The 450,674-nt window shown below is 69.1% G+C and carries 403 protein-coding genes, 2 tRNA genes and 13 pseudogenes (2 of these 418 cut by a window edge); 163 read left to right on the top strand and 255 right to left on the bottom strand.

What is annotated here, in order from left to right:
• Positions 1-2,373, top strand: the 3' portion of a protein-coding gene (locus tag M2165_RS16365; protein ID WP_280815650.1) for a TonB-dependent receptor. The gene continues 120 nt to the left of window position 1, outside the view; the window shows 2,373 of its 2,493 coding nt (coding positions 121-2,493); the start codon falls outside the window, past its left edge; its stop codon occupies positions 2,371-2,373.
• Positions 2,374-2,415: 42 nt separating this feature from the next.
• Here the strand turns inward: M2165_RS16365 and M2165_RS16360 are convergent, their stop codons facing one another.
• The 6 genes from M2165_RS16360 to M2165_RS16335 all read right to left on the bottom strand — a co-directional run bounded on the left by M2165_RS16360 (position 2,416) and on the right by M2165_RS16335 (position 8,710).
• Entirely contained in the window at positions 2,416-3,876 is a 1,461-nt protein-coding gene (locus tag M2165_RS16360) for a DEAD/DEAH box helicase (RefSeq protein WP_280815649.1), read from the bottom strand.
• A gap of 131 nt (positions 3,877-4,007) precedes the next feature.
• On the bottom strand, positions 4,008-4,886 hold the full coding sequence (locus M2165_RS16355) for a neutral zinc metallopeptidase (protein WP_280815648.1): 879 nt from the start codon (positions 4,884-4,886) through the stop codon (positions 4,008-4,010).
• Between the two features lie 108 nt (positions 4,887-4,994).
• Entirely contained in the window at positions 4,995-5,561 is a 567-nt protein-coding gene (dcd, locus tag M2165_RS16350; protein WP_019655140.1) for a dCTP deaminase, read from the bottom strand.
• Positions 5,562-5,741: 180 nt separating this feature from the next.
• Positions 5,742-7,031 carry a guanine deaminase gene (gene guaD, locus M2165_RS16345; protein ID WP_280815647.1) on the bottom strand — a complete coding sequence of 430 codons (1,290 nt, stop codon included), beginning with the start codon at positions 7,029-7,031 and terminating at the stop codon, positions 5,742-5,744.
• 93 nt (positions 7,032-7,124) lie between these two features.
• A complete protein-coding gene (locus M2165_RS16340; RefSeq protein ID WP_280815646.1) occupies positions 7,125-8,108 on the bottom strand; it encodes a hypothetical protein in 984 nt (327 codons plus the stop codon).
• Entirely contained in the window at positions 8,105-8,710 is a 606-nt protein-coding gene (locus M2165_RS16335) for a short chain dehydrogenase (RefSeq protein WP_280815645.1), read from the bottom strand. The genes M2165_RS16340 and M2165_RS16335 overlap by 4 nt, the downstream gene beginning before the upstream one ends.
• Positions 8,711-8,815: 105 nt before the next feature.
• Here M2165_RS16335 and M2165_RS16330 point away from each other — a divergent pair, with 105 nt between their 5' ends.
• Positions 8,816-9,697: a LysR family transcriptional regulator gene (locus M2165_RS16330; protein WP_280815644.1), complete on the top strand. Its 882-nt coding sequence runs from the start codon at positions 8,816-8,818 to the stop codon at positions 9,695-9,697.
• Here M2165_RS16330 and M2165_RS16325 read toward each other — a convergent pair.
• A pseudogene (locus M2165_RS16325) lies at positions 9,694-10,795 on the bottom strand (BMP family ABC transporter substrate-binding protein). The gene M2165_RS16330 and the pseudogene M2165_RS16325 sit on opposite strands and share 4 nt — an antisense overlap.
• Positions 10,796-10,887: 92 nt before the next feature.
• Positions 10,888-11,280 carry a carboxymuconolactone decarboxylase family protein gene (locus tag M2165_RS16320; RefSeq protein ID WP_280815643.1) on the bottom strand — a complete coding sequence of 131 codons (393 nt, stop codon included), beginning with the start codon at positions 11,278-11,280 and terminating at the stop codon, positions 10,888-10,890.
• A 143-nt stretch (positions 11,281-11,423) separates the two neighbouring features.
• Between M2165_RS16320 and M2165_RS16315 the strand changes: the two genes are divergently transcribed.
• Complete coding sequence (locus M2165_RS16315) at positions 11,424-12,653, top strand: MFS transporter (protein WP_280815642.1); 1,230 nt, start codon at positions 11,424-11,426, stop codon at positions 12,651-12,653.
• 30 nt (positions 12,654-12,683) lie between these two features.
• On the opposite strand, the gene M2165_RS16310 is transcribed toward M2165_RS16315, so the two are convergent.
• Positions 12,684-14,420, bottom strand: coding sequence for an ABC transporter ATP-binding protein/permease (locus M2165_RS16310; protein WP_280815641.1), 1,737 nt, complete (start codon positions 14,418-14,420; stop codon positions 12,684-12,686).
• 256 nt (positions 14,421-14,676) lie between these two features.
• Positions 14,677-15,627: a LysR substrate-binding domain-containing protein gene (locus tag M2165_RS16305; protein WP_280815640.1), complete on the bottom strand. Its 951-nt coding sequence runs from the start codon at positions 15,625-15,627 to the stop codon at positions 14,677-14,679.
• 83 nt (positions 15,628-15,710) lie between these two features.
• On the opposite strand from M2165_RS16305, the gene M2165_RS16300 reads away from it, so the two are divergent.
• Positions 15,711-17,024: an MFS transporter gene (locus M2165_RS16300; protein WP_280815639.1), complete on the top strand. Its 1,314-nt coding sequence runs from the start codon at positions 15,711-15,713 to the stop codon at positions 17,022-17,024.
• Here M2165_RS16300 and M2165_RS16295 read toward each other — a convergent pair.
• The 7 genes and pseudogenes from M2165_RS16295 to M2165_RS16265 form a co-directional block, all read right to left on the bottom strand.
• On the bottom strand, positions 16,976-18,046 hold the full coding sequence (locus M2165_RS16295; RefSeq protein ID WP_280815638.1) for an adenosine deaminase: 1,071 nt from the start codon (positions 18,044-18,046) through the stop codon (positions 16,976-16,978). The two genes, M2165_RS16300 and M2165_RS16295, sit on opposite strands and share 49 nt — an antisense overlap.
• A 109-nt stretch (positions 18,047-18,155) precedes the next feature.
• On the bottom strand, positions 18,156-19,349 hold the full coding sequence (locus tag M2165_RS16290) for a glycoside hydrolase 100 family protein (protein WP_280815637.1): 1,194 nt from the start codon (positions 19,347-19,349) through the stop codon (positions 18,156-18,158).
• A gap of 95 nt (positions 19,350-19,444) precedes the next feature.
• Entirely contained in the window at positions 19,445-20,407 is a 963-nt protein-coding gene (locus M2165_RS16285; RefSeq protein WP_280815636.1) for a tripartite tricarboxylate transporter substrate binding protein, read from the bottom strand.
• On the bottom strand, positions 20,404-21,303 hold the full coding sequence (locus M2165_RS16280) for an amidohydrolase family protein (RefSeq protein ID WP_280815635.1): 900 nt from the start codon (positions 21,301-21,303) through the stop codon (positions 20,404-20,406). Before M2165_RS16280 ends, M2165_RS16285 begins: the two co-directional genes overlap by 4 nt.
• Positions 21,300-22,491, bottom strand: a pseudogene (locus tag M2165_RS16275) (CoA transferase). The gene M2165_RS16280 and the pseudogene M2165_RS16275 overlap by 4 nt, the downstream one beginning before the upstream one ends.
• A 14-nt stretch (positions 22,492-22,505) precedes the next feature.
• Positions 22,506-23,492 (bottom strand): tripartite tricarboxylate transporter substrate binding protein, encoded by a 987-nt coding sequence (locus tag M2165_RS16270; protein WP_280815634.1) that lies wholly within the window; start codon positions 23,490-23,492, stop codon positions 22,506-22,508.
• 62 nt (positions 23,493-23,554) lie between these two features.
• A pseudogene (locus tag M2165_RS16265) lies at positions 23,555-24,425 on the bottom strand (CoA ester lyase).
• Between the two features lie 77 nt (positions 24,426-24,502).
• Between M2165_RS16265 and M2165_RS16260 the strand changes: the two are divergent.
• The 3 genes from M2165_RS16260 to M2165_RS16250 all read left to right on the top strand — a co-directional run bounded on the left by M2165_RS16260 (position 24,503) and on the right by M2165_RS16250 (position 27,098).
• Positions 24,503-25,408 carry a LysR substrate-binding domain-containing protein gene (locus M2165_RS16260; protein ID WP_280815633.1) on the top strand — a complete coding sequence of 302 codons (906 nt, stop codon included), beginning with the start codon at positions 24,503-24,505 and terminating at the stop codon, positions 25,406-25,408.
• A gap of 229 nt (positions 25,409-25,637) precedes the next feature.
• Positions 25,638-26,498 (top strand): DUF4747 family protein, encoded by an 861-nt coding sequence (locus tag M2165_RS16255; protein WP_280815632.1) that lies wholly within the window; start codon positions 25,638-25,640, stop codon positions 26,496-26,498.
• 12 nt (positions 26,499-26,510) lie between these two features.
• Positions 26,511-27,098, top strand: coding sequence for a hypothetical protein (locus tag M2165_RS16250; protein ID WP_280815631.1), 588 nt, complete (start codon positions 26,511-26,513; stop codon positions 27,096-27,098).
• Positions 27,099-27,432: 334 nt separating this feature from the next.
• Here the strand turns inward: M2165_RS16250 and M2165_RS16245 are convergent, their stop codons facing one another.
• The 9 genes from M2165_RS16245 to M2165_RS16205 form a co-directional block, all read right to left on the bottom strand.
• Complete coding sequence (locus tag M2165_RS16245) at positions 27,433-28,605, bottom strand: BMP family ABC transporter substrate-binding protein (protein WP_280815630.1); 1,173 nt, start codon at positions 28,603-28,605, stop codon at positions 27,433-27,435.
• Positions 28,606-28,654: 49 nt separating this feature from the next.
• The gene (locus M2165_RS16240) at positions 28,655-29,575 is read right to left on the bottom strand and encodes an ABC transporter permease (RefSeq protein ID WP_280815629.1); all 921 of its coding nucleotides are present in this window, start codon (positions 29,573-29,575) and stop codon (positions 28,655-28,657) included.
• A gap of 316 nt (positions 29,576-29,891) precedes the next feature.
• The gene (locus tag M2165_RS16235; RefSeq protein ID WP_280815628.1) at positions 29,892-31,037 is read right to left on the bottom strand and encodes an ABC transporter permease; all 1,146 of its coding nucleotides are present in this window, start codon (positions 31,035-31,037) and stop codon (positions 29,892-29,894) included.
• Positions 31,030-32,568 (bottom strand): ABC transporter ATP-binding protein, encoded by a 1,539-nt coding sequence (locus tag M2165_RS16230; RefSeq protein WP_280815627.1) that lies wholly within the window; start codon positions 32,566-32,568, stop codon positions 31,030-31,032. The genes M2165_RS16235 and M2165_RS16230 overlap by 8 nt, the downstream gene beginning before the upstream one ends.
• Before the next feature lie 156 nt (positions 32,569-32,724).
• On the bottom strand, positions 32,725-34,038 hold the full coding sequence (locus tag M2165_RS16225; protein ID WP_280817557.1) for an NCS2 family permease: 1,314 nt from the start codon (positions 34,036-34,038) through the stop codon (positions 32,725-32,727).
• A 143-nt stretch (positions 34,039-34,181) separates the two neighbouring features.
• The gene (locus M2165_RS16220; RefSeq protein ID WP_280815626.1) at positions 34,182-35,141 is read right to left on the bottom strand and encodes a LysR family transcriptional regulator; all 960 of its coding nucleotides are present in this window, start codon (positions 35,139-35,141) and stop codon (positions 34,182-34,184) included.
• 189 nt (positions 35,142-35,330) lie between these two features.
• Positions 35,331-37,781, bottom strand: coding sequence for a xanthine dehydrogenase molybdopterin binding subunit (gene xdhB, locus M2165_RS16215; protein WP_280815625.1), 2,451 nt, complete (start codon positions 37,779-37,781; stop codon positions 35,331-35,333).
• A gap of 68 nt (positions 37,782-37,849) precedes the next feature.
• Complete coding sequence (gene xdhA / locus M2165_RS16210) at positions 37,850-39,493, bottom strand: xanthine dehydrogenase small subunit (protein WP_280815624.1); 1,644 nt, start codon at positions 39,491-39,493, stop codon at positions 37,850-37,852.
• 510 nt (positions 39,494-40,003) lie between these two features.
• Positions 40,004-41,026 (bottom strand): LacI family DNA-binding transcriptional regulator, encoded by a 1,023-nt coding sequence (locus M2165_RS16205; RefSeq protein WP_280815623.1) that lies wholly within the window; start codon positions 41,024-41,026, stop codon positions 40,004-40,006.
• Positions 41,027-41,218: 192 nt separating this feature from the next.
• Between M2165_RS16205 and M2165_RS16200 the strand changes: the two genes are divergently transcribed.
• The 8 genes from M2165_RS16200 to M2165_RS16165 all read left to right on the top strand — a co-directional run bounded on the left by M2165_RS16200 (position 41,219) and on the right by M2165_RS16165 (position 49,484).
• Positions 41,219-42,529 carry a sugar ABC transporter substrate-binding protein gene (locus M2165_RS16200; protein ID WP_280815622.1) on the top strand — a complete coding sequence of 437 codons (1,311 nt, stop codon included), beginning with the start codon at positions 41,219-41,221 and terminating at the stop codon, positions 42,527-42,529.
• Positions 42,530-42,533: 4 nt separating this feature from the next.
• Complete coding sequence (locus M2165_RS16195) at positions 42,534-43,265, top strand: SDR family oxidoreductase (RefSeq protein ID WP_280815621.1); 732 nt, start codon at positions 42,534-42,536, stop codon at positions 43,263-43,265.
• Positions 43,266-43,405: 140 nt separating this feature from the next.
• Positions 43,406-44,275: a sugar ABC transporter permease gene (locus M2165_RS16190; RefSeq protein WP_280815620.1), complete on the top strand. Its 870-nt coding sequence runs from the start codon at positions 43,406-43,408 to the stop codon at positions 44,273-44,275.
• A gap of 17 nt (positions 44,276-44,292) precedes the next feature.
• Positions 44,293-45,105, top strand: a complete 813-nt coding sequence (locus M2165_RS16185) for a carbohydrate ABC transporter permease (protein ID WP_280815619.1) — start codon at positions 44,293-44,295, stop codon at positions 45,103-45,105.
• A gap of 12 nt (positions 45,106-45,117) precedes the next feature.
• On the top strand, positions 45,118-46,092 hold the full coding sequence (locus M2165_RS16180; RefSeq protein ID WP_280815618.1) for an alcohol dehydrogenase catalytic domain-containing protein: 975 nt from the start codon (positions 45,118-45,120) through the stop codon (positions 46,090-46,092).
• Between the two features lie 13 nt (positions 46,093-46,105).
• A complete protein-coding gene (ugpC, locus tag M2165_RS16175) occupies positions 46,106-47,170 on the top strand; it encodes a sn-glycerol-3-phosphate ABC transporter ATP-binding protein UgpC (protein WP_280815617.1) in 1,065 nt (354 codons plus the stop codon).
• A 333-nt stretch (positions 47,171-47,503) separates the two neighbouring features.
• Positions 47,504-48,427, top strand: coding sequence for a sugar kinase (locus M2165_RS16170; RefSeq protein WP_280815616.1), 924 nt, complete (start codon positions 47,504-47,506; stop codon positions 48,425-48,427).
• A gap of 7 nt (positions 48,428-48,434) precedes the next feature.
• On the top strand, positions 48,435-49,484 hold the full coding sequence (locus M2165_RS16165; RefSeq protein WP_280815615.1) for a tagatose 1,6-diphosphate aldolase: 1,050 nt from the start codon (positions 48,435-48,437) through the stop codon (positions 49,482-49,484).
• 40 nt (positions 49,485-49,524) lie between these two features.
• Here the strand turns inward: M2165_RS16165 and M2165_RS16160 are convergent, their stop codons facing one another.
• Positions 49,525-50,343 carry an HpcH/HpaI aldolase/citrate lyase family protein gene (locus tag M2165_RS16160; protein ID WP_280815614.1) on the bottom strand — a complete coding sequence of 273 codons (819 nt, stop codon included), beginning with the start codon at positions 50,341-50,343 and terminating at the stop codon, positions 49,525-49,527.
• Between the two features lie 119 nt (positions 50,344-50,462).
• The gene (locus tag M2165_RS16155; protein WP_280817556.1) at positions 50,463-51,368 is read right to left on the bottom strand and encodes a LysR family transcriptional regulator; all 906 of its coding nucleotides are present in this window, start codon (positions 51,366-51,368) and stop codon (positions 50,463-50,465) included.
• Positions 51,369-51,489: 121 nt separating this feature from the next.
• On the opposite strand from M2165_RS16155, the gene M2165_RS16150 reads away from it, so the two are divergent.
• The 14 genes from M2165_RS16150 (at position 51,490) to mgtA (ending at position 71,814) form a co-directional block, all read left to right on the top strand.
• The gene (locus M2165_RS16150) at positions 51,490-52,695 is read left to right on the top strand and encodes a PQQ-dependent sugar dehydrogenase (RefSeq protein ID WP_280815613.1); all 1,206 of its coding nucleotides are present in this window, start codon (positions 51,490-51,492) and stop codon (positions 52,693-52,695) included.
• Positions 52,696-52,712: 17 nt separating this feature from the next.
• The gene (locus M2165_RS16145) at positions 52,713-53,312 is read left to right on the top strand and encodes a c-type cytochrome (protein ID WP_280815612.1); all 600 of its coding nucleotides are present in this window, start codon (positions 52,713-52,715) and stop codon (positions 53,310-53,312) included.
• Between the two features lie 102 nt (positions 53,313-53,414).
• Entirely contained in the window at positions 53,415-55,574 is a 2,160-nt protein-coding gene (locus M2165_RS16140; RefSeq protein ID WP_280815611.1) for an indolepyruvate ferredoxin oxidoreductase subunit alpha, read from the top strand.
• A gap of 13 nt (positions 55,575-55,587) precedes the next feature.
• Positions 55,588-57,207 carry an indolepyruvate oxidoreductase subunit beta family protein gene (locus M2165_RS16135; protein WP_280815610.1) on the top strand — a complete coding sequence of 540 codons (1,620 nt, stop codon included), beginning with the start codon at positions 55,588-55,590 and terminating at the stop codon, positions 57,205-57,207.
• Between the two features lie 41 nt (positions 57,208-57,248).
• Positions 57,249-58,229, top strand: a complete 981-nt coding sequence (locus M2165_RS16130) for a tripartite tricarboxylate transporter substrate binding protein (protein WP_280815609.1) — start codon at positions 57,249-57,251, stop codon at positions 58,227-58,229.
• 17 nt (positions 58,230-58,246) lie between these two features.
• Positions 58,247-59,446 (top strand): alpha-hydroxy acid oxidase, encoded by a 1,200-nt coding sequence (locus M2165_RS16125; RefSeq protein WP_280817555.1) that lies wholly within the window; start codon positions 58,247-58,249, stop codon positions 59,444-59,446.
• Positions 59,447-59,485: 39 nt separating this feature from the next.
• Positions 59,486-60,538, top strand: coding sequence for a TRAP transporter substrate-binding protein (locus M2165_RS16120; RefSeq protein ID WP_280815608.1), 1,053 nt, complete (start codon positions 59,486-59,488; stop codon positions 60,536-60,538).
• Positions 60,539-60,542: 4 nt separating this feature from the next.
• Complete coding sequence (locus M2165_RS16115) at positions 60,543-61,067, top strand: TRAP transporter small permease (protein ID WP_280815607.1); 525 nt, start codon at positions 60,543-60,545, stop codon at positions 61,065-61,067.
• Complete coding sequence (locus M2165_RS16110) at positions 61,064-62,365, top strand: TRAP transporter permease (RefSeq protein ID WP_280815606.1); 1,302 nt, start codon at positions 61,064-61,066, stop codon at positions 62,363-62,365. Before M2165_RS16115 ends, M2165_RS16110 begins: the two co-directional genes overlap by 4 nt.
• Positions 62,365-62,832, top strand: coding sequence for an acyl-CoA thioesterase (locus tag M2165_RS16105; protein WP_280815605.1), 468 nt, complete (start codon positions 62,365-62,367; stop codon positions 62,830-62,832). The genes M2165_RS16110 and M2165_RS16105 overlap by 1 nt, the downstream gene beginning before the upstream one ends.
• A 95-nt stretch (positions 62,833-62,927) precedes the next feature.
• Complete coding sequence (locus tag M2165_RS16100) at positions 62,928-68,075, top strand: autotransporter outer membrane beta-barrel domain-containing protein (protein ID WP_280815604.1); 5,148 nt, start codon at positions 62,928-62,930, stop codon at positions 68,073-68,075.
• A 40-nt stretch (positions 68,076-68,115) separates the two neighbouring features.
• Positions 68,116-68,337 carry a hypothetical protein gene (locus M2165_RS16095; protein WP_280815603.1) on the top strand — a complete coding sequence of 74 codons (222 nt, stop codon included), beginning with the start codon at positions 68,116-68,118 and terminating at the stop codon, positions 68,335-68,337.
• 310 nt (positions 68,338-68,647) lie between these two features.
• The gene (locus M2165_RS16090; protein WP_280815602.1) at positions 68,648-68,872 is read left to right on the top strand and encodes a hypothetical protein; all 225 of its coding nucleotides are present in this window, start codon (positions 68,648-68,650) and stop codon (positions 68,870-68,872) included.
• A 218-nt stretch (positions 68,873-69,090) separates the two neighbouring features.
• Entirely contained in the window at positions 69,091-71,814 is a 2,724-nt protein-coding gene (mgtA, locus tag M2165_RS16085) for a magnesium-translocating P-type ATPase (RefSeq protein WP_280815601.1), read from the top strand.
• Positions 71,815-72,156: 342 nt separating this feature from the next.
• Here the strand turns inward: mgtA and M2165_RS16080 are convergent, their stop codons facing one another.
• The 4 genes from M2165_RS16080 to xdhC all read right to left on the bottom strand — a co-directional run bounded on the left by M2165_RS16080 (position 72,157) and on the right by xdhC (position 77,433).
• Positions 72,157-73,599 carry an NAD-dependent succinate-semialdehyde dehydrogenase gene (locus M2165_RS16080; protein WP_280815600.1) on the bottom strand — a complete coding sequence of 481 codons (1,443 nt, stop codon included), beginning with the start codon at positions 73,597-73,599 and terminating at the stop codon, positions 72,157-72,159.
• Positions 73,600-73,762: 163 nt separating this feature from the next.
• Positions 73,763-75,103 carry a glycerate kinase gene (locus tag M2165_RS16075; protein WP_280815599.1) on the bottom strand — a complete coding sequence of 447 codons (1,341 nt, stop codon included), beginning with the start codon at positions 75,101-75,103 and terminating at the stop codon, positions 73,763-73,765.
• A 73-nt stretch (positions 75,104-75,176) separates the two neighbouring features.
• Entirely contained in the window at positions 75,177-76,385 is a 1,209-nt protein-coding gene (locus M2165_RS16070; protein ID WP_280815598.1) for a urate hydroxylase PuuD, read from the bottom strand.
• A 241-nt stretch (positions 76,386-76,626) separates the two neighbouring features.
• A complete protein-coding gene (xdhC, locus tag M2165_RS16065) occupies positions 76,627-77,433 on the bottom strand; it encodes a xanthine dehydrogenase accessory protein XdhC (RefSeq protein ID WP_280815597.1) in 807 nt (268 codons plus the stop codon).
• A gap of 53 nt (positions 77,434-77,486) precedes the next feature.
• Here xdhC and M2165_RS16060 point away from each other — a divergent pair, with 53 nt between their 5' ends.
• Positions 77,487-77,987, top strand: coding sequence for a hypothetical protein (locus M2165_RS16060; protein WP_280815596.1), 501 nt, complete (start codon positions 77,487-77,489; stop codon positions 77,985-77,987).
• A gap of 122 nt (positions 77,988-78,109) precedes the next feature.
• Here M2165_RS16060 and uraH read toward each other — a convergent pair whose 3' ends face one another.
• Complete coding sequence (gene uraH, locus M2165_RS16055; protein ID WP_280815595.1) at positions 78,110-78,460, bottom strand: hydroxyisourate hydrolase; 351 nt, start codon at positions 78,458-78,460, stop codon at positions 78,110-78,112.
• A gap of 81 nt (positions 78,461-78,541) precedes the next feature.
• Between uraH and M2165_RS16050 the strand changes: the two genes are divergently transcribed.
• The 5 genes from M2165_RS16050 to M2165_RS16030 all read left to right on the top strand — a co-directional run bounded on the left by M2165_RS16050 (position 78,542) and on the right by M2165_RS16030 (position 84,474).
• Positions 78,542-79,207, top strand: a complete 666-nt coding sequence (locus M2165_RS16050) for a GntR family transcriptional regulator (RefSeq protein WP_280815594.1) — start codon at positions 78,542-78,544, stop codon at positions 79,205-79,207.
• The gene (gene puuE, locus M2165_RS16045) at positions 79,204-80,160 is read left to right on the top strand and encodes an allantoinase PuuE (RefSeq protein ID WP_280815593.1); all 957 of its coding nucleotides are present in this window, start codon (positions 79,204-79,206) and stop codon (positions 80,158-80,160) included. The genes M2165_RS16050 and puuE overlap by 4 nt, the downstream gene beginning before the upstream one ends.
• A gap of 156 nt (positions 80,161-80,316) precedes the next feature.
• A complete protein-coding gene (gene uraD / locus M2165_RS16040; RefSeq protein WP_280815592.1) occupies positions 80,317-82,095 on the top strand; it encodes a 2-oxo-4-hydroxy-4-carboxy-5-ureidoimidazoline decarboxylase in 1,779 nt (592 codons plus the stop codon).
• Positions 82,096-82,106: 11 nt separating this feature from the next.
• Positions 82,107-83,333, top strand: coding sequence for a M20/M25/M40 family metallo-hydrolase (locus M2165_RS16035; protein WP_280815591.1), 1,227 nt, complete (start codon positions 82,107-82,109; stop codon positions 83,331-83,333).
• Positions 83,334-83,565: 232 nt separating this feature from the next.
• Positions 83,566-84,474, top strand: coding sequence for an alpha/beta hydrolase (locus M2165_RS16030; protein ID WP_280815590.1), 909 nt, complete (start codon positions 83,566-83,568; stop codon positions 84,472-84,474).
• Position 84,475: 1 nt separating this feature from the next.
• On the opposite strand, the gene M2165_RS16025 is transcribed toward M2165_RS16030, so the two are convergent.
• Together M2165_RS16025 and M2165_RS16020 are read right to left on the bottom strand one after the other, a co-directional pair.
• Positions 84,476-85,768 carry an aminotransferase class V-fold PLP-dependent enzyme gene (locus tag M2165_RS16025; RefSeq protein WP_280815589.1) on the bottom strand — a complete coding sequence of 431 codons (1,293 nt, stop codon included), beginning with the start codon at positions 85,766-85,768 and terminating at the stop codon, positions 84,476-84,478.
• Between the two features lie 2 nt (positions 85,769-85,770).
• Complete coding sequence (locus tag M2165_RS16020) at positions 85,771-86,670, bottom strand: amino acid ABC transporter substrate-binding protein (RefSeq protein WP_280815588.1); 900 nt, start codon at positions 86,668-86,670, stop codon at positions 85,771-85,773.
• A gap of 140 nt (positions 86,671-86,810) precedes the next feature.
• On the opposite strand from M2165_RS16020, the gene M2165_RS16015 reads away from it, so the two are divergent.
• Entirely contained in the window at positions 86,811-87,725 is a 915-nt protein-coding gene (locus M2165_RS16015) for a LysR family transcriptional regulator (RefSeq protein ID WP_280817554.1), read from the top strand.
• A 180-nt stretch (positions 87,726-87,905) separates the two neighbouring features.
• Positions 87,906-89,150, top strand: a complete 1,245-nt coding sequence (locus tag M2165_RS16010; RefSeq protein WP_280815587.1) for an MFS transporter — start codon at positions 87,906-87,908, stop codon at positions 89,148-89,150.
• 39 nt (positions 89,151-89,189) lie between these two features.
• Here the strand turns inward: M2165_RS16010 and rhuM are convergent, their stop codons facing one another.
• The 4 genes and pseudogenes from rhuM to M2165_RS15990 form a co-directional block, all read right to left on the bottom strand.
• Positions 89,190-89,477, bottom strand: a complete 288-nt coding sequence (gene rhuM / locus M2165_RS16005) for a RhuM family protein (RefSeq protein WP_280817553.1) — start codon at positions 89,475-89,477, stop codon at positions 89,190-89,192.
• A 28-nt stretch (positions 89,478-89,505) separates the two neighbouring features.
• Positions 89,506-89,586, bottom strand: coding sequence for a hypothetical protein (locus M2165_RS16000; RefSeq protein ID WP_280817552.1), 81 nt, complete (start codon positions 89,584-89,586; stop codon positions 89,506-89,508).
• A gap of 94 nt (positions 89,587-89,680) precedes the next feature.
• Positions 89,681-89,761, bottom strand: a pseudogene (locus tag M2165_RS15995) (hypothetical protein); the annotation flags it as partial.
• A gap of 176 nt (positions 89,762-89,937) precedes the next feature.
• The gene (locus M2165_RS15990; protein WP_280815586.1) at positions 89,938-90,873 is read right to left on the bottom strand and encodes a LysR family transcriptional regulator; all 936 of its coding nucleotides are present in this window, start codon (positions 90,871-90,873) and stop codon (positions 89,938-89,940) included.
• 48 nt (positions 90,874-90,921) lie between these two features.
• Between M2165_RS15990 and M2165_RS15985 the strand changes: the two genes are divergently transcribed.
• Positions 90,922-91,449: an N-acetyltransferase family protein gene (locus M2165_RS15985; protein ID WP_280815585.1), complete on the top strand. Its 528-nt coding sequence runs from the start codon at positions 90,922-90,924 to the stop codon at positions 91,447-91,449.
• Positions 91,436-92,707: an MFS transporter gene (locus M2165_RS15980; protein ID WP_280815584.1), complete on the top strand. Its 1,272-nt coding sequence runs from the start codon at positions 91,436-91,438 to the stop codon at positions 92,705-92,707. Before M2165_RS15985 ends, M2165_RS15980 begins: the two co-directional genes overlap by 14 nt.
• Positions 92,708-92,716: 9 nt before the next feature.
• Here the strand turns inward: M2165_RS15980 and M2165_RS15975 are convergent, their stop codons facing one another.
• From M2165_RS15975 to M2165_RS15965, 3 genes are read right to left on the bottom strand one after another with little or no spacing between them, the layout of a single operon-like run.
• Positions 92,717-93,982: an AI-2E family transporter gene (locus tag M2165_RS15975; protein ID WP_280815583.1), complete on the bottom strand. Its 1,266-nt coding sequence runs from the start codon at positions 93,980-93,982 to the stop codon at positions 92,717-92,719.
• A complete protein-coding gene (locus M2165_RS15970; protein WP_280815582.1) occupies positions 93,979-94,725 on the bottom strand; it encodes a LytTR family DNA-binding domain-containing protein in 747 nt (248 codons plus the stop codon). The genes M2165_RS15975 and M2165_RS15970 overlap by 4 nt, the downstream gene beginning before the upstream one ends.
• Positions 94,722-95,825, bottom strand: a complete 1,104-nt coding sequence (locus tag M2165_RS15965; RefSeq protein WP_280815581.1) for a histidine kinase — start codon at positions 95,823-95,825, stop codon at positions 94,722-94,724. Before M2165_RS15965 ends, M2165_RS15970 begins: the two co-directional genes overlap by 4 nt.
• 22 nt (positions 95,826-95,847) lie before the next feature.
• On the opposite strand from M2165_RS15965, the gene argH reads away from it, so the two are divergent.
• Entirely contained in the window at positions 95,848-97,245 is a 1,398-nt protein-coding gene (argH, locus tag M2165_RS15960; protein WP_280815580.1) for an argininosuccinate lyase, read from the top strand.
• Positions 97,246-97,276: 31 nt separating this feature from the next.
• Positions 97,277-98,762: pseudogene (locus M2165_RS15955) on the top strand (rhomboid family intramembrane serine protease).
• A gap of 127 nt (positions 98,763-98,889) precedes the next feature.
• Here M2165_RS15955 and M2165_RS15950 read toward each other — a convergent pair.
• The 4 genes from M2165_RS15950 to M2165_RS15935 all read right to left on the bottom strand — a co-directional run bounded on the left by M2165_RS15950 (position 98,890) and on the right by M2165_RS15935 (position 102,565).
• Positions 98,890-99,930: a hypothetical protein gene (locus M2165_RS15950; RefSeq protein ID WP_280815579.1), complete on the bottom strand. Its 1,041-nt coding sequence runs from the start codon at positions 99,928-99,930 to the stop codon at positions 98,890-98,892.
• A gap of 123 nt (positions 99,931-100,053) precedes the next feature.
• Positions 100,054-101,367 (bottom strand): hypothetical protein, encoded by a 1,314-nt coding sequence (locus tag M2165_RS15945; protein WP_280815578.1) that lies wholly within the window; start codon positions 101,365-101,367, stop codon positions 100,054-100,056.
• Positions 101,368-101,382: 15 nt separating this feature from the next.
• Positions 101,383-101,919, bottom strand: a complete 537-nt coding sequence (locus M2165_RS15940) for a hypothetical protein (protein ID WP_280815577.1) — start codon at positions 101,917-101,919, stop codon at positions 101,383-101,385.
• A 100-nt stretch (positions 101,920-102,019) separates the two neighbouring features.
• Positions 102,020-102,565, bottom strand: a complete 546-nt coding sequence (locus tag M2165_RS15935; RefSeq protein WP_280815576.1) for a DUF3455 domain-containing protein — start codon at positions 102,563-102,565, stop codon at positions 102,020-102,022.
• A gap of 182 nt (positions 102,566-102,747) precedes the next feature.
• Here M2165_RS15935 and M2165_RS15930 point away from each other — a divergent pair, with 182 nt between their 5' ends.
• Genes M2165_RS15930 through M2165_RS15920 form a run of 3 tightly spaced genes read left to right on the top strand, consistent with a single transcriptional unit; the run spans position 102,748 to position 104,906 of the window.
• On the top strand, positions 102,748-103,323 hold the full coding sequence (locus tag M2165_RS15930) for a sigma-70 family RNA polymerase sigma factor (protein ID WP_280815575.1): 576 nt from the start codon (positions 102,748-102,750) through the stop codon (positions 103,321-103,323).
• A 16-nt stretch (positions 103,324-103,339) separates the two neighbouring features.
• Positions 103,340-104,086 (top strand): anti-sigma factor, encoded by a 747-nt coding sequence (locus tag M2165_RS15925; RefSeq protein ID WP_280815574.1) that lies wholly within the window; start codon positions 103,340-103,342, stop codon positions 104,084-104,086.
• 34 nt (positions 104,087-104,120) lie between these two features.
• Positions 104,121-104,906 (top strand): SGNH/GDSL hydrolase family protein, encoded by a 786-nt coding sequence (locus M2165_RS15920; protein ID WP_280815573.1) that lies wholly within the window; start codon positions 104,121-104,123, stop codon positions 104,904-104,906.
• A 10-nt stretch (positions 104,907-104,916) separates the two neighbouring features.
• On the opposite strand, the gene opgC is transcribed toward M2165_RS15920, so the two are convergent.
• A complete protein-coding gene (opgC, locus tag M2165_RS15915) occupies positions 104,917-106,059 on the bottom strand; it encodes an OpgC domain-containing protein (RefSeq protein ID WP_280815572.1) in 1,143 nt (380 codons plus the stop codon).
• A 161-nt stretch (positions 106,060-106,220) separates the two neighbouring features.
• Between opgC and M2165_RS15910 the strand changes: the two genes are divergently transcribed.
• Positions 106,221-112,229 (top strand): MG2 domain-containing protein, encoded by a 6,009-nt coding sequence (locus M2165_RS15910; protein ID WP_280815571.1) that lies wholly within the window; start codon positions 106,221-106,223, stop codon positions 112,227-112,229.
• Positions 112,230-112,244: 15 nt separating this feature from the next.
• Here M2165_RS15910 and M2165_RS15905 read toward each other — a convergent pair whose 3' ends face one another.
• From M2165_RS15905 to M2165_RS15885, 5 genes and pseudogenes are all read right to left on the bottom strand, one after another.
• The gene (locus M2165_RS15905; protein WP_280815570.1) at positions 112,245-113,609 is read right to left on the bottom strand and encodes a HipA domain-containing protein; all 1,365 of its coding nucleotides are present in this window, start codon (positions 113,607-113,609) and stop codon (positions 112,245-112,247) included.
• Positions 113,606-113,875 carry a helix-turn-helix domain-containing protein gene (locus M2165_RS15900; RefSeq protein ID WP_280817551.1) on the bottom strand — a complete coding sequence of 90 codons (270 nt, stop codon included), beginning with the start codon at positions 113,873-113,875 and terminating at the stop codon, positions 113,606-113,608. The genes M2165_RS15905 and M2165_RS15900 overlap by 4 nt, the downstream gene beginning before the upstream one ends.
• Positions 113,876-114,107: 232 nt before the next feature.
• A complete protein-coding gene (locus M2165_RS15895) occupies positions 114,108-114,623 on the bottom strand; it encodes an O-acetyl-ADP-ribose deacetylase (protein ID WP_280815569.1) in 516 nt (171 codons plus the stop codon).
• A 10-nt stretch (positions 114,624-114,633) separates the two neighbouring features.
• Positions 114,634-115,404: a hypothetical protein gene (locus M2165_RS15890; RefSeq protein ID WP_280815568.1), complete on the bottom strand. Its 771-nt coding sequence runs from the start codon at positions 115,402-115,404 to the stop codon at positions 114,634-114,636.
• A gap of 295 nt (positions 115,405-115,699) precedes the next feature.
• Positions 115,700-115,876, bottom strand: a pseudogene (locus M2165_RS15885) (pectate lyase); the annotation flags it as partial.
• Between M2165_RS15885 and M2165_RS15880 the strand changes: the two are divergent.
• Entirely contained in the window at positions 115,818-115,943 is a 126-nt protein-coding gene (locus M2165_RS15880; protein WP_280815567.1) for a hypothetical protein, read from the top strand. The pseudogene M2165_RS15885 and the gene M2165_RS15880 sit on opposite strands and share 59 nt — an antisense overlap.
• A 693-nt stretch (positions 115,944-116,636) precedes the next feature.
• Here the strand turns inward: M2165_RS15880 and M2165_RS15875 are convergent.
• The 6 genes from M2165_RS15875 to selD all read right to left on the bottom strand — a co-directional run bounded on the left by M2165_RS15875 (position 116,637) and on the right by selD (position 121,125).
• Complete coding sequence (locus M2165_RS15875) at positions 116,637-117,302, bottom strand: TrkA family potassium uptake protein (protein WP_280815566.1); 666 nt, start codon at positions 117,300-117,302, stop codon at positions 116,637-116,639.
• Positions 117,295-118,626: a potassium transporter TrkG gene (locus M2165_RS15870; protein WP_280815565.1), complete on the bottom strand. Its 1,332-nt coding sequence runs from the start codon at positions 118,624-118,626 to the stop codon at positions 117,295-117,297. Before M2165_RS15870 ends, M2165_RS15875 begins: the two co-directional genes overlap by 8 nt.
• Positions 118,627-118,671: 45 nt before the next feature.
• Positions 118,672-118,920: a DUF3297 family protein gene (locus M2165_RS15865; RefSeq protein ID WP_280815564.1), complete on the bottom strand. Its 249-nt coding sequence runs from the start codon at positions 118,918-118,920 to the stop codon at positions 118,672-118,674.
• A 120-nt stretch (positions 118,921-119,040) separates the two neighbouring features.
• Positions 119,041-119,490, bottom strand: coding sequence for a ribonuclease HI family protein (locus tag M2165_RS15860; protein ID WP_280815563.1), 450 nt, complete (start codon positions 119,488-119,490; stop codon positions 119,041-119,043).
• Positions 119,491-119,500: 10 nt separating this feature from the next.
• Positions 119,501-119,977 (bottom strand): hypothetical protein, encoded by a 477-nt coding sequence (locus M2165_RS15855; protein WP_280815562.1) that lies wholly within the window; start codon positions 119,975-119,977, stop codon positions 119,501-119,503.
• 68 nt (positions 119,978-120,045) lie between these two features.
• Complete coding sequence (gene selD, locus M2165_RS15850) at positions 120,046-121,125, bottom strand: selenide, water dikinase SelD (protein ID WP_280815561.1); 1,080 nt, start codon at positions 121,123-121,125, stop codon at positions 120,046-120,048.
• 124 nt (positions 121,126-121,249) lie between these two features.
• On the opposite strand from selD, the gene M2165_RS15845 reads away from it, so the two are divergent.
• The 7 genes and pseudogenes from M2165_RS15845 (at position 121,250) to M2165_RS15815 (ending at position 126,650) form a co-directional block, all read left to right on the top strand.
• Complete coding sequence (locus tag M2165_RS15845; RefSeq protein ID WP_280815560.1) at positions 121,250-122,107, top strand: putative selenate ABC transporter substrate-binding protein; 858 nt, start codon at positions 121,250-121,252, stop codon at positions 122,105-122,107.
• A 28-nt stretch (positions 122,108-122,135) separates the two neighbouring features.
• Positions 122,136-122,964, top strand: a pseudogene (locus tag M2165_RS15840) (ATP-binding cassette domain-containing protein).
• Positions 122,961-123,800, top strand: a complete 840-nt coding sequence (locus M2165_RS15835) for an ABC transporter permease (protein WP_280815559.1) — start codon at positions 122,961-122,963, stop codon at positions 123,798-123,800. Before M2165_RS15840 ends, M2165_RS15835 begins: the two are co-directional and overlap by 4 nt.
• Positions 123,797-124,612 carry a phosphonate ABC transporter, permease protein PhnE gene (phnE, locus tag M2165_RS15830; RefSeq protein WP_280815558.1) on the top strand — a complete coding sequence of 272 codons (816 nt, stop codon included), beginning with the start codon at positions 123,797-123,799 and terminating at the stop codon, positions 124,610-124,612. The genes M2165_RS15835 and phnE overlap by 4 nt, the downstream gene beginning before the upstream one ends.
• Positions 124,599-125,672: a tRNA 2-selenouridine(34) synthase MnmH gene (gene mnmH / locus M2165_RS15825; protein ID WP_280815557.1), complete on the top strand. Its 1,074-nt coding sequence runs from the start codon at positions 124,599-124,601 to the stop codon at positions 125,670-125,672. The genes phnE and mnmH overlap by 14 nt, the downstream gene beginning before the upstream one ends.
• A 35-nt stretch (positions 125,673-125,707) precedes the next feature.
• A complete protein-coding gene (locus tag M2165_RS15820; RefSeq protein ID WP_280815556.1) occupies positions 125,708-125,977 on the top strand; it encodes a DUF2277 domain-containing protein in 270 nt (89 codons plus the stop codon).
• A 46-nt stretch (positions 125,978-126,023) separates the two neighbouring features.
• Positions 126,024-126,650 carry a LysE family translocator gene (locus M2165_RS15815; RefSeq protein ID WP_280815555.1) on the top strand — a complete coding sequence of 209 codons (627 nt, stop codon included), beginning with the start codon at positions 126,024-126,026 and terminating at the stop codon, positions 126,648-126,650.
• 19 nt (positions 126,651-126,669) lie between these two features.
• Here M2165_RS15815 and M2165_RS15810 read toward each other — a convergent pair whose 3' ends face one another.
• Positions 126,670-126,882, bottom strand: coding sequence for a thrombospondin type 3 repeat-containing protein (locus tag M2165_RS15810; protein WP_280815554.1), 213 nt, complete (start codon positions 126,880-126,882; stop codon positions 126,670-126,672).
• Between the two features lie 261 nt (positions 126,883-127,143).
• Here M2165_RS15810 and pbpC point away from each other — a divergent pair, with 261 nt between their 5' ends.
• The 3 genes from pbpC to M2165_RS15795 all read left to right on the top strand — a co-directional run bounded on the left by pbpC (position 127,144) and on the right by M2165_RS15795 (position 131,484).
• Positions 127,144-129,384, top strand: a complete 2,241-nt coding sequence (gene pbpC / locus M2165_RS15805) for a penicillin-binding protein 1C (protein ID WP_280815553.1) — start codon at positions 127,144-127,146, stop codon at positions 129,382-129,384.
• An 88-nt stretch (positions 129,385-129,472) separates the two neighbouring features.
• Positions 129,473-130,201, top strand: coding sequence for a FadR/GntR family transcriptional regulator (locus tag M2165_RS15800; RefSeq protein ID WP_280815552.1), 729 nt, complete (start codon positions 129,473-129,475; stop codon positions 130,199-130,201).
• Positions 130,198-131,484, top strand: coding sequence for an MFS transporter (locus tag M2165_RS15795; RefSeq protein ID WP_280815551.1), 1,287 nt, complete (start codon positions 130,198-130,200; stop codon positions 131,482-131,484). Before M2165_RS15800 ends, M2165_RS15795 begins: the two co-directional genes overlap by 4 nt.
• Before the next feature lie 16 nt (positions 131,485-131,500).
• Here M2165_RS15795 and M2165_RS15790 read toward each other — a convergent pair whose 3' ends face one another.
• On the bottom strand, positions 131,501-132,265 hold the full coding sequence (locus M2165_RS15790; protein WP_280815550.1) for a hypothetical protein: 765 nt from the start codon (positions 132,263-132,265) through the stop codon (positions 131,501-131,503).
• Positions 132,266-132,407: 142 nt separating this feature from the next.
• On the opposite strand from M2165_RS15790, the gene M2165_RS15785 reads away from it, so the two are divergent.
• Positions 132,408-132,998 carry an NAD(P)H-dependent oxidoreductase gene (locus M2165_RS15785; RefSeq protein WP_280815549.1) on the top strand — a complete coding sequence of 197 codons (591 nt, stop codon included), beginning with the start codon at positions 132,408-132,410 and terminating at the stop codon, positions 132,996-132,998.
• A 13-nt stretch (positions 132,999-133,011) separates the two neighbouring features.
• Here the strand turns inward: M2165_RS15785 and M2165_RS15780 are convergent, their stop codons facing one another.
• Positions 133,012-133,419: a RidA family protein gene (locus tag M2165_RS15780; RefSeq protein ID WP_280815548.1), complete on the bottom strand. Its 408-nt coding sequence runs from the start codon at positions 133,417-133,419 to the stop codon at positions 133,012-133,014.
• A gap of 665 nt (positions 133,420-134,084) precedes the next feature.
• Here M2165_RS15780 and M2165_RS15775 point away from each other — a divergent pair.
• The gene (locus M2165_RS15775) at positions 134,085-134,609 is read left to right on the top strand and encodes a glycine zipper domain-containing protein (RefSeq protein WP_280815547.1); all 525 of its coding nucleotides are present in this window, start codon (positions 134,085-134,087) and stop codon (positions 134,607-134,609) included.
• Positions 134,610-134,695: 86 nt separating this feature from the next.
• On the opposite strand, the pseudogene M2165_RS15770 reads toward M2165_RS15775, so the two are convergent.
• The 8 genes and pseudogenes from M2165_RS15770 to M2165_RS15735 form a co-directional block, all read right to left on the bottom strand.
• Positions 134,696-134,934: pseudogene (locus M2165_RS15770) on the bottom strand (hypothetical protein); the annotation flags it as partial.
• Between the two features lie 29 nt (positions 134,935-134,963).
• A complete protein-coding gene (locus M2165_RS15765) occupies positions 134,964-135,461 on the bottom strand; it encodes a hypothetical protein (RefSeq protein ID WP_280815546.1) in 498 nt (165 codons plus the stop codon).
• Between the two features lie 91 nt (positions 135,462-135,552).
• Entirely contained in the window at positions 135,553-135,909 is a 357-nt protein-coding gene (locus tag M2165_RS15760) for a hypothetical protein (RefSeq protein WP_280815545.1), read from the bottom strand.
• Between the two features lie 459 nt (positions 135,910-136,368).
• Complete coding sequence (locus M2165_RS15755) at positions 136,369-136,743, bottom strand: tetratricopeptide repeat protein (protein ID WP_280815544.1); 375 nt, start codon at positions 136,741-136,743, stop codon at positions 136,369-136,371.
• Positions 136,744-136,810: 67 nt separating this feature from the next.
• Positions 136,811-138,301 (bottom strand): TRAP transporter large permease, encoded by a 1,491-nt coding sequence (locus M2165_RS15750; RefSeq protein WP_280815543.1) that lies wholly within the window; start codon positions 138,299-138,301, stop codon positions 136,811-136,813.
• On the bottom strand, positions 138,298-138,804 hold the full coding sequence (locus M2165_RS15745) for a TRAP transporter small permease subunit (protein WP_280815542.1): 507 nt from the start codon (positions 138,802-138,804) through the stop codon (positions 138,298-138,300). The genes M2165_RS15750 and M2165_RS15745 overlap by 4 nt, the downstream gene beginning before the upstream one ends.
• A gap of 11 nt (positions 138,805-138,815) precedes the next feature.
• Positions 138,816-139,805, bottom strand: coding sequence for a TRAP transporter substrate-binding protein DctP (dctP, locus tag M2165_RS15740; RefSeq protein ID WP_280815541.1), 990 nt, complete (start codon positions 139,803-139,805; stop codon positions 138,816-138,818).
• 53 nt (positions 139,806-139,858) lie between these two features.
• The gene (locus M2165_RS15735; RefSeq protein WP_280815540.1) at positions 139,859-140,311 is read right to left on the bottom strand and encodes a type II 3-dehydroquinate dehydratase; all 453 of its coding nucleotides are present in this window, start codon (positions 140,309-140,311) and stop codon (positions 139,859-139,861) included.
• Between the two features lie 68 nt (positions 140,312-140,379).
• Here M2165_RS15735 and M2165_RS15730 point away from each other — a divergent pair, with 68 nt between their 5' ends.
• Entirely contained in the window at positions 140,380-141,174 is a 795-nt protein-coding gene (locus M2165_RS15730; RefSeq protein ID WP_280815539.1) for an IclR family transcriptional regulator, read from the top strand.
• Between the two features lie 151 nt (positions 141,175-141,325).
• On the top strand, positions 141,326-142,090 hold the full coding sequence (locus tag M2165_RS15725; protein ID WP_280815538.1) for an SDR family oxidoreductase: 765 nt from the start codon (positions 141,326-141,328) through the stop codon (positions 142,088-142,090).
• Here M2165_RS15725 and cynS read toward each other — a convergent pair.
• Together cynS and M2165_RS15715 are read right to left on the bottom strand one after the other, a co-directional pair.
• Positions 142,084-142,527, bottom strand: a complete 444-nt coding sequence (gene cynS, locus M2165_RS15720; RefSeq protein ID WP_280815537.1) for a cyanase — start codon at positions 142,525-142,527, stop codon at positions 142,084-142,086. The two genes, M2165_RS15725 and cynS, sit on opposite strands and share 7 nt — an antisense overlap.
• A gap of 65 nt (positions 142,528-142,592) precedes the next feature.
• Positions 142,593-143,018 (bottom strand): nuclear transport factor 2 family protein, encoded by a 426-nt coding sequence (locus M2165_RS15715; RefSeq protein WP_280815536.1) that lies wholly within the window; start codon positions 143,016-143,018, stop codon positions 142,593-142,595.
• Positions 143,019-143,104: 86 nt separating this feature from the next.
• Between M2165_RS15715 and M2165_RS15710 the strand changes: the two genes are divergently transcribed.
• The 6 genes from M2165_RS15710 (at position 143,105) to M2165_RS15685 (ending at position 148,400) form a co-directional block, all read left to right on the top strand.
• Entirely contained in the window at positions 143,105-143,677 is a 573-nt protein-coding gene (locus M2165_RS15710) for a TetR/AcrR family transcriptional regulator (protein ID WP_280815535.1), read from the top strand.
• 29 nt (positions 143,678-143,706) lie between these two features.
• Positions 143,707-144,630: a LysR substrate-binding domain-containing protein gene (locus M2165_RS15705; RefSeq protein ID WP_280815534.1), complete on the top strand. Its 924-nt coding sequence runs from the start codon at positions 143,707-143,709 to the stop codon at positions 144,628-144,630.
• 139 nt (positions 144,631-144,769) lie between these two features.
• Complete coding sequence (locus M2165_RS15700; RefSeq protein ID WP_280815533.1) at positions 144,770-145,927, top strand: alpha-hydroxy acid oxidase; 1,158 nt, start codon at positions 144,770-144,772, stop codon at positions 145,925-145,927.
• A 115-nt stretch (positions 145,928-146,042) separates the two neighbouring features.
• Entirely contained in the window at positions 146,043-147,386 is a 1,344-nt protein-coding gene (locus tag M2165_RS15695) for an MFS family transporter (protein ID WP_280815532.1), read from the top strand.
• 151 nt (positions 147,387-147,537) lie between these two features.
• Positions 147,538-148,098 (top strand): hypothetical protein, encoded by a 561-nt coding sequence (locus tag M2165_RS15690; protein WP_280815531.1) that lies wholly within the window; start codon positions 147,538-147,540, stop codon positions 148,096-148,098.
• Positions 148,095-148,400 carry a hypothetical protein gene (locus M2165_RS15685; RefSeq protein WP_280815530.1) on the top strand — a complete coding sequence of 102 codons (306 nt, stop codon included), beginning with the start codon at positions 148,095-148,097 and terminating at the stop codon, positions 148,398-148,400. The genes M2165_RS15690 and M2165_RS15685 overlap by 4 nt, the downstream gene beginning before the upstream one ends.
• Before the next feature lie 38 nt (positions 148,401-148,438).
• Here M2165_RS15685 and M2165_RS15680 read toward each other — a convergent pair whose 3' ends face one another.
• From M2165_RS15680 to M2165_RS15670, 3 genes are read right to left on the bottom strand one after another with little or no spacing between them, the layout of a single operon-like run.
• The gene (locus M2165_RS15680; RefSeq protein WP_280815529.1) at positions 148,439-149,434 is read right to left on the bottom strand and encodes a tripartite tricarboxylate transporter substrate-binding protein; all 996 of its coding nucleotides are present in this window, start codon (positions 149,432-149,434) and stop codon (positions 148,439-148,441) included.
• A gap of 32 nt (positions 149,435-149,466) precedes the next feature.
• Entirely contained in the window at positions 149,467-150,783 is a 1,317-nt protein-coding gene (locus M2165_RS15675; RefSeq protein WP_280817550.1) for a hypothetical protein, read from the bottom strand.
• Positions 150,784-150,833: 50 nt separating this feature from the next.
• Complete coding sequence (locus M2165_RS15670) at positions 150,834-153,515, bottom strand: tannase/feruloyl esterase family alpha/beta hydrolase (RefSeq protein ID WP_280815528.1); 2,682 nt, start codon at positions 153,513-153,515, stop codon at positions 150,834-150,836.
• 196 nt (positions 153,516-153,711) lie between these two features.
• Here M2165_RS15670 and M2165_RS15665 point away from each other — a divergent pair, with 196 nt between their 5' ends.
• Together M2165_RS15665 and M2165_RS15660 are read left to right on the top strand one after the other, a co-directional pair.
• Positions 153,712-154,626 (top strand): LysR family transcriptional regulator, encoded by a 915-nt coding sequence (locus M2165_RS15665; RefSeq protein ID WP_280815527.1) that lies wholly within the window; start codon positions 153,712-153,714, stop codon positions 154,624-154,626.
• Positions 154,623-155,624: a tripartite tricarboxylate transporter substrate binding protein gene (locus tag M2165_RS15660; RefSeq protein ID WP_280815526.1), complete on the top strand. Its 1,002-nt coding sequence runs from the start codon at positions 154,623-154,625 to the stop codon at positions 155,622-155,624. The genes M2165_RS15665 and M2165_RS15660 overlap by 4 nt, the downstream gene beginning before the upstream one ends.
• Positions 155,625-155,627: 3 nt before the next feature.
• Here M2165_RS15660 and M2165_RS15655 read toward each other — a convergent pair whose 3' ends face one another.
• Complete coding sequence (locus M2165_RS15655; RefSeq protein ID WP_280815525.1) at positions 155,628-156,191, bottom strand: putative glycolipid-binding domain-containing protein; 564 nt, start codon at positions 156,189-156,191, stop codon at positions 155,628-155,630.
• Between the two features lie 42 nt (positions 156,192-156,233).
• On the bottom strand, positions 156,234-156,518 hold the full coding sequence (locus M2165_RS15650; protein ID WP_280815524.1) for a contact-dependent growth inhibition system immunity protein: 285 nt from the start codon (positions 156,516-156,518) through the stop codon (positions 156,234-156,236).
• A gap of 109 nt (positions 156,519-156,627) precedes the next feature.
• Here M2165_RS15650 and M2165_RS15645 point away from each other — a divergent pair, with 109 nt between their 5' ends.
• Positions 156,628-157,266, top strand: a complete 639-nt coding sequence (locus M2165_RS15645; protein WP_280815523.1) for a hypothetical protein — start codon at positions 156,628-156,630, stop codon at positions 157,264-157,266.
• A gap of 42 nt (positions 157,267-157,308) precedes the next feature.
• Here the strand turns inward: M2165_RS15645 and M2165_RS15640 are convergent, their stop codons facing one another.
• Positions 157,309-157,587, bottom strand: coding sequence for a contact-dependent growth inhibition system immunity protein (locus M2165_RS15640; protein WP_280815522.1), 279 nt, complete (start codon positions 157,585-157,587; stop codon positions 157,309-157,311).
• A 19-nt stretch (positions 157,588-157,606) separates the two neighbouring features.
• Positions 157,607-158,452, bottom strand: a complete 846-nt coding sequence (locus M2165_RS15635) for an RNase A-like domain-containing protein (protein ID WP_280815521.1) — start codon at positions 158,450-158,452, stop codon at positions 157,607-157,609.
• A 198-nt stretch (positions 158,453-158,650) separates the two neighbouring features.
• Between M2165_RS15635 and M2165_RS15630 the strand changes: the two genes are divergently transcribed.
• Positions 158,651-159,844 carry a DNA polymerase IV gene (locus tag M2165_RS15630; protein ID WP_280817549.1) on the top strand — a complete coding sequence of 398 codons (1,194 nt, stop codon included), beginning with the start codon at positions 158,651-158,653 and terminating at the stop codon, positions 159,842-159,844.
• Positions 159,845-159,854: 10 nt separating this feature from the next.
• The gene (locus M2165_RS15625) at positions 159,855-160,547 is read left to right on the top strand and encodes a TIGR02117 family protein (RefSeq protein ID WP_280815520.1); all 693 of its coding nucleotides are present in this window, start codon (positions 159,855-159,857) and stop codon (positions 160,545-160,547) included.
• Between the two features lie 10 nt (positions 160,548-160,557).
• On the opposite strand, the gene M2165_RS15620 is transcribed toward M2165_RS15625, so the two are convergent.
• Positions 160,558-161,619 (bottom strand): purine nucleoside permease, encoded by a 1,062-nt coding sequence (locus M2165_RS15620; protein ID WP_280815519.1) that lies wholly within the window; start codon positions 161,617-161,619, stop codon positions 160,558-160,560.
• A 118-nt stretch (positions 161,620-161,737) separates the two neighbouring features.
• On the opposite strand from M2165_RS15620, the gene M2165_RS15615 reads away from it, so the two are divergent.
• Positions 161,738-162,976: a DNA topoisomerase IB gene (locus M2165_RS15615; RefSeq protein WP_280815518.1), complete on the top strand. Its 1,239-nt coding sequence runs from the start codon at positions 161,738-161,740 to the stop codon at positions 162,974-162,976.
• On the opposite strand, the gene M2165_RS15610 is transcribed toward M2165_RS15615, so the two are convergent.
• From M2165_RS15610 to M2165_RS15590, 5 genes are all read right to left on the bottom strand, one after another.
• The gene (locus tag M2165_RS15610; RefSeq protein ID WP_280815517.1) at positions 162,922-163,605 is read right to left on the bottom strand and encodes a hypothetical protein; all 684 of its coding nucleotides are present in this window, start codon (positions 163,603-163,605) and stop codon (positions 162,922-162,924) included. The genes M2165_RS15615 and M2165_RS15610 overlap by 55 nt on opposite strands.
• Before the next feature lie 243 nt (positions 163,606-163,848).
• On the bottom strand, positions 163,849-164,028 hold the full coding sequence (locus M2165_RS15605) for a DUF3606 domain-containing protein (RefSeq protein ID WP_280815516.1): 180 nt from the start codon (positions 164,026-164,028) through the stop codon (positions 163,849-163,851).
• 129 nt (positions 164,029-164,157) lie between these two features.
• Complete coding sequence (locus M2165_RS15600; protein ID WP_280815515.1) at positions 164,158-165,657, bottom strand: class I adenylate-forming enzyme family protein; 1,500 nt, start codon at positions 165,655-165,657, stop codon at positions 164,158-164,160.
• 3 nt (positions 165,658-165,660) lie between these two features.
• Positions 165,661-166,650 (bottom strand): tripartite tricarboxylate transporter substrate binding protein, encoded by a 990-nt coding sequence (locus M2165_RS15595; RefSeq protein WP_280815514.1) that lies wholly within the window; start codon positions 166,648-166,650, stop codon positions 165,661-165,663.
• Between the two features lie 37 nt (positions 166,651-166,687).
• A complete protein-coding gene (locus M2165_RS15590) occupies positions 166,688-169,009 on the bottom strand; it encodes an acyl-CoA dehydrogenase family protein (RefSeq protein ID WP_280815513.1) in 2,322 nt (773 codons plus the stop codon).
• 106 nt (positions 169,010-169,115) lie between these two features.
• Here M2165_RS15590 and M2165_RS15585 point away from each other — a divergent pair, with 106 nt between their 5' ends.
• The 3 genes from M2165_RS15585 (at position 169,116) to M2165_RS15575 (ending at position 172,556) form a co-directional block, all read left to right on the top strand.
• Entirely contained in the window at positions 169,116-169,919 is an 804-nt protein-coding gene (locus M2165_RS15585) for a citryl-CoA lyase (protein ID WP_280815512.1), read from the top strand.
• The gene (locus M2165_RS15580) at positions 169,916-171,079 is read left to right on the top strand and encodes an acyl-CoA dehydrogenase family protein (RefSeq protein WP_280815511.1); all 1,164 of its coding nucleotides are present in this window, start codon (positions 169,916-169,918) and stop codon (positions 171,077-171,079) included. Before M2165_RS15585 ends, M2165_RS15580 begins: the two co-directional genes overlap by 4 nt.
• Before the next feature lie 109 nt (positions 171,080-171,188).
• Positions 171,189-172,556, top strand: a complete 1,368-nt coding sequence (locus M2165_RS15575) for an MmgE/PrpD family protein (RefSeq protein ID WP_280815510.1) — start codon at positions 171,189-171,191, stop codon at positions 172,554-172,556.
• A gap of 151 nt (positions 172,557-172,707) precedes the next feature.
• Here M2165_RS15575 and M2165_RS15570 read toward each other — a convergent pair whose 3' ends face one another.
• The 10 genes from M2165_RS15570 to yaaA all read right to left on the bottom strand — a co-directional run bounded on the left by M2165_RS15570 (position 172,708) and on the right by yaaA (position 182,122).
• Entirely contained in the window at positions 172,708-173,421 is a 714-nt protein-coding gene (locus tag M2165_RS15570; RefSeq protein WP_280815509.1) for an aspartate/glutamate racemase family protein, read from the bottom strand.
• Positions 173,422-174,435, bottom strand: coding sequence for a tripartite tricarboxylate transporter substrate-binding protein (locus M2165_RS15565; RefSeq protein ID WP_280815508.1), 1,014 nt, complete (start codon positions 174,433-174,435; stop codon positions 173,422-173,424).
• A 67-nt stretch (positions 174,436-174,502) separates the two neighbouring features.
• Positions 174,503-175,657, bottom strand: coding sequence for a mandelate racemase/muconate lactonizing enzyme family protein (locus M2165_RS15560; RefSeq protein ID WP_280815507.1), 1,155 nt, complete (start codon positions 175,655-175,657; stop codon positions 174,503-174,505).
• Between the two features lie 113 nt (positions 175,658-175,770).
• Positions 175,771-176,658 carry a LysR family transcriptional regulator gene (locus M2165_RS15555; RefSeq protein ID WP_280815506.1) on the bottom strand — a complete coding sequence of 296 codons (888 nt, stop codon included), beginning with the start codon at positions 176,656-176,658 and terminating at the stop codon, positions 175,771-175,773.
• A gap of 4 nt (positions 176,659-176,662) precedes the next feature.
• Positions 176,663-177,553: a LysR substrate-binding domain-containing protein gene (locus tag M2165_RS15550; RefSeq protein ID WP_280815505.1), complete on the bottom strand. Its 891-nt coding sequence runs from the start codon at positions 177,551-177,553 to the stop codon at positions 176,663-176,665.
• 100 nt (positions 177,554-177,653) lie between these two features.
• Entirely contained in the window at positions 177,654-178,559 is a 906-nt protein-coding gene (locus tag M2165_RS15545) for an SDR family NAD(P)-dependent oxidoreductase (RefSeq protein ID WP_280815504.1), read from the bottom strand.
• A gap of 147 nt (positions 178,560-178,706) precedes the next feature.
• Positions 178,707-179,582, bottom strand: a complete 876-nt coding sequence (gene queF, locus M2165_RS15540) for an NADPH-dependent 7-cyano-7-deazaguanine reductase QueF (RefSeq protein ID WP_280815503.1) — start codon at positions 179,580-179,582, stop codon at positions 178,707-178,709.
• Entirely contained in the window at positions 179,579-180,481 is a 903-nt protein-coding gene (locus M2165_RS15535; protein ID WP_280815502.1) for an alpha/beta hydrolase, read from the bottom strand. The genes queF and M2165_RS15535 overlap by 4 nt, the downstream gene beginning before the upstream one ends.
• A gap of 14 nt (positions 180,482-180,495) precedes the next feature.
• Complete coding sequence (locus M2165_RS15530) at positions 180,496-181,338, bottom strand: 2OG-Fe(II) oxygenase (RefSeq protein WP_280815501.1); 843 nt, start codon at positions 181,336-181,338, stop codon at positions 180,496-180,498.
• Position 181,339: 1 nt separating this feature from the next.
• Entirely contained in the window at positions 181,340-182,122 is a 783-nt protein-coding gene (yaaA, locus tag M2165_RS15525) for a peroxide stress protein YaaA (protein ID WP_280815500.1), read from the bottom strand.
• 104 nt (positions 182,123-182,226) lie between these two features.
• Here yaaA and M2165_RS15520 point away from each other — a divergent pair, with 104 nt between their 5' ends.
• Positions 182,227-185,124, top strand: coding sequence for a valine--tRNA ligase (locus tag M2165_RS15520; protein ID WP_280815499.1), 2,898 nt, complete (start codon positions 182,227-182,229; stop codon positions 185,122-185,124).
• Positions 185,125-185,230: 106 nt separating this feature from the next.
• Positions 185,231-186,121, top strand: a complete 891-nt coding sequence (gene galU, locus M2165_RS15515) for a UTP--glucose-1-phosphate uridylyltransferase GalU (RefSeq protein WP_280815498.1) — start codon at positions 185,231-185,233, stop codon at positions 186,119-186,121.
• A 58-nt stretch (positions 186,122-186,179) separates the two neighbouring features.
• Here the strand turns inward: galU and M2165_RS15510 are convergent, their stop codons facing one another.
• Genes M2165_RS15510 through cysM form a run of 3 tightly spaced genes read right to left on the bottom strand, consistent with a single transcriptional unit; the run spans position 186,180 to position 187,892 of the window.
• A complete protein-coding gene (locus M2165_RS15510; protein ID WP_280815497.1) occupies positions 186,180-186,407 on the bottom strand; it encodes a sulfurtransferase TusA family protein in 228 nt (75 codons plus the stop codon).
• Complete coding sequence (locus M2165_RS15505; protein WP_280815496.1) at positions 186,397-186,975, bottom strand: NUDIX hydrolase; 579 nt, start codon at positions 186,973-186,975, stop codon at positions 186,397-186,399. Before M2165_RS15505 ends, M2165_RS15510 begins: the two co-directional genes overlap by 11 nt.
• A 14-nt stretch (positions 186,976-186,989) precedes the next feature.
• Positions 186,990-187,892 carry a cysteine synthase CysM gene (cysM, locus tag M2165_RS15500; protein ID WP_280815495.1) on the bottom strand — a complete coding sequence of 301 codons (903 nt, stop codon included), beginning with the start codon at positions 187,890-187,892 and terminating at the stop codon, positions 186,990-186,992.
• Positions 187,893-187,933: 41 nt separating this feature from the next.
• On the opposite strand from cysM, the gene M2165_RS15495 reads away from it, so the two are divergent.
• The 4 genes from M2165_RS15495 (at position 187,934) to M2165_RS15480 (ending at position 190,796) form a co-directional block, all read left to right on the top strand.
• Positions 187,934-188,018: transfer RNA gene (locus M2165_RS15495), tRNA-Leu, on the top strand.
• A 212-nt stretch (positions 188,019-188,230) separates the two neighbouring features.
• Positions 188,231-188,410: a hypothetical protein gene (locus M2165_RS15490; protein WP_280815494.1), complete on the top strand. Its 180-nt coding sequence runs from the start codon at positions 188,231-188,233 to the stop codon at positions 188,408-188,410.
• A 144-nt stretch (positions 188,411-188,554) separates the two neighbouring features.
• Positions 188,555-189,145 carry a hypothetical protein gene (locus M2165_RS15485; protein ID WP_280815493.1) on the top strand — a complete coding sequence of 197 codons (591 nt, stop codon included), beginning with the start codon at positions 188,555-188,557 and terminating at the stop codon, positions 189,143-189,145.
• 340 nt (positions 189,146-189,485) lie between these two features.
• A complete protein-coding gene (locus M2165_RS15480) occupies positions 189,486-190,796 on the top strand; it encodes a hypothetical protein (RefSeq protein ID WP_280815492.1) in 1,311 nt (436 codons plus the stop codon).
• On the opposite strand, the gene M2165_RS15475 is transcribed toward M2165_RS15480, so the two are convergent.
• The 5 genes from M2165_RS15475 to M2165_RS15455 form a co-directional block, all read right to left on the bottom strand.
• Positions 190,745-191,026 carry a DUF2514 family protein gene (locus M2165_RS15475; RefSeq protein ID WP_280817548.1) on the bottom strand — a complete coding sequence of 94 codons (282 nt, stop codon included), beginning with the start codon at positions 191,024-191,026 and terminating at the stop codon, positions 190,745-190,747. The genes M2165_RS15480 and M2165_RS15475 overlap by 52 nt on opposite strands.
• Positions 190,995-191,522, bottom strand: a complete 528-nt coding sequence (locus tag M2165_RS15470) for a hypothetical protein (RefSeq protein ID WP_280815491.1) — start codon at positions 191,520-191,522, stop codon at positions 190,995-190,997. Before M2165_RS15470 ends, M2165_RS15475 begins: the two co-directional genes overlap by 32 nt.
• A 502-nt stretch (positions 191,523-192,024) precedes the next feature.
• Complete coding sequence (locus tag M2165_RS15465; RefSeq protein WP_280815490.1) at positions 192,025-192,396, bottom strand: hypothetical protein; 372 nt, start codon at positions 192,394-192,396, stop codon at positions 192,025-192,027.
• Between the two features lie 245 nt (positions 192,397-192,641).
• Positions 192,642-193,145: a hypothetical protein gene (locus M2165_RS15460; RefSeq protein ID WP_280815489.1), complete on the bottom strand. Its 504-nt coding sequence runs from the start codon at positions 193,143-193,145 to the stop codon at positions 192,642-192,644.
• A 414-nt stretch (positions 193,146-193,559) separates the two neighbouring features.
• Positions 193,560-194,504: an NAD-dependent epimerase/dehydratase family protein gene (locus M2165_RS15455; RefSeq protein ID WP_280815488.1), complete on the bottom strand. Its 945-nt coding sequence runs from the start codon at positions 194,502-194,504 to the stop codon at positions 193,560-193,562.
• A 54-nt stretch (positions 194,505-194,558) separates the two neighbouring features.
• On the opposite strand from M2165_RS15455, the gene M2165_RS15450 reads away from it, so the two are divergent.
• Positions 194,559-195,623 carry a CDP-6-deoxy-delta-3,4-glucoseen reductase gene (locus M2165_RS15450; RefSeq protein ID WP_280815487.1) on the top strand — a complete coding sequence of 355 codons (1,065 nt, stop codon included), beginning with the start codon at positions 194,559-194,561 and terminating at the stop codon, positions 195,621-195,623.
• Positions 195,624-195,666: 43 nt separating this feature from the next.
• The gene (locus M2165_RS15445) at positions 195,667-196,638 is read left to right on the top strand and encodes a tripartite tricarboxylate transporter substrate binding protein (RefSeq protein WP_280815486.1); all 972 of its coding nucleotides are present in this window, start codon (positions 195,667-195,669) and stop codon (positions 196,636-196,638) included.
• Between the two features lie 27 nt (positions 196,639-196,665).
• Here the strand turns inward: M2165_RS15445 and M2165_RS15440 are convergent, their stop codons facing one another.
• The 8 genes from M2165_RS15440 to M2165_RS15405 form a co-directional block, all read right to left on the bottom strand.
• On the bottom strand, positions 196,666-197,430 hold the full coding sequence (locus tag M2165_RS15440) for an ABC transporter ATP-binding protein (RefSeq protein WP_280817547.1): 765 nt from the start codon (positions 197,428-197,430) through the stop codon (positions 196,666-196,668).
• 19 nt (positions 197,431-197,449) lie between these two features.
• Positions 197,450-198,226 carry an ABC transporter ATP-binding protein gene (locus M2165_RS15435; RefSeq protein ID WP_280815485.1) on the bottom strand — a complete coding sequence of 259 codons (777 nt, stop codon included), beginning with the start codon at positions 198,224-198,226 and terminating at the stop codon, positions 197,450-197,452.
• Positions 198,227-198,242: 16 nt separating this feature from the next.
• On the bottom strand, positions 198,243-199,451 hold the full coding sequence (locus M2165_RS15430) for an ABC transporter ATP-binding protein (protein ID WP_280815484.1): 1,209 nt from the start codon (positions 199,449-199,451) through the stop codon (positions 198,243-198,245).
• A 13-nt stretch (positions 199,452-199,464) separates the two neighbouring features.
• Complete coding sequence (locus tag M2165_RS15425; protein ID WP_280815483.1) at positions 199,465-200,394, bottom strand: branched-chain amino acid ABC transporter permease; 930 nt, start codon at positions 200,392-200,394, stop codon at positions 199,465-199,467.
• Between the two features lie 240 nt (positions 200,395-200,634).
• The gene (locus M2165_RS15420) at positions 200,635-201,927 is read right to left on the bottom strand and encodes a replication-associated recombination protein A (protein WP_280815482.1); all 1,293 of its coding nucleotides are present in this window, start codon (positions 201,925-201,927) and stop codon (positions 200,635-200,637) included.
• Between the two features lie 25 nt (positions 201,928-201,952).
• Positions 201,953-202,585, bottom strand: a complete 633-nt coding sequence (lolA, locus tag M2165_RS15415) for an outer membrane lipoprotein chaperone LolA (RefSeq protein WP_280815481.1) — start codon at positions 202,583-202,585, stop codon at positions 201,953-201,955.
• A 167-nt stretch (positions 202,586-202,752) separates the two neighbouring features.
• Positions 202,753-205,152 (bottom strand): DNA translocase FtsK, encoded by a 2,400-nt coding sequence (locus tag M2165_RS15410; RefSeq protein WP_280815480.1) that lies wholly within the window; start codon positions 205,150-205,152, stop codon positions 202,753-202,755.
• A gap of 91 nt (positions 205,153-205,243) precedes the next feature.
• Positions 205,244-205,918, bottom strand: a complete 675-nt coding sequence (locus M2165_RS15405; protein ID WP_280815479.1) for a Crp/Fnr family transcriptional regulator — start codon at positions 205,916-205,918, stop codon at positions 205,244-205,246.
• A gap of 187 nt (positions 205,919-206,105) precedes the next feature.
• Here M2165_RS15405 and trxB point away from each other — a divergent pair, with 187 nt between their 5' ends.
• The 3 genes from trxB (at position 206,106) to rpmG (ending at position 207,688) form a co-directional block, all read left to right on the top strand.
• Positions 206,106-207,065, top strand: coding sequence for a thioredoxin-disulfide reductase (gene trxB, locus M2165_RS15400; RefSeq protein ID WP_280815478.1), 960 nt, complete (start codon positions 206,106-206,108; stop codon positions 207,063-207,065).
• A gap of 204 nt (positions 207,066-207,269) precedes the next feature.
• Positions 207,270-207,503 (top strand): 50S ribosomal protein L28, encoded by a 234-nt coding sequence (rpmB, locus tag M2165_RS15395; RefSeq protein WP_280815477.1) that lies wholly within the window; start codon positions 207,270-207,272, stop codon positions 207,501-207,503.
• A gap of 11 nt (positions 207,504-207,514) precedes the next feature.
• Positions 207,515-207,688, top strand: a complete 174-nt coding sequence (rpmG, locus tag M2165_RS15390) for a 50S ribosomal protein L33 (protein WP_007830291.1) — start codon at positions 207,515-207,517, stop codon at positions 207,686-207,688.
• A gap of 209 nt (positions 207,689-207,897) precedes the next feature.
• Here rpmG and M2165_RS15385 read toward each other — a convergent pair whose 3' ends face one another.
• The 3 genes from M2165_RS15385 to M2165_RS15375 form a co-directional block, all read right to left on the bottom strand.
• A complete protein-coding gene (locus M2165_RS15385) occupies positions 207,898-209,112 on the bottom strand; it encodes a fatty acid desaturase (protein ID WP_280815476.1) in 1,215 nt (404 codons plus the stop codon).
• 143 nt (positions 209,113-209,255) lie between these two features.
• Positions 209,256-210,527: an RsmB/NOP family class I SAM-dependent RNA methyltransferase gene (locus M2165_RS15380; RefSeq protein ID WP_280815475.1), complete on the bottom strand. Its 1,272-nt coding sequence runs from the start codon at positions 210,525-210,527 to the stop codon at positions 209,256-209,258.
• Between the two features lie 12 nt (positions 210,528-210,539).
• Positions 210,540-212,390: a M48 family metalloprotease gene (locus M2165_RS15375; protein ID WP_280815474.1), complete on the bottom strand. Its 1,851-nt coding sequence runs from the start codon at positions 212,388-212,390 to the stop codon at positions 210,540-210,542.
• A 44-nt stretch (positions 212,391-212,434) separates the two neighbouring features.
• Between M2165_RS15375 and M2165_RS15370 the strand changes: the two genes are divergently transcribed.
• A complete protein-coding gene (locus M2165_RS15370; RefSeq protein WP_280815473.1) occupies positions 212,435-212,668 on the top strand; it encodes a DUF1653 domain-containing protein in 234 nt (77 codons plus the stop codon).
• Positions 212,669-212,677: 9 nt separating this feature from the next.
• Here M2165_RS15370 and M2165_RS15365 read toward each other — a convergent pair whose 3' ends face one another.
• Both M2165_RS15365 and purN read right to left on the bottom strand, forming a co-directional pair.
• The gene (locus M2165_RS15365; RefSeq protein ID WP_280815472.1) at positions 212,678-212,992 is read right to left on the bottom strand and encodes an I78 family peptidase inhibitor; all 315 of its coding nucleotides are present in this window, start codon (positions 212,990-212,992) and stop codon (positions 212,678-212,680) included.
• 35 nt (positions 212,993-213,027) lie between these two features.
• Complete coding sequence (gene purN / locus M2165_RS15360; RefSeq protein ID WP_280815471.1) at positions 213,028-213,624, bottom strand: phosphoribosylglycinamide formyltransferase; 597 nt, start codon at positions 213,622-213,624, stop codon at positions 213,028-213,030.
• 142 nt (positions 213,625-213,766) lie between these two features.
• Between purN and M2165_RS15355 the strand changes: the two genes are divergently transcribed.
• From M2165_RS15355 to M2165_RS15340, 4 genes are all read left to right on the top strand, one after another.
• Complete coding sequence (locus tag M2165_RS15355; RefSeq protein ID WP_280815470.1) at positions 213,767-214,948, top strand: acyl-CoA dehydrogenase family protein; 1,182 nt, start codon at positions 213,767-213,769, stop codon at positions 214,946-214,948.
• A 94-nt stretch (positions 214,949-215,042) separates the two neighbouring features.
• A complete protein-coding gene (locus M2165_RS15350) occupies positions 215,043-216,158 on the top strand; it encodes an acyl-CoA dehydrogenase family protein (RefSeq protein ID WP_280815469.1) in 1,116 nt (371 codons plus the stop codon).
• Positions 216,159-216,239: 81 nt separating this feature from the next.
• Positions 216,240-217,595 (top strand): alpha/beta fold hydrolase, encoded by a 1,356-nt coding sequence (locus M2165_RS15345; RefSeq protein WP_280815468.1) that lies wholly within the window; start codon positions 216,240-216,242, stop codon positions 217,593-217,595.
• Positions 217,596-217,607: 12 nt separating this feature from the next.
• A complete protein-coding gene (locus M2165_RS15340; RefSeq protein WP_280815467.1) occupies positions 217,608-218,405 on the top strand; it encodes an enoyl-CoA hydratase in 798 nt (265 codons plus the stop codon).
• Here M2165_RS15340 and M2165_RS15335 read toward each other — a convergent pair whose 3' ends face one another.
• Positions 218,406-218,966 carry an HNH endonuclease gene (locus M2165_RS15335; protein ID WP_280815466.1) on the bottom strand — a complete coding sequence of 187 codons (561 nt, stop codon included), beginning with the start codon at positions 218,964-218,966 and terminating at the stop codon, positions 218,406-218,408.
• Positions 218,967-219,132: 166 nt separating this feature from the next.
• On the opposite strand from M2165_RS15335, the gene M2165_RS15330 reads away from it, so the two are divergent.
• The 10 genes from M2165_RS15330 (at position 219,133) to M2165_RS15285 (ending at position 231,110) form a co-directional block, all read left to right on the top strand.
• Positions 219,133-220,170 (top strand): bifunctional riboflavin kinase/FAD synthetase, encoded by a 1,038-nt coding sequence (locus M2165_RS15330; RefSeq protein WP_280815465.1) that lies wholly within the window; start codon positions 219,133-219,135, stop codon positions 220,168-220,170.
• Between the two features lie 120 nt (positions 220,171-220,290).
• Positions 220,291-223,143, top strand: coding sequence for an isoleucine--tRNA ligase (gene ileS / locus M2165_RS15325; protein WP_280815464.1), 2,853 nt, complete (start codon positions 220,291-220,293; stop codon positions 223,141-223,143).
• Entirely contained in the window at positions 223,143-223,655 is a 513-nt protein-coding gene (lspA, locus tag M2165_RS15320; protein ID WP_280815463.1) for a signal peptidase II, read from the top strand. Before ileS ends, lspA begins: the two co-directional genes overlap by 1 nt.
• Positions 223,656-223,756: 101 nt before the next feature.
• Complete coding sequence (locus tag M2165_RS15315; RefSeq protein WP_280815462.1) at positions 223,757-224,752, top strand: LacI family DNA-binding transcriptional regulator; 996 nt, start codon at positions 223,757-223,759, stop codon at positions 224,750-224,752.
• A 44-nt stretch (positions 224,753-224,796) separates the two neighbouring features.
• Positions 224,797-225,810, top strand: a complete 1,014-nt coding sequence (locus tag M2165_RS15310; protein WP_280815461.1) for an ABC transporter substrate-binding protein — start codon at positions 224,797-224,799, stop codon at positions 225,808-225,810.
• Positions 225,811-225,818: 8 nt separating this feature from the next.
• On the top strand, positions 225,819-226,643 hold the full coding sequence (locus M2165_RS15305; RefSeq protein WP_280815460.1) for an ABC transporter permease subunit: 825 nt from the start codon (positions 225,819-225,821) through the stop codon (positions 226,641-226,643).
• A 20-nt stretch (positions 226,644-226,663) separates the two neighbouring features.
• Positions 226,664-227,464 (top strand): ABC transporter permease subunit, encoded by an 801-nt coding sequence (locus M2165_RS15300; protein ID WP_280815459.1) that lies wholly within the window; start codon positions 226,664-226,666, stop codon positions 227,462-227,464.
• Entirely contained in the window at positions 227,454-228,515 is a 1,062-nt protein-coding gene (locus tag M2165_RS15295; protein ID WP_280815458.1) for an ABC transporter ATP-binding protein, read from the top strand. Before M2165_RS15300 ends, M2165_RS15295 begins: the two co-directional genes overlap by 11 nt.
• On the top strand, positions 228,512-229,381 hold the full coding sequence (locus M2165_RS15290) for a phosphodiesterase (protein WP_280815457.1): 870 nt from the start codon (positions 228,512-228,514) through the stop codon (positions 229,379-229,381). Before M2165_RS15295 ends, M2165_RS15290 begins: the two co-directional genes overlap by 4 nt.
• A 64-nt stretch (positions 229,382-229,445) precedes the next feature.
• Positions 229,446-231,110, top strand: a complete 1,665-nt coding sequence (locus tag M2165_RS15285; protein ID WP_280815456.1) for a Na/Pi cotransporter family protein — start codon at positions 229,446-229,448, stop codon at positions 231,108-231,110.
• A 28-nt stretch (positions 231,111-231,138) separates the two neighbouring features.
• On the opposite strand, the gene M2165_RS15280 is transcribed toward M2165_RS15285, so the two are convergent.
• On the bottom strand, positions 231,139-231,534 hold the full coding sequence (locus M2165_RS15280; RefSeq protein ID WP_280815455.1) for a response regulator transcription factor: 396 nt from the start codon (positions 231,532-231,534) through the stop codon (positions 231,139-231,141).
• A 103-nt stretch (positions 231,535-231,637) separates the two neighbouring features.
• A pseudogene (locus M2165_RS15275) lies at positions 231,638-232,622 on the bottom strand (quinone oxidoreductase).
• A 119-nt stretch (positions 232,623-232,741) separates the two neighbouring features.
• On the opposite strand from M2165_RS15275, the gene M2165_RS15270 reads away from it, so the two are divergent.
• A complete protein-coding gene (locus M2165_RS15270) occupies positions 232,742-233,644 on the top strand; it encodes a DMT family transporter (protein WP_280815454.1) in 903 nt (300 codons plus the stop codon).
• Positions 233,645-233,675: 31 nt separating this feature from the next.
• Here M2165_RS15270 and M2165_RS15265 read toward each other — a convergent pair whose 3' ends face one another.
• From M2165_RS15265 to M2165_RS15245, 5 genes and pseudogenes are all read right to left on the bottom strand, one after another.
• Entirely contained in the window at positions 233,676-235,472 is a 1,797-nt protein-coding gene (locus M2165_RS15265; RefSeq protein WP_280815453.1) for a DUF5672 family protein, read from the bottom strand.
• A gap of 30 nt (positions 235,473-235,502) precedes the next feature.
• On the bottom strand, positions 235,503-236,294 hold the full coding sequence (locus tag M2165_RS15260) for an SDR family oxidoreductase (RefSeq protein WP_280815452.1): 792 nt from the start codon (positions 236,292-236,294) through the stop codon (positions 235,503-235,505).
• Between the two features lie 37 nt (positions 236,295-236,331).
• A pseudogene (locus M2165_RS15255) lies at positions 236,332-237,244 on the bottom strand (DMT family transporter).
• 27 nt (positions 237,245-237,271) lie between these two features.
• Positions 237,272-238,885, bottom strand: a complete 1,614-nt coding sequence (locus M2165_RS15250; RefSeq protein WP_280815451.1) for a gamma-glutamyltransferase family protein — start codon at positions 238,883-238,885, stop codon at positions 237,272-237,274.
• Positions 238,886-238,927: 42 nt separating this feature from the next.
• Complete coding sequence (locus M2165_RS15245; protein WP_280815450.1) at positions 238,928-239,905, bottom strand: tripartite tricarboxylate transporter substrate binding protein; 978 nt, start codon at positions 239,903-239,905, stop codon at positions 238,928-238,930.
• 96 nt (positions 239,906-240,001) lie between these two features.
• On the opposite strand from M2165_RS15245, the gene M2165_RS15240 reads away from it, so the two are divergent.
• Complete coding sequence (locus M2165_RS15240; RefSeq protein ID WP_280815449.1) at positions 240,002-240,934, top strand: LysR family transcriptional regulator; 933 nt, start codon at positions 240,002-240,004, stop codon at positions 240,932-240,934.
• Positions 240,935-240,990: 56 nt separating this feature from the next.
• On the opposite strand, the gene M2165_RS15235 is transcribed toward M2165_RS15240, so the two are convergent.
• The 7 genes from M2165_RS15235 to M2165_RS15205 all read right to left on the bottom strand — a co-directional run bounded on the left by M2165_RS15235 (position 240,991) and on the right by M2165_RS15205 (position 247,853).
• Positions 240,991-242,502: a tripartite tricarboxylate transporter permease gene (locus M2165_RS15235; RefSeq protein WP_280815448.1), complete on the bottom strand. Its 1,512-nt coding sequence runs from the start codon at positions 242,500-242,502 to the stop codon at positions 240,991-240,993.
• A 19-nt stretch (positions 242,503-242,521) separates the two neighbouring features.
• Positions 242,522-243,007 carry a tripartite tricarboxylate transporter TctB family protein gene (locus tag M2165_RS15230; protein WP_280815447.1) on the bottom strand — a complete coding sequence of 162 codons (486 nt, stop codon included), beginning with the start codon at positions 243,005-243,007 and terminating at the stop codon, positions 242,522-242,524.
• A gap of 118 nt (positions 243,008-243,125) precedes the next feature.
• Positions 243,126-244,916, bottom strand: a complete 1,791-nt coding sequence (locus tag M2165_RS15225) for a GspE/PulE family protein (RefSeq protein WP_280815446.1) — start codon at positions 244,914-244,916, stop codon at positions 243,126-243,128.
• 113 nt (positions 244,917-245,029) lie between these two features.
• Positions 245,030-245,791, bottom strand: a complete 762-nt coding sequence (locus M2165_RS15220) for a spermidine synthase (RefSeq protein ID WP_280815445.1) — start codon at positions 245,789-245,791, stop codon at positions 245,030-245,032.
• Entirely contained in the window at positions 245,791-246,318 is a 528-nt protein-coding gene (locus M2165_RS15215; protein ID WP_280815444.1) for a DNA-deoxyinosine glycosylase, read from the bottom strand. The genes M2165_RS15220 and M2165_RS15215 overlap by 1 nt, the downstream gene beginning before the upstream one ends.
• An 82-nt stretch (positions 246,319-246,400) precedes the next feature.
• A complete protein-coding gene (locus M2165_RS15210) occupies positions 246,401-246,859 on the bottom strand; it encodes a hypothetical protein (protein WP_280815443.1) in 459 nt (152 codons plus the stop codon).
• Between the two features lie 133 nt (positions 246,860-246,992).
• Positions 246,993-247,853: a TatD family hydrolase gene (locus M2165_RS15205; RefSeq protein ID WP_280815442.1), complete on the bottom strand. Its 861-nt coding sequence runs from the start codon at positions 247,851-247,853 to the stop codon at positions 246,993-246,995.
• An 89-nt stretch (positions 247,854-247,942) separates the two neighbouring features.
• Here M2165_RS15205 and M2165_RS15200 point away from each other — a divergent pair, with 89 nt between their 5' ends.
• The 4 genes from M2165_RS15200 to M2165_RS15185 are packed head-to-tail and all read left to right on the top strand — an operon-like array spanning position 247,943 to position 251,991.
• Positions 247,943-248,923, top strand: a complete 981-nt coding sequence (locus M2165_RS15200) for a trypsin-like peptidase domain-containing protein (protein ID WP_280815441.1) — start codon at positions 247,943-247,945, stop codon at positions 248,921-248,923.
• 47 nt (positions 248,924-248,970) lie between these two features.
• On the top strand, positions 248,971-249,984 hold the full coding sequence (locus M2165_RS15195; protein ID WP_280815440.1) for a MoxR family ATPase: 1,014 nt from the start codon (positions 248,971-248,973) through the stop codon (positions 249,982-249,984).
• On the top strand, positions 249,965-250,957 hold the full coding sequence (locus tag M2165_RS15190; protein ID WP_280815439.1) for a DUF58 domain-containing protein: 993 nt from the start codon (positions 249,965-249,967) through the stop codon (positions 250,955-250,957). Before M2165_RS15195 ends, M2165_RS15190 begins: the two co-directional genes overlap by 20 nt.
• Complete coding sequence (locus tag M2165_RS15185; RefSeq protein ID WP_280815438.1) at positions 250,954-251,991, top strand: VWA domain-containing protein; 1,038 nt, start codon at positions 250,954-250,956, stop codon at positions 251,989-251,991. The genes M2165_RS15190 and M2165_RS15185 overlap by 4 nt, the downstream gene beginning before the upstream one ends.
• 70 nt (positions 251,992-252,061) lie before the next feature.
• On the opposite strand, the gene M2165_RS15180 is transcribed toward M2165_RS15185, so the two are convergent.
• Positions 252,062-252,730 carry a TetR/AcrR family transcriptional regulator gene (locus M2165_RS15180; protein ID WP_280815437.1) on the bottom strand — a complete coding sequence of 223 codons (669 nt, stop codon included), beginning with the start codon at positions 252,728-252,730 and terminating at the stop codon, positions 252,062-252,064.
• A 79-nt stretch (positions 252,731-252,809) separates the two neighbouring features.
• The gene (locus M2165_RS15175) at positions 252,810-253,412 is read right to left on the bottom strand and encodes a phenylacetic acid degradation protein PaaY (protein WP_280815436.1); all 603 of its coding nucleotides are present in this window, start codon (positions 253,410-253,412) and stop codon (positions 252,810-252,812) included.
• 154 nt (positions 253,413-253,566) lie between these two features.
• Here M2165_RS15175 and M2165_RS15170 point away from each other — a divergent pair, with 154 nt between their 5' ends.
• From M2165_RS15170 to M2165_RS15095, 16 genes are all read left to right on the top strand, one after another.
• Positions 253,567-254,370 carry an enoyl-CoA hydratase-related protein gene (locus tag M2165_RS15170; protein WP_280815435.1) on the top strand — a complete coding sequence of 268 codons (804 nt, stop codon included), beginning with the start codon at positions 253,567-253,569 and terminating at the stop codon, positions 254,368-254,370.
• Between the two features lie 3 nt (positions 254,371-254,373).
• Positions 254,374-254,835 carry a hydroxyphenylacetyl-CoA thioesterase PaaI gene (paaI, locus tag M2165_RS15165; protein WP_280815434.1) on the top strand — a complete coding sequence of 154 codons (462 nt, stop codon included), beginning with the start codon at positions 254,374-254,376 and terminating at the stop codon, positions 254,833-254,835.
• Entirely contained in the window at positions 254,832-256,148 is a 1,317-nt protein-coding gene (paaK, locus tag M2165_RS15160) for a phenylacetate--CoA ligase PaaK (protein WP_280815433.1), read from the top strand. Before paaI ends, paaK begins: the two co-directional genes overlap by 4 nt.
• A 121-nt stretch (positions 256,149-256,269) precedes the next feature.
• Complete coding sequence (paaA, locus tag M2165_RS15155) at positions 256,270-257,280, top strand: 1,2-phenylacetyl-CoA epoxidase subunit PaaA (RefSeq protein ID WP_280815432.1); 1,011 nt, start codon at positions 256,270-256,272, stop codon at positions 257,278-257,280.
• Positions 257,277-257,573, top strand: coding sequence for a 1,2-phenylacetyl-CoA epoxidase subunit PaaB (gene paaB / locus M2165_RS15150; protein ID WP_280815431.1), 297 nt, complete (start codon positions 257,277-257,279; stop codon positions 257,571-257,573). The genes paaA and paaB overlap by 4 nt, the downstream gene beginning before the upstream one ends.
• Before the next feature lie 344 nt (positions 257,574-257,917).
• Positions 257,918-258,691: a 1,2-phenylacetyl-CoA epoxidase subunit PaaC gene (gene paaC / locus M2165_RS15145; protein ID WP_280815430.1), complete on the top strand. Its 774-nt coding sequence runs from the start codon at positions 257,918-257,920 to the stop codon at positions 258,689-258,691.
• Complete coding sequence (gene paaD, locus M2165_RS15140) at positions 258,688-259,206, top strand: 1,2-phenylacetyl-CoA epoxidase subunit PaaD (RefSeq protein ID WP_280815429.1); 519 nt, start codon at positions 258,688-258,690, stop codon at positions 259,204-259,206. Before paaC ends, paaD begins: the two co-directional genes overlap by 4 nt.
• Before the next feature lie 6 nt (positions 259,207-259,212).
• Complete coding sequence (paaE, locus tag M2165_RS15135; protein ID WP_280815428.1) at positions 259,213-260,301, top strand: 1,2-phenylacetyl-CoA epoxidase subunit PaaE; 1,089 nt, start codon at positions 259,213-259,215, stop codon at positions 260,299-260,301.
• Positions 260,302-260,351: 50 nt separating this feature from the next.
• Positions 260,352-261,500 (top strand): ABC transporter substrate-binding protein, encoded by a 1,149-nt coding sequence (locus tag M2165_RS15130; RefSeq protein WP_280815427.1) that lies wholly within the window; start codon positions 260,352-260,354, stop codon positions 261,498-261,500.
• Positions 261,501-261,671: 171 nt separating this feature from the next.
• Positions 261,672-262,700 carry a branched-chain amino acid ABC transporter permease gene (locus tag M2165_RS15125; protein ID WP_280815426.1) on the top strand — a complete coding sequence of 343 codons (1,029 nt, stop codon included), beginning with the start codon at positions 261,672-261,674 and terminating at the stop codon, positions 262,698-262,700.
• Positions 262,697-264,598, top strand: a complete 1,902-nt coding sequence (locus M2165_RS15120; protein ID WP_280815425.1) for a branched-chain amino acid ABC transporter ATP-binding protein/permease — start codon at positions 262,697-262,699, stop codon at positions 264,596-264,598. Before M2165_RS15125 ends, M2165_RS15120 begins: the two co-directional genes overlap by 4 nt.
• Positions 264,595-265,329 (top strand): ABC transporter ATP-binding protein, encoded by a 735-nt coding sequence (locus tag M2165_RS15115; RefSeq protein WP_280815424.1) that lies wholly within the window; start codon positions 264,595-264,597, stop codon positions 265,327-265,329. The genes M2165_RS15120 and M2165_RS15115 overlap by 4 nt, the downstream gene beginning before the upstream one ends.
• Positions 265,330-265,475: 146 nt before the next feature.
• A complete protein-coding gene (gene paaZ / locus M2165_RS15110; protein ID WP_280815423.1) occupies positions 265,476-267,530 on the top strand; it encodes a phenylacetic acid degradation bifunctional protein PaaZ in 2,055 nt (684 codons plus the stop codon).
• Entirely contained in the window at positions 267,530-268,288 is a 759-nt protein-coding gene (locus tag M2165_RS15105) for a glucose 1-dehydrogenase (RefSeq protein ID WP_280815422.1), read from the top strand. The genes paaZ and M2165_RS15105 overlap by 1 nt, the downstream gene beginning before the upstream one ends.
• Positions 268,289-268,318: 30 nt before the next feature.
• A complete protein-coding gene (locus M2165_RS15100; protein ID WP_280815421.1) occupies positions 268,319-268,879 on the top strand; it encodes an isoprenylcysteine carboxylmethyltransferase family protein in 561 nt (186 codons plus the stop codon).
• A gap of 13 nt (positions 268,880-268,892) precedes the next feature.
• On the top strand, positions 268,893-269,699 hold the full coding sequence (locus M2165_RS15095) for a CPBP family intramembrane metalloprotease (RefSeq protein ID WP_280815420.1): 807 nt from the start codon (positions 268,893-268,895) through the stop codon (positions 269,697-269,699).
• A 41-nt stretch (positions 269,700-269,740) separates the two neighbouring features.
• Here the strand turns inward: M2165_RS15095 and M2165_RS15090 are convergent, their stop codons facing one another.
• From M2165_RS15090 to M2165_RS15055, 8 genes are all read right to left on the bottom strand, one after another.
• Entirely contained in the window at positions 269,741-271,216 is a 1,476-nt protein-coding gene (locus M2165_RS15090; protein ID WP_280815419.1) for a D-aminoacylase, read from the bottom strand.
• Positions 271,213-272,130 (bottom strand): MurR/RpiR family transcriptional regulator, encoded by a 918-nt coding sequence (locus tag M2165_RS15085; RefSeq protein WP_280815418.1) that lies wholly within the window; start codon positions 272,128-272,130, stop codon positions 271,213-271,215. The genes M2165_RS15090 and M2165_RS15085 overlap by 4 nt, the downstream gene beginning before the upstream one ends.
• Before the next feature lie 8 nt (positions 272,131-272,138).
• Positions 272,139-273,440 carry an amino acid deaminase gene (locus M2165_RS15080; protein WP_280815417.1) on the bottom strand — a complete coding sequence of 434 codons (1,302 nt, stop codon included), beginning with the start codon at positions 273,438-273,440 and terminating at the stop codon, positions 272,139-272,141.
• A gap of 2 nt (positions 273,441-273,442) precedes the next feature.
• Positions 273,443-274,423 carry an ABC transporter ATP-binding protein gene (locus tag M2165_RS15075; protein WP_280817546.1) on the bottom strand — a complete coding sequence of 327 codons (981 nt, stop codon included), beginning with the start codon at positions 274,421-274,423 and terminating at the stop codon, positions 273,443-273,445.
• Complete coding sequence (locus M2165_RS15070; protein ID WP_280815416.1) at positions 274,423-275,460, bottom strand: ABC transporter ATP-binding protein; 1,038 nt, start codon at positions 275,458-275,460, stop codon at positions 274,423-274,425. The genes M2165_RS15075 and M2165_RS15070 overlap by 1 nt, the downstream gene beginning before the upstream one ends.
• Before the next feature lie 31 nt (positions 275,461-275,491).
• Positions 275,492-276,331, bottom strand: a complete 840-nt coding sequence (locus M2165_RS15065; protein ID WP_280815415.1) for an ABC transporter permease — start codon at positions 276,329-276,331, stop codon at positions 275,492-275,494.
• 162 nt (positions 276,332-276,493) lie between these two features.
• Positions 276,494-277,435, bottom strand: coding sequence for an ABC transporter permease (locus tag M2165_RS15060; RefSeq protein ID WP_280815414.1), 942 nt, complete (start codon positions 277,433-277,435; stop codon positions 276,494-276,496).
• Positions 277,436-277,603: 168 nt separating this feature from the next.
• Entirely contained in the window at positions 277,604-279,184 is a 1,581-nt protein-coding gene (locus M2165_RS15055; protein ID WP_280815413.1) for an ABC transporter substrate-binding protein, read from the bottom strand.
• A 190-nt stretch (positions 279,185-279,374) separates the two neighbouring features.
• Here M2165_RS15055 and M2165_RS15050 point away from each other — a divergent pair, with 190 nt between their 5' ends.
• On the top strand, positions 279,375-279,764 hold the full coding sequence (locus M2165_RS15050) for a RidA family protein (protein WP_280815412.1): 390 nt from the start codon (positions 279,375-279,377) through the stop codon (positions 279,762-279,764).
• 144 nt (positions 279,765-279,908) lie between these two features.
• On the opposite strand, the gene M2165_RS15045 is transcribed toward M2165_RS15050, so the two are convergent.
• The 3 genes from M2165_RS15045 to M2165_RS15035 form a co-directional block, all read right to left on the bottom strand.
• Positions 279,909-280,505 (bottom strand): ATP-dependent Clp protease proteolytic subunit, encoded by a 597-nt coding sequence (locus M2165_RS15045; protein ID WP_280815411.1) that lies wholly within the window; start codon positions 280,503-280,505, stop codon positions 279,909-279,911.
• A gap of 188 nt (positions 280,506-280,693) precedes the next feature.
• Positions 280,694-281,371 (bottom strand): lipoprotein-releasing ABC transporter ATP-binding protein LolD, encoded by a 678-nt coding sequence (lolD, locus tag M2165_RS15040; protein ID WP_280815410.1) that lies wholly within the window; start codon positions 281,369-281,371, stop codon positions 280,694-280,696.
• Complete coding sequence (locus M2165_RS15035) at positions 281,364-282,620, bottom strand: lipoprotein-releasing ABC transporter permease subunit (protein ID WP_280815409.1); 1,257 nt, start codon at positions 282,618-282,620, stop codon at positions 281,364-281,366. The genes lolD and M2165_RS15035 overlap by 8 nt, the downstream gene beginning before the upstream one ends.
• A gap of 65 nt (positions 282,621-282,685) precedes the next feature.
• On the opposite strand from M2165_RS15035, the gene M2165_RS15030 reads away from it, so the two are divergent.
• Together M2165_RS15030 and recJ are read left to right on the top strand one after the other, a co-directional pair.
• Positions 282,686-283,654, top strand: a complete 969-nt coding sequence (locus tag M2165_RS15030) for a hypothetical protein (protein ID WP_280815408.1) — start codon at positions 282,686-282,688, stop codon at positions 283,652-283,654.
• On the top strand, positions 283,651-285,390 hold the full coding sequence (gene recJ, locus M2165_RS15025; RefSeq protein ID WP_280815407.1) for a single-stranded-DNA-specific exonuclease RecJ: 1,740 nt from the start codon (positions 283,651-283,653) through the stop codon (positions 285,388-285,390). Before M2165_RS15030 ends, recJ begins: the two co-directional genes overlap by 4 nt.
• Positions 285,391-285,501: 111 nt before the next feature.
• Here recJ and M2165_RS15020 read toward each other — a convergent pair whose 3' ends face one another.
• Positions 285,502-286,131: a DUF1003 domain-containing protein gene (locus M2165_RS15020; protein WP_280815406.1), complete on the bottom strand. Its 630-nt coding sequence runs from the start codon at positions 286,129-286,131 to the stop codon at positions 285,502-285,504.
• Positions 286,132-286,323: 192 nt separating this feature from the next.
• Here M2165_RS15020 and M2165_RS15015 point away from each other — a divergent pair, with 192 nt between their 5' ends.
• Together M2165_RS15015 and M2165_RS15010 are read left to right on the top strand one after the other, a co-directional pair.
• Complete coding sequence (locus M2165_RS15015; protein ID WP_280815405.1) at positions 286,324-287,343, top strand: SDR family oxidoreductase; 1,020 nt, start codon at positions 286,324-286,326, stop codon at positions 287,341-287,343.
• 99 nt (positions 287,344-287,442) lie between these two features.
• On the top strand, positions 287,443-287,835 hold the full coding sequence (locus M2165_RS15010) for a YXWGXW repeat-containing protein (protein ID WP_280815404.1): 393 nt from the start codon (positions 287,443-287,445) through the stop codon (positions 287,833-287,835).
• A 12-nt stretch (positions 287,836-287,847) separates the two neighbouring features.
• On the opposite strand, the gene M2165_RS15005 is transcribed toward M2165_RS15010, so the two are convergent.
• The 5 genes from M2165_RS15005 to M2165_RS14985 all read right to left on the bottom strand — a co-directional run bounded on the left by M2165_RS15005 (position 287,848) and on the right by M2165_RS14985 (position 303,711).
• The gene (locus M2165_RS15005; protein ID WP_280815403.1) at positions 287,848-297,792 is read right to left on the bottom strand and encodes a tandem-95 repeat protein; all 9,945 of its coding nucleotides are present in this window, start codon (positions 297,790-297,792) and stop codon (positions 287,848-287,850) included.
• A 64-nt stretch (positions 297,793-297,856) separates the two neighbouring features.
• Positions 297,857-299,989 (bottom strand): HlyD family efflux transporter periplasmic adaptor subunit, encoded by a 2,133-nt coding sequence (locus tag M2165_RS15000; protein ID WP_280815402.1) that lies wholly within the window; start codon positions 299,987-299,989, stop codon positions 297,857-297,859.
• 5 nt (positions 299,990-299,994) lie between these two features.
• Positions 299,995-301,380 (bottom strand): HlyD family efflux transporter periplasmic adaptor subunit, encoded by a 1,386-nt coding sequence (locus M2165_RS14995; RefSeq protein WP_280817545.1) that lies wholly within the window; start codon positions 301,378-301,380, stop codon positions 299,995-299,997.
• Between the two features lie 5 nt (positions 301,381-301,385).
• Positions 301,386-302,210: an efflux RND transporter periplasmic adaptor subunit gene (locus tag M2165_RS14990; protein WP_280815401.1), complete on the bottom strand. Its 825-nt coding sequence runs from the start codon at positions 302,208-302,210 to the stop codon at positions 301,386-301,388.
• Between the two features lie 4 nt (positions 302,211-302,214).
• Positions 302,215-303,711 carry a TolC family protein gene (locus M2165_RS14985; RefSeq protein ID WP_280815400.1) on the bottom strand — a complete coding sequence of 499 codons (1,497 nt, stop codon included), beginning with the start codon at positions 303,709-303,711 and terminating at the stop codon, positions 302,215-302,217.
• 37 nt (positions 303,712-303,748) lie between these two features.
• Here M2165_RS14985 and M2165_RS14980 point away from each other — a divergent pair, with 37 nt between their 5' ends.
• Together M2165_RS14980 and M2165_RS14975 are read left to right on the top strand one after the other, a co-directional pair.
• The gene (locus M2165_RS14980) at positions 303,749-304,021 is read left to right on the top strand and encodes a hypothetical protein (protein WP_280815399.1); all 273 of its coding nucleotides are present in this window, start codon (positions 303,749-303,751) and stop codon (positions 304,019-304,021) included.
• A gap of 242 nt (positions 304,022-304,263) precedes the next feature.
• Positions 304,264-304,500 (top strand): hypothetical protein, encoded by a 237-nt coding sequence (locus tag M2165_RS14975; RefSeq protein WP_280815398.1) that lies wholly within the window; start codon positions 304,264-304,266, stop codon positions 304,498-304,500.
• A gap of 64 nt (positions 304,501-304,564) precedes the next feature.
• Here the strand turns inward: M2165_RS14975 and M2165_RS14970 are convergent.
• The 6 genes from M2165_RS14970 to petA all read right to left on the bottom strand — a co-directional run bounded on the left by M2165_RS14970 (position 304,565) and on the right by petA (position 309,002).
• A tRNA-Thr gene (locus M2165_RS14970) sits at positions 304,565-304,640 on the bottom strand.
• An 88-nt stretch (positions 304,641-304,728) separates the two neighbouring features.
• Entirely contained in the window at positions 304,729-305,280 is a 552-nt protein-coding gene (locus tag M2165_RS14965) for a ClpXP protease specificity-enhancing factor (RefSeq protein ID WP_280815397.1), read from the bottom strand.
• 137 nt (positions 305,281-305,417) lie between these two features.
• On the bottom strand, positions 305,418-306,029 hold the full coding sequence (locus tag M2165_RS14960; protein WP_062473683.1) for a glutathione S-transferase N-terminal domain-containing protein: 612 nt from the start codon (positions 306,027-306,029) through the stop codon (positions 305,418-305,420).
• A 98-nt stretch (positions 306,030-306,127) separates the two neighbouring features.
• Positions 306,128-306,904 carry a cytochrome c1 gene (locus M2165_RS14955; protein WP_280815396.1) on the bottom strand — a complete coding sequence of 259 codons (777 nt, stop codon included), beginning with the start codon at positions 306,902-306,904 and terminating at the stop codon, positions 306,128-306,130.
• 29 nt (positions 306,905-306,933) lie between these two features.
• A complete protein-coding gene (locus M2165_RS14950) occupies positions 306,934-308,370 on the bottom strand; it encodes a cytochrome bc complex cytochrome b subunit (protein WP_280815395.1) in 1,437 nt (478 codons plus the stop codon).
• Positions 308,371-308,384: 14 nt separating this feature from the next.
• A complete protein-coding gene (gene petA / locus M2165_RS14945; protein WP_280815394.1) occupies positions 308,385-309,002 on the bottom strand; it encodes a ubiquinol-cytochrome c reductase iron-sulfur subunit in 618 nt (205 codons plus the stop codon).
• A gap of 295 nt (positions 309,003-309,297) precedes the next feature.
• Here petA and M2165_RS14940 point away from each other — a divergent pair, with 295 nt between their 5' ends.
• From M2165_RS14940 to M2165_RS14930, 3 genes are all read left to right on the top strand, one after another.
• Entirely contained in the window at positions 309,298-309,579 is a 282-nt protein-coding gene (locus M2165_RS14940; RefSeq protein WP_280815393.1) for a hypothetical protein, read from the top strand.
• A gap of 134 nt (positions 309,580-309,713) precedes the next feature.
• On the top strand, positions 309,714-310,322 hold the full coding sequence (locus tag M2165_RS14935; protein ID WP_280815392.1) for a YjbF family lipoprotein: 609 nt from the start codon (positions 309,714-309,716) through the stop codon (positions 310,320-310,322).
• Entirely contained in the window at positions 310,319-313,390 is a 3,072-nt protein-coding gene (locus tag M2165_RS14930; protein WP_280815391.1) for a YjbH domain-containing protein, read from the top strand. The genes M2165_RS14935 and M2165_RS14930 overlap by 4 nt, the downstream gene beginning before the upstream one ends.
• Positions 313,391-313,406: 16 nt before the next feature.
• Here the strand turns inward: M2165_RS14930 and M2165_RS14925 are convergent, their stop codons facing one another.
• From M2165_RS14925 to M2165_RS14885, 9 genes are all read right to left on the bottom strand, one after another.
• Positions 313,407-314,630, bottom strand: a complete 1,224-nt coding sequence (locus M2165_RS14925; protein WP_280815390.1) for a hypothetical protein — start codon at positions 314,628-314,630, stop codon at positions 313,407-313,409.
• Positions 314,627-315,904 (bottom strand): hypothetical protein, encoded by a 1,278-nt coding sequence (locus M2165_RS14920; protein ID WP_280815389.1) that lies wholly within the window; start codon positions 315,902-315,904, stop codon positions 314,627-314,629. The genes M2165_RS14925 and M2165_RS14920 overlap by 4 nt, the downstream gene beginning before the upstream one ends.
• On the bottom strand, positions 315,901-316,977 hold the full coding sequence (locus tag M2165_RS14915) for a glycosyltransferase family 4 protein (protein ID WP_280815388.1): 1,077 nt from the start codon (positions 316,975-316,977) through the stop codon (positions 315,901-315,903). Before M2165_RS14915 ends, M2165_RS14920 begins: the two co-directional genes overlap by 4 nt.
• Positions 316,978-316,993: 16 nt before the next feature.
• Positions 316,994-318,142: a polysaccharide pyruvyl transferase family protein gene (locus M2165_RS14910; RefSeq protein ID WP_280815387.1), complete on the bottom strand. Its 1,149-nt coding sequence runs from the start codon at positions 318,140-318,142 to the stop codon at positions 316,994-316,996.
• A gap of 20 nt (positions 318,143-318,162) precedes the next feature.
• Positions 318,163-318,876: a sugar transferase gene (locus M2165_RS14905; RefSeq protein ID WP_280817544.1), complete on the bottom strand. Its 714-nt coding sequence runs from the start codon at positions 318,874-318,876 to the stop codon at positions 318,163-318,165.
• Between the two features lie 499 nt (positions 318,877-319,375).
• Positions 319,376-321,472, bottom strand: a complete 2,097-nt coding sequence (locus M2165_RS14900; RefSeq protein WP_280815386.1) for a GNVR domain-containing protein — start codon at positions 321,470-321,472, stop codon at positions 319,376-319,378.
• Positions 321,469-321,924 carry a low molecular weight protein-tyrosine-phosphatase gene (locus M2165_RS14895; RefSeq protein ID WP_280815385.1) on the bottom strand — a complete coding sequence of 152 codons (456 nt, stop codon included), beginning with the start codon at positions 321,922-321,924 and terminating at the stop codon, positions 321,469-321,471. The genes M2165_RS14900 and M2165_RS14895 overlap by 4 nt, the downstream gene beginning before the upstream one ends.
• Positions 321,921-323,087: a polysaccharide biosynthesis/export family protein gene (locus M2165_RS14890; RefSeq protein ID WP_280815384.1), complete on the bottom strand. Its 1,167-nt coding sequence runs from the start codon at positions 323,085-323,087 to the stop codon at positions 321,921-321,923. Before M2165_RS14890 ends, M2165_RS14895 begins: the two co-directional genes overlap by 4 nt.
• 415 nt (positions 323,088-323,502) lie before the next feature.
• Positions 323,503-324,150 carry a phosphatase PAP2 family protein gene (locus tag M2165_RS14885; protein ID WP_280815383.1) on the bottom strand — a complete coding sequence of 216 codons (648 nt, stop codon included), beginning with the start codon at positions 324,148-324,150 and terminating at the stop codon, positions 323,503-323,505.
• 201 nt (positions 324,151-324,351) lie between these two features.
• Between M2165_RS14885 and mscL the strand changes: the two genes are divergently transcribed.
• Positions 324,352-324,783 (top strand): large conductance mechanosensitive channel protein MscL, encoded by a 432-nt coding sequence (mscL, locus tag M2165_RS14880; RefSeq protein WP_280815382.1) that lies wholly within the window; start codon positions 324,352-324,354, stop codon positions 324,781-324,783.
• Here the strand turns inward: mscL and pdxA are convergent.
• The 3 genes from pdxA to M2165_RS14865 are packed head-to-tail and all read right to left on the bottom strand — an operon-like array spanning position 324,770 to position 327,962.
• Positions 324,770-325,852 (bottom strand): 4-hydroxythreonine-4-phosphate dehydrogenase PdxA, encoded by a 1,083-nt coding sequence (gene pdxA / locus M2165_RS14875; protein WP_280815381.1) that lies wholly within the window; start codon positions 325,850-325,852, stop codon positions 324,770-324,772. The two genes, mscL and pdxA, sit on opposite strands and share 14 nt — an antisense overlap.
• Entirely contained in the window at positions 325,849-326,622 is a 774-nt protein-coding gene (locus tag M2165_RS14870) for a Nif3-like dinuclear metal center hexameric protein (protein WP_280815380.1), read from the bottom strand. The genes pdxA and M2165_RS14870 overlap by 4 nt, the downstream gene beginning before the upstream one ends.
• The gene (locus tag M2165_RS14865; protein WP_280815379.1) at positions 326,619-327,962 is read right to left on the bottom strand and encodes an MFS transporter; all 1,344 of its coding nucleotides are present in this window, start codon (positions 327,960-327,962) and stop codon (positions 326,619-326,621) included. The genes M2165_RS14870 and M2165_RS14865 overlap by 4 nt, the downstream gene beginning before the upstream one ends.
• 299 nt (positions 327,963-328,261) lie before the next feature.
• Here M2165_RS14865 and M2165_RS14860 point away from each other — a divergent pair, with 299 nt between their 5' ends.
• The gene (locus tag M2165_RS14860) at positions 328,262-329,422 is read left to right on the top strand and encodes a trypsin-like peptidase domain-containing protein (RefSeq protein ID WP_280815378.1); all 1,161 of its coding nucleotides are present in this window, start codon (positions 328,262-328,264) and stop codon (positions 329,420-329,422) included.
• Positions 329,423-329,464: 42 nt separating this feature from the next.
• Here the strand turns inward: M2165_RS14860 and tatC are convergent, their stop codons facing one another.
• The 9 genes from tatC to M2165_RS14815 all read right to left on the bottom strand — a co-directional run bounded on the left by tatC (position 329,465) and on the right by M2165_RS14815 (position 334,335).
• Entirely contained in the window at positions 329,465-330,271 is an 807-nt protein-coding gene (gene tatC, locus M2165_RS14855) for a twin-arginine translocase subunit TatC (protein WP_280815377.1), read from the bottom strand.
• Between the two features lie 88 nt (positions 330,272-330,359).
• Positions 330,360-330,821, bottom strand: a complete 462-nt coding sequence (tatB, locus tag M2165_RS14850; protein ID WP_280815376.1) for a Sec-independent protein translocase protein TatB — start codon at positions 330,819-330,821, stop codon at positions 330,360-330,362.
• Positions 330,822-330,834: 13 nt separating this feature from the next.
• Positions 330,835-331,083 (bottom strand): Sec-independent protein translocase subunit TatA, encoded by a 249-nt coding sequence (gene tatA / locus M2165_RS14845; protein ID WP_280815375.1) that lies wholly within the window; start codon positions 331,081-331,083, stop codon positions 330,835-330,837.
• Between the two features lie 65 nt (positions 331,084-331,148).
• Positions 331,149-331,508 carry a histidine triad nucleotide-binding protein gene (locus M2165_RS14840; RefSeq protein WP_280815374.1) on the bottom strand — a complete coding sequence of 120 codons (360 nt, stop codon included), beginning with the start codon at positions 331,506-331,508 and terminating at the stop codon, positions 331,149-331,151.
• Entirely contained in the window at positions 331,498-331,887 is a 390-nt protein-coding gene (locus tag M2165_RS14835) for a hypothetical protein (RefSeq protein WP_280815373.1), read from the bottom strand. The genes M2165_RS14840 and M2165_RS14835 overlap by 11 nt, the downstream gene beginning before the upstream one ends.
• 11 nt (positions 331,888-331,898) lie before the next feature.
• Positions 331,899-332,279: a phosphoribosyl-ATP diphosphatase gene (locus M2165_RS14830; protein ID WP_280815372.1), complete on the bottom strand. Its 381-nt coding sequence runs from the start codon at positions 332,277-332,279 to the stop codon at positions 331,899-331,901.
• The gene (gene hisI, locus M2165_RS14825; RefSeq protein ID WP_280817543.1) at positions 332,276-332,674 is read right to left on the bottom strand and encodes a phosphoribosyl-AMP cyclohydrolase; all 399 of its coding nucleotides are present in this window, start codon (positions 332,672-332,674) and stop codon (positions 332,276-332,278) included. The genes M2165_RS14830 and hisI overlap by 4 nt, the downstream gene beginning before the upstream one ends.
• A gap of 24 nt (positions 332,675-332,698) precedes the next feature.
• Complete coding sequence (hisF, locus tag M2165_RS14820) at positions 332,699-333,478, bottom strand: imidazole glycerol phosphate synthase subunit HisF (RefSeq protein ID WP_280815371.1); 780 nt, start codon at positions 333,476-333,478, stop codon at positions 332,699-332,701.
• Positions 333,479-333,498: 20 nt separating this feature from the next.
• Complete coding sequence (locus M2165_RS14815) at positions 333,499-334,335, bottom strand: D-hexose-6-phosphate mutarotase (protein ID WP_280815370.1); 837 nt, start codon at positions 334,333-334,335, stop codon at positions 333,499-333,501.
• A gap of 184 nt (positions 334,336-334,519) precedes the next feature.
• Between M2165_RS14815 and M2165_RS14810 the strand changes: the two genes are divergently transcribed.
• Both M2165_RS14810 and M2165_RS14805 read left to right on the top strand, forming a co-directional pair.
• The gene (locus tag M2165_RS14810) at positions 334,520-335,827 is read left to right on the top strand and encodes a dicarboxylate/amino acid:cation symporter (RefSeq protein WP_280815369.1); all 1,308 of its coding nucleotides are present in this window, start codon (positions 334,520-334,522) and stop codon (positions 335,825-335,827) included.
• Between the two features lie 8 nt (positions 335,828-335,835).
• A complete protein-coding gene (locus M2165_RS14805; protein WP_280815368.1) occupies positions 335,836-336,762 on the top strand; it encodes an amino acid ABC transporter substrate-binding protein in 927 nt (308 codons plus the stop codon).
• Between the two features lie 4 nt (positions 336,763-336,766).
• On the opposite strand, the gene M2165_RS14800 is transcribed toward M2165_RS14805, so the two are convergent.
• The 32 genes and pseudogenes from M2165_RS14800 to M2165_RS14645 form a co-directional block, all read right to left on the bottom strand.
• Entirely contained in the window at positions 336,767-337,957 is a 1,191-nt protein-coding gene (locus tag M2165_RS14800) for an AAA family ATPase (protein ID WP_280815367.1), read from the bottom strand.
• 103 nt (positions 337,958-338,060) lie between these two features.
• Entirely contained in the window at positions 338,061-338,804 is a 744-nt protein-coding gene (gene hisA, locus M2165_RS14795) for a 1-(5-phosphoribosyl)-5-[(5-phosphoribosylamino)methylideneamino]imidazole-4-carboxamide isomerase (protein WP_280815366.1), read from the bottom strand.
• A 64-nt stretch (positions 338,805-338,868) separates the two neighbouring features.
• Positions 338,869-339,528 carry an imidazole glycerol phosphate synthase subunit HisH gene (gene hisH / locus M2165_RS14790; RefSeq protein ID WP_280815365.1) on the bottom strand — a complete coding sequence of 220 codons (660 nt, stop codon included), beginning with the start codon at positions 339,526-339,528 and terminating at the stop codon, positions 338,869-338,871.
• Positions 339,529-339,547: 19 nt separating this feature from the next.
• The gene (gene hisB / locus M2165_RS14785) at positions 339,548-340,156 is read right to left on the bottom strand and encodes an imidazoleglycerol-phosphate dehydratase HisB (RefSeq protein WP_280815364.1); all 609 of its coding nucleotides are present in this window, start codon (positions 340,154-340,156) and stop codon (positions 339,548-339,550) included.
• The gene (hisC, locus tag M2165_RS14780) at positions 340,153-341,244 is read right to left on the bottom strand and encodes a histidinol-phosphate transaminase (RefSeq protein WP_280815363.1); all 1,092 of its coding nucleotides are present in this window, start codon (positions 341,242-341,244) and stop codon (positions 340,153-340,155) included. Before hisC ends, hisB begins: the two co-directional genes overlap by 4 nt.
• Positions 341,241-341,606: a hypothetical protein gene (locus M2165_RS14775; protein ID WP_280815362.1), complete on the bottom strand. Its 366-nt coding sequence runs from the start codon at positions 341,604-341,606 to the stop codon at positions 341,241-341,243. Before M2165_RS14775 ends, hisC begins: the two co-directional genes overlap by 4 nt.
• 34 nt (positions 341,607-341,640) lie before the next feature.
• Entirely contained in the window at positions 341,641-342,963 is a 1,323-nt protein-coding gene (gene hisD, locus M2165_RS14770; RefSeq protein ID WP_280815361.1) for a histidinol dehydrogenase, read from the bottom strand.
• 10 nt (positions 342,964-342,973) lie between these two features.
• On the bottom strand, positions 342,974-343,618 hold the full coding sequence (hisG, locus tag M2165_RS14765; RefSeq protein WP_280815360.1) for an ATP phosphoribosyltransferase: 645 nt from the start codon (positions 343,616-343,618) through the stop codon (positions 342,974-342,976).
• Entirely contained in the window at positions 343,615-344,904 is a 1,290-nt protein-coding gene (murA, locus tag M2165_RS14760) for a UDP-N-acetylglucosamine 1-carboxyvinyltransferase (RefSeq protein WP_280815359.1), read from the bottom strand. The genes hisG and murA overlap by 4 nt, the downstream gene beginning before the upstream one ends.
• A gap of 43 nt (positions 344,905-344,947) precedes the next feature.
• Positions 344,948-345,190, bottom strand: coding sequence for a BolA family protein (locus tag M2165_RS14755; protein WP_280815358.1), 243 nt, complete (start codon positions 345,188-345,190; stop codon positions 344,948-344,950).
• Between the two features lie 18 nt (positions 345,191-345,208).
• Complete coding sequence (locus tag M2165_RS14750; protein ID WP_280815357.1) at positions 345,209-345,973, bottom strand: ABC transporter permease; 765 nt, start codon at positions 345,971-345,973, stop codon at positions 345,209-345,211.
• An 82-nt stretch (positions 345,974-346,055) separates the two neighbouring features.
• On the bottom strand, positions 346,056-347,003 hold the full coding sequence (locus M2165_RS14745) for an ABC transporter ATP-binding protein (RefSeq protein ID WP_280815356.1): 948 nt from the start codon (positions 347,001-347,003) through the stop codon (positions 346,056-346,058).
• A 94-nt stretch (positions 347,004-347,097) separates the two neighbouring features.
• Positions 347,098-347,370 (bottom strand): STAS domain-containing protein, encoded by a 273-nt coding sequence (locus M2165_RS14740; RefSeq protein WP_280815355.1) that lies wholly within the window; start codon positions 347,368-347,370, stop codon positions 347,098-347,100.
• A 5-nt stretch (positions 347,371-347,375) separates the two neighbouring features.
• Positions 347,376-348,032 (bottom strand): ABC transporter substrate-binding protein, encoded by a 657-nt coding sequence (locus tag M2165_RS14735; protein WP_280815354.1) that lies wholly within the window; start codon positions 348,030-348,032, stop codon positions 347,376-347,378.
• A gap of 182 nt (positions 348,033-348,214) precedes the next feature.
• On the bottom strand, positions 348,215-348,967 hold the full coding sequence (locus M2165_RS14730) for a VacJ family lipoprotein (protein ID WP_280815353.1): 753 nt from the start codon (positions 348,965-348,967) through the stop codon (positions 348,215-348,217).
• Positions 348,964-349,455: an outer membrane lipid asymmetry maintenance protein MlaD gene (gene mlaD, locus M2165_RS14725; RefSeq protein ID WP_280815352.1), complete on the bottom strand. Its 492-nt coding sequence runs from the start codon at positions 349,453-349,455 to the stop codon at positions 348,964-348,966. Before mlaD ends, M2165_RS14730 begins: the two co-directional genes overlap by 4 nt.
• Before the next feature lie 36 nt (positions 349,456-349,491).
• Positions 349,492-350,274, bottom strand: coding sequence for a lipid asymmetry maintenance ABC transporter permease subunit MlaE (gene mlaE, locus M2165_RS14720; RefSeq protein ID WP_280815351.1), 783 nt, complete (start codon positions 350,272-350,274; stop codon positions 349,492-349,494).
• Entirely contained in the window at positions 350,271-351,095 is an 825-nt protein-coding gene (locus M2165_RS14715) for an ABC transporter ATP-binding protein (protein WP_280815350.1), read from the bottom strand. The genes mlaE and M2165_RS14715 overlap by 4 nt, the downstream gene beginning before the upstream one ends.
• A gap of 100 nt (positions 351,096-351,195) precedes the next feature.
• Complete coding sequence (locus tag M2165_RS14710; RefSeq protein ID WP_280815349.1) at positions 351,196-352,674, bottom strand: glutamate synthase subunit beta; 1,479 nt, start codon at positions 352,672-352,674, stop codon at positions 351,196-351,198.
• Between the two features lie 38 nt (positions 352,675-352,712).
• Entirely contained in the window at positions 352,713-357,464 is a 4,752-nt protein-coding gene (locus M2165_RS14705; RefSeq protein WP_280815348.1) for a glutamate synthase-related protein, read from the bottom strand.
• A gap of 176 nt (positions 357,465-357,640) precedes the next feature.
• Positions 357,641-358,336, bottom strand: coding sequence for a transposase (locus tag M2165_RS14700; protein ID WP_280815347.1), 696 nt, complete (start codon positions 358,334-358,336; stop codon positions 357,641-357,643).
• Between the two features lie 42 nt (positions 358,337-358,378).
• A complete protein-coding gene (locus tag M2165_RS14695) occupies positions 358,379-359,266 on the bottom strand; it encodes an SAM-dependent methyltransferase (RefSeq protein ID WP_280815346.1) in 888 nt (295 codons plus the stop codon).
• The gene (locus M2165_RS14690) at positions 359,263-359,838 is read right to left on the bottom strand and encodes a DUF1415 domain-containing protein (protein ID WP_280815345.1); all 576 of its coding nucleotides are present in this window, start codon (positions 359,836-359,838) and stop codon (positions 359,263-359,265) included. Before M2165_RS14690 ends, M2165_RS14695 begins: the two co-directional genes overlap by 4 nt.
• A complete protein-coding gene (locus tag M2165_RS14685; protein ID WP_280815344.1) occupies positions 359,835-361,127 on the bottom strand; it encodes an MFS transporter in 1,293 nt (430 codons plus the stop codon). Before M2165_RS14685 ends, M2165_RS14690 begins: the two co-directional genes overlap by 4 nt.
• Positions 361,124-362,254 (bottom strand): deoxyguanosinetriphosphate triphosphohydrolase, encoded by a 1,131-nt coding sequence (locus M2165_RS14680; RefSeq protein WP_280815343.1) that lies wholly within the window; start codon positions 362,252-362,254, stop codon positions 361,124-361,126. The genes M2165_RS14685 and M2165_RS14680 overlap by 4 nt, the downstream gene beginning before the upstream one ends.
• Entirely contained in the window at positions 362,251-363,366 is a 1,116-nt protein-coding gene (aroB, locus tag M2165_RS14675; RefSeq protein ID WP_280815342.1) for a 3-dehydroquinate synthase, read from the bottom strand. Before aroB ends, M2165_RS14680 begins: the two co-directional genes overlap by 4 nt.
• A gap of 55 nt (positions 363,367-363,421) precedes the next feature.
• Entirely contained in the window at positions 363,422-363,970 is a 549-nt protein-coding gene (locus tag M2165_RS14670; protein ID WP_280815341.1) for a shikimate kinase, read from the bottom strand.
• 23 nt (positions 363,971-363,993) lie between these two features.
• Positions 363,994-366,145: pseudogene (locus M2165_RS14665) on the bottom strand (type IV pilus secretin PilQ).
• Positions 366,142-366,685, bottom strand: a pseudogene (locus M2165_RS14660) (pilus assembly protein PilP). Before M2165_RS14660 ends, M2165_RS14665 begins: the two co-directional pseudogenes overlap by 4 nt.
• Complete coding sequence (locus M2165_RS14655; protein WP_280815340.1) at positions 366,682-367,362, bottom strand: type 4a pilus biogenesis protein PilO; 681 nt, start codon at positions 367,360-367,362, stop codon at positions 366,682-366,684. The pseudogene M2165_RS14660 and the gene M2165_RS14655 overlap by 4 nt, the downstream one beginning before the upstream one ends.
• A 7-nt stretch (positions 367,363-367,369) precedes the next feature.
• A complete protein-coding gene (locus tag M2165_RS14650; protein ID WP_280815339.1) occupies positions 367,370-367,990 on the bottom strand; it encodes a PilN domain-containing protein in 621 nt (206 codons plus the stop codon).
• Entirely contained in the window at positions 367,987-369,066 is a 1,080-nt protein-coding gene (locus tag M2165_RS14645; protein WP_280815338.1) for a pilus assembly protein PilM, read from the bottom strand. The genes M2165_RS14650 and M2165_RS14645 overlap by 4 nt, the downstream gene beginning before the upstream one ends.
• A 238-nt stretch (positions 369,067-369,304) precedes the next feature.
• On the opposite strand from M2165_RS14645, the gene M2165_RS14640 reads away from it, so the two are divergent.
• Positions 369,305-371,713: a PBP1A family penicillin-binding protein gene (locus tag M2165_RS14640; protein ID WP_280815337.1), complete on the top strand. Its 2,409-nt coding sequence runs from the start codon at positions 369,305-369,307 to the stop codon at positions 371,711-371,713.
• Positions 371,714-371,722: 9 nt separating this feature from the next.
• Here the strand turns inward: M2165_RS14640 and cyaY are convergent, their stop codons facing one another.
• Positions 371,723-372,061 carry an iron donor protein CyaY gene (gene cyaY, locus M2165_RS14635; RefSeq protein ID WP_280815336.1) on the bottom strand — a complete coding sequence of 113 codons (339 nt, stop codon included), beginning with the start codon at positions 372,059-372,061 and terminating at the stop codon, positions 371,723-371,725.
• Between the two features lie 12 nt (positions 372,062-372,073).
• Between cyaY and M2165_RS14630 the strand changes: the two genes are divergently transcribed.
• Both M2165_RS14630 and lysA read left to right on the top strand, forming a co-directional pair.
• Positions 372,074-372,346 (top strand): lipoprotein, encoded by a 273-nt coding sequence (locus M2165_RS14630; RefSeq protein WP_280815335.1) that lies wholly within the window; start codon positions 372,074-372,076, stop codon positions 372,344-372,346.
• A complete protein-coding gene (lysA, locus tag M2165_RS14625) occupies positions 372,343-373,623 on the top strand; it encodes a diaminopimelate decarboxylase (protein WP_280815334.1) in 1,281 nt (426 codons plus the stop codon). Before M2165_RS14630 ends, lysA begins: the two co-directional genes overlap by 4 nt.
• Positions 373,624-373,666: 43 nt before the next feature.
• Here the strand turns inward: lysA and M2165_RS14620 are convergent, their stop codons facing one another.
• The 5 genes from M2165_RS14620 to M2165_RS14600 form a co-directional block, all read right to left on the bottom strand.
• Positions 373,667-374,320 (bottom strand): protein-methionine-sulfoxide reductase heme-binding subunit MsrQ, encoded by a 654-nt coding sequence (locus M2165_RS14620; protein ID WP_280815333.1) that lies wholly within the window; start codon positions 374,318-374,320, stop codon positions 373,667-373,669.
• Positions 374,321-374,357: 37 nt separating this feature from the next.
• Complete coding sequence (gene msrP, locus M2165_RS14615) at positions 374,358-375,356, bottom strand: protein-methionine-sulfoxide reductase catalytic subunit MsrP (protein WP_280815332.1); 999 nt, start codon at positions 375,354-375,356, stop codon at positions 374,358-374,360.
• Between the two features lie 115 nt (positions 375,357-375,471).
• Entirely contained in the window at positions 375,472-376,788 is a 1,317-nt protein-coding gene (gene ccsB / locus M2165_RS14610; RefSeq protein WP_280815331.1) for a c-type cytochrome biogenesis protein CcsB, read from the bottom strand.
• Positions 376,785-378,956: a cytochrome c biogenesis protein ResB gene (locus M2165_RS14605; RefSeq protein ID WP_280815330.1), complete on the bottom strand. Its 2,172-nt coding sequence runs from the start codon at positions 378,954-378,956 to the stop codon at positions 376,785-376,787. Before M2165_RS14605 ends, ccsB begins: the two co-directional genes overlap by 4 nt.
• 129 nt (positions 378,957-379,085) lie before the next feature.
• A complete protein-coding gene (locus M2165_RS14600) occupies positions 379,086-379,751 on the bottom strand; it encodes a c-type cytochrome (RefSeq protein ID WP_280815329.1) in 666 nt (221 codons plus the stop codon).
• Positions 379,752-379,821: 70 nt separating this feature from the next.
• Between M2165_RS14600 and yihA the strand changes: the two genes are divergently transcribed.
• Positions 379,822-380,556, top strand: coding sequence for a ribosome biogenesis GTP-binding protein YihA/YsxC (gene yihA, locus M2165_RS14595; RefSeq protein ID WP_280815328.1), 735 nt, complete (start codon positions 379,822-379,824; stop codon positions 380,554-380,556).
• Between the two features lie 70 nt (positions 380,557-380,626).
• Complete coding sequence (locus M2165_RS14590; protein ID WP_280815327.1) at positions 380,627-381,538, top strand: alpha/beta fold hydrolase; 912 nt, start codon at positions 380,627-380,629, stop codon at positions 381,536-381,538.
• 13 nt (positions 381,539-381,551) lie between these two features.
• Here the strand turns inward: M2165_RS14590 and M2165_RS14585 are convergent, their stop codons facing one another.
• Together M2165_RS14585 and M2165_RS14580 are read right to left on the bottom strand one after the other, a co-directional pair.
• On the bottom strand, positions 381,552-382,436 hold the full coding sequence (locus M2165_RS14585) for a lipid A biosynthesis acyltransferase (protein WP_280815326.1): 885 nt from the start codon (positions 382,434-382,436) through the stop codon (positions 381,552-381,554).
• A complete protein-coding gene (locus M2165_RS14580; RefSeq protein ID WP_280815325.1) occupies positions 382,433-383,326 on the bottom strand; it encodes a lysophospholipid acyltransferase family protein in 894 nt (297 codons plus the stop codon). Before M2165_RS14580 ends, M2165_RS14585 begins: the two co-directional genes overlap by 4 nt.
• 222 nt (positions 383,327-383,548) lie before the next feature.
• Here M2165_RS14580 and metK point away from each other — a divergent pair, with 222 nt between their 5' ends.
• On the top strand, positions 383,549-384,733 hold the full coding sequence (metK, locus tag M2165_RS14575; RefSeq protein WP_280815324.1) for a methionine adenosyltransferase: 1,185 nt from the start codon (positions 383,549-383,551) through the stop codon (positions 384,731-384,733).
• Positions 384,734-384,758: 25 nt separating this feature from the next.
• On the opposite strand, the gene M2165_RS14570 is transcribed toward metK, so the two are convergent.
• From M2165_RS14570 to M2165_RS14555, 4 genes are all read right to left on the bottom strand, one after another.
• A complete protein-coding gene (locus M2165_RS14570; RefSeq protein WP_348541061.1) occupies positions 384,759-386,840 on the bottom strand; it encodes a TonB-dependent receptor in 2,082 nt (693 codons plus the stop codon).
• A gap of 106 nt (positions 386,841-386,946) precedes the next feature.
• On the bottom strand, positions 386,947-387,138 hold the full coding sequence (locus tag M2165_RS14565) for a hypothetical protein (protein ID WP_280815322.1): 192 nt from the start codon (positions 387,136-387,138) through the stop codon (positions 386,947-386,949).
• A complete protein-coding gene (locus M2165_RS14560) occupies positions 387,135-388,313 on the bottom strand; it encodes a PepSY domain-containing protein (protein WP_280815321.1) in 1,179 nt (392 codons plus the stop codon). The genes M2165_RS14565 and M2165_RS14560 overlap by 4 nt, the downstream gene beginning before the upstream one ends.
• 30 nt (positions 388,314-388,343) lie before the next feature.
• Entirely contained in the window at positions 388,344-390,446 is a 2,103-nt protein-coding gene (locus tag M2165_RS14555; RefSeq protein ID WP_280815320.1) for a TonB-dependent siderophore receptor, read from the bottom strand.
• A gap of 174 nt (positions 390,447-390,620) precedes the next feature.
• Here M2165_RS14555 and M2165_RS14550 point away from each other — a divergent pair, with 174 nt between their 5' ends.
• Positions 390,621-392,216, top strand: a complete 1,596-nt coding sequence (locus M2165_RS14550) for a phospholipase D family protein (protein ID WP_280815319.1) — start codon at positions 390,621-390,623, stop codon at positions 392,214-392,216.
• Positions 392,217-392,234: 18 nt separating this feature from the next.
• On the opposite strand, the gene M2165_RS14545 is transcribed toward M2165_RS14550, so the two are convergent.
• The 3 genes from M2165_RS14545 to M2165_RS14535 all read right to left on the bottom strand — a co-directional run bounded on the left by M2165_RS14545 (position 392,235) and on the right by M2165_RS14535 (position 396,740).
• Positions 392,235-392,822 (bottom strand): winged helix-turn-helix domain-containing protein, encoded by a 588-nt coding sequence (locus M2165_RS14545; protein ID WP_280815318.1) that lies wholly within the window; start codon positions 392,820-392,822, stop codon positions 392,235-392,237.
• Positions 392,823-393,064: 242 nt separating this feature from the next.
• On the bottom strand, positions 393,065-393,517 hold the full coding sequence (locus M2165_RS14540) for an outer membrane protein assembly factor BamE (protein ID WP_280815317.1): 453 nt from the start codon (positions 393,515-393,517) through the stop codon (positions 393,065-393,067).
• 25 nt (positions 393,518-393,542) lie between these two features.
• Positions 393,543-396,740, bottom strand: coding sequence for a YadA family autotransporter adhesin (locus M2165_RS14535; RefSeq protein ID WP_280815316.1), 3,198 nt, complete (start codon positions 396,738-396,740; stop codon positions 393,543-393,545).
• 124 nt (positions 396,741-396,864) lie between these two features.
• Between M2165_RS14535 and M2165_RS14530 the strand changes: the two genes are divergently transcribed.
• Positions 396,865-397,449, top strand: a complete 585-nt coding sequence (locus tag M2165_RS14530; RefSeq protein WP_280815315.1) for a hypothetical protein — start codon at positions 396,865-396,867, stop codon at positions 397,447-397,449.
• 731 nt (positions 397,450-398,180) lie between these two features.
• On the opposite strand, the gene M2165_RS14525 is transcribed toward M2165_RS14530, so the two are convergent.
• The 3 genes from M2165_RS14525 to M2165_RS14515 all read right to left on the bottom strand — a co-directional run bounded on the left by M2165_RS14525 (position 398,181) and on the right by M2165_RS14515 (position 400,963).
• Entirely contained in the window at positions 398,181-399,179 is a 999-nt protein-coding gene (locus tag M2165_RS14525) for an AraC family transcriptional regulator (protein WP_280815314.1), read from the bottom strand.
• Positions 399,180-399,254: 75 nt separating this feature from the next.
• Positions 399,255-400,313 carry an AraC family transcriptional regulator gene (locus tag M2165_RS14520; RefSeq protein WP_280815313.1) on the bottom strand — a complete coding sequence of 353 codons (1,059 nt, stop codon included), beginning with the start codon at positions 400,311-400,313 and terminating at the stop codon, positions 399,255-399,257.
• 284 nt (positions 400,314-400,597) lie between these two features.
• The gene (locus M2165_RS14515) at positions 400,598-400,963 is read right to left on the bottom strand and encodes a hypothetical protein (RefSeq protein ID WP_280815312.1); all 366 of its coding nucleotides are present in this window, start codon (positions 400,961-400,963) and stop codon (positions 400,598-400,600) included.
• A 221-nt stretch (positions 400,964-401,184) separates the two neighbouring features.
• Between M2165_RS14515 and M2165_RS14510 the strand changes: the two genes are divergently transcribed.
• A complete protein-coding gene (locus tag M2165_RS14510) occupies positions 401,185-401,478 on the top strand; it encodes a co-chaperone GroES (protein WP_157612430.1) in 294 nt (97 codons plus the stop codon).
• A 43-nt stretch (positions 401,479-401,521) separates the two neighbouring features.
• Complete coding sequence (groL, locus tag M2165_RS14505; protein WP_280815311.1) at positions 401,522-403,174, top strand: chaperonin GroEL; 1,653 nt, start codon at positions 401,522-401,524, stop codon at positions 403,172-403,174.
• Positions 403,175-403,307: 133 nt separating this feature from the next.
• Here groL and xylB read toward each other — a convergent pair whose 3' ends face one another.
• The 11 genes from xylB to M2165_RS14450 form a co-directional block, all read right to left on the bottom strand.
• The gene (xylB, locus tag M2165_RS14500; protein WP_280815310.1) at positions 403,308-404,792 is read right to left on the bottom strand and encodes a xylulokinase; all 1,485 of its coding nucleotides are present in this window, start codon (positions 404,790-404,792) and stop codon (positions 403,308-403,310) included.
• A gap of 200 nt (positions 404,793-404,992) precedes the next feature.
• Positions 404,993-405,934: an AraC family transcriptional regulator gene (locus tag M2165_RS14495; RefSeq protein WP_280815309.1), complete on the bottom strand. Its 942-nt coding sequence runs from the start codon at positions 405,932-405,934 to the stop codon at positions 404,993-404,995.
• Between the two features lie 37 nt (positions 405,935-405,971).
• Positions 405,972-406,919: a carbohydrate kinase gene (locus M2165_RS14490; protein WP_280815308.1), complete on the bottom strand. Its 948-nt coding sequence runs from the start codon at positions 406,917-406,919 to the stop codon at positions 405,972-405,974.
• 22 nt (positions 406,920-406,941) lie between these two features.
• A complete protein-coding gene (locus M2165_RS14485) occupies positions 406,942-407,613 on the bottom strand; it encodes a transaldolase family protein (RefSeq protein WP_280815307.1) in 672 nt (223 codons plus the stop codon).
• A 12-nt stretch (positions 407,614-407,625) separates the two neighbouring features.
• Positions 407,626-408,414, bottom strand: coding sequence for an L-iditol 2-dehydrogenase (locus M2165_RS14480; protein WP_280815306.1), 789 nt, complete (start codon positions 408,412-408,414; stop codon positions 407,626-407,628).
• Positions 408,411-409,802 (bottom strand): D-arabinitol 4-dehydrogenase, encoded by a 1,392-nt coding sequence (gene dalD, locus M2165_RS14475; RefSeq protein ID WP_280817542.1) that lies wholly within the window; start codon positions 409,800-409,802, stop codon positions 408,411-408,413. Before dalD ends, M2165_RS14480 begins: the two co-directional genes overlap by 4 nt.
• A 92-nt stretch (positions 409,803-409,894) precedes the next feature.
• A complete protein-coding gene (gene ugpC / locus M2165_RS14470) occupies positions 409,895-410,932 on the bottom strand; it encodes a sn-glycerol-3-phosphate ABC transporter ATP-binding protein UgpC (protein WP_280815305.1) in 1,038 nt (345 codons plus the stop codon).
• Positions 410,933-410,949: 17 nt separating this feature from the next.
• The gene (locus M2165_RS14465) at positions 410,950-411,774 is read right to left on the bottom strand and encodes a carbohydrate ABC transporter permease (protein ID WP_280815304.1); all 825 of its coding nucleotides are present in this window, start codon (positions 411,772-411,774) and stop codon (positions 410,950-410,952) included.
• A 14-nt stretch (positions 411,775-411,788) separates the two neighbouring features.
• Positions 411,789-412,646, bottom strand: coding sequence for a sugar ABC transporter permease (locus M2165_RS14460; protein ID WP_280815303.1), 858 nt, complete (start codon positions 412,644-412,646; stop codon positions 411,789-411,791).
• A 148-nt stretch (positions 412,647-412,794) separates the two neighbouring features.
• A complete protein-coding gene (locus M2165_RS14455) occupies positions 412,795-414,105 on the bottom strand; it encodes a sugar ABC transporter substrate-binding protein (protein ID WP_280815302.1) in 1,311 nt (436 codons plus the stop codon).
• 193 nt (positions 414,106-414,298) lie between these two features.
• Positions 414,299-415,231, bottom strand: a complete 933-nt coding sequence (locus M2165_RS14450; protein WP_280815301.1) for a LysR family transcriptional regulator — start codon at positions 415,229-415,231, stop codon at positions 414,299-414,301.
• Between the two features lie 92 nt (positions 415,232-415,323).
• Here M2165_RS14450 and M2165_RS14445 point away from each other — a divergent pair.
• Both M2165_RS14445 and M2165_RS14440 read left to right on the top strand, forming a co-directional pair.
• Positions 415,324-416,305, top strand: a pseudogene (locus M2165_RS14445) (tripartite tricarboxylate transporter substrate binding protein).
• A 48-nt stretch (positions 416,306-416,353) separates the two neighbouring features.
• On the top strand, positions 416,354-417,391 hold the full coding sequence (locus M2165_RS14440; RefSeq protein ID WP_280815300.1) for a 4-hydroxythreonine-4-phosphate dehydrogenase PdxA: 1,038 nt from the start codon (positions 416,354-416,356) through the stop codon (positions 417,389-417,391).
• Positions 417,392-417,447: 56 nt separating this feature from the next.
• Here M2165_RS14440 and M2165_RS14435 read toward each other — a convergent pair whose 3' ends face one another.
• The 3 genes from M2165_RS14435 to tal form a co-directional block, all read right to left on the bottom strand.
• Positions 417,448-417,780, bottom strand: a complete 333-nt coding sequence (locus tag M2165_RS14435; RefSeq protein ID WP_280815299.1) for a DUF805 domain-containing protein — start codon at positions 417,778-417,780, stop codon at positions 417,448-417,450.
• Between the two features lie 130 nt (positions 417,781-417,910).
• Positions 417,911-419,470: a glucose-6-phosphate isomerase gene (pgi, locus tag M2165_RS14430; RefSeq protein ID WP_280815298.1), complete on the bottom strand. Its 1,560-nt coding sequence runs from the start codon at positions 419,468-419,470 to the stop codon at positions 417,911-417,913.
• A gap of 2 nt (positions 419,471-419,472) precedes the next feature.
• Positions 419,473-420,432 (bottom strand): transaldolase, encoded by a 960-nt coding sequence (gene tal, locus M2165_RS14425; protein WP_280815297.1) that lies wholly within the window; start codon positions 420,430-420,432, stop codon positions 419,473-419,475.
• A gap of 248 nt (positions 420,433-420,680) precedes the next feature.
• Between tal and M2165_RS14420 the strand changes: the two genes are divergently transcribed.
• Complete coding sequence (locus tag M2165_RS14420; RefSeq protein ID WP_280815296.1) at positions 420,681-421,358, top strand: lipocalin family protein; 678 nt, start codon at positions 420,681-420,683, stop codon at positions 421,356-421,358.
• Here M2165_RS14420 and M2165_RS14415 read toward each other — a convergent pair.
• Genes M2165_RS14415 through M2165_RS14400 form a run of 4 tightly spaced genes read right to left on the bottom strand, consistent with a single transcriptional unit; the run spans position 421,345 to position 426,342 of the window.
• Positions 421,345-421,980, bottom strand: coding sequence for an HAD family phosphatase (locus M2165_RS14415; RefSeq protein ID WP_280815295.1), 636 nt, complete (start codon positions 421,978-421,980; stop codon positions 421,345-421,347). The two genes, M2165_RS14420 and M2165_RS14415, sit on opposite strands and share 14 nt — an antisense overlap.
• 12 nt (positions 421,981-421,992) lie before the next feature.
• Complete coding sequence (locus M2165_RS14410) at positions 421,993-423,048, bottom strand: ABC transporter ATP-binding protein (RefSeq protein ID WP_280815294.1); 1,056 nt, start codon at positions 423,046-423,048, stop codon at positions 421,993-421,995.
• 8 nt (positions 423,049-423,056) lie between these two features.
• Positions 423,057-425,327 (bottom strand): iron ABC transporter permease, encoded by a 2,271-nt coding sequence (locus M2165_RS14405; RefSeq protein ID WP_280815293.1) that lies wholly within the window; start codon positions 425,325-425,327, stop codon positions 423,057-423,059.
• A gap of 1 nt (position 425,328) precedes the next feature.
• Entirely contained in the window at positions 425,329-426,342 is a 1,014-nt protein-coding gene (locus M2165_RS14400) for an ABC transporter substrate-binding protein (RefSeq protein WP_280815291.1), read from the bottom strand.
• 142 nt (positions 426,343-426,484) lie between these two features.
• Between M2165_RS14400 and zwf the strand changes: the two genes are divergently transcribed.
• Positions 426,485-427,951, top strand: coding sequence for a glucose-6-phosphate dehydrogenase (zwf, locus tag M2165_RS14395; RefSeq protein ID WP_280815290.1), 1,467 nt, complete (start codon positions 426,485-426,487; stop codon positions 427,949-427,951).
• 25 nt (positions 427,952-427,976) lie between these two features.
• Here the strand turns inward: zwf and ygiD are convergent, their stop codons facing one another.
• From ygiD to M2165_RS14355, 8 genes are all read right to left on the bottom strand, one after another.
• A complete protein-coding gene (gene ygiD / locus M2165_RS14390; RefSeq protein WP_280815289.1) occupies positions 427,977-428,891 on the bottom strand; it encodes a 4,5-DOPA dioxygenase extradiol in 915 nt (304 codons plus the stop codon).
• 57 nt (positions 428,892-428,948) lie between these two features.
• Positions 428,949-429,980, bottom strand: coding sequence for a dipeptide ABC transporter ATP-binding protein (locus M2165_RS14385; RefSeq protein ID WP_280815288.1), 1,032 nt, complete (start codon positions 429,978-429,980; stop codon positions 428,949-428,951).
• Entirely contained in the window at positions 429,977-431,047 is a 1,071-nt protein-coding gene (locus tag M2165_RS14380; protein ID WP_280815287.1) for an ABC transporter ATP-binding protein, read from the bottom strand. The genes M2165_RS14385 and M2165_RS14380 overlap by 4 nt, the downstream gene beginning before the upstream one ends.
• Positions 431,048-431,064: 17 nt before the next feature.
• The gene (locus M2165_RS14375; RefSeq protein WP_280815286.1) at positions 431,065-431,976 is read right to left on the bottom strand and encodes an ABC transporter permease; all 912 of its coding nucleotides are present in this window, start codon (positions 431,974-431,976) and stop codon (positions 431,065-431,067) included.
• Between the two features lie 75 nt (positions 431,977-432,051).
• Positions 432,052-433,635, bottom strand: coding sequence for an ABC transporter substrate-binding protein (locus tag M2165_RS14370; protein ID WP_280815285.1), 1,584 nt, complete (start codon positions 433,633-433,635; stop codon positions 432,052-432,054).
• A 31-nt stretch (positions 433,636-433,666) separates the two neighbouring features.
• The gene (locus M2165_RS14365; protein ID WP_280815284.1) at positions 433,667-434,932 is read right to left on the bottom strand and encodes a M20 aminoacylase family protein; all 1,266 of its coding nucleotides are present in this window, start codon (positions 434,930-434,932) and stop codon (positions 433,667-433,669) included.
• 1 nt (position 434,933) lies between these two features.
• The gene (locus M2165_RS14360) at positions 434,934-435,914 is read right to left on the bottom strand and encodes an ABC transporter permease (RefSeq protein WP_280815283.1); all 981 of its coding nucleotides are present in this window, start codon (positions 435,912-435,914) and stop codon (positions 434,934-434,936) included.
• Positions 435,915-436,080: 166 nt separating this feature from the next.
• The gene (locus tag M2165_RS14355) at positions 436,081-437,325 is read right to left on the bottom strand and encodes a porin (RefSeq protein ID WP_280815282.1); all 1,245 of its coding nucleotides are present in this window, start codon (positions 437,323-437,325) and stop codon (positions 436,081-436,083) included.
• Between the two features lie 282 nt (positions 437,326-437,607).
• On the opposite strand from M2165_RS14355, the gene coq7 reads away from it, so the two are divergent.
• On the top strand, positions 437,608-438,237 hold the full coding sequence (coq7, locus tag M2165_RS14350; protein WP_280817541.1) for a 2-polyprenyl-3-methyl-6-methoxy-1,4-benzoquinone monooxygenase: 630 nt from the start codon (positions 437,608-437,610) through the stop codon (positions 438,235-438,237).
• A 12-nt stretch (positions 438,238-438,249) separates the two neighbouring features.
• Here coq7 and M2165_RS14345 read toward each other — a convergent pair whose 3' ends face one another.
• Positions 438,250-438,699: an OsmC family protein gene (locus M2165_RS14345; protein WP_280815281.1), complete on the bottom strand. Its 450-nt coding sequence runs from the start codon at positions 438,697-438,699 to the stop codon at positions 438,250-438,252.
• 275 nt (positions 438,700-438,974) lie between these two features.
• Here M2165_RS14345 and M2165_RS14340 point away from each other — a divergent pair, with 275 nt between their 5' ends.
• Complete coding sequence (locus M2165_RS14340; protein ID WP_280817540.1) at positions 438,975-440,171, top strand: porin; 1,197 nt, start codon at positions 438,975-438,977, stop codon at positions 440,169-440,171.
• Positions 440,172-440,261: 90 nt separating this feature from the next.
• Here M2165_RS14340 and M2165_RS14335 read toward each other — a convergent pair whose 3' ends face one another.
• Positions 440,262-441,392 carry a hypothetical protein gene (locus M2165_RS14335; protein WP_280815280.1) on the bottom strand — a complete coding sequence of 377 codons (1,131 nt, stop codon included), beginning with the start codon at positions 441,390-441,392 and terminating at the stop codon, positions 440,262-440,264.
• Positions 441,393-441,464: 72 nt separating this feature from the next.
• On the opposite strand from M2165_RS14335, the gene ilvA reads away from it, so the two are divergent.
• Positions 441,465-443,054, top strand: a complete 1,590-nt coding sequence (gene ilvA / locus M2165_RS14330) for a threonine ammonia-lyase, biosynthetic (RefSeq protein WP_280815279.1) — start codon at positions 441,465-441,467, stop codon at positions 443,052-443,054.
• A gap of 9 nt (positions 443,055-443,063) precedes the next feature.
• Here ilvA and M2165_RS14325 read toward each other — a convergent pair whose 3' ends face one another.
• A complete protein-coding gene (locus M2165_RS14325; protein ID WP_280815278.1) occupies positions 443,064-443,696 on the bottom strand; it encodes a type II secretion system protein N in 633 nt (210 codons plus the stop codon).
• Positions 443,697-443,745: 49 nt separating this feature from the next.
• Between M2165_RS14325 and gspG the strand changes: the two genes are divergently transcribed.
• The 9 genes from gspG to gspD all read left to right on the top strand — a co-directional run.
• Positions 443,746-444,186 (top strand): type II secretion system major pseudopilin GspG, encoded by a 441-nt coding sequence (gene gspG / locus M2165_RS14320; RefSeq protein ID WP_280815277.1) that lies wholly within the window; start codon positions 443,746-443,748, stop codon positions 444,184-444,186.
• The gene (locus M2165_RS14315; protein WP_280815276.1) at positions 444,161-444,628 is read left to right on the top strand and encodes a prepilin-type N-terminal cleavage/methylation domain-containing protein; all 468 of its coding nucleotides are present in this window, start codon (positions 444,161-444,163) and stop codon (positions 444,626-444,628) included. The genes gspG and M2165_RS14315 overlap by 26 nt, the downstream gene beginning before the upstream one ends.
• Complete coding sequence (gene gspI, locus M2165_RS14310) at positions 444,625-445,002, top strand: type II secretion system minor pseudopilin GspI (RefSeq protein WP_280815275.1); 378 nt, start codon at positions 444,625-444,627, stop codon at positions 445,000-445,002. Before M2165_RS14315 ends, gspI begins: the two co-directional genes overlap by 4 nt.
• Positions 445,002-445,688 (top strand): prepilin-type N-terminal cleavage/methylation domain-containing protein, encoded by a 687-nt coding sequence (locus M2165_RS14305; RefSeq protein ID WP_280815274.1) that lies wholly within the window; start codon positions 445,002-445,004, stop codon positions 445,686-445,688. The genes gspI and M2165_RS14305 overlap by 1 nt, the downstream gene beginning before the upstream one ends.
• Complete coding sequence (gene gspK, locus M2165_RS14300; protein ID WP_280815273.1) at positions 445,685-446,698, top strand: type II secretion system minor pseudopilin GspK; 1,014 nt, start codon at positions 445,685-445,687, stop codon at positions 446,696-446,698. The genes M2165_RS14305 and gspK overlap by 4 nt, the downstream gene beginning before the upstream one ends.
• 134 nt (positions 446,699-446,832) lie before the next feature.
• The gene (gene gspL / locus M2165_RS14295) at positions 446,833-448,044 is read left to right on the top strand and encodes a type II secretion system protein GspL (protein ID WP_280815272.1); all 1,212 of its coding nucleotides are present in this window, start codon (positions 446,833-446,835) and stop codon (positions 448,042-448,044) included.
• A complete protein-coding gene (gspM, locus tag M2165_RS14290; RefSeq protein ID WP_280815271.1) occupies positions 448,041-448,577 on the top strand; it encodes a type II secretion system protein GspM in 537 nt (178 codons plus the stop codon). The genes gspL and gspM overlap by 4 nt, the downstream gene beginning before the upstream one ends.
• A gap of 10 nt (positions 448,578-448,587) precedes the next feature.
• Positions 448,588-449,388, top strand: a complete 801-nt coding sequence (gspN, locus tag M2165_RS14285; protein WP_280815270.1) for a type II secretion system protein N — start codon at positions 448,588-448,590, stop codon at positions 449,386-449,388.
• A 2-nt stretch (positions 449,389-449,390) separates the two neighbouring features.
• On the top strand, positions 449,391-450,674 hold the 5' portion of the coding sequence (gene gspD, locus M2165_RS14280) for a type II secretion system secretin GspD (protein WP_280815269.1). Its footprint extends 1,038 nt past the window's final position; 1,284 of the gene's 2,322 nt are visible here — the first part of the coding sequence; its start codon is at positions 449,391-449,393; its stop codon lies beyond the right edge, outside the window.

The following is a 450,674-nucleotide window of genomic DNA, read 5'->3' as shown; positions in this document are numbered from 1 at the left end:
CCGGAAGCGCTGGCGCAGCAGGACGCCGCGGCAGCGACCGCCCGCAGCTACGACATCCCGGCCGGCCCCTTGAACCGGGCGCTCACCCGCTTCGCGAGCGAAGCCGGCATCCACCTGGTGGGCGCGGGCGAGGCCGCCGAAGGCAAGACGAGCCCCGGACTGCGGGGCCGCCACACGGTGCAGGACGGCCTGGCGGCCCTGCTCGCCGGCTCCGGGCTGGAGGCATTCCGACTGGCGGACGGAAGCCATGGCCTGCGGCCCGCCGCCCCATCGGCGCCGGCGCCCGCGGCGCTTCTGCCCGCGGTGGTGGTCACCGACGAGCGCATGGGCGGTTCGCTGATGCAGCCCACGCGGCAGGTCTCGGTGATCGAAGGCCAGGAGCTCGACGATCTGCGCGCGAGCTCGCCCAACCTGAGCGCCATGCTGGCCAAGAGCGTCCCGGGGCTGTCCGATTCCAGCCGCACGCTGAGCGACTTCGGCACCACCCTGCGCGGACGCAACGTTCTGGTCCTGGTGGACGGCATCCCGCTGAACACCAACCGGGACAGCTCGCGCAACCTGGTGAACATCGAGCCCAGCCGCATCGAGCGGGTGGAGGTCCTGCGCGGCAGCAACGCCATCTACGGCAGCGGCGCCACGGGCGGCATCATTTCGGTGACGACGCGGCCGGTGGGCGGCGAGCCGGTGGCCAGGACCACGTTCGGGCTCGACGCCTCGCTGTCGCGCTCGAGCGGCGAAGGCGTGGGCGGCCAGGTCCAGCACTATTTCTCGGGACGCAGCGGAATGATCGACTACGAGGTCGACGTGGCGATGCGCCGCCAGGCCGGGTCTTACGACGCCCATGGCGACCGGATCGCCCCCGACGCCAGCCAGGGCGATCTGAGCGACGCCAACACCGCCAGCCTGGGCGGCAAGCTCGGCATCCGGATCGACGCCAACCAGCGCATCCAGTTCGCTGCCAGTTATCTGCGGGCGCACCAGAAGACCGACTATGCGAACGACCCGGCCGTGAACCGCGCGCCGCTGGGCAGCGTGAATGCGCGCGCCATCCACGGGCTGAGGCTCGCCGAGCAGAACCAGGTCGAAAACACCCTGCTGAGCGCCAGCTACGAGCACAAGGACCTCGGGGGCAGCACGGTCTCGGCGATGCTCTACGGCCGGGACGGCTATCTGCGCTTTCCTCCCGCCGACCTGCGCTCCAACAGGAACCGCGGCAACAACATCGACCAGGCGATGCAGAACAACAAGGTGTTCGGCGGACGACTGACCGTGAACACCCCGCTGGGCGCCGGCGAAACCACCCGGTTGACCTGGGGCGCCGACTACCTCCAGGAACGCAGCGACATGCCGGTCGACGTGTTCGACCCTGCGGTCTACGACGCCAGCGGAGGCCGGGTATTCCGCTTCGTGCGGCAGCTGACCTACATGCCGTGGACCACCACGCGCAGCGCCGGGGCGTTCGCGCAACTGCAGCACAAGTTCGACGAACGCTGGTCCGCCGAAGGCGGCCTGCGCTACGAAAAGGCCCAGGCCGGGTTCGACGACTTCCAGCCGCTGTCCCAATCCCGCTTGCGCAACCCGGCCACGGTGCGCGGCGGAAAGATCAGCTACGACGCGCTGCTCTACAACGCGGGCGTGTCCTTCAAGCCGGTCAAGGACCACGAGCTCTACGCCTCGGCCAGCCAGGGCTTCGACCTGCCCGACGTGGGGCTGCAGGTGCGCAATGCAGGCGCCAACTTCGACATCAACTCGTCCGAACTGGAGCCCGTCAAGACCGACAACTACGAGATCGGCTGGCGCGGCGCCTTCGGCGACACGCTGGCGACGCTGGCGCTCTTCCATTCCCGTTCGGACCTCGGCGCCGTCCAGTCCTTCAACAACGGCCTGCGCCTGCTTCGCACGCGCGAACGCATCCACGGGCTCGAAGCGACGATCGACCGCTATGGCGAGCAGTGGTCCAGCGGCGGCACGCTGACGTGGATGCAGGGCCGCGAGACGCCGCAGGACGCGGTGCGGGACCAGCCGATGACGGGCTACCGGATTCCGCCGCTCAAGATCACCGGCTATGTGCAGTACAAGCCCAGCGAGCGCTGGAGCGTGCGTGCGCAGTTCAACTGGTTCGGCGCCAAGGACTATCGCCTGGCGGACGGCAAGACCGAGTTCGCGCGCGCCGACGTGAGGAGCTACTACAGCGTCGACATCGTGGGTCGCTACCACTTCGACAGGAAAAACGTGCTCACGGTCGGCGTGCAGAACCTGTTCAACCGCCACTACCTGCCGCTCTACAGCCAGCTCATGCGCAGCGGCCGGAACGACAGCCGCCTGCCCGCGGCCGGAACGGTGCTCACCGCCAGCTTCACGCACCAGTGGTAGTGCGCGCCTGGCGGCGAAGGCGCCGCGGCGCCTCGTCGGCGCTCAGCTCGGCTCGACGGCCTTGAAGAGCGCCGGCACCTTGCGCTTGGACTTGATGTTGCTCGAGATGCCGCGTGCGGGCGCGGCCTTGGCGGCGGCCTCCCAGGCGGGCGCGGCCTCGCGGTCGCCGGGTTCGTAGGGCTTGTCGAAGAACGGATCGCGCGGTGCCGAAGGCGCGCGGTGCGGACGACCGCCGCCGCGCCGGGCCTCGACCTCGCGGCGCTCGCGCGGCTGGTCGAGCACGTCGCGCGCGTCGCCGGCCTCGCCCTCTTCGCGCCAATGGCGGCGGCCGTCGTTGATGCGGCCGCGCGGGCGGTCTTCCTCGAACTCCATCGGCTCGAGCTCGATCTTCTTCTTGATCAGCTTCTCGATGTCGGCCACGAGGCGCGCATCGTTGCCGCCGCTCGCGAAGCTCACGGCCAGGCCGGAGGCGCCGGCACGGCCGGTGCGGCCGATGCGGTGCACGTAGTCTTCGGCGTTGAACGGAATGTCGAAGTTGAAGACCGCGGGCACGTCCTTGATGTCGAGGCCGCGGGCCGCGACGTCGGTGCACACCAGCAGGTCGACCTCGCCGGCCTTGAAGGCGGCGAGCGACTTCAGGCGCTCGTCCTGGCTCTTGTCGCCGTGCAGCGCCGAGGTGCGCAGGCCGTCGCGCTCGAACGAGCGCGCGAGCCGCGCGCAGCCGAGCTTGCTGTTGACGAACACGAAGGCCTGGGTGATGCCGCGCTGGCGGACGATCTGCTTCAGCGCGCGCCGCTTGTCGTCGTCGCTCACGCTGTAGAAGCGCTGCTCGACGGTGGAGGCGGTTTCGTTCGGGCGCGCCACCTCGATGGTGACGGGGTTCTGCAGGTAGCTGCCCGCGAGCCGCTTGATCTCTGGCGAGAAGGTGGCCGAGAACAGCAGCGTGGTGCGCTGCTTGGGCAGGTAGCTCAGGATGCGCTGCAGGTCGGGCAGGAAGCCGATGTCGAGCATGCGGTCGGCCTCGTCGAGCACCACGTACTCGACCTGGTTGAGCACCGCGTTCTTGGCCTCGATGTGGTCGAGCAGCCGGCCCGGCGTGGCCACCAGCACCTCGACGCCCTTCTTGAGCTCGAGCGTCTGCGGCTTCATGTCGATGCCGCCGAACACCACCGTGCTGCGCAGGTTCGTGTACTTGGCGTACAGCTTGATCTGCTGCGCGACCTGGTCGGCCAGTTCGCGCGTGGGCAGCAGCACGAGCGCGCGCACCGGATGCCGCGCGGGCGAGGTGGAGGCGTTCTCGTGCTTGAGCATGCGTTGCAGCAAGGGCAGCGAAAACGCCGCGGTCTTGCCGGTGCCGGTCTGCGCTGCGCCCATCACGTCCTGGCCCGACAACACGACCGGAATGGCCTGTTCCTGGATCGGCGTCATGGTCTCGTAGCCCATTTCGGCTACGGCGCGCGCCAGCGGTGCTGCCAGCGATAGGTTGGAGAAGGAGCTTGTCATGAAGCCCGCTATTGTCGCATTGCCGCAAAAAATGGCAGTGACCGCGCGATGACAACGTCCGCGCCGCGCTTGTTGCTATTTATTCAATAGCAATATCGCCAGCAATGGCGCCGCTCGGCGCCGTGCCCGGATCAGAGCGTGCGCGCGTTGAAGGTGTCGCAGGCCTTCACGTCGCCGCTCTGGTAGCCGGTGCCGAACCACCGCTGGCGCTGCGCGCTGCTGCCGTGGGTGAAGCTGTCGGGCACCACCGCGCGGCCTGCGGAGCGCTGCAAGGCGTCGTCGCCGATCTTCTGCGCGGCATTCATCGCGGCCTCGATGTCGCCCGGATCGAGCCACTTCTTCGACTCCTGCGAATGGTGCGCCCAGATGCCGGCGAAGCAGTCGGCCTGCAGTTCGACGCGCACGCTCAGCGCGTTGTTCTGGCTCTGGCTCAGGCGCCTTCGCATGCCGTCGACCTTGGCGGTGATGCCGAGCTCGTCCTGCACATGGTGGCCGACCTCGTGCGCGATCACGTAGGCCTGCGCGAACTCGCCGGGCGCGCCGAGCTGGTTCTTGAGCGTGTCGTAGAAGCCGAGGTCGATGTAGACCTTCTTGTCGCCGGGGCAGTAGAACGGGCCCATGGCCGATTCGCCGGTGCCGCAGGCCGTGGGCGTGGCGCCGCGGAACAGCACGAGCCGCGGTGGCTGGTAGGTGCCGCCGTTCTGCCGGAAGATGTCGCTCCAGACCACCTCGGTGTTGCGCAGCACGGTCGAGACGAAGGCCGCCTCGCGGTCGTTCGACGGCGGCCGGGGCGCCGGGCCCTGCTGTTGCTGCTGCACCGGGGCCGGTCCGCCGCCGCTCAGCAGGCTCAGCACGGTGAGCGGGTTGATGCCGAAGATCCAGCCTGCGATCAGCGCGACGGCCACCGTGCCGATGCCGATGCTGCGGCCGCCGATGAAGCCGCCGCCGCCGCCGCCCTCGCCGCGGCGGTCCTCGACGTTGTCGGACTGTTCGTTGCCTTCCCATCTCATCGCGATCTCCTTGCCGGCCCTTGGATGTTTGCCGGATCGTGTCGGGATGGTAATGGGCCTGGACGCCGGGTGCGTAACCGGCGGTCAGTGGACGCGCGGCTCAGGCGGTCAGGTCTTCGGCAGCGTCACGCCGCGCTGGCCCTGGTACTTGCCGCCGCGGTCCTTGTAGCTGGTCTCGCAGACCTCGTCGCTCTCGAAGAACAGCACCTGCGCGCAGCCCTCGCCCGCGTAGATCTTGGCGGGCAGCGGCGTGGTGTTGCTGAACTCGAGCGTCACGTAGCCTTCCCATTCGGGCTCGAAGGGCGTGACGTTGACGATGATGCCGCAGCGCGCATAGGTGCTCTTGCCGAGGCAGATGGTCAGCACGTTGCGCGGAATGCGGAAGTACTCGACCGTGCGCGCGAGCGCGAAGCTGTTGGGCGGGATGATGCAGTAATCGCCGTGCATGTCGACGAAGCTCTTCTCGTCGAAGTTCTTCGGATCGACCACGGTGCTGTGGATGTTCGTGAAGACCTTGAATTCAGGCGCGCAGCGGATGTCGTAGCCGTAGCTCGAGGTGCCGTAGCTGATGATCTTGTGGCCCGAGGCCTCGCGCACCTGGCCGGGCTCGAAGGGCTCGATCATGCCGTGCTGCTCGGCCATGCGCCGGATCCATTTGTCGCTCTTGATGCTCATATGCGGTGCTGCTGCGGAGTACGGGGCGGAATTGTGGCATGGCTGAAATCGGGAGCCGAACGCAGAGGGCGCGAAGATTGCGCGAAGGTCGCAAAAGGAATCCAAGAATTTTGGTTTTCTTCTTCGCGACCTCTGCGAAACCTTCGCGCCCTCTGCGTTCGGCTGCCCGTATTCGACGGCCTATCCAGCCTGCGAAATCACCGTGCGCTCGATCAGCCGGTCGTCCCCGAGCACGATCATCGCGAACAGCAGCTCCTCGAGGTTCTGGGCGCGCGCGGCCTTGCGCGCGAGCAGCGGCGTGGCCTGCTGCGGGTTCAGCACCAGGAAGTCGGCCTCGCAGCCGGGCTGCAGGTTGCCGACCACGCCGTCGAGGCCGAGCGCGCGCGCCGCGCCGCCCGTGTGGCGCCACCAGAGCTCGGAGGGCGCGATGCTGAGGCCGGGCTTGGTCTGCCCCTCGCGGCCCACGTAGTAGGCCGCCATCATCGTGTGGAAGGGGCTGAAGCTGGTGCCGCCGCCCACGTCGCTCGCGAGGCCGTACGGAAAGCCGGTGCGGTCGGCCGCGCCGAAGTCGAAGAAGCCGCTGCCGAGGAACAGGTTGCTGGTCGGGCTCACGGCGGCCGCGGTCTTCGTGTCGCGCAGCAGCGCGCGGTCGGTGTCGTCGAGCCAGATGCAGTGGGCGTACACCGCGCGCTCGCGCATCAGGCCGAAGCCCGCATACACGTCGAGGTAGGAGCGCGACTGCGGATAGAGCTCGCGCACCCAGGCCACCTCGTCGCGGTTCTCGGCGACGTGCGACTGGATCCAGGTGTCGGGGTACTTCGCGGCCAGTTCGCCGGCGCCGCGCATCTGCGCGTCGGTGCTCGCGGGCGCGAAGCGCGGCGTGATCGCATAGCCGAGCCGGTCGACGTCGTGCCACTTGCGGATCAGCGCCTCGGAATCGATCAGGCTCTGCACGGTCTGGTCGCGCACGCCGTCGGGCGAATGGCGGTCCTGCAGCACCTTGCCCGAGATCATGCGCAGGCCACGGCGCCGGGCGCTCGCGAAGAAGGCATCGACCGAGGCCACGTGCGAGGTCGCGAAGGTCAGCGCGGTGGTCACGCCGTTGCGCAGCAGCTCGTCGAAGAACACCTCGGCCACCTCGCCCGAATGCGCCGGATCGGCGAACTTCGCCTCGGCCGGAAAGGTGTAGTTCTCGAGCCAGGGCAGCAGCCCCGGCGCGGGCGAACCGATGATGTCGGTCTGCGGAAAGTGGATGTGCATGTCCACGAAGCCCGGCGCGAGGATGCGCCCGGGCAGCGCCGTAACCTCCGCATCGGCATGGCGCGGCGCCACGGCGGCATGGCTGCCGGCATCGAGCACGCGCTGGCGGCCGGCGGCGTCGGGGCCGACGACCAGCAGGCCGTCCTCGTCGAAAACGGGCTGGCCGGCGGCGTCGAATCGCAGGAGGGAGGCGCGGTAGGCTTTTTTCATCGTGGGTGCGGAGGGTAATCCACCCCCGCTTCGCCGCAATTTCCATGCGCATATGAGTGCTATATGCGCAGCGCACTCGCCGCGGCGCCGCGCCTACGGCGGCAGCGCGCGCGACTGGATGTCGAAAGGCACGCCGGTCGGCACCGGCCCATCGCCGTCCCTGCGCCCGGTGAGCAGCGAATACTTCGATTCGATGTAGTAGACGCGGTCGCCCCGCACGGCGCCGGAGGACGGGTCGTTGAGCCCCGCCACCACCGTCTGCAGGCCGAGCTTCGCGCCTTCGACACGCGCCACGCTGATCTGTCCGCCGTAGGGGCCGTCGCCGAAGGCATTGCTCTCGAACAACACGAGCCGCCCGGGCTTCCAGGCGCGGATCGCGTCCACGTTCTTGAGCTCGCGCGGCGCCTCGACGCGCGTGACCTCACCGGCCTCGCCGTGCGCGCCGAGACCGATGCGCAGCACGTAGGGCGCCGCCGCCACGAGGCTCACGTAGACATCGCGCCCGCCGTCGATGGCGATGCCGTTCAGGCCCTTGTAGGGGCCGGGTCCGGCCAGCGCCTGATCCTCCTTCCATACCGCGAGCGAGGCGGCGCCCGGTGCGAGCTTCAGCACGCGCGGGCGGTGGGAGTCGGTCACGTAGAGATTGCCGCGCGCGTCCTGCGCGAGGTCGTTGCAGTAGCCGCCCTCGGGCATCGCGTAGCTCGCGCGCGGCGCGCCGGTGGCAAGGTCATAGCGCTTGAGGGCGCTCGGCGTCGAAGGCACGGTGGTGAAGCCGATGTTGCCGGAGCAGATCCACAGCGCCCGGCGCTTCGCGTCGACCAGCACGCCCTGCCCGTTCGCGAGCCCGTTGGCACCGGGCTTGACCAGCACCTCGGCTTTCGGCGCCGAGCCCGGCTTCAGCCGCGCGACGGCGCCCTGCCGCCAGCTGCCGACATAGAACGTGCCGTCGGGCCCGATGGCTACGCTTTCCGGATACCAGTCCTCGGGCAGCGCCTGGACCACGGGCGGGGCGGCACCAGCCGCCGTGGCCGCGAGCGCAAGCAGCGCGCCTGCAAGCCGTCCATGCCCGATCCTCATTGCCACACGCGAAAGACGCGCCCCGTCAGCGGACCTTCGACGCTGCGCACGTAGGCGAGCGCCACGCGCGCGGCCGGTACGGTCTCGACCCCCGGAAAGAGCGCGCCATACGCGGCCAACGATTCGGTAAGCAGCGTCGGACTCACCGCGTTGATGCGCTGCCCGCGCGCCAGCTCGATCGCCGCGCCCTTCACGAAGCCCTCGACCGCCGCATTCACTGCGGCCGCATTGGCTCCGCCGCGCACCGGATCGTCGGCCGCGACCCCGGTGGTCAGCGTGATCGAGCCGCCCTCGCGCAGCACATGCTGGCCCAGCAGGGCGAGCCGCACCTGACCCAGCAGCTTGTCCTGCAGGCCGACATCGAAATCCGCCGGCCTCATCCGGGCCAGCGGCCCGAAGAACAGCCCGCCGGCCGTCGAGACGATCGCATCGAGCGGGCCGAGCTCCGCATACAGCGCCTCGACGCTGGCGTCGCTGGTGATGTCGACCCGATGATCGCCGCGCGTGCGCCCCGCGCGAAACACCTCGTGGCCCCGCCCGGCCAGGGCCTGCGCCACCGCACTGCCGACCGCGCCCGTCGCGCCCACAACAAGAACCTTCATGAGAACCTCGCCGAAAGTGAATCAAACAAGCGGCGATTTTTTTGCGAACCAGCCATTTGATAAATTGGCTGCCATTTCGGGCATTCGAAATCAGGAGTTCGCAATATGGACAAGCTGCGCGCCATGGAAGTCTTCGTCGCCACGGTCGACGCAGGCAGCTTCGCAGCAGCCGCCGAGGCGCTGGACCTCTCGGCCGTGATGGTCGGCAAGCACATCCGTGCGCTCGAAGAGCAGTTGGGGGCCCGCCTGCTGGAGCGAACCACGCGCCGCCATGCGCTCACCGAGATCGGCGCCGCCTACCTCGAACGCTGCCGCGACGTGCTGGCCAGCGTGCACACGGCCGACGGCGTGGCCGAATCGCTGCGCGCCATGCCGCAGGGCGTGCTGCGCGTCACCGCGCCCGTGGCCTACGGCGCGCACCGCCTCACGCCGGTGATCGGCGAGTACATCGCCGCCTGTCCGCAGGTGAAGGTGGAGCTGAGCCTCAACGACCGCGTGGTCGATCTGGCCGAGGAAGGCTTCGACTGCGGCATCCGCTCGGGCGCGGCGGTCGACGAACGGCTTATCGCCAGGCCGCTCGCCCTGGCGCGCATGTACGCGGTGGCCAGCCCGGCGTGGGTCGCGCGCCACGGGCAGCCCAGGCATCCGTCCGAACTGGAAGCCTTCCCGCTCCTGGGCTTCGCGGCCTGGGGGCCGAACCATTCATGGCGCTTCACGCGCAACGGCCAGACGGTGCACGTGCCGGTGCGCGGGCCGCTCACCACCAACAACGGCCAGGCGCTGCTGGCCGCAGCCATGGCCGGCCTCGGCGTGATCGTGCAGGCCGACGCGCTGCTGGGCCCGGCCCTCGCATCGGGTCAGGTGGTGCAGTTGCTGCCCGACTGGGAGCTGCCCACGCGGCAGGTGCAAATCGTCCGGCTGCCCGAAGCGCGGCCCAGCGCCAAGCTGCGGACCTTCGTCGACTTCGTGGTCGAGCGACTGGGTTAGCGCGTGACGCGCCCCTGCACCCCTTCGGCCAGCCAGTTCATCTTCAGGATCTGCTCGTCGCTGAGCTGCGCCCCCTTCGCGATCGCGACGCGTCCCTCGTTGTCGCGCACGTCCGCCGCCGTGGCGCGGAACGGCTGCAGCCGGCCGGCGGCGATGTCCTGCTGGCGTGCGAGCACCTCGTCCTGCACCGCCTTGGGCACCTTCGTGCCGAAGTCGCCGACGCGGATCATCCCCTCCTTCACGCCGCCCCAGAGATTGCCGCTCTTCCAGCTGCCGTCGAGCACGGCCTTCGCGCGCTGGGTGTAGTAGCCGCCCCCACTGGTGCGTGACGGCGACGATCTGCGCGTCGGGCGCGATCTTGCGCATGTCGGAGTGGTAGGCCACGGCCATCTTGCCGCGCTCCTGCGCCGCGGCCATCACGGCGGTGGAGCCGGTGTGGAAGGCGACGACGTCGGCGTTCTGGTTGAAGAGCGCCATCGCGGCGTCGCGCTCCTTGGGCGGATCGAACCATTCGTTGAGCCACACCACGATCACCTTGGCGTTCGGGTTGACCGAACGCATGCCGAGCGTGAAGGCGTTGATGCCCTGCAGCACCTCGGGGATCGGAAAGCCCGCCACGTAGCCCGCCGTGTTCGTCTTCGTCATGCGGCCCGCGGCGATGCCCGCGAGATAGCGGCCCTCGTAGTAGCGCGCGTTCGAGGTCGCGACGTTGGGCGCGGTCTTGTAGCCGGTGACCGACTCGAACTTCACTTCCGGAAAGTCGCGCGCCACCTTGAGCGTGGGCTCCATGTAGCCGAAGCTCGGGGTGAAGATGAGCGCGTTGCCCTCGCGCGCGAGGTCGCGGATCACGCGTTCGGCGTCGGCGCCCTCGGGCACGTTCTCGACGAAGCGGGTCTTGACGCGCGCGCCGAGCGCGGCCTCGACGGCCTTGCGGCCCTCTTCGTGCTGGCGCACCCAGCCGGCATCGGTGACCGGCGTGACGTAGACGAAGCCGATCTTCAGCGGCTCTTTGGCTGCCTGCGGTTGCGAAAAGGCGGGAGACAGAAAACAGGCGGCCACCCACGCCAGAACGGCGCGGCCCGCGAGGTTTTTGTACATGGTGTTCCTCTACATGGCCCCGGAAAACAAAAAACCCGCGGCGGCCGGGACGCCCGCTGCGGGTGGCCGATTTTACCGGCGGGTGCTCGACCCTAGCGGTCGAAGGCCGGATCGACCGGCACGCGGTAGCCGTTGACGAGCCGGTTGGTCTCGTTCGCCATGCCGACCACGGCCATCAGCTCGGCGAACATCGCGGGCGTCATGCCGGCCTTCTCGGCGCCCGCATGGTGGCTCGCGATGCAGTAGCCGCAGCCGTTGCTCACGCTGACCGCGAGGTAGATCATTTCCTTCACCACGGGATCGAGCGCGCCCGGCGCCATCACCTCCTTGAGGCTCGTCCAGGTGCGCCGCAGGGTCACGGGGTCGTTCGCGAGGTACTTCCAGAAGTTGTTGACGTCGGGCACGTTGCGCGTGGCCTTGATGTCGTCGAACACGGCGCGGACCTCCGCGCTGGCGTCGGCGTATTCGATCGGCTGGGGTTTCATGGCGTTCTCTCTCCTTGATGAAGACATGGGATGCGGATGCCGCCATTAGAGCCAAAGCAGCGGGACCGCGCAGCGCGCGATGGCCGCCGCCGCGAAACGGCGGGCGCGCCGGCGCGCCCGCGGCGGGACAATTTCATCCACCCATGACGTCCCACACCTCCTCTTCCGCCGCGCCGGGCTTCACGCATTCGGTCCACTGGCGGCGCAACCTCGCGGTCTGCATGTTCGGCTCGTTCACCACCATCGTCGCGATGACGCTGCTGCTGCCCTTCCTGCCGCTCTACGTCGAGCAGCTCGGCGTGAAGGACCATGCGGCCATCGTGCAGTGGTCGGGCGCGGCCTATGGCGCCACCTTCCTCAGCGCGGCGCTGGTGGCGCCGCTCTGGGGCCGGCTCGCCGACCGCTACGGGCGCAAGCCGATGCTGATCCGCGCGAGCCTGGGCATGGCGGTGGCGATGGCGCTGATCGGCGTGGCGGGCAACGTCTGGCAGCTGGTGGGGCTGCGGCTGCTCGCGGGGCTGCTCGGCGGCTATGCATCCGGCTCGATGGTGCTGGTCGCGACGCAGACGCCCAAGGAACGCACGGGCTGGGCGCTCGGCACCATGTCCTCGGCCATCATGGCGGGGAACCTCGTGGGACCGCTGGTCGGCGGCGCGCTGCCGCCGCTGATCGGCATCCGCGCCACCTTCTTCGCGGCGGGCGCGGTCATCTTCGTCGCCTTCCTCGCCACCGCCTTCCTGGTGCGCGAGGAGAAGAAGCCGAAGAGGCCAGGCGCCGCGGCGGCCGAGCCCGAGGCGGGCGGCTGGTCGGCCGTGCCCGACAAGGGGCCGCTGGTCGCGATGCTCTTCACCGGCATGCTGCTGATGCTCGCGAACATGTCGATCGAGCCGATCATCACGGTCTACGTCGCGACGCTGGTGCAAGACCCGGCGCGCGTGACCATGACGGCGGGCGTCGTGATGTCGGCCGCCGCGCTCGGCAGCATCCTCTCGGCCGCGCGCCTGGGCCGGCTGGCCGACCGCGTGGGCCACTGGAACGTGATCGTGGGCTGCCTCGCGGTCTCGGCGCTGCTGCTGATCCCGCAGGCCTTCGTCAGCGCGGGCTGGCAGCTGGTGGCGCTGCGCTTCCTCATGGGGCTGTCGCTCGGCGGGCTGCTGCCGTGCATCGCGAGCGTGATCCGCCACAGCGTGCCCGAGCAGGTGGCGGGCAACATGCTCGGCTACTCGACCTCGGCGCAGTATGCGGGCCAGGTCGCGGGGCCGCTCGTCGGCGGCTTCGTGGGCGGCCACGTCGGCATGCGTGCGGTGTTCATCGGCACCAGCGTGCTGATGGCCGCTGGCGCGGCCTGGAACTGGTTCGCGAAGCGGCGCTAGGTCCGCGTGCGGCCGGCCGGAGGATCCGATTCACGATCGCCCCTCCGACGCAAGAAATGCGGTGGTGTCCTGCAGCGTCCAGCTGCCGTCGCCGCCGAGCTGCAGCACGTGCGTGTGGAACTTCACCACGGCCGCGCGGTGCGCAACGCTGATGAGCGTGAGCTTCTCGTTGTTCGCCAGCAGCTGGTAGAGCGCGGCCTCGTTGGCATCGTCCAGTGCGCTGGTGGCTTCGTCGAGGATGACGAAGCGCGGAACATGCACCAGCAGGCGCGCGAAGGACAGGCGCTGCTGCTCGCCCATGCTCAGGATCTTTTCCCAGTGCTGGGTGGCATCGAAGCCGCCGACGCGCGCCAGCAGATCCGGAAGCTGCACCTCGGCAAGAATCTCGGTCAATCGATCGTCAGTGACGTCTTTGACATCCCGGGCCGGGTACAGCAGCTGCTGGCGCAGATTGCCCACCGGCATGTAGGGGCGCTGCGGCAGGAACAGGACGCTTTGCAACGGCGGGCGGCGCACCGTTCCACACCCCTGATCCCAGAGCCCGGCGATCGCCCTCAGCAGGCTGCTCTTGCCGCTGCCGCTCGGACCCGTGATGAGCAGGCCGTCCCCCGGTTCGAGTTCGAGCCGCAGGTCCTGCACCAGCACGCGATCCGACCCGGGCGTCTGCAGCGTGAGCGACTCGATCTGCAAGCCATCCCCTTCCTCGTGCAGATGGATGCGCTCCACCTCCTTCGAGGGGGTTGCCGCGGCGCGCTTCGCACCCGCCTGCTCCAACGGCGGCAGACCGACGGCCTTGGCCAGCGCATCCAGCCGGCCGATGCCGGCGACGAACTTGCTGAGCGATTCGAAGTTGTCCACGATGACCGTCACCGCCGTGAGCACGGCCGCGAAGGCGGCGACGGCCTGCGTCGCGCGCCCGACCTCCAACTCGCCGCTCAACACGCTCTGGGCCAGGATGACGACGGGCAGCACCAGGGTGAGCTGGCTGTAGGCGCGCTGGTACAGGTTCAGCGTGCGCTGCTTCTTGATGAGCTTGTCGTAGTTGGCATAGACGTCGTCGAAGCGCCGGTCGATCTGCGCGCGTTCCGGCGGCTCTCCCCGGTAGAACGCGATGCTCTCGGCGTTCTCGCGCAGGCGCATGAGCTCGAAGCGGAAATCGGCCTCGCGCTTGAGCTGCCAGAAGTTCAGGCGGATCAGCGGCTGGCCGAAGACCCACAGCGCGACCACCGTGCCGACGATGGCATAGACCGCCAGGAACGCCACCAGGATCTTGCTGATGCCCCACAGCACGGCGCTGAACGCCACCAGCTGCATCAGGGAGCCCAGGAGGATCAGCAGGAAGTTGATGCTGCGTCCGGTGAAGGTGTTGATGTCCTCCGCGATGCGCTGGTCGGGATTGTCGATGTCGGGCTGGGCGCCGAGATGGTAGTAGCGCCTGCGGGCCAGGTAGCCGTCGAGGAAGCGCCCGGTGAGCCACTTGCGCCACCGGTTGGCGAACGCATCGCGCATGAAGTAGTAGCTGGCATAGACCGGCACGGCCAGCGCCAGCACCATCAGGCTGCGGCGCAGCGCCTTCCAGAACCGGTCCGGATCGTGCGCGGCCAGGGACGACGTCAGCTCGCCCGTGGCGGCCACCAGCATCACCGCCAGCTGGGTGTCCAGCAGCATCAAGCCGATGAGCAGCGAGAGCAGCAGCCAGGCGGTGGTCCGCTTGTCTCCGGTCCAGAAGGGCTTGGCCACCCGCAGGAACTGCCTCCATGCCGCCATCGAGAGGCGAGGCGGGCGAGCGCGCGGGGCGCGACGCGATGTCGCCGCAGTGCTCTCGGTCGCAGGCGGATGCGCGCCCGATCCGGGAAAAGGGCGGGAAGAGACGGAGCTCGTTTTCATGGCCGCCAACCTTGTTGTTGTATGCGGGCCAATCTAAGGCGGCGGCCCAGCGCACGTCCACCTGTGCTTCACGCGAGCCCATGTAGGACGGCACCCGCCGGAACGACGGGCGTGCGCGCAGTGCGGCGAGTTGGGCTCAGCGCAGCACGCTGGCCTCGTCCTGCACGTGCTCGCGCACGGCTTCGGCCAGCAGCGTGCCGAGCCGCGCGGCGGGCGCTTCGGGCTGCGCCTGCGCGCGGTAGAGCGAGAGCGACATCTGCGGCAGCGCCGGCAGCCCGAGCAGCGTGCGGTCGATGGCGCGCACCTGCCGCGGCAGCCCGAAGGGCGTGCGCACCGACAGGCCGAGCCCGGCCGCGCTCGCGGCCCAGAGCGCCGCGAGGCTGCTGCTCGCGAAGGCATGGCGCCAGGGCAGGCCGGCGCGGTCGAGCGCGTCGGTGACGATCGCGCGCAGCGGACAGGGCCCGTCGAGCAGCACCAGCGGCAGCGGTTCGCGGGTCCTGCGCGCGGCACCGGTGCCGCGTTCGCGCTCGGTCCACCAGGGCGCATCGCACATCGCAGGGTCGGCCGCGCCGATCCACTGCAGCGGCAGGCGCGCGACGCGCTGCGCATGCGGCGCGATCGGCTGCTCGCCCGCGTCCCAGGCCAGTGCGAGGTCGAGCTCGCCGAGTTCGAAGCGCTCGCGCAGTTCCCAGCTGCGCGCCACGCAGGCCTCGATGCGCACCTTCGGATGGGCGCGCGCGAAGCGGCCGAGCACCGCGGGCAGCAGCGCCTCGCCGAAGTCCTCCTGCAGGCCGAGCCGCACCCAGCCCTCGAGGTCCACGCCGCGGATCGCGGCCCCGGCCTCGTCGTTGAGCGCGAGCAGCCGGTGCGCATAGGCCAGCAGCGTCTCGCCCGCGTCGGTCAGCTCCAGCCCGCGCCCGGCCTTGCGGAACAGCACCGTGCCGGCCTGCGACTCGAGCTTGCGCAGCTGCGCGCTGATCGCCGAGGTCGAGCGCCCGAGCCGGTCGGCCGCGCGCGCATAGCTGCCGAGCGCCACGCCGGTCGCGAAGCTGCGCAGCACGTCGAGATCGAAGAGCACCTGGGACATTGCAACCATCCTATTTTTCTGAACGATTCGGCGATTATTTTCTGATTTTCAAAATCGTCGCAAGCAGGGAGACTGCGACCCCGATGACCTCCACCACCTTCTCCCCCTCCCATTCCCTCCCGCCGCGCCACCGCTGGAAAGTGCTCGCCGCGGGCGTCGCGGCCAATGCCGCCTTCTCGGTCGCCTTCAGCGGCATTCCGATGACAGCCGTGCTGATGCGCTCGGGCTACCAGCTCGACAACGCCACCCTCGGCCTGGTGCTCGGCCTCATGGGCCTGGGCATCGCGGTCAGCGAACTGCCCTGGGGCCTGCTGACCGACCGCTGGGGCGACCGCCCCGTGCTGCTGCTGGGCCTGGGCGCCACCGCGCTCGCGCTCGCCGCGATGGCGCTCTGGGCCGCACCCGTGGCGGGCCATATCCCGGGTCTGGGCCTGCTCGGCGGCGGGCTGCTGCTGGTCGGGCTGCTCGGCGGCAGCGTGAACGGCGCCAGCGGCCGCGCGGTGATGACCTGGTTCGCGCCGGGCGAGCGCGGCCTCGCGATGAGCATCCGCCAGACCGCCGTGCCGCTGGGCGGCGGCATCGGCGCGCTGGTGCTGCCCTGGCTTGCGCTGCATGCGGGCTTTGCCGCGCTCTACGGCGTGCTCGCGCTGCTGTGCGCCCTCAGCGCCTGGATGGCCTGGGCCTGGGTGCACGAGCCGCCGCCCGAGCGCGCCGCACAGCCCCCGGCGGCGTCGACCGCGGCCTTGGCTGCGACGGCCGCGCGAACCGGGCCGCTGCGCGATCCGCGCGTGTGGCGCATCGTCGCGGGCATCGGCATCCTCTGCGCGCCGCAGTTCGCGGTGCTGTCCTTCGGCACCGTGTTCCTGCACGACTTCGGCCATGCGGGCCTGGGCACGATCACGGCCGCGATGGTGGCGGTGCAGGTCGGGGCGATGGTGATGCGCGTCTGGAGCGGCCGCTGGACCGACCGGCGCGGCAACCGGCCGGCCTACCTGCGCGCCTGCAGCGGGCTGAGCCTGCTGCTGTTCGCGGCGCTCGCGCTGCTGGCACTGGCCGCGGGCCCGCAGGCGGCCGATTCGGCGGCGCTGCGCATCGCGCTGGTGCTGCTGCTCGCGGCCTGCGGCGTCTGCGTCTCGGCCTGGCACGGCGTGGCCTACACCGAGCTGGCGACGCTGGCCGGCGCGGCGCGCGCGGGGACGGCGCTCGGCATGGCGAACACCAGCGTGTTCCTGGTCTGCTTCGTCACGCCGTTCTCGATCCCGCACCTGCTCGCGCTGCAGGGCTGGCCGCTGGTGTGGCTCGCGGCGAGCGCCTGCGCGCTGGTCGCGATGCCGCTGCTGGTGCCAGCTCAGGCGCCGGCGAAGCGCGCGAACACCGCATCGAGCCTCTCGACGTAGGCGCGCTTGGCGGCCGTGTCGATGAAGCTGCCTTCGAAGCTGTTGGCCGCGAGCTGCCAGGCATGGCGCACGCCGAGGCCGGTGGCGGCGAAGGTCTCGGTGAAGTTCTGGTTCATGTAGCCGCCGAAGTAGGCCGGGTCGTCGGAATTGACCGTGGCCACGAGCCCCGCGTCGAGCAGCGCGCCGAGGTTGTGCTGCGCCAGGTCCGGGAACACGCAGAGCTTGAGGTTCGACAGCGGGCACACGGTGAGCGGGATGCGTTCCTTGGCGAGCCGCTGCATCAGCGCCGGGTCCTTCGCGCTCTGCACGCCGTGGTCCACGCGCTCCACGTGCAGCACGTCGAGCGCGCTCCAGACGTAGGCGGGCGGGCCCTCCTCGCCCGCATGCGCGACGAGGTGCAGGCCGAGCGCGCGGCAACGTGCGAACACCCGCGCGAACTTCTCGGGCGGATGGCCGACCTCGCTCGAGTCGAGCCCCACGCCGATGAAGCGGTCGCGGAACGGCAGCGCCTGTTCGAGCGTCTCGAAGGCCTCGTCCTCGCTCAGGTGGCGCAGGAAGCACAGGATCAGCGAAGCGCTCACGCCCAGCTTCGCCTTCGCCTCGACGCAGGCGCGGTGCAGGCCGTCGATCACCGTCTGCATCGGCACGCCGCGCGCGGTGTGGGTCTGCGGGTCGAAGAACATCTCGGTATGAACCACGTGGTCGGCCGCCGCGCGCTCGAGGTAGGCCCAGGCCATGTCGAAGAAGTCCTGCTCCTTCAGCAGCACGCTCGCGCCGGCGTAGTAGATGTCGAGGAAGCTCTGCAGGTTGGTGAAGGCATAGGCCTTTCGCAGTTCCTCGACGCTCGCGTAGGGGATGGCGACGCCGTTGCGCTGCGCGAGCGCGAAGATCAGCTCGGGCTCGAGCGAGCCTTCGATGTGCATGTGCAGCTCGGCCTTGGGCATGGCGCGGAGCAGCTCGGGCAGGCGCTCGGGTGCGATGGCGTCGAAGCGCGGGTCGTAGGCGGGGCGGAAGTCGGTCATGGTGGGGTCTCGCGCGGAAGGTCGTTGTCGCGCACAGCATAAGGGCTCGCGCGGCCGCCGCGATGCGCGAAACCGTATGGGCTCGATGGATGCGGCGCGCCGGACGGCCTCACCACGCCGCCCCGTCCCCCTGCAACGCCCGCCGCGCGAGCAGGAAGGCGGCGGCGTTCCAGCTCTGTCCCGCCATGCCCATCGGCACCAGCGTGCGGCCGTGGAACCATTCGGTGAAGCGCCAGCCGCCGAGCTGGTTCACATGGGCGAGCCGCGCGAGTTCGCGCCATGCCTCGTCGTGCGCGCCGACGCGCGCGAGCGCCATGACCCAGAAGCCGCCCACGAAGGGCCAGATGCCGCCGTTGTGGTACTGGTGCACGACGTTCTGCTGGTGCCGCGCCATGTAGGGCCGCCACAGCGGATGCTCGCGCGTGAGCGGATGCAGCACCACGCGCACCGGGTACGGGTCGGCCGCGCGCGCGGCCGAGACGGTGCCGGCGATCCGCCGCGCGAACGCGGGATCGGCCAGGCCGCACTGGATCGCGAGCACGTTGCCGAACACGTCGCCTTCGTTGCCGGTGAACGACAGGTTGACGAAGCTCAGGTACAGGCCGGGATCGTCGCGGCCGCGGCGTGCGTAGTGGCGCAGCAGGCGTGCGCGGTGGTACTCGGGCAGGTCGCGCTGGAACGGGTTGAAGAGGTGGTTGAAGTGATAGTGCGTGGCCTCGGCCTCGGCGAGCGCGTAGCGCTGCTTCACCTCGTACCAGAGCGCGTTGGTGTAGAGCACGTAGCCCGAGCGCGGCATGATGTCGGCCCAGTCGCTGGCCTCGTTCTGCTGCAGCAGCCGGAAGTGCTGGTGCTCCTGCGCGAGCAGCCAGGCGATCGCGCGCTCCGCCTCGCGCGACCAGTGCGCGGCGCCGACCGTGCCGTGGCGCCGCACATGGTCCACCGCGATCAGCCACCAGAGCGTGGCATCGATGCAGCCGAGATACCAGAAGTCGGCATCGAGCCCCTCGGGGTCGACGTACTTGGGAATCTGCCCGTTCGGCGCCTGCTGCGCCGCGAGCGCATCGAGGCTCGCGACCGCGCCCTGCTCAAGCGCCGGCACGCCGCTGCCGCACATCGCCATCACGCAGATCGCGGCGTCGCGCCCGAAGATGCGCGTGTAGCGCCGCGCCACGGCGGCCTCGGTGCGTGCCGCCGCCAGGATGCCGTGCGGCGTGAGGTTGCGTTCCAGGAGTTCGAGGGAGGCCTGCGAGCAGGCGTCGATCAGCGCGAGCGAGGTGGTGGCGTCGGTGGGGAGGCTTCTCATGGGGTCGTCGGCGTCGCGGCGCGGGCCGGCACGGGCCCGCACGGAACGAAACGGCCGAGTATTGCAGCCTTTGCGCCGCCGCCGGCCGAACCCCTTCAGTCGACGCGGATGTGCCGCGCCTTCACGAGCGCGCCCACGCGGGCCGTTTCGGCGCTCACGAACTTCGCGAAGGCGTCGGGCGTGGTGCCCGCGGGCTCGAGGCCGAGCTGCAGCAGCTTCTCCTTGACCTTGGCATCGTGGACCGCGGCCTGCACCGCCTTGCCGAGCTGCTGCACGATGGCCGCGGGCGTGCCCTTGGGCAGGAAGACGCCGTTCCACTCGACCACGTTGTAGCCCGGAAGTCCGCTTTCGGCGAGCGTGGGCGTGTCGGGCAGCCCCGGCACGCGCCTGGACGAGCTCACGGCCAGCGCGCGCAGCTTGCCCGACTGCACGTAGCCGATGGTCGAGGCCACGTTGCCGAAGTAGGCCGAGACCTGCTCGCCCATCACGTCGGTCAGCGCGGGTGCGCCGCCCTTGTAGGGCACGTGCAGCAGGTTGATCTTCGCCTGCTCGTTGAGCGCCTCGCCCGCGAGGTGCGAGCCGGTGCCGCCGCCGGCCGAGGCGAAGCTCAGCTTGCCGGGGTTCTTGCGCGCATGATCGATGAACTCGGCCGCGGTCTTGTACGGCGCCGAGACCGGCACCACGAGGATCTGCGGCGCGGTGGCGACCAGCGAGACGGGAATGAAGTCCTTCGCGGCGTCGAAGGGCAGCTTGCGCAGCGACGGATTGACCGAGAAGGCCGAGGCGTCGTAGAGCACGGTGTAGCCGTCGCCGGGCGCCTTGGCCACGTTGTCGGCGCCGATCACGCCGCCCGCGCCGGGCCGGTTGTCGATGATGATCTGCTGGCCGAGCGCGGCGCTCATCTGCTGCGCGACGATGCGCGCGGTGTTGTCGGCGCCGCCGCCCGCCGCATAGGGCACGACCATGCGGATCGGCTTCTCGGGCCAGGCGGCCCAGCCCAGCAGCGGCACGCAGGCGGCCAGGGCGGCGATCGATTTCAGGACCAGTCTCTTCTTCATTCGGGATTCTCGGGGTTGGCGGTTGCAGGAAAGTCGTAGAGGCGCGCCGGGTTGTCGACCAGCACGCGGTGGCGCGCGGCCGCATCGGGCACCCACTGGCTCAGCAGGTCGAAGAGCTGCGCGTCGTCGGGCTTGGCGGCGCGCTCGGTGGGATGGGGCCAGTCGCTGCCCCAGACCAGGCGCTCGGGCGCCTGCCGCACCCAGGCGCGGGCGACGCTCGTCGTGTCGGCATAGCCGCCCCGCGCGCCGGCGCGCGAGTCGAGGTAGGCGCCGGAGAGCTTGATCCAGGTGCGGCCGTTGTCGAGCAGCCGGCTCACCACCTCGTAGGCCGGATGCGACAGCGCATCGGGCAGCGGCAGCCGCGCGAGATGGTCGAACACCACCGTGCCGGGCAGCCGCGCGAGCAGCGCCGCATGCGCGGCGATCTGCGCGGCGCTCCAGTGCAGTTGCACATGCCAGCCGAGCTGGTGCACGCGGTGCGCGAGCGGCTCGACCATCGAGAAGTCGGTCATCGCCTGCGCGGCGGTGTAGAGCGTGAAGCGGATGCCGCGAATGCCGCCCGCGTGCAGCCGCTCGAGTTCGGCATCGCCCACGTCGGGCCGCAGCACCGCCACGCCGCGCGCGCGCGCCGCGCCGAGCACGCGGATCGCATGCAGGGTCACGCTGTTGTCGGTGCCGTGCACGCGCGGCTGCACCACCACCGCGCGCTCGGTGCCGATGCGCCGCTGCAGCAGGCGGTAGTCGCCGGCGGTGGCGTGGTCGAGCATCGCGTCGGGCGAGCCGACGAGCGCGAAGCCGCGGTCGTACACGTGGATGTGCGCATCGCAGGCGAGCGCGGGCGCGCGGGCCGCGGGCGCATGCGTGCCGCTGCTGTGCGGCACTTCGTGCCCGCTCATTCCACCCGCCCCGCGCGCTGCGCCGCGAGCACCGCCTCGGTGTGCTGCCCGAGCGTGGGCGCGGCGAAGGGCTCGGGCCCCGGCGTGCGGCCGAAGGTCACGGCGCGCGTGAAGCCGCGGTAGCTGCCCAGCACGGGATGCGCGAACTCGGCCACCATGCCTTCGGCGAGCACCTGCGGATGGTCGAACATGTCCTCGACCGAGCGCGCGGGCGGCGCAGGGCACCTCTTCGCCGAAGCGCTCCTCCCATTCGAGGGCGCTGCGCGCGGCCAGCGCCTCGCGCAGCCGCGGCACGATCTCGGCCGCATGCTGCGCGCGCTTGCGCACCGTGTCGTAGCGTTCGTCCGCCGCGAGGTCGGCCAGGCCGGTCTTGGCGCACAGCGCCTGCCAGAAATGCGGCGTGTTGGCCGAGATGTAGATGTGGCCCTCGCGCGTGGGATGGATGCCGGTGATGCCGCCCGAGCGCATGTCGCGGCCCACGTCCTTCGGCTCGCCCTCGGCCCACACCAGCCGCGCCGACTGCATCGTGAGCGCCGAGCGCAGCAGCGAGATGCCGACGAACTGGCCCTCGCCGCTCTTCTCGCGCTCGTAGAGCGCCGACGCCACGCCGGACGCCACCAGCGCGGCCGCGTAGTAGTCGACCACCGAGCCGTAGAGGATCTCGGGCGGGCCGCCGCGCTGGCCCTGCAGCGTGCACATGCCGGTCATGGTCTGCAGCACTTGGTCGTAGCCGGCCTTGCCGGCGAGCGGGCCAGCCTCGCCGTAGCCCGTGAGGCTGCAGTAGACCAGGCGCGGATTGACGGCGCGCAGCTGCTCGTAGCCGATGCCCAGGCGCTGCGGCACGCCGGGGCGGAAGTTGTGCACCAGCACGTCGGCCGTGCGCACCAGCGCGATCAGCGCGGCCAGGCCCTCGGGCGTCTTGAGGTCGAGCACCACGCCGAGCTTGCTGCGGTTCACGCCCACGAAGGCGCGGCTCTCGGCCTCCAGCGTCGAGGGGTACTTGCGCAGGTTGTCGCCCGCGGGCGGCTCGATCTTGATGACCTCCGCGCCCTGGTCCGCCAGGAGCGAGCAGCCGTAGGGCCCCGCGATGTAGGCGCTCAGGTCGAGCACGCGCAGGCCGCTCAGCGGGCCGGCGGGGCCGGGGCGTGCGGGCAGGCTGGCGTCGTCTGGGGAGGCGTGGAGGCTCATGGATCGGTGGTTCCTCAGTCTGCGGTGATGTTCTGTTGCTTCGCGAGCTTCTTCCAGCGCGCGACGTCCTCGGCGATCACGGCGCCGAACTGCGCGCTCGACAGCGGCGTGGCGATCGCGCCTTCCTTCAGGAAATTGGCCGCAATGGCGGGCTTGGCGAGGATGCGGTTGACGGTGGCGTTGAGCTTGGCAACGACGTCGGCAGGCGTCCCGGCCGGTGCGAGCAGACCCCACCAGAGTTCGAATTCATAGCCCGGCACGGCCGCCGCCATCGGCGTGAGCTCGGGCGCGACCGGGCTCGGCTTCAGGCTCGTGATGCCCACCGCGCGCAGCTTGCCCGAGCGCACCATCGGCAGCAGCGAGGGCCCGCTCGAGATCAGCAGCTGCGTCTGGTTGCCCACGAGGTCGGTCACGGCCGGGCCCATGCCCTTGTAGGGGATGTGCGCGATCTGCAGCTCGCCCACCTTGGCCTTGAGCAGCTCGGTCGCGAAGTGGTTCACGCTGCCGGTGCCCGAGGAGGCGTAGTTGTACTGGCCGGGCTTCGCCTTGATCGCGGCGATCAGTTCGGCCGGCGTCCGGGCCGCGAACTCGTTGTTGACCGCGACGATGAAAGGCCCCTTGGCGAACATCGCCACCGGCGCGAGGCCGGTGACCGGGTCGAAGGGCATCTTCGCCTGCACCGCCGCGTTGGTGGTCATGCTCGAGGACACGGCCACCAGCGTGTAGCCGTCCGGCGCGGCCTTCGCGACTTGGCCGGTGCCGGTGTTGCCGCTCGCGCCGGGGCGGTTGTCGATGATCACGGGCTGCCTGAGTTCGTCGCCGAGCTCCTTCGCCACCTGGCGCGCGAAGGTGTCGTTGGAGCCGCCGGCGGGATACGGCACGACGATCGTGATCGGCTTGGCGGGGTAGGCCTCCTGCGCGGAGGCGCCGCCCGCCGAGAGCAGGCCGGCCGCGAGCGCGGCGGCCGAGGCGAGCGCGCGCAGGGTCGAGGGAATGGGCATCTGTCTTGTCTCCTGGTTTTCTTGTGGAACGGGGAACGGAAGCGGAAGAAGGCGCAGCAGGCTCAGCCCGGCAGCAGGCCGAGGCTGCGTGCGCTCGCGACGATGGCGCGCGCGCGGATCACGAACGGGATGTCGATCATCTTTCCGTCCACCACGTAGGCGCCCACGCCGGAGGCATCGGCCTCGCGCGCGGCTTCGACGACCTTGCAGGCGTGCGCGATCTCCTCGTCGGTGGGACGGAACACCTCGTTCGCGATCGCGGATCTGGCTCGGGTGGATGCAGGTCTTGCCGAGGAAGCCGAGGTTGCGCGCGAGCATCGCCTCGGCGCGGAAGCCCTCGGCATCGCGGATGTCCGCGAAGGCGCCGTCGTAGGCCCACACGTTCGCCTCGCCCGCGGCCATGCGCACCGCGAACATCGCCTGCCGGATCGCGGCCGGCTCGCGCCGCGCGATGCCGAGCGGCTCGAAGAGGTCGCCCAGGCCGAGCTGCAGCCCCGCCACGCGCGGATGCGCGGTCGCGAGCTGCGCGGCCGTGCGCAGCGCGGCGGGCGACTCGATGTTGAGCAGCAGGCCGATCGGCGCGGCCACGCCATGGGCCTGCTCGGCGCGTTCGATGGCCTCGACGGCGCTGCGCACGTGCGCCGGGCTCTCGGGCTTGGGCAGGTTGATCAGGTGCACGCCGGGCCGGGCCACGGCCGCGATGTCGGCGTCGAAGTGCCGCGTGTCCATCGCGTTGACGCGCACGATCACGGTCTTGCCCGAAGCGGCCGCGGCGCCGCCCTGCAGCAGGGTGCGCACGGTCTCGCGCGCCTCGGCCTTGCGCGGCTCGGCGACCGCATCCTCGAGGTCGAAACACACGCTGTCGGCCGCGCCGCCGAGCGCCTTGTCGAACAGTTCGGGTCGCGTGCCGGGAACGAACAGCTTGCTTCTCATGCGCCGCAGTGTGCGCATTCGCGCGGCGTGAAAGAAGCCGGCCGGCCTACGATCAGATGATAGAAAATCTATCTTTCATGGAAACAGCCTACCTGCAAAGCTTTCTTCTGGTGGTGGAATCGGGCTCGATGTCGGAAGCCGCGCGTCGCCTCGACCTCACGCCCGCCGCCGTGGCGCAGCAGATCCGCACGCTGGAGCGCGAGCTGCAGGCGCCGCTGGTCGCACGCGCAGGCCGCACGGTGCAGCCCACCGAGGCGGGCCACCGGCTGGTGCAGCGCGCACGCAACCTGCTGCGCGAGGTCGGCGACCTCAAGGCGGTGCTCGCGAGCGACGATGCGGCCGGCGGCGAGCTGCTCGTGGGCACCATCAACACCGCCATCCACAGCCTGCTGCCCGACATCCTCGCGCGCTTCGTGAAGACGCACCCGGGCGTGAAGGTGTACCTGCAGTCGGGCACCACGGCCACGCTGAGCCGCGCGGTGCAGCAGGGCGAGCTCGATGCGGCCGTCTGCCTTTCGCCGCCCTACCCGCTCGCGAAGACCTTCGACTGGTCGCTGCTGCGCGAGGAGCCGCTGGTGCTGCTCGCGCCCAGCCGGCTCGCGAAGCGCGATCCGCACGAGCTGCTGCGCACCTCGCCGCTGATCCGCTACGACCGCCGCCTCGGCGGCGGCAAGCAGGCCGACCGCTACCTGCGCGCCGCGGGCATCGTGCCCGAGGAACGCTTCGAGCTCAGTTCGCTGCTCGCGATCGCGATGATGGTCGACCGCGGCCTCGGCGTCTCGCTGGTGCCCGACATCGCCTCGCCGCTGCTCGACGGCCAGCGCATCGCGAAGATCGCGCTGCCGCTGCCCTCGGAGCCGCGGCGCTTCGGCATGCTGTGGCTGCGCGCGTCGCCGCGGCTGCGGTGGATCCAGGGCTTCGTCGAGAGCGCCGCGGAGGTGATCGCGCCGCCGCCTTCGCCGAGGCGGCCGCGGCGTCACTGACCGACGAGTTCAATCTGGTATATCGCTTCTGCAAAATGCGGACGGTTTGACCATCCGAGGCTCGTCGTCCGTCCGCCGTGACACAGCCTGACTCGCTCGCCTTCTCGGCTTGGACTGCGTTGCCTGAGGTAATTGCGCATCCGTCCGAAAAAGCACCTCAAGGCACTGCGACGAGATCCATCGTGCTCGATTACCATCCTGGCAAAACAATTCTTAACCGGAGGGATACGTGCCAAAGGACCGCAGGATTACGCTGGCCGCGATAAACATTGCTATGCATGCTCCACACCCGACGGAGCGCTACGTCGAACTGTTGCAGAAGGCGTTTCGACGACGGCTGATCGTACGAATGGGATCACTGCACGGCGTACTGCTTGGCACGCTCTATCGGCCCGAGCAACAGGGCAAAGACGTTCTGCTGTCGGGCGAGTTCTATAGGTTTGTGAAGCTGGACCCAGACCAGCCCTGGTTCAACGTCGAGAGGAAAGAGCCCGCAACGGAGCAGGACGTTGAGTCAATCAACATCCCGGGCCACCTGTTACCACACCTACAGCGGATTCCATTCGTCTTCAATGCGCGCCGTCACCAACTCTGGTACGTGTCTCGCGATCAAACGAACTCACTTGCCCCCGCCACCGCAGTGCGCTTCCTCGAAACTCTCCTGAAGGCCACGGCACTGGCGCACGATTTCCCTGAAATCAGCATTACAGCTGTTCCCGAGAGGACTTCCGTCGACGAGATCCTCAATCTCCCTGGCCTCGAGTACTTGAGGATCGAGCTAGTTCGACCCAATCCTGATTCAGGCGAGAGCGCGGAAGAGCGCTGGCTTCGAAAGCTTGAAGAGCAGAAGACGACGAAAGCCAAGCTTGAGCTGGTTCATGCGCGAAACCAGACCTTGGAGCCAGATGCTGAGACAAGGGAGATGGCATCTGTGGCCGCGAACAACGGTATCGTCTATGGTCGCGGGAGAACGGCCGATGGCCTCCCGATAGAGGACTCGACCAAGGACCGCCCATTGCAAAGGTACGAGTTCGTCGACACGAACATTGAGACCGCCGCGGATGTCGTGCGACGGGCTGCCGCGGGGTAACCGGAGACTCCCTTGGCTAAACCGAGCCCGATCTTCAAGCGTTTCTGGGTGGCCTATGGCGGTTCCGGAGCACTGCTCCGCTCGCCATACCTTTACGTCGCTCTACTGATTGCTCCTTTATGCTGGGGAACTTGGAGCGCGCCAAATTGGTGGGACACCGTGATCAGCGTGCTACCAAATCTGCTTGGATTCACCCTCGGAGGCTTCGCAATCTTCGTCTCCTTTGGCGACGCTCGGTTCATCGCGTCGCTCGCTGCGGAAGAGGAAAATGCCGTTCGACCGACCGTTTACCGAGAGCTGTGCGCGACGTTCGTCCACTTCATCCTGGTCCAAGTCGCAGCTCTCGTTCTCGCTATCGTGACAAAGGGCATGTGGTTCCAGGCAAATCTGCCCGACTACATCGCCAGTGCCCTGCCCATTGCCAACTTGGCATGGGGCGCGTTCTGCTACGCCGTCTTTCTCTACGCCCTTACATCGATCGTGGCAATCGCCCTCCATGTATTCCGCATCTCGACTATGTACGAGTTGTATCAGCGTATGGCAGCGCCAGACGAACCAGGCTGCTCTTGCCGCATTGAGCAGGAAGCAACGAAGTCCTAGCTCGCTCGTAAATCTCAGACAGCAACGCCTCGCGCGATGGCTCTGGAGCGCCTCGATGGCGGCCTCAGCGACGACCGCCTTGAAATTACAGTTGGTGAACTGTCTGACCGTAGGCTTAGGCTTAGCCTTCGCTGTACCACGATTCGCTCTCGGACGAGCCAAGGCTACGGAAGGCTTCGCACCAAGCCCGTGCAGCGCGATCCTTCGGCATGTCCCGATGTTTCCATCGGGACCTCGGCCCGTCTAGTGCGGCGGCTAGAGCATGCCGCAGAAGGGAAAAGGGCCGCTCGTGCGCGGCCCTCCTCGCATGCGTCGCCGAAGCGATCCGTCCGGCTTACTTCTTGTCCCCGCCCGGCACCTTGCCTTCGACGCCCTTGACGTAGAAGTTCACGCCAGAGAGGAACTTGTCGTCCGCGACCGCGTCCTTCGCGACCACTTCCTTGCCGTCCTGGCCGAGGATCGGGCCCTTCCAGATCGCGAAGCTGCCGTCCTTCAGGCCCTTCTTGACTTCCTCGACCTTGGCCTTGGCCTCGGCCGGCACGTCCTCGGCGATCGAGACGATGTCGATCGCGCCTTCCTTCACGCCCCACCAGCTCTGGCCGGTGGTCCACTTGCCGTCGAGCGCGTCCTGGGTGGCCTTGATGTAGTACGGCGCCCAGTTGATCGTGGCCGAGGCGAGGTGGGCCTTGGGGCCGTAGGCGGTCATGTCGGAATCCCAGCCGAAGGCGCGCTTGCCCTTCTCCTGCGCGGTCTTGAGCACGGCCGGCGAGTCGGTGTTCTGGAACAGGATGTCGGCGCCGCCGTTGATCAGCGCGGTGGCGGCCTCGGTCTCCTTCGGCGGGCTGAACCATTCGTTCACCCAGACGACCTTGGTCGTGATCTTCGGATTGACCGACTGCGCACCGAGCGTGAAGCTGTTGATGTTGCGCAGCACCTCGGGGATCGGCACCGAGCCGACGACGCCGAGCGTGTTGCTCTTGGTCATCGCGCCCGCGATGATGCCGGCCATGTAGGCGCCTTCGTAGGTGCGGCTGTCGTAGGTGCGCATGTTCTCGGCGGTCTTGTAGCCGGTGGCATGCTCGAACTTCACGTCCTTCGTGTCGTTGGCGACCTTGAGCATCGGCTCCATGTAGCCGAAGGTGGTGCCGAAGATCAGCTTGTTGCCCTGCCCGACCATGTCGCGGAACACGCGCTCGGCGTCGGCGCCCTCGGGCACGCTCTCGACGAAGGTGGTCTTGATCTTGTCGCCGAATTCCTTCTCGAGCGCCTTGCGGCCGTTGTCGTGCGCGAAGGTCCAGCCGCCGTCGCCGACCGGGCCGATGTAGGCGAATGCGATGTTGAGCGGCGCTGCCGGGGCGGGCGCGGCGGCCGCGGGGGCCGGTGCCGGCGCGGGCGCTGCGGCCGGTGCCGCGGGCTCCTCCTTCTTGCCGCAGCCGATCAGGGCTGCCGAAGCCACCGCGGTCAGGGCGGCGAGCTTGAGCAGGGAGCGCTTGTTCAGGTCGTTCATTGTCGAAATCCTCGAAAAAAGGACGGTTGGCGGGAAACGGGACGCGAGATTATGAACCGGGGTAGAACGGCTTTCCGATGGAAGCGGGCATGTTGATGCGGATGAACGCCGGGTTGCGCGAGATCAGCGCGAGCACCACGATCGGCGCGATGTACTGCAGCATGCTGAGGAACTGCGCCGGCACGTTGACGCCGCTGCTCTGCAGGTGGAAGCCGAGCATCGAGACGCCGCCGAACAGGTACGCCCCGAGCAGCACGCGCATCGGCCGCCAGGTGGCGAAGGTGGTGAGCGCGAGGGCGATCCAGCCGCGGCCCGCGACCATGCCCTCGACCCACAGCGGGGTGTAGACGGTGGAGAGATACGCACCCGCGAGCCCGCAGAGCGCGCCGCCCGCGATCACGGCGAGGAAGCGGATGCGCCGCACCGGGTAGCCGAGCGCATGCGCCGACTCGGGCGATTCGCCGACGGAGCGCAGCACGAGGCCGGCGCGCGTGCGGTAGAGGAACCAGATCAGGCCGACGGTCAGCAGCACCGCGCCATACACCATGGGGTGATGCCGGAACAGCGCGGGGCCGACGACGGGAATGTCGGCCAGCAGCGGGATCGCGTAGGCGCTGCTCTCGGGCAGCCGCGCCTGCACGAAGTTGATGCCGACGAAGGCCGAGAAGCCGACGCCGAAGAGGCTGAGCGCAAGGCCGGTGGCGTACTGGTTGGTGTTGAGCCAGATCACGAGCACGCCGAAGAAGGCGGCGAGCAGCGCGCCCGCGGCCATGCCCGCGAGGAAGCCGAGCCAGGGGTTGTGCGTGGTCACGACGGTGGCAAAGCCCGCGATGGCGGCACAGAGCATCATGCCCTCGGCGCCGAGGTTGACGATGCCGGCCTTCTCGTTGATGAGCAGGCCCAGTGCGGCGATCGCGAGGACCGTGCCTGCGCTCAGCGTCGAGCCCAGAAGGAGTGCGTAGCTTTCCATGGTCAGTCTTTCCGGTTGCCTTGGGGGTGGGGCTCGGCACGGTCGTTCAGGGCGCGTGCACAGGACACCGGGTACTCCCCTCCGCGAATGTCCCCCGCCTTCGGCTCTTCCTTTATTTCGCTGCGGGGAGCACCCGGTGCCCTGTGCACGGGGCACGCTCGTGGTTTGCGGCCGATCAACCAGTGCTCTGCTGGCTCCCGCCGACGGTGGGCTCCCCGCAGCGAAATAAAGGAGGAGGCCGCAGGCCGCGGGACATTCGCGGAGGGGAGCCCGCCGTCGGCGGGAGCGCGCCCCGAAGAACAACAACGGGTCATGCTCACCGCCCTCCGTCGCCAGCACCCGCAGCAGGCGCAACCACAGGCGTGCTGGCCTGCAGCGAGGCCGTCGTCATGCCCGCAGCCTTGGCGGCCGACTTGCCGCGGATGCGGTAGGCGATCAGCGTGTCGCAGGCCAGCAGGGTGAACAGCAGCAGGCCCTGGAACACGCCGGTGAGTGACTTGGGCAGGCCGAGGCGCGATTGCGCGAGTTCGCCGCCGATGTAGAACATGCTCATGAGGATGGCCGAGAAGACCATGCCGACCGGATGCAGCCGGCCGACGAAGGCCACGATGATCGCCGCGAAGCCGTAGCCGGCCGGGACGTAGGGCGTGAGCTGGCCGAGCGGGCCGGCCACTTCGAGCGCGCCCGCGAGGCCGGCCGCGCCGCCCGAGACCAGCAGTGCGGTCCACACCGCGCGCCGCGCCGAGAAGCCCGCGTAGCGCGCCGCCGCGGGGGCGAGCCCGCCCACCTGCTGCGCGAAGCCCGCGCGCGTGCGGAACAGGAAGACCCAGAGCGCGCCCACGCCGACCAGCGCGATGATCAGCCCGATGCTCACGCGCGAGCCCTTGAAGAGCCGCGGGATCTGCGTCACCGCCTCGAAGGTCTTGGACTGCGGGAAGTTGTAGCCCTGCGGGTCCTTCCAGGGGCCGAACACCATGTAGCTCAGCAGCAGCGTGGCCACGTACACCAGCATCAGGCTCACGAGGATCTCGTTGGCGTTGAAGCGGTCGCGCAGGAAGGCCACGATGCCGGCCCACACCATGCCGCCGAGCGTGCCCGCGATCAGGATGGCCGCCACGATCCACGAGCCCGTGGTCTTGTCGGCCATCAGCGCCACGCCGCCCGCGGCGATGGCGCCGAACACGAACTGCCCCTCGGCGCCGATGTTCCAGACGTTGGAGCGGAAGCACACCGCCAGCCCGAGCGCGATGATCAGCAGGGGCGTGGCCTTGATCGTGAGTTCGCCGATCGCATAGCCGCTCTTGATCGGCTCGTAGAAGAACACCAGCAGGCCCTTGACCGGGTCCTTGCCGAGCGCCGCGAACAGCGCCACGCCGATCAGCACCGTGATCAGCAGCGCGAGCAGCGGCGAGGCGAAGGTCCAGAAGCGCGAGAGCTCCGGACGCGCTTCGAGCTTAAGCATGGGCCGCCTCCTTCGCCGCTGCTGCCGCGCCGTCGCGGTCCCAGAGGCCGCTCATCCATTCGCCGATCTGCGGCAGCGTGGCGGCCGCGCGGTCGATCGAGGGCGACAGCCGGCCCTTGGCGATCACGTGCAGGCGGTCGCTGATGTCGAACAGCTCGTCGAGCTCCTCGCTGACCACCAGCACCGCGCAGCCCGCGTCGCGCAGCGCGAGGATCTCGCCGCGGATCAGCGCGGCCGCCCCCACGTCGACGCCCCAGGTCGGCTGCGAGACGATGAAGAGCTTGGGGTTCGCGTCGATCTCGCGGCCCACGATGAATTTCTGCAGGTTGCCGCCCGAGAGCGAGCGCGCCGCCGCATGCGGGCCGCCGGCCTTGACCTGGAAGCGCTCGATGATCGCGCGCGCATGCCTTTCGAGCGCGCCGGTGCGGATCCAGCCGCCCTTGCCGACCGCGTTGCCGCGCGTGAGCAGCAGGTTGTGCGCCAAGCCGAGGGTGGGCACCGCGCCGCGGCCCAGCCGCTCCTCGGGCACGAAGTGAAGGCCGAGCGCGCGGCGCGCGCGCGGCCGCAGCCGGCCGGTCGGCCTGTCGAAGACGCGGATCATCGAGGCCTCGGCGCGCACGTCCTCGCCCGACAGCGCATAGAGCAGCTCCTTCTGCCCGTTGCCCGAGACGCCGGCGATGCCGACCACCTCGCCCGCGCGCACCTCGAAGGAGATGCCGTCGAGATCGACGCCGAACTGGTCCTCGCGCGCGAGCGAAAGGCGCTGCACCGAGAGCGCCACCGCGCCCGCATGCACCGGCCGGTGCGTGAGCGGCGGCGGCTCGGTGCCGATCATGAGCCGCGACAGCGACTCGTTGCTCTCCTGCTGCGGGTCGCACACGCCCGTGACCTTGCCGCCGCGCAGCACCGTGCAGGCGGTGCACAGTTCGCGGATCTCGTGCAGCTTGTGGCTGATGTAGAGGATGCTGCAGCCTTCCGACGCCAGCTTGTTGAGCACGCCGAAGAGCCGGACCACGGCCTGCGGCGTGAGCACCGAGGTGGGCTCGTCGAGGATCAGGAGCCGGGGGTTGGTGAGCAGCGCGCGGATGATCTCGACCCGCTGCATCTCGCCCACCGACAGCGTGTGCACCGGGCGCGCCGGATCGATGTCGAGCCCGTACTCGGCCGCCTTGGCCGCGATGCTGCGCGCCACCTCGCCGAGCGAGAGCGACTTGTCGAGCCCGAGCCAGACGTTCTCGGCCACCGTGAGCGTGTCGAACAGGCTGAAGTGCTGGAACACCATGCTGATGCCCAGCGCCCGCGCCTGCTGCGGATTGCGCAGCTGCACCGGCTGGCCATCGAAGGCGACCGAGCCCTCGTCGGGCTTGACCGAGCCGTAGATGATCTTCATCAGCGTCGACTTGCCGGCGCCGTTCTCGCCGAGCACGGCATGGATCTCGCCGGGCGCAACGGCCAGCGAGATGTCGCTGTTCGCCACCACCGCGGGGTAGCGCTTCGTGATGTGGGCGAGCTGGAGTCGTGGGATGGTCATGCCGGGGCCTGGTGCGAAACAGCTACAAGTTTAATAGCGTACCCAAAGGAACCCGGCCCCCGGTCTTCGCCAGTGCACCCGTGGAACCGGCTTTGCCGCGCCACCGGGTGCGCCCCCCAGTGGGGGGAGGCGCCGAAGGCGCATCGGGGGGCGTCCTCAATGGCCGCCGACGTAGGCGAACTTGAAGAGGAAGATCGCCGCGATCACCCAGACCATCGCATGCACTTCCCGTGCCCGGCCGGTGAAGAGCTTGAGCACCGCATAGGTGATGAAGCCGAAGGCCAGCCCATTCGCGATCGAGTAGGTGAAGGGCATCGCGAGCGCGGTGACCACGGCCGGGATCACTTCGGTCGTGTCCTCCCAGTCGAGCTCGACCAGGTCGCGCAGCATCAGGCAGCCCACGAAGAGCAGCGCCGGCGCGGTCGCATAGGCGGGCACCGAGCCCGCGAGCGGCGAGATCATCAGGCAGGCCAGGAAGAGCAGCGCCACCACCACCGCCGTGAGCCCGGTGCGCCCGCCCGCCTGCACGCCGGCCGCGCTCTCCACGTAGGCCGTGGTGCTCGAGGTGCCGAGCAGCGAGCCCGCGAAGATCGCGCCGCTGTCGGCCAGGAGCGCCTTGTTCATGCGCTCCATCTTCCCCGGCACCAGCAGGCCGGCGCGCTTGGCCACGCCCATCAGCGTGCCGGTCGCGTCGAACATCTCGACCAGGAAGAACACCAGCACCACGTTGAGGATGCCGCCCTTGAGCGCGCCGAGGATGTCGAGCTCGAGGAAGGTGGGCGCGATCGACGGCGGCGCGTCGAAGATGCCGTGGAACTTGTTGCCGCCGAAGAAGAACGACAGCACCGTGACCACCATGATGCCGATGAGGATGGCGCCGCGCACCCGCAGCTTGTCGAGCACCACGATGATCAGGAAGCCCAGCGTGGCGAGCACCACCGGCGCCGAATGCAGGTTGCCGAGCGTGACGAAGGTCGCGGGCGAGGCCGCCACCACGCCGGCGCTCTTGAGCGCGATCAGGGCGAGGAACATGCCGATGCCGACCGTGATCGCGGTTCGCAGCGACTGCGGTATGCCCTGGATGAACAGCTCGCGCAGCCCGGTGACCGTGACCAGCAGGAACAGGCAGCCCGAGATGAACACCGCCCCGAGCGCGATCTGCCAGGTGTAGCCCATGCCGAGCACCACCACGTACGAGAAGTAGGCGTTGAGCCCCATGCCCGGCGCCATCGCGATCGGATAGTTGGCATACAGGCCCATGATCAGCGTGCCGATCGCCGCGATCAGGCAGGTGGCGACGAACACCGCGCCCTTGGGCATGCCCGCGTCGCCGAGGATCGAGGGATTGACGAAGATGATGTAGGCCATCGTCAGGAAGGTCGTGAGCCCCGCGATGACCTCGGTGCGCACCGTGGTGTTGTGTTCGGCCAGGCCGAACATGCGTTCGAGCCAGCCGCCGCCCTGCGGCATGCGGGCGGCGGGCGCGGCCGCGCGGGCATCGGTGACCTTGGGCACCTCTTCAAACCTGTTCATTTCGCTTGTCTCCAGCTGTTGTATGTGGCGGTTCGTTCATCGTTGTCCCTTCGGCCGCGGCGCCAGCGCGGCCGGGGACTTCAGGGCGGATCGGCGGCAGCAGCGGCGGGCACGGGCCGCAGCGACGCGGCCACGCCCTTGATGCAGTCGCGCAGCCAGCGCGCGGAACTTGAGGAATGGGTGCGCTCGTGCCAGAGCTGGTAGTACATGAGCCGCGGCAGCGCCACCGGGCAGTCGAGGATCTTCACCGGCAGCCGCGCGGCGAAGCGCTCGCAGTACTGGCGCCCGGTGGTCAGCACCAGCAGGCTCGAAGCCACCATGTCCGGTATCAGCCCGAAGTGCGCGCAGCGCGCCGTGATGTTGCGCTGCCGGCCGAGCTCGTCGAGCATCTGGTCGATGATGCCGCGCCCGCCCGGATGCATCGGCGTGGGCGCGATGTGCTCGGCCGCGAGCCATGTCTCCAGGTCCCAGCCGCGGCGCACCGCGGGATGGTCCTGGTTCACGAGCGACACCACCTCGTCGCCGAAGAGCCGCGCCATGTGCAGGTCCTCGGGCGGCTTCAGCCAGTTGCCGATCACCAGGTCGACCTGGCCGAGCGACAGGTGGCCGTGGTAGTCCGAATCGGGCGACAGCGGATGGATCTCGATGTGGCACATCGGCGCCTCGCGCTTGACCTGCGCCACGACCAGCGGCAGGAACAGCGGGTCCATGTAGTCGCTCGCGGCGATGCGGAAGGTGGTGGCCGCGGTCTGCGGCTCGAAGCCGCGCGCGTCGGAGAACAGCATCTCGGCCGCGCGCAGGATGCTCGCGGCCGGCTCGATCATGCGCAGCCCCGCATCGGTCGGCACCATGCCCGAACCCGATCGCACCAGGAGCGGATCGCCCGAGAGCTCGCGCAGCCGCTTGAGCGCGGCCGACACCGCGGGCTGGTACATGCCCAGGCGGATGGCGGCACGCGAGACGCTGCGGTCGGTCAGCACGGTATGGAGCACCCGGATGAGGTGGAGATCGATCTTGTCGAAAAGAGCCTGGTCGCGCATGGCCGCTCGAACGGTAGTGACGATGCGGGCGGTTATACGCCGCGAGGGTTCGGACAGCCGAACGCAGAGATCGCGAAGGTTTCGCAGAAGTCGCAAAAGAAGAACATGAAAAATCCTTGAGGCTCTTCTTCTGCGACTTCTGCGTGACTTTTGTATGGCTTCTGCGTTCGGCTGTCCGCTTTCGCGGCCTCAGCCAGCCTGCACGGCCGTCACCGCCCGCAGGATCGACTCGCTCGTGGCCGGCGCCCTGAGCGGCGGGTCGATGCGGTGGCCGCCCGCGGCAGAGACCGCGTCGCGGATCGCGAAGAAGACCGAGAACGGCAGCAGGAGCGGCGGCTCGCCCACGGCCTTGCTGCGGTGGATCGAGTCCTCGAAGTTCTGGCCTTCGAACAGGCGCACGTTGAACACCGGCGGGCAGTCGTTGGCCGTCGGGATCTTGTAGGTGCTCGGCGCGTGGGTGGTGAGCTTGCCGCTCTGCGGATGCCACACCAGCTCCTCGGTCGTGAGCCAGCCCATGCCCTGGATGAAGGCGCCTTCGACCTGGCCGATGTCCACCGCCGGGTTCAGCGACTTGCCCGCGTCGTGCAGGATGTCGGCGCGCAGCAGCTTCCATTCGCCCGTGAGCGTGTCCACCACCACCTCGCTCACGGCCGCGCCGTAGGCGTAGTAGTAGAAGGGGCGGCCCTGCATGCGCTCCTTGTCCCAGCTCAGGCCCGGCGTGGCGTAGAAGCCGTCGGACCAGAGCTGCTTGCGGTCGAGGTAGGCCTCGCCCACCACGGTGCTGAAGGCCAGCGTGCGGCCGTTGACCTCGACCTTGTCGTTGGCGAAGCGCACCTCGCCGGCCTTGCCGCCGTGGCGCTCGGCCGCGCTCTCGGCCAGGCGCTCGCGGATCTGGCGCGCGGCGTCCTGCGCGGCCTTGCCGTTGAGGTCGGCGCCGGTCGAGGCGGCGGTGGCCGAGGTGTTGGCGACCTTGGTGGTGTCGGTGGCCGTGACGCGCACGCGCTCGAAGCTCACGCCGAGCTCGTGCGCCACCACCTGCGCCACCTTGGTGTTGAGGCCCTGGCCCATCTCGGTGCCGCCGTGGTTCACGAGGATCGAGCCGTCGGTGTACACATGCACCAGCGCGCCGGCCTGGTTGAAGTGCTTGACGTTGAACGAGATGCCGAACTTCAGCGGCGCGAGCGCGAGGCCGCGCTTGAGCACCGGGCTCTTGGCATTGAAGGCGGCGATCTCCTCGCGCCGCGCGCGGTAGCCGCTCGTGGCTTCGAGCTCGGCCACGAGCTCGTGCACGATGTTGTCGGTCACGGTCTGGCGGTAGGGCGTGACGTTGTTCTCCGTCTTGCCGTAGAAGTTGACACGCCGCACGTCGAGCGGATCGCGCCCGAGCGCGCGCGCCACCGAGTCCATGATGTTCTCGACCGCGATCGCGCCCTGCGGCCCGCCGAAGCCGCGGAAGGCGGTGTTGCTCTGGGTGTTGGTGCGGCCCGAGTAGCCGTGCATCGCGACGTTGGGCAGCCAGTAGGCGTTGTCGAAGTGGCACAGCGCCCGCGTCATCACCGGGCCCGAGAGGTCGGCCGAGTGGCCGGCGCGCGAGACCATCGTGATCTCGGCGCCGAGGATGCGGCCCTCGCCGTCGTAGCCCACTTCGTACTCGTACCAGAAGCAGTGGCGCCGGCCGGTGATCATGAAGTCGTCGTCGCGGTCGAGCCGCAGCTTGACCGGGCGGCGCAGCTTGCGCGCGGCGACGGCAGCCACGCAGGCGAACAGCGCCGACTGCGATTCCTTGCCGCCGAAGCCGCCGCCCATGCGCCGGCATTCCACATGCACTTCGTTCGACTGCAGGTGCAGCGCATGCGCCACCAGGTGCTGCATCTCGCTCGGATGCTGGGTGGAGCAGTGCACGTGCAGCGCACCGCCCTCCTTCGGAATGGCGTAGCTGATCTGGCCTTCGAGGTAGAACTGCTCCTGGCCGCCGACCTCGAAGCTGGCCTTGTGGCGGTGCGGCGCGGCAGCGATGGCCGCGCGCACGGCGGCTTCGTCGCCCTCGTTGGCGCTGCCGCCGCTGCGCACGATGTGCATCGGCGGCACCACGTACTGGCCACGTGCATGGGCCTCCTGCGGCGTGAGCACGGGCGGCGCGGCCTCGACGCTCAGCGCGTCCTTCGCGCGGGCCGCGGCGCGGCGCGCGGCGTCGCGCGTCTCGGCGATCACCGCGAACACCGGCTGTCCCAGGTAGCGGATCTCGCCGCCGTCCTTCACCGACAGCAGGATCGGGTCGTCATGCACGATCGAGCCGCAGTCGTTGCTGCCTGGAATGTCGTCGGCCGTGAGCACGGCCACCACGCCCGGCATGGCGCGGATCGCATCGAGCGACAGCGCCGTGACCCGGCCGTTGGCCGCGGGCGAGAGGCCGAGCGCGCAATGCAGCGTGCCGGCGACCTCGGGAATGTCGTCGACGTAGGTGGCCTCGCCGGCCACGTGCAGGTGCGCCGACTCGTGCGGCCGGCTGATGCCGACGCGCGCACCCTGCTCGTGCGCGAGCGCCTCGGCGCCCACGTCGATGCGCGCGGCGGTGTTCTTCAGGTAGTCGGCGAAGGCCTCGGCGGGCTGCAGGAGGCGGGGGTCGAGGGGCTTGTTCATTCAGAACTCCAATTCGGACAGCCGAACGCAGAAAAAATACAAAAGCTACGCAAAGGTCGCAGAAGGAATCAAATCCTTTGGTCTTCCTTCTGCGCGCTCTGCGGAACCTTCGCGACCTCTGCGTTCGGAGGTCCGGCTTTCCGGTGCGGCATCACGCTCCACACGCTGGTCTCGTCGATCGACAGCGCATCGTCGGCGCGGGTTTCGAGCCAGAGGCGCTGGATCAGGTTCTGCGCTACCTGCATGCGGTAGTCGGCCGAGGCGCGCATGTCGCTCAGCGGCTTGAAGTCTTCGGCCAGTGCGCGCTTGGCGGCGTCGACGCTGGCCTGGGTCCAGGGCTTGCCGACGAGCGCGGCCTCGGCCTTGGCGGCGCGCTTGACGATCGCGGCCATGCCGCCGAAGGCGAGGCGCACGGCCTTCACGGTCTGGCCGTCGGCTTCGAGCTCGAGCGCGAAGCCCGCGCACAGCGCCGAGATGTCGCAGTCGAAGCGCTTGCTGATCTTGTAGGCGCGCACCTGGCGCCGCATGGCGGCGAGCGGCACAGACAGGCCCTGCACGAACTCGCCGGGCTCGAGGCGGTTCTTCATGTAGTCGACGTAGAAGTCGCAAAGCGGCATGCGGCGCACGGCGTCGCCGCGGCGCAGTTCGATCTCGGCGTCGAGCGACATCAGCACCGGCGGCGAATCGCCGATGGGCGAGCCGTTGGCGACGTTGCCGCCCATGGTGCCGGCATGGCGGATCGGCGGCGAGGCGAAGCGCAGCCACACGTCCTGAAGGCTGGGCACGCGTTGCACGAGGGCCTCGAAGGCCGATTCGAGCGAGGCGCCGGCGCCGATGTAGAGCGCGTCGCCGCGGACCTCGACGGTCTTGAGCTCGGCCACGTCGCCGACGTAGATGATGTCGCCGAGGTCGCGGAACTGCTTGTTGACCCAGAGGCCGACGTCGGTGGAGCCCGCGAGCAGCTGGGCGCCGGGCTTCTGCGTGCGCAGGGCGGCAAGCTGGGCGAGCGTGCGGGGTGCATGGAAGTGGTCGATGCGCGCGCCGAGCGGCGCGGCATAGTCGTCGAGGGCCTCGGCCCGGAGCACGGTGAGCGCGGCGACGACGGGCGCGGTGTCGAGCCGCACGGGCGGCAGGTCGAACATGCGCTGGCCGGCGTCGAGGATGGGCCGGTAGCCGGTGCAGCGGCACAGGTTGCCCGAGAGTTCGTCGGCGAGTTCCTGGCGGGTGGGCCGGGTGCCGCCGGTCTGGTGGTGCTCGTAGGCGGACCACAGCGACATGACGAAGCCGGGGGTGCAGAAGCCGCACTGCGAGCCGTGGCAGTCGACCATGGCCTGCTGCACGGGGTGCAGCATCCGCACGGGATGCTTGGCCTCGGCGGGCTTGACGCTGGGGCACTGGCCCTGGAGGTCTTCGACGGTGAACAGCGCCTTGCCGTGCAGGGTGGGCAGGAACTGGATGCAGGCATTGACGGTCTGCAGCCGCAGGCCGCCGACGGCATCGGGCGCGCCGGGGTCGGTGGCAAGCTCGCCGATGACGACGGTGCAGGCGCCGCAGTCGCCTTCGTTGCAGCCTTCCTTGGTGCCGGTACAGTGCGCGTCCTCGCGCAGCCAGTCGAGCACGGAACGGGTCGGATGGACGCCGCCGACCTCGACGACCTTGCCGCGATGGAAGAAGCGGACGGGCTGGCTGTGATTGCGGGGCTCTGTGCTCATGCTTTGGTGGCTCGTGGGCGGCCGGGTTTTTCGGCCATGCCCGGACGTTAGCGGCTTGCGCCGCGGACCACATACCGCGGCAGCCATATTGCGTATGTGGGCGCGGGTATGCGACCTAGGGGGAAACCCTGTCGTGACGGGAGCAATTCTTGCGCCAAGCCCGGGTTGGCGGTTGTCCTTCGGCGTCCGATTGGGGCGCTGTCGTTTAGGGCGCTGTCGTTCAGGGCGCGTGCACAGGCCACCGGGTACTCCCCTCCGCGAATGTCCCCCGCCTTCGGCTCCTCCTTTATTTCGCTGCGGGGAGCACCCGGTGCCCTGTGCACGGGGCACGCTCGTGGTTTGCGGCCGATCAACCAGTGCTCTGCTTGCTCCCGCCGATGGTGGGCTCCCCGCAGCGAAATAAAGGAGGAGGCCGCAGGCCGGGGGACATTCGCGGAGGGGAGCCCACCGTCGGCGGGAGCGCGCCCCAAACACCCGCGCGGGCGGTACAACCCGCACGAGCCGAAGGGCTCACACCCGCGGCCGCCCCGTCGACTCCCGCACCACGAGCGACACGTCGACTTCGTGGTGCAGCGTCGCCGCCTTGCCCGCGAGCGACTTGACGAGGTACTCCCCCGCGCGGGTCCAGACCTCGTCGGTCGGCACGTGCATGGTCGTGAGGCTGGGGCGGAGGTGGCGGCTCCACTCGAGGTCGTCGAAGCCCATGACCGACAGGTCGCCCGGAACGTGCAGGCCGCGGCGCTCGGCCTCGAGCAGCACGCCGTAGGCGATCACGTCGTTGCCGCAGACCACGGCCGTGGGCCAGTCGCCGCGCGGTGCGGACAACAGCGCGCGGGCGCCCTGGCGCGCGTCGTCGAGGTGGTAGGGCACCTCGATGTACCACTCGGGCCGCAGTTCGAGCCCGCTTTCGGCGAGCGCGCGCCGCACGCCGGCCACGCGCGCGGTCGCGCGGTCGTTGTTCGACGAAATGGCCGCGACCATGCCGATGCGCGTGTGGCCGAGTTCGATCAGGTAGCGGCAGGCGCGCCAGGCGGCGGCCTCGTTGTTGCCGCCGACGGAGGCATAGGGCTTGTCGGGGTGGTACACGCCCACGTTCACGAAGGGGATGCGCTGCGAGGCCAGCAGCCGGCGCAGCGCGTCGGTGTGGGTGTCGCCGCGCAGGATCAGGCCGTCGATGCCGCGGCTCGCCATGTTCTGCGCCTGCCGTGCCTCGGTCTCGGGGTCGTAGCCGCTGGTGGACAGGAGCAGCAGGTAGCCCTGCAGCGAGAGGTAGCTCTGCAGCGCCTCGATGCCGCGCGCGAACATCGCGTTGTCCACCGTGGGAATGATCGCCCCGATGGTGCGCGTGCGGCGCGACGAGAGCGCGCGTGCCGCGGCATCGGGGATGTAGCCGAGTTCGGCGATCGCCGCGTCGATGCGCATGCGCAGGTCGGGGCTGACCGAATCGGGGTTGTTGAGCGTGCGCGAGATCGAGGCCGTGGACACGCCCACGTGCTTGGCGACGTCACGGATTCCCACGGATTTCGGCTTCATGATGAAACAGTTTACAGGAAACGGTACGTAGCCGTTTACATGCCTGTTTCGGGGAAATCCCCTAGAAACTTGCCTCTCAAAGCGCCGTTCGGACGTTGACACGCGGCGGCCTGATACAGAGAATTCTGTAAACGGTTACATGGCCTGCCGCCCATGCCCGCCGCATCGAAGTCATTCAAGGAGACAAAGCGCATGAAGAACCGAACCTTCCGCCGCCCCGCCCTGCGCACCATGGCCCTGCTCGTGGCCGCTGCGTGCACCGGAACCGCCGCCTTCGCCCAGGCCTTCGACTGGAAGAAGCACCAGGGCAAGACCGTCACCTTCCTCGCCAACAACAACCCGGTGGCCAATGCGCTGCTCAAGTACAAGGACGACTTCGAGCAGCAGACCGGCATGAAGCTCAAGGTCGACTCCTACCAGGAGCAGCAGATGCGCCAGCGGCTCGTCACGGTGATGAATTCGCGCAGCGACGAGATCGACGTGTTCATGTCGCTGCCCTCGCGCGAGGGCATGCAGTTCGCCAAGGCCGGCTGGTATGCCGACCTGTCGGGGCTGGTCAAGACCGCCGCCGCTCCGGACTACGACTTCGCCGACCTGAGCGCCGGCATGCTCAAGGACGCCACCTACGAGAAGCAGCTCACCGGCATTCCGATGAACGTCGAGGGCCCGGTGCTCTACTACCGCAAGGACCTGTTCCAGAAGTGCGGCGTGTCGCTGCCCAGGAGCCTGCCGGAGCTGGAGGCCGTCGCGGCCAAGCTCAAGAGCTGCGAGCCGGACGTCACGCCCTTCGTCTCGCGCGGCCTCAAGCCCGCCCTGCCCTTCACCTACAGCGTGTTCCTGCACAACATGGGCGGCCAGTACATGAAGGACGGCAAGTCGCAGCTGTGCAGCAAGGAGGGCCAGGCCTCGATGGCGCTCTACGCCAAGCTGCTGAAGGACTACGGCCCGCCCGGCGTGGTGAACTACAGCTTCTATCAGATCTCCTCGCTCTACCGCGGCGGCAAGGCGGCGATGGCCTTCGAGTCGTCGAACGAGCTGCGCAACGTGATGGACGGCGGCGCGCGGCTGAAGGACACGGCGATCGCCGTGCTGCCGGCCGGCCCCGGCGGCTCGCATCCGACGGTGATCGGCTGGACCATGTCGGTCTCGGCGCACAGCAAGAACAAGGAAGCCGCCTGGTACTTCGTGCAGTGGGCCACCAGCCCGGCGGTGCAGGCCAGGCTCGCGCTCGACGGCGTGGCGCCGCCGCGCTCGGCCGTGGCCAAGTCGCCGGGCTACAAGGCCTGGACGGACGAGCAGCCGGTGCGCGCCGAATGGGTCGCCGCAGTGAACGAACTCGCACGCACCGGCACCTCCGAGGTGGGCTATCCGATCGTCGCCAATCCCGCCTCGCGCGACCACGTGGGCCAGGCGGTGCAGGAGCTGCTGCTGGGCCAGAAGTCCCCGGCCGAGGCCTGCGCCGCGGCGGACAAGCAGCTCGACGCGCTCATCGCCAAAGACTGACCCGATGGCCGTGTTCGACTTTCAGGAAGGCCACCGCGTGCTGGTGGTCGGCGGCGCGGGGGACATCGGCGCGGCGATCTCGCGTGCCTTCCTCGCGATGGGCTGCGAGGTGGTCGCGACAGGCGTCGACGAGGCCGCGCTCGCCGCGAGCTCGCTCGCGGGCACGGCCGGCGTGCAGCTGCGCACGCTCGACGTGACCGACGATGCGCAGGTCGCATCCTTCGTCGGCGGACTCGACCGGCTCGACACGCTGGTCAACTGCGCCGGCATCCTGGCGCGCTTCAAGGAGTTCGAGCTCGCCACCTTCCAGCGCGTGCTCGACGTCAACCTCACGGGCACCTTCCGCCTCTGCAGTGCGAGCCTGCCGCTGCTCGAAAGAAGCAAGGGCAGCATCGTCAACGTGGCGTCGATGAACGCCTTCGTCGCGCTGCCCTTCATTCCGGCCTACTGCGCGAGCAAGGGCGGCGTGGTCATGCTGACCAAGTCGCTCGCGCTCGCCTGGGCCGAAAAGAAGGTGCGCGTGAACGCGATCGCGCCGGGCTACGTCGAAACCGCCATCAATGCGGCCGGCCGCCAGGACACGGCGCACTACGAACGCATCCGCGCGCGCATTCCGCTCGGCCAGTGGGCGCAGCCCGGCGACATCGCCGGCAGCGCGGTGTTCCTGGCCTCGCCCGCGGCGCACTACGTCACCGGCACCGTTCTGGCCGTCGACGGCGGCTTTCTCGCAGGATGACATGACCCACCCCCGTCCCTCGCTCACTTCGTGTAGCTCGACTCCCCCCTCGAGGGGGCAACACCAGCGGCCCGGCGAAGCCGGTTCCGCGGTGTTCCCGGCGCGGGCTGCGGACACCACGCAAGTGGAGAACTGATCCCATGAGCCAATCGATCGGCACGCGCGGCCAGCTCGCGTTTCTCTCCCTGCCGGCCGTGATCTTCACGGTCGCGATGATCGCCTTTCCCTTCGCCTACACCGTGTGGTTCAGCCTGCACGAGTTCAGCTTCGGCGGCAGCCCGCGCTTCAACTGGGGCCACAACTACGCCGCGATGGCGGGCGACGGCGAATTCTGGAACGGGCTGCGGATCACGCTGGTGCTCTATGTGCTCTCGCTGGTGCTGCAGCTCGTGCTCGGCACCTGGGTGGCGCTGCTGCTGCACGGCTCCAAGAAGCTCTCGGGCATCGTGCGCACGCTGATGATCTCGCCCTTCGTGCTGCCGCCCGTGGTGGTCGGCATGATGTGGCTGGTGGTGCTCGATCCCTCCATCGGCGCCGCCAACTTCCTGCTCGAGGCCGCGGGCCTGCCGCGCTCCGACTGGCTCGCCTCGCCGGCCTGGGTGATCCCCACGGTCGCGATGATCGACACCTGGCAGTGGACGCCCTACGTCGCGCTGATCGTGCTCGGCGGGCTGCAGTCGCTGCCGCCCAACGTCTACGAAGCGGCGCAGATCGACGGCGCCTCGCGCTGGAAGACCTTCTGGCGCATCACGCTGCCGCTGTTGATGCCGACGCTGGTCACGGCCGCCATCCTGCGCAGCGTGGACCTGCTGCGCTTCTTCGACATCATCTACATCACCACCCAGGGTGGGCCGGGCAACGCCTCGAACACGCTCAACATCTACGGCTTCCGCAAGGGCTTCGAGCTGTTCGAGATCGGCTATGCGAGCGCGCTGATGATCACGCTCTCGGCCATCGTGCTCGGCGCGGTGATGGTGCTCACGCAGGCGCGCAAGCGCGTGGCGTGGTGAACCGGAGGCGACCCGTCATGAACGACAAGCTCGTGCAACGGCTCAACCTGCTGCAGATCGCCTTCGTGGCGATGCTGATCCTGCTGCCCATCGCATGGATGGTGCTCTCCTCCTTCAAGCCCTCGGCCGAGGTGACGGCCTACCCGCCCAAGCTGCTCTTCTCGCCCACGCTGGAGAACTACCGCACGCTGTTCGGCACCACGCCGTTCCTGCACTACGTCTGGAACAGCACCGTCATCACCGTGGGCTCGACCGCGATCGGCCTGCTGCTCGGCATCCCGGCGGCCTTCGCGGTCTCTTGGACGCGCATCACCTGGCCGGCCACCGTCACGCTGCTCGCGCGCATGGCGCCCGGCACGCTGTTCCTGCTGCCGTGGTACGTGATGTTCCGCGAGGCCGGGATGATCGGCAGCTACTGGGCGCTGATCCTCACGCATGCGGCGATCACCATGCCCATCGTCATCTGGGTGCTGCTGCCCTTCTTCGACAACATCCCGCGCAGCGTGCTCGAAAGCGCGCAGGTCGACGGCTGCAGCGTGCCGCGCATCCTGTGGCGCATCGCGCTGCCGCTGGTCATGCCGGGCGTGGTGGTGGCGTCGATCCTGTCGTTCGTGTTCTCGTGGAACTACTTCCTATTCGCGCTCGTGCTGTCGAACGGCGACACCAAAACGCTGATCGCGGCCTCGTTCAACTTCATCGGCGAAGGCGCGTCGAACTGGGGCGCGCTGATGGCGGCCGCCACGCTGATCGCGCTGCCGCCGCTCGTCCTCGCATTCATCGTCCAGCGCCGGCTCGTCTCGGGCTTGGCCATGGGCGCCGTCAAGGGTTAGGAGACCTCCCACATGCAAGCTGCCATCTTTCACGGCGACAGGAACATCACCATCGGCGAGGCGCCGCTGCCCGTCGCGGGCGCGGGCGAGGTGCTGCTGCGCGTGCGCCGCACCGCGCTGTGCGGCTCCGACACCAAACTTTGGTTCAACGGCGCGAGCTTCACGCCGGGCCACGAGATCTTCGGCGTGGTGCAGCAGCCGGGCCACGCGCTCGACGGCCGGCGCTGCCTGGTCTACATCCCGGTGCACTGCGGCCACTGCGAATCGTGCCGCGCGGGCGACACGCAGATGTGCCTCAACGAATCGGTGCTCGTGGGCTGGAACCGCCCCGGCGGCTACGCCGAATACCTCACGGTGCCGGAGCAGTGCCTGCTGCCGGTGCCCGACGACATCGAGGACGAGCTCGCGCCGCTGCTGCTCGACACCATCGGCACCGCCGCGCACGGCATCCGCTTCGTGAAGCCACTGGTGCCGCCCGAGACCACCGGCCCGGTGCTCGTGACCGGCGCGGGGCCGGTGGGCATCGGCGCGCTGATCGCGCTGCAGAACATCGGCTACACCGACGTGTACGTGTCCGACCTGAAGGAGGAGCGGCTGCAGCTCGCCGAATCCTTCGGCGCGAAGCGGCATCCGGTGGGCGACGCGAGCAAGCGCTTCAAGCTCATCGTCGAATGCAGCGGCGCGCATGCGGCGCGCAGCCTCGGCATGGAGATCGTGCTGCCGCGCGGCGTGCTGATCCTGATCGGCGAGAGCGACAAGCCCTGGCCGGTGCAGGAGAACAAGGCGATCCGCCGCAAGGACTTCTACATGGTGCGCACCTTCTACTTCCCGAAGAGCGACTTCGCGCTCAACGTGGAACTGCTGCGCGCCGAGAAGGCGCGCTATCGCCAGCTGGTCGATGCGCAGTTCGGCATCGAGCAACTGCCCGAGATGTTCGGCCGCTTCGTCGCGGGCGAGCTGGTCAAGCCGCTGCTGGCCTTTGCCTGAGGACGACCGACGCATGGCATCCATTCGAATGAACGGGCTGGTCAAGCGCTTCGGCGACGTGTCCGTGATCCCCTCCCTCGACCTCGAGATCCGCGACGAGGAATTCGTGGTCTTCGTCGGCCCCTCGGGCTGCGGCAAGTCGACGCTGCTGCGCATCATCGCGGGCCTGGAGCCGATCGACGGCGGCGACCTCTACATCGGCGACGCCCGCGTGAACGACGTGCCGCCGGCGCAGCGCGACATCGCGATGGTGTTCCAGGACTACGCGCTCTATCCGCACATGACGGTGCGCGACAACATGGGCTTCGGCCTGGAGATGCGCAACACGCCGAAGGACGAGATCGCGCGCCGCGTCGACCGCGCCGCCGGCATGCTGCGCATCGAGCCTTACCTCGACCGCAAGCCCAAGGCGCTGTCGGGCGGCCAGCGCCAGCGCGTGGCGATGGGGCGCGCGATGGTGCGCAATCCCAAGGTGTTCCTGTTCGACGAGCCGCTGTCGAACCTCGACGCGAAGCTGCGCGGCGAGGTGCGCACCGAGATCAAGGCACTCTCGCAGCAGCTCAAGACCACGATGATCTTCGTCACCCACGACCAGGTCGAGGCCATGACCATGGCCGACCGCATCGTGGTGCTCAAGGCCGGCGTGGTGCAGCAGTTCGGCACGCCCGAAGAGGTCTACAAGTCGCCCGCGAACCAGTTCGTGGCGGGCTTCATCGGCTCGCCGACGATGAACTTCTTCGAAGTACGGGCCGAAGGCACGAACCTGCGCATGGACGACGACACGCTGTTCCCGATGCCGGCGCGCTTTGCCGGCGCACGGGGCCCGGCCGTGCTCGGCGTGCGGCCCGAGCACATGCAGGTGCGCGAGGCCGGCGCACCGGGCCTGCGCGTGCAGGTGAGCGTGGTCGAGCCGCTGGGCTCCGACACGCTGGTGTACTTCGACCGCGCCGGCAAGCGCCATGTGGCGCGCGTCGCACCCGAGCTGCATGTACGGCCGAAGGACACGGTCACGCTCGGGTTCGACATGGACAAGTGCCATCTGTTCGACCGCGAGGACGGAGGGGTGCTGGGTGGCTGAGATGAACGCCCGCTTCCCGCTTCTTCGTGAACGTGGTGTACCTCTTTCGGGGCGCGCTCCCGCCGACGGTGGGCTCCCCTCCGCGAATGTCCCCCGGCCTGCGGCCTCCTCCTTTATTTCGCTGCGGGGAGCCCACCATCGACGGGAGCGGATCAGAGCACTGGTTGATCGGCCGCAAACCACGAGCGTGCCCTGTGCACAGGGCACCGGGTGCTCCCCGCAGCGAAATAAAGGAGGAGCCGAAGGCGGGGGACATTCGCGGAGGGGAGTACCCGGTGTCCTGTGCACGCGCCCCGAACAACAGCGCCCCGAACGACAGCAAACGAGAAGAAGATGACGACAGAACACCCCACCCCCCGCATCATCTGCCTCGGCCTCTCCGCACTGGACATCACCTGGCAGGTCGACACCCTGCCCCACGGCGGCGGCAAGACCCGCGCGAACGATCTGCATGAAGGCGGCGGCGGCATGGCGGCCAATGCGGCTGCGGCCGCCGCGAAGCTCGGTGCGTCGGTGCAGTTCTGGGGGCGTGCCGGCGAAGACAGCGCGGGCCGCGAGATGAAGGCGCAGCTCACCGCGCTCGGCGTCGACGTCTCGCGCTTCCGCCTGTTCGCCGGCGCACGTTCTTCCGTCTCGGGCATCGTGGTCGATGCGCGCGGCGAACGCATGATCGTCAATTTCCGCGGCGCCGACCTGCCGGCCGATCCCACCTGGCTGCCGCTCGACGCGCTGGCCGGCACCGACGCCGTGCTCGCCGATCCGCGCTGGCCCGAGGGCGCGCTCGCCCTCTTCGGTGCCGCGCACGAACGCGGCATTCCGACCGTGCTCGACGGCGACGTCGCCGACGCCGCCGTGTTCGACATGCTGCTGCCGCACTGCGACCACGCCGTGTTCTCCGAGCCCGGCCTCGCCGGCTATGCCGCCGATGCCTCGCGCGTCGACGACCAGCTCCGCTTCGCGCGCTCGCGCGGCTGCCGGCTCGCGGCCGTCACGCTCGGCGAGCATGGCGTGCGCTGGGCCGACGACGACGGCCTGCACGCCCTGCCCGCCTTCGCCGTCGAGGCCGTCGACACCACCGGTGCCGGCGACGTCTTCCACGGCGCCTTCGCCTTCGCGCTCGGCGCCGGCTGGCCCGTGCGGCGGGCGTTCCAGTTTTCCGCCGCGGTGGCGGCCCTCAAGTGCACGCGACCCGGCGGACGCGCCGGGGTGCCCGACTTCGCCACCGCGATGTCCCTCGTCGATTCCATCAAGGAGTGATTTCCACATGACAACGCCCCCCCTCCACCTCGGCAAGAAATGGGGCATGCGCCGCATGGCCACGCCCGAGGGCCACTTCACCATGGTCGCGCTCGACCAGCGCCCGCCGATCGCGCAGCTGATCGGCGCCAAGCGCGGCATCGCGCCGGCCGAGGTGAGCTTTGCCGACATGGTGGCCGTCAAGCGCACGCTGGTCGACACGCTCGGCGCCCATGCGAGCGCCATGCTCTTCGACCCGAACTACGCCTTCCCCGCCGCGCTGCAGAAGCTGCCCGCGCACACCGGCCTCGTCGTCACGCTCGAAGACCACCGCTTCCGCGACACGCCCGGCGGCCGGCTCTCGCATTCAATCGACGACTGGAGCGTGGAGAAGATCAAGCGCGCCGGCGGCGACGGCGTGAAGGTGCTCGCCTGGTACCGCCCCGACGCCGAGCCCGAGGTGCTTGCGCACCAGAAGGACTACGTGCGCAACATCGGCGAGGAATGCCGCCGGTGGGACATCCCGCTGGTGCTCGAACTGCTGGTCTACCCGTTTCCCAAGAGCGAGCGCCACACCGTCGACTACATCGAATCGCCCGAGAAGATGCCCGAGCTCGTGATCGAGAGCGTGCGCGAATTCGCGAAGCCCGAATACGGCGTCGACCTGTTCAAGCTCGAAAGCCCGCTGCCCGGCGCCACCTTGCCGGCGCGCGACGGCGGTGCCGCGCACCTGGCTGCGCAGGGCTGGTTCGACCAGATGGGCGCGATCTGCAAGGCCGCGGGCATTCCGTGGGTGATGCTTTCGGCCGGCGTCACGTCGCCGCAGTTCGTGCGCGTGATGGAGTACGCCTACGCGGCCGGTGCGCACGGCTTCCTCGCGGGCCGCGCGGTGTGGTGGCAGGCGCTGCAGAACTTCCCCGATCTCGGCCAATGCGCCGCGCAGCTGAAGCAGGAAGGCGCCGCCACGCTGGCCGAACTCGAAGCGCTGACGCGGCGCGCCGGCAATGCCTGGCAGGCCGATTACAGCGCCTTCGATGCGATGAAGGCCGAAGGCGAACTCTGCGCCTCCTACGCCTGATCGGCGCCGCGCGCCGGACCTTGCGGCCTGGCGCGGTGTTTCAGTAGGTCGCCGGTGCAGCCGGCGCGGAGGGCGCGGGCGGCGCGCCGCGCTGGCGGAAGCGCGCCGCCACCTCGTCGGCGGTCCTGCGCAGCAGCAACTGGTCGTTGGCCACGGCGACGAACAGCGCGCCGAGCTCGAGCAGCTCGCGCGCACGCGGCTCGTCGTTCATGAGGATGCCGGGCGCCTTGCCGCAGGCGAGGATGCGCGCGATCGCCTTGTCGATGGCGGCGCGCACCGTCGGATGGTTGACCTGGCCCGGGACGCCCAGGCTCGCCGACAGGTCGCCCGGGCCGATGAAGACGCCGTCCACGCCGTCGACGTTCGCGATCGCCTCGAGCTGTTCGAGCGCCTCGGCGGTCTCGACCTGCACCAGCACGCAGATCTCGTTCGCAGCTTCGGCCACGTAGCTCGTGTCGCGGCCGAAGCGCGTCGCGCGCACCGTGCCGCCCATGCCGCGGATGCCGTGCGGCGCATAGCGCGTGGCGGCCACCGCGGCCTCGGCTTCTTCGCGCGTCTGCACGAAGGGCAGCAGCAGCGTCTGCGCACCGATGTCGAGGTACTGCTTGATCAGCACGGGGTCGTTCCACGGCGGGCGCACCACGGCGCTCGTGGGCCGGTCGCGCTCGGCCTGCACGCCCTGCAGCTGGCGCAGCATCGTGGTCGGGTCGCCGGGCGTGTGCTCGGCATCGAGCAGCATCCAGTCGAAGCCCGCACCCGCGAGCAGCTCGCTGATGTACGGGTCGGGCAGCGTCGACCAGATGCCGATCTGCGGGATCTTCGCGGCGAGCGCGTGTTTGAAGCTGTTGCGTGCGGGCATGTAAGAAGAGCCTTTCGGTATTTCTCCTTCCCCCGCCGGGGGAAGGCTGGGATGGGGGCGGGCGGCGCTTCGTTCGCGCGCCGCATCCATTCTGAACGCTCGGCGCGCCCGGGCCGCCCTCAAGCACCTTCCGAGAACAGCTCGGTGATCACCTGCCGCAGCCAGCGGTTCGCCGGATCGGCCTCGAAGCGCTTGCTCCAGTGCAGCGAGACCGTGAAGTCGCGCAGAGGAAAGGCCGGCTCGACGATCGCATAGCCGCCCTCCTCGGCAAAGCCGCGCGCGATGTTGCGCGGCATCACCACCGCGAGGTCGGTGGCGCGCACGATCGCGGGCAGCACCATGAAGTGCTCGGTGGTGAGCCGCACCCGCTCCTCGAGGTTGAGCAGCTGCAGGATGCGCAGCGTCTCGGCATGGGTGCGGACCGCCACGTACTCGAGCGACTGCAGCGCCTCGATCAGCGCCTGGCTGGTGCGCCGCCCGCGCGCGAAGGGATGGCCCTTGCGCAGCAGCACGATGTAGCGGTCCTTGAGCAGGTGCTTGCGCTGCGTGTCGCGCACCTTGGGCAGGAAGCCGAAGGCGAAGTCGATGCGGCCGCTGTCGAGCGCGGGCGCGATCTCCGCCGGCGCGAGCGGCAGCGTCTCGAGCCGCACGCCCGGCGCGAGTTCGCCCAGCCGCGCCATCAGCGCCGGCAGGAAGCGGCCCTCGCCGATGTCGCTCATGTGGATGCGGAAGGTCTTGCGCGAGGCGCGCGGCTCGAAGCGGTCCGGCTCGGCCAGCGCTTCGTCGAGCGTGCTGAGCGCCGCCTGCACCGCGGCCGCGAGCCGCTCGGCGCGCGGCGTGGGCGCCACGCCGCCGGGCGCGCGCGTGAAGAGCGCGTCCTTCAGCAGCAGCCGCAGCCGCCCCAGGCCGTGGCTCGCGGCGGGCTGAGTGAGGCCGAGCGCCTCGGCCGCGCGGCTCACGTTGCGCGCGCGGTAGACCGCGTCGAACAGCCGCAGCAGGTTGAGGTCCATCGTCTCCATATGCATGCCATTCATATTACTTAGCTCGCTCATTTTATTGATGGCGGCGCGCGCGGCCCGCACACTGGCCGCCGTCGCCGACCCACGGCAGGCGAAAAGACCCACCACGAGAAGAAGGAGACAAGAGATGGCCAGACTCCGTCCGCCTGCGGCGCTCGTCGCCGCTTTGTTGTTGTGTGCCGCCACCGCCGCCTCGGCCCAGCAGCCGCCCGCCGAGGAACCCGGCTGGGCCAAGGGCCGGCCCAAGACCGAGGCCGCGACGCGCATGGCGCCCGTGCCCTCGTTCCCGATCCCGACCGCGCCCGACCAGCTGCCCACCGCCAAGTTCAAGCTGCCGCCGGGCTTCAAGGTCGAGACCTGGGCCTCGGGCGTGCTCGATGCACGCGCGCTGCGCCAGGGCGACAAGGGCACGGTGTTCGTGAGCACGCTGTTCGTGGGCAACAAGGTCTACGCCATCCCCGAGAAGGGCGACCGCAAGCCGAAGACCGTGATCGACAAGACCGAGTTCGCCACCGGCATCGAATACCACAAGGGCGCGCTCTACCTCGCCACGCACAAGCAGATCCGGCGCTACGACAACATCGAGGACAAGCTCGACAACCCCGGCGAGCCCGCGGTGCTCAACGACAAGCTGCCGGGCGGCCAGGACCACAGCTGGCGCTACCTGCGCATCCGCGACGACAAGCTCTACTACGCCGTCGGCGCGCCCTGCAACATCTGCGACCCCGACGAGGCGCATGCGCGCATCTTCCGCATGAACCTCGACGGCAGCAACGTCGAGACCATCGCGCGCGGCGTGCGCAACACGGTGGGCTTCGACTTCGATCCCAAGACCGGCAACCTCTGGTTCACCGACAACGGGCGCGACTGGTTCAGCGAGGACTTGCCGAACGACGAGCTCAACGTGCTCACGGGCTCGAACCCGCACTTCGGCTATCCGTACTGCCACCAGGGCAACATCGCCGACCCCGAGTTCGGCTGGGGCAAGAGCTGCGCCGACTACGTCAAGCCCGCGGCGCTGCTCGGCCCGCATGCGGGCGCGCTGGGCCTGACCTTCTACAAGGGCAGGATGTTCCCGAGCAAGTACCGCGGCGCGATGTTCATCGCGCGCCACGGCCCGTGGAACCGCACCCTCAAGTACGCCGACGTCGCTGTCGCCTGGCCCGACGGCAAGGGCGGCGCGAAGGTCGAGCCGTTCATGACGGGCTTCGTCGAGAACAACAGCTACCTCGGCCGGCCGGTGGACTTCCTCGTGCTCAAGGACGGCTCGATGCTCGTGAGCGACGATCACGCGGGCGCGATCTACCGCATCAGCTACACCGGCGGCCGATGAAGCAGCGGATCGCGGCCATGGCCTTCGCCCTTTTCGCGGCGCTCGCGCAGGCCCAGCCCGCGGCGGGCGGCGGCAGCTACGCGCAGCGCTACGCCAGCGTGTGCGCCACCTGCCACGGCGCCAACGGGCGCAGCGACATGGCCGGCACGCCGGTGCTCGCGGGCCAGCATTCGTTCTATGCGATCACGCAGCTGTTCCTGTTCCGCGAGGGCCGGCGCGACAACGAGGCGATGTCGGCCGTGGCCAAGTCGATGAAGGACGAGGACCTGCGCGGCTTCTCGGAATACATCGCCACGCTGCCGCCCGTGCCGGCCCCCGCGCCCGCCGAGCCGCCCGATGCGGCGCGCATGGCGCGCGGCCAGGCGCTCGCGCAGACGCACCGCTGCACCCTCTGCCACGGCGCCGACCTGAGCGGCGGCCAGCAGGTGCCGCGCATCGCGAACCAGCGCGAGGACTACCTGAAGACCACCCTGCACGGCTTCCGCTCGGGCAAGCGCGCGGGCTACACGCAGGCGATGAGCGAAGCCCTGGGCGGCATACCACCGGAGGACCTCGACACCCTCGCCTACTACGTGGCGCGCTTTCCGGGCGCCGCCGCGAAACCGCCGGGCAGGTAGGAAGACGCACGCGAAAAACAACGCCGGCGGTGCGCGGCGCGGGGACCACGCACGCCGGAATCCAACGAATCCCATCGATCAACCTCAACGGAGCCGTTTCTCTTGGAAGTTTCATTCAGCAAGGAAGTACAGATGCTGCGCCTGGGCGCCGGCGACACCTTCCACGGCGAGGGCATCCTCGCGATCACCAAGGGCCTGCTGCAGTCGGGCGTGGCCTACGTGGGCGGCTACCAGGGCGCACCGGTCTCGCACCTGCTCGACGTGATGGTGCAGGGCAAGGCCTACATGGAGGAGCTCGGCGTGCACGTCGAGGCCTGCTCGAACGAAGCCTCGGCCGCCGCGATGCTCGGCGCCTCGATCCACTATCCGCTGCGCGGCGCCGTGACCTGGAAGTCCATCGTCGGCACCAACGTGGCGGCCGATGCGCTGTCGAACCTCTCGTCACCGGGCGTCACGGGCGGCGTGCTGATCGTGGTGGGCGAGGACTACGGCGAAGGCGCGAGCGTGATCCAGGAGCGCACCCATGCCTATGCGCTGAAGTCGAGCATGTGCCTGCTCGACCCGCGGCCCGACCTGGGCGTGATGGTGCGTATGGTGGAGGAAGGCTTCCGGCTGTCGGAAGCCTCGAACATGCCCTGCCTGATGGAACTGCGCATCCGGACCTGCCACGTGCGCGGCAGCTTCGAATGCAAGGACAACGTCGCGCCCGCCATCTCCACGCGCGCGCTGATGACCGAGCCCGCGGGCTTCGACTACATGCGGCTCGCGCATCCGCCCGTGACCTTCCGCCACGAGAAGCTCAAGGGCGAGGCGCGCATTCCAGCCGCGCGCGCCCACATCGCCGCGCACGGGCTCAACGAGCTGATGCCGGGCCGGGGCCACGCGGACCTCGGCATCGTGGTGCAGGGCGGGCTCTACAACGCGCTGATCCGCAGCCTGCAGCAGCAGGGGCTGGCCGATGCCTTCGGCGAGAGCGAGATCCCGATCCTGGTGCTCAACGTCACCTTCCCGCTGGTGCCCGAGCAGGTGGCCGAGTTCTGCGTGGGCAAGCGCGCGGTGCTGGTGGTGGAGGAAGGCCAGCCCGAGTACATCGAGCAGGACATCGCGACCCTGCTGCGGCGGCGCGACATCCAGACGCCGCTGCACGGCAAGGACATGCTGCCCGCCGCGGGCGAGTACGGCGTGGAGGTGCTCTCGGGCGGCATCGGCGCCTTCGCCGCGCGCTACATCGGCGCGACCGAGGCGACCTCGTCGGCCCAGGCCTGGCTCGCCGGCAACCGCGAGCGTCGCGAGGCCGTGGCGCGCCGGCTCGACGCGCCGCTGCCCACGCGGCCGCCGAGCTTCTGCGTCGGCTGCCCCGAGCGGCCGGTGTTCTCGGCGCTCAAGCTGGCGCAGCAGCAGACCGGGCCGGTGCACATCGCTGCCGACATCGGCTGCCATGCCTTCGGCACCTTCGAGCCCTTCTCGATGGGGCACTCGATCCTCGGCTACGGCATGAGCCTCGCGAGCCGCGCGGGCGTGGCGCCGATGATGAACCGGCGCACGCTCTCGATCATGGGCGACGGCGGCTTCTGGCACAACGGCCTGCTCACCGGGGTGCAGAGCGCGCTCTTCAACGGCGACGACGCGGTGCTGCTGATCTTCAAGAACGGCTACACCTCGGCCACGGGCACGCAGGACATCATCTCCACGCCCGACGACGAGGTGAAGGAGCGCGCCGTCGACAAGCAGCAGAGCCTGGTCGACAAGAACCAGACCATCGAGTCCACGCTCAAGGGCCTGGGCGTGCAGTGGCTGCGCACCGTCACCACCTACGACGTGGAGCGCATGCGCCGCACGCTGACCGAGGCGCTCACGAGCGACTTCGACGGCCTCAAGGTGGTGATCGCCGAGGGCGAGTGCCAGCTCGAGCGCCAGCGCCGCATCAAGCCCTGGCTCGCGAGCCTGCTGAAGCAGGGCGAGCGCGTGGTGCGCGTGAAGTACGGCGTGGACGAGGACGTGTGCAACGGCGACCACGCCTGCATCCGGCTCTCGGGCTGCCCCACGCTCACGCTCAAGGACAACCCCGACCCGCTCAAGGTCGATCCCGTCGCGACCGTGATCGACGGCTGCGTGGGCTGCGGCCTGTGCGGCGCCAATGCGCACGCGGCCACGCTGTGCCCGAGCTTCTACCGCGCCGAGGTGGTGCAGAACCCGAAGTGGCACGAGCGGCTGCTGCATGGCCTGCGCGGCGCGGTCGTGCGCGCGCTGCAACCCGCATGACGAGTCATCGACCATGAACCACACCCAACCCCTCACCCTGCTCGTCTGCGCCCTCGGCGGCGAAGGCGGCGGCGTGCTCACCGAATGGCTGGTCGAGACCGCGCGCCACGCGGGCTACGCGGCCCAGAGCACCTCCATCCCCGGCGTCGCGCAGCGCACCGGCGCCACCACCTACTACATCGAGGTGTTCCCGGTGCCGCTCGCGCAGCTCGGCGGCCGGCGCCCGGTGTTCAGCCTGAGTCCGGTGCCGGGCGCGCTCGACGCGATCGTGTCCTCGGAACTGCTCGAGACCGCGCGCCAGATCGGCAACGGCATGAGCGCGCCGCAGCGCACGCTGGTCATCAGCTCGTCGGCGCGCGTCTTCACCACAGCCGAGCGCATGGAACCCGGCGACGGCCGCGCCGATGCGCAGCGCCTGCTCGACGTGGTCAAGGCCTTCAGCCGCGAGCACCATGTGTTCGACATGAACGCGGTCGCGCGCGAGGCCGGCACGGTGGTGAGCGCGGTGATGCTCGGCGCCGTCGCGGGCAGCGGCCTGTTTCCGTTTCCGCGCGAGGCCTACGAGCAGGTGGTGCGCGGCGGCGGCAAGGCGGCCGCGCCCGAGAAGCTCGGCAGGATGGCCGCGGCCAGCCTGCGCGGCTTCGCGGCCGCCTTCGATGCGGTGCATGCGCCGCGTGCGCAGGCCGCGTTCGTCAGCGGCGTGCTGGCGGCGGACGGCAGCGATGCACCGCCGCCACCACGCGCCCTGCCCGCCGCACTCGCGCAGCGCTTTCCGCCGGCCGTGCACGACATGCTCGCGCTCGGCCATGCGCGCGTCGCCGACTACCAGGACGCCGCCTATGCCGCGCTTTATGCCGATCGGCTCGCGAAGGTGCTCGAGGCCGAGCGCGCGGCCGATCCCTCCGGCGCGCAAGGCTTTGCGATCACGCGCGAGACGGCGCGCTGGCTCGCGCTGTGGATGGCCTTCGACGACATCGTGCGCGTGGCCGCGCTGAAGGCCCGCGCCAGCCGCGCCGAGCGCGTGCGCGCCGAGGTGCGCGCGGGCGAGGAAGACATCGTGAAGGTCTACGACCACTTCAAGCCCGGCTCGGCCGAGTTCGCGGCGCTGCTGCCGCCTTCGCTCGCGCGCCGCGTGACGGGCTGGGACCGCAGGCGCCAGGCGCGCGGCCGCGAACCCTGGGCGCTGCCGCTGCAGGTGGGCAGCCACTCGATCGCCGGCATGGGTGCGCTGCGCCTGCTGGCCTCGCTCAAGTGGCTGCGCCGCCGCGGCAGCCGCTTCGCCGACGAGCAGGCGCTGATCGAGCGCTGGCTCGCGGCCGTGGAGCGCGGCACGCGCGAAGGCTGGGCGCTGGGCCGCGAGCTCGCGCTGTGCGGTCGGCTCATCAAGGGCTACGGCAGCACCAACGAGCGCGGCAAGCACAACCTGCTGCATGTGATCGACGAACTCGCGGTCCGCTCGGGCCTGCCGGCGCCGGCGCGCGCCGAGGCGATCGCCGCGGCCCGCGAAGCCGCGCTCGCGGACGAAGGCGGCAAGGCGCTCGATGCGGCACTGGTGCGCCACGGCGCCGCGCCGCGGCCGGTGCAGGCGCAGCCCATCCGCTGGATGAAGCGCCCGCCGCCGGTCAAGGCCTGACCTGGCCTGACCCCTCGAATCAAGGACAAAGGAGACACGCGATGTTCAACCCCGCTTCCCTGCTGCGGCGCCTCGGCCTGCCGTGGCTGGCCGCCGCCGCGCTGCTGGCGCCGGCGCATGCCGCCGACTGGCCCTCCAGGCCGATCAAGGTGATCGTCAACTTCCCCGCCGGCGGCGCCGCCGACCAGATCGCGCGCGCCGTGTCGCAGCCACTGCAGGAGCTGCTCAAGCAGCCGGTGGTGATCGAGAACCGCGGCGGCGCCAACGGCAACGTCGGCGGCGAGGTCGTGGCGCGCGCGCCGGCCGACGGCTACACGCTGCTGATGAGTTCGGGCGGCATGGTGTCGGTGAACCCGCACCTGTATGCGCGCATGAGCTTCGACCCGGCCAAGGACCTGGTGCCGGTGGCGGCCGCCGCGCGCGTGCTGGTGTTCCTGGTCACCCGGCCCACGCTGCCGCCGGCCGACGTGGGGCAGTTCATCTCCTACCTGAAGGCCCATCCCGGCAAGCTCTCCTACGGCTCGCCCGGCAACGGCAGCTCGCCGCACCTGGCCGGCGAGATGTTCAAGTCGCAGGCCGGCGTGTTCGCGCTGCACGTGCCCTACCGCGGCGCCGCGCCCGCGCTGCAGGACCTGCTCGCGGGCCAGATCGACTATGCCTTCGACCCCGGCATCGCGCTCGCGCAGGTGCGTGCGGGCAAGCTCCGGCTGCTGGCCGTGGGCAGCCCCAAGCGTTCGCCCCAGTTCCCGGACGTGCCCACGCTCGACGAGGCCGGCCTGCGCGGCTTCGACGCCGACACGGTGTTCGGCTTCTATGCGCCCGCGGGCACGCCGGGGGAGGTGGTGGCGCAGCTCAACACCCAGATCAACCGCGCGCTGGCGCTGCCGGCGGTGCAGGAGCGCATCGCATCGCTCGGCGGCGAGGCGCTGCCCGGCTCGCCGGCCGCCTTCCAGCAGCGCGCCGCGGCCGATTCGCTGCGCTTCGGCGCGCTGATCCGCGAGCGCCGGATCGCCGCCGACTGATGGCCGCGCCGCTGCCGATGACCCTGCTCAACGTGAACGACCACCGGCGCCGCGCGCGCCGGCTGCTGCCGCGCCTCGTGTTCGACTATCTCGACGGCGGCGCGGAGGACGAGCGCTGCATGCAGCGCAACCGCGACGCCTTCGAGGCGCTGCCGCTGATCCCGGAGTGCCTGCGCGACACCCGCTCGATGGACATCGGCATCGAGCTCTTCGATCGCCGCTGGCGCGCGCCCTTCGCCGTCGCACCGATCGGGCTCGCGGGGCTGGTGCGTCCGCGCGCGGACGCACTGCTCGCGCGTGCCGCCCGCTCCGCGGGCGTTCCCTTCATCCTCTCGACCGCGTCGAACACCCGCATCGAGGAGGTGCGCGCGGCGGCGCCCGACGCCATGCTGTGGATGCAGCTCTACGTGATGGGCGAACGCGCCATCGCCGAGCGCATCGTGCGCCGCGCGCGCGCCGCGAAGTTCGAGGCGCTGGTGCTCACGGTCGACGTGCCCGTGAGCGGGCTGCGCGAGCGCGACCTGCGCCACGGCTTCCGCGTCCCGATGCGCCTCACGCCGGGCACGCTGCTCGACATGGCGTGCCATCCCGCCTGGCTGCTGCGGCAGGCGCGCGGCGGTGCGCCGCAGTTCGTGAACCTGCTGCCCGACGACGGCGCGCCGGTCTCCGCGCAGGCGCAGGCCGCGCTGCTCTCGCGCACGATGGACCGCTCGCTCACCTGGGAAAGCCTCGGCTGGCTGCGCCGCCTCTGGGACGGGCCGCTGCTGATCAAGGGGCTGCTCGGCGCGCAGGACGCGCTGCGCGCCCTGCGCCACGGCGCGGACGGCATCGTGGTCTCCAACCATGGCGGACGCCAGCTCGACGCGGCGCCCGCCGCCATTGCCGCGCTGCCCGCGATCCTCGATGCCGTCGAGGGCCGCATTCCCGTGCTCGTGGACGGTGGCGTGCGCCGCGGCAGCGACGTCGTGAAGGCGCTGGCGCTCGGCGCGCGCGCGGCACTGGTCGGGCGCGCGCCGTTGTTCGGCCTCGCAAGCGGCGGCGAAGGCGGCGCGCTCGCGGTGCTGCAGACGCTGGCGCAGGAAGCCGAACGCACGATGACGCTGCTCGGCGCCAGCCATGTCGACGAACTCGGGCCGCGCCACGTCGACCGGCCCGAGCCGCGCCGGCGCGACGAACCCGCGACGGCCGCCATCCACCCGGCCCGCGCGGCTGCCTAGATCGACGAAACAGTTCAGAAAACACAACGAAGGAGACCCATGAACACCGCTCGCCATTCCTCCCCGTTCCGCCCGCGCCATGCGCTGGCGGCCCTGTGCGCGGCGCTCGCGCTCGCCGTGCCCGCCGCCGCCACGGCGCAGGACAAGCCGGTGCAGATCAAGCTCTCGAGCTGGGTGCCCGCGCAGCATCCGCTGAACCCCGCGCTGCAGGCCTGGGCCGACGACATCAAGAAGGCCTCCAACGGCAGCATCGGCGCGGTGCTGTTCCCCTCGGAGCAGCTCGGCAAGGCCTTCGACCACTACGACATGGCGCGCGACGGCATCGCCGACTTCGCCTACGTGAACCCGGGCTACCAGCCGGGCCGCTTCCCGGTCATGGCGGGCGCCTCTCTGCCCTTCCTGTTCGCCAACGGCAAGGAGGGCTCGGCGGCCATCGACGCCTGGTACCGCAACTACGCGGCCAGGGAGATGAAGGACGTGAAGTTCTGCTTCGCCTTCGTGCACGACCCCGGCACCTTCCATTCGCGCAAGAAGATCAGCGTGCCCGCCGACGTCAAGGGCACCAAGGTGCGCCCCGCCACGAGCACCGTGGGCCAGCTCATCACCTCGCTGGGCGGCACCAACGTGCAGGCCTCGGCGCCCGAGTCGCGCGACATGCTGGAGCGCGGCGTGGCCGATGCCATCACCTTCCCTTGGGGATCGATCGGCCTGTTCGGCATCGACAAGGTGGTCAAGTACCACATGGATGCGCCGCTCTACGTCACGCCCTTCGTCTGGGTCATGAACAAGGGCAAGTACGACGCGATGTCCACCGCGCAGAAGAAGGTGATCGACGACCACTGCACCAGCGAATGGGCGCAGAAGGTGGCCGCGCCCTGGGCCGACTTCGAGTTCGCCGGCCGCGCGAAGATGGCCGCGCTGCCGGGCCACGAGGTCTACAAGCTCACGCCCGAACAGCTCGGCGAATGGCGCAAGGCGGCCGCGCCCGCCGAGGCGCAGTGGGCCGAGGGCGTGAAGAAGGCCGGCGAGGACCCGAAGGCGGTGATGGATGCGCTGAAGGCCAGCCTCGCCAAGTACAAGTCGGCGCTCTGAAGCCATGGCCGCCCGGTCCGTCCGCCTCATGGACCGCGCGATCAACACGATCGAATGGCTCGCCGCCATGTTCGTGGGGATCGTCGCGCTCAACATCTTCGTGGCCGTGGTGCTGCGCAAGTTCTTCGACACCTCGATCCCCGACGCCTATGACTTCGGTCGCATGCTGCTGGGCATCCTGATCTTCTGGGGCATCGCGGCCACCAGCTACCGCGGCGGCCACATCACGGTCGACCTGGTGTGGACCGCGGCCGGCCCGCGCATGAAGCGGGTGATCGACGTGTTCGCCACGCTGGTGCTGCTGTTCGTGGTGGCGGTGCAGACGGCGATGCTGTTCGACAAGGTGCGCGGCACCTATGCCGACAACGTGCTGACCTACGACCTCAACATCCCGACCTGGCCCTTCTACGCGGTGGCCTGGGCCGGCGACGTGTGCGCGGTGCTGCTGATCGCGATCCGCACCTACCGGCTGATCTTCCATCCGGAGCAGCTCGACGAGATCCATCCCGAACAGAAGGCCGACGAATGAGCCCCGATGCCGTTGCGATCCTGGGCTTCTTCGCCCTCTTTGCGCTGATGCTGCTGCGCGTGCCGGTCGGCATGGCGATGGGGCTGGTCGGCGTGGCCGGCTACAGCTACCTCGTCGGGCCCGGGCCGGCGCTCAAGCTCGTGGGCCAGACCTCGATGCGCACCGTGACCGACTACACCTTCGGCGTGATCCCGATGTTCATGCTGATGGGCGCGCTGGTATCGGTGTCGGGCGTGAGCCGCGAACTCTTCAAGGCCGCGAACTCGATGATCGGCCACCTGCGCGGCGGCCTCGGCGTGGCGACGGTGGTGGCCTGCGGCGGCTTCGCGGCGATCTGCGGGTCGTCGGTGGCCACGGCCGCGACCTTCTCCGCGGTGGCCTACCCCGAGATGCGGCGCTTCGACTACCCGCAGTCGTTCTCCACCGGCGTGATCGCCGCGGGCGGCACGCTGGGCGCGATCCTCCCGCCCTCGACCGTGCTCGCGGTCTACGCGATCCTCACGCAGCAGGACATCGGCAAGCTCTTCATGGCCGGCATCGTGCCCGGCATCCTCGCGATGGCGATGTACGTGCTGACGATCGCGGTCATCGTGAAGACGCGCCCCGGCTGGCTGCCGGGCGGCGAGGTCAAGCCCTGGTCCGAGCGCGTGAAGGACCTGAAGAACGTGTGGGCGCCGCTGGTGCTGTTCGTGTTCGTGATCGGCGGGCTCTACGGCGGCTTCTTCACGCCCACCGAGGCCGGCGGCGTGGGCGCGAGCGGCGCCTTCATCCTCGGCGTGCTGCGCCGCAAGCTCGACGGGCCGAAGATCCGCGAGGCGCTGCTGTCGGCCACGCGCACCGCGGCCGCGGTGTTCACGGTGCTGATCGGCGCGCTGCTGTTCGGCTACTTCCTCACCATCACGCAGAGCCCGCAGAAGCTCACCGAGTTCCTCACGGGCCTGGGCATCGGCCGCTACGGCGTGCTCGCGCTGATCATGCTGATGTACCTGCTGCTCGGCTGCCTGATGGACGCGATGGCGATGATCATCCTGACCGTGCCGATCATCTTCCCGGTGATCGTGCACCTGGGCTTCGATCCGATCTGGTTCGGCGTGATCATCGTGATGACCGTCGAGCTCGGCCTGATCCATCCGCCCGTGGGCATGAACGTGTTCGTGATCAAGAGCGTGGTGAAGGACGTGAGCTTCACCACCATCTTCAAGGGCGTGCTGCCCTTCATCGTGACCGACATCGTGCGGCTCGTGATCCTGATCGCCTTCCCGGTGATCGCGCTGTGGCTGCCGACGAGAATGGGCTGATGACAAGCATCGACGACAACCCCAGGACCATCGTGTACACCGTGCGCGTCGAGTTCGGCGACTGCGATCCGGCCGGCATCGTGTGGTTTCCCAACTTCTTCCGCTGGATCGACGCCGCCTCGCGCCACTTCTTCGCCGAATGCGGCGTGCCGCGCTGGGAAGAGACCGCGAAGACGCTCGGCGTGATCGGCACGCCGCTGGTGGACACGCACACGCGCTTCGTCAAGGCGGCGAGCTACGGCGACGTGCTGCAGGTGGCGGTGCGCATCACCGAATGGCGCGAGAAGAGCTTCGTGCAGACCTACCGCGTGACGCGCGGCGAGGACCTGATCCTCGAATGCGAGGAAGTGCGCATCTTCGCGGCGAAGCGCGAGGGCGGCGGAATCCGGGCGGTGCCGATACCGGCGGAGATCCGGGCGCTGTGCGAGGCGCCGCCAGAGGCTGGGAAATCAATACCAAAGGATTAATAAACATCCGGCCATCGCGCCGGATGTTTGCTTTAGGGCCCTATCGTCAAGCATTCCGTTACCAAATAATCATTAGTTAACCATTTGGAGGGAATGTGAACCGCATTTACCGCGTCATCATCGACCGGCGGCTCGGCCGTGCCTGCGTGGCTTCCGAGCTGGCGCGCAAGACCGGCAGTGCGTCGGGCAGCACCGTGCGCCGCAGCGTGCCGATGCTCGCAGTGCTCGCGGCCGCGCTGCAATGGACGGGGGGGCAGGCGCTGGCGGCCTGCACGCCGGACCCACCTCCCGATGGCGGGACCGTGAGCTGCACGGGCACGGCAACGTCGCAGGCCGATCCCAACAACTTCTACGCGTATGGGAACAACCTCGACATCACGGTGCAGCCCGGCACCCTGATGAGCGCGACGAACTCCAGCTACAGCCTGATCTGGGAGGGGACGGGTCTGCGGCTGGTCAACTTCGGCATCATCGACGCAGGCGCTTTCGGTGCGCAGCAGGCAAGCGGCATCGCCATCGGCTTTCCGGGCTTCCCGACGGGGGGCGCGGTCAGCATACGCAACGAGCAGACGATCCGGGGCACGTTCGGCGGTTCCTACGGCTTCGAGGGCATGGCCCTGCAGGTGACGAACCAAGGCAGCACCACCATCGTCAACAACAGCCTCATCGAGACCGGCGGGTCCGCGCCCGACGCGCTCGTGGCGGCGGTGTACGGCGGCAGCGAGGTCAACTTCACCAACAACGGAACGATCATCGGCCGCATGGCGTTCGAGAGTTCGAACGGCGACAGATTCCTGAACAACGGCACCATCAACGGCAGCGTGTCGCTCGGCAACGGCAACGACACGTTCACCGCCGTCAGCGGGTCCAGACTCGAAGCTTCGACGCCGACGGCGCCCGCGTACTCGCTGTTCACGCCGACCACGCCCTCCATCGAGCTCAAGTTCGCAGCGACGGGCACGGTCGACGCGGGCGACGGCTCCGACGCGCTGGTATTGCAGAACAGCGCCACCTCGCCGGGTTCCGGCACCGGTGGGCCTGTTAGTACCATCTCGGCCTCGCGTTACCTGAACTTCGAGCGGCTGATCGTCAACAGCGGGACCTGGGTTCTCAACGGTGCGGTGGTGAGCGACATCACTTCGCTCAACGGCGGCCTCGCCATCTTCAACAACGCGGGGGCTTTTGGCACCGCGATTTCTGCGAACGGCGGCGCGATCGAACCCTCGGTCGACGGCCTCACGCTGAGCCCGAACATCAGCCTGGCGGCGGGCCTGACCGTGCAGGGCGACAACAGCCTCACACTGAGCGGCACGCTCACGGGCAACGGCGGCCTGGTCAAGAACGGCGGCGGCACGCTCACGCTCGCCGGCAACAACAACTTCAGCGGCGGCCTGGTGCTCAACGACGGCGGCCTGACGTTGGGCAGCGCGAATTCGCTCGGCAGCGGGCTCTTCATCGTGGGCGGCCCCGCGTCGCTCAACGCCCCTTTCACGGGCACGCTGAACAACCCGGTGCAGCTCGGCAGCGCGCTCACGGTCCACAGCACGGGCACGCTGACGCTGGGCGGGCCGATCGCGGGCGGCGGCAGCCTGACGCTCGGCAGCGGCAACCTGGCGCTGGCTGGCGCCAACAACTACACGGGCGGCACGGTGCTGAACGGCGGAACGATCGACGTCGCGACCAGCGGCGCGCTCGGCAGCGGTGCGCTGACGGTCAGCGGCCTCGGCGCGCTGACCGGTGCCGCAGGCGTGGTGCTGGGCAACGACGTGGTGCTCGACAGCACGCTGCGCTTCGCCGCGGGCGGCAGCGGCGGCGCGCTGACGCTCGACGGCCGCATCAGCGGCGCGGGCGGCATCAGCGTGGCCGGCGCGCCCGGGCTCACGCTCAACGGCGCCAACGACTTCGGCGGCGGCTTGAACCTTGGCGGCGGCGTGCTCACCGTGGGGAACGACCAGGCGCTCGGCACGGGTTCGGTCACCGTCAGCGCGATCAGCGCGCTCGCGGCGAACACGGCCGTGAGCCTGGCGAACGACATCCGGATCAATGCCGACCTCGGCATCGGCGGTGCGAACGACCTCACGCTCACCGGCACGCTCAGCGGCGGCGGCGACATCGTCAAGTCGGGCACGGGCACGCTGACGCTCACCGGCGCGAACACCTACTTCGGCGGCATCACGGTGGCAGGCGGCACGCTGCAGGCGAACAACGGCACGGGCAGTGCCACCGGCGGCGGCAGCGTCGTGGTGCAGTCGGGCGGACGGCTCGCGGGTGGCGGGCGGGTCGGCGGCGATGTGGTCGTCGAATCCGGCGGCGTGCTGGCCCCGGGTGCCAGCGCCGGCGCGATGGGCACGCTCGCCGTCGGCGGCGACATGTCGCTGCTGGCGGGCAGCCGGCTCGACTTCCAGTTCGGCACGCCGGGCGCCGACTTCGGCACCGCCGGCCAGAGCGACAGCGTGAGCGTGGCCGGCAATCTCTCGATCACGCCCGGCGCCACGCTCGACGTGGCCGACGCGAGCGGCTTCGGCCCCGGCGTGTACCGGCTGATCGACTACGCCGGCACGCTCGCGCCGGGCAGCACGCTCGCGCTCGGCAGCATGCCCGCCGGCACCACGCTGTCGATCCAGAACCTCAGCGCGGACAAGCGCTTCATGCTGGTCAACACCACCGGCATGACGCTGAACTTCTGGAACGCGAACGGCCTCGCGAGCCCCACGCAGGCGGGTGGCGGCACCGGCACCTGGTCGAACACCGAAGCGGCATGGACCGATGCCGCAGGCTCGGCCACGGTGCCGATGCAGCCGCAGCCGGGCTTCGCGGTCTTCAGCGGCGCGGCCGGCACGGTGACGGTGGACAACACCCCGGGCGCGGTGCAGGCCACGGGCATGCAGTTCGCGAGCAGCGGCTACACGCTGGCCGGCGATGCGCTCACGCTCGTGGGCACGGGCGGCGGTGCGCGGGCCGAGGTGCGCGTGGGCGATGGCGGCGCGGGCTCGGCGGGCTACGTCGCCACCATCGGCAACGCCGTCGCAGGCAGCGCGGGCCTGGTCAAGACGGGCGCGGGCACGCTGGTGCTCGGCGGCACCAACGGCTACACCGGCGGCACGGCCGTGCAGGCGGGCACGCTCTCGGTCTCGGCCGATGCCAACCTCGGCGCGGCCGGTGGCGGCATCGCGCTCGACGGCGGGCGCCTGCAGGTCACGGGCACGGGCTTCACCGGTACCACGCGCGGCATCGACATCGGCGCGGCCGGCGGGGAGATCGAGGTGGTGGACGCGGGCCTGAACCTGGCCGCAGGCGGCGCGCTCTCGGGCGGCGGCGCGCTGCGCAAGTCGGGCGAAGGCACGCTGACGCTCGCGGGCGCGAGCAGCTACACCGGCGCGACCACGGTGGCGGCCGGCACGCTGCGCATGGGCGCGGCCGCGGTGCTGCCCTCTTCCGCACGCGTCACGCTCGCCGACCGCGCGGGTGCCGCGCTGGACCTGAACGGCTTCGACCAGACCATCGGCTCGCTCGCGGGCGGGGGCAGCGCGGGCGGCGAACTCCGGCTCGGCAGCGCCACGCTCTCGACCGGCGGCGACGACAGCAGCAGCACCTTCGGCGGCACCATCGGCGGCGCGGGCGGCCTGCTGAAGCAGGGCAGCGGCAACTTCACGCTGACCGGCGCGAGCAGCCACGCGGGCGCCACGCAGGTGGCCGCGGGCACGCTGAGCGCGGGCGCGGCCAACGTGCTGAGCGCGAAGTCGGCGCACGGCGTGTCGGCCGGCGCCACGCTCGACCTCGCGGGCTTCAGCCAGACGGTGGGCGCGCTCGCCAATGCGGGCACGGTGTCGCTGGTCGGCAGCGCGCCGGGCACCACGCTGACGGTGCGCGGCGCCTACACGGGCAGCAACGGCGTGCTGCGGCTCGGCACGGTGCTCGGCGCGGCCGACCCGTCGGACCGGCTGGTGCTCGACGGCGCCGGCGCCACGGCCAGCGGCCGCACCACGGTGCGGATCGCGAACCTCGGCGGCCTCGGCGCGCTGACCTCGGGCGACGGCATCGAGGTGGTCAGCGCCCGCAACGGCGCCACCACCACCGCGCAGACCACGAAGGACGCCTTCGCGCTCGACGGCGGCCACGTGGATGCCGGCGCCTACGAATACCGGCTGTACGCCGCGGACGCCAACGGCGCGGGCGAGAACTGGTACCTGCGCTCCAGCCTGCCCGGCAGCCCGGGCGGGGCGGCGCCGCTGCCGACCTACCGCGTCGAGGTGCCGCTCCATGCCGCGCTCCCGCAGCAGCTGCGCCAGGGCAACCTCGCGATGCTCGGCAGCCTGGCGCTGCGCGGCGGCGCCGACGACGACGCCGGCACGCCGCCGGCCGCGCGCAACGATGCCGGCGGCAGCAGCAGCAACGCCGACGGCATGGACGAACGCCGGCGCCGCGCCTGGGGCCGCCTCATCAGCGCCGACATCGACATCGCGCAGCGCGGCACGGTCGGTGCGCGCAGCGACGGACGGCTGCACGGCTTCCAGGCCGGCACCGACCTCTGGGCCGACACGCGCTGGCGCACCGGCGTCTATGTCGGCCAGCTCGAAGGCGACATCCGCGTCAGCGGCGATGCGCGCGGCCTCGCGGGGCTGGCGGTCGGCAGCAACGACCTGCGCAGCCGCTACCTCGGCGCCTACGCGACCTGGCGCGGCGACCAGGGCTGGTATGCCGACGCGGTGCTGCAGGCCGGCCAGCACCGCTACGGCGCGCGGCCCGTCGCGAGCTTCGGCAGTTCGGGCAAGGGCGAGAGCCTGCTGGCGTCGGTGGAAGTGGGCAAGGCCTTCGAGCTCGGCGGCGGCTGGCGCGTGGAACCGCAGCTGCAATTGATCCACCAGCGCCTCGACCTCGATGCCGCGTCGATCTCCGGCGCACGGATCGCGCAGTCGCCCGACGACGGCCTGATCGTGCGCGCGGGGGTGCGCGTCAAGGGCGAGATCGCGACCGCCGCGGGCAGGCTGCAGCCCTACGGGCGGTTCAACGTCTTCCATGCCTCGGGCGGTGCCGACGTGGCGCAGTTCCTGAGCCTGGCCGGCAGCACGGCAATCCGCAGCGAGACCGGCGCGACCAGCACCGAGCTCGCGGGCGGCATGACGCTGGCCGTCGGCGAGCGCACCGCGGTGTACGCCGAGCTCGGCAAGCTCTGGGCCTCGGGCGGCGGCGCGCGCGTGAAGAGCGCGCTCAATGCCTCGCTGGGCGTGCGCGTGCGCTGGTGAGCGTTGGCGGCGGACAACGGGCTCTCCTTAGAATGCGCCGATGAACTGGCGCCTTCTCCCTCCGCTCGCTTTGCTCGCCGCCACCGCCCTCACCGGCTGCGCGGTGCCCCCGAACCAGGTGGTGCCGCAGCGCGACGGCACACTGCGGGCCACGACCTACGTGCAGGCCGACGAATACTGCCGCGAAAGAAACGCCTCGCCCAAGTGGCTCGGCAGGGCGCCCGCGGAATCGGGCGTGCTGTTCCGCTGCACCACCGACTGAAGGGCTTCAGGGTTGACGCACCTGATGACGCGGTGCAACAATCCGGAAATATTCACTTCGGAGCCTCGTGCGTGGACAGTGCCAGTTGGATCAGTGACAAGACGCGTGCCTCGGCAGGCGTGACACATCCGGCCCCCTAGCGCAGGCTCCCTGCTCGCGCTGCGGCCGCCGTGCACGCAGCGTGACCCGTTCGCCGTTCAGGCCAGCGGTTCTCCCCTTCCCGATTCCCGCCGTCTTCGTCGCTGATCTTTTCAGTCGGTCGATTCGGCGTGCCCACGCACGAGGCCCTTCACTGCGAAGGAGCCTTGCCATGCGTCAGTTCCAGCCTTGCCAGCCACAACGGCCCCAGCAGCAGCAGCAACATGCGGGCGTGCAGCAGGCGCAGCCGCGCGCGCATGGCGCGGACGCGAGCCCGCGTGCCGCGGCCCCCGCCATCGACGACACGCTGGACCAGGCCGCCGCGCTCTGGACCACGCGGCGCATCCGCAGCTACTTCCGGCTGCTCGACCCCTCGGCCGGCACCCCGCGGCGCTGAGCCGCGGCCGCGCCTCGCCATCACCGCCGAACCCGCAGGACAGGAGGCCGCCATGGACCCCGACCCTCGCCGGCGCCGCAGCGCGCCCCCTTCGCTTCCTGATCCCATCGACCGTCCCACGACCCGGCGCCGCGCGCCGCGGAGGACGCCCGCCGGCTGATTGACGCCCGCGGGCGGTTCATCCTTCGCGGCCCCGGCGCCCGAAGGAGAACCCCGTCATGACCCGCGAACGCCTGCAGCGCCTCGTGCGGACCGCCCCGAGCGGCCGCCCCGCGGCATCCCGCCACAAGAATCCCGCCCATCCGCCGCTGTCCCGCGAACGCGCGGCCGGCATGCCCGACGACCTCTCGGCCGCGCTCGTCGCGGCCTCGCGCGCCGACGCCTTCGCGCTGCTCGACCGGTTCGGCAGCTCGCCGCACGGCATGGCCGAAGCCCAGGCGCTGGCGCTGCGCGAGCGCGTCGGCGGCAACGAGGTGCGCCACGGGCAGCCGCCCTCGGGATGGCAGCACCTGTGGCAGTGCTATCGCAATCCCTTCAACCTGCTGCTCACGGTGCTCGCGCTGGTCTCCTTCGCCACCGGGGACATGAAGGCGACGCTCGTCATCGGCAGCATGGTGCTGCTGTCGACGGTGCTGCGCTTCGTGCAGGAATCGCGCTCGAACCGCGCGGCCGAACGGCTGCAGGCGATGGTGAGCCACACCGCCACGGTGCTGCGGCCCACCGGGGGCGGCGCGGTGCGCGTCGAACGGCCGCTGCGCGAACTCGTGCCCGGCGACGTGGTCGCGCTCTCGGCCGGCGACATGGTGCCGGCCGACGCCCGCCTGCTCGCCGCGAAGGACCTGTTCGTCAGCCAGTCCGCGCTCACGGGCGAGGCGATGCCGGTCGAGAAGTTCGCGCGCAGCGACGCGCGCGAGGCCGGCGTGCTCGAACGCGACAACCTGGTCTTCATGGGCACCAGCGTGGTCAGCGGCGCCGCGACCGCCCTCATCGTGCACACCGGCGCGCGCACCCTGTTCGGCGCGCTCGCCGAGCGCGTGACCGCCGCCGACCGCGGCACCAGCGCCTTCCAGGCCGGCATCGACCGCGTGAGCGGGGTGCTGATCCGCTTCATGCTCGTGATGGCGCCGCTGGTGCTGCTGATCAACGGCTTCACCAAGGGCGACTGGTGGCAGGCCGCGCTCTTCGCGCTCTCGATCGCGGTCGGCCTCACGCCGGAGATGCTGCCGATGATCGTGACCGCCACGCTCGCCAAGGGCGCGCTCGTGATGTCGCGGCGCCAGGTGATCGTGAAGAAGCTCGAGGCGATCCACAACTTCGGCGCGATGGACGTGCTGTGCACCGACAAGACCGGGACGCTGACCGAGGACCGCATCGTGCTCGAACGCCATGTCGACGCCTGGGGCGAGGCTTCCGACGCGGTGCTGCATCTCGCCTGGCTCAACAGCTTCCACCAGACGGGGCTGAAGAATCTGCTCGACCAGGCCGTGCTCGGCCATGCCGACCTGCAGGCGCGGCTTTCGGCGGCGTGGCGCAAGGTCGACGAGGTGCCGTTCGACTTCTCGCGCCGCCGCATGTCGGTGGCGGTGGCCGAGGAAGCGCAGCGCGGCCACGACGGCTCCGGGCACCTGCTGATCTGCAAGGGCGCGCTGGAGGAAGTGCTGTCGGCGTGCAATGCCGTCCAACGCGGCGCCGAGGTGCTGCCGCTCGACGCCGAACGGCTCGCGCAAATCCATCGCGCGGCCGCGGAACTGAATGCGCAGGGCCTGCGCGTGGTGGCGGTGGCGAGCCGCCGCTTCGGCAATGCCGACGCGTGCAAGGCGACCTACGGCGTGGCCGACGAGTCCGGGCTCACGCTGCTCGGCTACCTGGCCTTCCTCGATCCGCCGAAGGCATCCACCGCGCCCGCGCTGCGTGCGCTGGCCGGCCAGGGCGTGGCGGTGAAGGTGCTCACGGGCGACAACGCGCTGGTCACGCGCGAGGTCTGCGCACAGGTGGGCCTGCCGGTCGGCCGCATCGTGGCCGGCCCGGAGATCGAGGCGCTCGACGATGCCGGGCTGCGCGTGGTGGTCGAGGAGCACCAGGTGTTCGCCAGGCTCACGCCCGCGCACAAGGAGCGCATCGTGCAGGCGCTGCGCGCGAACGGCCACGTGGTGGGTTTCCTGGGCGACGGCATCAACGACGCGCCGGCGCTGCGGGCGGCCGACGTCGGCATCTCGGTGGACGGCGCGGCCGACATCGCCAAGGCCTCGGCCGACATCATCCTGCTCGAGAAGAGCCTGATGGTGCTCGAACAGGGCGTGGTCGAGGGCCGGCGCACCTTCGCCAACATGCTCAAGTACATCAAGCTCACGGCGAGCTCGAACTTCGGCAACGTGTTCTCGGTGCTGGTGGCGAGCGCCTTCCTGCCCTTTCTGCCGATGCTGCCGCTCCAGCTGCTGGTGCAGAACCTGCTCTACGACGTGTCGCAGATCGCGATCCCTTTCGACCTCGTGGACGCGGAGTTCCTGGCGGCGCCGCAGCGCTGGAACCCGGCCGACCTGGGCCGCTTCATGCTGTTCTTCGGGCCGCTGAGTTCGGTGTTCGACGTGCTGACCTACGGCGTGATGTGGTTCGTGTTCCATGCCGACTCGGCGGCGCAGCAGACGCTCTTCCAGTCGGGCTGGTTCGTCGAGGGACTGCTGTCGCAGATGCTGGTGGTGCACCTGATCCGCACGCGCAGGATCCCCTTCCTGCAGAGCCGCGCGGCCTGGCCGCTGCTCGCGACGGGTGGCGCGATCGCGGCATTGGGCCTCTGGCTGCCGATGAGCGCGCTGGGACACGACTTCAAGCTGCAGGCGCTGCCGCTCCGGTACTTTCCATGGCTTGCGCTGATGCTCGGCGGCTATGCGGCGCTGGTGCAGGGCGTGAAGGGGTGGTATGCGCGGCGGTACGGGTGGCAGTGAGGCGCATCCGATTGTTCGTTCTTGCGGTTCCGCTTTTCGGGGTGCGATCCCGCCGACGGGGTACCTTGCTCCGCGAATGTCCCCCGGCCTGCGGCCTCCTCCTTTATTTCGCTGCGCAAGGCACCCCATCGACGGGATCGAGAGCGCAGCGCTCGAACCGCCCGAACAAGCGCCGCGCCCATCGTGCACAGGGCACCGGGTGCTCCCCGCAGCGAAATAAAGGAGGAGCCGAAGGCGGGGGACATTCGCGGAGGGGAGTACCCGGTGCCCTGTGCACGCACCCCGAAAAACAAAAGGGGTGCAGGAACCCTCCCACACCCCTTGGAAAAAGACTCAAAAAACTCAAACGCCCAGAATCGACACCGCCTTGGTGTTGAGGTAGGCCTCGAGCGCCTCGGGCCCGCCTTCCGAGCCGTAGCCCGAATCCTTCACGCCGCCGAAGGGCATCTCGGGCGACGGGGTGGCGGGCTGGTTGATCCAGAGCATGCCGAGCTCGAGCTTCTGGCTCAGCAGGTGCGCGTTCTTGATCGACTTGGTGAAGGCGTAGCCGGCCAGGCCGAAAGGCAGGCGGTTGGCTTCGGCGATCGCTTCGTCGAGCGTGTCGAACCCGCGGATCGCGGCGATCGGGCCGAAGGGCTCGTTGTTGAACACGTCGGCCTCGAGCGGCACGTCGGTCAGCACCGTGGGCGCGAAGAAGTTGCCCGAATCGCCGACCCGTTCACCGCCCGTCGCGACCGTCGCGCCCTTCTTGCGTGCGTCTTCCAGCACATGCGCCATCGCCGTCAGGCGGCGCGCATTGGCGAGCGGGCCCAGCGTCGTGCCTTCGGCCAGGCCGTCGCCGAGCTTGAGGCTTTCGGCGTGCTTGACCATCGCCTTCGCGAACTCCTCGCGGATGCTGTTGTGCACCAGGAAGCGCGTCGGCGAGATGCAGACCTGGCCCGCGTTGCGGAACTTGGCGGCGCCGGCGGCCTTGGCGGCCAGGGCCACGTCGGCATCTTCGGCCACGATCACGGGCGCATGGCCGCCGAGCTCCATCGTCACGCGCTTCATGTGCGCGCCGGCCAGTGCCGCGAGCTGCTTGCCCACGGGGGTGGAGCCGGTGAAGGTGACCTTGCGGATGATCGGGTGCGCGATCAGGTAGTTCGAGATCTCGGCCGGGTTGCCGAATACCAGGCCCACGGTGCCGGGCGGAATGCCGGCGTCGACGAAGGCGCGCAGCAGTTCGGCCGGCGATGCGGGCGTCTCTTCGGGCGCCTTCACGAGGAAGGAGCAGCCGGTGGCCAGCGCGGCGCCGAGCTTGCGCACCACCTGGTTGATCGGGAAGTTCCAGGGCGTGAACGCGGCGACCGGGCCGAGCGGCTCCTTGATCACGAGCTGCTGCGCCGCCAGGTTGCGCGAGGGCACGATACGGCCGTAGACGCGGCGGCCTTCGTCGGCGAACCATTCGATGATGTCGGCCGCGGCCAGCGTCTCGCCCTTGGCTTCGGCGAGCGGCTTGCCCTGTTCCTGCGTGAGCAGCTTGGCGATCTCGCCCGCGCGTTCGCGGATCAGGCCCGCGGCGCGGCGCATCACGGCGGCGCGTTCGTTGGCGGGGGTGTTGCGCCAGGCCTCGAAGCCGCGCTGGGCGGCCGCGAGCGCGCGGTCGAGGTCGGCGATGCTGGCGTGCGCCACCTTGCCGATGGCCTTGCCGGTGGCGGGGTTCACGACGTCCAGCGTCTTGCCGCCCGTGGCATCGACCCATTCGTTGTCGATCAGCAGGCGGGTGTCGGTGTAGGTGGCGGTCATGACGAGCTTTTCCTTCGGGACTGGGTGATGGAACGAAACGGGGGGATGGGAATCCGGATCGCGGCGCGGCACCATCGCGGTGCGCGTGGCGACGGCAAAACCGCCGCCAGGGCCGTAGATTAACCCGAGTCGGCCGACCCCGCTCGGCGCGAGGCCTGAGCGGTCAGAGGATCAGCAGCGCGCGGAAGTCGTTCACGTTGGTGTTCGTCGGCCCGGTCACGAACAGGTCGCCGATCGCGTCGAAGAAGCCGTAGGCATCGTTGCGGTCGAGGTGGTCCGAGAGCTTGCGGCCCGCGGCGGCGGCGCGCACGAGCGTGTCGGGCGTGACGAAGGCGCCCGCGTTGTCCTCGACGCCGTCGATGCCGTCGGTGTCGGCGGCCAGCGCCCACACGCCGGGCTGTCCCATGAGCGCGCCCGCGAGCCCCATGCAGAGCTCGCCGGCCCGGCCGCCGCGGCCCTTGGCCTGGCCGGGCTGGCGCGGGCGGATCGTGACCGTGGTCTCGCCGCCCGAGAGCAGCACGCAGGGCCGCGCGAAGGGCTGGCCGCGCTGGGCCACCGCGCGCGCGAGCGCCGCATGCACCTTGCCGACCTCGCGCGATTCGCCCTCGATCTCGTCGCTGAGCACGTGCGCGTCGAGGCCGGCCGCGCGCGCCGCGGCGGCGGCGGCTTCGAGCGACTGCTGCGGCGTGGCGATCAGGTGCACCTCGTGCCCCCCGAACACCGGATCGTCGGGCTTGGGCGTTTCGAGCTCGCCGCGCGCGAGCTGCGCACGCACCGGCGCGGGCACCTCGATGCCGTAGCGGTCGAGGATCGCGAGTGCGTCGGCGCAGGTGGTGGCATCGGGCACGGTCGGGCCGCTCGCGATCACGGCCGGGTCGTCGCCCGGCACGTCGCTGATGGTGAGCGTGACCACGCGCGCCGGCGCGCAGGCCGCCGCGAGCCGTCCGCCCTTGATGCGCGACAGGTGCTTGCGCACGCAGTTCATCTCGCCGATGTGGGCGCCGCTGTCGAGCAGCTGCTTGTTGATGCGCTGCTTGTCCTCGAGCGTCAGGCCCTCGGCCGGCAGCACCAGCAACGAGGAGCCGCCGCCCGAGATCAGGCACAGCACGAGGTCGTCGGCCGTGAGGCCTTCGGTCAGCGCGAGGATGCGCTCGGCGGCCGCGCGGCCGGCCGCGTCGGGCACGGGGTGCGCGGCCTCGACGATCTCGATCCGGCTCGGCACGCCCTCGGGCCGCGGCGGGATGTGGCCGTAGCGCGTCACCACCAGCCCCGAGAGCGGCGCATCGGCCGGCCACAGCGCCTCGAGCGCCTGCACCATCGAGGCGCCGGCCTTGCCCGCGCCGAGCACCAGCGTGCGGCCCCGGGGCGGCTTCGGCAGATGGGCGCCGAGCGTGGACAGCGGCAGCGCGCGGTCCACCGCGACGCGGTAGAGGTGTTCGAGGAAGGCGCGCGGGGCTTCGCGCGGATCGGGTGCGGTTCCGAGGGCCGGGGTCGATGCAGTCATGGCTTGCGTTGTCTCCATCGGGCGATTGTGCGGCGAACCGCGGCCCGTCTCTCTTGACCGCGGTCTATGGCGGCTACTGCGTCTTGGCGCCGCTTTGGAACCAGCGGCCCACGAGCGCACGTTCGTCGTCGGTCATGCTGGTCGCGTTGTTCATCGGCATGATCTTCGTGACCACCACCTGCTGGTAGATGGCCTGCGCATGCGCGGCCACCTGCTCGGGCGAATCGACGCGCACGTTCTTCATCTGCACGCCCGCGCCGTGGCACATGTAGCAGCGCTGTTCGAGCACCTTCTGCACGTCGGTGAAGGCCACCCCGGGTGCGGCCGGTGCCGAGGCGGCGGGCGCGGCCGCGGGTTCGGGCTTCATCCACACGATGGTGAGGCCCAGCACCACGATGCCGATCAGCGCATAGGGCAGCGGGTTGCGCGCATTGCCGAGCTTGAAGCGGTGCCGCACCACGAAGAACTGCCGGATCGCCGCGCCGCCGAGCATGATCAGCAGCAGCACGATCCAGTTGTACTTGTGCGTGTAGGTGAAGCTGTAGTGGTTGCTCAGCATCGCGAACAGCACCGGCAGCGTGAAGTAGGTGTTGTGCACGCTGCGCTGCTTGCCGCGCTGGCCGTGCACCGGATCGACCGGCCGGCCCTCGCGCAGCGCCTGCACGTTCTTGCGCTGGCCCGGGATGATCCAGAAGAACACGTTGCCGCTCATGGTCGTCGCCATCATCGCGCCCACCAGCAGGAAGGCCGCGCGGCCCGCGAACCACTGGCAGGCGAGCCAGGCCGCGAACGCGATGAAGATCGCCACCAGCACGCCGACGATGGTGTCGCCGTGCTTGCGCCGGCCGAAGATCTGGCAGATGCCGTCGTAGACCATCCAGAACACGACGAAGAAGGCCAGCGCGACCGCGATCGCGGCGCCGGGCTGCCAGTCCATCTTCGACTTGTCGATCAGGTAGGTGCTGGCGTTCCAGAGGTACGACATGGTGAAGAGCGCGAAGCCCGTGAGCCAGGTGCTGTAGCTCTCCCAGTACGACCAGTGCAGGTGGTCGGGCAGCTTCTTCGGCGCCAGCGCGTACTTCTGCATGTTGTAGAAGCCGCCGCCGTGCACGGCCCACTGCTCGCCGCCCACGCCCTTGTCGAGCGATTCGGCGTCCTGCGGCTTCTCGAGGCTGTTGTCCAGCATCACGAAGTAGAAGGAGGCGCCGATCCAGGCGATGGCGGTGATGACGTGGACCCAGCGCAGCAGCAGGTTGGCCCAGTCGAGGTAGTAGCTTTCCATGGGGTGCTCTCTCAGCCCGTGCGGCGCGGGGGATCGCCGGGCACGGGGTTCTTCTTCAGCCTGCTCACCACTGCGGGCGCTGTAAGCAGGCAAAGTGCCGCGAACGCAGGCCCCGGTGGGGCCTCGCTCCGCTGCGGCGGGGACTTGTGGACTAAAAGTGTATACAGTTTCGCGGCTCGTCGGGATGGTTTTTTTGGCGACGCCGCGCCGGGAAAACCCTGCTTCCGCGGCGCGCCCAGCTTCAGCCCTGCGATTGCAACAACTGTGCCGCCACCGCGACCGCGATCACCTCGGGCTCCTTGCCCGTGATGCCCGGCACGCCGATCGGGCAGGTGATGCGCGCCAGCTCCGCGGGCGCGAAGCCGCGCGCCTCGAGCCGGTGGCGGAAGGTGGCCCACTTGGTCTTGCTGCCGATCAGGCCCACGTAGGGCAGGTCGTCGCGTTCGCGCAGGCGCTTCAGGCAGGCGATCACGATGTCGAGGTCCTCGGCATGGCTGAAGCTCATGATCAGCACGCGGCTGCCGGGCGCGAGGTCGGCGACGGCGTCCTGCACGGGTTCGGAATGCTCGGTCTCGACCTGGGCGGGCAGCGCCTCGGGGAACACGCCGTCGCGGCTGTCGATCCAGCGCACGCGGAACGGCAGCCCCGCGAGCAGCCGCGCGAGCGCCGCGCCCACATGGCCGCCGCCGAACAGCGCCACGGGCGCGAGCTGCGCGGTCAGGTCCCGCTGCAGCGCAGGCGCATCGGCCGCGGTGATGCGGCGGTACGAAAGGAACACCACGCCGCCGCAGCACTGCCCCAGGCTGGGCCCGAGCGGATAGCGCTCGATGCCGTCGATGCGGCGCCGGCCCGCGAGCAGTTCGCGCGCTTCCTGCATGGCCTGGAATTCGAGCTGGCCGCCGCCGATGGTGCCCGTGAGCCCGTCGGCCCAGACCGCCATCCAGGTGCCGGCCTCGCGCGGGGCCGAACCCTGCGTGGATTCCACGCGCACGAGCACCGCGTCTTCGGTGCGGAGGCGGGCCAGCAGTGGGTCGAGCACGCCGTTCATGAGGGATACCTTCGGTTGCGGGGGACGCGGGAAGTCACGGTATAAACCCGGCGATGATCACCGACCGCCAGCTTACGCCGCGCCGCCTTGCCGGGGCCGCCCTCGTTCTTTCCGCCCTCTGGCTCGCGGGCTGCGGCTCCACCGGTTCGGTGCCCGGCCAGCTGAGCGGCGCCAGCAGTGCGCAGGGCAACGGGCCCGCGCCGCGCGCCTCCAACGCGGGCAGCGCGCGCGAATACCGGCGCGACGCCGCGCGCCACATCTACGACGCCAACGCCTCGCGCATCTACACGGGCCAGCTGCCGCCGCTGCTCTATGCGGTCGGCACGCTGCAGGTGAACCTCGACGCCGGCGGCAAGGTGGTGTCGATGCACTGGCTGCGCGCGCCCAAGCATGCGCCCGAGGTCATCGCCGAGATCGAGCGCGCGGTGCTGCGCGCCGCGCCCTTCCCGCCCGCACGGCGGCTGGGCGCCGTCACCTGGACCGACACCTGGCTGTGGGACAAGAGCGGGCGCTTCCAGCTCGACACCCTGACCGAGGGGCAGCTCTCGCAGTAGGCGCTTCGGCTCCCTCCCCTGCCGGGGGAGGGCTGGGGTGGGGGCACGCGGCGCTTCCATCGCGCGCGTCCGTTGCCCCCATCCCGACCTTCCCCCAGCGGGGGAAGGAGAAAGACCCTCGATCACGAGCCTCGGTAGGTCGAGTAGCTCCACGGGCTCACCAGCAGCGGCACGTGGTAGTGCTGGTCGGCATGCGCCACGCCGAAGTCCAGCGACACCTTGTTCAGGAAGTTCGGCTCGGGCAGCTGCACGCCGCGGGCCTTGAAATACCCCGCCACGTCGAACACCAGCCGGTAGGTGCCGACCTTGAGCGACTGGTTGTCGTAGAGCGGTCCGTCGCTGCGACCGTCCGCATTCAGCGTGAAGCGCTTGACCAGCGTCGCGGCGTCGCCAGCGGTGGTGTACAGCGCCACTTCCATGCCGGCCGCGGGGCCGCCGTGCATCGTGTCCAGTACGTGGGTGCTCAGGCCCATGGGGGCTCCTCGAAAAGGCTGCGGGAAATTCCGGTGGACAAAAGTGTATACAGTTAATGGCTTTGGGTCTATCATGAAAACATGGAGTCCTCCACCACCCGTTCCATCGTCAATGCGCTGACGAAGGCGATCGTCGAACACCGGCTGCAGCCCGGCACCAAGCTGGCCGAGCAGAAGCTCGCCGACCACTTCGGCGTGTCGCGCACGCTGGTGCGCCAGGCGCTGTTCCAGCTGTCGCAGAACAAGCTGATCCGGCTCGAGCCCGCGCGCGGCGCCTTCGTGGCCGCGCCCGCGGTCGACGAGGCACGGCAGGTGTTCAAGGTGCGGCGCATGCTCGAGGCCGAGATGACGCGCGAGTTCGTGCGCACGGTCACGCCGGCGAAGATCAAGGCGCTCAAGGAGCACGTGGCGCTCGAAAAATCGGCCGTCTCGGGCGAGGACGTCTCGGGCCGCAACGAGCTGCTCGGCGACTTCCACGTGCGCATGGCTGAGCTCATGGGCAACCAGGTGCTGGCGCAGATCCTGGGCGAACTCATCTCGCGCTGCGCCCTCATCACGCTGATGTACCAGAGCACCAGCGCGGCCGAGCATTCGAACGACGAGCATGCCGACATCGTGAAGGCGCTCGCCGCGCGCGACGAGGAACGCGCCGTGCGCCTCATGACCGAGCACCTCGAGCACGTGGAGGCCAACCTCACCTTCGACCGCAAGGTTCCCACCAACGACATCTCACTCGCGCTTTCATGACCACCGTCTACGACTCCACCCTGCCCTATCCGCGCGACCTCGTCGGCTACGGCCGCAACCCGCCGCATGCGCGGTGGCCCGGCAACGCGCGCGTCGCGGTGCAGTTCGTCCTCAACTACGAGGAAGGCGGTGAGAACGCCACGCTGCACGGCGATGCGGGCTCGGAGCAGTTCCTCTCGGAGATGTTCAACCCCGCGAGCTTTCCCGACCGCCACATCAGCATGGAAGGCATCTACGAGTACGGCTCGCGCGTGGGCGTCTGGCGCATCCTGCGCGAGTTCGAGAAGCGCGGCCTGCCGCTCACGGTGTTCGGCGTGGGCATGGCGCTCGAGCGCCATCCCGAGCTGACCGCGGCCTTCAAGGAACTGGGCCACGAGATCGCCTGCCACGGCTGGCGCTGGATCCACTACCAGGCCATCGACGAGGCCACCGAGCGCGAGCACATGCGCCTGGGCATGGCAGCGATCGAGAAGCTCACCGGTGAACGTGCCCTGGGCTGGTACACGGGCCGCGACAGCCCGCGCACGCGCCGGCTGGTGGCCGACTACGGCGGCTTCGAGTACGACAGCGACTACTACGGCGACGACCTGCCGTTCTGGATGAAGGTCCAGAAGACCGACGGCAGCGTGGTGCCGCAGCTGATCGTGCCCTACACGCTCGACTGCAACGACATGCGCTTCGCGCTGCCGCAGGGCTATTCGCATGCCGACCCCTTCTTCCAGTACATGAAGGACAGCTTCGACGCGCTCTACGCCGAGGGCGACGAGGCGCCGAAGATGATGAGCATCGGCATGCACTGCCGCCTGCTCGGGCGGCCGGGTCGCATCGTGGCGCTGCAGCGCTTCCTCGACCACATCGCGAAGCACGACCGCGTCTGGGTCTGCCGCCGGGTCGACATCGCGCGGCACTGGAAGAAGACCCACCCGTTCGAAGCGGCCGGCGCCAAGGCCTGAGATGACACGCAACACCTCGCTCCTGTATCGCTCCTTCCCCCGCTGGGGGAAGGCCGGGATGGGGGCCGCCCTCCGTTCCGGCGCGGCGCATGCTGCGAATGCCGCGAGCCCCCACCCCTGCCCTCCCCCGAAAGGGGAGGGAGAAGAAAGATGCCCATGCGCCTGACCATCGACCAACTCAACGCGGCTGCGGCCGACGAAGCCGTCGCGCTGCTCGACGGCACCTACGAACATTCGCCGTGGATCGCGCGCCGGGCGCTCGCGGCGCGGCCGTTCCGCTCGCTCGCGCACCTCAAGCATGCGCTCGCCCAGGCGGTGAGCAGCGCCACCGACGACGAGAAGCTCGGCCTGATACGCGCCCACCCCGAGCTCGCGGGCAAGGCGATGGTGAGCAAGACCCTCACGGCGGAATCGACCCACGAGCAGGGCAAGGCCGGCCTGACCGAATGCACGCCCGAGGAGTTCGCGAAGATCCAGCAGCTCAACGCCGACTACAACGCGAAGTTCGGCTTCCCCTTCATCCTCGCGGTGCGCGGACCGCGCGGCACCGGCCTGGGCAAGCGCGAGATCATCGAGACCTTCGAGCGCCGGCTGCACAACCACCCGGGCTTCGAGCTCGCCGAGGCGCTGCGCAACATCCACCGCATCGCCGAGATCCGCCTGAACGACAAGTTCGGCACCGAGCCGGCGCTCGGCAACCTGGTGTGGGACTGGCAGGAATCGCTCGCGGTGCACAGCGACCCGGGCTTCGCCGAGAAGGGCCAGCTCACCGTCACCTACCTGACCGATGCGCACCGCGCCTGCGCCGCGCAGCTCGTGCGCGAGATGCGCGATTGCGGCTTCGACAGCGTCGAGATCGATGCGGTCGGCAACGTGGTCGGCCGGTACGAGGGCGCCACGCCCGATGCGAAGGCGCTGCTCACGGGCTCGCACTACGACACCGTGCGCAACGGCGGCAAGTACGACGGGCGGCTCGGCATCTTCGTGCCGATGGCCTGCGTGCGCGAGCTCAAGCGCCAGAACCGCCGCCTGCCCTTCGCCTTCGAGGTGGTGGGCTTTGCCGAAGAAGAAGGCCAGCGCTACAAGGCCACCTTCCTCGGTTCGGGCGCGCTGATCGGCCATTTCGATCCGGCCTGGCTCGAGCAGAAGGACGCCGACGGCATCACGATGCGCGAGGCGCGCCTGCACGCGGGCCTGCGCGAGGAAGACATTCCGAAGATCCGCCGCGATCCCTCGAAGTACCTCGGCTTCGTCGAAGTGCACATCGAGCAGGGCCCGGTGCTCAACGAGCTCGACATTCCGCTCGGCATCGTGACCTCGATCAACGGCGGCGTGCGCTACGTGGGCGAGGTGATCGGCATGGCGAGCCACGCCGGCACCACGCCCATGGACCGGCGCCGCGATGCCGCGGCCGCGGTGGCCGAGCTGATCCTCTACGCCGAGCAGCGCGCCGCGAAGGACGGCGACTCGGTCGCGACCGTGGGCATGCTCGAAGTGCCCGGCGGCTCGATCAACGTGGTGCCGGGGCGCTGCAGGTTCAGCCTGGACATCCGCGCGCCCAACGATCCGCAGCGCGACGCGGTGGTGCGCGACGTGCTCGCCGCGCTGGCGCAGATCGCCGAGCGCCGCGGCGTGCGCTACACGCTCGAGGAAGCGATGCGTGCCGCCGCCGCGCCCAGCGCGCCCGAATGGCAGCGCCGCTGGGAAGCGGCCGTCGATTCGCTCGGCGTGCCGCTCTACCGCATGCCCAGCGGCGCCGGCCACGACGCGATGAAGCTGCACGAGGTGATGCCGCAGGCCATGCTCTTCGTGCGCGGCATCAACTCGGGCATCAGCCACAACCCGCTCGAATCGACGACCAACGACGACATGCAGCTCGCGGTGCAGGCCTTTCAGCACCTGCTCGACCAGCTCGCGACCGAACAAGCCCACTGAGAAGAACCGACATGACCGACTACGCCAAGCTCGACGCCTGGATCGACGCCCACTTCGACGAGGAAGTGAAGTTCCTGCAGCAACTGGTGCAGGTGCCCACCGACACGCCGCCGGGCAACAACGCGCCGCATGCCGAGCGCACGGCCGAGCTGCTCGAGGGCTTCGGCCTCGTGGCCGAGAAGCATGCGGTGCCGGCGCAGGACGTGAAGGACTACGGCCTCGAATCGATCACCAACCTGATCGTGCGCCGCAAGTACGGTCCGGAAGGCCGCACCGTCGCGCTCAATGCGCACGGCGACGTGGTGCCGCCCGGCGAAGGCTGGACGCACGATCCCTACGGCGGCGAGATCGAAGGCGGCGCGCTCTACGGCCGCGCCGCCGCGGTCAGCAAGAGCGACTTCGCGAGCTTCACCTTCGCGCTGCGCGCGCTCGAGGCGGTGGCGAAGCCGGCCAAGGGCAGCGTCGAGCTGCACTTCACCTACGACGAGGAGTTCGGCGGCATCCTCGGCCCGGGCTGGCTGTTGAAGAACGGCCTCACCAGGCCCGACCTGATGATCGCGGCCGGCTTCAGCTACGAGGTGGTCACGGCGCACAACGGCTGCCTGCAGATGGAAGTGACGGTGCACGGCAAGATGGCGCATGCCGCCATCCCGGCGACCGGCGTCGATGCGCTGCAGGGCGCGGTCAAGATCCTCAATGCGCTCTATGCGCAGAACACGCTCTACAGGCAGGTGACGTCGAAGGTCGAGGGCATCACGCACCCCTACCTCAACGTCGGCCGGATCGAAGGCGGCACCAACACCAACGTGGTGCCCGGCAAGGTGGTGTTCAAGCTCGACCGCCGCATGATCCCCGAGGAGAACCCGGCCGAGGTCGAGGCCGCGATCCGCCAGGTGATCGCCGATGCGGCCGCCGAGAGCGAAGGCATCACGGTCGAGATCAAGCGCCTGCTGCTCGCCAATTCGATGAAGCCGCTCGCGGGCAACAAGCCGCTGGTCGAGGCAATCCAGAAGCACGGCGGCGAGCTCTTCGGCGAGCCGATCAAGGCCATGGGCACGCCGCTCTATACCGACGTGCGGCTCTACGGCGAGGCCGGCATTCCCGGCGTGATCTACGGCGCAGGCCCGCGCACGGTGCTCGAATCGCATGCCAAGCGCAGCGACGAGCGCGTGGTGCTCGAAGACCTGCGGCGCGCGACCAAGGTGATCGCGCGCACGCTGAGCGACCTGCTGGCCTGAGAAGCTGTGAACGAACCCGTCATGCCCGCTCATTCCACCAAAGCACGCCCACTCCGCGTTGCAAATGCTCGCCATAGCCCAAGCTATGGCTGCGCTTTGCGCCTTGATTGGGCGCACTTTGGCGGCCTGCTCGGACACGCCGGATCCATTCACAGCTTCTGAGGGGCCGAACCGACGCGGCGCGTCAAACGCCGCCTACAACAGCGCCGGCGCCGCCATGCAGCATGGCTGCATGACCAAACACAGCCCCACTCCCGCGGCGCTGCACGCCGATCCGCACCCGGTCGCGCACCGCTTCACCGACGTGAACGGCATGCGCATCTTCTACCGCGAAGCCGGCGCGCCCGACGCGCCGGTGCTGCTGCTGCCGCACGGCTATCCCTGCTCCTCGTTCCAGTTCCGCCGGCTGATGCCGGCGCTCGCGGACAAATGGCGGCTCGTGGCGCCCGACTTTCCGGGCTTCGGCCTCAGCGACACGCCCGAGGCCGGAATTTTCGGCTACGACTTCGATGCCTATGCGGCCTTCCTCGCCGACTTCCGCGAGCGGCTCGGCATCGGCCGCCATGCGATCTGGCTGCACGACTATGGCTCGCAGATCGGCCTGCGCCTCGCGATCCGAGAGCCCGCGCGCATCGCCGCCGTGATCATTCAGAACGGCGACATCTACGAGGACACGCTCGGGCCCAAGTACAAGGCGATCCAGGATTTCTGGCGCGACCCCTCCCCCGCGCACCGCGCGGTGCTGGAGGAGGCGGTGAGCGAGGAAGGCTTTCGCGCCGAGTTCGTCGGCGAGGTGCCCGAGGCCCAGGCCGCGCTGATCCCGCCCGAGCTCTGGAAGCTGCACTGGCCGCTGATGGACCAGCCCGCGCGGCGCGAACTCGCGCGCCGGCTGATGGAGGGGCTGAAGCAGAACCTCGGCTGGTTCCCGCGCTACCAGGCCTACCTGCGCGAGCACCAGCCGCCGGCGCTGATCGTCTGGGGTCCGAACGACGGCTACATGCCCGAGGCCTCGGGCCGCGCCTACCTGCGCGACCTGCCCGAGGCCGAGCTCGTGATGACCGACGGCGGCCACTGGCTGCTCGAGACGCACCTCGAACAGGTGGTGCCCGTCGTCCGCCGCTTCCTGGCTTCAGCGCTCTAGTTCAGCGCTCTAGTTCGGCGATCTCGCGCGTCACGCGCAGGAACTTCGCCATGTCGTCCAGCGAGTGGCAGTGCAGCGGCGAGACCCGCACCGTGCCTGCGAGGCCGAAGGATTCGAGCATGCGCTTCGAGTAGATGCTGCTCGCCACCCGCTCGTACACCGTCACGCCGCGCAGCCCGTACTCGACCACCGCGCGCGTGCAGTCGATGCGGTCGAAGCCGATGCCGATGATCAGGTCGCGCTTCGTGAGGTCCGGATGGTCGAGGAAGACCTTCACGCCCGGAATTCCGCGCAGTCCTGCGGCACCGCCGCAGCCCTCGAGCAGCGCGGCGAGCAGCGCGCGTTCGTGCAGCTCGATGTGCGCGATGCCGGCCTCGAAGCGCGCGCGCCGTTCGGTCGCATCGGAGAAATGCCCGCCGAGCCAGCAGACGTAGTCCACGATCTCCGAGAACACCGCGAACTGCCACGGCGCCGCGCTGCCCAGGTCCCAGAAGTCGGCCTTCTTGCCCGCGAGCTTGTGGTGCGGCAGCCGCGCCGCGCGCTCCGACAGCCATGCGAGCCCCGAGCCGCGGCAGCCGAAGAACTTGTAGGGCGCGAGATTGATGCCGTCCACCGGCGCCTGCTGCAGGTCGATCAGGCCGTGCGGCGCATGCTGCACGGCATCGACGAGGATGTAGAGATCGGGCTTGATCGCGCGCGCGCGGCGCACGATCTCGGCGAGGTCGAGCTTGGCGCCCGAGATGTTCGAGGCATGGATCACGTTGAGCAGGCTGGTGTCCTGGTCGACCAGCCGCACGATCGCGTCGACGTCCACGCCGCCGGTCTCGCGGTTGCTCTGCGCCACCCGCAGTTCGCGGCCGCAGCGCTGGGCATAGAGGCTCATCGCGTCGAAGGCCGAAGGATGCTCGAGCACGGTCGTGACCATGTTCGTGCCCGGCACGTTCTCGGCCACGGCGCGCACCATGTCGAACATCGCGCCCGAGGCGGTCAGCGAGGCGTAGACGCTGCCGCCTTCGGCGTTGAGCACGGTGCGCAGGTCGTCCGCGCCGCGGGCCTGGATCTGCTGCAGCTCGACGGCCGTGGCATGGATGCGCTCGGTGTTGTCGGGCACCGCATCGACCGCCGCGAAGCGCTCGGCCGCGGCCTTGAGCCGGAACGAGCCGCCCGCGTTGTCGAAGTAGAGCCGCTCGCGCCCGTGGTGGTCGCGGTCCACGTGCAGGAAGCGCTCCTTGACCTCGCGCATCAGCGCATCGGAGAACGCGAGCCCGCGCGGATGCATGGAATTCGCCGCCATCCTCAGACGCCCTTGTTGTTCGGGTTCTTGTAGGCCTCGCGCACCGCGGCCGACATCGGGAAGTTGAGGTTCACGTTGCGCGGCGGGATCGGCGACATGAACCACCTGGCGTAGAGCTTGTCGATCTCGCCCGACTTCATCAGGCCGGTCACGGTCTGGTCGACGATGGCCTTGAACTCGGGGTCGTCCTTGCGCATCATGATCCCGTAGGGTTCCTGCCGCAGCACGTCCTTCAGCAGCTTGTAGTCCGAAGCGTTGGGCTGGTTGGCGATCAGGCCGGCGAGCTGCACGTCGTCGAGCACGTAGGCCACGGCGCGGTCGCTCGCGAGCAGCAGGAAGGCATCGGCCGTGTCCTTGCCCGCGATCTCCTGCACTTCCATGTTCTCGCTCTTGCGGAAACCGCGCAGCAGCTGCATCGAGGTGCTCCCCGCCACCGTCGCGACCGGCTTGCCGTTGAGCTCGGCGATCGTGTTGATGCCCGAACTCTTCTTGACCGCGGCAGTGATGTTGGTCACGAAGTGGCTCGGCGCGAAGTCCACCTGCTGCTGGCGCTGCACCGTGTTGGTGGTGGTCGCGCAGTCGAGGTCGACCGTACCGTTCTGCACCAGCGGGATGCGGTTGGTCGAGTTGAGCAGCGTGTAGCGCACCTCGATCTTCGCGAGGCCGAGCTTGGCCTTGATCGCATCGACCACCTTGAGGCAGATCTCGTTGGTGAAGCCGATGGGTGCGCTGTCGCCACCGGTCTTGTAGGAGAACGGGATCTGCGTGTCGCGGTAGCCGATCTGCACCGCGCCGCTTTCCCTGATCTTGCGCAGCGTAGGGCTCTCCTGCGCGGAGGCGGTGCCGCAGAGCAGCGACAGGGCGCCGGCGGCCAGCGCGAGGGACAACAACGGGAGTTTCATGGCGGTTTCCTTTGAAGAGGGTGCGTACGGCCGGACGGCGCGGCCCGGCACGAATGTTCCGCCCTGGCTCCGATTTCCAAAAGCGATTTTTAGCGATCGAATAACATGAACAAAAGAGATTTAAAGCGACCCCCCTCATGATGACCTTCAAGCAGCTCGAAGCGCTTTACTGGATCGCGAGGCTCGGCGGCTTCGCGCAGGCGGCCAACCAGCTCCACACCTCGCAGTCGGCCGTCTCCAAGCGGGTGCACGAGCTGGAGCTGCTGTTCGACACCGAGCTGTTCGACCGCAGCCAGCGCAGCGCGCGTCTCACCGAGAAGGGCGAGGAGATGTTCGTGCTCGCGCAGAAGCTGCTGGAGCAGCGCGATGCCGCCGTCGAGCAGTTCGGCAAGCCCGGCGTGGTCCAGCGCAGGCTGCGCATCGGCGTGACCGAGCTCACCGCGATGACCTGGCTGCCGCGGCTGGTGGGCCTGATCCAGCGGCACTATCCCAAGGTGATCCTCGCGCCCGACGTGGACGACAGCCTGCAGCTGCGCGACAAGCTGCTCGCCGACGAGCTCGACCTCGCGATCGTGCCCCACACTTTTGCCGACTCGCGCCTGCAGAGCAAGGTCATCGGCAAGGTCCAGAGCGCCTGGATGTGCAAGCCCGGCGTGGTGCCGGCCGGCAGGGGCGCGATGCGGCTGCACGAGCTCGCGCGGCATCGCATGCTGGTGCAGGGCAGCAACTCGGGCACCGGCCGCGCCTACGACGCCTGGATGAAGGAACAGGGCGTGCAGCCCGCCGAGAGCATCGTGGTGAGCAACCTCGTCGCCCTCACCGGCCTCACGGTCTCGGGCCTGGGCGTGAGCTACCTGCCGCGCCAGTGCCTCGAGCCGCTCGTCGCGGCCGGCATGCTCGCGGTCATCGACGTGGTGCCCGCGCTGCCCGTGGTGCGCTACGTCGCGATGCACAAGGGCGAACACCGCAGCGCGCTGACCTCGTCGATCGTGATGCTGGCGCAGGAATGCTGCGACTTCACGCGCATGTTCCAGGCGCAGGGGGAGGCGGGCTGACGCACACCAAAGGACTCAAAGGGTCGATTGTTCGCCGGCGGGAAACGGACTACTGCCGCCTGGCCCCTTTGTGAAGGAGGCGTTGGCTTCCAAACTTGGCGGCCTTCCACAACAACACACGCATTGGCGCGGGCATGCCCCACGCGCCCGGCCGGTGCATGCGATCCAAGGACTCCTTTCATGATGAATTCACCCAGCGGCAACCCCTGCATCGACGACCTGCCGTCCGAGAGCGCGAGGCCCGCCACGGCCCGCCGCTCCGCCTGGCTCGCGGTCGGCTCGATCGCGGTCGGCACCTTCGCGATGGTGTCGACCGAGTTCATGCCGATCGGCCTGCTGACCGACATTGCGCGCGGCCTGGGCGTGTCCGACGGCACGGCCGGCCTGATGATCACCATGCCCGGCGTGCTCGCGGCCTTCGCGGGGCCGGCGCTGATCGTGGCCTCGGGCCGGCTCGACCGGCGCACGGTGCTGATCGCGCTCACCACGCTGCTGATCGCGTCGAACCTGCTCGCTGCCTTCGCGCCCAACTTCGCGACCATGCTGGTCGCGCGCCTCATGCTCGGCCTCGCGGTCGGCGGCTTCTGGACCTTCGCGCCGGCCGCGGCCACGCAACTGGTGCCCGACGCCTCGAAGGCGCGCGCGATGTCGATCGTGCTCGCGGGCGTCTCCGCCGCCACCGTGCTCGGCGTGCCGGCCGGCTCCTGGCTCGGCACCACCTTCGGCTGGCGCGCCTCCTTCGCCGTGACCGGCGCACTGGCCGCGGCGGTGCTGCTGGTGCAGCTGTGGCTGCTGCCGGCGATCCCGCCGCAGCGCGCCATCGGCGCGCGCGACCTGCTGACGCCGCTCACGCGCCGCATGGCGCAGATCGGCCTGCTCACGGTACTGTTCTTCATCGCCGGCCACTTCTCGGCCTACACCTACCTGAAGCCGCTGCTGCAGCAGGTGTTCGGCCTGCCGGCGCACGCCGTGTCGACGCTGCTGCTGGTCTACGGCGCCGTGGGCTTCGTCGGCACCTTCCTCGGCGGCAGCCTGGTGGCGCGCAGCGTGCGCGGCACCACCCTGCTCGCGGCGCTGATGCTCGCGACCGCGCTGCTGCTGTCGACGCAGATCGGCACCGGCATGGTGGCCGGCGCGGTCGTGGTCGTGATCTGGGGCGTGGCCTTCGGCCTGATCCCGGTGGCGCTCACCGGCTGGATGATGGAAGCGGTGCCCGATGCGCAGGAAGCCGGCCAGGCCCTGCTCGTGACCGGCTTCCAGGTCGCGATCGCCTCCGGCGCGCTGATCGGCGGCGTGGTGGTCGACGGCTTCGGCATCGCGAGCGCGATGGTGCTCAGCGGCGTGCTGGTGCTGGTCGCGGCGCTGATCGTGGGCACGCTGGGGCGCGCACCGCGGGCTTCGAAGATGGCGGCGATTCCCGAGTGAACGCCAGCGCAGCGATCCCAGCGGTCGCTGCGCTGGATGTCATTGCTTTCTCCGCCTTTCGGTCTTCGGCAGCAGTTTCGCCGCATCCTCCAGCGCGCGCAGATGGAACTCGGCCCCTTCCGCCTCGCGCAGTGACCGCCGCTTGGCGGCGAACTGCTCGTACTGGTTTTCCGCGTGCGCATCGGCTTGTTTTTTCGAGATGCGACCGGCACCGTCCAACACGCGACGCTCGTTGAACGTGAGGAAAGCGTCGAGCCTCTCCACCCAGTTCTTCAGAAAGATCTCTTTGCGGCGCTGCGCCTGGTCCTCGGCGAAATCCAACCACATTGTCACGATGCGATTGAGCTCACCGATCTCACCCGCCGCGCAGGTAGTTCTTCGCGATCGTGACGTCGCTCTTCTGCACACTGCCAGACTTCCAGCTGGTCAGTCCCATGTGGGGAAGGCCGCTGTCCGCGCGCTCCGCGCTCCGCGATCAGCTCGGCAGCGGTCTTCCCGGTGATGGCGAAATGCAGCTTGTTTTGAATCAGTCGGAAGAACCGGGTCGTTTCCGGAAGTGCCGGCGCGTAGTCAGCCGCCATGGCGAAGATCTCGCGGACACGCAAATACATTCGTCGCTCGCTGGCCCGGATGTCACGAATGCGTTCCGTAGAGCAGGAATTCACCATTGAGCGCCTCTGGCTCGGACATTCGATTCGATTGCGACGTCTTCATACGCGACTTCACTGAGCACCCCTCCCGTATCCGTGCTCATGGTAGGCGCAAAACGCAGGGTCAGCCGTCTGCATCACGCTCTTTTGCCGCCGGGGCCGGCCTTCCCCGCCGCCACGATCGCCTCCAGCACCACGCGCAACCCCCGGCCCACCGGCTTGTCCCGCCGCACCACCACCGCCAGCGTGCGATGCATGCGCGGTGCGAGGCGGCTGGTCTTCAGGTCGGGGTGGGCGCCGCGGCCGGTCATGGCCATGCGCGGCACGATGCCGTAGCCCAGGCCCGCGGCCACCATCTCCTTCATCGCCTCGACGCTGCCGAGCTCCATCACCGGCTGCGGCTGGAAGCCCTCGGCCGCGAACCAGCGGTCGACGAGCTTGCGGGTGTTGGCCGCGGGTTCGAACAGCACCAGCGGCAGGGCCGCGAGGTCGGCCGGGCCGACGCGCGCCTTGAGCGGGGCGAGGTCGCTGCGGCCGATGGCGACGAACTCGTCGTCGAGCACCGGCGTCACGCTCAGCGAGCGGCCGGCCGCGGGCAGGGTGACCAGCGCGAGGTCGATGCTGTTCTCTTCCACCTTGCGGACCTGGTCCTCGGTGTTGCCGGTGCTCACCACGATGCCGAGCGCCGGATACTGCTCCCGCAGCCCACGCAGCAGCGCCGGCAGGAAGTGCAGGCAGGCGGTGGCCCCGGTGCCGAGCCGCACGCGGCCCGCCACGCCGCTCGCATGGCCTTCGAGCGCATCGATGGCGTTCTCCACCGCGGCGGCGATGTTGGGCGCATGCCGCAGCAGCTCCGCGCCGGCGGGCGTGGCCTTCGCACGCTTGCCGACGCGCTCCACCAGGCGCACGCCGAGCCTGCGCTCGAGCTGGCGGACCTGCAGGCTCACCGCGGGCTGCGAGAGGCCCAGGCGGTCGGCCGCGGCCGAGAAGCTGCCGGCCTCGATCACGAGTCCGAAGGAGCGCAGCTGCTCGAGATTCAGTGTTTTGTCCAAAGTATTTCTCATGCGCTGCATAGGGCAGCGAAGCTTCACTTATGCATGGCGCACCGTCAAGATGCCGCCATGCATTCGCCAGACCCCGCAGACGCCCTCCCCTTCCGCATCCTCGACGCCGAGCCGCACCACATGGCCGCGGTGCAGGCCATCTACGGCCGCTACGTGCTGCACGACCTCTGCTCCTTCGAGGAAGAAGTGCCGAGCGTCGCGCAGATGCAGCAGCGCCGCGCCGACGTGGTGGCGCGCGGCCTGCCCTATCTCGTCGCCGTGCGGAACGGCGAGGTGGCGGGCTACGCCTATGCGGGGCCGTATCGCACGCGGTCGGCCTACCGCCGCACCGTCGAGAACTCGGTCTACGTGGCGCCCGACGCGCAGGGCCACGGCATCGGCAAGGCCCTGCTCGCGGAAGTGATCCGCCGCTGCGCCGACGCCGGCTTCGCGCAGATGGTGGCGGTGATCGGCAACAGCGCCAATGCCGGTTCGCGGCGGCTGCACCAGCGCCTGGGCTTCGAGACCGTCGGCGTGCTGCGCAACGTGGGCTTCAAGTTCGGACAGTGGGTCGACACCGTCCTGATGCAGCGTGCACTGCGCTGAGACGGGCCCGGCGCGCGGATGGCTCGCGCTGCTGTGCGCGAGCCGGCTGCTGCAGGCGATGATCGTCACCGCCTATTCGGGCGTGCTGCCGTTCATGATGGCCGACTGGCACATGACGGCGGCGCAGGCCGGCTCGATCCAGAGCGCCTGGCACGTGGGCTACATGAGTTCGCTGTTCGCGGTCGGTCTGCTGGCGGACCGGCACGGCCCGCACCGGGTGTTCTTCATCGGCAGCGCGATCAGCGCCGCGGCGGCGCTGGGCTTCGCGCTCTTCGCGCGCGACCATCTGTCGGCGCTGCTGCTCTACGGCCTGACGGGCCTGTGCGCCGGCGCCTCCTACACGCCGGGCCTGCAACTGCTCGCGCACAACACCGAGCCCACTGTGCGCGGCCGCGCGATGGGGCTGTTCCTCGGCGCCGCGTCGATGGGCTATGCGCTCTCGCTCGCGGTGGTGGCGGTGTTCAGCCACCTGCTGCACTGGCGGTGGGGCCTGCTGATGGCCGCGGGCTGCACGCTCGCGGGTGCGCTGCTGACCCTGCCCGCGCTGCGCCGCATGCGTCCGCCCGCGCCGGCTGCCGCGGCGGGCATGCCGCGCGAAGGCACCTGGCAGGCGCTGGCGGCCACCGTGCGGGACAAGCCGGCGATGGCCGGCAACTGGGCCTATGCCTTCCACTGCTGGGAGCTGATGGCGCTCTGGGCCTGGCTGCCGGCCTACCTCGTGGCATCGTCGAGCGAGCTCTCGCCGGGCTGGAAGGGCGCGGGCATCGCGCTGGCGGCGCTGTCGCACCTGGTGAGCGTGGCCGGCAGCATCGCGGGCGGCGCGGCCTCCGACCGCCTCGGCCGCGCCAAGGTGATGATGATCGCCACGCTCGCGAGCCTGGGCATGTCGTTCGCCTTCGGCTGGATGTGGACCTGGCCGCTGTGGCTGCTCGCGCTGATGGCCGCGCTCTACAACATGCTGGCGATCGCCGACTCGTCGGTCTATTCGACCGCGCTGGCCGACGTGGTGGCGCCGCACCGGCTGGGCGTGGCGTATTCGGTGCGCTCGGTGATGGGCTTCGGCGCGGGCGCGGTCAGCCCCTGGGTGTTCGGCCTGGTGCTCGACTGGGGCCAGGCGCGCTTCGGCTTCGGCAGTACCTATGGCTGGGTCGCGGCCTGGAGCTCGGTCGGCCTGGGCGCGCTGCTCGGGCCCTGGATGATCCTGCGCTTCGCTCGGCTGCACGATGCGCATGCGGCGCGGGCGCGCACGGCGGGCTGACGCGCTGCGCTACTCGCCGAGCAGTTCGCCGATCGGCTGCAGGTCTTCGACGCGGTCGCAGATCGACTTGATCACCATCGTGATCGGAATGCCCAGCAGCAGCCCCCACACGCCCCAGAGCCAGCCCCAGAAGATCACGCCGACGAACACCGCCACCGGATTCATGCGGCTGGTGCGGCTGGTGAGCCAGGGCATCAGCAGGTTGCCGACGATCGTGTGGATCAGCAGCGAGGTGCCGGCCACGAGCAGCGCCATCTCGATGGTGTTGAACTGCAGGAAGGCCACGAGCCCCGCCGCGGCCATGACGATCACCGAGCCGATGTACGGAATGAGGTTGGTCACCGCGGCCACGATGCCCCAGACGGCCGCATTGCCGAGCCCGAGCGCCCAGAACGCGAGGCCGGTGGCCACGCCCACGAGCACGCTGGTCAGGATCTGCACGATCAGGTAGCGCTCGATGTTGCGCGTGATGTCGTCGAGCACATGCACCGTGATCTTCTTCTTCTGCAGGCTCGGCCCGGTGATCTTGATCAGCTTGCGCCGGAAGGTGTTGCCCGAGCACAGCGCGAAGAAGGTGAGGAAGGCCACGAGCGTGAACTGGCCCGCGGCCGACAGCAGCCCGACCGTGCCGCTCCAGAGGTAGTCGCGCACGTTGAACGGCGGCCGCTCGATCACCACGCGCGCCACGCCGCGCTTGGACAGCGCGCGCGAGTTCTCCTCGGCCGCGCGCTCGAGCTGCGACGCCGCCTGCTGCACGTTGTCCAGGGGATTGGCGCTGGCGCTGCGGCCGGTGGTGCGCATGACCTGGCGCAGCTTCTGCGCCGCCACCGGCAGCGAATCGAGCAGCTCCGAGGCGCTGCCCGAGAGCGAGTACCCGGTCCAGCCCAGGCCGCCGCCGAGGCCGAGCAGGATCACGGTGGCGCCGATCCAGCGCGGCAGGCGCCAGTGCTCGAGCCGGTCGACCAGCGGCGACAGCGCATAGCTCAGCAGCAGGCTCAGCATCAGCGGGATGAACACCGCCTGCGCCCAGCGCAGCGCGAACACGCTCGCGAGCACCGCCAGCACCACCAGCGAGGCGCTGCGCACGTCCACCGGCATGTGCAGCATCAGGCGCTGCGGCTCGGGTTCGGGCTGCAGCAGTTCGGGCGCGATGGCGTCGGGCGGCGGCTCCGGCGGGGGTTCGGAAGCGGCCGGTTCGGGCGACAGCGCCGCGTCGCGCGGATCGGGGGGCGTGGCCGCGCGCGCCTCGCCAGCGGGGTTCTTGGCATCGGTCATCGCGTTTCCTTCAGCACTTCGCGCACGGCGGGCAGTTGCCGGCGCGACACGGCCACGGGTTCGGGCACTGCTTCGAGCCGCAGTGCCCAGCCTTCGGCGTCCTCGCCGTCGTCGTATTTCTCGAGCGCCCGGATGGCCGCGCGCGCGACCAGCGCATTGCGGTGCACGCGCAGGAAGCGCTCGGGATAGCGCTCCTCGAATTCGTTGAGCGAGCCGTCGAGGATGTGGCTGCGCGTGGCCGTCCGCACCGTGAGGTACTTGTGCTCGGACTTGAGGTAGAGCACCTCGGCGAGCGGCACGCGCTCGGCGCGGCCGCGGTCCTGGATCAGCAGGCTCTCCTGCAGCGCGCTCGCCTGCAGCGCGCGCCGCTCCTTGAGGAAGCGCTCGGCCTTCTGCAGCGCCTGCTGCAGGCGCTCGGCGCGCACCGGCTTGGTCAGGTAGTCGACGGCGTCGAGGTCGAAGGCCGTGACCGCATGGGCCGCATGCGCGGTGACGAACACCACCGCCGGCGCGTCGGCGCGGCTGCGCAGGCCGCGCGCCACCTCGATGCCGTCCACCCCGGGCATGTGCACGTCGAGCAGCACCAGGTCGAGCGGCATGTGCGCCAGATGCTGCAGCGCCTCGGCGCCCTGCGCGGCTTCGGCCACCACCTCGGCCGCGGGCGAGCGGCAGTCGCGCAGCAGGGTGCGAAGGCGCGAACGCGCCAGGGCTTCGTCGTCGACGATCAAGGTCTTGAGGGTCATGATTCGGCGGGAATGGCGATGCGCACGCGGTAGTTCTTCTGGTCCATGCCGGCGCTGAACTGCATCTGCATGTCGTGCAGCAGGCGCAGCCGGTCGCGCACGTTCGCGAGCGCGATGCCGTGGCCGCGCGGCAGCGGCTCGTCGGCCCAGCGCAGCGGCGGCAGGCTGTTGACCACCTCGATCACCACCACGTTGCCGCGGCGCTCGGTGCGGATGCGCAGCTTGGCGCCCTCGGGGCTCGGCTCCACGCCGTGCTTGATGGCGTTCTCCACCAGCGGCTGCAGCAGGAGCGGCGGCAGGCGCGCGCTGCTGGCCGCGGCATCGAGGTCCCAGCGGATGCGCAGCCGGTCGCCGAAGCGCACCTGCTCGATCGCGAGGTAGCGCTCGGCCAGCGCGATCTCGTCGGCCAGCGTGCCCGATTCGCCCGGATCGGCCAGCGCCTGGCGGAACAGCTCGGCCAGATCCTCCAGCATGGCCTCGGCCTTCGCGGGTTCCTCGCGCACCAGCGCAATCGCGCTGTTGAGCGTGTTGAAGAGAAAGTGCGGCCGGATGCGCGACTGCAGTTCCTCGAGCCGCGCGGTGGTGGCAGCCGGCGTCTGGCCGCGCGCACGCAGCACCATCGCAGCCATCACCATGCCCGCGATGAAGGCGCCCGCCACCGCGCTCGCGAGCCAGGGCGCGGTGCCGGCGACGCCGGTCAGCCGCAGCAGGCCGCAGCCGTAGAGCGCCGCGATCGCGCCCAGCGCCGCGCCCGCCGCGTACTGCGCCTGCCGCGGCAGGCGCGACAGCGGCTTCTTGAGCCCGCAGGCGGCCACCAGCCAGAGCAGCGTCGCGGGCAGCGCACCGCCGGTGACGGTGGCCGTCTGCACCAGCCACTCGCCCGGCGAGGCGGCGACGAAAAGCGCCGCGACCGCCACCAGCGCCTCGACGAAGAGCACCGCGCGCAGCACCACCCCGATCTGGCAGGCGTCGAACAGCGGCGCGCGCGCGGCGCGCGCGGGCAAACGGCCTTTTTCGGGCGAGGCCGGAGGCTTGGCGGTGGAGGTGGCCGATAAAATCGCCGGATTGCGCATCACAGATACATCGGGTAACCAACCCATTATTGCCTCTCGCAAGGCTCCCATGACCCAAAACCAACTCGACAAGAAATCCGAAGCCTGGTCGGCCCTGTTCTCCGAACCCATGAGCGACCTCGTGAAGCGCTACACCGCCAGCGTGTTCTTCGACAAGCGTCTGTGGCAGGCCGACATCGTGGGTTCGCTGGCGCATGCCGGCATGCTGGCGGCACAAGGCATCATCAGCGCGCAGGACCACGCCGAGATCCAGCGTGGGATGGCGCAGATCCGCAGTGAAATCGAATCGGGCGCCTTCGAATGGAAGCTCGACCTCGAGGACGTGCACCTCAACATCGAAGCCCGGCTCACCCAGCTGGTCGGCGACGCCGGCAAGCGCCTGCACACCGGCCGCAGCCGCAACGACCAGGTCGCCACCGACGTGCGGCTGTGGCTGCGCGGCGAGATCGACCTGATCGCCGAGCTGCTGGTCTCGCTGCAGCTCGCGCTGGTGGACATCGCCGAGAAGAACGTCGACGTGATCCTGCCCGGCTTCACCCACCTGCAGGTGGCGCAGCCGGTGAGCTTCGGCCATCACATGCTGGCCTACGTGGAAATGTTCAGCCGCGACGCCGAGCGCCTGCAGGACGTGCGCCGGCGCGTCAACCGCCTGCCGCTGGGCGCCGCCGCGCTGGCCGGCACCAGCTACCCGCTGGACCGCGAGCTCGTCGCGAAGACGCTGGCCATGGACGGCGTCTGCCAGAACAGCCTCGACGCCGTCAGCGACCGCGACTTCGCGATCGAGTTCACCGCCGCCGCGAGCCTGTGCATGGTGCACGTCAGCCGCATGAGCGAGGAACTCATCCTCTGGATGAGCCAGAACTTCGGCTTCATCCAGATCGCCGACCGCTTCACCACCGGCAGTTCGATCATGCCGCAGAAGAAGAACCCCGACGTGCCCGAGCTCGCGCGCGGCAAGACCGGCCGCGTGGTCGGCCACCTGATGGCGCTCATCACGCTCATGAAGGGCCAGCCGCTCGCCTACAACAAGGACAACCAGGAAGACAAGGAGCCGCTGTTCGACACGGTCGACACGCTCAAGGACACGCTGCGCATCTTTGCCGAGATGATCGGCGGCATCACGGTGAAGCCCGAGGCGATGGAGGCCGCCGCGCTGCGCGGCTACGCCACCGCCACCGACCTGGCCGACTACCTGGTGAAGAAGGGCCTGCCCTTCCGCGACGCGCACGAGATCGTGGCGCATGCGGTCAAGGCCGCGACCTCGCACAAGGTCGACCTGGCGGAGCTGCCGCTGGCGGTGCTGCAGCAGTTCAATCCGAAGATCGAGAAGGACGTGTACGACGTGCTGAGCCTGCGCGGCTCGCTCAACGCGCGCAACATCCTCGGCGGCACCGCGCCGGCCCAGGTCAGGGCGCAGATCGCGCGCCACCGCAGCCGCCTCGCCTGAGAAGCGCTGAACGAACCCGCCAGGGCCGCGCTTGTTCTACGCCATCCCGCTCGAGAACCGGCCGAGCTGGCGCCATCCGCCGTGGATGACGGTGCTGCTGATCCTCTTGAACATGCTGGTGTTCTGGGGTCCGCAGCGCAGCGAGGAAAAAGCCGAGGAGCGCGCGGCCCACTACTACGCGAAGAGCGTGCTGCCCGCGCTGGAGCTGCCGCCCTTCGTGGCATGGCTCGAGGAAACGCACTCGCCGCGCGCCAAGGCCGCTCGCCCGGCTGCTGCGGCAGAACGAGGTCGGGCGGCTGCTCGAAGCGCTGCAGCACGAGAAAGCCTTCCTGCAGAAGCTGCGCGCCGATGCCGTGGTCACGCCGGCCGACCCGCGCTACGCCGAATGGAAGCGCGACCGCCAGCAGTACGAATCGATGCGGCCGGCGCCCTTCACCGAGCGCTGGGCGCAGGACTACGGCAAGGATGCCGAGTTCAAGCCCTGGACCTGGATCACCGCGGCCTTCCTGCATGGCAGCACCGGCCACCTGCTGGGCAACATGCTGTTCCTCTTTTTGTTCGGCTTCTCGGTCGAACTCGCGCTCGGCCGCGGCACCTTCCTGAGCTTCTACCTGCTCGGCGCGGTGGGCGCCTCGCTGCTCGCCGGCTGGGCCTATGCGGGCAAGGGCAGCTACGGGCTCGGCGCCTCGGGCGCGGTGTCGGCGCTGATGGGCATGTACGCGGTGATGTACCGGCTGCGGCGCATCCGCTTCTTCTACCAGCTGTTCTTCTATTTCAACTACGTCACCGCGCCCGCCCTGCTGCTCCTGCCGGCCTGGATCGCGAACGAGCTGCTGCAGCACTGGGTCGGCGGCCAGGGCATCGCCTACATGGCCCACCTCGGCGGGCTGCTCACGGGCGCCGCGCTGATGGCGGGCGCGATGGCGCTCGGCCGCGTGAAGCCGCCCGAGACGGTGGCGGCCGAACGGGCCGCCGGCGGTGCCGACGACCAGGCCTTCGCGCGCCATGTGGCGGCGGCGCGCCGGCTCGGCGCCGAGATGAAGTTCGAGGCCGCGAGCACCGAATGGCGCGCGGCCGCCGCGCTGCGTCCGGGCGACGCCGACACGCTGCGCGCCTGGTTCAACACTGCGCGGCTGCAGCCCGCGGGCGAGGATTTCCACCGCGCCGCGCGCCACATCTTCCGCCTGCCCGCCACCGACGAGGACACGCTCGCGCTGCAGCATGCGAGCTTCCGCACCTACCTCGACCAAGCGCGCCCCGGCATGCGCCTGAAGGCCGACGACATGGCGCGCCTCGCGCGCCGCTTCACGCGCGCGCGGCAGTTCCAGGATGCCGACAGGCTCTGCCACGTGCTGCTCAAGACCGCGCCCGACCATCCGGAACTGGCGGACACGCTCTCGGTCTGCGCCAACGGCCTGCTGCATGCGGGCGAACGCGAGATGGCGCGCGGCTGGCTGCCGCACCTGCTGCGGCTCGCGCCCAACGACATGGTGACGCGCGCGCTCGAGCGGGCCTGAGAAGCCCGCCCGGGTGCGGCATCAGCGGAAGAAAAGCGCGATCAGGATGATGATCGGGATCGGCACGCCGAGGAAATAGAGCAGAAGCGAACGCATGGGTTTCTCCTTTTGTTCTGGATGAGCCGGGTCAGAGATCGCGGCGACGGCCGCCGTGGGTGGCTGCGAAGCTCGCGACGAAGGCACCCACTAGCAGCGAGACCACCAGCCACAGCGCGGCCCAGGCCGAGGCCTTGCGCGCCGCGTCGGCCGCTTCCTGCGCCTTGGCCTGCGTCTCCTTGAGCGCGGCCTGTGCCTTGGCGTAGGTGTCCGTCACGCGCTTCTCCGCTTCGGGCTGGCTCATGCCGGTGCGCTGGGCGACGAGCTGGCCGACGTAGCTCCGATCCTCGGGCGGCAGCGCGCCGGTGCGCAGGCTCTGCACGAAGATGCGCGTGACCTCGGCATTCACCGCCGCGGGGCTGCGCTCGGGTGCGGGCGTGGCGGTCACCGCCGGTGCCGTCGGCGTCGTCGGCATGCCCGGCGTGGCCGCGGCATCGGCCGCAGGTGCCGGTGCCGGCGTGGCCGCAGGCGGCGCGCCTGCATCGCGGCGGAACAGCGCATCGACGAAATAGCCCGTGGCACCGGGGCCGCTTTCCTGGCTGCCCGCCTGCGAGGCCGCCGCGCCGGTCCCGGCTGCCGCGGTGGCGGCCACCGCGCCGCCCGCCAAGGTCGCACCCGCCTGCGCGCCCGCGCCGACGATCGTGCCCACGGCCGAGGACAGCAGCCCCGCCGTCAGCAGCGTGGCCACCGACCAGGCGAGAAAGCCGTGCGCGGTGTCGCGGAAATAGACCTCGTCGGTGTGCACGCCGATCCATCGCGTGCGCAGCCGGCCCGCCAGGTAGCCGCCGAGGCCCGAGGCCGCGAGCTGCGTGAAGCTGAGCCAGAGGATGGTCGCGATGCCGATCGTGGTGGCGCTGGCGCCCTGGTTCGACCACGGGCTGACCGACGACATGCCGAGCCCGGTGCCGAGCAGCAGCAGCACCAGCGACAGCGAGGCGGCGCCCGCGGCGCCGGCGAAGATCGCGCCCCACGAGACGCCGCTTCCGCGGGCGCCCGGTTCGACCGCATCGGGCAGGTAGGCTGCCGCGTCCAGCGGGGTGCCGTCGGCGGGGTGAGCTTGATACTGGGCCATGGTGTGCTCCTCTTCTTGATGGAGCCCCGAATGTCGGGCGGCCGTTCGTTCGGCCGGGTCATCCAGCCACGCGTGGCCGGGTAGGCCGTGCGCCCACCGGCCCACCCGCCGCCGACGTACGCCTCAGGCCGCCGGCCGCAGCAGCCAGCGCACTTCCTGCGTCTGCTCGCTGTCGGGATAGCGCGATTCCAGCGTGGCCAGGATCGGCTGCGCCATGTCGCCGCGGCCGAGCCCCTGCACCAGCACCCGGGCCGCGAGTTCGTAGGCCTGCGGAATCGCCGCATGGCCGCGGAAGCGCCGGTCGAAACCCGACAGCAGCGCGAGCGCGGCATGCGCGTCGCCGTTGCGCCATTCGGCCCGCGCCAGCGCCATCACCGCCGCAGCGTCTTCGAGCGCGAAGCCCTTGTCCTTCTCGCGGCAGGCGCGGAAGACCTTGAGCGCCTCGGAGGCGAGGTCGCGCCGCAGCAGCAGCGGAATGAAGCGCCTGGCCTGGTCGAGCAGCGTCTCGGCCTTGTCGGGCGCGAGCAGCAGCACGCGGTGGTAGCGCCGCTGCGCCGCCAGGTCGTCGGGCGCGGCCACCCGCTGCGCCTCGTAGGCCAGCGCGAGCGCGCCGGCCACGTCGCCCTCGGTCACGCACTGCGCCACCTCGGCGTCGGTGCGCTGGGCGGCGATCTGCTCGGGCGTTCGGCGGTCCACCGGCGCGCCGTCGTCCCTGCCGCCGCCGGGCAGCAGCTCGATGCCGAAGGCGTCGTGGTGCTGGTACATCACGTAACCCAGCAGGCTCGCCATGACCCAGCCGAAATAGATGAATGCGAAGTTCACGATCGGCAGCGCGATCATTCCGTCGATCATCGGCAGCAGCATGGCCGTCGCGATCTGCGCGCCCGTGCTCAGCAGGAAGAGGAAGAAGCACAGCAGCGCATAGGGCCAGCCGATGATGCGCATCGCGTCCATGACGTGGCCGGGATTCATCGCCTGGAAGAAACTGCCCGACTGCACCAGCACGATCACCGCGGCCGGGAAGGTGAACGACATCACGAACAGCGCGACGGTGCCGAGCACCGGCTGGAACCACGAGAGCCAGCCGATCAGCAGGCCCTGCACCAGCGAGATCGCGAACAGCTTCCACGGCAGGTGCACCCATTCGTCGTCGAGCGTGCGCGGAAAGTCCTCGGAGCGCCAGATGCCGCGAGAGCCAAGCGCAGTGATCTTGAAGCCGTAGCGGCTGGCCGCGAGCACGATGCCGAGCTCGATCACCAGCAGCGCCAGGCCCGGGTGCAGCAGCGGGAAGACCTCGAACAGCAGGCTGCAGAACGCGAGCAGCAGGCCGTAGGCCAGCGGCCGCAGCTGGAACGGAAAGGCGAAGAAGCTGTTGAGCCGGTGCCAGAAGGGCACGGGCGCAGGCGGCGTGCCGGAAGCCATGGTGGAGGCGCGCATGACGGTGTCCCGCGCCTACTTGAAGAACTCGCCCTGGCTCATCGCGCCGCGCCCGCCGAGGCGCACCACGGTCACGTCGTCGCCGCGCACGAGCCGCATCTGGCCGAGTTCGCGTTCCAGGCGCTGCGTGAAGCTGCTCCTGAACTGCATCGCCGCCTCGCCCATCTTGAGCACGCTGGTGCCTTCGACCACGGCGCTCTTGCGGTCGCTCGCGATCTCGATGCTGTCGATGTGGTACTCGTACTCGATGGTGAGGATGCCGCCCATGCGCTCGCCCACCGACTCGAACAGCTTGAAGGTCTTGCGCGCGGCGTCGCAGGCCTGCTCGCGGTCGTTGGTGGACTCCTGCGTCCGGCCCATCATCACCGTCCTGCTCTGGATCACGGCCTTCTTGCTGAGCTGCTTGCAGAGCTTCTCGGCATCGCGCGAGTAGATCGCGTGCGCCTCGGCCTCGTAGTACTTGCGCACCATGGCCTCGTCGAGCTTGCGCCCGCCGATGAAGAAATACCACGCGCCCACGCAGAGCGCGAGCACGATCGCGATTTGCTTCATTCCCCGTCCGCACGCCTCGGTGCGCCCCGCTCCTGTTTGGGGGCGGAGTATACGTTGCCATTTGTTAACAAACAGCGGCGGACGGGACGCCGCCCGGGCCTCAGCCCGCGCGGTAGAAGATGTAGTCGGCCTGGTACTTCACGACCTGCTTCTGGCCCATGTTCGCGGCGCCGCAGGCCATGGCGGGTGCGACGCCGCCCTGCGTCGCCACGCGCTGGATGTAGCTCACGCCCTGCATCGCGCCGGCACCCGTCGCCGGGTTGGCCTTCACCAGCTGGAGCGGGATGTTGCCGCTGCCGTTCGGCGCCACCGCGACCTGCGTGGCCGTGAGCTTGGAGCCGTCCATGCTCTCCCAGGTCGCGGGCGGGCCGTAGTACTTGCCGACCTGGCGGCCCGTGCGGTCCATCAACCTGGCATCGGGCCCGACGAAGACCCATTCGTGCTGCCCGGGCGTGTTCGCCTTGGCCCGGCATTCGTAGGTGATGTCGCCGGCGCCCACGGTCTCCATGACGACCGCGTGGCCGGCCGGCACCTTCACCGCATCGGGCAGGCTGGCCTGGGAATACATCGCGGGCTTGGCGCCCATGCCGGAGCAGGCGGCCAGCAGCGCGGCGGTGGCGGCGGCCGTGAGGGTTCGGATGTACATGGTCGGTTCCTTTTCTTCGTTCGAGGGTGAATGGATCGAGACCGTGCTTCGGTGTCGTGCGTCTCGACGGTCCCGGCTGCCTCTACGCAGCCCGCGGCCGGCTGGATTCAGCCCCTGCCTGAATCCGCGCGGGCGGCTGCGCCGTACCTGGGGCATGCACGCCCATGCCCCACAATCCGCGCATGACAGCCCCCAGCCCAGACGCCGAACTGATCGCGCTGATCGATCGCATCGGCCGCCGAGACGAAGCCGCCCTGCGCCTGCTCTACGACCGCACCGCGCCCCGGCTCATGGGCCTGGCGATGCGCGTGGTGCGGCAGCGCGAATGGGCCGAGGACGTGCTGCAGGAAAGCTTCATCACGGTCTGGCGCGCGGCCGCGGACTACCGCGACACGCTGAGCCCGCCGCTCGCCTGGCTGGGCCTGATCGTGCGCAGCCGCTCGCTCGACCTGCTGCGCCGGCGCACCGCCGACCGTGCCCAGCTCACGCAGGAATTCGACGAGGTCATGGCCGAGACCCTCGAGGCCGACGCCCCGAACCCCGCCGACACGGCCGATGCCAGCGAGCAGGCCTGGGCGCTGCACCAGTGCCTGAACCAGCTCGAGGCCCGCCAGCGCGAGGTGGTGAGCCTGGCCTACCTGCGCGAACTGAGCCACGGCGAACTGGCCGAGCAGCTCAAGCTGCCGCTCGGCACGGTCAAGACCTGGATCCGGCGCGGGCTCGAGAAGCTGCGCGTCTGCATGGCGCGCTTCGCCTAGGAAAGGCCGCCCTGCCGTGAACCTCCTCGCCCACCCCGAACTGCTCGAACTGCTGGCCGCGAGCCATGCGCTCGGCACCCTGCGCGGCGGCGCCCGCCGCCGCTTCGAGACCCTCGCGCGCGAACAGGCGCCGGTGCGCGCCGCCGCGCTGGTGTGGCAGAGCCGGCTCGCCAGCATGACCGAGTTCCAGGCGCCGGTCGTGCCCGACGCCGCGGTCTGGACCCGCATCCGCAACATCATCGATGCCGAGCAGGCGCAGCACGCCCTTGCCCGCCAGCGCCACGCCGCCGCGCCCGCGCCCGCCACCGGCGGCTGGCTGCGCAGCCTCGCGCTCTGGCGCGGCGCCGCCGCGGCCGGGGCGCTGGCCACGGTCATGGCGGTGGTGGTCGGCGTCAACCTGCGCGCGCAGCTGCAGAACGCGCCGGCGATCCAGTACGTGGCGGTGCTGTCCGACGACCAGGCCGCCGCCTCGATGCTCGTGACCTTCGATCCGAAGAAGCGGCAACTGGTGCTGCAGCGCGTCGGCAGCTACGACGAAGGCGCCGACAAGTCGCTGCAGCTCTGGGCGCTGCCGCCCGGCGGCGCGCCGCGCTCGCTGGGCGTGCTCGACCATGCGCCGGCGCTCCGGCTGCCTGCGTCAGAATCCGATGTTCGCGTTCCCGCCCTGGCGATCAGCCTCGAGCCCAAGGGCGGGGTGCCCAGCGAGCGCGGCCCGACCGGGCCGGTGCTGTTCAAGGGCGCGCTGATTGAAAAGACGATCTGACCGATCCCCGTTTTCCGTGTCTTCCATGCCTTCGATGAAATCCGCGCTGGCCGCGCTGGCGCTGCTGGCGGCCGCCATCGCCGCCCACGCCCAGACCGCGTCGGCCGCCTTTCCCTATGAAGCCGACGGCGCCGGCACCACCGAGAGCGCCTCCGAGTACCTGGCCGCCAAGGCGCGCTGGCACAACGAACTCGCCGCCTTCGCGCGCGCCGACCAGCAGCGCTTTCCGGCCCCGGGCGGCGTGGTGTTCGTCGGCAGCTCCACGGTGCGCATGTGGAAGAGCCTTGCGCAGGACTTCGCCGGCCAGGCGACCGAGATCGTCAACCGCGGCTTCGGCGGCTCGACGCTCGCCGACTGCAGCCTGTTCGCGCGCGACCTCGTGGTGCGCTACCGGCCGCGCCAGGTGCTGGTGTATGCCGGCGACAACGACCTCGCCGAAGGCCGCACCCCGCTGCAGGTGCTCGAAAGCTTCGCGCGCTTCGCCAACACCGTGCGCGCCGAGCTGCCCGACGCCCGCATCAGCTTCATCTCGGTCAAGCCCAGCCCCTCGCGCGAGCACCTGCTGCCGCTGGTGCGCGAGACCAACAACGTGATCGCGGCCTACCTCAACCGCCTGCCCAACAGCGAATACATCGACGTCTACACGCCGATGATCGGCGCCGACGGCCGGCCGCGGCCGGAGCTGTTCCGCGGCGACCGGCTGCACCTGACGGCCGAAGGCTACCGGCTCTGGCGCTCGGTCATCGCAGCCCACCTGCCCGGCGCGCCGCAGGCGGCGCCGGCCCCGGCCCCGGCCGCCCCGCCCGCACCGCAGCCCTGAGCCGCGGGTCTCAGGCCCGCGCCGGCTCGGTCGGCAGGTCGTCGGCCGGCGGCGGCACGTCGGCGCCGCGCGTGTAGCGCGCCACGGCGTACATGCCCGCGAACACCGCCAGCAGCAGCAGCCCGTCGCCCCACCAGGGCCGCGCGGTCTGGCTGTCGCCGTAGAAGGCCAGCACCAGCAGCACCGCGACCAGGTGCGCGCAGAACGCGGGCAGCGAGGCCGAGCCCAGGGTCTCGAGCCAGTGCAGCCGCGGCAGCCGGCGCATCAGCCACGGGCCGAAGCGCACCGCCACGATGCCCAGCGCGAGCAGGTTGACGAGGCGCAACGGCCCGAGCTGCCATTTGTCGAACAGCAGGTTCAGTTCCACGTCGCCGCCGAACGGCGCCTGCCCGTTGATGCCGTGGTGGCGCCACCAGAAGCCGTAGAGCGCGATCGCGAGGGCAGGCGCCCAGATCCAGGCCGGAAAACGCAGCGGCCGCGCATCGGGCGCGTTGCGGCCCGCGCCGATGCACAGCCCCGCGAACCAGAGGAACTGCCAGGCATAGCTGTTGAAGGCGCCCATCTCGTGGAAAGGCACCGGCAGGCCGAGCCAGCGCACCGCCAGCTCGTAGATGCGTTCGCTGAGCCCGAACTGCGCCAGCGCCCAGACCGTGACGCTCGCCGCCATCACGCCGTTCCAGCCGTGGCGCATGGCGTAGGCCAGCACCCAGGGGCTCAGCAGCATGAAGAAGATGTACATCGGCAGGATGTCGAGCAGCGCCGGCTCGTAGATCAGCAGCAGCCCGAAGACGAAGCCCTCGCGCGGCTCGGCCAGGTAGTAGGAGACCAGGTTCTTCACCGCCGGCTGGTCGATGTGCAGCCCGAGCGCGGTGATCACGGTGAACAGGAACAGCAGGATCGCCGCCTGGCACAGGTACACCTTGAGCACCCGCCGCCAGAAGGCCTGGCGCATGGAATCGACGCCGCGCACGTAGCCGATGCGGCTGTAGACCAGTCCGGCCACGAAGGCCGACAGCAGCACGAAGCCCTCGGCCGCCGAGACGAAGCCGAAGGGCTGCCCCAGCGGATCGGTGAGGCGCGTGGGGAGGTGGGTGACGGTCATGAGCACGAGCATCAGCCCGCGCAAGGCGTCTATTTCCCAGTAGCGTTTCATCGGTCGGCGGCGAGGTCTTGGTGGCGGTCCGCGCGGCGCACGCACGAGGCTGTCGATTGTAGGGAGCCGGCCACGGCCTATGACGCTCGGCAGGGCCGCTCCGTGTGGAATCGTCGTGCAAATCGGCTACGCTGCGCGGTGCTTCCAGGTGGAGAAAACAATTGAAAAGAAATATTCCCGCGCTGCTGGTCGCCGGCAGCGCCTTTTTCGCCGCGCCCGGCTTCGCGCTCCAGATCACCAGCCTGACGCCCCAGGGCGAGGTTTCGCGCGTGCGCCAGGTCGTCGCCAGCTTCGACCAGGCGGCCGTCAATTTCGGCGATCCCAAGGCACCGGCCCCGCTGGCCGTGAGCTGCAGCGACGCCCAGGCCGGCAAGGGCACGGGCCGCTGGACCGATGCCAAGCGCTGGGTCTACGACTTCGAGAACGACCTGCCGCCCGGCGTGCGCTGCACGGTCAGCCGCATTCCCACCTTCAAGCCGAGCGCGGGCGGCGAGCTGACGGGGCCCGAGCGCTATCAGTTCAATAGCGGCGGGCCGTTCGTGCGCAACTTCATGCCGGGCAGCTACGGCCGCATCGACGAGCAGCAGATGTTCGTGCTCGAGCTCAACGGCGCCGCCACGCTCGAAAGCGTGCGCCAGAACGTCTGGTGCGCGGCCGACGGCGTCGGCGAGCGCATTCCCGTGCGGCTGCTCGACGGCGAGCAGCGCACCGGCCTGCTCAAGGCCTTCGGCCGCGAACACGAGGCCGCGAAGGATCCGCTGCGCTTCGTGACCTTGCAGTGCAACCGCACGCTCACCCCCGGCGGCAAGGTGCAGATCGTCTACGGCAAGGGCGTGGCCACGCCCTCGGGGGTGGCCAACAACGTGGAGCGCCGGCTGAGCTTCCAGGTGCGCGAGCCCTTCGCGGTCTCGTTCAGCTGCGAGCGCGAGAACGCGCAGGCCGCCTGCCTGCCGCTGCGGCCGATGCAGCTGCAGTTCAATGCGCCGGTCACGCGCAAGATGGCGGCGCAGATCCAGCTCAAGGGGGGCGGCAAGCCGGTGCCCGCCAAGCTCGAGGACGACGGCGGCTCGCCGAGCGAGGACGACGTCGTCAGCGCCGCGAGCTTCAGCCCGCCGTTCGCCGAGAACACGGCCTTCACCATCGAGCTGCCCGCGAAGTTCGAGGATGCCTCGGGCCGGCCGCTGGCCTCGCCCGCCAGCTTTCCGCTGAAGGTGGCGACCGGCGCGATGCCGCCGCTCGCCAAGTTCGCCGCCTCGCCCTTCGGCGTGGTCGAGCGGCTGGCCGAGCCCGGCATGCCGGCGATGATGCCGGTCACGGTGCGGCGCGTGGAACCCGCGCTGATGGTGCAGGCGCTGACGCCCGGCAAGGTCAGCGACATGAACCCGAAGACCGACGCCGAGATCATCGCGTGGTTCCGCAAGGTGCGCCGCTACGACGAATACACCATCAGCCGCGAACAGGCGCGCAAGGACATCAAGGGCACGCTGCCGCCGGTGATCGAGAACAGCGAGCGCAGCCACGTGCAGACGCGCATGCTGTCGCTGCTCGCCGGCCAGCCGGGCGTGAAGGCGCTCGACATGCCGAAGGCCGAGAGCGGCGATCCGCGCCCCTTCGAGGTGATCGGCATTCCGCTCACGCCGGGTTTCCACGTGCTCGAGATCGCCTCGCAGAAGCTCGGCGACTCGCTGCTCGACGAGCGCTACGGCGCGGGCCGCACGATGTACGTGCGCACCACTGCGCTCGCGACCAATCTCGCGGTGCATTTCAAGCTCGGGCGCGAGAACGCGCTCGCCTGGGTCACCACGCTCGACAAGGGCAAGGTGGTGCCGAACGCCGAGGTGCGCGTGTCCGACTGCCGCGGCGTGGCGGTGGCTTCGGGCACCACCGACGCCGACGGCATCGTGCGCCTCGCGGGCATTCCGCCCCAGGCGCCGAGCTGCCAGGGGCCGAACGAATACGGCACCGACGCCTGGTTCGTGAGCGCACGCGCCAAGGACGAGAAGGGCGTGGAGGACCTGGCCTTCACCTGGAGCGACTGGCAGCGCGGCATCGAGCCCTGGCGCTTCAACGTGCCCACCAGCCTGCAGCCGGAGCCCGACCGCGTGGCCCACACCATCTTCGACCGCACGCTGCTGCGCGCCGGCGAGACGGTGTCGATGAAGCACCTGATCCGCACCCAGACCAGCAAGGGCTTCGGCCTGCCCGAGCAGCGGCCCGACACGCTGGTCATCACCCACACCGGCAGCGGCCAGCGCTTCACGCAGCCGCTCGCCTGGCGCAAGACCGCCACCGGCGGCCTGAGCGCGGAGAACAGCTTCGCGATCCCGCCGGCCGCCAAGCTCGGCGCGTACGAGGTCATGCTGCAGGGCCGCAACGGCAAGGGCGAGGACGACGAGGAGGCCGACGGCCAGAGCTTCTCCACCGGCAGCTTCCGCGTCGAGGAGTTCCGCCTGCCCGTGCTCGAGGGCCGCATCGCCCCGGTCGACAAGAAGCCGCTGGTCAACACGGTCTCGGTGCCTGCCGAGGTGCAGATCAACTACGTGGCGGGCGGCGGCGCCGCCAACCTGCCGGTGCGCGTCTCGGCCATGGTGCGCGGCAAGAGCCTGAGCTTCGCCGACCATGACGCCTTCAGCTTCTCGCCCCCGCGCGTGCAGGCCGACGCATCGCAGGCGGTCGCCGCCGCGGCCGCGGCGGGCGCGGGCGCCGGCGAGGAAGACCTGAACAGCGCCAGCGACACCCGCGTGATCGCCGACAAGCTCCCGCTCACGCTCAACAAGGACGGCAGCGGGAAGGTCACGATCGACAAGGTGCCGAAGGTCAAGGCCGCGCGCGAGCTGCTGCTGGAGGCCACCTACGCCGATCCGAACGGCGAGGTGCAGACGATCCGCAGCACGCAGACGCTGTGGCCGGCCTCGGTGATCGCCGGCATCAAGACCGAGGGCTGGGTCTCGACCAACCAGAAGCTCAAGTACCAGGCGCTCGCGCTCGACCTCTCGGGCAAGCCCCAGGCCGGCGTGACGCTCAACGTGCGCGCCGTGGCGCGCATCACCACCACCAGCCGCAAGCGCATGGTGGGCGGCTTCTACACCTATGACAACAAGACCGAGACCAAGGAGATCGGCACCGTCTGCAGCGGCAAGAGCGATGCGCGCGGCCTGCTGCTGTGCGAGTCGGAGCTCAAGGAAGTCGGCGAGGTCGAGCTGATCGCCAGCGCCACCGACAGCGAAGGCCGCGACAGCCGCGCCGCGAGTTCGGTCTACGTGACGAAGCAGGGCGAGCTCTGGTTCGGCGGCGAGGACAACGACCGCATCGACGTGCTGCCCGAGAAGAAGAGCTACCAGCCCGGCGAGACCGCGAAGTTCCAGGTGCGCAGCCCGTTTCGCTTCGCGACCGCGCTGGTGTCGGTGGAGCGCGAGGGCATCATCGAGACACAGGTCGTGAAGCTCGACGGCAAGGACCCGACCGTGAGCCTCGCGGTCAAGCCCGAATGGGGCCCCAACGCCTACGTGAGCGTGCTCGCGCTGCGCGGCCGGCTGCGCGAGGTGCCCTGGTACAGCTTCTTCACCTGGGGCTTCAAGGCGCCGCGCGAATGGTGGACCGCCTTCTGGTACGAAGGCAAGGAATACGTCGCGCCGACCGCGATGGTCGACCTCAGCAAGCCCGCCTACCGCCTCGGCATGGCCGAGATCCGCGTCGGCACGCGCGCGCACCAGATCGACGTGACCGTCGCGAGCGACAAGCCCGCCTATCCGGTGCGCGGCAAGGCGCAGGTCACCATCAGCGCCAAGCTGCCGGACGGCAAGCCCGCGGCCGGCGCCGAAGTGGCGCTGGCCGCGGTCGACCAGGCGCTGCTGGAACTGATGCCCAACGACAGCTGGAACCTGCTCAACGCGATGCTGCAGCGGCGCAGCTGGGGCGTGAGCACCTCCACCGCGCAGATGGAGATCGTCGGCCGGCGCCACTACGGGCGCAAGGCCGTGCCCGCGGGCGGCGGCGGCGGCAAGGGCCAGACGCGCGAACTGCTCGACACCCTGCTGCTGTGGAACCCGAAGCTGGTGCTCGACGCCAACGGCCAGGCCGTGGTGACGGTGCCGCTCAACGACGCGCTCACCACCTTCAGGATCGTGGCGGTGGCCGATGCGGGCACCGGCCTGTTCGGCACCGGCCAGACCAGCATCCAGGCCACGCAGGACCTGCAGATCATCAGCGGCCTGCCGCCGCTGGTGCGCGAGGACGACCAGTTCCGCGCCCAGATCACGCTGCGCAACACCACGCAGAAGGCCATGAAGGTCGAGGCCACGCCGCGCGCGACGCTGCTCACGCTCGAAACCCAGACCGTGGACATCCCGCCCGGCGAGGCGCGCGAAGTCGCCTGGACCGTCACCGCGCCCGCGCAGCTCGCGCAGACGCGCGCCGAGGCGATCCTGTGGGAGATTGAAGCGAAGGACACCGTCGGCGGCGCCCGCGACGCGCTCAAGGTGCGCCAGCGCATCGTGCCATCGGTGCCGCTCACGGTGCAGCAGGCCACGCTGGTGCAGCTCGACGGCCCCTTCACCATCGACGTGGCGCCGCCGGCCGACGCCCTGCCCGGCCGCGGCGGCCTGAAGCTCGCGCTGCAGCCCCGGCTCGCCGAAGGCCTGCCGGGCGTGCGCGACTGGTTCGCCAACTACCCCTTCGTGTGCCTCGAGCAGAAGACCAGCAAGTCGGTCGGCCTGCGCGACGCGAAGATGTGGCAGGGCGTGCTGGCCCAGCTGCCGACCTACCTCGACGGCGACGGCCTCGCGAACTACTTCCCGCCGCGCGACGGCGAGTCCGACCGCGGCAGCGACATCCTCACCTCGTACCTGCTCGCGGCCACGCACGAGGCCTCGGCGCTGAACCCGGGCTTCGCGCTGCCCGACGACGCGCGCGCGCCGATGATCGCGGGCCTGACCGCCTTCGTCGAAGGCCGCATCCAGCGCGAGTTCTGGAGCCCGCGCAAGGACCTCGACGTGCGCAAGCTCGCCGCGCTGGAGGCGCTCTCGCGCTACGGCGCGGCCAAGGCCAGCATGCTCGGCAGCATCACGATCGCGCCGAACCAGTGGCCCACGAGCGCCGTGATCGACTGGCTCGACATCCTCAAGCGCCTGCCCGACGTACCGCAGCGCCAGCAGCGCCTGGACGAGGCCAACAACGTGCTCAAGGCGCGCCTGTCGTACCAGGGCACCAAGCTGGTCTTCAGCACCGAGCGCGACGACTACTGGTGGTGGCCCATGGCCAACGGCGACGTCAACACCGCGCGGCTGCTGCTCAGCGTGATGGAGGACCCGGCCTGGAAGGAAGACATCGGCAAGCTCGCCAACGGCTTCATCGGCCGCCAGCAGAACGGCGCCTGGCACACCACCACCGCCAACCTCTGGGGCGGGCTCGCGCTGGAGAAGTTCTCGAAGGTCTTCGAAAGCACGCCCGTGGCCGGCATCACCGCCGCCACGCTCGGCAACGCCAAGGCGCAGGTCGACTGGCGCAACGTGGAGCGCGTGAAGCAGAGCGACCCCACCGGCGCGCCGAACCAGACCACCTTCTTCGGCGCGCCCGCCTCGCCGGGCAACCTGAAGAACAACACCATGTTCCTGCCCTGGGCGGCCTCGCCCGCGGGTGCGCCGGTGCGCGACACGCTGCTCGTGACCCAGCAGGGCACCGGCAAGCCCTGGCTCACCATGCAGTCGATCGCCGCGGTGCAGCTCAAGGCGCCGTTCGCGGCCGGCTATGCGCTCAAGAAGACCATCACGCCGGTCGAGCAGGCGGTCGCGGGCAAGTACACGCGCGGCGACGTGCTGCGCGTCACGCTCGAGGTCAACGCCAGCACCGACATGACCTGGGTCGTGGTGAGCGACCCGGTGCCCGGCGGCGCCACCATCCTCGGCTCCGGCCTCGGCCGCGACTCGCAGATCGCCACCCAGGGCGAACGCAAGTCGGGCGCCGGCTGGCTGGCCTTCGAGGAACGCAGCTTCGAGGCCTTCCGCAGCTACTACGAGTACCTGCCCAAGGGCGTCGCGAAGATCGAGTACACCGTGCGCCTCAACAACGTCGGCGACTTCGCGCTGCCGCCGAGCCGCGTGGAAGCGATGTACGCGCCCGAGATGTTCGGCGAGACGCCGAATCCGCGGGTGAAGGTGGAGGCGGCGAAGTAGCGGCCGGCGGCGGGCCTAGAAGTGATCGGCGGTGAAGACCGCCGCATCCTTCGCGCGGTCCACCAGGGCCCGGCTGCGTTCCTGCACCATCTCGCAGATCGGCCGCAGGAAATCGCGCTCCGCGTCGGTGTAGGCCTGCCGGTCGAGCACCGCTTTTGCGTTCGACATGGCGCGCGCGAGCCGAACGGCCTCGCGCTGCAGCAGCGGCTTGCCGATGCCGCACTGGTGCGCGAAGTACGCCAGGTTGAAAGGCGAGAGTTCCTCCCAGCGGAACGCATCGCCCACGGCCATGGCGTAGCTGTGGTCCAGCTCCGGGTACTGCTCGACGCTCACGAGGTCGTACCAGGGTGACGGTTCGAGCAGTTCGCCGTGCACGAAGAAGGAGAAGTTCTTCGCGTGCGCATCGGCATTGCCGATGACCGCCTGGAAGAGCACCCAGCGCAGCATCTCCAGCTTCGCCCTCGCCGGCCGCCGCAGGAGCTTCTCGAGGCCGAAGAGCCTGGGCAGGCGCATGCCGTCGCGGTAGCGGGCCAGTTCGCCGGCGTGACCCAGGTGGCGTTCGTACTTCGCGTCCACCGGCATGTCGCAGGCCTGGCACGCGTCGATCACGTGCAGCTTGCGGACTTGGTCGCGGTTCTGTTCGGCCGTGTGTCGCCGGTCGAAGCGTTCGACGACCAGGACCGGCGTCGGCAAGCGCATGATCGATACGCGCGCCACCGCGTCGGTGTAGGCGGCCGCCAGGCTCATGCAGTAATGCTCGTTGACGACCAGGTGGGGCGTGCGATCGGCCCGCGGCTGCGGCTTCAGGATGTAGGTCGAGGCGAGCGGCGCTTCGGGCAGCCACATTGCCGCCTCGGGATCGAGCCCCGGATCGCGCGCCGCGAAGACCGCGAGCTTGTCCTGGTAGCCGGCAATGGACATCCGCAGCCTGCCGTCCCAGATCGCGAGGCCACCCGCCTCCGACCGGACGATCCGCTCGTGGAGCTCCGCGCGCGGCAGCATCCGGCTTTGTGCGCGCGCGGGCGGCGGTTCATCGGCGGCATGGAACTCCAGCGCGCCGGTGGTTTCGCCGCCCATGCTGCGCAGCAGCGCGAAGGCGTTGCCGGGCGCGACGTGCAGCTGTTCGATGGCCGCGCGCAGCGGCGCCCCCTCGGGGAACAGGTTGACGATGAAGCGCCGGATCGCGTTCGAGTCATAACCGCCCTCGGGCGCCTGCCACGGCAGGGCCGGCGAAAGCTGGAACAGCCTGTTCCTGCGCCAGGCATCGTCGTAGGCGAAGGTCCACCGGTCCTGCCGCGGGGCGAAGCCGAGTTCGCCCACCCGCTGGTCGTTGCCATGGCTGACGCGCAGCCGGAGCAACTCGTCCTCAGGCGCCGTCATCGCGCAGCGCCTCCGGGGTCCCGGGCCAGGCCGGTCAGCGCCTCCTTGGGCCCGACGAGCATGGCGAGTCCCAGGCCATCGAGCACGGCCAGCAGCTTGTCGAGCCGGACGGCGCCGATGCCGTTCTCGAGCCGCGACAGCGTGTCGACCGAGACGCCGAACAGGCCTGCGGCATCGTCGATGCGCAAGCGCTGCTCCTTGCGTACCGCCTTCACATAGGGACCGAGGGAGCCGGCCGAATCGACGAGCGCCGGCTGCTCGCGCATCGGGGAAGGACCGTCGCGGAGGTTTTCAGGGGTTCGGTTCATTCGGCTCCAGTCGCTCAGGGCGCACGACGCGCAGAGTTTCCAAAAATCCGAAATTTTAGATCTGCCGGCGGAATTCAAGCGAATATTTCGGAATTCACGAAACAACCATTCAGCCGCTTAACGGGAAGCCGAGTGTTTCTGAAATTCCGAAATTCTCGCGCCAGCGTACCGCGCGGGGCTTTGACCGCACTCAGCCGGCCGCGAGCGCCTGCTCGTACACCGCCAAGTCGCCCTGCGAAAAGCAGCAGAAGCTCACCGCCCGCACCGGGCCACCCTCAGCCAGCGCCGCGCGCACGGTCCGCACCGCGATCGGCGCCGCGCGTTCGATCGGGAAGCCGTAGATGCCGGTGCTGATCGACGGAAAGGCGATGCTCGCGATGCCGGGCTGCGCGGCCGCGACCTCCATCGCCCGGCGATAGCAGGAGGCCAGCAGCTCGGGTTCGCCGTTGCTGCCGCCGCGCCACACCGGCCCGACCGTGTGGATCACGAACTTCGCCGGCAGCCGGTGGCCGCGCGTGAGCTTCGCGTCGCCGGTCTCGCAGCCGCCGAGCAGGCGGCACTCCTGCAGCAGCCCGGGACCGGCGGCGCGATGGATCGCGCCGTCGACCCCGCCGCCGCCGAGCAGCGACGCATTGGCGGCGTTGACGATCGCGTCGACCCGCAGCGTCGTGATGTCGCCGCGCAGCGCGGCCAGCGCCTTTTCCATGCCGGCGACTCTACCCTTGCGGGGGCACCGGCGAGGTGAAGGCGATCAGCTTGCCCATGTTCGCGACGAAGCTGCTCACGGTGATCGCCTGCGGCTGCTCCTTCTTCACGTAGGGCGCGATCAGCGGCGGGTCGGCCGGGTCGTAGGGCGAGGTGTCGAACACGTCGCCCACATGCTTGCTGCGGTAGGCGTCGCCCGTGTAGGGCGTGGTCGGGCCGTCGCCCTGGTAGGGGTTGGTCACGGCGTTGAGCGGCGCGAGCCAGTAGCCCTTGGGGTCGAGCTTGTCGATCACCGCCTTCGCGTCGGTCTCGCTCACCGCGGGCGTGGCCATCACGCGGTCGGCGAACAGGTCGGCAAAGTCCACCTCGCGCAGCGAGAAGTACTTCGGCAGCGCCCGCACGTCGGCACCCGCGCGCAGCGGCGAGGCCGCGACCATCTGCTGGATCGCCGCGTCGCTCATCGCGCTCAGTTGCTCCCAGGTCTGGCGCATGCCCGCGATGTCGATGCTGCGGCCGCCCGAGTAGTGGCTCGGCGTCGCGCGGTGGTCGTGGTCGTGGTAGTAGGCGCCGTTGTGGATGTTGGAGCCGTAGCGGTGCACGAAGCGCGGCAGGTTGGTGCCGAGTTCGACGAAGGTGGGATGCGTGCGGCCCTTGAGCAGCGGGTTCTCGTCGATCATGGTCTGGGTGAGCTTGCAGCTCTCCAGCCAGGCCAGGGCCTCGGGCACGCGCGCGAGGTAGCCGCGGTCGCCGGTGAGGCGGAAGTAGTTGAAGAGCTGCTGCACGTTGGTCTGCGTGGTGTGCGTGGCGAGCGAGCGCGGCTCGTAGCTGCGCGCGCCCGCGGGTGCGCCGGCCGGGCGGCCGTTCTGGTCCGCCGCCAGGTGCTGCAGCCCCCCAGCCGGCCTGCGGCCCGGGCTGCTGCATGCGGCGCAGGCACTCCATCGCGCGCGTGATGTGCGGGATCAGGCTCTGGTCGCCGAGCGACACCAGGCACATCAGCAGGAACTTGATGTTCTCGCCCGCCACGTCGTCGTTGAAGGTGATGTGGCGGGTGTAATCGCCGTCCTCCATGCCCGAAGTGGCGCCCGCCGGCAGCTGCTGCGGGTTGGGCAGCGGCATCGACGAGATCGCGTCCGGCGACGGCGGATAGCGCTGCGGCCAGCCGCCGTCGGCCACGCCGCCCGCGAACTGCGCCTGGGTGACGAAGCCGATCGCCTTCTGCACCGCGGCCAGGAAGCGCGGGTCGCGCTTCTCCAGGTACATGCGCAGCATGAACTGCGACGACACCGCCGTGCCCGCATCGTCGAAGGTGGCGTTGCCGTAGTAGTGCTGGAACTCCTCCAGCCGCCAGCCGTTGGCGCCCACCGTCTCGTACCAGTCGCGCAGCGACGCTTCGCCCGCGAAGTCGTGGATGTAGTTCCAGCCGCCGGACGGATGCTGCGCCGCGATCAGCGCGAGGCCTGTGTGCTCGGCCGCCTGGTAGAAGCGCTCGTCGCCGGTCGCGTGGTAGGCGTCGAGCATGCAGTGCCCGGCCGTGGGTGTGCCGGGCGGCTGGATCCAGCACATGGTGCGGCGCGCCTCCATCTCGCCCCAGCTGGTCGAGAGGTCGGGCATGTAGGCCCAGACGTAGCCGCCGCGGTAGGAAACCGTTTCGTCCATGTACGCCGCGGCGCGCCGCATGGTCTTTTCCGCGAGTGCCGCGGTGCTCGGCGGCGGGGCCGGTGCGGGCGGCGGCGGGGGTGGCGGCGGCACCGGGAACGGCGGAAAGCTCGGGCCGTCGCCACCGCCGCCGCAGGCGGTCAGGGCGAGGGGCGACAGCGTCGAAAGGACGAAATTCCTGCGCTTCATGGGTTGTCTCCTGGGGCCGTAGTGGCCGTTTTGATACTTTTCAACTCATACGATGTCCGATGAGTCCAGGAAATTTTGCAGGAATCCGGCTATTTTTCGCTAGGTTGTACGATGACTAAAAGCGCAAGCGAAGTGTCGAAATGTTTCGGCCCCTCGCCCGCCCCGCGCCTCAGACCCGCGCGGCGAAGCGCTCCACGGCCTCGGTCGGGCCCGCGACGATCAGCAGGTCGCCGGGTTTGACGACCGTGTTCTCGCGCGCGTAGATGAAGTCTTCGTGGCGCCGCTTGATGCCCACCACGGTCACGCCGTGGCGGGTGCGCACCGCTGATTCGGCCAGCGGCTTGCCGTGCGTCTCGGCCGGCGCGCGCGTCTTGGCGATCGCGAAGCCGTCCTCGAACTCGATGAAGTCGATCATCTTGCCGGTGACGAGGTGCGCCACGCGCCGCCCCATGTCGGCTTCCGGATAGACCACGTGGTGCGCCCCCACGCGCTCGGCGATGCGGCCGTGCTGCTGGCTGTTGGCCTTGGCCCAGATGTCCTTGTTGCCGATCTGGCTCAGGTTCAGGATGGTGAGCACGCTGGCCTCGAGGTTCTGGCCGATGCTCACCACCGCATGCTTGAACTCGCCGACGCCCAGCTGCTTGAGCGTCTCCAGGTCGGTGGCGTCGGCCTGCACCACGTGGCCGAGTTCGCCGGCATGCGCCTGCACGGCCTCGGCGCTGGTGTCGATGGCGAGCACGTCGTGCCCCAGCTTCGCCAGCGCGCGCGCCACGCCCGAGCCGAAGCGGCCCAGGCCGATCACGACCACGCTGTCTGCATTGTTCTTTCTACCCAACAATCGGCTTCTCCTCGGGAAAACGGTAGCCGCGCCGCGAGTGGTTCACGGCCATGGCGGCGGCCAGGGTGACGACGCCGACGCGCCCCGCGAACATCAGCACGACCAGGATGAACTGCCCCGCCGACGGCAGGTCGGCCGTGATGCCGGTCGAGAGGCCCACGGTGGCGAAGGCCGAGATGACCTCGAACAGCACCTTCTCGTAGGGCAGCGGCGTCATCGGCACCAGGCTCAGCGTGGCGATGACGATCGCGCCCGCGCTGAGCACCAGGATCGCGAGCGCCTGGCGCTGCGCGGCGGTGGAGATGCGGCGGCCCTGGAACTCCACGTCCTGGTGGCCGCGGATCTCGTTCCACACCACCAGCAGCAGCACGAAGAAGGTGGTCACCTTCACGCCGCCCGCCGTGCCCGCGCTGCCGCCGCCGATGAACATCAGCAGGTAGTGCAGATTCAGCGACTCGACGGTCAGCCCGCCGATGTCGATGGCGTTGAAGCCCGCGGTGCGCGCCGAGACCGAGGTGAACGCCGCCGCGAGCACGCGCGTGGGCGCATCGAGCGCGCCGAGCGTGGCCGGGTTGTCCCACTCGGCCAGCAGCAGCGCCAGCGTGCCGCCCACGACCAGGAAGGCCGTGCCCCAGAGGGTGAGCACCGTGTGGATCGACCGCACCTGCCGCCGCCCGCGCAGGCCGATGGCCTCGTGCAGCACCGGAAAGCCCAGGCCGCCGATCACGATGGCGGCCATCAGCGGCAGCAGCACCCAGCCGTCGTGCGCGAAGCGCACCACGCTGTCGCCCCAGGTGGAGAAGCCGGCATTGTTGAAGGCCGACACCGCATGGAAGAGGCCCTGCCACAGCGCCTCGCGCCATTCCATGCCGTAGCCGAAGGCGAAGCGCGCGGCCAGCAGCAGCGCGGCGCCGGCCTCGACCACGAGCGTGACGACCAGCACCAGCCGCGCGACGCTGCGCACGTCGCCGAGGCCGAGCGAATGGGTCTCGGCCTGCAGCAGCAGCCGCGACTTCAGGCGCATCTGCCGGTTGACCAGCAGGCCGAGCAGCGTGGCCGAGGTCATCATGCCGAAGCCGCCGAGCTGGAACAGCCCCAGGATCACGGCCTGGCCGAAGCCCGACCAGTAGCTGCCGGTGTCGACCACCACCAGGCCGGTCACGCAGACGGCCGAGGTGGCGGTGAAGAGCGCCGCGAGCCAGGGCGCGCCCTCGCCCGCCGCATGCGAGGCGGGCAGCATCAGCAGCCCGGTGCCGATGCCGATCACGGCGAGGAACGCCAGCACCAGCACCGACGAGGGATGCGTCAGCCGGGTGTTCACGCGGTCTCGCGGGTGGGTCGCATGGGCCGGATGCGCCGCGCGCTCCTAGCGGTAGAACGCCTCGACGCGGCCCTTGAGCTTGAGCAGCAGCGGCTTGCCCTTGCGGTCCAGGGTCTTGCCCGCGGGCACCTTGATCCAGCCTTCGCTGACGCAGTATTCCTCCACGTCGAAGCGCTCCTTGTCGTTGAAGCGGATGCCAATCTCGTGCTCGAACACGGCCGCCACATGGTGCGGGCTGCGCGGGTCGGTGGAGAGGCGGTCCGGAAGCGGCGGCGTGGGCGTGGTGTCGGTCATCGGGAAAACGGATAGGTCGGGGTTGTCTGGAAGAAAAGCATCGGCCGCGTCCGGCGCGCGGATGCGGCGGCGATGGACGCGCATGATAGGCCCCTCGCCCGCCGGGCCCGTGGGGACGTCCTATCGGCGCTTCTTCTTCGCCGGCTTCGGCGGCGGCTTCGGCGCCGCGCCGAGCGAGGCACGCGCGAGCGCATCGGCCTCGACGTTGCGGTGGCGCGGCACCCATTGCAGGCTCGCCTGATCGAACGATGCGAGCAACGCGCGCGCCGCCTCGAACATGCCCGCCATGCGCGCGATCGGCCGCGCTGCGGCGCCTGCGCCGAGCTGTTCGACGAGGATGCTGTTGTCGGTGTAGGCGCGCACCGCCGTCGCGCCGCGGGCCTTGAGCGCCTCGAGCGCGAGCGTCAGCGCGCGCAGTTCGGCCTCGTTGTTGCAGCCGATCGCATGGCTGGCCAGCGACAGCGCATGGCGCGTGCCGTCGGGCGCCGTGATGACCGCGCCCGCACCCATGCGGCCGGGGTTCGGCATCGCGCTGCCGTCGCAGTACACGGTCCAGGGCTGCAGCGTCAAACCGGGCGGCTCAGCAGTTGTTGCGCTTGATGCCCGCGAGGTTCGCGCAGGGCCGCTGGCCCGGCGGCGGGCCGGGGTCCACGGGCCGCGGCGGCCGCGGGCGGATGATCGGCCGGCCGCCGTCGTAGTACGGATCGGGGCCCCAGCTGTAGACCGGCGGATCGGCCGGCGTGGCCGGACGCGGCTCGTCGACGTGGCGCGGGATGATCGCGGGGCCGGACGGCGGCGCGTTGCCGGCGATGCCCGCCGGCGCCGCGGGCGGTGCCGTCACCGGCGGCGGCGCGACGGGGCGCCGCGCCTCCCCGGGCGTCGGGATCACGGCCACCGGCTCGGTGAGCGGCACCTGGCGCGACAGCCGGGAGCCCGGCGGACAGCCGCCATCGGTGTAGGTGACGCGCTCGTCGGCATCGGTGCAGCGGACCACGTCGGCGTGCGCGCCGAAGGCGATGGCCGCGAGGGCCGCAACGAAGAAGGGGCTGGTCCGCATGGCGCTATTCTCGCCCCGCGCCGCGTGCGCCGGTGTCAGGGTCTTTCTCCGGCGCATGCCGGCGGACTTCAGGCCGAGACGCGCAGGCCGGCAGGCCCCTCGGCCATGCGGCCGATCACGGCCGCCTGCGCGAAGCCCTCGTCGCGGAACACCTGCAGCACCGCATCCACGGTCTCCGGCGCGCAGCTCACGAGCAGGCCGCCCGAGGTCTGCGGGTCGGTCAGCAGCGCCTGCGCGACGGCGGGCAGCCCGTCGGCCAGCGCGACTTCCGCGCCGTAGCCGGCCCAGTTGCGGCCCGAGGCGCCGGTCACGAAGCCCTCCGCCGCCATGGCCGCCACGCCGTCGAGCAGCGGCACGCGCGGCCAGTCGATCACGGCCGTGAGCCCTGCACCGCGCGCGAGCTCCAGCGCGTGGCCCGCGAGCCCGAAGCCGGTCACGTCGGTCAGCGCATGCACGCCCGCCATCGGCGCGAGCGCGATGCCCGGCGTGTTGAGCCGCGTGGTGTTCTCGATGAGCTGCCGGTAGCCCGCGAGCCGGAGCTTCTCCTTCTTGAGCGCGGCCGAGAGCACGCCCACGCCCAGCGGCTTGCCGAGCACCAGCAGGTCGCCTGCGCGTGCCGCGGCATTGCGCTTGACGTGCGCCGGATCGACCAGCCCCAGCGCGACCAGGCCATAGATCGGCTCCACCGAGTCGATGGTGTGGCCGCCCGCGATCGGGATGCCCGCCGCGCGGCACACGTCCTGGCCGCCGCGCACGATCTCGCCGATCACTTCCACCGGCAGCTGGTTGACCGGCATCGCCACCAGCGCGAGCGCCATGATCGGCCGGCCGCCCATGGCGTAGACGTCGCTGATCGCATTGGTCGCGGCGATGCGGCCGAACTCGTAGGGGTCGTCGACGATCGGCATGAAGAAATCGGTGGTCGCGATCAGCGCCTGGCTGTCGTTCAGGCGGTAGACGGCCGCGTCGTCGGCGGTCTCGATGCCGACCATCAGCTCCGGCGGTATCAGCCCGGCGCCGCTGTTCCTGAGGATCTGCGAGAGCACGCCCGGCGCGATCTTGCAGCCGCAGCCGCCGCCGTGCGAGAAGCTCGTGAGCCGCAGCGGGGCCAGCGGGTTGAGGGGCGAAGGCGTGGAGGTGTCGGTCATGGCGCAATCCGGAGGCAAACGGCCGCCATTATCGAAGCCGGCCGGCCGCGGCGCCGGCACGCGGGTTTCTACAATCGAGGGCTCCCCGATCCTTCCGGCGCCTCCGCCGCGCCTTCTTTCTCCCATGAAGCCCCTTCTTCGCATCGCCCTTGCGCTTTCGCTGTCCGTCCTCGCCCTCGGTGCCTCGGCACAGGGCAAGGTGCTGCGCGTGTCCGCCATTCCCGACGAGGCGCCGACCGAGCTGCAGCGCAAGTTCACGCCGCTCGGCGACTACCTGAAGAAGGAAACCGGCCTCGAGGTGCAGTTCACGCCCGTGACCGACTATGCGGCGGTGGTCGAGGGCCTGGCGACGAACAAGATCGACCTCGCCTGGCTCGGCGGCTTCACCTACGTGCAGGCGCGCATCCGCACCGGCGGCGGCGCGGTGCCGATCGTGCAGCGCGCCGAGGACGAGGTGTTCACCAGCAAGTTCATCGTCCCGGCCGACAGCACCGCCAGGACGCTGGCCGACCTGAAGGGCCGGACCTTCGCCTTCGGCGCGCCCTCCTCCACCTCGGGCAGCCTGATGCCGCGCTACTTCCTGATGCAGGCCGGCATCGATCCGGAGCGCGACTTCAAGACCGTGGCCTTCTCGGGCGCGCACGATGCCACCGTGGCCTTCGTGGCCGCCGCACGCGCCGAGGCCGGCGTGCTGAACGCCTCGGTCTGGGACAAGCTGGTGGAAGCCAAGAACCCGAACGCCGCCAAGGTGCGGGTGCTCGCGACCACGCCGACCTACTACGACTACAACTGGACCGTGCGCCCCGGCCTCGACCCGGCGCTCACCAAGAAGCTCACCGACGCCTTCCTGAAGCTCGACCCGGCGAACCCGGCGCACAAGGAGATCATGGCGCTGCAGCGCGCGAGCCGCTTCGTGCCGACCCGATCGTCGAACTACGACGGCATCGAGGCCGCGGGCAAGGCGGCCGGGCTGATCAAGTAGCCGCCGGAAGAAAAGAAGGCCGCTGCGCGTGAGCTTCTCGATCGACGCCGTCGGCGTGGTCCACCCGAACGGCCAGCGTGCGCTCGCCGGCGTGACGCTGGCCGCGCGGGCGGGCGAGCGCGTGGCGGTCATCGGCCCCTCGGGCGCGGGCAAGACCACGCTGCTGCGCGTGCTCGGCGCGGCGCTGCGGCCGTCCGAAGGCCAGGTCCGGCTGCTCGACGCGGCGCCCTGGCGGCTCGACGCCGGCGCGCTGAAGCGCCTGCGCGCGCGCATCGGCACCGTGCACCAGGCGCCGCCGATCGCGCCGCGGCTGCGCGTGGTGACCGCGGTGCTCTCGGGCCGGCTGGGCCAGTGGTCGGCGGCGCGCGCGATCGCTTCGCTGCTGCGGCCTTCGGACCTCGCGGGGCGCGCACGAGGCGCTGTCGCGCCTGGCGCTCGAAGACCGCCTCTTCGAACGCTGCGACCGCCTCTCGGGCGGCCAGCTGCAGCGCGTGGGCGTGGCCCGCGTGCTCTACCAGCGCCCGGCGCTGCTGCTGGCGGACGAGCCGGTGTCGGCGCTCGATCCGACGCTGGCCGACACCACCGTGCGCGAGCTGGTCGCGCAGAGCGAAGCCACCGGCGCCACGCTCGTCGCCTCGCTGCATGCGGTGGACCTGGCGCTGCGCTGGTTTCCGCGCGTGGTCGGCATGCGCGCCGGCCGCGTGGTGTTCGACGTGCCCGCGGGCGCGGTCGATGCCGCGATGCTCGACGCCCTCTATGCCGGCGAAGGCGGCCTGGCCGCCGCCAGCGCCGCCGCGCAGCCGCCGGCGGTGCGACCGTTGCAGGAGGCCGCCTTCGTGCCGCCCGACTGCCCATGAGCCCCGCCCGGCCGTCCGAAGTGCCCACGCACGATCCGCAGACCCGCGCGCGCCTCGGCTGGACGCTGCTCGCGCTGCTCCTCGCCTGGCCGGTGCTGCGGCTCGCCGAGTTCCAGCCCGCGGCGCTCTTCGCACCCGGCAACCTGTCGGTGATCGGCGGCTTTCTCGCGGGCTTCCTGCCGCCCGAGACCGCGCCGGCCTTCCTGGCGCTGCTCGGCCGCGCCACGCTCGAGACGCTCGCCATGGCCACGGCCGGCACGGCGCTCGCTTTCCTCATCGCCGTGCCGCTGGCCTTCGCCGGCACGCGCGCGCTCTCGGTCTCGCGCATCGGCCCCGGGCCGGGGCGCGGCATCGGCGCCGTCGTCCGGCCGTCGGCGCGGCTGGTGCTGATGGTGCTGCGCGCGATTCCCGAGATCGTCTGGGCGCTGCTGTTCGTGCGCGCGCTCGGCCTCGGGCCGGCCGCCGGCGTGCTCGCGCTCGCCATCACCTACGGCGGCATGCTCGGCAAGGTCTACGCCGAGATCCTCGAATCGACCGACACCCGCCCCGCGCGCGCCCTGCTCGAAGGCGGCAGCGGCCGCATCGCGGCGCTCTGCTACGGCCTGCTGCCCAACACCGCGCAGGAACTGGCCTCCTACACCGTCTACCGCTGGGAATGCGCCGTGCGCGCCTCGGTGGTGATGGGCTTCGTCGGCGCGGGCGGGCTCGGGCAGCTCATGGACCAGTCGATGAAGATGCTCAACGGCGGCGAGGCGAGCAGCATCCTGCTGGTGTTCCTCGCGCTCGTGCTGCTGGCCGACGCGCTGAGCAACGCGCTGCGGAGGCTGCTCGCATGAAGGCCGCCGCGGCCGCCGCCCCGCCCCTGCCGCGCATGCCGGTGTGCGTGCGCTGCCGCGTGGTGGCGCTGCTGATCGTGGCCGCCGTGGCGGCGAGCTTCGTCTATCTCGGCATCGACTACCGCGCGCTCGGCAGCGGCGAATCGCTGCGGCTCATGGGCCGCTTCGTGCTGGAGTTCTTCCCGCCCGACCTTTCGCGCGCCTTCCTCGCCAGGACCGGCTGGGGCGCGCTGCAGACGCTCGCCGTGTCGGCCCTGGGCACGGTGCTCGCGGCGGCGGCCGGCGCGGTGCTAGCGCTCGCGGCGGCGGGGCGCGCGGGCGCGGTGCCGCGCCATGCCACGCGCTTCGTGCTCAACCTGCTGCGCAGCGTGCCCGAGCTGGTCTGGGCCGCGCTCATGGTGCTGGCCGCGGGCATCGGCCCGTTCGCGGGCGCGCTCGCGCTCGCGCTGCACACCACCGGCGTGCTCGGCCGGCTGTTCGCCGAAAGCCTCGAGAACGCACCGCGCGCGCCCGAGCAGGCGCTCGCGCTGGGCGGCGCGGGCGCGGTGGCGGCCTTCGGCTACGGCAGCTTGCCGCTGGTGCTGCCGCAATGGCTGGCCTATGCGCTGTATCGTTGGGAAATGAACATCCGCATGGCGGCGGTGCTGGGCTTCGTCGGCGGCGGCGGGCTCGGGCAGCTGCTCTACTTCCACTTGTCGATCTTCCAACAGCAACAGGCCATGACCGTCCTGATCGCCATGTTCGTGCTCGTGGCCCTCGTCGACTTCGCGAGCGCGCGGCTGCGGCGCACACTGGGGCATGCCCATGGCTGAACGCGACAACCATTCCCGCCACCAGCCGACGCGCGTGGCCGACATTCCACGCTTCGACACCATCATCGACGCGCGCTCACCGTCGGAATTCGCGCTCGACCACATTCCCGGCGCGATCAACTGCCCGGTGCTCGACGACGAGGAGCGCCGCATCGTCGGCACCATCTACAAGCAGACCGGCGCCTTCGAGGCGCGGCGCGTGGGCGGCGCGATGGTGGCGGCCAACCTCGCGCGGCATCTGCGCGAACGCTTCGGCGAGCAGCCCCCCCACTGGCGGCCGCTGGTCTACTGCTGGCGCGGCGGCCTGCGCAGCGGCTCGATGGTGACCTGGCTGCGCCTGGTCGGCTGGGACGCGCAGCAGCTCGCGGGCGGCTACAAGAGCTATCGCCACCATGTGCTCGCGCAGATCGAGGCCGCCGTGCCGCAGCTGCAGCTCCGGGTGATCTGCGGCGCGACCGGCAGTGCCAAGACGCGCGTGCTGCAGGCGCTGGCCGCGCGCGGCGAGCAGGTGATCGACCTCGAGCATTTCGCAAGCCACAAGGGTTCGCTGCTCGGCGCGCTGCCGGGCGTGCCGCAGCCCTCGCAGAAGCAGTTCGAGACCCGCATCGCCACCTGCTTCGAGGCGCTCGACCTCTCGCGCACGGTGTACGTGGAAGGCGAGAGCGCGCGCATCGGCCGGCTCTCGCTGCCGATTCCGCTGGTCGCGCGCATGCGCGCGGCGCCCTGCGTCGAGGTGCAGGCCGATGCGGCCGCGCGCCTCGACTACCTGCTGCGCGACTACGCCTACCTCGGCGACGACCGCCAGGCGCTCGCGGATCAGCTCGGCCGGCTCAAGGAACTGCAGGGCAAGGCGGTGGTGCAGCGCTGGCAGGAATGGGCGCTCGAAGGCGCGCTGGCGCCGCTCTTTGCCGAACTGATGGCGCTTCATTACGATCCGCACTACGAGCGTTCGCAGGCGCGGCATTTCGAGCAGTGGCCGCAGCGGCGTCAGGTCGCGGCGCCCGACCTGAGCGACGCGGGCATCGAAGCGGTGGCCGACGCCATCCTTCGCCTGCCGTAGCCCCATCCCCTGGCCCCGACCGGAGCAAGCCGCCCATGTGCAGAAGCATCAAGACCCTGTACAACTTCGAGCCTCCCGCCACCGAGCAGGAGATCCGCGCCGCGGCGCTGCAGTTCGTGCGCAAGCTCAGCGGCTTCCACGTGCCCTCCAAGGCCAACGAGCAGGCCTTCGAGCGCGCGGTCGAGGAAGTGGCGGTCAGCGCGGCGCGGCTGATCGATTCGCTCGTGACCAGCGCCGAGCCGCGCGACCGCGCGGTGGAGGCCGAGCGCGCCAAGGCCCGCTCGGCCGCGCGCTTCGGCAGCTGAACGCCGCGGGCCGTCCGCGTCCTTCCTTCTTCCTTCTGGAGATTCCATGCCTCTCGAACTCTGGCTCGCCTTCGTCGCCGCATCGGCCGTGCTGCTCGTCATTCCGGGCCCGACCATCCTCACGGTCATCAGCTACTCGATGGCGCACGGCCGCCGCGCGAAGCTTCCGCTCGTGGCCGCGGTGGCGCTGGGCGATTCAACCGCGCTGGTGGTGTCGCTGCTCGGCCTGGGCGCGCTGCTCGCGGCTTCGGCCTTCTGGTTCACGGTGGTCAAGTGGGCGGGCGGGCTGTACCTGATCTACCTCGCCATGAAGATGCTGCGCGCGGGCATGGGTGGCGGCGAGATCGCGGCGCCGGCCGCGCCCGGCTCGCGCTGGCGCCTCTTCGCCAACACCTACCTGGTGACCGCCCTTAACCCGAAGGGCATCGTGTTCTTCGTGGCCTTCCTGCCGCAGTTCCTGAGCCCCGCGGCCGACGTGACGCGCCAGCTCTGGGTGCTGGCGGCCACCTTCGTCGCCATGGCCGCGCTCAACGCCGCGCTGTATGCGGTGTTCGCGGGATCGGCGCGCAGGCTGCTGGCCTCGCCGCGCGCGCAGCGGCGCTTCAACCTCGCGGGCGGCTCGCTGCTGGGCGCGGCCGGCGTGTGGGCGCTGCTGGCGCGGCGCCCCGCTTAGCCATCTCCCTGCCCCGCCTTCAGCGGCGGTACGGATTGTTCGGGTTGCGGTCCCAGCGGTTCGGCACGCCGTCGTTGTCGCGGTCGCGGTCGTAGCGGTTGGGCACGCCGTCGCGGTCGCGGTCTCCATAGCCGTAGCCGGGGCGCGGCGGCGGCGAACGGTCGTAGGGCGCGACGACGCAGCCGGCCAGGACGGCCGATGCGGCAAGCAGGATGGCCAGTGTCTTGATCATGGTGCTTTCTCCTTGGAGTTCTGGGAAACGGCCCGCCTCTCGCAAGCCGCTTCCGCATTGAAGGCCACCTCCGTCTCGGCGCCGTATCCGCCATGAGGCGCGCGCGTGAAGTTGGTTACCGGATGTGGGCCTGCTGCGAACTTTGGCGCTACGCCCACCACGGCGCAGGCGGCGCCGCACCCGTTTCGGGGTAGGTGCAGTTCCCGCGGCCGTATCGTCGAAAATGGCGCGCCCTCGCCACCGCAACCTTTGCTTTTGCCCATGCACCGCCCGCCCGCCGCCAGCCGCCGCTGCCTCGCCGCATGGCTGCTGGCGCTCGCCTGCGTGCAGGCGCCCGCGTTGGCCGCCGTGGCGCGTTTCGACGAAGTGAAGCGCGAGTTCCGTTCCTCCGACACCGCGGTGCTCGACCGCAACGGCGAACTGCTGCAGCGCGTGCGCACCGATGCCAGCGTGCGGCGCGGCCAGTGGATCGCGCTGGCCGACGTGTCGCCCGCGCTGCGCACGGCGATGGTGCTGAGCGAGGACCGGCGCTTCTACGAGCACAGCGGCGTCGACTGGCGCGCGGTGTCGTCGGCCGCCTGGGGCAACCTGTGGAACACGCGCACGCGCGGCGCGTCGACCATCACGATGCAGCTCGCCGGCCTGCTCGACGAGGACCTGCGCCGCGCCAACAGCGGCCGCAGCCTGAAGCAGAAGATCGGCCAGACCGTGGCCGCCGCGCAGCTGGAGCGCAACTGGCGCAAGGACCAGATCCTGGAGGCCTACCTCAACAGCGTGCCGTTCCGCGGCGAGATCGTAGGCATCGATGCGCTCTCGCGCACGCTGTTCGGCAAGGCGCCGAATGGGCTCGATGCGCGCGAGGCCAGCGTGGCTGCGGCGCTGGTGCGCGCGCCCAACGCGAAGCCGGCGCTCGTGGCGCAGCGCGCCTGCGAGGTGCTGCGCGCGATGGAGCCCGGGCAGAAGGTCGACTGCGAGGCGCTCGACATGTTCACCACGGCCGCGGTGCAGCGGCGCGCCTTCGATGCGAGCGAGGGCATCGCGCCGCATGCCGCCCGGCGTGCGCTGAAGGAACAGCGCGACGGCGGCGAAGCCGGCAAGGACGAGCCGGCCGACAGCGTGCGCACCACGCTGCATGCGCCGCTGCAGCGCTTTGCGCTCGAGACGCTGCAGCGCCACCTGAAGGAACTGCGCGGCCGGCACGTGGAGGACGGCGCACTGGTGGTGCTCGACAACGCGAGCGGCGAGGTGCTGGCCTGGGTCGGCTCGTCGGGGCCGCTGAGCCAGGCGGCCGAGGTCGACGCGGTGACCGCGCTGCGCCAGCCCGGCTCCACGCTCAAGCCGCTGCTCTATGCGCAGGCGATCGCCGAGCGGCGGCTCACGGCCGCTTCGCTGGTCGACGATTCGACGGCGCAGATCAGCACCGCGAGCGGCCTCTACATTCCGCAGAACTACGACCGGCAGTTCAAGGGCCCGGTGTCGGTGCGCACCGCGCTGGCCGCCTCGCTCAACGTGCCGGCCGTGCGCACGCTGGTGATGGTGTCGCCCGAAGCCTTCGCGCGGCAATTGCGCGCCATGGGCCTGCCGCTGCGCGAGAGCGGCGACTACTACGGCTACAGCCTCGCGCTCGGCAGCGCCGAGGTCTCGCTGCTGTCGCTCGCCAACGCCTACCGCACGCTCGCCAACGGCGGACGGCACGGGCCGGTGACGCTGGTCGCGGCGCGCACGGCAACCGCGCCAGGCGGCAAGGCGCCGCCCGCCGCGCCGGCGGTGCTCGATCCGCGCGCGGCCTTCATCGTCGGCGACATCCTGTCGGACGCGAATGCGCGCACCCGCACCTTCGGCCCCGACAGCATCCTCTCCACCCGCTTCTGGACCGCGGTGAAGACCGGCACCAGCAAGGACATGCGCGACAACTGGGCCGTGGGCTGGTCGCAGCGCTACACGGTGGGCGTGTGGGTCGGCAACGCCAGCGGCGCGGCGATGTGGGACGTGAGCGGCACCACCGGCGCGGCGCCGGTATGGGCCGAGCTGATGCGCTTCCTGCATGCGCGCGTGCCGAGCCGCGCGCCGCGGCCGCCGGCCGGCCTCGTCGAGGCGCAGGTGGCCTTCGGCCCCGGCAGCGACGGCAACGCGCTGGAAGCCGAGCGCGGCGAGTGGTTCCTGCAGGGCACCGAGCAGACGCTGTTCGCGCTCGACGGCGACGCCGGCACGCCGGCCGGCGCTGCGCCCACGCGCATCACCGCGCCGGCCGACGGCACCATCCTCGCGCTCGACCCCGACATTCCGCCGCTGCACCAGCGCGTGCGCTTCGAGTCCGAAGGCCGCGGCGTGCAATGGCGCATCGACGGCAAGCACTTCGCGCGCGGCAACAGCGCGCAATGGCTGCCCTGGCCCGGCCGTCACACCATCGAACTGGTCGATGCGGCCGGCAAGGTGGTGGACCGGCGCCGCATCGAGGTGCGCGGCGCGGGCGTGGTCGCCGCCCGCAATCCGCGCCGCTGACGCGGCGCCGGCCGGCGGGCAGGCGCCGGCCAATCCCCTGCGGGCGACTGCGGCATTCGAGGCGCACGAGAATTCATCCAATGATTCAATGACCGCCCTCCTGGGGCGGCTTTCGTTCTCTCTTCTACTGTTCATGCTCCTGCAGGCTCCCCGCACCTCCCTGGCCGACAGCGCGGCCAACAGCATTCGCGCAGAAATCGCCGCCGGCCGCTGGCCGGTCGGCTCGCGCATCCCCATCGAACCGCAACTCGCACAACTGCTCGGCGTGAGCCGCGGCACGGTGCGCGAGGCCGTGAAGACGCTGGTCTCGCGCGGCCTGCTCGAAGTGCGCCAGGGCTCGGGCACCTACGTGCGCTCGGGCTTCGATCCCGCGGCCAACCTGCAGAAGATGCGCCGCGCGAGCCTGCGCGACCAGTTCGAGGTGCGCCGCGCGCTCGAGGTGGAGGCGGCGCGGCTCGCGGCCGTGCGCCACACCGCGCGGGACCTGCGCAACCTCGAAGCGCTGCTCGACAAGCGCGGCGTGCCCGATGCCGGGGACGGCGGCGCGGCGTTCATCGAGCGCGACCTGGCGTTCCATCTCGCGATCGTCGACATCTCGGGCAACCTCGCGCTGGCCGAGACCTGCCGCTTCATCTCGGGCTACATCAAGGAAACCATCTCGGGCACGATGGACGCCGCCCTGCCCGAGCCCGACGCCGCCGCGCACCGGGCGATCGTCCAGGCCATCGCGAGCCGCGATCCCGACCGCGCCGCCGAGGCGGTGCGCGCCTTCATGGCGCCGATGATCGACGCACTCGCGCAAGGCGGCGGCGCATGAGCTCGATGCCCCTGCCCTCCGGCGCCGCCGCCAAGGAAATGCTGATCGACGCCGAAGTCGACAGCCTGCCCGCACCGCGTCCCACGCCCGCGCCGAGCCTGGCGCGCCGCATCCTGCTCGGCGCCAGCGTGGTGCTGATCGCCTTCAACCTCCGGCCGGTGTTCGCCAGCCTCTCGGTGGTGCTGCCGGAGATCATCCGCGCCACCGGCCTCTCGGCCACGGCCGCGAGCCTCCTGACCACGCTGCCGATCGTCTGCCTCGGCGCGTTCGCGCCGCTCGCACCCGGGCTCGGCCGGCGCTTCGGCACCGAGCGCACGCTGCTCGGCTGCATGCTGCTGATCCTCGTGGGCACCGCGCTGCGCGGCACCGGCAGCATTCCGCTGCTGTTCGTCGCCTCGGCCATCGCGGGCAGCGGCATCGCGGTCGCGAACGTGCTGCTGTCGGGCCTGGTGAAGCGCGACTTCGCCGGTCAGGCGGCGCTGATGATGGGCCTCTACACCATGGCGGTGTGCGGCGGCGCGGCGAGTGCCGCGGGCCTCACGGTGCCGCTCGAACACGCACTGGGCGGCGGATGGACCGTCGCGCTCGCGATGTGGGCGGCGCCGGCGCTGCTGGTCACGCTGCTGTGGGCGCCGCAGGCGCTGCCCGTGCAGCCGGTGGCGAGCGAATCGGGCTTCACCGTGCGCGGCCTGTGGCGCGACCGGCTGGCGTGGCAGGTCACGCTCTTCATGGGGCTGCAGTCCGCGCTGGCGTACATCGTGATGGGCTGGCTCGCACCCATCCTGCGCGAACGCGGGCTGGGCAGCGAGACCGCGGGCTACGTGGTGTCGCTCTCGGTCATGACGCAGGTCGTGACCTGCCTCGTCGTGCCCGCGCTCGCGGTGAAGCTGCGCAACCAGCGCGCCCTGGCGGCCGTGCTGGCGCTGCTCACCGTGATGGCCATGCTCGCGATGCTGTTCGCGCCGCTGGGCGGCGTGTGGCTGTGGGCCGTGCTGCTGGGCATCGCCCAGGGCGGCACCTTCGCGCTCGCGCTCACGATGATCGTGCTGCGCTCGCGCGATTCGCACATCGCGGCGCACCTCTCGGGCATGGCGCAGGGCGTGGGCTACCTCGTGGCCGCCTTCGGGCCGCTGCTCGCCGGCCTGCTGCATGGCTGGACCGGCAGCTTCCGCGCCTCGGCATGGCTCTTCATCGGGCTCGGCATCGCGCTGGTGAGCGCCGGCCTGGGCGCGGGCCGCACGCTCTACGTGGGCGCGGTCACGCTGCCGCGACACCGCGACTGAGCCTCGGCGGCTGCTGCTACTGCGGCCCGCCGCAGAAGCCCGCCCGCTCCGTGGTGGTGGCGGCAAAGTGCAGGCGCGAGGTGGTCGCGGCGCTCGCCGGCTGATGCGCCGGCCACTCGTTCTGCAGCCAGGTGTACTGCCAGCGATAGGGCTCGCCGGGCCGCGCCGCTTCGGCGTAGCTGATGCGAAGGCTGCCGCTGCTCTCGTCGTGGCAGTGCTTCGACTGCCGGTATTCCTTTTCGCTGAAGCAGGCGCGGACCATCTTCGTGCACGAGAAGGGAATGCCCTCGGCCACGATGCGCGTGCCTTCGAGCGGCACGAAGTCGGCCTTGCTGAACGAGGCGCCGCCGCCCGAGTAGCCCTCCGACACCGTCTGCAGCACGGCCGCGGCCCACTGCCCTTCGGCGAGCGGATAGAGCGCCGGCGCGAGCGAGAACTGCGCGTCGGCCACGCTGCCGCTCGCCGCATCGCGCTTTGCCGCCGCGTAGCCGCTGAAGTCGTGCAGGCGCTCCAGTTGCCAGCCGCCCGCGCCCTTGCCGCGCTGCACGCGCGCCATGGCCAGCGGCTCTGCCGCGATCACCACATGCTCGCCCGCCGCGCCGCCGCGCGGACGGTACAGGCCCAGCGTCTGCGGATCGCAGGGCTGCGGCAGCAGCGCGCAGAGGCGCACGCGCCATTCCGGGTCGACCGACTCGGGCTTCTTCACCAGATCGAACACCTGCGCCGAAGGCCCGGCCGACGCCTGGCCCGCCAGCGCCGCGGCAGCGAGGACGAACAGCATCGAGGCGGCAGCGCGAAAGAGGGGCGGCGTTTTCATGGCCGGCAATGGTAGCGAGGCCGCGTGCAAAAAGTGACGGCCGCCGGCACATCGATGCGGTAGTCTCGCGCGCTGGCCGCCATGGCCTCACACGGAGCGACGACGAATGGCTGACAGCATCCTGGTTTTCTACGGCTCGTACCGGTCGGACCGCATGGGCATCCGCCTGGCCGACTACATCGTGGCCGGCCTTGCCGCGCGCGGCGACAAGGCCGAACTCGTCGATGCCCAGGCCGTCGGCCTGCCGATGCTCGACCGCATGTACAAGGAGTACCCCCAGGGCAGCGCACCGGCCGCCATGGAGGCGCTGGCGCAGAAGATCCGCAGCGCCGACGCCTTCGTCTTCGTGACCGGCGAATACAACTGGGGCCCGCAGCCGGGCCTCAAGAACCTCACCGACCACTTCCTCGAGGAATGGTTCTGGCGCCCCGCCGCCGTCGCCAGCTATTCGGCCGGCCGCTTCTCGGGCGTGCGCTCGGGCACCGTGTGGCACTCGATCCTGTCGGAGATGGGCATGGTCGTGGTGTCGAGCACCCTCGCCGTCGGCCCGATCGCGCAGACCCTCGATGCGAGCGGCAAGCCCACCGGCAGCGCAGGCGAATCGCTGGAGCGGTCGTTCGGGCGCTTCGCCGACGACCTCGCGTGGTGGACAGAGGCGGCGAAAGCGCAGCGGGCGCGCAAGGCGCCGCCCTACTGAGCAGGCGCTTCGTTCAGTGGGGCATCGCGGCTTCGGGCAGCTTGGCGATCACCTTGATCTCGAACGAGAAGCCCGACAGCCACGTCACGCCGACCGCCGTCGCCGTCGGATAAGGCGCCTCGCCCCAGTACTCCGCGGCCACGGCCCAGGCGCGTTCGAAATGCGTCTGCGGGTCGACCATGAACACCGTCACGTCGATCACGTCGCTGAAACTGCAACCGGCCGCGGCAAGGATGGCATTGAGGTTCTGGAACGCAAGACGCACCTGCGCATCGAGCTCCGGCTCGGGCGAACCATCCGCGCGGCTGCCGACCTGGCCCGAGACGAACAGCAGGCCGTTGGCGCGGATCGCGGGGGAATAGCGGTGCAGCTCGTAGAGCGCGTGGCGATCGGGAGGCATGACGACATCGCGGGTGGGCATTCGGAGGGTTTCCTTCCTTCAGGAACGTTGATGGGATGACGTCAATGTAGGGGGCCGACGGGTGCGGATAAACAGGCGGTTCGCACATGGATTGTTTGTCGGGGGCAAACAGTGGGACTTGTGACTCGATCATCTGCCAAGTCTTTGCCGAGCCACCCGGGATCGTTTGGCAGCTTCGGACGAGGTCCCGCGAGGAGGATTCCGTTCGAGTCGAACTTCCCAGAGATAAAGCGCAGGCATCGCAATGAGGTGGACCAGCGCTGCGAGTACGCCGATGACCAACATGGCGAGCGCAATGACCGGACTCGCCACAGTGCAAAGCAGAGTTCTGAGCATCCATGAATTGTCTTGACCTCCTTCACGCGCCTTGCGTAGGAGTTTGCCGAGCCGCCAACTAGGCCTGACCCTGGTCCTCGATTCGGAGGGGAGCGCAACTGCTGACGTGCGATGCCGAGGCGGAGCCCTGAGCTCCAAACGCCGAAGCGGCTTTGGCTGCGGCTGTTGCCTTTGGTGATCCCATCCGAGACCCTGATGCTCGCGGCTGTAGGTGCGGACTGTCATGCCCATTCCCTCCTGCCTTTCATTCCAACGAGTGCCTCGGCGCTGTCGGCTTCACTGCGATGAGTACAACTTTGGTCTTCCCTCAACGTTCCAAGGAGACATCCATGGTTGATCTGAAAGACACTCGCACCCCCGCCGAGAAGGACGATTCGCATCCCGCTGCGACGAGCGCCGGGGCCGTGGTCGGCGGCGTCGCCGGTGGCGTGGCGGGCGGTGCGGCTGCAGGCGCGGCAGTCGGCGGCATGACCGGCCCGGTGGGCGCTGCCGTGGGCGCAGCGGTCGGCGCAGCCGCCGGAGCCCTGGCCGGCCGGCGCATGGCAAAGGTAGACCCCGACGTCGAGGATGCCTACTGGCGCGACAACTACACGGGGCGCTCCTACGTGGCAAGCGGATCGAGCTACGACGACTATTCACCGGCCTATCGCTACGGTGTCGATGCCTATTTGCGCTACCCGAATCGCAGGTTCGAAGAGGTCGAGCCCGAGCTGAGCCGCGATTGGGGAACGGCCCGCGGGCGCTCCTCGCTGGAATGGGACCGCGCCAAGCATGCGACGCGTGACGCGTGGCAACGCGTGAGCGACACCGTGGAACGCGCGGTGCCCGGCGACTCGGACCGCGACGGTCTCTGATCCCGCGAACGGGCGGAGATAAGAACCAAACGGCCCGAGCGGGCCGTTTGCCGCTTCACCGCCTCAGCCGATCGTGCGAGACATACTGCTGCCGTCGTCGCACCGTGGCCATTGCGCAGGTAGTCGACGAACGGTTTGCCTGCCCGATTGGACGGAACACTCTTGGCGACAAGCCGCGAAGGTATCGTCCTCGCAAGGTGCTGAGCAATGGCTTGCGAGAATGCCTTGACCATGTCTTGGTCGAACCTTGGCGCCAGCGGCACGGCGATTTGTGAAGCCCTTTGCCGCCGCTCGTTTTCAACCAGGACTCGAGGTCTAGTTCCAACCTCCCCAACGTCAAATTGCGCCACTGCTTCAGAGAGTTGAGTGCTCGTCCGCGAACGCGCCGAACTTGGTATCGAATTCATTCCAAGCCTGTGCGCTTGCCTTGGCCCAATCGCGCGCAGACTTGCCTTGACCGCTCCTGCACGCGCCTCTTGAAATTCCTTCATGTCTTGAGGCGAGATCATGTAAGCAGCGGGCCGGCCGTGACACGTGATGATGACTGCCTCGCGTTGGTCTATCGACCAGCCGCATGTATTGCCAGACACCCCAAGCCACGCCCACAGCGATACTGACTGCGATGCTCCAGCCTAGCGGAACACCTGCGATGAAGCTCAGAAAAATCATCACCGCGACCGAGGCGAGACCAATGTAGGTCAACGTGATGAGGTCGAAGCGTGCGATCTCGTGTGCGTCGTCGGAAAACGCGCGGTCGCTGTGACCGCGCTTGCGGCGCTGCCTTCTGAAGAGCACCACGTCAACGATGAACTCGAAGATCGCGACGACGAAGTCCGTCAGCAAGCTGAACATGAAGCTCCTTTGAATGCCGCGATTGGCCGTTGGCGGCGGCCGCCATCGTCGCGCACACCCGCCCCCATCGCAGTTCGCCGCCCCTGCGGCGCTACTCTCGGAACCAAATCTTGAGCGTCACATAGACCGCATAGCTCAGGCCAAGCACCATCCACGCGAGGAAAAACATGTTGGCCCAGTAATCGCCCGCGTTGGCCGCCAGGGTATAGATCTGATTCGTGCAAGCCTTGCCGACGCATGGCACTTCACCGCGAACCAGCGCGCGCAGTAACGCAAACAACAGGTAGCAGGCAACGCCAGTAGTCACAAGCAACCCCACGGGGCCTACAACGCCTTCGGTGCGTTCGCCGTTCTCACTCCAACGCGGCTTCCGAAGCAAGTTTTGCCCGAATTTGTAGAAGGCAAACCCGAGCAGGAGCATCAGCAAGTAGTAAAGGGCGGCACGCATGTCACGGAGTCGTTTGCGATGAGGGAAAGTGCGTCGGCGGGATGATATCTGGGCAACGGGCGCTCATCTGCCTCGGCGTCTTTGCGACACGCTTCCGCTCAAAGCCTCCCGCCAACTGGCGGCGAGCGTCGAGGGGCGGCGTATGGCCGAGTGACGACTATCGGCAGTTGCACTCAGTCGGCCCCTGACGGTCGCCAGTCATCGTCTTGGGATAGATCGGCGCCATCTGCCCTTTCTTCCCTCGGGCGACGCAATAGTCTTCGCAGCGCTTCTCTATGCGCCAACCAAGCCAGCCCCCGGCATAGCCAACCAGCACCACTCACTGAACCGAAGATAACAATAGCACCGAAGGCAATCAGCGCAGGCGAGACACGTCGCTTCATATGTGGTCAGGCTCGCTGGCTGCCTAGATGAATGTCGGATGTTGGCGAACCACAACCGGGCGTCCAAGCACGCCGATCAGTGGGCCTGGGGATCAAAGTATGCCTCCCACGACAACGGCGAAGCTTGGCGCCCCTCGGCGTCTCGAAAAGCGGCCATTGCCTTCGCACGGGTCGCGCAGTTCATCTTTGCTACGCCAAGGTTGAAGTAGGTGTTCCGGTCGGTCGACCCGAGCTCAATCGCGCGCACCAGGACCGCGGCGGCCTTTTCGTATTTGCCCTGATCCGACAGCACGGCGCCCAAGCAGGTGAGCGCAAGAACATCGTCCGGCACCTCGCGAAGCGCCTTCGAGAGCATCGCTTCGGCGGAAGCCAGGTTCGCCTCCCACTCGTCAGGTTTCTTCCATGCCTCTTCGACAAGCGATCGACTGGCGGCGATGAGGTCCAGGTTCATGAGGTCTGAGGTTGTTGCGAACTCAATTCTGAACCGCGGTCGGTAGGTCCGGTCCTGGTCGGCGAGCTCAGGAAAAAACCAGCGTCAGAACCGCGAACATGACCAAGACGAATACGAAAGCCAGCCCGTCGAAAATCAGGACGCCACGGGCGACAAGGCCCGGCAAGGGCGCGGCGAACGCTCGCAGTCGGTCTGCGGACGGATGACCGCGGGCAAACATTGCGCGGCCGTCCGGATGCTTCAACAGCGTGGCCCCTACCCCGTATACCCGCGCCAGCCTCGGCAACAACAGCACCGTCTCCGGCCACACCGTCACGATCGCCAGCGCGCCGAGCATCACGACGAGGAAGGGAAAGGTCTCGCGCACCAGCACCATCAGCGGCACGCCGGCGATCTTGCTCATCATGAACAGCAGCAGCCCGTAGGGCGGCGTGACGAGGCCGATCATGATGTTGAGCACCGCCATCACGCCGAAGTGCACCGGGTCGATGCCGAGCGAGACCGCGGTCGGCAGCAGCACGGGCAGGATGATCAGGATGATGGTCGAGCCCTCGAGGAAGGCGCCCAGCACCAGCAGGATCAGGTTGACCAGCAGCAGGAAGACCATCGGCGACAGGCTGAGGCCCTTCATCGCGGTGCTGAGCGCGGCCGGAATGTTCTCCGAGGTGATGACGTAGTTGAACACCATCGCGCCGGCGATCAGCATGCCGATCGAGATGCTCATGCGCGCGCTGGAGAGCAGCGACTGGTACAGGTCCGACCAGCGCAGGCTGCGGTACAGCCCGACGGAAATCAGCAGCGCGTAGGCGGCGGCAATGCCGGCGGCCTCGGTGGGCGTGGTCACGCCGCTGTACAGGCAGCCGAGCAGGATGACGGGCAGCATGAGCGCGGGCAGGGCCTCGCGCGTGATGCGCGGCATGTCGCGCAGCGGCACGCTGAGCTCGAGCGGAAAGCGGCGGCGCCGCGCCAGCACGTAGATCAGCGCCATCTGCACCGCGCCGAGCAGCAGGCCCGGCAGCACGCCGCCGATGAACAGATAGCCGATCGAGGTGCCGGAGACCAGTGCATAGAGCACCAGCGGAATCGACGGCGGCAGGATCGGGCCGATCACCGACGAGACGGCGCTCAGCGCGGCGGCGAAGCCGGGCGTGTACTTGCCGTCCTTGGTCATCATGGCCTGCATCAGCTTGCCCGAGCCCGCGGCGTCGGCGAGCGCGGAGCCCGACATGCTCGCGAACACGATGCTCTGCAGCACGTTGACCTGTGCCAGGCCGCCCGGAAAGCGACCGACGATGGCATTGCAGAAGCGCAGCAGCCGGTCGAGGATGCTGCCCGAACTCATGATGGTGGCGGCCAGGATGAAGAGCGGAATCGCGAGCAGCAGGTAGCTCGAATAGGTGCCGTTCAGCAGCTGCTCCGCCGCAGCCCCCACGTCCATGCCCTTGAGGTACAGGTAGAGGACGGAGCCGCCGATCATGGCGTGGCCGACGGGCACGCCGAGAAGGCTGAGCGCGACGATGACGTACAGCGCCAGCGAGAGAGGACTGGTGAGATTCACAATGCGGACGACACAGCGGTGGGATCGGCGGTTTCCGGGGACGCGGGCCCGCGCACCAGCTGGCGCAGGCTGCGGGCGATCACGGCCACGACGAACACGATGTAGATCGCATACATCACGTCCATGCGAATGCCGAGGTAGGCGCTCTTCTCGACCTTCATGAAGCTCACGTAGGCATAGGAGGCGGGCAGCGACATGCCGAACAGCACGATCACGCCCAGCGCGCCCATGGCGCCCGCGACGCGCCGCACGCGGCGGCCGGCCATGTTGGCGACGAAGTCGATGCGGATCTCGTCCTCGTCCCGGAGCACGAAGGCCGCGCCCCAGAGCACCAGCCACAGCCAGGCCGCGACCGAAAGCTCCGAGGTCCAGCCGACCGGCCAGTTGAACAGGTAGCGCAGGGCGATCTGCGCGATGAAGGCGACGAAGATCACCGCAAGCAGGGCGGCGGCCACCGCCTCGGCGAAGCGGTGCAGCGATTTCAGGATGGGGCGGCCGGACATGGTCGCGGCCTTCACTTCATCGCGTTGATCTTGTCGAGCATGCCGGCCGGCCAGCTCTTCGCCTCGTCCGACGCCAGGTAGGCCTTCTGCGCATGCTCGCGGAAGGCGGCGATGTTGGGCACGTAGACCTCGAGCCCCTGCTTGCGGAAGCTGTCGGCCAGTTCGGCCTCGCGCTTCTGGTGCTCGGCGGCGCTCCATGCGATGGCCTTGTCCGCCGCGGCCTGGAAGCTGCGCTGCTTGGCCGCGCCCATGCCCTGCCAGGTCTTCATGTTGACGGCGAGCACGTCGAAGGCCACGAGGTGCGAGGTCAGCACGATCTGCGACAGCACCTCGTTGAACTTCATGTTCTGCACGTTGGGCAGCGGATTGTCCTGGCCGTCGATGGCGCCGGTCTGCAGGCCGGTGTAGGTCTCGGCGTAGGCCATGGGCGTGGGATTGGCGCCGATCGAGCGGCCGAGCATCTGCCAGGTCTCGCCGGGCGGCATGCGCAGCTTCACGCCGGACAGATCGGCGGGCACGTTGACGCGCTTCCTGGTCTTGAGACCGACGTGGCGCGTGCCGAAGAAGGTCGGCCCGAGGATCTTCACCTTGAGCTGGTCTTCCACCATCTTCTTCATCTGCGCGCCCAGGTCGCTCGCGAAGAACTGGTTCAGGTGGTTGGCGTCGCGGAACAGGTAGGCCGAGGTCAGCAGCGACCAGGCAGGCACCTGCTTGGCGATGTCCTGCGGGGCGATGTTGCCCATCTCGAGGTTGTCGCGCTGCAGCGCAACGAGCTCGGTGCCCTGGCGGAACAGCGTGGAGTTGAGGAACAGTTCGATCTTGAAGTCGGCTTCGACATCCTTGGCGAACTGCCGCATCATGTCCGCGCGGATGTCCTTGTCCGAGAACACCGCGGCAAAGCGCAGCGTGGGCGGGCTCTGGGCCCAGGCCGGCAGCGCGGCGGCGCCGGCGAGTGCGGCGCCGGTAGCCAGCAGGGCGCGGCGGTCGATGGAACGGGTCATGGTGAGTCTCCTGTCTTTGTCGTTTTGAAAAAAAGTGAGCCGAGGGCGCGCGTTCAGGCCGCTTGCGCGGGTGCGAGGCGCTCGGCGACGGCACGGATCGCGAGTTCGTAGCCGAAGGGCCCGAAGCCGCAGATCACGCCCGTCGCCGCGAGCGACACCAGCGAATTCTGATAGAGCGCGTCGCGCCGGTGGATGTTGGTCACGTGCACTTCGGCGATCGGCTGTGCCACCGTCTTGAGCGCGTCGAGCAGCGGGATGGAACGGAACGACAGCCCCGCCGGGTTGATGACGATGGCCGCGGCGCGCTCGCGGGCTTCCTGCACCCAGTCGACCATCACGCCTTCGTGGTTGGTCTGGCGGAAATCGCAGTCCAGCCCCAGGCCGTCGGTCGTGCGCCGGCACAGCGCCTCCACCTGCGCGAGCGTGGTGCTGCCGTACAGATGCGGCTCGCGCAGGCCGAGCAGGTTGAGGTTGGGGCCGTTGAGGATGTAGACGATGGAACTCATGACGCGCGATTCTTCGGCGCGCGCGGAAAGAACTTTCCAGACTGGAAACGTCTTTCATAATGCAACACATGAGCATTTCTCTCGACAGGGGCCTTTCGGTGCTGGAGCATCTGGCGCGTCATCCGCAGGGGCTGCCGCTGACGCTGCTCGCGGCCGAACTCGACATTCCGCCGAGCGCCTGCCACCGCTTGCTCGCCGAGCTGCAGCGCCGCGGCTACGTGCGGCAGCCGCGCAGCCAGGGCGACTACCTGCTGACCACCAAGGTGGTGTCGCTGGGCCTGGGCTTCCTGAGCGGCGCGGGCATCGTGAACGTGGCCGAGCCGCTGCTGGAGCGGCTCGCGCAGGCTTCGGGCGAGCTGGTGCGCCTGTCGATCGTGGACGAGGACCGGCTGACCTGGGTTGCGAAGTCGCAGGGCCTGCGCCAGGCCGGGCTGCGCTACGACCCGGACATGGGCATGGACGCGCGGCTGTCGTGCACCTCGTCGGGCCATGCGTGGCTGATGACGCTGAGCGACGAGCGCGCGCTCGAACTGGTCTCGCGCCAGGGCTTCGGCACGCCGGCCGAGTACGGGCCGAAGGCGCCCACCACCATCCGCGCCCTGCTCGGCTTCCTGCATGCGGCGCGGGTGCGCGGCTACGCGATGATCGACGAGGTCTTCGCGCCCGGCATGGCGGCCATGGCCGCGCCGGTGTTCCGCCGCAAAGAGGTGATCGGCGTCATCAGCATCGCGGGGCCGCGCACTCGGCTGACCAGCGCGCGCATGCACGATCTCGCGCCGGCGCTGCTGGCCGCGGCGGCCGAGCTCGGACCGATGAGCAATGCTTCGAGCCTGTTCGGCCGGCCGGCGCTCGGCAAGGGCTGAGCCGACGCGGCGGCGCTGCGCGCGTCTTGCAGGATCAGGCAAGAACACCGTTCGATCCGGATAACGTCTGCCGCCCCTTCGGCGCGAGACTTCTCTCCATGCCGGCGCAGCATCGCGCCGTGGTTCACACAGACCGGAGAGGAGTTTTCTCATGAGCGCAATCCAGGAAAAAGTCGTCCTCGTCACGGGCGCGAGCGGCGCGATCGGCGCGGCCACCGCACGCCTGCTCGCACGCCGCGGCGCCAAGGTGGTGCTCGGAGCGCGCCGCACCGAGCGGCTGGAGGCATTGGCCGATCTGATCAGGGCCGAAGGCGGCACGGCGAGCTGGCAGCGGCTCGACGTGACCTGGCGACCCGACGTGGAATCGTTCGCCGAGTTCGCGCTCGAGCAGCACGACCGCATCGACGTGCTCGTCAACGCCGCGGGCGCGATGCCGCTGTCGCCGCTGTGGACACGCAAGATCGACGAATGGGAGCTGATGATCGACGTCAACCTGCGCGGCGTGCTGCTCGGCATCGCGGCCGTGCTGCCGACGATGCAGGAACAGGGCTGGGGCCACATCGTCAACGTGGCGCCGGTGCCGGTGGACGGCGTGTCGCCGGCGTCGGCGGTGTATTGCGGCACGCAGTACGCGGTCGACGCGATCTCCGAAGGCCTGCGGCAGGAGCATGCCGGCCGCGTGCGCGTGACCGTGGTGCGGCCCGACGTGAGCGCGGAGAACAGCACGCTCGAGGACCGCATCGCGGCCTGCCAGGGCTTCGATCGCATGGTCACGCGCCGCCGCATCGCGGTGCCGGCCGAAGCGGTGGCGCGCTCGATCGCGGGCGCCATCGAGGGCGGCAGCATCGCCGCGCCGCGGCGCCCCGCGTGGCGGCCGAACGCGCGCACCGACCGCCCGGCGCGGCCGCTTCAATAGGTCTTGTAGGGCAGGAACTTGCCCGAGAGCACCACCTTCACGCGGTCGCCCTTCGGGTCGGCCTCGCGCTGGATGTCCATGCTGAAGTCGATCGCGCTCATGATGCCGTCGCCGAACTCCTCATGGATCAGTTCCTTGATGGTGGTGCCGTACACGCTCACCACCTCGTACCAGCGGTAGATCAGCGGATCGGTCGGCACCGCCGTGGGCAGCGAGCCCTTGCTGGGCACCACCTGGAGCCACTTCCGCTCCTCGGCCGTGAGGCCGAAGATCTCGCCGACGATGCCGGCCTGCTTTTCGTCGAGCGTCATCTGGCCCAGGCAGGCGGCGGTCGTCCATTCCTTCGAAAGGCCGACTTCGGCGGCCACGTCGGCCCACTGGATGCCCTTGGACACCTTGGCGGTGATGATCTTCTCGGTCACTTCGTTGCGGTTCATGCGCTTTGCTCCTGGTTGGAATGGCGCCGCAGTGAAGCAACAGCCGTGCCGGGGCAACCGTGCGGCTACGTCCGCTCCCAGCGGAACCGGCGTTCCGATTCGGCGATCGGCTGGTCGTTGATGCTCGCGTAGCGCTTCTGCATCAACCCGTTGTCGGCGAACTCCCAGTTCTCGTTGCCGTGGCTGCGGAACCACTGGCCCCTGTCGTCGTGCCATTCGTACTCGAAGCGCACCGCGATGCGGTTGTCCATGAAGGCCCAGAGCTGCTTCTTCAAGCGGTAGTCGTTCTCGCGCGCCCACTTGCGCGTGAGGAAGGCCACCACCTGCTCGCGGCCCGCGAGGAACTCGGCGCGGTTGCGCCATTCGGTGTCGGGCGTGTAGGCCAGGCTCACGCGCACCGGATCGCGCGTGTTCCAGGCGTCTTCGGCGGCCTGGACTTTCTTCAGGGCGGTTTCGAGCGTGAAGGGCGGCAGCGGCGGGCGGGATTCCATGGGAGCCTTTTCGTGAAGAGCGGTGATGCGGAGCGTGCAATGTGCCACATGTAGACAGACCTGTCTACCTGCCTACAATGCGCGTCATGGACATCTCCGCACTGCCCGCGCGCGAGCGCATCCTGCTGACCGCGCACGATCTCTTCTACGCCGACGGCATCCGCGCCACGGGCATCGACCGCGTGATCGCCGTGTCGGGCGTGACCAAGGTCACCTTCTACCGGCACTTCCCGTCGAAGGACGATCTGGTGCGCGCCTTTCTCGAGCACCGCCACGGGCGCTGGATGGCCTGGTTCGTCGATGCGCTCGGCCGCCTCGGCGCCGAGCGGCGCATCGCCGACGGGCAGGCGCTGCCCGTGCTGGCCGATGCGATGGCCGAATGGTTCACCGACCCGGCGTTCCGCGGCTGCGCATTCATCAACGCGGTGGCCGAGGTGGGCGCGAGCGTGCAGGGCGCCGCCGAGCTTTCGCGCGCGCACAAGCGCGAGATGGTCGAGGTGATCGCCGGCCTGCTGCCCGACGGCCCGCAGCGCATGGCGATCGCCCAGGCGGCCGCGCTGGCCGTCGACGGCGCCATCGTCAAGGCGCAGATGGGCGACGCGGCGCTGGCGCGCGAGGCGGTGGACGACCTGCGCCGGCTGCTGCAGGCGCTTGGCTAACATCGCAGCTCCTCCGACCCAGCTGCGCCATGGCTTCCACCCGCCTCCCATCGACCCAGGGGCTCCTCGCCTTCGAGGCCGTGGCGCGCCTGCGCAGCGTGAACCTCGCGGCGGAGGAACTCAGCGTCACGCCCAGTGCGGTGAGCCACCGCATCCGCCAGCTCGAATCGCAGCTCGCGCTCAAGTTCTTCGCCGGCAGCGACTTCAGCCTCAGCACCGACGGCATGGCCTACCTGGCGCGGGTGCGCGAGGCCATCGCGGCGCTGCAGCAGGTGCCGGGCCGCGCGCCCGCATCGCAGCTGCGGCGGCTGCGCGTGGCGGTCACGCCCACCTTCTCGCGCCAGATGCTGCTGCCCCGGCTCGCGCAGTTCCGCGATGCCTATCCGAACATCGAGCTGATGCTGCAGGTGACGATGCCGGTGCGCAACATGACGGCCGAGGAGGCCGACATCGAGCTGCGCTTCGGTGCCGGCCCCTTCCATGACCGCGAGTTCTGCCAGCTGCTCGCCGACGAGGTCTCGCCCGCCTGCAGTCCCGCCTACCTCGCGCGCCATGGCCCCTTCGACGGCTTCGCGAGCGAGGCCGAGATCGCGCGCGTGCAACTGCTGCGCACGCCGCTCGAATCGTGGCGCATCTGGTTCAAGGCCTTCGACATCGGTCTGCCCGAGCCGGCCGCCGGCCACCAGTTCAACGACCTGGGCCTCGCGCTCGATGCCGCGGCGGAAGACTTCGGCGTCGTGCTGATGCACCTGCGGCTCGGCCGTGCCTGGCTGGAGAACGGGCGGCTGGTGCGGCTTTCGGCGCGCAGCGTGCCCTCGCCCAATGCCTACTTCCTGTGCTGGCGGCCCGGCGCCATGGAGCGGTGGGAGTGCGCGACCTTCGTCGAATGGCTGCGGCAGGCGCTGCGCGACGACGGCGGCGGCGGCGGCAGCGGCAGCGGCAGCGGGGCTTGAATTCTTTTCAGGCGGGCCGCGGGTATTTTTCAGATCGGCCGCGATGCCGCGCGCCACACTCGGGCCGGCACCGCCTGCCGATAATGGCGCGCCAGCATCCGCCTTGCAGAACCACAGAGACCACCGAGGAGACCCGCCCGTGCCCGACCTTTCCAAGATCACCAACATCGAAGACCTGCGGGTGATCGCCAAGCGGCGCGTGCCGAAGATGTTCTACGACTACGCCGACTCCGGCGCATGGACCGAAGGCACCTACCGCGCCAACGAAAGCGACTTCCAGAAGATCAAGCTGCGCCAGCGCGTGGCCGTGAACATGGAGGGCCGCTCCACCCGCACCACCATGGTCGGGCAGGAGGTGGCGATGCCGGTCGCGATCGCGCCCACCGGCCTCACCGGCATGCAGCATGCCGACGGCGAGATCCTTGGCGCGCGCGCGGCCAAGGCCTTCGGCATCCCGTTCACGCTCTCGACCATGAGCATCTGCTCGCTCGAGGACATCGCCGAGCACACCGGCCGGCATCCGTTCTGGTTCCAGCTCTACGTGATGAAGGACCGCGACTTCATCGAGCGCCTGATCGAGCGCGCCCGCGCGGCCAACGTCTCGGCGCTGCAGCTCACGCTCGACCTGCAGATCCTCGGCCAGCGCCACAAGGACATCAAGAACGGCCTGACCGCGCCGCCCAAGCCCACCCTGAAGAACCTGATCAACCTCGCGACCAAGCCGCACTGGTGCATGGGCATGCTCGGCACCAGGCGCCGCACCTTCGGCAACATCGCCGGACATGCCAAGGGCGTGAAGGACCTGTCGTCGCTCTCGTCGTGGACCGCCGAGCAGTTCGATCCCGCGCTGAGCTGGGCCGACGTCGAGTGGATCAAGAAGCGCTGGGGCGGCAAGCTGATCCTCAAGGGCATCATGGACGTGGAGGACGCCCGCCTCGCGGCCGCGAGCGGCGCCGATGCGCTCATCGTCTCGAACCACGGCGGCCGCCAGCTCGACGGTGCGCCCTCCTCCATCGCGGCGCTGCCCGCGATCGTCGATGCCGTCGGCCGCGAGATCGAGGTCTGGATGGACGGCGGCATCCGCAGCGGCCAGGACGTGCTCAAGGCCCGCGCCCTCGGCGCCCGCGGCACGCTGATCGGCCGCAGCTTCCTCTATGCGCTGGGTGCCTACGGCGAGGCCGGCGTGACGCGCGCGCTGCAGATCATCCACAAGGAGCTCGACATCACGATGGCCTTCTGCGGCCGGACCGACATCGAGACGGTGGACTCGCGCATCCTGCTGCCGGGCACCTTCTAAGCCCCCTCGGGCCGCAGGCTTGCGGCGCCGGCTGACAGCACGCCGGGGCGCACTTTCATGACAATGTTGCTTCCAACAACATCGCCCCCAGGGGCGGCAGAAACAGGCAACCATCATGAGCGCAGCCACGCCCGGCGGCCGGGGCCCTTCGGCCTCCACGGCATCCCCCCTCTCGCCATCCCACTACAGCGCTGAAGAAAAGCGCCACCGCGTCTTCTCGATCATGGCGGCCTCGTCGGGCAACCTCGTCGAGTGGTTCGACTTCTACGTCTACGCCTTCTCGGCGCTGTACTTCGCGTCCTCCTTCTTCCCGAAGTCGGACCCCACGGTCCAACTGCTGAACACCGCGGGCGTGTTCGCGGCCGGCTTCCTGATGCGGCCGATCGGCGGCTGGCTGTTCGGCCGCATCGCCGACAAGGTCGGGCGCAAGACCTCGATGCTGATCTCGGTCACGATGATGTGCGGCGGCTCGCTGGTCATCGCCTTCCTGCCGACCTATGCGCAGATCGGTGCCTGGGCGCCCTTCCTGCTGCTCGTGTGCCGGCTGTTCCAGGGCCTGTCGGTGGGCGGCGAATACGGCACCACCGCCACCTACATGAGCGAGGTCGCGCTGCGCGGGCAGCGCGGCTTCTATTCGTCGTTCCAGTACGTCACGCTGATCGGCGGGCAACTGCTCGCGGTGCTCGTGATCGTGGTCCTCGAACAGCTGCTGACCGAGGCCGAGCTGAAGGCCTGGGGCTGGCGCATTCCGTTCGTCATCGGCGCCGTCGCGGCCGTGGTCGCGCTGCTGCTGCGCCGCACGCTGCACGAGACGCAGAGCGCCGAAGCCAAGGCCAACAAGGAGGCCGGCACCATCGGCGGCCTGTTCAGGCACCACCTGCCGGCCTTCCTCACGGTGCTGGGCTACACGGCCGGCGGCTCGCTGATCTTCTACACCTTCACCACCTACATGCAGAAGTACCTGGTGAACACGGTGCACCTGCCGATCAAGACCGCGAGCTACGTGATGACCGGCGCGCTGTTCGTCTACATGTGCATGCAGCCCGTGTTCGGCGCCCTGTCCGACCGCATCGGCCGGCGCAGCAACATGCTGCTGTTCGGCGGCCTCGGCGCGCTCGCGACCGTGCCGATCCTCACGGCCCTGCAGCACACCACCAGCCCGATCGTCGCCTTCGTGCTGATCATCGTCGCGCTCGCGATCGTGAGCTTCTACACCTCGATCAGCGGCATCGTGAAGGCCGAGATGTTCCCGCCCGAAGTGCGCGCGCTCGGCGTGGGCCTGGCCTACGCAGTGGCCAACGCGATCTTCGGCGGCTCGGCCGAATACGTGGCGCTGGGGCTCAAGGCCCTGGGCCACGAGTCGGCCTTCTTCTGGTACGTGAGCGCGATGATGGTCGTGGCCTTCCTCGTGAGCCTCCGGCTGCCGCGGCAGGCGAGCTATCTGCATCACGACCATTGAGCGCCGCGACGCGCTGCCGTCGCCGCTGCGCCCCGCAAAGAGCGAAATCCCGCACGAAAATGCGCGGTCCGCGCGCTTTGGCTTTGTGTTGCTGAGCCGCGTCTTCCTATGATGTGCCGGGCCGTGGCCCGATCACTCAGGGAGAAACACAATGAGCAAGCAGGAAAAGGAAACCCAGGCTTCGGTGGCGCGCGCACAGCACTCGGAGCCCACCATCACGCTCTACGGCAGGATCGCCGCAGGTCGACTGGGCTACGTCAGTTGGCCGGATCCGCCCGATCTGCACTATTCGATCGTCATCGATGACGCTTACGACGGAATCACGGTGCTCGATGGCCAACCCACAGCACTCGAAGCTGGGATTCGGAATATGGCCCTGATCAGGGCCAACACGTACAAGGATGCATTGCCTCACGCGCCCGTGATTCGCGTTCGGCTGCATCCGCCGGAAGGGATGAGCGCGCAAGACTTCGCGCGCAAGCTGGTGGTGAACTCTCAGAAGTTCGTGAGCTACGTCGCACCCTACTCGGCACCGCGGAACCTCCGAGGTTCTCGGATGCGCCCCGGCGAGTACAACAGCAGCTCCTACGTCGCAGGGCTTCTCCAGAGTGTGATGGGCTACGTGCCGACAGTCTCCGCCGCCGGTTTTCAGGCGCCGGGTTGGGAATCGCCGATTCCGGCCCACTATTTCAAAGGCGAGGCGCTTCGATGACCGCCGCCCGCCGGCTGCTCCTGCACATGCTGGCATGGGCGGCGGCGATACCGCTTCTCAGTCTTTCGCTGAGCCTGCTCGAGCAACACCACGTGCTGGACGTCTCCGGCTCCGCGGCGGCGATCATGGGCGTCGCTTTGCTGCTGTGGGCGGGGTTGATCTACTGGCGCGCCATGCCGCCAGCCCATTCCATCGCAGCAAGGCTGACCGGCGCGGCAACCTATCTGGCGGCCATGGCCGTTCTTGGTGTGGGCGCGGTGTGGATCACGTTTTGGGCCACGGTGCTGATCTTCGGCGTCTAGAAGCACCGATCGGCGCGCAGCGAACGAGCGGCGCCCGATCAGTCCGCGTACACCCCCGCCGCCTTGATGATCGGACTCCACTTCGCGATCTCGGCCGCCACGAACTTGCGGTGGCCTTCGGGCTCGATGCGGCCATCGGTCGCGACCACGGCGCCCAGGCCTTCCTCGCGCTTGATGAAGTCGGCGTCCTTGAGCGCGACCTTGAGCGCCTCGTTGAGCTTCCTGAGCACCGGCGCGGGCGTTCCCTTGGGCGCGTAGAGGCCGTGCCAGATCGTGACCTGGAAGTTCTTCAGGCCCGCCTCGTCGAGCGTGGGCAGGTCTTTCAGGAGCGGCATGGTCAGGCGCCTGGGCGTGGTGACCGCATAGGCCTTGACCTTCTTCGCCTCGATCTGCGGCGAGGTGTTGGTGGTCTGGTCGCACAGCAGGTCGATCTGGCCGCCGATCAGGTCGGTGATGGCGGGTGCGGTGCCCTTGTACGGCACGGGCGTCATCTCGGTCTTCATCGCGCTCTGGTAGAGCAGCCCGCACAGGTGCGAGGCCGAGCCCACGCCGGCGTTGCCGATGTTGATCTTCCCCTTGTTCGCGCCGACCCATGCGGCCAGCTCGGCGTAGTTGCCGGCCGGCAGGCTGGGCTTGGCGATCAGGGTCATCGGCACGTCGTTGACGATGCCGAGGTACTCGAAGTCGGTCTCGACCTTGAACGGCACGTTGCGCACCAGCGTGGGCACGGTCGCCATCGCGATGTGGTTGAGCAGCAGCGTGTAGCCGTCGGGCGCGGCGCGCGCGACCTTGGCAGCGCCGATCGAGCTGCCGGCGCCGGGCACGTTGTCGATGATGACGCTCGCGCCGCCGAGCGGCTTGCGCAGCGCCTCGGCGAGGTCGCGCGCGACGCGGTCGGTGGGACCGCCGGCCGCGAAGGGCACGACGATGGTGACGGGCTTGCCCGCCGGGAAGTCCTGCTGCGCCTGCGCGGGGGTCACGCAGGCGGCGGCCACCGCGGCAAGGGCGAAGGCAAGGGCGAAACGCTGGGTCATGGGATCTCCGGTTCTTTCAAAAAAGAAAAATGTCAGGGCGCGCGCGAGGGCACGCGGCTCTCGAGCGCCGGCGGCTGCCAGCCGGGCTCGATGTGGCAGGCGTTCTTGCCGTCGCTGTCGTAGCGCGGCCGCAGGGCGGCGCAGCGCGCGGCGATGCGCTCGGGCGTGGGCTTCTCGCCCTTGTCGATCCAGTCGAGCAGCGCATCGAAGAGCGCGGGGTATTCCGGATCGCTCAGGTAGCTGTGTTCGCGCTCGGCGCTGAAGCTCTGCACCAGCAGGTCGCCGGTGCCCGCGGCGTCGCGGATGCGGCGGTAGGCGCCTTCGAGCTCGACGAAGGCGGTGGGGTCGTCGATCGCATGCAGGCTCAGGGTCGGCAGCGCGGTGCGGCCCGTGGGCTGGCTGTCGGCCGCGAGCGCGCCCTTGGCCTGCGGGTCGGCCGCGTACCGCGCCACGCCGGCATTGAGCGCGGCCACCTCGGCCGGCGCGGCGGCATAGACGACGCCGATGTTGCCGAAGGGATTGCGCCCGCCGAGCCGCGTCTGCACTAGGTCCTGGAACAGCCACGTGGCCCAGTTGAGGTGGCCGAGCAGCGAGCGCTCGGGAATCTTCACGGCCGTGAGGATGGTCTTGAGCCGCGCGGCCTGTTCGGGCGAGCGCTGCGCGGCCGGCAGGCCCACGCCGGTGCATTCGCGCACGCGCTCGGCGAGTTCCTTGCGCGTGAGCGTCGAATCCATCGGCAGCCCCTGCCACAGCGGGTACTGCGGCTCGTCGGGCCGCGGATGGTTGCGGCAGACGTACTGGTAGACCACGCGCAGGTCGAGCCGGAAGTCGTAGGCCGCGTTCCCGCCGCCGAGCACGCCGCTGGTGAGCAGCAGGCCGTCGTAGGGCCCCTTGGCGCCGCCCGCGGGCGCATAGAGCTCGGCGGCCTTGGCGGCCACGCCCGCGCCGTAGCTCTGGCCATGCAGCAGCGTGCGGCGCGGCTCGCCGAAATGGCGCACGACGATGCGGCGCAGCCGCTCGGTGTCCTCGGCCGCCATGGTCACGCCGTAGCCGCCGCGCCGGTAGGTGGAGCCGGCCCAGGCATGGCCGGCCTTGACCGTGATGGCCCAGCGCTTGAGGTCCTCCTCGCTGCGCGCGAGCTTGGGCGGGCCGGTCTCGGGGCCGCCGTGCGCATGCATCACGAGCACGTTGCGGTTCCAGTCCTTCGGGATCGCGATCCAGTAGAAGGCGCCCGCGCCGTCTGCGCCGGTGTAGCAGCGCGCCGTGTCGGGCACGGGCTGCGGGCAGGCCGTGGGCCGCGGTGCGGTGGGGCCCGGCGCGGCCTGCGCGGCGGCGGCGCCTCCCAGCAGTGCGAGCGCCAGGGCCAGCCGCGCGGATCGGGAAAGAAGAGGATGGGAGGTCAATGCCGTGCTCCGAGTTCGAGCGCCGCGCTCGCGCCGCTGCCGGTCACGAAGCCGAGGACGCCGCTGTTGAAGATGAAATGCCCGGGCCGGCCCGCATCGGCCTGCGCCACGCCCGGCACCGGGCTGTCGTAGCTCAGCGCCGCGCCCGCGCCGCGCAGGTTCAGGCTGCTGCCGGCCACCGTCGCCTCGCCCGCCTGCCCCGCCACGTTCGCGACCGCATAGCTGCCGTCGGCCGCGCCCGCAGCCAGGCTCTGCTGCGTGGCGTAGAGGCGCAGGCCGAAGCTCGTGGCCGATTCGCGCACCAGGTGCAGCGGCAGCGCGGCGCCGTTGACGAGCCCGATCACCATCGAGCCCGTGAGCGTGCCGCCGGTGGTGGTGGCGCCGCCGCCCGGCGCGGTGGTGCGCAGGTCGAAGGCCTTGCGCGTGCCGTTGTAGCTGATGTAGCCCTTCTCGGTGTCGGTGCAGGTCGCGTCGTAGAGCATGAAGCTGCCCGCATTGCGGCAGTACTGGAAGGTGCCCGCATTGCGCAGCCGCACCGCGCCGGCATAGGGCGCTGCGCTGCCGCTGCCCTGCTGCACGCCCACGGCGTTGAAGACGTTCGCGACCGGGTTGAAGACCGTGGGCGAGGCCGTGTTCTCGAAGGTGTCGCGGAACGCGAGGAGCGCCGCGAAGCCGCCGCCCGCGGGCGCGTTCACGCCGCCCAGCAGCACGCCGCCGGCCGCGAAGGTGAACACCGCGCCGCTCTCGGCACTGGCGTAGCTGCACTGCCCCTGCGAGACCAGCGTGCCGCTGCGCGTGGTGCCCGCCGCCCGCTGCAGGCTCGCGTCGACGGTGACGGTGTAGGCCATGGTGGCCGGATCGATCGCCACGCTGACTTCCTCGCCGAAGCTGTTGCCGCCCTTGTAGCCGGTGGCGGCCGCGGGCAGGTTCGGGCAGGCCAGCGGATCGCCGACCTCGGTCACGCAGCTGTAGTTGACGGCCGCGTCGAGGCTGCCGCTGCCGCGGTACCTGGGCCAGGCCGGAAAGCGGCACAGCGGGCGCGTGCGGCCATAGGTGCCGGCCACCGCGTCGACCGCGATGCCGGTGGCGGGCGCGAGGCCGCGCTCGGCCCAGTCCTCCAGCGCGGCGAGCGAATCCCAGTTCGGGATGAACACGCCCGTGCCGTGGCCCATGCCGGGCACCGTGTAGAAGCGCACGCTCGCATCCACCGCGGGCTGGCCGAGCGTGGCCACGAGCCGCTGGTAGTAGTCGATGGTGGAGTTGGGGCTGATCACCTCGTCGGCCAGGCCGTGCAGCATGATGATCTTGCCGCCGTGCGCGAAGAAGGGCGCGAGCTTCGGGTCGGTGGCGTCGGTGAGCCTGGAGACCTCGGTCACGCGCGCGGTGTAGAGGCCCGGGTCGAGCGGATCGAAGCCCAGCGTGTCGAAGCCGTCGACGCGCGTGACGAAGTACTTCACCCACTGGTCGCCCGTGACGTACATGTTGGCGTCGGCCGAGGTGGCCGGGTTGCCCGGCACCTTGCGCGTGCCGAGGTCGCGCGTGGTGTAGGGCCCGGCCACGAGCGCGCCTTCGAGGATGTTGTAGCCGCCCGCGCGTTTCACGCCGTTGGCGAGTGCATAGCCGGTGAATTCGAGCGGCGATTCGATGGTGCGCACGGTCGCGAGCTGCGCATCCGACAGGCAGGTATCGCCGTTGTCGGTGCCGCCGCTGCAGCGCAGCGAGGCGAGGATCTGCGTGTTGAGCAGGCGGCAGCTCTCCACGTTGCTCACGATGTTGTCGGCCGCGCCGTCGAGCTTGTCGCAGGCCTGCATCGCGGCCTTCTGCACCAGCAGCGTCTTGGCCACGTTGAGCCAGCCCGCGCCACCGTTGGCGTAGAGCGCGCGGCCCACCGCCACGTTCGACAGCCGGGTCCCGGTGTAGTTGAGCGCGGGCTCGTTGGCGACGATGCCGTCGTAGTCCTCGGGCCAGCGCTGGACATAGCCGAGCGCATCGCGTCCGCCGGTGGAGGTGCCGAGGAAGTAGGCCTTCTTCGGCTTCTCGCCGTAGTGCGCGAGCACCAGCGCCTGCGCCACGTCGCGCGTCTTCTTGAGCGCGAGGCCGCCGTAGTTGGCGAGCTGCTCGTCGTTGGCGGCGAAGCGCCCGTCGGTGATGCTGCTCGCCTGGTGGCCCGAGTCGTCGCCGTAGGTGGCGTAGCCGAGCGCGAGCGGCGCCGGCTTGCCGGCGGGGCCGAAGCGCAGGGTCTCGGTGCCGTCGATCAGCACGCCGTCGAAGCCGCCGCCGCCGAAGTGGATCGTCTTTCGGTTCCACTGCACGGGCAGGTTGAGCGCGAAGTGGATGCGCTGCGAGCTCGGGTCGACGGGCTCGATCGTGCCGCGCACGCGGCAGTAGGCGCCGAGCGTGTTGCCCGCCTCGCCGGCCGCCACGGGCGTGGCGCTGGTCACGGTGGCGCCCTGCGTCGGCAGGCCGATGAGCGAGGCCGGCAGGCTCCGGCCGGCGAGCTCCGCGCACGCGAGCACCGGCACCACGGGCGGCGCGGGCGGGTTGTCGGGCGGATCGTCCTGCGACGGGTTGCCGTTGCCGCTCACCGGCGGGACGGTGGGCAGGAAGAAGCCGCCGCCCCCTCCTCCGCCGCCACCGCCGCCACAGGCGGCCAGCAGCAGCGACATACCGAATGCCATGCCGAACCGGCGGCAGGCGCGAATCGTCGTCATCTTCGACGCGGGGAAGCGCGGTGGGCGCATGGATCTTGTCTCCGGCATGCGGCCTCGCGGGACCGCTTGTTGAACAGGCGGGCGGACGATAGTTTTGGCGTGACTTCGGGTCAAATAAAATAACAGGGCCTGTTCGATATAAAAAAGATATGCGAGACAAACCATGGACATCCGCGCGCTGAGGTATTTCGCCGCCGTGGCCGAGACCGGCCACATGACGCGCGCCGCGGAGCAGCTCGGCATCCAGCAGCCGCCGCTGAGCCTGCAGATCAAGGCGCTGGAGCGCGAGCTCGGCGTGCTGCTGTTCCGCCGCCATCCGCGCGGCGTGGCGCTCACCGACGCGGGCCGGCTGTTCCAGGTGGAGGCGCTGCGCATGCTGCAGGACATGGAGGCGATGAAGCAGCGCATGGCGCGCGTGGCGAGCGGCCAGGAGGGCACGCTGGCCGTCGGCTTCACCAGCTCGGCCGCGGCGCACCGCTTCATGCCGGGCGCGCTGCGCGCCTTCCGCCGCGCCCATCCGGGGGTCGAGCTGCAGCTGCGCGAGGACAACGCCGCCGAACTGACCGAGGCGCTCGCGGCCGGCCGGCTGCACTGCGGCCTGCTGCGCGTGCCGGTGGCGCGCCCCGAGGGGCTTTCGTTCGAAACGCTGCTGCGCGAGCCCGTGCTGGTCGCCATGCCCAGCGACCATCGCCTTGCACGCGGCAGGGGCAGCCGCGCATTGCCGCTCGCCAGGCTCTGCGAGGAAGGCATCATCCTCGTGCGCCGCCCCGGCGCGCCCGGCCTCTACGCCGACCTGCTCGCGCTGTGCCATGCCAAGGGCCTGCGCCCGCGCGTGGTGGCCGAAGTCGATCGCATGATGACCAACCTGAACCTCGTGGCCGCCGGTGTCGGCCTCTCGGTGGTGCCGGCCTCGATGGCCGGCGTGCACGCGCATGCGATCGCCTATGCGCGCCTCGCCGACGGCGGCCAGCTCGATGCGCCGCTCACGCTGGTGTCGCGGGCGGAAGAAGACAACCTGCCGGCGCAGCATTTCGCGGCGCTGCTGCGCGAGCTCGCGCGCAAGGACCCGCGCTCATGAGCCCGCGCCCGCCGGCCCGCCGGCGCTTCGTGGCTTGGACGGGCGCGGCGCTCGCGGCCGCATGCGCCGCGCCGCACCGGGCGTTCGCCGCCGCGCCGCCGTGGCCGCAGCGTCCGGTCCGGCTCATCGTGGTGTACCCGCCCGGCGGCGTCAGCGACGGCATGGCGCGCGCGCTCGCCGAGCCGCTCGCGCAGGCGCTCGGCGTGCCGGTGCTGATCGAGAACCGCGCCGGCGCGGGCGGCAGCGTCGGCATGGATGCGCTTGCGCGCGCCGCGCCCGACGGCCACACCCTCGCCTTCTCGGCCATCAGCCCGCTCACGCTGCATCCGCTGCTCGCGCACGTGCCCTACGACCCGCTGCGCACCTTCGTGCCGGTCGCGAGCGTGATGCGCACGCCGGTGCTGGTGGTGGGCACGCCGGCCTTCGCGGGCCGCAGCTTCGCAGACCTCGTCGCCATCGCGCGCAGCCGCCCGGGCGCGATGCGATGGGCGACCTCGGGCGTCGCGACCATCGGGCACATGGTGCTCGCGCAGGTGCGCCTGCAGGGCCGCCTCGACATCACGCACATTCCCTACCAGGGCGGCGGCCCGCAGCTCAACGATGCGCTGAGCGGCCAGTTCGAGCTGCTGTCGACCAACGTCGCCGCGCAGCAGTTGCAGTACATCGAAAGCGGCCGGCTGCGCGCGCTCGCGGTGGGCGCGCCCGCGCGCATCGAGGCGCTGCCGGCGGTGCCCACGCTCGCCGAACTCGGCTTCGAGCGCGCCAACCGCGATTCGCTCTTCGGCGTCTTCGCGCCCGCGCGCACGCCGGCCGCCGTGGTGCAGCGGCTCAATGGCGAGATCAACCGGCTGCTCGGCGGCGAGCCGCTGCGCGCACGGCTGCGCGACGCGTACAACATTCCCGCCGCGGGCAGCAGCGAGGACTTCGCGATGGAGATCGCGGCGGACCGGCGGCGCAATCGCGCGCTGGTGGCGGGGGATCGCGCGCAGTTCGACTGAAGCTCAGGCTTCGGCGGCCCACAACCCGGGGTAGTCCCGCACGAACCCGTCTTCCGTCACGCGCAGCGTGGCCGCGTAGTCGAAGCGCTTCGCCTCGTAGGCATAGGCATCGGCGCCGGTGCGTTCGTAGCGCTGCATCAGCTCGCTGAGCACGCCGCCGCCGTCGAGGTCGACCCAGGCGGCCGGGGCATCGGCGCCCTCGCCTTCGGCCAGGTGGATGCGGCGCAGCTGCAGCAGGTTGGTGGCGGGCGTGAAGCCCAGGTCGAGGTCGACGCAGTGCGAGAGGTCGGGCACGGGCTGGTCGTTGAGCTTCCAGTGGCCGCGCGCGTCGCGCGCGATCGCGAGGTCGACGGCCTCACCGCCGAGCCAGCCGCGCACGGTGCCCCACTGGGTGTGCCAGTGCAGGTCGCAGCGCACGCGGTAGTGGAGCTGGCCGATGCGGCCGTCCTCGAGGCGGAACACGGCGGCGCCGTCGAGCTGCCACGCGGTGGCGTTGCGTTCGAGCCGGCAGGCGTCATGGCCCGGTGCGTCGAGCCTGCGCCACAGGATGGATGCGACGGTTTGCATGCCGTGCATGATGGCCCGAGCGGGCGGCCGAGGCAAGCCTCGTCAGGGCGCGAGCGCGGCGAGCACGTGGTCGAGGAATTCGCGCGCGCTCGATCCGAAGTCCGGCGGCTGCCAGGCACGCTCGAACAGGCGCGCGAAATCGGCTTCGAGCGCGGTGTGGGTCTGCAGGAAATCGGCGATCTCGGCGCGCAGCGCCGCGCGCTCGGCCGGCGTGGAAGCCTGGTTGTAGTCGGCCATGATCTCGGCGCCGGTCTCGCCGTAGAGCAGGTCGGCATCCTGGCCGAAGTAGACCTGGGTGAGGTTCTCGATGAGTTCGTAGCGGTTCATGGGGCTTCTCTTCTTCTGCTGCTGCGGGTGGTGGTCGAGATCGGTGCGCAAGCATGCCACGCCGTGCCATGCCGCTACCATCGGCCGCTCGACCACCCGAGGAGCGCATGTGGAATCCTGGTTCGCCGACGCCAAGCCGATCGACTCGCTCGAGCCCGAGATCGCTTTTCTGCTCTCGGAAGAACTCCGCGCCGTGGCCCACCTGCCGCCCGCGCCGCTCACGCTGCCTTCGTTTCCGCGCGCGGAACGCCTGCGGGCGCGCAGCGTGGAGGTGCCCGGTCACGAGGCGGAGCTCGCCGCCTACTATGCCCGCCTCGCGGCTCTGGCGCGCCGCCAGGGCCTGCGCTTCGACCAGGTGCAGCATTACTTCCGGCTCGACCTGCGGCTCGACAACGAGGCTGCGGACGTGCACCTGTCCTTTCCCTGGCACGACAGCTTCGCGGCCATCGACACCGTGCTCCGGGCGCTGGCCGGCCCGGACGAAGGCCTGGTCTACGACGACCAGGACCAGGGCTGGGCGGTGGAGATCTGGGCGCGCAACGGCACGCTCTACATCCGCGAGCGCGATCCGGAGACCGACGACGACCCGGGCCTGGCCGTCGCGCTGCCCAGGGCCGGTCTGCAGGCCCGCATCGCGCCGCTGCGCGAGCGCACCGCGAAGCTCGTGGCCGCTCTTGCGAAGGAGCCCGGGCCGCCGATGTGGCCGGGCGACACGGCGCCAGCGACCTGGGCGCCCGATCCGCGCTGACACCCACCCGCGCCGCACGCCCGGCGGCGGCGGCATCCCCGGCTACTTCAGTGCGGCCAGCACGTGCTCGAGGAATTCGCGCAGCGTGGACCCGAAGTCTTCCGGCTGGGCCGGGCGCTCGAACCAGCGTGGAAAGTCGGTTTCGAGGTCCGGGTGCGAGCGCATGAAATCGACGATCTCGACGCGCAGCGCCTCCAGTTCGGCGGGCGTGCAGGCCTTGCGGTACTCGGCCATGACTTCGGCGCCGGTCTCGCCGAAGTATTCGTAGTCCTGGCCGAAGTAGACCTTGGTGAGGTTGTCGATGAGTTCGTAGCGCTTCATGGCGATTCGACCGCGGCGTTCAGAAGGGATGCGCCGTCAGGATGTAGTACGGCATCCCGTTGTAGCTCTTCATGTTGAGGATCACGCGCACGTTGCTCAGCTGGCTCACGGTGGTGCTGCCGCGCTGCACGCCGATGCCCACCACGCTGCCGAAGTTGTGCTCGAAGGCCATGGGCTTGGAGCCCACGGCGGCCGAGCGCGACCATGCCTTGATGGCTCTGGCGTTGGCACGAACGGTGGCGCTGATGGCGCGCTCCGCCACGTCGAGGTTGTGGAACGAGGACACCTTGGGCAGCGAGGGCTTGTTCGCCAGCCGCTGGAACAGTTCCACTTCTGTCTTGCCGACATGCTCCCGGATCGCATGGCCGCCGATCTTCGTGCCCGCCGGTCCTTCATGCCGCAGCAGGTCGACCGGGTCGAGCCGGAACCTGCTGGCGCGCACCGCGATCACGCGCGCCGCGCCGAGGCCGGCCGCCACGGTCAGCGGCACCGCGATGTCGACCGCGAGGCCGATGCCCTCGGCGGTCTCTCGCGAGGCGCCGAGCGCCTCGGCGGCCGAGCTCGCGGTCACGGCGGTGGCGGTGCGCTGCGGCACGCCGGTCCAGACCTGGCGGCCCGAGGTCGCGAGGGTGTCGAAGCCGTGCACGCCGAGCACCACGCAGCCGGCCTTGGTGACCATGGTGGGCTCGGGCGCGACGCACAGCACGCCGGCGCCGAGCAGCTCGACCACCCCGCCCACGAGCCCGACCGTGCCCCAGATCCGGTTGCTGAGGCTCGCGGATTCGGGCACCTCCTCGTTGCCGAGCACCGCCGCCATCTGCACCGGCGTCAGCGCGATGGTCATACCTTCGACTTCGTCATCCATGCCGGATTCCTTTCGTTGCCATGCCTTGCTTCATGCCATCGGACGGTCGCGCCGGGGGCTGCCCGGGGCCGTTGTCGGCCCGCATTCTGGCATGCGATCGGCGCGCCGCAGCAGAGACCGCCGGGCCGCGAGACAATCGGCGGCGTGAGCCCTCCGCCCGTGCCCAAGCCCCCGATCCGCCGCATCGCCCACCTCGACATGGACGCCTTCTACGCGTCGGTCGAGCTGCTGCGCTATCCGCAGCTCAAGGGCCTGCCGGTGGTGATCGGCGGCGGCCGGCGCAGCGTGGACGAGGCGCTGCGCAACCTGCCGCCCGGCGGCACGCTGGCCGACATTCCGGTCGAGGCCTTCGCGCGCCTCAGGGACTACGTGGGCCGCGGCGTGATCACCACCGCCACCTACCCGGCGCGGCAGTTCGGCGTGGGCTCGGCCATGGGCCTGATGAAGGCCGCCAAGCTCTGCCCGCAGGCGATCCTGCTGCCGGTCGACTTCGACGAGATCCGCCAGTTCTCGCGCACCTTCAAGAAGATCATCACCGACATCGCGCCGGTGATGGAGGACCGCGGCGTGGACGAGGTGTACATCGACTTCACCGAGGTGCCCGGCGGCCAGCGCGAGGGCGGGCGCACGCTGGCGCGGCTGATCCAGAAGGCGATCTTCGACGCCACCGGCCTGACCTGCTCGATCGGCGTGGCGCCCAACAAGCTCATTGCCAAGATGGCGAGCGAATTCAACAAGCCCAACGGCATCTCGATCGTCCACGAGGAGGACCTCGAGACCCGCATCTGGCCGCTGCCCTGCCGCAAGGTGAACGGCATCGGCCCCAAGGCCGACGAGAAGCTCAAGCGCCTGGGCATCGAGACCATCGGCCAGCTCGCCGCCTGCGAGCGCGGCTGGCTGATCGAGCACTTCGGCAAGTCGACCGGCGCCTGGATGCACGAGGTGGCCTGGGGCCGCGACGACCGGCCGGTGGTCACCGAGAGCGAACCGGTCTCGATGAGCCGCGAGACCACCTTCGAGCGCGACCTGCATGCGGTGCGCGACCGCGCCGAACTGGGCGCGATCTTCACGCACCTGTGCACCAAGGTGGCCGAGGACCTGCAGCGCAAGGGCTACGTCGGCAAGACCATCGGCATCAAGCTGCGCTACGACGACTTCAAGATCGCCACGCGCGACCAGACGATCGACCGCTTCACCAACGACGCGAAGACGATCCGCCACACCGGCGGCCTGTGCCTCAAGCGCGTGCCGCTGGAGCGGCCGCTGCGCCTCCTGGGCGTGCGCGTGGGCGCGCTCGCGAGGGCCGACAGCCCCGAGGCGCTCGCGCCCGCCGGCACGCCCGCCGCGCGCGGGCGCGCGGAGCCGGTGGCGACCACCGCGTCGCTGTTCTGACGCACGGCCGATGAGACGCTGGCTCCGCTGCGCAGCCTTCGCGCTGCTGGCGCTCGCGGCGGCGGCGCTGCTGTACGTGGGCACGGCCTGCGCGCTGATGTTCTGGCCCGCCAACGCGGGCGCGCGTGCACCCGCCACCGGCACGCCAACGGTCGAAGCCTGGGTGCTGAGCAACGGCGTGCACACCGATCTGGTGTTCCCGATCCGCTCGGCCACCATCGACTGGCGAGAGCTCTTTCCGCCGGCGCATTTCAAGGCCGTGGCGCCCGATGCCGAGTTCGTTGCCATCGGCTGGGGCGACCGCGAGTTCTACCTGCACACGCCGACCTGGGCCGACCTCACCGCGGCGCGCGCCTTCGGCGCCATGCTGGGCGGCAACCGCGCGCTGCTGCACGTGACCTACCTGACACGCGCCCAGCTGCGGCACGGCGCCTACCGGCTGCCGCTCTCGCAGCCGCAGTACGCGCGGCTGGCGGACCACGTCCGCGCGACGCTGACCGGCGGCCGTGCCACGCCCATCGCCGGCGCGCACTACGGCAACGACGACGCCTTCTACGAAGCCGAAGGCGGCTATCACCTGTTCGAGACCTGCAACACCTGGACCGGCCGCGCGCTGCGCCAGGCGGGCGTGACGGTGAGCCGCTGGACGCCGTTCGACTTCAACGTGACCTGGCATCTGCAGCCGGTGCGGCCGCCGCCCTGAAAAGGGAGGCTCAGGGCTTCGGCACGCCGGCCTGCCAGCGCGGCCAGTTCGCGACGATGTGGTCGACCATGCGCGTGCCCACCAGCGCGACGTTCTCGACCGTCTCGGCGAATCCGCCGGCCGTCTCGCCGGGCGCCGGGTCCAGGTGCTGCAGCGTGGTTTCGTTCGGGCTGCCCTGGTCGAAGTTGACCGCGCCGCGCAGGCTCATCACGCGGTCGGTGCCGTGGCTGCGCCGGATCACCAGCGTGATCGCCGCGGCTTCCATCTCGGTGATGACGTAGTCGTCGGCGCCGTAGAGCCTGGCGATGTACTGCGCCTGCTTCGACATGCCGGGGCCGTGGAAGAAGGTGTCGCCGGTCATGTGGGTGCCGGTGCCCACGAACGGGGCGCGCCGCGCGGCCGCGTCCGGGTAGCGCAGGCGGTACTTGCGCGCGCTGTCGGCGTCCTTGAGCGGCGTGTTCGCCGTGAGCTTCATGGCCCATGCGACCAGGTCGGGGTTGAGCCTGAAGCGGCGGTATTCCTCGTAGCCCTTGCGCGGCATGAAGGTGGGCTCGCCGGGCTTGTTCTCCTCGGGGGCCCAGCGATGGCCGAGGTCGTAGTCCACGAGCCAGGTGCCCCAGTTCACTTCGCCGATGGTGCCGCGCGCGGGCGGCGTGCCGGCCACGCCCGAGATCATGTAGTAGGTCTCGGAGAAATCGAAGCGCGGATCGAGCAGGATGGCCTGCATCGACGACGACGAATTGACCTTGCCCATGCCGAGCACCGCGCCGCACACGCCGTCGGCATTGCAGTACGCCGGCTGCAGCGCACCGCGCACGGCGATGGGCGTCGCGCCCCTCCAGTAGCGCTCGTACCAGTGCTGGAACTCGCCCGCACGGTCGCCGCTGTTCTGGCCGATCTCGAACATGGCGGCCACGAAGACCTTCACCTTGATCGGTGCGGCCGTGGCGGTGGGCGCGGCCGGCGCGGGCGCGGTCGACGCGGTGGGTGCGGCGCAGCCTGCCATGAGCAGTGCCGCGGCACACAGGGGAAGCCAGTGCGCGAAGGCGGACGAGCGGGGGGAAGACACCATGGGTTCGAACTCCAAGTCAAGACGAAAGCGCCTCCATCGCACCAGCGGCGATTGCGGCGTCCTACAGGCACGCATTGTCGGCGCAGGCACAAGGCGGGGTACTCAGCACGCAACCTCCATGCCGGCCCGCTCCACATCGACTGCCTCGACCACCCCGCCCGCGAAACCGGCAGCCACGGCCGCGCCCATCGCCAACGGCCTCGTCTACGTGAACCCCGACATGCCGGGCATCCGCCGGCTGAAGCACGGCGACAAGTTCCGCTACCGCGATGCCGCGGGCCGCTGGGTGCGCGATCCCGACGAGCTCTCGCGCATCCGCATGCTCGCGATACCGCCGGCCTACACCGACGTGTGGATCTGCCCGCTGCCCAACGGCCACCTGCAGGCCACCGGCATCGATGCGCGCGGGCGCAAGCAGTACCGCTACCACCCCGACTGGCGGCTGTTCAAGGACGAGACCAAGTTCGAGCGCCTCGAAGCCTTCGCGCTCGCGCTGCCGCGCATCCGCGCGCGCGTGGCGCGCGACCTGCAGGAAGGCGCCGCGAACAAGGTGCCGGGGCGCCAGCAGGTGCTGGCCGCCCTGGTGCGGCTGCTCGACACCACGCTGCTGCGCGTGGGCAACGAGGAGTACGCGAGCAGCAACGGCTCCTTCGGCCTCACCACGCTGCGCAACCGCCACGCGGCCGTGCAGGGCGCGGCGCTGAAGCTGCGCTTTCGCGGCAAGAGCGGCGTGATGCACGAGGCGAAGCTCGACGATCCGCGTGTGGCGAAGGTGGTGCGCCAGTGCCAGCAGCTGCCGGGCCAGGCGCTGTTCCAGTACCAGGACGAGGAGGACGGCGAATTGCGCAGCGTGTCCTCCACCGACGTGAACGACTACCTCGCCGAGGCCTCGCCGGGCGAACGCTTCACCGCGAAGGACTTCCGCACCTGGCACGGCACGGTGCAGGCGCTCGAACTCACGCGCCTGGCCTGCGAGCCGGGCCGCACTGCCGCGGACGGCAGCCGCTACACGGCCAAGGAGATCCTGGCGACGGTCGCCAGGCAGCTCGGCAACACGCCCGCGGTGTGCAAGAAGGCATACGTGCATCCGGCCGTGCTCGCGCTCGGCAGCGCGCTCGCGGGCGATGCGGACGATCCCTCGGCGGAGGTGCTGCGCAAGATGTCGGCGCGCACCGCGGCCGCGGGCCGCACGCGCGGGCTGCATGCGCCGGAGCAGCGGCTGCTCGCCTTCCTGCGGCTGCACCGGCGGAAGCTGGCGCGCGAACTGCGCGAGGCGCGCGGGCCGGCGCGCAGAAAGAAAGCTCAGCCCGCGGCGAGCGCGAAGCAGACGCTGTCGCGCTCCAGTGCCACCGTGTAGCCGAGGTCCTCGGCCAGGCTCTGCAGCGCGACCGCATCGATCGCGAGCGCGCGCGGCGCGCGGTGCGCATCGAGCACCGGGCTGGTGCCGCCCGATTCGCGCGGCGTGCCGTTCAGGCACACCGCATCGTCGCCGCGCGCTTCGATGCGGATCGAGCCGGTCTCGGTCTCGCTGTCGTGCAGGTAGCCGAGCGCGCCGAGGAACAGGTAGCGCAACGCGGCGCCCTGCGGCCACCGGGTCTCGTCGCGGCCGCCGTCGGGCGCGAGCGCGGGGTCGACCTCGAGCACGATGCCGTGCATGTCGAAGGCCGCGCGCATCAGGCCCACGCACTGCGCCACCAGCGCGCTGCGCGTGATGCCGTCGTCGGTGGTCGCCAGCTCCCAGTCGCGCAGCGAGCGGACGCCGTCGACCAGCTCGGACATCTGGTGGTCGATCAGCGCGACGCGCTCCTCGCAGGCCGCGGCATCGATGGCCGGCGCGCCGATCTGGCGCTTGAGCATCAGCAGCGCCATGCGCATCACCGACACAGGCGCCGCCATGTCGTGGCGCAGGGCGGGCAATGCGCGGGTCAGCAGTTCGTGGCGCACACCGGCGGCGATCCAGCTACGGGCCCCGGGCGAGGCCTTCATCGCGCATTGGGAGCAGAGGGTTCCGCCCCGGTGGTTGGGTGGGCCCGCACCGGGGTGCGGGGCGCGGCAATGGGCACGTTCACGTTGCGCGTCCTGAAGCGAAGAAGAGGCGAGAAGTATCGGGCCCGCCCCTGCCGCCGGGTGTAGGAGCGTGCCTACGGTTTCTGATGCGGCAAGTGGAAGCTGCTGCGGGTAACGCGATGCAAGGGGCGCCGCGGCAGCGCGCCCGCGCGGGCTCGCTGTTCAGGGCTTGCCGAGGTAGACGCGCACGTCCTTCACCTCGACGCCCGCCGCCGCGACGGCCGAGCGCAGCTGCGCCTCGGTCACGCCCAGGGTCTGGGTCCAGTAGCGCACCTCGTGCGGCTCGTTCACGTTGATGCGGCTGCGGTCCTGCGGGCCGCGCTTGTTCGGATCGTCTGCCATGGTGTGTTTCCTTTTTCGATGCGAGCGTGGGACGGGCGTCTGCCGTCCCGCTCGATGCAGCGACGATGCGCCGCCGCGCGCCCGCCCCCTGGAGGACGGCGGCGCGGGCGCATGCAGGAAATGTCCGAATCAGCGGTGCGCGCGCGCCAGCAGTTCGCGCTTGAGCAGCTTGCCGTTGGCGGTGGTCGGCATCGCGTCGATGGTCTCGATGCGCGCGGGCCGCTTGTACGGCGACAGGTGCTGCGCGAGGTGCACGCGCAGTCCCGCCGCGTCGAGCACGGCGCCGGGTGCCATCTGCACGAAGGCGACGATCTGCTCGTTGCCGTCGGCCTCGGGCACGCCGACGACGGCGCAGAGCTCGACGCCGGCGAAGCGGCCGATCGCCGCCTCGATCTCCGCGGGGTACACGTTGAAGCCCGAGCGGATGATCATCTCCTTGAGCCGGCCGACCACGAAGAGCGCGCCGTCCGCACCGAAGCGACCGAGGTCGCCGCTCGCATACCAGCCGCCCGGCCGCATCACCTGCGCCGTGGCGGCCGCATCGCGGAAGTAGCCGAGCATCAGGCCCGGGCCGCGCAGCCAGATCTCGCCTGTCTCGCCCGCGGGCAGGTCGATGCCGGCGGGGCCGACGATGCGCGCCTCGCCGCCTTCGACGAGGTGGCCGGCCGCGGTGTCGGCGCGCGGCGCCTCGGTGCGCGTGAGGAACACCGAGCCCGCGTACTCCGACAGCCCGTAGCCGTAGTGCAGCGGCTGGCCGAACAGCGCCTCGACGCGCTGCTTGAGCCCCAGGTCGAGCGGCGCCGAACCGGTATAGACGTAGCGCAGCGCCGGAAAGCGCGGCACCGCGCGCTCGGCCTCGACATGGGCGAGCAGCCGCGCGTACATCGTCGGCGGGCCGAGCAGGTTCGACACCTGCTCGTGCGCGAGCGCCTGCAGCATGTCGGCCGGCGAGAAGCCCGGCCGCAGCACCAGCGCGGCGCCGCCCGTGAGCGCGGCCATCAGCACGGTGCCGAGGCCGAAGATGTGGGTCATCGGCAGGAAGGCGTAGACCCGGTCGCGCTCGCCGAGCGCGCGCACGCCCGCCGAGACGCGCCCGAAATGCAGCAGCCCGCGGTGCGACACCATCACGCCCTTGGGCGTGCCGGAGGTGCCCGAGGTGAAGATGACCGCGGCCGTGTCGGCGAGCGCGGGATCGGCCTCCGGCGTCGCCGCGGCGCGCGCGGCCGATCGCATGACGCCCGGCAGGCCCGCGGCCACCGCGCCCGCGCGCTGCGCATGCTGGCGTGCCGACTCGGACACGCCGGTGGTGAAGCAGGCGAGCCGCGCATCGGCGCGCTCGGCGATGGCCGCGATCTCGCCCGGCGACATGCGCGCATTGACGCCGCACGACCATGCGCCGATGCGGCTGCACGCCATCACCAGCGCGATGTGGGCGGCGCAGTTCTCGGCCACCAGCAGCACGCGGTCAGTGGGCCGCACGCCCGCGGCGCGCAGGTCGTCCGCGGCGGCCTCGGTCATCGCCTGCAGCGCGGCATGCGTGACCGTGCCGCCGGGTTCATGGAGGAACACGCCCGCCGGCGCATGCGATGCGCGCGCTTCGAGCAGCTCGTGGATCCGCGCGGGTGCCATCGGCTATTCCGCCTCGATGCCCTTGGACGCGAGCGCCCACAGGCTGCGGTCGGCCTGGCCCTTGGCGGCGAGCAGCTCGGCGCGGCCCGACCACACGTCGTAGCCCTGTTCGCGCAGGCGGTGCGCGATGTCCTCGCGCGCCAGCGCCTTCTGCGCAGCCGCGTTGATGCGCGCCACCAGCGCCGGTTCCATGCGCGCGGGACCGTAGAGGCCGAACCAGCCGCCTACGTCGAAGCCGGCCACGCCGGACTCGATCATGGTCGGCACCTCGGGGAGCATGCGGTTGCGCTGGCGCGAGGTCACGGCGAGCGCGCGGACCTTGCCCGACTGGATGAAGGGCCGCGAGGTCGCGATGATGTCGAACATCATCGTCACCGTGCCCGCCATCACGTCCGCGAGCGCCGGCGCGCTGCCCTTGTACGGCACGTGCGTGAGCTGCACGCCGGCCATCTTCTCGAGCAGTGCGCCGCTCAGGTGGTTCGAGGCGCCGATGCCGGCCGAGCCGTAGAACACCTTGCCGGGACGCGCCTTGGCATACGCCAGCAGCTCGGCCACGTTCTGCACCGGCAGGTCCTTGTTGACCACGAGCACGTTGGTGTAGTCCACCAGCGGCGCGATCGGCACCAGGTCCTTCATCGGGTCGAAAGGCATGCGGCGCTGGATGTGGGGATTGATCGTGATCGTCGGGCTCGCGCCGAAGAAGAGCAGCGCGGCATCGGGCGCCGCCCTCGCCACCACGTCGCCGCCGACCGAGCCACTCGCGCCCGGCCGGTTGTCCACGATCACCTGCGTGCCGAGTTCCTGCGCCAGCGCCGGTGCGAGCAGGCGCGCGGCCCCGTCGACCGGACCGCCGGCCGAGTAGCCGACCACGAGCTTGACGAGCGGCGGCAGCGCCGGCTGCTGCGCCAGCGCCTCTCCGGGCAGCGCGGCAAGGAGCGCCCCGCCCCCGAGTGCGGCGATGGCGTGGCGGCGGGTGATCTCGTGGCATGTCATGGGCTTGTCTCCTGGGGTTGTGAGCGCGAGGGCCGGTTCACAGGTCGAGGACCTGCCGCGCGAGGATGTTGCGCTGTATCTCGTTGGTGCCGCCGTAGATCATGGCGGCCGTCGAACCGATGAGCGGCGAGAGCACGTTGAAGCTCTGGCCGTCGAGCAGCTGGTCGCCCGCGACGGCGCCCTGCTCTTCGCCGGCCTCCACCAGCAGCGCGCCGATGCGGTGGAAGGTTTCGCTCGCCCAGACCTTCAGCAGCGAGACCGAGGGCGGCAGCGGCCGGCCCGCGCGCACCATGTCGGCGAAGTGCGTGTAGGCCGCGCCCAGGTCGGCCACGTCGAGCCGCAGCGCCGCGAAGCGCTGCGCGAACACCGGGTCGGCAAAGAGCCGCCGCGCCTCCGCCAGCCGCGCGAGCTGGCCGAGCGCGTACTGCGACTGCTTGGGGCTGCCGAGGAAGATGCGCTCGAAGCCGAGCAGCGCCTTGGCGATGGCCCAGCCGCCGTGGAGCGTGCCCACGAGGTTTTCGGCCGGCACGCGCACGCCGTCGAAGAACACTTCGCAGAACTCGGGCTCGCCCGAGAGCGTGCGGATCGGACGCACCGTGATGCCCGGCGTGCGCAGGTCGCACAGCAGGAAGCTGATGCCCTCCTGCTTGCGCGCGGCGCGGTCGGTGCGCACGAGCATGAAGATGTGGTTGGCGTCCTGCGCCAGCGTGGTCCAGATCTTCTGGCCGTTGACGATGAAGTGCTCGCCCTCGGCATCGCGGCCTGCGACCGCCTCGGTGCGCAGCCCCGCGAGGTCGGAGCCCGCGCCGGGCTCCGAATAGCCCTGGCACCACACATGCTCGCCGCTCAGGATGCGCGGCAGGAAGCGGCGCTGCTGCTCGGGCGTGCCGTGCTGGATCAGCAGCGGCCCGATCATCACGATGCCCTGGTCGGGCGCGCGCGCGACGCCGTGCTGCTCCAGCTCCTCGATCCAGGCGATGAGCTTGTCGGCGGGAAGGCCCATGCCGCCGTGCGCCTGCGGCCAGGCGGGCGCGATCCAGCCCTGCGCCGAGAGCGTGAGGTACCAATCGCGGATCTCGTGCCAGCGCGCCCGGTGCGAAAGGTAGCGCAGATGCTGCGGATAGCGCTGCTGCAGGAAGGCACGCACCATGCGGCGGAAGTCGGCCTCGGGCATCGCGTCCCAATCGGCGCGGCGCGGGAACTCGCCGTTCCAGGCGCCGCCGTCGCCGTGCGCCTGCACGCTTCCCGCGAGCACGGCATGGCGGCGCTGGTGCGCCGTGACGTTGCCGAGCCATGCCGACAGCACCAGCGCGCGCTTGTAGTGGAGGCTCAGGTCGCACTCCTGCGTGTAGCCGATGGCGCCGTGCAGTTGCACCGCGCTGCGCGAGGCCTGCAGCGCCGCCGCGGTGCAGCGCGCGTTGACGCGGCTCGCCTCGGCCTCCAGCCGCTCGACGGACAGCGCCGGATGCGCGAGCGCCAGCACCTCGCCGAGCGCGGCCTCGGCCAGCTGCAGGTGGATGTACATGTCCACCGCGCGGTGCTGCAGCGCCTGGAACCTGCCGATCGGCTGGCCGAACTGCGTGCGCGTGCGCAGGTACGCGAGCGTGCGCTCGAGCATCGCCTGCCCCGCGCCCAGCAGTTCGGCGGCCTGCAGGATCTGGCCCGCCGCGAGCGCGCGGCGCAGCGCCTCCTCGGCCGCCGGCCCTTCGGCCAGCACCGCCCCGGGCGGCAGCGCGACCTGCTCGAAGCGCAGGCTCGCGGCCTGGCTGCCGTCCACCAGCGGCACCGGCGTTTCGACCACGCCCGCGGTGCCGCGCGGCACCCAGAGCAGCACCGCGTCGCCGCTGCCGCGCGCCGACACCAGCCAGCCGCTCGCCGCCGCGCCGGGCAGCACCATGAGCTTCTCGCCCTGCAGCAGCACGCCGCCCGCATGGCCCGCGCGCGGCTCGCAGCCGCAGGCCAGCGGCACGGCGCTCAGGTCGCCCGCGCTTTCCTGCCACGCGAGCGCGGGCAGACTGCGGCCCACCGCGAGGTCGGCGAGCAGCCGACGCGCGGCCGGCGTGTCGAGCTGGGCGAGCAGCAGCGCGCCGAGCCCGGCCACCGCCAGCAGCGGCTCGGGCGCGGCATGCGCGCCCGCGGCGCGCAGGATCTGGGCCGCGCCCGCGAGGCCGAGCCCCAGGCCCCCGGCCGACTCCGGCGCCAGCATGCCGGCCCAGCCGAGCCCGGCGATCGCGGGCCAGTCCTGCGCCTCGTCGCCGTCCTTTGCTTCGGCGAGCGCGCGCCGCCGCTGCAGCGCGCGGCTGCGGGTGAAGTAGTCGAGCGCGGCCTCGTGCACGGCCGAGAGCGATTCGTTGTCCATCGCCGCAGCGTCGCAGAAGCATGCCGCGCGCGGCATTCGCATTTGCGGAAGGGAGGGTTTCGCAATCGCAGAACCACCGGCGCGCGCGGCGGCATAGATTCGGGGCATGACGACGACACCGATCATCAAGAAGCCGCTGCACACCGAGCTCGGCCGCAGCACGCCCGACCGCATCACGGTGCGCGGGCGCGACCTGCCCTCCGAGATCCTCGGCCACCTGAATCTCGGCGACATGGCCTTTCTCGAACTCACGGGCCGCATTCCCACGCCGCAGGAATCGGTCACCTTCAACGCCATCGTGGTGACGCTGGTCGAGCACGGCATCACGCCAAGCGCCCTGGCCGCGCGCCTGACCTACGCGGGCGCGCCCGAGGCGCTGCAGGCCGCGGTGGCCGCGGGCCTCTGCGGCCTGGGCACGGTGTTCGTGGGCAGCACCGAAGGCGCGGCGAAGATGCTCTACGAGGCGATCCCCTTCGGCCAGCAGCCCGCGCGACCGCTCGCCGAGATGGCGAAGCAGATCGTTGCCGACCACCGCGCGCGCCGGCAGATCGTGCCGGGCCTCGGGCATCCGCTGCACAAGCCGGCCGATCCGCGCACGCCGCGGCTCTTCGAGATCGCGGCGCAGAACGGCCTCTCGACGCACTACGTCGCGCTGATGCAGGCGGTGCAGCAAGAAGCCGAGCGCGTCTCGGGCAAGTCGCTGCCGGTCAATGCCACCGGCGCCATCGGCGCCATTGCCGCCGAGTTCGGCTTTCCGTGGAAGATCATCCGCGGCCTGGGCGTGATGGCGCGCGCGATCGGGCTCGTGGGCCACCTGCTCGAGGAGATCGACGATCCCATGGCCATCGAGATCTGGCAGCGCGTGGAGAAGGAAGCGAGCGAACCGCGCCAGGACGCCGCCGCACGATGAACAACGCCAACGACCAAAGCTTTCCCGAGATCCGCGACGCGGTGCGCGGCCTGTGCGCGCAGTTTCCGGATGCCTACTTCCGCAGGATCGACGAGGCGCGCGGCTATCCGGCCGAGTTCGTCGATGCGCTCACGCGCGCCGGCTGGATGGCCGCGCTGATTCCGCAGGAATACGGCGGCTCGGGCCTCGGGCTCACCGAAGCCTCGGTGATCATGGAAGAGATCAACCGCTGCGGCGGCAACTCGGGCGCCTGCCACGGCCAGATGTACAACATGGGCACGCTGCTGCGCCACGGCAGCGAAGAACAGAAGCGCGCCTACCTGCCGAAGATCGCGAACGGCACGCTGCGGCTGCAGTCCATGGGCGTGACCGAGCCCACCACCGGCACCGACACCACGAAGATCAAGACCACGGCCGTGCGGAAGGGCGACCGCTACGTCGTCAACGGCCAGAAGGTGTGGATCTCGCGCATCCAGCATTCGGACCTGATGATCCTGCTCGCGCGCACCACGCCGCTCGCGGAAGTGAAGAAGAAGTCGGAAGGCATGTCGATCTTCATCGTCGACCTGCGCGAGGCCATCGGCCAGGGGCTCACGGTGCGGCCGATCCTCAACATGGTGAACCACGAGACCAACGAGCTGTTCTTCGAGAACCTCGAGATCCCGGCCGAGAACCTGATCGGCGAGGAAGGCCAGGGCTTCCGCTACATCCTCGACGGGCTCAATGCCGAGCGCACGCTGATCGCGGCCGAATGCATCGGCGACGGCTACTGGTTCATCGACCGCGTGACGGCCTATACCAAGGAGCGCGTGGTGTTCGGCCGGCCGATCGGCCAGAACCAGGGCGTGCAGTTCCCGATCGCCGAGGCCTTCGTCGAGGTGGAGGCCGCGAACCTGATGCGCTACGAGGCCTGCCGGCTGTTCGACGCCCGCGAGCCCTGCGGCGCGCAGGCCAACATGGCGAAGTACCTCGCGGCCAAGGCGAGCTGGGAAGCCGCCAATGCCTGCCTGCAGTTCCATGGCGGCTTCGGCTTCGCCTGCGAATACGACATCGAACGCAAGTTCCGCGAGACGCGGCTCTACCAGGTGGCGCCGATCTCGACCAACCTGATCCTGAGCTACGTGGCCGAGCACATGCTCGGCCTGCCCCGATCTTTTTGACTCGCCCTCAGGCTTCGCGCACTTCGTGTCGCTTCTCCAACCCCCTACCGGGGGCAACACCTGAGGCCCGGCAAAGCCGGTTCCTCGGTGTTCCACGAAAGGATCCTTCATGACTTCCGCCACCATCGACCATCCCAGCCTGGTGCTCGCGGCCTTCGCTGCCGAGTTGAAGCTCGCCGACATTCCCGCACCCGTGCTGCGCCGCACCGAGGACCTGATGCTCGACTGGCTGGGCTCGGTGCTCGCGGCGCGCAGCGCGCGGCCGGTGCAGAGCATCGAACGCTTCGCACTGACGATGGGCCCGGCCGACGGGCCGAGCGAGCTGCTGACCTCGCGCCGCACCACGTCGCCGATGTTCGCGGCGCTGGTCAATGCCGCGGCCTCGCATTTCGTGGAGCAGGACGACGTGCACAACGGCTCGGTGTTCCATCCGGCGGCGGTGGTGATCGCACCCGCGCTCGCGGTGGCGCAGAGCCTCGGCGCGAGCGGCGCGCAGCTGCTCACGGCGGTGGTCGCGGGCTACGAGGTGGGCATCCGCGCGGGCGAGTTCCTCGGGCGTTCGCACTACAAGGTCTTCCACACCACCGCGACCGCGGGCACCCTCGCGGCCGCCGCCGCGGTGGGCCGGCTGCTCGGGCTGTCGCCGCAGCAGATGCTGCATGCCTTCGGCTCGGCGGGCACGCAGTCGGCGGGGCTGTGGGAGTTCCTGCGCGATGCGGCCGACTCCAAGCAACTGCACTGCGCCCATGCGGCCGCGAGCGGACTGATGTCGGCCTACCTCGCGCAGGACGGCTTCACCGGCGCCGCGAAGATCCTCGAAGGCGCGCAGGGGCTCGCGGCCGGCATGTCGAGCGATGCCGATCCGGCCCGGCTCACCGACCGCCTCGGCACGCGCTGGGCGCTGGCCGAGACCTCGTTCAAGTACCACGCCTCGTGCCGCCACACGCATCCCGCGGCCGATGCGCTGCTGCAGGTGATGACGCAGCACCGCCTCGCGCCCGCCGACGTGGCGCGCGTGACGGCGCACGTGCACCAGGGCGCGATCGACGTGCTCGGCCGCGTGACGGTGCCGGCCACGGTGCACCAGGGCAAGTTCTCGATGGGCACGGTGCTGGGGCTGATCGCGGTGCACGGCCGCGCGGGCCTGGGCGAATTCGACCGCGATTTCCTCGCGGCCGAGGTGGCGGCGTTCCGCGACAAGGTGGCGATGGAACTCGATGCCGAGGTCGACGCGGCCTACCCCGCGCGCTGGATCGGCAAGGTCAGCGTGCACACCGCCGACGGCCGCCTGCTGCACGGGCGCGTGGACGAGCCCAAGGGCGATCCGGGCAACAGCCTGAGCCGCGCCGAGATCGAAGACAAGATGCAGCGGCTTGCGCGCTATGGCGACGGGGTTTCGGCCGAGGAAGCGAAGGCGCTGTGCGGGCGCATCTGGGCGCTCGAGGAGACTGCGCGTGTGGGGCGATGGCTGGGGTGAATGCGGGAGCGGGCAGCCGGACGCAGAGGACGCGAAGGTTTCGCGAAGGACGCGAAAGGAAGACCTAAAAATTTGATTGGCTGTTTTTTTGCGCTCTTCGCGGGATCTTCGCGTCCTCTGCGTCCGGAAGCCCGTCTTCGACAGCCTTCGATCACCCGAACAGCCTCCCCTTCCCCAGCGCGCGCGCATCGAGCCCTGCGGTGCGCACCAGGTCCCAGAAGCCTGCGGGCGAGCTCGACACCACCGGCACGCCGAGTTGCGCCTCGACCTCGCGCACCGCATCGAGCGTGACCAGGCCGCCGCAGGAGATCAGGATGCCGTCGGCGCCGGGCTGGGCGTCGAACACGCGCAGGCAGAGATCGACCAATACCTGCGTGGGCACGCGGCCCACCGCCTGCACGTCGGAGATCGCGAGGCCCTCGAGCGCGAGCGGCTCGAAACCGCTGTCCTCGAGGTAGCGGCGCAGCTGCGCGTTGACCTCGTCGATGTAGGCCGTGGCCACCGCCACGCGCCGCACGCCGAGGTGGCGCAGCGCGCCGACGATGGCGTTGCTCATCGTGGTGCAGGGCAGGCCCGTGGCGCGCGCCATCTCGGCCTGCAGCTCCGCATTGAAGGCCGCGCCGCGGAAGAAGCTCAGCGAGGTGCCCATGAGCGAGACCGCGCTCACGCCCTGCGCCCGGAGCGCCACGGCCTTCTCGACCACCGAATCGATCACCTCGGTGTAGCCGCGGGTGGAGATCTCGCCCAGGCCGAGCCCCAGCGCGCTGAAGCGGATGCGGTCGCCGTAGAGCAGCGGTCCATCCACCGGCACGGCGCCCGCGGCGGGCGGAACGATCAGGCCCAGGTGCGGGGTTGCGGTGCCCATCTACTTGCCCTCGGCCACGATCTGCTGCTCGGCGATCAGGCGCTGCCAGCGCTTCGTCTCCTCGGCCAGGTCCTTGCCGAGCTGCGCCGGCGTGGCGTAGGCGCGCAGCGTGCCCTGCGCGGTGGCGGCGGTACCGGTCTCGGGCGCGTCGAGCACGGTCTTCACCGCGGCCGAGAGCCTGTCGACGATCTCGTCGGGCGTGCCGGCCGGCGCGAGCACGAAGATGCGCGGCGCCACGTCGAAGCCCGGCAGCGCTTCGGCGAGCGCCGGCACGCCCTCGGCGCCTTCGAGCTTGGCGCTGTTCATGAGCGCCACCGCGCGCAGCTTGCCCGCCTTCGCCTGCGCCATGCCGGCCGTGGCGCTGACCACGCCGATCGGCACCTGGCCGCCGACCACGTCGGGCACGATCTGCGCGGCGCCGCGGTAGGGCACGTGCACCACGCGGCTGCCGCTCATTTGCTTGAGCATCTCGAAGCCCAGGTGGTGCACCGTGCCGACGCCCGAGGTGGCATAGGAATAGCGGCCCGGGTGCGCCTTGAGTTCCTTCACGAATTCGGCCGGCGTCTTCGCGGGGAAGTCGTTGCCCGTGACGATCATCAGCGGCGAGATGAAGGCCCCGGCCACCGGCCTGAAGCTGGTGAGCGGATCGATCGTCATCTTCGGCTGCAGCAGCTTGGCGGCCAGCAGCGCGCTGTCGCCCATCATCAGCGTGTAGCCGTCGGGCGCCGACTTGGCGACGTACTCGGCCGCGATCAGGCCGGTGGCGCCGGTGCGGTTGTCGACCATGACCTGCTGGCCGAGCACCGCCGACAGCCGCGTACCGAGCAGCCGCGCGACCGCATCGACCCCGCCGCCGGCCGAGTAGCCGACGACGAGGCGGATCGGCTTGTCGGGGTACTTCTGGGCCCAGGCCGCGGGCGCGGCGAGCGCGCCCGCAAGGGCCAGGGCCAGGGCCACGGCCGCGCGCAGCGCATGCCGGCGTGCGGGCTGAGGAATATCGTCTTTGGCTTTCATCGTGTCTCCAAGGGTCTCGGTCGGTGGCCGTCTGCGCGGCCTGTTCGGGGAAAGAAGAAGGGTCGGGTCAGGCCTTGCCCTTGCCTTGCGAGGTCGGCAGCTTCGCGAGCTCGCGCACGCGATCGGCATTGGGCGAGAAGCCCAGGCCCGACGCCTCGGGCAGCGTGAGCCAGCCCTGGTCCGGCACCGGCAGGCCGTCGAAGACCTGCTTGAGCATCTGCACCGCGACGTAGTGGTACTCGACCAGCCCGCCGTTCGACACGCCCGCATGCAGGTGCATGTTGTGGAAGGGCCAGGCGCCGCCGTTGTCGATCTGCACGTTGAAGGCCGCCGCCATGCCTGCGATCTTGAGGCACTGCGAATAGCCGCCCGAGATCGTCACGTTGGGCTGCAGCACGTCGGCCGCCTGCTGCACCAGCAGGTCGCGGAAGCGGAAGGCCAGGCCCTCGTTCTGGCCGCAGGCGAGCGGAATGCGGGTGCGCGTGCGCAGCTGCGCCATCTGCCGCACGTCGTTCTGCGTCAGCGGCTCCTCGAAGAAGCTGATGCCGTAGGGCTCGATGCGCTGCGCGAGTTCGCTCGCATGGAACAGGTCGAGGCCGCAGTTGGCATCGACATAGAGCTTCACGTCGGGACCCACGGCCTCGCGCACGGCCGCGACGCGGCGCATGTCCTCGGCGATCACCTCGTCGAGCGGGCGCGGCTCGTCGCGGCGCGCGAGCGCATGGTTGCCCACGGTCATCTTCAGGCGCTGGAAGCCCTGCGACACCCAGAGCTTCGCGGCCGCGGCGAGCTGGTCGCGCTCGAAGAAGCCGAAGCCGAACGTGGCATACACCGGCACCTTGGCGCGCGCGCCGCCGAAGAGCCGCCAGAGCGGCTGGCCGAGCGCCTTGCCCTTCAGGTCCCACAGGGCGATGTCGAGCGCGGCGATGGTATGGCTCGCATAGCCGGTCTGGCCGCGCGGCGAGAGCAGCCAGTAGAGCTTCTCCCAGAGGCGCTCGGTGGCCATCGGGTCTTCGCCGACGAGCGCGGGGCCTGCCACCTCGCGCACGGCGGCGGCGACGATCTCCTCCTCGGTGATGGCGGTCATGCCATGGCCCACGAGGCCGGTGTCGGTCTCGATCTCGACCAGGCACATCGAGAGCGAGGTCTGCTTGTTCAGCCCGACCACGTCGATGGTGACGGGAATGTTCAGCGGCGTGGCGCTGACGCGAACGATCTTCAAGAGTGTCTCCTTCGGGGGTGCAGCCGCATCTTTGCGCGGGCGCGGCGGGAGAACAATTCGTTTTTGGCGAGCCTGAGGCTTCGCCGGGCGCGAAGCCTCGCCCGGCCGGCGGGTCAGTCCGGCCGGCGCAGGTGGTCGAGCACCGAACGCGCCGCCACCGTGAGCGCCTGCTGCTTGCGCACGCACAGCAGATGCTGGCGCGCCGCCCAGGGCGCATCGAGCTTCAGGCAGCGCAGCTTCAGCCACTGCAGCTGCGGCACGATCGCCGCATAGGGCAGCAGCCCGATGCCCACGCCCTGCTCGACCATGCGGCAGACCATGTCGAAGCTGCCGACCTGCATGCGCACCTTGAGCGGCAGCTGCGCCTCGAGCGCGGCGGCCACCAGCACCCGGTGCAGCGCGGTGCCTTCGCGCACCACGATATGGTCGTGGCGCAGCACCTCCTCCACGCCGATGCGCTTGCGCCGCGCGAGCGGATGGTCGCGCGCGACCACCACCGCCAGCTCGTCGCTGCGGTACGGCAGGCATTCGAGGCCCTCGGCCGGCGTCCGGCCCTCGATCACGCCGATGTCGGCCAGGCCGGCCTGCACCGCCTTCACCACCTCGGTGCTCGCGCGCTCCTGCAGGTCGATCTTGAGCACCGGATGCAGGCGCAGGAACGATCCGATCTGCGCCGGCAGGAACTGCGCGATGGTCGAGGCATTGGCGGTGATGCTGACCACGCCCGCCACGCCGTGCTGGAAGTCGTCGAGCTCGGCGCCGAGCCGGTCCATGGCCGAGAGCACCGCGCGCGCATGCAGCAGCAGGCCGTGGCCGGCCGAGGTCAGCGTGACGCCGCGCGCATGCCGCACCAGCAGCGGCAGCCGCGCGCGCGCTTCGAGGTCGGAGATGCGCTTGCTCGCGGCCGCGAGCGCGATGTGGCAGCGCTTGGCGCCCTCGCTGATGCTGCCGTGGTCGGCCACGGCCACGAAGAGGCGGAGCGACTTCGGATCGGCGGACATCGGCTCAGGGCGTGACGAGGTGGTCGAACAGCTCGCGCGCGGAGGCCGGCAGCTGGTCGCGTCCGCGCGCGATCAGCTTGAGCTCGCGTTCGGCCCAGGCGTCGCTGAGGGGCACGGTCGCGATGCGCATCGCGAGCGAGAGCCGCTGGGCCGAGGACGAAGGCAGCACACCGATGCCGACGCCGGCCTCGATCATCAGGCAGATGGCCTCGAAGCTGCTGACCTGGATGCGCGGGTTGAAGCCGCGGCCCGCGAGTTCGGCGCGGCGCTGCAGGAAGCGGTGGATGGCGCTGCCGTGGTGCAGGCCGACGTGCTGCTCGTCGAGCGTGTCGGCGAAGGCGACCGAGGCCGCGCCCGCCAGCGGATGCGCGACGGGCACCACCAGCACGAGCTGGTTCCGGCCGAAGGCGCGCGCATCGAAATCGCCCGTGTGCACGTCGCCCGCGAGGATGCCGATGTCGGCCTCGCCGTCGGCCACCGCGCGCACGATCTCCTCGCTGAGGTACTCGCGCAGATCGACCTGCACCGCGGGATGCTGCGTGAGGAAGCCCGCGAGCTTCTGCGGCAGGTATTCGGTGATCGAGGTGGTGTTGGCGAACACGCGCACATGGCCCTTGATGCCCTTGCCGAAGTCCTGCATGTCGCAGCGCAGGTGCTCCATCTGCTGCATCACGCGCTTGGCGTGGTAGAGCACCGCCTGCCCGGCCGCCGTGAGGCTCACGCCCTGCGCGCTGCGGTGCAGCAGCTTGCCGCCCACCGCCTCCTCCATCTGCTTGATGCGGGTGGAGGCGGCCGCGAGCGAGATGCAGGCCTTCTCGGCGCCGCGCGTGAGGCTGCGCGCATCGGCCACGTAGACGAAGAGCTTGAGGTCGAACAAGTCGAAATGCAGATTCACCGGACGCGCGCACCAGAAGAAGAAACCGACGGAAGCCGCATTGTCCGGCGAACGGCGCCCTGCGCGCCGGCCCCAGGGTTTGTCCCCGGGCGGCCAGGATTCAGACCGGGTCCCAGCTGAACACGTCGGCCGAGCGTTCGAGCGGATGGAAGCTCGCGCGCATCGCCGGCATGGCGTGCTCGGCGATGCTCTCGGGCGTCCAGCCCTCGGAACGGTGGATCGAGCGCACCGGCCGCGGCTGGCTGATGAGCGAGATCTCGTTGTTGCGCACCGAGAAGATCTGGCCGTTCACCGCCGCCGCGGCATCGCTCGCGAGGTACACCGCGAGCGGCGCGACCTTGGCGGGCGTCATCTGCCTGATCTTGTCGACGCGCGCGCGCTGCGCGTCGGTGTCGGTGGGAATGGCGCCGATCATGCGGCTCCATGCGAAGGGCGCGATGCAGTTGGAGCGCACGTTGAACTTCTGCATGTCGAGCGCGATCGACTTCGACAGCGCCGCGATGCCGAGCTTGGCGGCCGCATAGTTGGCCTGCCCGAAGTTGCCGATGAGGCCGGAGGTGGAAGTCATGTGCACCAGGGCGCCCGATTCCTGCGCCTTGAAGTGGGTGGCGGCCGCGCGGCTCACGAAGTACGCGCCGTACAGGTGCACCTTGATCACCGCGTCCCATTCGTCGACCGACATCTTGTGGAAGAAGCGGTCGCGCAGGATGCCGGCGTTGTTGACCACCGCGTCGATGCGGCCGAAGTGCTGCAGCGCGCAGTCGACGATGCGCGCGGCGCTCGCGGCCTCGGCCACGCTGTCGATGCTGGGCACGGCCTCGCCGCCGGCGGCGCGGATCTCCTCGACCACCTGCTGCGCCGGCCCTGCGCTGCCGCCCGCGCCGTCGAGCGCGGCGCCGATGTCGTTGACCACCATCCGGGCGCCGTGGCGCGCCATGGCGAGCGCGATGTCGCGCCCGATGCCGCCGCCCGCGCCGGTGACGACGACCACTTTTCCTTCGAGCATGTGCCTGTGTCCTTCTCTGCTGCTTCGGGAGCCCGCCGCCGCGGGTCCGCGACGGCGAAGTTCAGGATGCCACAGCGAAGGCGCGCGCGGGTTCGGTGTTTCCGAAGAGGGGCTTCGGCGGGCGCGCGCCGGCCGCCGCTGCCGACGCTACTGCCGCGCGGTGCGCACGTTCGGCGGCAGCGCCTGCGGCCAGCTCGTGCGGAACGGGTTGATGTCGAGCCCGCCGCGCCGCGTGTAGCGCGCGTAGACCGCGAGCTTGTTCGGCTTGCAGCGGTTCCAGATGTCGATGAACATGCGCTCGGCGCAGGGCTCGTGGAACTCGTTGTGGTTGCGAAAGCTCACGATGTAGGCGAGCAGGCCCGCCTGATCGATGGCCGGGCCGCTGTAGCGGATCTGCACGCTGCCCCAGTCGGGCTGGCCGGTGACGAGGCAGTTGCTCTTGAGCAGGCGGCTCGTGAGCGTCTCGTTGACCGGCGGCTGGCTGGCATCGCTCGACAGCAGCTCGGGCGCGGGCTGGTAGTGGGTGCACTCGATGTCGAGGCGATCGAGGTCGAGACCGTCGAGTTCGTGCACCGGCTCGCGGTCGAACATGTCGGGCGCGAGCAGCTTCACGCCGATGCCCGCGGCCTGGTCGCTGCCGCGCCACACGGCTTCGGAGAGGTCCGCGCGCAGGCGCTCGCGCACGGCCTCCAGGCTCGCGAACGGCGTGCTGTTGAAGCTGTTGAGGTACAGCTTGAACGACTTGCTCTCGATGATGTTGGGCGTCTCGCAGGGAATGGTGAAGTGCGCGATGGCGAGCTGCGGCTTGCCGCGCAGGTTGAGCCAGCTGACCTCGAAGGCGGTCCAGAGGTCGGCGCCGAAGAAGGGCAAGGCACCGGCCTGGATGCCCATGGCCTCGCGCTGCGTGGCGCGCGGGATCGGGAAGAGCAGCGTCGGGTCGTAGCGGTCGGCATAGGCCGAGGCGCGGCCCAGCTGCGACTGCTCGGGCGTGTTGGGGTTCGAGGGGATGTTGTCCAGGCTCATGATGTTCCGTGGTGTTCTTCGGCCGCATGCAGGAACGGCGCGATGTGATCGACGAGGATGGCGCACACCTCGGGCGGCAGGTCGTGGCCCATGCCGGGAATGGCGACGAACTTCGCGCCCGGAATGCGCCTGGCAGTGTCGACGCCGCAGGCGATCGGCACCAGCGCGTCGGCTTCGCCGTGCAGCACCAGGGTCGGCGCCGCGATGCGCGGCAGCAGCCCGGGGCGTTCGGCATCGGCGCCGATCGCGAGCATCTGCCGGAAGATGCCGGCCGGCCGGTAGGCGCGGCGCATGCTGAAGGTGAGGCGGCGGGCGAGCCGCTCGTCGCTTTCGGGATACGCGGGGCTCTGGATCAGCCGCAGCAGCCGGATGCTGTGGGCCACGAGTTCGGCCTCGCTGCCGCCGAGCGGACGGCGCAGCAGCATCGCGGCCACCTCGGCCTTTGGCCCGGGCAGGCCGCGCGCGCCGCTCGAGCTCATGATGCTCACGAGGCTCTTCACGCGCCGGGGCGCCTCGGCCGCGACGTGCTGGGCGATCATGCCGCCCATCGAGGCGCCGATGACGTGCGCGCGTTCGATGCCGAGCGCATCGAGCACGCCGAGCGAATCGCGCGCCATGTCGGCCAGCGTGTAGGGCGAGCGCACCGGCAGGCCGAGCTTCTGGCGGATGCTTTCCCAGACGATGTTGCCGGTGTCGGCATGGTCGAAGCCCTCGCTGAGCCCGGCGTCGCGGTTGTCGTGGCGCACCACGCGGAAGCCCGCGCGCACCAGCCCCTGCACGAACTCGTCGGGCCATCCGACCAGCTGCATGCCCAGGCCCATGATGAGCAGCGCGACGGGACGGCCCTCGCCGCCGGTGTCGTCGACCTCGATCTGCAGTCCGTTGGCCTGGCGCTTCATGCCTTTCCGGGTTCCTACTTGAATTCGCGCTCGCGCAGCCACTTGGTCGCGACCCACTTCTCGCCCGCGAGCACCGGCGCGCCGCCGTGCAGCGTGCGGGTGGCGGGATCGGGTTCGTCGTAGCTGAAGAACACCCCGGTGCCGCGCACGGGTGCGACCTCGAGGCCGACGTCGGGGAAGGTGGTGGCGCCGCCCTGCTCGGGCTCCTGCAGGTACATCACCAGCGTGCCGACGCGCTGGCCGCCGCGCTTGAGGATGGTGGGGGTGCCGGGCTCGTCGGGATCGAAATAGTCGTAGTGCGGCCGGTACTGGGCACCGGGCGCATAGCGCAGGATCTGAAGGCCCTCGCCGAATTCGAGCGGCCAGCGCAGCAGCTTCGCGATGCGCGCTTCGAGGCGCGCGACGCATTCGTTCTCGCCGCGCTCGAAGAACATGCCCTCGCTCGTGCGGTCGACGTTGAGCACCTCGCCGCCGGTGCGGGTCTCGACCGTGAGCGAGCGCGCGAGGCGCACGCGCGCGGCGGCGATCAGGGCCTCGCATTCCTCGGGCGAGACGAGGTTGCCGAACACCACCACGCGCGGATGGCGCAGCGTCTGCAGCACCTGCACCCGGCGGTCGCCGGCATCGATGTAGAGCGGCGCGCCTTCGAGGTCGGGGCCGGGCATTTCGGTGCGCTTCGGCGCGCGGGCGGTTTCGACGTGGGGAAAGCCGGCTTCGAGCTGCGCGAGCGCGAGGTCGGTGGCCGCGTCCTGCCAGCCCGCCGCGCGCATGGACGCGCGCAGCGCGGGCACCGAGTGCCCGGCCGCGAGCTGCGACACCAGCCACTCCCTCAGTTCGGGACTGATCGCTTGGGACATATCAAGTCTTTCTCCTGAAAACGAGTCGTTCGGGCGCCGACGCCTCGGCGTCGAAACCATAACCCTCGAGGTCGAATTTTTCCAGCGCCCGCGGCGTGGCGGCCTTGTGCAGCACGGCCCAGCGCGCGAGCAGGCCGCGCGCCCGCTTGGCATGGAAGCTCACGATCTTGTAGCGGTCGGTCTTCCATTCCTCGAACACGCATTCGACCACGCGGGCCTTGAGCGCCTTGCGGTCCACCGCGCGGAAGTACTCCTGCGAGGCGAGGTTGACCACCACCGGCGTGCGGTCGGCCGCGAGCCGTTCGTTCAGATGGTCCGCGATGCGCGAGCCCCAGAAGGCGTAGAGGTCTTTGCCGTGCCGGTTGGCCAGGGCGGTGCCCATCTCGAGCCGGTAGGGCTGCAGCAGGTCGAGCGGGCGCAGCACGCCGTAGAGGCCGCTGAGGATGCAGACATGCGCCTGCGCCCAGTCGAGCTGGGCGGGCGTGAACGAGCGTGCGTCGAGGCCGCCGTAGACGTCGCCGTCGAAGGCGAAGGCGGCCTGGCGCGCGTTCTCGGGCGTGCTCCTGCCGGACCAGGCCTTGTAGCGCGCGACGTTGAGCGCGGAAAGATTGTCCGACAGATGCATGAGCGTCGCGATCTGCTGCGGCGACTTCTCGCGCAGCAGGCGGATCAGCTCGGTCGAGGGACCGCGCGGTGCCTCGAAATGGGGGATGGTGGCGGGGACTTCGGCGGGAACGGGGGTCTCGTAGTCGAGCGACTTCGCGGGGGAAAGCAGGAACAGCATGGCGGAATTATCAGTGGCCGCCGTGACGCGGAGGGCGCCGGTAAAATCCCCGCCAATCCCACCCTGTCACCAGCGGCACCCGAGGGTGCCGTTTTGCATTTGCCATGAGCGAACCCACCATCCCCACCGCCCAGCCCGGCCTCGACAGCCTGTCCAAATCCTTCGAACCCGCCGCCATCGAGGCGCACTGGGGGCCGGAATGGGAAAAGCGCGGCTATGCCAGGGCCGGCTTCCGCGGCACGCAGCAGCCGAAGGACGGCGCCGACTCGTTCGCGATCCAGCTGCCGCCGCCCAACGTGACGGGCACGCTGCACATGGGGCATGCGTTCAACCAGACCATCATGGACAGCCTCACGCGCTACCACCGCATGAAGGGCGACAACACGCTCTGGGTGCCCGGCACCGACCATGCGGGCATCGCCACGCAGATCGTGGTGGAGCGCCAGCTGCAGGAGCAGAAGATCAGCCGCCACGACATGGGCCCGACGCCCGCCGAGGCGCGCAAGAACTTCGTCGCCAAGGTCTGGGAGTGGAAGGAGAAGAGCGGCAACACCATCACCAGCCAGATGCGCCGCATGGGCGACACGGTCGACTGGAGCCGCGAGTACTTCACGATGGACGACGACCTCTCGAAGGTCGTGACGCAGACCTTCGTGGCGCTCTACGAAGAGGGGCTGATCTACCGCGGCAAGCGCCTGGGCAACTGGGACCCGGTGCTCAAGACCTCGGTCAGCGACCTCGAGGTCGAGAGCGAGGAGGAGGACGGCTTCCTCTGGCACATCGCCTATCCCCTCGAAGACGGCAGCGGCACGCTGACCGTGGCCACGACCCGGCCCGAGACCATGCTCGGCGACACCGCCGTGATGGTGCATCCGGAGGACGCGCGCTACAGCCACCTCATCGGCAAGCAGGTGCGGCTGCCGCTCGTGGGCCGGCTGATCCCGATCATTGCCGACGAGTACGTCGACAAGGAGTTCGGCACCGGCGTGGTCAAGGTCACGCCCGCGCACGACTACAACGACTACGCGGTCGGCCAGCGTCACAAGCTCGACGTGATCGGCATCCTCACGCTCGACGCCACCATCAACGACAACGCCCCCGAGAAGTACCGCGGCATGGACCGCTTCGTGGCGCGCAAGGCCGTGGTGGCCGACCTCGAGACGCTCGGGCTGATGGTCGAGATCAAGAAGCACCGGCTGATGGTGCCGCGCTGCGCGCGCTCGGGCGCGGTGGTCGAGCCGATGCTCACCGACCAGTGGTACGTGGCGATGACGCGCCCGGGCGCCGACGGTCAGTCGATCGCGCAGAAGGCGATCGACGTGGTGAAGTCGGGCGAGGTGCGCTTCGTGCCCGAGAACTGGGTCAACACCTACAACCACTGGATGGAGAACATCCAGGACTGGACCATCTCGCGCCAGCTCTGGTGGGGTCATCAGATCCCGGCCTGGTACGACGACGAGGGCAAGGTGTACGTGGCGCACGACGAGGCCGAGGCGCAGGCCAAGGCGCCGGGCAAGCGGCTGCGCCGCGACGAGGACGTGCTCGACACCTGGTACTCGTCGGCGCTGGTGCCCTTCTCCTCGCTCGGCTGGCCCGAGAAGACGCCCGAGCTCGACCTCTACCTGCCCTCGAGCGTGCTGGTCACCGGCTACGACATCATCTTCTTCTGGGTCGCCCGGATGATCATGATGACCAAGCACTTCACGGGCAAGGTGCCGTTCCGCGACGTGTACATCCACGGCCTGGTGCGCGACGCGCAGGGCAAGAAGATGAGCAAGTCCGAAGGCAACGTGCTCGACCCGGTGGACCTGATCGACGGCATCGCGCTGCCCGAGCTGCTCGACAAGCGCACGCAGGGCCTGCGCCGGCCCGAGACCGCGCCCGCGGTGCGCAAGAACACGCAGAAGGAATTTCCCGAGGGCATTCCGGCCTTCGGCGCCGATGCGCTGCGCTTCACCTTCGCCTCGCTGGCCTCGCTCGGCCGCAGCATCAACTTCGACAGCAAGCGCTGCGAGGGCTATCGCAACTTCTGCAACAAGCTCTGGAACGCCACGCGCTTCGTGCTGATGAACTGCGAGGGCCAGGACTGCGGCCTGCGCGAGCACACGAAGGAGGAATGCGCGGTGGGCGGACCGGCGCACGGCTACCTGAAGTTCAGCCGCGCCGACTTCTGGATCGTCTCGCAGCTGCAGCGCGTCGAGGCCGAGGTGGCGAAGGGCTTCGAGGAGTACCGGCTCGACAACGTGGCCAACGCGATCTACCAGTTCGCCTGGGACGAGTTCTGCGACTGGTACCTGGAGATCGCCAAGGTGCAGATCCAGACCGGCGACGACGCGCAGAAGCGCGCCACCCGCCGCACGCTGATCCGCACGCTGGAGGCGCTGCTGCGCCTCGCGCACCCGGTGATCCCGTTCATCACCGAGGAACTCTGGCAGAAGGTGGCGCCGGTGGCCGGCCGCGAAGGCGCGTCGATCATGGTGGCGGCCTATCCGCAGAGCCAGCCCGGCAAGATCGACGAGGCGGCCGAGGCGCACGTGGCAAGGCTCAAGGCGCTGGTGGATGCCTGCCGCACGCTGCGCGGCGAAATGAACGTGTCGCCCGCGACGCGGCTGCCGCTCTATGCGGTGGCCGACGACGCCGAGGGCGCGGCCTTCCTGCGCGAGGCGGCACCGGTGCTGCAGGCGCTCGCCAAGCTCAAGGAAGTGAAGGTCTTCGACGACGAGCCTTCGTGGACCGCGGCGGCCGAGGCCGCGCCGGTGGCGGTGGTCGGCGGCGCGCGCCTGTGCCTGCACATGGAGATCGACAAGGCGGCCGAGAAGCTGCGCATCGGCAAGGAGATCGCGCGCATCGAGGGCGAGATCCAGAAGGTGAACGGCAAGCTCGGCAACGAAGCTTTCGTGGCCAAGGCCCCGCCCGCGGTGATCGAGCAGGAACGCAAACGATTGACTGACTTCAGTGCCACCTTGGCACGTTTGCACGACCAACTTGTGCGCCTCGGCTGACACATCGGGCGCCGGACTAAGGGTTAGCATGGAGTGGGCGGCTACTGCGCCGCCGACGTCCTAGAACCTTCTTCTTCAACCGAACGAACAGGCGCTCGATTTGTCCATGCCCACACCCTCGACACGCATCCGCAAGGCCGTATTTCCCGTAGCGGGCTTCGGCACCCGCTTTCTGCCCGCGACCAAGGCGCAGCCGAAGGAAATGCTGCCGGTCGTCGACAAGCCCCTGATCCAGTACGCGGTCGAGGAAGCCTATGCAGCGGGCATCCGCGACATGATTTTCGTAACCGGCCGAAACAAACGTGCGATCGAAGATCACTACGACACGGCTTACGAACTCGAGAGCCAGCTCGAAGCCAGCGGCAAGACCGCGCTGCTGGAAATCGCACGCTCGGTGATGCCCGACGACATGACCTGCTCCTACGTGCGCCAGCCGCGCATGCTGGGTCTGGGCCATGCGGTGCTGTGCGCCGAACACCTGGTGGGCAACGAGCCCTTCGCCGTGCTGCTGGCGGACGACCTGATGGTCGGCCCCGCGGGTGGCGAACCGGTGCTCGCGCAGATGACCGCCGCCTTCGGCAAGCTCGGCGCCTCGGTGCTCGCGGTGCAGGAAGTGCCGCTCGAACACGTCAAGCGCTACGGCATCGTGGCGGGCGAGTCGATCGGCGACGACCTCGTGAAGGTCGACCGCATGATCGAGAAGCCCCAGCCCGAGGTCGCGCCCTCGCGTCTCGGCGTGGCGGGCCGCTACATCCTCACGCCCGGCGTGTTCGAGGAGATCCGCAACCAGCCCAAGGGCGCGGGCGGCGAGATCCAGCTCACCGACGGCATTGCCGCGCTGATGAAGAAGGAATCGGTCTACGCATACGCCTACAAGGGCACGCGCTACGACTGCGGCAGCAAGGAAGGCTTTCTGCAGGCGAGCGTGGAGCTCGCGCTCGCGCACCCCGAGGTGGGCGCGCAGTTCCGCGAATACCTGCGCAGCCTCGAGCTCTGAACGGCGCCCTGCGCGCCGATGAAAAAAGGCCCGCGAGGGCCTTTTCTTTTTCCGCCGCTCAGCGCCGCTTCAACACGTGGATGAAGTCCGTGCCTTCGGTCCGCTGATCGACGAGCTCGTTGCCGGTCTGCCGTGCGAAGGCCTGGAAGTCGCGCAGCGAGCCCGGGTCGGTCGACACCACGCGCAGCAGCTGCCCGCTCGCCATGTCGTTGAGCGACTTCTTCGCCTTGAGGATGGGCAGCGGGCAGTTCAGGCCCCGCGTGTCGAGTTCGCGATCAATCTGCATGCTTGGGTTCCTCGGACGGCAGCACCAGCCCGCGCCGCCGCTCTTCGTTCTCGGCCTCGGTGAAGAACACCGGCTCATGGCCGCGCGTGCGCAGCCAGTCGGCCAGCGCATAGCCGGTGCCCGCGGGCCAGCACTTGAGCGCCGGCAGGTCGTAAAGGCGGTAGTCCACGAGCTCCGGCGAGAGCTTCACCTCGCCGTCGGCCACCGCGTGGTAGGCGATGATGACCTGGTTCATGCGCTGGAAGTCGTACACGCCCACGAGCTTCAGCGCGCTCACGTCGAGGCAGGTCTCTTCCTTGACCTCGCGCGAGATGCCCTCCTCGGGCGTTTCGCCGGCCTCCATGAAGCCGGTGATCAGCGCGTACATCTTGGTCGGCCACGCCGCATTGCGCGCCAGCAGCACCTGGCCGCGGTACTCGACGATGGCCGCGAGCACCGGCGTCGGGTTGTTCCAGTGCGTGTGGCCGCATGAAGGGCAGCGCAGCCGCTCCTTCGGGCCGCCGTCTTCCATCAGCGCGATCCATTCGAGCGGCGTGGCGCACGCCTGGCAGAACTTGGGATGAGGCATCGTCGGCGCCGGTCTCAGGCGGGGAACACGCCGGTAGAGAGATAGCGGTCGCCGCGGTCGCACACCACGAAGACGATGGTGGCGTTCTCGACCTGCTTCGCCACCTCGAGCGCCACCCAGAGCGCGCCGGCCGCGGAGATGCCGCCGAAGATGCCTTCCTCGCGCGCGAGGCGGCGGCACATTTCCTCCGCGTCGTTCTGGCTCACGCTGATTTCCTCGTCGACGCGACGCGGGTCGTAGATCTTCGGCAGGTACTCGGCCGGCCACTTGCGGATGCCCGGAATGCGCGAGCCCTCGGCCGGCTGCGCGCCGATGATGCGCACCGCCGGATTCTTTTCCTTGAGGAAGCGCGAAACGCCGGTGATGGTGCCGGTGGTGCCCATCGCGCTCACGAAGTGCGTGATCTTGCCCTTGGTGTCGGCCCAGATCTCGGGCCCGGTGGTCTCGTAGTGGATGCGCGGGTTGTCGGGGTTGGCGAACTGGTCGAGCACCCGGCCCTTGCCCTGCGCGACCATCTGCTCGGCCAGGTCGCGCGCGTATTCCATGCCGCCGCTCTTGGGCGTGAGCACCAGCTCGGCGCCGAAGGCCTTCATCGTCTGCGCGCGTTCGACCGAAAGGTCCTCCGGCATGATCAGCACCATGCGGTAGCCCTTGATCGCCGCAGCCATCGCCAGCGCGATGCCGGTGTTGCCCGAGGTGGCCTCGATCAGCGTGTCGCCCGGCTTGATCTCTCCGCGCTCCTCGGCCCGCTTGATCATCGAGAGCGCCGGACGGTCCTTGACCGAACCTGCGGGGTTGTTGCCTTCGAGCTTCGCGAGGATCACGTTGCCGCGCTTCGCGTTCTCGGCGGCCTCGATGCGCTGCAGTGCCACCAGCGGCGTCTTGCCGATGGCGTCTTCGATCGTCGGATAATTCATGCCAGCCACTGTGCCATAATTTTGGGCTTCCTTCCGGACGTGCCCGGGTGGTGAAATTGGTAGACGCAGGGGACTCAAAATCCCCCACCGAAAGGTGTGCCGGTTCGATTCCGGCCCCGGGCACCATGCGCTGTCGTCGTATTCAGCGATAGTGATGCCAACATCGCCGCAGACGTTCCGCATCGTTTCCGCAGGCCGTTCCGCATTTCGCCGCAGCCCAGAGCAGCCATTCAATTGCCTTCCTGACTTAGGCGGTATCTGAGTACTGGCACGACGCGGATCGTTTTCGCAGCACCGTGACTGCGACTGAGCACTTACCAAACAGCGAAGAGCCCCCGGTGTCGCCCCTGCCGGACAAGGTGATCTGCTACAAGTACCGGGCTCGCAACTCCTTCAACGACCGGACCGAGCACTACGGCGTCAGTGACACCGTGAGCAGCTCAAAACCGGCGGACTGGAACAAGCTCTGCGTCGGCAAGTCCGGGACCGACTACACGCATGTCCGAGCGGTGATGTAGGCTCGGGCGCGAAACGAATCAAAATAACATGCCGGCACGCTGATCGGAACGGCCGACCAGCATGACCACTGCGGACTCGGAGGCGAATCGCCAAGTCCGAGAAAACAAACGAATTTCGGCCATGACGGCTTTGAGGAGAGAGGGATGAGGGCAATTCAAATTCTCGTGGCCGTTGCCACGGCGTCGTCTGCGATGGCTGCTGCGGCTGGCCCATTCGGGCTCAACCAAGGCGATACCGCCGAAGCGATCGGCAAACTGGCGCCTCTTAAGCAAGGCACGCAGCCGGGCCTCTATATTGCCGGGTCGCTGCCCCAAGGGCACCAAGACCTCGACTCCTATTGGCTCGTCATCGCGCCCGGTGAAGGCCTATGCAAAATCAACGCCTGGACGCCGAACAAGAAGACGAGCGTCTACGGTGATGAGGTCCAAGCAGACTTCAAGCGCTGGCAAGAGGCCTTGACCAGCAAGTACGGAGCGCCGAAGAAGTTCGACTTTCTGCGAGTGGGGAGTATCTGGAGCGAGCCCCGCGACTGGACGATGGGCTTGGCACGAAAGGAGAGGACGTTGGCAGCGTTCTGGGAGATCCCCGCCTCGGAAGGAGGAGACGTGGGGTCGATCAAAGTACAAGCTGTCGCCGTGAACTCCGGAAATTTCACGATCGGCCTGACCTACGAGCTACGAAACATCGACGCATGCCTCCAGTCGCTGTCGTCGAAGAAGAACGCGAATCTGTGACGGCCGGCGATCCTGGGCCACGCGTGTTCGAGCGGTGATGTGAGACTTGACGCCAACGACCTCGACGCCGCCCTCGCGCGGCGGGCCGCGGTCTCGCAATCGATGCTGTCTCGGACGGAAAGAGGCCTCGTATCGCCCTCGATCGACACGCCGTCAGGATCGCCGCAGCACTTGACTCGCGTCGGGCTTTGGCGCGACGCCGAGCCGGTGCCGCCTTGGGAGTGGCGGAAGCAGCGGCGCGGAGGCCGATGAGTAGCCGCGAGATCAGCGCTTGAAGCATGCGGTTGACGGAACTCGAATGTTTGCCGATAGTTGCCGTCAGTAACAATTAGGGGACAGCATGCTCGGACAAGCAAATGAACGAGGCAACAAACCGCATTGGCGTGTTCGCGCGGCAGACCGGTTAACAGTCAAATCGAAAGAGCACATCGCGCGAGGTCGCCTGAGTAGCGCCGCCAACGCTCTACATCTCGCGGCATTCCTACACCCCACCTCGCAGCGCTGGCTGCACCTCGCAGAGATGTACTGCGACCAGGGTCTGGCCGTGAAGGGGGACATTCCAATCACGATGGCGTTGTCCACCCCCGACGGGAAGGTCTCGATTGAGGTTCTAATCTGTAAGGGGGTCGTGGAATGCGCAAAGGGCCAGTTGCACTGGGCCGAGGAGTGGCTGCGCCTTGCCGATTTCTGTCAATCGAACAACCCATGGGTTGCGTATGCCCTCGGCAGCGTTCTGTTGGCTCAGGGGAAAGTTGAAGAGGCGGATGCACTCTTTAAGCGTGACGTGCCGGTTGCGACAGGCATGGGCCAACCAACTTACACACGCGTCCTCCTCAGTGATTGCGCGGGTGGAGTTGCACCAGTTCGGAAGATCTCCGCCCTCCCCGAGATCGTTGGCCCGGAGCACGGACCTACTTTCTTCGCTGCAGCGGACAGCGTGTACTTCTGCAGGTACGCGCGTGAAGTCGTGGGCTCCGTTGCTCGATCCACGGAGCGACGCGGAGCGCTGCATCTTCACGTCATCAATCCAGACGAAGCCGCCTCAGCCTTAGCGGAAGAGCTTCGCCGCAAGCCGGGTGTGACGATCTCAACAGAGCATGTCGATCTGGAATGCTTGCAGATTATCGAACGGAAAACCTACTACTCGTGCGCCCGCTATCTTCTCCTCCCGGAGCTTTTAGATCGGGCTGCGGGACCTGTTGTAGTGGTCGATATGGATCAGTTGGTCATGCGCGACCCCGCACCGCTCCTGGCTTTAGCCAGGCAAGGCGATGTTGCTGTCCTCCGCTTTCCGGGTTCTGAATTTAATGCGCTATCGACGATCAGCGCCACTCTGTTGGTAGTCGCTCCGACTGAAGGAGGCCGAGCGTTCGCCGGAAGACTACAAGAGCACATCACACGCGCGATTCCCGCGCGCATGCTTTGGCATCTGGATCAGGCGGCGCTGGCGAAAGCCTTTTTCTCCATGCCGCAACTCAGGCGGGTAGCCATCCCAACAAGCATGTTGCACCTGACGGGTGGCACTCCGGCAAAGGACGCCTTGTTCTGGTCGGTCACCAACTCCATCGAGTCCAACTTGGGGAAGTTGGAGATGGACAGTTACCGTAGGTTTGGCCAGGAGCCTCCATCAGACTTGGTCAGCCCGTCGTAGGAGCGCTCGCAGGCGACGCTGGCAATGCGGAGCCGGTCAGCGTATTCCGCCAACTCTCCCGCTCGTTTGTCAGCCCTGCCGAGCACGTCAACGAGCAGCCCAACGGGGTCGCCACTAGGCTGGCCCGAGCTTGGGGCGGGAGCGCAGGCACGCGCGCGGGCTCGACCGGCGGCACCGGCGGCCGCTGCGCGCAGGCTGTTAGCAGCGCCAGCAGCGCTGGCGCAGATCATCTTCGAGGGAAGCGATTCGGGTTTGAGCATCAGTGGCCTCCTGGGCTATTGCGGCGGAGCGGCGCTGTTCTTCGGTGCGCTGCGCGCGATCGGCAAGCAGTCTGGCATCCGTATCCGCGGCGCGTCGCGGCATCGACGATCCACCCCAGCGAGAAGGATAGGAGCCGACCGCATCGCCGTTAACCCGATCCGTCACGACGGCGAGCAGATCAGTGGTGATGTAGCCTCGCACAGCTAGCCGGCCCGATCGCACCTCTTGCCCGCCCTCGGAGTACAGATCGCGGCTTGTTCCGAGCGCGCGTAGGCTTGCCTCACGAAGAGGCGCGGCGCTCAAGGGACTCAGCCCCTTCTCCGTCTTGTACGTCTCGTCAGAAGCGTGCAGCTTGCGCAACTGCCGCGCCCAGGCTCGCATCTGGGCGCACTGGCGAGTGTCGATGTAAACCACGCCACTCGCCTCCTCGAGCGCGCAGTCGTCCTCCCAGGCGACCGGCGTCACTGCGCCCGGGTAGAGGGGATCGATGGGCCTGAGTAAACGAAGGAACAACGGGTAGCGTCGAGAGCGAGACGGAGGCATTCGCGCGTTCTAGCGCGAAACACCGGAAAGCTTGAACACGGGATTTTCGCTCGTGATGTGTCAACAAGTGATCAACCAAGCGCTACTTGCAGCCACATCAATGGGTCTGTCAGTCGGTAGTACCGGGAGAGGGCGGCGCCGAGACAAAGGTTGGCAGTACACCGGTGCCTATGCAACAGATGTCGACGACCTGAGCCATAGAGGAACGAAGTTGCTGCATGTCGGTCACCTGATGGGGCACTTCTTGGTCCGCATCTCTCTCGCAGCGACCAAGCAAAAATATGTCAGGGCTACGAGCGTATGGGGACTGGTTCATCTGAGCAACGTGATGGCGCTTATGTGCGCTCAACCTTGCAACGACATCAGCCGTTCTTGCCGGCTGTCGATGACCAATTCAAGGTGGGATGGCCGGACGCTTACCGAGCTACTGTGCAGCGAACTGCTTCAGGCAAGCCTCCGACGCGTTGATCTCTTTGTCGAACGGCAGGGCTTCTGAGTACTTCGAGCGGCGAAGCTCATAGGTCCCGTCATCTCTGATGTCAGCCACGATGTACTGAAAGGCTTGGGCAATTACGTCGATGCGATACCCGTTCGCTCGTTTGGTCTGGCGCACATGCGTGGCCATCGCCATGCTCTGGGCGCCCAGGAAGCCATCGAACACGCAGTCTACGAACAAAGGCTGTTCAGACGCTCGATAGCGCCCGTCCTGAACCCTTTTGAATGACTCAGCATTTGTTGCTGTTGTGGGCGCGGTTCCGCACCCTGCTAGCGCAGCACACAAGGCTGCGCTGATCATCAACCTAAGCATCTCCAATCCCTCCGGTGTTGTGTTCGGGATCGTAGCGCGCTTTGGTCGCCCCGCCCTCGTGTTGGTGGCAACATCACCGGTGTGATTGATTCGAACATAACAATCGACGACTCATCGCCTGAGCGACGCACAGCGCTCCAAGAAGCGGCTTCGGTGCTTTCCAGTCTTTCAGGCTTCTGGGATGAAGTGCTCGGGAACGGCTCGTCCAATCAGGCCGAGAAGAAAGAAGACACCTAGAGGGTTGTATCCCGGGTCGCCGGCCGCCCGGGCCGCTCTGGGCGTTTACGCATCCTGGTTTCTAGCGCTTTCATAGCGGCTGTCGATTGTCGAATATCAAACCGTGTGACGCGGAATTGACCGCTCTCCATTGGAAAGGCGAATCCAATACGCGAACTGCGCGCCACAGCATCATCCACGTCTGTGTAGCTATTGAAAAAGTAGCGATTCTTTCCGTCAATGGGCTTGCACGATACGGTGACCAGGGCCGCGCCACTGTCAGAGTTCAAGAGCACCGGGTACTCGGAGCCAGCTTCACAGCCCACGTCCGCCGTCATCATCCACACGCACGATTGCGAGTTGACATAGCAATACTTCCCAAACATACCGCCGCTGTCATTGATCGTGCCGACAAAGCTGCCGGCGCCATCGTTCATGTCCGAGACGTACCAAGGCCCGATCGCTGTCTGGGCATGGGCGACACTAGCGAAAAGCGTCGCCGCCACAAGTACTGACTTCATCACACCCCTCCTCCAAGCGCGAACGGCGCTCACTCCGAGGGTAACAAAAAAGTAACAAACCCGCGAGGGCGTGCTCACCGGCCAAGTGCGCGGCGCCCTCGCAGCGGCATGGGCAATCTTCCCTCGTGTTGACGGCAATATCACGGGTGTGATCAACAATCCGAGTTTGTGCCTCCTCAAATCTTGCAACTTGGTGGGTGGCATCTGGAACTGGGCGCGCGGCGAGGGCTAATCCCCCACCGAAAGGTGTGCCGGTTCGATTCCGGCCCCGGGCACCACAGGCTGGCTCTCCCCCGGGCTTCGCGCACTGCGTGTCGCTGCGCCAACCCCCTTCCGGGGGCGACACCGGTGGACCGGCGGAGCCGGTTCCACGGTGTCCCTGGCATCGCCCCCTCTTCTGCGTTCCCTCTGCTTCTAGGCCGATGCTGCCGGCGCTTCGCGCAGGCCGGTGTGCACCGTCGGGTGCGCCAGCCGCACGCGCAACTCCCGCTTGAGCCGCGTGTTGTCGAGCCGGCGCGATTCGCCCATGAAGCTCAGCAGTTGCAGCGGCAGCTGCCGCTCGGCCTCGCTGCGTGCCACGCGCGGCGGGCGGGGCATGCCGTAGAGATCGGCGGCCAGGTCGATGTAGTCGCCCATACGCAGCTCGGTGTCGTCGGCGGTGTGCACCACGCGCTGGGGCCTTCCGCGGAACAGGGCGGCGATGCAGGCGCTTGCAAGGTCGTCGGCATGGATGTGGCTCGTGAACACGTCGTCCTCGCGCCGCAGCACGGGGGTGCCGCGTTCGAGGCGCTGGCGCGGCGTGCCGTTCGGGCGATCGGGTGCATAGATGCCGGGGATGCGCAGGATGCTCGCGCGCACGCCGGCGCTGCGGCCGAGCCAGCGCACGGCGCGCTCGGCGTCGACGCGGCGGTGCGCGCGGGGGGTGTCGGGCCGTACGGCGCGGGTTTCGCTCACGCGGGCGCCGCCGCAGTCGCCGTAGACGCCGCTGGTGGAGCCGTAGACCAGCGCCAGCGGCGCGGCGCGCAGCCGCAGCGCGCGGACCAGCGCGGTGGTGCGCTGGTCGCGCCACCAGGCGGCGCCGCCGTCGCGCGCGGGCGGGGCGAGATGCAGCACGCGGGTGGCGATGCCGGCCAGCCGGCGCAGGCTCGCGGGATCGTCGAGGTTGCCCACGAGCGGGCGGATGCCCGCGGCTCGCAAGGCCGGCACGCGCTCGGACGATGAAGTGAGCGCCGCCAGCTGCATGCGCCCCGCCAGGCGGTGCGCCACGCGCTGGCCAACGTCGCCGCATCCGACGATCAGCAGGCGCTCGCGCCGGAAGCGGGCGGGCAGCGCGCCGGAAGGACTATTGATTGAAGGCAAAATCCGGGTTCCTTTCCCTTTTCAGACCAGGCTGAAAGAAGCCGAAGAATACCGATGACTGTTGCAGCGCCGCACGAAGCGGGCTTTTCCATCACCGTCGAGCCCAGCGGGCGTCATTTCGTGGTGCATGGCGACGAAACCATCCTCGCGGCCGGCATCCGGCAGGGCATCGGCCTGCCCTACGGCTGCAAGGACGGCGCCTGCGGCTCGTGCAAGTGCAAGAAGCTCTCGGGCGAGATCGAGCTCGGCCCGCACCAGAGCAAGGCCCTGAGCGCCGAAGAGCAGCTCGCGGGCTACGTGCTGACCTGCTGCGCGCATGCGAAGAGCGACGTGGTTCTCGAATCGCGCCAGGTCACCGAGGCCGGCGCGCTGCCGATCCGCAAGATGCCGGTGCGGGTGCTCGCGCTCACGCGGCTGTCGCACGACGTGATGAAGCTGCGCCTGCAGCTGCCGGCCGGCGAGCCGCTGCAGTTCCATGCGGGCCAGTACGTGGAGTTCATCCTGCGCGACGGCGCGCGCCGCAGCTACTCGATGGCGAATGCGCCGCACACGCTGGCCGAGCCCGGCACGGGCATCGAACTGCACCTGCGGCACCTGCCCGGCGGCAAGTTCACCGACCATGTGTTCAACACGATGAAGGAAAAGGAGATCCTGCGGATCGAAGGCCCCTACGGCAGCTTCTTCCTGCGCGAGGACGCCGACAAGCCGATCATCCTGCTGGCCTCGGGCACGGGCTTCGCGCCGATCAAGGCACTGCTCGAGCACATGAAGTTCAAGGGCATCGGGCGGCCCGCCACGCTCTACTGGGGCGGCCGCCGGCCCGAGGACCTCTACATGGACGACTGGATGCGCGCGCAACTGGCCGAGATGCCCAACCTGCGCTACGTGCCCGTGGTCTCCAACGCCACGCCCGAAGACAACTGGACCGGCCGCACCGGCTTCGTCCATCGCGCGGTGCTCGAGGACTTCGCCGACCTGTCGGGCCACCAGGTGTATGCCTGCGGCGCGCCGATCGTCGTCGAATCGGCCAAGCACGACTACGTGGCGCTCGCCGGACTGCCTGAAGAAGAGTTCTTCGCCGACGCCTTCACCACCGAGGCCGACAAGGCCCTGCCCTGACCGACCCGGCTGCTTTCCTTCCGGGGTTCCTGAAACGAGAAAAATGAAGACGAGACACTTCCTCCTCACCCTGTGCGCGGGCGCTGCGCTGATCGCCGCCGGCCATGCTTCGGCCCAGCAACGCCCGGTCCGCCTCGTGGTGCCCTACGCCGCGGGCGGGCCGATCGACATCACCGCCCGCGTGCTCGCGGAGCGCGTGAAGGACAGCCTGGGCACGGTCATCATCGACAACAAGCCCGGCGCGGGCGGCAACATCGGCGCCGACGCGGTCGCCAAGGCCGCGCCCGACGGCCTCACCATCGGCATCGCGGCGACCGCCACGCACGCGGTGAATCCATGGCTCTACAGCAAGATGCCGTTCAACGCCGCGAGCGACTTCGCGCCGATCACGCAGATGGTGCGCGTGCCGAACGTGCTGGTGATGAACGCCGAGACGGCGAAGCGCCTGAACATCAACACCGTGGCCGACCTGATCCGCTACGCCAAGGCCAACCCCGCGAAGCTCAACTACGGCAGCGGCGGCAACGGCAGCGCCGGGCACCTCGCGGGCGAGCTGTTCAAGAAGCAGGCCGGCATCTTCGCGCTGCACATTCCGTACAACGGCGGCAACCCGGCACAGCTCGCGCTGCTCTCGGGCCAGGTCGACTTCAACTTCGACAACCTCGCCACTGCCGCGCCGAACATCCGCTCGGGCAAGCTCAAGGCGATCGCGGTCACGAGCCTGCAGCGCAGCAGCGCGATGCCCGACGTGCCGCCGGTGTCCGACACGCTCAAGGGCTTCTCGATCGACACCTGGTGGGGGCTGGTCGCACCGGCGGGCACGCCGCACGACGTGGTCGCGAAGCTCAACCAGGCCTTCGTCGCCGCGCTCAACACGCCTGAGACCAAGACCCGCTTCGCGACGCTGCTGGCCGAGCCGGTCGCGAACTCGCCCGAGCAGTTCGGCGCGTTCATGAAGAGCGAACTCGCCAAGTACGAAGCGGTCGTGAAGGCCACCGGCGCGCGGGTGGATTGAGGACGGCCGCGGCCGCCGGGCCGGCCTCTATTCGCCGAGGTACGCCGCGCGCACGCGCGGATCGCGCAGCAGTTCCTTCGCGTCGCCGCTCATCGTGATGAGGCCCGACTCCATCACGTAGCCGCGGTCGGCAAGCTGCAGCGCACGGTTGGCGTTCTGCTCGACGAGCAGGATGGTCACGCCCTGCGACGCCACGTTCTGCACCACCTCGAAGATCTTGTCGCACATGATCGGCGACAGGCCCATGGTGGGCTCGTCGAGCAGCAGCACCTTGGGGCGCGCCATCAGCGCGCGGCCCATCGCGAGCATCTGCTGCTCGCCGCCCGACATGGTGCCCGCGAGCTGGTCCTTGCGCTCGCGCAGGCGCGGGAAGGTGACGAACACGCGCTCCATGTCGGCCGCGATCTCGGCCTTGTCCTTGCGGATGTAGGCGCCGATCTGCAGGTTCTCGGTGATCGTCATGCGCGTGAACACGCCGCGGCCCTCGGGCACCATCACGAGGCCCTCGCCCACGAGGTCCCAGGCGCCGCGGCCCTTGATGCTGCGGCCCAGGAACTCGATGTTGCCGGCGCCCGCGGGCAGCGTGCCCGTGATCGCCTTCATGGTGGTGGTCTTGCCCGCGCCGTTGGAGCCGATCAGCGAGACCAGCTCGCCCTCGCGCACCTCGAAGTCGACGCCCTTCACGGCCTGGATGCCGCCGTAGCCCACGCGCAGGCCCGAGACCTTCAGCAGCGTCTTGCCGCTGGCCGCGGCCGGTTGCGCCGCGGGGGCGGAAATGGTGGCTTCGCTCATGGTTGCAGTGGTGCTCATTTCAGTGGCCTCCCGTCCCGAGGTAGGCCTCGATGACCTTTTCGTTCTTCTGCACTTCGTACGGCGTGCCTTCGGCGATCTGCTTGCCGTAGTCGAGCACCGTGACGCGGTCGCACAGGCCCATGATGAGCTTGACGTCGTGTTCGATGATCAGGATGGTCCGGTCGTCCTTGCGGATGCGGTCGATCAGTTCGCGCAGCTGGACCTTCTCGGTCGAGTTCATGCCGGCGGCGGGCTCGTCGAGCGCGATCAGCTGCGGGTCGGTGGCGAGCGCGCGTGCGATCTCGAGCCGGCGCTGGTCGCCGTACGACAGCGTGCGCGCCTTGTAGTCGGCGAACTTGCCGATGCCGACGTAGTCGAGCAGTTGCTGCGCGCGGTCGGCAATGGCCTTTTCCTCGTCCTTGAACGAGCGGGTGCGCAGCATCGCGCCGAACACGCCCGATTGCGTGCGGATGTGGCGGCCCACCATCACGTTCTCGAGCGCCGTCATTTCGGCGAACAGGCGGATGTTCTGGAAGGTGCGCGCGATGCCGGCCTTGGCGACCTCGTGCACCGCGGTGGGCTGGTAGGGCTTGCCGGCAAGCTCGAAGCTGCCGCTGTCGGGCGTGTAGAGCCCGGTGATCACGTTGAAGAAGGTGGTCTTGCCGGCGCCGTTGGGGCCGATCAGGCCGTAGACCTGGCCGCGCTTGATCGTGATGCCCACGTCCGAGAGCGCCTGCAGGCCGCCGAAGCGCTTGGAGATGCCGCGGACTTCGAGGATGTTGTCTGTGGTCGTCATGTCTTTGCTCTCTCGCTCACGGATTGATCGACATGGGACGCGAGGCATCGCCGGGCAGCTGGTCGGCCGGCGTGTCCACGCCGGGCGCATGCGTCTGCAGCGAGCCCGGTGCGACGGTGGCGTGCGCCGGATCGACCGGCACGCCGCCCTTCTTCGTCAGCGTCTTGCCATGCTCGGGCGACGGCCAGAGGCCGCGCGGGCGCACGAGCATGATGACGATCATCGCGAGCGCGATGAAGAGCTGGCGCAGGATCGAGGCGTCGAGGCGGCCGTCGGTCATGGCCTGCAGCGGGCCGGCGACGTAGCGCAGCACCTCGGGCAGCGCGGCGAGCAGCACCGCGCCGAGGATCACGCCCGGCAGGTGGCCGATGCCGCCGAGCACGACCATGGCGACGATCATCACGGACTCCATGAGGCTGAACGACTCGGGCGAGACGAAGCCCTGGAAGGCCGCGAACATCGCGCCCGAGACGCCGCCGAAGCTCGCGCCCATGCCGAAGGCCAGCAGCTTCATGTTGCGCGTGTTGATGCCCATCGCCTTGGCGGCGATCTCGTCCTCGCGGATCGCCATCCAGGCGCGGCCGATGCGCGACACCTGCAGGCGATGCGAGATGATGATCGTGGCGACCACCAGCGCGAGGAACAGGTAGTAGTACAGCGTGACCGAGGAGATCGTGAAGCCGTCGAACTTCCACGACTTGCCGAGGTCGAGGCCCCAGAACTTGATGGAGTCGATGGCCGTGATGCCCTTCGGACCGTTGGTGATGTTGATCGGCTGGTCGAGGTTGTTCAGGAACACGCGGATGATCTCGCCGAAGCCGAGCGTCACGATCGCGAGGTAGTCGCCGCGCAGCTTCAGCGTGGGCGCGCCGAGCAGCACGCCGAGCACGCCCGCGAGCACCAGCGCCAGCGGTATCACGATCAGCAGCGAGGTGTGCAGCCCGTTCGGGAACATGGCCTTGAACCACGGGAAGGTGTCCGACAGGTGCGACGAGCCCATCAGCGCGAACAGGTACGCCCCGACCGCGAAGAAGGCCACGTAGCCGAGGTCGAGCAGGCCGGCGTAGCCGACCACGATGTTCAGGCCGAGCGCGAGCATCACGTAGAGCAAGGCGATGTCGGCGATGCGGACCCAGGCGTTGCCCTGGCTCTGCAGGAAGATGGGCAGCGCGAGCACGGCGACGACGCCGAGGATGTAGAGCGCGAGGTTCTTGCTGTTCTTCATGGTGCGATGCTCCTCAGGCACGGTCCGCCACGCGCTCGCCGAGCAGGCCCGAGGGCCGCAGCGTGAGCATGACGATCAGCACGATGAACGCGAAGATGTCGCTGTAGTTGCTGCCGAGCACGCCGCCGGTCAGCGAACCGATGTAGCCCGACCCGATCGCTTCGATCAGCCCAAGCAGGATGCCGCCGACCACCGCGCCCGCGAGGTTGCCGATGCCGCCGAACACCGCCGCCGTGAAGGCCTTGAGGCCGGGCAGGAAGCCCATCGCATGCTGCGCGATGCCGTAGTTGGAGGCGTACATCACGCCCGCGATGGCCGCGAGCACGGCGCCGATGATGAAGGTGGCGGAGATCACCATGTCGGGCCGGATGCCCATGAGCGCCGCGACGCGCGGGTTCTCAGCGGTGGCGCGCATCGCGCGGCCGAGCTTGGTGTAGTTGACCAGCCACATCAGCACCACGAGCGAGAAGGCGGTGACGCTGAGGATCATGACCTGCGTGGGCGAGATCACGGCGCCGCCGACATGGATCGGATCGGTGGGCAGGAGGTTGGGATAGGCCTTGTTGGTGGGCTTCCAGATGATCATCGCCAGCGTCTGCAGCAGGATCGACATGCCGATGGCGGTGATCAGCGGCGCGAGCTTGGGGCTGTTGCGAAGCGGCCGGTAGGCGACCTTCTCGATCACGAAATTCAACGTGGCGGCCACCACGCAGGCAATGACCAGCGCGATGACGAGAACCAGCCAGCCGGGCGCGCCGGGCATCGATTCCTGCATGAGGCCGATGATGGTCCAGCTGGTGAGCGCGCCCACCATCAGCACTTCACCGTGCGCAAAGTTGATCAGATTGATGATGCCGTACACCATGGTATAGCCCAAGGCTATCAAGGCATACATGCTGCCGAGTACCAGACCGTTGATGATCTGCTGCAGCAATATTTCCATAACGCGTTCCTATTTGTTGCCCCGTTGCGGGGTGCTGTTCACCCACCGTGGCACCGGTTGGGCGCCCTGGCCTGAATAAGCAAAAAACCAGCCAGCATGTGGCGCCGGCTGATTTGTGGCCGGGATTGTAAGCACCCACCAGCGCCGTTTTGGTGCGGGGTGCCCGGGGGTTTACCCGCTCACCTCATGCCGTATGCGCGTGAGGTCATGCGCACCGTATGCGGATCGTGAAAACGCGTATCACTGGCCGCGCTCGGCATTGCGCCGGCGCAGCTCGCGGAGCTTCTCTGCGATGCGGATCTCGAGCCCGCGCTCGACGGGCTCGTAGAAGACCTGGCCCTCGAGGCCATCGGGCAGGTAGCGCTCGCCGGCGGCAAAGCCACCCTCCTCGTCGTGCGCATAGCGGTAGCCCTTGCCGTAGTCGAGGTCCTTCATGAGCTTGGTGGGCGCATTGCGCAGGTGCATCGGCACGGGCCGCGTGCTGTCCTTGCGCACCAGCGCGCGGACCTCGTTGTAGGCGGTGTAGACGGCGTTCGACTTCGGTGCCATCGCGAGATAGACCACGCATTCCGCCAGCGCGAGCTCGCCTTCGGGCGTACCCAGCCGCTCGTAGACCTCGGCCGCGTCGAGCGCGAGCCGCAGCGCCCGTGGATCCGCCAGGCCGATGTCTTCGCTCGCCATGCGGATCAGCCGGCGCGCCATGTAGCGCGGATCGGCACCGCCGTCGAGCATGCGCACGAACCAGTAGAGCGAGGCATCGGGATCGCTGCCGCGCACCGACTTGTGCAGCGCGCTGATGGTGTCGTAGAACTGCTCGCCGCCCTTGTCGTAGCGCCGCATCCGCTCGCCGAGCACGCGCAGCAGCCATTCGTCGGTGATCTGGCCGAGCTTCTCGGCGCGCGCCGCCACGGCCAGCGTCTCGAGCGTGTTGAGCAGCCGCCGTGCGTCGCCGTCGGCGTAGGCGATGAGGCGGTCGATCGCGGCCTCCTCGATCGCGGGCACGGCGTCGATGGCCTGCGCCTTGCCGACGATCTGCTTGAGATCGGCTTCGGTGAGCGGCTGCAGCACGTAGACCGCGGCGCGCGAAAGCAGGGCCGAGTTGACCTCGAACGAAGGGTTCTCGGTGGTCGCCCCGATGAAGGTGAAGAGGCCCGATTCCACATGCGGCAGGAAGGCGTCCTGCTGGCTCTTGTTGAAGCGGTGCACCTCGTCGACGAAGACGATGGTGCGCCGCTGTTCCAGCCCGTCGCGCGCGGCGGTGGCGCGTTCGACCGCCTCGCGGATGTCCTTCACGCCGCCGAGCACGGCGCTGATGCTGAGGAACTGCGCATCGAAGGCGTCGGCCATGAGCCGCGCGATCGTGGTCTTGCCGGTGCCGGGCGGCCCCCAGAGGATGCACGAATGCGGCTGGCCCGATTCGAAGGCGATGCGCAGCGGCATGCCCGCACCGAGCAGGTGCTGCTGGCCGATCACTTCGCCCAGCGTCTTCGGACGCAGGCGCTCGGCGAGGGGTTGATGCGAACTGGTGGCCAAACTGCCTTGCGCTTCCGTGGGTCTGCTATTGCTTGATGACGTCGGCGCCCGCCGGCGCCTTGAACTCGAACACGTTCGCGCCGAGCGCGGGGTTCACTTCGACCTTGCTGAACTTGAGCACCGAGCGCTGGCCGAAGCTGTCGAGGATCTCGAGCGCGGCGAGCGCATCGCCCTGGAAGCCGACCTGCACGTGCTGCAGCTGGCCGTCCTTGTTCTTCGGCGTGGCCTTGACCCACTGCAGGCCGTCGCGCTCCGGCGCGGCCTCGAGCGCGAAGTCGGCCTGCAATGCGCGCAGGTCGGGTGCGGCCGCGATCAGCGCGGCGGGCGTCGAGCCCAGTGCCTGCGACTGCGCGCGCTGCGTGACCTGGTTCAGGTCGGCGTCGTAGAGCCAGAGCGTCTTGCCGTCGGCCACGATCATCTGCGCGAAAGGCTTCTGGTAGTCGAACTTGAACTTGCCCGGGCGCTGGAATTCGAAGGTGCCGCTCGAGGTCTTGGAGCGCCCCGGCTGGCCGTCGCGCGGCGGCGCCGTGACGGTCTGGGTGAACTCGGCGCGGCCCGATTTCACGGTCTTCACGAAGGCCTCGAGGCTTTCGAGCCCGCCGGCCCAGGCATTGGCGGAACAGAGAAGGCCGACCAGCAGCCAGTGACGGATTTTCATGGGGAGTTCCTCAGCATGCGAGCGAGTTGCGTTGCGTTGCGTTGCCATCGACCATACCGCGCCGCACGTTGCGGCATGCAGGGGCGCGATGAAGTTTTGCAACGCTATCGCAGTCTTTGCAACCGGCTTGTCAGCGCGTAACGGGGCGGCGGGCAGGTCTTTGGCGACTATTCGGCGCGTGCCGGCACGAGGATCTCGCGCTGGCCGCTGCCGCTCATGGCGCTCACGAGGCCGGCCTTTTCCATGTCTTCCACCAGCCGCGCGGCGCGGTTGTAGCCGATCTTCAGGTGGCGCTGCACCAGCGAGATGCTGGCCTTGCGGTTCTTGAGCACCACTTCGACCGCCTGGTCGTACATCGGATCCTTCTCGCCGTCGCCGCCATCGCCGCCGAGCATGTCGCCTTCGCCATCGACCGTGCCGCCCTCGAGCACGCCCTCGATGTAGTCGGGCTCGCCCTGGCTCTTGAGGTAGGCCACCACGCGGTGCACCTCGTCGTCGCTCACGAAGGCGCCGTGCACGCGGATCGGCAGGCCGGTGCCGCTCGGCATGTAGAGCATGTCGCCCATGCCGAGCAGCGCCTCGGCGCCCATCTGGTCGAGGATGGTGCGACTGTCGATCTTGCTCGACACCTGGAACGCGATGCGGGTCGGGATGTTGGCCTTGATGAGGCCCGTGATCACGTCGACGCTCGGGCGCTGCGTGGCGAGGATCAGGTGGATGCCGGCCGCGCGCGCCTTCTGCGCGAGGCGCGCGATCAGCTCTTCGATCTTCTTGCCGACCACCATCATCAGGTCGGCCAGTTCGTCGATCACCACCACGATGTGCGGCTCGCGCTTGAGCGGCTCGGGATCGTCGGGCGTGAGGCTGAAGGGGTTGTAGATGAATTCCTCGCGCGCCTTGGCCTCGTCGATCTTGGTGTTGTAGCCCGCCAGGTTGCGCACGCCGAGCTTGCTCATGAGCTTGTAGCGGCGCTCCATCTCGGCCACGCACCAGTTGAGGCCGTGCGCGGCCTGGCGCATGTCGGTGACCACGGGCGCGAGCAGGTGCGGAATGCCTTCGTAGACCGACATCTCGAGCATCTTCGGGTCGATCATGAGCAGGCGCACGTCGCGCGCCTCGGCCTTGTAGAGCAGCGAAAGGATCATCGCGTTGATGCCCACCGACTTGCCCGAACCGGTGGTGCCGGCCACGAGCACGTGCGGCATCTTCGCGAGGTCGGCCACCACGGGGTTGCCGATGATGTCCTTGCCGAGGCCCATCGTGAGCATCGACTTGCCTTCGTTGTAGACCTGCGAGCCGAGGATCTCGCTGAGCTTGATCGACTGCCGCTTGGCGTTCGGCAGTTCGAGCGCCATGTAGTTCTTGCCGGGGATGGTCTCGACCACGCGGATCGACACCAGCGAGAGCGAACGTGCCAGGTCCTTGGCGAGGTTGACGATCTGCGAGCCCTTGACGCCGGTGGCGGGCTCGATCTCGTAGCGCGTGATGACCGGCCCCGGCGAAGCGAGCACCACGCGCACCTCGACACCGAAGTCCTTGAGCTTCTTCTCGATCATGCGCGAGGTCATCTCGAGCGTGTCGGCCGAGACGGTTTCCTGGCGCGCCTGCGCGGGGTCGAGCAGGTCGACCTGCGGCAGCTTGCTGTCGGGCAGTTCCTTGAAGAGCGGCTTCTGGCGCTCCTTGGCGACGCGGTCGCTCTTCGGCACTTCGGCCAGCGCGGGTTCGATCTGGACCGGCGGCGAGGGAGCCCGGCGCTTGGGCCGGGGCTCGATGTGCAGTTCCTCGTCGTCCGCCAGCGCGGCCGGCTCGCTGTCGGGCGTGCGCGAGAACGGAGGATCCTCGGCCTCCGCGCGCTCGCGGGCCGCCTGCTTGCCCATGGCGATGTCGGCCGCGAGTTCGCGCTTCTCGCGGCGCGATTCGAACAGCGAGTAGGCCCGCGCGCCGATGCGCTCGGCGATCTGGGTCCACGAGAAACGGAACACCAGCGCCGAACCGATCACGCCCGCGGCGATGGCCACCAGCGCCGAGCCGGTGAAGCCCATCCAGCGCACGCTCGCGGGCCCCACGAGATAGCCCAGTACGCCCCCGCCCGAGCCCGGCAGATGGGATTCGAGGCGGTACAGGCGCGACCACTCGAGCACCGCGCTCGCGGACAGCAGCAGCAGCAGCCCGAACCAGAAGGCGATCCGGCTGCGGTTGAAACGACCGCGCACGGGTTGCTCGCCCTGCGCGGCTTCGCCGCCGCGCAGCCAGTTGGCGAGGGACGAAAGCCATGCGCGCAGGCCCGCCGCGAGGCACCACCAGACCGAGTAGCCGGCGAGGAAATAGCTGCCGTCGGCGAGCCAGGCGCCGATGCGGCCGCCCCAGTTCTTGATCTCGCCGCCCGTGCCGGAGGTCGACCACGCCGCATCGGAAGGCGTGAAGCTCAGCATCGCCAGCAGCCAGAACAGCAGGGCCGCGAAACCGGCGATCAGCGTGATCTCGTGGGCGAAGCGCATGGCGCGCATGCGCACGGGCTGCCCTTCGTCGGCGGAAGAGGATTGAAGCGTATTGAGCGAATAGGTCATGAAAAACGCGGCACCCGAGCCCGGAAAGCGGCGGCCCGAGGCCTGAACACTACAACAAAAGGGCCCGGCCGCGGCCACCCGCTCCCGGGCTTCACGCGAGCGACAGGAGCCGCTCCTTCACGAGCATGGAGCCGTCGTCCTGGGTCTGGACGAAGCCGCGCTCTTCGAGGTCCTTCATCACGCGGCTCACCATCTCGCGCGAGGCGCCCACCATTTTCGCGAGGTCCTGGCGCGAGATCTTGTCGCGCACCTTGAGGTTGCCCGCACCGTCGGCGGTGGCGAACTCGAGCAGCGAGCGCGCCACGCGGCCGTAGACGTCCATCAGCGCCAGCGACTCGATCTTGCGGTCGGCATGGCGCAGGCGCTGCACCAGGCCGCGCATGATGTTGTAGGCCATCGAGGAGTTCTCGGGCAGGCAGCGCGAGAAGGCCTCGCGGCCGAGCATGAGCACGTCGCACTGGATCTCGGCGCGGACGGTGGCCGAATGCGGCTCGTCGTCGATCAGGCTCATCTCGCCGATGTGGTCGCCGGTGTGCAGCGTGGCCAGGATCACTTCGCGGCCCCGGCTGTCGGCACTGGTCACGCGCGCGCGGCCCGTGAGGATGATGTAGAGAGCATCGGACTTCTTGCCCTGCTCGACGATGATTTCCGCACGCTTGAAACGCTTCTTGACGATCGTGTCCGCGATGCTCGCGGACTGCGAAGGTGTCAGCGACGCGAACAGCGGAACACGTCTGAGCAACTCAAGATTGGACAGCATTGACATCGATCGATCCCTGATACGGCGCGGCAGCCCATCTTTTGTGAGACTGATGGATTACTACAATCACGCCCATTGAAAACGCCTCCCACCGGGTGTTGAACCAGGCGGTGATACTCCCTAACTAACAGTACCACCCTGAAAATGTACACGCTGACGCAGCGCAAATCCTAGGTTTTCTATTCATCACCCTATGTCCGCCACCCAACACGCCAAGGTCTTGATTCTGGGCTCCGGCCCGGCCGGCTACACCGCCGCCGTCTATGCGGCGCGCGCCAACCTCCAGCCCCTGCTCATCACCGGCATCGCCCAGGGCGGCCAGCTGATGACGACCACCGAGGTCGACAACTGGCCCGCCGACGTGCACGGCGTGCAGGGCCCCGAGCTGATGCAGCGCTTCCTGGAGCATGCCGAGCGCTTCAAGACGCAGATCGTCTTCGACCACATCAACAAGGTCGACCTGAGCAAGCGCCCCTTCACGCTGACCGGCGACAGCGGCACCTACACCTGCGATTCGCTGATCATCGCCACCGGCGCTTCGGCGAAGTACCTGGGCCTGGACTCGGAACAGAAGTTCATGGGCCGCGGCGTCTCCGCCTGCGCCACCTGCGACGGCTTCTTCTACCGCGAGCAGGAGGTCTGCGTGATCGGCGGCGGCAACACCGCCGTCGAGGAAGCGCTCTACCTCGCCAACATCGCCAACAAGGTGACGCTGGTCCACCGCCGCGACAAGTTCCGCGCCGAGCCCATCCTGGTCGACAAGGTCAAGGAGAAGGTCGCCGAAGGCAAGATCGTGCTGAAGCTGCACAGCGAGCTCGACCAGGTGCTCGGCGACGATTCCGGCGTGACGGGCATCCGCATCAAGAACACCCAGACCGGCGCCACCGAGCAGATCGACCTCAAGGGCTGCTTCATCGCAATCGGACACCACCCCAACACCGACATCTTCCAGGGCCAGCTGGAGATGAAGGACAACTACATCCTCACGCGCTCGGGTCTGCAGGGCTTCGCCACGATGACCAGCATTCCCGGCGTCTTCGCCGCCGGCGACGTGCAGGACAACGTGTATCGGCAGGCCATCACCAGCGCCGGCACGGGCTGCATGGCGGCACTGGACGCCCAGCGCTTCCTGGAGCAGGACGGCACGCTCTGAGCCCCGCGCGGGCGCGTTTGCCTGCGCCGCGCCCAAAAGGGCTATAATCCAAGGCTTTGCCGAAACTGAGGCCCTTTCACGGGGCCTCGTTGCGAAGTGCGGCAAGCCGGGGTACCGCCACCCGTTTCTGGCGAGGTCAAGCTGCAAAACACCTGCAATCGCCCTGATTGCGCCGGTGCCAGCTGTTCAAGAAAGAGTGTCCTCATGGCACGCGTATGCGATATCACGGGCAAGGGCCCGATGGTCGGAAACAACGTTTCCCACGCCAACAACAAAACCAAGCGCCGGTTCCTGCCGAACCTGCAATACCGTCGTTTCTGGGTCGAAAGTGAAAACCGTTGGGTTCGCCTGCGTGTTTCGAGCGCCGCACTGCGCCTGATCGACAAGAACGGCATCGACGCCGTGCTCGCAGACCTGCGTGCGCGCGGCCAAGCCTAAGGAGCTGAATCATGGCAACGAGCAAAGGCGGACGCGAAAAGATCAAGCTGGAATCCACCGCGGGTACCGGCCACTTCTACACGACCAGCAAGAACAAGAAGACGATGCCTGAAAAGATGTCGATCATGAAGTTCGACCCGAAGGCGCGCAAGCACGTCGAATACAAGGAAATCAAGCTGAAGTAATTCGGCGCTCCTGGTTTTCCGAAAAAACCCCGCTGGGATGCCCCTGCGGGGTTTTTTTATTGCCCTTCCCTTCTCGGCGGCCTTCCGTCGATGGCCCGGCGTCGGGACGGCGAAGACGGGCGCAAAAAAGCCGGCATGAAGCCGGCTTTCTTTTCGATGGAGCGGCGCCGACAACGCGGCGCCACGGCAGGAGAGTAACGCTTCGCCCTTCAGGCCCGCGCTGCGCGCAGACGGGTCGAGAACTCGCGAAGGCCGGCAATGCCGCTGGCCTCCGCGCGGTGGCACCAGGCCGCCAGATCGGCCGCCAGCTGCTCGCGCGACTGCGAGGTGTTGAGCCAGAGCTGGCGCAGTTCTTCGCGCATCGTGACCATCTTGTCGATGACCGGATGGGCAGCGCGCGCCTGCACGAGGTGGGTGCGGGCCGAAGCAGGCACCTTGTCGTCGTCTCGATGCAGCCAGTTCTTCGCGGCCTTGAGCACCGAAATGTCGCCACCGCGGGTCTTGAGCGCAACGAGCTCGGCACGGGTGACGCGGCGCATTTCGCGCGCATAGCCGGCCATCACTTCGTAGCGGTTGGCGATGACTGCCTCGAGCGTCTTCTCGTCGGCCACCGGGCGGATGTCGCCGATCTGCATCTTCGGCGGCAGCTTCTTGACCTTGGCCCAGCCGATCTTCTGCATCATCTGGATGTAGACCCAGCCGATGTCGAATTCATACTTCTTGACCGAGAACTTGGCTGCCGTCGGATAGGTGTGATGGTTGTTGTGCAGCTCTTCGCCACCGATGATCACGCCCCACGGGAACACGTTGCGGCTCGCATCGGGCGCCTCGAAGTTGCGGTAGCCCCAGTAGTGGCCGATGCCGTTGATGATGCCGGCCGCAGTGATCGGGATCCACAGCATCTGCACGGCCCAGACCGAGAGGCCAACCACGCCGAACAGCGCGAGGTTGAGCACGAGCATCAGCCCGACGCCCTGCCAGCTGTAGCGCGAGTACAGGTTGCGCTCGATCCAGTCGTCGGGCGTGCCGTGGCCATAGCGCTCGATCGTGTCCTTGTTCTTCGACTCGGCGCGGTACAGCTCGGCGCCGCGCCAGAGGACTTCCTCGATGCCCTTGACCTGCGGGCTGTGGGGATCTTCCTCGGTCTCGCACTTGGCGTGGTGCTTGCGGTGGATGGCCACCCACTGCTTGGTCACCATGCCGGTGCCGATCCAGAGCCAGAACCGGAAGAAATGCGACGGCACGGGACCGAGGTCCATGGCCCGGTGGGTCTGCGTGCGGTGCAGGAAGAGCGTGACCGCGGCGATCGTGATGTGCGTGGTGACGAGCGTGTACAACACGATCTGCCACCATGTGAGGTCCCACAAGCCGTGTCCGAGCCAGTCGATGGCCGCGCTCAAAACCGCAGAGTCAGGAATCAACATTGAGTTTGGTGCTCCATGGCCGCACGAAGGTGCAGCTTTTTTCATTCAGTGAGTAAGTGCGCAATTTTAAGGCAGCAGGGCCGAAACGAGGCCCTTTGTCCTTTGGCAAAAGCGCAGATTTACCCTGATTTGGAGTGCAATACCTATTTACGGTTCCATACGGCGGCAAAAAAGCCGTCGGTCGCGTGGCGGTGGGGCCACAGCCGCAGATAGCGGTGTCCGTCCGGCCCGCCGGCGCAAAGCGCCTCGAAACCCTCCACCTTGAGCGCCTGCAGCAGCGGCGCGGCGTCCTGCGGCACGAACTCCGGGTTGGCCGCGCCGAAGGCCTCGGCGATGGCCTCGTTTTCCTCGGGCAGCACGCTGCAGGTGGCATAGACCAGCCGGCCGCCGGGTTTCACAAGACGGGATGCGCTCTGCAGGATCGCCGTCTGCTTGGCCGTGAGCTCCTCGACCGACTTGGCCGACTGGCGCCATTTGAGGTCGGGATTGCGGCGCAGCGTGCCAAGCCCCGAGCAGGGCGCGTCCACCAGCACCCGGTCGATCTTGCCGGCGAGGCGCTTGACGCGTTCGTCGCGCTCGTGGGCGATGGCCGCCGGATGGACGTTCGACAGCTTGCTGCGCGCCAGCCTGGGCTTGAGCGCATCGAGCCGGTGGGCGGAGGTGTCGAAGGCATACAGCCGGCCGGTGCTGCGCATCGTGGCGCCGATCGCGAGCGTCTTGCCGCCGGCACCGGCGCAGAAATCGACCACCATCTCGCCCCGCTTGGCGTCGAGCAGCAGCGCCAGCAGCTGGGAGCCCTCGTCCTGCACCTCGATCGCGCCGCGCGCGAAGGCGTCCAGCTTGGTCAGGGCGGGCTTGCCCTCGATGCGCAGTCCCCAGGGCGAGAACGGCGTGGCCTGCGAAGGCACGCCGGCCTTGGCGAGTTCGGCCTTGACCTCCGCGCGCTTGTCGGTCAGGGCATTGACGCGCAGATCGAGCGGCGCGGGCTGCTGCAGGCTCTCAGCCAGCGCCCAGAAGCCCTCGCCCACCTGCGCCTTGAGCGGCGCGACCAGCCATTCGGGGAGGTTGTGACGGTGCCGCTCGAGCAGGTCCTCGGGCTTGACGGCGTCGCAGTTGTCCAGCCAGCGCTTCTCGGTGTCGTTGAGGGCGCTCTTGAGGAAGTCGCGCGGGCCGTGGAAGCCCAGGATGGCCATGCGGCGCTCCTTCGGGCCGCTGCCCGAGGGCGAGAGGTGGTCGAACAGGAGCTTCTTGCGCAGCACGGTGTAGACCGTCTCGGCGAGCGTGGCCCGCTCGCGCGGCCCGAGTTCGCGGTGATCGCGGAAAAAGCGCGACACGACCTGGTCGGCGGGGTGATCGAATTTCAGGACAAGGCCCACCAGATCGGCGGCGGCCTCCAACAGGGCTTTGGGGTGCATGCCCCGATTGTCTCAGCCGCCGCGCGTCCAGGTCGGTCCGAAGGCCTGGCGCTCGATGTCGGCCAGGGTCGGCGAGTGGCCGGCCCAGAGCACCAGCCCCATGCCCGGCAGGCTCAGGGTCTGCTCGAGTTCGCGGCAGAGCTGCCAGCGCTCGGCGTCCTCCAGTTTCGGCAGCTCGACGAACACCACGTAGGCGCGTCGCCAAGGGAATTCGCGCAGGTTCTTGCGCACCACCCAGGCCCGCGACACCGGGAGGCAGCGCGCCAGGTCGGCGCGCAGTTCGCCGAGTTCGTGGTCGCCCAGGTCATGCCGCGCGATCTGGCTGAAGAAAGGCGTCTCCGTCAGCTCTTCCCAGGCGCGCGCTTCGGCGTCCTCGGCCTCCTTGAGACGGCCCCGCCATAGCTTGAGCGAGGCTTCGTCGTGCGTTCCGGCGTCCGGGTCCTCCAGCGCCGCGACCGCGGTCTTCGCGGCCCACCAGCGGTTCGCCGCGCCCGCCTGGTGCAGCCGGTCGAGCACGGCCAGCCGTTCGGCGCGCTCGCGCGCGGGCAGCACCTGGGCCAGGCCGCGCAGTGCGCCCGGATGCTCGGGCGCGATCTGCAGCGCGGACTCGTAGCGCGCGCGCACCGGCGCGGACGGATCGAGCCGGCGTTCGGCGTCGGCCCACTCGACCCACTCGTCGGGCGTGCGCTCCCGCTTGACCGCCAGCAGCTCGACCCGGGCGCGGATGCGCGAGCGGTGCGCATGGTGCTGCTTCCAGTCCGTGGCATGGGCACGGCGCCACTGCCTGTCGAAATGGGCGATCCACTTGGCGCCGTCGGCCAGCATGCCGAGCGCCGGCTGGGCGGACCATGCCGGCACCGCGGCCTTCTGGCCCAGTGCTTCCAGCCGGTCGCGCAGCACCGGATGGGTGTCGTCCAGGTCGCTGACCTGCCGCATCGCCTCGCGCAGCGCATGGCGTGCGAATGCGTCGTCCAGCGGCTTGCCGGCCTGCGCCATCAGCGCCTGGAACGGGCCCGGCGGCTCCGGCTCGCGCTCGGCGCGCGCCCAGTGCGCAGCCCAGAATTCCTCGGCGTACCAGCTGTCCTTGATGGCGATCTCGGTCAGCGCCGCCGCGGCCACGGGCGCGCCCAGCAGGCGTGCGGCGATGCGGTCGGCCTCGTATTCGTCCTGCCGCGCGAGCGCGAAGGTGCGGGCGGCGAAGCGCGGAAAGTACCACCGAAAGAAGGCTTGCGACACCAGCGCCATCACGCCCTCGTCCTGCTGCAGGCTCTCGTCCAGCTTCAGCCACGACAGCCGCGTGCGGTAGATCCAGGCGCTGAGCTTGCCGTGCTGGCCGCGCAGGTGCCCGTATTCGTGCGCCAGCACCGACAGCAACCGCTGGCGGTCGAGCATCATCAGGAGCGGCAGCCCGACGGTGAGCGAATTGACGGCCCCGCCGAACAGGCCGAAGCGCGGCACCTGCCGGATGCTGGCGTTGAACGCATCGTCGAGGTAGACGCGATGGACCGGCGGCCCCTTGATCTTCGCGCGGATGCGGTCGAGCGCCTCGAACAGCATCGGGGCGTCGGCGCGCGAGAGCGCCTGCCCCTCGGGCTCGTCGAAGCGGACCCAGAGCGCGCGCAGCGTCGCCCAGAGCAGGCCGAGCGCGAACAACAGCAGCCAGCCGCGCGTGAAACTGAAGCGTCCGCGCTGCGCCGCGAGCGCCACCCAGGCGATGATGCCGACCGACAGGGCCAGGCAGGCCAGCACCCAGGCATAGCCCAGCGCCGCGAACGCGGCGACGCCGCGCCGGTAGCGCACGCTGTCGTCGGCGCTGGCATGCTCGCTCAGGCGCACGAGGTGAACGAAATCGGCGCGATCCATCCCACTGCCCTCCAATCCCATCCATCCGAAGAAAGAAGCAAGACGTGAAAGACGACGACCTGCCCCCGCTGATCGAGACGCCTCCCGGCCGCTACCGCCACTACAAGGGCGGCGAATACGAGGTGCTGGGCACCGTGCGGCACAGCGAGACGCTGGAACCGATGACGCTCTACCGCGCGCTCTACGGCGCCCGGGGCCTGTGGGTTCGCCCGGCCGCGATGTTCGGCGAGACGGTGGAAGTCGACGGCGTCCGCCGGCAGCGCTTCACACCGGTCTGAAGGGGCGCCTCAGCCGCAGCGGACGTCCGTCACCCGGCCGCGCGCATCCACGTCGAGGTTGAGGCGGCCGCCGTTGAGTTCCATCGTCACTGCCTCGCCCGGCTTCAGCGCGCGCACCGTGCCGGCGCCGGCGCGGACGCGGGCTGCGGCTTCGAGCTGCGGCGACAGTTGCTGCCCCACCGCGAAGCGGGCGCCGTCGGCGTTGCACTGGAACACCGGCTCGGGCGGCGCAGCGGGTGCGGGGGCCGGCGCAGGCGCCGGGGCGGCGCAGGCCGACAGCAGGATGACGCCGGAGGCGGCGAGCAGTAGCGATTGGGTTTTCAACTGGGGCTCCCGAAAACCCGCGAATATAAACAAATTTAACGACTGTGACCCAATGTATCGGCGAGCCAGCCGGCGATGGCGCGTGGATACAACTGGTGCTCCTGGGCGAGCACGCGCTCCGCGAGCGCGGCGGCGGTGTCGCCCGGCAGCACCGGCACCACCGACTGCGCCAGGATCGGACCGTGGTCGAGTTCGCTCGTCACCTGGTGCACCGTGACGCCGGCCACCTTGCAGCCCGCATCGATCGCACGCTGGTGCGTGTGGAGCCCCGGAAACGCCGGCAGCAGCGAGGGATGGATGTTGACCAGCCGGCCCGCGTAGCGGTCGACGAAGCCCGGCGTCAGGATGCGCATGAAGCCCGCGAGCACCACCAGCGCCGGTGCGTGCGCATCGATCTCCGTGGCGAGCGCCGCGTCGAAGGCTTCGCGGCTCGGGAACGCCTGGTGCGGCACCACGGCCGTGGCGATGCCGCGCGCTTTCGCGAGCGCCAGCCCGCCCGCCTCGGCCTTGTTGCTGACGACCGCCGCCACGCGCGCACCGAAGCGCTCGGCCCAGCGGTCGCGCTCCGCGGCGCGCACGATGGCCGCCATGTTGGAGCCGCCGCCGGAGATCAGGATCACGATGTTCTTCATGGGAGGGCGGGATTATCTGTGCTCTGCCCCTTGTCGCCGCGCGGACACCAGTTCACAGCACGACCGTGCTAAAACTCCGGGTTCCGGAGACATGCCGCCATCGCCGCGATGGCGGCGCACCGTTCAACACAGCGAGGCACGCATGGATTTGAGCTTCACGCCCGAGGAACAGAAGTTCCGCGAAGAGATTCGCGCATGGGTCAAGGACAACCTTCCCAAGGAGATTTCGCACAAGGTGCACAACGCGCTCGAACTGACGCGCGAAGACCTGCAGGGCTGGGCCAAGATCCTCGGCAAGAAGGGCTGGCTCGGCTACGGCTGGCCCAAGGAATTCGGCGGGCCGGGCTGGACCGCCATCCAGCGCCACCTGTTCGAGGAAGAGACTGCGCTGGCCGGCGCGCCGCGCATCGTGCCCTTCGGCCCGGTGATGGTGGCGCCCGTCATCATGGCCTTCGGCAACGCCGAGCAGCAGAAGCGCTTCCTGCCCGGCATCGCGAGCGGCGAAGTCTGGTGGAGCCAGGGCTACAGCGAACCCGGTTCGGGCTCCGACCTCGCGTCGGTCAAGACGAAGGCCGAGCGCAAGGGCGACAAGTACATCGTCAACGGCCAGAAGACCTGGACCACGCTCGGCCAGTACGGCGACTGGATGTTCAACCTCGTGCGCACCAGCAACGAGGGCAAGCCGCAGACCGGCATCAGCTTCCTGCTGCTCGACATGAAGTCGCCCGGCGTGACGGTGCGGCCGATCAAGCTGCTCGACGGCAGCCACGAGGTCAACGAGGTGTTCTTCGATAACGTCGAGGTGCCGGCCGAGAACCTGATCGGCGAGGAGAACAAGGGCTGGACCTACGCCAAGCACCTGCTCTCGCACGAGCGCACCAACATCGCCGACGTGAACCGCGCCAAGCGCGAGCTCGAGCGCCTGAAGCGCATCGCCAAGAGCGAGGGCGTCTACGACGACATGCGCTTCCGCGACGAGATCGCCAAGCTCGAGGTCGACGTCGTCGCGCTCGAGATGATGGTGCTGCGCGTGCTCTCGGCCGCCACCTCGGGCAAGAACTCGCTCGACGTCGCGGGCCTGCTCAAGATCCGCGGCAGCGAGATCCAGCAGCGCTACAGCGAACTCATGATGCTCGCGGGCGGCGCCTATTCGCTGCCGCTGATCCGCGAAGCGATGGCGGCCGGCTGGCAGGGCGACTTCCCCGGCGGCAACCCCGCCCTCGCGCCGCTCGCATCGACCTTCTTCAACATGCGCAAGACCACGATCTACGGCGGCTCGAACGAAGTTCAACGCAACATCGTCGCGCAGACCGTTCTCGGCTGAAGCCCTAGAACGGACTGCGCTGCGCGCTGAATGTTTGGCTCCCCCAAGCCCCCTCCAAGAGGGGGCTCCAGCAAGGCTAACGCAAGGATTCAAAATGGATTTTGATTTTTCCGACGACCAGGAACAGCTGCGCGACGCCGTCCGCAAGTGGGTCGACAAGGGCTACGACTTCGAGCGCCGCCGCGGCATCGAGGCCAAGGGCGGCTTCTCGCGCGAGGCCTGGGACGAACTGGCCGAGCTGGGCCTCGGCGGCCTCTACATCCCCGAGGACGAAGGCGGCCTCGGCATGGGCCCCGTGGCCGGCATGGTGGTGATGGAGGAACTGGGCCGGGGCATCGTGCTCGAGCCTTTCGCGCAGACGCTGATCGCGGGTGCGGTGCTCGGCGCCCACGCCGGCGAGGAGCTCAAGGACAACTGGCTGCCCCGCATCGCCGGCGGCCAGGCCATCGTGGTGCTCGCCCACCAGGAGCGCAAGGCGCGCTGGCGGCTCGACGTCTGCGAGGCGAAGGCCGTGAAGAGCGGCAGCGGCTGGTCGCTGACCGGCGCCAAGAGCGTGGTGCCGGTCGGCGACGAAGCCGACGCCTACATCGTGCCCGCACAGGCCGACGGTCGGATCGCCCTGTTCCTGGTCGAGCGCAGTGCGAGCGGCGTCGAGGCGCGCGGCTACGGCACGCAGGACGGCAGCCGCGCCGCCGAGGTGGTGTTCGACAAGGCCGATGCCGCGCTGATCACCGCCGACGGGCTGGCCGCGCTCGAATACGCGGTCGACGTCGGCATTGCGGCCACCTGCGCCGAAGCCGTCGGCGTGATGGACAAGACGGTGGCGCTCACGGTCGACTACATGAACCAGCGCAAGCAGTTCGGCGTCGCGATCGCCAGCTTCCAGGCGCTGCGCCACCGCGTCGCCGACATGAAGATGCAGCTCGAGCTCGCGCGCTCGATGAGCTACTACGCCACGCTCAAGCTCGACGCGCCGGCCGACGAACGCCGCCAGGCCATGGCGCGCGCCAAGTACCAGCTCGGCGTGTCGATGCGCTTCGTCGGCGCCAACTCGGTGCAGCTGCACGGCGGCATCGGCGTCACCGACGAATACATCGGCAGCCACTACTTCCGCAAGCTCACGCAGCTGGAAATGACCTTCGGCGACACCCTGCACCACCTGGGCGAGGTCTCCGCGCGCATGCAGGACACCGCCGGCGTGTTTGCCTGACGGTGCTTTTCCCATAGCATCCAACGCCCGCCCGCCTCGTGCCGGCGGGCGTTTTGACTTGCACTTCGCCAGGAAAGACACATGCACACCCGCCGCTCCCTTCTTCTTGCCACCGGGCTCGCTGCCACCGCCATGCTGACCGCCTGCGCCACTTCGCCATCGCCCTCCTTCGCCGAACGCCCGCCGATCGTCTTCATGCATGGCAACGGCGACTCGGCCGCGCTGTGGCAGACGACGATCTGGCGCTTCGAATCGAACGGCTGGCCGCGCGAGCGGCTGTTCGCGCTCGACCAGCCGTACCCGCTCGCGCGCGACGACGATGCGGTCGCGCAGCCGGGCCGCAGTTCGACCACCGACTCGGCCGTCTTCCTCAAGGCCCAGGTCGAGCGGGTGCTGAAGGCCACGGGCGCCGACAAGGTGGTGCTGATCGGCAACTCGCGCGGCGGCAACACCATCCGCAACTACGTGCAGAACGGCGGCGGCGCGGCGGTGGTCAGCCATGTGGTGCTCGGCGGCAATCCGGCGCACGGCATCTGGGCCGTCAAGGGCCTGCGCGAGAACAACGAGTTCTCGGGCCTTTCCGGCTTCATGCAGCAGCTCAATGCGCCCAAGGGACCGAACGGCGAAGAGGTGACGCCGGGCGTGAAGTGGCTCACGCTGCGTTCCGACAACAACGACAAGTACGCCCAGCCCGACGGCCTCTGGATCGGCTCGCCGGGCCAGCCGACGAACATCGGCTACGACGGACCGGCGCTCAAGGGCGCGACCAACCTCGTGCTGCCGGGTGTCGACCACCGCGAGACCTCGTTCTCGCCCGCTGCGTTCGCGGCCACCTGGCAGTTCCTGACCGGCGCGGCGCCGCGCAGCACGGCCATCGCCCCCGAGGCCCAGGTCGTGCTCGACGGCCGCGCGATCGGCGCGGAGAACCTCGCGCTGAACGGCGGCAAGGTGACGGTCTACGCCGTCGATCCCGCGACCGGGGCGCGGCGCGGCGAAGCCGTGCATGGCAAGAACATCGGCGCCGACGGCCGCTGGGGCCCGTTCGCGGCGCGCGGCGACACGGCCTACGAGTTCGTGCTCAGCGCGGCCGGCTACGGCACCACCCACATCTACCGCAGCCCGTTCCCGCGCAGCAGCGCCATCGTGAACCTGCGCCCCGAGCGCCTCACGCCGGCCGACGCCAGCGCCAAGGCGGTGGTGGTCTTCACGCGGCCGCGCGGGTACTTCGACGCGCAGCGCGACACCATGCGCTTCGACGGCCAGAGTCCGCCGGCCGGCGTTCCGCCGCGGGGTTCGGGCGTGTCGAGCTCCCGGCTGCGGCTGCCCGCCGCCGAGCCCCAGCGCGCGGTGACCGGCGAGTTCAACGGCGAACGCATCACCGGCCTGACATGGCCCGCCGCGCAGGAGCATGTGACGGTGCTCGAACTGACCTACTGAGGAGGCTTTCGCATGACCGACGACACCGCTGCTGCGCCGCCCTGGGTTCTGCACTCGCGCGACGCGCGCGGCGTGGTCACGCTCACGCTGAACCGCCCGGCCTCGTTCAACGCGCTGTCCGAAGGCATGCTCGGCGCGCTCGAGCAGGCCATCGGCGCCATCGCGGCCGACGACACCGTGCGCGCGGTGGTCATCGCCGGTGCCGGCAAGGCCTTCTGCGCCGGCCACGACCTGAAGGAAATGCGCGCCGAGCCCTCGCTCGGGTACTACCAGCGGCTCTTCGAGCGCTGCGGCGCCATGATGCTGTCGCTGCAGCGCCTGCCGGTGCCGGTGGTCGCGCGGGTGCACGGCATCGCGACCGCGGCGGGCTGCCAGCTGGTGGCGGTGTGCGATCTTGCCGTGGCTTCGAGCGACGCCCGCTTCGCCGTCAGCGGCGTCAACGTCGGGCTGTTCTGCGCCACGCCCAGCGTCACGCTGTCGCGCAACCTCGGCCGCAAGCAAGCCTTCGAGATGCTCGTGACCGGCGAATTCATCGGCGCCGACGAAGCGCGCGAGAAGGGGCTGATCAACCGCGTGGCGGCGCCCGAGGCGCTCGACGCCGCCGTCGAGGCGCTGGTGGCCAGCATCGTCGCCAAGCCGCGCCAGGCGCTGGCGCTCGGCAAGGCGCTCTTCTACCGGCAGCTCGAGACCGGCATCGAAGCCGCGCTGGCCGACGCCAGCCGGACCATGGCCTGCAACATGATGGACGAGAGCGCGCTCGAAGGCGTTCAGGCCTTCATCGAGAAGCGCCCGCCCGACTGGAAGCGCTGATCAGCCGTCGTGCAGTCGCGAACTCTGCGGCAGGTGCGCCATCAGGAACTCCATCTGGTCCGCGAGGATGCGGCGATTGCGCAGGATGAAGTCTTCCCACAGGCTGGGCACGTAGGGCGCGTAGAGCAGCGGCATGTTCGCCTGCTCGGGCGTGCGGCTGCTCTTGCGATGGTTGCAGGGCTTGCAGGCCGTGACCACGTTCATCCAGTTGTCGAGCCCGCGCTGGGCGAACGGGATGATGTGCTCGCGGGTGAGCTCGTCCTCGTGGAAATGGCCGCCGCAATAGGCGCAGATGTTGCGGTCGCGCGCGAACAGCTTGCTGTTGGTGAGGCCCGGGCGCTGGTGGAAGGGGTTGATGCGCGGCACGCCCTTGGTGCCGATGATGCTGTTGATCGCGATCTGCGACTGTTCGCCCGTGATGGCGTTGTGCCCGCCACGGAACACAGCGACCTGCGCGCCCACCTCCCAGCGGACTTCGTCCGCCGCATAGTGGATGACCGCCTGCTCGAGCGATATCCATGACTGGGGCAGCCCTTGGGCCGACAGCTTCAAGACCTTCACCACACGCCTCCTCTGAAAGGGAAGAAACACGGAAAGACCAGGGACACGGAGCGCATCGGCGACCACCGCAGCCAACGCACTGAGTCACAATATACCGGCTTTGTGACAAAACGGCCTGATCCGCCCATTCGACGGGCAAAAGGCGCTATCAAAAAGATAATCGACGATGCAGGTTTTCCGCGGCTTCCGGCACCCGGGCGTGGCTCCGGCCTGCGCCCTCACCATCGGCAATTTCGACGGCGTGCACCGTGGCCACCAGGCCATGCTCGCGCTCCTGCAGACCGAGGCGCGCCAGCGCGGCCTGCCGAGCTGCGTCCTGACCTTCGAGCCGCATCCGCGCGACTATTTCGCCGCGCTCACCAAAAAACCCGAACTGGCCCCGGCCCGCATCGGCACCCTGCGCGACAAGCTCAGCGAACTCGCGGCCTGCGGCGTTTCGCAGACCATCGTGCTGCCTTTCGACCAGCGGCTGGCCTCGCAGGCGCCCGAGGCCTTCATCCAGAACGTGCTGATCGACGGCCTGGGCGCGCGCTACGTGCTCGTGGGCGACGACTTCCGCTTCGGCGCCAAGCGCGCGGGCGACTACGCGATGCTCGATGCCGCCGGCGACGCGCACGGCTTCGACGTGGCGCGCATGAACAGCTACGAAGTGCACGGACTGCGCGTTTCCAGCTCCGCCGTGCGCGAGGCGCTGGCCGAAGGCCGCATGGCCGACGCCCACACGCTGCTTGGGCGCCCCTACGCGATCTCGGGCCACGTGGTGCACGGCCGCAAGCTCGGCCGCGCGCTCGGCGCCTCGGCGCCGGGCAAGGACGACGGCTTCCGCACCCTCAACATGCGCTTCAAGCACTGGAAGCCGGCCGCCAGCGGCATCTTCGCGGTGCTGGTGCACGGCCTCGCGGACCGGCCGCTGCCGGGCGTGGCCAACCTCGGCGTGCGCCCCTCGCTCGACGCCAACGACGTCAACGGGGGCCGGGTGCTGCTCGAGACGCACTGCCTCGAGTGGCCCTCCCATCTGGGCGCCGAAGGGGCCTACGGTAAAATCGTCCGCGTGGAACTGCTGCACAAACTGCACGACGAATTGCGCTACACCAGCCTCGAGGCCCTGACTGCGGGCATCGCGAAGGATGGGCGCGACGCACGCGCATTCTTCGCATCGACCCACGCCGAAACCCATCGCCAGACCACGCGCGATCGAATTTAGCCCTGCACGCACCGTGCTGCCGCCCTTGGACAAGCTCAGGGCGAACGGCTTTTCTTCCGCACCGACCGCTTCGTGCAGTTCGGGCTGAGCCTGTCGAAGCCCCCTGTTTCGCACCCCAACATGTCTGACGCTGCCGCCCCCTCCCCCACCGACTACCGCGCCACCCTCAACCTGCCCGACACCCCCTTCCCGATGCGCGGCGACCTGCCCAAGCGCGAGCCGGGCTGGGTCAAGGAATGGAACGACGAGGGCCGCTACCACCGCCTGCGCGACGCCCGCCACGGCGCGCCCAAGTTCATCCTGCACGACGGCCCGCCCTACGCCAACGGCCAGATCCACATGGGTCACGCGGTGAACAAGATCCTCAAGGACATGATCACCAAGGCGCGCCAGCTCGAAGGCTACGACGCGCTCTACGTGCCGGGCTGGGACTGCCACGGCCTGCCGATCGAGAACGCCATCGAGAAGCAGTTCGGCCGCAACCTGAGCCGTGACGAGATGCAGGCCAAGAGCCGCGCCTACGCCACCGAGCAGATCGCGCAGCAGATGGCCGACTTCCAGCGCCTGGGCGTGCTGGGCGAATGGGACCATCCCTACAAGACCATGGACTTCGCCAACGAGGCCGGCGAGCTGCGCGCGTTCAAGCGCGTGATCGAGCGCGGCTTCGTCTACCGCGGCCTCAAGCCCGTGTACTGGTGCTTCGACTGCGGCTCGTCGCTGGCCGAGTTCGAGATCGAGTACGCCGACAAGAAGAGCCAGACGCTCGACGTGGCCTTCAAGGCGCACGAGCGCGAGAAGGTGCTGGCCGCCTTCGGCCGGCCCGACGTGCTCGGCGACGTCTTCGCCGTGATCTGGACCACCACCGCCTGGACCATCCCCGCCAACCAGGCGATCAACCTCAACCCCGAGCTGGAGTATTCGCTGGTCGACACCGAGCGCGGCCTGCTGATCCTCGCCAACTCGCTGGTCGAGATGTGCATGACGCGCTACGCGCTCGACGGCAAGGTGCTGGCCACGGTCAAGGGCGAGAAGCTCGGCGGGCTGGAATTCGAGCATCCGCTCTACGACGTGGACGCGGGCTACCGCCGCGTGGCGCCGGTGTACCTGGCCGACTACGCCACCGCCACCGACGGCACGGGCCTGGTGCATTCCTCGCCCGCCTACGGCCTGGAGGACTTCAACTCCTGCATCGCCCACGGCATCCGCTACGACGACATCCTGAACCCGGTGCAGGGCAACGGCAGCTATGCGCCCGAGTTCCCGCTCTTCGGCGGGCAGAACATCTGGAAGGCGGTGCCGGTCATCATCGCCGCGCTGCGCGATGCGAACCGCCTGCTCACCACCGAGACCATCACCCACAGCTATCCGCACTGCTGGCGCCACAAGACGCCGGTGATCTACCGCGCGGCCGCCCAGTGGTTCATCCGCATGGACGAGGGCGAGGGCGTGTTCACCAAGGACAAGGCGCCCAAGACGCTGCGCCAGACCGCACTCGAAGCGATCGAGCAGACCAGCTTCTACCCCGAGAACGGCAAGGCGCGCCTGCACGACATGATCGCCAACCGGCCCGACTGGTGCATCTCGCGCCAGCGCAGCTGGGGCGTGCCGATCCCCTTCTTCCTGCACAAGGACTCGGGCGAGCTGCATCCGCGCACGATGGAGATCCTCGACCAGGCCGCCGACATCGTCGAGCAGGGCGGCATCGAGGCCTGGAGCCGCGTCACGGTCGAAGAGATCCTCGGCGCCGAGGACGCGCCGCACTACACCAAGAGCACCGACATCCTCGAGGTGTGGTTCGACTCGGGCTCGACCTTCTACCACGTGCTGCGCGGCACGCACCCCAGCGTGCACCACGAGACCGGCCCCGAGGCCGACCTCTACCTCGAGGGCCACGACCAGCACCGCGGCTGGTTCCACTCGTCGCTGCTGCTCGCCTGCGCGCTCGAAGACCGCGCACCGTACAAGGGCCTGCTGACGCACGGCTTCACGGTCGATGCCAAGGGCATCAAGATGAGCAAGTCGCTCAAGAACGGCATCGACCCGCAGGAGATCTCGAGCAAGCTCGGCGCCGAGATCATCCGCCTCTGGGTGGCCGCGAGCGACTACTCGGGCGACATCGCGGGCGACGACAAGATCCTCGCGCGCGTGGTCGACTCGTACCGCCGCATCCGCAACACGCTGCGCTTCCTGCTCGCGAACACCAGCGACTTCGACATCGCGAAGGACGCGGTGCCGCTTTCGGAGCTGTTCGAGATCGACCGCTACGCGCTCGCGCGCGCGGCGCAGTTCCAGGCCGAGATCCTCGCGCACTACAAGGTGTACGAGTTCCATCCGGTGGTGGCCAAGCTGCAGATCTACTGCTCGGAAGACCTGGGCGGCTTCTACCTCGACATCCTGAAGGACCGCCTCTACACCACGGCCCCGGGCTCGCGCGCGCGCCGCAGCGCCCAGACCGCGCTCTGGCACATCGCGCAGGCGATGCTGCGCTGGATGGCGCCGTTCCTGAGCTTCACGGCGGAGGAAGCGTGGAAGTTCGTCGGCACCGGCCAGCCGGGCGAATCGATCTTCGCGCAGACCTACAGCCGCTTCGACGCGCCCGACGAGGCGCTGCTCGCCAAGTGGGCCCGCATCCGCGAGATCCGCGACGGGGTCAACAAGGACATCGAGGCGGTGCGTGCCGAGGGCAAGGTGGGCTCGTCGCTGCAGGCGAACCTGAAACTCAGCGCACCGGCCGACGACTTCGCGCTCCTGGGTTCGCTCGGCGAGGACCTGAAGTTCGTCTTCATCACCTCCGCGATCGAACTCGCAGCGGGCGATGCGCTGTCGACGGTGGTGGTCCCGAGCACCGCGCAGAAATGCGAGCGCTGCTGGCACTACCGTGACGACGTCGGCCACGACCCGGCGCATCCGACCATCTGCGGCCGTTGCACGAGCAACCTGTTCGGCGCCGGCGAGCCGCGGAGCCTTGCCTGATGGCGGCCGCACGCACCATGACCGCATCGCGCTCGCGCAACGCCAGCATCTGGCCCTGGCTCGCGCTGGCCGCGATCATCCTGATCATCGACCAGTTCACCAAGACGCTGATCCTCGGCTACTACAAGCTCGGTGACGCCACCTACGTCACGAGCTTCTTCAACGTGGTCCGCGCCCACAACACCGGCGCGGCGTTCTCGTTCCTGGCCGACCACTCGGGGTGGCAGCGCTGGTTCTTCACGGCGATCGGACTCGCCGCCGCGGTGTTCATCGTGTGGATGCTCAGGTCGCACGCGGGGCAGAAGCTGTTCTCGTTCGCCATGGCCTGCATCCTGGGCGGTGCGATCGGCAACGTGATCGACCGGATGATGCACGGCTACGTGGTCGACTTCCTGAGCTTCCACTGGAACAACTGGTACTTCCCGGCCTTCAACGCGGCCGACAGCGCGATCACGCTCGGCGCCATCTGCCTGATCCTCGACGAGATCCGGCGCGTGCGGCGCACCAGGTAGCGCCTTTCCACCCAGAGGGTTTCTCCCCTCTTTCTCGGCCTGTCACAGGGGGGTCATACTGCGACGGTGAAATGTAATCGATTACATAGCACCGACGCACGATGAGCATCCAAGCCGTTGCAGCCAAAGCCGGGGTATCCGTGGCCACCGTGTCGCGGGCCTTCAACTTCCCGGACAAGGTCACGCCCGCCACGCGCGAGCTGGTGACGCGCGTGGCGCGCGAGCTCGACTACCTGCCGAACGCCAGCGCGCGCACCCTGCGCACCCAGCGCAGCCGCGCGCTCGGCGTGGTGCTGCCCACGCTGCTGAACCCGACCTTCGCCGAATGCCTGCAGGGCATCGCGCGTGCGGCCGTGGCGGGCGGCTACGCCATCCTCCCGGTCACCACCGGCTACCAGCTCGACGAGGAGGAGCGCGCGGTCCAGCTGCTGCAGGCCGGCAACGTCGACGGGATGATCCTCGTGGTCTCGAACCCCTCGACCTCGGCCGCGCTCGCGCGGCTGCGCGATGCCGGCACGCCCTATGTGCTGGCCTACAACAGGCATGCCGACCATCCCTGCGTCACCGTCGACGGCGAGGCCGCGGTGGCCGACGCGGTGGCGCGGCTCATGCTGCTCGGCCATCGCCGCATCGCGATGGTGAGCGGCACGCTGGCCGCTTCCGACCGCGCCCAGCAGCGCTACCGCGGCTACCGGCGCGGCATGGCCGATGCCGGGCTCAAGGCGCTGCCGCTGATCGAGGTGCCCTTCGTTGAAAGCGCGATCGAGGCACTCGCGCAGGTGCTGAAGGCGCACGACCGGCCCACCGCGCTCGTCTGCTCGAACGACCTGCTGGCCATCCGCAGCATCCGCGCCGCGCACCTCGGCGGCCTGCACGTGCCGCGCGACCTCAGCGTGGTCGGCTTCGACGGCATCGCGCTCGGCGAAGACCTCACGCCCGCCCTGAGCACGATCGCGCAGCCCAACAGCGACATCGGCCGCCACAGCGTCGAGCTGCTGGTCCAGGCCATGGCGCGCGGCGCCGTGCTCGATGCCGGCGCGAGCCTGCTGCTGCCCCACCACTTCCGAGACGGCGAGTCCTGCGCCGCCGCGGCCTGATCCCCCGCTTTCTTCCCGCTGTCATCCAACCAAGGAGTTCTCGCATGTCGCGCTTCCCCTTCTCCCGCATCGCCCGCCTGGGCCTGATCGCCGCCACGCTCGCCGCCGGCAGCGTGATGGCCCAGACCGCCATCTGCTACAACTGCCCGACCGAATGGGCCGACTGGGGCACCCAGCTCAAGGCCATCAAGGCCAGGACCGGCGTCACCGTGCCGGCCGACAACAAGAACTCGGGCCAGTCGCTCGCGCAGCTGGTCGCCGAGAAGGCCAGCCCGGTGGCCGACGTCACCTACCTCGGCGTGACCTTCGCGGTGCAGGCGCAGAAGGACGGCGTGGTCGAGCCCTACAAACCCGCCGCGTGGAAGGACATCCCCGACGGCCTCAAGGACCCGGCCGGCCACTGGTTCACCATCCACTCGGGCACGCTCGGCTTCATGGTCAACGTCGACGCGCTCAAGGGCAAGCCCGTGCCGAAGTCCTGGGCCGACCTGCTCAAGCCCGAGTACAAGGGCCTGATCGGCTACCTCGATCCCGCCTCGGCCTTCGTCGGCTACGTGGGCGCGGTGGCCATCAACGAGGCCCGCGGCGGCACGCTCGACAACTTCGGCCCCGCCATCGAGTACTTCAAGGCGCTGCAGAAGAACGAGCCGATCGTGCCCAAGCAGACCTCGTACGCGCGCGTGCTCTCGGGCGAGATCGCGATCCTGCTGGACTACGACTTCAATGCCTACCGCGCCAAGTACAAGGACAAGGCCAACGTCGCCTTCGTGATTCCGAGCGAAGGCACGCTGGCCGTGCCCTACGTGATGAGCCTGGTCGCCAAGGCGCCGCATGCGGCCGAGGGCAAGAAGGTGCTCGACTTCGTGCTGTCCGACGAAGGCCAGGCGATCTGGGCCAAGGCCTACCTGCGGCCGGTGCGCGCCAGCGCGATGCCGAAGGACGTGGAGGCGCAGTTCCTGCCCGCGAGCGAATACGCGCGCGCCAAGAGCGTCGACTACGCGCGCATGGCCGAAGCCCAGCGCGCTTTCTCCGACCGCTACCTGAAGGAAGTGCGCTGACCCGCGCCATGGCTTCCGCGTCCTCCGCCTCGAACCCGCGCTGGCGCCTGCTGGCCTGCGCGGCACCGGCCGCGGCGTTCTTCGCGGCCTTCTGGCTGCTGCCGGTGGCGCGGCTGCTCGCGCTGCCGGCCGACAAGGGCCTGGCCACCTACTTCGCGGTGCTGACCGATGCGCGCTACCTGCAGAGCATGCTCAACACGGTGGCGCTGTCGGTGGCGGTGACGCTCGCGACGCTGGTGATCGGCGCGGCCGTGGGCATCTACCTCGCGCGCCATGCCTTCGCGGGCCGGCGCATGCTGCTGTCGCTGCTGACGCTGCCGCTCTCGTTCCCCGGCGTGATCATCGGCTTCTTCGTGATCCTGCTCGGCGGGCGGCAGGGCGTGGTGGCCGACCTCGGCGACAGCCTGTTCGGCCAGCGCATCACCTTCGCCTACGGCCTCGCCGGGCTGTTCCTGGCCTACCTGTACTTCTCGCTGCCGCGCGCCATCGCCACCTATGCGGCGGCCGCGGAGGCGATGAACCTGCAGCTCGAGGAAGCGGCGCGCTCGCTCGGCGCCTCGCGCCTGCGCGTGGCGCGCGACGTGTGGCTGCCCGAGCTCGCGCCCACCACGCTGGCCTGCGGCGCGATCCTGTTCGCGACCTCGATGGGGGCCTTCGGCACGGCCTTCACGCTGGCGAGCAAGTTCGAGGTGATCCCGATCACCATCTACAACGAGTTCACCAACTACGCCAACTTCGCACTCGCCGCATCGCTCTCGATCGCGCTCGGTGTCGTGACCTGGCTGGTGCTGTTCGTCGCGCGACGCTTCGGCGCGAACCCCGTCGCGCGCTGAACCGGGAAAGGACCACGCCCATGCGAAACAACACCCAGGCCAAGGCGCCTTTCCTGCTCGCGATCACGGTGCTCACCAGCGTCTTCATGATCGCGCCGATGCTGCTGTCCGTGATGGCGGGGCTCGTCAACAACTACAGCGCCGGGCTCAAGAGCGGCCTCACGCTGCGCTGGCTCGGCGAGGTGTGGGAGAACTACGGCGGCACCGTCGGCTGGTCGATCGCGCTGGCCGCGGCCTGCGTGGCCGGCACGGTGCTGCTGGGCGTGCCCTGCGCCTATGCGCTGGCGCGCAGCCGCTCGCGCGCGGCGCGCGTGTTCGAGGAGCTGCTGACCCTGCCGGTGGCGGTGCCGGGGCTGGCCACGGCGCTGGCGCTGATCCTCGCCTACGGCCAGCTCACGGCGTTCCGCCAGAGCTTCGGCTTCATCCTCGTGGGCCACATCGTCTTCACCCTGCCCTTCATGGTGCGCACCGTGGCCTCGGCCTTCCAGCGCCACGAGCTGCTCGCGCTCGAGGAAGCCGCGCGCACCCTGGGCGCGGGCTTCCGGCAGCGCTTCATGGGCATCCTGGTGCCTGCCGTGTTCCCGGCCATCGTGGCGGGCAGCCTGATGGTGTTCACGCTCTCGGTGGGCGAATTCAACCTCACCTGGATGCTGCACACGCCGCTCACGCGCACGCTGCCCGTGGGCCTGGCCGACAGCTACGCCTCGATGCGCATCGAGATCGGATCGGCCTATACGCTGGTCTTCTTCGCCGTCATCCTGCCGGTGCTGTGGGGCCTCCAATACCTTGCCAACCTCATCCAGAAGCGCCATGGAACTTGAACGCATCCCCGTCGACATCGCGCGCTGCGCGAAGACCTACGCGGACGGCACGCGCGGCCTGCTGCCCACCGACCTGCACGTGGAGGCCGGTGAGGTGCTGGCGCTGCTCGGCCCCTCGGGCTGCGGCAAGACCACGCTGCTGCGGCTGATCGCCGGCCTCGAATCGCCCGATGCGGGCAGCCGCATCGTGTTCGGCGACCAGGACGTGACGCACCGGCCGGTGGAGCAGCGCGGCGTCGGCATGGTGTTCCAGAGCTATGCGCTCTTTCCGCAGATGACGGTCGCGGCCAACATCGGCTATGGGCTGCGCATCCGCGGGGTGCCGGCCGACGAAGAGAAGCGCGCGGTCGGCGAGCTGGTCGAGCTGACGCGGCTCGGCGGGCTGGAGAACAAGCGCCCGGCCGAGCTCTCCGGCGGCCAGCGGCAGCGCGTGGCGCTGGCGCGCGCGGTGGCGGTGCGCCCGCGCGTGCTGCTGCTCGACGAGCCGCTCGCCGCGCTCGACGCCAAGCTCAAGGAGTCGCTGCGCGACGAGCTGGCCGAGCTGCTGCGGCGGCTGCACATCACGGCCATCCACGTCACGCACGACCAGCAGGAGGCGATGGCGATCGCCGACCGGCTCGCGGTGATGAGCGCGGGCCGCATCGTGCAGATCGGCCGCGGCGAGGACCTCTACCGCGCGCCGGCCCATCCCTTCGTGGCCGAGTTCCTGGGCCGGGTCAACCGGCTCGAGCGCGGCGCCGACGCGGTGGCTGAGGGCGTTGTCCGACTCGGAGGATGCACGCTGCCCTGCCCGCCCGGCGCCGCGGGCCATGCGATGCTGCTGGTGCGACCCGAAGACATCGAGGTGGGAGCGCCGCAGCCCGGCTGGGGCAGCGCCACGGTCGAACGCCGCACCTTCCTCGGCGACCGCGTGCAGCTGCAGCTCCAGACACCGGACCAGCCGCTGCTGGTCGCCGACGTGGGGCGCGACGCGCCCTTCGGCCCGGGCGACCGCGTCGGCTTCCGCATCCCGCCCGAACGCCTGATGGCATCTCAGGAAACCACCGCATGACGACCCCGACGACCGGCAACGACAGCCCCACCACCTTCCTGGTCCAGCTCACGGACCTGCACATCCGCGAGCCGGGCCGGCTCGCCTACGGCCGCATCGACACGGCGCCCTACCTCGAACGCGCCGTGCAGTCGGTGCTGCGGCTGCCGCAGCCGCCCGATGCGGTCGTCATCACCGGCGACCTGAGCGACTTCGGCCGCGCGGCCGAGTACGAGCACCTCGCGCGCCTGCTAGCGCCGCTCGCGATGCCGGTCTACCTGATGCCCGGCAACCACGACGACCGCGACCAGCTGCGCCGCAGCTTCCCGTCCCATGCCTACATGGCCGAGGGCGTGGGCAAGGCCGGCTTCGTGCAGTACGCGGTGCGCGTGGGGGCGCTGCGCCTTCTCGCGCTCGACACCTGCGTGCCCGGCGCGAGCCACGGCGCGCTCTGCGCCGAGCGCCTGGGCTGGCTCGAGGCGCAGCTCGACGCCTGCCGCGGCGAGCCGGTGGTGATCGCGATGCACCATCCGCCGTTCCGGACGCTGATCGGCCACATGGACGACATCGGCCTGCTGGAAGGCGCGCAGGCGCTGGAGGCGCTGGTCGCGCGGCATCCGAACGTCGAGCGCGTGATCTGCGGCCACCTGCACCGCGCGATCGACGTGCGCTTCGGCGGCACCATCGCCTCGACCGGCCCGGCGCCCGCGCACCAGGTCTGCCTCGACCTGGCGCCCGATGCGGCCTCCGCCTGGACCCTGGAGCCGCCCGGCTTCCGGGTGCATGCCTGGTCGGCGCAGGACGGGCGGCTCGTGACCCACCTGGCGGCCTCGGGCCGCTTCGAAGGCCCATATCCCTTCCACGACAACGGTGCGCTGATCGATTGAGGCCATCCGCGTGGACAATGGCGTCGTTAACGAACAAAAACGAAAAGGATAGAAAACCGGGTCCATGAAGCATCTCCTGAACCTGCTTGCCGCAGTCGCACTGCTGGTGTGGGGCACGCAACTCGTGCGCACGGGCGTGCTGCGCGTGTTCGGCGCCAACCTGCGCAAGATCCTGGTCCAGAGCATGCGCAACCGGTTCACGGCCGCGCTGTCGGGCATCGGCGTGACGGCGCTGGTGCAGTCGAGCACCGCCACTTCGCTGATGACCTCCTCCTTCGTGGGGCAGGGTCTGATCACGCTGCCGGCGGCGCTCGCGGTGATGCGCGGGGCCGACATCGGCACGGCGCTGATCTCGGTGCTGTTCTCGGCCGACCTGTCCTGGCTGTCGCCGATGTTCATCTTCGTCGGCGTGGTGCTGTTCATCTCGCGCGCCTCCAGCCCGGCGGGGCGGGTGGGCCGGGTGCTGATCGGCCTGGGGCTGATGCTGCTGGCGCTGCAGCTCGTGGTGGCGGCGACCGAGCCGCTGTTCTCGGCGCCGGCCGTGCGTGCGCTGCTGGCCTCGCTCAACAGCGACGTGCTGCTCGAGATCACCATCGGCGCGGCGCTCGCGATCGTGGCCTATTCGAGCCTGGCGGTGGTGCTGCTGGTGGCGGCCATGGCGAGCTCGAACGTGGTGCCGCTCGACGTCGCGCTCGGGCTGGTGCTCGGCGCCAACCTGGGCAGCGGCCTGCTGGCCGTGCTGACCACGGCCAAGTCGGCCATGCCGGTGCGGCAGGTCACGGTGGGCAACCTGGTCTTCAAGGCGCTCGGCGTTGCCGTGGTCGCGCCGTTCATCGGCCTCTGGCTGCGCCACGTGCAGCCGCAGATACCCAATGCCACGCACGGCGTGGTGCTGTTCCACCTGGCGTTCAACGTGGTCATCAGCGTGGGCTTCATCGGCCTCACGCAATGGGTCGCGAAGCTGGTCACGAAGATGCTGCCGGTGCCCACGCAGCCGGCGGCGTCGATGCGGCCGCACCACCTGGACCCGTCCGCCCTGCCGACGCCCTCGCTCGCGATCTCGAATGCCGCGCGCGAGGCGCTGCACCAGGCCGACGTGGTGGAGACCATGCTCATCGGCACGCTCGACGTGATCCGCAACAACGACCTGCGCCTCGCGCAGGAGCTGCGGCAGCTCGACGACACGGTGGACGAGCTCTACTCGGCCATCAAGTACTACATGACGCGGATCTCGCGCGAGGCGCTGGGCGAGGAGGAAAGCCGGCGCTGGACCGACATCATCAGCTTCACGATCAACATGGAGCAGATCGGCGACATCATCGAGCGCGTGATCATCGACATCGAGGACAAGAAGATCAAGCCGCAGCGCAACTTCTCCGAGGCCGGCATGGCGGAGATCGTCGAGCTGCACGGCCGGCTGGTCGCGAACCTGCGGCTGAGCATGAGCGTGTTCCTCAACGGCAACGTGCGCGACGCGCAGAAGCTGCTCGAGGAGAAGGCCCGCTTCCGCGACCTCGAACGCGCCTATGCCTCCACGCACCTCGACCGGCTCTCCGACCGCACCACGCTGAGCATCGAGACCAGTTCGCTGCACATCGACCTGATCAGCGACCTGAAGCGCATCAACTCGCACATCTGCTCGATCGCCTACCCGATCCTCGAATCGGCCGGCGCGCTCGCGCCGAGCCGGCTGCGCGAATCGCGCCTCGGAAAGATCGAGGGATCGTAGGCGTGCCGAAGCGCCTTCGGCGCGGCACTCAGTGGGCGCGCGCGAACAGCGCCTCGCGCCGCCCGAGGCAGAAATCGATCAGGTCGTCGATCTCGGTCGCCTTGTCGAAGGCCGCGTCGGCGCCGAGCTGCGCGCACTTGCGGCGCATCTCGGGCGTCAGGTGGTTGCTGAGCACCACCATCTTCTGCGCCGGCTCGCGGTTGCGGCAGGCCTCGAGCACGCTGAAGCCGGTGCCGTCCTTGAGGAACAGGTCGACGATGGCGAGGTCCCACTGCGAAGGATTGCGCGTGAGCCAGCGCGTGCCGTCGCCCTGGGTCGAGGCCTCGCCCACGGGGTCGACGCGGGCCACCTCGCGCAGCGTGCCCACGAGGTTCTCGCGGATGATGGGGTTGTCCTCGACGATGAAGGCTCTGACGGTGTCCATGGCGGCTCCCTGGCTCCGGGCAGGCTACAAAGTGCTTGCGCCAGAAGACGAAGGCATGACACCCCACCCCGGGTAGGACAAGTCCGGCCGCCCGGCGCGCGGCTCAGACCGTCAGGATGGTGCAGCCGGTCGTCCTGCGCGCTTCCAGGTCGCGGTGCGCCTGCTGCACGTCGGCGAGCGCGTAGCGCTGGTCGATCGGGATCTTGACCGCGCCGCTTCGCACCACCGCGAACAGGTCGTCGGCCATGGCCTGCGTGCTCTCGCGCGTGGCGATGTGCGTGAACAGCGTCGGCCGCGTCACGTAGAGCGAACCCTTCGACGCCAGCGTGCCGAGGCTGATCGGCGGCACCGGACCCGAGCCGTTGCCAAACACCGCGAGCAGGCCGAAGGGCCGCAGGCAGTCGATGGAGCCTTCCCAGGTGTCCTTGCCCACCGAGTCGTACACCACCTTCACGCCCTTGCCGCCGGTGATCTCCTTCACCCGCTCGACGAAGTTGCCGGTGCTGTAGTTGATGGCATGCGTCGCACCGTGGGCGAGCGCGAGTTCGCACTTCGCATCGCTGCCCGCGGTGCCGATGAGCTGCAGGCCCAGCGCCCGGGCCCACTGGCAGGCGATCAGCCCGACGCCGCCGGCCGCCGCATGGAAGAGGATGAAGTCGCCGGCCTGCAGGCCTTCGGCCGGCAGCGTCTTCTTGAGCAGGTACTGCGCGGTCAGGCCCTTGAGCATCATCGCGGCGCCGGTCTCGAAGGAGATGTCGTCGGGCAGCCGGCAGACGCACTTGGCGGGCATCACCCGCAGCTCGCTGTAGGCGCCCGGCGGCTGGCTCGCGTAGGCGGCGCGGTCGCCCGGCTTCAGATGCACCACGCCCTCACCCACCGCCTCGACCACGCCCGCGGCCTCCATGCCGAGCTGCAGCGGCATCTGGAAGGGATAGAGCCCGCTGCGCTGGTAGGTGTCGATGAAGTTCAGGCCCACTGGCCTTGTGGCGGATGCGGATCTCGCCCGGGCCGGGCTCGCCGACTTCCACCTCGACGATCTTCAGTTCCTCGGGGCCGCCATGGCGGTCGATACGGACGGCTTTGCTCATCATCTCTGCTAGGTCTCCAGGCTTACGACAGGAAGGAAAAATGGACGCGGAAGCGCGCATCCTGCCACGTTTGGCCCTGCCGCGGCGGCGGCCGACGATGCCCGGTAGAGTCGGCCGCCATGCAGACCCAGCGCCTCTCGCCGTCCACCGTCTTCCTCCTCACCGTGCCGCCGCTGCTGTGGGCCGGCAATGCCGTGGTCGGCCGCCTCGTGCGCGATCTGGTCTCACCGCTGACGCTGAACTTCGTGCGCTGGGTCATCGCCTTCGCGCTGCTGCTGCCGCTGGCCTGGCCGATCCTGCGCCGCGGCAGCGCGCTGTGGCCGCACTGGAGGCGCTACGCCGTGCTCGGGCTGCTCGGCATCGGCTGCTACAACGCCTTCCAGTACCTCGCGCTGCAGACCTCGACGCCGATCAACGTCACGCTGGTGGGATCGAGCCTGCCGCTGTGGATGCTGGCGACGGGCACGCTGTTCTTCGGCGCGCGCGTGAGCGGCCGCGAGGTCGGCGGGGCGCTGCTCTCGATGCTCGGCGTGCTGCTGGTGCTGAGCCGCGGCGAATGGCAGCAGCTGCTCGCGCTGCGGCTGGTGCCGGGCGACCTCTACATGATCGCGGGCACCATCTCCTGGGCCTTCTACAGCTGGTTCCTGGTGCGCACGCACCAGCCCGCGGGCATCCGGCAGGACTGGGCCGCCTTCCTGATGGCGCAGCTGGTGTTCGGCCTCGGATGGTCGGGCGCGCTGGCCGCGGGCGAATGGGCCGTGGCGGCCGCGCACGTCGACGTCGGCTGGCCACTGGCCGCGGCGATGCTGTTCATCGGCGTCGGCCCGGCGGTGGTGGCCTACCGCTGCTGGGGCACCGGCGTCCAGCGCGCGGGCCCGCAGGCGGCCAGCATCTTCATGAACCTCACGCCGCTGTTCGCGGCCGTGCTGTCGGCCGCCTTCCTGCGCGAGCCGCCGCACTGGTACCACGGCGTCGCCTTCCTGCTGATCGTGGGCGGGATCGTGGTGTCGTCGCGGCGCTGAGAAGCCGGTCCGGGGGGGCCGCGCCAGGCGCTCAAGACCTCCCGCCAGAGCGCGCCGCCCCGGACGGCGCCGGTGCGAACAGATGCGACAGGCCCGGCTGGCCGGCCAGCCACGCAGGCGCCTCGTCGCGTCCGACCACGCGCCATGCATAGCCCGGCCGGCCGTAGAGATCCCTGCCCGAGGCCAGCAGCGCCGGAATGTCGATCGCCGCGAGGAATTCGGGCGCGTTGTACTCCTGGTGCGCGAAGCCGCGGATCTTGACGCGCACGGCGGCCTCGTCCATCGCGAGGTAGGACAGGTGCCAGCCGGCGTCGGCCAGGATCAGCGCCGGCTGCGCGCCGCTGCGCACCCGCATGCGCAACTGGTCGGGCGTGAGGGCGTCGAGCCGCGCACGCGTGGCGGCCACCGTCCATACCGACGCGGCCTCGGGGCCTTCGACGTTGCGGTAGTTGGCGTAGAAGTAGTAGAAGGCCAGCTGCAGCCCGTAGACCTCGTGGCGGCGGTCGTCGCGCATGGCACACACGGCGCCGGCGCGGGGAATCTCGTCCACGTCGGAGACCAGCACGAGATCGTGCGCGGCGGCATCGTGCAGGCCGCGCATGATCTGGTTGCGCTGGAACTTCTCGCGGATCCAGAAGCCGCTGCGCGGCGTATCGGACCACCAGTCGCCCACCACCGCCTCGGCATCGGCCGTGCCATCGACCACCGGCATGTCCTGCACGCGCACATAGCGGATGCGCGGCACGAAGGGCGCGATGCGCGGGTCGGCCGCGTCGAAGCGAAACGGCTTGGCCTCGCCGCTGAAGGTGCGGTCGGCCTCGACGATCACGAAGCAGTCGACCACCTCGGAGAGCTCGTGCAGCCGGATCGCGAGCACGTCCGCCTCGCCGTTGTAGGTGAAGCAGTCGTAGACCCTGCGCGACGCGGCGGCCGGCGCGGGCGCTTCGGGCTCGGGCGCGAACTCGATGCGGTAGCCCCGCTGCTCGAACATGCGCAGGATGTCGCGCTCGCCCCACCACTGGTCGAGCATGGACAGCGGCACCAGCGAACGCAGCGTGAGCGGCGACAGGCGCGCGAGCTGCCGCACCTTGGCATGGTGGCCGAACAGCCGCATGGCGTCGTAGCCCTGGTGCAGTTGCGGCGCCGCATGCTCGATCGCGAAGCGGCGCGCCAGCTCCAGCGGCGCGAAGCGCATCCCCACGGCCTCGAGCGCGGGCCGCAGCACGCCGCTGAGCTGTACGTCCTCGAGCAGCGCCTTGTGGTGCCAGTGCATCCGCAGCGGCTCGCCGTCCACCACGTCGGGCGGCGGAATCTCCACGCGGATCTGCGGATGGTCGACCAGCGCGCGCATGAAGCGCCGGCTGCGCAGGCTGAAGCCGCCGTTCTGGACCGGCGTGACCACGTGGCCGGGCCTGGCCATGTCCTCGGCCCATTCGAAGCCGTTGCGCCAGTAGGTGCCCTGCGGCCCGTCGATGCGCGCGAGATGGATCGGCGCGCCGATGTAGTCGTAGTCGAAGAACGCGTCCTGCCAGTTGCCGGCATCGACGACCCAGCCGTCCTCCTGCACCACGAGCGCGAACTCGGTCTGCACCACGCGCCAGAGCGCGAACATCATGAACCAGCCGTACTCGTGGTAGTTCAGCGGCGCGATCGCGCGGTGTGCGATGCCGGGCGCGAGATCGGGCGGCATGCGCGGGCTGCACAGCAGCGCCCGCGCGCCGGGCATCTGCGCCAGGCTCAGCTGCAGCGCCATGGCGGCGCCGGTGGCGTCGGGCAGGCCGGTGACCGAGACCAGCGTGATCTTCTCGAACGGCGCCCCGGCGTTCACGCTGCGCCTCCCGTCGCCGCGAGCCCGTTCTCAGTAGGTGCCGGGGTAGGCGCCGCCGTCGGCCAGCACGTTCTGGCCGGTCATGTAGCCCGCCTGCATGCTGCACAGGAAGGCGCAGATCGCGCCGAACTCGGCCGGCGTGCCGAAGCGCCTGGCGGGAATGTTCTTCTTGCGCGCTTCCCAGACGGTGTCGAAGTCCTGCCCGGTCTTCTGCGCCGTGCCCGCCATCGTGCCCTTGAGGCGGTCGGTGTCGAAGGAACCCGGCAGCAGGTTGTTGATGGTCACGCCCTGCGCCGCGATCGCCGTGCGCGCCACGCCAGCCACGAAGCCGGTGAGGCCGCTGCGCGCGCCGTTCGACAGGCCCAGGATGTCGATCGGCGACTTCACCGAACTCGAGGTGATGTTCACGATGCGGCCGAAGCCGCGCTTCGCCATGCCGTCCACCGTGGCCTTGATGAGCTCGATCGGCGTGAGCATGTTGGCATCGACGGCCTTGATCCAGGCCTCGCGGTTCCAGTTGCGGAAGTCGCCGGGCGGCGGGCCGCCGGCGTTGGTGACGACGATGTCGAAGTCGTGGCCGAGCGCGAACACGGCGGCGCGGCCGGCCTCGGTCGTGATGTCGGCGGCCACGTGCTTGACGAAGGGGCCGCCCGGGCCGGCCGCCTCGGCCAGCTTTTTGGCAGCCGCCTCCAGCGCCTCGGCGCCGCGCGCCACGATGACCACGTTCACGCCCTCGCGCACCAGCGCCTCGGCGCAACCGTAGCCCAGCCCCTTGCTCGCGCCGCACACCAGCGCGGTCCTGCCTGCAATGCCCAAATCCATGTCCTTGCTCCTGTCCTGGTCTGCCCGGGATCGCGCGCTAGCGCCCCGAGCGTGTGAAAACGAAGATGCCCGCGATCACGAGCACCGTGCCGGCCGCGATCCACGCGGTGAACGGCTCGCCGAGTATGACGACACCCATGAGGATCGTCGACAGCGGGCCGATCATGCCCGTTTGCGCCGCCATCGCGGGCCCGATGCGCTCGATGGCCATCATGACCATCAGCACCGGCACCGCGGTGCACAGTATGGCGTTGAGCACCGACAGCCACAGCACCTGCGGCGCGAGCTGCATCGCCGCGCTCATCGGCCGCGTGAGCACGAACTGCAGGATGCACAGCACGCAGGCCACGGTGGTGGCCAGCCCCACCAGCCGCAGCGAACCGAGGCGCTTGACGAATTCGCCGCTGTAGACGAGGTAGCCCGCATAGCTCACCGCGCTCAGGAACACCAGGAAGGCGCCCCAGGCCGCCGCCCCGCCGCCCTTGCCGTCGCCGCCGGTCCAGAGCTCGTGGCCGAACACCAGCAGCACGCCGGCATAGCTCACGACCATGCCGAGCACCTGCGGCCGCGTGGCGCGACGGCGGTACAGCAGCCAGCCGAACAGCAGCACCAGCGTCGGGTTGAGGTAGAGGATCAGCCGCTCAAAGCTGGCCGAGATGTAGGCCAGCCCCGCGAAGTCCAGGAAGCTCGCGAGGTAGTAGCCCGAGAAGCCGAGCCACCACGACGCCGAGCCAGTCGCGCAGCGTGAGCGCCGGCTTGCCCCGCCCCGCCCACCACGCCATCAGCGCGAACAGCGGCAGCGCGAACAGCATGCGCAGCATGATGAGCGTGATGGCGTCGACGCCGTAGCGGTACGCCAGCTTGACGATGATGGCCTTGCCGCTGAACGCGACCGCACCGAGCGATGCGAGAACGAGGCCGGGGACGAGGTTCTTCTTTTCGGTGCTCAAGGGGTCGCGAAAGTGGGTGGGACGGCCTCAGTATCCTGCGGCCTGGCCGTCGCGGCGCGCGTCGCTCGCGGCCACGTAGCCTTCCACCGAGGCATCGCCCGCCAGCCAGATGAACTGGCCCGCGCCGAAGTCCTGGTAGGAGTCGTTGATCACCTCGAGCTGGTGGCCGAGTTCGCGCAGGCCCTGCACGGTGGCGGGGTTCATCGCGGCCTCGACGTTGATCTCGAGCCCGGCGTTGAAGCGCCAGCGCGGCGCGTCGCAGGCGGCCTGCGGGTTCTGGCGGTAGTCGAGCATGCGCACCAGCGTCTGCATGTGGCCCTGCGGCTGCATGTTGCCGCCCATGACGCCGAAGCTCATCACCGGCTGGCCGTCCTTGGTGAGGAAGGCCGGAATGATCGTGTGGAACGGCCGCTTGCCGGGCGCCACCACGTTGGGGCTCTCGGCGTTCAGGCTGAAGCCGTGGCCGCGGTTCTGCAGGCTGATGCCGAATTCGGGCTCCACGCAGCCCGAGCCGAAGCCCATGTAGTTGCTCTGGATGAAGCTCACCATCATGCCGCGCTCGTCGGCGGCCGTGAGGTAGATGGTGCCGCCCTTCACGGGATTGCCGGCCTTGAAATCCTGTGCCTTCTTCACGTCGATGAGTCTCGCACGCGAGGCGAGGTAGGCGTCATCGAGCATTTGCGCGGGGGTCACCGTCATCGACGATGGCTCCGAGACGTAGCGGTACACGTCGGCGAAGGCGAGCTTCATCGCCTCGATCTGCAGATGCTGCGAGGCCACCGAGTCGACCGGCAGCGAAGCGATGTCGAACTTCTCGAGGATGCCGAGCGCGATCAGCGCCGCGATGCCCTGGCCGTTGGGCGGGATCTCGTGCAGCGTGTGGCCGCGGTAGTCGCGCGAGATCGGCTGGACCCACTCGGGCTGGTAGGCCGAGAGGTCGGCCACCGTCAGCGCGCCGCCCTGCTGCTTCGAGAACTTCGCGAGCGCCTCGGCGATCTCGCCGCTGTAGTAGGCCTCGCCCTTGGTGCGGGCGATGGCCTTGAGCGCGCGCGCGGCCGCCGCGAAGCGGAACAGTTCGCCGACCTCGGGCGCACGGCCGCGCGGCATGAAGGCCTGCGCGAAGCCCGCCTGCCCTTCGAGCACCGGCGTGGCGGCGGCCCACTTCTGCTGCACCACGGGCGGCACGAGGTAGCCGCGCTCGGCGATGTCGATGGCCGGCGCGAGCAGGTCCGCGAACGGCAGCTTGCCGAAGCGCTCGCTCAGCGCGACCCAGCCGCGCACCGCGCCCGGCACCGTGACCGAATCGATGCCGCGCATCGGCGGCGTGGTGGCGTCGGCGCCGTACTTGGCCTTGAAGTACTCGGGGGTCCACGCCTGGGGCGCCCGGCCCGAGGCATTGAGGCCGTGCAGCTCCTTGCCGTCCCACAGGATGCAGAAGGCATCGCTGCCGAGGCCGTTGCTCACCGGCTCGACCAGCGTCATGACCGCGGCCGTGGCGATGGCCGCATCGACGGCATTGCCGCCCTGCTGCAGCATGCGCAGCCCGGCCTGCGAGGCGAGCGGATGCGAGGTCGACACCACGTTGCGCGCGAAGACGGGGATGCGGGTGGTGGGATAGGGATTGGCGAAATCGAAGTTCATGGGGTGTCTCCAAAAGTCTTTGAACGGGCGGCCTGCGGCGCGCTAGTCATTCGTGATCTTGCGTTCGACCACGATCTTCTTCCACTTGGCGGCGTCGGTCGCCACCATCTTCGCGAACTGCTCGGGCGTGCCGGGCGTCGCGGGCTCGATGCCCAGGCGCGAGAGCTTCTCCTTCACTTCGGGATCGGCCAGCGCCTCGTTGGCCGCCTTGTTGACGCGCGCCACGACGTCGGCGGGCAGCCCCTTCGGGCCATAGAAGCCGAACCAGGTGTTCGACTCGAAGCCCGGCAGGGTCTCGGCGATGGCCGGCAGCTCGGGCGCGAGCGGGCTGCGCTTGAGGCTGGTCACGCCGAGCGCACGGAGGCGCCCGTCGCGCACGTGCGGCATGCCCGTGGGCAGCGAGTCGAACAGCACGTCGACCTTGCCGCTGATCAGGTCGGGAATGGCCAGCGCGGTGCCCTTGTACGGAATGTGCGTCACGAACACGCCGGCCTGCGACTTGAAGAGCTCCGCCGTGAGCTGCACGATGGTGCCGTTGCCGCTCGATGCGTAGTTGAGCTTGCCGGGGTTCTTCTTCGCGTAGTCGACCCATTCGCGCACGTTCTTCGCGGGCGAATTGACCGGCACCAGCATGATGCTCGGCGCCTCGCCCACGTGGGCGATGGGCGTGAAGTCGCGCACCGTGTCGTAGGGCAGCCGGCTCGTGATGGCCGGGCCGATCGAATGGGTGCTGGTGGTGGCCAGCAGCAGCGTGTAGCCGTCGGCCGGTGCCTTCGCCGCCAGGTCGGAGCCGATGGCGCCGCCGGCGCCGGGCTTGTTGTCGACGACCAGCGTGGTGCCGAGCTTCTCGCTCATCTTCTGGCCCAGCGTGCGCGCGAAGAGATCGGTGGCACCGGCGGCCGGGAACGGCACGATCAGCCGCACCGGCTTGGCCGGGTAGCCCTGCTGCGCCAGGCTGGCCGTCGATGCGGCCATGCAGAACGCCGCCGCGAGGCCATGGAGGAACTGGATTCTTTTCATGGTGCTGATTCTGGACCGTTGGAGAAACCTTCCATGCTATGCAGCCCTTGCACATCAAGCCAGATAATCCACCTTATTCAACTATGAGCAACGCTTATGACAAGACTCGCGACGGAAGCGGTCTCGCTGCAGCAGCTCCGGGCGCTCGCGGCGGTGGCCGAATCGGGCAGCTTCACGCGCGCGGCCGAGACCCTGCAGCTCACGCAGCCGGCGATCAGCCACCTCGTCAAGCGCATGGAGGAAGAGCTCGGGCAGCCGCTGGTGGTGCGGGGGCGCCGCATCCAGCTCACCGGCGCCGGCCAGCTGATGGCCGAGACCGCCGTGCGCGCGCTGCGGCTCATCGATGAATCGGTCGAGGCGTGCCGTTCGCAGTCGCAGTTGCGCGAGGGCCGCGTGGTGCTTGCGGTCGGCCACCTGACCGCGGGTGCGCTGCTGCCGCCGATGCTCGAGCGCTTCTCGCACGCGCATCCCACCCTTGCCGCGACCCTGCTCGACAGTACGGCCGAGCAGATGATCTCGCGCATCCTGTCGCAGGAGGCCGACCTCGGCTTCGGCTCCGACATCGGGCAGAAGCATTCGGAGCTCGCGACCGAGCCGCTCTTCACCGAGCGCATGGCGCTGTTCGTGCGCGACGACCATCCGCTCGCGCAGCGCGTGGTGGTCGATGCGCGCCACCTGGAGGCGCTGCCCTTCATCCACGTCAATCCCGATGCCAACGTGTGGCGCGCCGTGAGCCGTCAGCTCTCGAGCATGGCCAACGTGTACCCGCGCGTGGTGCATCACGTCTCGATGCTCTCCACCGCCTTCGGCCTGATCCAGGCCGGCGCCGGCGTGGCGCTGCTGCCGCGCTACGTGGAAGTGCTGATGCCCGGCAACCTGCGCGCCGTGGCCGTGACCCGGCCGGTGCTCGAATACCCGGTGGTCGCGATCCGCCTCGCCAAGCATCCGCTCACGCCCGCGGCGATGGCCTTCCTCGCGATGGCAAGGCAGCACATGAAGCCCCCGAGAGCGAACAACAACAAGCCCTGAAAACAGCAACGGCGCCCGAAGGCGCCGTTGCTGGTTGTGCGAGGGACGGGGGCCGTTCAATCCTCGACGAAGGCTTCTTCGCGCTTGGCCTTGACGGCCGGCAGCAGCACGATCACGAGCAGCAGTGCCGCGGCCAGCAGCAGGCCGAGCGAGATCGGGCGCGTGACGAACACGCTCCAGTCGCCGCGCGACAGCAGCAGCGAGCGGCGCAGGTTCTCTTCCATCATCGGCCCGAGGATGAAGCCCAGCAGCAGCGGCGCCGGCTCGCAACCCAGCTTGAAGAAGGTGTAGCCCACGAAGCCGAAGATGCCGACCATCCAGATGTCCCAGGTGTTGTTGTTCGTGGAGTACACGCCGATGGCGCAGAACAGCACGATGGCCGGGAACAGGAACTTGTAGGGCACCGTCAGCAGCTTGATCCACAGGCCGATCAGCGGCAGGTTCAGGATCACGAGCATCGCGTTGCCGATCCACATCGAGGCGATCAGGCCCCAGAACAGCTCGGGGTTGCTGGTCATCACCTGCGGGCCGGGCTGGATGTTGTGGATGGTCATCGCGCCCACCATCAGCGCCATCACCGCGTTGGGCGGAATGCCCAGCGTCAGCAGCGGGATGAAGGAAGTCTGCGCACCGGCGTTGTTGGCCGCCTCGGGGGCCGCCACGCCGCGGATGTTGCCCTTGCCGAAGGGCACTTCGCCGGGCTGCAGTCGGGTCTTCTTCTCGATCGTGTAGGCCGCGAAGGCCGACAGCAGTGCGCCGCCGCCCGGCAGGATGCCCAGCGACGAGCCCAGCGCGGTACCGCGCAGCACGGCGGGGATCATGCGCTTGAAGTCGTCCTTGGTCGGGAACAGGCCCGAGACCTTGGCGGTGAACACTTCGCGCTCGTCGTCGGGGCGCGAGAGGTTGGCAATGATTTCGCCGTAGCCGAACACGCCCATGGCGATCGCGACGAAGCCGATGCCGTCGGTCAGTTCGGGAATGTCGAAACTGAAGCGCGCGACGCCCGAGTTCACGTCGGTGCCGACGAGGCCGAGCAGCAGGCCGAGCACGATCATGCCGATGGCCTTGAGCAGCGAGCCCGAAGCCAGCACCACCGCGCCGATCAGGCCCAGGATCATCAGCGAGAAGTATTCGGCCGGGCCGAACTTGAAGGCCAGCTCGGTCAGCGGCGGCGCGAAGGCCGCGAGGATCAGCGTGCCCACGCAACCGGCGAAGAACGAACCGAGGCCGGCCGCCGCGAGGGCAGGACCTGCACGGCCCTTGCGCGCCATCTGGTAGCCGTCGATCACGGTCACCACCGAGGACGATTCGCCCGGCAGGTTGACCAGGATGGCGGTGGTCGAGCCGCCGTATTGCGCGCCGTAGTAGATGCCGGCCAGCATGATCAGCGCCGACACGGGCGGCAGCGCATAGGTGGCGGGCAGCAGCATCGCGATGGTCGCGACCGGGCCGATGCCCGGCAGCACGCCGATCAGCGTGCCCAGGATGCAGCCGGCGAGGCAGTAGAGCAGGTTGGTGAAGGTAAAGGCAACGCCAAAACCCATCGAGAGGTGTTCAAACAGTTCCATGAACGCAGCTTTCTTCTTCTCAACCGATGAAGGTCGGCCAGACCTGGATCTGGAGCTTGAGTGCCCAGATGAAGGCCACGTAGCTGCCGACGGCGAGCACGGTGGCCAGGATCAGCACGGTGGGGAGCTTGAACTCATGCCCTGCGAGGCTCGCGATGATCACGAGCGCGTAGATGGCGATGATCATGCCCATGGCGGGGATGCCAAAGGCCGGCAGGCCGCCGAGCAGCACGCCGAAGGCGAGGTTGGCGCCCAGGATGAACACCACCTGCTTCCAGGCCCACTTGCCGATCGGCTCGCCGTCGGTGGTCTCGACGGTGAGGCCGCTGAACATGATTGCCAGGCCGATGACGGCCATCAGGATGCCGAGCATCAGCGGGAAGTAGCCGGGTCCCATGCGGGCGCCGGTGCCTACGCTGTAGGTGGTGGCGCCCCATGCGAATGCCACGCCCACGACCGCAAACATCAGGCCCGAGAAAAAGTCCTTCTGACTTTTGATTTTCACGAACAGTCTCCTCGAAAGATTTCGATGCGGGATTGTCCGGTCAGCCAGAGGTCAGGTTGATGTGGGTTCCACTAACCAGAAAGTTAGGGATAACCCGAAATACTGCATGCCGCCCCGCCTACTCCAGCGGCGGCGTGGCGCTGAGCACTTCCTCGATGGTGGTGACGCCCTCGGCCACGCGCAGCGCGCCCGCCAGGCGCAGCGGGCGCATGCCGTCGATCACCGCCTGCCGGCGCAGCCCGGCGAGGTTCGGCTCCTTGGTGACCTGGCCCTTGAAGTCCTCGCTGATGCTCAGCAGCTCGTACAGGCCCATGCGGCCCATGTAGCCGGTCATGCGGCAGTCCACGCAGCCCACGGGCTTGTAGGCGCGCACCGAGCCGGTGATCTGCCACGGCTTGACGATGGTCTCGAGCTTCTCGCGCGTGATGCCCTCGTCGGGCTGCTTGCAGTTGGGGCACAGCGTGCGCACCAGCCGCTGCGCCAGCACGCCGAGCATCACGGCGTTGATGAGGTACGAGGGCACGCCGAGCTCCATCAGCCGCGTGATCGCGCTCGGCGCATCGTTGGTATGCAGCGTGCTGAAGACGAGGTGGCCGGTGAGCGCGGCCTGCACCGCCATCTCGGCGGTGGCGAGGTCGCGGATCTCGCCCACCATGATGATGTCCGGGTCCTGCCGCATCAGCGCGCGCAGGCCCTCGGTGAAACCGAAGTCGAGCTGCGGCTGCACCTGCGTCTGGTTGAACGAGGGCTCGATCATTTCGATCGGGTCCTCCACCGTGCTGACGTTGACCTCCTCGGTCGCCACGCGCTTGAGCGTGGAGTAGAGCGTGGTGGTCTTGCCCGAGCCCGTCGGTCCTGTCACGAGGATGATGCCGTTGGGCCGCGTGACGAGCTGTTCCCAGCGCTGCGCGTCGTGCTGCGAGAAGCCGAGCGCATCGAGGTCCTTGACCGCGGTGTCGGGGTCGAAGATCCGCATCACCATCTTCTCGCCGAAGGCGGTCGGCAGCGTCGACAGGCGCATCTCGATCTCGTCGCCGCGCATGTTGCGCGTCTTGATGCGGCCGTCGAGCGGGCGGCGCTTCTCGACCACGTCCATGCGGCCCAGCAGCTTGATGCGCGACACCATCGCATTCATCACGCCCATGGGCATCTGGTAGGCCGGATGCAGGATGCCGTCGATGCGGAAGCGGATCACGCCCTGCTCGCGGCGCGGTTCCAGATGGATGTCGCTCGCGCGCTGGTCGAAGGCGTACTGCCAGAGCCAGTCGACCACCTGCACCACGCTCTGGTCGTTGGCGTCGAGCTGCTTGGTGCTCTTGCCGAGCTCGACCAGCTGCTCGAAGCTCGCGCCGCCCGTGTTGCCGCCGGCCTTCTGCGCGGCGCGCACCGACTTGGCCAGCGCGAAGAACTCGGCCGTGTAGCGCTGGATGTCGGCCGGGTTCGCCACCACGCGGCGCACCGTGCGGCGCGACTGGCGCTCGACCTCGGCGATCCAGTCGGTCAGGAAGGGCTCGGCCGTGGCCACCACCACCTCGTTGGGCAGCACCTGCACCGGCAGCACCTTGTGGCGCTCGGCGTAGGCCGCGCTCATGGTGTCGGCCACCTTGCCCACGTCGACCTTGAGCGGATCGATGCGCAGGTACGACAGCCCCGCGCGGCCCGCGAGCCATTGCGTGAGCATCTCGAGGTCGAGCGGCTTGCCGTCGCTCTCGCGCGTCATCGCGACGTTGGCGAGGCGCACCAGCGGCGCCTGCCGGCTCTCGGCCTGGGCGCAGCGCGCGATGGTGCGCTTGGCCTCCATGGGGGAGATCACGCCGTCGGCCGCGAGCCACTCGATCAGGCGGCGCAGGTCGAGCGGGCCTTCGTGGCGGGCGTCCAGGGGGGCGGAAACGGTGGGCACGGCAGTCATATCAAGGCGAATTCATTGCAGAAACACCGCGGGGCCGGCTTTGCCGGGCCGCTGGTGCCGCCCCCGGCGAGGGGGTTGACGGCCACATGAAGTGGGCAAGCCTGGGGGCGTGCTCATTCCAGCGGCTTGAAGACCCGCAGCCACTTGGGCGCGGGCAGGCCCCATCGAGTCTGGATCGTTTGGGCGCGCTCGGCAAGGGCTTCGCGCTTCGGCCGGACCGGCGTGCGCTGCGCCAGCACCACCGTGTTGCCTTCGCGCGTCGGCTTGAAGGCCCAGACCGCATCGGCGCCGAAGGCACCGGCGATCTTCTCGAGGCTGCGCTCGTAGCTCGACGAGCGGCCGAAGAGATTGACCGTCATGCAGCCCTCCTCGGTGAGCAATGCGCGGCAGTCGGCATAGAAGTCCTCGCTGTCGAGCACCGGCGCGGCGGCTTCGTGGTCGTACAGGTCGACCTGCAGCGCATCGACGCTGCCCTGCCATTCGGGCCGGCGGATCTCCAACGCCGCATCGGCGATCACCACGCGCAGCTTCGCGTCGTCGGCCGGCAGCTTGAACCAGCCGCGGCAGGCCGACACCACCTGCGGGTTGAGCTCGATCGCCGTGGTGCGCATGCGCAATGTCTTGCGGCAGAACTTGGTGAGCGTGGCCGCGCCCAGGCCGAGCTGCATCGCATGCAGGTTGGCGACGTTCTTCGGCTCGGCGAACAGCAGCCAGGCCATCATGCGCTGCACGTATTCGAGTTCGATCTCGAACGGCGCGTCGAGCTTCATCGAGCCCTGGACCCATTCGGTGCCCAGGTGCAGGTAGCGGATGTCGCCCCAGTCGGAAAAGTTGACTTCGGGGAGCGCGGTGATTTTGCTTTTGCTCGTGGCCATCAAAGAAGGTGGTGGGCGGCGAAGACCTCGCGCCAGGCCGCGAGCTTGCGCTCGAAGCGCCAGGACGCGTTGGCGGGGCTGGTGGACGGCAGCGGGTAGACCGGCACGCCGAGCGTGCGCGTGTGGCGTGCGTGCTTGAAGCTCTCGCCGCCGTTGTGCGCGATGGCGGCGAGCTTCGGCAGGTGCAGCCCCGCGATGTCGTTCACCACGGGGGCGCGGATGGCCGAATCGAGGCTGCCCTCGCGCTCGCAGGCCGCGTAGACGTCCCACACGCCCAGGCCGCGTTCGAGCAGCCAGGCCTTCTTTTCGGGATAGCTGTCCGCGCCCATCGGCAGCGGGTGGTGGGGCCAGACGGCTTGCAAGATCTTCCAGAACTGGTTTTGGGGATGCGCATAGTACTGCTGCAGTTCGAGCGACCGAACGCCCGGGAAGCTGCCGAGGATCAGCACCACGGTTTCGCTCGAGACGATCGGCGCCAGGCCGGTGAGCACCGGGCTGCCCTGGCCGGATGCGGTGGATGGGTTCATGGGGCCTGATCTTGGCATTGCCGCGCGCCCATGAAAAAACCCGCCGCAGCGGGTCTTTTCGGGAGGGCCGGTCGAAGCCTGCTTACTTCTTGGCCGCTTCGTGCTCGGCGGTGCCGGGCACCTTCTCGCCGATCGCATGGCCGGCGCTGCGCATGCCGTCGGCGGTCTTGTGGCCGGCGGTCTCGACCGCATCGCCGGTCTTCGCGGCCACGTTCTTGGTGGCGTGGGTCGCCTTCTTGGTGGTGCGCTTGGTCGCGTCCCACGCCTTCTCGGTGCCCTGCTCGGTCGCGTTCACGGCCTTCTTCGTGGTGCGCTTGGTGGCGTCCCAGGCCTTCTCGGCGCCGTTTTCCGTGGCGTTCACGGCCTTCTTGGTGGTGCGCTTGGTCGCGTCCACGGCATCGCTGCCGGTCTCCTTCGCGCGCTCGGTGAGCGTGGGTTCGGCGGTGGCCGGCGCGGCGGTCTGCGCCACGGCGGACACGCCGACGGCAGCGAGCGCCAGGGCCAGCGCGGCAGGCAGGGTGCGGATCTTGGATGTGGTCATTGGAAGACTCCTTCTTGCAGTTGTCGATCGGGAGTGACGGGGTTGCCACTGCTCAGGCAACGTCACTTCGCACGGCAAGGATGACAGCAAAAAAGCGCGTCCCGCGCGCGCTGGCGCAAGTCGGGATTCCGGCCTACGCGGGCGGCGGCCGGCCCTCCGACACGGCGAGCAGACTTTCGAGCCGCGGCATCGCCGCGAGCGCATTGCGCGTGGTGCCGTCGGCCAGTTCGTCGACGCCGATGCCGCGCAACTGCGCCACCACTTCGGCGATGCGCGGCAACTCGCCGGGCTCGTTGCGGCCCTGCGGCTCGCCGGCCGCGCGCTGCGCCTGCGTGCGGTAGATCCAGTGCGGCTGGATGTCCGGCGCATCGGTCTCCATCACCATCGCGTCGAGCGGCAGCGTGGCCGCGAGCCGCCGCAGCTGCAGCGCGCGCTCGAAGGTCACGGCGCCGCCGAAGCCCAGCTTGAGGCCGAGCTCGATGCAGGCCTTCGCCTGCTGCTCGCTGCCGTTGAAGGCGTGCGCGATTCCCTGCCACGGCCGACCGCCCGCCGTCTGGCGCAGATGCTTGAGCACCTTGTCGACCGAACGGCGCACATGGATGAGCACCGGCAGCCCGTGCTTGCGCGCAAGTTGCAACTGAGTGTGAAAAAAGTGCTGCTGCTTGTCGCTGTCGAGCCCCTCGACGAAATAGTCGAGCCCGATCTCGCCGACCGCCACCAGGCGCGGATCGTCGCGCCGCGCCGCGAGCTCGGCGTCGAGCGTCTCGAGGTCGGCCTCCCTGGCATCGCCGGTGCACAGCGGATGGATGCCCAGCGCATAGGCATCGCCCTGCGCCTCGGCGAGCGCGCGCACGGCCTCGAAGTTGAAGACGCCGACCGCCGGGATCACGCACAGCGCCACGCCGCGCGCGGCCGCGCGGGCGCGGATGAGGGGCATTTCCGCACCGAATTCGGGCGCGTCGAGGTGACAGTGGGTATCGATGAACACAGCCATCGCCGCATGATGCCCGAAGGGATGCAAGGCAGAACAAAGCGTGCTACTGTGGCTCCCTCTCCCGTCATCCTTTTGCCGGAGGTGCTTCGATGCGCAGGCCCGCTCTCTACAGCCGTTCGCCCCGCACGCTGCCTGAAGCGGCCGAACCCGCGGTCGACGAGGCCGGCGCGCCGCCCGCTTCGTCGAACCCCGCGCCCGCCAAGGCGCCCTGGCAGCCCGGCCGCCGCAGCTTCGCGCTGCTGATCGTGCTGAGCGCCGCGCTCGTGGCCGGCGCCGCCTGGTGGCCGCACCCGGGCGCGAAGACCCTCACGCAGAAGGACATCGACGCCGCCGTGCTGCGCACGCTGCAGACGCAGACACTGCCCTCTCCCGCGGCCAAGGCGGCCGAGATCGTGCGGCCCTCGGTGGTGCGCGTGGTCGGCTACGGCCCCGAGAAGGCCACGCCCGAAGCCAAGGTGCAGAAGCGCGGCCGCAACCTCGCCAAAGGCAAGCCGCCCGAGGCGCCCAGCGACGAAGCGCCGCCCGGCCAGGTCGAGCGCGGCGTGGGCACCGGCGTGGTCATCGTCGACAAGGGCGTGATCCTCACCAACCTGCACGTGGTCGCAGGCTCGGAGACGATCAAGGTCACTTTCTCCGACGGCTTCGAGGCCACGGCCACCATCACCGGCGTGCAGCCCGAGAACGACCTCGCGGTGCTGCAGGCCCAGAAGATTCCCGACGATCTGATCCCCGCGGTCATGCGCTCGACCGCCGACCTGCAGCCCGGCGACCAGGTGGCCGCGGTCGGCTTTCCGTTCGGCATCGGGCCCTCGGTCTCGGCCGGCGTGGTCTCGGGCCTGAAGCGCTCGTTCCGCTCGCCCGAGGGCAAGCAGGAGCTCGGCAACCTGATCCAGTTCGACGCCGCGGCCAACCCCGGCAATTCGGGCGGGCCGCTGGTCAACATGGATGGCGAGGTGCTCGGCATCGTCACCGCCATCCTCAACCCGACGCAGCAGCGCACCTTCATCGGCATCGGCTTCGCGGTGCCGATCGAGAACGCGGCATCGGCCGCGGGCTCGCCGCCGTTCTGAACCGCCATCCGCCGCGACCATCCGTCCATCCAGCAAGAGGCCATCGCATGAGCACCGATTCCCCCTATTCCACCTCTACCGCCACGGCCGAGCTGATGGAGCAGATCCTCTACGAGGTCAAGCGCGTGGTGGTGGGCCAGGACCGCTTCCTCGAGCGCGTGATGGTCGCGATGCTCGCGGGCGGGCACCTGCTGGTCGAGGGCGTGCCGGGGCTCGCGAAGACGCTCACCGTCAAGACCCTGTCGGACACCGTGCGCGGCCAGTTCAAGCGCATCCAGTTCACGCCCGACCTGGTGCCGGCGGACCTCGTGGGCACGCGCATCTACAACCAGAAGACTGGCGAGTTCAGCACCTCGCTCGGCCCGGTGTTCGCGAACCTGCTGCTGGCCGACGAAATCAACCGCGCGCCCGCCAAGGTGCAGAGCGCGCTGCTCGAGGTGATGCAGGAGCGCCAGGTCACGATCGCCGGCGAGACGCACCGCGTGCCGCGCCCCTTCCTCGTCATGGCCACGCAGAACCCGATCGAGACCGAGGGTACCTACCCCCTGCCCGAGGCGCAGGTCGACCGCTTCATGATGAAGGTGCTGGTCGACTATCCGAGCGACGAGGAGGAATTCGTCATCGTCCAGCGCGTGATCGGCGCGCCGGTCGAGGCCAACCCGGTCGCCACCACCGAGCAGCTCGCGGCGCTGCAGGCCGAGGCGCGGCGCGTCTACGTCGATCCTTCGCTGATCCAGTACGCGGTCAAGCTGGTGTCCGCCACGCGCACGCCCGACAAGCACGGCCTGAAGGACATGCGCCGCTTCATCACCTTCGGCGCGAGCCCGCGCGCGAGCATCAGCCTGACCGAGGGCGCCCGCGCGCTCGCGCTGCTGCGCGGCCGCAGCTACGCGCTGCCCGAGGACATGACGGCGCTCGTGCCCGACGTGCTGCGGCACCGTGTGACGCTTTCCTACGAAGGATTGTCGGAAGGCCTCACGCCCGACGGGCTGATCGAGAAGATCATGAAGGCCGTGCCCGCTCCCCCGAAACCCCTCGAACATGAAAAGCTGGTGGCGTAAGGCCCCTGCAGCCGCGAACGACGAACGCCTCCTCGCGCAGGCGGGCGGCGCGGAGCGCGCGCTGCGCCGGCTCGAATGGACGGTGATCCGCCGGCTCGACGGCCTGCTGCAGGGCAACTACCGCACGCTGATGCGCGGCACCGGCCTCGACCTGGCCGACCTGCGCGAATACCAGCACCACGACGACGTGCGCCACATCGACTGGAACGTCACCGCGCGGCTGCAGACGCCCTATGTGCGCGTCTTCACCGAAGACCGCGAGATGGCGGCCTGGTTCGTGCTGGACCTGAGCCGCTCGGTCGACTTCGGCTCGGGCCAAAAGGCCAAGCGCGAGATCTCGGCCGGCTTCGTCGGCGTGCTCGCGCGCCTGCTCACGCGCCACGGCAACCGCGTGGGCGCGCTGGTCTACGGCAGCGACCTCGAAGCGGTGATCCCGCCGCGCAGCGGCCGCCGGCACGTGCTGCACCTGCTGCATGCGATGGAACGCCGCGCCGACAAGGCCGCGGCCGTGCCCGCGCAGAAGGGCATGACGCGGCTGGCCGACCTGCTCCAGTCGGCCGCGATGCTGATGCCGCGCCGCTCCACGGTGTTCGTGGTGTCCGACTTCCTCAGCGAGCCCGGCTGGGAGCGCCCGCTCGGCCAGTTGGTGCAGCGGCACGAGGTGGTCGCGGTGCGGCTGTTCGACCCGCTCGAGCTCGAGCTGCCCGACCTCGGCCTGGTGCCGCTGCGCGACGCCGAGACCGGCGAGCAGCTCTGGGTCGACACGCACGACGCGGGCTTCCGCAGGCGCTTCGCGCGGCTGGCCGCGGAGCGCGAACAGGCATTGCGCGCCGCGCTCGCGAAGGCCGGCGTCGATGCGCTCGAGCTGTCGACCAGCGACGACCTGGTCGAGGCGATCGTTCGTTTCGCCGACATGCGCAAGCGCCGCACGCGCGTCGGTCCGGGCAGCAGCAAGAAGGCGGTGGCAGCATGACATTCCTCTGGCCTCAATTCCTCTGGTTGCTGGCGGCGTTGCCGCTGCTGGTGTTGCTCTACGTCTGGCTGATCCGCCGCAAGAAGAAGATCGCGGTGCGCTATGCCAGCCTGTCGATCGTGCGCGAGGCCATGGGTGCCGGCCAGAGCCTGCGACGACACATCCCGCCGCTGCTGTTCCTGCTCGCGATGGCAGCCATGCTGGTCGCGGCCGCGCGGCCGATGGCGGTGGTGCTGCTGCCGTCGAACCAGCAGACCATCATCCTCGCGATGGACGTCTCGGGCAGCATGCGCGCGGCCGACGTGCAGCCCAACCGGCTCGTCGCCGCGCAGGAGGCGGCCAAGAGCTTCATCAAGGACCTGCCGCGCCATGTGAAGGTCGGCATCGTGGCCTTCGCGGGCAGCGCGCAGGTGGCGCAGCTGCCCACCACCAACCACGACGACCTGGTGACCGCGATCGACAGCTTCCAGCTGCAGCGCGCCACGGCCACCGGCAACGCCATCGTCGTCTCGCTCGCCACGCTGTTCCCCGACGCCGGCATCGACGTCTCGCAGTTCAGCGCGCCGAGCCGCCAGCGCGGCACGCCGATCGACCAGACCGAGAAGCAGGCGAAGGCGTTCACGCCGGTCGCGCCGGGCTCCTTCACCTCGGCCGCGATCATCATGCTGACCGACGGCCAGCGCACCACCGGCGTCGATCCGCTCGACGCCGCCAAGGCGGCCGCGGACCGCGGCGTGCGCATCTACACGGTGGGCGTGGGCACGGTGGACGGCGAGACCATCGGCTTCGAGGGCTGGTCGATGCGCGTGCGGCTCGACGAGGAAACGTTGAAGGCCGTGGCCAACAAGACCCAGGCCGAATACTTCTACGCCGGCACCGCGAGCGACCTCAAGAAGGTCTACGAAACGCTGAGTTCGCGCCTCACGGTCGAGAAGAAGGAAACCGAAATCTCGGCGCTGTTCGCGCTCGGCGCGGCGATCCTCACGCTGCTGTCGGCGGGGCTGTCGCTGCTTTGGTTCAACCGGATTCTTTGAAGCGGGATCGAGTAGCCGAACGCAGAAGGAAGACAAAAACTACGCAGAAGTCGCAGAAGAGAAAACTTTTCTAGGTTTTCTTTGGCGACTTCTGCGAAACCTTCGCGACCTCTGCGTTCGGCCGTCCGCTCCCGCTCCCCCCCGGCGCCTTCACCGCCCCGATCCCCCCCAGGAACAGATCCGCCACGATCGGCGCGATCGAGGCGTGGTCGAGGCGGCCGCCGGGTTTCATCCAGGTGAACATCCAGTTGATCATGCCGAACAGCAGCATGGTCAGCGGCTTGGCGAGGTCGTCGCTCGGCGCGCCGGGGCGCAGCGCCGAGACCGCGCGCGCGAAGGCCGCCACCACCTCGCGCTCCTGGTCGAGCACGCGCTCGCGGTCCGCGTCTTCCAGAAAGCGCACGTCGTCGGTCAGCACCCGGTGGGCATCCTGCGCGCCGGCATATTCCTCGACGATGCGGTAGATGAAGCGGCGCAGCCGCTCCTCGTCGGTGTGGGGCGAAGCCTCTTCCTCGGCCACCAGCGCCGCGAGGCGCGAGACATGCGTCTCGGCGATGCTGATGAGCAGGCTGCTCTTGTCCCTGTAGTAGTGGTAGAGCGTCGCCTTCGAGAGGCCGCAGGCCTCGGCCACCTGGTTCATCGAGGTGGCGGGGTAGCCGCGGCGCGCGAACAGCCCGGCCGCGCGCGCGAGGATGAATTCGCGCTGGTCGTCGTAGGTGGCGGATCTTCCACGCGGCATCGGTCTTCTTCTTTCTTCCTGGGAGGCGGTTTGCGGACAACCCGCGATCTTGCATGAAGCGCGCGGGCGCCCCTCGCACCTAGCCGCGCCGCGTCGCGATCAGCGAACGCACGTCGAACTCGGGCAGGCGCGGGCGGTCGGGCTCCATGCGCGGCAGCGGCGCCACCTCGCGCAGGCTCGCGAGGCTGCGTTCGGTGAGCGCCTGGTAGGTCTGCGTGCCTTCGAGCTTCCAGGCGATCTCCTCCTCGCTCAGCGTCTTCTTCACCCGGGCGGGAATGCCGGCCACGAGCGTGCGCGCGGGCACCTTCATGCCCGCCGGCACGAAGGCGCAGGCGGCGACGATGGCCTGCTCGCCGATCTCGGCCTCGTCCATCACCACCGCGTTCATGCCGACGAGCGCATCGCGCCGCACGATGCAGCTGTGCAGGATCGCGCCGTGGCCGATGTGGCCGTTGACCTCGACCACCGTGTCCTGGTCGGGAAAGCCGTGCACGCAGCAGTGGTCCTGCACGTTCGAGCCCTCCTCCAGCACGATGCGGCCGAAATCGCCGCGCAGGCTCGCGCACGGGCCCACGTAGCAGCGCGGGCCGACGATCACGTCGCCGATCAGCACCGCGCTCGGATGCACGTAGGCCGTGGGGTCGACGACGGGGATCACGCCGTCGATGGAATAGCTGGGCATTCGATGGGTCTCCTGCGGATGGCCGCGGCTCAGGGTTTGCCCGAGGCGGCGGCGCCTTGTGCCGGCACCGGGGACGATCCTAAAATCAACCGAACGGTCGGTCAATAGTGTTTGCGATCCTCATCGACCGGCCACAACCACGAGAGACAACCCCATGGCGGAACCTTTGGTTCTCACCGGCGACGCCGGTGCGGTCCGCACGCTGAGCCTCCACCGGCCCGCGGCGCTCAACAGCTTCACGACCGCGATGCATGCCGAGCTGATGGCCGCGCTCGAACGCGCGGCCAATGACACGGCCGTGCGCTGCGTGGTGCTCACGGGCGCGGGCCGCGCCTTCTGCGCCGGCCAGGACCTGGCCGACCCCGCGGTCGCGCCCGACACCACGCCCGGCGCCGCGCCCAAGGACCTGGGCGAGGTCATCGCCACCTGGTACGCCCCGCTGGTCGCGCGCATCCGCACGATGCCGGTGCCGGTGGTCGCGGCCGTCAACGGCGTGGCGGCCGGCGCGGGCGCGAACCTGGCGCTCTGCTGCGACCTCGTCGTGGCCGGGCGATCGGCAAGCTTCATCCAGGCCTTCACCAAGATCGGACTCGTGCCCGACACCGGCGGCACCTGGCTGCTGCCGCGGCTGGTCGGACCGGCGCGGGCGCTGGGCCTCGCGCTGCTCGGCGACAAGCTGCCGGCCGAGGAAGCCGCGCGCATCGGCCTGATCTGGGAGTGCGTGGACGATGCGGCGCTGGCCGAGACGGCCGCCGCGCTCGCGTCGCGGCTCGCGGCCATGCCGACGCAGGCGCTGGTCGCCACGCGCGCGGCGATGGCAGCCGCCCAGGGCATGACCATCGAGGAAGCGCTCGCGAACGAAGCGCGCATCCAGCGCGAACTCGGCCGGGCCCACGACTACCGTGAAGGCGTCGAAGCCTTCCGCGCCAAGCGCGCCCCCGTCTTCAAGGACCGCTGAGCCATGCCACAACCGCCACGCACCCCGCAGCAGACCGCCGAGCACGTGCGCGACGGCATGTTCGCGAACGACAACGCGAGCAAGGGCCTGGGCATGCGCATCGTCGAGGTCGGCCCCGGCCAGGCCACGATCGAGATGCGCGTGCGCGCCGACATGCTCAACGGCCATGCGATCTGCCACGGCGGCTTCATGGCCACGCTGGCCGACTCGACCTTCGCCTTCGCCTGCAACTCGTACAACGAGCTGACCGTGGCCTCGGGCTTCGCGATCGATTTCATCGCGCCCGCGCGCGAGGGCGACCTGCTGACGGCGCGCTGCTTCGAGGTCTCGAAGGCCGGCCGCACCGGCGTCTACGACACCGAGATCACCAACCAGCGCGGCGAGCGCATCGCGATGTTCCGCGGCCGTTCGTACACGGCCAGGGGCCGCCCGGCCGTCGCCGAACGAGGAGACACCACCCCATGACCGCCAGACAGCCCGCCCCCGGCGAACTCGAGCCGATCGAGACCGCGAGCCGCGACGAGATCACGGCGCTGCAGATCGAGCGCCTGCGCGCCACGCTGCGGCGCGCCTACGAGAACGTGCCGCACTACCGCAGGGCATTCGACGCCAAGGGCGTGCACCCCGACGACCTGAAGACGCTGGCCGACCTTTCGAAGTTTCCGTTCACGGTCAAGAGCGACCTGCGCGACAACTATCCCTTCGGCATGTTCGCGGTGCCGCGTACGCAGGTGGCACGCATCCATGCCTCTTCGGGCACCACGGGCAAGCCGACGGTGGTCGGCTACACGCTGAAGGACATCGACACCTGGGCCGACCTCGTGGCGCGCTCGATCCGCGCGGCCGGCGGCCGCCCCGGCGACATGGTCCACGTGGCCTACGGCTACGGCCTCTTCACCGGCGGCTTGGGCGCGCACTATGGCGCCGAGCGCGCGGGCTGCACCGTGGTGCCGATGTCGGGCGGCCAGACCGAGAAGCAGGTGCAGCTGATCCAGGACTTCCGGCCCGACATCATCATGGTCACGCCCAGCTACATGCAGGTGATCATCGAGCAGTTCGAGCGCCAGGGGCTGGATGCGAAGGCGAGCTCGCTGCGCATCGGCATCTTCGGCGCCGAGCCCTGGACCGAGGCGATGCGCCGCGACATCGAGGCCAAGGCGGGCATCGACGCGGTCGACATCTACGGCCTTTCCGAAGTGATGGGCCCGGGCGTGGCGAGCGAATGCGTCGAGAGCAAGGACGGCCCGGTGATCTGGGAAGACCACTTCTATCCCGAGATCATCGACCCCGAGACCGGCGAGCCGAAGCCCGACGGCGAAGAGGGCGAACTGGTCTTCACCTCGCTCAGCAAGGAAGCGATGCCGGTGATCCGCTACCGCACGCGCGACCTCACGCGCCTGCTGCCGCCGACCTCGCGCGCCTTCCGCCGCATGGGCAAGATCGTCGGGCGCAGCGACGACATGATGATCATCCGCGGCGTGAACGTGTTTCCCACGCAGGTGGAGGAGATCGTGCTCGCGCACGAGCGGCTCTCGGGGCTCTACCAGGTGCATGTGCGCCGCGAGGGCCTGCTCGACGAGGTCGAGGTGCACTGCGAACTCGAGCACCGCAACGCGCAGGTCGACGAGGCCGAGCGCCGCGCGATCGCGGGCTGGGTGCAGGAGCGCGTGAAGACGCTGGTCGGCATCTCGACCACGGTGCGCGTGTTCGACCCCGACTCGATCGAACGCACGCAGACCGGCAAGGCCCGGCGCGTGATCGACACAAGACCGAAATGAAACACCCCCCAAGCCGCTTCGCGTCTCCCCCCTCTGCTGCGCGAGGGGGGCGCAGCCAGCGGCCCGGCAAAGCCGGTTCCGCGGCTGCCCCGGAAAGCCCAGTTGAAGAAAGGACACGCTGATGTATACGCAAGCCATGGACACCATGGGCAAGGAGCCCGGCGACGGCAAGCCGAAGGCCGTGCGCTCGGCCGAGGAGATGCGGCTCGAGGAGCGCTTCGAGGCGCGCATCGACGCCGGCGACTTCATCGAGGCCAAGGACTGGATGCCCGAGCACTACCGCAAGACGCTGGTGCGCCAGATCAGCCAGCATGCGCATTCGGAGATCGTGGGCATGCTGCCCGAGGGCAACTGGATCAGCCGCGCGCCCACGCTCAAGCGCAAGGCGATCCTGCTCGCGAAGGTGCAGGACGAGGGCGGCCACGGGCTCTACCTCTATGCCGCGGCCGAGACGCTGGGCACCTCGCGCGACCAGATGTTCGACGCGCTGCACAGCGGAAAGGCCAAGTACAGCTCGATCTTCAACTACCCGACGCTGACCTGGGCCGACATGGGCACCATCGGCTGGCTGGTGGACGGCGCGGCGATCATGAACCAGGTGCCGATCTGCCGCTGCTCGTACGCGCCCTATGCGCGCGCGATGATCCGCATCTGCCGCGAGGAGAGCTTTCACCAGCGCCAGGGCTTCGAGTCGCTGCTGACGATGATGACCCACGGCACGGATGCGCAGAAGGCGATGGTTCAGGACGCCGTGAACCGCTGGTGGTGGCCGTCGCTGATGATGTTCGGCCCGCCCGACGACCAGTCGCCGAACAGCGCGCAGTCGATGCGGTGGGGAATCAAGCGCTTCAGCAACGACGAGCTGCGCCAGAAGTTCGTCGATGCCGCGGTGGAGCAGGCGCGCATCCTGGGCGTGACGCTGCCCGATCCGGACCTGAAGTGGAACGAGGAACGCCAGGCGCACGACTTCGGCGCGATCGACTGGCGCGAGTTCTGGCGCGTGGTGGGCGGCGACGGCCCGTGCAACCGCGAGCGGCTGCAGGCCCGCGTGGACGCCTGGGAAGAAGGCGCCTGGGTACGCGAGGCGGCGCTGGCCCATGCGAACAAGCAACCGGTGAAGGAGGCGGCATGAGCGTCGAACAGAAACAGGAATGGCCGCTGTGGGAAGTGTTCGTCCGCAGCAAGGCGGGTCTGGACCACAAGCATTGCGGCAGCCTGCACGCGGCCGATCCGAAGATGGCGATCCAGATGGCGCGCGACGTGTACACGCGCCGCCAGGAAGGCAGCAGCATCTGGGTGGTGCGCTCCGACCAGATCGTGGCGAGCGACCCGGGCGACAAGGACATGTTCTTCGATCCGGCGGAGGACAAGGTCTATCGGCATCCGACCTTCTATGCGTTGCCGAAGTCCGTGGACCACATGTAGCCATGGGACAGCTTGGCTTTTCCCTGCTCCGTGGGGTGCATGCGCGCTGCTGTTCAGGGCCCGATCACGCCGACGGGGTACCTTGCTCCGCGAATGTCCCCCGGCCTGCGGCCTCCTCCTTTATTTCGCTGCGCAAGGCACCCCATCGACGTGATCGCATCAGAGCACTGGTTGATCAGCCGCAAACCAGCCGCGTGCCCCGTGCACAGGGCACCGGGTGCTCCCCGCAGCGAAATAAAGGAGGAGCCGAAGGCGGGGGACATTCGCGGAGGGGAGTACCCGGTGCCCTGTGCACACGCCCCGAACGACAGCGCAAACCAAGAGCGCACAGATAAGGCACCGACATGCAAGCATCGATCGAACTGAACCGCACCCCCGCCGTGCAGTACCTGCTGCGCATCGCCGACACCAGCCTCGTGCTCGCGCAGCGCCTGGGCGAATGGTGCGGCCATGCGCCCGTGCTCGAGGAAGACATCGCCATGGCCAACATCGCGCTCGACCTCGTGGGCCAGGCGCGCGCGCTGCTCACGCACGCGGGCACGCTCGAAGGCCGCGGCCACGACGAGGACCAGCTCGCCTACCTGCGCGACGAGCGCGACTACTTCAACCTCACGCTGGTGGAGCTGCCGCGCGGCGACTTCGCCTTCACGGTGCTGCGCAACACCATGGTCGCCACGCTGCTCAAGCTGCTGTGGCAGCGCCTCGCGGCCTCGAACGATGCCGAAGTGGCCGCCATCGCCGCCAAGGCCGTGAAGGAAGCGCGCTACCACCAGCAGCATTCGGGCGACTGGGTGGTGCGGCTCGGCGACGGCACCGAGGAATCGCGCCGCCGCACCGAACGCGCGCTGGCGCAGCTGTGGCTCTACGTGCCCGAACTGTTCGAGAGCGACGCCGTGGAAGCCGAGGCCAGCGCCAACGGCCTCGGTCCCGCATGGAGCGAACTGCGCGCGCCCTGGCTGGCCGAGATGCAGCAGGTGCTCGACGCCGCCGACCTCGCGATGCCCAAGGAAGCCGCCTTCCGCAGCACCGGCAAGCAGGGCGTGCACAGCGAGCACATGGGCTACATCCTGGCCGAGATGCAGCACCTGCAGCGCACCTACCCCGGAGGCGTGTGGTGAATGCCGTGGCGGCGGCATCGCGCGTGGCGGCGGCCTGGGCCGTGCTGCACACCGTGCCCGACCCGGAGGTGCCGGCCGTGTCGGTGTGCGACCTCGGCATCGTGCGCGAGGTGATCGCGCACGACGACGGCCTGGAGATCGTGCTCACGCCCACCTACTCCGGCTGCCCCGCGACCGAGGCCATCGAACACGACGTGCTGGCCGCCGTCGAGCAGGCGGGCCTCGGCCGGGCGCGCGCCACGCTGCGCCGCGCGCCCGCGTGGTCGAGCGACTGGATCAGCGACGAAGGCCGCGCGAAGCTCAAGGCCTACGGCATCGCGCCGCCCGCGCAGGCCGCCTCGAACACCGCCATGCCGATCAGGCTCTTCGGCCGCATCGCGGGCGAGCGCATCGCCTGCCCGCGCTGCGCGAGCGAGCGCACCGAGCGCCTCTCGGCCTTCGGCTCCACCGCCTGCAAGGCGCTGTACCGCTGCCTCGCCTGCCGCGAACCCTTCGAACACTTCAAGCCGATCTAGACCCCGATGAGCACCCTCTTCCATCCGCTGCGCGTGAAGGCCGTCGAGCCCGACACGCCCGAGGCCGTGATCGTCTCGTTCGAGGTGCCCGGCGAACTGCGCGAGGTCTTCGGCTTCACCCAGGGCCAGTACCTCACGCTGCGCAAGGACATCGACGGCCAGGACCTGCGCCGCTCCTACTCGATCTGCGCCGGCCTCGACGACGGCGAGCTGCGCGTGGGCGTGCGCAAGGTGCGCGGCGGCGTGTTCTCGAACTGGATCAACGCCCACCTGCAGCCCGGCGACACGGTGCAGGTGATGGCGCCGCAGGGCCGCTTCTTCGTGCCGATCGAGCCGCAGGCCGCGCGGCACCACGTCGGCATCGCGGGCGGCAGCGGCATCACGCCGATCCTCTCGATCATGAAGACCGTGCTCGCGCGCGAGCCGAAGAGCCGCTTCACGCTGATCTACGGCAACCGCCAACTGCAGTCCACGATGTTCAAGGAAGAGATCGAGGACCTGAAGAACCGCTACATGACGCGGCTGGTGCTGCACCATGTGTTCTCCGACGAGCACACCGAATCGCCGCTGGGCGCGGGCGTGATGAACCGCGAGAAGATCGGCGAGTTCCTGCGCAGCGTGGTGCCGGCCGCCGGCATCGATCATGTCTACGTGTGCGGGCCGTTCCAGATGAACGACGAGGCCGAGGCCGCGCTGCTCGCCGCGGGCGTGGCCGAGGACCGCATCCACATCGAGCGCTTCGGCGTCGCGCTGCCCTCCGCGGGCGGCGCGGTCGGCGCGGTGGTGCACGAATCGAAGCCCGGCGATGCGAAGCGGGCGCGCATCACGATCGTGCGCGACGGCCTGCAGCGCGAGATCGCGTTCGACGAGGGCCAGCCGAGCATCCTCGATGCCGCTTCCGCCGCGGGACTCGAAGTGCCGTTCTCCTGCACCTCCGGCGTGTGCGGCACCTGCCGCGCCAAGCTGGTGGAGGGGGAAGTCCGCATGGAAAGGAACTTCGCGCTCGACAAGAATGAAGTCGCCGCGGGCTTCGTGCTCACCTGCCAGGCGCATCCGCTCACCGAGCGCGTCACGCTGTCCTTCGACGAGCGCTGACGGCCACACCCCGCACCACGACAATGATTTTTCAACCGGAGACAAGACCAATGAAATTCTTCTTCAAGCCCCTGCTGACCGCCGCCCTGTGCGCCGCCGCCGTCCTCGCCTGGGCCGACGTCAACGTCGGCGTGACGCTCTCGGCCACGGGCCCGGCCGCCTCGCTGGGCATTCCCGAGAAGAACACCATCGCGCTGATGCCCAAGACCATCGGCGGCCAGAAGATCAACTACATCGTGCTCGACGACGCCTCGGACACCACCGCGGCCGTGGCCAACACGCGCAAGCTGATCGCCGAGAACAAGGTCGACATCGTGCTGGGCTCCACCACCACGCCCAATTCGCTCGCGATGATCGATGTGGTGAGCGAGGCGAAGACGCCGATGATCTCGATCGCCGCCTCGGCGCGCATCGTCGACCCGATGGACGACAAGAAGAAGTGGGTCTTCAAGACGCCGCAGAACGACATCATGATGTCGCTCGCGATCGCCGAGCACATGGCCGCCAACGGCGTGAAGACGGTGGCCTTCATCGGCTTCTCCGACGCCTACGGCGAAGGCTGGGCGCAGGAATTCGCGAAGGCGGCCGACCTGAAGAAGCTCAAGATCGTCGCCAACGAGCGCTATGCGCGCACCGACACCTCGGTCACCGGCCAGGCGCTCAAGATCATGGCGGCCAAGGCCGATGCGGTGCTGGTCGCGGGCTCGGGCACGCCGGCCGCGCTGCCGCAGAAGACGCTCAAGGAACGCGGCTACACCGGCAAGATGTACCAGACCCACGGCGTGGCGAACGCGGACTTCCTGCGCGTGGGCGGCAAGGACGTGGACGGCACCTTCCTGCCTGCCGGCCCGGTGCTGGTCGCAGAGCAGCTGCCAGCGAGCCATCCGGTGAAGAAGTCGGCCCTGGCCTATGTGAGCGCCTACGAGGCCGCGCACGGCAAGAACTCGGTCTCGACCTTCGGCGCGCACGCCTGGGACGCCGGCCTCCTGATGACCTCGGCCGTTCCGGTCGCGCTCAAGAAGGCGCAGCCCGGCACGCCGGAGTTCCGCGCCGCGCTGCGCGATGCGCTGGAGCAGGTCAAGGAAGTCTCGGGTGCGCACGGCGTGTTCAGCATGACCGAGAAGGACCATCTCGGGCTCGACCAGCGCGCGCGCGTGATGGTGAAGATCGAGAACGGCGCCTGGAAATTCCAGCCCTGATTCGCTTCTTGCTCCCTCCCCTTTCGGGGGAGGGCTGGGGTGGGGGCACGCGGCCGTCGAAAGCCGCACCGCTTTGGAGGCCGCGCCTGCCCCCATCCCAACCTTCCCCCAAGGGGGGAAGGAGCAATGCACCGGTATCCACTCACGGGCCCCGCCCGAAGGTTTTCTTCCATGGATTTGCAGATCGCCCTGCTGCTCGGGCAGGACGGCATCGTCAACGGCGCCGTCTACGGTTTGATGGCGCTCGCGCTGGTGCTGGTGTTCTCGGTCACGCGCGTCATCTTCATTCCCCAGGGCGAGTTCGTCGCCTTCGGGGCCTTGTCGATGGCGATGCTGCAGACCGGCCGCCTGCCGGCCACGCTGTGGCTGCTGCTGACGCTCGCCGCGCTGGTGCTGGCGGTGGAGGCCTGGCGCTGGAAGCGCGGCGCGGTGGTCGAGTGGGGCTCCACGCTCGCCTGGTGCGTGGCGCTGCCGGCCGCGGCATGCGCGCTGGTGCTGGGGCTGCGGCCCACCTCGATGGCCGCACAGGCCGTCACCACCCTGGTGCTGATCGCGCCGCTCGGGCCGCTGCTCTACCGGCTCGCCTACCGGCCGCTGGCCGATGCGAGCGTGCTGATGCTGCTGATCGTCTCGGTGGCGCTGCACGGCGTGCTCGTGGGCCTGGGGCTGCTGTTCTTCGGTGCCGAGGGCTACCGCACCACCGCGTTCTCCGAAGCGCGCTTCGAGCTCGGCGGCATTCCGGTCAGCGGCCAGTCGCTGGTGGTGGTGGGCATCACGCTGCTGCTGGTGGTGGCGATGTTCCTGTTCTTCGGCCGCTCGATGGTCGGCAAGGCCCTGCGCGCGACCGCGATCAACCGCGTGGGTGCGCGGCTGTCGGGCATTCCGACCGGGCTTTCGGGCGACCTGAGCTTCGCGCTCGCGGCGCTGATCGGCGCGGTCTCGGGCCTGCTGATCGCGCCGCTCACCACGGTCTACTACGACACCGGCTTTTTGATCGGCCTCAAGGGCTTTGTCGCGGCGATCGTCGGCGGGCTCGCGAGCTATCCGATGGCGCTGGCGGGCGCGCTGATGGTGGGCCAGCTCGAAGCCTTCGCCTCGTTCTGGGCCAGCCCGTTCAAGGAGGTGCTGGTCTTCACGCTGATCATCCCCGTGCTGTGGTGGCGTTCGCTGCACAGCCACCATGTGGAGGACGAGGAATGAACCACGCGGCTTCCGACAACGCCGTGGCGCCGCCCGAGAGCCGTGCGCTGGTGACGCCGAGGCAATTGACGCTCGCCTGCGTGGTCGCGCTCGCGCTGGCCTGGGGCTTGCTGCCGGAGTTCACGGTCTCGGTGCTCAGCAACATCGGGCTCTATGCGCTGGTCGCGGTCGGCCTGGTGCTGCTGACCGGCGTGGGCGGCATGACCTCCTTCGGCCAGGCCGCCTTCGTCGGCATGGGCGCCTACGCGACGGCATGGATCTGCACCTCGCCCACGGCCGCGGCCTGGCTGGGCGGCTTCGCGAGCCCCGCGCTGCTGCCATGGGCGGGGCTGCTGCTGGGGCTGGTGCTGACCTTCGCGCTCGCCTGGGCGCTGGGCGCGGTCACGCTCAAGCTGCAGGGGCACTACCTGCCGCTCGGCACCATCGCCTGGGGGCTGAGCCTGTACTACCTGTTCGGCAACATGGAGTTCCTCGGCGGGCAGACCGGCATCACGGGCGTGCCGCCGCTCGCGGTCGCCGGCTATTCGTTCGCCACGCCGCGCGCCCTGGGCGTGGTGATCTGGGCGGTGCTGCTGCTGGCGCTCTGGGCCATGCACAACCTGCTCGACTCGCGCGAAGGCCGCGCGATCCGCGCGCTCAAGGGCGGCCGGCTGATGGCCGAATCGATGGGCGTGGACACCGCGCGCCACCGCGTGAAGCTGTTCGTGCTCGCCGCGCTGCTCGCGGCCGTGTCGGGCTGGCTCTATGCGCACCTGCAGCGCTTCGTGAACCCCACGCCCTTCAACCTCAACATCGGCATCGAGCTGCTGTTCATGGCGGTGGTGGGCGGCGCGGGCCACCTGTGGGGCGCGGTGCTCGGCGCGGCGCTCATCACGCTGCTGAAGGAGAAGCTGCAGGACCTGCTGCCCTCGCTGCTCGGCAGCAGCGGCAACTTCGAGGTCATCGTGTTTGGCCTGCTGATGCTGTTCGTGCTGCAGCGCTTTGCCGACGGCCTCTGGCCCACGCTCGCGCGGCTCGCGCGCCGGTGGGTGCGCGACACGCCGCGCGCGTCCGGTACTTCGCCGGCGCCATCGGCGGCGCAGGCGCGGCTGTCGCAGCGCACCCTGCCCGCGCGCGGCGAACTGCTGCTGCAGGCCAGCGAGGTCAGTAAGCGCTTCGGCGGGCTGGTCGCCAACAACGCGATCTCGATGACGCTGCATGCCGGCGAGATCCACGCGCTGATCGGACCGAACGGCGCCGGCAAGAGCACCTTCTTCAACATGATCTCGGGCGTGGACGACCCGAGCGCGGGCGAGGTGCGGCTCGCCGGCCAGCCCATGGCCCAGAAGCCCTCGCGCGCCTTCGCTGCGCTCGGCCTGGGCCGCACCTTCCAGCACGTGCGGCTGCTCGGCCAGCGCAGCGTGGTCGAGAACGTGGCGCTCGGCGCCCACCTGCGCGCCCGGCGCGGCTGGCTCGCGGCCATGCTGCGGCTGGACCGCGCCGAAGAGGCCGCGCTGCTGGCCGAGGCACGGCGCCAGATCGAACGCTGCGGCCTGGGCGCGCATGCGGATGCGCCCGCGGCCTCGCTGTCGCTGGGGCAGCAGCGCGTGGTCGAGATCGCGCGCGCACTGGCGGCCCAGCCCTCGGTGCTGCTGCTCGACGAACCGGCCGCGGGCCTGCGCCATCTGGAGAAGCGCGCCCTTTCCGCATTGCTCGACCAGCTGCGCGCCGAAGGCCTCGGCATCCTGGTGGTGGAACACGACATGGAATTCGTCATGAACCTTGCAGACCGCGTGACCGTGCTCGAGTTCGGCACCGTCATCGCCAGCGGCACGCCGGCCGAAGTGCAGGCCGATCCGCGCGTGCTCGAAGCCTATCTCGGCAGCGCCGACGACGACCTGCGGGAGCCGGCGCGATGAGCGGGTCGCCTCTGCTGCAGCTCGAGGACTTCCGCGTCGCCTACCGCAGCGTGGAAGCGGTGCACGGCGTGCGCCTGCGGGTCGACGAGGGCGAGATCGTTACCGTGATCGGTCCCAACGGCGCCGGCAAGACCACGCTGCTGTGCGCGGCCATGGGCCTGCTGCCTTCGACCGGCATGCTCGCGCTCGCGGGCGAGCGCATCGCGCGCCCGAGCGTCGAGACCATGGTGGCGCGCGGCGTGGCGCTGGTGCCCGAGCGGCGCGAGCTGTTTGGCGAGATGTCGGTCGAGGACAACCTGCTGCTCGGCGGCTTCTACCGCTGGCGCAAGGGCCAGCGCGACCAGCGCGCGCGGATGGAAGAGGTGTTCGAGATCTTTCCCCGGCTGCGCGAGCGGCGCCCGCAGCTGGCCTCGACGCTCTCGGGCGGCGAGCGCCAGATGCTGGCGATCGGCCGCGCGCTGATGGCCCGGCCGCGGCTGCTGATGCTCGACGAACCTTCGCTCGGCCTCGCGCCGCTGGTGGTGCGCGAGGTGCTGCGCGTGGTGGCGCAGCTGCGCAGCCACGGCGTCTCGGTGCTGCTGGTGGAACAGAACGCACGCGCCGCACTGCAGGTGGCCGACCGCGCCTACGTGCTCGAGATGGGCGCGGTGGCGCTCGAAGGCGGGGCGGGCGAGCTCATGCACGACCAGCGGATCATCGATACGTACCTGGGCATCGGAAAGAAGCACTGATCGTTTTTCTCCCTCCCCTTCCGGGGGGAGGGTTGGGGTGGGGGCACGCGGCGTTCGACGAAGCGCCGCTTCTGGAACGAGCGCCGCACGCCCCCATCCCAACCTTCCCCCAAAGGGGGAAGGAGCCAATACAAGGACACACGCACATGACCACACTCCAAAGCTACATCGCCGGCCGCTGGCTCGGCACCCAGGCTGCGCAGCCGCTGCGCAGCGCCGTCAACGGCCGCCCCGTCGCGAGCACGCATGCCGAGGCGATCGACTTCGGCGAGGCGCTCGACCATGCGCGCCGCGTCGGCCTGCCCGCGCTGATGGCGCTCGACTTCCAGCAGCGCGCCGAGCGGCTGAAGGCGCTCGCCAAGTACCTCGCCGCGCAGAAGGAGACGCTCTACGCGATCGCCGCCCACACCGGCGCCACGCGCACCGACAGCTGGATCGACATCGAGGGCGGCGCCGGCACGCTGGCCGCCTATGCGGGCATCGGCACCAACGAGCTGCCCTCGGGCAACCTCGTGCACGAAGGGCCGGCCTTTCCGCTCGGCAAGAAGGGGGGCTTCGCGGGCACGCACATCCTGGTGCCGCGCGGCGGCGTGGCGGTGCACGTCAACGCCTTCAACTTCCCCGTGTGGGGCCTGCTCGAGAAGTTCGCGCCGAGCTTCCTCGCGGGCATGCCGTGCATCGGCAAGCCGGCGACCGCGACGAGCTTCGTCACGGAGGCGCTGATGCGGCTCATCACGCAGTCGGGCATCCTGCCCGAAGGCAGCCTGCAGCTCGTGATCGGCAGCACGGGCGACCTGCTCGACCGCCTGCTGGAGCCCGACGTGGTCACCTTCACCGGATCCGCCGACACCGCGGCGAAGCTGCGCGTGCATCCGAACCTCGTCGCGCGCGCGATCCCGTTCAATGCCGAGGCCGACTCGCTCAACTGCGCGATCCTCGCGCCCGACGTGACGCCCGAGGACGAGGAGTTCGATCTCTTCGTGAAGGAGGTGGCGCGCGAGATGACCATCAAGGCGGGGCAGAAGTGCACCGCGATCCGCCGCGCGATCGTGCCGCGCCGGCACCTCGACGCGGTGGCCGAACGCCTGCGCGCGCGGCTCGCGAAGACCGTGATCGGCGACCCCGCGCGCGAGGACGTGCGCATGGGCGCGCTGGCCTCGCATGCGCAGCAGGCCGACGTGGCCGCGCGCGTGGCCACGCTGCTGCAGGGCGCCGAGCTGGTGTACGGCGAGCGCGACGGTTTCGCGCCGCTCGGCGACGGCGTGGCCGAAGGCGCGTTCTTCGCGCCCACGCTGCTCCTGAGCCGCGACCCGCTCGCGCACGACGCGGCGCACGACGTCGAGGCCTTCGGCCCGGTCAGCACGCTGATGCCGTACGAAGGCATCGACGAGGCGCTCGCGCTCGCCGCGCGCGGGCGCGGCAGCCTCGTGGGCACGCTGGTCACGCGCGATCCGGCCGTGGCCGCGAAGGCGATTCCCGCGGCGGCCGCCTGGCACGGCCGGCTGCTGGTGCTCGACCGCGAGGCCGCGGCCGAATCGACCGGCCACGGCTCGCCGCTGCCGCAGCTCAAGCACGGCGGCCCGGGCCGCGCGGGCGGCGGCGAGGAGCTCGGCGGCCTGCGCGCCGTCAAGCACTACCTGCAGCGCGCCGCGGTGCAGGGCTCGCCCACCATGCTCGCCGCCATCGCGCGCGAGCATGTGCGCGGTGCGGCCGTGCGCGAGAGCGAGGTGCACCCCTTCCGCCGCCACTTCGAGGACCTGCAGATCGGCGACTCGCTGCTCACGCACCGCCGCACCGTCGGCGAGGCCGACATCGTGGCCTTCGGCGGCATCTCGGGCGACTACTTCTACATGCACTTCGACGAGGTCGCGGCCAGGCAGTCGCCCTTCGGCAAGCGCATCGCGCACGGCTACTTCGTGCTGTCGGCCGCGGCGGGGCTGTTCGTCTCGCCCTCGCCCGGGCCGGTGCTCGCGAACTACGGGCTCGACACGCTGCGCTTCGTCAAGCCGGTGGGCATCGGCGACACGATCCGCGCGCGCCTGACCTGCAAGCGCAAGATCGACCGCAACCGCCGCGACGCGAGCGGCCAGGGCCAGGGCGTGGTGGCATGGGACGTGGAGGTGACGAACCAGGACGGCGAGCTGGTCGCCAGCTACGATATCCTGACCCTCGTCGCCAAGAAACCGGAAACCACCACCTGATGTTCGATCTCACGGGAAAAACAGCGCTCGTCACCGGCGGCAACGGCGGCATCGGCCTCGGCATGGCCCAGGGTCTTGCAAAAGCCGGCGCGCGGGTCGTGATCGCCGCGCGCAATGCGGCCAAGTCGGCCGCCGCGGTCGAGGCGCTGCGCGCGCTGGGCAGCGACAGCTTCGCGCTCGAAGTCGACGTGGCCGACGAAGCCTCGGTGCAGAAGGCGGTCGACGAAGCCGCGGCGCGCTGCGGCCGGCTCGACATCCTGCTCAACAACGCCGGCACCACGGTGCGCAAGCCGGTCGACCAGCTCTCGCTGGACGAATGGCACCAGGTCATGAACACCAACCTGACCAGCGCCTTCCTGTGCAGCCGCGCCGCGCATCCGCACCTGAAGCGTGCGGGCGGCGGCAAGATCATCAACATCGGCTCGATGATGTCGATCTTCGGCGCGCCCTATGCGCCCGCCTATGCGGCGAGCAAGGCGGGCATCGTGCAGCTCACCAAGTCGACCGCGCTTTCGTGGGCGCCCGACAACATCCAGGTCAACGCCATCCTGCCGGGCTGGTTCGAGACCGAGCTGACCGACGGCGCGCGCTCGCTGATCCCGACGCTGTACGACCGCGTGGTGGCCCGCACCGCCGCCGGCCGCTGGGGCCAGCCGGCCGACATCGCGGGCACCGCGGTGTTCCTGGCGAGCGCCGCCTCCAACTACGTCACGGGCACGGCCATTCCGGTGGACGGGGGATTCTCCATCTCTGGCTGAAGGCGGGCGGTCCGTGTAAATTCGGCCGCCATGCTCTTCTGGTTTCAGATCTTTCTCTTTGTAGCCGGTTCGGCAGCGCTGGCGTACGTGTCGCGCGGCCCGCTGCGCCAGCCGGGCTCGCATGGCTTCTACCGCTTCTTCGCGTGGGAATGCATGCTGGCATTGATCGTGCTGAACCTGCCGGTGTGGCACGTCGATCCGCTTTCCTTCACGCAACTGCTCTCCTGCGTGCTGCTCGCGCTGTCGATCTGGCTGCCGATCCACGCGGTGCGGCTGCTCAAGGCGCAGGGCAAGCCCACCGAGGCGCGCAGCGACGACCCGGCGCTCTATGCCTTCGAGAAGACCTCTTCGATCGTGAGCACGGGCGCCTTCCGCTACATCCGCCATCCGATGTACACGGCCCTGATGCTGCTGGCCTGGGGCGCCTTCCTGAAACAGTTCACCTGGCTCACGCTCGCGCTGGTGCTCGCGGCCACGGCGCTGCTCGTGATGACCGCGCTGCGCGACGAGAAGGAATGCATCGCCCACTTCGGCGAGGCGTACCGCCGCTACATGCAGCGCACCAAGCGCTTCGTGCCTTTCGTCCTGTAACCGGAGACCCGCCATGCGCTCCCGCACGAACGAGGCATTTCCGAGCGCGACGCAGGCGGTTCTGCTCTTCGTGGCGCTGTTCCTCTGCGAATACCTGATCGCCGCCGCGCTGCGCGATGCCAACCGCTGGCTCGGCCTGGGCGACATGCAGCTCGGCGTGCTCGCGGTGGTGCTGGCCAACGGCTGCGTGTTCGCCGGCGTCATGCATTGGCAGCAGCTCACCTACCGCGAACTCTTCCACCAGTCCCCGGTCTCCGCGCGCGCCACGTTGGTGCTCGTGGTGCCGCCCACGCTGCTGCTGGTGCCGGGGCTGATGCTGCTGATGAGCGCCGTGCTCTACCTGCTGGTGCGGGTGGCGCCGCTCTCGGCCTGGGAGGAATCGATGTTCAGCCGCATGGCCGACGGCAGCATCGCGGCCACGCTCGCGGTTTGCGTGATGGCGCCGCTGCTCGAGGAGATGCTGTTCCGCGGCATCGTGCTGCGCGGGTTTCTGCGCCGCTACGGGCGATGGCAGGCGATCGTCGGCTCGGCGCTGGTCTTCGGTGCGGCGCACATGAACATCTACCAGTTCGCGGTCGGCCTCGTGCTGGGCACCGTGCTCGGCTGGCTCTACGAGCGCACGCGTTCGCTGATTCCCTGCATCGCGCTGCATGCGGCCTACAACAGCGGCACGATCTTTCTGGCCGACATGCCCGACGCCTTCTCGGCCGCCGACGCCCTGCTCGCACTGCTGCTGGCGCTGTTCGCGGGCGCATGCGGGGCGCTGGCGCTGCGGCACATGCTGGTGGCGCCGGTGGTGCTGCGCGGTCCGGCGCCCTGAGCCGCGGCAGGCTGTGCCGGTCCCGGCGCCCGTCCTGCGCGTCAGGCGCCCGCGCGCGTCAGCATGCGCCCCGCGCGCGCGATCGTCGCCGCCTCGTCGCCGGTGCCGCCGCGGTAGGCCAGCACGCCGTTCACGAACACCCGCTCGATGCCCAGGCTCAGGCCGTGCGGCCGGTCGTAGGTGGCGGTGTCGGCGATGGTGGCGGGGTCGAACACCACCACGTCGGCCATCGCACCGGCGCGCAGCAGGCCGCGGTCGGCGATGCGCAGGTTGCGCGCGGTCATGCCGGTCATCTTGTGCACCGCCTGCTCGAGCGTGAAGAGCCCGCGCTCGCGCCAGTAGCGCGCGAACACGCGCGGGAAGGCGCCCCACAGGCGCGGGTGCGGATGGCGGTCGTGCGGCAGCCCGTCGCTGCCGATCATGGTGAGCGGATGCGCGATGACGCGTTCGACGTCCTCTTCCTGCATCTGGAAATAGCAGGCGCCGCCCGGCTTGAGGCGCAGGCAGGCCTCCTTCTCGCTCACGCCCCATTCGCGCGCGATGTCGGCCACGAGGCGGCCGGTCATCTCGGGGTGCGGGTCGGACCAGGTCAGCAGCACGTCGATCACGCCGTCGACGAGGTCCTCGCGCAGCACGGTCGAGCCGGCCACGTAGGGATAGACGTCCATCGCGATCTGCTGGCGCTTGGCGAGCGTCTCGATCAGCGGCAGCGTCTCCCGGGTGCGGCCCCAGTTCGCCGGGCCCGCGCACTTGTGGTGCGAGATCACCAGCGGCACGCCGGCCGCGAAGGCCGAGTCGCCGGCCTCGTGCAGCGCTTCGATGATCTGCTGCATCTCGCTGCGCAGGTGGGTGGCGTACACGCCGCCGTGGCGCGCGACCACGCGTGCGAGCGTGGTCACTTCCTCGGCCGGCGCGGCAAAGGCTTCTTCGTAGAAGAGGCCCGAGGACATGCCGTGCGCGCCCTCGGCCATGCAGCCGTCGAGCAGCGCCGCCATGTGCGCGAGTTCGTCGGCGCTGGCCGGCCGGTCGAGCGCCTGCATGGCGGCGAAGCGCAGGGTGGTGTGGCCCACGAGCGCGGCCACGTTGAGCGCTGGCCGTGCCGCGTCGACGGCGGCGCGGTATGCGGCCATGCTCGCGTGCCTGAACGAATCGGCGCCGAGCAGCGTGAGCGGGGGCAGGGAGCGCGGCGTGCGGTAGGGCGCCAGCGAGATGCCGCAGTTGCCCGTGACCACGGTGGTGATGCCCTGCGACAGCTTGGGCAGGCACAGCGGATCGCGCAGCACGATGGCGTCGTCGTGCGTGTGGGCGTCGATGAAGCCGGGCGCGATGACCTTGCCGCGGCAGTCGACGATCTCCACCGCCGCGGGCGCCAGGCCTGCGGGCAGCCGCCCGCGCAGGCCTTCGCCGAGCGCGAGGATGCGGTCGCCCTGCAGCAGCAGGTCGCCGGGCCATGAAGGTCCGCCCGTGCCGTCGACCACGAGGCCGGCTTCGAGCAGTACGGCTTGCGGCTCGCTCACGATGCGCGCCCTCCCTTGTCCTGGTTGATGCCGCCGCCGTCCCAGCTCTGCAGCGGATGCGTGCTCGCATCGATGCCGTGGCGCTGGAAGGCTTCGCGCGCGCGCTGCAGGCGCTGCACCGCGGGTTCGCCGCGGCGCTGCGCCACCAGCACGGTGAGGATCTCGATCGCGGTGAGGTGCGTGAGGTAGGCATCGATGCCCACGTGCATGACCGCATCGTCGGGCACCGAGAGCCCGAGCAGGAAGTCGGCCCTGGCCGCGAGCGCGGTGCCGGGTCGCGTGAGCGCCACCACCTTCGCGCCCTGCCCGCGCGCGATGTCCACTGCGTCGAGCAGCGAGGGCATGCCGCCCACGTGCGAGATGGCGATCACCACGCCGCCCGGGCGCTGCGCGGCGCCGGCCACCTGCTGCAGGTGGTAGTCGGCCCAGGCGTTGGCCGACAGGCCGAGGCGGAACAGCCGCGCCTGCAGGTCGTTGGCCATGAACCAGGAGGTGGCGCCGGCGCCGTACAGGTCGACGTGCGGCGCGGCGGCGATGGCGGCCACCGCCCCTTCGAGCACCTGCATGTCGAGCTGGCTGCGCACGCCCGAGACCGAGGCGGCGGCGCTGCGCGCGATCTTGCCGACCACTTCGTCGGCCGCGTCCTCGATGTTCACGCGGCGGTGCAGCGGCGAGCCGCCGAGCGCGAGCTCCTGCGCGAGCGCGAGCTTGAACTCGCGCAGGCCCGCAAAGCCGAGGTCGCGGCAGGTGCGCATGATCGTGGGCACCGAGCTGCGCGAGCGCTCGGCCAGCTGCTCGAAGCTCTCCTCGAGCACGCGGTCGGGGTCTTCGAGGATCAGGTCGAGAATCGCGCGCCGCGTGGCCGAGGCGTCGCTGCGCAGGTCCGCGATCCGCTGGAGCAGTGAAGGCGTCATCGGCAATTTCAGAAGTGCATGGCGACCGCATCGCTGATGCGGTAGTCCGCCTCGACGATCGGCATCCAGTGCCATTTGTCGAAGGTGGTGCAGGGATGCGAGATGCCCAGGCCCACGCGGTCGCCCACGGCCGGCGCCTCGGCTTCCTCGGGCGCCTCCCAGCGCAGGTAGGCATGCTGGTCGTTGAGCGCGGTGATCTTCCAGCCGGCGGGCACCCCCTGCGGCTGCAAGGCGCCGCGGGCCGCGCGCGCGATCGGCACCGGCAGCGACAGGTCGAAGGAGATGTCGCGCTTGCCCACTGCGAGGATCGCCAGGCTCGGCTCGGGGCGCGACTGCACCGTGGCCCAGACTTCCATCGCGGGCACCAGGCTCTCGCCGCAGTCGCAGCCCAGGCGCTGGTCGACCGCGCTCACCATGCGCTTGTAGAAGCCATGGTCGTGCGTGACGTAGCAGCCGGAACGCAGCAGGCCGCGCACCGGCGCGCCGAGCGCGGGCTTGAGCCGGCCGGCCACGAGGTCGAAGATCGCCGAGCCGCCTGCGGAGAGCAGCACTTCGTCGGTCTCGAACAGCGCCTCGGTGTCGCACTGGCGCGCAATGGCCTCGACGCGGTCCATCAGCGCCCGCGCATAGGCGGTGTCGGGCTCGCTGGCGCCGGTGGCGCCCTGCCCCTCGTAGGTCTCGATGCCGACGAGCTTGACCGCGTCGCTCGCGCGCAGCCCCCTGGCGAGCGCGACCGCTTCCTCGTGCGTGCGGCAGCCGGTGCGCGCGCCCTCGACGCCGATCTCGAGCATCACCTCGAACGGCACACTCTCGGGATGGCGCCGCGACCAGTCTTCGATCAGCGCGAGCTGCGCCAGCGAATCGACCAGGAACACCACGCGCAGCCCGGCATGGGCGCCCAGCAGCAGCTGGATGCCGGCGAGGTCCTCGTCGCTCACGACCTGGTTCGCGATCAGCGTGCGCCGTGCGCCGGCCGCCACGCCCACCGCGAGTTGCGTGACGGTGGCGAAGGTCAGCCCCCAGGCGCCGGAATCGAGCTGCCGCTGAAACAGCTGCGGCGACATCGTCGTCTTGCCATGCGGCGCAAGGTCGATGCCCCAGGCGCGCACGCGCGACTGCATCCACGCGAGGTTGTGCTCGAGCGCCTCGCGCTTGAGCAGCGCCAGCGGCAGCGGCAGGTCGCCCGCGAGCACGTTCCATCCGGCCGCGCCGATCTCGCTGCGCCGGCGCGGCGGCTGGGTGCGCGGGTAGCCCTTGAAGCCGCCGTCGAGCAGCGGGTCGATGAAGTCGTTGGTTGCGTTGGCGGTCATGGTCATGCGGCGATGTGGGAGAGCAGTTCCTTGCGGATGCAGGCGCTGTAGTGTCCGGGCGAAACTTGGTCCAGCGGCGGCACGGTCTGCGCACAGGCGTCGATGGCATGCGGGCAGCGGGTGCGGAACACGCAGCCCGAGGGCGGCGCGATCGGGCTCGGGATGTCGCCCCTGAGCGCGATGCGCTCGGTCGGCGTCTCGGGATCGGGCTTCGGGCTCGCGGCCAGCAGCGCCTGCGTGTAGGGATGCGACGGGCGCGCGAAGAGTTCGTCGGTGCTCGCCACTTCCATCACCTTGCCGAGGTACAGCACCACCACGCGGTCGCACAGGTACTCGACCACGTCGAGGTCGTGCGAGATGAAGAGCATGGTGAGGCCGAGCCGCTCGCGCAGGTCGGCCAGCAGGTTGATGACCTGCGACTGGATCGACACGTCGAGCGCCGACAGCGGCTCGTCGGCGACGATGAACTCGGGCTCGACGGCCAGCGCGCGCGCCACGCCGATGCGCTGGCGCTGACCGCCCGAGAACTCGTGCGGAAAGCGGCTCGCATGCTCGGCGCGCAGGCCCACGGTCTCGAGCAGCTCGGCAATGCGCTTCTCGCGCGCGGCGGCCCCCTTGTGCAGCCCGTGCGTGGACAGCGCCTCGCCGAGGATCGCGCCGATGCGCATCTTCGGATTGAGGCTCGCGTACGGGTCCTGGAAGATGATCTGCAGCTTGCTGCGCAGCCTGCGCATGCGCTCGCCCGACAGCGCGCCGATGTCGTCGCCGCGGTAGCGCACCTCGCCGCCGGTGCGTTCGAGCAGCCGCAGGACGGTGCGGCCGATGGTGCTCTTGCCCGAGCCCGATTCGCCGACGAGGCCCAGCGTCTCGCCGGGCTGGATCGCGAACGACACGTCGTCCACGGCGCGCACCGGGCGGTCGCCGCTGCCGAAGTACTTCTTGAGTCCGCGGACTTCGATGAGAGGGGAAGCGGCGGCGGTCATCATGCGGCCCTCGCGAGCGGTTCGGCCGGCTGCACGCGGATGCAGCGCGCCTGCCGTCCCTGTTGGACATCGATCAGCGGCGGCATCGCGGCGCTGCAGGCCGGAAGCGCCAGGTCGCATCGCGGCTCGAACGCGCAGCCCGGCGGCGGCGCGAGCGGGCTCGACACCTGCCCGCGGATCGCGAAAAGCCGCCGCGGCCGGGGCTGGCCCGGCAGCCGCGCCTTGCCCGGCAGGCAGGCCAGCAGGCCCTGCGTGTACGGATGCCCGGGCTGCGCGAACAGCGGCCGCACGGGTGCGCGCTCGACCACGCGGCCGGCGTACATCACCACCACGTCGTCGGCATGGTGCGCGACCACGCCCAGGTTGTGGGTGATGAAGAGGATGCTCATGCCGGTCTCGGCCTGCAGGCGGCGCATGAGTTCGAGGATCTGCGCCTGGATCGTCACGTCGAGCGCGGTGGTGGGCTCGTCGGCGATCAGCAGCGTCGGGTCGCAGGCCATCGCGAGCGCGATCATCACGCGCTGGCGCATGCCGCCCGACAGCTGGTGCGGGTACTCGCGCACGCGCTGCGCGGCGGCCGGTATCTCGACCAGCTCGAGCATGCGCAGCGCATGCGCCATGGCCGCCTTGCGGTCCAGGCCCTTGTGCAGCCGCACGCTCTCGGCGATCTGCTCGCCGATGGTGAACACCGGGTTCAGGCTGGTCATCGGCTCCTGGAAGATCATCGACAGCTGGTTGCCGCGCAGCGCGCGCATCTCGCGCTCGCCGATCGACAGCAGGTCGAGCGTGCGGCCCTCGCGCGTGACGAAGGCGGCGCTGCCGCTGACCTGCGCGTTGGCGGTCCTGGGCAGCAGGCGCATCAGCGTGAGGCTGGTCACCGACTTGCCCGAGCCCGATTCGCCGACGAGCGCGGTGGTCCTGCCGGGCTGGATCGAGAAGCTCACGTCGGCCACCGAGCGCACCAGGCCGTCCTCGGTGGGAAAGCTGGTGCTCAGGTTGCTGACCGCGAGGCGCGGGGGGTTGGAGGCGGTGTTCATCTCGGTGCGGCCTTTCCCTGGGGAGGTGCGTTCATGCCGTTTTCTTCAGCTTGGGGTCCAGCAGGTCGCGCACGCCGTCGCCGAGCAGCTGCAGCGACAGCGCGGTGAAGATGATGGCGAGCCCCGGGAACAGCACCACCCAGAAGGCCTGGTGCGCGTACTGCTGGCTGCCCGCGACCATGGTGCCCCAGGTCGGGATCTCGGGCGGCACGCCCACGCCGAGGAAGGAAAGCCCCGCCTCCGCGAGGATGGCATAGGCGAAGATGAACGACACCTGCACCAGGATCGGCGACATCAGGTTGGGCAGGATGTGCCGCCACAGGATGCGCGAGGTGCGCACGCCGAGCGCACGCACCGCTTCCACGAACAGCAGCTCGCGCACCACCAGCGTGGAAGCGCGCACCACCCGCGCGACGCGCGGCGTGTAGACCAGCACCAGCGCGAGCACGGTGTTGACCAGCGAGGGCCCGAGGATCGCGACGAGCGCGATCGCGAGCAGGATGTCGGGCAAGGACATCATCGCGTCGACCACGCGCATCAGCGGCGCGTCGAGCCGGCGGAAGAAGCCGGCCGCGAGCCCGAGCACCGTGCCCGCGACCACCGCACCGAGCGCGGTGAGCGCCGCGATGGCGAGCGAATAGCGCGCGCCGTGCACGATGCGCGAATAGAGGTCGCGGCCCAGCTCGTCGGTGCCCAGCAGATGCTCGGCGCTCGGCGCCTTCAGCCGCTGCAGCACGGCGGTGTCGTTGGGATCGATGGAGGCGAACAGCGGCGCGCCGATGGCGAGGGTGGCGATCGCGATCAGCACCAGCGCGGCGATCATGACGATGCGGCGGTGCATCAGCTGGCGGAGCATTCTTGGCATTTGCATGAGGCGCTCTTCAGAAGGAATGCGGGATCGGACAGCCGAACGCAGAAGGAAGACAAAAACTACGCAGAAGTCGCAGAAAAGAATGAAGACAATTTTTTGGTTTTTGTTCTGCGACTTCTGCGAAACCTTCGCGACCTCTGCGTTCGGCCGTGCGATCCCGCGTCATACCTTCACCCGCGGATCGACCACCGCATACAGCAGGTCGATGGAGAAATTGATGAGCACGTAGATCGCCGCGATGACGAGCAGCGCGCCCTGGATCACGGGATAGTCGCGCCGCAGCACCGCGTTCACCACGAGGTTGCCCACGCCCGGCAGGCCGAACACGGTCTCGGTGATGACCGCGCCGCCGATCATCAGCGCGACCGTGAGGCCGATGACCGTGACGATCGGCACCAGCGCGTTGCGCAGCGCATGCTTGAGCACGACCACGCCTTCGCCCAGGCCCTTGGAGCGCGCGGTGCGCACATAGTCCTCGCCGAGCACGTCGAGCATCGAGGCGCGCGTGAAGCGGATGATCAGCGCCGAGTTCAGCAGGCCGAGCACGGCGGCCGGCAGCACCAGCGCATGCAGCCGCTCGGCGAGCGCCGCATCGGGCGCGCCGTAGCCCGAGACCGGGAACCAGCCGAGCGACACCGCGAAGAGCTGGATCAGCACGATGCCGAGCCAGAAGCTCGGGATGCTCGCGCCCAGCATCGCGATGCCGGTGAACAGCTGGTCGACCACGCGGCCGCGGAACACTGCCGAGACGATGCCGCAGGGCACGCCGATCAGCGCCGCGATGGCCACGGCCATCAGCGCGAGCAGCGCCGTGGGCTCGGCGCGCTCCCACAGCGCCTGCGTCACCGGCCGCTGCAGAAAGATCGAGGTGCCGAGGTTGCCCTGCACCACCTCGCGCAGCCAGTAGCCGAACTGCACCGGCAGCGGCTTGTCGAGGCCGTATTCCTTCTGCACGCGCGCAATGTCGGCGGCAGTGGCCTGGTCGCCCAGCAGCACCGAGACCGGGTCGCCCGAGGCGGCGCGCGTGAGCACGAAGACGAGCACCGCGACGATGGCGAGCACGACGAGCATGCCGGCGGCGCGGGAGGCGATGTAGCGGATCATGAAGTGGTCGTTGTGGGGTGCGGGAGCGGGCAGCCGTACGCGAAGGACGCGAAGGTTCCGCGAAGGGCGCGAAAGGAATTCATCAAAAATAATTCTTTGGCTGTTCTTTCGCGTACTTCGCGGAACCTTCGCGTCCTCTGCGTCCTGTATCCGTGTTCAGCAACGCTGTTACTTGACCCGGGCGTTCCAGAAGAAGGGCCAAGTCGCCGGCTGGTAGTTGTCGAGTGCGGGGCTCTTGGCCGAGAGGCCGTTGAACTTGCCGACGTTGATGTACGGCACCTCGTCGTACACCACCTGCTGCACCTTGCCCCAGAGCGCGCCGCGCTTGGCGGGATCGCTCTCGACGTTGAAGGCGGTCAATGCGGCCTTCTTGGCGGGCGTGTCCCACCAGCCGGGCGCGCCGTCGCCGAGCTGCGGCGGCGAGAGCATGGGTTCGGGGAACTGGCCCGAATGGGTCACGTAGATGTCCCAGAGCTTGGGGTCGTTGCGCCGCTGCACCAGCGTGGCCCAGTCGACCACGTTGAGGTCGACCTTGAAGCCCGCGCGCTTGAGCTGCTCGGCCATCAGCAGCGACATGTTGTAGTGGAAGTCGTACTGCCGGCTGGTGAGCACGCGGACCGGCTCGCCCTTGTAGCCGGCCTTGGCCGCGGCGTCCTTGGCCTTGGCGGCATTGCGCTGGTTGTACTGGTCGGCGCCCGCCGTCGAGTAGAACGGCGAGCCCTTGGGGAAATGGTTGGCTTCGGCCACGAAGAAGCGCGTGTCGCCGAAGCCGGCGGCGAGCATCTCGCCCTCGCCGAGCGCGGTCTGGATCGCCTGGCGCAGCGGCTGGCTGGCGGCCACGCCTTCCCTGGTGTTGAGCACCAGGTAAGGAAAGCCGAACGAAGGGGTCATGATAGGCACCGTCTTGCCGCCCGATTTCTCGAGCCGCGGCAGCGCCTCCACCGGCAGCAGGTCCGCGAAGTCGTACTGGCCCGCGAGCGCGCCCTCGACGCGCGTGCTCGCGTTGGGCACGGGCACGAAGCGCAGTTCCTCGATGGCCGCCTCTCGCTTGCCGCCGTAGCCGCTCGCGGGCTCCTTGCGCGCCGCGTACTTGTCGAAGCGCGTGAGCAGCACGAACTGGTCGGGCCGGCGCTCCTTGAACTTGTAGGGGCCGGTGCCGACGAAGTCCTTCAGCGGCGAGGCGATCGAATCCTTGGCCATGATCGCGGCCATGCCGCTCGGAAGCGCGAGCTGCGAGAGCAGCGGCGCATACGGCGCCTTGAGCACGATCTCCACCGCCAGCGGCCCCTTGGCCTTGAGGCTCTCGACCTCCTTGGCCACGGCCTTGCCGCGCGGCGACTGGTCCATCCAGCGCTGCAGGCTCGCGACCACGTCCTCGGCGTTGAGTTCGCGGCCGTTGTGCAGCATCACGCCTTTGCGCAACGTGATCGCGTAGGTCTTGCCGTCGGCCGAGATCTTCGGCATCGATTCGGCCAGCATCGGCACCACGTTCCACTTGCCGTCGAAGGTGTAGAGCGTCTCGTAGACGTGCTGCATGATCGTGCCGACCAGGTCGGCGGTCGAGGCCATCGGATCGAGCGTCTGCGGCTCGGCCACCATGGCCAGCGTCGCGTGGTTGCGCGAACCCTGGGCCTGCACCTGGCCCGACGGCAGCGCCGCGCCGAGCAGCGCGAGCAAGGCGGCGCCGAGCAGGCTGCGCTTGGACATCGTGGGGTGCGGCAGGCGCTGGGCAAGACCGGCGTGAGGCATGGGAACTCCTTCGTGGGCAGACGGGTTGTGAAAGAAATTTTCTTTCCGGTCCGCACTTTGAAGCAGCATTCATGCCAAATCATCCGTGTTTACCCTTGTTTTCCTGGATTCTTGAAATAGATTTTCAGATTGGCTCGATACTTGCGGCTCGCCAACCTCTTTTTTTTACCCACTGCTTTCAGGAGTTCACATGCCGCTCGAATACCTCGGTGCCCCGCCCGTCGCCTCGGACCGCCAGGCGCGTCCCTTCTCCCCGGCCGTGCGCGCGGGCGACTTCATCTACGTCTCGGGCCAGGTGCCCGCGAACGCCGAGGGCGAGATCGTCGCCGGTGGCATCGAGGCCCAGACCCGCCAGGTGATGGAGAACCTCCAGAAGGTGCTGGCGCTGGCCGGCGCCACGCTCGACGATGTGTGCAAGAGCACCGTGTGGCTGCACGACGCGCGCGACTTTGGTGCCTTCAACCGCGTCTACATGAGCTACTTTGGTGAGAACAAGCCCGCGCGCTCGACGACCGAGGCGCGGCTGATGGTCGATGCGAAGGTCGAAATCGACGTGGTGGCGTACAAGCCGAAGGGCTGATTCGAAAGCGCAATCGGACAGCCGAACGCAGAAGGAAGACAAAAATTACGCAGAAGTCGCAGAAGGAACAGAAGACTTTTTTGGGTTTGCCTTCTGCGACCTCTGCGAAACCTTCGCGCCCTCTGCGTTCGGTATCCGATCTCTTCAGCCGTGCAACTCGGTCTTGCGCTGGATGATCCGCGAGACCAGCCCGTAGCCCACCGCCTCCTCGGCCGAGAGCCAGCGGTCGCGTTCGATGTCGGCCAGCACCACGTCGATCGGCTTGCCGGTCTCGCGGGCGATCTCGTGCGCGATGCGGTGGCGGGCCTTGATGATCTCCTGCGCCTGAATCGCGATGTCGGTGGCCTGGCCGCCTGCGCCGCCGCTCGGCTGGTGGATCAGGAAGCGGGTGTTGGGCAGGCACACGCGGCGCTCGCGCGGCGCGGCGAGGAACAGGTGGGTGGCGGCGCTGCCGACCCAGCCGGTGCCGATCATGTTCACCGGCGCGCTGATGAAGCGAACGATGTCGTGGATCGCGTCGCCCGACTCGAGGTGCCCGCCCGGCGAGCTCACGAGGATGTCGATCGGCTTCTCGGTGCTGTCGGCATCGAGTGCGATGAGGCGGCGCGTGACGTCGGCGGCCACCGAATCGGTGATGCTGCCGAAGATCAGCAGCGTGCGCGACTTGAAGGCTTTCTCTTCGAGGTAGGAGTTGCGCGGCTCGGCGGTGGCGGCGGGGGTGGTGTCGTCGTCGTTTTCCATGGTGGTGAAGCGCTCCTTGCGGTTGAACTGTCTTGACGAACAAGGCCACAGTGTCGCATTGCATGGCTCCTTCCCCCTCCGGGGGAAGGTCGGGATGGGGGCACGCGCGGCCTTCGAGGCGGCGCGGCGTCGGAGGCCGCGCGCCCCCACCCCTGCCCTCCCCCGAGAGGGGAGGGAGAAAGACCGCGTCAGCCCGCGAGCCGGCCCGCCACCAGCTGCAGCACGCGGTCGCAGCGCTTCGCGAGTTCCTGGTCGTGCGTGACCATCACGAAGGCCGTGCGGTGCTTGTGCGCGAGTTCGATCATCAGCGCGAACACGGTGTCGGCGGTGCTGCGGTCGAGGTTGCCGGTGGGCTCGTCGGCCAGCACGCAGGCCGGCTGCGTGACCAGCGCGCGCGCGATCGCCACGCGCTGGCGCTCGCCGCCCGAGAGCTCGGCCGGGCGATGGTGCAGGCGCTGGCCCAGGCCCACGCTGTCGAGGATCTTCGCGGCCGCGGCATGGGCCTGCGAGGATTCGACGCGCCGGATCTTGAGCGGCATCGCCACGTTGTCGAGCGCGCTGAACTCCGGCAGCAGGTGGTGGAACTGGTAGACGAAGCCCAGGTGCTGGTTGCGCAGCCGGCCCTGCTCGGCCGCATCGGCATGCGCGATGTCCTTGCCGAGCAGCTCGACCTTGCCCGCCGTCGGCTCGTCGAGCCCGCCCATCAGGTGCAGCAGCGTGCTCTTGCCCGAGCCCGAGGCGCCGACGATCGCGAGCGTTTCGCCCGCATGCACGTCGAGGTCGACGCCATGCAGCACGGTCAGGTCGATGCGGCCTTCGTGGAAGCGCTTGGTGAGGCCGCGGGCCTTCAATACGACTTCACTCATAGCGCAAGGCCTCCGCGGGGTTCACGCGGCTCGCGCGGTAGCTGGGATAGAGCGTCGCCAGGAAGGCGAGCACCAGCGAGATGATGGCGATCGGCATGATGTCGCTGCGCTGCGGATCGCTCGGCATCTTGCTGATCAGGTAGATGTCCTTGGGCAGGAAGCTCGCATGGAACAGCTGCTCGAGGAAGGGCACGATCACGTCGATGTTGTAGGCGATCGAGAGCCCGAGCACGAGGCCCGCCACGGTGCCGATCACGCCCACCATCGCGCCCTGCACCACGAAGATGCCCATGATGCTGCGCGGCGAGCTGCCGAGCGTGCGCAGGATCGCGATGTCGGCACGCTTGTCGGTCACGGTCATCACGAGCGTGGACACGAGGTTGAAGGCCGCGACAGCGACGATCAGCGTGAGGATGATGAACATCATGCGCTTCTCGACCTGCACGGCCGCGAACCAGGTCTTGTTCTGCCGCGTCCAGTCGCGGATCAGGAACTGCCCGGGCAGCGTGACGGCCATCTGGTCGGCCACCTCGCGCGCCTCGTTCAGGTCCTTGAGCTTGATGCGGATGCCGGTGGGGCCTTCGAGCCGGAACACGCGCTGCGCGTCCTCGGCATGGATCATCGCGAGCGCCGAGTCGTATTCGTAATGGCCCGACTCGAAGGTGCCGACCACGGTGAACTGCTTGAGCCGCGGCACCACGCCGGCCGGCGTGACCTGGCCGCCCGGCGCCACCAGCGTGACCTGGTCGCCGGGCTGCACGAAGAGCGAGCGCGCGAGCTCGCCGCCGAGCACGATGCCGAACTCGCCCGGCACCAGCTTGTCGAGCGTGCCCTTCTGCGCCGTGGTGGCGATGTCGGTGACCTCGGGTTCGAGCTTCGGCACGATGCCGCGCACCAGCGTGCCCTTCATGTCCTCGCCGCGCGCGATCAGCGCCTGGGTGGCGATGAAGGGGGCGGCGCCGACCACCTCGGGGTTCTTGCGCGCCGCGGCCATGATGGCGTCGATCTCCGGCAGCGCCTGGCCGTCGCGCGAGAGGATCTCGATGTGCGAGACCACGCCGAGCATGCGGTCGCGCACCTCTTTCTGGAAGCCGTTCATGACGCTCAGCACGATGATCAGCGCCGCCACGCCGAGCGCGATGCCGAGCATCGACACGCCGGAGATGAAGGAGATGAAGCCGTTGCGCCGTGTGGCCCGGCCTGCGCGCGTGTAGCGCCAGCCGAGCTGCAGTTCATAAGGAAGTCGCATGGTGTGAGTGGTTCGCCGCGCCGCGGCGGTCGTGCGGGATTGTGGCATCCCGGACAATACGGGACATGGCCGAAGCTCCCCCCCGTCATTTGTTGATCCCCTTTGCCGGCCGCGGTTCCCCGGCATGCCGCGCGGCCCTGGCGACGCTGCGGCTGCCGAACCTGGAATCGCTGCTGTCCCGGCTCTCGCTGGCCGAGCGCGATGCGCAGGACGAAGGCACGCGCTCGCCGCCCCATGAAAGGGCACTCGCCAGCGCGCTCGGCATCGCCGCGGAAGACGGCTGCATCCCCTGGGCCGCGCTCGAAGCGCGGCAGGCCGGCATCGCCGAGGCCGGCGACCGCGAGGCCTGGGGCCTGGTCTCGCTGTGCCACTGGCAGGTGGGCATCGACGACGTGGTGCTCGGCGACCCGTCCGCGATCGAGATCGACGCGGCCGAATCGGCCGCGCTGCTGGACGCCGCCCGCCCCTTCTTCGAGGAGGACGGCATCGCGCTGCATGCCTCCCCCACCCCGGGCCGCTGGCTGGCGCGCGGGCGCATCTTCGAAGGGCTGGCCACCGCATCGATCGACCGCGCGGTGGGCCATCCGATCTCGCAGTGGTCGCCGCTGGCCGATGCGGCCCGGCCGCTGCGCCGGCTGCAGAACGAAATGCAGATGCTGCTCTACACCCAGCGCGTGAACGACGAACGCGCCGCGCGCGGCGTGCCGCCGATCAATTCGTTCTGGCTCAGCGGCACCGGCGCGCTGCCAGCCGATGCGCCGGCGGCGACCGGCCCCACGCCCGAAGTCAGCGAGGCGCTGCGCGTGTGCGCGCTGCGCGACGACGGCGCAGGCTGGGCCGAGGCCTGGCAGGCGCTCGATGCGGGTGCCGTGGCGACGCTGCTGGCCGCCTACACGGCGGGCGCGGAGGTGTCGCTCACGCTCTGCGGCGACCGCGCGGCGCAGCGTTATGCCGTGCAGCAGCGCGGCCTGCTGGGCTGGGCCCGCAGCCTGTTCGACCGCACGCACGCCGCCGCGGTGCTCGAGGCCCTATGAAGATCATCGCCAGGGAGATTCCGCCCCGCAGCGCCTGGGCGCTGGAGCAGGCGGGCGTGCATCCGCTGCTCGCGCGCCTGTTCGCGGCGCGCGGCGTGCGCGCGAGCGACGAGCTCGACGACGGGCTGGCCCGGCTGCTCCCGCCCGACACGCTGCACGGCACGCGCGAGGCCGCGGTGCTGCTGGCCGATGCGATGGCCGCGGGCAAGCGCCTGTGCATCGTGGCCGACTACGACTGCGACGGCGCCACCGCCTGCGCGGTCGCGGTGCGTGGCCTGCGGCTGCTGGGCGCGCAGCACGTGAGCTACCTGGTGCCCGACCGGGTGGTGGACGGCTACGGCCTCACGCCGCCGATTGCCGAGCGCGTGGCCGACAGCGGCGCCGACATGCTGATCACGGTCGACAACGGCATCGCGAGCGTCGAGGGCGTGGCCGCCGCCAAGGCGCGCGGCCTGCAGGTGCTGGTGACCGATCACCACCTGCCCGGCCCCGAGCTGCCGGCCGCCGACGTGCTGGTGAATCCCAACCAGCCCTGCTGCGGCTTCGAGAGCAAGAGCATCGCGGGCGTGGGCGTGATGTTCTACGTGCTGCTGGCACTGCGCTCCGAGCTGCGCGCGCGCGGCGTGTTCGAAGTGGCAAGCCGGGGGGCAGGCAATCCGCAGCCCAAGCTCGACGTGCTGCTGCCGCTGGTGGCGCTGGGCACGGTGGCCGACGTGGTCAGGCTCGATGCCAACAACCGGCGCCTGGTGGCGCAGGGGCTGCGGCGCATCCGCGCAGGCGCGATGCCCGCGGGCATCGCGGCGCTGTTCAAGGCGGCCGGGCGCAACGCGGCCGCCGCCACCACTTTCGATTTCGGCTTTGCGCTCGGCCCGCGCATCAACGCGGCCGGCCGGCTGGCCGACATGACGCTGGGCATCGAATGCCTGCTGACCGACGACGCGGGCCGCGCCGACGAGCTCGCGCGCCTGCTCGACGGCATCAACCGCGAGCGGCGCGACATCGAGGGCGGCATGCGCGAGCAGGCGCTGCTGCTCGCCGAATCGCTGTTCGGCCCCGACGCCGATGGCGCCGAGACGCCGCCCGCCGCCATCAGCGTGTTCGACGCCGACTTCCACGAAGGCGTGGTCGGCATCGTGGCCTCGCGCATCAAGGACCGCTTCCATCGGCCGACCTTCGTCTTTGCCGCCAGCGGCGCGCCCGGCAAGGAACACGAGCTCAAGGGCTCGGGCCGCTCGATCCCGGGCTTTCATCTGCGCGATGCGCTCGACCTGGTGGCCAAGCGGCATCCGGGCGTGCTGCTGCGCTTCGGCGGGCATGCGATGGCGGCCGGCTGCACGGTGGCGCGCGACCGGTTCGAGGTCTTCGAGCGGGCGCTGGCCGAGGTGGCGAACGAATGGCTCGCGGCCTCGGCGCTCACGCGCCAGATCGAGACCGACGGGCCGATCGCGCGCGAGTACATGCGCATCGACCTGGTCGACACGCTGCACCGCGAGGTGTGGGGCCAGGGCTTCGCACCGCCGACCTTCAGCGAGGAGGTCGAGGTGGTGTCCCAGCGGCTGGTGGGCGAGAAGCATCTCGCGCTCAAGCTGCGGCACCAGGGGCAGCCGGTCGACGGCATCTGGTTCGGCCACACCGAGCCGCTGCCGCCGCGCGTGAAGCTGGCGTTCCGGCTCGATGCCGACGAATGGCAGGGCGTGCGGCGGCTGCGCTTCCTGATTGAGGGCGCAGAACTTTGACGCCCCCCGAAGCGGCTCACTTCGTGTAGCCGCCTCCCCCCACTGGGGGGCGCACCCGGCGGACGGGCAGAGCCCGATCCGCGGGTGCTCTGGCCTGCGCCTGTTCAGCCGTCAGCCGCGTTCGCGGTGCGTGGCTTCGGCTTCGACGATCTGGTGCAGCACCTTGCTCGGATCGGTGCGTTCGGTCAGCGCCTTCACCTCGCCGTGGGTCTCGGGCGGGAGCTCCATCTTTTCGGCCATGCGGGTCACGAGGCGCAGCAGCGCCGTCATCTCGCGCTCGTTGAGCAGGTCGACCTGCAGGTCCAGGTGGTGCCGTCGCTCGCTGGCTTCGGCCGACATGTTCTGGCTGATGAGGATCAGGATCGCCAGCACGATCGCCTCGATCGACACGAGGAAGAGCAGGAAGGTGAAGGGATAGGGATCGATGCGCCAGACCAGCTCGTTGAGCGCGATCCACACGGCGAAGAACGCGAGGTTCCACCAAAGGAAGGCAACGGTGCCGCAGAAGCCCGCCACGCGCGACACGAGGCGATAGAGCGGCGGCTTGGCACGGAGATTCTCGTCCTCGAGCTGGAGGATCGACTCGATGTTCTGGTGCGTCAGGGCCTGGAGCGAGGGATGCCTGCGGCGCGTCGGATGGCGCGCCTTGCCGCCGCGGTCGCCGTGATTGCCGCCGTTGCCGTGATTGCCGCCGTTGCCGTTGCCGGCCTTGCCGGCCGTGTCCTTCTTGTCAGGCCCCATCGCCCGTACTCCAGAGTCGAGAGGGCCGAGCATGCCCAGGCCGCGCCCGCCGGGGCGTAGGCGTGCGTCGTCACTCCTTGCAAGCAAAGCGGAACTCGCGCGACACGGCGGGCGCGCATTCGGGACGCATTCCTACGCGGGCGCAGCGAGGGCGATTTACGGTGGTCTTCACATGCAAGGAGCCACAGCACCATGAAATCGACCACCGCCTCCGCCGCGAAATCCGCCAAGTCGCGCGGCACGGCCCACACCGCCTCCCGCCAACGCGCCGTCCAGCATGCGCAGGACGCCAAGGACAGCGCCAAGCCCGCCGCCAAGAAGAGCAAGAGCAGCCAGCCGGCCCAGATGGGCAAGCGCGCCCAGCCGGCCAACCCGATGCCGGCGCAGCACCTCGAGAAACCGGGCGACGAAGCCGACCTCGCGCTGCGACCGCGTTTCGAGGCGCCCGACTACAAGGGCAGCGGCAAGCTCGAAGGCATGGCCGCCCTGATCACGGGCGGCGATTCCGGCATCGGACGCGCCGTGGCGGTGCTCTACGCGCGCGAAGGCGCGGACGTGGCCATCGCCTACCTCGAGGAAGACGAGGACGCCGAGGAAACACGGCGCCACGTGGAGGCCGAAGGCACGCGCTGCATCATGATCAAGGGCGACGTCTGCGACCCGGCGTTCTGCCGCGATGCGGTCGAGCAGACGGTGCAGGCCTTCGGCAAGCTCGACATCCTCGTCAACAACGCCGCCTTCCAGCTGCATGCCGACGCGATCGAGGACATCACCGACGAGCGCTTCGAGCTGACGCTGCGCACCAACGTCTTCGGCTACTTCCAGATGGCGCGCGCCGCGGTGCCGCACCTGGGGCGCGGCGCCTCGATCATCAACACCGGCTCTGTCACCGGGCTCGAGGGCAGCGCGCACCTGCTCGACTACTCGACGACCAAGGGCGCGATCCATGCGTTCACCAAGTCGCTCGCGAGCAACCTGCTGCCCAAGGGCATCCGCGTGAACGCGATCGCGCCCGGACCGGTGTGGACGCCGCTGAACCCCGCGGACAGTCCGCCCGAGAAGGTGAAGGACTTCGGCAAGGCCACCGACATGCAGCGCCCCGCGCAGCCGGAGGAGCTGTCGCCCGCCTACGTCTTCCTGGCCGCGCCGAGCTGCGCGAGCTACATCACGGGCATCGTGCTGCCGGTGACGGGGAGCGTGGGCGTGATGTGAGCGGTGCGGGGGCTGCCGCGGCCCCTCCGGGAATGTGCTGACTACACTTCGCGTCGATCCGCGTTGTGCAGATCCGTTCACATGTTCAAGGAGGTTCCCATGAGAACAACAGCCGTGCTTGCCGCCGCGATGGCGCTCGCCGCATGCGCCCTGCCTGCCGCCGCGCAGGTTTCGATCAACATCAACGTGCCGGGCGTGGTGCAGGTGGCGCCGCCGGCACCGCGCTATGAAGCGATGCCGGGCCCGCGCGCGGGATTCGTCTGGGTGCCGGGCCACTGGCAGTGGAACGACCGCGCCTACGTGTGGCGCGCGGGTCACTGGGTGACGGCAAGGCCCGACTACAGCTACGCACCGGGCCGCTGGATCCAGGCCGACGGCGGCTGGCGCTGGGTCGAAGGCGACTGGCGCCGCGCGGAGCGGGCACATCCGGGCGGCGACCACCCCGGCGGCCACCACTGCCCGCCCGGGCAGGCGAAGAAGGGCCGCTGCTGAGCCTGCGGCCGCTCAGCCCACCCGCTCAGAGAGTTGGGTCTCGCGCGGCGCCACCGCGGGCCGCGCCGCCCGCTGGAGCTGTTCGGAGAAACTGGGCGCGGCGGCCCGCGGCCCGTCCGGTGCGGGATCGGTCAGCCGCCGGACCTGTCCGGTGCTGAAATCGATCTCGACCCGTTCGCTGCGGGCCGTTCCGTGCTCGTCGATGAGCGTGACGCGCAGGCGCAGCTGATCGACGCCGGCCGGCCGGTCGATGCGCACGAAGCCGCTCGGGTCCACGCGCAGCCACGCAGGCGCCGGGCGGCCGTCGTCGAGCGTGACGCGCAGGCCGCGCACCCCGTCGGCCACGCCGACCGAAATCCACGCGCGGTCGCCCTGCTGTTCGAATTCGAGCCGCACGCCGTCGGCCGTGCGCAGAGCCTGCGCCGCGATCGGCTGCGGCGCCGCCGCGTCGGCACTCGAGGCCACGGGGGTCGACCGCCACGAGGGGGCGCGACCGTCGCCGCCCGCGTCGAGGCCGCGCAGTGAATCCACGGCATTGACCGCGCGCAGCACCACGCCGTCCACGTCGAGCGCCGCGGTGCCGTCGAGGGAGTCGATGCCGTTGGCCGCCAGCACCACCACCCCGGCGCCGTCCAGCCCGGTGGTGCCTTGCAACGACTCGGCGCCGTCGACGGCGCCGAGCAGCACCGGCTCGGCGCGCAGGCCGGTTCCGGCTGCGGCCGGCGCGGGAGCCGGCGCCGTCGCGGGCGCGGGCGCGGGCGCGGTCGTGGGCACGGGGGGCGGCGGCGCCAGCACCACCGGTGCAGGCTGCACCGGCGGCTGGGCGGGCGCCGGCGCGTCGGGAACGGCAGGGGTCACGTCGACGGTCACCTGACCAGTCTCGCTGGCCCCGCCCGCGCCGACCGTGTAGCCGAAGCTCAGCGTGCCGTGGAAGCCGGCCGCCGGAACGAAGCGCAGGGTGCCGTCGGGCTGCAGCGTCACCGTGCCGTTGGAGACCGCCACCGGCGTGCCGGGCGCGACGGCCGTGCCATCGATGGCCGTCACGCGGCGGCCGGGGTTTTCGAAGCTGTCGTTGCCGAGCACGGCGATGTCGACGGGCGTGTCTTCGTCGGTCGTGGCAGTGTCGACGGCGATGTCGGCGACGGGGGTGATGGTCAGGGTCACCGTGCTGCGCGTCGTGCCGCCGCGGCCGTCGCTGATGCTCACCTCGAAGCTGTCGGTGCCGTTGTAGTCGAAGGTGGGCGTGTAGGTGTAGGCGCCCGTGTTCGCATCGAGGGTGACCGTGCCGTGCGCTGGTTGTGTGTGCACGGCATAGGTGAGCGGGTCGCCGTCCGTGTCGCTGGCGGTCACCCGGCCGGCGAACGGCGTGTCTTCCTGTGTGGTGGCCGTGTAGTGGCCGGTCGCGGGATCGAAGTGCTGGCCCGGTGGCGGCGTCTCGAGGTGGCGCGGCACGGGCGCGTCGTTCACGGTCGTCACCTCGACCGTGACGTTGGCGGTTTCGCTCGCGCTGCTGGAGGCGACGGTGTAGCTGAAGCTCAGTGCGCCGTGGAAATCCGCCGTTGGAACGAAGCGCAGCGTGCCATCGACCTGCAGCGTCACCATGCCATTGGAGACCGCCACCGGCGTGCCTGCAGTCACGGCCGTGCCGTTGATGGCCGTCACACGATGGCCGGTGTCCTCGAAGCTGTCGTTGCCGAGCACGGCGATGTCGAGCGGCGTGTCTTCACGGGTCGTGATGGTGTCGGCGGCGATGTCGGCCACGGGCGTGACGGTCATGTTCACGGCGCTGCACGTCGTGCCGCCTTGACTGTCGCTGATGATGACCTCGAAGCTGTCGGTGCCGTTGTAGTCGGCGGCGGGCGTGTAGGTGTATGCACCGGCGGCGGCATCGAGGGTGACCGTGCCATGCACCGGCGGCGCGCTCACGGTGTAGGTGAGCGTATCGCCGTCGACGTCGTTGGCGGCCACTTGGCCTTCGAAGGCCGTGTCTTCCTGCGCGGAGGCCGTGTAGTGGCCGGTTCTCGGGTCAAAGATCTGACCGGGCGTGGGCGGGATCGGCTCACGCGGCACCGGCGCATCATTGGCGGGCGTCACCTCGACAGTGACATTGGCCGTCTCGCTCGCGCCGCCCGCATCGACCGTGTAGCTGAAGCTCAAGGCACCGTGGAAGTCGGCCGACGGGACGAAACGCAGCGTGCCATCGGCCTGCAGCGTCACCGAGCCGTTGGAGACCGTCACCGGCGTGCCTGCGGTCACGGCCGTGCCGTTGATCGCCGCCACGCGGCGGCCGGTGTTTTCGAAGCTGTCGTTGCTCAGAACCGCGATACCGACCACCGTGTCCTCGCGGGTGCTGATCCGATCCGCGGCAATGTCGGCCACGGGCGTGATGGTCATGTTCACGGTGCTGCGCGTCGCGCCGCCTTGGCCGTCGCTGATGCTCACTTCGAAGCTGTCCGCGCCGTTGTAGTCCGCGGCGGGTGTGTAGACGTAGGCACCCGTGGCCGCATCGAGCATCACCGTGCCATGCGTCGGCTGCGTGCTCACGGCGTAGGTGAGCATGTCGCCGTCCACGTCGTCGGCAGCCACGCGACCCTCGAAGGCGGTGTCCTCCTGCGTGGCGGCCATCGCGACATCGCGAGCCACCGGCGGGTCGTTGACCGGCGTCACCTCGACCGTGACGTTGGCTGTCTCGCGCGCGCCGCCCGCATCGACCGTGTAGCTGAAACTCAAGGCGCCGTGGAAGTCATCCGCCGGAACGAAGCGCAAGGCGCCATCGGCCTGCAGCGTCACCATGCCGTTCGAGACCGCCACCGGCGTACCCACGGGCACGGTCGTGCCGTTGACGGCCGTCACGCGGCGGCCGGTGTCCTCGAAGCTGTCGTTGCCGAGCACCGCAATGTCGATCGGCGTGTCCTCGCGCGTGCTGATCCGATCCGCGGCGATGTCGGCCACGGCGATGATGCTCATGCGCACCGTGCTGCGCGTCGTGCCGCCCTGCCCGTCGCTGATGCTCACCTCGAAGCTGTCTGCACCGTTGTAGTCGGCGGTCGGCGTGTAGGTGTACGCGCCGGTGGCCGCATCGAGCGTCACCGTGCCATGCGTCGGCTGCGCGCTCACGGTGTAGGTGAGCGCGTCGCCGTCCGCGTCGTCGGCTATCACTCGGCCGGCGAACGCCGTGTCTTCCTGCGTGGTGGCCGTGTAGCGGCCGGTGACGGGATCGAAGGTTTGCCCCGGTGTGGGCGGGTTGGGCTCGCGCGGCACCGGCGCGTCGTTGACGGAGGCCACTTCGACCGTGACGTCGGCCGTCTCGCTCACGCCGCCCGCGCTGACGGTGTAGCTGAAGCGGGTGGTGCCGTTGAAGTTGGCTGCCGGCACGAAGCGCAGGGTGCCGTCGGGCTGCAGCGTCACCATGCCGTTGGGCACCGCGACCGCCGTACCGGGCGTCAGTGCGGTGCCATTGATCGACGTGATGGTGCGACCCGTGTCCTCGAAGCTGTCGTTGCCCAGCACCGCGATGTCGACCGGCGTGTCTTCGCGGGTCGTGGCGGTGTCGACCGCGATGTCCGACACCGGTGTGACCGTCATCGTCACCGTGGATTCGACCGTGAATGCGCCGTCGCTGATGGCCACCACGAAACTGTCCATGCCGTTGTAGTCGGCGGCCGGCGTGTAGGTGTAGGCGCCGGTGGCCGCATCGAGGGTGACCGTGCCATGTGCCGGCGGCGTGCGCATGGTGTAGGTGAGCGTGTCGCCGTCCACGTCGCTAGCAGCCACCCGGCCGTTGAAGGCGGTGTCCTCCGGCGTGGTGCCGGCGTAGCTGCCGCTGGCCGCATCGAAGCGCTGGCCCGGCTGGCCACCAGGGTCCGCCGGCACGGGCGGATCGTTGGCTGCCGTCACGCTGACGCGCACGTCGGCCGTCTCGCTGACGCCGCCCGAATCGACGGTGTAGCTGAAGCGGGTGGTGCCGTTGAAGTTGGCCGTCGGCACGAAGCGCAAGGTGCCGTCGGCCTGCAGCGTCACGGTGCCGTTGGCGACGTTGACGCCCGGGCCTCCGGACGTGATCGGCATGCCGTCGATTGCGCTGACCGCGCGGCCCGCATCCTCGAAGCTGTCGTTGCCGAGCACCGCGATATTGATCGGCGTGTCCTCACGGGTACTGACCCGATCCACAGCGATGTCGGCCACCGGCGTGACGGTCATGTTCACCGTGCTACGCGCCGTGCCGCCTTGGCTGTCGCTGATGGTGACCTCGAAGCTGTCCGCGCCGTTGTAATCAGCGGTGGGTGTGTAGGTATAGCTACCGGTGGCGGCATCGAGCGTCACCGTGCCGTGCGTCGGCTGCGTGCTCACGGTGTAGGTGAGCGTGTGGCCGTCCACATCGTTCGCAGCCACGCGCCCCGCAAAGGCCGTGTCCTCCTGTGTGGTGGCCGTGTAGTGGCCGGTCGCCGGATCGAAGATCTGGCCCGGTGGCGGTGTGTCGGGGTTGCGCGGCACCGGCGCATCGTTGACGGGCGTCACCTCGACCGTGACGTCGGCCGTCTCATTGACGCCGCCCGCGCTGACGGTGTAGCTGAAGCTCAAGGCGCCGTGGAAGTCGGCCGTCGGCACGAAGCGCAGCGTGCCATCGGCCTGCAGCGTCACCATGCCGTTGGAGACGGCCACCGGCGTGCCCGCCGTCACGGCCGTGCCGTTGATCGCGGTCACGCGGCGCCCGGTGTCCTCGAAGCTGTCGTTGCCGAGTACCGCGATGTCGACCGGCGTGTCCTCGCGGGTGCTGACCCGATCCGCGGCGATGTCTGCCACGGGCGTGACGGTCATGTTCACCGTGCTGCGCGCCGTGCCGCCCCGGCTGTCGCTGATGGTCACTTCGAAGCTGTCCGCACCGTTGTAGTCGGCGGTCGGCGTGTAGGTGTAGGCACCGGTGGCCGCGTCGAAGGTGACCGTGCCGTGCACCGGCTGCGTGCTCACGGTGTAGGTGAGCGTGTCGCCGTCTACGTCGTTGGCGGCCACGCGACCCTCGAAGGCGCTGTCTTCCTGCGTGGTGGCCGTGTAGTGGCCGGTCGCCGGGTCGAAGGTCTGGCCGGGTGCGGGCGGGTTGGGTTCGCGCGGCACCGGCGGATCGTTGGTGGCACCCACGTTGACCTGCACGTTGGCCGTCTCGCTGACGCCGCCCGAACTGACGGTGTAGCTGAAACGGGCGGTGCCGTTGAAGTTGGCTGTCGGCACGAAGCGCAAGGTGCCATCGGCCTGCAGCGTCACGCTGCCGTTGGCGACGTCGATGCCCGGCCCTCCGGACGTGATCGGCATGCCATCGATCGCGATGATCGCGCGGCCCGCATCCTCGAAGCTGTCGCTGACGAGCACTGCGATGTCGACCGGCGTGTCTTCGCGGGTCGTGGCGGTGTCGGCGACGATGTCGGCCACCGGGGTGACCGTCAGGTTCACCGTGCTGCGCGCCGTGCCGCCTTGGCTGTCGCTGATGGTCACCTCGAAGCTGTCCGCGCCGTGGTAGTCGGCGGCGGGTGTGTAGGTGTAGACGCCGGTGGCGGCATCGAGCACCACCGTGCCGTGCGCCGGCTGCGCACTCACGGTGTAGGTGAGCGTGTCGCCATCCACGTCGTTCGCGGCCACGCCCCCCGCAAAGGGCGTGTCCTCCTGCGTGGTGGCCGTGTAGCGGCCGGTTGCGGGATCGAAGGTCTGGCCCGGTGTGGACGGATTCGGCTCACGCGGCACCGGCGCATCGTTGACGGGCGTCACCTCGACCGTGACGCTGGCCGTCTCGCGCACGCCACCCGCGCTGACGGTGTAGCTGAAGCTCAGGGCGCCGTGGAAATCCGCCGTTGGAACGAAGCGCAAGGTGCCATCGGCTTGCAGCGTCACCATGCCGTTGGAGACCGCCACCGGCGTACCTGCCGTCACGGCCGTGCCGTTGATGGCCGTCACGCGGCGACCGGTGTTCTCGAAGCTGTCGTTGCCGAGCACGGCGATGTCCACCGGCGTGTCCTCGCGGGTCGTGGCCGTGTCGGCGGCGATGTCGGCCGCGGGCGTGACGGTCATGTTCACGGTGCTGCGCGCCGTGCCGCCTCGACCGTCGCTGATGCTCACCTCGAAGCTGTCCGCACCGTTGTAGTCGGCGGCGGGTGTGTAGGTGTAGGCACCGGTCGCCGCGTCGAGCGTCACCGTACCGTGCGACGGCTGCGCGCTCACGGTGTAGGTCAGCGTGTCGCCGTCCACATCGCCGGCTGCCACCCGCCCTGCAAAGGCCGTGTCCTCCTGCGTGCTGGCCGTGTAGTGGCCGGTCGCGGGGTCGAATGTCTGACCGGGTATGGGCGGAGCAGGCTCGCGCGGCACCGGCGGATCATTGGTGGCGCCCACGTTGACGTGCACATCGGCCGTCTCGCTCACGCCGCCCGAACTGACGGTGTAGCTGAAACGGGCGGTGCCGTTGAAGTTGGCTGCCGGCACGAAGCGCAAGGTGCCATCGGCCTGGAGCGTCACGGTGCCGTTGGCGACCGCCACCGCCGTGCCCGCCGTGACGGCCGTGCCGTCGATCGCCGTCACGCGGCGGCCGGCGTTTTCGAAGCTGTCGTTGCCGAGTACCGCGATGTCGACCGGCGTGTCTTCGCGTGTGCTGATCCGATCCGCAGCAATGTCGGCCACAGGGGTGGCGTTCATGCGCACCGTGCTGCGCGTCGTCCCGCCCCGGCTGTCGCTGATGGTCACCTCGAAACTGTCCGCGCCGTTGTAGTCGGCGGCGGGTGTGTAGGTGTAGGCGCCGGTGGCGGCATCGAGCGTCACCGTGCCGTGCGCCGGCTGCGCACTCACGATGTAGGTGAGCGTGTCGCCGTCCACGTCACTGGCAACCACGCGACCTTCGAAGGCCGTGTCTTCCTGCGTGGTGGCCATCGCGGAATCGCGAGCCACCGGCGCATCGTTGACGGGCGTCACTTCGACCGTGACGTTGGCCGTCTCGCTCGCGCCACCCGAGCCGACGGTGTAGCTGAAGCTCAGGGCGCCGTGGAAATCCGTCGTTGGAACGAAGCGCAGCGTGCCATCGGCCTGCAGCGTCACCATGCCATTGGCAACCGCCACGGGCGTGCCCGCCGTCACGGCCGTGCCGTTGATCGCCGTCACGCGGCGACCGGTGTTCTCGAAGCTGTCGTTGCCGAGCACCGCGATGTCGACCGGCGTGTCCTCGCGGGTCGTGGCGGTGTCGGCGGCGATGTCGGCCACCGGCGTGACCGTCAGGTTCACCGTGCTGCGCGTCGTGCCGCCCCGGCCGTCGCTGATGCTCACTTCGAAGCTGTCCGCACCGTGGTAGTCGGCGGTGGGCGTGTAGGTGTAGGCGCCGGTGGCCGCGTCGAGGGTGACTGCGCCGTGCGACGGCTGCGCGCTCACGGTGTAGGTCAGCGCGTCGCCGTCCACATCGCCGGCGGCCACCCGCCCCGCAAAGGCCGTGTCTTCCTGCGTGGTGGCCGTGTAGCGGCCGGTCGCGGAATCGAAAGTCTGCCCCTGTGGCGGTGCGTCGGGATTGCGCGGCACGGGCGGATCGTTGATGGCGCCCACGTTGACGCGCACGTTGGCGGTCTCGCTCCCACCGCCGGAGCTGACCGTGTAGCTGAAGCTCGCGGGCCCGTGGAAGTCGGCCGCGGGTGTGAAGCGCAGCTTGCCGTCGGCCATGAGCGTCACGGCGCCGTTTTCGATCGCGACCGAGCCGCCGCTCGCAATGGCCTGGTCGTTCACCCGCGCGATCGTGCGGCGCGCATCCTCGAAGCTGTCGTTGCCCAGCACGTCGATCACCACCGCCGAGTCTTCGGACGTGCTCGCGGTGTCAGCGGCGATGTCCGCGACCGCGTCGATGGTCAGAGTCACGGTATCGGCGGCCGTCGAGAAGGCGGTGGTGCCGCCCGTGCCGTTGGCGGCGACATCGAAATAGCTGCCGTTGCTGCCTTGGGTCTGGTCCCAGGCGCGCATCGTCAGCGCGCTCGCGCCGCCGGAGCCGTTGTAGTCGGCGGTGGTGGCCTGGAAGTAGAGCCGGGTCAGCGCGTTGTCGGCCAGCAGCAGTGCATTGCTGTCGGAAACGGTTCCGACCTGCCGCCAGGTGGCGCCGCCGTCGGTGGTGTACCACCAGACGCCGTTGCTGGGCGCATTGCCCGTGATGGCCACACCCCTGCTCGCGCCGTCATCGACATCGGCGATGCCGCCGGTGAAGGTCGAGACCGGCACGCCGACCGCCGTGCCGTTCGCAGGCGCAGGCGCGTCCTCCTGCGCCGAGTGACGCAGGTCGACGGCACTGTCGAGCGTGGGTGCATCGTTGCGCGCTGTGACGGCGACCCGGGTCATGGCCGTGTTCGAATCGGCGCTGCCGTCGTTGGCCACCACTTCGATCATGCGCGTGACCTCCGATGGCGACTCCGACGTCGAGCTGTAGCGCACCGCCTGCAGGGCGGTGAGGTAGTCCGCGCCGCTGGCACTGCCGCTGAGCGTGAGGGTGGTGGTGGCGGCGTCGTAGCTCGCGGTAATGCCCGCCGGCAGGGCGCCGCTGACGCTCAGCAGGTCGCCGGCCTGCGCGTTGGCGATGCGCACGGTCAGCGAGTGCTGGTCGGTGCTGTCCAGGTCGATCAGCGTGCTGTCGGCCGACGCGATGGCGACGCCCTCCGCGTTCTCGGTATAGCCGACCTCATGATGCTGCGGTTCCAGGCGCACCGCATCGAGGATCAGGCCTCGTCCGTCGTTGCTGTCCGAGCCCGTGTCCGCGCCCGTGCTGCCGCGCGACTGGAAACGCAGGTTCACGGTGCCATCGGCCGGCGCCGTGAAGCTCAGCGAGAACCGCGTCCAGCCGCTGCGGCTGGTCTGGAAGTTCAGCGACGCGATCTCGGTACCGCCGCTGCTCACGATGGCGCGGCCGAGGTCCGCGCCCGTCGAGCGACCGAGGCGGGTATGCCCGTACCAGCTCAGTACGTAGGTCTCGCCCGGGGTCAACCCGGTGACGGATTGCTCGATATAGCTGGAGCCGATCGGGCCTTCGACCTCGGCGGCGTAAGTACCGTCGACGACGGTGTTCAGGCCGTAGGACGAGGCGGGACGCGTTTCCGCCCCCTCGGTGCCGCCTCCTACCGTCCAGCCGGAGGAAGCGCCTTCGAACGAGCCGTCCACGACGGCATTGCTGCCGATACTGAGGTTCGCCGGCGCCATCAGATAGTCCCATTCCGGCGCCGAGGCCGCTTTCGCTTCGATCGCGCCGGTCTGCACTTCCAGCACCCAATCGCCGCCGAACCGTTCCGCGCCGGTGGCGTCGCTGGACGCCGCGACGTCGGCGCCGGTCAGCGCCGCGAGCATCTCGACGGCGCGCGCGCCGGTCTCGCCGGCGCCGAAATCGCAGCCGTAGATCAGGATGTCGGCCTCTTGCGAGAGCGAGGAGGCGATCGCCACCAGTTCGTCGCGATGCTCGCCCTGCATGCTCTGCATGCTCTGCAGCGTCAGGGTCGTCGCGCCGAGGCGCAGCGCGCCGGCCTCGCCGTGGCCGAGGATGTGGACGGCGCCGACGTCGCTGCGTCCACGCAGTGCTTCGGCGATGCAGGCCACGCCGTCGGCATCGGCCCCGATGAAGTGCACCTCCGCACCCGCGGGCAGACTCGCGGCAAGCTGGTCGGCGTCGGGCAATGCGAGGTCGATGAAGTAGATGCCGCCGGCCGCGGGCGCGGCGTGCGCCGCCTCGGGCGGGTCGAGCGCACCCATCGCGGCCAGGAGTTCTTCGTGCTCGCGCGCATCGACCGGCGGGAGTTCCGCGTCGTTCGCCGGGGCGGCTTCCTGCGCGGCCTCCTGCACCGTCTGCGCCGCGGCCGCGTCGAGCAGCACCCGCGGTTCGAGCGCCTGGATCCCGAGACCCTGCGGGGCAGCCCGCACCACGGCCCTGCCGTGCCGAGCAGCACCAAAACCAAAAAGCGTCGATCTCATCGCTGAGGCCTCCTGACGGACGGGGGTGGATCGGATGGCGGCGAGTTCGTCGGGCGCGGCGGCCTCAGGCCCCGGCCTCGCGCACCAGCACATGCGCGACGCGCCTGAACATCCGCGCGCCCAGGCTCTCGGGACGACCGCGGATGCGGAGCTCGCCGCGAAGCTCGGTCATCGACAGATGCGCCGGACCCGCGGCTGCGGCCAGCGCCGTCACTTCGAAGACCGCATGCTCGGGCACGGTCCTGCCGCCCTGCGCGCGCGCGGCCACCGGCCCGCCGTGGGTCGACGCCAGCAGCCAGTGGTCCATGTGCTCGCTGGCGGCCGTGGCCACGCGCTCGAGGCGCAGCGCGCGGGCGGGCTGCATGCGGAGCTCGTCGACGAAGCGGCCTTCGTCGCCCTCGGCGATGCGCCGCAGGTCGTGGGCGGCGACGTAGCCGCGCGCCGAGAGGCCGCCCGGCGCGGCGATCAGCGCGAGTTGCGTGCCCTCGCCGATCCAGTGCCCGGGTCCGAGTTCCTCCGCAAGCTCGGCGATGACGCCGTCCATTGGCGCGCGCACCTGCAGGCGGTCGCGCTCGCGTTCCAGGCCTTCGATGCGCTCGTGCTCGAGCCCGAGTTCGTGCGCGAGCACCATGCTGGCCGACAGGTCGCTTTCGTCCACACCCCGCCGCGCCAGGCGCTCCCGCAGCAGCGCCAGGTTCGCGCGCGCGCTGTGCAGCCGCTGCTCGATCTCCGGTGCGGCCATGTCGATCAAAACCTGCCCCGCGCGGACCTGCTCGCGCGGCCGCACGTGCACGGCCTCGATGCGCCCCGCCCGTGGCGAGAAGACCGCCGCCTTTCGCGCCGCGGTCAGCATGGCGGGAATGCGCACCGTGTAGGGAAAGGGCAGCAGCAGCGCCACCAGCAGGCCCAGCAGCAGCAGCGCGGTGATGCGCCCGCGCGGCCCCGCCTCGCGCCGCCGGACGGCCCAGATCCGGAGTTCGCGCCAGACGGGCCGCGCGATGAACCAGCCCAACTCCACCGCGAACAGGAAGATACCGAGCATCTTGAAGAAGTAGTGATAGACCAGCAGCGCGATGCCGAGGAACAGGAAGAAGCGGTAGAGCCAGGTGGCATAGGCGAAGCCGACCAGCAGCAACCGGCGGCGCCCGCGCGCGGGCTCGGGTGCGGCGTCGCCGAAGCCGAACAGCAGCTCGCGCAGCCACCAGCGCCCCATCGCGAAGGCGCGCTCCTGCAGATTGGGCTGCCCCAGCAGGTCGCTGAACAGGTAGTAGCCGTCGAAGCGCATCAACGGATTGAGGTTCACCGCCAGGCTGAGCACCCAGCCGGTGGTGGCCAGCGCGAAGGCCGCATGGCGCATCGGCCCGTCGGGCAGGAACACCCAGGCCAGCGTCGCGGCCACGGCCACCAGCAGCTCCACCAGCATGCCCGCGGCGTCGATCAGCACGCGCTGGCGCCGGTGCGGCAGGCGCCAGGCATCGGTGGTGTCGGTGTAGAGAATGGGCGCCATCACGACGAAGGCCATGCCCATGGTGGTCACGCGCGCGCCCATGTGCACGGCCGCGTAGCCGTGGCCGAGCTCGTGCAGCGCCTTGACCAGCACCAGGCTCAAGCCGAAGGTGGCGATGCCGCCGGCCGACAGCATGTCGGGGAAGGTGGCGACGAAGCGCTCCCATTGCCGCGACACCAGATAGAGGCCGACGAGCCCCAGCAACGCGGCCGTCCACCAGAGCGCCGGCGCGAAGAACACCTGCACCCAGGCCAGCGTGCGGCGCAGAAAGGCATCGGGCCGCGCGAGCGGCAGCTTGAAGAACAGATAGCCGTGCAGCACGCGGCTGCCTGGCGAACGCCTGGCCGCCCCGACCTGCCGGCGCACGCGCGCGAAGGTCTGCTGCGGCACGGGACGCAGCAGCTCGTTGCGCTGCAGGAACTCGCAGAGCGCGGCGATCTTCTCGTCGCTCGCGGCGCGGCCGCGCTCGCGCAGCATGGCCGCGCGCAGCGCGCCGGCGCTGCCTTCGCCCCAGTGCGCCAGCATGTCCACCACGTCGGAACCGACGCTGTAGAAGCGCTGCGCGAGCGGATCGTGAATGCGCCACTGCGCGGTGCCGTCGGATGCGGACCCGTGCGCACCGCCTTCGATGAGCCGGAGATCCTGGCGCAGCGGGGGCAGCCGCTGGCTTCGATTGATGGCGTGCGGCATGGCGGTCAAAGCCCCGTCCACTGGCGCGCGGCGGTGATCGGCCGGCGCAGCAGGTAATAGAGCAGCGACACGGGTTCGCCATACAGGCGCGCCGTGCCGCGCAGGCCCAGTCGCTCGGGCGCGACATAGGGTTCCACGGGCCGGGCGGTGACGACGTAGCTCGAAACGCCCGCCGCGTCGGCCTCGGCGCGGTAGGCCGCGCGCACCACGCGCGCGTCGAAAGGAGCCAGCGGCGCCGCGTCGAGGAACACCTTGACGCTGGCGTTCTCGCGCAGGTTGACCGCATCGGCGACGGCGACCTTGATGCGGTACTCCACCCGCCCGGGATCGGCCACGCGCATGATCGCCTCGCCCACGGCCACCGGCCGCCCCATCCAGTCGCGCGGGTCGCCATAGAGCACGACGCCTTCGCGCGGCGCGCGGATGACGGCCTTCTCGAGCATGGCGCGGGCGTAGTCGCGCTCGGCCCGCGCCACGAGTTCCTCGCTGCGCGCGATCGCCAACTCCCGCTTGGCGGTCGGGTCGACCACGGCCGCCTGCTGCAGGCGCAGCTTGCGCGCGCGTGCCACGCCGAGCTTGCGGCCGGCCACCTCGAAATCGCTGCGCAGCGTGGTGTCGACCAGCTGCACCAGCGGCGAGCCCTCGCTCACCCGCGTGCCCGGCGCCACCAGGATCCGCTCGACCACGCCCGGCACCGGGGCCGCCACGACGAAAGGCGCCTCGGGCATGACCTCGACCGGCGCGAGCGTGGTCAGCGGCACCTGCACGAAGACCAGCGCGAGCACGGCCGCGGCCCCCGCGAGCGCCAGCGCGATCCGGTGCCGGCGCCACGGCGCGGGCGGTTTCGCGCGCCCTTCGATGGCACTCAACCCGTGGGCGTAGGCAGCCGCCAGCCGGGCCGCGAGCGTCTGGTGCGCCGGCTCCCAGGGCGTGCGGCGCGCCAGCAGCCAGCCGGCACGCACGGGCTGCCCCAGGTCGACCAGCGGCACCCACATCAGATGCGCCAGCGCCGCATCGTCTGCGCAGGGATCGGAGAGATCGGCGTGCGCGGACAGTTCGAACAGGTAGACGCCGGTCGCGCCCTGGGTGCTCGACCATGCCTTCGCGACCATGTCCTCGTACCAGCGCGTCATCGGCGCATCGCGATGGACCTGCGCCAGCGCGGACACGGCCACGGCCTTCCAGCGCATGCGCCTGCGGCCGCCACCGGCCTCGAACACCAGGGCGGTGTCGAAAGGCAGCAGCATCACCGGCTCGTTGGCCAGGTGCTGCCAGAGCGCGTCCTTCGCCGCGCACTGGCGCAGTTCGCCCTCGATGCGGATCAGCTGCACGCTGGTCGGGCGCAGGCTGTCCGCATCGGGACGCGGGGCAGGAGCAGCGAGCCGCGGCATCGTGCTCACCGCGACGGCCGGCCCCGGGACGGGTAGGAGGCCGGCGAACGCTCCACCGCGACCGCGAGCCCGGGCGCCGGGGGCCGATCGGTCACCACCCGCCCGCTCATGCCCGGCAGCACGCCGGCCGGCGCATGCGGCACCGACGCCACCACCTTCACGGTCTGGCTCACGGCGTCGACGGCGGCGGCGATGCGTTTCACCTCCGCCTGCAGCAGGTCGCCGGTTTCGTCGACCCTGAACTGCATGGCCGACCCCGCGCGCAGCCAGCCGAGCCATCGCGACGGCACCACCACATGCAGTTCGAGCGCGCCGTCGCTCACGATGTGCAACAGCCTCTCGTTGGCCGGCGGCGTCTCGTGCGGCCGGGCGAAGGTCTCGACCACCCGGCCGGAGAACGGCGCCACCACGCGGCAGCCGACCATGCGCGCGCGGATGGTGTCGACCTGGGCCGTCCGCTCCGTCTCCTTGTGGCGGGCGATCTCGGCCTCGACCCGGCCCGCCGCCTGCATCGCGAGCAGTTCGGCCTGCACCTGGGCATTGCGCGCCTCGGCCGCCTGGCCGGCCTGCGCCGCGCGCAGCTCGGCCTGCAGGCGGCTGCAGTCGAAGGCCACCAGCGTCTGGCCCTTCTGGAAGCGGTCACCCTCGCGCAAGGGCATGCGCACGATGCGCTCGGAAATGCTCGAAGCCAGCACGGCCTCGTGCTGCGCGCGCAGCACGCCGCGCGTGCCCTCGGCGTGGAGCGCCTCGTCGGTCTGGGCCAAGGCCGGCCATGCCAGCCATGCGAGCGCGAGGCCCGCGGCGGCTTTCTTGTGCTTCAGGCAAGACATTTCATCAGCCCTCCGGGGTTTGGGGTGCCGTGCCGGTGGGCGCGGACGGCTCCTGCATGGCGGCCGGGTCGCGCCGCTGCGCCCACATCGCCCGCAGCTTGGCGCTGAGCGAGGCCACGGGCTCTGTGGTGCGCATCTCCACCGTGACCGGATCGATGCCCAGCGAGGCGTAGACATTCGCATAGGCGTTCTGCAGGTCCGCAAGCGCCATGTCGTAGCGCACCTTCGAGACCAGCGTGTTCATCCGTTCGCGGATGAGCGCCTGGCGGCCGAGCGTCCCGACCTGGACCCCGGCTTCGATCTGCGCCTCGATCCGGACCTGTACCTCGTGAAAGCGCCGGGCCGTCCGGAATTCCTCGAGCCGCAGCACGTAGCGCGCCTGGGACACCTCCACCTGCGTGGCCACCGCCGTCGTGAGCGCCAGTTGGCGGTGGTCGAGCGACTGGCCCTGCGCCCTGATCTTCTGCTGCTCCGCGGGCAGGCGGAACACGTTCAGCAGATTCCAGCTCGCCCGCGCGCCCCACCCCACCCAGTTGCCGTTGTAGAGAAAGCTGTTGTCGCTGTGGTTGCTGCTGACGGACACCCGCAGGCTCGGCAGCATGCGCAGGTAGGCGGCCGTGGCCTCCCGGTCGTTGCTGCGCAGCTGGTAGGCCACCTCGCGCAGTTCGGGGCGGTTCTCGATCGCCATGCGCAGCAGCGCCTCCCCGTCATTGGCGTTCCCGCCCGCCAGCGGCTGCGGCTCCCAGTCGATGGAAGTGGGTGGAAGGGCCACGCGGTAGGCGGTGCGCGGCGGCAGGTTCATCAAGGCGCCCAACTGCCGCTTGGCCACGCCGAGCTCGCGGGCCAGGGCCTGGATGTCGCGGCGGATGCCGAGCATCTCGCGCTGGTAGCCCAGCGGCGCGAGCGGCGAACTCAGCCCCACCTTTTCCTGCTGCTCGGCCAGTTCGAGCGCCGCCTGCGTGCTGCGCTGCAGTTCCTCGATCTGGTTCATCAGGCGTTCGGCGCTCACCGCGCGCCAGTAGGCGGTGCGCACGTCCTCGACCAGCCGGTTGAACACCTTGCGCCTGCGCTCCTCGGCGATGTTGACCTGATCGGCCGTCTGCTGCGCGCGCACGTACGACAGCCCGAAGTCGAGTACGTCCCAGCTCAGGGCGAGCTCGCCCGCCAGCACGCTGCGGTCGGACGAGGTGGACGGCTCCAGCGAAGTGCGCCCGCTCAGCAGCGAGCGGCTGCTGCCGCCCGCGTCGCTGTCGCGGCCCGTGTAGTCGAGCGACGCGACGAGCTTGGGCAGCATGTCATGGCGCTGAAGATCGAGCTCCTTGCGGCTCAGCGCGAGGTTCATCCATTCGACCCGGCCGTCGAGGTTGTATTTGATCGCCCGTGCCATGGCTTCATAAAGATCGACCGGCCCGGTGAGCGGCTCCTGGCCGGCCGTGGCGCGCTGGAGCAGATCGACGGAACGGGCGCGGTGCTCGTCCTGCGCAAACGGTTCGGGCTGCACGGCGCAGCCGGCGAGGACGACCGCCGGAAAAATCGCCGTGCAAAAGCGACCCGCATTGCTGCGCCTGCTTCTCCAACTATTTGTCGACCTGATGGACATGGATCACCTCTTTTTATTCAGCCCGGCCGTCGAATTGATTTCCTCCGAACATCAATTGCCAAGAAGCGCTCGCCGGGTGCTGGCCTCGTTTTTCGACTTCCTTTTTTCAACTCGACTGACCGAGACTTCGGGGCGCGACCTTCGGCTTGGCCTGGTGAAATCCCGAATGCTTGTCGATTCCAAGCAACTCGAAAAATCAATTTACCGCTGAACCGAGTTAATAGTCGTCAACAATAAAATTGGAGGGATTTTCTGTTCGCAAAGCTGCTGGCGCAGAGTGGCCGGTGCTCTGCGGGGCGGCGAGCGATGGGCGCGCGGCGGGATCTGGCAGATGCAGAATTGAGTGAGAAAGAATGCATTCGGCGCGAATTCGCCTGCTTCCCGGGATAGCCGCTTGAAAACTATTGCCGCCCAATTGGAACTTTTATATTCCAAGATAGATTCCATAGCGCAATGGCATTCATCGACGCACGGCGAGCCAAAAATATTGGCGTGGTTTTTTATCGTTCTTTAATATTCGAGCGCGGCGTTGCTTCTCGTTATCAAGAAAAGCCTCGAAGCATCCGCCACGTCCCACGCGCCATTGCGCGATTTGCGTGCGCGCGGCGAAATGCAGCGCAATCGGGAGAAGGGGGGGGAAATGTCGCCGCGAGCTTCACGGACGAGGGCGTCCGATCGAACGATTCGTGAATGGCGGCTGCAGCCGCGTGGCTCGGCGGCGTCGGGCGACGATGAGGGAGCGAGGGAGGAGAAGTGGTGCCGCTTGTCCGAATCGAACGGACGACCTTCCGCTTACAAGGCGGGTGCTCTACCAGCTGAGCTAAAGCGGCACGGATTCCTGCTGATTCTACGAGGCGAACCGGCGGCCCCTGCCGGGCCACGCCGCCTACGGCGCGTGGTTTGGTTGCCCGCCTGCGGCTACTTCACGCGCTTGAGCGACGGCCGGCTGCCGCCGCCGGCCGGCGGGCGCGGCGGCTCGTCGGGGGGACCGTTCTCGCCCGAGCCCACCGTCTCGTCGGGCTCCTCGCCGCTCACGAGATGGACGATCTTGCCGGCGTCGCCCTCGCTGCCGCGCGATGCGTCGCGCAGCGGCGTGCGTGCCTGCGGCGTGGCCGACGCGGTCCCGTCGTCGCCCCCCTGCGCCGGCACCGGCAACGGGAAGGCCATGCCCTGCCCGTTCTCGCGCGCATAGATGGCGATCACGCGCCCGACCGGCACCACGATCTCGCGCGCGGTGCCCGCGAAGCGGGCCTTGAACTCGATGAAGTCGTTGCCGAGCTTGAGCGAACTGGTCGCGTCGAAGCTGATGTTGAGAACGATCTCGCCGTTCTTCACGTATTCGCGCGGCACCTGCACGGTGTCGTCGACCTGCACCGCGACATACGGCGTGAAGCCGTTGTCGGTGCACCATTCGTAGAGCGCCCGGATCAGGTACGGGCGGGTGGAAGACGACTCGAGCGCGTTGATCATGAAAATTTTCTACCGTGCAATCGGTGCTTCGGCATTTTCGCGGAACACCGCGGAACCGGCTCTGCCGGGCCGCAGGTGTTGCCCCCCGGAAGGGGGTGGCGAAGCGACACGAAGCGCGCGAAGCCTGGGGGCGAACCTTACTTGCGCATGACCTTTTCGGACGGCGTGAGCGCCTCGATGTAGGCCGGGCGCGAGAAGATGCGCTCGGCGTACTTCAGGAGCGGCGCCGCGTTCTTGCTGAGGTCGATGCCGTAGTAGTCGAGGCGCCAGAGCAGCGGCGCGATGGCCACGTCGAGCATCGAGAAGTTGTCGCCCAGCATGTACTTGTTCTTGAGGAACACGGGCGCGAGCTGCGTGAGGCGGTCGCGGATGTGCGAGCGTGCCTTTTCGAGCGCCTTCTCGTTGCCCTTGGCGGTGCGGTTCTCGAGCGTGGCCACGTGCACGAACAGTTCCTTCTCGAAGTTGAGCAGGAACAGGCGCACGCGGGCGCGGTCCACCGGGTCGCCGGGCATCAGTTGCGGATGTGGAAAGCGCTCGTCGATGTACTCGTTGATGATGTTCGACTCGTACAGGATCAGGTCGCGCTCGACCAGGATCGGCACCTGGCCGTACGGGTTCATCACGCTGATGTCTTCGGGCTTGTTGTAGAGGTCGACGTCGCGGATCTCGAAGTCCATGCCCTTCTCGAACAACACGAAGCGGCAGCGGTGGGAAAAGGGGCAGGTCGTTCCTGAATACAAGACCATCATGGCGAGAGACTCCTAAAAATCAAAAAGAGTGGGTCGCGTTGGCAACCCACTCTGCGGGACCGGCCGCGCAAGGCGCCGTCCGGTCGGCGTGGACGGAACTACTTGACGTCTTTCCAGTACGAGGCGTTCAGTCGCCACACGAACACCAGCGACATGACGAGGAACAGCAGCACCCACACGCCGATGCGGATGCGGGTGTTCTGTGCCGGCTCGGCCATCCATTGCAGGTAGCCGACGAGGTCGCCCACGGCGTTGTCGAACTGCAGCGGCGTCATCGTGCCGGGGGTGACCTGTTCCCAGCCCTTGAACACTTCGGTCTCGTGGCCGTGCTGCACGACCTTGGTGTAGACCGGGCGGCGTTCGCCCTGCAGTTCCCACAGCGGGTTCGGCATGGCGACGCTCGGGAACACGAGGTTGTTCCAGCCCGTGGCCTTGGTGTCGTCGCGGTAGTAGGTGCGCAGGTAGGTGTAGAGGTAGTCGGCGCCCGTGCCGCCATGGCCGGCGCGCGAGCGGGCCACGAGCGTCAGGTCGGGCGGCGTGGTGCCGAACCATTCCTTGGCCTGGCGGGCATCGATGTTGGCCTTCATGGTCTCGCCGACCTTCTCGGTCGTGAACAGAAGGTTGTCCTTGATCTGCTGCTCGCTGATGCCGATGTCCTGCAGGCGGTTGAAGCGCATGAAGGCTGCCGAGTGGCAGTTGAGGCAGTAGTTGACGAACAGCTTGGCGCCGTTCTGCAGCGAGGCCACGTCGGTGGTCTTGTTGGGCGCCTTGTCCCAGGCGATGCCGCCCTCGGCAGCCGAAACGGCCGTCGCGGAAAAGGTCAGGCCCAGCGCCAGACCCACAACCGCGATCCAGCCAGAAATGCTTTTCTTCATCGTGTTTCTCTCGAGCTCTCTTGGGCTTCTCAATGGGCGGCGAAGGTCACGCGATCCGGCACGGGCTTGAACTCGCCCTTGCTGCTCCACCAGGGCATGAGCAGGAAGAAACCGAAATAGAACAGCGTGCCGATCTGGGAGATGGTCTGCGCGATGTCGAGCGCGAACGAACCGATGACCAGGTTGCCCCAGACGCCGGGCGCCTGGATGCCCAGGTAGCCGAGGATCAGGAAGAAGAAGACGAAGACGCCGTAGACGTACTTGTGCCAGCTCGGACGGTAGCGGATCGACTTGACCTCGCTCTTGTCGAGCCAGGGCAGGAAGAACAGGATGATGACCGAGCCGCCCATCACGACCACGCCCCAGAACTTGGCGTCGAAGGCCTTGAGCAGGAAGATCGCCACGGCCGCCACGACGATGGCCGCGATCTTCAGGCCCATGCCCGACCTGCCCTTGACGAAGTTCAGGATCGCGGCAAGGCCGATGATCAGCGCGAACACGTTGACCATGTCGTCGGTGGTCGCACGCAGCATCGAATAGAAGGGCGTGAAGTACCAGACTGGCGCGATGTGGTTCGGCGTCTTGAGCGAATCGGCGGGGATGAAGTTGTTGTACTCGAGGAAGTACCCGCCCGCTTCCGGCGCGAAGAAGATCACGGCCGAGAAGATCGTGAGGAACACCACCACGCCGAAGATGTCGTGCACCGTGTAGTACGGATGCGACGGGATGCCGTCGAGCGGATGGCCGTCGGGGCCGCGCGTGGCCTTGATCTCGATGCCGTCGGGGTTGTTGGAACCCACTTCGTGCAGCGCGATCAGGTGGGCCACCACGAGGCCGAGCAGCACCAGCGGCACCGCGATCACGTGGAAGCTGAAGAAGCGGTTCAGCGTCGCGTCGCTCACCACGTAGTCGCCGCGGATCAGCAGCGCGAGGTCGGGGCCGACGAAGGGAATGGCCGCGAACAGGTTCACGATCACCTGGGCGCCCCAGTACGACATCTGGCCCCAGGGCAGCAGGTAGCCCATGAAGGCTTCGGCCATGAGGCACAGGAAGATCGCGCAGCCGAACACCCAGATCAGCTCGCGCGGCTTGCGGTAGCTGCCGTACATGAGGCCGCGGAACATGTGCAGGTACACCACGATGAAGAACGCCGAGGCGCCCGTCGAGTGGATGTAGCGGATGAGCCAGCCCCAGGGCACGTCGCGCATGATGTACTCGACCGAGGCGAAGGCGAGGTTCGCATCGGGCTTGTAGTGCATCACGAGGAAGATGCCGGTCACGATCTGGATGACGAGCACCAGCATCGCGAGCGAGCCGAAGATGTACCAGAAGTTGAAGTTCTTCGGGGCGTAGTACTTGCCCCACTGGTCGTTCCAGAGCTTCGTCAGGGGGAAGCGGTTGTCGACCCAGTTGAGGAGCTTCTCGCCCGCGGGCGCGTTGGGGGAGATTTCGCGGAATTCAGCCATGTTCTTCGTCTGCCTCAGGCCTTCTTGGAGTCTTCACCGATCAGGAGCTTGGTGTCCGACAGGTACATGTGCGGAGGCACAGGCAGGTTGTCGGGCGCGGGCTTGTTCTTGAAGACGCGGCCAGCGAGATCGAAGGTGGAACCATGGCAGGGGCAGAGGAAGCCGCCCTCCCAGTCGTTGGGCAGCGAGGGCTGCGGGCCCGATTGCAGGCGGTCGACCGGCGAGCAGCCGAGGTGGGTGCAGATGCCCACGACCACGAGCACGTCGGGCTTGATCGAGCGGTGCTCGTTCTGCGCGTACTTGGGGGTGAATTCGTCGGGATGGCGTTTCGATTGCGGATCGGCGAGCTGGCCGTCGAGCTTGGTCAGCTGGGCCACCTGCTCGGGGGAGCGCTTGAGGATCCAGACGGGCTTGCCGCGCCATTCGACGGTGATCTTCTCGCCGACCTTGAGGCCTGCGATGTCCACTTCGACGGCAGCGCCCGCGGCCTTGGCCTTCTCGGAGGGCTGGAACGTACTCACAAAGGGAATCGCGGTGGCCACGCCTCCCGCTACGCCGGCACAGCTGGATGCGATCAACCACGTCCGCTTGCTTGTGTCGATCCGGGGGGAGCCGGAGGTCATGTCACTCATGGGGATCCTCTATGTCTTCTTCGCTGGAGCAGGGTCAACCCGCGATTGTAGCGGGCTGTTGCGTGCATATTCAACGCCGGCAGCCGGCGCGACGCGAATGGCGTGCCGGCGCATCCCCGCACACCATTTAAGAACAATGAATTAGCAATTCATTTCAAAGACATTTCGACACAGGGTCTTGCAAGTAAAAACGCCTTAAAAGGTAAATTAGTTGCGACACACTTCGCCAACTGATAGGCTTCTCTCAACTGTTAATTTGCCATTGAAGAGGATATTCGCCATGAGAATTAAGCCATTGGTTTCCGCGACCGCCGTCGCCGTTCTGGGCATTTCTTCGGCGTTCGCTCAAACGCCGCCTTCGCCGCCGCCGGTCTCGACCCCGGGTCCGCAGCCGGCGAGCGCGACGGGTGCCACCAACTCGGCCTTCGGCCGCATCACGGCCGGCCAGGCCGGCGGCATCGCCGCCAGCGTGGGCCTCGCGGCCGCCATTGCCAGCGGCAACGGTGGCAACAGCGGCGGCGGCAGCGGCACGGGCGGTACCGGGGGCACCGGCACGGGCACGACCGGCACCAACTGACCGTGCCGGCCCTCCCCGCGGGAGGGCAATCGCCGAGAGCTCCGCGCGCCGGTTTCGCTGCGCGACTGGTCGAATGCTGTCTGCTGGCAGCATTTCTTTTGGGCGTTGGCGGCTGCTCTTCCGGTTCCTCGGCCATGCTGGCCACCGCGCGGCATTTGTACAACGGCAAAGCCGCCGCACCCGAACCCACCTTCAATCCGAATTACCGCTATTTGCGCGTCGTGACCGGCGGGCAGGCGGTATTCATGGTGCTCGGCTATATCGACCAGCGGCCCGAAGGGGCCGTCGAGGTCTGGTACAGCGGCAGCGGCGAAGTGGTGCGGTTGCTCGACGGGCGTCTGGTCGGCACCACGGGCCTTTCGACCGACTGGCGCGAGGTGCGCCTGTCCGATCCGCCCGGCTGGTCCCAGGCCGACGCCCGCACCTACGTGCGCGAGCGCGACATGATGCCCGGCTACCGCTTCGGCATCCGCGACCGGATCGTGCAGACGCCGATCGCCCCGCCGCCCCAGGTGGCGCTGGCCGGCACGGCCGCGTCGTCGCTGCGCTGGTACGAGGAGCGCAGCACCTCGCGCCCGGCGAGCGCCGCGCTGCCGCCCGCGCGCTTCGGCGTGTCGCAGGCGGGCGGAACGCCGCGCGTCGTCTATTCCGAGCAATGTATTTCCAATGATCTGTGTATGAGCTTCGAGCAGTGGACGCCTTCTTCTCCAGCACCCGTCGCAGCGGCGAGCGCTGGTACATGAGCCGTCTGCTTCCCCGTGGCTTCGGCAAGGATCCCCGGCCCCTGCGCGCTGCGATGGCCGCCTGCGCGCTGGCGGCAAGCTGCGCCGCGGGCGCGCAGGCTCCAGGCGGCGGCGCGGTCGACAACCCCGCGCCCGCCGGCGATGCGGACATCCGCCCGGGCGAGCGCCTGAGCGCCTGGCTGCTGCGCCAGCCCGCCGCCACGGCCTCGCCGGGACTCGCATGGCGCGTTCCGCAGGAGCGCCTGGCGCAGCAGTTCCTCAAGAACACCCTGCTGGTGCGGCTCGAGGCCGCCCGCAAGCGCGCACCGCGGCAGGAGCAGCCGCAGCGCCAGCAGTTGATCGCCTGGCTGCAGGGCCTGCCGATCACCGGCCGCGTGGCGCTGGGCATCGTGGACCCGCGCTGGCTCGAAGCCCATCCCGAGCAGGATCCGGTGCTGACGGCCGGCCAGCAGCTCGTGGCGCCGCCGCCGGTGCTGAAGACGGTCTCGGTGCTCCAGCCCGACGGGCGGCTCTGCGCGGTGGCGCACGAGCCCGGCCGCACCGCATGGGACTACGTGGCCGCCTGCGACCCCGAAGGAAAGCACGACTGGGCCTGGGTGGCCCAGCCCGACGGCCGCACCGCGCGCGTGGGCGTGTCGCCGTGGACGGCGCATCCCTCGGACGAGCCCGCGCCCGGCGCCTGGATCTGGTCGGCGCCGCGCGGCAGGGCGGATCTCGAGGGCATCTCCGAAGGGATGATCAAGTTCCTGGCGACGCAAGGCCCGTCTCCGCAGGAAGAAATCAGCGCACAGGCGCCGCCCGCGGTGCCGGAGCCCGCCCCTGCCGCGCAGCCCGATCCCGCAGCCGTCGCGGCACCGCCCGCGCCCCTCGCCCCCCCCGTGCCGCCGGCCTCGACGGCGATTTCCGTCCGCCCCGACCCCGCGCCGCAGTACCGCGCGCTGCAGACCAGCGGCAACGACTGGGGCGAGACCGGCCTGCTGCAGACGCCCACCGCCCGCATGGGCCAGACCGGCGACATGCGGACCTCGATCTCGCACGTTTCGCCCTACACGCGGCTGAACGTGATGTTCCAGCCGCTCGACTGGCTCGAGGCGGGTTTTCGCTACACGTCGATCAGCAACCGCATCTACGGCATCGGCCTCAGCAACCAGGGCTACAAGGACAAGAGCATCGACCTGAAGGCGAGGCTGTGGAAGGAATCGGCCTACCTGCCCGAAGTGGCACTGGGCTTTCGCGACATCGGCGGCACGGGCCTGTTCTCCTCCGAGTACCTGGTGGCGAACAAGCGCTACGGCGACTTCGATTTCAGCCTCGGCATCGGCTGGGGCTACCTGGGCAATGCCGGCAACATCAGCAACCCCTTCGGCCTGCTGAACAGCCGCTTCAAGACGCGCGTGAGCCAGACGACGTGGGGAGGCGCCAACTTCGGCCGCCTGTTCCGCGGGCCCGCGGCGCTCTTCGGCGGCGTGCAGTGGCGCACGCCCTGGGAGCCGCTGACGCTCAAGCTCGAGTACGAAGGCAACGACTACCAGAACGAGCCGCTCAACAACAACCAGCGGCAGCGGTCGCCGGTCAACATCGGTCTCGAGTACCGCTATGCACCGGGCATCACCTTCTCGGCCGGCTTCGAGCGCGGCAACAAGGTGATGATGGGCCTCACGCTGCAGACCAACCTCGCGACCATGCAGATGCCCAAGACGGCGGACCCGCCGGCGCCGCGGTTCACGCCCGATCCGCCCGCCACCTTCCAGGGCTGGGCCGCCACCGCGGCGGAGATCGAGAACCGCACCGACTGGACCATCCAGCGCATCGCGCCGCAGGGGGCGATGCTGCATGTGTGGATCACCGAAAGCGCCACCGTCTACCGCAGTGCGCGCGTCGAGCAGATCATCGCGGTGCTGCATCGCGATGCACCGGGCTCGATCCGGAACTTCGTGCTGCACTACTCCGAGCGCGGCCTGCCGATGCATGCGCAGGTGGTCGACCGCGGCGAGTGGGTCACGGCCCACTACCAGGCACAGACGCCGGCCGAACGCCGCGCCACCAGCCAGCGCGACTACGCGCCGGCACCCATCGGCGCCGACGATCCGAAGCCCGTGCTGCAGGCCGCGCGCGGCGATGCGCCTGCGGCCACCAAGGCCGGCGCGGCCGAGGGCCAGGCGCTGCCCGCATGGGAGCGGCACACGCCCAAGTTCAGCATCGGCCTGACGCCGAGCCTGGGCCAGATCCTCGGCGGCCCGAACGCCTTCGTGCTCTACCAGATCGGCGTGCAGGCGGTGGCCGAATACCGGTTCACGCCGAGCACCTGGGTCAACGGTGCGCTCAACCTGCGCCTGGTCGACAACTTCGACAAGTTCACCTACACCGCGCCCAGCAACCTGCCGCGCGTGCGCACCTACCAGCGCGAGTACGTCACCTCGAAGCGGCTGACCATGCCGGTGTTCCAGCTCACGCACGTGGGCCGGATCAACGACAACCAGTACTACAGCGTCTACGGCGGCGCGCTCGAAACCATGTTCGCGGGTGTGGGCGGCGAATGGCTCTACCGGCCGTGGCGCAGCAAGATCGCCTTCGGCGTCGACTTCAACCACGTGCGGCAGCGCGACTTCGAGCAGGACTTCGGGCTGCGCGACTACAAGGTCAACACCGGCCACGCCACGCTCTACTGGGACACCGGCTGGCACGGCGTGCTCGCCAAGATCAGCGCAGGCCAGTACCTGGCCGGCGACCGCGGCGTGACCATCGACATCAGCCGCCGCTTCGACAACGGCGTGGTGCTCGGCGCCTATGCCACCAAGACCAACGTCTCGGCCCGGCAGTTCGGCGAAGGCAGCTTCGACAAGGGCATCTATCTCGCGATTCCCTTCGACGCGCTGCTGCCGCGCACGAGCAAGTTCACCGCCAACTTCGCCTGGGCACCGCTGGTGCGCGACGGCGGCGCGCGGCTCGGGCGGATCCATCCGCTGTACGAGATGACCTCGGCGCGCGACCCGAGCGCCTACAAGTTCAGCGCACCCGACAGCGGCGAGCCGCGCACGGGCGACAACATCCTGAACTTCGGCCGCTGAGCGGGGCCGGGCCGGCTCAGCGGCCCGGCGAGGCCTGCGCGCCGCGCATGATGAAGAACAGCCAGACGATCATCGCGGCCGCCATGCAGGCGAAGCCGATGGTCATCGCGTGGATGGTCTGGATGTAGGAGATCGGAAGCCGTGCCAGGCGCATGCAGGCCGCGAACACCAGCGCCCCGAAGATGGAGCACCACAGCAGCGCGCCGGGGCGTCGGGCGGCCCTGAAGCCGGTGCGCAGGCACATGGTGAGCCCGAAGATCGCGGGCGCGTAGAAGAAGGGCGAGAAATCCATGCCCGCATAGTTCGCGCCGAAGGCCAGCACCACCAGGTGCGGACCGAGCAGGCCGAGCACGACGCCGCCGAGCTCGGCAACCAGAAAGCCGAAGACCACGAACTTCACGAACAGGCCGAAGGCCTCCCGGCGTGACTCCGAGTGCCAGTTCGCCGCGAGCCGCGGCAGGATGTAGTAGCCCAGCGCCAGCAGCACGTACTGCATCGGCAGCAGGAAGGTGATGTAGATCTTCAGCAGCCCGCCCTGCGCGGCGTCCGCCGAAGAGCCCAGCAGCAGGATCGCGCCGCCGGTCATGATCCAGCTCATGAGCTGGGAAAGGCTGGCCTTCCAGCCGTAGCTCGCGGCTTCGCCGATCGTCAGCGCCGGCGTGCCGGCCGGCGCGGGCAGCGGCGCCATCACGCGCCGGAAGTGCGCTGCGACGAGCAGCGCGAAGGGCAGCTGCACGACGGCGATCCACAGCAGCGCCTGCGCCCAGGTACCGGGACGGAGGCCGATCAGCACCGCCACGTAGCCGACGCAGACCAGCACCCCCGAGACACAGAGCGCCAGAAAGCGCCGCCCCACGAGCAGCATGCTGCGCGCGATCCAGAAGATCTCGTAGCCGACGATCAGCGCGATGCCGGCGGCACTCACCGGCCCAGGAAAGCTCGTGAACTGCCACGCCAGGAAGCCCGCCACCGAGACCGCGAGCACCAGCGCCCAGCTCCACCACGCAGCCGAGCGGCCGGCGTAGTAGCGCCGGATCAGGAGCGGCTCGTGCACCACGGCCGTGTGCAGGATGTACTGGAAGCTGACGATCGCAAGAAAGGCCGACGCGATGCCGAAGTCCGCGGGCGACAGCGCCCGCGCAAGCGCGAAGCTCAGCAGCAGCTGGCTCGCGCTGTAGATGCACTGATCGGCAATCGCATAGACCGGACCGAGGCGCTTCCGAATGCCCGCGAAGCTCATTCCGCGATGGAGAGCAGGACCGGGTAGGCGGTGGCCTCGGCCGCGAAACCGCCCTCCACGGGCGCGCCGCAGCTGCCATGGCGCACCTGCGGGAAGAACTCCACGCGCGTGCACTTGCGGCCTTTCTCGGCCGGCACGACCACGTCATGCCCGGCGCCCTGCGTCCACACCACGTGCAGCAGCGTGCTGCCGCGGCTCAGCACCAGCCTGTTCACGCCGGCGCTGCTCTCGAAGGAGACCTTCCGGGCAGTGCGCACGATGCGCAGGAATTCGGTGAGGCTCGCGAAGGCCTCCTTCTTCTCGCCGCTCTTCGACTTGAGGCCGAAGTTGTCCTCGCGCGCAACGACCGAGGTGCCCCGGTCCTTCCAGGCATAGAGGTTCAGCAGCTTGATGCCCGCCGCGACGTTGGTCAGGTACTCGCGGAAGATCAGCGAGGCCTGCGTGTTGCGGTCGCGCACCGGCAGGTACGAGGCATAGCCCCACTCCGAGGCGACGATGCCGACCCTGTTCAGCTGCCGCTGGTCGAGCTGCGCACGCAGCTTGGCGTAGTCGGCGATGGCGGTTTCCGGCACCGCGCGGTAGGGATGGATCGAGATGTCCGTCAGGCAGTCCGACTTCGCGGCCGAGACGAAGGCGCTCTCGAGCGGCGCGGGCACCTGGCCCGCGTTGAACGGCAGCTTCGCGAAGCCGAAGCCCATGACGATCTTCGGCGGCGTCTTCAGCTGCGCGATGCTGCGGCAGAACTCCGCGGTCGCGGTCTCGAAGGCGGGGAACAGCGCGGGGTTCAGGAAGGTCTTGTGGTCGGGCTCGTTCCACAGCTCCCACACGGCCACCTCGGCCGCATGCGTTTCCATGAACCGGCGCGCGAAGTCGGCGAACAGCTTCTCGCGCTGGCCGCCGCCCAGGTCCGCGGGCTGCTGGCCCCAGATCTCGCGGCCGCCGAACAAGGTAACGATCGCTTCGAGGCGCGCGTTCTTCACGCGCCGGATCAGGTTCGCATAGTCGATGGACGCGGGGTTCACGCTCTTGAGCGGCGGCCGCGCGCCGAAGCGCACGAACTCGAAGCCCGAAGCCTTGATCTCGCGCAGGTCGTCGTCCGAGATGTCCGCCGGGTCGATCTGCACGCTGAGCGCCACCGGGTAGTCCGAATGCAGCTCGGCGATGCCGCGGGCCTGGGCGGAAACGGCGATCGCCGCCAGCGCCACCGATGCGCACAGCCAGGCACATGCGCGGCGCAGGCCGCGCGGCGAAAGCAGGGACGGGTTCCTCTTCAAAGCACCGACTCCTTGTACAGATCGACGATGGCGGCATTCATCCGCTCGGCGGTGTATTTCTGCTCGAAGAGCGCACGCCCTGCCCGGCCCATGCGCATCAGCTGCTCCGAGGACATGCCGTCGATCTCGTGCAGCATCTCGTCCAGCCGTTCGAGCGGGAACAGGCGGCCGCTGCGGTTGTCCTCGACGATGTCGACCAGCCCGCCGACCGCGGACGCGAACACCGGCTTGCCGCGCGCCATGGCCTCGATCGCGACCAGGCCGAAGCCCTCCCAGCGCGACGGCACGATGATCGCGTCGCACGTGCGGTAGGCCTCGTCGAGGGCATCCTTCTCGAGCCAGCCCCTGAACTCCACCTCGTTGGGCTTGGCGATCGGCAGGTCGTTGCGGACCGCTTCGCCCACCACCACCAACTTGAAGTTCGGCCGCACCCGCAGGTAGGCGTCGAGCAGCGCATCGATGCCCTTCTGCCGGTCGAGCCGGCCGACGAACAGGATCGTTCGCTGCGCCGACGGCGGACGCGCCACCGCTTCGAACTCGGCGGGTGCAGGTACCGCGGCCGAGGCCGCGATGCCGTTCGGAATGCACTTGCAGCGCTTGATGCCGAACTTCTCGGCCAGCCGCAGTTCGTGGTCGCTGATGCAGATGATGGCGTCGCTCCAGTGCGAAAGAAGCCATTCGATCCAGCGGTAGATCGTCTTCTTGTACGAGGGCCCGATCTGGTCGAAGGCCCAGCCGTGCGAGCAGTAGACGATGCGGGTCTCGGCCGGCACCTGCCCGAGCAGCGCCATCGCACGCACGATGCCGCCCGCGATCGAACTGTGCAGATGCAGCACCGTCGGCCGCTCGCTGCGGATGATCCGGCGGATCTCGGCGGCATAGCCCGCCAGCACCAGCGGGCTGCGCGCCGTGGGCACCACATGCGTGTCCTGCGGGCTCAGCCAGTCCACCGGGCCGGGCAGCACGAACTTGGCCTGGGTGATCGCGGGCGAATTCTGCTGGAAGCCCGAGACCATGCGCAGGTAGGTCTCCAGGCCGCCCTTCAGGGTCTCGGCGATGTGCAATATCTTCATGGCCGCCACTCGTTCGTCAGATCAAGGCATGGACGCCGGCCACGACCTGGCCGCGCAGCGCGTCGAGCCGCTGGCGATCGGGCTGGCCGTCGTTCAACAGGTCGAGCACCGAGGCGCCGAGCTTCTCGGCGCGCGGCGACAGGTCGAAGAGGTAGTGCGTGCGGCCGGTCAGTTCGAAGAAGGACGCGACCTTCTTGTCCCAGTTCATTCCGATGGAGGGAATGTTCAGCCCGTAGGCCACGATGTTCGCGTGCAGCCGGTGCGCCACGATGCATGAGCACGCGCTGATCAGCGACACCAGCTCGTCGGGATAGCGCGGCACCAGGAAGGCCGGCTTGGCCTCGCCCGCTGCCGAGGCGATTTCCTCCAGCACCCGGTTGTCCTCGGAAGCGCCGTTGGTGAAATAGAGCACGCGCAAGCCCTTCGCGCGCAATGCGTCGGCCAGCCCCGCGAAGAAGCGCGCCGAGGACGTGGCATTCGGCTGGCCGTATTCCGAATTCATCACCAGCGCATCGAGGCTGCTGACGCAGATGCCGATGTCCCAGTTCTTCTCGGCCGAGAGTTCGCCGGAGAACGCATCGGCGCAGATCAGCGCCGGGTCCGGGACCACCTCGATGTGGGTCCTCGGCACCTTGAAATAGGTGTGCAGGTTGCGGGCCGATTCGGGGTCGCGCGTGGCGTAGAAGACCGGCCGCGCGTTGGCGATGAAGCGCTTCACCAGGAAGCGCCCCCAGAACGACCACTTGGCCGTCACGCCCACGCAGGCGACCACCACCTTCTTGCCGCGCAGGAGCCGGCTCAGCAGAAACAGCTTCGCCGGAAAGTTGAGCGCCACGTCGCAGAACAGCTGGCCGCCGCCGATCACCACCAGGTCGGCGTCGTCCACCGCGGCCTTCCAGTTCTTTCGCCAGGAAAGGAAATAGCCTTTCAGGCAGTAAAGAAAGACGATCAGCGACCTCAGCAGCGACGGCAATTTCGCGAACAGCCGGAAGGCGCCGCCGCCGCGCAGGTTGTCTTCCGCGAAGCCCTGGCGCCCCGCGATGTCCAGGAGTTCGAAGCGCGCCTGCGGGTACTTGAGCGCCGCGATGTGCGCGAGCGACGCGGCAATCACGCCGTCGCCCAGGTTGTCGCTGAAGGGCACGGCGCAGATCAGGATCTTCTTCATCTCGGGATCGGCCCAGGCATTCAGCGCGATCCGTGGCCCACGGCCACCACCCAGATGGTGCGCAGGAAGATGCCGATGTCCCGGCCCACGGAAAGCGTCTCGACATAGGCCACGTCGAGCGCGACGCGCGCCTTGTAGCTCAGCTGGTTGCGGCCGCTGACCTGCCACAGGCCGGTGATGCCGGGGCGCACCGCGCAGTAGTACGACCAGTCGGTGCCGTACAGGCCCTTCTGGTCGAGCATGCAGGGCCGCGGCCCGACCAGGCTCATGTCGCCCACCAGCACGTTCCAGAACTGCGGCAGCTCGTCGAGGCTGGTCTTGCGGATGAACTTGCCGAACGGCGTGATGCGCGGATCGTTCTCGAGCTTCTGGTACTCGTCCCATTGCTGGCGCGCCACCGGGTCGTTCTTGAGATGTTCCTCCAGGATCTGGGCCGAATTCGGCAGCATCGAGCGGAATTTGTAGAACTTGAACACCCGGCCGCCGCGTCCGAAGCGCGGCTGCGAATAAAGCACGGGCGCCCCGGAGGTGATGAGCACGCCGATGGCAATGATGGCGAAAAGCCAGCCGAAGGCGCAGAAAAAGAAAAGCGCGGCCGCAATGTCGACCGCCCTTTTGCCGGCGCGCAGCGCCGCGGGATGGCGGACTTTCATCCAGGCCATTTCATCCGCCACCACGCCGAATGCGTCCTCGCCGGCGGGCGCCATCGATTTTTCCGGATGGAAATTGCTCATGGTCATGCCCCAATTTCGCATTCGAGGGCGAAATGAATTTCCAGATGAAGAACTCTCATCGCAGAGTACCTTTCGTCTTACAAGCAGGTGCTTGCCCCTTGGGGGTTCGGTCATACGTGGTGGTCCGGCACCAAGGCCGCTCTTCGGCCTCGGCCCGGCGGCCTTGAAGGTCGCGGCGCAGAAATCAGTGCGCGGGCAAAGCGATATGGACGAGTAATACCAAATGAATACGCAATTGCCTCTAGACCTTTTTAATCAGCATTGAATTGATGGCACCGATTTAGTGCATCAAGTGATTAATCTCACATTTCCAGCTAATTTTCCCAGAAACTCATCGGTAGACTAGGTGGTATCCCTGTTGTTTTTATATTTATAGTGTGTGTAACGGTAACCGCCGTATTTGTAGCTGCTGCTGCCGGCGTGGCGACGCGATAAGTCCATAGCATTCAAAATGACGCCATTGGCCGTGCAGCCCGCATGCGCCAGTCTTCTGACGCTTTCATTCAATTCGCCGAGCTGCGTCTTTTCCGCCCGCGCCACCAGCAGCAATGAGCCGGCAAGCGGCGCCACGGAAGCGGTATCCGCCGCCACGAGCACGGGGGCGGTATCGATAATGATCAAGTCGTAATCCGGCCGAAAGCTTTTGCAGAATGTGCGAAAAAGATTCGCTCAGTAGCAATTCGGCCGGATTCGGCGGCAGCACCCCGGTGGTCATCACGTCGAGATTCGGCAGCACGCCGGCGCGGATCGCCTTGTCGGCGCTCAGGGTGCCGGCAATCAGTTCGGAAAGGCCGTTCGACCGGCCCATCGAGAAGAACTGGTTCACCCGGCCCTTGCGCAGGTCGGCGTCGATCAGCAGGACCTTCTTGCCCGAGGCCGCGGTGATGGCCGCGAAATTGACCGAGACGAAGGTCTTGCCGACGCCCGGCGTCGCACCGGAGATGAGCAGGCGGTTGTTGGGCGCCTCGAGCATGGCGAACTGCAGCGCGGTGCGCAGGCTGCGCAGGCTCTCGACCGCCGGGTCTTCCGACTGCTGCAGCGCCAGCACGTGCACGCCCGGCGCCCGGCTCTCGATGTTGCGGTCGATCAGGCGCTGCGCGCCGCTCAGCGGAATGCTGCTGTAGACGCTGAGCCCGGTGTGCATCTCGATCTCGCTCGGGTTGCGGATGCCGCCGAAGAGCGAGTTGCGCGCGATCGCCGCGGCCACGCCGGCGCCGAGCCCCAGCAGCAGCGCCGCCGCGAGGATCAGCGAGCGCTTGGGCCACACGGGCTCCTCGGGAATGATGGCCTCGTCGAGCAGGCGCACGTTGCCGACCTTGCCCTCCTTGGCCAGCCGCATCTGCAGCGAGCTGTTGAGCAGCGACACGTAGAGGTCGGTGTTGACCTTGATGTCGCGCTGCATCTGCACGGTGTTCTGCTGCAGCAGCGGCATCTTCCGGATGCGCGAGTCGACCGATCCGATCTCGCCCTTCCAGGCCGCGATCTGGTTGTCGAGCGTCTGGATGGTCGGATGCTTGTCGGTGAAGCGCGCCGAGAGTTCGCGCCGTTTCTGCTGCGCCTCGAGCAGCTTGGACTGCAGCTCGACCGTTTGCGCGAGCGCGTTCTTGGCCTCGTCGTCGAGGCTCACGGTGCCGTTCTCGTTGCGGTAGCGGTTGTAGAGGTCCTCGGACTGCTCGAGCTGCTTCTTGAACTGCGGCAGCGCGGTGTCGAGGAAGCCGAGCGTCTTCTCGGCCTCGGCCGCCTTGCGCTCGATGTTCTGGCGCACGTAGAGGCGGCCGATCTCGTTGAGCAGCTGCGTGAGCTTCTCGGGGTCGGGACTCTTCCAGCTGACGTCGAGCACGCCCGACTGCTTGCCCTTCTCGGCGACCTTGAGGCTGTCCTGCAGCGCGAGCAGCGTCAGCTGCTTCGAATAGCGCACCAGCTGGAACTGCGCGCCGGGCTTGGCGCTGACGGCGCCCACCAGCAGCCGCAGGTTGCCGCCCGGCACGCTCGCCTGCAGCGGCGTGCCGATCGTGCCCTTGAGCGGCGCAGCGGCATCGGGATAGCTCAGCTCGTAGGCGTTGCCGTCCTGCACCGTGAGGGTGAACGGCTTTTCCTCGAGGCCGGCGGGAAGGTCGAACTGCGCGACGACGATCTTCTCGGTGCCGGTCACGTAGCCCGAGAGGCCGAGGAAGCCGGGGTTCGACAGCTCCGTCGCGCGCCGCGCGAGCCAGCTGCCCACGACCGGCGCATAGCGCGGCTGCGCGCTGATGTACAGCTTGGTGTTCTCCACCGCCTGGCCGAGGATCGCGCGCGATCGAATGATCTCGATCTCGCCCGCGGCCGGCGTCTTCACGCTCAGCAGCGACGAGGCCGCATCGCCGAGAAAGCTGCCGGCCGAGTTGCCCGAGTCCTCCACCTGCACGGCGAGGTTGGCCTCGTACATCGGCCGGCCGAAGAGCGCGTAGGCGGCGCCCAGGAACAGGGCCGCGGCCACGATGACGCCGATCAGCCAGCGGTTGTCGACCAGGATGTCCAGGTACTCGACGACGTTGATCCCGTCGTTCTCCTCTTCCAGCGGTGGCATCGGCAGGGCGGCTTGCTGCGGAGCGTTCATGTCGGTTGCTGCTCAGGTTTTGTAATTTTCAGAATGCGGTCGATCCAGGTCCGCGCGCCCACGTCGATGAGGGCCAGGGCATGCGCGAACGCCGCCTCGTCCTGCCGGTACGGGTCGGGCACGTCCTGCTTGGCGGCCTCGGCGATGCGGAACACCTTGCCGCGCACGAAGGGGTAGGCCGATTCGAGGTGGCGCCGCTGGTCCGCGTCCATCACGAGGATCAGGTCGGCGTGCCGGCACAGCACCTGGTTCACCTGCTGCGCGACATGCCCCGAGATGTCGATCCCGCGCGCCTGCATGAGCTTCTGCGCCATCGGATCGGCCGGCCGGCCGACCAGCGCGCTGGTGCCCGCGGACATCACGCGAAGGTGCGGCAGGCCGGCGGCGAGCAGGCCCTCGGCCATCGGGCTTCGGCAGATGTTGCCGATGCAGACCGTCAGAACTGATTTCATCGGTGGCGGCTCCAGACTTCGTCGCCCGCGTTGATCACCTGCGCCGCGGGCAGGATCAGGCTGGCCAGGCGGTTCCAGGTGACGAGCGGCACGGAATCGATGTAGACCACGTCGCGCGGCTGCAGCGGGAAGCGCTCGGCCAGCGCCAGCGCCGCGGGGTTCTTCGCGTTCAGGTGGAAGATCGCGGGCAGTCCGCGCGCGTTGTTGCGGATCACGTAGATCTGGCCCGTGTTCGCCGAGGTCAGGTTGGGACCGCCGGCCTCGCCCAGCGCTTCGTTGAGGCTGAGCCGCCCGTTGTGCATCACGAGCGCCGAGGGCCGCGCGATCTCGCCCATCACGAACACCTTGCTCTCGTCGCGGTGCCGCACCTGCACCACGTCGCCGTTGCGCAGCGGGATCCTGCTCGCGTCGGCGCCGAGCTCCTGCAGGCGCTGCAGGTCGATCTGCGTCGTCTTCTCGCCGCGCGTGAGCGTGACGAACGAGCGGTCGCCGTTCGCGGTGATGCCGCCGGCGCGGCTGATCGCCTCGGCGAGCGTCATCGGCACGTCGGTGAAGATCTGCAGCCCCGGGTTGCGCACCTCGCCCTCCACGAAGGCGCGGCGGCTGCGGAAGGACTGGATGCGCACCGTCACCTGCGGATCGCGGATGTAGGCGGAAATGCGGCTGGCGATGAGGTCGGAAGCCTCGATCTCGGTGAGGCCCTCGAGCTTCACGCGGCCGATGTAGGGAAAGCTGATCTGGCCCGTCGCGCCGACGATGAAGCCCGGCGCCACGCTGATGCCCGTGGGATCGGCCTGCTGGGTGATGACCGCGCCCGCGTTGGGCAAGAGCTCCGGATGGTCGTAGACGATCACGCCCACCACGTCGCCGGGCCCGATCGTGTAGGCCGGCGCTTCCCCGAACAGCGACTTCACGTCCGGCGGAACCGAAGTCGGCTGCGCCTGCGCCATGGTGCGGATGAGCGCAGGCGAAATCGATGTGATCACCCCGTCGGGCGCGCCGTCGGCCGGCAGGTACTGGAACTCCGGAGGCAGGCTCTGGTCAGCCTCGTAGGCGCCCAATGAGCCAAAACCCGGTGCACAGCCCTGCAGCAGCAATAGCGCGCCCATTAGGGCAAAACCCCACCCTTTCGGGCACACGAAGCGTGTCAAATTGATCCCCATTGCACAAATTGGTTTTCAACAACCGCGATCCATATGCAAGGCCCGAGCCCAATTGGCATTGGAGCTCCCGCCTTTTTGTCGCGGTTCGTCAAAGCAAGCCTGCGCCTGATCGCAGGCGGGCCGGCCGAATTGTCGCTGCCCGCACAGCCTTCCTATTCCGTTGAATAGATGAAAAAAATGTTTCCAGATGCGGAATACCCCAAGAGAACGAGGGGGTATCGGGCAGCTCAATCGCCGGAGGCCTTTCGCCATTGGGAAAGGCGGCGAAAAAGGGGTGTTCGACGCTGTAAGCCGATGCCTACAAATGCGAACTATTAATTAACCGCTTGATTTCGCGAATTGTGGTCTGCACGCGACGATTCGTGCAGCGCAGCAACTCGTTGAAAAGGTTTGCTCTTTTGTAAGCAAACGTTGCCTACTCCGCGGACTCGGCGGGCGCCCCGCGGCCCTGGCGCAGATCGAGGCGCGTGTACGGACGCTCAATGCCCGCCATCCATGCGGCCAGGGCCTCGAGTGCGCCCTGTGTCGGTGCGGGCCGCCCCACCAGGAAGAAAACGAGCGGCACCGCAAGGCCCATCGCCAGCCAGCGCGGCGGCGGCGCCGGGATCGAGCGGGCGCGGTGCAGCCAGAGGAAGCTGGCGCTCGCCGCCAGGCCGAGGAAGGCTCCTGTTACCACTTCCGCGGTGGAATGCACTTCCAGCGCCAGCCGCGAGGCCCCGACGAACACCGCCCAGACGCTGCCGGCTGCCACCGCTGCGAGTCGCAGGGAGGGTACCCACCGTTGTGCCGCGAGCCAGAACGCCACCGGCCAGAGCGCGGTGGCGAGCGCCGTATGGCCGCTGAAGCCGGTGAAATCGAATCGCGCGCTGCCAATTCCCCAACCCAGGAACGCGAGCTTGGAAAGCATCACGATCAATCCGCAGCCGCCGAATAACAGGACCCAATGCGCCGCCGCCGAACGCGTGCCACCGTCGCTGCCGAGCCAAATTGCAATCCATAATGCGGCGGGCAGAAGAAAACCGCTGTCACCGAATGCCGTGACAATGAACCAGAAATTATTCATTAATTGAAGAGGAAATTCTTCTTATTCTTCGCACGCCGGTCATTTGCACCCGCGCCAAGGTCGGGGGGCAGGCGATGGGCGCACAACGCTTTGGAACTACACTGATGCGCCGCCCGCGGATTCGTTCCGCGCGCATTCCGAAGGCAGGAACGCGCACCGGCGGCGCATTCAACACCAAAGCTCTCAGAGGGTAACGAAATCATGAGCATCTTCAGTGAATTCCGGGAATTTGCCGTCAAGGGCAACGTGGTGGATCTCGCCGTGGGCGTGATCATCGGCGCGGCGTTCGGAAAGATCGTCGACTCGCTGGTGAACGACGTCATCATGCCGGTGGCCGGCCTGGTGTTCGGCAAGCTCGATTTCTCGAACCTGTTCGTGGTGCTGGGCACGGTACCGGCCGGCGTGGCACACAACCTGGCGGACCTCAAGAAGGCCGGGGTTCCGGTGCTGGCCTACGGCAACTTCATCACCATCACGGTCAACTTCCTGATCCTCGCGTTCATCATCTTCATGATGGTCAAGCAGATCAACAAGCTGCGCAAAACCCATGCCGAGGCGCCCGCGGCCCCGGTCGCGCCGCCGGAAGACATCGCGCTGCTGCGCGAGATCCGCGACAGCCTCAAGCGGCCCTGAGCGTTTCGCCGCCCTGGGCGGCAAGCCTGCGCGCCATGCGCAGCGCCTCGATCAGGCTGGAGGCATCGGCCCGGCCGCTGCCGGCAATGTCGAAGGCGGTGCCGTGGTCGGGGCTGGTGCGCACCAGCGGCAGGCCGAGCGTGACGTTCACGCCCTTCTCCACGCCGAGGTACTTGACGGGTATCAGTCCCTGGTCGTGGTACATCGCGACCACCACGTCGAACTCACCGCTGTCGGGCACGCCGCCCCTGGCGCGCGCGCGCATGAAAACGGTGTCGGGCGCATGCGGGCCGCCGGCGTCGATGCCCTCGGCGCGCGCCGCGGCGATCGCTGGCGCGATGATGTCGCGCTCCTCCGAGCCGAACAGCCCGCCCTCCCCGGCATGCGGATTGAGGCCGGCCACGCCGATGCGCGGTGCCCGCCCGAGCATGCGGTGCAGCGCGCGGTGCGTGATGCGCAGGGTCTCGAGCACGCCGCCGAAGCTCACGGCGGTGATGGCATCGCGCAGCGACACATGGATGCTCACCAGCACGGTGCGCAATTCGTCGTTGGCCAGCATCATGCGCACCGGCATGCCCTCCACCGCGACGCCCGCATGCGCGGCGGCCTCCGCCTGCAGCAGCTCGGTGTGTCCGGGGTACGGAAAGCCCGCCGCGGCCAGCGCCTCCTTGTGCAGCGGCGCCGTGACGATGGCCGCCAGCTCGCCGCGCAGCGCGGCCCGCGCCGCCCACACCACGCATTCGCCCGCGATGCGCCCGGCTTCGGCGCCGATGCGGCCCAGCGCGATGCTTTCGGCGGGCGGCGCCACCGCCTGCAGCACCGGAATGCAGGCGGGCGGCACCGCGGCTGCGTCGGCGATGCGCTCGATCTGCGCCACGGGCCAGGCCGGCTGGCCCGGCCGCACCAGTGCCTGCGCGGCGCGGCGCACGCTGCCGACGTCGCCGGCCACGAAGCTGCCTCGCGTGGCGTCCGGCGCCGCATGGAAGGCCTTGACGATGATCTCGGGGCCGATGCCGGCGGGGTCGCCCAACGTGATCGCGACCGGCGGGGGGGAAGCCTGGGCCGTCATGCCGGATTGTCGATGTCGATGAACTCGTGCTGGAGGCCGAGCTGCCCCGCCACGTGCGCCGCCACGGCTTGCGCGCCGTAGCGCTCGGTGGCGTGATGGCCGCAGGCCAGGAAGGCGACGCCCATCTCGCGCGCATAGTGCGCCTGGGGCTCCGAGATCTCGCCGGTGATGAAGGCGTCGGCCCCGGCGGCGATCGCGGCCTCGAAATAGCCCTGGGCGCCGCCCGTGCACCAGGCGACGTTGCGGATCGGGCGATGCGCCGCGTCCACCAGCGTGACCGGCCGCCCGAGCACCTTCTCCGCATGCGCGGCCAGCGCCTTGCCGTCGGCGAAGGTGTCGCCGTTCTCCAGCGCGCCGAGGAAGCCGAGCTCCTGTTCGCCGAAGCGGCCTTCCGACCCCGGATGGGCCAGCAGGCCGAGCCGAAGACCGAGCTGCGCGTTGTTGCCGAGCTCCGGATGCGCGTCCAGCGGCAGGTGGTAGGCGAAGAGGTTGACGTCGTCGCCCAGCAGCAGGCTCAGGCGCTGCTTCATCCATCCGGTCACGCGGCCGTCCTGGCCGCGCCAGAACAGGCCGTGGTGCACGAAGATGGCGTCGGCCTCGGCGTGGATCGCGGCCTCGATCAGCGCGCGGCTCGCGGTCACGCCCGAGACGATCTTGCGCACCACGGTGCGGCCCTCGACCTGCAGGCCGTTGGGTCCGTAGTCCTTGAAGCGCGACGGCGCGAGCAGCAGGTCGAAGGCGTGCAGCAGTTCGTGGCGTGTGGTGCTCATCGCGCCATTGTCGCGCCCCCGCCCTCCTCGCGCATCGCATGGCCGCGTGCCGCCAATGGCCACAGCGCCAGCAGGAAGCCGACGGCCGCGAGCGCCGCGACGTAGTGCGCCGGCGCCATGGGGTCGCGCTGCAGCCAGAGCGTGAGGATCACCGGCGTCAGCCCGCCGAACACCGCATACGACATGTTGTAGGCGAACGAGAGCCCGGTGAAACGCACCGGCGCCGGAAAGGCGCGCACGCCGGCGATCGGCACCGTCGCGATGGTGCCCACGAACAGCCCCACCAGGCCGTAGTGCCAGAACAGCGTCGCGGGCGTGCCCGGCAGGCCGGTGTAGAACAGGTAGGCCGTGCCGAACAGCCCGGCCCAGCCGATGAGCATGACCGCGCGGGTGCCGATGCGGTCGCTGGCCCAGCCGACCAGCACGCAGCCGATGGTGAGCGTGAGCGTGGCGAGCGCATTGGCCTCGAGCGCCAGCGCGGCCGGGATGTGATGCACCTTCTGCAGGTAGGTGGGCGTGTAGAGCACCACCACCACGATCGCCGCCGACAGCACCCAGGTCAGCAGCGCCACGTACAGGCTCGGCAGGCGGTGCTCGCGCAGGATGGTGCGCAGCGGCAGCTCGCGCGCCACCGTCTTGCGGTCGGCCAGTTCCCTGAACACCGGCGTCTCGTGCAAGAAGCGGCGCAGGTAGACCGAGACCAGCCCGAACACGCCGCCCAGCACGAAGGGAATGCGCCACGCGAAGCCGCTCACCTCGGCCGGCGAATAGTGCCGGTTGATGGCCACCGCCACCAGCGAGCCCAGCAGAATGCCGCCGGTGATGCCCGAGGTCAGCGTGCCTACGCCGAAGCCGTAGCGCCGCGCCGGCACGTGCTCGCCGACGAAGACCCAGGCGCCGGGCATCTCGCCGCCGATCGCCGCGCCCTGGAGCACGCGCATGGCGAGCAGCAGCAGCGGCGCCGCCACGCCGATGCTCGCGTAGGTGGGCAGCAGGCCGATCACCAGCGTGGGCGCGGCCATCAGGAAGATCGACAGCGTGAACATGCGCTTGCGGCCGAGCAGGTCGCCGAAGTGCGCGATCACGATGCCGCCCAGCGGCCGGGCCAGGTAGCCGGCCGCGAAGATGCCGAAGGTCTGCAGCTGCCGCAGCCAGTCGGGCATGTCGGCCGGGAAGAACAGCGCCCCCAGCACGGTGGCGAAGAAGACGTAGATGACGAAGTCGTAGAACTCCAGCGTGCCGCCGAGGGCGGAGAGCGCAAGGGTCTTGTAGTCGCTCGCGCCGAGTGCGCGCGTCGGCGCCGACCGGGCGTCGTCCGGGGAAAGTGCTTGAGAGGTCATGGCTGGCAGGGAGGGCGTGCCGCGCCCCGGCCGCGCGAGGGATGACGGCGGTGGTCGGGGGCGCCGGCGGAACACCTGCCGCCGTCGCCGGATGGGCGATGCGCGGAAGGCCGGGTCGCGGGGAGCCGTGTGGGCTCGGGACGCAATGCTAGGGGTTATCCCTTATTGGCGCCGACGCCGGCGCCGAATCTCGACCGCCCCGCGCGGTCTCTGGCGGCTGGCGTTGAGGGACAATGGACCCGGCGCCGCCTCCGATGGCAAACGCCGCATTCACCCCCCGTCTTTCGATCGAAGCTTTCATGAAACGCACCTGGCTGCTCTTTGCCCAAGCCGTGACCGTCCTGCTGGCGGCCTATTTCGTCGTTGCGACCCTCAAGCCCGAGTGGGTCAACCGGCGCACGACCTCGCTGGGCGGCGTGGTGTCGGTGGTCGAGGCCCCGGCCGGCGCGCCCTCCACGCCGGCGCCGGGCAGCCTGAGCGCCGCTGCCAAGAAGGCCTCGCCGGCCGTGGTCAGCATCAACACCAGCAAGGCCGCGCCGCGCCATCCGCGCAGCAACGACCCCTGGTTCCGCTTCTTCTTCGGCGACCAGGGCGACCAGCCCCAGGTCGGCCTGGGCAGCGGCGTGATCGTGAGCTCCGACGGCTACATCCTGACCAACAACCACGTGGTCGAGGGCGCGGACGAGATCGAGATCACCCTCAACGACAGCCGCCATGCGCGCGGCAAGGTGATCGGCACCGATCCCGACACCGACCTCGCGGTGCTCAAGATCGAACTCGACAAGCTGCCGGCGATCGTGCTGGGCAACTCCGACGAGCTGCAGGTCGGCGACCAGGTGCTCGCCATCGGCAACCCCTTCGGCGTCGGGCAGACCGTCACCAGCGGCATCGTCTCGGCGCTCGGGCGCAACCAGCTCGGCATCAACAACTTCGAGAACTTCATCCAGACCGATGCGGCCATCAACCCGGGCAATTCGGGCGGCGCGCTGATCGACGTCAACGGCAACCTGCAGGGCGTCAACACCGCCATCTACTCGCGTTCGGGCGGCAGCATGGGCATCGGCTTCGCGATCCCGGTCTCGATGGCGAAGATCGTGCTCGAAGGCATCGTGAAGGACGGCCAGGTGCGCCGCGGCTGGATCGGCGTCGAGCCCAACGAACTCTCGCCCGAGCTGGCCGAGACCTTCGGCGTGAAGGCGGATTCCGGCGTGATCATCACCGGCGTGCTGCAGAACGGCCCCGCCGCCAAGGCCGGCATCCGGCCGGGCGACGTGATCACCTCCGTCGGCGACAAGCGCACCGACAGCGTGCAGTCGCTGCTGACCGCCGTGGCCGGCCTGAAGCCGGGCAGCACGGCCCGCTTCGCGCTGCAGCGCGGCACCGACAAGATGGAACTGGACGTGACGCCGGGCCTGCGGCCGAGGACGCCGATCCGCCAGGTCCCGAACCAGCCGGAATGACGCCGGGGCGGGGGCCCCGAAAGAAAGGCCCGCAGCCCGCGGTCAGGCCGACGGATCGGCGCTTTCCTTTTCTTCCGGCTTGCGGTTGCCCTGTGCGAAGTAGCGCGCGCCGATGATGCCCACCTCGTAGAGCAGGCACATCGGCACCGCCAGCGCGAGTTGCGACACCACGTCGGGCGGCGTGAGCACCGCGGCGATCACGAAGGCCATGACGATGAAGTAGCCGCGGAACGAACGCAGCTTCTCGATCGTGACCATCTCGAAACGCACGAGCAGCATCACGACGATCGGCACCTGGAAGGCCACGCCGAAGGCGATGTAGAGCGAGAGGATGGCCTCGACGTACGAGGAGATGTCGGGCGTGGCCGCCACTGCCTCGGGCGTGAACTTCTGGATGAAGCCGAACATCTTGTCCAGCACGAAGAACTGGACGAAGGCGATGCCCGCGTAGGCCAGCAGGCTGCCGAAGAAGATCAGCGGCAGCGCGAAGCGCTTCTCGTGGCTGTAGAGACCCGGCGCGATGAACATCCATGCCTGGTACATGAGCCAGGGCAGCGCCAGCAGCACGGCCGTCATCATCAACACCTTGAGCGGCACGAAGAACGGCGAGAACACGCCGATCGCGATGAGCTTGGCGTCCGGCGGCATGTGCGCGCGGATCGGCATCGCGATCAGGTCGATCAGGCCGCCCGGCCCGGGCCAGATGGCCAGCAGGATGCCCGCGACCGCCAACCCGTAGACGCAGTAGAGCAGCCGGTCGCGCAATTCGACCAGGTGCTGCACGAATGGCTGTTCGGTACCCGCCAATTCGTCGTCTGCGTCTTTGTTCTTGTTGTCGGAATCGGCCATGGGGGGAGAAGAAAAGAGCAGGAGGAGCGCGGCTCCGGCCGGCGCCCGGCACACGGGGAGGAGGAGCGCGACGAAGGTTGGACCGCGGCTAGTTGATCTTGTGGGGACGGAAACGGGCCACGCGCGCTGCACCCGAAAGGGCCCTGGTGCGCACGCCGTTGCGGGCCTTGTACCACTGGGGCGTGGCGCCCTGCTTCAGGCGCCAGTTCTTGCGCGGGTGCTTGTATTCGGGCACCGGCGGTTCGGGCTCGGCCAGGGCCGAGAGCGTTTCGCCCGAGGAACCCGAAAGCTGCTTTTCGAGATCGCTCGCGCCGGCCTGGATGCTGTGCTCGACGTCGCGTGCCGCATCTTCGACCGTGGTCTTCATCTTGCGGAGCTCGTCGAGCTCCATGGAGCGGTTGACTTCGGCCTTGACGTCGTTCACGTAACGCTGCGCCTTGCCGAGCAGCGTGCCGACGGTGCGCGCCACGCGCGGCAGCTTTTCCGGCCCGATGACGATCAGCGCCACGACGCCGATCAGCGCCAGCTTCTCGATGCCAAGGTCGATCACGTTCGGTCTGCGCTCAGGACTTCTGACGCGCTTCGACGTCGATGGTCGACTTGTCGCTGTTGGCGGGCTGGCCGGTCACCTGCTGGGCCGGGGCCGACGAGGCGGTGGAGGCATCGTTCGCGCTGCCGTCCTTCATGCCGTCCTTGAAGCCCTTGACGGCGCCTCCGAGGTCGGAACCCATGTTCCGCAGCTTCTTCGTGCCGAAGATCATGACCACGACGAGCAGCACGATCAGCCAGTGCCAGATGGAAAAAGAACCCATGGAAGACTCCTAAGAATGTGCCCGATTTTAGTCGGGCGGAATGTGACAGTTTGGCTTATCGGGACTCAGCCCCGGGCCCAGGGCCGGGGACCGCCCATGACATGGACATGGAGATGGTGCACCTCCTGTCCGCCCTCGGTGCCGGTGTTGACGACGACGCGGAATCCGCCTTCCGGATAGGGCCTGCAGCCCTGCTCCAGCGCGAGCTTGGGCGCGAGGGTCATGATGCGGCCCATCAGCGCCGCATCGTCGGCGGTGAGTTGCGCCATCGAGGCGATGTGGCGCTTGGGCACCAGCATGAAATGCACCGGCGCCCAGGGCGCGATGTCGTGGAAGCCGAACAGCTCGTCGTCCTCGTAGACCTTGCGCGAGGGGATCTTGCCTTCGATGATCTTGCAGAAGACGCAGTTCGGGTCAGATGACATCTTTGGGTTCCATGGGACGGCCGTCGTTCATGCGGATCATGCCTTTCACGATCCGGTACAGGAACCACAGCGAAATCAGGCTCCAGGCGATCCAGCCTGGCACGAGCAGCAGCAGCCAGAGCCACGAGGTCACGATGTACAGCAGGCCGGCCCAGAGCACCGAGCGGATGCGCCAGCTGAAGTGCGAGGCCTGCCAGGTGCCGGCGGCGTTGTCGCGCTTGATGAAATCGATCAGCAGCGCCAGCAGCAGCAGCACCACCGAGGCCTGCATGCCCGGCAGGACGGCGCCGATGGCCACGATCAGGTGCAGGATGTAGCTGACCCAGCCCCAGGTCTTGAGGGAGTCGTCGGGTTCCACGTTCACGATCTCGTTGGCCATCGGATGTCCTTTCAATCGTTGGAGGCCTCGCGCGCCTGCGCCTTGCGCAGCGCCTTTTCCTCGATGCCGCTGGTGCCTTCGCGGCGCTCGAGTTCGGCGATCACCTCGGCCGGCGAGCTGCCGTAGTGCGCCAGCGCCACCATGGTGTGGAACCACAGGTCGGCCACTTCGTTCACTATTTTTGCGCGGTCGCCGCCATGGTCGGCGTCCTTGGCGGCCATCACGACCTCGGTGGCTTCTTCGCCGATCTTCTTGAGGAAGGCGTCGGGGCCCTTGTGCAGCAGCCGTGCGACGTAGCTTTTCTCGGGATTCCCGCCGCGCGCGGGCAGGCGGCTTTCGATCACGGCGGCAAGGCGCGCGAGGGCGTCGGAGGTGTTCACGGCGGCGCTCATTTGTAGATTGATTCCGGGTCTTTCAAGACGGGTTCGGTGACCGTCCAGCGGCCGTTCTCGTACTTGCTGAAGAAGCAGCTGTGGCGGCCGGTGTGGCAGGCGATGCCGGGTTCGTGGCCGAGCTGGGTGACCTTGAGCAGCACCACGTCGTTGTCGCAGTCGATGCGGATCTCGTGCACCGTCTGCACGTGGCCCGATTCCTCGCCCTTGAACCAGAGCTTGCCGCGCGAGCGACTGAAATACACGGCGCGGCCGAGTTCGGCCGTCTTCGCGAGCGCCTCGCGGTTCATCCAGGCGAACATCAGCACGTCGTTGCTGCCCTGTTCCTGCGCGATGACGGGCACCAGGCCGTTCGCGTCCCACTTCACTTCGTCGAGCCAGTTCATGGCGCGTATTGTCCCACCCCGGGGCGGGACCGCTCAGGTCCGGACCGGGATGCCCCGCGCGGCCATGCGCGCCTTGGCCTCGCCGACCGTGTGCTCGCCATAGTGGAAGATGCTCGCGGCGAGCACCGCGTCCGCGCCGCCGGTCTGGATGCCGTCGGCCAGGTCGTCGAGGCTGCCCACGCCGCCCGAGGCGATGACCGGCACGTCCACCGCGTCGCTCACGGCGCGCGTGAGTTCGAGGTCGAAACCGCTCTTGGTGCCGTCGCGGTCCATGCTGGTCAGCAGGATCTCGCCCGCGCCGCGGCGCGCCATCTCGGCGGCCCATGCCACGGCGTCGAGGCCGGTGTTCTTGCGCCCGCCGTGGCTGTACACGTCCCAGCCGGGTCCGCGCACGGCGGCTTCCTCGGGGCTGCGGCGCTTGGCGTCGATCGCCACCACGATGCACTGCGCGCCGTACTTGTGCGAGGCGTCTTCGATCACCTGCGGATTCGCGATGGCTGCCGAGTTGAAGCTGGTCTTGTCGGCGCCCGCGTTGAGCAGCCGCCGCACGTCCTCGACGGTGCGCACGCCGCCGCCCACGGTCAGCGGAATGAACACCTGCGAGGCCACGGCCTCGATGATCGGCAGAATCAGGTCGCGTCCATCGCTGGTGGCGGTGATGTCGAGGAAGGTGAGTTCGTCGGCGCCCTGCGCGTTGTAGCGCGCCGCGATCTCGACCGGATCGCCCGCGTCGCGCAGTTCGAGGAAGTTGACGCCCTTCACGACGCGGCCGCCGGTGACGTCGAGACAGGGAATGATGCGTTTTGCGAGCATGGTCGGAGAAGAAGAGGAAATCAGGAAACGCGCAGCTGCTGCCAGCCCTGCCAGGAGGCGCCGGGCATCAGGAGCACCTGCTCGTCGATGCGCCCGGCCTCGACGCAGAGCATGTGGCGGAAACCGTCGTCGGGCATGTCGGCGAGTTTCGCACTCAGCGCGGCGCCGGGGTTCCAGACCACCGTTTCGCTGCAGCTCGCGCTCTGCGAGATCTCGAGCGTGCCGCCGGGCTGCAGCAGGCGTAGCGGTTTCGCGGGGGCGGCGTAGACGCTGTCGAACTCGGCAGCGAAGCGCAATGCCTGCGCGGTCTCGACGTGGCGGTCGTCGCGCAGCGAATCCCAGCGGTTGGCGCCCTGCAGGCCCTCCAGCCGCACCTCGGCAATGTCGTCCACGCGCAGGTAGGTGTGCAGCGCCGCCGCGAAGCTCAGCGGCGCATGGCCGGTGTTGAGCAGCGAGAGCGTGATGCGCAATTGCCCCGGCGTCATCGCGAGCGCAAGCCGCGCCTCGAAGGGATGCGGCCAGAGCGACCGCGTGGCCTCGCTGTCGCGCAGCCGCAGCACCAGTTCGCCCGATGCGGCGTCGACGCCGCGGTTTTCCCAAGGCAGATTGCGCATGAAGCCATGTTTGGGCAGCATGCCGCGCTGGTTGAACTGGGGGCAGCAGATGGGCACGCCGCCGCGGATCGGGGCCTGGCCGTCGAACACCGCCGTCGGGCTCAGGTAGAGGCGTTCCACGCCGTCGGCCGTGATCCACGAGAGCGGCTGCGCCCCGTGCAGCGAGACCGTCAGGACGCTGCCGTCGGCGCCTGCGGCGCGAAGCGCGGGCTGGCCGCGGAACTCGATCGAGCTGATATCCATTGGAGAATTGTAGGCAGCGAAATTCCGTGGCGCGGAACCGGCAGTGGAGACTTAAGACTTCATCGCCCCGGCCAGTGCGGTTGCATGCGGGCGAGCTTCTTGGCTACCCTGTGCCTGCCGCACGAGGAGAGGCCGCCGCGCCCTGCGCCCGCGCCTGCACCACACACACTCCAAAGGTACGAACATGAGAAAGAAACTGCCGGCCGCCGCCTGGATCCTGATCGCCATGGTGCTCGGCATCCTTGTCGGCTACATGATCTTCACGAGCTTTCCCGAGAAGAAGGCGGCCGCCGAGATCGCGGGCTACGTGTCGATCGTCTCCGACGTGTTCCTGCGCCTCATCAAGATGCTGATCGGCCCGCTGGTGTTCTCCACGCTGGTGGTGGGCATCGCGCACATGGGCGACGCCAAGTCAGTGGGCCGGGTGTTCGGCAAGTCGCTCGGCTGGTTCTTCACCGCGTCGCTGATCTCACTCGTCATCGGGCTCGTGATGGCCAACCTGCTGAAGCCCGGCGAGAACCTGGGCCTGCCGCTGCCCGACATCGGCTCCTCGGCCAACCTCGCGACGGCGAAGTTCACGCTCAAGGACTTCGTGAGCCACCTGGTGCCCAAGTCCTTCGCCGAAGCCATGGCCAACAACGAGATCCTGCAGATCGTGGTGTTCTCGATGTTCTTCGGCGTGGCCCTGGCCTCACTCGGCGAGAAGGCGAAGACGCTGGTGGCCGCGATCGACGAACTCTCGCACGCGATGCTCAAGATCACCGGCTACGTGATGAAGCTCGCACCGCTCGCGGTGATGGCCGCCATGGCCGCCACGGTGGCGGTCAACGGCCTGGGCATCCTGCTCAAGTTCGCGGTGTTCATGGGCGACTTCTACCTGGGGCTGTTCGTGCTCTGGGGCGTGCTGATCCTCGTGGGCCTGAGCTTCCTCGGCCGGCGCGTCTTCAAGCTGCTGGCGCTCATCAAGGAGGCCTTCCTGCTCTCGTTCGCCACCGCCAGTTCGGAGGCGGCCTATCCGAAGATCCTGCAGGCGCTCGACCGCTTCGGCGTAAAGCGCAAGATCTCGAGCTTCGTGATGCCGATGGGCTACTCGTTCAACCTCGACGGCTCGATGATGTACTGCACCTTCGCCGTGCTGTTCATCGCACAGGCCTACGGCATCCACATGCCCCTGAGCACGCAGATCACGATGCTGCTGATCCTGATGCTCACCTCCAAGGGCATGGCGGGCGTGCCGCGCGCCTCGCTGGTGGTGATCGCGGCCACGCTCAACCACTTCGACATCCCGGAAGCGGGCCTGCTGCTGATCCTCGGCGTGGACACCTTCCTCGACATGGGCCGCTCGGCGACCAACGCGGTGGGCAACTCCATCGCCACCGCGGTGGTGGCCAAGTGGGAGGGCGAGCTGCTCTCCGAGCGCGACGCCGCGATCAACGCCGAGGCACTCGATGCCGAGGCCGCGGCCACGCTCGCGCATCCCGCGAGCGCATGAGGCCCCCGATGAAGCCTGCCGCCGCCTTGCGGTCCTTTCTCGCCGGCATGCTCGCGGCGGCGGCGCTCGGCGCCCTGCCGGTGGCGGTGCAGGCGCAGCAGCTGCCGCCCGAGACATTGACCGGCACGCTCGCCAAGGCGCGCGAGGCCGGCAGCGTCGCGATCGGCTACCGCGCCTCGTCGGTGCCCTTCTCCTTCCTCGACCCGCGCGGGCAGCCCGTCGGCTATTCGATCGAACTCTGCCGCGCCCTGGTGACGGCCATGGAGGACGCGGTGCACAGGCCGCTGGCGATCCGCTGGGTGCCCGTGACCTCCGACAGCCGCCTGGAGGCGGTGGAGAGCGGCGCCGTCGACCTCGAATGCGGCTCCACCACCAACAACCTCGAACGGCAGAAGCGCGTGAGCTTCTCGCCGACCATCTTCGTCTCGGGCACCAAGGTGCTGGTGCGCAAGGGTTCGCCGATCCGCTCCTTCCGCGACCTCGCGGGCCGGCGCGTGGCCGTGACCGCCGGCACCACGAACGAGAAGGCGCTGCGCGAGCTGTCGCAGCGCTTCGCGCTCGCCATCGATCTGCGCGTGACGCGCGACCATGCCGACGGCTTCGCGCTCGTCAAGAGCGGACAGGCCGATGCCTTCGCGACCGACGACGTGCTGCTCTACGGCCTGCTCGCGCAGGAAGACGCCAGGGCCGGCTACGAGGTGGTCGGCGACTACCTTTCCTACGATCCCTACGGCATCGTCTACCGCAAGGGCGACCCGCAGCTCGCCAAGGTGGTCAACGATGCCTTCCAGGTGCTGGCGCAGGACGGCGAGATCGAGCGCCAGTACAAGCGCTGGTTCCTGCGCAAGCTGCCCACGGGCACCCGCATCGATCTGCCGATGAGCGCGCAGCTGCGGGCGATCATCGAGACGATGGCGGTGAAGGCCGCCGAGTAGCCGCTCAGCGCACGGGCCATTCCCAGCGCGGGATGTCGCCCATGTCGAGGTTCGCGATGCGGGTCTCGCCGAGCCGCTTGTCGAGCACCACCGACCGCAGACTGACGCTGCCCTGCGCGGCCTCCTCGAGTGCGGCGATGAGCCGCGACGCATGCGAGACCACGATCACCTGCGACTCGCGCGCGGCATGCGCGACCAGCCGGCCGAGCGCGGGCAGCAGGTCGGGGTGCAGGCTGGTCTCGGGCTCGTTGAGCACCAGCAGCGCGGGCGGCCGCGGCGTGAGCAGCGCGGCGATCCACAGCAGGTAGCGCAGCGTGCCGTCGGACAGTTCGGCGGCCGTCAGCGGACGCAGCAGGCCGTGCTGGTGCATCAGGGTCTCGAAGCGGTCCTGCGTGACCTGCACCTGGATGCGCGCGCCGGGAAAGGCGTCGTCCACTGCGCGGTCGAGCGCCTCGTCGTCGCCGATCTCGCGGATGGTCTGCAGCGCGGCGGCGAGGTCGGCGCCGTCGTCGGCCAGCACCGGGGTGTAAGTGCCGAGCTGCGGCTGGCGGGCGGGCGCGGCGGCGTCGGAGCGGAAATGGTCGTAGAAGCGCCAGGAGCGCATCTGCTCGCGCAGCGTGAGCATTTCGGGTGCGGCCTGCGGATCGGCGAACTCGGTCATCATGCTCGCGAAGTGCGCGATCGGCCGCCCCACCGAGACCCAGCTGCCGCTGCGCTCGCCGCGCAGACGGAGCGAGCCGCCCTTGCGGTCGACGAGCTGGGTGGAGGGACGCAGCAGCGGACCGCTCCAGATGGCCTCGTGCTTGATCTGCGGATCGCGGTTGAAGCGGCTGCCCTCGCGCGGAACCGGCAGGCCGATGTCGATCGCATAGCCGAAGTCCTCGGCCTGCGCGGGCGCGAAGCCCAGGCGCAGATTGACCGGCTCGCTGCGCGAGGTGCCCTGCACCGGCACCTCGCCGCGCAGCATGGCGGCGGAGAAGCGCTCCGGCCCGGCCCACAGCGTGGACGACAGCCCGCCCTCGCGCACCAGCGAGCGGATCACGCCGCCATTGGCGATGTCGGCGAGCAGGCGCATCGCCCGGTACACGCTCGACTTGCCGCTGCCATTGGGCCCCGTGACCACCGTGAGCTGCGCAAGCGGCACCACCAGCTGCCGCAGCGACCGATAGTTGGCAATGGCAAGCGCAGAGAGCATGGCGAAGGAAACCTTTTCGACCGTCCTTTCGCGTCCTTCGCGAACCCTTCGCGTCCTCCGCGTCCGGAAATCCGCGTTCTAGCTGGCTATTGACCGGTGCGCCTCAGGCGCCCGCAAGCTCGTCCGCGCGCGCCTGCGCGAGCGCGAAGTCCAGGTCGCCCGAATAGATGGCCCGGCCGCAGATCACGCCTTCGACGCCTTCCGGCTCGACCTCGCAGAGCTTGTCGATGTCGGCCATGTTCGAGAGGCCGCCCGAGGCGATCACCGGGATGGTCAGCGCCTGCGCGAGGCGGACCGTGGCCTCGATGTTGATGCCCGAGAGCATGCCGTCGCGGCCGATGTCGGTGTAGATGATCGACTCGACGCCGTAGTCCTCGAACTTCTTGCCGAGGTCGGCCACCTCGTGGCCCGTGAGCTTGCTCCAGCCGTCGGTCGCGACCTTGCCGTCCTTGGCGTCGAGGCCCACGATGATGTGGCCGCCGAAGGCGCTGCAGGCGTCCTTCAGGAAGCCGGGGTTCTTGACCGCGGCGGTGCCAATGATCACGTAGCGCAGCCCGTCGTCGATGTAGCGCTCGATGGTGTCGAGGTCGCGGATGCCGCCGCCCAGCTGCACCGGGATGTCGTCGCCCACCTCGCGCAGGATCGCCTTGATCGCCGCATGGTTCTGCGGCTTGCCGGCGAACGCGCCATTCAGGTCCACCAGGTGCAGGCGCCGCGCGCCGGCCTCGACCCATTTGCGCGCCATGGCCGCAGGGTCTTCGCTGAAGATGGTGGACTGGTCCATGTCGCCTTGCTTGAGGCGAACGCAGTGGCCGTCTTTGAGGTCGATCGCTGGGATGAGGAGCATGAAAGTTGCGCGAGAGGGCGAGGAAAGGGCTTCGAGCGACGAAGCCCAGGCGAGGGGATGGTGGTCAGGGGTTCCAGTGAAGGAAGTTTCGGTAGAGCTGCAACCCGTGGTCCGCACTCTTCTCGGGATGGAACTGGGTGGCAAAAATATTATCGCGTGCGATGGCGGCGGTAAAGCATGCCCCGTAATCCGACTCGCCCACGCTGTGCCGTGCGTCCGCCGGCCGCGCATAGAAGCTGTGGACGAAATAGAAGTAGCTCATGTCCGGCACGCCGGCCCACACGGCATGCGGCTGCGCCTGGCGCACCTGGTTCCAGCCCATCTGCGGCACCTTGAAGCGGCTGCCGTCGGGCTGCAGCCGGCCGGCCAGGTCGAACTTGACGACTTCGCCCGGGATGAGCCCGAGCCCGTCGGTCGGGCCCTCGTCACTGCGCGACAGGAGCATCTGCATGCCGACGCAGACGCCGAAGAGCGGCTTGCTCGCCGCGGCCTCGAGCACCGAATCGAGCAGGCCCGAGTCGCGCAGCTCGCGCATGCAGTCGGGCATGGCGCCCTGCCCCGGCAGCACCACGCGCGTGGCGCGGCGCACCACCTCCGGGTCGGAGGTGACGAACACCTCGACGCCCACCTGGTCGGCCGCATGCCGCACCGCCTGCGACACGGAGTGCAGGTTGCCCATGCCGTAGTCGACCACGGCGACGGTATTGGCTGCTACAGATTTCATAGCTTCGGGTCCGCGGCGCTCAGAGCGAGCCCTTGGTCGATGGGATCACGCCGGCCGAGCGCGGATCGAGTTCGAGCGCCGCGCGCAGGGCGCGCGCGAAGGCCTTGAACACGGTCTCGCACTGATGGTGCGCGTTCACGCCCTTGAGGTTGTCGATGTGCAGCGTGACGAAGGCGTGGTTCACGAAGCCCTGGAAGAACTCGTAGGTGAGCTGGCTGTCGAAGGTGCCGATCATGCCGCTCGTGAACGGCACGTGCATCTCCAGACCGGGGCGGCCGGAGAAATCGATCACCACGCGGCTCAGCGCCTCGTCGAGCGGCACGTAGGCATGGCCGTAGCGGCGGATGCCCTTCTTGTCGCCCACGGCCTTGGCCACGGCTTGGCCAAGCGTGATGCCCACGTCTTCCACCGTGTGGTGGCCGTCGATGTGCAGGTCGCCCTGGCAGTCGATCTCGAGGTCGATCAGCCCGTGGCGGGCGATCTGGTCGAGCATGTGGTCGAAGAAGCCGATGCCGGTCGACAGCCTGGCGCGGCCGGTGCCGTCGAGGTTGACGCTGACGGTGATCTTCGTCTCGGCGGTGTTGCGGGTGACCGATGCGGTGCGATCGGCGGTCTGGGGGGTGGTCATAGTGAGGCTTCGAGTGCCGCCAGCATGCGTGCGTTCTCGTCGGCGGTTCCGACGGTCAGGCGCAGGCAGTTTGCGAGCAGTTCGTGCATTTTAGAAACGTTCTTCACGAGGATCCCGCGGCTCTTAATGCCCTCGAAGGTCTTGCCGGCGTCGGGCACGCGCACCAGGATCATGTTGGCGTCGCTCGGCCAGGTCTTCACGCCCGGCAGGCGGCCCAGGCCCATCATGAGCCGGTGGCGCTCGTCGCGGATCTGCCGCGCCTGCGCCTCGAACACCTCGGCATGTTCGAGCGCGAACAGCGCGCACTCGCAGTTGAGCACGCTGATGTTGTAGGGCGGGCGCACCTTGTCGATCTCGGCGACCAGCGCGGCCGGCCCCATCAGGTAGCCGAGGCGGATGCCGGCCAGGCCGAACTTGCTGAGGGTGCGCATCAGCAGCACGTGGCCGTGCCGCGCGATGCGGTCGATGTAGCTCCTGGCGGCGAAGGGCTGGTAGGCCTCGTCGATCACCACCAGGCCGCCCTGTGCGCCCTGGGCTTCGACGATCCGCTCGATGGCGGCGTCGTCCCAGAGGTTGGCGGTCGGATTGTTCGGATAGGCGAGGTAGACGATGGCGGGCTGCTCGCGCGCGATTGCGGCCAGCATCGCGGCCTCGTCGAGTTCGAAATCGGCCGTGAGCGGCACGCCGACGAAACGCAGGCCCTGCAGCTGCGCGCTCATCGCGTACATCACGAAACCCGGCACGGGCGCGAGCACCGCGGCGCCGGGCTTGTCGCAGGCGATGGCCAGGAGCGAGATCAGTTCGTCGGAGCCATTGCCGAGCATCAGCGCGAAGCCCTCGGGCATCCGCGCGTGCGCGGCGAGCGCGCGCTGCAGCTCGGCGCCGCGCTCGCCCGGGTAGCGGTTGAGCGCCAGCGCGCCGAGCCGGGCGCCGAGCTCGGCCTGCAGCGCGGGCGGCAGGCCGAAGGGGTTCTCCATGGCGTCGAGCTTGACGAGGCCGCGCGCGTCCTGCACCGCATAGGCATGCATCGACTGCACGTCGCTGCGGATGCGGTCGATCGGGCGTGCGGAAGAAGAGGAAATGGTCATCGGGTGCAGCGGTAGCTGTTGCGGAGGGCGCCGGCCATGACCAGTTGCACGGGCATGTCGGCTTCGTAGCTGTCGGTGTTGCGGGTCAGCTCGGTCTGGTAGAGAGAGCGGGCCATGGCCGGCTCGAGGCGGCGGCCCTCGATGCAGAACAGCGGCTTCTGGCCGTTGCGCTGGGAGGCTTCCACGCCTTCGCGCAGGCCTTCGAGCACGCCGACGAGGTAGTAGCTCGCATAGGCCTTGCCGTCCTTCTCGCTGGCTTCGAGGGTGCGCAGTTCGCGGATGCTCATCGCATGCGCACTGCCGGCCGCGAGTGCGAGCAGGCATGCCGCACGCAGCGAACGATGGAAGCGGCGATCGGCCATCCTCTGCTTTCTGCTGCCGGCGTTCGGCTGGGCCTCAGACCCGGCGCAGGCGCATGCGCGCCGCTTCGGCGTGCGCCTGCAGGCCCTCGCCCTCCGCCAGCGTGACGGCGATCGGGCCGAGCACCTGCGCGCCGGCTTCGCTGACCTCGATGAGGCTGGAGCGCTTCTGGAAGTCGTAGACGCCGAGCGGGCTCGAGAAGCGCGCGGTGCCGCTGGTCGGCAGCACGTGGTTGGGGCCGGCGCAGTAGTCGCCCAGGCTCTCGCTCGTGAAGGCGCCGAGGAAGATCGCGCCGGCATGGCGCAGCAGCGGCTCCCAGCGGCCGGGCTCGCTGCTGCTGACCTCGAGGTGCTCGGGCGCGATGCGGTTGCTGATCTCGCAGGCCTCTTCCATGCTGCGGGTATGGATCAGCGCGCCGCGGCCGTTGAGCGAGGCGGCGATGATCTCGGCGCGCGGCATCGTGGGCAGCAGCCGGTCGATTTCGGCCTGCACGCGGTCGATGTAGGCGGCGTCGGGGCTGAGCAGGATGCTCTGGGCCAGCTCGTCGTGCTCGGCCTGGCTGAACAGGTCCATCGCGACCCACTCGGGCGGCGTGGTGCCGTCGGCCAACACCAAGATCTCGCTCGGGCCCGCGATCATGTCGATGCCCACGGTGCCGAACACGCGGCGCTTGGCGGCCGCGACATAGGCGTTGCCGGGGCCGGTGATCTTGTCGACCGCGGGAACGGTGGCGGTACCGTAGGCGAGCGCAGCGACGGCCTGGGCACCGCCGATCGTGAAGCCCCGCGTCACGCCGGCCACGTAGGCCGCGGCGAGCACCAGCGGGTTCTTCTCGCCGCCCGGCGTCGGCACGACCATGACGATCTCGCCCACGCCCGCGACGTGCGCGGGAATGGCGTTCATCAGCACGCTCGACGGATAGGCCGCCTTGCCGCCCGGCACGTAGATGCCGACGCGGTCGAGCGGCGTGACCTTCTGGCCGAGCAGCGTGCCGTCGGCATCGCGGTAGCTCCAGCTCTCGCCCGAGGCCTTCTTCTGCGCCTCGTGGTAGCTGCGCACGCGGCGCGCGGCGGATTCGAGCGCCTCGCGCTGCGCAGCGGGCAGCGCATCGAAAGCGGCCTTCAGCTCGGCCTGGGTCAGTTCCAGTTCGGGCAGCGTCTTCGCGCCGAGCCTGTCGAAGCGGTTCGTGTATTCGAGCACCGCCTCGTCGCCGCGCTTCTGCACATCGGCCAGGATGTCCGCCACCACCTTCTCGATGGCCGCGTCGGCGTCGGCGGACCAATGCAGCCGCGCCTTGAATTCAGCGTCGAAGGTGGCTGAAGTCGTGGACAGGCGGGCGGGGGCTGCTTTGGAGGTCATGGACTGAGATTCAGGCGGAAGAAGGAACGGCGGACGCGAAGGCGTCGATGATGCGGCGAATGGGCTCGCGCTTGAGCTTGAGCGCGGCCTGGTTCACCACCAGGCGCGCGCTGATGTCCATAATGCGCTCCACCTCGACCAGTTGGTTGGCCTTGAGCGTGTTGCCGGTCGAGACCAGGTCGACGATGGCGTCGGCCAGGCCCGTGAGCGGCGCGAGCTCCATGCTGCCGTAGAGCTTGATCAGGTCGACGTGCACGCCCTTGCTCGCGAAGAAATCGCGCGCCAGCCCCACGTACTTGGTCGCGACCTTGAGCCGCGAGCCTTGGCGCACGGCCGAGGCGTAGTCGTAGTCGGCGCGCACCGCCACGCTGAGGCGGCAGGCCGCGATGCGCAGGTCCAGCGGCTGGTACAGGCCCTGGTTGCCGTGCTCGAGCAGCACGTCGAGCCCGGTCACGCCGAGATCGGCGCCGCCGTACTGCACGTAGGTCGGCACGTCGGAGGCGCGCACCAGCACCACGCGCACGTCGGGGCGGCTGGTGCCGAGGATCAGCTTGCGCGACTTCTCGGGGTCTTCGGTGACCTCGATGCCGGCCGCGGCCAGCAGGGGCATCGTCTCTTCGAAGATGCGGCCCTTGGAGAGTGCCAGGGTGATCATGCGGCGGCTCCCGTCAGTCGTTCGATGTCGGCGCCGAGGCCGCGCAGCTTCGACTCCATGCGGTCGTAGCCGCGGTCGAGGTGGTAGATGCGGTCGACCAGCGTCTCGCCCTCGGCCACGAGGCCGGCGATCACGAGGCTGGCGGAGGCCCGCAGGTCGGTCGCCATCACGGTGGCGCCCGAGAGCTGCTGCACGCCTTCGACCATCGCCACCTTGCCTTCGACGTGGATCTGCGCGCCCAGGCGCACCATTTCGTTCACGTGCATGAAGCGGTTCTCGAAGATGGTCTCGGTGACCATCGAGGCGCCGCGCGCGATCACGTTGAGCGCCATGAACTGCGCCTGCATGTCGGTCGGGAAGCCCGGGTATTCGGTGGTGCTGAAGCTCTGCGCCTTCAGGTGCGCGTGGGCCGGTCCCCTGGCGCTGATGCGCACGCCGTCGGCTTCGGATTCGACGGTGCAGCCGGCGTCGCGCAGCTTGTCGATCACCGCGTCGAGGTGGTCGCCGCGCGCGTGGCGCAGAAAGGCCTCGCCGCCCGTGGCCGCGACGGCGCAGAGGAAGGTGCCGGCTTCGATGCGGTCGGCCACCACGGCGTGCTCGCAGCCGTGGAGCTTGTCGACGCCCTGGATGCGGATGTGGCTGGTGCCGTGGCCTTCGATCTTCGCGCCCATGCGGATCAGCATCTCGGCCAGGTCGACGATCTCCGGCTCCTGCGCGGCGTTCTCGAGCAGCGTTTCGCCCTCGGCCAGCGCGGCGGCCATCAGGAAGTTCTCGGTGCCCGTGACCGTGACCATGTCGGTCAGGATGCGCGCGCCCTTGAGCCGCGTGCGCCCGGCCGGCAGCTTCGCGAGCATGTAGCCGTGCTCGACCGCGATCTCGGCGCCCATCGCCTGCAGCCCCTTGATGTGCTGGTCCACCGGTCGCGAGCCGATGGCGCAGCCGCCGGGCAGCGACACCTTGGCATGGCCGAAGCGGGCCAGCAGCGGGCCCAGCGCCAGCACCGAGGCGCGCATGGTCTTGACCAGCTCGTAGGGGGCCTCCGGATGGGTCAGGTCGCCGGCGTCGAGTCGCACGGTGCCGTTGTCGTCGCGCTCGGCCGCCACGCCCATGTTGCGCACGAGCTTGAGCATGGTCGAGACGTCCTGCAGCCGCGGCACGTTGTGCAGCACCACGGGCTGGTCGGTCAGAAGCGCCGCGCACAGTTCGGGCAGCGCGGCGTTCTTGGCGCCGGAAATGAGTACCTCGCCGCGAAGCTGGCGCCCGCCGCGAATCAGAAGCTTGTCCATCAGGAGTCCAGCGAATTGAGCCGCTTCGGCGGCAGTTACTTGCTTACTTGTCGATCGCCGCCCATTCGGCCGGCGTGTAGGTCTTCATCGAGAGCGCATGCACCTCGTCGGTGTGCATTTTCGCACCGAGGGTGGCGTAGACCCGCTGGTGGCGCTGGATCGCGCGCTTGCCCTCGAATTCCGCCGAGACGATGGTGGCGTACCAATGTCGGCCGTCGCCTTCGAGCGTGATGTGCTCGCAGGGCAGATGGGACTGGATCAGGGCCTTGAGTTCTTCGGCGGTCATGGGATGTGCAATGGCCGTTCAGCCACGGATTTTGTAGCCGATCTTCAGCAGATGGACGGCGATCGCGCTGACCGCCAGCCAGGCGGCACCGACGATGCCCAGGCTGAGCCACGGCGAGGCGTCGCTGACGCCGAAGAAGCCGTAGCGGAAGCCGTCGATCATGTAGAAGAACGGGTTGAGGTGGCTCACGCCCTGCCAGAACGGCGGCAGCGAAGCGATCGAATAGAACACGCCCGAGAGGAAAGTCATGGGCATGATCAGGAAGTTCTGGAACACCGCCATCTGGTCGAACTTCTCCGCCCAGAGACCCGCGATGAGCCCCAGCGTGCCGAGCATCGCGGAACCCAGCAGCGCGAACGCCAGGATCCACAGCGGCGCGACGAAGCTCGGCACCGCGAAGAACAGGGTGACCAGGAACACGCCGAGCCCCACGGCCAGCCCGCGGATCACCGACGAGCCCACGTAGGCGAAGAACCAGCCCCAGTGCGACAGCGGCGTGAGCAGCACGAAGACCAGGTTGCCCATGATCTTGCTCTGGATGATCGAGGACGAGCTGTTGGCGAAGGCGTTCTGCAGCACGCTCATCATCACCAGGCCCGGAATCAGGAAGGCGGTGTAGCCGACCGAGCCGTAGACCTTGACGTGGTCCTCGAGCACGTGGCCGAACACCATCAGGTAGAGCAGCGCGGTCAGCACCGGCGCGCCGACGGTCTGGAAGCCCACCTTCCAGAAGCGCAGCGTCTCCTTGTAGAGCAGCGCGCGCCACCCCGTAACAGCCATCATGGAGCCCCCTTGCTCGGCACTGCGTGTCCTCGCTGCCCCCCGAGGGGGCGCTTCGCTTGCTTGGGGCGGCCCGGCGCGGCGCTCATCTCGACACCTCCAGCGGCGTCTGCTCGCCCGCCATCAGGTCGATGAACACATCCTCGAGGTCGGCCTTGCGCATTTCGACGTCTTCCACCACCACGCCGGCCTCGCGGATCGCGGCCAGCAACTGTTCGACCTCGTGCGCGTTCTGCGCCGGCAGCTGCACGATGCGCCCGGTGATGCGCGCATGCTGTGCGATGGACCAGGGCAGCATGGCGTCGGTCTTGAAGCGCAGCACGTTGCTCGCGGCGGACTTGAGCAGCTCGCTGGTGCGGTCGAGCGCGATCACGCGGCCGAGCTTGAGCATCGCGATGCGGCTGCACAGCGCCTCGGCTTCCTCGAGGTAATGGGTGGTGAGCAGCACGGTGCTGCCCTGCTTGTTGAGCCGGGCGACGAACTGCCAGAGCGTCTGGCGCAGCTCGACGTCGACGCCCGCCGTGGGCTCGTCGAGCACGATCACCTGCGGCTTGTGCACGAGTGCCTGCGCCACCAGCACGCGGCGCTTCATGCCGCCCGAGAGCTGGCGCATGTTGGCGGTGGCCTTGTCGGCCAGGCCCAGGCTCTGCAGCAGCTCGTCGATCCAGGCCTCGTTGTTGGTGATGCCGAAGTAGCCCGACTGGATGCGCAGCGACTCGCGCACGTTGAAGAAGGGATCGAACACCAGCTCCTGCGGCACGATGCCCAGCTGGCGCCGCGCCTCGGCATAGTCGCGCTGCACGTCGAAGCCGTGGACGCTGATCGCGCCCGCGGTGGGCCGCGAGAGCCCGGCGAGCATGCTGATCAGCGTGGTCTTGCCGGCGCCGTTCGGGCCGAGCAGGCCGAAGAACTCGCCCTCCTCGATCTGGAAGCTGACTTCGTCGACCGCGCGCAGCCCCTGCTTGCCTTGGGCCCGCTGTTGCCTGGAGGGAGGATAGGTCTTGGAGACCGACTGGAATGAGATCGCGGGCATGAGAGCCGGCGATTTTACGGGCCCGCCCGCCAGCGCGCTGGCCGCGGGCCGGATGCCCTGCGGCGGCGCCGGCCGCGGCCGGGCCGCCAACCGATCAGGGCGCCGCGGGCAGCAGGCTCGCCACGCCGTACAGCGCCGCCAGTTCGCGCAGCCGCGACGGCAGCCCCTTGACCGCGAAGCCGCGGCCGATGGCGCTGGATTCGCGCCGGCATTCGAGCAGCACCGCCAGCGCCGACGAATCGAACTGCACGAGCGCGCTCGCATCGACCACGGTGGAGGTGTCGGTCTGCCCCGCCAGCCCCTGCTGCAACATGCGCATGCAGGCCGGGGCGTCGTCGTGGGTGAGCTTGGAGGGCAGCACCAGCATGGCGGTCAGCTCTTGCCGTTGCCCTTGTTGCGGGCCGCCAGCGCCGAGATCAGGCCGTCGATGCCGCGGGCGTTGATTTCCTGCGCGAACTGGGTGCGGTAGGTGTCGACCAGCCACACGCCGAGCACATTGAGGTTGTAGACCTTCCAGCCGCCGCCCTGGCCCGGCGTCTTCTCCAGGCGGTAGTCGAGCTGGACCGGGTCGCCGCGGCCCCTGACCTCCGTGCGGATCAGCACCTCGGTGTCTTCGGGCGAGCCGCGGAACGGGCGCACGGTCACGGTCTGGTCGCTCACCTGGTCGAGCGCGCCCGCGTAGGTGCGCACCAGCAGCGTTTTGAATTCTTCCTGCAGCCGCTTCTGCTGCTCCGGGGTCGCCTGACGCCAGGCCGGTCCGACCGCGGAGGCCGTCATGCGCTGGAAGTTGACGTTCGGCATGATCTTGCTGTCGACCAGCACCATGATCTTGTTGATGTCGCCGGCCTTGATCGAGGTGTCGGCCTTGATCGTCTCGAGCACGTCGGTCGACAGCCGCTTCACGAGCGCATCGGGCGCCTCGTCGGCCGCATGGGCCGGGCGCACGAAGGCGGTGGCGGCACCCACGAGCAGCACGCTGGCGAGCATCAGGCGGCCGAAGCCGCGTCGTTGCAAGATCTTGTAGTCCATCAGATTCCCCTCAGGTTTTTGAAAGTCCGGCCGGCCACGGCACCAGGGCAGCGGCCATTCCGGAAGAACGTGTTCGACGGGTCGGCAGCCGACCGGGTTCCCAAAGCCCAGGTGAAGCCTTGAAACCGGATGCAAGCGGATCGGCCTGCATCGGCCGGCGTTCAGCCGCTTTTTGCGCCGATCTACTTGCCGCCTTCGTTGTCGTCCGGCGGATTGCCGTCATAGACGTCGCTGCGGCGATGCTGCAGGTAGGCGTCGCGCGTGAAGGTGTACTTGTCGAGCGCGGCATCGTCGAGCAGGCGGCCGGCGCGCAGGTACCTGGCGCGGGTGTCGACCACCTCGAGTACCGAGAGCGAATTGCGCCAGGCGACGTCGTTCATGTTGCCGATCACATTGCCCGCGCGGTCGACCGGCAGCGCCGCGGTGTCGCGCAGCGTCGACGGACCGAGCAGCGGCAGCACCACGTACGGGCCCGCCCCCACGCCCCAGCGGCCGAGCGTCTGGCCGAAGTCTTCCTCGTGGCGATGGATGCCTGCCTCGGTCGCAATGTCCAGCAGCCCGCCGAGCCCGAAGAAGGTGTTCACGTTCAGGCGCATGAAGGTCTCGGCGCTGTCCTGCAGCTTGAGCTGGGCCACGTTGTTGGCCAGGCTCCAGACGTCGCCGATGTTGCCGAAGAAGTTGGTCACCCCGGTGCGCACCATCGAGGGCAGCGTGCGCTCGTAGGCCGTGGCCACGGGCACCAGGACCGCGTCGTCCACCGCCTGGTTGAAGCGCGTGACACCGCGGTTGAACGGCTCGAAGGGATCGGCCGGATTGGCCTGCGGGCCGCTCGCGCATCCTGCGAAAAGGACGAGGGCGGCGGAAATGCCCATCCAGCGGGCGAAGTTTGCTAGCTTGCTTGTAGCACCAGGGACAAGGGGGGGCGTTGTTTTCATTTCTTGTTCGGGGTTCCGGGCGTCGAAGTGCTTCCTTCGGCCGCCTTGCTGTAGAGAAACTGGCTGATCAGGTTTTCAAGCACCACGGCCGACTGGGTCGCGGTGATCGTGTCGCCGGCCTGCATGCGCTTCTCGTCGTAGCCCGCCTCGATTCCGATGTACTGCTCGCCGAGCAGGCCACTGGTCAGGATCTTGAGCGAGCTGTCCTTCGGAAAACTGTAACGGTTTTGCAAAGCCAGCGTGACGTCGGCCTGAAAGGTCTTGTCGTTGAACGTGATCGATTCCACCCGGCCGACCACCACGCCGGCGCTCTTGACCGCCGTCTGCGGCTTGAGCCCGCCGATGTTGTCGAAGCGCGCGACCACGTTGTAGGTCTTCTGGAAATTCAGGCTCAGCAGGTTGGCCGACTGCAGCGCGAGAAACAGCAGCGCTGCGCCGCCGATCAGGACGAACAGGCCGACCCAGATGTCGTTGTTGGAACGTTGCATGGTTGCACTCTCTAGAACGATGGAGCCGCGGCTCCCTCAAATACTGAACATCATGGCGGTGAGCAGGAAGTCGAGCCCCAGCACCGACAGCGACGCCATCACCACGGTGCGGGTGGTGGCGCGCGACACGCCTTCGGGCGTGGGCTGCGCCTCGTAGCCCTGCAGCAGCGCGATGAAGCTCACGGTGAAGCCGAACACGATGCTCTTGATCACGCCGTTGCCCACGTCGCGCCACACGTCGACGCCGGCCTGCATCTGTCCCCAGAAGGCGCCCGGATCGACGCCGAGCATCAGCACGCCGACCACGTAGCCGCCCATGATGCCGACCGCGCTGAACACCGCGGCCAGCAGCGGCATGGTGATGACGCCGGCCCAGAAGCGCGGCGCCAGGATGCGGCGCACCGGATCGACCGCCATCATCTCCATCGCGCTGAGCTGCTCGCCGGCCTTCATGAGGCCGATCTCCGCCGTCAGCGAGGTGCCGGCGCGCCCCGTGAAGAGCAGCGCCGCGACCACCGGCCCGAGTTCGCGCACCAGGCTCAGCGTGACGAGCAGGCCGAGCGCCTCGGACGAACCGTAGCGCTGCAGCGCGTAGTACATCTGCAGCCCGAGCACGAAGCCCACGAAGAGGCCCGACACCGCGATGATGGCGAGCGAGTAGTTGCCCAGGAAGTGGATCTGGTCGCGCACCAGGCCGAAGCGCCGCAGGCTCTGCGCGCCCTGCACCGCCAGGCGCACGAACAGCCTGGCGCCATGGCCCAGGTCGGCGAGCTTGCTGCGCACTGCATAGCCGACGTCGGCGGGTTTCCACCAGCTCATGAACGGCCTCCCTGGGGATCGAAATCCTCTTCGATGCCGACGCCCGGGTAATGGAAATGCACCGGCCCGTCGGGCAGCGCATGGACGAACTGGTGCACCAGCGGATCGTCGCTGCCGCGCACTTCGTCGGGCGTGCCCTGGGCGGCAATGCGGCCGTTGGCGAGGATGACGACGTGGTCGGCGATGCGGAAGGTCTCTTCCAGGTCGTGCGACACGATGATGCTCGTGAGGCCGAGGGTGTCGTTGAGCCGGCGGATCAGCCGCGCCGCGGTGCCGAGGGAGATCGGGTCGAGGCCGGCGAAAGGCTCGTCGTACATCACCAGGTCGGGATCGAGCGCGATCGCGCGCGCCAGCGCCACCCGCCGCGCCATGCCGCCGGAGACTTCGCTCGGCATCAGGTCGCGCGCGCCGCGCAGGCCCACGGCGTCGAGCTTCATCAGCACGATGTCGCGCACCAGCGGCTCGGGCAGCTGGGTGTGCTCGCGCAGCGGAAACGCCACGTTGTCGAACACGCTCATGTCGGTGAACAGCGCGCCGAACTGGAACAGCATGCCCATGCGGCGCCGCGCCGCGTACATGGCCGCGGCGTCGAACTTGCCGACATCGTGGCCGTCGAACAACACTTCGCCGCGCTGCGCCCGCTGCTGGCCGCCGACGAGCCGCAGCACCGTCGTCTTGCCGCCGCCGGAGGCGCCCATCAGGGCCGTGACCTTGCCGCGCGGCACCGAGAACGACACACCGCCGAGGATCGCGCGTGCGCCGTAGCCGAACGTGACGTCGCGGAACTCGACAAAAGGATGTGGCTGTGCGGCTGGGTCCATCTCAATAAAAAAGCCGGGTACCCTTTCAGGCATCCCGGCGTGCGGTTTCCGCGAATGATAGCGGGACCGCGACGGGCCCCGCGAAATTGAAACAAAAATCTCAGCGCGGGAGGTCGCTGAAACCCATCAGGAACTCGTCGACCGAGCGCGCGGCCTGACGGCCCTCGCGGATCGCCCACACCACGAGCGACTGGCCGCGGCGCATGTCGCCCGCCGCGAACACCTTGGGCACGTTGGTGGCATAGCCGCCGACGAAGTCGACCGTCGCCTTGGCATTGCCGCGCGCGTCCTTGTCGACGCCGAAGGCATCGAGCACGCTCGCCACCGGGCTCACGAAGCCCATCGCCAGCAGCACGAGGTCGGCCTTGAGCACCTGCTCGCTGCCCGCGATCTCCTGCATCCGGCCGTCCTTCCACTCGACGCGCACGGTCTTCAGGCCGGTGACCTTGCCCTTTTCGCCGATGAATTCCTTGGTCGAGATCGCGAACTCGCGCTCGCAGCCTTCCTCGTGGCTCGAGCTGGTGCGCAGCTTGATCGGCCAGTAGGGCCAGGTCAGCGGACGGTTCTCCTCCTCGGGCGGCTGGGGCATCAGCTCGAACTGGGTGACGCTGACCGCGCCATGGCGGTTGCTGGTGCCCACGCAGTCGGAGCCGGTGTCGCCGCCGCCGATCACGATCACGTGCTTGCCGTCGGCGCGCAGCTGGCCCTTGACCTTGTCGCCGGCGTTGACGCGGTTCTGCTGCGGCAGGAACTCCATCGCGAAATGGATGCCGTCGAGGTCGCGGCCCGGCACCGGCAGGTCGCGCGACTGCTCGGCGCCGCCGGTGAGCAGCACGGCGTCGAATTCCTTCTGCAGCTGCTCGGGCGTGACGGTTTCCTTCGCGAGGTTGGTCACCTTGGAGCCCTTGCCGAGCGGCTCCTTCGCGGCGCCGACGATCACGCCGGTGCGGAAGGTCACGCCTTCGGCCTTCATCTGCTCGACGCGGCGGTCGATGTGCGACTTCTCCATCTTGAAGTCGGGGATGCCGTAGCGCAGCAGGCCGCCGATGCGGTCGTTCTTCTCGAACAGCGTCACGTCGTGGCCGGCGCGTGCGAGCTGCTGCGCCGCGGCCATGCCGGCGGGACCGGAGCCCACGACCGCGACCTTCTTGCCGGTCTTGTGCTTGGCCACGCGCGGTGCGACCCAGCCTTCGTCCCAGGCGCGGTCGATGATCGCGTGCTCCAGCGACTTGATGCCGACCGGATCGTCGTTCACGTTGAGCACGCAGGCGGCCTCGCACGGTGCGGGGCAGATGCGGCCGGTGAACTCCGGGAAGTTGTTGGTCGAATCGAGCACCGCGAAGGCGTTCTGCCAGTCGTTGCGGTACACGAGGTCGTTGAAGTCCGGAATGATGTTGTTGACCGGGCAGCCGCTGTTGCAGAAGGGCGTGCCGCAGTCCATGCAGCGCGCGCCCTGCACCTTCGCCTGCTCGGTGTTCAGGCCGATGACGAATTCCTTGTAGTGCTTGAGGCGCTCCTCGACCGGGCGGTAGCCCTCCTCGATGCGCTCATGCTCCAGGAAGCCGGTGATCTTTCCCATCGTGATGTTCCTTTGTTGTGTCTTCGTTCACCCGGGCTTCAGGCAGCGGCCGGCGCGGTCTTGGAGGCAGCGATCGCGTGCGGCTCGAGGCCGACGTGCGCGTTGTTGCCGCTGCTCGTGATCTCGACCTTGCGGTCGTGCAGCTCCGCGAGCGCGCGCTTGTACTCGTTCGGGAACACCTTCACGAACTTGGTGCGCGAGACGGCCCAGTTGTCGAGCAGCTCGCGCGCGCGCTTGCTGCCGGTCCAGCGGTGGTGCTCCTCGAGCAGCTTCTTGAGCTGGGCCTCGTCGGTCTCGCCGCCGTGCCAGATCTTGCGGTGCATGCTCGCGGTCTGCTCGGCCGAGGTCAGCACCTTCTCGAGCGAGACCATGGCCATGTTGCAGCGCGAGGCGAACTGGCCGTCCTCGTCGTAGACGAAGGCCACGCCGCCGCTCATGCCGGCCGCGAAGTTGCGGCCGGTCTTGCCGAGCACGGCCACGGTGCCGCCGGTCATGTACTCGCAGCCGTGGTCGCCCGTGCCTTCGACCACCGCGGTGGCGCCCGAGAGGCGCACCGCGAAGCGTTCGCCGGCCACGCCGCAGAGGTAGGCCTCGCCGGTGGTCGCGCCGTAGAGCGCGGTGTTGCCGACGATGGTGTTGCGCGCCGCCTCGCCGCGGAAGTCCAGGCTCGGGCGCACCACCACGCGGCCGCCCGAGAGGCCCTTGCCGGTGTAGTCGTTGGCGTCGCCGATCAGGTACAGCGTGATGCCGCGCGCCAGGAAGGCGCCGAACGACTGGCCGCCCGTGCCTTCGAGCTGGATGCGGATCGAATCGTCGGGCAGGCCCTGCGGATGCACCTTGGTCAGCGCGCCCGAGAGCATCGCGCCCACGGAGCGGTTGACGTTGCGTGCCACCTCGATGAACTGCACCTTCTCGCCGCGCTCGATGGCCGGACGCGACTTCTCGATCAGCTTGACGTCGAGCGCCTTGTCGAGGCCGTGCTCCTGGTTCTCCACGTGGTAGCGCGGCACCTCGGCCGGCACGTTCGGCAGCGCGAACAGGCGGCTGAAGTCCAGGCCCGAGGCCTTCCAGTGTTCGATGCCGCGGCGCATGTCGAGCAGGTCGGCGCGGCCGATCATGTCGTCGAACTTGCGGATGCCGAGCTGGGCCATGATCTGGCGCACTTCCTCGGCGACGAAGAAGAAGTAGTTGACGACGTGCTCGGGCTTGCCCGAGAACTTCTTGCGCAGCACCGGGTCCTGCGTGGCCACGCCCACCGGGCAGGTGTTGAGGTGGCACTTGCGCATCATGATGCAGCCCTCGACCACCAGCGGCGCGGTCGCGAAGCCGAACTCGTCGGCGCCCAGCAGCGCGCCGATCGCGACGTCGCGGCCGGTCTTCATCTGGCCGTCGGCCTGCACGCGGATGCGGCTGCGCAGGCGGTTGAGCACCAGCGTCTGCTGCGTCTCGGCCAGGCCGATCTCCCACGGGCTGCCCGCATGCTTGATCGACGACCAGGGCGAGGCGCCCGTGCCGCCGTCATGGCCGGCGATCACCACGTGGTCGCTCTTGCACTTGGCCACGCCCGCGGCGATGGTGCCGACGCCGATCTCGCTCACCAGCTTCACGCTGATGCTCGCGTGCGGCGCGGTGTTCTTCAGGTCGTGGATGAGCTGCGCCAGGTCCTCGATCGAGTAGATGTCGTGGTGCGGCGGCGGGCTGATGAGGCCCACGCCCGGCACCGCGTAGCGCTGCTTGCCGATGTACTCGGTGACCTTGCCGCCGGGCAGCTGGCCGCCCTCGCCGGGCTTGGCGCCCTGCGCCATCTTGATCTGGATCTGGTCGGCCGAATGCAGGTACTCGGCCGTGACGCCGAAGCGGCCCGAAGCCACCTGCTTGATGCGCGAGCGCAGCGAGTCGCCGTCCTTGAGCGGCAGGTCGACCTCGACGTTCTCGGCGCCGACGATGCTCTTGAGCGTGTCGCCCTGCTTGATCGGAATGCCCTTGAGCTCGTTGCGGTAGCGCGCGGGATCTTCGCCGCCCTCGCCGGTGTTGCTCTTGCCGCCGATGCGGTTCATGGCGACGGCGAGCACCGAATGCGCCTCGGTGCTGATCGAGCCGAGCGACATCGCGCCGGTGGCGAAGCGCTTGACGATCTCGGAGGCCGGTTCGACCTCGTCGACGGGGATCGCCTTGGCCGGATCGATCTTGAACTCGAACAGGCCGCGCAGCGTGAGGTGGCGGCGGTTCTGGTCGTTGATGAGCTGCGCGTATTCCTTGTAGGTGTTCCAGTTGTTGGCGCGCGTGCTGTGCTGCAGCTTGGCGATCGCGTCGGGCGTCCACATGTGCTCCTCGCCGCGCGTGCGCCAGGCGTATTCGCCGCCGGCGTCGAGCATGTTCGAGAGCACGGGGTCGTCGCCGAACGCGACGCGGTGCATGCGGATGGCTTCCTCGGCGATCTCGAACACGCCGATGCCCTCGACGCGGCTCGCGGTGCCGGTGAAGTACTTGGAGACGGTCTCGCTGTTCAGGCCGATGGCCTCGAACAGCTGGGCGCCGCAGTAGCTCATGTAGGTGCTGACGCCCATCTTCGACATGATCTTCGACAGGCCCTTGCCGATCGCCTTGACGTAGTTGTAGACCGCCTTCTCGGCGCTCAGGTCGCCCGGCAGGTCGGCGTGCATCGCGGCCAGCGTTTCCATCGCGAGGTAGGGGTGCACGGCTTCGGCGCCGTAGCCCGCGAGCACCGCGAAGTGGTGCACTTCGCGCGCCGAACCGGTCTCGACCACCAGGCCGGCCGTGGTGCGCAGACCCTCGCGCACCAGGTACTGGTGCACGGCCGAGAGCGCGAGCACGGCGGGAATCGCCACCTGCGTGGGACCGACGCCGCGGTCGCTCACGATCAGGATGTTGTGGCCGCCCTTGATCGCGTCCACCGCCTCGGCGCAGAGCGACGCGAGCTTGGCCTCGACGCCTTCGTAGCCCCAGGCGAGCGGATAGGTGATGTCGAGCACGTAGCTCTTGAACTTGCCCTGGGTGTAGGTGCCGATGTCGCGCAGCTTCGCCATGTCGGCGAAGTCGAGGATCGGCTGGCTCACCTCGAGCCGCATCGGCGGGTTGACCTGGTTGATGTCGAGCAGGTTCGGCTTCGGGCCGATGAAGGACACGAGCGACATCACGATCGCCTCGCGGATCGGGTCGATCGGCGGGTTCGTCACCTGCGCGAACAGCTGCTTGAAGTAGTTGTAGAGCGGCTTGTTCTTGCTCGAGAGCACCGCGAGCGGGCTGTCGTTGCCCATGGAGCCGATGCCCTCCTCGCCGGCCTGCGCCATCGGGCTCATGAGGAACTTGATGTCCTCCTGCGTGTAGCCGAAGGCCTGCTGGCGATCGAGCAGCGGCACCTGCGACAGCGGCGCGACCACCGGCTCGGCCTCGACGCTGTCGAGCTTGATGCGCAGGTTCTCGATCCACTGCTTGTAGGGCTTGCTGTTGGCGAGGGTGGCCTTGACCTCCTCGTCGTCGATCATGCGGCCCTGCTCCAGGTCGATCAGGAACATCTTGCCGGGCTGCAGGCGCCACTTGCGCACGATCTTCTGCTCGGGCACGGGCAGCACGCCCGATTCGGAGGCCATGATGACGAGGTCGTCGTCGGTCACGCAGTAGCGCGAGGGGCGCAGGCCGTTGCGGTCGAGCGTGGCGCCGATCTGGCGGCCGTCGGTGAACACGATCGAGGCCGGGCCGTCCCAGGGCTCGAGCATCGCGGCGTGGTATTCGTAGAACGCGCGGCGACGCGGGTCCATGGTGGCGTGCTGTTCCCAGGGCTCGGGAATCATCATCATCACGGCCTGGCTGATCGGGTAGCCGGCCATCGTCAGCAGCTCGAGGCAGTTGTCGAAGGTGGCGGTGTCGGACTGGCCGGCGAAGCTGATCGGATAGAGCTTCTGCAGGTCGGGGCCGAGCACCGGCGAGGACATCACGCCTTCGCGCGCCTTCATCCAGTTGTAGTTGCCCTTGACCGTGTTGATTTCGCCGTTGTGGGCGACGTAGCGGTACGGGTGGGCCAGCGGCCACTCGGGGAAGGTGTTGGTCGAGAAACGCTGGTGCACCAGGCCCAGCGCCGAGACGCAGCGCTTGTCCTGCAGGTCGAGGTAGTAGGTGCCGACCTGGTCGGCCAGCAGCAGGCCCTTGTAGACCACCGTGCGGCTCGACATGCTCGGCACGTAGTATTCCTTGCTGTGCTTGAGCTTCAGGCGCTGGATGTTGGCGCTCGCGGTCTTGCGGATCACGTAGAGCTTGCGTTCGAGCGCGTCCTGCACGATCACGTCGTTGCCGCGGCCGATGAAGACCTGGCGCAGCAGCGGTTCCTTCTCGCGCACGGTCGGCGACATCGGCATGTCGCGGTTGACAGGCACGTCGCGCCAGCCCAGCAGCACCTGGCCTTCGGCCTTGATCGCGCGCTCCATTTCCTGCTCGCAGGCCTGGCGCGAGGCGTGTTCCTTGGGCAGGAAGATCATGCCCACGCCGTATTCGCCGGGCGGCGGCAGCGTGACGCCCTGCTTGGCCATTTCCTCGCGGTAGAGGCGGTCGGGCAGCTGGATCAGGATGCCGGCGCCGTCGCCCATCAGCTTGTCAGCGCCCACTGCGCCGCGATGGTCGAGGTTCTCGAGGATCTTCAGGCCCTGGAGCACGATGGCGTGGCTCTTCTCGCCCTTGATGTGCGCCACGAAGCCGACGCCGCAGGCGTCATGTTCGTCGGCAGCGGAATACAGACCGTGTTGTTGGAGATGTTCGATCTCGGCAGCCGTCGTCATGGCGCACTCCTTCAGTTTTCGCAGGGATTGGAAGCATATTGCGATGCACAAAGAATGCCAAACACTTTAATGGGGGTCAGAGTCTGATTTGAAATCGAGTCTTTTGGTCGAGATAAAAATGGGGACAGATTAAAAAGTCCGAAAAGGACCTGGCGCCGCTGCGCAGCAACGTAGCGTTATGGGGCCGGCGTCGAGGGAGGCCGTCCGGCCTTGGTCTTGCTCACGCGCCGCTCGGTCGACTTCTGGAGCGACGCGAGGAAGTCGGCGTCGCCCGCCGCCCAGCCGCGCAGCGTCGCGTCGGTCAGCGTGCCCTGGTCCGCGGCCCGCACGCCGGCGCGCACGAGTTCGACGTAGGCGGCTTCGCGGGCGAACGGCGTGTTGCCAAGCTCCCAGTAGAGCGGATGCGGCGTCAGCAGCTTGTCGTGCCGCAGGCCCGCGTAGTGGGCATGGCTGGACCAGGGGAAGTCGCGCGCATCCGGCACCATGCCCGCGCGGACCGGATTGAGATCGATGTACGCCATGCAGGTCAGCAGATAGCGGTCGGTCTGGATCAGCGTGGACCTGTAGCGCCCTTCCCACAAGGTGCCGCTGCGGCCGTGCCGGTCGTTGAAGTAGCGCACGTAGCTGCGCCCGACCGATTGCATGAACTGCGGCAGCCCGGTGTCGGTGCCGGGCGTGGCCAGCAGATGGAAGTGATTGTCCATCAGCACGTAGGCATGCACCGCCACGCCGAAGCGGGCGGCCGCCTCGGCCATGAGCGCGAGCAGCCGCTCGTGGTCGGCCCGGTCGACGAAGATCGGCTGGCGGTTGTTGCCGCGCTGGATCACGTGGTGCGGCATGCCGGCGAGCGTGAGGCGGGGCAGACGGGCCATGGCGTCGTACGGGGCGCGCTTCTTCTTTTTTCCGGGTACGCCTCAGGGCAGGCGGAAGCGCGTGTCGCCCAGCGCGTCGAGCCCGAACTGCGACAGCAGCTCGCGCAGCCGCGCGGCCGCCGCCGCCTTGCGGTGGCCGGTGTGGCGGGCCAGGATCAGCTCGTTCTTCATGCTGTGCTCCCAGCCGACGAGTTCGGTCACCGTCACGCTGTAGCCGTTGGCCTCGAGGTACAGGCAGCGCAGCACGTTGGTGAGCTGGCTGCCGATCTCGCGCGTGTGCAGCGGATGGCGCCAGAGCTCGGCGAGCGGGGTGCGCGACAGCGCCAGCGCCTTGGTCTCGCGCAGGCAGGCGGCCACTTCGGCCTGGCAGCAGGGGACGAGCACCATGCAGCGCGCCTTCTTCGCGAGGCCGAAGGCGATCGCATCGTCGGTGGCGGTGTCGCAGGCGTGCAGCGCGGTGACCACGTCGATGCGCTCGGGCAGCTCGCGCGCGGTGGCGGATTCGGCCACCGTGAGGTTGAGGAACGACATCCGCTCGAAACCGAGCCGCGCGGCCAGGGCGCGCGATTTCTCGACCAATTCGGCGCGCGTCTCGATGCCGTAGACATGGCCGCCGGCGCGCGCGCGGAAGAACAGGTCATAGATGATGAAACCCAGGTACGACTTGCCCGCGCCGTGGTCGGCCAGGGTGGCGTCGCCACCCGCCTCGGGCAGCTCGCGCAGCAGCTGTTCGATGAACTGGAACAGGTGGTAGACCTGCTTGAGCTTGCGGCGCGAGTCCTGGTTGAGCCGTCCTTCGCGCGTGAGGATGTGCAGTTCCTTCAGGAGCTCGATGGACTGGCCGGGGCGCAGCACCTCGGCCAGCTCGGCATCGGCCCTGGCGGCCGTGCGGGTGGTCTTCGCCGCGGCCTTGGCTGCGTGGGCGCTCATGGGCGCGCGCTCCCGGGGCCGACGTCGAGCGCATCCCAGCCGGCCTGCCCCAGCGCCTCGAGGGTTTCGATGTTGCGCTCGAAGATCGCCTCGGCATCGGGGAAGGCATCGACGGCGCGGCCGACGCTCTCTTCGCGCAGCAGGTGCAGCGTGGGATACGGCGCGCGGTTGGTGGCATTGGCGATGTCGTCGGCCGCGCTGCCGGCGAACTGGAAGTGCGGGTGGAAGCTCGCGAGCTGCAGCACGCCGTCGAAACCCGCGCGCGCGAGCTTGCGTTCGGCGCGCACCGTGAAGTCGTTGAAGTCCAGAAAATCCGCCAAGGTGTTGGGTGCGATCAGCAAGGTGGTGTCGCGCACGGAAGCATCGCGCGCGGTGAGTTCATGGGCCTCGGCCAGGAGCATCTCGATCAGGGACTCGTCGCCGGCCGGCAGGTAGACGGCATAGTGGATCTGCCGCTTCACGTGCACCGCCTTGGCGAAGGGGCAGAGGTTGAGCCCGATGACCGCGCGCTCCAGCCAGCGCCGCGTGTCGGCTTCGGCTTGCATGGCCTCGATTGTCGCCGCGCCCGTCATGCCACCTCCGCCGCCAGGCGTATTCGCCCCAAGCGCCGCGCGAGCGCGATGCCCGCGAGCGAGCAGGCGAGCGTGGCGCCCCAGGTCCAGTGCCAGCCGCCGGCGCGCTGTGCGATCCACGCCACCGCGGGCGGCGCCAGGAACTGCCCGAGCGACGAAGCCTGCTGCACCAGCCCCACGGTGGTGGAGACGGTGGAAGCCCCGGGCGCCAGCCGCACGCCGAGCAGGAACAGCGTCGCGGGCACCATGCCACCACCGAGAGAGAACAGGCACACGGCGACATAGCGCAGCGCCGGCGGCAGCCCGAGGGCATCGGCGCCCTGCCCCACCTGGGCGAAGGCCGCGATGCCGCCGAACGCCATCGCCAGGAAGCCCGTACGCAGCAGCCGCTCGGGTGCGACGCCGCGCTGCAGCCAGCGGCCGCCGGCCAGGTTGCCGACGATGTTCGTCGCGGCGGCGAGCGCCGTCAGCACCGCATTGAAGCCCGCCGGCACGCCGGCCGCGGCATAGATCGCGGGCAGAAAACCGATCACCGCCATCCACTGGGCCGAATAGACCGCGAAGGTCGCGGCGATCATCCATGGCGCGGAGGCCGCGAGGGTGAGCCGCAACCGCGACGGCCATCCGTCGGCCCCGCGGTCCGCGCCACCGGCGACTCCGGCCGCCGGCACGCGGCGCACGTCGGCAGGCACGATGCGCCAGAGCCAGAACGCGGCGCCGGCCGAGACGGCCGACAGCGTCCACCACCAGTCGGCCCATCCGCCCCAGCCGATCAGCGCCGGCCCGACGAGCAATGCGAGCGCCACGCCGAGCGGCATGTAGGCGCCCCACACGCCCAGCGCGGCCTTGTCGGCGCCCGGCGGCGTCAGCCGGCGGATCAGCCCCGGGCCGGGCATGACGGCGAGCAGGAAACCGATGCCTTCGAGCGCGCGCAGGCCCAGCAGCCATTGCACCGCGAACGCACCGCCGAGCCAGCCGGCACCCACGGCGCCGCCCAGCAGGCTCGCGACCGTGAGGATCGACAGCCCCGCCAGCATGCTGCGGCGCAGGCCGATCGTGTCGGCCGCGAGCCCGACCACGAGCCCCAGCGTCATGCTCGCCACCTGCACGAGCGACAGCAGGAAGCCGGCCTGGACGAGGTCGATGCCCATCGAGGCCTGCAGCGCGGGCACGGCCGGTGGCAGCTTGCCCAGGTGCAGCGCGGCGCTGACGCCGCCCAGCACGACGGCGAAGGCCGCGGCCGGAACGCGCGCGGGCGCGGCCGCGGTGCTGCTGCCGCCAACGGTCATCCGATGCCCCGGCGGCCGGTCAGCCGCTCATGCTCGCGCATCGCGAAGCGGTCGGTCATGCCGGCGATGTAGTCGGCGACGGCGCGGTGCCGGTCGCGGCGCCCGGCGTAGGAGGCAGGCATTTCCGCGTCGCGTTCGAGGTAGGCCGCGAACAGCTCGCGCACCACCTGCTGCGCCTGGTCGGTGGTCTGGGTCACCTGGGGATGCCGGTACAGGTTGCGGAACAGAAAGCGCTTGAGCGCGTCCGACTGCGCCTGCATGCCGTCGCTGAAGCGGACCAGCGGCGGCGCGCGGCGCACCGCGTCGGCATCGGCCGGCGCCGCCGCCTCGATCGCCGCGCGGGTGGCGTCGATCACGTCGTACACCTGGGCACTGAGCATGCGCCGGATCGCTTCGTAGAGCACGCGCCGCCCTTCGAGCTGCGGGTATTCGTCCAGCGCCTCGCGCCGGTAGCGCTCGAACAGCGCCACTTCCGCGAGCTGCTCGACGCTGATGAGCCCGGAGCGCACGCCGTCGTCGATGTCGTGCGCGTTGTAGGCGATGGCATCGGCGAGGTTGCACAGCTGCGCCTCGAGGCCCGGCTGCGTGCGGTCGAGGAAGCGCCGCGCCACGCCGTACGGCTCGGCGGCCTCGATCCGTTCGGCATTGGCGCGTGAGCAGTGCTTGAGGATGCCTTCGCGGGTCTCGAAGCTCAGGTTCAGCCCGTCGTACTGCGGATAGCGGTGCTCGAGCGCATCGACCACGCGCAGGCTCTGCAGGTTGTGCTCGAAGCCGCCATGGCCCTCCATGCAGGCGTTGAGCGCATCCTGGCCCGCATGGCCGAAGGGCGTGTGGCCGAGGTCGTGCGCCAGCGCGATAGCTTCGACGAGGTCCTCGTTGAGGCGCAGGGCGCGCGCGATCGAGCGGCCCAGCTGCGCCACCTCCAGCGAATGCGTGAGCCGCGTGCGGAACAGGTCGCCTTCGTGGTTCAGGAATACCTGGGTCTTGTAGACCAGGCGCCGGAAGGCGGTGGAATGCACGATGCGGTCGCGGTCGCGCTGGAAGGCATCGCGCGTGGGCGCGGGCGGCTCGGCATGCCGGCGCCCGCGCGAGCGCGACGGATGGCAGGCCCAGGCCGCGAGGTTCATTCGGCGGCGCGGCAGCACTGCGCGAGCACTTCGCGCACGAGCGCGTCGGGCGCGCTGCGGACCACGGCCGAGCCCGGCCTGTCGATGACCACGAAGCGGATCTCGCCCGCCTCGGACTTCTTGTCGACCCGCATCAGTTCGATGTACCTGTCGGCACCCAGGGCCGGGCCGACGGTCGGCAGGCCGGCGCGCGCGATCAGGCGCGTGAGCCGCTCAACGAAGGCGGCGTCGACGCCGCCGAGCCGCTGCGACAGATGCGCCGCCATGACCATGCCGCAGCCGACCGCCTCGCCATGGAGCCATTCGCCGTAGCCCAGGCCCGACTCGATCGCATGGCCGAAGGTGTGGCCGAAGTTCAGGATCGCGCGCAGGCCGGTTTCGCGCTCGTCCTGACCGACCACCAGCGCCTTGATCTCGCAGCTGCGCTTGACCGCATGCGCGAGGGCGACGGGGTCGCGCGCCACCAGCGCATCGATGTTCGCTTCGATCCAGTCGAGGAACGGCATGTCGTGGATCGGCCCGTACTTGATCACCTCGGCCAGGCCGGCACTCAGTTCGCGCGGCGGCAGCGTCTGCAGCGTGTCCAGGTCGCACAGCACGAGCTGCGGCTGGTAGAAGGCGCCGATCATGTTCTTGCCGAGCGGATGGTTGATGGCCGTCTTGCCGCCCACCGACGAATCGACCTGCGCGAGCAGGGTCGTCGGCACCTGCACGAAGGGCACGCCGCGCATGTAGCTCGCGGCCGCGAAGCCTGTCATGTCGCCCACCACGCCACCGCCGAGCGCGAAGAGCACCGTCTTGCGGTCGCTGCCCTGCCCGAGCAGCTCGTCGAAGATCAGGTTCAGGGTCTGCAAGTTCTTGTGGCTTTCGCCATCGGGCAGTTCGAGCAGGTGCACGCTGCGGAAGCGGCCCGCGAGTGCGGCGCGCAGGCGCTGGGCGTAGAGCGGCGCCACCGTGGTGTTGCTCACGATCAGCGCGCTCGCGGCAGCAGGCACCGCGGCATAGCTCGCGGGATCGTCCAGCAGGCCGGCGCCGATCAGGATCGGATAGCTGCGGTCGCCGAGCTGGATGTCGACGCGCTCTGGCGGTGCGGAGGATGCGGGGAATGGCATGGCAGCGAGTTTAGGCGCTGCGCGCCGGGCGGCCCGGCCGCCGGGTCGGCGCCGCTCAGGCGGCGGGCTCTTCGGGATGCGCCCCGGGGGTGACGATGCCGGCGAGTTCGAGCTGCATCACGATGATGTTCACCAGCATGGCGATCGAGGGGCGGCCGGTGTCGACCACGTCGTGCGCCGTCTCGCGGTAGAGCGGGTCGCGCGCGTCGTGCAGCTCGCGCAGGCGGCCGAGCGGGTCCGCCACCTGCAGCAAGGGCCGCTTGACGTCGTGCCGCAGCCGCCGGAACAGGTCTTCGGGCGAGGAACGCAGGTAGATGACGTGGAAGTGCTCGTGCAGCTGCCTGCGGTTGGCCTCGCGCAGGACCGCACCGCCGCCGGTGGCCAGGATGCCGTGCGGCCGCGCGGCCAGGTCGGCGATCACCGACTGCTCGAGGTCGCGGAAGGCGGTCTCGCCCTCGCGCTCGAAGTAATCGCGGATCGAGCAGCCGATGCGCTGCTCGATCACGTGGTCGGTGTCGACGAAGGGAAGGTCCAGGCGTGCGCCGAGGCGCCGGCCCACTGCGGATTTGCCGGCGCCGGGCAACCCGACGAGTGCGACCGCCACGCGGTGGCTGCTACGCCCGCGCGTCAGCGCGCGGCGTTGCGGTCGGTAATCATCTTCGGAGTGATAAAGACGAGCATTTCGGTCTTGTTGGCAACGCGTTCGCGCTTGCGGAACAGCGCCCCGAGGTAGGGCACTTCACCCAGCACCGGCACGCGCGATTCGTCATTGGTTTCGGTGAGTTCGAAGATACCACCGATGACGACCGTGCCGCCGTTCTCGACCAGCACCTCGGTCTGCACGTGCTTGGTGTTGATGGCCGGGCCCGCCGAGGTGTTCACGCCGCGCGCATCCTTGCTCACGTCGAGCGTGAGGATGATGTTGCCTTCGGGCGTGATCTGCGGCGTGACTTCGAGCTTCAGCACCGCCTTGCGGAACGAGATCGAGGTCGCACCGCTCGACGTGGCCTGCTGGTAGGGGATTTCCTCGCCCTGCTCGATCAGCGCCTTCGTCTGGTCGGCCGTGATGACGCGGGGGCTGGAGACCAGCTTGCCCTTGCCATCGGCTTCGAGTGCCGAGATCTCGAGGTTCAGCATGCGCGACAGGCTCGAGTTGAACAGCGAGATCGCGAAGGTTCCGGGCGAATTGCCGGTGCCGCCCGCATCGCCCGCGGGCAGGTTGATGAAGTTGGAGTTGGTCCAGGTGGCTGCTGCGGTGCCGACACCGCCGCCACCGGTGGTGGCGGGCATCACGCCGATGGTGCCGTATGCCGGATTGCCGTTGGCCGAGGCGACGCGTTCGCGAGAGATGCCGCCGCCGAGCCGCACGCCCAGCGACTTGCCGAAGGTGTCGGAGGCTTCCACGATCCGTGCCTCGATCAGCACCTGGCGCACCGGCACGTCGAGCTTCTGGATCAGCTCCGCGACCTGCGCGAGGCGCGACGGGATGTCGGAGACGAAGAGCTGGTTGGTGCGCGATTCCGCGATCACGCTGCCGCGCGGGCTCAGGATGCGGGTGGTGGTGCCGGAGCCGCCGCCACCGCCGCCGCCGGAAGATGCACCGGTGCCGGTCAGGCCCTGGGCGATGGCGATCGCCTTGGTGTAGTTGAGCTGGAACGACTGGGTGCGCAGCGGCTCGAGGTTCTCGATCGCGGCCTTGGCCTCGAATTCGAGCTTTTCCTTGGCGTTGATCTCGTCCTTGGGCGCGATCCACAGCACGCTGCCGTTCTTGCGCATGCCGAGGTTCTTGGCCTGCATGATGATGTCGAGCGCCTGATCCCAGGGCACGTCCTTCAGGCGCAGCGTGAGCGCGCCGGTGACCGAGTCGGAGGTCACGATGTTGAAGTTCGTGAAGTCGGCGATCACCTGCAGCAGCGACCGGATCTCGATGTTCTGGAAGTTCAGCGAGAGCTTCTCGCCGTTGTAGCCCACGCCCTGCGTCAGCTTGGTCGGGTCGACCTTGCGCGCGCGCACCTCGACCACGAACTGGTTCTCGCTCTGGTAGGCGCTGTGCTCCCAGTCGCCGCGGGCTTCGATGGTCATGCGCACGCGGTCGCCCGACTGCTGCGATGTGATCAGCTGCACCGGCGTGTTGAAGTCGGCCCACGTCCAGGCGGCGGCGCAGCCCTTCGGGCAGCGTCGACTTGGTGAACTCCACGATCAGGTTCTTGCCCTGCTGGCGGACGTCCACGCCGACCTGGTTGTTCGGCAGGTCGACGATCACGCGGCCGGTGTTGTCGGGGCCCATGCGGAAATCGACGTCGCGCAGCGGCAGGGTGTCGCGGTTGCGGTTTTCGGCGAAGACCGTGGGCGTGGACGACGCGAGCGCGGTGCCGGCCACCGGCTCGAGGATCACCAGCAGCGACTTGCCCTGGATCTCGGCCTTGTAGGCGGTCGCCTGCTTGAGGTTCAGCACCACGCGGCTGCGTTCGCCGGCCTGCACCACGTTCACCGAGCGCAGGTTGCCCTGGTTCACGTCGATGGCGGAGCGCCCGATGGCATTGGTCACGCCGGGAAAGTCGAGCGCGATGCGCGCCGGCGCCTGGACCACGAAGCCGGTCGGCAGCGCCGCGAGCGGCTGCGCCAGGTCGATGCGGATGACCTCGGAGCCGGACTGCGTCGAACTGGTGACCGATTCGATGGCGTTCTGCGCGTGCGCGATGGCCAACGCACCCAATGCCAGCAGACCCAGGCCGGCAGCTCGCAGCCGCTGTGCCAACGTTGATTTCTTATGATTCATTTCGCACTCTCTTGCAGCTGCAATGTCGCCACGCGTTCGATCCATTCACCGGCGGCGTCCTGCACGATCTCGCGCAGGGTCACTTCGGTTTCGTTGATACGGGTGATGCGCCCGTAGTTGAGCCCCAGGTATTCGCCGACCCGCACCTTGTAGAGCAGCTTGTCGACGCGAATCAGCGCCACGGGCTGGCCCTGGCGGTTCATGCTGCCCACCATGGCCATCGCGTCGAGCGGGAAGGCTTCGAGCGCTTCCTTGCGGCGGGCGAGTTCCGGCGCGATCAGCTCGGACGTGCTCGGCTGGTTCGACTCGCGGCGCAGTGCCTGGGTGAGCTTGAGCAGGTTGAAGGGCTCGAACGCCGCCCCCTCCGGTATAGGCCTGGGGCGTGAACTTCTTGGGCTCGGTGATCGGCGGCACCGTGGGCTTGACCTGGGCGCGCTGCTCGACCATCCAGCGCCGCAGTTCTTCCTGTTCGGAATCGGCGCAGGCGCTCAGGCCCAGCGCGGCCACCACGAGCCACAGCAGATTGGCGGTCGTCCTCATTTCTTCGCCTTCGGCGCCGATGCGCGTTTCTGGGCCGCCCGCTCTTCGTCGTCGAGGTAGCGGTAGGTGCGGGCCGTGGCATCCATCGTCAGCGTGCCGTCCTTGTCTTTTTGCGGCGAGATCGTCAGGTTGTTCAGGGTCACGATGCGCGAGAGGCCCGCGACGTCGGCCGCGAAGGCGCCGATGTCGTGGTAGCGCCCGGTCACGCGCACCGCGATCGGCAGTTCGGCGTAGTAGTCCTTGACAGACACCTGACCCGGGCGGAACAGCTCGAACTGCAGGCTGCGGCCGAGGCCCGCCTGGTTGATGTCCGACAGCAGGGCGTCCATCTCGGCCTTGCTGGGCAGCTGCTTCTCGAGCAGCGTCACGTACTGCTGCACCTGCTCGCGCTGCTTCTTCAGCAGGTCGAGGTTGGCGGCCAGCGCGACCTTCTTCTGGTAGTCGGCGCGCAGCGCGACTTCCTTCGCGCGCTCGCTCTCGAGCTCGTCGTTCGAATTGGTGAGCCAGACGAACCACAGCGCGACGAGCACCAGCGCCGTCACCGCCACGCACAGGGCGTAGCGCGGCACCGGCGGCCACATCGAGGGGTCGTTCGGGTTCAGGTTGCGGAACTGGTCGCCGAAGTCGCGCAGCGCCGCGCCGACGTCCAGTTTCTGAGAGGGGCGATTGCTTGCCATGGTCCTTTTATCCCTTGACCGGTGGCCGCGTGACCAGCGCCTTGTCGGCCGCGGCCTTCTGCGCGTCCGTCGGGCGCTTGAGGCCGATGCGCATCGTGAAGTTCGCCACGCGGCGCTGGTCGCGCTGGCTCAGGCTCACGTTGGCGGAGGTGATTTCGACCAGCTCGGGCTTGACCAGCCACGGGCTGTTGTTGCCCAGGTTGCGCAGCAGCTCCGAGACGCGCTCGTTCGACTGCGCCATGCCCTGCAGCGTGACCGTCTGGTTGTCCTGCTTCATGCTCGTCAGGTAGACGCCGTCGGGCAATTGCCGCACGAGCTCGTTGAGCAGATGCACCGGCAGGTTGCGGTCGCCCTGCAGGTCTTCGACCGCCTGCTGGCGCGCGCGCAGCGCGGCGATTTCTTCCTGCAGCGTCGAGATCTCCTTGATCTCGACCTCGAGCTTGGTGATTTCGGTCTTGAGGAAGTTGTTCTTGGTCTGCTGGGCCGAGATCTGTGCCTCGAACCAGAGGTAGCCCAGGCCGGCGATCAGCACGCCCAGGAGCGCCGAGGCGCCCAGCGCGCCATAGAACGCTTCGCGCCGGCGCTTGCGTGCGGCCTCGCGATGCGGGAGCAGGTTGATGAGGATCACTGCACGAACCTCCGCATGGCCAGGCCGCAGGAGGTCAGATAGGAAGGCGCCTCGCGCCGGACCTTCTTCTCGCGGATGTTCGGCCCCATGTCCATGCCGTCGAACGGATTGACGAGCGAGCAGGCGAACGAGGTCTGGCGCGTCACCGCGCTGGTCAGCCCCGGCAGCGAGGCCGATCCGCCCGCGAGCAGCACGTAGTCCACCCGGTTGTGCGGCGTGCTGGTGAAGAAGAACTGCAGCGCGCGGGCGATTTCCTGCGCGATGCTTTCGACGAAGGGCTTCAGCACGCCAGAGCCGTAGTCGTCGGGCAGGTCGCCGCTGCGCTTCTTGGCCTCGGCCTCCTCGGCCGAGAAGCCGTACTGGCGCACGATCAGCTGCGTCAGCTGCGCGCCGCCGAAAGCCTGATCGCGGTCGTACAGCACTTCCTGGTTGCGAAGCACCTGCATGCTGGTGGTGAAGGCGCCCACCTCGAAGAGCGCCACCACGGCATCGACGCCCTTGCCGGGCAGTTGCTCGATCAGGCGCGAGGTCGCGAGCCGGGAGGCGAAGGATTCCACGTCGAGGATCATCGCCTTCAGGCCGGCGGCCTCGGCCAGGCCCTCGCGGTCCTGGACCTTTTCCTTGCGCGACGCGGCGATCAGCACCTCGACGTCGCCCGCGGAGGCGGTGCTCTGTCCGGTGACGCAGAAATCGAGGCTGACCTCGTCGAGCGAGAACGGGATGTACTGGTTGGCTTCGGACTCGACCTGGATCTCGAGCTCCTGCTCGCTCATGCCGCCGGGCAGGATGATCTTCTTGGTGATGACCGCCGAGGGCGGGAGCGCGAGCGCGACATTGCGGGTGCGGGTGCCGCTCTTGCGCACCACGCGGCGGACGGCCTCGGCCACTTCGTCGAACTTCTCGACGTTGCCGTCGGTGATCCACCCACGCTCCAGGGGTTCGATCGCGCAGCGCTCGAGCACCAGCTTGCCGCTGGCTTCGCGGCCGAGCTCGACCAGCTTCACGCTGGACGAGCTGACGTCCAGGCCGAGCATGGGGGCGTTCTGACGACGAAACAATGATCCGAAAGAAGCCAAGTTAGGTCCCTCTAGCCCTGCATTTGTAACTAATGGAAAAATTTGCGTTCGGTTGCATGCTAGCAGCAGGCGTAGCCGCCACCAAGGAACCGGGGCCGGCAAATCCGGAGATCGTTGTCAAAAGCTGACGCTGAAGCCACATTCGGTAACTTTTGGTTTAGCTCGCAACGCTGCGCTGAAGTTCGACGTGCGGCCCGGGGCCGAATTTTTATAATGCGCGGTGACTCTCCGGGCCCCCATGCAAGAAACTTCACGCCCCAAAGGGCCAGCCAAGACCCCTTCTTCCGCACGCCCAGCCTGGCTGAAATGGCTGCTGCGCTTCCTGGCCTGGGGATTCGGCATCGCCGCAGCCAGCTTTCTGGCGGTTCTGTGCGTGGTTGCCGTCGCCCTGGCCGTTGCGTACCCCAATCTTCCCGACATCTCCGAACTTTCCGACTACCGCCCGAAGCTGCCGCTGAGGGTTTTCTCCGCCGAAGGCATTCTGATTGGCGAATTCGGCGAGGAGCGCCGCAATCTAACCCCGATCTCGGCAATCCCCAAGCTCGTGAAGGAAGCGGTGTTGGCTGCGGAAGACACCCGCTTCTACGACCACGGCGGCGTGGACTACAAGGGCATGGTGCGCGCGGGCCTCGCGAACATGAACCGGGTGAAGAGCCAGGGCGCATCGACCATCACGATGCAGGTGGCGCGGAACGTCTACCTGAGCTCCGAGAAGACGCTGACCCGCAAGATCTACGAGGTGCTGCTCACCTTCAAGCTGGAGCACCTGCTCACGAAGGACCAGATCTTCGAGATCTACCTGAACCAGATCTACCTCGGCAATCGCGCCTACGGTTTCGCGGCGGCCTCGGAGGCCTACTTCGGCAAGCCGCTGCAGGAACTCACGATCGCCCAGGCCGCGATGCTCGCGGGCCTGCCGAAGGCGCCGGGCGCGAACAACCCGGTCAACAACCCGCAGCGCGCGCGGGGACGCCAGTTCTACGTGATCGATCGCATGCAGGACGCGGGCTTCATCACCGCCGAGCAGGCGGCCGCCGCCAAGAAGGAAGAGCTGCACCTGCGCGACGCGGCCGATCCGAACCGGCTGCATGCCGAGTACGTGGCCGAGACCGTGCGCCAGTTGATGTACGCCCAGTACGGCGACAGCACCTACACGCGCGGCCTCAAGGTCTACACCTCGCTGGTCGCCGCCGACCAGGCCGCGGCCTACAAGGCGCTGCGCAAGGGCATCATGGACTACGAGCGACGCCAGATCTACCGCGGCCCCGAGAAGTTCGTCGAACTGCCCAGCGACCCGAAGGAACTCGACGAAGCCGTGGACGACGCGCTCGCGGACCATCCCGACAACGGCGACGTAATGGCGGCGGTGGTGCTCAAGGCCAGCCCGAAGGAAATCTCCGCGGTGCGCGGCAACGGCGATCCGGTGCAGATCACTGGCGAGGGCCTCAAGCCCGCGCAGTCCGGGCTTTCGGACAAGGCGCCGCCCAACATCAAGATCCGCCGCGGCGCGGTGATCCGCGTGGTGAAGACGCCGAAGAACACCTGGGAAATCACCCAGCTGCCCGAAGTCGAGGGCGCCTTCGTCGCGATGGATCCGCGCGACGGCGCGATCAAGGCGCTGGTGGGCGGCTTCGACTTCGGCAAGAACAAGTTCAACCACGTCACGCAGGCCTGGCGCCAGCCGGGCTCGAGCTTCAAGCCCTTCATCTACTCGGCCGCGCTGGAGAAAGGCTTCACGCCCGCCACCGTCATCAACGACGGGCCGCTGTTCTTCGACGCCGGCACCACCGGCGGTCAGCCCTGGGAGCCGAAGAACTACGGCGGCGGCTACGACGGCCCGATGTCGATGCGCACCGCGCTGATGAAGTCGAAGAACCTGGTGTCGATCCGCATCCTGCAGTCCGTCGGCACGCGCTACGCACAGGACTGGGTCACCAATTTCGGCTTCGACAAGGAGAAGCACCCCGCCTACCTGCCGATGGCACTCGGCGCCGGCTCGGTCACGCCGATGCAGATGGCGACCGCCTATTCGGTGTTCGCCAACGGCGGCTACCGCGTCAATCCTTACCTCGTGACCCGCATCACCGACCACAAGGACAAGGTGCTGGTCGAGAAGCAGCCGCCGCTGCTGAACGAGACGATCCGCGCGATCCCGCAGCGCAATGCGTTCATCATGAGCACGCTGCTGCAGTCGGTGACGCGCGCCGGCACCGCCGCCAAGGCGCAGGCCTTGCTCAAGCGCCCCGACCTCTACGGCAAGACCGGCACCACCAACGATTCGCTCGATGCGTGGTTCGCGGGCTTCCAGCCCACGATGACGGCGATCTCGTGGATCGGCTACGACACGCCGCGCAACCTCGGCGATCGCGAAACCGGCGGCGGCCTGAGCCTGCCGATCTGGATCAACTTCATGGAGACCGCGCTCAAGGGCGTGCCCGTGACCGAGCTGTCGGCCTCGCCGCCCTCCGGCGTGGTGAGCGTGGGCGGCGAGTGGTACTACGACGACTACGCGCCGGGCCGCGGCGTCTCGAGCCTCGGCGTCGAGACGCAGGCCACCCAGCCCGCGGAGGCCCTGAGCGGCGTGCCGGTGGCGCCGCCCCCGCCGCCCGAGGAACGCAGCCGCATCCTCGACCTGTTCAGGAACTGAGCCGGGCGCTCAGGCCGCGGCCGCCCTGAATTCCAGCGGCTGCCCGGCCTGCAGGCTCGCCTCGCGCGAGAGATTGCCGAAGAATTCCTCGCCGGTCTTCGTGTCGACCCAGGCTTGGCCGTCGTGGCGGTAGTGGTAGCCGCCCGAACGCGCGGCGAGCCAGATCTCCTGCAGCGGCTTCTGCAGATTGACGATCAGCTGGCTGCCGTTCTTGAACGAGATCGTGATCATGCCGCCCACGCGCTGGTTGTCGATGTCGGCGTCGGTCGTGTCGTTGATGCGGTCGCAGCTTTGCTCGATGGCCGCGAGTGCGGCCTCGGCGCGATCCATGTATTCGGTGTCGGTCATTACAATTTCGCCATGTTGAATGTTCGCCAAATTCTAGTGAGCGCCCCCGCCCGTGCTGCGCTCATGGTCGCCGGCCTCGCCGCCGCCGCTGCCCTGTCGGCCTGCGGTCAGCGCGGGCCGCTGTTCCTGCCGACCGACCCGGCCGCCGCCCAGCGCGCCACCCTGCCGCAGTTGCTCACGCCCGGCGGCGCCCGCCGCGGCGACAGCGAAGAAGCCGCACCCCAGCCCGCCGCCGCCAGCAGCGCGCCCGCGGGCAACACCGGCAGCGGAGTGACCCCGCGATGACGACCACGCCTCTCCTCCCCGGCCATCCGCACATCGCCGACCGCGACGGCGCGCTCCACGTCGAAGGCCTGAGCCTCGAAGCGCTGGCGCGCGAGCATGGCACGCCGCTCTTCGTCTATTCGAAGCAATGGATGCTGGATGCGCTCGCCGCCTACCAGCGCGGCTTCGAGGGCCGCGATGCGCTGATCTGCTATGCGATGAAGGCGAACTCGTCGCTCGGCGTGCTGCGCGTCTTCGCCGAGGCGGGTTGCGGCTTCGACATCGTCTCGGGCGGCGAACTGGCGCGCGTGCTCGCCGTCGGCGCCGATCCGGCGAAGATCATCTTCTCGGGCGTGGGCAAGACCCGCGCCGAGATGCGGCAGGCGCTCGCGGCCGGCATCGCCTGCTTCAACGTCGAGAGCGAGGCCGAACTCGACGTGCTCAACGAGGTGGCGCTGGCCGAAGCGAAGCGCGCGCCGATCAGCATCCGCATCAATCCCAACGTCGATCCGAAGACGCACCCGTACATCTCCACCGGGCTCAAGGGCAACAAGTTCGGCATCGCGCACGACCGCGCGGTCGAGGCGTACCGGCACGCAGCGAAGCTGCCGGGCATCGAGGTGGTCGGCATCGATTGCCACATCGGCTCGCAGATCACCGAGGCCTCGCCGTACCTCGACGCCTGCGACCGCGTGCTCGACCTCGTCGAGGCGATCGAAGCAGCCGGCGTGCCGATCCATCACCTGGACTTCGGCGGCGGCCTGGGCATCGACTACAACGGCGAAGTGCCGCCGAAGGCCGATGCGCTGTGGCAGCAGCTGCTCGCCAAGCTCGACGCGCGCGGTTTCGGCCAGCGCAAGCTGGTCATCGAACCCGGCCGTTCGCTGGTCGGCAATGCGGGCGTGTGCGTGACCGAGGTGCTCTACACCAAGCCCGGCCAGGAGAAGAACTTCTGCATCGTCGACGCGGCGATGAACGACCTGCCGCGCCCCGCGATGTACCAGGCCTTCCAGCAAATCGTGCCGCTGCGCGCCCGCGTCGGCGGCACCGCGGTGTACGACGTGGTCGGTCCGGTCTGCGAGAGCGGCGACTGGCTCGGCCGCGACCGCGCGCTCAACGTGGTGGCCGGCGACCTGCTCGCGGTGCTGTCCGCGGGTGCGTACTGCATGAGCATGTCGAGCAACTACAACACGCGCGGCCGCGCCGCCGAGGTGCTGGTGAGCGGCCAGGCCGCGCGGCTGATCCGCCGCCGCGAGACCATGGAAGACCAGCTGCGCAGCGAGCAGATCGACGGCTGAACGATCGCTCGGGCGTCGCGTGCGCGCGGCGCCCGGTCCGCGTTTATCGCGCGGCGGCGCCTTCCCGCCCGCGCGCGGCAGCGGCGGAACGCGCCGCGGCACGCTTGCTTGCCGCATGCCAGACACGCCAGGCCAGCAGCAGCGCCACGATGGCCGCGTAGACGAACACCTCGGCGAAGTTGTTCTTGCCCGCGCGCATCCAGAAGAAGTGCAGCAGGCCCAGTCCGGCGATCAGGTAGACCAGCTTGTGCAGCATCTGCCAGCGCTTCGCCCCCATCGCCTTGATCGCGCGGTTGAACGAGGTCGCGGCCAGCGGCGTCAGCAGCACGAAGGCCGAGAAGCCGACGAGGATGAACGGCCGCTTCGCGATGTCCTTCGCGATCTCGCTCCATTCGAAGCCCATGTCGAACCAGCTGTAGCACAGCAGGTGCAGCACGACGTAAAAATAGGCGAACAGGCCCAGCATGCGGCGAAAGCGCGCGAGCGCGCCGAGCTTCGCCGTCACGCGCAGCGGCGTCACCGCGAGAACGATGCAGATGAAGCGCAGGGTCCAGTCGCCGGTGGCGCGGATCAGGTACTCGGCCGGGTTGGCGCCGAGCCCGTCCGTGAACGCGCCATAGACCAGCCACGCGAACGGCAGCAGGCAAAGCACGAAGACGACCGGCTTGACCGCCGGATGCATGAGCAGCTTGTTCATGGGTCGAAGAAGGCGGCGGCCGCGTGCCGCCGCGGCTTCAGTAGTTCTTCTTCAGGTCCATGCCGGCATAGAGCTGCCCGACCTGGGCCTCGTAGCCGTTGAACATCAGCGTCTTGTGGCGCTTGGCGAAAAGGCCGCCGCCGTCGCCGATGCGGCGCTCGGTGGCCTGGCTCCAGCGCGGATGGTCGACGTTGGGATTGACGTTGGAATAGAAGCCGTACTCGTTGGCCGCGGCCTTGTTCCAGGCCGTGCTCGGCTCCTTCTCGACGAAGCGGATCTTCACGATCGACTTGGCCGACTTGAAGCCGTACTTCCACGGCACCACGATGCGCACCGGCGCGCCGTTCTGGTTGGGCAGCACCTCGCCGTACATGCCGAAGGCCAGCAGCGTGAGCGGATGCATGGCCTCGTCCATGCGCAGGCCCTCGGTGTAGGGCCAGTCGAGCACGCGCGAGCCGACGAAGGGCATGGTCTTGGGATCGGCCAGCGTCACGAACTCGACGTACTTCGCGTTGCCCTGGGGTTCGACCTTCTTGATGAGCTCGGCGAGCGAATAGCCGACCCACGGGATGACCATCGACCAGCCCTCGACGCAGCGCAGGCGGTAGATGCGCTCTTCCTGCGCGCTGAGCTTGAGCAGGTCTTCGATGCCGTACCGGCCGGGCTTCTTGACCAGGCCCTCGACCTCCACGGTCCACGGCCGCGTCTTGAGCGTGCCGGCATTCTTGACCGGGTCGCCCTTGTCGGTGCCGAACTCGTAGAAGTTGTTGTAGCTTGTCGCGTCCTTGTAGTCGGTGGTCTTTTCCATCGTCTGCGCGCCGGGGACCGCCGACTTCACGCCGGGAAGCAGCGCCAGCTTGTGCGGCCCGGTGGCCTGGGCGAAGGCCTCGCGTCCGGCAAAGCCCGCGAGCGCGGCGCCGGCAAGCAGCTTCAGGAGGTCGCGCCGGCTTTCGTAGACGGCACGTGGCGTGATCTCGCTCGGAATCGGATGATCGAAACCGCTGTTGCGACCCTGCGGACGGTGATGGAACGACATGGTGTGGCCTTTCGCGTGAAACGCTGTGCGGGGTAGTTCGCGGCATCCCCTGATCGGGTTACGCGGCATTGCCGCGCACGGTTTCGATTCTTCGCGAAAAACCGGCAGCGCGCGCCTACAGCGTGCCGTAGCTGTGCAATCCGCTCAGGAACATGTTCACGCCGAGGAACGCGAAGGTGGTCACCGCCAGGCCGACCAGGGCCCACCATGCGGCCACCGTTCCGCGCAGGCCCTTCACCAGCCGCATGTGCAGCCAGGCCGCATAGTTGAGCCAGACGATCAGCGCCCAGGTCTCCTTCGGGTCCCAGCTCCAGTAGCCGCCCCAGGCGTCGGCCGCCCACAGGGCACCGAGCACGGTGGCGATGGTGAAGAACGCGAAGCCGACCGTGATCGACTTGTACATCACGTCGTCGAGCACTTCGTTGGCGGGCAGCCTGGCCGCGATGCGCTTGCGGCCGAGCAGGATGCCCGCGGCGATGAGCGCCGAAATGCCCGCATACACCACCCAGTAGCTGCCGCCCGCCTCCTGCACCCGCTGGCGGAAGGCCACGGGCACGAAGCACAGCGCCGCGCCCAGGAGCCAGATCGGCGTGAGCCGGTACCAGCGCGTCTCGTTCGCCTGTTCCTTGATCAGATAGGCGAAGGCGACCATGGCAGCGAGGGCGAAGGTGCCGTAGCCGATGAAGTTGGCCGGCACGTGCAGCTTCATCCACCAGCTCTGCAGCGCAGGCACCAGCGGCTGGATCTCGTGCGCTTCGCGCACCAGCGTGTACCAGAGCAGAAAGCCCACCGCCGCGCTCACCACGAGCATCACGAAGGCGCCGAGCGAGCGCGTGCGGTAGCGCTCTTCGTAGTAGAGGTAGAACGCGGCCGTCAGCCAGCAGAACAGCACGAAGACCTCGTAGAGGTTGCTCACCGGGATGTGGCCGATGTCGGGGCCGAGCTGGTGGCTTTCGTACCAGCGCACCATGGTGCCGATCAGCGCCATGGTGATCGCGGCCCAGGTCAGTCGGGAACCGATCGCCTCGAGGGTGTCGCCCTGCTTGCCGCCGAAGAAGCCGAGCCAGTAGAACAGCGTGCCCATGAAGAACAGCACGCTCATCCAGAGGATGGCCGACTGGCTCGACAGGAAGTACTTGAGCCAGAACACCGACTCGGCCCGCGCCAGATCGCCCTGGTAGGAGACGATCGCCAGCACCGACGCCGCACCGACGACGATCGCCAGCACCCGCAGCGGCCGCCAGAACCAGCCGATGGCGATGATCGAGAGCATCGCGCCCGCGAGGATCGGCTTCTCGTAGTTGTCCATCGAGCCCGCATAGCGTGCGAACGCGAAGAGGCCGCCTGCCAGCACCAGCGCCGCGAACACCCAGTCGAACAGGCTGCGGCGCGAGAACCAGCTTTCGTGGAGCGTGAGGGTGGTGGTGTTCATGGGGAAGCCGGTCCTTCTGTCTTCAAGGCAAGCAGCCTGTGCTTGAGGTGCTCGAACTCGCGGTCGCTGTCGATGGTCTTGCGATTGACGGAGAAAGCCATCGTGGCGGCCGTGCTGTTGCTGTCTCCGGCAGCCGAGCCATCGGGTGTCAGCCACACCCAGAGGCGGCGCTCGCGCACGTACAGCATGGCAAAAATACCGATGATCAGCAACAGGCAGCCCAGATAGACCACGTTCTTGCCGGGCGCGCGCGCCACCTGGAAGACGCTGGCCTGCACCTGGGTGAAGTCGGTCATCATCATCGCGACCGGCGCCGGATAGAAGTAGGCATCGCTGATCGCCAGCACCGCCTGCGTCAGGAAGGACTGCGACTTGGGCTCGAGCGGCAGTGCGGCCAGCCCCGCGCCCTCGCGGCTCAGGTTGAGCACCTCGAACAGCACGTCGTTGAGGATGCGCACCAGCACTGCGCCGGCGCGCTCGCGCTCTGCCTCGGGCACGTTGGCTTCCATGAACTCGGCGATCGCCTGCCAGCCGCCGAGCGTGGTGGCGTCGGCCTTGGCGCGCTCGCTGCCGGCGAACAGCGCCAGGGCGCGCGCCGCCGAAACGCGCAGCTGCGCGGCCATGTCGGGGCGCTTGGGATCGGTGGCCTTCGCGATGTAGCGCTCGATGGCACGGGCGCGGGTGTCCGCATCGGCGAGCGCCGCGCGCATGCGCACGAAGCCCTCCATGGAACCCTGCTCGTCGGCCGGCACGCGCAGGTAGCGGAACGGCTGCTCGGGCTTTTCGCGCATGCCGAGCAGGAACACCGGCTGGCCGTCGCCGGTGTCGACCGGCACCATGTAGTTCTGGTACTCGCGCGCCTGGCCGGCGGCGTCGCGCAGCTTGTAGCCGATGCTCGGGCCGATGTTGCGCAGCACCTTCTGCTTGACCGTCTTGTTGGCGGCCCCGAGGCGCGATTCGATGTCGTGGCGCAGGTCGACCTTGCGCACGTCGGCGCCGCTGCCCAGGGCGCCCGCATCCGCGAAGTTCTCGACGTTGATGACCCGCAGCGCGGCGAATTCGAGCGAGAGCTTTTCCGTGCCGTTGGTGATCTCGGTGCTCGGGCCGCCGATGACGCCCTCGACCTCGAAGGGCTTGGCCGCCGCGGCCATCGGCACCGCCTTGAGCTTCACGCGGGAGCCGCCGTCGTCGAAGCTGGACTGGTAGATCTCGACGCCCTTGTAGCTGGCCGGGTGGTTGACCTCGATGCGCGCGGGCACCTGCTCGCCGGTCTCGCGGTCGTGCAGCACCACCTCGCTCGCGAACAGCTTGGGCATGCCGGTCGAGTAGTAGTCGACGATGAATTTCTTCAACTCGATCGAGAACGGCAGTTCCTGCAGCAGCACGCCGTCGGACTGCTGCAGGATCGCCACGCTGCCCTGCCCGCCCTCGGGCACCAGGATGTTGCCGCGGAAGGTCGGGTTGCGCGGCGAGAGCCGGTGTTCGGGCGGCACGTCCGCGATCATGCCGCCGCCCGTGAACACGCTCTTGCCGGCGAACCAGGTCTGTGCGCGCACCACCAGGTCGCCGTCGAGCAGGCCGCCGATGCAGACCAGCACGATCGCGCTGTGCGCGGCGATGTAGCCGAGCTTGTGGGCGCCGCCGGCACGCGCGGCCACCATCCAGCCCGTGCCGCCATGGCCGTCGGCGCCTTCGCGCTGCTGCAGCTTGACCTTCCATCCGCCGCTCACCAGGAGCTGGCCGATGCGGTTCGCGGCTTGCGCGGGCGCTTCGTCGAGCCGGGACTCGGCGCGCTGGCCGAAGGCCTTGAGGCTCTGGGCGCGGATGTCTTCCTTGAAGGTCTTCAGATCCACCATGATGCGCGGCGTGTTGCGCGCGATGCACAGCGTGGTGCTGACCACCAGGAACAGCAGGATCAGCAGGAACCACCAGGCGCTGTAGACCGAATCGAGCCGGGCCGCGCGGAACAGCTCGGCCCAGAACGGCCCGAACTGGTTGATGTAGTTGTTGATCGGCTCGTGCTGCTTGAGCACCGTGCCGATGATCGATGCGATGCAGATGACCGTCAGCAGCGCGATCGCGAACCGCATCGACGACAGCAGTTCCACCGCAGCGCGAAGCACTTGCGGGCCGCGATGGACGCGAAGGCCATGGGTGGAGACGGACATCGGGCGGCGAGAAGAAATAAGGAAGAGGAAAGCAAAAAGGCGGGCCATCCAGCTGGATCGGCCCGCCCTCTGTTTGGGTTTTTTATCGGCGGTTAGTTCACGCGGCGCATGCGCGCGGGCGCGGCGATGTCAGCGCAGGCCGGCGATGTAGTCGGCCACCGCCTTGATCTCGCGGTCGTTGAGCTTGGCCGCGACGTCGTTCATCGGCACGCTGTTCAGGCGCACCTTGTCGCGGAAGGCGACGAGCTGCGCCGTGGTGTAGTCGGCGTGCTGGCCGCCCAGGCGCGGGTACTGCGCGGGCATGCCGGCACCGTTGGGGCTGTGGCAGCCTGCGCAGGCCGGGATCTGGCGGTCGGCGATGCCGCCGCGGTAGATCCGCTCGCCCAGGGCCACGAGGTCCTTCTCCTTGGAGAAGCCGGTCTTGATCTTCTTGGAGCCCACGAACCAGGCGATGTCGCGCATGTCCTGGTCCGACAGCTTCGCGGCGAGCGGCTGCATGATGGGACTCTTGCGCTTGCCGGACTTGAAGTCCTGCAGCTGCTTGAGGATGTATTCGGGATGCTGCTGCGCCAGCTTGGGGTTGGCCGCGATGGCCGAGTTGCCGTCTGCGTTGTGGCAGGAAGCGCAGGCCTGGGCGGCCGAATTGAACACCGTGTCCCCCTTGGCGGGATCGGGCTTGGCCGGGGCGGCCGCGGCGGGAGCCGCCGTTGCGGCAGCCGGCTGGTCGGCCGCGAGGCTCGCGCTGGCTGCGACGCCCATGAGGGCTGCAAGCAGAAAATTGGCAAACAACTTCATATCGGGGGCTCGATTTATTGGCGCAAAACCCCGCGATTCTACAATGGCGGCCCGTTCCGAAAGCCCATTGATGACCAGTCCGTCGCGCAAGCCCGCCGCTCCTCCTTCCCGCGCGACCCCGGCCGTGGACCCGCTCGTCGCCGAGCGCGAGCGCACGGCGCTCGGGTGGCTGCACACCGCCCACTTCCTCACCAGCGCCCCGCAGCTCGAGCATCTGCCCCCGCTCGATCTGCCCGAGATCGCCTTCGTCGGACGCTCGAACGCCGGCAAGTCGACCGCGATCAACACGCTCACGCAGCAGACGCGGCTGGCCTTCGCCTCGAAGACGCCGGGCCGCACGCAGCACATCAACCTCTTCGGCGTCGGCAAGCAGAAGGCCGACGACGCGGTGCTGGCCGACCTGCCGGGCTACGGCTACGCCGCGGTGCCGCGCGAAGCCAAGCTGCGCTGGCAGCGCGTGATGGGCAACTACCTGATGACGCGCGAGAACCTGCGCGGCGTGGTGCTGATGTGCGACCCGCGCCACGGGCTCACCGAACTGGACGAGATCCTGCTCGACGTGATCCGCCCGCGCGTGGAACAGGGACTCAAGTTCCTGGTGCTGCTGACCAAGGCCGACAAGCTCACGCGCAGCGAAGGGGCCAAGGTGCTGTCCATCACGCGACTGCAGGCGGGCGGCGGGGAGGTCAAACTGTTCTCCGCGCTCAAGAAGCAGGGCGTGGGCGAAGCCGCCGAGCTGCTGTGGCGCTGGGCGCACCCCACCGACACGCCGCAGGCAACGCCCGGGGACGCGGAAGGCAGCTAGCCCACGACAGGCTTCGCCCGCTTTCTTCGCGCTTCGCTCTCGAAACCGTAGCAACAAGAGACAGGCAAGCATGATCGAAACCTTCCAGCGCCAGCTGCCCAACGGCACCACCCTGAGCTGCCGCGCGGCCGGCACGGCCGGCCGCCCCTTGATGGTGTTCCTGCACGGCTTTCCGGAGGCCGCCTTCATCTGGGACGGACTGCTCGCGCATTTCGCCGACCCGGCGCATGGCGGCTACCGCTGCATCGCGCCGAACCTGCGCGGCTTCGAGCGATCGAGCGCACCCGCCGACGTGGCCCAGTACAAGGCCCACCTGCTGATCCAGGACATCCAGCAGCTGGCGGCCACCGAAAGCAGCGACGGCACCATCGCCGCGCTGGTCGCGCACGACTGGGGCGGCGCCTTCGGCTGGGGCTATGCGAACGCGTTCCCGCAGCAGATCGGCAGGCTGGTGATCATCAATTCGCCGCATCCGGGCACCTTCGCGCGCGAGCTGCGCGACAACCCGGCGCAGCAGCAAGCCAGCGCCTACATGAACTTCCTCGCGCGCCCCGACGCGGAGGCGCTGCTCTCGGCCGACGATTTCAGGCGCATGTGGCCCTTCTTCCTGGGGATGAAGGCCGGCCCCGACGGCCACGGCTGGCTCACCGAAGACGTGAAGCAGCAGTACCGCGAGGTCTGGGGCGCGGGCCTGACCGGCGGCTGCAACCTCTACCGGGTGACGCCGCTCAAGCCGCCGCCGCCGGGCCAGGACGCGAACACCATCCCGGTGCCGCCGCGCGAGCGGCTGATGGTGAATGTGCCGACGCTGGTGCTGTGGGCGCTCGACGATGCGGCGCTGCTGCCGGGCCTGCTCGAAGGCCTGGACGACTACGTGCCCGATCTGGTGGTCAAGAAGGTGCCCGATGCCACGCACTGGATCGTGCACGAGCAGCCGCAGCGCGTGGCCGCGGAGATCGAGGCCTTCCTGCACCGCCGTTGAAGCGGCCTCGGTCTCAGTAGATCGACGCCTCGCCCTCGGGCCGGGTCTTGAAGCGCCGGTGCACCCAGTAGTACTGCGAGGGCATCGCATCGATGTAGCCCTGCAGCCGCATGTTCATCAGCGCCGTGTCCGCCTCGACGTCATCGGTCGGGAAGTTCTGCCAGGCCGGCAGCACCTCGATCTCGTAGCCCTCGCGCGTGAGCTTGGAGACGATCGGCACCACCTTCGCCTTGCCCAGCCGCGCGAAGCGCGACAGCGACGGCACGGTCGCCGCCTGCACGCCGTAGAACGGCACGAATATGGTCTGGTCGCGCCCGAAGTCCATGTCCGGCAGCAGGTACAGCAGGCCGCCCTTGCGCAGGCCCGCGAGCACCGGCTTGATGCCGTCGACGCGATTGAGCGCGGCCACGTTGCCGAAGCGCGTGCGGCCCTTGCGGATCCACTCGTCGACCATCGGGTCGCGCTGCGTCGTGTAGATGGTGGCGGAGGGCCGGGCCGTGTGCATGGTCAGCGCGGTGGCGGCGGCGTCGAGTCCGTAGAAGTGCGGCGCGAACAGGATCATCGGCGCCTCGCCGTCGGCGATCTCGCGGATCTCCGGCGCGGCGCCCACCACCTTGAGACGGCTGGCGACCACGCTTTCGGGCGCATGCCAGAGCCAGCTGCGATCGAGCCAGGACTGCGCCACGTAGACGAAGGTCTGGCGCGCGATGGCGCGGCGCTCGGCCTCGGACTTTCGCGGAAAGCAGACCGCCAGGTTGCGGTCCACCACGCGCCGCCGCGGCACTGCGAGCGTGTGCAGCACCCGCCCCATCAGCGCGCCGAAGCCGCGCACCAGCGGCAGCGGCAGCGGCGCGATCGCGCGCATGAAGCCGATGCCGAGTCGTGATCCGAGGCTCATGGTGCTTCTCCCGCGACCGCGGCCGTCACGCGTTCGGCGCGCGGCTCCTTGTAGCGCGCGTAGTCCCACACGTACTGCCCGGGCAGGCTGCGGATCAGGCGGCCGATAGCGTCGTTCATCGCCGCCGCCGCTTCCTCGACCGAGGCCTTCGGATCGGTCAGCGCGGTGCCGACGATCGGCTCGAAGCGGATCACGTAGCCCTGGCCGCGCGGCAGACGCTCGCACACGCTCAGAAAGCAGGCCGCGCCGGTCTGCTGCGCCAGGCGCGGCAGCAGCGTCATGGTGTAGGCCGGGCGTCCCAGGAACGGCGCCCACACGCCCTGCCCCAGCGGCGGCACCTGGTCGGGCAGGATGCCGGTGTAGCCGCCGCCGCGCAGCGTGCGGATCAGCCCGCGCACGCCGGTGTTGTTGGTCGGCAGCGTCTGCAGGCCAGGCCGGTCGCGCGAGCCGGCGGCGATCAGCTCGGCCATCCATTTCTTGCGTGCGGGGCGGAAGAGCGCGGTGATCGGGCCGAAGGTCTGCAGAAAGCGCTCGCCGATGGCCTGGCCGCACATCTCCCAGCTGCCGAGGTGCGGCGCCACGAGGATCACGCCCTTCTTGGCGCGCATGGCTTCCTCGAAGGCTTCGACGCCTTCCCAGCGCACCACGCGCGACAGCACGGTCTCGCCCTGCGGGCGCAGCCACAGCCAGGGCAGTTCCGAAACCATGTGGCCGGCGGCGGCGATGGCGGGGCGGTAGTCGTCCGGCGAGATGCCGGCGCTTTCGGCGTTGGCCCGGAAGCGCCGGCGGTAGTCCGGCGCGCAGAACCAGACCAGCCAGCCCAGCAAGGCCCCGAGTCGATGCATCAGGGGCATCGGCACGCGGGCGAGCAGGCGAAACAGGGTGATCATCAACAGGCGGAATGGGGAGTCAAAAATGAGACGCGCGCGCATGGTATTGCGCGGCTCGAATAGAATGCAAATTGTCGCCGAGTTACGGAACAACTTGCAGGGCGACAAACACAGGCGTCAACAGGCGATTGTGCCCCGTCGATTCATCGACATCTGCTAAAGCGTTCGCCAGGGCTCCGCAGAGTTGGCAACGCGCCAAGTCACTTCAGGAGTTTTGAAATCATGGCGAACGACTTTCTCTTCACGTCCGAATCGGTTTCCGAAGGCCACCCCGACAAGGTCGCCGACCAGATCTCCGACGCCATCCTCGATGCGATCTTCGAACAGGATCCGCGCAGCCGCGTGGCCGCCGAGACGCTGACCAACACCGGCCTGGTGGTGCTCGCGGGCGAAATCACCACCAACGCGCACGTCGACTACATCCAGGTCGCGCGCGACACCATCAAGCGCATCGGCTACGACAACACCGAGTACGGCATCGACTACAAGGGCTGCGCGGTGATGGTCTGCTACGACAAGCAGTCCAACGACATCGCCCAGGGCGTCGATCACGCGAGCGACGACCACCTGAACACCGGCGCCGGTGACCAGGGCCTGATGTTCGGCTACGCCTGCGACGAGACCCCCGAGCTGATGCCCGCGCCGATCTACTACGCGCACCGCCTGGTCGAGCGCCAGGCCCAGCTGCGCAAGGACGGCCGCCTGCCCTTCCTGCGCCCCGATGCCAAGAGCCAGGTCACGATGCGCTACGTCGACGGCAAGCCGCACTCGATCGACACCGTGGTGCTCTCCACCCAGCACAGCCCCGACCAGAGCGAGACGCCGACCAAGATGAAGGCCTCGTTCAACGAAGCGATCATCGAGGAGATCATCAAGCCGGTGCTGCCCAAGGAATGGCTGCAGAACACGCGCTACCTGATCAACCCCACCGGCCGCTTCGTCATCGGCGGCCCGCAGGGCGACTGCGGCCTCACGGGCCGCAAGATCATCGTCGACACCTACGGCGGCGCCTGCCCGCACGGCGGCGGCGCGTTCTCGGGCAAGGACCCGTCGAAGGTCGACCGCTCGGCCGCCTATGCCGCGCGCTACGTGGCGAAGAACATCGTGGCCGCCGGCCTCGCGCGCCAGTGCCAGATCCAGGTCGCCTATGCGATCGGCGTGGCGCAGCCGATGAACATCACGGTCTACACCGAAGGCACGGGCGTGATCCCCGACGAGAAGATCGCCGAACTCGTGCGCGAGTACTTCGACCTGCGCCCGAAGGGCATCATCCAGATGCTCGACCTGCTGCGCCCGATCTACCAGAAGACCGCCGCCTACGGCCACTTCGGCCGCGAGGAGCCCGAGTTCACCTGGGAAGCGACGACGCAGGCCGCGGCACTGCGCGCGGCGGCCGGCCTCAAGTAATCATCGAGGCTCCGGCGGTGGGCCTTCAGAAGCGGTATGCGCCGCTCAGGCCCACCGTCCAGTTGCGGCCCGGCGCGGGTTCGTAATAGCGCGCATTGCCTTCGTTGACGATGACCGAGCCGACGTAGCGCCGGTCGAACAGGTTGTCGACGCGCGCGAAGGCGTTGAATTCCCAACGCTCCCATTTCCTCAGATAGCCGGCGTACAGCGCCGCCACCGCGTAGCCGGGCGCGCTCGCGGTGTTGGCATCGTTCGCCTGGATGCGGCCGAGCGCGCGCATCTCCACGCCGGCGCGCCAGCCCTCGGGCGGCACCCAGCCCAGCGAGGCGAAGAGCGACTGCCGCGCGATGCCGGGAATGCGGTTGCCGGCCGCGATCTGGTTCGACGCCGCGCACGGCGACGGCGAGCAGAAGCCCTCGCGGTAGCGCGCATCGAGCCATGTATAGGCCACCTGCGTGCGCCAGTGATCGGCCGTTTCATGCTGCCAGGCGAGCTCGAAGCCGTTGCGCCGCGTGCGGCCCGCGTTCTGGAAGGTGGAGCGGCCGCCGGTATTCGTGTCGGTCACGATCTCGTCGCGCGTGCGGGTCTGGAACAGCGCCGCCGTCAGCAGGCCGCCGCCGAGCCGGGCCTTGGCGCCGATCTCGAGGCTGTCGTTCACCGCAGGGCGCAGGGCGAAGTTGAGGCCGCTGGCGCCGCCCGCGCGGTACGAGAGCTCGTTGAGCGTCGGCGTCTCGAAGCCGCGCCCGACCGATCCGTACAACGCCAGGTCGGCGGTCGCCTGGTAGCGCAGCGAGGCCACCGGCAGCGTCTTGCCATAGCGTGCGCTGCCGCTGTCGTCGCGGTTGGCGCCCACGATGTAGCGGTCGCGCGAATCGAAGTGCACGCTGCTGCGGCGCACGCCGGCTTCGAGCGTCCAGCGCTCGGCGAAGCGCCAGGTCGCCTGCGCATACGGGTCGAGGTTCCAGACCTCGTTGCGCTCGTTGCGCCGAAGCCGCCCCTGCACGCCGAGCAGCGCCGCCGACACCGGGCCGAGGTAGTTCTCGTAGCCGCGGCGCTGTTCGCGCAAGCTGTCGTAGCCCAGGCCCGCGACCACGTCGAAGGGCTGGCCGGCGAGCGTCCAGGCCGCTTTCCAGCGCAGGTCGATGCCGCTGTACTGCCGCGAGAGGTCGATCACGCCGCCCGCATGCAACGGGGTCTGCTGCGCCGAGGGCGGAATCGACTGGTACTGCGTGGTCTTGCGCTCGCCGCCGTAGACCATCAGGCGCAGCCCCTGATCGGCGCCGAGGCGGCGTTCGTAGAGCAGGCCGAGCTGGACCTGGTCGACCGTCTTGCGCGTGTCGTATTGCGTGGCGAGCGGCGCACCGCGCGGCGCGAGCGCGTACTGGCTCGCGGTCAGGCCGAGCGGGTCCTGCGCATCGATGCGCACGCTGTTCAGCACGAGCGTGAGCCGGTCGCCGTTGTCGAGCGCGATGCCGAGCTTCCCGTTCACCAGGTCGCGCCGTGCCGCGCTGTGCTCGCGCCAGCCGTCGGTGTGGAAGCGGCTGGCGCCGATCAGGTAGTCGACCGCGCCCTGCGCACCGCTGGCCTGCAGCGACTGGCGCCAGGTGCCGAAGCTGCCGAGCGCGGCCGAATAGGACAGCCGCGGCGGCCCTTCGCCCGAGGCGGTGAAGGCCTGCAGCACACCGCCCGACGAATTGCCGTAGAGCGCCGAGAACGGCCCGCGCAGGATCTCGACCCGATCGACCGAGCCGATGTCGATGTTCGAGGTCTGGCCCTGCCCGTCGGGCAGCGTGGCCGGAATGCCATCGACGTAGAGCCGCACGCCGCGCACGCCGAAAGTCGAGCGCGCGCCGAAGCCGCGGATCGACAGCTGCAGGTCCTGCGCGTAGTTCATGCGGTTCTGCACCTGCAGGCCCGGCACGCCGCCCAGGCTTTCGGACAGATTGACCTGCAGCCGGTTCTCGCGCATTTCCGCGCCGTCGATGCGGTCGACCGAGCCCGGCACGCTGAACGGTGCCACCTCGCCACGCGGCGTGGACACGGTGACTTCGGGCAGGCTGCCGCGCTCGGCGGGTTGGGCGGCCGTGCCGGACGCAAGGCCGAGCAGAAGCCAGGGCGCGGCCGCGGCGGGAAGAGCGAAGGCGGGATTCATCGCGCCGATTCTGCTTCGGCGCGCACCGACTCACGCCAGTGAGAACCCGGTCCGCTGGAGATCAGCCCTTCTTGCCCCAGCCGAACCAGGCGCACACGGCGACCGGAATGCCGAGCGCGAACCAGGCCAGCACGTCACCCGCGCCGCCCTCGCTGAACAGCGCCGAGACCAGGCCCACCGCCGTGAGCACGCCCAGTGCGATCGGCCAGCCCCACATGCGCCGGAACGACTGCGGATGCCGCTGGTGCTTCATGCCTGCACCTTCATCGCCGCGGCCGGTTCGGGGGAACGCCCATCGGCGCCCGCCGCCGTGGGCGGGTCCTGCGCAGGCACCGTGCGGCCTCGCTTGAGCCAGAGGTAGAGCCCGCTGCCCAGCACGATGATGGTCGCGATGTCGAGCAGCGCCCAGATGATCTGCATCGGCATGCCGCCGTAGTCGCCGAAGTGCAGCGGCTGCGAGACCAGCAGTGCGGTCAGGTACCAGGGCATGTCGGGCGCCGCCGTGACCTGCGCGGTCTTGGCGTCGACCAGCACCGGCTTCAGCAGCTTCGAGGTCAGGGGCTCGCTGCCGCGCATGAAGAAGGTGGTGTGGTGCGGGCTCGAGAACGCGGTGCCCGGAAAGGCGATGAACGAAAGCTTCATGCCGGGCGTCTGCTGTACGGCGGCTTCCATCGAGCGCTGCACCGAGGCGCGCTCGGCCGCGCGAACCACCGGCTCGTTCTTGTAGGGCGCGAGCAGCGTGCTGAGCTGGTCGTACTGCCAGTACTTGATGAGCAGGTCGGCCCAGGTGTTGATCATGCCGGTGGCGCCGACCACGAAGACCCACACCAGCGTGACGATGCCGAGCAGGTTGTGCAGGTCGAGCCATTTCAGGCGCGGCCGCTTCTCGCGGCGCACGGTGCCGAAGTCGAGCTTGCGCATGAAGGGCGCGTAGAGCACCACGCCGGAGACGACCGCCACCAGCAGCAGCAGCCCCATGAACCCGAGGAAGAGCTTGCCCGCGAGACCTGCGAACAGGTCGACGTGCAGCTTGAACATCACGTACATGAAGCCCTCGTCGAACTTCGGCTGCGCGAGCACGGCGCCGGTCCGCGCATCGACGGCCACGCTCTTGAAGTCCTCCGTGGGCTCGGGCGTGGGCGTGAGCGTGACCAGCCACAGGCCGTCGTCGTCCTCGGGCTGGGACACGAACTGCACGATGCGGTCGGGGTGCTTGGCACGCGCGACCTCGAGCACGCGGTCGAGGCTGACGCGCGGCGTGTCGGCCGGCATCTTCGGCGCCTCGACCTCGGTGCCCAGCAGATGCCCGATCTCGTGGTGGAAGATCAGCGGCAGGCCGGTGATGCACAGCAGCAGCATGAACACGGTGCACACCAGGCTGCTCCACTTGTGCACCCAGGCCCAGGTCTTGATCTTCCGGCTGTTCATGTCGCTGCTGTCCTCGTCGAAGGTAGAACGTTAGAAACGGTAGGTCGCGCTCGCCACGATGTTGCGGCGTGCACCATACCAGCAGTCGCCGCGCGAGAGGCAGGTGCTGAAGTACTTCTTGTCCGTCACGTTGTTGATGTTGAGCGCGTAGCGCCAGCGGGCGCTGTCGTAGGCGAACACCAGGTCTGCCAGCGCAATGCCCGGGATGCGCGGACCGACGCCGGATTGCATGTCGCGGAAAGAACTCATCACGCGCAGGCCGGCACCGGCCGAGAACCCGCTGATGCCACCGAGCGAAAAGCGGTACTTGGCCCACACGCTCGCCTGATGCTGGGGGAGGCCTTCGATCTGCGCGTCCGCATCGGTGTAGTTGTAGTGGGCGACCAGATCGAGGTTCGGCCCGATCGAACCCTTGGCTTCGAGTTCCACGCCCTTGGTCTTCGTCAGACCGCGCTGCGAGAACACGTTGGGCTGCTCCTCCACGATCTGGTTCTTCTCGCGCAGGTCGTAGACAGCGGCGCTGAAGGCCACGGCACGGTCCTTCGGCTCGTACTTGACGCCGACCTCCCACTGCTCGCCGCGCAGCGGCGTGAAGATGCGGCCCTGGCGCGGCGACTGCGGCGTGAACGACTCGCTGTAGCTCACGTACGGCGACCAGCCCGACGGCAGCGCATACATCACGCCCAGGCGCTTGGTGGTGGCGCTGCTCTTCTCGTTCTCGCTGCCCACGGCGCTCGACACCGCGCGGTCATGACGCAGGCCCGCGACGAAGATCCAGTTGTCGAGCTTGATCTGGTCCTGCAGATAGACGCCGGTCTGGCGCTGGCGGGTGCGGGGCCGCGCGGCACGCTCGGGCTCGTCGACATGGCCGTAGACCGGCGCATAGACGTCGATGGTGTCCGCGGTGGTGCCGCCCCAGACGTTTTCGCGCTGCCGCGCGAAGTCCGCGCCGACCAGCAGCGTGTGCTTGAGGGCGCCGGTCTGGAAATGGCCCTCGACGTGGTTGTCGAGCGTCTGCGTGCGGTTGAGGGTCAGCTGGCTGTCGTAGTAGCGGCTCAGCACGCGCTTGAAGATCGGGTCGGTCGCGTCCCAGCTTTCGGCACCGGCGAAGGCGCCGCCATAGTGGTAGCGGTTGTCGTTTTCGTTCTGGGCGTAGCGGAAGTTCTGGCGCACGGTCCAGTTCGCGTTGAACTTGTGCTCGAACTGCCAGCCGAAGGTCTTGCGTTCGCTGTCGTAGTAGTCGCCTGGCTCGCCGATGAAGCGGCTGCTCGGAATGCGCCCGTTCGGATTGGGCAGCAAGGTGCCCGCCCACGGCAGGAACTGCGAGCTGCTGCCGCTCTTGTCCTTCTGCCAGAGGCCCTGCAGGGTCAGCGAAGTGGCTGCGCTGGGGCGCCAGGTCAGCGATGGCGCGATGAGGCTGCGGTCGTCGGGCACGTAGTCCACCTGCGTGTCCGACTTGCGCTGCAGCGCGATCAGCCGGTACGAAAGGCTGCCGTCGGCGTTCAGCGGCCCGGTCAGATCGGCCTGGATCTGCTTGCGGCCGAAGCTGCCGAACTGCACGCCCACTTCGCGCTGCGTCTCCTGCAGCGGGCGCTTGCTGACCATGTTGATCACGCCCGCCGCCGTGCCCGCACCGAACAGCATGCCCGAGGGGCCGCGCAGCACTTCGAGTCGTTCGAGCGTGTAGGGTTCGGTGCGCGTCGTGCTGGTGTAGTAGCCGTAGGCCTGGCGCAGGCCGTCGAGATAGATGTCGGGATAGGCGCCGCGCACCCGCATCGAGTCGGTGCGCGAGTCCACGCCATAGGCGTCGGAGCGCACGCCGGCGGCGTAGTTGAGCGCCTCCTGCAGGCTCGTGGCGCCCTGGTCCACCATCTGGTCGCGCGTGACCACGGTCACCGACTGCGGGGTTTCGGCCAGCGGCGTGTCGGTCTTGGTCGCCGTCGCGGCATTCCTGGCGCGGTAGCCGATGACCGGCGACGTGGCCGTTTCGGCCTCGGCGTTCGCATCGACCCGCACCTCCGGCAGCGAGCCGGTCGCTCCGGGCTGCTGCGCCACCGCGTGCTGCTGCACATAGATGGCCATGCAGCCCGCCAGAACCGATGCGACCTTGCGCCCCGCCATGAACCTCGTCATTCCTGCTCCACTCCAAAACTTACTAAGAACGATTCGCATTCTAATAGTTATAAAGTCTCACTTGTTGCGAATTCCCCGAAAGCGCCGGGGATGTTGATGCATTGCTAAGGATCGGGCCGCGACGCAAAGCGGCTACGATTCCCCGCGGCCCATGCCTGCACATCGGCCGATTCCATGCTCCAGCTCCTTGGTTCTTCGTTTCGCCTCGTGCTGCGCGGCCTGGCAGCCTGGGGCGTGGCGTGGCTGCTCGCCGGCTGCGCGGGTCTGCCGCCGCGCACGCCGGAGCCGCCGACGCTCTCGATCGCGGCCTCGCCCGCGACCCCCATCGGGCGTGCGGCAGCCCGTCTGAACGCCGGACCGGACACCGCCCAGTCCAGCGTGCGCCCGCTGGTGGAAGCCGCCTTCGCGCTCGATGCGCGGCTGGAGCTGGTGCGGCAGGCGCAAGCGTCGCTCGACGTGCAGACCTACCAGCTCGGCAACGACAAGACCGGCCGCCTGCTGTTGCGCGAACTGCGCGACGCCGCGCGCCGGGGCGTGCGGGTGCGGCTGCTGGTGGACGACTTCTACACCGCGGGCATGGACCGCCTGCTGCTGGCGCTGGCCGCGGAGCCGAACGCGGAAGTCCGCCTGTTCAATCCGTTCGTGAATGCACGCGACCACTCGGCCACGCGGTGGATGGAGTTCTTCGGCGACTTCCGCCGCCTCAACCACCGCATGCACAACAAGCTCTTCGTCGCCGACGGGGCGATGGCGATCGCCGGTGGCCGGAACCTGGCCGACGAGTATTTCCTGCGCGCGGAAGGCGCCAACTTCATCGACTTCGAACTGCTCATGGCGGGACCGGTGGTGCCCGAAGCGGCACGCATCTTCGACACCTACTGGAACAGCGACGTGGTCTACCCGGTCGCGCAGGTCGCGAGCGCGGGCGGCGTGGGCGTGGAAGCGCTCAAGGCCGAGTTCGACGCCGCCACAGCATCCGACCGGGCGCCGCCGCCGCCCGCCCTGCCGGGCACCGACCTGCTCGGCGATCCGCCGCTGGGCGCGCAGCTCGCCGACCTCGGCCGCGTCAAATGGATGCGCGCCGAAGCCCATGCCGCAGCCGACAGCCCGCACAAGGCGCTCGGCATCGGCTCGACCGACGAGACACTGGCGGCCCGCTTCCATCAGATGACCGCGAGCGCACGCTCGGACGTGGTGGTGATCTCGCCCTACTTCATTCCCGGCGAGGAGGGCATGGCGCGCATCCGCGAGGGTCGCGCGCGCGGCGTGCGCATCAGCGTGGTGACCAATTCGCTGGCCGACAGCGACGAGCCGCTGGTCAACATCAACTACAACCGCTACCGGGTCGACATGCTGAAGCTCGGCGTGAACCTGTACGAAGTCAGCACCCGGCAGCTCAAGCGCAACCGCCAGATCCGCGACCTGCTCAAGAAGGCCCGCGGCCGGCTCCATGCCAAGCTCGCACTGGTCGACCGCGAATGGGTGCTGCTCGGTTCGATGAACCTCGATCCCCGCTCCGCACGGCTGAACACCGAGTTCGGCGTCCGCGTGAGAAGCTTCGAACTCGCGCAGGCCCTGCTCTATGCCTATCAGCTCGACGACATCGAAGGTGTCTATCGCGTCGTGCTCATGCCCGACGGCCAGACCGTGCAATGGATCGGCACGGGCGACGTGGACAACGAGGTGCTCGACAGCGAGCCCGACTCCAGCTTGCTCACGCGACTGCAGCTGCTGCTGTTCTCGTGGTTCGTGCCGACGGACCAGCTGTAGCGCAGAGCGCCGTGCCCATCACGTCGGCGAAGGCGACCAGTACGGCGCCATCGCCGGCATCTGCGACGACGAGGAGCCGTCGAGCCGGTAGCCCGAACCCCAGACCGCGCGCAGTTCCCAGCCGTTCGCAGGCAGTTTCAGGGCGCGGCGCAGCACGGAAACGCAGGTGTCCAGCATGCGCGACTTCCCATCCCATGCCTTGGCCCAGACCGCAGTCCACAGCAGATCGCGGCCCAGCGTGCAGCCTTCGTTGGAGAAGAGCTCGACGGCAAGGTCGAACTCGTCGGGCCGCAGTTGCACGCGCTTGCCGCCGAATTCGACCGTGTTGCTCGACATCATGAAGCGATAGCCGCCCCACTCGCGCTCGAGCGGGGGCATCGGCCCCGGGAAGTTGCTCAGGAAGAGCCGCAGGATGCTGAAGAGCTCGCTGAACGAGGAGGGCTTGACGATGAAATCGTCGTTGGCACCCTGCCGCAGCGCGCTCACGTCGTCGAACTGGTTCCTGGGCACCAGGCACAGCATCGGCACGTTCGCGTCGACCAGATGGCGGGCTTCGCGAACCAGTCCGATGGAAGAGAGGCTGTCGCTCTCGCCCGTCAGGAGCAACCCCTTGAAGCCTTCGGAACCGCCGCGGCTCGATGCGCTTGCCCCGCTGCCGGAAAGAACCACCGCCTCATACCCGAATCGGCGAACGATCCGCCTGACGGCCTCACGCGTGCGGCCTTCCTGGCCCAGGATCGCAATGCGCCCGAACGAAGCACCTCCTCTGTCGTCACTCTCCATCAATGTCCTTTCTGTTCGCCGTGGACCTCGAGGTCCCTCCGGCGATCGGGTTGCAAATAAGGCAATCAATGCCCCCGTTCCTTCGGTTCGCTGACGCGCCGCGCCGACAGCCAGGCGCCGCAATCGGCCGGCAGCCAGTGGAAGCTCTGGCCCTTGTAGTTCTTGTCGAAGATGACCTTGAACTGGCAGGTGCTCGCAGTCCCGCCCGGCTTGCGCAAATGGAAGATGTAGTCCCATTCGCGAACGCCCGCCATCCCCTCGCTGAAATGCGGGGGGCCGATCAGTGCGTAGAGCTGATCTTTCGTGATCCCCGGTCCCACGGCACGCAGGTTGTCGAGGTTGGGGTACACGCCGTCCTTGCGCCAGGCGTCCTTGTCCGGGTCCGGAAAGACCACCTGGGCCGCCCGGCCGTCGTCGGTGATGCCTTTGCTGGGCGAACTGCAACCCTGCAGAGCCAGCAACGCCGCAGCGCCGAACGCGGCGGCCAGAGACAGAGACGGTCGAAGTCGTTTCGTCATGACGCGTGTTCCTGTGGAACCCTGCTCACCAATGGAAGCCGGCGCCCGCCGACACGCCGACCTTGCCGCGCGAGTTGGCCGAGCCGCTGAACTTCACGATCCAGCGCCCGCTTTCCGACAGCTTGGACACGCCGATCGCGAGGGCGGCCTGACCGTCATACCCCGCAGCGGCGACCGCCAGCATGCTCTTGCCCGGGATGTGGGCCTGCGGCATGCCAGCCATCGCCATCGCGCCGGCGGTGCCTGCGCTTGCATCCTTGGCATTGCTCTTGATTTCGTCGCGCAACTGGCCGGCCCGGGCGTCGGTGTACGCCGACGAGGCGGCCGTCGCTTGGTTGACCTGGTTGACGGTGGCGGCATCCGAGGCCGCCACGCCGTCGGCCAGGTTGTGGATCGCCGTTCCACCGGCGCCCTGCAGGGTCATGCTGTTGTGGTTCACGGTGCCGTCGGCGTTGGTGTCGTACTTCACTGCCTGGTTCTGCACCGCCTGCAACTGGCGCACGTTGACCGCATCGGTCGCCTGCGTGCCGCCGGCCACATTGGTGATCTGCCGCTCGCTGCCCGCACTGCCCACCGACAGCGCGCCCTGCGTGGAATTGACCGCTTCGCCGGAGAACAGCTCGCGCTGGCCGGCCATGCCGCCGCGGTCCGCCGTTGCGCCGTTGCCGAGGGCGATCCCGTTGGCGGCCGCTGCAATCGCGCCCGCGCCCAGCGCAACGCTGCCCGCCCCATTGGCCTGCGCGCCGCTGCCACCGGCAAGGGAACCGGCACCCAGCGCGATGGCCTGCGGCCCGAACGCCACGCTTTCCGCGCCTGCGGCCTGGGAGTCCGCGGTGGCGGAGTTGGCGTGGAAGTACTTGATGCCCGCCCCGCCCACGGTGATGTTGTTGATCGCCTGGTTGGTCGCGTAGAGCTGGCTGCCGTTGACTGCATCGGTGCTCGTCGCACTGAGCGCGCCCGCCGCCACGTTGGTGACCTGGCGTTCGGCGCCTTCGCTGCCCACGCTCACCACGCCGACCGGTGCGGCCCCCGCGAACTGGTAGGTCGTGCCCAGGATCGTGGCGCTCGCCGTCGGCGTCGCAACGCCCGTCGTCGAGCCGTTGCCCAGCGCGACGCTGTTGGCGGTGGCGGCCTGCGCGCCCGAGCCCACGGCGACGCTGTTGTTGCCCGTCACCGAGGCGCCGGAACCCACCGCGGTGCTCGCCGTGCCGCTGGCGCTGGGCGCGACGTACTGCGCATCGGACTGCGAACCGCTGACCCACTTGTTCGATCCGCCCGCCGAAACGGAATTGGCGACCGCCTGCAACTGCGCCACGTTGACCGCATCGCTGGCGGCCGTACCTGCCGCCACGCCGGTGATCTGCCGCAGCACGCCGTTTGCCACGTCGCCCACCGACACCGCACCCTGCGTGCTGAGCGTCGCCATGATCGCGGCCTGCTGCGCCGCGCCGGCCGACGGCGGCACATAGCCGGCAACGCCTGCCGCGGTGCTGGCCACCGAGCCCGAACCCAGCGCGACCGAACCGGCGGCCAGAGCGTTGGCGTTGAAGCCCAGCGCGCTGGCCTCGGACGCGGCGGCCCTCGCGTTCACGCCCGCCGCGAGACTGTTCGCGCCCTCGGCACCGTCGTTGGCATAGTTGCCGCCCTGGACCTTGTTGTCGTTGACGCTGTAGTAGCGCGTGGTGCTCGTCGCCACCGTGGTGGCGAGGTTCTCCACGGCCGAATTGGTGGCGAACAGCTGGCTGCCGTTGACTGCGTCGGTGCTGGTGCTGCTGAGGGTGCCCGCCGCCACGTTCGTGACCTTCCTGCCGGCCGCATCGATGCCGCCGGTCGTGAGGCTCGGGCCGCTGCCGCCGCCGGTGGTCACGCCCGTGGCGTTGACCACGGTGCCCCCCGTACCGCCCACGCTCACGCTGTTGCCGATGCTCAGGTCGTCGGAGAGACCGAAGGTGACGCTGTTGCTGTCGGCCGGCTTGGTGATGCGGATGTTGCCGTCGGTGTTGTTCAGGTCGACGCTGTTGCCGGTCGGGCTGGTCGACCCGACGTTGGTTGCGTTCGCGCCCTGCGCGCTGATGTTCCAGCCCGCGCCCGCGACGCTGCTCACCGCGGCCAACTGGCTGCCGTTGACCGCATCGGTGCTGGTGCTGCTCACGGCGCCCGCGGCCACGTTGGTGATCTTGGTGCCGGCCGCATCGATGCCGCTCGCGCTCAGGCTGGGCCCGGTGCTGCCCACCTGGAAGCTCTGCGCCGTCACGCCGCCCGAGAACGTGGGATTGCTCACCACGCCATACGTGATGGTGTTGCCGTTGCGCGTGACGGTGGTGTTGCTGCCGGCCGCGAAGTTGGCCGTCTCGCCCGGGCCGATGTTGTCGCTGGTGGCACCGCCATCGGCGCTCAGGTTCCAGCCCGAGCCGGCGGCCTCGACCGCGGACTTGACGGTGTTGTAGTTGGTGCCGTTGATGTTGTAGGTCGGGCCCGTGAGCGTGCCCGTGGCAGCGTCGTAGGTAGCGCCGGTGCCCAGGCTGCTCGCCACCGTATCGCCCAACTTGCTGATGGTCTGGTTGCTCGTGAACAGCTGGCTGCCGTTGACGGCATCCGTGCTGGTGCTGCTCACCGTGCCCGCGGCCACGTTCGTGATCTTGGTGCCGGCCGCATCGATGCCGGTGGCGCTCAGGCTCGGCCCGGTACTGCCCACCTGGAAGCTCTGGGCCGTCACGCCGCCCGAGAACGTGGGGTTGCTCACCACGCCGTAGGTGATGGTGTTGCCGTTGCGCGTGACGGTGGTGTTGCTGCCGGCCGCGAAGTTGGCCGTTTCGCCGGGGCCGATGTTGTCGCTGGTAGTGCCGCCGTCGGCACTCAGGTTCCAGCCCGAGCCCGCGGCTTCGACCGCTGACTTGACGGTGTTGTAGTTGGCGCCGTTGATGTTGTAGGTCGGGCCCGTGAGCGTGCCCGTGGCAGCGTCGTAGGTGGCGCCGGTGCCCAGATGGCTGGCCGTTCCGGCGCCGAGGGTGTCGACGCGCGTATCGACGGCGGTGATTTCTTCGTTGGCCGCAAACAACTGGCTGCCGTTGACGGCATCGGTGCTCGCCGCGCTCAGTCGGCCCGCTGCGAGGTTGGTGACCGTGCGCTCGCTGCCGGCGCTGCCGACGCTCACCGTACTGCCCGGGGTGGCGCCGGCGAAGTTGTGGGTGACGCCCGCGATGGCTGCGCTCGCGGTTCCCACGGGTGCCGCAGTGACGGAGGACGCGCCGAGCGCGACCGCATTGGTATGACTGGCGTTTGCAAAAGGCCCCAGCGCGAGTGCGAGGCTTCCGTGAGATATTGCATTCCGCCCTATCGCCACGGCGTTGGCGCTGCCCGCATCCGCCCAGGCGCCCAATGCCATCGAGAAGTCTCCCGTTGACGATGAATCTCGTCCCCATGCAATGGTGCTGTTCCCCGACGCCAGTGCGTTGAAGCCGAAAGCAATGGCTTTGTGGTTGGTGAGCGCGCGTGCGTTGTCACCGATGGCGATGGAGCCGTACACCTCCGTCGTGGCCCCGCGGCCGAGGGCAATCTGGCTGCCCGAGCCAGACGTGGACACGATGCCCGTGGTGGCGCCCGTGCCGATCGCGATGTTGTTGATCGCATTGCCGTTGGTCGGAATGAAGGCAGCGCTACCGATGGCAATGGACGAGTTCGCGCCCGCCGCGGAGCCGGGGCCGATGGCAACGGCGTTGCCGGCATTGGCGGTGCTGAAGGCGCCGATCGCCGTCGCGTTCGCGCTGTTCGCCAAGGCGCTGTGGCCCAGCGCGGTGCTGCTTTCTCCGGTCGCCTGCGAGAGCTGGCCGAACGCTGACGCGTTGGCGGCGCTCGCACGGGCGTCCGATCCCACCACCACCGAACGGTCGCCCGTGGCGTTGGCGCGCCGTCCCACCGCGATCGAGTCCTGACCCGTCGCGTTCGACTGATCGCCGACCGCGACGCTGGCGTTCTGCGCGTTGGCGCCACTGCCACCGCCGATGGCGATGGACAAGGCGCCCGATGTCGCGGGCGCCGTGCCGCCGGTGCCCGTGGCGGTGCCGTTGCCGATCTGGTCGATCTGGATCGAGGTTCCTGCGTGCGACAGACCCGTACCCAAGGCCGCGAGGCCCAGAACCGAACCCGCGACGAGCTGTCGGCTCGCCGAACGCGAGGAGCGGCTCGCCTTGCCCCTGGCGTGGGTGCTCTCGGCGACGGCGACCCATGCGCCGAGAACTTCGTTCCAAATGCTGCGGTACGTTTTGTTCATTTACAAAAACCTCGGACTTGGACAGATCACAGTAATTTTGAAACTGCCCACGGGAACCAAAACGCTCTTTTCGCAAAGGTCACCTATCGTTTCCCCTGACAGTGTCCAAGCGCATTCGAGTACTTTAGTAATTAAAAAAATTTGCCAATAGGAATAATCGGAAGCCGCGATGTGAGTTGTGCGCACGAAGCGGCAGCACTACACAGTTGTCTCTTCGCATTTGTAACTACGCGCCATGTCCTCGCTTCGGGACCACAGATGTGCGGCCCCGCAACGCGTGTGCGATGAATGAATGAATGAAGGTGTCCCGACGAGGCGATCGGGCGAATGCGACGACGAACCCGCCCGGGCCTTCGGCGGCGGGCGGTTCAGCAACTGCTCAGCGCGAGGGGCCTACGTCCCGGCTTCGGCTTTCTGCGCCTGGGCAAACGCGCCCGGCGAGCAGCCGTATTTCTTGCGGAACACAAGGCCGAAATAAGCGGGGTCCGAGAATCCACAGCGATACGCGACCTGGGCGATCGGCATGCTGGCGCCGGCGGCGGGACGCAGCAGGCGACGGGCCGCTTCAAGACGTTCCTGCTGCAGCGCGTCCCTGAAGGTCACGCCCCGTCCGGCACTCGCGAACACCTTGTGCACATACCGGGTCGACAGGTTGAAATGCGCCGCCATCTTGGCGGCCGTGACTTCCGCATCGGCATAGTTGTCGCGAATCCAGTCGCACATGTGCGCGTGCATGGCGCGGTCCCGCGGCGGCACGGCATCGGTGTCCAGGCTCGGCACCCCCGTCTGGGCGAGCGAGAACGACAGCATCGACATGATGTGCTCGGCCACGAACTCGCGTTGGAACTTGCCGCCTTCCAGCTGCACCTGCCGGATGTCGAGCGAGCGGATGTAGCTCGACAGCACGCCGGACCATCCCTCGCTGCCGTCGAGCCGCAACGCGATCGCGTCCTGCGCGTTCGGCAGCCAGCGTGTGATCAGGGAGGTCGCGAGACCGATGATCCAGGCATCGTTCCCCTGGGACGACCGCAGGCGCATGGCCTCGTTGGAGTCGAGCAGCGTCATGTCGCCGTCCTGGAGCGTGGCGACGCGCCCGCATTGCTCGACGACGGTCGGCCCCGGCGACATTTTCAGCAGCAGATGAAAAGGGTACATCTGGCCTTCCTCGGGCACGCTCGCCGCCGGCCGGTAGATGTCCACCGCATCGCCTTGGGAACGCAGGAAGGCGAGCCCGTCGGGATCGACCAGGACCAGCTTCAGGTTGACCGGGCTTGGCGGCGCGTCGTTGTGCTGCCAGGTGACGGCCTTCTCCTCCAGCGCTTCCGTGCGCGCAGCCAGTTCCCCGCGCTTCCGGGGCCGCCCCGGAGCCTGAGGGGGGAAAAAAGTGCTCACTGGCTTCGTCGCTGGGGTTTGATTAACAATTTTCACAACCTAGAGTTCGGCAAGCAACTCGAGAAGTTATAAGGGTTAACCCTTATTTTTGGACGCAATGGGGGCCGGCGGAGCCTTGATCGCCTCCCCGCCGCGCCGCAGAAAAGTCCCGGGAGAGCACCCGTAGGCCTTGCGGAACACCAGACCGAAATAGGCGGGATCGGAGAAGCCGCACCGTTCGGCGATCTGGGCGATGAATGTGCGGGAGACCCGGGCCGTACGGAGCATGCGCACCGCCGCCTCGAGCCGCTCGTGCTTGAGCACGTCGTGGAAGGTACTCCCCCGCCCGGCTTCCGCGAACACCTTGTGCACATGGCGCACGGAGACGTTGAACTGCCGCGCCAGCTTGGTCGCGTTGATGTCCGGATTGCTGTAGTTGTCGCGGATCCAGCCGCACATGCGGGCGTGCAGCATGCGGTCGCGCTCGGAAACGCCATTGCCCACGGACATCGGGAAGCCGTGCTGCGCGAGCGCGAAGCAAAGCATCGAGAGGATGTGCTCGCCGACGATCTCCTCCTCGAACGGGCTCTCGATGCGCTCTAGCAACCCCGCCGTGAGGCTGCGCAGGTACACCGACAAGGTGCTCGCCCAGCCGGTGCCCCGGGCCAGCCGCAAAGCCACGACATCCTGCGCGAACGGAAGCCAGCGCGCCACCAGCGCTTCTGGAAAACCCACCGCGAGAAGGTCGGTCGCCGGCTCCGTCATCAGGCGGAAATCCTCGCGCGCATCCAGCAGCACCATGTCGCCCTGCCCGATCCTTGCTTCCCTGCCCTGGGTGAGCATGGTGGCGCCCTGGCCGAGTTGCATCAGCAGTTGCACGGGGCGCAGTGCAGCGTCCTGCAGTTCGCCACCGCGCGCGCGCGAATAGATCGCGCTTCCCTGCAGGCGAAGAAAGCGGATGGCGCCAAGATCCACCTGGGTGAGGGTCTGCTCGAATGCGCCGTCGCCGGACGGCGCCAGTCCGGCATAGCCCAGCAGCCGGCTGAACCTGCGTGACCATTCGGCAAACCGTCGTTCGGGCGGCAGATCCTGCGTGCCGAAATGCTGCACGCGCGGCGGAGAACGGGGGATCGTGGAGGCGGGGCGGCCGGGCATGGAGAGGTGCTACGAGCCCAACCTCTGCAGCGTTCCGGCTGCGGCGTACCTGGAGGAACGAATCAGCGACCCGACCGGGGCCGGGTTCGAGCGCATGCGGAATCACGCGTTTTTCAACACATGCGCAGTGCAAAGGCGAGCGGCCGCCACCTTATTGCAACAAAAAGAATTACTTGATAAGAAAATTGCACTCTATTTATGAATATCGTGCAATTCACCAAAAACTGCGCAGCCCGCCCCCGCCAGCTGACAATTGATTTGGCGGGAATGTAAATAGATCAGCGCTACCGCTGGACTTTTCTATATTCGGAAATGCTGCCCGTCACCGGTGAGCGGGCAAAAAGGGTCTTCCTGTCCTCGCCATAGGTCAGCCGGATAGGAATGGTCTTCCCCTTGAAGGCATAGATGAGGTCGACGGTGCCATCGCCCAGGGTGTAGACGCCCGGCACTCTCCTGCCCGCCGCGGAGATGCTGGTGGTCTGGCCGTCGGCCTTGAACTCCATCCAGTCCTTGGCATGTCCATCCGGATCGCGCGTCAACTCCCAGGTGCCGACGAGCCACTCGTTGTCGGCGCTGACGGCCTGAGCGCTGAAGACCGCGGCGGCGAGCACGAGACCGGCAAGAAGAAGTTTTCGGGCAAAGCTGAACATGCGGGCTCCTGTGTCGCCGGAGGGGAAACGTGGCGCGGGGATGGTAGCCGCTTGCATCGATCTGGGCGAACGCCGCGCCCGCGCCTTGAAAGTCCATCGATTGCCCTTATGATTAGCACTCGCTGCTGACGAGTGCTAGCAACATCGCCTCGCGTCAGCCGATGGGCCGCCGACGCTTCGCGGCGCCCGACCCCAACCCCGTTTCTTATCCAGGAGATGCAATGAAACTTCGTCCTTTGGCCGATCGCGTGATCGTCAAGCGTGTTGACAGCGAAACCAAGACCGCCTCGGGCATCGTCATTCCCGACGCAGCGGCAGAGAAGCCGGACCAGGGCGAAGTCCTGGCCGTGGGCCCGGGCAAGCGCAACGACAAGGGCGAACTGACCGCACTGACCGTCAAGGTCGGCGACCGCGTCCTGTTCGGCAAGTACAGCGGCCAGACCGTCAAGGTCGGCGGCGACGAACTGCTCGTCATGAAGGAAGACGACCTGTTCGCGGTCGTCGAAGCCAAGTAATTCGCGGGACCCGATCCCCTAACTTTTCCGGAGTAAACAAAACATGGCAGCAAAAGACGTAGTCTTCGGCGGTGAAGCCCGCGCACGCATGGTCGAAGGCGTGAACATTCTCGCCAACGCCGTCAAGGTGACCCTGGGCCCCAAGGGCCGCAACGTGGTGCTCGAGCGCTCCTTCGGCGCCCCCACCGTGACCAAGGACGGCGTGTCGGTCGCCAAGGAAATCGAACTCAAGGACAAGCTCCAGAACATGGGCGCGCAGCTCGTGAAGGAAGTGGCCTCGAAGACCTCGGACAACGCCGGTGACGGCACCACCACCGCCACCGTGCTGGCCCAGGCGATCGTTCGCGAAGGCTTCAAGTACGTGGCCGCCGGCATCAACCCGATGGACCTGAAGCGCGGCATCGACAAGGCCGTGACGGCCCTGGTCGAAGAGCTGAAGAAGGCTTCGAAGCCCACCACCACCTCGAAGGAAATCGCGCAAGTCGGCTCGATCTCGGCCAACAGCGACGAAACCATCGGCAAGCTCATCGCCGACGCGATGGACAAGGTCGGCAAGGAAGGCGTGATCACCGTCGAAGACGGCAAGTCGCTCGAGAGCGAACTCGACGTCGTCGAAGGCATGCAGTTCGACCGCGGCTACCTGTCGCCCTACTTCATCAACAACCCCGAGAAGCAATCGGCGCTGCTCGACAACCCCTTCGTGCTGCTGTTCGACAAGAAGATCAGCAACATCCGCGACCTGCTGCCCACGCTGGAGCAGGTTGCCAAGGCCGGCCGTCCGCTGCTGATCATTGCCGAAGAAGTCGAAGGCGAAGCCCTGGCGACGCTGGTGGTCAACACGATCCGCGGCATCCTGAAGGTCGTGGCCGTCAAGGCGCCCGGCTTCGGCGACCGCCGCAAGGCCATGCTCGAAGACATCGCCATCCTCACGGGCGGCAAGGTCATCGCCGAGGAAGTGGGCCTCACGCTCGAGAAGGTGACGCTGGCCGACCTGGGTCAGGCCAAGCGCATCGAAGTGGGCAAGGAAAACACCATCATCATCGACGGCTCGGGCGCTGCTGCCGACATCGAAGCCCGCGTGAAGCAAGTGCGCGTGCAGATCGAGGAAGCCACGAGCGACTACGACCGTGAAAAGCTGCAAGAGCGCGTGGCCAAGCTGGCCGGCGGCGTGGCAGTGATCAAGGTCGGCGCCGCCACCGAAGTCGAAATGAAGGAAAAGAAGGCACGCGTCGAAGACGCCCTGCACGCCACCCGCGCTGCAGTGGAAGAAGGCGTGGTGGCCGGCGGCGGCGTGGCGCTGCTGCGCGCCAAGCAGGCCGTGGGCGACAAGGTCAAGGGCGACAACGCCGACCAGGACGCCGGCATCAAGCTGGTGCTCAAGGCCATCGAAGCGCCCCTGCGCGAGATCGTGAACAACGCCGGCGGCGAAGCCTCGGTGGTGGTGAACGCAGTGCTGGCCGGCAAGGGCAACTACGGCTTCAATGCTGCCAACGACAGCTACGGCGACATGCTCGAGCTGGGCATCCTGGACCCGACGAAGGTGACCCGCACCGCGCTGCAGAACGCCGCATCGGTCGCTTCGCTGCTGCTGACGACCGAAGCCATGGTCGCCGACGCACCGAAGGACGAGGCACCTGCCGGCGGCGGCATGCCCGACATGGGCGGCATGGGTGGCATGGGCGGCATGGGGATGTAACTGGGTCGCCCCCAGGCTGCGCGGCACTTCGTGTCCGCTGCGCCAACCCCCGTCCGGGGGCGACACCTGCGGACCGGCGGAGCCGGATCCGCGGTGTCTCCCGAACGAAAAAACCCGTCTCCGACGGGTTTTTTTATGGGCGTTCGGTGGGTTGTTCGAATTGCGTGCACAGAACGGCGTAGAGAATGCGGAAGCGCGCAAGGCGCGGCGCGTGCGCGCTGCGGTCCGCCGTCGGCGCGAGCCGCTGCGTCACGGGGGGCTGCGTGCAGACCTGCGCCACGCTCCCGCCGTCGGCGAGCCACGCGAGCCTTGCCGCGCCGAGCGCGCCGCCGGTCTCGCCGCCCGCGTAGCGCGTGAGCGTCACGCCGAAGATGTCGGCCAGCAACTGGCCCCACCACGCGCTGCGCGCGCCGCCGCCGACGAGCGCAAGCTCGGAGAGCGGCATGTCGTCCGGAAGGCGCAGGGTGTCGAAGCCGTCGCGCAGGCCGAAGCCCACGCCCTCGGCCACGGCGTAGGCGATGTGGGCGGGGCCGTGCGCATGCGTGAGCCCGAACAGCACGCCCTGTGCATGCGGATCGTTGTGCGGCGAGCGCTCGCCCGAGAGGTAGGGCAGGAAGAGCGGGCAGCGCGCACGCGCTTCGGGCGCCACCGACGCGGCGGCTGCGAGCAGCGCGGCCTCGTCGGCGAAGCCGAAGGCCTTGCAGGCCCAGCTCACGGCGCTCGCGGCCGAGAGCATCACCGACATCTGGTGCCAGCGCCCCGGCAGTGCGTGACAGAAGGCATGCATCGCCTGCGCCGGGTTCGGCAGGAAGCGGTCGGTCGAAACGAACACCACGCCCGAGGTGCCGAGCGAGACGAAGCCCTGCCCCGGCTCGACCAGTCCCATGCCCACCGCGCTGGCCGCGTTGTCGCCCGCGCCGCCCGCGATCGGCACCCGGCCGCGGGCCAGGCCCCAGCGTGCCGCGAGTTCGGGCCTGAGCCGCGCCGATACCGCACTGCCTTCGACCAGCCGCGGCATCTGCGCGCGCGTGAGGCCCGTGGCCGCCAGCAGTTCGTCGGACCAGTCGCGCGCGCCCACGTCGAGCCACAGCGTGCCCGCCGCGTCGGACATCTCGCTGACGGCTTCGCCGCTCAGCATGAAGCGCAGCCAGTCCTTCGGCAGCAGCACGCGCGCGATGCGCGCGAAGACCTCGGGCTCATGCGCCCGCACCCACATCAGCTTGGGCGCCGTGAAGCCCGGCATCGCGAGGTTGCCGGCGATCTCGCCGAGCCGCGGCACCGCGCGCGCAAGTGCCTCGCATTGCGCGCCGCTGCGGCCGTCGTTCCAGAGGATCGCGGGCCGCAGCACCTCGCCCGCCGCATCGAGCAAGGTGGCGCCATGCATCTGGCCCGAGAGACCGATCGCGCGCACGGCGGCCATCGCCTCGGGCTGCGACGCGGCCAGCGTGCGCATCACCTCCTCGAGCGCCTGCCACCACTGCGCGGGCGCCTGCTCCGACCACAGCGGCCGCGGCCGATCGACGGTGAGCGCCGCGCGCGCCACGCCCACGACGCGGTGGTCCTCGGCGAGCAGCAGCGCCTTGAGTTCGGAAGTGCCGAGATCGAGCCCCAGGTACAAGATGATTCCTCGCTGGTATTTCAGTGATCCATGGCGCCGCGCGCCGCCGCCGTCGCGCCCCTCGGACGGTCCAGGCCGGCGAGCGCAGCGAAGCCTCCAGGGCACCCGCGGAACCGGCTCCGCCGGGCCGCCGGGTGCGCCCCCCTCCCGCCGAAGGCGAGAGAGGGGGGAGCCGCGAAGCGGCATGGGGGGTGCTTCATCTACCCGAAACGCGTGTCGGCCTGGCGCCGGAACTCGCTCGGGGTCATGCCCTTGATCTCGAGAAAACGCCGGTTGAAGTTGGCCACGTTGTTGAAGCCGACCTGGTAGCAGATGTCGGTCACGTAGTGGTCGGTCTGCATCAGCAGATGGCAGGCGCTGTTGATGCGCACGCGGTTGACGAAGTCGGTGAAGCTGTTGCCCGTCGCGCGGCGGAAGAAGCGGCTGAAGCGGCTCTCGCTCATGCCGAGCTCGGCCGCCACGTCGGCCATCGAGATCGGTTCGGTCAGGTTGTTGGTGATGCGGTTGACGATGTCGTTGATCTGGTCCACCTGCGCATCGCCGTCGCTGCCCTGCGCGCCCTGCATCTGCACGCTCGAGAGCAGCCGGTAGTCGGTGCATTGCGCGAGGTCGGCCATGAATTCGAAGAACAGCCCGAGCCGGCGCGTGCCACGTGCGGCCTTGATGCGGTCCCAGTGCGCCTGCGCCTGCTGCGACATGCCGAAGAACTCGATGCCGTGGCGCGCGCGCTCGAGCAGCTGCATCACCTCGCGCAACTCGGGAATCACCGCCGCGGCGCTCTCGATCGGCTCGTGGCGGAACTGGATCACGCGGTCGCGCCCGGCCGCGCCGCCTTCGGGCACGTCGAGCGAGATCCAGTTGTGCGGCAGCCGCGGCCCGCAGAGCACGAGATGCCCGGGCTGGAACGGACCGATCCAGTCGCCGATGAAGGCCTTGCCCGAGGTCTCGGTGATCAGGTGCAGCTCGTAATCCTCATGGAAATGCCAGCGCACGAGCGGGCTCGGAAAGCCGTGCGCGAGGCAGCGCACCAGGCCGGTCTCCTCGGGCGCCTCGTAGCCCAGCGAGGGCGAACGCGCGAAATCGCGTTCCAGCTCGGGATGGCGCTGGCGCGGGATCGAACGTTTGCGGGTGGATGTCGTCATGGCGGCCTGCTCGCAAGACAAGGAACGGCGGACTTCTTCAGGCCCCCTGCTGCGCGAGCGCGGCCTCGACGGCCGCGAGCGTCGGCGGATCGGCGCCCTCGCGCGTGCAGTTGAGCGCGGCGGCGGTGGCGGCGAAGCGCATCACCGTGCGCCACGCGTCGTCGCCCAGTTCGACCAGCCGCGCGGGATGCTCCACGCCCTGCGCGAGCAGCGCGACCGAGAGCCCGGCGGTGAAGGTGTCGCCCGCGCCGATGGTGTCGACCACCTCGACGCGCGGCGCCGCCACGGCCAGCGGCGCGTGGCCGGTGCGCCAGAGCGTGGCCCCGGCGCCGCCCTGCGTGACGACCACCGCGCGCGCGCCCGCCTGCAGGCATTGCGCCGCGAGTACATCCACCGGCTGGCCGGGCGCGAGCAGCTCGGCATCCTCGTCGCTGAGCTTGACGAGGTCCGCCAGCGCGAACCATTCGGCCATGCGCGCCCGGTAGGCCGCCATGTCGGGAATCAGGCTCGGCCGCACGTTGGGGTCGAACACGATCACGCAGCGCCCCGCATTGGCCGCCACGAGCTCGGCGATGTGCGTCGCGGCAGGCTCCTGCAGCAGCGAGATCGAGCCAAAGTGCAGGAAACGGCATTCCGCCGGCAGCTGCGGCAACGGCTCGGGCGCCCAGGTGGCGTCGGCGCTGCCGTGCGTGTAGAAGGCATAGCGGTTGGTCTGGGGCGTGCGTTCGACGAAGGCCAGCGTCGAGGGCGCGGCGCTGCGCAGGATGAAGCGCGTGTCGACGCCGTTGCGCGCCAGAAAGGCCATCAGCCGCTCGCCGAACAGGTCGGTCGAGAGCTGTGTGAGAAAGCCGGTCGGCTGTCCGAGGCGGGCGCAGGCCACGGCGGTGTTGAGCGGCGATCCGCCCTCGTGGCCGAGGAACGCCAGGGCGCCGGCTTGGCTGGCGGTGAAATCGATCAGGGCTTCGCCCGTGAGTGCAATGCGCATGGTGGGTGAATTCTCGGCCAGGTCAGCGCAAGGCGCTCGCATCGGCGAGGAAGCCGCGTTCGGCCTCCAGCGTGGGGGGATGGTCGAGCAGCGCGGGCAGCAGGCGCGGCGGGATCGTGATCGCGCCCACGCCCAGCGCGAGCAGCGACAGATACGCCTCGCGCGAACGCACGCTCGCCACGAGCAGCCGCGTGCCCGATGCGGGCCGCTGCGCCACCAGCGACTGCATGCGCGCGATCAGCCCGAGCCCGTCGATGCCGGCATCCTCGAGCCGCCCGAGGTACGGCGCCGCATAGGCCGCGCCCAGCTGTGCGGCGAAGTGCGCCTGCTCGGCCGCGTAGACCGCGGTCCAGGTGACGGGCACGCCCTCGGCGATCAGCTGCGCGCCGGCCGCGAGGCCCTGGCGCGTGGCGGGGATCTTCACCACCAGCTGGCCGGGCTCGAACTGCGCGTGCAGCGCGCGCGCATCGTCGAGCATGCCGTCCACGTCGCTCGAATACACCTGCGCCTGCACCTGCCGCGCGCCGAGCGCGATGCAGCGCTTCAGCAGCCCCGGCACTCCGGCGCGGTCGACGCCGGCGCGCCGCAGCAGCGTCGGATTGGTGGTCACGCCATGCACCACCGGATGCGGCAGGCAGGCCTCCAGCTCCGCGATGTCGGCGCTGTCGAGGTAGAGATGGAAATCGCTGTTCATCGCGCGCCGCCTTCAGCTCATCACGTTGCCGCCGTCGACGTTGAGCGTCTGCGCCGTGATGTAGCGCGCCTCGTCGCTGGCCAGGAACACCGCCGCGCCCGCGATGTCGGCCGGCACGCCCATGCGGCCGAGCGGCACCTCGAGCCCCACGCGGCGCTTCTTCTCGCCGGGCGGCAGGCCCTCGGCGCGGGCGAACAGGCTGTCGACGTGGTCCCACATCGGCGTGTCGACCACGCCGGGCGCGATGCCGTTGACGCGGATGCCGTGCGGCGCCATCGCGAGCGCCGCGCTCTGCGTGTAGCTGATGACCGCGGCCTTGGTGGCGCAGTAGTGCGACACCAGCGCCTCGCCGCGGCGCCCTGCCTGCGAGGCCATGTTGATGACCGACGCGCCCTGCGTGCCCGCCTCGACCATGTGGCGCAGCACCGCCTGCATGACGAAGAACATGCCCTTCACGTTGACCGCGAACAGCCGGTCGAACGAGGCCTCGTCGCTGTCGAGCAGCGGCGCGAGGTCGAACACGGCGGCGTTGTTGAACAGCGTGTGGATCGGGCCGAAGGCGACCTGCGCTTCCGCGAGCAGGTGCGCGATCGCCTGCATGTCGGTGACGTCGCCCGCGATGTAGGCGAGCCGCTCGGGATGGCGCTGCAGCAGCGCGCGCACCGCCTCGGGTGCGGCCTGTGCGCGATCGACCACGCTGCAGCGCGCGCCCTCGGCGATGCAGGCTTCGGCCACCGCCAGGCCGATGCCGCCGCCGGCACCGGTCAACAGCACGTGGCGGTTCTTGAGACGTTCGCTCATGCTTGCACTCCTGTCTTCACGAGATCCTGCACGCGCACGCTCGCGGCGCGCACGGCATCGACGAGCCGCGCGTCGCCGGCGACCGGGCCCCAGAGCGCCACGTCGTCGCACAGCGCGCGCACCGGATCGGCCGCCGCGCAGATCGCATGCGCCGCCGCCTCGTCCATGCCCTGGTCCTGGTAGGCGTAGGGCAGCGCACCGCGATGCCAGCGCTGCAGAAAGGCGAAGAACAGCGCGGGCAGCACTGCCACGCTGTCGATGGGCCGGCCCGCCGCGAGCCGCTCGCGCACCGTGGGCGCGATGAAGCCGGGAATCTTCGAGAAGCCGTCGGCGGCCACGCGCTGGTTGGTGTCACGAATCGCGGGATTGCCGAAGCGGTCGAGCACCACGTCGCGGTAGGCGGCCAGGTCGATCGGGCTGGGGCTCAGGCAGGGGATCACGTCGTCGGTGACGTAGTCGAAGGCCATCTTGCGGATCGCGGGGTGATGCGTGCCTTCGTGGATGAAGGAGAGCCCCAGCAGCGTGCCGGCCCAGGCGATGCAGCTGTGGCTGGCATTGAGGATGCGGATCTTCGCCTCTTCATAGGGCTGCACCGAGGCGACCAGCTCGACGCCCACGCGGCCCCAGTCAGGCCGTCCCGCGGCGAAGTCGTCCTCGATCACCCACTGGATGAAGTGCTCGCCGGTGATCGCGGCCGCGTCATCGCGCCCGGTGGCGGCCTTCACGCGCGCGCGCAGCTCGGGCGGCGGCCGCGGCGTGATGCGGTCGACCATCGCGTTCGGGCAGCGGGTGTTCGCGCCGACCCACGCGAGCAGCCTCGCGTCGCCCACGCGCTCGATGAATTCGAGCAGGCCAGCGCGGAAGCGGTCGCCGTTGTGGCGCAGGTTGTCGCAGTTGAGCAGCGTCACCGCGCCCGCTCCGGCCGCGCTGCGCGCGCGCAGGATCGCGCAGAGGGCGCCATAGATCGTCACGCCCGCGCTGCCGCCGGATTCGCCACGGCGTGCGCGCTCGATGTCGGCCGCGAGTTCGGCGAACGAGAGGTCCAGCTTGCCGTGCGTGTCGAGGTAGTAGCCGGCCTCGGTCACGGTGAACGAGACGATGCGCGTCGACGGCGCCGCGCCGCGCGCGATCACCGCGGCGAGCGAGGGCTCCCAGGGCAGCACCTCGCGGATCGCGCCGATCTCTTCATAGCGGTACTCGCCCGCGGGCGACACGGTTTCGAGCGTGTAGCGGCCGCCCTGCGCGCGCAGCGCCTCGACGACCTCGGCCATGTCGGGCCGGATGTTGGCGCCCGAGAGCGACCAGCGCGCGTCGCCCGCATCGATCAGCCGCTGCAGGTAGACGGCCTGGTGGGCGCGGTGGAAGGAGCCGAGCCCGAGGTGGAGCACCACGAACTCCGACGGCGCCGATGGAAGGGGCGCCAGAGGCGCTGCTGCGAGGGTCACGGGAAATGTCCGGATGAAGGGAGAAGAAGAAAAACTCAGGCCCGGATCGCGCGGCCTTCGCGGTTGAAGAGATGCAGCACGCTCGGTTCGAGCTCCACCGCCACTTCGTCGCCCGCATGCAGCGGCGTGCGTTCGTTCTGGCGCGCGATCAGCGGCACGCCGGCCACGTCGACGTGGATCAGCGTGTCGGCGCCGAGCGCCTCGATCAGCTCCACGCGGCCCGGCACGCCCGCGGCCGCGGCCTGCTTCGCATGCACGCGCAGCCCCTCGGGCCGCACGCCGAGGAAGCCGTCGCCCGGCAGGCGCCCGCCGGTCGCGGCCGAGAAGCTCGGGATCGCATCCGCGGCCACCATGTTCATCGAAGGCATGCCGATGAACTGCGCGACGAAGCGGTTGGCAGGCCGGTCGTAGAGCTCGAGCGGCGTTCCCACCTGCTCGATCAGGCCGTCCTTGAGCACCACCACCCGGTCGGCCAGCGTCATCGCCTCGACCTGGTCGTGCGTGACGTAGATCGTGGTCGCGCCGAGCGCGCGGTGCAGCTTGTGGATCTCGACCCGCGTGTTGCCGCGCAGTGCCGCGTCGAGGTTCGACAGCGGCTCGTCGAACAGGAACACCTTGGGCGCGCGCACGATCGCCCGGCCGATCGCCACGCGCTGGCGCTGGCCGCCCGAGAGATCCTTGGGCAGCCGGTCGAGGTACTGCGTGAGGTTGAGCGTCTTCGCCGCGTGCTCGACCTTGGTCTTGATCTCGGCCCTGGAGACGCCCGCGAGCTTGAGCGCGAAGGACATGTTGTCGTACACGCTCATGTGCGGATAGAGCGCGTAGCTCTGGAACACCATCGCCAGGTCGCGCTTGCCCGAGGGCGCGAAGGTGATGTCCTTGCCGTCCAGCAGCAGCTTGCCGCTGCTGATGGGTTCGAGCCCCGCAATCAGCCGCAGCAGCGTCGACTTGCCGCAGCCCGAAGGCCCGACGAAGACGATGAATTCGCCCTTCCGGATTTCGAGGTCGACGCCCTTGATGATGTGGACGTCGCCGAAGCTCTTCTGGATGTTCTGGAGTTCGAGGTAGGCCATGAAATGTCTCCCTTGCTTTACTTGACGGCGCCGAAGGTCAGGCCCTGCACCAATTGCTTCTGGCTGAACCAGCCGAACACCACGATCGGCGCGATGGCCATCAGCGAGGCGGCCGAGAGCTTGGCCCAGAACAGCCCTTCGGGGCTCGAATACGAGGCGATCAGCGTCGCGAGCGTGCCGGCCTTGGCGGAACTGAGGTTGAGCGCCCAGAAGGCCTCGTTCCAGCTCAGCACCAGGCACAAGAGGCCGGTCGATGCGAGGCCGCCCACCGACAGCGGCAGCACCACGTGGCGGAACTCGGTCCACAGGCTCGCGCCGTCCATGCGCGCGGCCTCGAGGATCTCGTTCGGAATGTCCTTGTAGGCGCTGTAGAGCATCCACACCATGATCGGCAGGTTCGACAGCGTGAAGACGATGGTCAGCGCGGTGAGCGAGTCCAGCAGGCCCGCGGTCTGCGCGAGCACGTAGATCGGCACCAGCGCGCCCACGGCCGGCATCATCTTGGTGGAGAGCATCCACATCAAAATGTCGCGCGTCCTGCGCGTGCGGAAGAAGGCCATCGAATACGCCGCCGGCGCCGCGATCAGCAGGCCCAGGATGGTCGAGCCCAGGCTGGTGACGAGCGAGTTGCGCGCATACAGCAGGTAGTCGCTGCGCCGCTGCACTTCGCCGAAGTTGTCGAGCGTGGGCTCGAAGACGAAGAGCGGCGGCACGTGGATCGCCTGCAGCTCGGTCTTGAAGGCCGTGAGGAACAGCCAGCCGAGCGGGAAGAACAACAAGAGCGCAACCGCCCACGCACCCACGGTGCGCAGCAGCTGCGGAAAAAAATTGCTGGGTGGCATCTCGCGCTCCTTGCTCAGTCGAGGTTCTTGCCGATGATGCGGATCAGGAACACCGCCACGATGTTGGCCAGCACCACCGCGAACAACGCGCCGGCCGAGGCCACGCCCACGTCGAAGTTCATCAGCGACTGCTTGAAGATCAGGTAGGTCATGTTGGTGCTCTCGTTGCCCGGGCCGCCGTTGGTGGTGATGGCGATCTCGGCGAACACGCTGAGCAGGAAGATCATCTCGATCATGATCACCACCGCCATCGGCCGCGCGAGATGCGGCACGGTGAGATAGAAGAAGCGCTGGAATGCGCTCGCGCCGTCCATGCGCGCGGCTTCCATCTGCTCGCGGTCGAGCGACTGCAGCGAGGTGATGAAGATCAGGCAGGCGAACGGCAGCCACTGCCAGGCCACCATGACGATCACCGACAGCAGCGGCACCTCGGTGAGCCAGTCCACGGGCTGCGCGCCGAACAGGCGCCACAGGTCGGCCAGGATGCCGTAGATCGGGTTCATCATCATGTGCTTCCACAAGAGCGCGTTGACCGCGGGCATGACGAAGAACGGCGAGATCAGCAGCACGCGCACGATGCCGCGCCCCGGGAACGGCTCGTTGACCAGCAGCGCGAGCAGCACGCCGAGCACCACGGTGATGACGATCACGCTGCCGATCAGAAGCAGCGTGTTCCACGTCGCCGGCCAGAAGTCGGGATCGGTGACGAAGTAGTGAAAGTTCTCGATGCCCGCGAAGCTGCGCTCGCCGGGCTGCATGAGGTTGTAGTTCACGAAGGAGAAGTACAACGTCATCGCCAGCGGCACGATCATCCAGAGGAAGAGCGTGAGCACGGCGGGCGCCATGAGGGCGCGGGGCAGGAGTCGTTTCATGAGGCGGTCCTTCTTGTTGTCTCTGGCTCCTTCCCCCTCTGGGGGAAGGTGGGATGGGGGCTCGCTGCTCAGGCATGGCGCGTGCAGAAGCGCCGCGCGCCCCCACCCCGACCCTCCCCCAGCGGGGGAGGGAGCAAGTCCCGGAGGCTCACTTGTAGTAGCCAGCTTTCTTCATCTCCCGCTCCGCCGCCGTCTGCGACGTCTTCAGTGCCTGGTCGACGGTGACCTTGCCCGACAGCGCCGCGCTCATCTGCTGGCCCACCGCCACGCCGATGGCCTGGAACTCGGGGATGGCGGCGTACTGCACGCCCACGTACGGCGACTTGGGCAACGTGCTGTCGCTGAGGTTGGCGCTGTCGATCGCCTTCTTCTCGGCGGCGGCGAACTTCGCGGCCTTCTGGAACTCGGGGTTGGCGTAGGTCGACTTGCGCGTGCCGGTGGGCACCGTGCCCCAGCCGTGCTCCTTGGCCACGAGGTTGATGTACTCCTTGGACGTCGCCCACTTCACGAAGGTCTGCGCGGCCGCGCCCTTGGTCGAGCTGGCGGGGATCGCCAGGTTCCAGGTCCAGAGCCAGTTGGCGCCCTTGGGCGTCACGGCGACGGGCGCCTGCGCGAAGGCCACCTTGTCGGCCACCTTCGACTGCTTCGGATCGCTGATGAAGGAGGCCGCGATGGTCGCGTCCACCCACATGCCGCACTTGCCCTCGTTGAAGAGCGCGAGGTTCTCGTTGAAGCTGTTGGCCGAGGCGCCAGGCGGGCCGTAGGACTTCATCAGGTCGACGTAGAAGCCGATCGCGTCCTTCCAGGGCTTGGTGTCGATCTGCGGCTTCCACTGCATGTCGAACCACTGGCCACCGTGGGTGTTGACCAGCGTGGTCAGGAAGGCCATGTTGTCGCCCCAGCCCGGCTTGCCGCGCAGGCACATGCCGTACACGCCGGCCTTCGGGTCGTGGATCTTGCCGGCCAGTTCCTTCACCTGCGCCCAGGTGGGCTGCTCGGGCATCTGGAAGCCCACCTTGTCGGCCAGGTCCTTGCGGTACATGAGCATCGAGCTTTCGCCGTAGAAGGGCGCCGCGTAGAGCTTGCCGTCGTAGGAGAGGCCGGCGCGGATCGCGGGCAGCAGGTCGTCGGCGTCGTAGGCGGCATCGGTGGCGATGGGCTGCAGCCAGCCCTTCTTCGACCAGATCGGCGCCTCGTACAGGCCGATGGTCATCACGTCGAACTGGCCGCCCTTGGTGGCGATGTCGGTGGTCACGCGCTGGCGCAGCACGCCCTCTTCCAGCGTCACCCACTTGAGCTTGATGTCGGGATTCGCCTTCTCGAAGAAGGGCGTCAGCTTCTGCATCTCGATCATGTGGCCGTTGTTCACGGTCGCGATGACGAGTTCGGTGGCGGCCTGGGCGACGAGCCCGCTGCCGGCAAGCGCGAGGACGAGGCCCGCTTTCAGAAAACGCTTCATGTTGTCTCCTAGAGGTGAGCGACGCCCTGTGCCGGGTCGCCGTGGGCGGATTCTGGAGAAACGCGCTTGCGGCTTTGGTACTGCCGCAGGCACCGCCGGTACTTTCTTGCACCGATTGGCTAGTGAATTCCCTAGTTGATGCAATACAGCATGGAAAATGCCAGCCGAAAGCGTTCGTGCGCGGCGCCTTGTCTCAGCCGCCGCCCAGCAGCTGGCGCCGCAGCTGCGCCGCGGCCGGCGACAGCGTGCGGTCCAGCCGCGTGATGAGGCAGATCGGCGGCACGCGCACCGGCGGCAGTGCCAGCGGCACCGTCTGCAACACGCCCAGCCGCGCATAGTGGCTGGCCTGCGAGGCCGGCATCACGGCCGCCATGTCGGAGTTCTCCAGCAGCGCCGTGGTGGCGATCGGCGATGCCGTTTCGATGATGTCGAGCCGCGCCTGGATGCCCGCCTCGCGCATCGCGGCCTCGAAGCGCCCGCGCTGCGGCGAGCCGGGCGGCTGCAGCACCCACGACCAGCTCGCCATGTCCGCCAGCGTGACCGGCGTGCGCGCGAACACCGGGTGCCCGGCCCGCACCACGACCACCTGCGCCTCGCCCAGCAGCGGCACGCTCGCGTACTTCGCTTCGTCGTGGCCCTCGGTCAGGCGGCCCAGCACGAAATCGACCTCGCCCTGCGCCAGCTGCGCCCGGATCACGTCGCTGGTCTCCACCACCACCGACACCGCCACCTGCGGGTGGCGGCGGTGGTACTCCACCAGCGCCGGCGCCAGCAGTTCCGGCACCGCGCCCGGCACGCTGCCCACGCGCAGCGCACCGCTCAGGCCCGAGCGCAGCGCGAGCATCTCCTCGCGCGCGCTGCCGAAGTCGCTGAGCACGCGGCGCGCATAGCGGATCAGGATCTCGCCGTAGGGCGTGGGCTCCATGCCGCGCGCGAGCCGCTCGAAGAGCCGCTCGCCGAGCGCATCTTCCAATTGCTGCAGCAGCTTGGTGGCGGCCGGCTGGCTGATGTTCATGGCCTCGGCCGCACGGCCCAGGTGGCGGTGCGCATCGAGCTTGGCCAGCAGCAGCAGTTGCCGCGGCCGCACATGGAGCATCAGCGAGGTGTCGGTGAGGCCGGTCGTCATGCACAAAAGTATATGGAGGCGCCGGCTTTTTCGATTGGATCGCCTGGCGCAAGCTCCGTAGGCTCGGGGACAAACAAGCCGGAGACAACCCCATGCGCCTTTCTTCTTCCTCGCTCGCCCGCGCGGCCGGCATCGCCGTGCTGGCGCTTGCGGCCGCCACGGCCGGCGCGCAGCCGGCCTACCCCGACAAGCCGGTACGCATCCTCGTCGGCGCCTCGCCGGGCGGCGGCACCGACATCCTGGCGCGGGTGCTGGCGGACAAGTTCGCCCCCGCGCTCAAGCAGCCGGTGACCGTGGAGAACCGGCCCGGCGCTTCCAACACCATCGCGGGCGAACTCGCGGCCCGCGCCGCGGCCGACGGCAGCACGCTGCTGCTGGCCACCAACACGGCACAGGCCGTGGCGCCGCACATCCTCAAGCTCAAGTACGACCCGCTGAAGGACCTCGAGCCCATCGGCCTCGTGGCCGTGATGCCCAACGTGCTCGTGGTCGCCGCCGGCTCGCCCTACCGGTCGGTGAAGGACCTCGTCGCGGCCATGGCCGCGAAGCCCGGCGGCTTCAAGTACGCCTCGTCGGGCATCGGCAGCACCCAGCACGTGGGCGGCGAAGCCTTCAACCTCGCCACCGGCATGAAGTCGATCCACGTGCCCTACAAGGGCAGTTCGCAGGCGCACGTCGACATCATCGGCGGCGAGGTCGACATGATGTTCGACAGCACCTCGTCGGCCATGGGCCAGATCAAGGCCGGCAAGTTCCGCGCGCTCGCCGTGACCGCGCCCGCAGCGCTCGCCCGAGCTGCCCGACGTGCCCACGCTGGCCGAGCAGGGCGTCAAGGGCGCCGACGTGTCGACCTGGTACGGCCTCTACGTGACGGCCGGCACGCCGCGACCGGTGGTCGAGCGGCTGAGCGCCGAACTCACGCGCACGATGAAGCTCGCCGACGTGCAGGCGCGCATCAAGGCGCTCGGCGGCGAGCCCGGCACGCTGACCGGCGAGCCCTTCGCGGCGATGAACAGGCAGGAGTTCGCCCACTACGGCCAGCTCGTGCGCGACGCCAACATCAAGGCCGATTGAGATCCTCTGACAGACAGACAGACAGACAGACAGAAAGAAACGACAGACATGCCCGCCTCCCCCACGACCCCCGCCGCGAACGCCGCCAGGCCCCGCATCGCCGTGCTGCTCGGCGACCCCAGCGGCATCGGCCCCGAGATGGCCGTGAAGCTGCTCGCGCGCCAGCGCAACCTCGATGCCGCGCGCGTGCTGCTGATCGCCGATCCGGTGGTGCTGGCGGCGGGCGAGCGCATCGCGGGCGCGGCACTCGACCCGCTGCGGCTCGATGGCCCGGACGACCTGCGCTTCGAGCCCGGCCGGCCCAGCCTGCTCGCATGCGACTGGATGCACGGCGAGGCGCCGGTGCTCGGCGAATCGAACGCGCGCTCGGGCCGGGCCTCCTTCGAGGCGCTCGAACTCGCCACCGAGACCGTGCGCCGCGGCCGGGCGGACGCGATCCTCTTCGCGCCGCTCAACAAGCATTCGCTGCGGCTCGGCGGGCTGCAGCACGAGGACGAGCTGCGCTACATGCAGGAGCGTTTCGCGGTGCAGGGCTTCGTCTGCGAGTTCAACCTCACGGGCTCGCTCTGGACCTCGCGCGTGACCTCGCACGTGCCGCTCAAGGACGTGGCCGCCCAGATCACCGGAGACGGCGTGTGCGACGCGGTGAGGATCATCGATGCGGCGCTGCGCCGCGCCGGCGTGGCGGCGCCGCGCATCGCGGTCACCGGCCTCAACCCGCATGCCGGCGACGGCGGCTCCATCGGCATGGAGGAGATCGAGATCATCGCGCCGGCCATCGAGCGGCTGCGCGCCGAGGGCCTCGACGCGCGCGGGCCCTTCTCGCCCGACACGGTGTTCATCGGCGCGCGCCGCGGCGACGTGGATGCGGTGGTGTCGATGTACCACGACCAGGGCCAGATCGCTATGAAGCTCATGGGCTTCGAACAGGGCGTGACGCTGCACGGCGGCCTGCCGGTGCCCGTGGCCACGTCGGCGAGCGGCAGCGCCTTCGACATCGCAGGCCAAGGCATCGCGCAGATCGAGGGACTGCAGCAGGCCTTCGACCTGTGCGTGCGCATGGCGGCAGCGGGCGCGCCGCACTGAGGCCGCCAGGCAAAAGGGCCGCTCGCGCGGCCCTCGAAGACATGCGGCGATGCCGCTCAGGCGACCGGCGGCGCGCCGTGCGCGTTGGTCTCGGGCTGCGTGGGCTGCACGAAGAAGTAGATCAGCACCAGGTTGATCAGCGGGATGATCATCAGCAGTTGCAGCCAACCGGACTTGCCGATGTCATGCAGCCGGCGGGCGCCCACGGCGAGCACGGGCAGCAGGAAGCCCAGCGCCGCGATGAAATAGACGTACTGGTGGATCAGGCTCGCGACGACGAGCACCACCACCTCGGCCAGGATGAACCACCAGAACTCCGAACGCGATGCGCGCCCGCTGAAATCGGTGTACTTGGCGAAACAGGTCTTGACCGCTGTTTGAAAATCCATTGATCGACTCCTCTTGATTGACCCCTGGGAAAGTTCCCGGGGCCGATCATATCGAGGCATCTTTCAACGGCAACAACGGCCCGGAACGCTCGTCGTTCCGCAAACAAAAGGCCGCAACCACGGCCTTGGCTCATCGCTTGAGCCGCTCCAGCAGTCCCGCGGTCGATGCATCGAGCCCCGTGATGTCGCCCGTGGCGAGGCGCGGTTCGATGTCCTTCGCGAGCACCTTGCCGAGCTCCACGCCCCACTGGTCGAAGCTGTTGATGCCCCAGAGCGCGCCGCTGGTGAACACGCGGTGCTCGTACATCGCGAGGAAGGCGCCGAGCGATTCGGGCGTGAGTTTCTCGAGCACGAAGAAGGTGCTCGGCCGGTTGCCCGGGAAGTTCTTGTGGCCGCCCGCGTCGAGCTTGCCGACCATCAGCGCCTGGGCCTGCGCCAGGGCGTTGGCGAGCAGCTTCGGATGATGGCCTTCGAGGTCGTGCGCCGCATCGCGCACAGCCACGAACTCGAGCGGGATCACGTCGGTGCCCTGGTGCAGCATCTGGAAATAGGCGTGCTGCCCGTTGGTGCCAGGCTCGCCCCAGAGCACGGGCGAGGTGCCCAGCCCCGGCGGCAGTGCGGCGCCGCTCGCATCGACCTGCTTGCCGTTGCTTTCCATCTCGAGCTGCTGCAGGTAGGCCGGCAGCCGCTTGAGCGCGCTGTGGTACGGCGCGATGCCGCGGCTCGTGAAGCGGTGGAAGTTGCGGTACCAGACGTCGAGCAGGCCCAGGCGCACCGGCAGGTTCTGCGCCAGCGGCGCGGTGCGGAAGTGCTCGTCCATCGCATGCGCGCCCGCGAGCAGGCGCCGGAAGCCGTCGGCGCCGATGGCCAGCGCGATCGGCAGACCGATCGCCGACCACAGCGAATAGCGCCCGCCCACCCAGTCCCAGAAGCCGAAGGTGGTGTCGATGCCGAACTGCTTCGCGGCCTCGACGTTGGTGGTGAGCGCCGCGAAGTGGCCCGCGATGTCGGTGCCGCCCGACTGCTCGTACCAGCGCTTGGCCGAGAGCGCGTTCGCCATGGTCTCGGCCGTGGTGAAGGTCTTGGAGGCGATCAGGAACAGCGTGTGCTCGGGCGCGAGGTCGCGCAGCACGCCCGCGAGTTCATGGCCGTCGACGTTGGAGACGAAATGGAAGCGCTTGCCCGGCGCGGTGAACTCCGCGAGCGCGAGCACCGCCATCTGCGGGCCGAGGTCGGAGCCGCCGATGCCGATGTTGACCACGTCGGTGATCGTGTGGTCGCCGCGCACCTGCTCGGCATAGGCCAGCATCGCGTCGAGGGTGGCGTGCACTTCTTGCAGTTCACCGGCGGTGCGGTTCGACGCGGCGCCGGCCGGCGCGCGCAGCAGCGTGTGCAGCACCGCGCGGTCCTCGGTGTTGTTGACGTGCTCGCCCGCGAACATCGCGTCGCGGTGCGCTTCGAGGCCGCACTCGGTGGCGAGCTTGAGCAGCATCTCCTCGACGCGCACGTCGAGGAGGTTCTTCGACAGGTCGGCGAAGACGTGCGGCGCCTCCTGGCTGAAGCGCGCGAAGCGCCCGGCATCCTCGACGAAGGCATGGCGCAGGTCGAACTGCCGGCCCGCGGTCTCGAAGTAGGACTGCAGTTGCGCCCATGCGGGCGCGCGGTCGCAGCGTTGTTGGGTCGTGGCCATCGTCACTTGCCGCTTTCCTGCATGAGCTTTTCGAGCTTCACGGCATCGGCCGCGAAGGCGCGGATGCCTTCGGCGAGCTTCTCGGTCGCCATCGCGTCCTCGTTGAGCGCGAAGCGGAACGCGGCCTCGTCGTAGCTCAGCTTCGGCACGGGCGCCTGGGCCTTGGCCTTGGCGGCATCGAGCGCATGTTCAAGCGGGTCGCTGCTGGCGGCCAGTTCGGCCAGCAGCTCGGGGCTGATGGTCAACAGGTCGCAGCCGGCGAGTGCGCGGATCTGCCCCACGTTGCGGAAGCTCGCGCCCATCACCTCGGTCTTGATGCCGTGCTGCTTGTAGTAGCCGTAGATCTGGCGCACCGACTTGACGCCGGGGTCGTTGGCGCCGGCGTTCGCGGCCTCGTCCCACTTGGCGCCTTCGGCCTTCTTGTACCAGTCGTAGATGCGGCCCACGAAGGGCGAGATGAGCTGCACGCCCGCTTCGCCGCAGGCCACGGCCTGCGCGAAGGAGAACAGCAGCGTCAGGTTGGTGCGGATGCCCTTCTGCTCGAGCGCGCGGGCCGCCTGGATGCCTTCCCAGGTGGAGGCCACCTTGATCAGCAGGCGCTTCTCGGTGTCGATGCCCTCGGCCTTGTAGAGCGCCACGATGCGCTCGCCGCGGGCGATGGTGGCGGCGGTGTCGAAGGAGAGGCGCGCATCGACCTCGGTAGACACGCGGCCCGGGATGATCGAGAGGATCTCGGTGCCGAAGCGCACCAGCAGGCGGTCGATGACCTCGTCGAGCGGCTTGCCGGCATGCTTCTTGACGGCCTCGTCCAGCAGCGGCCGGTACTCGGGCTTCTGCACCGCCTTCAGGATGAGCGAGGGGTTGGTGGTCGCGTCCTGCGGCTTCGAGATGCTGAGTTGCTTGAAGTCGCCGGTGTCGGCGACCACGGTGGTCCATTGGCGAAGGGCATCGAGTTGGTTCATGGAGAAAGATTATCCGGTCCGGGTGATGACAAGTCCTGCACGCTGTTGCGCCGGGTTCGATGTTTTCATGCGCACCGTAGCATGGCTTTCCCGCGCGTTCCATCGGCCTGGCGCCGAAAGGGTTGTCGCCGGGCCGTGCCCCCTACAGCGGCTGTGGTCCGCCGCTGACGGCGCGGCGGCCCGCGTGCGGCTACCCTGTGCGCTCGCCCCGCCCGCTGCTTCGACCCCTCCAGAGGAGTGCCACGCCCATGCATCTTCGTCGCCACCGATCTTCGGGGCCCGCCGCCAGCCCCGCACCCTTCGACGACCGCCGCACGAGCCGCGCCATCGGCACGCTGGCAACCGCCTTCGTGGTGGGCGGCGTCGCCACCTGGCTCGCGCTCGGCGCGGGACGCACCGCGCGCGCGCAGCTGCCGGGCCCGCCCGACGGCGCGCCGCTGATGCGCGCGCCGCTGCAGGTGGTGGCGCCCGTGGACCTGCAGCGCTATGCCGGCATCTGGCATGAACAGGCCCGTCTGCCGAACCGCTTCCAGAAGCAGTGCACCGGCCCCGTCACTGCCGAATACACGCCCCAGCCCGACGGCACCGTGCAGGTGCGCAACCGCTGCCTGCGCCCGGACGGCAATTTCGACGAGGCCGTGGGCACGGCGCGCGTGGTGCCGGTGGCGGGCCAGCCCGGCGCGGGCCGCCTCGAAGTGCGCTTCGCACCCGCATGGCTCGGCTGGCTGCCGATGGTCTGGGGCGACTACTGGATCTTGAAGCTCGACCGCGACTACCAGGTCGCGCTGGTCGGCACGCCCGACCGCGAGTACCTCTGGGTGCTGTCGCGCGCACCGCGGCTGGAAGACGCCGCTCTGCAGGCCGAGCTGGACTATGCCGCGAGCCTGGGTTTCGACACCGCGAAGGTGGTGCTCACGGCGCGATAGCCGCCGGCAGGTAGCGCCCGAGCTGCGCCGCGAGCGAGGCCGGCCGGGTGCAGTGGATCGCATGCCAGCCGAAGGCGCGCGCCGCCTCCACGTTGGCGGCCGAGTCGTCGATGAAGACCGTCTGCTGCGGCTCGAGCGCATGGCGCACCGCGAGCAGCTCGTAGATCTCGCGATGCGGCTTCATGAACTTCACGTCGCCCGAGAACACGCCGCCGTCGAAGCGCCGCATGAACGCATGCCGGCGCTCGATGGCGCGCGCATAGGGGCCGGGCATGTTCGACAGATAGAACAGGCGCAGCGCCTCGCCCGCATCGCGCCGCGCGAACAACCCTTCGAGCAGTTCGACCGTCACGCCGATGGGCTCGAGGCGCTCGCCGAGCGTGACCAGCATCGCCTCGAGCTTCTCGCGCGGCAGCGTGAGCCGCTGCGCCATGCGTGCGATCGCTTCGTCGAGCGAGCGCGTGCCGCAGTCGAAGCTCAGCCAGTCGTCATGGTGGAAGAGCGCACGGCCGAGCGCCGCGGCAGCGGCCTCGTTCGGGGCGTGTTCGGGAAGATGGGTCTGTACCAGCCGGGTGGGCTCCCAGGCCAGGAGCACGGCGCCAAGATCGAAAACCACGTTCATGGCGCCATTGTTTCATGCGTCGGCTGGCACCACGCTGACGCCGTGCGCCGCCAGCGACAGCGTGGCCTCGGCGCCCGCCGCGAGCGGCCGGGACAGGTCGGTCGACACCACGAAGACGGAACCGAGCGCGGTGTCGAAGCCGTACTCGTAGAAACTGCCCAGGTAGGCGGCCTTCCGCAGCGTGGCGGGCAGGCCTTCGGCCGCGCCGGCGGCACCGATGCGCCACGCCTCGGGCCGCACCGCCACCTTGACTGCGCCGGGCGCCACCGGATCGCGCGGACGCAGGCGCAGCGGCCCGACCGCCACGCTGCCATCGGCCTCCGCCCTGGCGGCGAACACCATCGCCTCGCCCATGAAACCCGCGACGAACTCGCTGCCGGGCCTGGCGTAGAGCTGCTCGGGCGTGCCGCGCTGGGCGATGGTGCCGTGGTCCATCACGATGATCTGGTCGCTCACGGCCAGCGCCTCGCTCTGGTCGTGCGTGACGTAGGCGACGGTGAGCTTCAGCCGCTGCTGCAGCGTGCGGATCTCCTCGCGCATCTCGCGGCGCAGGCGGGCATCGAGGTTGGACAGCGGCTCGTCGAACAAGAGCACCGCGGGCTCCAGCACGAGCGCGCGTGCCAGCGCCACGCGCTGCTGCTGGCCGCCCGAGAGCTCGCTCGGCAGGCGTGTGTCGAAACCGACCAGGCCCACGCCGCGCAGCGCCTCGCGCGCGCGTGCGGCGGCCTCGTCCTTCCTCACGCCGCTCATGCGCAGCCCGTAGCCGACGTTCTCGATCACGTTCATGTGCGGGAACAGCGCGTAGCTCTGGAACATCATGCTCACGTTGCGCTCGGCGGGCCCGAGCGTGGTGACGTCGCGCCCGCCCATGAGGATCGAACCCGCGCTCGGCGATTCCAGCCCCGCGATCATGCGCAGCGTGGTCGTCTTGCCGCAGCCCGAAGGACCGAGGATGGTGGTCAGCGTGCCCTCGGGCACCTCGAAGCTGATGCCGTCGACGGCCGGCGGCGCGGCCCGGTCGGTGCCGTAGCGCTTGCTGACGTTGCGAAATTCGATGCCGTTGCCCATGTCGTTCCTCAAAACTCCCGGATGGCCGATGCGGAAGCAGCCGCGCGGCGGCCGAGCCGGCGCTCGCCGACCAGCCACTGCACCAGCGCGATGGCGAGCGACATCAGCACCATGAGCACCGTGCAGTACGCCAGCGCGATGCCGTAGTCGCCGTTGCCCACGCGCCCGATGATGTAGGTGGTGGCGAGCTCGTTCTCGGCCGTGACGAGGAAGATCACCGCGCTCACCGTGGTCATCGAACGCACGAAGCTGTAGACCAGCGCGGCGACGAGCGCCGGCTTGAGCAGCGGCAGCACCACGTGCACGAGCGTCTGCGCGGTGGAGGCGCGCAGCATCAGCGAGGCTTCGTCGAGCGAGCGGTCGAGCTGCTTGAAGGCTGCCGTGCCGGCGCGCACGCCCACCGGCAGGTTGCGGAACATGAAGCACAGCACGATGATGAGCCCCGTGCCGGTCAGTTCGAACGGCGGCACGTTGAAGGCCAGGATGTAGCTCACGCCCAGCACGGTGCCGGGGATCGCGAACGCCAGCAATGCGCCGAACTCGAAGGCGCCCTGCCCCTTGAATTCGTTGCGCGCGAGCAGCCACGCGATCAGCAGCCCCAGCGCCGCGGTCAGGGGCGCCGAGATGCCCGCCAGCTTGAGCGTGGTGAGCAGCGAGTTCCATGCGGTGCCGGCCCAGACCAGGCCGAACGGGCCCCACTCGAGCGCGAAGGCATTCCTGAAGTGGCCGAGGGTGAAGCTGTAGTCGCGGCCCCAGGTCTGGACGAAACCGCCCGCGAAAGCGAACAGGTAGACCACCGCGGTGAAGGCGATCCACGGCAGCGCGATGCACTGGATGGCCCGCCGCACGCCGTCGGGCAGCGCCATCGGTATGCCCGCGTCACCCTTGCCGCTCACGGTGGTGTAGTTCCGCCGCCCGAGCACGCCGCGCTGCAGCGCGAACACGCCGAGCGCGAACAGCGTGAGCACCCAGGCCAGCGAGGCCGCGCGGCCCTGGTCGTACTGCGCGCCGACGATGGCGAAGAAGATGTCGGTCGACAGCACCGAGAACTGCCCGCCCACGACCACCGGGTTGCCGAAGTCGGCGATGCTCTCGATGAAGCCGACGAGGAAGGCGTTGGCGAGCCCCGGCTTGAGCAGCGGCAGCGTGACGGTGAAGAAGGTGCGGCGCCTGTCGGCGCGCAGCATCTGCGCGGCTTCTTCCAGGCTGGGCGCAATGCCCTGCACCACGCCGCGCATGATCATGAAGGCGATGGGCGTGAAGGCGAACAGTTGCGCCACCAGCACGCCCGGCATGCCGTAGAACCAGCGCGTGGGTTCGATGCCGAAGGCGCTCTCCAGCAACTGGTTGACGATGCCCGCGCGGCCGAACAGCAGGATCAGGCCGAGGCCCACCACGAAAGGGGGCGTGATGATCGGCAGCAGCGCCAGCACGCGCAGCGCGCCCCGCCCGCGTCGGCTGCCGCGCTCGGCCATCAGCGCCATCAGCGTGCCGAGGAAGGTGGTGCCTGCGGCCGTGAGCAGCGCCAGCGCCAGGGTGTTCCAGGCCACGCCGCAGCGCACGCCGCCGGACAGGCAGCCCAGGCCCCAGACACGCTCGGTGAACACACGCGCGGCGAAGGCCGCGAGCGACCAGCGGCCGTCCTCGTCGAAGAAGGCCCCCGCGAGCGCCTTGCTCACCGGGTAGGCGATGAAGAGCGCCATCAGCATCGCGCAGCCGGTGACGGCCGCGGCGACGAACAGGTCGCCCTTGAAACGGCCGAGCCGGGCGATGCCGAAGGCCGCCAGCAGCACGAGCGCCGTGAGCGCCACGAAGCCGCCCGCGCCGATGCCGAACTGGTTGACGGCGAGTTCGCCGAAGCGCGCGTTGAGCGCAGCGAAACTCCAGCCGCGCGCGCCGATGGCGAAGCCCGACAGCGCCAGCCCGAGCGCCCCGACGGCGCCGCCCGCGAGCAGCCAGCGCCCCTGCGCCCGGCCCGGCGGCCGCGCCGCGCCGATGGCGCACAGCGCAAGCCCCGCGAGTCCCACGAAGAGCCAGCGGCGCCCCTGCGTCAGCGCCTGCATCAGGCCGTTGGCACCCTCGGCCTGCGAGAACACCTGCGGAACGGCCTCGTACCAGGTCGCGTCCTGGATGGCATACCAGGGCAGGCACAGATAGGCCGCAAGGCCGATGGCGACCCATGCGCGGACCCAGTGCTGCGAGCGACGGGCCGCCGCCTCGGCGGCGGGATTGCCGCGCGTTGCGGGCGCGACGCCGGCGGCCACGGTGGCGGTGCTCACCCTAGCGCGGCAGCGAGTTCACTTCCTTCTCCCATCGGGCGATGAGCCGGCGGCGCTCGGCGCTGGCGCCGTATTTCGCATAGTCGTAGTTGATGAACTTGATCTTCTTGAAGTCGGGAATGCGCGGATCGAGCCGGGCGTTGGCATTGCTCGGCAGCTGGAACTGCTTGTTGGCCGCGCCGAGCTCCTGCGCCGCGGGCGTGAGCGCCCATTCGTAGAACTTCTTCGCGGCCTCGAGGTTGCGCGCGCCCTTGACGATGCTCATGGAGCCGATCTCGGCGCCGGTGCCGTCGGCCGGCGTGACGGTCTCGACCGGGAAGCCCTGCATCTTCTCGCCCGGGCCGTCGTGCACGAAGCTGATCGACACCGCCGTCTCGCCGCGCGCCACCGCCTTGATCGGACCGGTGCCCGAGCGGGTGTACTGGCCCACGTTGCGGTGCAGCGCCTTGAGGTAATCGAAGGCCTTGTCCTCGCCCATGAGCTGCACCAGCGTGGCGATCATGGTGTACGCCGTGCCGCTGGAGGCCGGGTTCGCCACCTGGATGTCGCCCTTGTACTCGGGCTTGAGCAGGTCGGCCCAGGTCCTGGGCACGGGCAGCTTCTTCTTGGCGAGCAGTTCGGGGTTGTAGCCAAAACCCAGCGGCCCCGAGTAGATGCCCACCGTCTTGTAGGCCGACTGCTTCGCCTGCTGCTGCGCCCAGGGGTGCAGCTGCGCGAGCGTGGGCGACCTGTACTCGAGCGTGAGCCCCTGCTCCGCCGCCTGCAGGTGCGGATCGCCCGTGCCGCCGAACCAGACGTCGGTCTTGGGGTTGTCCTTCTCGGCGATGAGCTGGGCCAGCGCCTCGCCCGAGCCCTTGAGCGACATGTTGATGCGCGTACCGGTGGTGCGCGCATAGACGGTGGCGATCACGCTGCACCATTCGGCCTGGACGGAACAGATCACGTTGACCGTGCCCTGCGCCGATGCGGCGGCCGACAGGCCCAGCAGTGCGGCCGCACTCCAAAGCTTCTTCATGTGAACACCTCGTGCCTCGCCAAACAAAAAAGGCCTCGCGGCCGTCGTGGAGCGTAGCTTTCGTACAGGTTTCATGAATTGGTACAAGTACCATTCGGTTGAAACAGCCCCCTCGGCATCAAGACACAAGGAAATTCGACCCATGAGCTTCGATCTCGTTCTGTTCGGCGGTACCGGCGATCTTGCATGGCGCAAGCTGATGCCCGCGCTGTTCCAGGCCTTCAGGCACGGCAGCCTGCCGAAAGACGGACGCATCGTCGGCGTGGCGCGGGACGACCTCACCGACGACCAGTACCGCGAACTGATCCGCTCGCGCTTCAACGCCGTCGAGGGCGCCAAGCGGCCCTCGGCCGAGGAGTTCGAGAAGTTCGCCTCGCTGCTGTACTTCCTGCGCATGGACCTGTCGAAGCCGGCCGACTACGCGCGGCTCTCCGACCTGCTCAAGCAGCGCAACGCCGACACGGTGGTGATGTACGTGGCGACGGCACCCGCGCTCTTCACGCAGGTGGTCGAGCAGATCGCCGCGGCGGGCCTCAACGGGCCTTCGACGCGCGTGGTGCTCGAGAAGCCGCTGGGCCACGACCTGGCCTCCAACCGCGCGATCAACGCTGCGGTGTGCAAGGTGCTCGACGAGAAGCAGGTCTTCCGCATCGACCACTACCTGGGCAAGCCCTCGGTGCAGAACCTGTTCGCGATGCGCTTCGGCAATGCGCTGTTCGAGCCGATCTGGCGCCGCGAGCACATCGCGAACATCCAGATCACCATCGCCGAGGACCTGGGCGTGGAGAAGCGCGGCGCCTTCTACGACCAGACCGGCGCGCTGCGCGACATGGTGCAGAACCATGCGCTGCAGCTGGTCTGCGCGATCGGCATGGAGCCGCCGATCAACTCGCACGCCGACGCGATCCGCGACGAGAAGCTCAAGGTGCTGCGCGCGCTCAAGCCGTGGACGCCCGAGACGCTGAGCCTGCACGCCATCCGCGGCCAGTACACCGCCGGCACGGCCTATGGCGAGCGGGTGCCGGGCTACCGCGACGAGCCCGGCGTCGATCCCGAAAGCCGCACCGAGACCTTCGTGGCGCTGCGCACCGAGATCGCCAACTGGCGCTGGGCCGGCGTGCCGCTCTACATCCGCACCGGCAAGCGGCTGGCCTCGCGCGATGCGCGCATCGAGGTCAACTTCCGGCCCACCCCGCACGCGATCTTCCGCGCCCCGGCCGGGGCGGTGAACAAGCTGGTGATCAATCTCCAGCCGCGCGACGGCCTGGAACTGCACATGCTCGCGCAGGCGCAGGACAACCGGCGCGGCAACGGCCACCAGAGCGCCGCGCAACTCGCGCCGGTGCAGCTCGACCTCGACTTCGACAAGCGCTTCGGCTCGGAGCGCGTGGGCGCCTACGAGCGGCTGCTGCTCGACGTGATCGACGGCCGCCTGAACCTCTTCGTGCGCAGCGACGAGCAGGAAGAGGCATGGCGCTGGGTCGAGCCGCTGATCGACAGCTGGGCCGCGGACGGCGGCCCGCGCCCCTATGCGGCCGGCACCTGGGGGCCGAGCGCGTCGAGCGCCATGATCGCGCGCGACGGCTTCTCGTGGAGCGAGGAACAATAGCCGGGCGCCGGCCGGGCCGCGCGCATCAGCCGAACTGGATGCAGCGCATGCTCAGCGTGCCGGACTGGAATCCTTCGTAGACCGTCTTCGCGCGCTCGCCCGCGCCGGCGGCGCCGAGCGCGTAGAGAAACGGAAAGTAGTGGTCGGGCGTGGCCACCGCAGTCTCGGCGCCGGGGAGCTTCTCGTAGGCGACCAGTGCACGGTCGTCGCGCCCCGCGAGTGCGGCCTTCACCGCATCGTCGAAGGACTGCGCCCAGGGCCGGCTCGCGGCGGGGCCGTCGGGCGTGCCACGATCGGTGGCGCGCAGGTTGTGCACCACGTTGCCGCTGCCCATCACGAGCACGCCCTTCTCGCGCAGCGCGGCGAGGTCGCGCCCCACCGCATGGTGGAAGGCGGCTGGCCGGTCGTAATCGATGCTGAGCTGGAACACCGGGATGTCGGCCTTCGGATAGAGGTGCCGGAGCACCGTCCAGGTGCCGTGGTCCAGGCCCCACTGCGGCGTCTCGATCACCCGGGTCTGCGTGATCGCGCCCGCGGCCTCGCGCGCCAGCAGCGGATGGCCGGGGGCGGGGTATTGGATGTCGAACAGCGCCTGTGGAAAGCCGCCGAAGTCGTGGATGGTCTTCGGCCGCTCCTGCACGCCGACGCCGGTGGCACCCCGGCTGAGCCAGTGGGCCGAAACGCTCAGGATCGCCGAGGGCCGCGGAAGCTCGCCGCCCCAGGCGGCGAGCCGGCGCGTGAAGCCGTTGTCGGCAAGCGCGTTCATCGGCGAACCGTGGCCGATGAAGATCACCGGCATGCGCCGCGGCGGCGGCGACGAGACGCCCGCGGCGGCATGCGCGAGCGAAGAGAGCGAAGCCAGCGCCGCGGTCGCGCCCAGGGCCGAGCCCATGAGGAAGCCGCGGCGGCCGCTGGCGCCGGAAAGCCGATGGAAGGTCATGCCCGCACTCTGCCCGGAGGCGGCGGGCCCGGCAGTGCGTTTACGCACGCCTTGCGATCAGATCCGGCCCTCTTCGACCGCATGGCAGGCCACGCGCACGCCGCGCAGCTCCATGAGCGCCGGCCGCTCGGCCGAGCACCGGGCGTTGGCATGCGGGCAGCGCGGATGGAAGGCGCAGCCCGTGGGCGGGTTCAGCGGATTGGGCACTTCGCCCTGCACCGGCGTGCGCGCGCGGCCGGTGTGCTTCATCTGTGGGATCGCGTCCAGCAGCATGCGCGTGTACGGATGCTGCGGCTCGGCGAAGAGCTTCTGCTTGTCGGCCACCTCGACCAGCCGGCCGAGGTACATCACGCCGACCTGGTCCGCCACGTGCCGCACCACCGCGAGGTTGTGCGAGATGAAGAGGTAGGTCAGGCCGCGCGCGCGCTGCAGGTCCTTCATGATGTTGAGCACCTGGGCCTGCACGCTCACGTCGAGCGCGGAGGTGGGCTCGTCGCACACGAGGAACTCGGGCTGCGTGGCGAGCGCGCGTGCGATCGAGATGCGCTGGCGCTGCCCGCCCGAGAACTGGTGCGGGTACTTGGCGCTGTCCAGCGGCGAGAGGCCGACGGACTGGAGCAGCTCGCCCACGCGCGCGCGCAGCTCGGCCTTGCCGCGCAGGATGCCGTGCTCGCGCAGCGGCTCGCCGATGATGTCCTCGACGATCCAGCGCGGGTTGAGGCTCGCGTAGGGGTCCTGGAAGATCATCTGGATGCGGCGGCGCAGCGCGCGGCCCTCCGGCGCCTTGAACGCGGCATGCGCATCCTGCCCATCGAAGCGCAGGCCGCCGCGCGTCGGCGCATAGAGGCCGACCAGCAGGCGCGCCACGGTGCTCTTGCCGCAGCCCGATTCGCCGACCAGCGCGAGCGTCTTGCCGCGCTCGATGGAAAAGCTCACGCCGTCCACCGCATGCAGAAGCACGCGCGGCTTGCGCTCGAGCACGCGGTTGAGCCAGGGCGGCGACACGTCGAAGGTGCGAGCCAGGTCGTGCGCGACGACGAGCGGCTCGGCGGCGGCAGCAGTGGCGGTGGTGGTGGTGGTGGTGCTCATCGCGTCACCTCGTCGAGCGGCGCGGCCGCATCGGGCACGGCGCGTTCGCCCGCCTGTTGCGCCGCCTGGTGCCGGGCGGCGAGTTCGGCCTGGCCGCGGTGCGGATCGGCGGCATCGTGCAGCCAGCAGGCGGCGCGCGTGGCGCCCGCATGCATGAGCTCTGGCCGCTCCGACAGGCAGCGCGCGAAGGTGCGCGGGCAGCGCGGGTTGTAGGCGCAGCCCTTCGGAATCGCGTTGAGGCGCGGCATCGCGCCGTCGATCTGGTTGAGCCGTTCGCGGTCGCTCGCCATGTCGGGAATCGAGGCCATCAGGCCCGAGGTGTAAGGATGTGCAGGCTGGTGGATGACTTCGTGCACCGGCCCGATCTCCGCGATACGGCCGGCGTACATCACGGCCACGCGGTCGCAGGTCTCGGCGATCACGCCCATGTCGTGCGTGATCAGCATCACGGCCGCGCCGCGCTCCCTGCAGACGCGCTTGAGCAGCTGGATGATCTGCGCCTGGATCGAGACGTCGAGCGCGGTGGTGGGCTCGTCGGCCACGATGAGCTTGGGCTCGGCCGCGAGCGCCAGTGCGATCACCACGCGCTGGCGCATGCCGCCCGAGAACTGGTGCGGAAAGTGGTCGATGCGCTGCTCGGCGGCGGGAATGCCGGTGTCCTGCAGCAGGCCGATGGCGCGGCGCCGCGCCTCGGCCTCGGTCACCGGCAGGTGGGCGCGGATGGTTTCGGTCAGTTGCCGGCCGACGGTGTAGAGCGGGTTCAGCGAGGTCAGCGGATCCTGGAAGATCGCGCCGATCTTGCGGCCGCGGATCGGCCGCATGGCGTCGAAGCCGAGGTTGTCGATGCGCTGGCCCTCGAGCACGATCTCGCCGCCCGCCACCCGGCCCGGCGGCTCGAGCAGCCCGATGATGGCCGCGCCCGTGAGCGACTTGCCGGCGCCCGACTCGCCCACCACGCCGAGGATCTCGCCCGGCGCGATGTCGAACGAAATGCCGTCGAGCGCACGCAGCGTGCCGCGGCGGTGCGGAAACTCGACGACGAGGTCTTTGACTTGCAGCAGGCTCATGGTGTGGTTCCCTTCGTTCAGCGCAGGCGCGGGTTGAGCGCGTCGCGCAGCCAGTCGCCGAGCAGGTTCACGCTGAGCGCGATCAGCACCAGCATCGCGCCCGGGAACACCGTGATCCACCATTCGCCCGAGAACAGGTACTGGTTGCCGATGCTGATCAGCGTGCCCAGCGACGGCGAGGTCGGCGGCACGCCGACGCCGAGGAAGGACAGGGTGGCCTCGGTGATGATCGCGGTCGCGACCTGGATGGTGGCGAGCACCATCACCGGCCCCATCACGTTGGGCAGCACGTGGCGCAGCATGATGCGCAGCGGCGCCACGCCGGTGACGCGCGCGGCCTGCACGTATTCCTTGTTGCGCTCCACCATCGTGGTGCCGCGCACGGTGCGCGCGTACTGCACCCAGCCGGTGAGCGAGATCGAGATGATGAGCACGCCGAAGGCGAGCGAATCGTTGGCATGCGGAAAGAGCGCGCGGCCCACGCCCGCGATCAGCAGCGCGACGAGGATCGGCGGGAACGACAGCATCACGTCGCACACGCGCATCAGAAAGGTGTCGAGCCAGCCGCCGAAGAAGCCGGCCATGAGGCCGAGCACCACGCCGACGAGGACCGACAGCACCACCGACACGACGCCGACGATGAGCGAGATGCGCGCGCCGTAGATCAGTGCGGAAAGGATGTCGCGACCCTGGTCGTCGGTGCCGAGCAGGTACTTGCTCGAGCCCTCCGCCGACCAGGCCGGCGGCAGCCGGGCATCGCCGAGTTCGAGCGTCGCGAGATCGAAGGGGTTGTGCGGCGACACCCAGCCGGCGAACACCGCGCAGAAGACGCAGACCAGTGCGACCAGCGCCGCCCCGATCGCCACGGGCGAGGTGCGGAAGCTGTAGCCGACATCGCTGTCGAGCCAGCGGGCAAGGGTTTTTTTCATCGTGGGAAGCAAAAGGATGGGCCCGCAAGAAGCGGGCCCAAGGAGCCGTCCGTCAGGCGTCCGGCGCGGCGGCGATCAGGGCTTGATGCTCATCCACTTGAAGAACATGAAGTTGTCGGCCAGTTGCACCAGCTCGACCTTCTTGCTCACGCCCCAGGCCAGCGACTGCTGATGCAGCGGCAGCGTGCCGACGTCGTCCGCATGGATCTTGAAGGCTTCCTTGATGTACTCGTTGCGCTTGGCCTTGTCGTTCTCGGACTGGATCTTCTTGGTCAGCTCGTCGAGCTTGGGATTGCAGTACGCACCCAGGTTGAACTGGCCCGCGCCCTTGTCGTCGACGCAGGCGGTCAGCGCATTGAGCGCGTTGTGCGCATCGTACGTCGAGGGCGTCCAGCCGAGCATGTAGAAGCTCGTGTCGCGGCGCAGGATCTTCGGGAAGTACGTGCCCTTGGTCTCCACCACGAGGTTGACCTTGACGCCGACCTTCGCCAGGTTGCCCGCCACGGCCTGGCAGATCTGGCCGTCGTTGACGTAGCGGTCGTTCGGGCAGTTCATCGAGACCTCGAAGCCGTTCGGATAGCCGGCCTCGGCCAGCAGCTTCTTGGCGGCTTCGACGTCGAAGGGCAGGCGCTTGTCCTGCTCGGCGGTCCAGCCGTTGATGCCGGGGCCGACGAGCAGACCCGTGGGCCGCGAGGCGCCGCGCATCACGGTGCGCTGGATGCCGGCGATGTCGATGGCCTGGTAGAAGGCCTGGCGCACGCGCTTGTCCTTGAACGGGTTCTTGCCCTTGACGCTCGAGTACAGCAGCTCGTCGCGCTTCTGGTCCATGCCGAGGAAGATGGTGCGCAGCTCGGGGCCGGTGATGGCGCGCGCGTTGGGGCTGCTGTTGACGCGGGCGACGTCCTGCACGGGGATCGGCTCCATCACGTCGACTTCGCCCGAGACCAGCGCGGCCACGCGCGTGGCCGGGTTGGCGATCGGGGTGAAGATCACCTCCTGGGCATTGCCTTCGATCTTGCCCCAGTAGGTGCCGTTGCGCACGAACACCGTGCGCACGTTGGGCTGGCGCTCGCGCACGCGGAACGGGCCGGTGCCGTTGGCCTTGAAGGAGGCGGTGTTCTCGATGCCCTTGCGGCGGTCCACGGGCTTCTCGGCCTTGTTCTCGACGCACCACTTCTTGCTCATGATCGCGACCTGCGACAGCACGTCAGGCAGGATCGGGAACGGCGCCTTGGTCTCGATCTCGACCGTGAGGTCGTTGACCTTGCGCACTTCCTTGATGTCGTTGGTGTAGCTCTGCATGTCCGAGCCCTCGCCCGCGGCGCGCTGGAGGCTGAAGACCACGTCGTCGGCGGTGAACGGCGTGCCGTCATGGAACTGCACGCCCTTGCGCAGTTCGAAGCGCCACACCGTGGGCGAGGCCTGCTTCCAGCTGGTGGCGAGCAGCGGCGCGAGGCTCAGGTCCTTGTTGCGGCCGGTCAGGGTCTCGTAGACGTTCTGCGTGGTGCTGAGCTGCAGCGACTCGTTGAGCGAGTGCGGATCGAGCGAGAGCGCGTCGCCCTGATTGGCGATCCGGATGGTCTGCGCGCCGGCGACCAGGCTGACGGCGCCCAGGGCGCACAACACGGCGGCCGCAGCCACGTTCTTCTTGAAACTCATGGGAACACTCCTCGGGTTGGGGATCGGAAACTCAAGACGCCGCGGTGGCGGCAGCTTTCTCGGGCTGCCCGCCGCGGGTGGCGGCAAGCGGCATGCCCTGCTCGATGAGGCCCGCGTGGAGCGCGGCGCCGAGCGGCAGGATCTCGTCGTTGAAGTCGTAGCGGCTGTTGTGCAGGTAGGCGCCGTTGCGCACGTCCTGGCCGATGCGCAGGTAGGCGCCGGCCTTCTTCTGCAGCATGAAGGAGAAATCCTCGGCGCCCATGCTGGGCTCCATGCTGCGCTCGACGTTGGAAGCGCCCACGAGCGACTCCGCCACGTCGGCCGCGAACATGGCCTCGGGCGCGGTGTTGATCGTGGCCGGATAGATGCGCTCGTACTTGATGGTGGCGGTGGCGCCGAAGCCCGCGGCCACCGCGGTGCAGAGCTCGTTGAGCCGCTGCTCGATCTGCGCCTGCACGCGCGCGCTGAAGGTGCGCACGGTGCCGACCAGCGTGGCCTCGCCGGGGATCACGCTCATCGCGCCGAGGTCGCCGGCCTGCACGGCGCAGATGCTGATGACGGCCGCATCGATCGGGCGCACGTTGCGCGACACGATGGTCTGCACGGCCGTGATGATGTGGGCCGCCACCGTGACGGAATCGATGGTCTGGTAGGCATGGGCGCCATGTCCGCCCTTGCCCTTGATCTCGATGGTCACGCGGTCGGCCGCGGCCATCATAGCGCCGCGGTTGATGCCCACGGTGCCCGCGGGCATGCCGGGCCAGTTGTGCATGGCGTAGACCGACTGCACCGGAAAGCGCTCGAAGAGGCCGTCCTCGATCATCACGCGCGCGCCCGCGCAGCCTTCTTCGCCGGGCTGGAAGATCAGCACCGCGGTGCCGTCGAAGTTGCGCGTCTCGGCGAGGTAGCGCGCCGCGCCGACCAGCATCGCGGTGTGGCCGTCGTGGCCGCAGCCGTGCATCAGGCCGTCGTGGGCCGAGCGCCAGGCGAAGTCGTTGTCTTCGCGCATCGGCAGCGCGTCCATGTCGGCGCGCAGGCCGATCATGCGCCGGCTCGCAGTGGAGCGGCCGCGGATGACGCCCACCACGCCGGTCTTGCCGATGCCCTCGTGGATCTCGTCCACGCCGCAGGCGCGCAGCGCCTCGCGCACGCGGCCCGAGGTGTAGACCTCCTCGAAGCCGAGTTCGGGATGCGCATGCAGATCGCGCCGGAAGGCCTCCAGCTCGGGGTAGAAGTTCGCGATCTGCGCGAACGCCCGTCCAGACGCCCGCAGTCGCGGGGCGGCAGTCGTCGTCATGTCAATGTCCTCCCGCCTTGCCGACGCGCAGCCGCGGATCGACCACGAAATACAGCAGGTCGACCACCAGGTTGATGACTACGAAGATCAGCGCGATGAGGCACAGGTAGGCCGCCATCACGGGCACGTCGGCGAAGGTCACGGCCTGGATGAACAGCAGCCCCATGCCGGGCCACTGGAACACCGACTCCGTGATGATCGCGAAGGCGATGAGGCCGCCGAGCTGCAGGCCGGTGATCGTCATCACCGGCACCAGCGTGTTCTTGAGCGCATGGCCGAAGTGGATCGCGCGGTTCGTGAGTCCGCGCGCCCGCGCGAACTTGATGTAGTCGGTGCGCAGCACCTCGAGCATCTCGGCGCGCACCAGCCGCATGATCAGCGTGAGCTGGAAGATCGCCAGCGTCACGGCCGGCAGGACGATGTGGTGCCAGCCGTCGACGCGGAAGAGCCCGCTCGTCCACCAGCCGAACTGCACCGTCTCGCCCCGGCCGAAGCTCGGGAACCAGCCGAGCACCACGGCGAAGACGAGGATCAGCAGGATGCCGATCAGGAAGGTGGGCAGCGACACGCCCAGCAGCGACACGGTCATGAACACCTGGCTCATGAAGGTCCCGCGGCGCAGTGCCGTGTACACGCCCATCGGAATGCCGATGAAGAGCGCCAGCACGGCCGCGACCAGCGCGAGTTCGAGCGTGGCGGGAAAGCGTTCGCCGATCAGGCGCGACACCTTGGCGCCCTGGCGCAGGCTCAGGCCGAACTCGCCCTGTGCCGCATTGCCCAGGAAGCGCCAGAACTGCACGAAGAAGGGCTGGTCGAGCCCCAATGCGGCGCGCATCTCGCGGATCTGCTCGGGCTTGGCGTCCTGGCCCAGCAGGAACACGACCGGGTCGCCCACGTATTGGAAGAGAAGGAAGGCGATGAACGCGACCGCGATCATGACGATCACGGCTTGGATCAGGCGGCGCAGGACAAAGGCAATCATTCAGCAAACAAAGTGAGCAGGCATGCTAGCAGTGCAAGGTGCGTGCCCGCACGGTGGTTCCCCGGGGGTGCACGCCGATGGTGCGCTCCCAATGAAAAAAGCCACCCGACTTGCGTCGAGTGGCTTTTGAACTTTCGATTCAAAGCTGGCTCAGGCCAGCCTCGAATTAGAAAGCGTGACGGATACCGAAATCGTAGCCGGTCGAGTTCTTCGGCGTGAAGACGGCGTTGCTGATGAAGGCGGGGCCGCCAACGGTCAGAGCAGCACCGTTCTTGTTGCTGATGCGAGCGATCGTGGCGTACAGAGCCGTGCGCTTCGACAGGTTGTGCACGTAGCCGATCGCCAGCTTGCTGGCCTTCGGATCTGCGACGTCAGGAGCGAACAGCACTGCGGGCGCGTTGAAGTCGTACTTGACGCGCGAGTACGAAGCACGGATCAGGCCAGCGCCGACCGGCACGGTCACGCCGAGCAGGTAGCCGGTCAGGTCGATGTCGGGACGGCCGCCGAGGAAGGGCTCGACTTCGTAGTCGAGCTTGTTCTTGGCGCGCGACACTTCACCGAAGAGCTTCACGGGACCGAAGTCATACGAAGCGCCGAGGTTCAGGGTGTTGACCTTGGTGGTCGTGCCAACGTAGTAGTTGTCGCCAACCGTGCTGCTGCCGTAGGCAATCGCCACGTCCAGAGGACCGTTGGCGTAGCCGAAACGGCCACCAACGTAACGGCCTTGGCGCGAAGCGTTCAGCGTGGTCGGGGTGGCGGTGCCCGGATCGTACTTGGTCTTCTCGCTGAAGCCGTACATCAGCTGGCCGTAGAAGCCGCCGAGGTTCGGGGGCAGGAAGTAGCCGATGGTGTTGCTGGCGCGGGTGTAGTTGTTCGAGCCGACGTTGGTGAACGGAGCGGTCGAAGCAGCGGGGGTGCCGAAGGCGCCGAAGGTGCCGTTGGCCGTCGAAATCAGGTTGGTACCGACGCCGTTGGTGCCGAACGGATCGAACACGGTGTCGTTCCAGAACGTCGGCGTGTAGTCACGGCCGAGGCGGATTTCACCGAAACCACCCGACAGGCTCACGGTCGAGCGACGTGCGAAGGTGGCAACACCTTGCTGGCCGTCGTCGTTGGAGATCGGTGCTTCGAGCCAGAAGCTGGCAGCCAGGCCGCCACCGAGGTCTTCCGTACCACGGAAGCCCAGACGGCTGGAGTTGTAACCCGAGTTGGCCAGTTCACGACGGCTGGTCTTCACGCTGCCTTGGTTCAGGTAGAACGGGTTCAGGAACGTGGCACCGTTCAGGTCACGCGAGGTGTTCGAGTAGCCGCTGATCGACGCGTCGACCACGCCGAACAGCGTGACGGACGACTGAGCCGAGGCAACACCGGCGACAGCCAGGGCAGCCAGAGCAACTAGAGATTTTTTCATTGCAAGTTTCTCCAAGGTTAAACATAGGGCTCCGGTGCGAAGGGCTCACCGTGACTGGCACTTTTGTGCTCCCACCGGACCCCGGGCCAACCTCCTTTTGGGAAGTTGATGCTATTGCACCAGAGGCGCTGCGGCAGGGCAAAACAATTCGCCCGAAATCTCCGGAGCCCCCCGCGTTTCGTTGCAGGACTGCAACAAAGGCGTGAAGCCTTCCGAAAAACCACAATGCGAAATCAGACCGGCGATTTTCCCGTGGTCTTCGGCATGGGTTCCAATAACGACATGACCTTTTCGCTCGATCCCGTTCTCAACACGGCCGATGCAGCGTTGCGTACGCTTTTTGCCCGCCATCGCGCCACCCGGTCCATGCCGCCACCCCGCCAGGCGCCGGCCGAAATGACCGAGTCGGAGCGCCGAGAGGCCGGGGCGCTGATGCGGGTCAACCACGTCGGCGAGGTCTGCGCCCAGGCGCTTTACACCGCCCAGGCCGCAGTGGCCCGCGATCCGGTTCTGCGCGCCCAGCTGCTCGAGGCTTCGCACGAGGAGACCGATCATCTGGCCTGGACGCGCCAGCGGCTGGACGAGTTGGGTGCCCGGCCCTCGCTGCTGAATCCGCTGTGGTATGCCGGCGCTTTCGGCCTCGGATTGGTCGCGGGGCGCCTCGGAGACCCGCTGAGCCTGGGGTTCGTCGCGGAGACCGAACGGCAGGTCGAGGCGCATCTCGACAGCCATCTTGGCCGCCTGCCGCCTGCGGACACCGCCTCGCGGGCCGTCGTCGAGCAGATGAAGATCGACGAGGCGCGGCACGCTTCCCAGGCCGTCGATGCGGGCGCCGCAGAGCTGCCGGCACCGGCCAAGGCCCTGATGCGGCTGGCCTCGCGGGTCATGACCACGGTGGCGCACCGCATCTGAGACGCCGCGGCTTCAGGTCTCGATCAGATCGAAGCTCGTCGTGATCTCGGCGGTCTTCGCGAGCATGATGCTCGCCGAGCAATAGGTCTCGTGGCTCAGGGCGATCGCGCGCTCCACGGCGGCGGCCGGTATGCCCTTGCCTGCCACGGTGAAGTGCATGTGGATCTTGGTGAAGACCTTGGGATCCTTCGGCGCGCGCTCGCTCGTGAGCTTGACGCTGCAGCGCTCCACCTGGTGGCGGCCGCGCTTCAGGATCAGCACGACGTCATAGGCGGTGCAGCCGCCGGTGCCCGCGAGCACGGTTTCCATCGGCCGGGGTGCGAAGTTCTGTCCGCCGTTCTCGGGTTTGGCGGCGTCTGGCGCGCCATCCATCGTCAGGACGTGGCCGCTGCCGGTCTCTGCCACGAAACCCATGGCCGAACGGGTGCCGGCGTCGCCGGTCCAACTCACTGTGCATTCCATCTTCGTCGGTCCATCCGGAATGTTCAGCAACAAAAACGGTCACTGACATTCATTTGTGTGTGGGAAAAGCGTCACTGCTTGTTGCAACGCAGCAAACAGCCGATATACTTTATTTCATCGCGCACCCCGTTGTGCGCACCGGTTGTCTCCTCCACCCTTCCAATTGGTGGATTTAGCCCCGAGCCGCAAGGCTCGGGGCTTTTTTCTTTGCGCTTCGGCAAGGCGCGGGCGACCCAGCTTCCACTCTAGTTTCGCGGTGCGAAAGGGCAGTTGCTCTGGCTGCCCTGGCTGTTGCCGGTGTTGCCTCGGCTCAGTCGTCCGTCACGCTGTTCGGCGTGGTCGACGCGTCGATCAGCGGCTATTCGAACAGCTCGCGTGATCTGAACAATGGCGTGACGTACAACGCGAACGGCCTCCCGGTTGCCTACAACCCGTTCTACCGGAACCAAGGCAGCGTCAAGCTCAGCCGCCGTGAGCTGGCCCACTCGGGTTACAACACCAGCCGTCTGGGCTTCCGTGGTACGGAAGACCTCGGTGGTGGCCTGGCTGCCAGCTTCTGGCTCGAAGCACCCATCAAGAACGACGACGGTTCCGAAGGTGCTGCGACGTTCTCTCGCCGTGCGACGGTGAGCCTGTCCGGTGGTTTCGGTGAATTCCGCCTCGGCCGCGACTACACGCCGACGTTCTGGAACAACTCCGTGTTCGATCCGTTCGGTACCAACGGCGTCGGTACCAACCTGATCCACACCGCTGGCGGCCTGTTCGGCAGCCCCACGCGTGCCAGCAACACGGTCGGCTACTTCCTGCCGCCGAACCTCGGCGGCTTCTATGGCCAAGTGCAGTACGGCTTCCACGAGCAGACCAAGTACGACCCGGGCTTCGCGACACCGGACAAGGCTGACATCGCACGCAAGGGCCGTTACGTCGGCGGCCGCTTCGGCTACGCCAACGGTCCTCTGGACATCGCGCTGGCCTACGGCAGCAACATCACCGGTGACAACTACTTCGCGGGCACGACCGACAAGGTCGACATCTTCAACATCGGCGCGTCGTACGACTTCGGCCCTGTGAAGCTCCTCGGCGAGCTGTCGCAGGCCAAGCAGAAGACCGACTTCGACGGGTACTACCTTGCCGACCGGCTCTCCCTGACCTCGACCAAGCTGAACGGCTGGCTGGTCGGCGTGACGGTCCCTGTGGGTCCTGGCCTGATTCGCGCTTCGTATTCGGGCGTCAAGTACAAGACGGACGACCTCAACCCGTTCTACGACAAGCCGGACCCGAAGGCCAACAAGCTGGCGCTCGGCTACGTGCACAACCTGTCGAAGCGCACCGCCCTGTACGCCACGGTCGCCCGCGTGAGCAACAAGAACGGTGCAGCCCTGACCGTGGGCGGCCCGTCCTTCATCGGCAACAAGGTCTTCACGCCCAAGAACTCGACCGGCTACGACTTCGGCATCCGCCACGCTTTCTGATCGAGACCTGATCCGATGCTGGCTCCCGCCAGTTCGAAGCGATTCAGTGTCAAGCCGCCCAGCGCAAGCCGGGCGGCTTTTTGGCTTTTCTCAATTCACACGGCCACGCCTGCTCTGCAGCAGCCCCACATTCATTTCTCCGCTCAGCACCGAAGCGTAGAAACGTTCGACCATGTTCACGCTCGTGCGCGCATTGCGCGCCAGGGTCAGCATGTCGATGCCCTGCCCGTACAACAGCCGCAACGTGATCGCGGTGTGGCGCAAGCAATACAGCGTTCTCGACTGGCCGAGCGGCCCCTTCTCGAGACCCGTGAGCTTGAGCGCCCAATGGAACAAGAAGTTGAGCACCGCCAATGCGTGCTCGCGATTCTTCAGATGCGGCATGAAGATGTAGTCCTCCGGACCCGCCGCGCCCTGTTCACGCTGATGCGCGAGCAGACATTCGTAAACCCGAACGGCAGGACGCAAGCTCACGATGGGCTGGCTGTGCCGCTTCGTTTCAGGCAGGTTCATGCGCAGGTAGACGTGCTTTCCGCGCACGATCTCGATGTGCTTGTGCTTCATCAGCTTGATATCGCTCGGACGAACAAAGGTGTTGACCATCCAACGAATCAACCACGGCAATTCCTGCGGCATGACGAGCAGTTCGCGCGCAATCCAGAAACGTTCGCCGGCGCCGAGTTCCTGAAGCACGGGATGCGGCAGCCCGCGCAATTTGCGCGCCGCTGCAACCACCGCGCGGTATTCCGCAACGCTGAAACTGCCCCGCGGCTGACTCCGTACCTTGATCTTTGGAAAGGGCGGCGCATCGCGAAGCACGCCGGTGCTCACGCCATGCATCAACACCTTTCGCAACAGCACCATGTACTGCGCGATCGTCGTGCTCGTGAAGCCCTGTTCTCCGAGATGGTCGATCAGTCGCTGCGCGTCCGCAGTGGCAAAGGCCTCTGCGGGCACCGAACCCAGCAGTGGAAGGATGTGAGCGCGCAGTCTGTTGCCCATCACCTGCCAGGTGGGTCGCCCGATTTCGCCTCGTTGCACACGCGCGGCCTCCGCTTGCATCAATCCTTTGGAAAGGTCGCTGACAGAAACGGATAACAAATTTTGCTCGTTTGTTAAACGAACAGCGGACGTATGGATCGCGGGATAGGTGCGCTCAAAAAAACCAGAATCGTTAGCAGCGGAGGCTATTTGGAAGATATTTATGACATTTGTGTCCATGTCATATCCGTAAGCAAACCCGATGCCTCTTATGATCGTGCGCTATCAATTGAAAACTCCCTTGGAAATAACGTGCGAGACGTACCTGTTCCGGCGCTCACGCCCGCCGACTATCTCAGAAAAATCCTGAATGCTCGCGTTTACGATGTAGCAATCGAATCGGCGCTCGAGAAGGCGCAAGCGCTCAGCGCGCGGCTCGGCAATACGGTGCTGCTCAAGCGCGAAGACCAGCAGCCGGTCTTCAGCTTCAAGCTTCGCGGCGCATACAACAAGATGGCCCACCTCACGCCCGAGCAGCTTGCAAGTGGGGTCATCTGCGCATCGGCCGGCAATCACGCGCAAGGCGTGGCGCTCGGCGCGCGCAAGCTCGGCACGCGCGCGGTGGTGGTCATGCCGGTCACGACGCCTCGGCTCAAGATCGATGCAGTGCGCGGTTTCGGCGGCGAGGTGGTGCTGCATGGCGACAGCTATTCCGATGCTTATCTGCATGCGCTCGAACTGCAGGCGCAGCAGAACCTCACCTTCGTGCATCCTTTCGACGACCCTGACGTGATTGCCGGACAAGGCACGATCGCGATGGAGATTCTTCGCCAGCACCAGGGCCGGCTCGATGCGGTCTTCGTGGCCATCGGCGGCGGCGGGTTGATCTCGGGCGTCGCCAACTACATCAAGGCGCTGCGTCCCGAGATCAAGGTGATCGGCGTCCAGATGAACGACTCCGACGCGATGATGCAATCGGTCGCCGCGCACCAGCGCGTGAGCCTGCCCGACGTGGGACTGTTCTCGGACGGCACGGCCGTCAAGCTGGTGGGCGAGGAGACCTTCCGGATCGCCAGCAACCTGGTCGACGAATACATCGCGGTCGATACCGATGCCGTCTGCGCCGCCATCAAGGACATCTTCGTCGACACCCGCAGCATCGTCGAACCCGCGGGGGCGCTGGCGGTGGCCGCGATCAAGCAGTACGTGGCCGGGCACGGCCGCCACGGTGAGACCTATGCGGCGATCCTGTGCGGTGCGAACATGAACTTCGACCGGCTGCGCTTCGTTGCCGAGCGCGCCGAGGTCGGCGAAGAACGCGAGGCGTTGTTCGCGGTCACCATTCCCGAGGAGCGCGGCAGCTTCCGGCGCTTCTGCGAGCTCGTCGGCGAAATGCCCGCGAGCGAATCGCAGGAAACCGGTTCGGTGGGCGGCGCGCTGCGCAACGTGACGGAGTTCAACTACCGCATCAGCGACGCGTCCAAGGCGCATGTGTTCGTGGGCCTGACCACCTCCACGCGCGGCGAGTCGGCGACCATCGCCCAGACCTTCAATGCGCATGGCTTCGACGCGCTCGACCTCACGCACGACGAACTCGCCAAGGAACACCTGCGGCACATGGTCGGCGGGCGCACCGGCCTCGCCCACGACGAGCGGCTGCTGCGCTTCATCTTCCCCGAACGTCCCGGGGCGCTGCTCAAGTTTCTGAGCCTGATGCGGCCGAACTGGAACATCAGCCTGTTCCACTACCGCAACCAGGGCGCCGACTACGGGCGCATCCTCGTCGGCCTGCAAGTGCCGGCGGGCGATGCCGCGGCCTTCGACGCCTTTCTCGAAACGCTCGGCTATCCCTACGTGGAAGAAACCGCGAACCCGGCCTACCGCCTGTTCCTGCAGGCCTGAGCCGGGCGGCTACTGCGCGGCTTGGGCCGGCGGCTGATGGTCGCCGGACTGCTGTTCCGGCGGTGGCGCGGCAACCGAGGGCACGGTGGCCGGCAGGAGGCCCACGGCCCCGGGCGATGGCGGCTGCGCTGGCGATGAGGGCTGCGGCGGGGACACCGCCGGCGCCGCCGGCAGCGGACTGCCCACATTGAGCGGCGCCCGCACCGGCAACTGCAGCGTGAAGGCCGCGGGCCCGTCCGCGCTCGTGCCCAGCGTCGCCGCGCGCACGCCCACCGACTGCAGCACATAGCCTTCGCCGACGCGCGAGCCCACCCGGAAGGGCCGCGGCGGCTTGCCGTCGATCGAGATCAAAGCCGCGCCCTGGTTCGACGGATCCGCCACCACGCCCGAGAGCGCGAAACGGCTTGCCGCCTCCGGGGCCGCAGGCGCCGCCTGCTCCACCGGCAGTGCGCCGAACAGCCGCGCCACCGCGTCCGCATCGGCCGAGACCGGTGCGCGCGGCAGCGTCGCTGCGGGCGCGATCGCCTGGGCCGGACTCGCGAGCCGCAGTCCCCAGAACACGGCCGCGCCGGCTGCCAGCGCCCACAGGCCGGTGGTGGCAAGCGGGGCGTGCCAGCGCGCGGCGGAATAGGGACTTGTCATGGGCGCGGATTATCATGCAGCGCGCCTTCCGCAACATGTCTTCCCCGTTATGAAAAAAATCCTTCACGAGACCTTCCGCACCGCCCAGCGCGGCTTCACGCTGATCGAGCTGATGGTGGTGCTGGTCATCATCGGCGTGCTGGCCGCGCTGATCGTGCCCAACGTGATCGAACGCGCGGACGACGCCCGCGTGACCGCGGCCAAGACCGACATCAACAACCTGATGCAGGCGCTCAAGCTCTACCGCCTCGACAACCAGCGCTATCCCACGGCCGAACAGGGCCTGCAGGCGCTGCTCGTGCGCCCGACCACCGGCCCCGCGGCGCCCAACTGGAAGCCTTACGTCGAGAAGCTGCCGAACGATCCCTGGGGCCATCCCTACCAGTACATGAACCCGGGTATCAAGGGCGAAATCGACGTGCTCTCGCTCGGTGCCGATGGCCAGGCCGGTGGCGAGGGCAAGAATGCCGACATCGGCAGCTGGCAGTAGCCGCCGCGCCCGCGGCTTCACGCTGCTCGAGCTGATCGTGGTGATCGCGATCATCGCGATCGGCACCGCCAGCGTGAGCTTCGCGATGCGCGACAGCAGCGCCGCCCGGCTCGACCGCGAAGCCGACCGGCTCGCCGCGCTGCTCGAGTCGGCCCGCGCCCAGTCGCGCGCGAGCGGCGTGGCGGTGCGATGGCGCCTCGTGGAAGGCGGCAATTTCGTCTTCGACGGCCTGCCGGCCGATGCGCTGCCCGCCGGCTGGACCATGGGCGGCATCAGCGCGCAGGCCTCCCTCGCGAGCGGCGCGCCCATCGCCGCGGTGCAGCTCGGTCCCGATCCGATCATCGCCGCGCAGCAGATCGTGCTGCAGACCGAAGGCCCGCCGGCGCGCTCGCTGCGCGTCGCCACCGACGGCCTGCGTCCCTTCACCGTCTCCACGCCATGAAGAGCAGCACGCGCGGCAAGCGAAGCCGTGGCTTCACGCTCGTCGAGGTGCTGATCGCGCTCGGCATCGTGGCGCTCGCACTCGCAGCGGGCTCGCAGGCGACGATGTCGCTCACGCGCAATGCGCAACGCCAGTCCGACCTGCTGCTGGCCGACCTCTGCGCCGAGAACGAACTCGCCAAGGCGCGGCTGGCGCGGCAAATGCCGGCCTTGGGCGATTCGGGGTCGATCTGCGTGCAGGCGGGCGTTTCGTTCAACGTGACCACGTCCACCATCGCCACGCTGAATCCCAACTTCCGGCGCGTCGACGTGCAGGTGCGCGACGAGGCGAATGCGCCGGTGCTGCGCGTCTCGACCGTGGTGGGGCGCTTCTGATGAAGGCGCACCGCCTGGCCGCGCGCGGCTTCACGCTGATCGAGCTGCTGGTCGCCATCTCGGTCATGGCGCTGCTCGCGCTTGTGAGCTGGCGCGGGCTCGACAGCATGTCGCGCGCCACCACGCAGAACCAGCAGCGGGCCGACGCGGTGCTCACGCTGCAGACCACGCTCGCGCAGTGGAGCGCCGACCTCGATGCCGTCACCACGCTCGCGCAGACGCGCCCGATCGACTGGAACGGCCGCGTGCTGAGGCTCACGCGCCGAACCAGCGACGAGAGCGCGCCCGCAATGATGGTCGCGGCCTGGACGCTGCGCAGCGGCCCCGATGGCACGCGCTGGCGCCGCTGGCAGTCGCCGCCCTTCACCACGCGCAGCGAATGGCAGCAGGCCTGGAACATGGCCGAATCCTGGGCGCAGGACGGCGGCGGAGGTGCCGGCGGCGACGTCGCCTTGATGCCCGTCGACAGCTGGCAGCTCTACTACTTCCGCGAGAACAGCTGGACGCCCGCGGGCGCGCTGCCGGCCGCCACGCCCAATCCGGCGGACCCGGCCAATCCGGCCGGCGCCACGGTGAACATGCCCGACGGCGTCCGGCTGGTGCTCAACCTGTCGCCGGGCGACGGGCTGGCGGGCGCGCTCACGCGCGACTGGGTCCGGCCCACGGTGGGAGCGCCAAGGTCATGAGGCGGTCGGCGCCAGCCCCCCGCCATGCGCGCAGCCGCGGCCAGCGCGGCGCGGCGCTGCTCGCGGCGATGCTCACCGTGATGCTCGTCGCCACCTTCTCCGCCGCTGCGCTCTGGCAGCAGTGGCGCGCCTCCGAGGTCGAAGCCGCCGAGCGCGGCCGGGTGCAGGCGGCCTGGGTGCTGATCGGCGCGCTCGACTGGTCGCGCCTGATCCTGCGCGAGGACGGCATGACCGGCGGCCCCGACCATCTCGCCGAGCCCTGGGCCGTGCCGCTCGCCGAGGCGCGGCTCACGAGCTTTCTCTCGGCCGAGAAGAACGTGGCGAGCGACAGCCTCGAAGGACTGCCCGACGCCTTCCTCTCGGGCCGCATCGTCGATGCGCAGTCCAAGCTCAACGTGCTGTCGCTGGTCGACGGCAACAAGCCCGTGCCGGCCAGCGTCGCCACCTTCACCAAGCTGTTCAACATCCTCGGCCTGCCGGCCTCCGAACTCGCGGTGATGACCAGCTCGCTGCTGCGCGCGATGGCGGCGCCGGCCGACGCATCCGGTGGTGGCGGCGGCAGCGACGGCGCCGGGGCGCCGCTGATGCCGCAGGAAGTGTCGCAACTGGTATGGCTCGGCCTCTCGCCCTCGACCGTGGCAGCGCTCGAGCCCTACGTCACGGTGCTGCCCATCCGGACGCCGCTCAACATCAACACCGCGAGCGCCGAGGCCATCAGCGCGAGCCTGCCCTCGCTGAGCATCAGCGACGCGCGCCAGGTGGTCGAGAAGCGCACCCGCGCGTTCTTCCGGCAGATCGCCGACGCGAGCCAGGCGCTGCCCAACGGCGGCTCGCAGTTCAACGCCAACCAGCACAGCGTGAGCACACAGTTCTTCGAAGTCCATGGCCGGCTGCGGATCGACCGCACCTGGGTCGAGGAACGCTCGCTGCTGCAGCGCAACGGCATCACCGTCAAGACCGTCTGGCGCCATCGCGGCGCAGGCCTCGTGGCGCCTCCGGCTAAACCCTGAGGCGGGTTTGCTCCGTCAATTCTTTGCATTAATAAATCTTCCAACGCCCGCCGCACATGGGTTAATCGCTATGAAAAAAGTAGCAGACCTGCCGCGGTCGACCCCTACAATCACCCGCCCTTTCCGAATTCGAAATGACTCCGCTGCTGCTCATTGCCCCCCTCCCCCCGGCCGATGCCGCGGGCGAGTACGACTGGGTCCAGGCGGGCGACGACGGCATCGCGCTGCGCGACCACGGGCGCGCGCTGCGCGCGCTGCTGCCGGCCGGTGCGGAAGTCACGCTCGGCATTCCCGCCGCGGCACTGTCGTGGCACCGCGTCACGCTGCCCAAGGGCAGCACGGGCAGCGCATCGAAGCTGCGCGCCGTGCTCGACGGCCTGCTCGAAGAGCGGCTGCTCGACGAACCCGAGGCGCTGCACTTCGCGCTCGAACCCGAAGCCAGGCCCGGCGCGCCGGTCTGGGTGGCGGCCTGCAACCGCATCTGGCTGCGTGCCTTGGTGCAGGGCCTCGAGACCGCGGGCCGGCGCGTGGTGCGCATCGTTCCCGAGTTCGCACCGCAGCCGCCCGATGCACCGCCGCTGCTGCAGGTCACCGGTGAAGCGGAGGCACCGATGCTCACCGTCTGCGACGCCGACGGCGTGGTCTCGCTGCCGCTCGCGGGCGCAGGCCTCGCGCTCGCGGCCGCGCTGCCGCTCGATACCGCCGTCATCGCTGCAGAACCGGCGGTGGCCGAAGCCGCGGAACGCCTGCTCGAGCGTCGCCTGCCGCTGGTGCAGGCGCCGCAGCGCTGGCTGCAGGCCACGCGCACCCCGTGGGAACTCGCCCAGTTCGACCTCGCCGCCACGGGCCGCGCGCGCGCCGGCAAGAAGTTCGCTTCACTGCTCCAGACCTTGCGCCATGCGCCCGAGTGGCGCGCCGCGCGCTGGGGCGTCGTCGCGCTGCTCTTGATCCAGCTGATCGGCCTCAATGCCTGGGCGTGGCAGGAACGCCAGGCGCTCGAGCGCAAGCGCGAGGCCATCAAGACCATGCTGACCCAGACCTTCCCTGCCGTGAAACTCGTGGTCGATGCGCCGCTGCAGATGAGCCGCGAGGTCGCGGCGCTGCAGCAGGCCGTGGGCGACGTGGCCGGCAGCGACCTCGAACCGATGATCGGCGCGCTCGCCGGCAACCTTCCGCCGGGCCGCACGCCCACCGCCATCGACTTCAGCGCCGGCCAGCTGCGCCTGCGCGGCCTGGCGCTGCAGCCTGCCGAACTCACCCGCCTCTCCGGCGCCATGGGCCCGCGCGGCTACAGCGTGCGCGCCGAGGGCGATCTCCTGCTGGTGCAGGCGGAGGCCTCGCGATGAACCCCGGCGAACAGCTCCGCGCCCGCTGGGCCGCGCTCGAACAGCGCGAGCGCCGCCTGGTCGGCATCGCGGCCGCGCTCGTCGCGCTCGCGCTGCTGTGGTGGATCGGCCTGGCCCCCGCGCTTCGCACCCTGGCCGCGGCACGCACCGAGCACGCCAGGCTCGACGCGCAACTGCAGCAGATGGCCACCCTGCAGGAACGCGCCAAGCTGCTGCAGGCGCAGCCCCGCCTCACGCGCGACGACGCGCTGCGCGCCCTCGAGACCTCCGTGCGCCAGAGCCTCGGCGGCAATGCCCAACTGCTGGCGGCGAGCGGCGACGGCGCCGCCACCATCACGCTGCGCGCCGCGCCCGCGGATGCCGTCGCGCAGTGGCTCACGCAGGCGCGCGGCAATGCGCACGCGGTGCCGCGCGAAGCCCACCTGACCCGCGCCACCGCCGCGCCGCCTTCGCCGGCTGCCAGCAAGGAGCCGCAGGTCCCGACGGTGCGATGGGAGGGCACGTTCGTGATGGCGCTGCCCGCAGCCCGGTGAGCCCGATCGCATGGTGACGCGCGCTCCGCTTTCCGATCCGGCGCCGCGCCGCGGCTGGCGCTGGGCCGTGCTCGGCATCGTGATCGGCGCGCTGGTCGCGCTCGTGCTGTTCGCGCCCGCACGCTGGCTGTCCGCGGCGCTCTCCGGCTGGACCCAGGGCCGCCTGCTGCTCGTCAATCCGCGCGGCACGGTCTGGAACGGCACCGCGGCCGTGGTGCTCGCGAGCGGCGCGGGCGGCGCCGAGGCGGTGTCGCTGCCCGGCCTGCTCAACTGGCGCATGCGGCCGGGCTGGAGCGGCCTGTCGGCGGTGCTCGACCTGCCCTGCTGCGCGGCCCGGCCGCTGCTTCTCAAGGCCAGCCCGCGTGCCGACGGCATGCAACTGCAATGGGGCGACGGCAGCTCGCGCTGGCCCGCCAGCCTGCTGACCGGCCTGGGCGCGCCCTGGAACACGCTCCGGCTCGAAGGCACGCTCGATCTCTCCACGCGCGCGCTGGCGTTGCAGTGGGACGGTCCCGTGCTGCGTATCTCGGGTCAGGCCACGCTCGACGCCACCGACGTGTCATCGAGCCTGTCTACCCTCAAGCCGATGGGCAGCTACCGCCTCACGCTCGAAGGCGGCAGCCGGCCCAGCCTGCTGCTGAGCACGCGCGAAGGCAGCCTGCAGCTCAACGGCAGCGGCAGCTGGAACGGCACCGCCTTCCGCTTCAACGGCGAAGCCAGCGCCGCCGCGGGCCGCGAAGACGCACTCTCCAATTTGTTGAACATCATCGGACGGCGCGAGAACGCGCGTTCGATCATCACCCTGGGTTGACCATGAAGAAGCCATCGACCTCGCTCGGCATCGTCGCACTCGCGGCGCAGATGCTGATCGCCGCCACCGTCCTGCAGACGCCGCCGGCCTTCGCGCAGACCCCGGGCGCCGGCGCGCCGCGCCGCGGCGAACCCATCACGCTCAACTTCGCCAATGCGGACATCGAGGCCGTGGCCCGCACGATGGCGGTGGTGACCGGCCGCGACGTGGTGGTCGACCCGCGCGTCAAGGGCACGATGAACCTCGTCACCGACCGGCCGCTCGCGCCCACGGCCGCCTTCAACCAGTTCGCTTCCGCGCTGCGGCTGCAGGGCTTCGCGGTGGTGGAGGCCGAAGGCCTCTACAAGATCGTGCCCGAGGCCGACGCCAAGCTGCAGAGCCAGACCGTCAACACCGCCACGCCGACCGCAGGCTCCGCGGCCGACAACCAGATCGTCACGCAGATCTTCAGGCTCAACTACGAGTCCGCGAACAGCCTGCTGCCGGTGCTGCGTCCGCTGATCCCGCCCAACAACACAATCAACGTGAACCCGGGCAACAACTCGCTCGTGATCACCGACTACGCGGGCAACATGCGCCGGCTCGCGCGCATCGTCGCCGCGCTCGACGTGCCCAACGCCTCCGACATCGAGGTGATCCCGCTCAAGCATTCGATCGCCACCGACATGCTGCCGCTGATCACGCGGCTGGTCGACGGCAGCGGCTCGGGCGCACCGGGCGCTGCGGCGCCGGGCACGCCCGACGCCTCGTTCCGCACCACGCTGCTGGCCGATCCGCGCAGCAACGCGCTGATCCTGCGCGCGGCCAATCCCGCGCGCGCCTCGCTGGTGCGCACGCTGGTCGAGAAGCTCGACCGGCCGGCGGCCGAAACCAGCAACGGCGCCGCCGGCAACATCTACGTGGTCTACCTGAAGAACGCCGACGCGGTGCGGCTCGCAGCCACGCTGCGCGCCGCCATGGCCGCGAACCAGCTCCCCGGCACGCCGGGCGTCCCCGGCGCGGCCGGCGGCACCGGCACGCAGGCACAGGCGAACATTCCGCAGGCGACACCGGTGAACCTCAACAGCCAGGGCAGCGGCTCGCCGGCCGCCAACGCGCCGCTCAACAACGCCAACCAGCCCTCGACCGGCGGACAGATCCAGGCCGATCCCTCGACCAACTCGCTGATCATCACCGCGCCCGAGCCGCAGTACCGGCAGATGCGCGCCGTGATTGACCGGCTCGACGGCCGGCGCGCGCAGGTCATGATCGAGGCGCTGATCGTCGAGGTCAGCGCCAAGAAGGCC

Source organism: Variovorax sp. TBS-050B, assembly GCF_029893635.1.
In the GTDB taxonomy this organism is placed as follows: Bacteria; Pseudomonadota; Gammaproteobacteria; order Burkholderiales; family Burkholderiaceae_C; genus Variovorax.
This window is presented reverse-complemented; position numbering and strand designations above follow the sequence as displayed.

Excerpts from the sequence above, each read along its gene's own strand:
- M2165_RS16360 (WP_280815649.1), bottom strand. The coding sequence starts at position 3,876 with ATGACAAGCTCCTTCTCCAACCTATCGCTGGCAGCACCGCTGGCGCGC.
- M2165_RS16355 (WP_280815648.1), bottom strand. The coding sequence starts at position 4,886 with ATGAGATGGGAAGGCAACGAACAGTCCGACAACGTCGAGGACCGCCGC.
- dcd (WP_019655140.1), bottom strand. The coding sequence starts at position 5,561 with ATGAGCATCAAGAGCGACAAATGGATCCGGCGCATGGCCGAGCAGCAC.
- guaD (WP_280815647.1), bottom strand. The coding sequence starts at position 7,031 with ATGAAAAAAGCCTACCGCGCCTCCCTCCTGCGATTCGACGCCGCCGGC.
- M2165_RS16340 (WP_280815646.1), bottom strand. The coding sequence starts at position 8,108 with ATGAGGATCGGGCATGGACGGCTTGCAGGCGCGCTGCTTGCGCTCGCG.
- M2165_RS16335 (WP_280815645.1), bottom strand. The coding sequence starts at position 8,710 with ATGAAGGTTCTTGTTGTGGGCGCGACGGGCGCGGTCGGCAGTGCGGTG.
- M2165_RS16330 (WP_280815644.1), top strand. The coding sequence starts at position 8,816 with ATGGACAAGCTGCGCGCCATGGAAGTCTTCGTCGCCACGGTCGACGCA.
- M2165_RS16320 (WP_280815643.1), bottom strand. The coding sequence starts at position 11,280 with ATGAAACCCCAGCCGATCGAATACGCCGACGCCAGCGCGGAGGTCCGC.
- M2165_RS16315 (WP_280815642.1), top strand. The coding sequence starts at position 11,424 with ATGACGTCCCACACCTCCTCTTCCGCCGCGCCGGGCTTCACGCATTCG.
- M2165_RS16310 (WP_280815641.1), bottom strand. The coding sequence starts at position 14,420 with ATGGCGGCATGGAGGCAGTTCCTGCGGGTGGCCAAGCCCTTCTGGACC.
- M2165_RS16305 (WP_280815640.1), bottom strand. The coding sequence starts at position 15,627 with ATGTCCCAGGTGCTCTTCGATCTCGACGTGCTGCGCAGCTTCGCGACC.
- M2165_RS16300 (WP_280815639.1), top strand. The coding sequence starts at position 15,711 with ATGACCTCCACCACCTTCTCCCCCTCCCATTCCCTCCCGCCGCGCCAC.
- M2165_RS16295 (WP_280815638.1), bottom strand. The coding sequence starts at position 18,046 with ATGACCGACTTCCGCCCCGCCTACGACCCGCGCTTCGACGCCATCGCA.
- M2165_RS16290 (WP_280815637.1), bottom strand. The coding sequence starts at position 19,349 with ATGAGAAGCCTCCCCACCGACGCCACCACCTCGCTCGCGCTGATCGAC.
- M2165_RS16285 (WP_280815636.1), bottom strand. The coding sequence starts at position 20,407 with ATGAAGAAGAGACTGGTCCTGAAATCGATCGCCGCCCTGGCCGCCTGC.
- M2165_RS16280 (WP_280815635.1), bottom strand. The coding sequence starts at position 21,303 with ATGAGCGGGCACGAAGTGCCGCACAGCAGCGGCACGCATGCGCCCGCG.
- M2165_RS16270 (WP_280815634.1), bottom strand. The coding sequence starts at position 23,492 with ATGCCCATTCCCTCGACCCTGCGCGCGCTCGCCTCGGCCGCCGCGCTC.
- M2165_RS16260 (WP_280815633.1), top strand. The coding sequence starts at position 24,503 with ATGGAAACAGCCTACCTGCAAAGCTTTCTTCTGGTGGTGGAATCGGGC.
- M2165_RS16245 (WP_280815630.1), bottom strand. The coding sequence starts at position 28,605 with ATGAACGACCTGAACAAGCGCTCCCTGCTCAAGCTCGCCGCCCTGACC.
- M2165_RS16240 (WP_280815629.1), bottom strand. The coding sequence starts at position 29,575 with ATGGAAAGCTACGCACTCCTTCTGGGCTCGACGCTGAGCGCAGGCACG.
- M2165_RS16235 (WP_280815628.1), bottom strand. The coding sequence starts at position 31,037 with ATGCTTAAGCTCGAAGCGCGTCCGGAGCTCTCGCGCTTCTGGACCTTC.
- M2165_RS16230 (WP_280815627.1), bottom strand. The coding sequence starts at position 32,568 with ATGACCATCCCACGACTCCAGCTCGCCCACATCACGAAGCGCTACCCC.
- M2165_RS16225 (WP_280817557.1), bottom strand. The coding sequence starts at position 34,038 with ATGCCGCAGGGCGGCGGCTGGCTCGAACGCATGTTCGGCCTGGCCGAA.
- M2165_RS16220 (WP_280815626.1), bottom strand. The coding sequence starts at position 35,141 with ATGCGCGACCAGGCTCTTTTCGACAAGATCGATCTCCACCTCATCCGG.
- xdhB (WP_280815625.1), bottom strand. The coding sequence starts at position 37,781 with ATGAACAAGCCCCTCGACCCCCGCCTCCTGCAGCCCGCCGAGGCCTTC.
- xdhA (WP_280815624.1), bottom strand. The coding sequence starts at position 39,493 with ATGAGCACAGAGCCCCGCAATCACAGCCAGCCCGTCCGCTTCTTCCAT.
- M2165_RS16205 (WP_280815623.1), bottom strand. The coding sequence starts at position 41,026 with ATGAAGCCGAAATCCGTGGGAATCCGTGACGTCGCCAAGCACGTGGGC.
- M2165_RS16200 (WP_280815622.1), top strand. The coding sequence starts at position 41,219 with ATGAAGAACCGAACCTTCCGCCGCCCCGCCCTGCGCACCATGGCCCTG.
- M2165_RS16195 (WP_280815621.1), top strand. The coding sequence starts at position 42,534 with ATGGCCGTGTTCGACTTTCAGGAAGGCCACCGCGTGCTGGTGGTCGGC.
- M2165_RS16190 (WP_280815620.1), top strand. The coding sequence starts at position 43,406 with ATGAGCCAATCGATCGGCACGCGCGGCCAGCTCGCGTTTCTCTCCCTG.
- M2165_RS16185 (WP_280815619.1), top strand. The coding sequence starts at position 44,293 with ATGAACGACAAGCTCGTGCAACGGCTCAACCTGCTGCAGATCGCCTTC.
- M2165_RS16180 (WP_280815618.1), top strand. The coding sequence starts at position 45,118 with ATGCAAGCTGCCATCTTTCACGGCGACAGGAACATCACCATCGGCGAG.
- ugpC (WP_280815617.1), top strand. The coding sequence starts at position 46,106 with ATGGCATCCATTCGAATGAACGGGCTGGTCAAGCGCTTCGGCGACGTG.
- M2165_RS16170 (WP_280815616.1), top strand. The coding sequence starts at position 47,504 with ATGACGACAGAACACCCCACCCCCCGCATCATCTGCCTCGGCCTCTCC.
- M2165_RS16165 (WP_280815615.1), top strand. The coding sequence starts at position 48,435 with ATGACAACGCCCCCCCTCCACCTCGGCAAGAAATGGGGCATGCGCCGC.
- M2165_RS16160 (WP_280815614.1), bottom strand. The coding sequence starts at position 50,343 with ATGCCCGCACGCAACAGCTTCAAACACGCGCTCGCCGCGAAGATCCCG.
- M2165_RS16155 (WP_280817556.1), bottom strand. The coding sequence starts at position 51,368 with ATGCATATGGAGACGATGGACCTCAACCTGCTGCGGCTGTTCGACGCG.
- M2165_RS16150 (WP_280815613.1), top strand. The coding sequence starts at position 51,490 with ATGGCCAGACTCCGTCCGCCTGCGGCGCTCGTCGCCGCTTTGTTGTTG.
- M2165_RS16145 (WP_280815612.1), top strand. The coding sequence starts at position 52,713 with ATGGCCTTCGCCCTTTTCGCGGCGCTCGCGCAGGCCCAGCCCGCGGCG.
- M2165_RS16135 (WP_280815610.1), top strand. The coding sequence starts at position 55,588 with ATGAACCACACCCAACCCCTCACCCTGCTCGTCTGCGCCCTCGGCGGC.
- M2165_RS16130 (WP_280815609.1), top strand. The coding sequence starts at position 57,249 with ATGTTCAACCCCGCTTCCCTGCTGCGGCGCCTCGGCCTGCCGTGGCTG.
- M2165_RS16125 (WP_280817555.1), top strand. The coding sequence starts at position 58,247 with ATGACCCTGCTCAACGTGAACGACCACCGGCGCCGCGCGCGCCGGCTG.
- M2165_RS16120 (WP_280815608.1), top strand. The coding sequence starts at position 59,486 with ATGAACACCGCTCGCCATTCCTCCCCGTTCCGCCCGCGCCATGCGCTG.
- M2165_RS16115 (WP_280815607.1), top strand. The coding sequence starts at position 60,543 with ATGGCCGCCCGGTCCGTCCGCCTCATGGACCGCGCGATCAACACGATC.
- M2165_RS16110 (WP_280815606.1), top strand. The coding sequence starts at position 61,064 with ATGAGCCCCGATGCCGTTGCGATCCTGGGCTTCTTCGCCCTCTTTGCG.
- M2165_RS16105 (WP_280815605.1), top strand. The coding sequence starts at position 62,365 with ATGACAAGCATCGACGACAACCCCAGGACCATCGTGTACACCGTGCGC.
- M2165_RS16095 (WP_280815603.1), top strand. The coding sequence starts at position 68,116 with ATGAACTGGCGCCTTCTCCCTCCGCTCGCTTTGCTCGCCGCCACCGCC.
- M2165_RS16090 (WP_280815602.1), top strand. The coding sequence starts at position 68,648 with ATGCGTCAGTTCCAGCCTTGCCAGCCACAACGGCCCCAGCAGCAGCAG.
- mgtA (WP_280815601.1), top strand. The coding sequence starts at position 69,091 with ATGACCCGCGAACGCCTGCAGCGCCTCGTGCGGACCGCCCCGAGCGGC.
- M2165_RS16080 (WP_280815600.1), bottom strand. The coding sequence starts at position 73,599 with ATGACCGCCACCTACACCGACACCCGCCTGCTGATCGACAACGAATGG.
- M2165_RS16075 (WP_280815599.1), bottom strand. The coding sequence starts at position 75,103 with ATGACTGCATCGACCCCGGCCCTCGGAACCGCACCCGATCCGCGCGAA.
- M2165_RS16070 (WP_280815598.1), bottom strand. The coding sequence starts at position 76,385 with ATGGAAAGCTACTACCTCGACTGGGCCAACCTGCTGCTGCGCTGGGTC.
- xdhC (WP_280815597.1), bottom strand. The coding sequence starts at position 77,433 with ATGAACGGCGTGCTCGACCCACTGCTGGCCCGCCTCCGCACCGAAGAC.
- M2165_RS16060 (WP_280815596.1), top strand. The coding sequence starts at position 77,487 with ATGATCACCGACCGCCAGCTTACGCCGCGCCGCCTTGCCGGGGCCGCC.
- uraH (WP_280815595.1), bottom strand. The coding sequence starts at position 78,460 with ATGGGCCTGAGCACCCACGTACTGGACACGATGCACGGCGGCCCCGCG.
- M2165_RS16050 (WP_280815594.1), top strand. The coding sequence starts at position 78,542 with ATGGAGTCCTCCACCACCCGTTCCATCGTCAATGCGCTGACGAAGGCG.
- puuE (WP_280815593.1), top strand. The coding sequence starts at position 79,204 with ATGACCACCGTCTACGACTCCACCCTGCCCTATCCGCGCGACCTCGTC.
- uraD (WP_280815592.1), top strand. The coding sequence starts at position 80,317 with ATGCGCCTGACCATCGACCAACTCAACGCGGCTGCGGCCGACGAAGCC.
- M2165_RS16035 (WP_280815591.1), top strand. The coding sequence starts at position 82,107 with ATGACCGACTACGCCAAGCTCGACGCCTGGATCGACGCCCACTTCGAC.
- M2165_RS16030 (WP_280815590.1), top strand. The coding sequence starts at position 83,566 with ATGACCAAACACAGCCCCACTCCCGCGGCGCTGCACGCCGATCCGCAC.
- M2165_RS16025 (WP_280815589.1), bottom strand. The coding sequence starts at position 85,768 with ATGGCGGCGAATTCCATGCATCCGCGCGGGCTCGCGTTCTCCGATGCG.
- M2165_RS16020 (WP_280815588.1), bottom strand. The coding sequence starts at position 86,670 with ATGAAACTCCCGTTGTTGTCCCTCGCGCTGGCCGCCGGCGCCCTGTCG.
- M2165_RS16015 (WP_280817554.1), top strand. The coding sequence starts at position 86,811 with ATGACCTTCAAGCAGCTCGAAGCGCTTTACTGGATCGCGAGGCTCGGC.
- M2165_RS16010 (WP_280815587.1), top strand. The coding sequence starts at position 87,906 with ATGATGAATTCACCCAGCGGCAACCCCTGCATCGACGACCTGCCGTCC.
- rhuM (WP_280817553.1), bottom strand. The coding sequence starts at position 89,477 with ATGTGGTTGGATTTCGCCGAGGACCAGGCGCAGCGCCGCAAAGAGATC.
- M2165_RS16000 (WP_280817552.1), bottom strand. The coding sequence starts at position 89,586 with ATGGGACTGACCAGCTGGAAGTCTGGCAGTGTGCAGAAGAGCGACGTC.
- M2165_RS15990 (WP_280815586.1), bottom strand. The coding sequence starts at position 90,873 with ATGCAGCGCATGAGAAATACTTTGGACAAAACACTGAATCTCGAGCAG.
- M2165_RS15985 (WP_280815585.1), top strand. The coding sequence starts at position 90,922 with ATGCATTCGCCAGACCCCGCAGACGCCCTCCCCTTCCGCATCCTCGAC.
- M2165_RS15975 (WP_280815583.1), bottom strand. The coding sequence starts at position 93,982 with ATGACCGATGCCAAGAACCCCGCTGGCGAGGCGCGCGCGGCCACGCCC.
- M2165_RS15970 (WP_280815582.1), bottom strand. The coding sequence starts at position 94,725 with ATGACCCTCAAGACCTTGATCGTCGACGACGAAGCCCTGGCGCGTTCG.
- M2165_RS15965 (WP_280815581.1), bottom strand. The coding sequence starts at position 95,825 with ATGGGTTGGTTACCCGATGTATCTGTGATGCGCAATCCGGCGATTTTA.
- argH (WP_280815580.1), top strand. The coding sequence starts at position 95,848 with ATGACCCAAAACCAACTCGACAAGAAATCCGAAGCCTGGTCGGCCCTG.
- M2165_RS15950 (WP_280815579.1), bottom strand. The coding sequence starts at position 99,930 with ATGGCCCAGTATCAAGCTCACCCCGCCGACGGCACCCCGCTGGACGCG.
- M2165_RS15945 (WP_280815578.1), bottom strand. The coding sequence starts at position 101,367 with ATGCGCGCCTCCACCATGGCTTCCGGCACGCCGCCTGCGCCCGTGCCC.
- M2165_RS15940 (WP_280815577.1), bottom strand. The coding sequence starts at position 101,919 with ATGAAGCAAATCGCGATCGTGCTCGCGCTCTGCGTGGGCGCGTGGTAT.
- M2165_RS15935 (WP_280815576.1), bottom strand. The coding sequence starts at position 102,565 with ATGTACATCCGAACCCTCACGGCCGCCGCCACCGCCGCGCTGCTGGCC.
- M2165_RS15930 (WP_280815575.1), top strand. The coding sequence starts at position 102,748 with ATGACAGCCCCCAGCCCAGACGCCGAACTGATCGCGCTGATCGATCGC.
- M2165_RS15920 (WP_280815573.1), top strand. The coding sequence starts at position 104,121 with ATGAAATCCGCGCTGGCCGCGCTGGCGCTGCTGGCGGCCGCCATCGCC.
- opgC (WP_280815572.1), bottom strand. The coding sequence starts at position 106,059 with ATGAAACGCTACTGGGAAATAGACGCCTTGCGCGGGCTGATGCTCGTG.
- M2165_RS15905 (WP_280815570.1), bottom strand. The coding sequence starts at position 113,609 with ATGACGGCGCCTGAGGACGAGTTGCTCCGGCTGCGCGTCAGCCATGGC.
- M2165_RS15900 (WP_280817551.1), bottom strand. The coding sequence starts at position 113,875 with ATGCGCGAGCAGCCGGCGCTCGTCGATTCGGCCGGCTCCCTCGGTCCC.
- M2165_RS15895 (WP_280815569.1), bottom strand. The coding sequence starts at position 114,623 with ATGGAAAAGGCGCTGGCCGCGCTGCGCGGCGACATCACGACGCTGCGG.
- M2165_RS15865 (WP_280815564.1), bottom strand. The coding sequence starts at position 118,920 with ATGACCGACACCACGCCCACGCCGCCGCTTCCGGACCGCCTCTCCACC.
- M2165_RS15855 (WP_280815562.1), bottom strand. The coding sequence starts at position 119,977 with ATGCGGACCAGCCCCTTCTTCGTTGCGGCCCTCGCGGCCATCGCCTTC.
- selD (WP_280815561.1), bottom strand. The coding sequence starts at position 121,125 with ATGACCGACACCTCCACGCCTTCGCCCCTCAACCCGCTGGCCCCGCTG.
- M2165_RS15845 (WP_280815560.1), top strand. The coding sequence starts at position 121,250 with ATGAAGCCCCTTCTTCGCATCGCCCTTGCGCTTTCGCTGTCCGTCCTC.
- M2165_RS15835 (WP_280815559.1), top strand. The coding sequence starts at position 122,961 with ATGAGCCCCGCCCGGCCGTCCGAAGTGCCCACGCACGATCCGCAGACC.
- phnE (WP_280815558.1), top strand. The coding sequence starts at position 123,797 with ATGAAGGCCGCCGCGGCCGCCGCCCCGCCCCTGCCGCGCATGCCGGTG.
- mnmH (WP_280815557.1), top strand. The coding sequence starts at position 124,599 with ATGCCCATGGCTGAACGCGACAACCATTCCCGCCACCAGCCGACGCGC.
- M2165_RS15820 (WP_280815556.1), top strand. The coding sequence starts at position 125,708 with ATGTGCAGAAGCATCAAGACCCTGTACAACTTCGAGCCTCCCGCCACC.
- M2165_RS15815 (WP_280815555.1), top strand. The coding sequence starts at position 126,024 with ATGCCTCTCGAACTCTGGCTCGCCTTCGTCGCCGCATCGGCCGTGCTG.
- M2165_RS15810 (WP_280815554.1), bottom strand. The coding sequence starts at position 126,882 with ATGATCAAGACACTGGCCATCCTGCTTGCCGCATCGGCCGTCCTGGCC.
- pbpC (WP_280815553.1), top strand. The coding sequence starts at position 127,144 with ATGCACCGCCCGCCCGCCGCCAGCCGCCGCTGCCTCGCCGCATGGCTG.
- M2165_RS15800 (WP_280815552.1), top strand. The coding sequence starts at position 129,473 with ATGACCGCCCTCCTGGGGCGGCTTTCGTTCTCTCTTCTACTGTTCATG.
- M2165_RS15795 (WP_280815551.1), top strand. The coding sequence starts at position 130,198 with ATGAGCTCGATGCCCCTGCCCTCCGGCGCCGCCGCCAAGGAAATGCTG.
- M2165_RS15790 (WP_280815550.1), bottom strand. The coding sequence starts at position 132,265 with ATGCTGTTCGTCCTCGCTGCCGCGGCGCTGGCGGGCCAGGCGTCGGCC.
- M2165_RS15785 (WP_280815549.1), top strand. The coding sequence starts at position 132,408 with ATGGCTGACAGCATCCTGGTTTTCTACGGCTCGTACCGGTCGGACCGC.
- M2165_RS15780 (WP_280815548.1), bottom strand. The coding sequence starts at position 133,419 with ATGCCCACCCGCGATGTCGTCATGCCTCCCGATCGCCACGCGCTCTAC.
- M2165_RS15775 (WP_280815547.1), top strand. The coding sequence starts at position 134,085 with ATGGTTGATCTGAAAGACACTCGCACCCCCGCCGAGAAGGACGATTCG.
- M2165_RS15765 (WP_280815546.1), bottom strand. The coding sequence starts at position 135,461 with ATGTTCAGCTTGCTGACGGACTTCGTCGTCGCGATCTTCGAGTTCATC.
- M2165_RS15760 (WP_280815545.1), bottom strand. The coding sequence starts at position 135,909 with ATGCGTGCCGCCCTTTACTACTTGCTGATGCTCCTGCTCGGGTTTGCC.
- M2165_RS15755 (WP_280815544.1), bottom strand. The coding sequence starts at position 136,743 with ATGAACCTGGACCTCATCGCCGCCAGTCGATCGCTTGTCGAAGAGGCA.
- M2165_RS15745 (WP_280815542.1), bottom strand. The coding sequence starts at position 138,804 with ATGTCCGGCCGCCCCATCCTGAAATCGCTGCACCGCTTCGCCGAGGCG.
- dctP (WP_280815541.1), bottom strand. The coding sequence starts at position 139,805 with ATGACCCGTTCCATCGACCGCCGCGCCCTGCTGGCTACCGGCGCCGCA.
- M2165_RS15735 (WP_280815540.1), bottom strand. The coding sequence starts at position 140,311 with ATGAGTTCCATCGTCTACATCCTCAACGGCCCCAACCTCAACCTGCTC.
- M2165_RS15730 (WP_280815539.1), top strand. The coding sequence starts at position 140,380 with ATGAGCATTTCTCTCGACAGGGGCCTTTCGGTGCTGGAGCATCTGGCG.
- M2165_RS15725 (WP_280815538.1), top strand. The coding sequence starts at position 141,326 with ATGAGCGCAATCCAGGAAAAAGTCGTCCTCGTCACGGGCGCGAGCGGC.
- cynS (WP_280815537.1), bottom strand. The coding sequence starts at position 142,527 with ATGAACCGCAACGAAGTGACCGAGAAGATCATCACCGCCAAGGTGTCC.
- M2165_RS15715 (WP_280815536.1), bottom strand. The coding sequence starts at position 143,018 with ATGGAATCCCGCCCGCCGCTGCCGCCCTTCACGCTCGAAACCGCCCTG.
- M2165_RS15710 (WP_280815535.1), top strand. The coding sequence starts at position 143,105 with ATGGACATCTCCGCACTGCCCGCGCGCGAGCGCATCCTGCTGACCGCG.
- M2165_RS15705 (WP_280815534.1), top strand. The coding sequence starts at position 143,707 with ATGGCTTCCACCCGCCTCCCATCGACCCAGGGGCTCCTCGCCTTCGAG.
- M2165_RS15695 (WP_280815532.1), top strand. The coding sequence starts at position 146,043 with ATGAGCGCAGCCACGCCCGGCGGCCGGGGCCCTTCGGCCTCCACGGCA.
- M2165_RS15690 (WP_280815531.1), top strand. The coding sequence starts at position 147,538 with ATGAGCAAGCAGGAAAAGGAAACCCAGGCTTCGGTGGCGCGCGCACAG.
- M2165_RS15685 (WP_280815530.1), top strand. The coding sequence starts at position 148,095 with ATGACCGCCGCCCGCCGGCTGCTCCTGCACATGCTGGCATGGGCGGCG.
- M2165_RS15680 (WP_280815529.1), bottom strand. The coding sequence starts at position 149,434 with ATGACCCAGCGTTTCGCCCTTGCCTTCGCCCTTGCCGCGGTGGCCGCC.
- M2165_RS15670 (WP_280815528.1), bottom strand. The coding sequence starts at position 153,515 with ATGGCATTCGGTATGTCGCTGCTGCTGGCCGCCTGTGGCGGCGGTGGC.
- M2165_RS15665 (WP_280815527.1), top strand. The coding sequence starts at position 153,712 with ATGGACATCCGCGCGCTGAGGTATTTCGCCGCCGTGGCCGAGACCGGC.
- M2165_RS15660 (WP_280815526.1), top strand. The coding sequence starts at position 154,623 with ATGAGCCCGCGCCCGCCGGCCCGCCGGCGCTTCGTGGCTTGGACGGGC.
- M2165_RS15655 (WP_280815525.1), bottom strand. The coding sequence starts at position 156,191 with ATGCAAACCGTCGCATCCATCCTGTGGCGCAGGCTCGACGCACCGGGC.
- M2165_RS15650 (WP_280815524.1), bottom strand. The coding sequence starts at position 156,518 with ATGAACCGCTACGAACTCATCGAGAACCTCACCCAGGTCTACTTCGGC.
- M2165_RS15640 (WP_280815522.1), bottom strand. The coding sequence starts at position 157,587 with ATGAAGCGCTACGAACTCATCGACAACCTCACCAAGGTCTACTTCGGC.
- M2165_RS15635 (WP_280815521.1), bottom strand. The coding sequence starts at position 158,452 with ATGGATGACGAAGTCGAAGGTATGACCATCGCGCTGACGCCGGTGCAG.
- M2165_RS15630 (WP_280817549.1), top strand. The coding sequence starts at position 158,651 with ATGGACGCCTTCTACGCGTCGGTCGAGCTGCTGCGCTATCCGCAGCTC.
- M2165_RS15625 (WP_280815520.1), top strand. The coding sequence starts at position 159,855 with ATGAGACGCTGGCTCCGCTGCGCAGCCTTCGCGCTGCTGGCGCTCGCG.
- M2165_RS15620 (WP_280815519.1), bottom strand. The coding sequence starts at position 161,619 with ATGGTGTCTTCCCCCCGCTCGTCCGCCTTCGCGCACTGGCTTCCCCTG.
- M2165_RS15615 (WP_280815518.1), top strand. The coding sequence starts at position 161,738 with ATGCCGGCCCGCTCCACATCGACTGCCTCGACCACCCCGCCCGCGAAA.
- M2165_RS15610 (WP_280815517.1), bottom strand. The coding sequence starts at position 163,605 with ATGAAGGCCTCGCCCGGGGCCCGTAGCTGGATCGCCGCCGGTGTGCGC.
- M2165_RS15605 (WP_280815516.1), bottom strand. The coding sequence starts at position 164,028 with ATGGCAGACGATCCGAACAAGCGCGGCCCGCAGGACCGCAGCCGCATC.
- M2165_RS15600 (WP_280815515.1), bottom strand. The coding sequence starts at position 165,657 with ATGGCACCCGCGCGGATCCACGAGCTGCTCGAAGCGCGCGCATCGCAT.
- M2165_RS15595 (WP_280815514.1), bottom strand. The coding sequence starts at position 166,650 with ATGACATGCCACGAGATCACCCGCCGCCACGCCATCGCCGCACTCGGG.
- M2165_RS15590 (WP_280815513.1), bottom strand. The coding sequence starts at position 169,009 with ATGGACAACGAATCGCTCTCGGCCGTGCACGAGGCCGCGCTCGACTAC.
- M2165_RS15585 (WP_280815512.1), top strand. The coding sequence starts at position 169,116 with ATGACGACGACACCGATCATCAAGAAGCCGCTGCACACCGAGCTCGGC.
- M2165_RS15580 (WP_280815511.1), top strand. The coding sequence starts at position 169,916 with ATGAACAACGCCAACGACCAAAGCTTTCCCGAGATCCGCGACGCGGTG.
- M2165_RS15575 (WP_280815510.1), top strand. The coding sequence starts at position 171,189 with ATGACTTCCGCCACCATCGACCATCCCAGCCTGGTGCTCGCGGCCTTC.
- M2165_RS15570 (WP_280815509.1), bottom strand. The coding sequence starts at position 173,421 with ATGGGCACCGCAACCCCGCACCTGGGCCTGATCGTTCCGCCCGCCGCG.
- M2165_RS15565 (WP_280815508.1), bottom strand. The coding sequence starts at position 174,435 with ATGAAAGCCAAAGACGATATTCCTCAGCCCGCACGCCGGCATGCGCTG.
- M2165_RS15555 (WP_280815506.1), bottom strand. The coding sequence starts at position 176,658 with ATGTCCGCCGATCCGAAGTCGCTCCGCCTCTTCGTGGCCGTGGCCGAC.
- M2165_RS15545 (WP_280815504.1), bottom strand. The coding sequence starts at position 178,559 with ATGCTCGAAGGAAAAGTGGTCGTCGTCACCGGCGCGGGCGGCGGCATC.
- queF (WP_280815503.1), bottom strand. The coding sequence starts at position 179,582 with ATGAGCCTGGACAACATCCCCTCGAACCCCAACACGCCCGAGCAGTCG.
- M2165_RS15535 (WP_280815502.1), bottom strand. The coding sequence starts at position 180,481 with ATGAAGCGCCAGGCCAACGGACTGCAGATCGAGGTCGACGACACCGGC.
- M2165_RS15530 (WP_280815501.1), bottom strand. The coding sequence starts at position 181,338 with ATGTCCCAAGCGATCAGTCCCGAACTGAGGGAGTGGCTGGTGTCGCAG.
- yaaA (WP_280815500.1), bottom strand. The coding sequence starts at position 182,122 with ATGCTGTTCCTGCTTTCCCCCGCGAAGTCGCTCGACTACGAGACCCCC.
- M2165_RS15520 (WP_280815499.1), top strand. The coding sequence starts at position 182,227 with ATGAGCGAACCCACCATCCCCACCGCCCAGCCCGGCCTCGACAGCCTG.
- galU (WP_280815498.1), top strand. The coding sequence starts at position 185,231 with ATGCCCACACCCTCGACACGCATCCGCAAGGCCGTATTTCCCGTAGCG.
- M2165_RS15510 (WP_280815497.1), bottom strand. The coding sequence starts at position 186,407 with ATGCAGATTGATCGCGAACTCGACACGCGGGGCCTGAACTGCCCGCTG.
- M2165_RS15505 (WP_280815496.1), bottom strand. The coding sequence starts at position 186,975 with ATGCCTCATCCCAAGTTCTGCCAGGCGTGCGCCACGCCGCTCGAATGG.
- cysM (WP_280815495.1), bottom strand. The coding sequence starts at position 187,892 with ATGAATTATCCGACGATCGAAGACGCCATCGGCAAGACGCCGCTGGTG.
- M2165_RS15485 (WP_280815493.1), top strand. The coding sequence starts at position 188,555 with ATGAGGGCAATTCAAATTCTCGTGGCCGTTGCCACGGCGTCGTCTGCG.
- M2165_RS15480 (WP_280815492.1), top strand. The coding sequence starts at position 189,486 with ATGCTCGGACAAGCAAATGAACGAGGCAACAAACCGCATTGGCGTGTT.
- M2165_RS15475 (WP_280817548.1), bottom strand. The coding sequence starts at position 191,026 with ATGATCTGCGCCAGCGCTGCTGGCGCTGCTAACAGCCTGCGCGCAGCG.
- M2165_RS15465 (WP_280815490.1), bottom strand. The coding sequence starts at position 192,396 with ATGATCAGCGCAGCCTTGTGTGCTGCGCTAGCAGGGTGCGGAACCGCG.
- M2165_RS15460 (WP_280815489.1), bottom strand. The coding sequence starts at position 193,145 with ATGAAGTCAGTACTTGTGGCGGCGACGCTTTTCGCTAGTGTCGCCCAT.
- M2165_RS15450 (WP_280815487.1), top strand. The coding sequence starts at position 194,559 with ATGACTGTTGCAGCGCCGCACGAAGCGGGCTTTTCCATCACCGTCGAG.
- M2165_RS15445 (WP_280815486.1), top strand. The coding sequence starts at position 195,667 with ATGAAGACGAGACACTTCCTCCTCACCCTGTGCGCGGGCGCTGCGCTG.
- M2165_RS15440 (WP_280817547.1), bottom strand. The coding sequence starts at position 197,430 with ATGAGCGAAGCCACCATTTCCGCCCCCGCGGCGCAACCGGCCGCGGCC.
- M2165_RS15435 (WP_280815485.1), bottom strand. The coding sequence starts at position 198,226 with ATGACGACCACAGACAACATCCTCGAAGTCCGCGGCATCTCCAAGCGC.
- M2165_RS15430 (WP_280815484.1), bottom strand. The coding sequence starts at position 199,451 with ATGAAGAACAGCAAGAACCTCGCGCTCTACATCCTCGGCGTCGTCGCC.
- M2165_RS15425 (WP_280815483.1), bottom strand. The coding sequence starts at position 200,394 with ATGGAAATATTGCTGCAGCAGATCATCAACGGTCTGGTACTCGGCAGC.
- lolA (WP_280815481.1), bottom strand. The coding sequence starts at position 202,585 with ATGAAAATCCGTCACTGGCTGCTGGTCGGCCTTCTCTGTTCCGCCAAT.
- M2165_RS15410 (WP_280815480.1), bottom strand. The coding sequence starts at position 205,152 with ATGACCTATTCGCTCAATACGCTTCAATCCTCTTCCGCCGACGAAGGG.
- M2165_RS15405 (WP_280815479.1), bottom strand. The coding sequence starts at position 205,918 with ATGTCAATGCTGTCCAATCTTGAGTTGCTCAGACGTGTTCCGCTGTTC.
- trxB (WP_280815478.1), top strand. The coding sequence starts at position 206,106 with ATGTCCGCCACCCAACACGCCAAGGTCTTGATTCTGGGCTCCGGCCCG.
- rpmB (WP_280815477.1), top strand. The coding sequence starts at position 207,270 with ATGGCACGCGTATGCGATATCACGGGCAAGGGCCCGATGGTCGGAAAC.
- rpmG (WP_007830291.1), top strand. The coding sequence starts at position 207,515 with ATGGCAACGAGCAAAGGCGGACGCGAAAAGATCAAGCTGGAATCCACC.
- M2165_RS15385 (WP_280815476.1), bottom strand. The coding sequence starts at position 209,112 with ATGTTGATTCCTGACTCTGCGGTTTTGAGCGCGGCCATCGACTGGCTC.
- M2165_RS15380 (WP_280815475.1), bottom strand. The coding sequence starts at position 210,527 with ATGCACCCCAAAGCCCTGTTGGAGGCCGCCGCCGATCTGGTGGGCCTT.
- M2165_RS15375 (WP_280815474.1), bottom strand. The coding sequence starts at position 212,390 with ATGGATCGCGCCGATTTCGTTCACCTCGTGCGCCTGAGCGAGCATGCC.
- purN (WP_280815471.1), bottom strand. The coding sequence starts at position 213,624 with ATGAAGAACATCGTGATCCTGATCTCCGGCGGCGGCTCCAACATGGCG.
- M2165_RS15355 (WP_280815470.1), top strand. The coding sequence starts at position 213,767 with ATGGATTTGAGCTTCACGCCCGAGGAACAGAAGTTCCGCGAAGAGATT.
- M2165_RS15350 (WP_280815469.1), top strand. The coding sequence starts at position 215,043 with ATGGATTTTGATTTTTCCGACGACCAGGAACAGCTGCGCGACGCCGTC.
- M2165_RS15345 (WP_280815468.1), top strand. The coding sequence starts at position 216,240 with ATGCACACCCGCCGCTCCCTTCTTCTTGCCACCGGGCTCGCTGCCACC.
- M2165_RS15340 (WP_280815467.1), top strand. The coding sequence starts at position 217,608 with ATGACCGACGACACCGCTGCTGCGCCGCCCTGGGTTCTGCACTCGCGC.
- M2165_RS15330 (WP_280815465.1), top strand. The coding sequence starts at position 219,133 with ATGCAGGTTTTCCGCGGCTTCCGGCACCCGGGCGTGGCTCCGGCCTGC.
- ileS (WP_280815464.1), top strand. The coding sequence starts at position 220,291 with ATGTCTGACGCTGCCGCCCCCTCCCCCACCGACTACCGCGCCACCCTC.
- lspA (WP_280815463.1), top strand. The coding sequence starts at position 223,143 with ATGGCGGCCGCACGCACCATGACCGCATCGCGCTCGCGCAACGCCAGC.
- M2165_RS15315 (WP_280815462.1), top strand. The coding sequence starts at position 223,757 with ATGAGCATCCAAGCCGTTGCAGCCAAAGCCGGGGTATCCGTGGCCACC.
- M2165_RS15310 (WP_280815461.1), top strand. The coding sequence starts at position 224,797 with ATGTCGCGCTTCCCCTTCTCCCGCATCGCCCGCCTGGGCCTGATCGCC.
- M2165_RS15305 (WP_280815460.1), top strand. The coding sequence starts at position 225,819 with ATGGCTTCCGCGTCCTCCGCCTCGAACCCGCGCTGGCGCCTGCTGGCC.
- M2165_RS15300 (WP_280815459.1), top strand. The coding sequence starts at position 226,664 with ATGCGAAACAACACCCAGGCCAAGGCGCCTTTCCTGCTCGCGATCACG.
- M2165_RS15295 (WP_280815458.1), top strand. The coding sequence starts at position 227,454 with ATGGAACTTGAACGCATCCCCGTCGACATCGCGCGCTGCGCGAAGACC.
- M2165_RS15290 (WP_280815457.1), top strand. The coding sequence starts at position 228,512 with ATGACGACCCCGACGACCGGCAACGACAGCCCCACCACCTTCCTGGTC.
- M2165_RS15285 (WP_280815456.1), top strand. The coding sequence starts at position 229,446 with ATGAAGCATCTCCTGAACCTGCTTGCCGCAGTCGCACTGCTGGTGTGG.
- M2165_RS15280 (WP_280815455.1), bottom strand. The coding sequence starts at position 231,534 with ATGGACACCGTCAGAGCCTTCATCGTCGAGGACAACCCCATCATCCGC.
- M2165_RS15270 (WP_280815454.1), top strand. The coding sequence starts at position 232,742 with ATGCAGACCCAGCGCCTCTCGCCGTCCACCGTCTTCCTCCTCACCGTG.
- M2165_RS15260 (WP_280815452.1), bottom strand. The coding sequence starts at position 236,294 with ATGGATTTGGGCATTGCAGGCAGGACCGCGCTGGTGTGCGGCGCGAGC.
- M2165_RS15250 (WP_280815451.1), bottom strand. The coding sequence starts at position 238,885 with ATGAACTTCGATTTCGCCAATCCCTATCCCACCACCCGCATCCCCGTC.
- M2165_RS15245 (WP_280815450.1), bottom strand. The coding sequence starts at position 239,905 with ATGAAAAGAATCCAGTTCCTCCATGGCCTCGCGGCGGCGTTCTGCATG.
- M2165_RS15240 (WP_280815449.1), top strand. The coding sequence starts at position 240,002 with ATGACAAGACTCGCGACGGAAGCGGTCTCGCTGCAGCAGCTCCGGGCG.
- M2165_RS15235 (WP_280815448.1), bottom strand. The coding sequence starts at position 242,502 with ATGGAACTGTTTGAACACCTCTCGATGGGTTTTGGCGTTGCCTTTACC.
- M2165_RS15225 (WP_280815446.1), bottom strand. The coding sequence starts at position 244,916 with ATGACTGCCGTGCCCACCGTTTCCGCCCCCCTGGACGCCCGCCACGAA.
- M2165_RS15220 (WP_280815445.1), bottom strand. The coding sequence starts at position 245,791 with ATGGCCACGAGCAAAAGCAAAATCACCGCGCTCCCCGAAGTCAACTTT.
- M2165_RS15215 (WP_280815444.1), bottom strand. The coding sequence starts at position 246,318 with ATGAACCCATCCACCGCATCCGGCCAGGGCAGCCCGGTGCTCACCGGC.
- M2165_RS15210 (WP_280815443.1), bottom strand. The coding sequence starts at position 246,859 with ATGACCACATCCAAGATCCGCACCCTGCCTGCCGCGCTGGCCCTGGCG.
- M2165_RS15205 (WP_280815442.1), bottom strand. The coding sequence starts at position 247,853 with ATGGCTGTGTTCATCGATACCCACTGTCACCTCGACGCGCCCGAATTC.
- M2165_RS15200 (WP_280815441.1), top strand. The coding sequence starts at position 247,943 with ATGCGCAGGCCCGCTCTCTACAGCCGTTCGCCCCGCACGCTGCCTGAA.
- M2165_RS15195 (WP_280815440.1), top strand. The coding sequence starts at position 248,971 with ATGAGCACCGATTCCCCCTATTCCACCTCTACCGCCACGGCCGAGCTG.
- M2165_RS15190 (WP_280815439.1), top strand. The coding sequence starts at position 249,965 with ATGAAAAGCTGGTGGCGTAAGGCCCCTGCAGCCGCGAACGACGAACGC.
- M2165_RS15185 (WP_280815438.1), top strand. The coding sequence starts at position 250,954 with ATGACATTCCTCTGGCCTCAATTCCTCTGGTTGCTGGCGGCGTTGCCG.
- M2165_RS15180 (WP_280815437.1), bottom strand. The coding sequence starts at position 252,730 with ATGCCGCGTGGAAGATCCGCCACCTACGACGACCAGCGCGAATTCATC.
- M2165_RS15175 (WP_280815436.1), bottom strand. The coding sequence starts at position 253,412 with ATGCCCAGCTATTCCATCGACGGCGTGATCCCCGTCGTCGACCCCACG.
- M2165_RS15170 (WP_280815435.1), top strand. The coding sequence starts at position 253,567 with ATGGCGGAACCTTTGGTTCTCACCGGCGACGCCGGTGCGGTCCGCACG.
- paaI (WP_280815434.1), top strand. The coding sequence starts at position 254,374 with ATGCCACAACCGCCACGCACCCCGCAGCAGACCGCCGAGCACGTGCGC.
- paaK (WP_280815433.1), top strand. The coding sequence starts at position 254,832 with ATGACCGCCAGACAGCCCGCCCCCGGCGAACTCGAGCCGATCGAGACC.
- paaA (WP_280815432.1), top strand. The coding sequence starts at position 256,270 with ATGTATACGCAAGCCATGGACACCATGGGCAAGGAGCCCGGCGACGGC.
- paaB (WP_280815431.1), top strand. The coding sequence starts at position 257,277 with ATGAGCGTCGAACAGAAACAGGAATGGCCGCTGTGGGAAGTGTTCGTC.
- paaC (WP_280815430.1), top strand. The coding sequence starts at position 257,918 with ATGCAAGCATCGATCGAACTGAACCGCACCCCCGCCGTGCAGTACCTG.
- paaE (WP_280815428.1), top strand. The coding sequence starts at position 259,213 with ATGAGCACCCTCTTCCATCCGCTGCGCGTGAAGGCCGTCGAGCCCGAC.
- M2165_RS15130 (WP_280815427.1), top strand. The coding sequence starts at position 260,352 with ATGAAATTCTTCTTCAAGCCCCTGCTGACCGCCGCCCTGTGCGCCGCC.
- M2165_RS15125 (WP_280815426.1), top strand. The coding sequence starts at position 261,672 with ATGGATTTGCAGATCGCCCTGCTGCTCGGGCAGGACGGCATCGTCAAC.
- M2165_RS15120 (WP_280815425.1), top strand. The coding sequence starts at position 262,697 with ATGAACCACGCGGCTTCCGACAACGCCGTGGCGCCGCCCGAGAGCCGT.
- M2165_RS15115 (WP_280815424.1), top strand. The coding sequence starts at position 264,595 with ATGAGCGGGTCGCCTCTGCTGCAGCTCGAGGACTTCCGCGTCGCCTAC.
- paaZ (WP_280815423.1), top strand. The coding sequence starts at position 265,476 with ATGACCACACTCCAAAGCTACATCGCCGGCCGCTGGCTCGGCACCCAG.
- M2165_RS15105 (WP_280815422.1), top strand. The coding sequence starts at position 267,530 with ATGTTCGATCTCACGGGAAAAACAGCGCTCGTCACCGGCGGCAACGGC.
- M2165_RS15100 (WP_280815421.1), top strand. The coding sequence starts at position 268,319 with ATGCTCTTCTGGTTTCAGATCTTTCTCTTTGTAGCCGGTTCGGCAGCG.
- M2165_RS15095 (WP_280815420.1), top strand. The coding sequence starts at position 268,893 with ATGCGCTCCCGCACGAACGAGGCATTTCCGAGCGCGACGCAGGCGGTT.
- M2165_RS15085 (WP_280815418.1), bottom strand. The coding sequence starts at position 272,130 with ATGACGCCTTCACTGCTCCAGCGGATCGCGGACCTGCGCAGCGACGCC.
- M2165_RS15080 (WP_280815417.1), bottom strand. The coding sequence starts at position 273,440 with ATGACCGCCAACGCAACCAACGACTTCATCGACCCGCTGCTCGACGGC.
- M2165_RS15075 (WP_280817546.1), bottom strand. The coding sequence starts at position 274,423 with ATGACCGCCGCCGCTTCCCCTCTCATCGAAGTCCGCGGACTCAAGAAG.
- M2165_RS15070 (WP_280815416.1), bottom strand. The coding sequence starts at position 275,460 with ATGAACACCGCCTCCAACCCCCCGCGCCTCGCGGTCAGCAACCTGAGC.
- M2165_RS15065 (WP_280815415.1), bottom strand. The coding sequence starts at position 276,331 with ATGCAAATGCCAAGAATGCTCCGCCAGCTGATGCACCGCCGCATCGTC.
- M2165_RS15060 (WP_280815414.1), bottom strand. The coding sequence starts at position 277,435 with ATGATCCGCTACATCGCCTCCCGCGCCGCCGGCATGCTCGTCGTGCTC.
- M2165_RS15055 (WP_280815413.1), bottom strand. The coding sequence starts at position 279,184 with ATGCCTCACGCCGGTCTTGCCCAGCGCCTGCCGCACCCCACGATGTCC.
- M2165_RS15050 (WP_280815412.1), top strand. The coding sequence starts at position 279,375 with ATGCCGCTCGAATACCTCGGTGCCCCGCCCGTCGCCTCGGACCGCCAG.
- M2165_RS15045 (WP_280815411.1), bottom strand. The coding sequence starts at position 280,505 with ATGGAAAACGACGACGACACCACCCCCGCCGCCACCGCCGAGCCGCGC.
- lolD (WP_280815410.1), bottom strand. The coding sequence starts at position 281,371 with ATGAGTGAAGTCGTATTGAAGGCCCGCGGCCTCACCAAGCGCTTCCAC.
- M2165_RS15035 (WP_280815409.1), bottom strand. The coding sequence starts at position 282,620 with ATGCGACTTCCTTATGAACTGCAGCTCGGCTGGCGCTACACGCGCGCA.
- M2165_RS15030 (WP_280815408.1), top strand. The coding sequence starts at position 282,686 with ATGGCCGAAGCTCCCCCCCGTCATTTGTTGATCCCCTTTGCCGGCCGC.
- recJ (WP_280815407.1), top strand. The coding sequence starts at position 283,651 with ATGAAGATCATCGCCAGGGAGATTCCGCCCCGCAGCGCCTGGGCGCTG.
- M2165_RS15020 (WP_280815406.1), bottom strand. The coding sequence starts at position 286,131 with ATGGGGCCTGACAAGAAGGACACGGCCGGCAAGGCCGGCAACGGCAAC.
- M2165_RS15015 (WP_280815405.1), top strand. The coding sequence starts at position 286,324 with ATGAAATCGACCACCGCCTCCGCCGCGAAATCCGCCAAGTCGCGCGGC.
- M2165_RS15010 (WP_280815404.1), top strand. The coding sequence starts at position 287,443 with ATGAGAACAACAGCCGTGCTTGCCGCCGCGATGGCGCTCGCCGCATGC.
- M2165_RS15005 (WP_280815403.1), bottom strand. The coding sequence starts at position 297,792 with ATGAGATCGACGCTTTTTGGTTTTGGTGCTGCTCGGCACGGCAGGGCC.
- M2165_RS15000 (WP_280815402.1), bottom strand. The coding sequence starts at position 299,989 with ATGCCGCACGCCATCAATCGAAGCCAGCGGCTGCCCCCGCTGCGCCAG.
- M2165_RS14995 (WP_280817545.1), bottom strand. The coding sequence starts at position 301,380 with ATGCCGCGGCTCGCTGCTCCTGCCCCGCGTCCCGATGCGGACAGCCTG.
- M2165_RS14990 (WP_280815401.1), bottom strand. The coding sequence starts at position 302,210 with ATGTCTTGCCTGAAGCACAAGAAAGCCGCCGCGGGCCTCGCGCTCGCA.
- M2165_RS14975 (WP_280815398.1), top strand. The coding sequence starts at position 304,264 with ATGGCATTCATCGACGCACGGCGAGCCAAAAATATTGGCGTGGTTTTT.
- M2165_RS14965 (WP_280815397.1), bottom strand. The coding sequence starts at position 305,280 with ATGATCAACGCGCTCGAGTCGTCTTCCACCCGCCCGTACCTGATCCGG.
- M2165_RS14960 (WP_062473683.1), bottom strand. The coding sequence starts at position 306,029 with ATGATGGTCTTGTATTCAGGAACGACCTGCCCCTTTTCCCACCGCTGC.
- M2165_RS14955 (WP_280815396.1), bottom strand. The coding sequence starts at position 306,904 with ATGAAGAAAAGCATTTCTGGCTGGATCGCGGTTGTGGGTCTGGCGCTG.
- M2165_RS14950 (WP_280815395.1), bottom strand. The coding sequence starts at position 308,370 with ATGGCTGAATTCCGCGAAATCTCCCCCAACGCGCCCGCGGGCGAGAAG.
- petA (WP_280815394.1), bottom strand. The coding sequence starts at position 309,002 with ATGAGTGACATGACCTCCGGCTCCCCCCGGATCGACACAAGCAAGCGG.
- M2165_RS14935 (WP_280815392.1), top strand. The coding sequence starts at position 309,714 with ATGCTGGCCACCGCGCGGCATTTGTACAACGGCAAAGCCGCCGCACCC.
- M2165_RS14930 (WP_280815391.1), top strand. The coding sequence starts at position 310,319 with ATGAGCCGTCTGCTTCCCCGTGGCTTCGGCAAGGATCCCCGGCCCCTG.
- M2165_RS14925 (WP_280815390.1), bottom strand. The coding sequence starts at position 314,630 with ATGAGCTTCGCGGGCATTCGGAAGCGCCTCGGTCCGGTCTATGCGATT.
- M2165_RS14915 (WP_280815388.1), bottom strand. The coding sequence starts at position 316,977 with ATGAAGATATTGCACATCGCCGAGACCCTGAAGGGCGGCCTGGAGACC.
- M2165_RS14910 (WP_280815387.1), bottom strand. The coding sequence starts at position 318,142 with ATGAAGAAGATCCTGATCTGCGCCGTGCCCTTCAGCGACAACCTGGGC.
- M2165_RS14905 (WP_280817544.1), bottom strand. The coding sequence starts at position 318,876 with ATGAGCAATTTCCATCCGGAAAAATCGATGGCGCCCGCCGGCGAGGAC.
- M2165_RS14900 (WP_280815386.1), bottom strand. The coding sequence starts at position 321,472 with ATGAACGCTCCGCAGCAAGCCGCCCTGCCGATGCCACCGCTGGAAGAG.
- M2165_RS14895 (WP_280815385.1), bottom strand. The coding sequence starts at position 321,924 with ATGAAATCAGTTCTGACGGTCTGCATCGGCAACATCTGCCGAAGCCCG.
- M2165_RS14890 (WP_280815384.1), bottom strand. The coding sequence starts at position 323,087 with ATGGGGATCAATTTGACACGCTTCGTGTGCCCGAAAGGGTGGGGTTTT.
- M2165_RS14885 (WP_280815383.1), bottom strand. The coding sequence starts at position 324,150 with ATGAATAATTTCTGGTTCATTGTCACGGCATTCGGTGACAGCGGTTTT.
- mscL (WP_280815382.1), top strand. The coding sequence starts at position 324,352 with ATGAGCATCTTCAGTGAATTCCGGGAATTTGCCGTCAAGGGCAACGTG.
- pdxA (WP_280815381.1), bottom strand. The coding sequence starts at position 325,852 with ATGACGGCCCAGGCTTCCCCCCCGCCGGTCGCGATCACGTTGGGCGAC.
- M2165_RS14870 (WP_280815380.1), bottom strand. The coding sequence starts at position 326,622 with ATGAGCACCACACGCCACGAACTGCTGCACGCCTTCGACCTGCTGCTC.
- M2165_RS14865 (WP_280815379.1), bottom strand. The coding sequence starts at position 327,962 with ATGACCTCTCAAGCACTTTCCCCGGACGACGCCCGGTCGGCGCCGACG.
- M2165_RS14860 (WP_280815378.1), top strand. The coding sequence starts at position 328,262 with ATGAAACGCACCTGGCTGCTCTTTGCCCAAGCCGTGACCGTCCTGCTG.
- tatC (WP_280815377.1), bottom strand. The coding sequence starts at position 330,271 with ATGGCCGATTCCGACAACAAGAACAAAGACGCAGACGACGAATTGGCG.
- tatA (WP_280815375.1), bottom strand. The coding sequence starts at position 331,083 with ATGGGTTCTTTTTCCATCTGGCACTGGCTGATCGTGCTGCTCGTCGTG.
- M2165_RS14840 (WP_280815374.1), bottom strand. The coding sequence starts at position 331,508 with ATGTCATCTGACCCGAACTGCGTCTTCTGCAAGATCATCGAAGGCAAG.
- M2165_RS14835 (WP_280815373.1), bottom strand. The coding sequence starts at position 331,887 with ATGGCCAACGAGATCGTGAACGTGGAACCCGACGACTCCCTCAAGACC.
- M2165_RS14830 (WP_280815372.1), bottom strand. The coding sequence starts at position 332,279 with ATGAGCGCCGCCGTGAACACCTCCGACGCCCTCGCGCGCCTTGCCGCC.
- hisF (WP_280815371.1), bottom strand. The coding sequence starts at position 333,478 with ATGCTCGCAAAACGCATCATTCCCTGTCTCGACGTCACCGGCGGCCGC.
- M2165_RS14815 (WP_280815370.1), bottom strand. The coding sequence starts at position 334,335 with ATGGATATCAGCTCGATCGAGTTCCGCGGCCAGCCCGCGCTTCGCGCC.
- M2165_RS14810 (WP_280815369.1), top strand. The coding sequence starts at position 334,520 with ATGAGAAAGAAACTGCCGGCCGCCGCCTGGATCCTGATCGCCATGGTG.
- M2165_RS14805 (WP_280815368.1), top strand. The coding sequence starts at position 335,836 with ATGAAGCCTGCCGCCGCCTTGCGGTCCTTTCTCGCCGGCATGCTCGCG.
- M2165_RS14800 (WP_280815367.1), bottom strand. The coding sequence starts at position 337,957 with ATGCTCTCTGCGCTTGCCATTGCCAACTATCGGTCGCTGCGGCAGCTG.
- hisA (WP_280815366.1), bottom strand. The coding sequence starts at position 338,804 with ATGCTCCTCATCCCAGCGATCGACCTCAAAGACGGCCACTGCGTTCGC.
- hisH (WP_280815365.1), bottom strand. The coding sequence starts at position 339,528 with ATGAAATCTGTAGCAGCCAATACCGTCGCCGTGGTCGACTACGGCATG.
- hisB (WP_280815364.1), bottom strand. The coding sequence starts at position 340,156 with ATGACCACCCCCCAGACCGCCGATCGCACCGCATCGGTCACCCGCAAC.
- hisC (WP_280815363.1), bottom strand. The coding sequence starts at position 341,244 with ATGACCATTTCCTCTTCTTCCGCACGCCCGATCGACCGCATCCGCAGC.
- M2165_RS14775 (WP_280815362.1), bottom strand. The coding sequence starts at position 341,606 with ATGGCCGATCGCCGCTTCCATCGTTCGCTGCGTGCGGCATGCCTGCTC.
- hisD (WP_280815361.1), bottom strand. The coding sequence starts at position 342,963 with ATGACCTCCAAAGCAGCCCCCGCCCGCCTGTCCACGACTTCAGCCACC.
- hisG (WP_280815360.1), bottom strand. The coding sequence starts at position 343,618 with ATGATCACCCTGGCACTCTCCAAGGGCCGCATCTTCGAAGAGACGATG.
- murA (WP_280815359.1), bottom strand. The coding sequence starts at position 344,904 with ATGGACAAGCTTCTGATTCGCGGCGGGCGCCAGCTTCGCGGCGAGGTA.
- M2165_RS14755 (WP_280815358.1), bottom strand. The coding sequence starts at position 345,190 with ATGACCGCCGAAGAACTCAAGGCCCTGATCCAGTCCCATCTGCCCTGC.
- M2165_RS14750 (WP_280815357.1), bottom strand. The coding sequence starts at position 345,973 with ATGATGGCTGTTACGGGGTGGCGCGCGCTGCTCTACAAGGAGACGCTG.
- M2165_RS14745 (WP_280815356.1), bottom strand. The coding sequence starts at position 347,003 with ATGCCCGCGATCTCATTCCAGTCGGTCTCCAAGACCTATCCTCCCTCC.
- M2165_RS14740 (WP_280815355.1), bottom strand. The coding sequence starts at position 347,370 with ATGCTGGTGCTGCCCTCCAAGCTCACCCACGACGACGCCCCGGCCTGC.
- M2165_RS14735 (WP_280815354.1), bottom strand. The coding sequence starts at position 348,032 with ATGGACTACAAGATCTTGCAACGACGCGGCTTCGGCCGCCTGATGCTC.
- M2165_RS14730 (WP_280815353.1), bottom strand. The coding sequence starts at position 348,967 with ATGAAAACAACGCCCCCCCTTGTCCCTGGTGCTACAAGCAAGCTAGCA.
- mlaD (WP_280815352.1), bottom strand. The coding sequence starts at position 349,455 with ATGCAACGTTCCAACAACGACATCTGGGTCGGCCTGTTCGTCCTGATC.
- mlaE (WP_280815351.1), bottom strand. The coding sequence starts at position 350,274 with ATGAGCTGGTGGAAACCCGCCGACGTCGGCTATGCAGTGCGCAGCAAG.
- M2165_RS14715 (WP_280815350.1), bottom strand. The coding sequence starts at position 351,095 with ATGGACCCAGCCGCACAGCCACATCCTTTTGTCGAGTTCCGCGACGTC.
- M2165_RS14710 (WP_280815349.1), bottom strand. The coding sequence starts at position 352,674 with ATGGGAAAGATCACCGGCTTCCTGGAGCATGAGCGCATCGAGGAGGGC.
- M2165_RS14705 (WP_280815348.1), bottom strand. The coding sequence starts at position 357,464 with ATGACGACGGCTGCCGAGATCGAACATCTCCAACAACACGGTCTGTAT.
- M2165_RS14700 (WP_280815347.1), bottom strand. The coding sequence starts at position 358,336 with ATGGCCCGTCTGCCCCGCCTCACGCTCGCCGGCATGCCGCACCACGTG.
- M2165_RS14695 (WP_280815346.1), bottom strand. The coding sequence starts at position 359,266 with ATGAGCGCCCACGCAGCCAAGGCCGCGGCGAAGACCACCCGCACGGCC.
- M2165_RS14690 (WP_280815345.1), bottom strand. The coding sequence starts at position 359,838 with ATGACGGGCGCGGCGACAATCGAGGCCATGCAAGCCGAAGCCGACACG.
- M2165_RS14685 (WP_280815344.1), bottom strand. The coding sequence starts at position 361,127 with ATGACCGTTGGCGGCAGCAGCACCGCGGCCGCGCCCGCGCGCGTTCCG.
- M2165_RS14680 (WP_280815343.1), bottom strand. The coding sequence starts at position 362,254 with ATGAACCTCGCGGCCTGGGCCTGCCATCCGTCGCGCTCGCGCGGGCGC.
- aroB (WP_280815342.1), bottom strand. The coding sequence starts at position 363,366 with ATGCCATTCCCCGCATCCTCCGCACCGCCAGAGCGCGTCGACATCCAG.
- M2165_RS14655 (WP_280815340.1), bottom strand. The coding sequence starts at position 367,362 with ATGGCAAGCAATCGCCCCTCTCAGAAACTGGACGTCGGCGCGGCGCTG.
- M2165_RS14640 (WP_280815337.1), top strand. The coding sequence starts at position 369,305 with ATGCAAGAAACTTCACGCCCCAAAGGGCCAGCCAAGACCCCTTCTTCC.
- cyaY (WP_280815336.1), bottom strand. The coding sequence starts at position 372,061 with ATGACCGACACCGAATACATGGATCGCGCCGAGGCCGCACTCGCGGCC.
- M2165_RS14630 (WP_280815335.1), top strand. The coding sequence starts at position 372,074 with ATGTTGAATGTTCGCCAAATTCTAGTGAGCGCCCCCGCCCGTGCTGCG.
- lysA (WP_280815334.1), top strand. The coding sequence starts at position 372,343 with ATGACGACCACGCCTCTCCTCCCCGGCCATCCGCACATCGCCGACCGC.
- M2165_RS14620 (WP_280815333.1), bottom strand. The coding sequence starts at position 374,320 with ATGAACAAGCTGCTCATGCATCCGGCGGTCAAGCCGGTCGTCTTCGTG.
- msrP (WP_280815332.1), bottom strand. The coding sequence starts at position 375,356 with ATGTCGTTCCATCACCGTCCGCAGGGTCGCAACAGCGGTTTCGATCAT.
- ccsB (WP_280815331.1), bottom strand. The coding sequence starts at position 376,788 with ATGAACACCACCACCCTCACGCTCCACGAAAGCTGGTTCTCGCGCCGC.
- M2165_RS14605 (WP_280815330.1), bottom strand. The coding sequence starts at position 378,956 with ATGTCCGTCTCCACCCATGGCCTTCGCGTCCATCGCGGCCCGCAAGTG.
- M2165_RS14600 (WP_280815329.1), bottom strand. The coding sequence starts at position 379,751 with ATGAAGTTGTTTGCCAATTTTCTGCTTGCAGCCCTCATGGGCGTCGCA.
- yihA (WP_280815328.1), top strand. The coding sequence starts at position 379,822 with ATGACCAGTCCGTCGCGCAAGCCCGCCGCTCCTCCTTCCCGCGCGACC.
- M2165_RS14590 (WP_280815327.1), top strand. The coding sequence starts at position 380,627 with ATGATCGAAACCTTCCAGCGCCAGCTGCCCAACGGCACCACCCTGAGC.
- M2165_RS14585 (WP_280815326.1), bottom strand. The coding sequence starts at position 382,436 with ATGAGCCTCGGATCACGACTCGGCATCGGCTTCATGCGCGCGATCGCG.
- M2165_RS14580 (WP_280815325.1), bottom strand. The coding sequence starts at position 383,326 with ATGATCACCCTGTTTCGCCTGCTCGCCCGCGTGCCGATGCCCCTGATG.
- metK (WP_280815324.1), top strand. The coding sequence starts at position 383,549 with ATGGCGAACGACTTTCTCTTCACGTCCGAATCGGTTTCCGAAGGCCAC.
- M2165_RS14565 (WP_280815322.1), bottom strand. The coding sequence starts at position 387,138 with ATGAAGCACCAGCGGCATCCGCAGTCGTTCCGGCGCATGTGGGGCTGG.
- M2165_RS14560 (WP_280815321.1), bottom strand. The coding sequence starts at position 388,313 with ATGAACAGCCGGAAGATCAAGACCTGGGCCTGGGTGCACAAGTGGAGC.
- M2165_RS14555 (WP_280815320.1), bottom strand. The coding sequence starts at position 390,446 with ATGACGAGGTTCATGGCGGGGCGCAAGGTCGCATCGGTTCTGGCGGGC.
- M2165_RS14550 (WP_280815319.1), top strand. The coding sequence starts at position 390,621 with ATGCTCCAGCTCCTTGGTTCTTCGTTTCGCCTCGTGCTGCGCGGCCTG.
- M2165_RS14540 (WP_280815317.1), bottom strand. The coding sequence starts at position 393,517 with ATGACGAAACGACTTCGACCGTCTCTGTCTCTGGCCGCCGCGTTCGGC.
- M2165_RS14520 (WP_280815313.1), bottom strand. The coding sequence starts at position 400,313 with ATGCCCGGCCGCCCCGCCTCCACGATCCCCCGTTCTCCGCCGCGCGTG.
- M2165_RS14515 (WP_280815312.1), bottom strand. The coding sequence starts at position 400,963 with ATGTTCAGCTTTGCCCGAAAACTTCTTCTTGCCGGTCTCGTGCTCGCC.
- M2165_RS14510 (WP_157612430.1), top strand. The coding sequence starts at position 401,185 with ATGAAACTTCGTCCTTTGGCCGATCGCGTGATCGTCAAGCGTGTTGAC.
- groL (WP_280815311.1), top strand. The coding sequence starts at position 401,522 with ATGGCAGCAAAAGACGTAGTCTTCGGCGGTGAAGCCCGCGCACGCATG.
- M2165_RS14495 (WP_280815309.1), bottom strand. The coding sequence starts at position 405,934 with ATGACGACATCCACCCGCAAACGTTCGATCCCGCGCCAGCGCCATCCC.
- M2165_RS14490 (WP_280815308.1), bottom strand. The coding sequence starts at position 406,919 with ATGCGCATTGCACTCACGGGCGAAGCCCTGATCGATTTCACCGCCAGC.
- M2165_RS14485 (WP_280815307.1), bottom strand. The coding sequence starts at position 407,613 with ATGAACAGCGATTTCCATCTCTACCTCGACAGCGCCGACATCGCGGAG.
- M2165_RS14480 (WP_280815306.1), bottom strand. The coding sequence starts at position 408,414 with ATGAGCGAACGTCTCAAGAACCGCCACGTGCTGTTGACCGGTGCCGGC.
- ugpC (WP_280815305.1), bottom strand. The coding sequence starts at position 410,932 with ATGGCCTACCTCGAACTCCAGAACATCCAGAAGAGCTTCGGCGACGTC.
- M2165_RS14465 (WP_280815304.1), bottom strand. The coding sequence starts at position 411,774 with ATGCCACCCAGCAATTTTTTTCCGCAGCTGCTGCGCACCGTGGGTGCG.
- M2165_RS14460 (WP_280815303.1), bottom strand. The coding sequence starts at position 412,646 with ATGAAACGACTCCTGCCCCGCGCCCTCATGGCGCCCGCCGTGCTCACG.
- M2165_RS14455 (WP_280815302.1), bottom strand. The coding sequence starts at position 414,105 with ATGAAGCGTTTTCTGAAAGCGGGCCTCGTCCTCGCGCTTGCCGGCAGC.
- M2165_RS14450 (WP_280815301.1), bottom strand. The coding sequence starts at position 415,231 with ATGACGACCGGCCTCACCGACACCTCGCTGATGCTCCATGTGCGGCCG.
- M2165_RS14440 (WP_280815300.1), top strand. The coding sequence starts at position 416,354 with ATGCCCGCCTCCCCCACGACCCCCGCCGCGAACGCCGCCAGGCCCCGC.
- M2165_RS14435 (WP_280815299.1), bottom strand. The coding sequence starts at position 417,780 with ATGGATTTTCAAACAGCGGTCAAGACCTGTTTCGCCAAGTACACCGAT.
- pgi (WP_280815298.1), bottom strand. The coding sequence starts at position 419,470 with ATGGCCACGACCCAACAACGCTGCGACCGCGCGCCCGCATGGGCGCAA.
- tal (WP_280815297.1), bottom strand. The coding sequence starts at position 420,432 with ATGAACCAACTCGATGCCCTTCGCCAATGGACCACCGTGGTCGCCGAC.
- M2165_RS14420 (WP_280815296.1), top strand. The coding sequence starts at position 420,681 with ATGCATCTTCGTCGCCACCGATCTTCGGGGCCCGCCGCCAGCCCCGCA.
- M2165_RS14415 (WP_280815295.1), bottom strand. The coding sequence starts at position 421,980 with ATGAACGTGGTTTTCGATCTTGGCGCCGTGCTCCTGGCCTGGGAGCCC.
- M2165_RS14410 (WP_280815294.1), bottom strand. The coding sequence starts at position 423,048 with ATGGGCAACGGCATCGAATTTCGCAACGTCAGCAAGCGCTACGGCACC.
- M2165_RS14400 (WP_280815291.1), bottom strand. The coding sequence starts at position 426,342 with ATGAAGAAGCTTTGGAGTGCGGCCGCACTGCTGGGCCTGTCGGCCGCC.
- zwf (WP_280815290.1), top strand. The coding sequence starts at position 426,485 with ATGAGCTTCGATCTCGTTCTGTTCGGCGGTACCGGCGATCTTGCATGG.
- ygiD (WP_280815289.1), bottom strand. The coding sequence starts at position 428,891 with ATGACCTTCCATCGGCTTTCCGGCGCCAGCGGCCGCCGCGGCTTCCTC.
- M2165_RS14385 (WP_280815288.1), bottom strand. The coding sequence starts at position 429,980 with ATGAGCACCACCACCACCACCACCGCCACTGCTGCCGCCGCCGAGCCG.
- M2165_RS14380 (WP_280815287.1), bottom strand. The coding sequence starts at position 431,047 with ATGAGCCTGCTGCAAGTCAAAGACCTCGTCGTCGAGTTTCCGCACCGC.
- M2165_RS14375 (WP_280815286.1), bottom strand. The coding sequence starts at position 431,976 with ATGAAAAAAACCCTTGCCCGCTGGCTCGACAGCGATGTCGGCTACAGC.
- M2165_RS14370 (WP_280815285.1), bottom strand. The coding sequence starts at position 433,635 with ATGAGTTTCAAGAAGAACGTGGCTGCGGCCGCCGTGTTGTGCGCCCTG.
- M2165_RS14365 (WP_280815284.1), bottom strand. The coding sequence starts at position 434,932 with ATGACGACGACTGCCGCCCCGCGACTGCGGGCGTCTGGACGGGCGTTC.
- M2165_RS14360 (WP_280815283.1), bottom strand. The coding sequence starts at position 435,914 with ATGATTGCCTTTGTCCTGCGCCGCCTGATCCAAGCCGTGATCGTCATG.
- M2165_RS14355 (WP_280815282.1), bottom strand. The coding sequence starts at position 437,325 with ATGAAAAAATCTCTAGTTGCTCTGGCTGCCCTGGCTGTCGCCGGTGTT.
- coq7 (WP_280817541.1), top strand. The coding sequence starts at position 437,608 with ATGACCTTTTCGCTCGATCCCGTTCTCAACACGGCCGATGCAGCGTTG.
- M2165_RS14345 (WP_280815281.1), bottom strand. The coding sequence starts at position 438,699 with ATGGAATGCACAGTGAGTTGGACCGGCGACGCCGGCACCCGTTCGGCC.
- M2165_RS14335 (WP_280815280.1), bottom strand. The coding sequence starts at position 441,392 with ATGGACACAAATGTCATAAATATCTTCCAAATAGCCTCCGCTGCTAAC.
- M2165_RS14325 (WP_280815278.1), bottom strand. The coding sequence starts at position 443,696 with ATGACAAGTCCCTATTCCGCCGCGCGCTGGCACGCCCCGCTTGCCACC.
- gspG (WP_280815277.1), top strand. The coding sequence starts at position 443,746 with ATGAAAAAAATCCTTCACGAGACCTTCCGCACCGCCCAGCGCGGCTTC.
- M2165_RS14315 (WP_280815276.1), top strand. The coding sequence starts at position 444,161 with ATGCCGACATCGGCAGCTGGCAGTAGCCGCCGCGCCCGCGGCTTCACG.
- gspI (WP_280815275.1), top strand. The coding sequence starts at position 444,625 with ATGAAGAGCAGCACGCGCGGCAAGCGAAGCCGTGGCTTCACGCTCGTC.
- M2165_RS14305 (WP_280815274.1), top strand. The coding sequence starts at position 445,002 with ATGAAGGCGCACCGCCTGGCCGCGCGCGGCTTCACGCTGATCGAGCTG.
- gspK (WP_280815273.1), top strand. The coding sequence starts at position 445,685 with ATGAGGCGGTCGGCGCCAGCCCCCCGCCATGCGCGCAGCCGCGGCCAG.
- gspL (WP_280815272.1), top strand. The coding sequence starts at position 446,833 with ATGACTCCGCTGCTGCTCATTGCCCCCCTCCCCCCGGCCGATGCCGCG.
- gspM (WP_280815271.1), top strand. The coding sequence starts at position 448,041 with ATGAACCCCGGCGAACAGCTCCGCGCCCGCTGGGCCGCGCTCGAACAG.
- gspN (WP_280815270.1), top strand. The coding sequence starts at position 448,588 with ATGGTGACGCGCGCTCCGCTTTCCGATCCGGCGCCGCGCCGCGGCTGG.